Source organism: Branchiibius cervicis (assembly GCF_042661605.1).
In the GTDB taxonomy this organism is placed as follows: Bacteria; Actinomycetota; Actinomycetes; order Actinomycetales; family Dermatophilaceae; genus Branchiibius; species Branchiibius cervicis.
In genome coordinates this window covers 2,954,419-3,406,950 of record NZ_JBHSWJ010000002.1, presented here as the reverse complement: position 1 = coordinate 3,406,950, position 452,532 = coordinate 2,954,419, and the positions used below count along the sequence as shown (strand labels likewise).

General features: G+C 67.5%; 445 protein-coding genes, 5 tRNA genes, 19 pseudogenes and 6 riboswitches (2 of these 475 cut by a window edge). Of the genes and pseudogenes, 228 read left to right on the top strand and 241 right to left on the bottom strand.

Annotated elements, in window-relative coordinates; genetic code table 11:
* The 4 genes in view from hutH to ACFQBT_RS17615 are tightly spaced (at most 25 nt apart) and all read left to right on the top strand, a layout consistent with a single transcriptional unit that may run on beyond the window.
* Nucleotides 1–1,086: the 3' portion of a histidine ammonia-lyase gene (gene hutH, locus ACFQBT_RS17630; RefSeq protein ID WP_377824719.1), read on the top strand. 462 nt of this gene lie to the left of the window's left edge; 1,086 of the gene's 1,548 nt are visible here — the last part of the coding sequence; the start codon falls outside the window, past its left edge; its stop codon occupies nt 1,084–1,086.
* A 25-nt stretch (nt 1,087–1,111) separates the two neighbouring features.
* Complete coding sequence (gene hutU / locus ACFQBT_RS17625; protein WP_377824717.1) at nt 1,112–2,770, top strand: urocanate hydratase; 1,659 nt, start codon at nt 1,112–1,114, stop codon at nt 2,768–2,770.
* Entirely contained in the window at nt 2,770–3,945 is a 1,176-nt protein-coding gene (locus tag ACFQBT_RS17620; protein ID WP_377824716.1) for an allantoate amidohydrolase, read from the top strand. The genes hutU and ACFQBT_RS17620 overlap by 1 nt, the downstream gene beginning before the upstream one ends.
* A complete protein-coding gene (locus tag ACFQBT_RS17615; protein ID WP_377825543.1) occupies nt 3,945–5,363 on the top strand; it encodes a formimidoylglutamate deiminase in 1,419 nt (472 codons plus the stop codon). Before ACFQBT_RS17620 ends, ACFQBT_RS17615 begins: the two co-directional genes overlap by 1 nt.
* On the opposite strand, the gene ACFQBT_RS17610 is transcribed toward ACFQBT_RS17615, so the two are convergent.
* On the bottom strand, nt 5,275–5,658 hold the full coding sequence (locus ACFQBT_RS17610; protein ID WP_377824714.1) for a DUF1304 domain-containing protein: 384 nt from the start codon (nt 5,656–5,658) through the stop codon (nt 5,275–5,277). The two genes, ACFQBT_RS17615 and ACFQBT_RS17610, sit on opposite strands and share 89 nt — an antisense overlap.
* A 23-nt stretch (nt 5,659–5,681) precedes the next feature.
* Between ACFQBT_RS17610 and hutI the strand changes: the two are divergent.
* Together hutI and ACFQBT_RS17600 are read left to right on the top strand one after the other, a co-directional pair.
* Nucleotides 5,682–6,822: pseudogene (gene hutI / locus ACFQBT_RS17605) on the top strand (imidazolonepropionase).
* A gap of 318 nt (nt 6,823–7,140) precedes the next feature.
* Complete coding sequence (locus tag ACFQBT_RS17600; RefSeq protein WP_377824712.1) at nt 7,141–7,650, top strand: hypothetical protein; 510 nt, start codon at nt 7,141–7,143, stop codon at nt 7,648–7,650.
* A gap of 24 nt (nt 7,651–7,674) precedes the next feature.
* On the opposite strand, the gene ACFQBT_RS17595 is transcribed toward ACFQBT_RS17600, so the two are convergent.
* Complete coding sequence (locus ACFQBT_RS17595) at nt 7,675–8,895, bottom strand: RNA polymerase sigma factor (protein ID WP_377824711.1); 1,221 nt, start codon at nt 8,893–8,895, stop codon at nt 7,675–7,677.
* The gene (locus tag ACFQBT_RS17590) at nt 8,892–9,278 is read right to left on the bottom strand and encodes a YciI family protein (RefSeq protein WP_377824709.1); all 387 of its coding nucleotides are present in this window, start codon (nt 9,276–9,278) and stop codon (nt 8,892–8,894) included. Before ACFQBT_RS17590 ends, ACFQBT_RS17595 begins: the two co-directional genes overlap by 4 nt.
* 129 nt (nt 9,279–9,407) lie before the next feature.
* Between ACFQBT_RS17590 and ACFQBT_RS17585 the strand changes: the two genes are divergently transcribed.
* Nucleotides 9,408–9,797, top strand: coding sequence for an ankyrin repeat domain-containing protein (locus ACFQBT_RS17585; protein WP_377824707.1), 390 nt, complete (start codon nt 9,408–9,410; stop codon nt 9,795–9,797).
* On the opposite strand, the gene ACFQBT_RS17580 is transcribed toward ACFQBT_RS17585, so the two are convergent.
* Nucleotides 9,794–10,081 (bottom strand): DUF4235 domain-containing protein, encoded by a 288-nt coding sequence (locus tag ACFQBT_RS17580; RefSeq protein ID WP_377824705.1) that lies wholly within the window; start codon nt 10,079–10,081, stop codon nt 9,794–9,796. The two genes, ACFQBT_RS17585 and ACFQBT_RS17580, sit on opposite strands and share 4 nt — an antisense overlap.
* A gap of 75 nt (nt 10,082–10,156) precedes the next feature.
* Nucleotides 10,157–10,609 carry a DUF4282 domain-containing protein gene (locus ACFQBT_RS17575; protein ID WP_377824704.1) on the bottom strand — a complete coding sequence of 151 codons (453 nt, stop codon included), beginning with the start codon at nt 10,607–10,609 and terminating at the stop codon, nt 10,157–10,159.
* 89 nt (nt 10,610–10,698) lie between these two features.
* Nucleotides 10,699–10,804: riboswitch (TPP riboswitch) on the top strand.
* Nucleotides 10,805–10,822: 18 nt separating this feature from the next.
* Here ACFQBT_RS17575 and ACFQBT_RS17570 point away from each other — a divergent pair.
* The 5 genes and pseudogenes from ACFQBT_RS17570 (at nt 10,823) to ACFQBT_RS17550 (ending at nt 15,750) form a co-directional block, all read left to right on the top strand.
* Entirely contained in the window at nt 10,823–11,917 is a 1,095-nt protein-coding gene (locus ACFQBT_RS17570) for a thiamine ABC transporter substrate-binding protein (RefSeq protein WP_377824702.1), read from the top strand.
* Nucleotides 11,918–12,017: 100 nt separating this feature from the next.
* A complete protein-coding gene (locus ACFQBT_RS17565) occupies nt 12,018–13,613 on the top strand; it encodes an ABC transporter permease (protein WP_377824700.1) in 1,596 nt (531 codons plus the stop codon).
* Nucleotides 13,610–14,031: pseudogene (locus ACFQBT_RS17560) on the top strand (ABC transporter ATP-binding protein); the annotation flags it as partial. The gene ACFQBT_RS17565 and the pseudogene ACFQBT_RS17560, both read left to right, overlap by 4 nt.
* Nucleotides 14,032–14,616: an ATP-binding cassette domain-containing protein gene (locus ACFQBT_RS17555; protein WP_377825611.1), complete on the top strand. Its 585-nt coding sequence runs from the start codon at nt 14,032–14,034 to the stop codon at nt 14,614–14,616.
* 9 nt (nt 14,617–14,625) lie between these two features.
* Entirely contained in the window at nt 14,626–15,750 is a 1,125-nt protein-coding gene (locus ACFQBT_RS17550) for a phosphatase PAP2 family protein (RefSeq protein ID WP_377824698.1), read from the top strand.
* On the opposite strand, the gene ACFQBT_RS17545 is transcribed toward ACFQBT_RS17550, so the two are convergent.
* Nucleotides 15,637–16,413 carry a thioesterase family protein gene (locus ACFQBT_RS17545; protein WP_377824696.1) on the bottom strand — a complete coding sequence of 259 codons (777 nt, stop codon included), beginning with the start codon at nt 16,411–16,413 and terminating at the stop codon, nt 15,637–15,639. The two genes, ACFQBT_RS17550 and ACFQBT_RS17545, sit on opposite strands and share 114 nt — an antisense overlap.
* 181 nt (nt 16,414–16,594) lie before the next feature.
* On the opposite strand from ACFQBT_RS17545, the gene ACFQBT_RS17540 reads away from it, so the two are divergent.
* The 6 genes from ACFQBT_RS17540 (at nt 16,595) to ACFQBT_RS17515 (ending at nt 28,451) form a co-directional block, all read left to right on the top strand.
* Entirely contained in the window at nt 16,595–17,803 is a 1,209-nt protein-coding gene (locus ACFQBT_RS17540) for a S53 family peptidase (protein ID WP_377824694.1), read from the top strand.
* A 97-nt stretch (nt 17,804–17,900) separates the two neighbouring features.
* Entirely contained in the window at nt 17,901–20,090 is a 2,190-nt protein-coding gene (locus tag ACFQBT_RS17535; RefSeq protein WP_377824692.1) for a heavy metal translocating P-type ATPase, read from the top strand.
* 247 nt (nt 20,091–20,337) lie between these two features.
* The gene (locus ACFQBT_RS17530; protein WP_377824690.1) at nt 20,338–21,483 is read left to right on the top strand and encodes a hypothetical protein; all 1,146 of its coding nucleotides are present in this window, start codon (nt 20,338–20,340) and stop codon (nt 21,481–21,483) included.
* Nucleotides 21,434–27,763 (top strand): DUF5979 domain-containing protein, encoded by a 6,330-nt coding sequence (locus tag ACFQBT_RS17525; RefSeq protein WP_377824689.1) that lies wholly within the window; start codon nt 21,434–21,436, stop codon nt 27,761–27,763. The genes ACFQBT_RS17530 and ACFQBT_RS17525 overlap by 50 nt, the downstream gene beginning before the upstream one ends.
* Complete coding sequence (locus ACFQBT_RS17520; RefSeq protein ID WP_377824687.1) at nt 27,760–28,047, top strand: hypothetical protein; 288 nt, start codon at nt 27,760–27,762, stop codon at nt 28,045–28,047. The genes ACFQBT_RS17525 and ACFQBT_RS17520 overlap by 4 nt, the downstream gene beginning before the upstream one ends.
* Nucleotides 28,044–28,451 carry a sortase family protein gene (locus ACFQBT_RS17515; RefSeq protein ID WP_377824684.1) on the top strand — a complete coding sequence of 136 codons (408 nt, stop codon included), beginning with the start codon at nt 28,044–28,046 and terminating at the stop codon, nt 28,449–28,451. The genes ACFQBT_RS17520 and ACFQBT_RS17515 overlap by 4 nt, the downstream gene beginning before the upstream one ends.
* Here ACFQBT_RS17515 and ACFQBT_RS17510 read toward each other — a convergent pair.
* Nucleotides 28,448–28,732 (bottom strand): hypothetical protein, encoded by a 285-nt coding sequence (locus ACFQBT_RS17510; RefSeq protein WP_377824681.1) that lies wholly within the window; start codon nt 28,730–28,732, stop codon nt 28,448–28,450. The genes ACFQBT_RS17515 and ACFQBT_RS17510 overlap by 4 nt on opposite strands.
* A 149-nt stretch (nt 28,733–28,881) precedes the next feature.
* On the opposite strand from ACFQBT_RS17510, the gene ACFQBT_RS17505 reads away from it, so the two are divergent.
* Nucleotides 28,882–29,553 carry an MFS transporter gene (locus ACFQBT_RS17505; RefSeq protein ID WP_377824680.1) on the top strand — a complete coding sequence of 224 codons (672 nt, stop codon included), beginning with the start codon at nt 28,882–28,884 and terminating at the stop codon, nt 29,551–29,553.
* Nucleotides 29,508–30,149, top strand: a complete 642-nt coding sequence (locus tag ACFQBT_RS17500) for a hypothetical protein (RefSeq protein WP_377824677.1) — start codon at nt 29,508–29,510, stop codon at nt 30,147–30,149. Before ACFQBT_RS17505 ends, ACFQBT_RS17500 begins: the two co-directional genes overlap by 46 nt.
* On the opposite strand, the gene ACFQBT_RS17495 is transcribed toward ACFQBT_RS17500, so the two are convergent.
* Complete coding sequence (locus ACFQBT_RS17495) at nt 30,119–30,736, bottom strand: GNAT family N-acetyltransferase (protein WP_377824675.1); 618 nt, start codon at nt 30,734–30,736, stop codon at nt 30,119–30,121. The two genes, ACFQBT_RS17500 and ACFQBT_RS17495, sit on opposite strands and share 31 nt — an antisense overlap.
* Before the next feature lie 65 nt (nt 30,737–30,801).
* Nucleotides 30,802–31,596 carry a trypsin-like serine peptidase gene (locus tag ACFQBT_RS17490; protein ID WP_377824673.1) on the bottom strand — a complete coding sequence of 265 codons (795 nt, stop codon included), beginning with the start codon at nt 31,594–31,596 and terminating at the stop codon, nt 30,802–30,804.
* Nucleotides 31,597–31,791: 195 nt separating this feature from the next.
* Between ACFQBT_RS17490 and ACFQBT_RS17485 the strand changes: the two genes are divergently transcribed.
* On the top strand, nt 31,792–32,355 hold the full coding sequence (locus tag ACFQBT_RS17485; RefSeq protein ID WP_377824671.1) for a PadR family transcriptional regulator: 564 nt from the start codon (nt 31,792–31,794) through the stop codon (nt 32,353–32,355).
* 58 nt (nt 32,356–32,413) lie between these two features.
* Nucleotides 32,414–33,916: a DHA2 family efflux MFS transporter permease subunit gene (locus ACFQBT_RS17480; RefSeq protein ID WP_377824669.1), complete on the top strand. Its 1,503-nt coding sequence runs from the start codon at nt 32,414–32,416 to the stop codon at nt 33,914–33,916.
* A 182-nt stretch (nt 33,917–34,098) separates the two neighbouring features.
* On the opposite strand, the gene ACFQBT_RS17475 is transcribed toward ACFQBT_RS17480, so the two are convergent.
* Complete coding sequence (locus tag ACFQBT_RS17475) at nt 34,099–35,580, bottom strand: MFS transporter (RefSeq protein ID WP_377824666.1); 1,482 nt, start codon at nt 35,578–35,580, stop codon at nt 34,099–34,101.
* A 123-nt stretch (nt 35,581–35,703) separates the two neighbouring features.
* Between ACFQBT_RS17475 and ACFQBT_RS17470 the strand changes: the two genes are divergently transcribed.
* A complete protein-coding gene (locus ACFQBT_RS17470) occupies nt 35,704–36,435 on the top strand; it encodes a TetR/AcrR family transcriptional regulator (RefSeq protein WP_377824664.1) in 732 nt (243 codons plus the stop codon).
* Here ACFQBT_RS17470 and ACFQBT_RS17465 read toward each other — a convergent pair.
* From ACFQBT_RS17465 to ACFQBT_RS17455, 3 genes are read right to left on the bottom strand one after another with little or no spacing between them, the layout of a single operon-like run.
* On the bottom strand, nt 36,404–38,026 hold the full coding sequence (locus ACFQBT_RS17465) for an ABC transporter permease (RefSeq protein WP_377824662.1): 1,623 nt from the start codon (nt 38,024–38,026) through the stop codon (nt 36,404–36,406). The genes ACFQBT_RS17470 and ACFQBT_RS17465 overlap by 32 nt on opposite strands.
* Nucleotides 38,023–38,946, bottom strand: a complete 924-nt coding sequence (locus ACFQBT_RS17460) for an ABC transporter ATP-binding protein (protein ID WP_377824660.1) — start codon at nt 38,944–38,946, stop codon at nt 38,023–38,025. Before ACFQBT_RS17460 ends, ACFQBT_RS17465 begins: the two co-directional genes overlap by 4 nt.
* Before the next feature lie 31 nt (nt 38,947–38,977).
* Nucleotides 38,978–39,583 (bottom strand): TetR/AcrR family transcriptional regulator, encoded by a 606-nt coding sequence (locus tag ACFQBT_RS17455; RefSeq protein ID WP_377824657.1) that lies wholly within the window; start codon nt 39,581–39,583, stop codon nt 38,978–38,980.
* Between the two features lie 31 nt (nt 39,584–39,614).
* Between ACFQBT_RS17455 and ACFQBT_RS17450 the strand changes: the two genes are divergently transcribed.
* Both ACFQBT_RS17450 and ACFQBT_RS17445 read left to right on the top strand, forming a co-directional pair.
* Entirely contained in the window at nt 39,615–40,199 is a 585-nt protein-coding gene (locus tag ACFQBT_RS17450) for a GNAT family N-acetyltransferase (protein ID WP_377824655.1), read from the top strand.
* A gap of 14 nt (nt 40,200–40,213) precedes the next feature.
* Nucleotides 40,214–41,272 (top strand): zinc-binding metallopeptidase family protein, encoded by a 1,059-nt coding sequence (locus ACFQBT_RS17445; protein WP_377824653.1) that lies wholly within the window; start codon nt 40,214–40,216, stop codon nt 41,270–41,272.
* On the opposite strand, the gene ACFQBT_RS17440 is transcribed toward ACFQBT_RS17445, so the two are convergent.
* Complete coding sequence (locus tag ACFQBT_RS17440; protein WP_377824651.1) at nt 41,240–41,977, bottom strand: dienelactone hydrolase family protein; 738 nt, start codon at nt 41,975–41,977, stop codon at nt 41,240–41,242. The two genes, ACFQBT_RS17445 and ACFQBT_RS17440, sit on opposite strands and share 33 nt — an antisense overlap.
* Before the next feature lie 18 nt (nt 41,978–41,995).
* On the bottom strand, nt 41,996–43,033 hold the full coding sequence (locus ACFQBT_RS17435; protein WP_377824649.1) for a S66 family peptidase: 1,038 nt from the start codon (nt 43,031–43,033) through the stop codon (nt 41,996–41,998).
* Nucleotides 43,034–43,094: 61 nt separating this feature from the next.
* On the opposite strand from ACFQBT_RS17435, the gene ACFQBT_RS17430 reads away from it, so the two are divergent.
* From ACFQBT_RS17430 to ACFQBT_RS17385, 10 genes and pseudogenes are all read left to right on the top strand, one after another.
* On the top strand, nt 43,095–43,616 hold the full coding sequence (locus ACFQBT_RS17430) for a GNAT family N-acetyltransferase (protein ID WP_377824647.1): 522 nt from the start codon (nt 43,095–43,097) through the stop codon (nt 43,614–43,616).
* A 134-nt stretch (nt 43,617–43,750) separates the two neighbouring features.
* Nucleotides 43,751–44,911, top strand: a complete 1,161-nt coding sequence (locus ACFQBT_RS17425) for a sugar ABC transporter substrate-binding protein (RefSeq protein WP_377824645.1) — start codon at nt 43,751–43,753, stop codon at nt 44,909–44,911.
* Nucleotides 44,912–44,995: 84 nt separating this feature from the next.
* A pseudogene (locus ACFQBT_RS17420) lies at nt 44,996–45,139 on the top strand (ATP-binding cassette domain-containing protein); the annotation flags it as partial.
* Between the two features lie 68 nt (nt 45,140–45,207).
* On the top strand, nt 45,208–45,780 hold the full coding sequence (locus tag ACFQBT_RS17415) for an ATP-binding cassette domain-containing protein (RefSeq protein WP_377824643.1): 573 nt from the start codon (nt 45,208–45,210) through the stop codon (nt 45,778–45,780).
* Nucleotides 45,777–47,096: a sugar ABC transporter permease gene (locus tag ACFQBT_RS17410; RefSeq protein ID WP_377824641.1), complete on the top strand. Its 1,320-nt coding sequence runs from the start codon at nt 45,777–45,779 to the stop codon at nt 47,094–47,096. The genes ACFQBT_RS17415 and ACFQBT_RS17410 overlap by 4 nt, the downstream gene beginning before the upstream one ends.
* A gap of 2 nt (nt 47,097–47,098) precedes the next feature.
* On the top strand, nt 47,099–48,049 hold the full coding sequence (locus ACFQBT_RS17405; protein ID WP_377824639.1) for an ROK family protein: 951 nt from the start codon (nt 47,099–47,101) through the stop codon (nt 48,047–48,049).
* The gene (locus tag ACFQBT_RS17400) at nt 48,046–48,312 is read left to right on the top strand and encodes a hypothetical protein (protein ID WP_377824637.1); all 267 of its coding nucleotides are present in this window, start codon (nt 48,046–48,048) and stop codon (nt 48,310–48,312) included. The genes ACFQBT_RS17405 and ACFQBT_RS17400 overlap by 4 nt, the downstream gene beginning before the upstream one ends.
* An 86-nt stretch (nt 48,313–48,398) precedes the next feature.
* The gene (locus ACFQBT_RS17395; protein ID WP_377824636.1) at nt 48,399–49,751 is read left to right on the top strand and encodes a hemolysin family protein; all 1,353 of its coding nucleotides are present in this window, start codon (nt 48,399–48,401) and stop codon (nt 49,749–49,751) included.
* Nucleotides 49,748–50,770, top strand: a complete 1,023-nt coding sequence (locus tag ACFQBT_RS17390) for a hemolysin family protein (protein WP_377824635.1) — start codon at nt 49,748–49,750, stop codon at nt 50,768–50,770. The genes ACFQBT_RS17395 and ACFQBT_RS17390 overlap by 4 nt, the downstream gene beginning before the upstream one ends.
* A gap of 40 nt (nt 50,771–50,810) precedes the next feature.
* Nucleotides 50,811–51,686 carry a GNAT family N-acetyltransferase gene (locus ACFQBT_RS17385; RefSeq protein WP_377824633.1) on the top strand — a complete coding sequence of 292 codons (876 nt, stop codon included), beginning with the start codon at nt 50,811–50,813 and terminating at the stop codon, nt 51,684–51,686.
* Nucleotides 51,687–51,737: 51 nt separating this feature from the next.
* Here ACFQBT_RS17385 and ACFQBT_RS17380 read toward each other — a convergent pair whose 3' ends face one another.
* The gene (locus ACFQBT_RS17380; RefSeq protein ID WP_377824631.1) at nt 51,738–52,253 is read right to left on the bottom strand and encodes a peptidoglycan-binding domain-containing protein; all 516 of its coding nucleotides are present in this window, start codon (nt 52,251–52,253) and stop codon (nt 51,738–51,740) included.
* 181 nt (nt 52,254–52,434) lie between these two features.
* Between ACFQBT_RS17380 and ACFQBT_RS17375 the strand changes: the two genes are divergently transcribed.
* Entirely contained in the window at nt 52,435–53,181 is a 747-nt protein-coding gene (locus tag ACFQBT_RS17375) for an SDR family oxidoreductase (protein WP_377824629.1), read from the top strand.
* Nucleotides 53,182–53,211: 30 nt separating this feature from the next.
* Nucleotides 53,212–54,096: an oxidoreductase gene (locus ACFQBT_RS17370; protein ID WP_377824628.1), complete on the top strand. Its 885-nt coding sequence runs from the start codon at nt 53,212–53,214 to the stop codon at nt 54,094–54,096.
* A 2-nt stretch (nt 54,097–54,098) separates the two neighbouring features.
* Here ACFQBT_RS17370 and ACFQBT_RS17365 read toward each other — a convergent pair whose 3' ends face one another.
* From ACFQBT_RS17365 to ACFQBT_RS17350, 4 genes are read right to left on the bottom strand one after another with little or no spacing between them, the layout of a single operon-like run.
* Nucleotides 54,099–54,974, bottom strand: a complete 876-nt coding sequence (locus ACFQBT_RS17365; protein WP_377824626.1) for an NUDIX domain-containing protein — start codon at nt 54,972–54,974, stop codon at nt 54,099–54,101.
* 10 nt (nt 54,975–54,984) lie between these two features.
* Nucleotides 54,985–55,734: an ABC transporter permease gene (locus ACFQBT_RS17360; protein ID WP_377824625.1), complete on the bottom strand. Its 750-nt coding sequence runs from the start codon at nt 55,732–55,734 to the stop codon at nt 54,985–54,987.
* A gap of 7 nt (nt 55,735–55,741) precedes the next feature.
* Nucleotides 55,742–56,503 carry a class I SAM-dependent methyltransferase gene (locus ACFQBT_RS17355; protein ID WP_377824623.1) on the bottom strand — a complete coding sequence of 254 codons (762 nt, stop codon included), beginning with the start codon at nt 56,501–56,503 and terminating at the stop codon, nt 55,742–55,744.
* Nucleotides 56,500–56,919: a hypothetical protein gene (locus ACFQBT_RS17350; protein ID WP_377824621.1), complete on the bottom strand. Its 420-nt coding sequence runs from the start codon at nt 56,917–56,919 to the stop codon at nt 56,500–56,502. The genes ACFQBT_RS17355 and ACFQBT_RS17350 overlap by 4 nt, the downstream gene beginning before the upstream one ends.
* A gap of 159 nt (nt 56,920–57,078) precedes the next feature.
* Between ACFQBT_RS17350 and ACFQBT_RS17345 the strand changes: the two genes are divergently transcribed.
* The 8 genes from ACFQBT_RS17345 to ACFQBT_RS17310 all read left to right on the top strand — a co-directional run bounded on the left by ACFQBT_RS17345 (nt 57,079) and on the right by ACFQBT_RS17310 (nt 64,503).
* Nucleotides 57,079–58,167 carry a sensor histidine kinase gene (locus ACFQBT_RS17345; protein ID WP_377824619.1) on the top strand — a complete coding sequence of 363 codons (1,089 nt, stop codon included), beginning with the start codon at nt 57,079–57,081 and terminating at the stop codon, nt 58,165–58,167.
* Nucleotides 58,164–58,820 carry a response regulator gene (locus tag ACFQBT_RS17340; protein ID WP_377824617.1) on the top strand — a complete coding sequence of 219 codons (657 nt, stop codon included), beginning with the start codon at nt 58,164–58,166 and terminating at the stop codon, nt 58,818–58,820. Before ACFQBT_RS17345 ends, ACFQBT_RS17340 begins: the two co-directional genes overlap by 4 nt.
* 85 nt (nt 58,821–58,905) lie before the next feature.
* Entirely contained in the window at nt 58,906–59,673 is a 768-nt protein-coding gene (locus ACFQBT_RS17335; RefSeq protein WP_377824615.1) for a COG4705 family protein, read from the top strand.
* Entirely contained in the window at nt 59,673–60,533 is an 861-nt protein-coding gene (locus ACFQBT_RS17330) for an undecaprenyl-diphosphate phosphatase (RefSeq protein WP_377824613.1), read from the top strand. Before ACFQBT_RS17335 ends, ACFQBT_RS17330 begins: the two co-directional genes overlap by 1 nt.
* A gap of 65 nt (nt 60,534–60,598) precedes the next feature.
* Nucleotides 60,599–62,014 carry a ferredoxin reductase family protein gene (locus tag ACFQBT_RS17325; RefSeq protein ID WP_377824611.1) on the top strand — a complete coding sequence of 472 codons (1,416 nt, stop codon included), beginning with the start codon at nt 60,599–60,601 and terminating at the stop codon, nt 62,012–62,014.
* Complete coding sequence (locus tag ACFQBT_RS17320; protein WP_377824609.1) at nt 62,014–62,520, top strand: FMN-binding protein; 507 nt, start codon at nt 62,014–62,016, stop codon at nt 62,518–62,520. The genes ACFQBT_RS17325 and ACFQBT_RS17320 overlap by 1 nt, the downstream gene beginning before the upstream one ends.
* An 11-nt stretch (nt 62,521–62,531) precedes the next feature.
* Nucleotides 62,532–63,296, top strand: a complete 765-nt coding sequence (locus ACFQBT_RS17315; protein WP_377824607.1) for an FAD:protein FMN transferase — start codon at nt 62,532–62,534, stop codon at nt 63,294–63,296.
* Nucleotides 63,297–63,300: 4 nt separating this feature from the next.
* Nucleotides 63,301–64,503: a DUF2207 family protein gene (locus tag ACFQBT_RS17310; protein ID WP_377824605.1), complete on the top strand. Its 1,203-nt coding sequence runs from the start codon at nt 63,301–63,303 to the stop codon at nt 64,501–64,503.
* A gap of 9 nt (nt 64,504–64,512) precedes the next feature.
* Here the strand turns inward: ACFQBT_RS17310 and ACFQBT_RS17305 are convergent, their stop codons facing one another.
* The gene (locus ACFQBT_RS17305; protein WP_377824603.1) at nt 64,513–65,133 is read right to left on the bottom strand and encodes a ribonuclease FAU-1 family protein; all 621 of its coding nucleotides are present in this window, start codon (nt 65,131–65,133) and stop codon (nt 64,513–64,515) included.
* Between the two features lie 204 nt (nt 65,134–65,337).
* On the opposite strand from ACFQBT_RS17305, the gene ACFQBT_RS17300 reads away from it, so the two are divergent.
* Nucleotides 65,338–66,660 (top strand): amidohydrolase family protein, encoded by a 1,323-nt coding sequence (locus ACFQBT_RS17300; protein WP_377824601.1) that lies wholly within the window; start codon nt 65,338–65,340, stop codon nt 66,658–66,660.
* Nucleotides 66,661–66,669: 9 nt separating this feature from the next.
* On the opposite strand, the gene ACFQBT_RS17295 is transcribed toward ACFQBT_RS17300, so the two are convergent.
* The 8 genes from ACFQBT_RS17295 to ACFQBT_RS17260 all read right to left on the bottom strand — a co-directional run bounded on the left by ACFQBT_RS17295 (nt 66,670) and on the right by ACFQBT_RS17260 (nt 71,200).
* A complete protein-coding gene (locus ACFQBT_RS17295) occupies nt 66,670–67,095 on the bottom strand; it encodes an iron chaperone (RefSeq protein ID WP_377824599.1) in 426 nt (141 codons plus the stop codon).
* A 19-nt stretch (nt 67,096–67,114) separates the two neighbouring features.
* Nucleotides 67,115–67,519 (bottom strand): VOC family protein, encoded by a 405-nt coding sequence (locus ACFQBT_RS17290; RefSeq protein WP_377824597.1) that lies wholly within the window; start codon nt 67,517–67,519, stop codon nt 67,115–67,117.
* Nucleotides 67,520–67,529: 10 nt separating this feature from the next.
* On the bottom strand, nt 67,530–67,973 hold the full coding sequence (locus tag ACFQBT_RS17285; RefSeq protein WP_377824595.1) for a helix-turn-helix domain-containing protein: 444 nt from the start codon (nt 67,971–67,973) through the stop codon (nt 67,530–67,532).
* Nucleotides 67,974–68,005: 32 nt separating this feature from the next.
* On the bottom strand, nt 68,006–68,923 hold the full coding sequence (locus ACFQBT_RS17280; RefSeq protein ID WP_377824593.1) for a phytoene desaturase family protein: 918 nt from the start codon (nt 68,921–68,923) through the stop codon (nt 68,006–68,008).
* An 8-nt stretch (nt 68,924–68,931) separates the two neighbouring features.
* Nucleotides 68,932–69,630 carry a phytoene desaturase family protein gene (locus tag ACFQBT_RS17275; protein WP_377824591.1) on the bottom strand — a complete coding sequence of 233 codons (699 nt, stop codon included), beginning with the start codon at nt 69,628–69,630 and terminating at the stop codon, nt 68,932–68,934.
* A complete protein-coding gene (locus ACFQBT_RS17270; protein ID WP_377824590.1) occupies nt 69,627–70,067 on the bottom strand; it encodes an SRPBCC family protein in 441 nt (146 codons plus the stop codon). Before ACFQBT_RS17270 ends, ACFQBT_RS17275 begins: the two co-directional genes overlap by 4 nt.
* 198 nt (nt 70,068–70,265) lie before the next feature.
* Complete coding sequence (locus ACFQBT_RS17265) at nt 70,266–70,526, bottom strand: zinc-binding dehydrogenase (protein WP_377824588.1); 261 nt, start codon at nt 70,524–70,526, stop codon at nt 70,266–70,268.
* Nucleotides 70,460–71,200, bottom strand: a complete 741-nt coding sequence (locus ACFQBT_RS17260; RefSeq protein WP_377824586.1) for an alcohol dehydrogenase catalytic domain-containing protein — start codon at nt 71,198–71,200, stop codon at nt 70,460–70,462. Before ACFQBT_RS17260 ends, ACFQBT_RS17265 begins: the two co-directional genes overlap by 67 nt.
* Before the next feature lie 151 nt (nt 71,201–71,351).
* On the opposite strand from ACFQBT_RS17260, the gene ACFQBT_RS17255 reads away from it, so the two are divergent.
* On the top strand, nt 71,352–71,699 hold the full coding sequence (locus tag ACFQBT_RS17255) for a winged helix-turn-helix transcriptional regulator (RefSeq protein ID WP_377824584.1): 348 nt from the start codon (nt 71,352–71,354) through the stop codon (nt 71,697–71,699).
* Nucleotides 71,700–71,742: 43 nt separating this feature from the next.
* Nucleotides 71,743–72,474, top strand: a pseudogene (locus ACFQBT_RS17250) (aminoglycoside adenylyltransferase domain-containing protein); the annotation flags it as partial.
* Between the two features lie 290 nt (nt 72,475–72,764).
* Here the strand turns inward: ACFQBT_RS17250 and ACFQBT_RS17245 are convergent.
* The 6 genes from ACFQBT_RS17245 to arsM are packed head-to-tail and all read right to left on the bottom strand — an operon-like array spanning nt 72,765 to nt 78,320.
* Nucleotides 72,765–73,190: an arsenate reductase ArsC gene (locus ACFQBT_RS17245; protein ID WP_109686921.1), complete on the bottom strand. Its 426-nt coding sequence runs from the start codon at nt 73,188–73,190 to the stop codon at nt 72,765–72,767.
* Nucleotides 73,191–73,217: 27 nt separating this feature from the next.
* Nucleotides 73,218–73,835 (bottom strand): arsenate reductase ArsC, encoded by a 618-nt coding sequence (locus ACFQBT_RS17240; RefSeq protein WP_109686919.1) that lies wholly within the window; start codon nt 73,833–73,835, stop codon nt 73,218–73,220.
* Nucleotides 73,836–73,854: 19 nt separating this feature from the next.
* Nucleotides 73,855–75,633 carry an arsenical pump-driving ATPase gene (gene arsA, locus ACFQBT_RS17235; RefSeq protein ID WP_377822851.1) on the bottom strand — a complete coding sequence of 593 codons (1,779 nt, stop codon included), beginning with the start codon at nt 75,631–75,633 and terminating at the stop codon, nt 73,855–73,857.
* A gap of 14 nt (nt 75,634–75,647) precedes the next feature.
* Nucleotides 75,648–76,469 (bottom strand): arsenite efflux transporter metallochaperone ArsD, encoded by an 822-nt coding sequence (gene arsD / locus ACFQBT_RS17230; RefSeq protein ID WP_109686915.1) that lies wholly within the window; start codon nt 76,467–76,469, stop codon nt 75,648–75,650.
* Nucleotides 76,462–77,571 (bottom strand): ACR3 family arsenite efflux transporter, encoded by a 1,110-nt coding sequence (gene arsB, locus ACFQBT_RS17225; RefSeq protein ID WP_172461500.1) that lies wholly within the window; start codon nt 77,569–77,571, stop codon nt 76,462–76,464. The genes arsD and arsB overlap by 8 nt, the downstream gene beginning before the upstream one ends.
* A complete protein-coding gene (gene arsM, locus ACFQBT_RS17220) occupies nt 77,568–78,320 on the bottom strand; it encodes an arsenite methyltransferase (RefSeq protein ID WP_109686914.1) in 753 nt (250 codons plus the stop codon). Before arsM ends, arsB begins: the two co-directional genes overlap by 4 nt.
* A 139-nt stretch (nt 78,321–78,459) precedes the next feature.
* Here arsM and ACFQBT_RS17215 point away from each other — a divergent pair, with 139 nt between their 5' ends.
* Entirely contained in the window at nt 78,460–78,753 is a 294-nt protein-coding gene (locus ACFQBT_RS17215) for an ArsR/SmtB family transcription factor (RefSeq protein ID WP_377822848.1), read from the top strand.
* Between the two features lies 1 nt (nt 78,754).
* On the opposite strand, the gene ACFQBT_RS17210 is transcribed toward ACFQBT_RS17215, so the two are convergent.
* From ACFQBT_RS17210 to ACFQBT_RS17185, 6 genes and pseudogenes are all read right to left on the bottom strand, one after another.
* On the bottom strand, nt 78,755–79,171 hold the full coding sequence (locus ACFQBT_RS17210) for a hypothetical protein (RefSeq protein WP_109686910.1): 417 nt from the start codon (nt 79,169–79,171) through the stop codon (nt 78,755–78,757).
* 81 nt (nt 79,172–79,252) lie between these two features.
* A complete protein-coding gene (locus tag ACFQBT_RS17205) occupies nt 79,253–80,338 on the bottom strand; it encodes a hypothetical protein (RefSeq protein ID WP_377825596.1) in 1,086 nt (361 codons plus the stop codon).
* A gap of 249 nt (nt 80,339–80,587) precedes the next feature.
* Nucleotides 80,588–81,109 (bottom strand): annotated as a pseudogene (locus ACFQBT_RS17200) (TniQ family protein); the annotation flags it as partial.
* Nucleotides 81,012–81,956: a TniB family NTP-binding protein gene (locus tag ACFQBT_RS17195; RefSeq protein ID WP_377822845.1), complete on the bottom strand. Its 945-nt coding sequence runs from the start codon at nt 81,954–81,956 to the stop codon at nt 81,012–81,014. The gene ACFQBT_RS17195 and the pseudogene ACFQBT_RS17200, both read right to left, overlap by 98 nt.
* Nucleotides 81,957–82,071: 115 nt before the next feature.
* Nucleotides 82,072–84,054: a DDE-type integrase/transposase/recombinase gene (locus tag ACFQBT_RS17190; RefSeq protein ID WP_109686906.1), complete on the bottom strand. Its 1,983-nt coding sequence runs from the start codon at nt 84,052–84,054 to the stop codon at nt 82,072–82,074.
* Nucleotides 84,051–84,776: a TnsA-like heteromeric transposase endonuclease subunit gene (locus ACFQBT_RS17185; protein WP_109686904.1), complete on the bottom strand. Its 726-nt coding sequence runs from the start codon at nt 84,774–84,776 to the stop codon at nt 84,051–84,053. Before ACFQBT_RS17185 ends, ACFQBT_RS17190 begins: the two co-directional genes overlap by 4 nt.
* A 303-nt stretch (nt 84,777–85,079) precedes the next feature.
* Here ACFQBT_RS17185 and dnaK point away from each other — a divergent pair.
* From dnaK to ACFQBT_RS17165, 4 genes and pseudogenes are all read left to right on the top strand, one after another.
* Nucleotides 85,080–86,959: pseudogene (dnaK, locus tag ACFQBT_RS17180) on the top strand (molecular chaperone DnaK).
* Nucleotides 86,956–87,573: a nucleotide exchange factor GrpE gene (locus ACFQBT_RS17175; protein ID WP_377824581.1), complete on the top strand. Its 618-nt coding sequence runs from the start codon at nt 86,956–86,958 to the stop codon at nt 87,571–87,573. The pseudogene dnaK and the gene ACFQBT_RS17175 overlap by 4 nt, the downstream one beginning before the upstream one ends.
* A 44-nt stretch (nt 87,574–87,617) precedes the next feature.
* Nucleotides 87,618–88,661, top strand: a complete 1,044-nt coding sequence (locus ACFQBT_RS17170; protein WP_377824579.1) for a DnaJ C-terminal domain-containing protein — start codon at nt 87,618–87,620, stop codon at nt 88,659–88,661.
* On the top strand, nt 88,639–89,058 hold the full coding sequence (locus ACFQBT_RS17165; RefSeq protein WP_377824577.1) for a heat shock protein transcriptional repressor HspR: 420 nt from the start codon (nt 88,639–88,641) through the stop codon (nt 89,056–89,058). The genes ACFQBT_RS17170 and ACFQBT_RS17165 overlap by 23 nt, the downstream gene beginning before the upstream one ends.
* Here the strand turns inward: ACFQBT_RS17165 and ACFQBT_RS17160 are convergent.
* From ACFQBT_RS17160 to ACFQBT_RS17135, 6 genes are read right to left on the bottom strand one after another with little or no spacing between them, the layout of a single operon-like run.
* Nucleotides 89,042–90,151 carry a GDSL-type esterase/lipase family protein gene (locus ACFQBT_RS17160; RefSeq protein ID WP_377824575.1) on the bottom strand — a complete coding sequence of 370 codons (1,110 nt, stop codon included), beginning with the start codon at nt 90,149–90,151 and terminating at the stop codon, nt 89,042–89,044. The genes ACFQBT_RS17165 and ACFQBT_RS17160 overlap by 17 nt on opposite strands.
* Nucleotides 90,148–92,379 carry a glycoside hydrolase family 3 C-terminal domain-containing protein gene (locus tag ACFQBT_RS17155; protein ID WP_377824573.1) on the bottom strand — a complete coding sequence of 744 codons (2,232 nt, stop codon included), beginning with the start codon at nt 92,377–92,379 and terminating at the stop codon, nt 90,148–90,150. The genes ACFQBT_RS17160 and ACFQBT_RS17155 overlap by 4 nt, the downstream gene beginning before the upstream one ends.
* Nucleotides 92,376–93,596 carry a family 1 glycosylhydrolase gene (locus ACFQBT_RS17150; RefSeq protein WP_377824572.1) on the bottom strand — a complete coding sequence of 407 codons (1,221 nt, stop codon included), beginning with the start codon at nt 93,594–93,596 and terminating at the stop codon, nt 92,376–92,378. The genes ACFQBT_RS17155 and ACFQBT_RS17150 overlap by 4 nt, the downstream gene beginning before the upstream one ends.
* Nucleotides 93,593–95,017, bottom strand: coding sequence for a family 20 glycosylhydrolase (locus tag ACFQBT_RS17145; RefSeq protein WP_377824570.1), 1,425 nt, complete (start codon nt 95,015–95,017; stop codon nt 93,593–93,595). Before ACFQBT_RS17145 ends, ACFQBT_RS17150 begins: the two co-directional genes overlap by 4 nt.
* Entirely contained in the window at nt 95,017–95,445 is a 429-nt protein-coding gene (locus ACFQBT_RS17140; protein WP_377824568.1) for an alpha/beta fold hydrolase, read from the bottom strand. Before ACFQBT_RS17140 ends, ACFQBT_RS17145 begins: the two co-directional genes overlap by 1 nt.
* Before the next feature lie 26 nt (nt 95,446–95,471).
* Entirely contained in the window at nt 95,472–95,903 is a 432-nt protein-coding gene (locus ACFQBT_RS17135) for an alpha/beta hydrolase (RefSeq protein WP_377824566.1), read from the bottom strand.
* Nucleotides 95,904–96,025: 122 nt separating this feature from the next.
* On the opposite strand from ACFQBT_RS17135, the gene ACFQBT_RS17130 reads away from it, so the two are divergent.
* From ACFQBT_RS17130 to ACFQBT_RS17105, 6 genes are all read left to right on the top strand, one after another.
* Entirely contained in the window at nt 96,026–96,658 is a 633-nt protein-coding gene (locus ACFQBT_RS17130; protein ID WP_377824564.1) for a TetR/AcrR family transcriptional regulator, read from the top strand.
* A gap of 255 nt (nt 96,659–96,913) precedes the next feature.
* Nucleotides 96,914–98,650, top strand: coding sequence for a hypothetical protein (locus tag ACFQBT_RS17125; protein WP_377824562.1), 1,737 nt, complete (start codon nt 96,914–96,916; stop codon nt 98,648–98,650).
* A 52-nt stretch (nt 98,651–98,702) separates the two neighbouring features.
* Complete coding sequence (locus ACFQBT_RS17120; RefSeq protein WP_377824561.1) at nt 98,703–100,250, top strand: ABC transporter substrate-binding protein; 1,548 nt, start codon at nt 98,703–98,705, stop codon at nt 100,248–100,250.
* Nucleotides 100,251–100,272: 22 nt separating this feature from the next.
* Nucleotides 100,273–101,214, top strand: a complete 942-nt coding sequence (locus tag ACFQBT_RS17115; protein WP_377824559.1) for an ABC transporter permease — start codon at nt 100,273–100,275, stop codon at nt 101,212–101,214.
* Entirely contained in the window at nt 101,211–103,034 is a 1,824-nt protein-coding gene (locus ACFQBT_RS17110; protein WP_377824557.1) for a dipeptide/oligopeptide/nickel ABC transporter permease/ATP-binding protein, read from the top strand. The genes ACFQBT_RS17115 and ACFQBT_RS17110 overlap by 4 nt, the downstream gene beginning before the upstream one ends.
* A complete protein-coding gene (locus tag ACFQBT_RS17105) occupies nt 103,031–103,879 on the top strand; it encodes an ABC transporter ATP-binding protein (RefSeq protein ID WP_377824556.1) in 849 nt (282 codons plus the stop codon). Before ACFQBT_RS17110 ends, ACFQBT_RS17105 begins: the two co-directional genes overlap by 4 nt.
* A gap of 1 nt (nt 103,880) precedes the next feature.
* Here ACFQBT_RS17105 and ACFQBT_RS17100 read toward each other — a convergent pair whose 3' ends face one another.
* On the bottom strand, nt 103,881–104,345 hold the full coding sequence (locus ACFQBT_RS17100; protein WP_377824554.1) for an SRPBCC family protein: 465 nt from the start codon (nt 104,343–104,345) through the stop codon (nt 103,881–103,883).
* 76 nt (nt 104,346–104,421) lie between these two features.
* On the opposite strand from ACFQBT_RS17100, the gene ACFQBT_RS17095 reads away from it, so the two are divergent.
* A complete protein-coding gene (locus tag ACFQBT_RS17095; protein ID WP_377824552.1) occupies nt 104,422–104,652 on the top strand; it encodes a hypothetical protein in 231 nt (76 codons plus the stop codon).
* A gap of 8 nt (nt 104,653–104,660) precedes the next feature.
* Nucleotides 104,661–105,275, top strand: coding sequence for a M15 family metallopeptidase (locus ACFQBT_RS17090; protein WP_377824550.1), 615 nt, complete (start codon nt 104,661–104,663; stop codon nt 105,273–105,275).
* Here ACFQBT_RS17090 and ACFQBT_RS17085 read toward each other — a convergent pair.
* Nucleotides 105,269–106,099, bottom strand: a complete 831-nt coding sequence (locus ACFQBT_RS17085; RefSeq protein ID WP_377824548.1) for an SGNH/GDSL hydrolase family protein — start codon at nt 106,097–106,099, stop codon at nt 105,269–105,271. The genes ACFQBT_RS17090 and ACFQBT_RS17085 overlap by 7 nt on opposite strands.
* A gap of 169 nt (nt 106,100–106,268) precedes the next feature.
* On the opposite strand from ACFQBT_RS17085, the gene ACFQBT_RS17080 reads away from it, so the two are divergent.
* Genes ACFQBT_RS17080 through ACFQBT_RS17070 form a run of 3 tightly spaced genes read left to right on the top strand, consistent with a single transcriptional unit; the run spans nt 106,269 to nt 110,204 of the window.
* Nucleotides 106,269–109,178 (top strand): hypothetical protein, encoded by a 2,910-nt coding sequence (locus ACFQBT_RS17080; RefSeq protein WP_377824546.1) that lies wholly within the window; start codon nt 106,269–106,271, stop codon nt 109,176–109,178.
* A gap of 22 nt (nt 109,179–109,200) precedes the next feature.
* A complete protein-coding gene (locus tag ACFQBT_RS17075; protein ID WP_377824544.1) occupies nt 109,201–109,464 on the top strand; it encodes a ribonuclease E inhibitor RraB in 264 nt (87 codons plus the stop codon).
* Entirely contained in the window at nt 109,461–110,204 is a 744-nt protein-coding gene (locus ACFQBT_RS17070; RefSeq protein ID WP_377824542.1) for a sulfite exporter TauE/SafE family protein, read from the top strand. The genes ACFQBT_RS17075 and ACFQBT_RS17070 overlap by 4 nt, the downstream gene beginning before the upstream one ends.
* A gap of 43 nt (nt 110,205–110,247) precedes the next feature.
* Here ACFQBT_RS17070 and ACFQBT_RS17065 read toward each other — a convergent pair whose 3' ends face one another.
* A complete protein-coding gene (locus ACFQBT_RS17065; protein ID WP_377824540.1) occupies nt 110,248–110,652 on the bottom strand; it encodes a PPOX class F420-dependent oxidoreductase in 405 nt (134 codons plus the stop codon).
* A 179-nt stretch (nt 110,653–110,831) separates the two neighbouring features.
* Between ACFQBT_RS17065 and clpB the strand changes: the two genes are divergently transcribed.
* Nucleotides 110,832–113,423, top strand: a complete 2,592-nt coding sequence (gene clpB, locus ACFQBT_RS17060) for an ATP-dependent chaperone ClpB (RefSeq protein WP_377824538.1) — start codon at nt 110,832–110,834, stop codon at nt 113,421–113,423.
* A gap of 99 nt (nt 113,424–113,522) precedes the next feature.
* On the opposite strand, the gene ACFQBT_RS17055 is transcribed toward clpB, so the two are convergent.
* On the bottom strand, nt 113,523–114,359 hold the full coding sequence (locus ACFQBT_RS17055; RefSeq protein ID WP_377824536.1) for an alpha/beta fold hydrolase: 837 nt from the start codon (nt 114,357–114,359) through the stop codon (nt 113,523–113,525).
* A 58-nt stretch (nt 114,360–114,417) separates the two neighbouring features.
* On the opposite strand from ACFQBT_RS17055, the gene ACFQBT_RS17050 reads away from it, so the two are divergent.
* From ACFQBT_RS17050 to ACFQBT_RS17035, 4 genes are read left to right on the top strand one after another with little or no spacing between them, the layout of a single operon-like run.
* Complete coding sequence (locus tag ACFQBT_RS17050) at nt 114,418–114,747, top strand: hypothetical protein (protein ID WP_377824534.1); 330 nt, start codon at nt 114,418–114,420, stop codon at nt 114,745–114,747.
* Nucleotides 114,714–115,106, top strand: coding sequence for an LppX_LprAFG lipoprotein (locus ACFQBT_RS17045; RefSeq protein ID WP_377824532.1), 393 nt, complete (start codon nt 114,714–114,716; stop codon nt 115,104–115,106). Before ACFQBT_RS17050 ends, ACFQBT_RS17045 begins: the two co-directional genes overlap by 34 nt.
* A 38-nt stretch (nt 115,107–115,144) precedes the next feature.
* Nucleotides 115,145–115,843, top strand: a complete 699-nt coding sequence (locus tag ACFQBT_RS17040) for an LppX_LprAFG lipoprotein (protein WP_377824530.1) — start codon at nt 115,145–115,147, stop codon at nt 115,841–115,843.
* Entirely contained in the window at nt 115,791–117,506 is a 1,716-nt protein-coding gene (locus tag ACFQBT_RS17035) for an MFS transporter (protein ID WP_377824527.1), read from the top strand. The genes ACFQBT_RS17040 and ACFQBT_RS17035 overlap by 53 nt, the downstream gene beginning before the upstream one ends.
* A gap of 49 nt (nt 117,507–117,555) precedes the next feature.
* On the opposite strand, the gene ACFQBT_RS17030 is transcribed toward ACFQBT_RS17035, so the two are convergent.
* The gene (locus ACFQBT_RS17030) at nt 117,556–118,977 is read right to left on the bottom strand and encodes a flavin-containing monooxygenase (RefSeq protein WP_377824525.1); all 1,422 of its coding nucleotides are present in this window, start codon (nt 118,975–118,977) and stop codon (nt 117,556–117,558) included.
* 85 nt (nt 118,978–119,062) lie between these two features.
* Between ACFQBT_RS17030 and ACFQBT_RS17025 the strand changes: the two genes are divergently transcribed.
* Nucleotides 119,063–120,595 carry an AMP-binding protein gene (locus ACFQBT_RS17025; protein ID WP_377824523.1) on the top strand — a complete coding sequence of 511 codons (1,533 nt, stop codon included), beginning with the start codon at nt 119,063–119,065 and terminating at the stop codon, nt 120,593–120,595.
* Nucleotides 120,596–120,715: 120 nt separating this feature from the next.
* On the opposite strand, the gene ACFQBT_RS17020 is transcribed toward ACFQBT_RS17025, so the two are convergent.
* Complete coding sequence (locus tag ACFQBT_RS17020; RefSeq protein WP_377824521.1) at nt 120,716–121,654, bottom strand: quinone oxidoreductase family protein; 939 nt, start codon at nt 121,652–121,654, stop codon at nt 120,716–120,718.
* Between the two features lie 72 nt (nt 121,655–121,726).
* Here ACFQBT_RS17020 and ACFQBT_RS17015 point away from each other — a divergent pair, with 72 nt between their 5' ends.
* Both ACFQBT_RS17015 and ACFQBT_RS17010 read left to right on the top strand, forming a co-directional pair.
* Nucleotides 121,727–122,143: a MarR family winged helix-turn-helix transcriptional regulator gene (locus tag ACFQBT_RS17015; RefSeq protein WP_377824519.1), complete on the top strand. Its 417-nt coding sequence runs from the start codon at nt 121,727–121,729 to the stop codon at nt 122,141–122,143.
* A gap of 29 nt (nt 122,144–122,172) precedes the next feature.
* On the top strand, nt 122,173–122,961 hold the full coding sequence (locus ACFQBT_RS17010; protein ID WP_377824517.1) for an exodeoxyribonuclease III: 789 nt from the start codon (nt 122,173–122,175) through the stop codon (nt 122,959–122,961).
* Here the strand turns inward: ACFQBT_RS17010 and ACFQBT_RS17005 are convergent.
* Nucleotides 122,948–123,538 carry a DUF6518 family protein gene (locus tag ACFQBT_RS17005; protein WP_377824515.1) on the bottom strand — a complete coding sequence of 197 codons (591 nt, stop codon included), beginning with the start codon at nt 123,536–123,538 and terminating at the stop codon, nt 122,948–122,950. The two genes, ACFQBT_RS17010 and ACFQBT_RS17005, sit on opposite strands and share 14 nt — an antisense overlap.
* 223 nt (nt 123,539–123,761) lie before the next feature.
* On the opposite strand from ACFQBT_RS17005, the gene ACFQBT_RS17000 reads away from it, so the two are divergent.
* Genes ACFQBT_RS17000 through ACFQBT_RS16985 form a run of 4 tightly spaced genes read left to right on the top strand, consistent with a single transcriptional unit; the run spans nt 123,762 to nt 127,106 of the window.
* The gene (locus tag ACFQBT_RS17000) at nt 123,762–124,532 is read left to right on the top strand and encodes an SDR family NAD(P)-dependent oxidoreductase (RefSeq protein ID WP_377824513.1); all 771 of its coding nucleotides are present in this window, start codon (nt 123,762–123,764) and stop codon (nt 124,530–124,532) included.
* A 7-nt stretch (nt 124,533–124,539) separates the two neighbouring features.
* Nucleotides 124,540–125,100 (top strand): orotate phosphoribosyltransferase, encoded by a 561-nt coding sequence (gene pyrE / locus ACFQBT_RS16995; protein ID WP_377824512.1) that lies wholly within the window; start codon nt 124,540–124,542, stop codon nt 125,098–125,100.
* An 11-nt stretch (nt 125,101–125,111) separates the two neighbouring features.
* Nucleotides 125,112–126,182: a uroporphyrinogen-III C-methyltransferase gene (gene cobA / locus ACFQBT_RS16990; RefSeq protein ID WP_377824510.1), complete on the top strand. Its 1,071-nt coding sequence runs from the start codon at nt 125,112–125,114 to the stop codon at nt 126,180–126,182.
* A gap of 33 nt (nt 126,183–126,215) precedes the next feature.
* Complete coding sequence (locus tag ACFQBT_RS16985) at nt 126,216–127,106, top strand: LemA family protein (protein ID WP_377824509.1); 891 nt, start codon at nt 126,216–126,218, stop codon at nt 127,104–127,106.
* On the opposite strand, the gene ACFQBT_RS16980 is transcribed toward ACFQBT_RS16985, so the two are convergent.
* Genes ACFQBT_RS16980 through ACFQBT_RS16960 form a run of 5 tightly spaced genes read right to left on the bottom strand, consistent with a single transcriptional unit; the run spans nt 127,015 to nt 130,359 of the window.
* Nucleotides 127,015–127,500, bottom strand: coding sequence for a GNAT family N-acetyltransferase (locus tag ACFQBT_RS16980; protein ID WP_377824507.1), 486 nt, complete (start codon nt 127,498–127,500; stop codon nt 127,015–127,017). The two genes, ACFQBT_RS16985 and ACFQBT_RS16980, sit on opposite strands and share 92 nt — an antisense overlap.
* 9 nt (nt 127,501–127,509) lie before the next feature.
* A complete protein-coding gene (locus tag ACFQBT_RS16975) occupies nt 127,510–128,433 on the bottom strand; it encodes an LLM class F420-dependent oxidoreductase (RefSeq protein ID WP_377824505.1) in 924 nt (307 codons plus the stop codon).
* Between the two features lie 9 nt (nt 128,434–128,442).
* Nucleotides 128,443–129,081: a DedA family protein gene (locus ACFQBT_RS16970; protein ID WP_377825541.1), complete on the bottom strand. Its 639-nt coding sequence runs from the start codon at nt 129,079–129,081 to the stop codon at nt 128,443–128,445.
* 25 nt (nt 129,082–129,106) lie between these two features.
* Nucleotides 129,107–129,664: a copper resistance CopC family protein gene (locus tag ACFQBT_RS16965; RefSeq protein WP_377824503.1), complete on the bottom strand. Its 558-nt coding sequence runs from the start codon at nt 129,662–129,664 to the stop codon at nt 129,107–129,109.
* Nucleotides 129,664–130,359 (bottom strand): YcnI family copper-binding membrane protein, encoded by a 696-nt coding sequence (locus ACFQBT_RS16960; protein WP_377824501.1) that lies wholly within the window; start codon nt 130,357–130,359, stop codon nt 129,664–129,666. Before ACFQBT_RS16960 ends, ACFQBT_RS16965 begins: the two co-directional genes overlap by 1 nt.
* Nucleotides 130,360–130,411: 52 nt before the next feature.
* Here ACFQBT_RS16960 and ACFQBT_RS16955 point away from each other — a divergent pair, with 52 nt between their 5' ends.
* From ACFQBT_RS16955 to ACFQBT_RS16945, 3 genes are read left to right on the top strand one after another with little or no spacing between them, the layout of a single operon-like run.
* Nucleotides 130,412–131,320: an ABC transporter substrate-binding protein gene (locus ACFQBT_RS16955; protein WP_377824499.1), complete on the top strand. Its 909-nt coding sequence runs from the start codon at nt 130,412–130,414 to the stop codon at nt 131,318–131,320.
* Nucleotides 131,317–132,174 (top strand): amino acid ABC transporter permease, encoded by an 858-nt coding sequence (locus ACFQBT_RS16950; RefSeq protein ID WP_377824497.1) that lies wholly within the window; start codon nt 131,317–131,319, stop codon nt 132,172–132,174. Before ACFQBT_RS16955 ends, ACFQBT_RS16950 begins: the two co-directional genes overlap by 4 nt.
* A 50-nt stretch (nt 132,175–132,224) precedes the next feature.
* Complete coding sequence (locus ACFQBT_RS16945; protein ID WP_377824495.1) at nt 132,225–132,908, top strand: amino acid ABC transporter ATP-binding protein; 684 nt, start codon at nt 132,225–132,227, stop codon at nt 132,906–132,908.
* A gap of 123 nt (nt 132,909–133,031) precedes the next feature.
* Here ACFQBT_RS16945 and ACFQBT_RS16940 read toward each other — a convergent pair whose 3' ends face one another.
* Entirely contained in the window at nt 133,032–133,637 is a 606-nt protein-coding gene (locus tag ACFQBT_RS16940; protein WP_377824492.1) for a DinB family protein, read from the bottom strand.
* 84 nt (nt 133,638–133,721) lie between these two features.
* Between ACFQBT_RS16940 and ACFQBT_RS16935 the strand changes: the two genes are divergently transcribed.
* Nucleotides 133,722–134,663: a helix-turn-helix transcriptional regulator gene (locus ACFQBT_RS16935; RefSeq protein ID WP_377824490.1), complete on the top strand. Its 942-nt coding sequence runs from the start codon at nt 133,722–133,724 to the stop codon at nt 134,661–134,663.
* On the opposite strand, the gene ACFQBT_RS16930 is transcribed toward ACFQBT_RS16935, so the two are convergent.
* The gene (locus ACFQBT_RS16930) at nt 134,623–137,175 is read right to left on the bottom strand and encodes an AAA family ATPase (RefSeq protein ID WP_377824488.1); all 2,553 of its coding nucleotides are present in this window, start codon (nt 137,173–137,175) and stop codon (nt 134,623–134,625) included. The genes ACFQBT_RS16935 and ACFQBT_RS16930 overlap by 41 nt on opposite strands.
* 54 nt (nt 137,176–137,229) lie before the next feature.
* Between ACFQBT_RS16930 and ACFQBT_RS16925 the strand changes: the two genes are divergently transcribed.
* Complete coding sequence (locus ACFQBT_RS16925; RefSeq protein ID WP_377824486.1) at nt 137,230–137,838, top strand: TrmH family RNA methyltransferase; 609 nt, start codon at nt 137,230–137,232, stop codon at nt 137,836–137,838.
* Complete coding sequence (locus tag ACFQBT_RS16920) at nt 137,825–138,004, top strand: hypothetical protein (RefSeq protein WP_377824484.1); 180 nt, start codon at nt 137,825–137,827, stop codon at nt 138,002–138,004. Before ACFQBT_RS16925 ends, ACFQBT_RS16920 begins: the two co-directional genes overlap by 14 nt.
* Before the next feature lie 8 nt (nt 138,005–138,012).
* On the opposite strand, the gene ACFQBT_RS16915 is transcribed toward ACFQBT_RS16920, so the two are convergent.
* Nucleotides 138,013–138,798 (bottom strand): hypothetical protein, encoded by a 786-nt coding sequence (locus tag ACFQBT_RS16915; protein ID WP_377824482.1) that lies wholly within the window; start codon nt 138,796–138,798, stop codon nt 138,013–138,015.
* A gap of 63 nt (nt 138,799–138,861) precedes the next feature.
* Between ACFQBT_RS16915 and ACFQBT_RS16910 the strand changes: the two are divergent.
* The 6 genes and pseudogenes from ACFQBT_RS16910 to ACFQBT_RS16885 all read left to right on the top strand — a co-directional run.
* Nucleotides 138,862–139,173, top strand: a pseudogene (locus ACFQBT_RS16910) (YciI family protein); the annotation flags it as partial.
* Between the two features lie 64 nt (nt 139,174–139,237).
* On the top strand, nt 139,238–140,467 hold the full coding sequence (locus tag ACFQBT_RS16905; protein WP_377824480.1) for an RNA polymerase sigma factor: 1,230 nt from the start codon (nt 139,238–139,240) through the stop codon (nt 140,465–140,467).
* 74 nt (nt 140,468–140,541) lie between these two features.
* Nucleotides 140,542–141,567, top strand: a complete 1,026-nt coding sequence (gene fbaA / locus ACFQBT_RS16900) for a class II fructose-bisphosphate aldolase (protein ID WP_377824477.1) — start codon at nt 140,542–140,544, stop codon at nt 141,565–141,567.
* Nucleotides 141,560–141,961, top strand: coding sequence for a DUF3151 domain-containing protein (locus ACFQBT_RS16895; RefSeq protein WP_377824476.1), 402 nt, complete (start codon nt 141,560–141,562; stop codon nt 141,959–141,961). The genes fbaA and ACFQBT_RS16895 overlap by 8 nt, the downstream gene beginning before the upstream one ends.
* 15 nt (nt 141,962–141,976) lie before the next feature.
* Nucleotides 141,977–142,894, top strand: a complete 918-nt coding sequence (locus ACFQBT_RS16890) for a hypothetical protein (protein WP_377824474.1) — start codon at nt 141,977–141,979, stop codon at nt 142,892–142,894.
* Complete coding sequence (locus ACFQBT_RS16885) at nt 142,884–143,444, top strand: nucleotidyltransferase family protein (protein WP_377824473.1); 561 nt, start codon at nt 142,884–142,886, stop codon at nt 143,442–143,444. The genes ACFQBT_RS16890 and ACFQBT_RS16885 overlap by 11 nt, the downstream gene beginning before the upstream one ends.
* Before the next feature lie 13 nt (nt 143,445–143,457).
* Here ACFQBT_RS16885 and ACFQBT_RS16880 read toward each other — a convergent pair whose 3' ends face one another.
* Nucleotides 143,458–144,438 carry an HNH endonuclease gene (locus ACFQBT_RS16880; RefSeq protein WP_377824471.1) on the bottom strand — a complete coding sequence of 327 codons (981 nt, stop codon included), beginning with the start codon at nt 144,436–144,438 and terminating at the stop codon, nt 143,458–143,460.
* Between the two features lie 600 nt (nt 144,439–145,038).
* On the opposite strand from ACFQBT_RS16880, the gene ACFQBT_RS16875 reads away from it, so the two are divergent.
* The 9 genes from ACFQBT_RS16875 to ACFQBT_RS16840 all read left to right on the top strand — a co-directional run bounded on the left by ACFQBT_RS16875 (nt 145,039) and on the right by ACFQBT_RS16840 (nt 154,136).
* Nucleotides 145,039–145,911 carry an AAA family ATPase gene (locus ACFQBT_RS16875; protein ID WP_377824469.1) on the top strand — a complete coding sequence of 291 codons (873 nt, stop codon included), beginning with the start codon at nt 145,039–145,041 and terminating at the stop codon, nt 145,909–145,911.
* Nucleotides 145,911–147,020: a vWA domain-containing protein gene (locus ACFQBT_RS16870; protein ID WP_377825539.1), complete on the top strand. Its 1,110-nt coding sequence runs from the start codon at nt 145,911–145,913 to the stop codon at nt 147,018–147,020. Before ACFQBT_RS16875 ends, ACFQBT_RS16870 begins: the two co-directional genes overlap by 1 nt.
* Nucleotides 147,013–148,149 (top strand): XdhC family protein, encoded by a 1,137-nt coding sequence (locus ACFQBT_RS16865; RefSeq protein ID WP_377824467.1) that lies wholly within the window; start codon nt 147,013–147,015, stop codon nt 148,147–148,149. Before ACFQBT_RS16870 ends, ACFQBT_RS16865 begins: the two co-directional genes overlap by 8 nt.
* Before the next feature lie 55 nt (nt 148,150–148,204).
* The gene (locus ACFQBT_RS16860; protein ID WP_377824465.1) at nt 148,205–149,437 is read left to right on the top strand and encodes a sigma-54-dependent transcriptional regulator family protein; all 1,233 of its coding nucleotides are present in this window, start codon (nt 148,205–148,207) and stop codon (nt 149,435–149,437) included.
* Nucleotides 149,438–149,514: 77 nt separating this feature from the next.
* On the top strand, nt 149,515–149,979 hold the full coding sequence (locus tag ACFQBT_RS16855; RefSeq protein WP_377824463.1) for a (2Fe-2S)-binding protein: 465 nt from the start codon (nt 149,515–149,517) through the stop codon (nt 149,977–149,979).
* The gene (locus ACFQBT_RS16850; protein ID WP_377824462.1) at nt 149,976–152,471 is read left to right on the top strand and encodes a xanthine dehydrogenase family protein molybdopterin-binding subunit; all 2,496 of its coding nucleotides are present in this window, start codon (nt 149,976–149,978) and stop codon (nt 152,469–152,471) included. Before ACFQBT_RS16855 ends, ACFQBT_RS16850 begins: the two co-directional genes overlap by 4 nt.
* On the top strand, nt 152,468–152,617 hold the full coding sequence (locus tag ACFQBT_RS19955) for a hypothetical protein (protein ID WP_465252295.1): 150 nt from the start codon (nt 152,468–152,470) through the stop codon (nt 152,615–152,617). The genes ACFQBT_RS16850 and ACFQBT_RS19955 overlap by 4 nt, the downstream gene beginning before the upstream one ends.
* Nucleotides 152,593–153,321: an FAD binding domain-containing protein gene (locus tag ACFQBT_RS16845; RefSeq protein ID WP_465252294.1), complete on the top strand. Its 729-nt coding sequence runs from the start codon at nt 152,593–152,595 to the stop codon at nt 153,319–153,321. Before ACFQBT_RS19955 ends, ACFQBT_RS16845 begins: the two co-directional genes overlap by 25 nt.
* On the top strand, nt 153,321–154,136 hold the full coding sequence (locus tag ACFQBT_RS16840) for an SRPBCC family protein (protein WP_377824460.1): 816 nt from the start codon (nt 153,321–153,323) through the stop codon (nt 154,134–154,136). The genes ACFQBT_RS16845 and ACFQBT_RS16840 overlap by 1 nt, the downstream gene beginning before the upstream one ends.
* A gap of 240 nt (nt 154,137–154,376) precedes the next feature.
* Here ACFQBT_RS16840 and ACFQBT_RS16835 read toward each other — a convergent pair.
* The 4 genes and pseudogenes from ACFQBT_RS16835 to ACFQBT_RS16820 all read right to left on the bottom strand — a co-directional run.
* Nucleotides 154,377–154,526 (bottom strand): annotated as a pseudogene (locus ACFQBT_RS16835) (IS1380 family transposase); the annotation flags it as partial.
* Nucleotides 154,527–154,979: 453 nt separating this feature from the next.
* Entirely contained in the window at nt 154,980–155,408 is a 429-nt protein-coding gene (locus ACFQBT_RS16830; protein WP_377824458.1) for a G1 family glutamic endopeptidase, read from the bottom strand.
* Nucleotides 155,409–156,208: 800 nt separating this feature from the next.
* Nucleotides 156,209–157,789, bottom strand: a complete 1,581-nt coding sequence (locus ACFQBT_RS16825; RefSeq protein WP_377824456.1) for an ABC transporter permease — start codon at nt 157,787–157,789, stop codon at nt 156,209–156,211.
* 6 nt (nt 157,790–157,795) lie between these two features.
* A complete protein-coding gene (locus tag ACFQBT_RS16820) occupies nt 157,796–158,671 on the bottom strand; it encodes an ABC transporter ATP-binding protein (RefSeq protein WP_377824455.1) in 876 nt (291 codons plus the stop codon).
* Nucleotides 158,672–158,934: 263 nt separating this feature from the next.
* Here ACFQBT_RS16820 and ACFQBT_RS16815 point away from each other — a divergent pair, with 263 nt between their 5' ends.
* The 3 genes from ACFQBT_RS16815 (at nt 158,935) to ACFQBT_RS16805 (ending at nt 162,835) form a co-directional block, all read left to right on the top strand.
* Nucleotides 158,935–160,242 (top strand): adenylosuccinate synthase, encoded by a 1,308-nt coding sequence (locus tag ACFQBT_RS16815; RefSeq protein WP_377824453.1) that lies wholly within the window; start codon nt 158,935–158,937, stop codon nt 160,240–160,242.
* Nucleotides 160,242–161,960 carry a lysine--tRNA ligase gene (lysS, locus tag ACFQBT_RS16810; protein WP_377824451.1) on the top strand — a complete coding sequence of 573 codons (1,719 nt, stop codon included), beginning with the start codon at nt 160,242–160,244 and terminating at the stop codon, nt 161,958–161,960. Before ACFQBT_RS16815 ends, lysS begins: the two co-directional genes overlap by 1 nt.
* 179 nt (nt 161,961–162,139) lie before the next feature.
* Nucleotides 162,140–162,835: a DUF6801 domain-containing protein gene (locus ACFQBT_RS16805; RefSeq protein ID WP_377824449.1), complete on the top strand. Its 696-nt coding sequence runs from the start codon at nt 162,140–162,142 to the stop codon at nt 162,833–162,835.
* A 185-nt stretch (nt 162,836–163,020) separates the two neighbouring features.
* On the opposite strand, the gene ACFQBT_RS16800 is transcribed toward ACFQBT_RS16805, so the two are convergent.
* From ACFQBT_RS16800 to ACFQBT_RS16790, 3 genes are read right to left on the bottom strand one after another with little or no spacing between them, the layout of a single operon-like run.
* Nucleotides 163,021–163,332, bottom strand: coding sequence for a chorismate mutase (locus ACFQBT_RS16800; RefSeq protein WP_377824447.1), 312 nt, complete (start codon nt 163,330–163,332; stop codon nt 163,021–163,023).
* Nucleotides 163,329–165,092, bottom strand: a complete 1,764-nt coding sequence (locus ACFQBT_RS16795) for a HelD family protein (RefSeq protein WP_377824445.1) — start codon at nt 165,090–165,092, stop codon at nt 163,329–163,331. The genes ACFQBT_RS16800 and ACFQBT_RS16795 overlap by 4 nt, the downstream gene beginning before the upstream one ends.
* Nucleotides 165,032–165,565: a hypothetical protein gene (locus tag ACFQBT_RS16790; RefSeq protein WP_377824443.1), complete on the bottom strand. Its 534-nt coding sequence runs from the start codon at nt 165,563–165,565 to the stop codon at nt 165,032–165,034. The genes ACFQBT_RS16795 and ACFQBT_RS16790 overlap by 61 nt, the downstream gene beginning before the upstream one ends.
* Before the next feature lie 355 nt (nt 165,566–165,920).
* Here ACFQBT_RS16790 and purD point away from each other — a divergent pair.
* A pseudogene (purD, locus tag ACFQBT_RS16785) lies at nt 165,921–167,197 on the top strand (phosphoribosylamine--glycine ligase).
* On the opposite strand, the gene ACFQBT_RS16780 reads toward purD, so the two are convergent.
* Nucleotides 167,190–167,396 (bottom strand): CsbD family protein, encoded by a 207-nt coding sequence (locus ACFQBT_RS16780; RefSeq protein WP_377824441.1) that lies wholly within the window; start codon nt 167,394–167,396, stop codon nt 167,190–167,192. The pseudogene purD and the gene ACFQBT_RS16780 sit on opposite strands and share 8 nt — an antisense overlap.
* Before the next feature lie 107 nt (nt 167,397–167,503).
* Here ACFQBT_RS16780 and ACFQBT_RS16775 point away from each other — a divergent pair, with 107 nt between their 5' ends.
* Nucleotides 167,504–168,400 carry a phosphoribosylaminoimidazolesuccinocarboxamide synthase gene (locus ACFQBT_RS16775; RefSeq protein WP_377824439.1) on the top strand — a complete coding sequence of 299 codons (897 nt, stop codon included), beginning with the start codon at nt 167,504–167,506 and terminating at the stop codon, nt 168,398–168,400.
* Between the two features lie 4 nt (nt 168,401–168,404).
* Here ACFQBT_RS16775 and ACFQBT_RS16770 read toward each other — a convergent pair whose 3' ends face one another.
* The 3 genes from ACFQBT_RS16770 to ACFQBT_RS16760 are packed head-to-tail and all read right to left on the bottom strand — an operon-like array spanning nt 168,405 to nt 170,504.
* Nucleotides 168,405–168,827, bottom strand: coding sequence for a PPOX class F420-dependent oxidoreductase (locus ACFQBT_RS16770; RefSeq protein ID WP_377824437.1), 423 nt, complete (start codon nt 168,825–168,827; stop codon nt 168,405–168,407).
* 4 nt (nt 168,828–168,831) lie between these two features.
* The gene (locus ACFQBT_RS16765) at nt 168,832–169,704 is read right to left on the bottom strand and encodes an alpha/beta fold hydrolase (RefSeq protein ID WP_377824435.1); all 873 of its coding nucleotides are present in this window, start codon (nt 169,702–169,704) and stop codon (nt 168,832–168,834) included.
* Nucleotides 169,705–169,724: 20 nt separating this feature from the next.
* Nucleotides 169,725–170,504, bottom strand: coding sequence for a spermidine synthase (locus ACFQBT_RS16760; RefSeq protein WP_377824433.1), 780 nt, complete (start codon nt 170,502–170,504; stop codon nt 169,725–169,727).
* 122 nt (nt 170,505–170,626) lie between these two features.
* Here ACFQBT_RS16760 and ACFQBT_RS16755 point away from each other — a divergent pair, with 122 nt between their 5' ends.
* Genes ACFQBT_RS16755 through ACFQBT_RS16745 form a run of 3 tightly spaced genes read left to right on the top strand, consistent with a single transcriptional unit; the run spans nt 170,627 to nt 171,755 of the window.
* Entirely contained in the window at nt 170,627–170,911 is a 285-nt protein-coding gene (locus ACFQBT_RS16755; protein WP_377824432.1) for a sterol carrier family protein, read from the top strand.
* The gene (locus ACFQBT_RS16750; protein ID WP_377824430.1) at nt 170,908–171,258 is read left to right on the top strand and encodes an LLM class flavin-dependent oxidoreductase; all 351 of its coding nucleotides are present in this window, start codon (nt 170,908–170,910) and stop codon (nt 171,256–171,258) included. Before ACFQBT_RS16755 ends, ACFQBT_RS16750 begins: the two co-directional genes overlap by 4 nt.
* Nucleotides 171,243–171,755, top strand: a complete 513-nt coding sequence (locus tag ACFQBT_RS16745; protein ID WP_377824428.1) for an LLM class flavin-dependent oxidoreductase — start codon at nt 171,243–171,245, stop codon at nt 171,753–171,755. The genes ACFQBT_RS16750 and ACFQBT_RS16745 overlap by 16 nt, the downstream gene beginning before the upstream one ends.
* A 75-nt stretch (nt 171,756–171,830) precedes the next feature.
* On the opposite strand, the gene ACFQBT_RS16740 is transcribed toward ACFQBT_RS16745, so the two are convergent.
* From ACFQBT_RS16740 to ACFQBT_RS16720, 5 genes are all read right to left on the bottom strand, one after another.
* Entirely contained in the window at nt 171,831–172,967 is a 1,137-nt protein-coding gene (locus tag ACFQBT_RS16740) for a phosphoenolpyruvate carboxylase (RefSeq protein ID WP_377825537.1), read from the bottom strand.
* Nucleotides 172,943–174,649 (bottom strand): phosphoenolpyruvate carboxylase, encoded by a 1,707-nt coding sequence (locus ACFQBT_RS16735; protein WP_377824426.1) that lies wholly within the window; start codon nt 174,647–174,649, stop codon nt 172,943–172,945. Before ACFQBT_RS16735 ends, ACFQBT_RS16740 begins: the two co-directional genes overlap by 25 nt.
* 110 nt (nt 174,650–174,759) lie before the next feature.
* Nucleotides 174,760–176,331, bottom strand: a complete 1,572-nt coding sequence (locus ACFQBT_RS16730; RefSeq protein ID WP_377824424.1) for a glycoside hydrolase family 10-like protein — start codon at nt 176,329–176,331, stop codon at nt 174,760–174,762.
* A 116-nt stretch (nt 176,332–176,447) separates the two neighbouring features.
* Nucleotides 176,448–177,932 (bottom strand): FeoB-associated Cys-rich membrane protein, encoded by a 1,485-nt coding sequence (locus ACFQBT_RS16725; RefSeq protein ID WP_377824422.1) that lies wholly within the window; start codon nt 177,930–177,932, stop codon nt 176,448–176,450.
* Between the two features lie 286 nt (nt 177,933–178,218).
* Entirely contained in the window at nt 178,219–178,452 is a 234-nt protein-coding gene (locus tag ACFQBT_RS16720) for a hypothetical protein (RefSeq protein ID WP_377824420.1), read from the bottom strand.
* A gap of 119 nt (nt 178,453–178,571) precedes the next feature.
* On the opposite strand from ACFQBT_RS16720, the gene purF reads away from it, so the two are divergent.
* Together purF and purM are read left to right on the top strand one after the other, a co-directional pair.
* Nucleotides 178,572–180,146: an amidophosphoribosyltransferase gene (gene purF / locus ACFQBT_RS16715; RefSeq protein WP_377824419.1), complete on the top strand. Its 1,575-nt coding sequence runs from the start codon at nt 178,572–178,574 to the stop codon at nt 180,144–180,146.
* A 10-nt stretch (nt 180,147–180,156) separates the two neighbouring features.
* Nucleotides 180,157–181,266, top strand: coding sequence for a phosphoribosylformylglycinamidine cyclo-ligase (purM, locus tag ACFQBT_RS16710; RefSeq protein ID WP_377824418.1), 1,110 nt, complete (start codon nt 180,157–180,159; stop codon nt 181,264–181,266).
* Between the two features lie 64 nt (nt 181,267–181,330).
* Here purM and ACFQBT_RS16705 read toward each other — a convergent pair whose 3' ends face one another.
* From ACFQBT_RS16705 to ACFQBT_RS16675, 7 genes are all read right to left on the bottom strand, one after another.
* Complete coding sequence (locus ACFQBT_RS16705; protein ID WP_377824416.1) at nt 181,331–181,525, bottom strand: DUF3073 domain-containing protein; 195 nt, start codon at nt 181,523–181,525, stop codon at nt 181,331–181,333.
* Between the two features lie 178 nt (nt 181,526–181,703).
* Nucleotides 181,704–182,303, bottom strand: coding sequence for a copper resistance CopC family protein (locus tag ACFQBT_RS16700; RefSeq protein ID WP_377824414.1), 600 nt, complete (start codon nt 182,301–182,303; stop codon nt 181,704–181,706).
* 52 nt (nt 182,304–182,355) lie between these two features.
* Complete coding sequence (locus tag ACFQBT_RS16695; RefSeq protein ID WP_377824412.1) at nt 182,356–184,071, bottom strand: ABC transporter ATP-binding protein; 1,716 nt, start codon at nt 184,069–184,071, stop codon at nt 182,356–182,358.
* Nucleotides 184,068–185,714 carry an ABC transporter transmembrane domain-containing protein gene (locus tag ACFQBT_RS16690; RefSeq protein WP_377824410.1) on the bottom strand — a complete coding sequence of 549 codons (1,647 nt, stop codon included), beginning with the start codon at nt 185,712–185,714 and terminating at the stop codon, nt 184,068–184,070. Before ACFQBT_RS16690 ends, ACFQBT_RS16695 begins: the two co-directional genes overlap by 4 nt.
* A 33-nt stretch (nt 185,715–185,747) precedes the next feature.
* On the bottom strand, nt 185,748–186,401 hold the full coding sequence (locus ACFQBT_RS16685; protein WP_377824408.1) for a phosphatase PAP2 family protein: 654 nt from the start codon (nt 186,399–186,401) through the stop codon (nt 185,748–185,750).
* A 79-nt stretch (nt 186,402–186,480) separates the two neighbouring features.
* Nucleotides 186,481–187,590 (bottom strand): MFS transporter, encoded by a 1,110-nt coding sequence (locus ACFQBT_RS16680; protein ID WP_377824406.1) that lies wholly within the window; start codon nt 187,588–187,590, stop codon nt 186,481–186,483.
* A 38-nt stretch (nt 187,591–187,628) separates the two neighbouring features.
* Nucleotides 187,629–188,222, bottom strand: a complete 594-nt coding sequence (locus ACFQBT_RS16675; RefSeq protein WP_377824404.1) for an RBBP9/YdeN family alpha/beta hydrolase — start codon at nt 188,220–188,222, stop codon at nt 187,629–187,631.
* A gap of 65 nt (nt 188,223–188,287) precedes the next feature.
* Between ACFQBT_RS16675 and ACFQBT_RS16670 the strand changes: the two genes are divergently transcribed.
* On the top strand, nt 188,288–188,635 hold the full coding sequence (locus ACFQBT_RS16670) for a MerR family transcriptional regulator (protein WP_377824402.1): 348 nt from the start codon (nt 188,288–188,290) through the stop codon (nt 188,633–188,635).
* 11 nt (nt 188,636–188,646) lie between these two features.
* Here ACFQBT_RS16670 and ACFQBT_RS16665 read toward each other — a convergent pair.
* The 4 genes from ACFQBT_RS16665 to ACFQBT_RS16650 all read right to left on the bottom strand — a co-directional run bounded on the left by ACFQBT_RS16665 (nt 188,647) and on the right by ACFQBT_RS16650 (nt 190,413).
* Nucleotides 188,647–188,719 (bottom strand) — tRNA-Phe (locus ACFQBT_RS16665).
* A 31-nt stretch (nt 188,720–188,750) separates the two neighbouring features.
* Nucleotides 188,751–188,824: transfer RNA gene (locus ACFQBT_RS16660), tRNA-Asp, on the bottom strand.
* A 30-nt stretch (nt 188,825–188,854) separates the two neighbouring features.
* A tRNA-Glu gene (locus ACFQBT_RS16655) sits at nt 188,855–188,927 on the bottom strand.
* Nucleotides 188,928–189,396: 469 nt separating this feature from the next.
* Entirely contained in the window at nt 189,397–190,413 is a 1,017-nt protein-coding gene (locus ACFQBT_RS16650; RefSeq protein ID WP_377825535.1) for a PHP domain-containing protein, read from the bottom strand.
* 66 nt (nt 190,414–190,479) lie between these two features.
* Between ACFQBT_RS16650 and ACFQBT_RS16645 the strand changes: the two genes are divergently transcribed.
* On the top strand, nt 190,480–190,941 hold the full coding sequence (locus tag ACFQBT_RS16645; protein WP_377824401.1) for a hypothetical protein: 462 nt from the start codon (nt 190,480–190,482) through the stop codon (nt 190,939–190,941).
* Here the strand turns inward: ACFQBT_RS16645 and ACFQBT_RS16640 are convergent.
* Complete coding sequence (locus tag ACFQBT_RS16640; RefSeq protein ID WP_377824399.1) at nt 190,916–191,428, bottom strand: hypothetical protein; 513 nt, start codon at nt 191,426–191,428, stop codon at nt 190,916–190,918. The genes ACFQBT_RS16645 and ACFQBT_RS16640 overlap by 26 nt on opposite strands.
* Before the next feature lie 156 nt (nt 191,429–191,584).
* On the opposite strand from ACFQBT_RS16640, the gene ACFQBT_RS16635 reads away from it, so the two are divergent.
* Complete coding sequence (locus ACFQBT_RS16635) at nt 191,585–192,862, top strand: polysaccharide deacetylase family protein (RefSeq protein WP_377824397.1); 1,278 nt, start codon at nt 191,585–191,587, stop codon at nt 192,860–192,862.
* Here the strand turns inward: ACFQBT_RS16635 and ACFQBT_RS16630 are convergent, their stop codons facing one another.
* Genes ACFQBT_RS16630 through treY form a run of 3 tightly spaced genes read right to left on the bottom strand, consistent with a single transcriptional unit; the run spans nt 192,863 to nt 197,606 of the window.
* Nucleotides 192,863–193,462, bottom strand: a complete 600-nt coding sequence (locus tag ACFQBT_RS16630; protein WP_377824395.1) for a hypothetical protein — start codon at nt 193,460–193,462, stop codon at nt 192,863–192,865.
* Entirely contained in the window at nt 193,459–195,213 is a 1,755-nt protein-coding gene (treZ, locus tag ACFQBT_RS16625; RefSeq protein ID WP_377824393.1) for a malto-oligosyltrehalose trehalohydrolase, read from the bottom strand. The genes ACFQBT_RS16630 and treZ overlap by 4 nt, the downstream gene beginning before the upstream one ends.
* Nucleotides 195,210–197,606 carry a malto-oligosyltrehalose synthase gene (gene treY, locus ACFQBT_RS16620; RefSeq protein WP_377824391.1) on the bottom strand — a complete coding sequence of 799 codons (2,397 nt, stop codon included), beginning with the start codon at nt 197,604–197,606 and terminating at the stop codon, nt 195,210–195,212. The genes treZ and treY overlap by 4 nt, the downstream gene beginning before the upstream one ends.
* Nucleotides 197,607–197,709: 103 nt before the next feature.
* Between treY and ACFQBT_RS16615 the strand changes: the two genes are divergently transcribed.
* Complete coding sequence (locus ACFQBT_RS16615) at nt 197,710–198,459, top strand: DUF4184 family protein (protein ID WP_377824389.1); 750 nt, start codon at nt 197,710–197,712, stop codon at nt 198,457–198,459.
* A 22-nt stretch (nt 198,460–198,481) separates the two neighbouring features.
* On the opposite strand, the gene ACFQBT_RS16610 is transcribed toward ACFQBT_RS16615, so the two are convergent.
* From ACFQBT_RS16610 to ACFQBT_RS16600, 3 genes are all read right to left on the bottom strand, one after another.
* Complete coding sequence (locus ACFQBT_RS16610; RefSeq protein WP_377824387.1) at nt 198,482–199,396, bottom strand: transporter substrate-binding domain-containing protein; 915 nt, start codon at nt 199,394–199,396, stop codon at nt 198,482–198,484.
* A gap of 126 nt (nt 199,397–199,522) precedes the next feature.
* Nucleotides 199,523–200,323, bottom strand: a complete 801-nt coding sequence (locus ACFQBT_RS16605) for an amino acid ABC transporter ATP-binding protein (RefSeq protein ID WP_377824385.1) — start codon at nt 200,321–200,323, stop codon at nt 199,523–199,525.
* Nucleotides 200,320–201,162: an amino acid ABC transporter permease gene (locus ACFQBT_RS16600; RefSeq protein ID WP_377824383.1), complete on the bottom strand. Its 843-nt coding sequence runs from the start codon at nt 201,160–201,162 to the stop codon at nt 200,320–200,322. The genes ACFQBT_RS16605 and ACFQBT_RS16600 overlap by 4 nt, the downstream gene beginning before the upstream one ends.
* A gap of 197 nt (nt 201,163–201,359) precedes the next feature.
* Nucleotides 201,360–201,469, bottom strand: a riboswitch (SAM riboswitch).
* A 105-nt stretch (nt 201,470–201,574) separates the two neighbouring features.
* Here ACFQBT_RS16600 and ACFQBT_RS16595 point away from each other — a divergent pair.
* The 7 genes from ACFQBT_RS16595 to ACFQBT_RS16565 all read left to right on the top strand — a co-directional run bounded on the left by ACFQBT_RS16595 (nt 201,575) and on the right by ACFQBT_RS16565 (nt 207,002).
* Entirely contained in the window at nt 201,575–201,865 is a 291-nt protein-coding gene (locus ACFQBT_RS16595) for an RrF2 family transcriptional regulator (RefSeq protein ID WP_377824381.1), read from the top strand.
* A gap of 16 nt (nt 201,866–201,881) precedes the next feature.
* Nucleotides 201,882–202,034, top strand: a complete 153-nt coding sequence (locus ACFQBT_RS16590; protein ID WP_377824379.1) for a hypothetical protein — start codon at nt 201,882–201,884, stop codon at nt 202,032–202,034.
* A 122-nt stretch (nt 202,035–202,156) separates the two neighbouring features.
* Nucleotides 202,157–202,267: riboswitch (SAM riboswitch) on the top strand.
* Between the two features lie 47 nt (nt 202,268–202,314).
* Nucleotides 202,315–203,493, top strand: coding sequence for an LLM class flavin-dependent oxidoreductase (locus ACFQBT_RS16585; RefSeq protein ID WP_377824377.1), 1,179 nt, complete (start codon nt 202,315–202,317; stop codon nt 203,491–203,493).
* Between the two features lie 11 nt (nt 203,494–203,504).
* On the top strand, nt 203,505–204,872 hold the full coding sequence (locus tag ACFQBT_RS16580; protein WP_377824375.1) for an NtaA/DmoA family FMN-dependent monooxygenase: 1,368 nt from the start codon (nt 203,505–203,507) through the stop codon (nt 204,870–204,872).
* Nucleotides 204,869–205,984 (top strand): LLM class flavin-dependent oxidoreductase, encoded by a 1,116-nt coding sequence (locus ACFQBT_RS16575; RefSeq protein WP_377824373.1) that lies wholly within the window; start codon nt 204,869–204,871, stop codon nt 205,982–205,984. Before ACFQBT_RS16580 ends, ACFQBT_RS16575 begins: the two co-directional genes overlap by 4 nt.
* The gene (locus ACFQBT_RS16570; protein ID WP_377824371.1) at nt 205,981–206,493 is read left to right on the top strand and encodes an NADPH-dependent FMN reductase; all 513 of its coding nucleotides are present in this window, start codon (nt 205,981–205,983) and stop codon (nt 206,491–206,493) included. The genes ACFQBT_RS16575 and ACFQBT_RS16570 overlap by 4 nt, the downstream gene beginning before the upstream one ends.
* The gene (locus ACFQBT_RS16565; protein ID WP_377824369.1) at nt 206,490–207,002 is read left to right on the top strand and encodes a flavin reductase family protein; all 513 of its coding nucleotides are present in this window, start codon (nt 206,490–206,492) and stop codon (nt 207,000–207,002) included. The genes ACFQBT_RS16570 and ACFQBT_RS16565 overlap by 4 nt, the downstream gene beginning before the upstream one ends.
* A 14-nt stretch (nt 207,003–207,016) precedes the next feature.
* Here the strand turns inward: ACFQBT_RS16565 and ACFQBT_RS16560 are convergent.
* Nucleotides 207,017–207,093 (bottom strand) — tRNA-Lys (locus tag ACFQBT_RS16560).
* Between the two features lie 227 nt (nt 207,094–207,320).
* Between ACFQBT_RS16560 and ACFQBT_RS16555 the strand changes: the two genes are divergently transcribed.
* Nucleotides 207,321–208,469, top strand: coding sequence for an alpha/beta hydrolase (locus tag ACFQBT_RS16555; RefSeq protein WP_377824367.1), 1,149 nt, complete (start codon nt 207,321–207,323; stop codon nt 208,467–208,469).
* On the opposite strand, the gene ACFQBT_RS16550 is transcribed toward ACFQBT_RS16555, so the two are convergent.
* Nucleotides 208,456–209,694, bottom strand: coding sequence for an MFS transporter (locus tag ACFQBT_RS16550; protein ID WP_377824365.1), 1,239 nt, complete (start codon nt 209,692–209,694; stop codon nt 208,456–208,458). The genes ACFQBT_RS16555 and ACFQBT_RS16550 overlap by 14 nt on opposite strands.
* 66 nt (nt 209,695–209,760) lie before the next feature.
* Here ACFQBT_RS16550 and ACFQBT_RS16545 point away from each other — a divergent pair, with 66 nt between their 5' ends.
* The 5 genes and pseudogenes from ACFQBT_RS16545 to ACFQBT_RS16525 all read left to right on the top strand — a co-directional run bounded on the left by ACFQBT_RS16545 (nt 209,761) and on the right by ACFQBT_RS16525 (nt 215,962).
* Entirely contained in the window at nt 209,761–210,645 is an 885-nt protein-coding gene (locus ACFQBT_RS16545; protein WP_377824363.1) for a LysR family transcriptional regulator, read from the top strand.
* Nucleotides 210,646–210,701: 56 nt separating this feature from the next.
* Nucleotides 210,702–213,247, top strand: a pseudogene (locus tag ACFQBT_RS16540) (DEAD/DEAH box helicase).
* A 4-nt stretch (nt 213,248–213,251) separates the two neighbouring features.
* Nucleotides 213,252–213,887 (top strand): hypothetical protein, encoded by a 636-nt coding sequence (locus ACFQBT_RS16535; protein WP_377824361.1) that lies wholly within the window; start codon nt 213,252–213,254, stop codon nt 213,885–213,887.
* A gap of 213 nt (nt 213,888–214,100) precedes the next feature.
* Nucleotides 214,101–214,382, top strand: coding sequence for a hypothetical protein (locus tag ACFQBT_RS16530; protein WP_377824360.1), 282 nt, complete (start codon nt 214,101–214,103; stop codon nt 214,380–214,382).
* Nucleotides 214,383–214,699: 317 nt separating this feature from the next.
* Nucleotides 214,700–215,962, top strand: coding sequence for a transporter substrate-binding domain-containing protein (locus ACFQBT_RS16525; RefSeq protein ID WP_377824358.1), 1,263 nt, complete (start codon nt 214,700–214,702; stop codon nt 215,960–215,962).
* A 69-nt stretch (nt 215,963–216,031) separates the two neighbouring features.
* On the opposite strand, the gene pstB is transcribed toward ACFQBT_RS16525, so the two are convergent.
* The 7 genes from pstB to mshD all read right to left on the bottom strand — a co-directional run bounded on the left by pstB (nt 216,032) and on the right by mshD (nt 224,338).
* Nucleotides 216,032–216,808: a phosphate ABC transporter ATP-binding protein PstB gene (gene pstB, locus ACFQBT_RS16520; RefSeq protein ID WP_377824356.1), complete on the bottom strand. Its 777-nt coding sequence runs from the start codon at nt 216,806–216,808 to the stop codon at nt 216,032–216,034.
* A gap of 12 nt (nt 216,809–216,820) precedes the next feature.
* Nucleotides 216,821–217,741, bottom strand: a complete 921-nt coding sequence (gene pstA / locus ACFQBT_RS16515; protein WP_377824354.1) for a phosphate ABC transporter permease PstA — start codon at nt 217,739–217,741, stop codon at nt 216,821–216,823.
* Between the two features lie 45 nt (nt 217,742–217,786).
* The gene (gene pstC / locus ACFQBT_RS16510; protein WP_377824353.1) at nt 217,787–218,794 is read right to left on the bottom strand and encodes a phosphate ABC transporter permease subunit PstC; all 1,008 of its coding nucleotides are present in this window, start codon (nt 218,792–218,794) and stop codon (nt 217,787–217,789) included.
* A gap of 103 nt (nt 218,795–218,897) precedes the next feature.
* Entirely contained in the window at nt 218,898–220,016 is a 1,119-nt protein-coding gene (gene pstS / locus ACFQBT_RS16505; RefSeq protein WP_377824351.1) for a phosphate ABC transporter substrate-binding protein PstS, read from the bottom strand.
* Between the two features lie 211 nt (nt 220,017–220,227).
* Entirely contained in the window at nt 220,228–221,202 is a 975-nt protein-coding gene (locus ACFQBT_RS16500) for an NUDIX hydrolase (RefSeq protein WP_377824349.1), read from the bottom strand.
* A complete protein-coding gene (locus ACFQBT_RS16495; protein WP_377824348.1) occupies nt 221,199–223,430 on the bottom strand; it encodes an RNA degradosome polyphosphate kinase in 2,232 nt (743 codons plus the stop codon). The genes ACFQBT_RS16500 and ACFQBT_RS16495 overlap by 4 nt, the downstream gene beginning before the upstream one ends.
* Nucleotides 223,431–223,462: 32 nt before the next feature.
* Complete coding sequence (gene mshD, locus ACFQBT_RS16490; RefSeq protein WP_377824347.1) at nt 223,463–224,338, bottom strand: mycothiol synthase; 876 nt, start codon at nt 224,336–224,338, stop codon at nt 223,463–223,465.
* Between the two features lie 39 nt (nt 224,339–224,377).
* On the opposite strand from mshD, the gene ACFQBT_RS16485 reads away from it, so the two are divergent.
* The gene (locus tag ACFQBT_RS16485) at nt 224,378–224,761 is read left to right on the top strand and encodes a DUF805 domain-containing protein (protein ID WP_377824345.1); all 384 of its coding nucleotides are present in this window, start codon (nt 224,378–224,380) and stop codon (nt 224,759–224,761) included.
* Between the two features lie 4 nt (nt 224,762–224,765).
* Here ACFQBT_RS16485 and ACFQBT_RS16480 read toward each other — a convergent pair.
* Nucleotides 224,766–225,465: pseudogene (locus ACFQBT_RS16480) on the bottom strand (response regulator transcription factor).
* A 175-nt stretch (nt 225,466–225,640) separates the two neighbouring features.
* Between ACFQBT_RS16480 and ACFQBT_RS16475 the strand changes: the two are divergent.
* Complete coding sequence (locus tag ACFQBT_RS16475) at nt 225,641–225,895, top strand: MoaD/ThiS family protein (RefSeq protein ID WP_377824344.1); 255 nt, start codon at nt 225,641–225,643, stop codon at nt 225,893–225,895.
* Between the two features lie 303 nt (nt 225,896–226,198).
* Nucleotides 226,199–226,963 (top strand): hypothetical protein, encoded by a 765-nt coding sequence (locus ACFQBT_RS16470; protein ID WP_377824342.1) that lies wholly within the window; start codon nt 226,199–226,201, stop codon nt 226,961–226,963.
* Nucleotides 226,964–226,966: 3 nt separating this feature from the next.
* Here ACFQBT_RS16470 and ACFQBT_RS16465 read toward each other — a convergent pair whose 3' ends face one another.
* Nucleotides 226,967–227,464: a heme-binding beta-barrel domain-containing protein gene (locus ACFQBT_RS16465; protein WP_377824340.1), complete on the bottom strand. Its 498-nt coding sequence runs from the start codon at nt 227,462–227,464 to the stop codon at nt 226,967–226,969.
* The gene (locus ACFQBT_RS16460; protein WP_377824339.1) at nt 227,464–228,492 is read right to left on the bottom strand and encodes an LCP family protein; all 1,029 of its coding nucleotides are present in this window, start codon (nt 228,490–228,492) and stop codon (nt 227,464–227,466) included. The genes ACFQBT_RS16465 and ACFQBT_RS16460 overlap by 1 nt, the downstream gene beginning before the upstream one ends.
* A 79-nt stretch (nt 228,493–228,571) precedes the next feature.
* Between ACFQBT_RS16460 and ygfZ the strand changes: the two genes are divergently transcribed.
* The 7 genes and pseudogenes from ygfZ to ACFQBT_RS16425 all read left to right on the top strand — a co-directional run bounded on the left by ygfZ (nt 228,572) and on the right by ACFQBT_RS16425 (nt 233,921).
* On the top strand, nt 228,572–229,621 hold the full coding sequence (ygfZ, locus tag ACFQBT_RS16455; RefSeq protein ID WP_377824337.1) for a CAF17-like 4Fe-4S cluster assembly/insertion protein YgfZ: 1,050 nt from the start codon (nt 228,572–228,574) through the stop codon (nt 229,619–229,621).
* Nucleotides 229,622–229,631: 10 nt separating this feature from the next.
* A pseudogene (locus tag ACFQBT_RS16450) lies at nt 229,632–230,599 on the top strand (asparaginase).
* A 20-nt stretch (nt 230,600–230,619) separates the two neighbouring features.
* Nucleotides 230,620–230,946, top strand: a complete 327-nt coding sequence (locus ACFQBT_RS16445) for a DUF2516 family protein (RefSeq protein ID WP_377824335.1) — start codon at nt 230,620–230,622, stop codon at nt 230,944–230,946.
* A gap of 120 nt (nt 230,947–231,066) precedes the next feature.
* Complete coding sequence (locus tag ACFQBT_RS16440; RefSeq protein WP_377824333.1) at nt 231,067–232,113, top strand: zinc-dependent alcohol dehydrogenase family protein; 1,047 nt, start codon at nt 231,067–231,069, stop codon at nt 232,111–232,113.
* 19 nt (nt 232,114–232,132) lie between these two features.
* On the top strand, nt 232,133–233,230 hold the full coding sequence (gene manA, locus ACFQBT_RS16435) for a mannose-6-phosphate isomerase, class I (RefSeq protein ID WP_377825533.1): 1,098 nt from the start codon (nt 232,133–232,135) through the stop codon (nt 233,228–233,230).
* Between the two features lie 35 nt (nt 233,231–233,265).
* Nucleotides 233,266–233,505 (top strand): AbrB/MazE/SpoVT family DNA-binding domain-containing protein, encoded by a 240-nt coding sequence (locus ACFQBT_RS16430; protein ID WP_377824331.1) that lies wholly within the window; start codon nt 233,266–233,268, stop codon nt 233,503–233,505.
* The gene (locus ACFQBT_RS16425) at nt 233,502–233,921 is read left to right on the top strand and encodes a PIN domain-containing protein (protein ID WP_377824329.1); all 420 of its coding nucleotides are present in this window, start codon (nt 233,502–233,504) and stop codon (nt 233,919–233,921) included. Before ACFQBT_RS16430 ends, ACFQBT_RS16425 begins: the two co-directional genes overlap by 4 nt.
* Nucleotides 233,922–234,018: 97 nt before the next feature.
* Here the strand turns inward: ACFQBT_RS16425 and ACFQBT_RS16420 are convergent, their stop codons facing one another.
* Complete coding sequence (locus ACFQBT_RS16420; RefSeq protein WP_377824327.1) at nt 234,019–234,801, bottom strand: class I SAM-dependent methyltransferase; 783 nt, start codon at nt 234,799–234,801, stop codon at nt 234,019–234,021.
* 44 nt (nt 234,802–234,845) lie between these two features.
* On the opposite strand from ACFQBT_RS16420, the gene mshA reads away from it, so the two are divergent.
* Genes mshA through ACFQBT_RS16405 form a run of 3 tightly spaced genes read left to right on the top strand, consistent with a single transcriptional unit; the run spans nt 234,846 to nt 237,329 of the window.
* Entirely contained in the window at nt 234,846–236,072 is a 1,227-nt protein-coding gene (gene mshA, locus ACFQBT_RS16415) for a D-inositol-3-phosphate glycosyltransferase (protein WP_377825531.1), read from the top strand.
* Entirely contained in the window at nt 236,069–236,575 is a 507-nt protein-coding gene (locus tag ACFQBT_RS16410) for a type III secretion system chaperone family protein (RefSeq protein ID WP_377824325.1), read from the top strand. The genes mshA and ACFQBT_RS16410 overlap by 4 nt, the downstream gene beginning before the upstream one ends.
* A gap of 10 nt (nt 236,576–236,585) precedes the next feature.
* The gene (locus ACFQBT_RS16405) at nt 236,586–237,329 is read left to right on the top strand and encodes a phosphoglyceromutase (RefSeq protein WP_377824323.1); all 744 of its coding nucleotides are present in this window, start codon (nt 236,586–236,588) and stop codon (nt 237,327–237,329) included.
* Between the two features lie 6 nt (nt 237,330–237,335).
* Here the strand turns inward: ACFQBT_RS16405 and phoU are convergent, their stop codons facing one another.
* The gene (gene phoU / locus ACFQBT_RS16400) at nt 237,336–237,995 is read right to left on the bottom strand and encodes a phosphate signaling complex protein PhoU (RefSeq protein WP_377824319.1); all 660 of its coding nucleotides are present in this window, start codon (nt 237,993–237,995) and stop codon (nt 237,336–237,338) included.
* Between the two features lie 190 nt (nt 237,996–238,185).
* Between phoU and ACFQBT_RS16395 the strand changes: the two genes are divergently transcribed.
* Both ACFQBT_RS16395 and ACFQBT_RS16390 read left to right on the top strand, forming a co-directional pair.
* The gene (locus tag ACFQBT_RS16395) at nt 238,186–239,352 is read left to right on the top strand and encodes a sensor histidine kinase (RefSeq protein WP_377824317.1); all 1,167 of its coding nucleotides are present in this window, start codon (nt 238,186–238,188) and stop codon (nt 239,350–239,352) included.
* Nucleotides 239,349–240,032 carry a winged helix-turn-helix domain-containing protein gene (locus tag ACFQBT_RS16390; RefSeq protein WP_377824315.1) on the top strand — a complete coding sequence of 228 codons (684 nt, stop codon included), beginning with the start codon at nt 239,349–239,351 and terminating at the stop codon, nt 240,030–240,032. The genes ACFQBT_RS16395 and ACFQBT_RS16390 overlap by 4 nt, the downstream gene beginning before the upstream one ends.
* Before the next feature lie 13 nt (nt 240,033–240,045).
* On the opposite strand, the gene ACFQBT_RS16385 is transcribed toward ACFQBT_RS16390, so the two are convergent.
* On the bottom strand, nt 240,046–240,600 hold the full coding sequence (locus ACFQBT_RS16385; RefSeq protein WP_377824314.1) for a hypothetical protein: 555 nt from the start codon (nt 240,598–240,600) through the stop codon (nt 240,046–240,048).
* Between the two features lie 197 nt (nt 240,601–240,797).
* Here ACFQBT_RS16385 and ACFQBT_RS16380 point away from each other — a divergent pair, with 197 nt between their 5' ends.
* The 5 genes from ACFQBT_RS16380 to rlmB are packed head-to-tail and all read left to right on the top strand — an operon-like array spanning nt 240,798 to nt 244,895.
* Nucleotides 240,798–241,280: a CarD family transcriptional regulator gene (locus tag ACFQBT_RS16380; RefSeq protein ID WP_109686649.1), complete on the top strand. Its 483-nt coding sequence runs from the start codon at nt 240,798–240,800 to the stop codon at nt 241,278–241,280.
* Between the two features lie 11 nt (nt 241,281–241,291).
* A complete protein-coding gene (gene ispD / locus ACFQBT_RS16375; RefSeq protein WP_377824312.1) occupies nt 241,292–242,011 on the top strand; it encodes a 2-C-methyl-D-erythritol 4-phosphate cytidylyltransferase in 720 nt (239 codons plus the stop codon).
* The gene (gene ispF / locus ACFQBT_RS16370; protein ID WP_377824310.1) at nt 242,008–242,490 is read left to right on the top strand and encodes a 2-C-methyl-D-erythritol 2,4-cyclodiphosphate synthase; all 483 of its coding nucleotides are present in this window, start codon (nt 242,008–242,010) and stop codon (nt 242,488–242,490) included. The genes ispD and ispF overlap by 4 nt, the downstream gene beginning before the upstream one ends.
* A 40-nt stretch (nt 242,491–242,530) precedes the next feature.
* A complete protein-coding gene (cysS, locus tag ACFQBT_RS16365; protein WP_377824308.1) occupies nt 242,531–243,946 on the top strand; it encodes a cysteine--tRNA ligase in 1,416 nt (471 codons plus the stop codon).
* A 1-nt stretch (nt 243,947) separates the two neighbouring features.
* Nucleotides 243,948–244,895, top strand: a complete 948-nt coding sequence (gene rlmB, locus ACFQBT_RS16360; protein WP_377824306.1) for a 23S rRNA (guanosine(2251)-2'-O)-methyltransferase RlmB — start codon at nt 243,948–243,950, stop codon at nt 244,893–244,895.
* 15 nt (nt 244,896–244,910) lie between these two features.
* Here rlmB and ACFQBT_RS16355 read toward each other — a convergent pair whose 3' ends face one another.
* Nucleotides 244,911–245,603: an RDD family protein gene (locus ACFQBT_RS16355; protein ID WP_377824305.1), complete on the bottom strand. Its 693-nt coding sequence runs from the start codon at nt 245,601–245,603 to the stop codon at nt 244,911–244,913.
* 118 nt (nt 245,604–245,721) lie between these two features.
* Between ACFQBT_RS16355 and ACFQBT_RS16350 the strand changes: the two genes are divergently transcribed.
* Entirely contained in the window at nt 245,722–246,129 is a 408-nt protein-coding gene (locus tag ACFQBT_RS16350) for a DUF2752 domain-containing protein (protein ID WP_377824303.1), read from the top strand.
* A gap of 18 nt (nt 246,130–246,147) precedes the next feature.
* On the opposite strand, the gene ACFQBT_RS16345 is transcribed toward ACFQBT_RS16350, so the two are convergent.
* From ACFQBT_RS16345 to ACFQBT_RS16325, 5 genes are all read right to left on the bottom strand, one after another.
* On the bottom strand, nt 246,148–247,389 hold the full coding sequence (locus ACFQBT_RS16345; RefSeq protein WP_377824301.1) for a DUF4032 domain-containing protein: 1,242 nt from the start codon (nt 247,387–247,389) through the stop codon (nt 246,148–246,150).
* A gap of 76 nt (nt 247,390–247,465) precedes the next feature.
* Nucleotides 247,466–248,548 carry an ABC transporter ATP-binding protein gene (locus ACFQBT_RS16340; protein WP_377824299.1) on the bottom strand — a complete coding sequence of 361 codons (1,083 nt, stop codon included), beginning with the start codon at nt 248,546–248,548 and terminating at the stop codon, nt 247,466–247,468.
* A gap of 108 nt (nt 248,549–248,656) precedes the next feature.
* Entirely contained in the window at nt 248,657–249,424 is a 768-nt protein-coding gene (otsB, locus tag ACFQBT_RS16335; protein WP_377824297.1) for a trehalose-phosphatase, read from the bottom strand.
* The gene (locus tag ACFQBT_RS16330; RefSeq protein WP_377824295.1) at nt 249,421–250,146 is read right to left on the bottom strand and encodes a trehalose-6-phosphate synthase; all 726 of its coding nucleotides are present in this window, start codon (nt 250,144–250,146) and stop codon (nt 249,421–249,423) included. Before ACFQBT_RS16330 ends, otsB begins: the two co-directional genes overlap by 4 nt.
* Entirely contained in the window at nt 250,038–250,841 is an 804-nt protein-coding gene (locus tag ACFQBT_RS16325) for an alpha,alpha-trehalose-phosphate synthase (UDP-forming) (RefSeq protein ID WP_377824293.1), read from the bottom strand. Before ACFQBT_RS16325 ends, ACFQBT_RS16330 begins: the two co-directional genes overlap by 109 nt.
* Before the next feature lie 84 nt (nt 250,842–250,925).
* Between ACFQBT_RS16325 and ACFQBT_RS16320 the strand changes: the two genes are divergently transcribed.
* The 4 genes from ACFQBT_RS16320 (at nt 250,926) to ACFQBT_RS16305 (ending at nt 254,363) form a co-directional block, all read left to right on the top strand.
* Nucleotides 250,926–251,363, top strand: a complete 438-nt coding sequence (locus tag ACFQBT_RS16320; RefSeq protein ID WP_377824291.1) for a CBS domain-containing protein — start codon at nt 250,926–250,928, stop codon at nt 251,361–251,363.
* Nucleotides 251,364–251,442: 79 nt separating this feature from the next.
* Nucleotides 251,443–252,690, top strand: coding sequence for a serine/threonine-protein kinase (locus tag ACFQBT_RS16315; RefSeq protein WP_377824289.1), 1,248 nt, complete (start codon nt 251,443–251,445; stop codon nt 252,688–252,690).
* A complete protein-coding gene (locus ACFQBT_RS16310; protein ID WP_377824287.1) occupies nt 252,657–253,094 on the top strand; it encodes a hypothetical protein in 438 nt (145 codons plus the stop codon). The genes ACFQBT_RS16315 and ACFQBT_RS16310 overlap by 34 nt, the downstream gene beginning before the upstream one ends.
* A gap of 304 nt (nt 253,095–253,398) precedes the next feature.
* Nucleotides 253,399–253,572, top strand: a riboswitch (cyclic di-AMP (ydaO/yuaA leader).
* Nucleotides 253,573–253,580: 8 nt separating this feature from the next.
* Nucleotides 253,581–254,363 (top strand): transglycosylase family protein, encoded by a 783-nt coding sequence (locus ACFQBT_RS16305; protein ID WP_377824285.1) that lies wholly within the window; start codon nt 253,581–253,583, stop codon nt 254,361–254,363.
* A gap of 63 nt (nt 254,364–254,426) precedes the next feature.
* On the opposite strand, the gene ACFQBT_RS16300 is transcribed toward ACFQBT_RS16305, so the two are convergent.
* Complete coding sequence (locus ACFQBT_RS16300; RefSeq protein ID WP_377824284.1) at nt 254,427–254,972, bottom strand: TetR family transcriptional regulator; 546 nt, start codon at nt 254,970–254,972, stop codon at nt 254,427–254,429.
* A 66-nt stretch (nt 254,973–255,038) separates the two neighbouring features.
* On the opposite strand from ACFQBT_RS16300, the gene ACFQBT_RS16295 reads away from it, so the two are divergent.
* Entirely contained in the window at nt 255,039–255,641 is a 603-nt protein-coding gene (locus tag ACFQBT_RS16295) for a biotin transporter BioY (protein WP_377824282.1), read from the top strand.
* Between the two features lie 6 nt (nt 255,642–255,647).
* Here ACFQBT_RS16295 and ACFQBT_RS16290 read toward each other — a convergent pair whose 3' ends face one another.
* Nucleotides 255,648–256,010: a winged helix-turn-helix transcriptional regulator gene (locus tag ACFQBT_RS16290; protein ID WP_377824280.1), complete on the bottom strand. Its 363-nt coding sequence runs from the start codon at nt 256,008–256,010 to the stop codon at nt 255,648–255,650.
* Between the two features lie 98 nt (nt 256,011–256,108).
* Between ACFQBT_RS16290 and ACFQBT_RS16285 the strand changes: the two genes are divergently transcribed.
* A complete protein-coding gene (locus tag ACFQBT_RS16285; protein WP_377824278.1) occupies nt 256,109–256,795 on the top strand; it encodes an SDR family oxidoreductase in 687 nt (228 codons plus the stop codon).
* Between the two features lie 3 nt (nt 256,796–256,798).
* Here ACFQBT_RS16285 and ACFQBT_RS16280 read toward each other — a convergent pair whose 3' ends face one another.
* From ACFQBT_RS16280 to ACFQBT_RS16235, 10 genes are read right to left on the bottom strand one after another with little or no spacing between them, the layout of a single operon-like run.
* Nucleotides 256,799–257,413, bottom strand: a complete 615-nt coding sequence (locus ACFQBT_RS16280) for a TetR/AcrR family transcriptional regulator (RefSeq protein WP_377824276.1) — start codon at nt 257,411–257,413, stop codon at nt 256,799–256,801.
* Nucleotides 257,410–258,192 (bottom strand): enoyl-CoA hydratase family protein, encoded by a 783-nt coding sequence (locus ACFQBT_RS16275; protein ID WP_377824274.1) that lies wholly within the window; start codon nt 258,190–258,192, stop codon nt 257,410–257,412. The genes ACFQBT_RS16280 and ACFQBT_RS16275 overlap by 4 nt, the downstream gene beginning before the upstream one ends.
* Nucleotides 258,185–259,429 (bottom strand): ATP-binding protein, encoded by a 1,245-nt coding sequence (locus ACFQBT_RS16270; RefSeq protein WP_377824272.1) that lies wholly within the window; start codon nt 259,427–259,429, stop codon nt 258,185–258,187. Before ACFQBT_RS16270 ends, ACFQBT_RS16275 begins: the two co-directional genes overlap by 8 nt.
* The gene (locus tag ACFQBT_RS16265; protein WP_377824271.1) at nt 259,312–259,824 is read right to left on the bottom strand and encodes an ATP-binding protein; all 513 of its coding nucleotides are present in this window, start codon (nt 259,822–259,824) and stop codon (nt 259,312–259,314) included. The genes ACFQBT_RS16270 and ACFQBT_RS16265 overlap by 118 nt, the downstream gene beginning before the upstream one ends.
* Nucleotides 259,794–260,147 carry a biotin carboxylase N-terminal domain-containing protein gene (locus ACFQBT_RS16260; protein ID WP_377824270.1) on the bottom strand — a complete coding sequence of 118 codons (354 nt, stop codon included), beginning with the start codon at nt 260,145–260,147 and terminating at the stop codon, nt 259,794–259,796. The genes ACFQBT_RS16265 and ACFQBT_RS16260 overlap by 31 nt, the downstream gene beginning before the upstream one ends.
* Before the next feature lie 48 nt (nt 260,148–260,195).
* Complete coding sequence (locus ACFQBT_RS16255) at nt 260,196–261,794, bottom strand: acyl-CoA carboxylase subunit beta (RefSeq protein WP_377824268.1); 1,599 nt, start codon at nt 261,792–261,794, stop codon at nt 260,196–260,198.
* Nucleotides 261,791–262,966, bottom strand: a complete 1,176-nt coding sequence (locus ACFQBT_RS16250; protein ID WP_377824266.1) for an acyl-CoA dehydrogenase family protein — start codon at nt 262,964–262,966, stop codon at nt 261,791–261,793. Before ACFQBT_RS16250 ends, ACFQBT_RS16255 begins: the two co-directional genes overlap by 4 nt.
* Nucleotide 262,967: 1 nt before the next feature.
* Complete coding sequence (locus ACFQBT_RS16245; protein ID WP_377824265.1) at nt 262,968–264,545, bottom strand: acyclic terpene utilization AtuA family protein; 1,578 nt, start codon at nt 264,543–264,545, stop codon at nt 262,968–262,970.
* Nucleotides 264,546–264,547: 2 nt separating this feature from the next.
* Entirely contained in the window at nt 264,548–264,670 is a 123-nt protein-coding gene (locus tag ACFQBT_RS16240) for a hypothetical protein (protein WP_377824263.1), read from the bottom strand.
* Nucleotides 264,667–265,458, bottom strand: coding sequence for a TIGR03084 family metal-binding protein (locus ACFQBT_RS16235; RefSeq protein WP_377824261.1), 792 nt, complete (start codon nt 265,456–265,458; stop codon nt 264,667–264,669). The genes ACFQBT_RS16240 and ACFQBT_RS16235 overlap by 4 nt, the downstream gene beginning before the upstream one ends.
* A 79-nt stretch (nt 265,459–265,537) precedes the next feature.
* Here ACFQBT_RS16235 and ACFQBT_RS16230 point away from each other — a divergent pair, with 79 nt between their 5' ends.
* From ACFQBT_RS16230 to ACFQBT_RS19950, 6 genes and pseudogenes are all read left to right on the top strand, one after another.
* The gene (locus ACFQBT_RS16230) at nt 265,538–266,686 is read left to right on the top strand and encodes an acyl-CoA dehydrogenase family protein (RefSeq protein ID WP_377824259.1); all 1,149 of its coding nucleotides are present in this window, start codon (nt 265,538–265,540) and stop codon (nt 266,684–266,686) included.
* Nucleotides 266,628–268,270, top strand: a pseudogene (locus ACFQBT_RS16225) (acyl-CoA synthetase). Before ACFQBT_RS16230 ends, ACFQBT_RS16225 begins: the two are co-directional and overlap by 59 nt.
* A 22-nt stretch (nt 268,271–268,292) precedes the next feature.
* Nucleotides 268,293–269,897, top strand: coding sequence for a class I adenylate-forming enzyme family protein (locus ACFQBT_RS16220; RefSeq protein ID WP_377824257.1), 1,605 nt, complete (start codon nt 268,293–268,295; stop codon nt 269,895–269,897).
* A gap of 28 nt (nt 269,898–269,925) precedes the next feature.
* The gene (locus ACFQBT_RS16215) at nt 269,926–270,072 is read left to right on the top strand and encodes a hypothetical protein (RefSeq protein ID WP_377824255.1); all 147 of its coding nucleotides are present in this window, start codon (nt 269,926–269,928) and stop codon (nt 270,070–270,072) included.
* Nucleotides 270,069–270,980, top strand: coding sequence for a bifunctional methylenetetrahydrofolate dehydrogenase/methenyltetrahydrofolate cyclohydrolase (locus tag ACFQBT_RS16210; protein ID WP_377824253.1), 912 nt, complete (start codon nt 270,069–270,071; stop codon nt 270,978–270,980). Before ACFQBT_RS16215 ends, ACFQBT_RS16210 begins: the two co-directional genes overlap by 4 nt.
* Nucleotides 270,981–270,993: 13 nt before the next feature.
* A complete protein-coding gene (locus tag ACFQBT_RS19950; protein WP_465252293.1) occupies nt 270,994–271,455 on the top strand; it encodes a DUF402 domain-containing protein in 462 nt (153 codons plus the stop codon).
* Here the strand turns inward: ACFQBT_RS19950 and ACFQBT_RS16200 are convergent.
* On the bottom strand, nt 271,448–272,536 hold the full coding sequence (locus ACFQBT_RS16200) for an SLC13 family permease (RefSeq protein ID WP_377824250.1): 1,089 nt from the start codon (nt 272,534–272,536) through the stop codon (nt 271,448–271,450). The two genes, ACFQBT_RS19950 and ACFQBT_RS16200, sit on opposite strands and share 8 nt — an antisense overlap.
* A gap of 76 nt (nt 272,537–272,612) precedes the next feature.
* Here ACFQBT_RS16200 and purL point away from each other — a divergent pair, with 76 nt between their 5' ends.
* From purL to ACFQBT_RS16175, 5 genes are all read left to right on the top strand, one after another.
* Complete coding sequence (gene purL / locus ACFQBT_RS16195) at nt 272,613–276,539, top strand: phosphoribosylformylglycinamidine synthase (RefSeq protein WP_377824248.1); 3,927 nt, start codon at nt 272,613–272,615, stop codon at nt 276,537–276,539.
* 18 nt (nt 276,540–276,557) lie between these two features.
* Complete coding sequence (locus tag ACFQBT_RS16190; RefSeq protein ID WP_377824246.1) at nt 276,558–277,415, top strand: SDR family oxidoreductase; 858 nt, start codon at nt 276,558–276,560, stop codon at nt 277,413–277,415.
* 175 nt (nt 277,416–277,590) lie between these two features.
* Complete coding sequence (locus ACFQBT_RS16185; RefSeq protein WP_377825529.1) at nt 277,591–278,028, top strand: Fur family transcriptional regulator; 438 nt, start codon at nt 277,591–277,593, stop codon at nt 278,026–278,028.
* 81 nt (nt 278,029–278,109) lie between these two features.
* Nucleotides 278,110–280,275: a catalase/peroxidase HPI gene (gene katG, locus ACFQBT_RS16180; RefSeq protein WP_377825527.1), complete on the top strand. Its 2,166-nt coding sequence runs from the start codon at nt 278,110–278,112 to the stop codon at nt 280,273–280,275.
* 237 nt (nt 280,276–280,512) lie between these two features.
* Nucleotides 280,513–280,585 (top strand) — tRNA-Thr (locus tag ACFQBT_RS16175).
* A gap of 821 nt (nt 280,586–281,406) precedes the next feature.
* On the opposite strand, the gene ACFQBT_RS16170 is transcribed toward ACFQBT_RS16175, so the two are convergent.
* From ACFQBT_RS16170 to ACFQBT_RS16140, 7 genes are all read right to left on the bottom strand, one after another.
* Complete coding sequence (locus ACFQBT_RS16170; protein ID WP_377825525.1) at nt 281,407–281,814, bottom strand: NUDIX hydrolase; 408 nt, start codon at nt 281,812–281,814, stop codon at nt 281,407–281,409.
* A gap of 246 nt (nt 281,815–282,060) precedes the next feature.
* Nucleotides 282,061–283,125, bottom strand: coding sequence for a helix-turn-helix domain-containing protein (locus tag ACFQBT_RS16165; protein ID WP_377824244.1), 1,065 nt, complete (start codon nt 283,123–283,125; stop codon nt 282,061–282,063).
* A 90-nt stretch (nt 283,126–283,215) separates the two neighbouring features.
* Complete coding sequence (gene acmB, locus ACFQBT_RS16160; protein WP_377824242.1) at nt 283,216–284,421, bottom strand: methyl acetate hydrolase AcmB; 1,206 nt, start codon at nt 284,419–284,421, stop codon at nt 283,216–283,218.
* 78 nt (nt 284,422–284,499) lie between these two features.
* Nucleotides 284,500–285,465: an alpha/beta hydrolase gene (locus ACFQBT_RS16155; protein WP_377824240.1), complete on the bottom strand. Its 966-nt coding sequence runs from the start codon at nt 285,463–285,465 to the stop codon at nt 284,500–284,502.
* Between the two features lie 95 nt (nt 285,466–285,560).
* The gene (locus ACFQBT_RS16150) at nt 285,561–286,970 is read right to left on the bottom strand and encodes an AAA family ATPase (protein ID WP_377824238.1); all 1,410 of its coding nucleotides are present in this window, start codon (nt 286,968–286,970) and stop codon (nt 285,561–285,563) included.
* Nucleotides 286,971–287,010: 40 nt separating this feature from the next.
* On the bottom strand, nt 287,011–287,766 hold the full coding sequence (locus ACFQBT_RS16145) for an SDR family NAD(P)-dependent oxidoreductase (protein WP_377824236.1): 756 nt from the start codon (nt 287,764–287,766) through the stop codon (nt 287,011–287,013).
* A gap of 2 nt (nt 287,767–287,768) precedes the next feature.
* On the bottom strand, nt 287,769–288,902 hold the full coding sequence (locus ACFQBT_RS16140; RefSeq protein WP_377824234.1) for an acyl-CoA dehydrogenase family protein: 1,134 nt from the start codon (nt 288,900–288,902) through the stop codon (nt 287,769–287,771).
* Between the two features lie 72 nt (nt 288,903–288,974).
* Between ACFQBT_RS16140 and ACFQBT_RS16135 the strand changes: the two genes are divergently transcribed.
* The 4 genes from ACFQBT_RS16135 (at nt 288,975) to ACFQBT_RS16120 (ending at nt 292,744) form a co-directional block, all read left to right on the top strand.
* The gene (locus ACFQBT_RS16135) at nt 288,975–289,544 is read left to right on the top strand and encodes a TetR/AcrR family transcriptional regulator (RefSeq protein WP_377824232.1); all 570 of its coding nucleotides are present in this window, start codon (nt 288,975–288,977) and stop codon (nt 289,542–289,544) included.
* Between the two features lie 178 nt (nt 289,545–289,722).
* Entirely contained in the window at nt 289,723–290,799 is a 1,077-nt protein-coding gene (locus ACFQBT_RS16130; protein WP_377824230.1) for a 2,3-butanediol dehydrogenase, read from the top strand.
* Between the two features lie 101 nt (nt 290,800–290,900).
* On the top strand, nt 290,901–292,301 hold the full coding sequence (locus tag ACFQBT_RS16125) for a purine-cytosine permease family protein (RefSeq protein ID WP_377824228.1): 1,401 nt from the start codon (nt 290,901–290,903) through the stop codon (nt 292,299–292,301).
* The gene (locus ACFQBT_RS16120) at nt 292,298–292,744 is read left to right on the top strand and encodes a nucleoside deaminase (protein WP_377824226.1); all 447 of its coding nucleotides are present in this window, start codon (nt 292,298–292,300) and stop codon (nt 292,742–292,744) included. The genes ACFQBT_RS16125 and ACFQBT_RS16120 overlap by 4 nt, the downstream gene beginning before the upstream one ends.
* Nucleotides 292,745–292,750: 6 nt before the next feature.
* On the opposite strand, the gene ACFQBT_RS16115 is transcribed toward ACFQBT_RS16120, so the two are convergent.
* The 4 genes from ACFQBT_RS16115 to ACFQBT_RS16100 all read right to left on the bottom strand — a co-directional run bounded on the left by ACFQBT_RS16115 (nt 292,751) and on the right by ACFQBT_RS16100 (nt 295,859).
* A complete protein-coding gene (locus ACFQBT_RS16115) occupies nt 292,751–293,131 on the bottom strand; it encodes a YciI family protein (RefSeq protein ID WP_377824224.1) in 381 nt (126 codons plus the stop codon).
* An 88-nt stretch (nt 293,132–293,219) separates the two neighbouring features.
* Entirely contained in the window at nt 293,220–294,698 is a 1,479-nt protein-coding gene (locus ACFQBT_RS16110) for an aldehyde dehydrogenase (RefSeq protein WP_377824222.1), read from the bottom strand.
* 10 nt (nt 294,699–294,708) lie between these two features.
* Entirely contained in the window at nt 294,709–295,314 is a 606-nt protein-coding gene (locus ACFQBT_RS16105) for a thiamine pyrophosphate-dependent enzyme (RefSeq protein WP_377824220.1), read from the bottom strand.
* Nucleotides 295,314–295,859, bottom strand: coding sequence for a hypothetical protein (locus tag ACFQBT_RS16100; protein WP_377824218.1), 546 nt, complete (start codon nt 295,857–295,859; stop codon nt 295,314–295,316). Before ACFQBT_RS16100 ends, ACFQBT_RS16105 begins: the two co-directional genes overlap by 1 nt.
* 71 nt (nt 295,860–295,930) lie before the next feature.
* Between ACFQBT_RS16100 and ACFQBT_RS16095 the strand changes: the two genes are divergently transcribed.
* The 3 genes from ACFQBT_RS16095 (at nt 295,931) to ACFQBT_RS16085 (ending at nt 298,133) form a co-directional block, all read left to right on the top strand.
* Entirely contained in the window at nt 295,931–296,821 is an 891-nt protein-coding gene (locus tag ACFQBT_RS16095) for a LysR family transcriptional regulator (protein ID WP_377824216.1), read from the top strand.
* Nucleotides 296,822–296,944: 123 nt separating this feature from the next.
* Nucleotides 296,945–297,142, top strand: a complete 198-nt coding sequence (locus tag ACFQBT_RS16090) for a hypothetical protein (protein ID WP_377824214.1) — start codon at nt 296,945–296,947, stop codon at nt 297,140–297,142.
* A 106-nt stretch (nt 297,143–297,248) separates the two neighbouring features.
* Entirely contained in the window at nt 297,249–298,133 is an 885-nt protein-coding gene (locus ACFQBT_RS16085) for an aspartyl protease family protein (protein ID WP_377824212.1), read from the top strand.
* Here ACFQBT_RS16085 and ACFQBT_RS16080 read toward each other — a convergent pair.
* A complete protein-coding gene (locus tag ACFQBT_RS16080) occupies nt 298,081–298,470 on the bottom strand; it encodes a nuclear transport factor 2 family protein (RefSeq protein WP_377824210.1) in 390 nt (129 codons plus the stop codon). The genes ACFQBT_RS16085 and ACFQBT_RS16080 overlap by 53 nt on opposite strands.
* Nucleotides 298,467–299,192, bottom strand: a complete 726-nt coding sequence (locus ACFQBT_RS16075) for a tetratricopeptide repeat protein (RefSeq protein ID WP_377824208.1) — start codon at nt 299,190–299,192, stop codon at nt 298,467–298,469. The genes ACFQBT_RS16080 and ACFQBT_RS16075 overlap by 4 nt, the downstream gene beginning before the upstream one ends.
* Nucleotides 299,193–299,283: 91 nt before the next feature.
* Here ACFQBT_RS16075 and ACFQBT_RS16070 point away from each other — a divergent pair, with 91 nt between their 5' ends.
* Nucleotides 299,284–299,613: a nucleoside triphosphate pyrophosphohydrolase family protein gene (locus ACFQBT_RS16070; RefSeq protein ID WP_377824207.1), complete on the top strand. Its 330-nt coding sequence runs from the start codon at nt 299,284–299,286 to the stop codon at nt 299,611–299,613.
* A gap of 33 nt (nt 299,614–299,646) precedes the next feature.
* On the opposite strand, the gene ACFQBT_RS16065 is transcribed toward ACFQBT_RS16070, so the two are convergent.
* On the bottom strand, nt 299,647–300,312 hold the full coding sequence (locus tag ACFQBT_RS16065; protein WP_377824205.1) for an NIPSNAP family protein: 666 nt from the start codon (nt 300,310–300,312) through the stop codon (nt 299,647–299,649).
* A 124-nt stretch (nt 300,313–300,436) separates the two neighbouring features.
* On the opposite strand from ACFQBT_RS16065, the gene ACFQBT_RS16060 reads away from it, so the two are divergent.
* On the top strand, nt 300,437–300,880 hold the full coding sequence (locus ACFQBT_RS16060; RefSeq protein WP_377824204.1) for an NAD(P)H-dependent flavin oxidoreductase: 444 nt from the start codon (nt 300,437–300,439) through the stop codon (nt 300,878–300,880).
* Nucleotides 300,793–301,419 carry an NAD(P)H-dependent flavin oxidoreductase gene (locus tag ACFQBT_RS16055; protein ID WP_377824202.1) on the top strand — a complete coding sequence of 209 codons (627 nt, stop codon included), beginning with the start codon at nt 300,793–300,795 and terminating at the stop codon, nt 301,417–301,419. Before ACFQBT_RS16060 ends, ACFQBT_RS16055 begins: the two co-directional genes overlap by 88 nt.
* Here the strand turns inward: ACFQBT_RS16055 and ACFQBT_RS16050 are convergent.
* The gene (locus tag ACFQBT_RS16050; protein ID WP_377824200.1) at nt 301,367–302,341 is read right to left on the bottom strand and encodes a LysR family transcriptional regulator; all 975 of its coding nucleotides are present in this window, start codon (nt 302,339–302,341) and stop codon (nt 301,367–301,369) included. The genes ACFQBT_RS16055 and ACFQBT_RS16050 overlap by 53 nt on opposite strands.
* Nucleotides 302,342–302,456: 115 nt before the next feature.
* On the opposite strand from ACFQBT_RS16050, the gene ACFQBT_RS16045 reads away from it, so the two are divergent.
* The 6 genes from ACFQBT_RS16045 to ACFQBT_RS16020 all read left to right on the top strand — a co-directional run bounded on the left by ACFQBT_RS16045 (nt 302,457) and on the right by ACFQBT_RS16020 (nt 308,813).
* On the top strand, nt 302,457–303,902 hold the full coding sequence (locus tag ACFQBT_RS16045; protein WP_377824198.1) for an MFS transporter: 1,446 nt from the start codon (nt 302,457–302,459) through the stop codon (nt 303,900–303,902).
* Entirely contained in the window at nt 303,895–305,067 is a 1,173-nt protein-coding gene (locus ACFQBT_RS16040; protein ID WP_377824197.1) for an acyl-CoA dehydrogenase family protein, read from the top strand. Before ACFQBT_RS16045 ends, ACFQBT_RS16040 begins: the two co-directional genes overlap by 8 nt.
* Before the next feature lie 29 nt (nt 305,068–305,096).
* On the top strand, nt 305,097–305,957 hold the full coding sequence (locus ACFQBT_RS16035) for an HpcH/HpaI aldolase/citrate lyase family protein (RefSeq protein WP_377824195.1): 861 nt from the start codon (nt 305,097–305,099) through the stop codon (nt 305,955–305,957).
* Complete coding sequence (locus tag ACFQBT_RS16030; RefSeq protein ID WP_377824193.1) at nt 305,848–307,125, top strand: CaiB/BaiF CoA transferase family protein; 1,278 nt, start codon at nt 305,848–305,850, stop codon at nt 307,123–307,125. Before ACFQBT_RS16035 ends, ACFQBT_RS16030 begins: the two co-directional genes overlap by 110 nt.
* Complete coding sequence (locus tag ACFQBT_RS16025; RefSeq protein ID WP_377824191.1) at nt 307,122–307,925, top strand: HTD2 family dehydratase; 804 nt, start codon at nt 307,122–307,124, stop codon at nt 307,923–307,925. The genes ACFQBT_RS16030 and ACFQBT_RS16025 overlap by 4 nt, the downstream gene beginning before the upstream one ends.
* Nucleotides 307,926–308,030: 105 nt before the next feature.
* On the top strand, nt 308,031–308,813 hold the full coding sequence (locus ACFQBT_RS16020; RefSeq protein WP_377824189.1) for a hypothetical protein: 783 nt from the start codon (nt 308,031–308,033) through the stop codon (nt 308,811–308,813).
* Between the two features lie 6 nt (nt 308,814–308,819).
* Here ACFQBT_RS16020 and ACFQBT_RS16015 read toward each other — a convergent pair whose 3' ends face one another.
* The 8 genes from ACFQBT_RS16015 to ACFQBT_RS15980 form a co-directional block, all read right to left on the bottom strand.
* A complete protein-coding gene (locus tag ACFQBT_RS16015) occupies nt 308,820–310,025 on the bottom strand; it encodes a S53 family peptidase (protein ID WP_377824187.1) in 1,206 nt (401 codons plus the stop codon).
* A gap of 1 nt (nt 310,026) precedes the next feature.
* Nucleotides 310,027–312,072: a hypothetical protein gene (locus ACFQBT_RS16010; RefSeq protein ID WP_377824185.1), complete on the bottom strand. Its 2,046-nt coding sequence runs from the start codon at nt 312,070–312,072 to the stop codon at nt 310,027–310,029.
* A gap of 334 nt (nt 312,073–312,406) precedes the next feature.
* Entirely contained in the window at nt 312,407–314,167 is a 1,761-nt protein-coding gene (locus ACFQBT_RS16005) for an oleate hydratase (RefSeq protein WP_377824183.1), read from the bottom strand.
* Nucleotides 314,168–314,280: 113 nt separating this feature from the next.
* Nucleotides 314,281–315,801 (bottom strand): glycosyltransferase family 2 protein, encoded by a 1,521-nt coding sequence (locus tag ACFQBT_RS16000; protein ID WP_377824181.1) that lies wholly within the window; start codon nt 315,799–315,801, stop codon nt 314,281–314,283.
* Between the two features lie 110 nt (nt 315,802–315,911).
* Entirely contained in the window at nt 315,912–317,975 is a 2,064-nt protein-coding gene (locus tag ACFQBT_RS15995; protein ID WP_377824179.1) for an acyltransferase family protein, read from the bottom strand.
* Nucleotides 317,976–318,231: 256 nt separating this feature from the next.
* Nucleotides 318,232–320,325: a glycosyl hydrolase gene (locus ACFQBT_RS15990; RefSeq protein WP_377824177.1), complete on the bottom strand. Its 2,094-nt coding sequence runs from the start codon at nt 320,323–320,325 to the stop codon at nt 318,232–318,234.
* A gap of 156 nt (nt 320,326–320,481) precedes the next feature.
* A complete protein-coding gene (locus ACFQBT_RS15985) occupies nt 320,482–321,354 on the bottom strand; it encodes a 3-hydroxyacyl-CoA dehydrogenase (RefSeq protein WP_377824175.1) in 873 nt (290 codons plus the stop codon).
* Between the two features lie 89 nt (nt 321,355–321,443).
* Entirely contained in the window at nt 321,444–321,869 is a 426-nt protein-coding gene (locus tag ACFQBT_RS15980) for a pyridoxamine 5'-phosphate oxidase family protein (RefSeq protein WP_377824173.1), read from the bottom strand.
* A 70-nt stretch (nt 321,870–321,939) separates the two neighbouring features.
* On the opposite strand from ACFQBT_RS15980, the gene mgrA reads away from it, so the two are divergent.
* Nucleotides 321,940–322,977 (top strand): L-glyceraldehyde 3-phosphate reductase, encoded by a 1,038-nt coding sequence (gene mgrA, locus ACFQBT_RS15975; protein ID WP_377825523.1) that lies wholly within the window; start codon nt 321,940–321,942, stop codon nt 322,975–322,977.
* A 103-nt stretch (nt 322,978–323,080) separates the two neighbouring features.
* Here the strand turns inward: mgrA and ACFQBT_RS15970 are convergent, their stop codons facing one another.
* Nucleotides 323,081–323,650 carry an NADPH-dependent FMN reductase gene (locus ACFQBT_RS15970; protein ID WP_377824171.1) on the bottom strand — a complete coding sequence of 190 codons (570 nt, stop codon included), beginning with the start codon at nt 323,648–323,650 and terminating at the stop codon, nt 323,081–323,083.
* 214 nt (nt 323,651–323,864) lie between these two features.
* Between ACFQBT_RS15970 and ACFQBT_RS15965 the strand changes: the two genes are divergently transcribed.
* The 5 genes and pseudogenes from ACFQBT_RS15965 to ACFQBT_RS15945 all read left to right on the top strand — a co-directional run bounded on the left by ACFQBT_RS15965 (nt 323,865) and on the right by ACFQBT_RS15945 (nt 328,567).
* Nucleotides 323,865–324,413, top strand: coding sequence for a hypothetical protein (locus ACFQBT_RS15965; protein ID WP_377824169.1), 549 nt, complete (start codon nt 323,865–323,867; stop codon nt 324,411–324,413).
* 302 nt (nt 324,414–324,715) lie between these two features.
* Nucleotides 324,716–325,989 (top strand): annotated as a pseudogene (locus ACFQBT_RS15960) (DUF6421 family protein).
* Nucleotides 325,986–326,678 (top strand): SDR family NAD(P)-dependent oxidoreductase, encoded by a 693-nt coding sequence (locus ACFQBT_RS15955; protein WP_377824167.1) that lies wholly within the window; start codon nt 325,986–325,988, stop codon nt 326,676–326,678. The pseudogene ACFQBT_RS15960 and the gene ACFQBT_RS15955 overlap by 4 nt, the downstream one beginning before the upstream one ends.
* Before the next feature lie 10 nt (nt 326,679–326,688).
* Nucleotides 326,689–327,744 (top strand): threonine aldolase family protein, encoded by a 1,056-nt coding sequence (locus tag ACFQBT_RS15950; RefSeq protein ID WP_377824165.1) that lies wholly within the window; start codon nt 326,689–326,691, stop codon nt 327,742–327,744.
* 49 nt (nt 327,745–327,793) lie between these two features.
* Nucleotides 327,794–328,567, top strand: a complete 774-nt coding sequence (locus ACFQBT_RS15945; protein WP_377824164.1) for a polysaccharide deacetylase family protein — start codon at nt 327,794–327,796, stop codon at nt 328,565–328,567.
* 4 nt (nt 328,568–328,571) lie between these two features.
* Here the strand turns inward: ACFQBT_RS15945 and ACFQBT_RS15940 are convergent, their stop codons facing one another.
* From ACFQBT_RS15940 to ACFQBT_RS15915, 6 genes are all read right to left on the bottom strand, one after another.
* A complete protein-coding gene (locus tag ACFQBT_RS15940; protein WP_377824162.1) occupies nt 328,572–328,748 on the bottom strand; it encodes a TOBE domain-containing protein in 177 nt (58 codons plus the stop codon).
* A complete protein-coding gene (locus tag ACFQBT_RS15935) occupies nt 328,745–329,608 on the bottom strand; it encodes an ABC transporter ATP-binding protein (protein WP_377824160.1) in 864 nt (287 codons plus the stop codon). The genes ACFQBT_RS15940 and ACFQBT_RS15935 overlap by 4 nt, the downstream gene beginning before the upstream one ends.
* Nucleotides 329,605–330,339 carry a molybdate ABC transporter permease subunit gene (gene modB, locus ACFQBT_RS15930; RefSeq protein WP_377824159.1) on the bottom strand — a complete coding sequence of 245 codons (735 nt, stop codon included), beginning with the start codon at nt 330,337–330,339 and terminating at the stop codon, nt 329,605–329,607. The genes ACFQBT_RS15935 and modB overlap by 4 nt, the downstream gene beginning before the upstream one ends.
* A 65-nt stretch (nt 330,340–330,404) precedes the next feature.
* On the bottom strand, nt 330,405–331,196 hold the full coding sequence (modA, locus tag ACFQBT_RS15925) for a molybdate ABC transporter substrate-binding protein (protein ID WP_377824157.1): 792 nt from the start codon (nt 331,194–331,196) through the stop codon (nt 330,405–330,407).
* Nucleotides 331,193–331,999, bottom strand: a complete 807-nt coding sequence (locus ACFQBT_RS15920; RefSeq protein WP_377824156.1) for an SGNH/GDSL hydrolase family protein — start codon at nt 331,997–331,999, stop codon at nt 331,193–331,195. The genes modA and ACFQBT_RS15920 overlap by 4 nt, the downstream gene beginning before the upstream one ends.
* Nucleotides 331,996–332,673 (bottom strand): uracil-DNA glycosylase, encoded by a 678-nt coding sequence (locus tag ACFQBT_RS15915; protein WP_377824154.1) that lies wholly within the window; start codon nt 332,671–332,673, stop codon nt 331,996–331,998. Before ACFQBT_RS15915 ends, ACFQBT_RS15920 begins: the two co-directional genes overlap by 4 nt.
* 23 nt (nt 332,674–332,696) lie before the next feature.
* On the opposite strand from ACFQBT_RS15915, the gene ACFQBT_RS15910 reads away from it, so the two are divergent.
* Together ACFQBT_RS15910 and ACFQBT_RS15905 are read left to right on the top strand one after the other, a co-directional pair.
* Nucleotides 332,697–334,523, top strand: a complete 1,827-nt coding sequence (locus tag ACFQBT_RS15910) for a pyridoxal phosphate-dependent decarboxylase family protein (RefSeq protein WP_377824152.1) — start codon at nt 332,697–332,699, stop codon at nt 334,521–334,523.
* 37 nt (nt 334,524–334,560) lie between these two features.
* On the top strand, nt 334,561–334,869 hold the full coding sequence (locus ACFQBT_RS15905) for a DUF3263 domain-containing protein (RefSeq protein ID WP_377824150.1): 309 nt from the start codon (nt 334,561–334,563) through the stop codon (nt 334,867–334,869).
* A gap of 104 nt (nt 334,870–334,973) precedes the next feature.
* On the opposite strand, the gene ACFQBT_RS15900 is transcribed toward ACFQBT_RS15905, so the two are convergent.
* Nucleotides 334,974–335,795 (bottom strand): endonuclease domain-containing protein, encoded by an 822-nt coding sequence (locus ACFQBT_RS15900; RefSeq protein ID WP_377824148.1) that lies wholly within the window; start codon nt 335,793–335,795, stop codon nt 334,974–334,976.
* Nucleotides 335,796–335,941: 146 nt separating this feature from the next.
* Complete coding sequence (locus tag ACFQBT_RS15895; RefSeq protein WP_377824146.1) at nt 335,942–336,691, bottom strand: SDR family oxidoreductase; 750 nt, start codon at nt 336,689–336,691, stop codon at nt 335,942–335,944.
* 54 nt (nt 336,692–336,745) lie between these two features.
* Here ACFQBT_RS15895 and ACFQBT_RS15890 point away from each other — a divergent pair, with 54 nt between their 5' ends.
* From ACFQBT_RS15890 to ACFQBT_RS15870, 5 genes and pseudogenes are all read left to right on the top strand, one after another.
* Nucleotides 336,746–337,510 carry an enoyl-CoA hydratase-related protein gene (locus ACFQBT_RS15890; protein ID WP_377824144.1) on the top strand — a complete coding sequence of 255 codons (765 nt, stop codon included), beginning with the start codon at nt 336,746–336,748 and terminating at the stop codon, nt 337,508–337,510.
* Entirely contained in the window at nt 337,507–338,616 is a 1,110-nt protein-coding gene (locus ACFQBT_RS15885; protein ID WP_377824142.1) for a CaiB/BaiF CoA transferase family protein, read from the top strand. The genes ACFQBT_RS15890 and ACFQBT_RS15885 overlap by 4 nt, the downstream gene beginning before the upstream one ends.
* Nucleotides 338,613–339,824 (top strand): acetyl-CoA C-acetyltransferase, encoded by a 1,212-nt coding sequence (locus ACFQBT_RS15880; protein ID WP_377824140.1) that lies wholly within the window; start codon nt 338,613–338,615, stop codon nt 339,822–339,824. Before ACFQBT_RS15885 ends, ACFQBT_RS15880 begins: the two co-directional genes overlap by 4 nt.
* A 93-nt stretch (nt 339,825–339,917) precedes the next feature.
* Nucleotides 339,918–341,260 (top strand): annotated as a pseudogene (locus tag ACFQBT_RS15875) (FAD-dependent oxidoreductase); the annotation flags it as partial.
* Nucleotides 341,261–341,377: 117 nt separating this feature from the next.
* Nucleotides 341,378–341,971, top strand: a complete 594-nt coding sequence (locus ACFQBT_RS15870; protein WP_377825521.1) for a 3-hydroxyacyl-CoA dehydrogenase family protein — start codon at nt 341,378–341,380, stop codon at nt 341,969–341,971.
* Between the two features lie 109 nt (nt 341,972–342,080).
* On the opposite strand, the gene ACFQBT_RS15865 is transcribed toward ACFQBT_RS15870, so the two are convergent.
* The 3 genes from ACFQBT_RS15865 to ACFQBT_RS15855 are packed head-to-tail and all read right to left on the bottom strand — an operon-like array spanning nt 342,081 to nt 344,798.
* Nucleotides 342,081–343,220: a 1-acyl-sn-glycerol-3-phosphate acyltransferase gene (locus tag ACFQBT_RS15865; RefSeq protein ID WP_377824138.1), complete on the bottom strand. Its 1,140-nt coding sequence runs from the start codon at nt 343,218–343,220 to the stop codon at nt 342,081–342,083.
* Nucleotides 343,221–343,275: 55 nt separating this feature from the next.
* Nucleotides 343,276–344,199: a phosphatidate cytidylyltransferase gene (locus ACFQBT_RS15860; RefSeq protein WP_377824136.1), complete on the bottom strand. Its 924-nt coding sequence runs from the start codon at nt 344,197–344,199 to the stop codon at nt 343,276–343,278.
* The gene (locus tag ACFQBT_RS15855; RefSeq protein ID WP_377824134.1) at nt 344,196–344,798 is read right to left on the bottom strand and encodes a CDP-alcohol phosphatidyltransferase family protein; all 603 of its coding nucleotides are present in this window, start codon (nt 344,796–344,798) and stop codon (nt 344,196–344,198) included. The genes ACFQBT_RS15860 and ACFQBT_RS15855 overlap by 4 nt, the downstream gene beginning before the upstream one ends.
* A gap of 235 nt (nt 344,799–345,033) precedes the next feature.
* Here ACFQBT_RS15855 and groL point away from each other — a divergent pair, with 235 nt between their 5' ends.
* Nucleotides 345,034–346,662, top strand: coding sequence for a chaperonin GroEL (gene groL / locus ACFQBT_RS15850; protein ID WP_377824132.1), 1,629 nt, complete (start codon nt 345,034–345,036; stop codon nt 346,660–346,662).
* A gap of 179 nt (nt 346,663–346,841) precedes the next feature.
* Here the strand turns inward: groL and ACFQBT_RS15845 are convergent, their stop codons facing one another.
* Both ACFQBT_RS15845 and ACFQBT_RS15840 read right to left on the bottom strand, forming a co-directional pair.
* The gene (locus ACFQBT_RS15845) at nt 346,842–347,264 is read right to left on the bottom strand and encodes a VOC family protein (RefSeq protein ID WP_377824130.1); all 423 of its coding nucleotides are present in this window, start codon (nt 347,262–347,264) and stop codon (nt 346,842–346,844) included.
* Between the two features lie 37 nt (nt 347,265–347,301).
* Nucleotides 347,302–347,730 carry a helix-turn-helix domain-containing protein gene (locus ACFQBT_RS15840; RefSeq protein WP_377824128.1) on the bottom strand — a complete coding sequence of 143 codons (429 nt, stop codon included), beginning with the start codon at nt 347,728–347,730 and terminating at the stop codon, nt 347,302–347,304.
* A gap of 16 nt (nt 347,731–347,746) precedes the next feature.
* On the opposite strand from ACFQBT_RS15840, the gene ACFQBT_RS15835 reads away from it, so the two are divergent.
* The 5 genes from ACFQBT_RS15835 (at nt 347,747) to ACFQBT_RS15815 (ending at nt 352,237) form a co-directional block, all read left to right on the top strand.
* Nucleotides 347,747–348,166, top strand: coding sequence for a hypothetical protein (locus tag ACFQBT_RS15835; RefSeq protein WP_377824126.1), 420 nt, complete (start codon nt 347,747–347,749; stop codon nt 348,164–348,166).
* A 1-nt stretch (nt 348,167) separates the two neighbouring features.
* On the top strand, nt 348,168–348,788 hold the full coding sequence (locus ACFQBT_RS15830; RefSeq protein WP_377824124.1) for a Type 1 glutamine amidotransferase-like domain-containing protein: 621 nt from the start codon (nt 348,168–348,170) through the stop codon (nt 348,786–348,788).
* Nucleotides 348,781–349,524 (top strand): class I SAM-dependent methyltransferase, encoded by a 744-nt coding sequence (locus ACFQBT_RS15825; RefSeq protein ID WP_377824122.1) that lies wholly within the window; start codon nt 348,781–348,783, stop codon nt 349,522–349,524. The genes ACFQBT_RS15830 and ACFQBT_RS15825 overlap by 8 nt, the downstream gene beginning before the upstream one ends.
* A 17-nt stretch (nt 349,525–349,541) precedes the next feature.
* A complete protein-coding gene (locus ACFQBT_RS15820; protein ID WP_377824121.1) occupies nt 349,542–350,588 on the top strand; it encodes a class I SAM-dependent methyltransferase in 1,047 nt (348 codons plus the stop codon).
* 200 nt (nt 350,589–350,788) lie between these two features.
* Nucleotides 350,789–352,237, top strand: a complete 1,449-nt coding sequence (locus ACFQBT_RS15815) for an HNH endonuclease signature motif containing protein (RefSeq protein WP_377824119.1) — start codon at nt 350,789–350,791, stop codon at nt 352,235–352,237.
* Nucleotides 352,238–352,413: 176 nt separating this feature from the next.
* Here ACFQBT_RS15815 and ACFQBT_RS15810 read toward each other — a convergent pair whose 3' ends face one another.
* The 6 genes and pseudogenes from ACFQBT_RS15810 to ACFQBT_RS15785 form a co-directional block, all read right to left on the bottom strand.
* Nucleotides 352,414–352,980: a class I SAM-dependent methyltransferase gene (locus tag ACFQBT_RS15810; protein ID WP_377824117.1), complete on the bottom strand. Its 567-nt coding sequence runs from the start codon at nt 352,978–352,980 to the stop codon at nt 352,414–352,416.
* Nucleotides 352,970–354,300: pseudogene (locus tag ACFQBT_RS15805) on the bottom strand (C1 family peptidase). The gene ACFQBT_RS15810 and the pseudogene ACFQBT_RS15805 overlap by 11 nt, the downstream one beginning before the upstream one ends.
* Nucleotides 354,301–354,320: 20 nt before the next feature.
* Nucleotides 354,321–355,409 (bottom strand): hypothetical protein, encoded by a 1,089-nt coding sequence (locus ACFQBT_RS15800; RefSeq protein ID WP_377824116.1) that lies wholly within the window; start codon nt 355,407–355,409, stop codon nt 354,321–354,323.
* Nucleotides 355,406–355,915 carry a SigE family RNA polymerase sigma factor gene (locus ACFQBT_RS15795; RefSeq protein ID WP_377824114.1) on the bottom strand — a complete coding sequence of 170 codons (510 nt, stop codon included), beginning with the start codon at nt 355,913–355,915 and terminating at the stop codon, nt 355,406–355,408. Before ACFQBT_RS15795 ends, ACFQBT_RS15800 begins: the two co-directional genes overlap by 4 nt.
* Before the next feature lie 66 nt (nt 355,916–355,981).
* Nucleotides 355,982–357,079: a hypothetical protein gene (locus tag ACFQBT_RS15790; RefSeq protein WP_377824112.1), complete on the bottom strand. Its 1,098-nt coding sequence runs from the start codon at nt 357,077–357,079 to the stop codon at nt 355,982–355,984.
* Nucleotides 357,076–357,570 carry a SigE family RNA polymerase sigma factor gene (locus tag ACFQBT_RS15785; RefSeq protein WP_377824110.1) on the bottom strand — a complete coding sequence of 165 codons (495 nt, stop codon included), beginning with the start codon at nt 357,568–357,570 and terminating at the stop codon, nt 357,076–357,078. The genes ACFQBT_RS15790 and ACFQBT_RS15785 overlap by 4 nt, the downstream gene beginning before the upstream one ends.
* A gap of 71 nt (nt 357,571–357,641) precedes the next feature.
* Between ACFQBT_RS15785 and ACFQBT_RS15780 the strand changes: the two genes are divergently transcribed.
* A complete protein-coding gene (locus ACFQBT_RS15780) occupies nt 357,642–358,412 on the top strand; it encodes a DUF1028 domain-containing protein (RefSeq protein ID WP_377824108.1) in 771 nt (256 codons plus the stop codon).
* Between the two features lie 100 nt (nt 358,413–358,512).
* Here ACFQBT_RS15780 and ACFQBT_RS15775 read toward each other — a convergent pair whose 3' ends face one another.
* A complete protein-coding gene (locus ACFQBT_RS15775) occupies nt 358,513–358,806 on the bottom strand; it encodes a WXG100 family type VII secretion target (RefSeq protein ID WP_291523524.1) in 294 nt (97 codons plus the stop codon).
* 100 nt (nt 358,807–358,906) lie between these two features.
* Nucleotides 358,907–359,881 carry an SGNH/GDSL hydrolase family protein gene (locus tag ACFQBT_RS15770; protein WP_377824105.1) on the bottom strand — a complete coding sequence of 325 codons (975 nt, stop codon included), beginning with the start codon at nt 359,879–359,881 and terminating at the stop codon, nt 358,907–358,909.
* Between the two features lie 73 nt (nt 359,882–359,954).
* On the opposite strand from ACFQBT_RS15770, the gene ACFQBT_RS15765 reads away from it, so the two are divergent.
* From ACFQBT_RS15765 to ACFQBT_RS15745, 5 genes are read left to right on the top strand one after another with little or no spacing between them, the layout of a single operon-like run.
* Nucleotides 359,955–360,743 carry an ABC transporter ATP-binding protein gene (locus ACFQBT_RS15765; RefSeq protein WP_377824103.1) on the top strand — a complete coding sequence of 263 codons (789 nt, stop codon included), beginning with the start codon at nt 359,955–359,957 and terminating at the stop codon, nt 360,741–360,743.
* Nucleotide 360,744: 1 nt separating this feature from the next.
* On the top strand, nt 360,745–360,951 hold the full coding sequence (locus ACFQBT_RS15760; protein WP_377824101.1) for a hypothetical protein: 207 nt from the start codon (nt 360,745–360,747) through the stop codon (nt 360,949–360,951).
* Nucleotides 360,948–361,235: a hypothetical protein gene (locus tag ACFQBT_RS15755; protein WP_377824099.1), complete on the top strand. Its 288-nt coding sequence runs from the start codon at nt 360,948–360,950 to the stop codon at nt 361,233–361,235. The genes ACFQBT_RS15760 and ACFQBT_RS15755 overlap by 4 nt, the downstream gene beginning before the upstream one ends.
* Nucleotides 361,232–362,092 (top strand): ABC transporter permease, encoded by an 861-nt coding sequence (locus ACFQBT_RS15750; RefSeq protein ID WP_377824097.1) that lies wholly within the window; start codon nt 361,232–361,234, stop codon nt 362,090–362,092. The genes ACFQBT_RS15755 and ACFQBT_RS15750 overlap by 4 nt, the downstream gene beginning before the upstream one ends.
* Nucleotides 362,017–363,282, top strand: a complete 1,266-nt coding sequence (locus ACFQBT_RS15745) for an FtsX-like permease family protein (protein ID WP_377824095.1) — start codon at nt 362,017–362,019, stop codon at nt 363,280–363,282. Before ACFQBT_RS15750 ends, ACFQBT_RS15745 begins: the two co-directional genes overlap by 76 nt.
* Before the next feature lie 177 nt (nt 363,283–363,459).
* Here ACFQBT_RS15745 and ACFQBT_RS15740 read toward each other — a convergent pair whose 3' ends face one another.
* The 3 genes from ACFQBT_RS15740 to ACFQBT_RS15730 form a co-directional block, all read right to left on the bottom strand.
* A complete protein-coding gene (locus tag ACFQBT_RS15740; protein ID WP_377824093.1) occupies nt 363,460–364,941 on the bottom strand; it encodes a trypsin-like peptidase domain-containing protein in 1,482 nt (493 codons plus the stop codon).
* Between the two features lie 74 nt (nt 364,942–365,015).
* Nucleotides 365,016–366,515, bottom strand: a complete 1,500-nt coding sequence (locus ACFQBT_RS15735; RefSeq protein ID WP_377824091.1) for a sensor histidine kinase — start codon at nt 366,513–366,515, stop codon at nt 365,016–365,018.
* A gap of 50 nt (nt 366,516–366,565) precedes the next feature.
* Nucleotides 366,566–367,264 carry a response regulator transcription factor gene (locus ACFQBT_RS15730; protein WP_377824089.1) on the bottom strand — a complete coding sequence of 233 codons (699 nt, stop codon included), beginning with the start codon at nt 367,262–367,264 and terminating at the stop codon, nt 366,566–366,568.
* Nucleotides 367,265–367,357: 93 nt separating this feature from the next.
* Here ACFQBT_RS15730 and ACFQBT_RS15725 point away from each other — a divergent pair, with 93 nt between their 5' ends.
* Together ACFQBT_RS15725 and ACFQBT_RS15720 are read left to right on the top strand one after the other, a co-directional pair.
* Entirely contained in the window at nt 367,358–367,804 is a 447-nt protein-coding gene (locus tag ACFQBT_RS15725) for a MarR family winged helix-turn-helix transcriptional regulator (RefSeq protein ID WP_377824087.1), read from the top strand.
* A complete protein-coding gene (locus ACFQBT_RS15720; RefSeq protein ID WP_377824085.1) occupies nt 367,801–369,087 on the top strand; it encodes an MFS transporter in 1,287 nt (428 codons plus the stop codon). Before ACFQBT_RS15725 ends, ACFQBT_RS15720 begins: the two co-directional genes overlap by 4 nt.
* A 119-nt stretch (nt 369,088–369,206) precedes the next feature.
* On the opposite strand, the gene pepN is transcribed toward ACFQBT_RS15720, so the two are convergent.
* Both pepN and serC read right to left on the bottom strand, forming a co-directional pair.
* Nucleotides 369,207–371,774 carry an aminopeptidase N gene (pepN, locus tag ACFQBT_RS15715; RefSeq protein WP_377824083.1) on the bottom strand — a complete coding sequence of 856 codons (2,568 nt, stop codon included), beginning with the start codon at nt 371,772–371,774 and terminating at the stop codon, nt 369,207–369,209.
* A 36-nt stretch (nt 371,775–371,810) separates the two neighbouring features.
* Complete coding sequence (gene serC, locus ACFQBT_RS15710; protein ID WP_377824081.1) at nt 371,811–372,917, bottom strand: phosphoserine transaminase; 1,107 nt, start codon at nt 372,915–372,917, stop codon at nt 371,811–371,813.
* Between the two features lie 34 nt (nt 372,918–372,951).
* On the opposite strand from serC, the gene pdxH reads away from it, so the two are divergent.
* The 3 genes from pdxH to ACFQBT_RS15695 all read left to right on the top strand — a co-directional run bounded on the left by pdxH (nt 372,952) and on the right by ACFQBT_RS15695 (nt 375,987).
* Nucleotides 372,952–373,659: a pyridoxamine 5'-phosphate oxidase gene (gene pdxH / locus ACFQBT_RS15705; protein ID WP_377824079.1), complete on the top strand. Its 708-nt coding sequence runs from the start codon at nt 372,952–372,954 to the stop codon at nt 373,657–373,659.
* A 367-nt stretch (nt 373,660–374,026) separates the two neighbouring features.
* The gene (locus ACFQBT_RS15700; RefSeq protein ID WP_377824078.1) at nt 374,027–374,731 is read left to right on the top strand and encodes a metal-dependent transcriptional regulator; all 705 of its coding nucleotides are present in this window, start codon (nt 374,027–374,029) and stop codon (nt 374,729–374,731) included.
* Nucleotides 374,732–374,891: 160 nt separating this feature from the next.
* A riboswitch (cyclic di-AMP (ydaO/yuaA leader) is annotated at nt 374,892–375,059 on the top strand.
* 82 nt (nt 375,060–375,141) lie between these two features.
* Nucleotides 375,142–375,987, top strand: coding sequence for a C40 family peptidase (locus tag ACFQBT_RS15695; protein ID WP_377824076.1), 846 nt, complete (start codon nt 375,142–375,144; stop codon nt 375,985–375,987).
* 61 nt (nt 375,988–376,048) lie between these two features.
* On the opposite strand, the gene ACFQBT_RS15690 is transcribed toward ACFQBT_RS15695, so the two are convergent.
* The gene (locus ACFQBT_RS15690) at nt 376,049–377,242 is read right to left on the bottom strand and encodes an MFS transporter (protein WP_377824075.1); all 1,194 of its coding nucleotides are present in this window, start codon (nt 377,240–377,242) and stop codon (nt 376,049–376,051) included.
* A gap of 88 nt (nt 377,243–377,330) precedes the next feature.
* Here ACFQBT_RS15690 and ACFQBT_RS15685 point away from each other — a divergent pair, with 88 nt between their 5' ends.
* The gene (locus ACFQBT_RS15685) at nt 377,331–378,329 is read left to right on the top strand and encodes a magnesium transporter CorA family protein (protein ID WP_377824074.1); all 999 of its coding nucleotides are present in this window, start codon (nt 377,331–377,333) and stop codon (nt 378,327–378,329) included.
* A gap of 12 nt (nt 378,330–378,341) precedes the next feature.
* Nucleotides 378,342–381,689 (top strand): annotated as a pseudogene (locus tag ACFQBT_RS15680) (bifunctional proline dehydrogenase/L-glutamate gamma-semialdehyde dehydrogenase).
* Between the two features lie 54 nt (nt 381,690–381,743).
* Here ACFQBT_RS15680 and ACFQBT_RS15675 read toward each other — a convergent pair.
* The 5 genes and pseudogenes from ACFQBT_RS15675 to ACFQBT_RS15655 all read right to left on the bottom strand — a co-directional run bounded on the left by ACFQBT_RS15675 (nt 381,744) and on the right by ACFQBT_RS15655 (nt 385,603).
* Nucleotides 381,744–382,180: pseudogene (locus tag ACFQBT_RS15675) on the bottom strand (OsmC family peroxiredoxin).
* A gap of 8 nt (nt 382,181–382,188) precedes the next feature.
* Nucleotides 382,189–382,653, bottom strand: a complete 465-nt coding sequence (locus ACFQBT_RS15670) for a MarR family winged helix-turn-helix transcriptional regulator (protein ID WP_377824072.1) — start codon at nt 382,651–382,653, stop codon at nt 382,189–382,191.
* Nucleotides 382,654–382,812: 159 nt separating this feature from the next.
* Nucleotides 382,813–383,427, bottom strand: coding sequence for a LutC/YkgG family protein (locus tag ACFQBT_RS15665; protein WP_377824070.1), 615 nt, complete (start codon nt 383,425–383,427; stop codon nt 382,813–382,815).
* Complete coding sequence (locus tag ACFQBT_RS15660; protein WP_377824068.1) at nt 383,424–384,863, bottom strand: LutB/LldF family L-lactate oxidation iron-sulfur protein; 1,440 nt, start codon at nt 384,861–384,863, stop codon at nt 383,424–383,426. Before ACFQBT_RS15660 ends, ACFQBT_RS15665 begins: the two co-directional genes overlap by 4 nt.
* A complete protein-coding gene (locus tag ACFQBT_RS15655) occupies nt 384,860–385,603 on the bottom strand; it encodes a (Fe-S)-binding protein (RefSeq protein ID WP_377824066.1) in 744 nt (247 codons plus the stop codon). The genes ACFQBT_RS15660 and ACFQBT_RS15655 overlap by 4 nt, the downstream gene beginning before the upstream one ends.
* A gap of 37 nt (nt 385,604–385,640) precedes the next feature.
* Here ACFQBT_RS15655 and ACFQBT_RS15650 point away from each other — a divergent pair, with 37 nt between their 5' ends.
* Entirely contained in the window at nt 385,641–386,744 is a 1,104-nt protein-coding gene (locus ACFQBT_RS15650; protein ID WP_377824064.1) for a PLP-dependent cysteine synthase family protein, read from the top strand.
* Here the strand turns inward: ACFQBT_RS15650 and thiD are convergent.
* From thiD to ald, 13 genes and pseudogenes are all read right to left on the bottom strand, one after another.
* A complete protein-coding gene (gene thiD, locus ACFQBT_RS15645) occupies nt 386,663–388,210 on the bottom strand; it encodes a bifunctional hydroxymethylpyrimidine kinase/phosphomethylpyrimidine kinase (RefSeq protein WP_377824062.1) in 1,548 nt (515 codons plus the stop codon). The two genes, ACFQBT_RS15650 and thiD, sit on opposite strands and share 82 nt — an antisense overlap.
* Complete coding sequence (gene thiE, locus ACFQBT_RS15640) at nt 388,207–388,875, bottom strand: thiamine phosphate synthase (protein WP_377824060.1); 669 nt, start codon at nt 388,873–388,875, stop codon at nt 388,207–388,209. Before thiE ends, thiD begins: the two co-directional genes overlap by 4 nt.
* Nucleotides 388,872–389,707: pseudogene (thiM, locus tag ACFQBT_RS15635) on the bottom strand (hydroxyethylthiazole kinase). The gene thiE and the pseudogene thiM overlap by 4 nt, the downstream one beginning before the upstream one ends.
* Nucleotides 389,699–389,792, bottom strand: a riboswitch (TPP riboswitch). Its footprint overlaps the pseudogene before it by 9 nt.
* 33 nt (nt 389,793–389,825) lie before the next feature.
* Nucleotides 389,826–391,541 carry a SulP family inorganic anion transporter gene (locus ACFQBT_RS15630; RefSeq protein WP_377824058.1) on the bottom strand — a complete coding sequence of 572 codons (1,716 nt, stop codon included), beginning with the start codon at nt 391,539–391,541 and terminating at the stop codon, nt 389,826–389,828.
* 7 nt (nt 391,542–391,548) lie between these two features.
* Nucleotides 391,549–391,881 (bottom strand): ArsR/SmtB family transcription factor, encoded by a 333-nt coding sequence (locus tag ACFQBT_RS15625; protein WP_377824056.1) that lies wholly within the window; start codon nt 391,879–391,881, stop codon nt 391,549–391,551.
* A gap of 106 nt (nt 391,882–391,987) precedes the next feature.
* On the bottom strand, nt 391,988–392,506 hold the full coding sequence (locus tag ACFQBT_RS15620) for an ACT domain-containing protein (protein WP_377824054.1): 519 nt from the start codon (nt 392,504–392,506) through the stop codon (nt 391,988–391,990).
* On the bottom strand, nt 392,506–393,297 hold the full coding sequence (locus tag ACFQBT_RS15615) for a lactate dehydrogenase (RefSeq protein ID WP_377824052.1): 792 nt from the start codon (nt 393,295–393,297) through the stop codon (nt 392,506–392,508). Before ACFQBT_RS15615 ends, ACFQBT_RS15620 begins: the two co-directional genes overlap by 1 nt.
* Nucleotides 393,298–393,382: 85 nt before the next feature.
* Nucleotides 393,383–393,571, bottom strand: coding sequence for a hypothetical protein (locus ACFQBT_RS15610; protein ID WP_377824050.1), 189 nt, complete (start codon nt 393,569–393,571; stop codon nt 393,383–393,385).
* Nucleotides 393,572–393,614: 43 nt separating this feature from the next.
* A complete protein-coding gene (locus tag ACFQBT_RS15605) occupies nt 393,615–396,425 on the bottom strand; it encodes an ABC transporter permease (RefSeq protein WP_377824048.1) in 2,811 nt (936 codons plus the stop codon).
* A complete protein-coding gene (locus tag ACFQBT_RS15600) occupies nt 396,422–397,150 on the bottom strand; it encodes an ABC transporter ATP-binding protein (RefSeq protein WP_377824046.1) in 729 nt (242 codons plus the stop codon). Before ACFQBT_RS15600 ends, ACFQBT_RS15605 begins: the two co-directional genes overlap by 4 nt.
* A complete protein-coding gene (locus ACFQBT_RS15595) occupies nt 397,147–397,722 on the bottom strand; it encodes a PadR family transcriptional regulator (RefSeq protein WP_377824044.1) in 576 nt (191 codons plus the stop codon). Before ACFQBT_RS15595 ends, ACFQBT_RS15600 begins: the two co-directional genes overlap by 4 nt.
* Nucleotides 397,723–397,803: 81 nt before the next feature.
* A complete protein-coding gene (fgd, locus tag ACFQBT_RS15590) occupies nt 397,804–398,811 on the bottom strand; it encodes a glucose-6-phosphate dehydrogenase (coenzyme-F420) (RefSeq protein WP_377824042.1) in 1,008 nt (335 codons plus the stop codon).
* A gap of 9 nt (nt 398,812–398,820) precedes the next feature.
* Entirely contained in the window at nt 398,821–399,936 is a 1,116-nt protein-coding gene (gene ald / locus ACFQBT_RS15585; protein ID WP_377824040.1) for an alanine dehydrogenase, read from the bottom strand.
* 138 nt (nt 399,937–400,074) lie between these two features.
* Here ald and ACFQBT_RS15580 point away from each other — a divergent pair, with 138 nt between their 5' ends.
* The 5 genes from ACFQBT_RS15580 to ACFQBT_RS15560 all read left to right on the top strand — a co-directional run bounded on the left by ACFQBT_RS15580 (nt 400,075) and on the right by ACFQBT_RS15560 (nt 404,889).
* Nucleotides 400,075–400,548: an Lrp/AsnC family transcriptional regulator gene (locus tag ACFQBT_RS15580; RefSeq protein WP_377824038.1), complete on the top strand. Its 474-nt coding sequence runs from the start codon at nt 400,075–400,077 to the stop codon at nt 400,546–400,548.
* 89 nt (nt 400,549–400,637) lie between these two features.
* Entirely contained in the window at nt 400,638–402,050 is a 1,413-nt protein-coding gene (locus ACFQBT_RS15575) for an NAD-dependent malic enzyme (protein ID WP_377824036.1), read from the top strand.
* Nucleotides 402,050–402,898: a bifunctional allantoicase/(S)-ureidoglycine aminohydrolase gene (locus ACFQBT_RS15570; protein ID WP_377824034.1), complete on the top strand. Its 849-nt coding sequence runs from the start codon at nt 402,050–402,052 to the stop codon at nt 402,896–402,898. Before ACFQBT_RS15575 ends, ACFQBT_RS15570 begins: the two co-directional genes overlap by 1 nt.
* On the top strand, nt 402,895–403,359 hold the full coding sequence (locus tag ACFQBT_RS15565) for a peroxiredoxin (RefSeq protein ID WP_377824032.1): 465 nt from the start codon (nt 402,895–402,897) through the stop codon (nt 403,357–403,359). Before ACFQBT_RS15570 ends, ACFQBT_RS15565 begins: the two co-directional genes overlap by 4 nt.
* A 75-nt stretch (nt 403,360–403,434) precedes the next feature.
* Entirely contained in the window at nt 403,435–404,889 is a 1,455-nt protein-coding gene (locus ACFQBT_RS15560; protein ID WP_377824030.1) for a nucleobase:cation symporter-2 family protein, read from the top strand.
* A 54-nt stretch (nt 404,890–404,943) separates the two neighbouring features.
* Here ACFQBT_RS15560 and ACFQBT_RS15555 read toward each other — a convergent pair whose 3' ends face one another.
* On the bottom strand, nt 404,944–406,524 hold the full coding sequence (locus ACFQBT_RS15555) for an HNH endonuclease signature motif containing protein (RefSeq protein WP_377824028.1): 1,581 nt from the start codon (nt 406,522–406,524) through the stop codon (nt 404,944–404,946).
* 174 nt (nt 406,525–406,698) lie between these two features.
* Here ACFQBT_RS15555 and ACFQBT_RS15550 point away from each other — a divergent pair, with 174 nt between their 5' ends.
* Together ACFQBT_RS15550 and ACFQBT_RS15545 are read left to right on the top strand one after the other, a co-directional pair.
* Entirely contained in the window at nt 406,699–406,995 is a 297-nt protein-coding gene (locus ACFQBT_RS15550) for a hypothetical protein (protein ID WP_377824026.1), read from the top strand.
* Between the two features lie 84 nt (nt 406,996–407,079).
* The gene (locus ACFQBT_RS15545) at nt 407,080–407,538 is read left to right on the top strand and encodes a hypothetical protein (RefSeq protein WP_377824024.1); all 459 of its coding nucleotides are present in this window, start codon (nt 407,080–407,082) and stop codon (nt 407,536–407,538) included.
* Between the two features lies 1 nt (nt 407,539).
* Here the strand turns inward: ACFQBT_RS15545 and ACFQBT_RS15540 are convergent, their stop codons facing one another.
* The 5 genes from ACFQBT_RS15540 to ACFQBT_RS15520 form a co-directional block, all read right to left on the bottom strand.
* Nucleotides 407,540–407,833, bottom strand: a complete 294-nt coding sequence (locus ACFQBT_RS15540) for a GNAT family N-acetyltransferase (protein WP_377824022.1) — start codon at nt 407,831–407,833, stop codon at nt 407,540–407,542.
* Between the two features lie 269 nt (nt 407,834–408,102).
* Nucleotides 408,103–409,218 (bottom strand): glycerate kinase, encoded by a 1,116-nt coding sequence (locus tag ACFQBT_RS15535; RefSeq protein WP_377824020.1) that lies wholly within the window; start codon nt 409,216–409,218, stop codon nt 408,103–408,105.
* Nucleotides 409,219–409,222: 4 nt separating this feature from the next.
* The gene (gcl, locus tag ACFQBT_RS15530) at nt 409,223–410,986 is read right to left on the bottom strand and encodes a glyoxylate carboligase (protein ID WP_377824018.1); all 1,764 of its coding nucleotides are present in this window, start codon (nt 410,984–410,986) and stop codon (nt 409,223–409,225) included.
* Complete coding sequence (locus ACFQBT_RS15525) at nt 410,983–411,873, bottom strand: 2-hydroxy-3-oxopropionate reductase (protein ID WP_377824017.1); 891 nt, start codon at nt 411,871–411,873, stop codon at nt 410,983–410,985. Before ACFQBT_RS15525 ends, gcl begins: the two co-directional genes overlap by 4 nt.
* A gap of 27 nt (nt 411,874–411,900) precedes the next feature.
* A complete protein-coding gene (locus ACFQBT_RS15520; protein ID WP_377824015.1) occupies nt 411,901–412,698 on the bottom strand; it encodes a hydroxypyruvate isomerase family protein in 798 nt (265 codons plus the stop codon).
* 100 nt (nt 412,699–412,798) lie between these two features.
* Here ACFQBT_RS15520 and ACFQBT_RS15515 point away from each other — a divergent pair, with 100 nt between their 5' ends.
* Together ACFQBT_RS15515 and ACFQBT_RS15510 are read left to right on the top strand one after the other, a co-directional pair.
* Nucleotides 412,799–413,590, top strand: a complete 792-nt coding sequence (locus ACFQBT_RS15515; RefSeq protein ID WP_377824014.1) for an IclR family transcriptional regulator — start codon at nt 412,799–412,801, stop codon at nt 413,588–413,590.
* Nucleotides 413,591–413,817: 227 nt separating this feature from the next.
* Entirely contained in the window at nt 413,818–414,024 is a 207-nt protein-coding gene (locus ACFQBT_RS15510; protein ID WP_377824012.1) for a hypothetical protein, read from the top strand.
* A gap of 27 nt (nt 414,025–414,051) precedes the next feature.
* On the opposite strand, the gene ACFQBT_RS15505 is transcribed toward ACFQBT_RS15510, so the two are convergent.
* From ACFQBT_RS15505 to ACFQBT_RS15420, 18 genes are all read right to left on the bottom strand, one after another.
* Nucleotides 414,052–414,507, bottom strand: coding sequence for a hypothetical protein (locus ACFQBT_RS15505; RefSeq protein ID WP_377824011.1), 456 nt, complete (start codon nt 414,505–414,507; stop codon nt 414,052–414,054).
* A 20-nt stretch (nt 414,508–414,527) separates the two neighbouring features.
* Nucleotides 414,528–415,061: a hypothetical protein gene (locus ACFQBT_RS15500; RefSeq protein ID WP_377824009.1), complete on the bottom strand. Its 534-nt coding sequence runs from the start codon at nt 415,059–415,061 to the stop codon at nt 414,528–414,530.
* Entirely contained in the window at nt 415,061–415,441 is a 381-nt protein-coding gene (locus ACFQBT_RS15495; RefSeq protein WP_377824007.1) for a hypothetical protein, read from the bottom strand. The genes ACFQBT_RS15500 and ACFQBT_RS15495 overlap by 1 nt, the downstream gene beginning before the upstream one ends.
* Nucleotides 415,438–416,505 carry a hypothetical protein gene (locus ACFQBT_RS15490; protein ID WP_377824006.1) on the bottom strand — a complete coding sequence of 356 codons (1,068 nt, stop codon included), beginning with the start codon at nt 416,503–416,505 and terminating at the stop codon, nt 415,438–415,440. Before ACFQBT_RS15490 ends, ACFQBT_RS15495 begins: the two co-directional genes overlap by 4 nt.
* An 81-nt stretch (nt 416,506–416,586) precedes the next feature.
* Nucleotides 416,587–418,296, bottom strand: coding sequence for an OmpA family protein (locus ACFQBT_RS15485; protein ID WP_377824004.1), 1,710 nt, complete (start codon nt 418,294–418,296; stop codon nt 416,587–416,589).
* 120 nt (nt 418,297–418,416) lie between these two features.
* On the bottom strand, nt 418,417–419,067 hold the full coding sequence (locus ACFQBT_RS15480; RefSeq protein WP_377824002.1) for a pilus assembly protein TadG-related protein: 651 nt from the start codon (nt 419,065–419,067) through the stop codon (nt 418,417–418,419).
* A gap of 94 nt (nt 419,068–419,161) precedes the next feature.
* A complete protein-coding gene (locus tag ACFQBT_RS15475; RefSeq protein WP_377824001.1) occupies nt 419,162–419,383 on the bottom strand; it encodes a hypothetical protein in 222 nt (73 codons plus the stop codon).
* A gap of 135 nt (nt 419,384–419,518) precedes the next feature.
* Nucleotides 419,519–420,184 carry a response regulator transcription factor gene (locus tag ACFQBT_RS15470; protein ID WP_377823999.1) on the bottom strand — a complete coding sequence of 222 codons (666 nt, stop codon included), beginning with the start codon at nt 420,182–420,184 and terminating at the stop codon, nt 419,519–419,521.
* Nucleotides 420,181–421,359 carry a sensor histidine kinase gene (locus ACFQBT_RS15465; protein ID WP_377823997.1) on the bottom strand — a complete coding sequence of 393 codons (1,179 nt, stop codon included), beginning with the start codon at nt 421,357–421,359 and terminating at the stop codon, nt 420,181–420,183. The genes ACFQBT_RS15470 and ACFQBT_RS15465 overlap by 4 nt, the downstream gene beginning before the upstream one ends.
* Nucleotides 421,349–421,678 (bottom strand): type II secretion system F family protein, encoded by a 330-nt coding sequence (locus ACFQBT_RS15460; RefSeq protein ID WP_377823996.1) that lies wholly within the window; start codon nt 421,676–421,678, stop codon nt 421,349–421,351. The genes ACFQBT_RS15465 and ACFQBT_RS15460 overlap by 11 nt, the downstream gene beginning before the upstream one ends.
* Nucleotides 421,679–421,680: 2 nt before the next feature.
* Entirely contained in the window at nt 421,681–422,259 is a 579-nt protein-coding gene (locus ACFQBT_RS15455) for a DUF5936 domain-containing protein (protein ID WP_377823994.1), read from the bottom strand.
* Nucleotides 422,256–423,182 carry a type II secretion system F family protein gene (locus ACFQBT_RS15450; protein WP_377823992.1) on the bottom strand — a complete coding sequence of 309 codons (927 nt, stop codon included), beginning with the start codon at nt 423,180–423,182 and terminating at the stop codon, nt 422,256–422,258. The genes ACFQBT_RS15455 and ACFQBT_RS15450 overlap by 4 nt, the downstream gene beginning before the upstream one ends.
* The gene (locus tag ACFQBT_RS15445; RefSeq protein WP_377823991.1) at nt 423,179–423,997 is read right to left on the bottom strand and encodes a CpaF family protein; all 819 of its coding nucleotides are present in this window, start codon (nt 423,995–423,997) and stop codon (nt 423,179–423,181) included. The genes ACFQBT_RS15450 and ACFQBT_RS15445 overlap by 4 nt, the downstream gene beginning before the upstream one ends.
* Complete coding sequence (locus tag ACFQBT_RS15440; RefSeq protein ID WP_377823989.1) at nt 423,994–424,497, bottom strand: ATPase, T2SS/T4P/T4SS family; 504 nt, start codon at nt 424,495–424,497, stop codon at nt 423,994–423,996. The genes ACFQBT_RS15445 and ACFQBT_RS15440 overlap by 4 nt, the downstream gene beginning before the upstream one ends.
* Complete coding sequence (locus ACFQBT_RS15435; protein WP_377823988.1) at nt 424,494–424,841, bottom strand: TadE/TadG family type IV pilus assembly protein; 348 nt, start codon at nt 424,839–424,841, stop codon at nt 424,494–424,496. The genes ACFQBT_RS15440 and ACFQBT_RS15435 overlap by 4 nt, the downstream gene beginning before the upstream one ends.
* Entirely contained in the window at nt 424,838–426,433 is a 1,596-nt protein-coding gene (locus ACFQBT_RS15430) for an AAA family ATPase (RefSeq protein ID WP_377823987.1), read from the bottom strand. Before ACFQBT_RS15430 ends, ACFQBT_RS15435 begins: the two co-directional genes overlap by 4 nt.
* Nucleotides 426,430–427,158: a Flp pilus assembly protein CpaB gene (gene cpaB, locus ACFQBT_RS15425; protein ID WP_377823986.1), complete on the bottom strand. Its 729-nt coding sequence runs from the start codon at nt 427,156–427,158 to the stop codon at nt 426,430–426,432. Before cpaB ends, ACFQBT_RS15430 begins: the two co-directional genes overlap by 4 nt.
* Nucleotides 427,155–427,916 (bottom strand): hypothetical protein, encoded by a 762-nt coding sequence (locus tag ACFQBT_RS15420; protein WP_377823984.1) that lies wholly within the window; start codon nt 427,914–427,916, stop codon nt 427,155–427,157. Before ACFQBT_RS15420 ends, cpaB begins: the two co-directional genes overlap by 4 nt.
* A gap of 188 nt (nt 427,917–428,104) precedes the next feature.
* Between ACFQBT_RS15420 and ACFQBT_RS15415 the strand changes: the two genes are divergently transcribed.
* Together ACFQBT_RS15415 and ACFQBT_RS15410 are read left to right on the top strand one after the other, a co-directional pair.
* Nucleotides 428,105–428,623: a hypothetical protein gene (locus ACFQBT_RS15415; RefSeq protein ID WP_377823983.1), complete on the top strand. Its 519-nt coding sequence runs from the start codon at nt 428,105–428,107 to the stop codon at nt 428,621–428,623.
* Nucleotides 428,620–429,168: a hypothetical protein gene (locus tag ACFQBT_RS15410; protein WP_377823981.1), complete on the top strand. Its 549-nt coding sequence runs from the start codon at nt 428,620–428,622 to the stop codon at nt 429,166–429,168. Before ACFQBT_RS15415 ends, ACFQBT_RS15410 begins: the two co-directional genes overlap by 4 nt.
* Here the strand turns inward: ACFQBT_RS15410 and ACFQBT_RS15405 are convergent.
* Nucleotides 429,158–429,778: a hypothetical protein gene (locus ACFQBT_RS15405; RefSeq protein WP_377823979.1), complete on the bottom strand. Its 621-nt coding sequence runs from the start codon at nt 429,776–429,778 to the stop codon at nt 429,158–429,160. The genes ACFQBT_RS15410 and ACFQBT_RS15405 overlap by 11 nt on opposite strands.
* Nucleotides 429,775–430,206, bottom strand: a complete 432-nt coding sequence (locus ACFQBT_RS15400; RefSeq protein ID WP_377823977.1) for a hypothetical protein — start codon at nt 430,204–430,206, stop codon at nt 429,775–429,777. Before ACFQBT_RS15400 ends, ACFQBT_RS15405 begins: the two co-directional genes overlap by 4 nt.
* Nucleotides 430,207–430,553: 347 nt before the next feature.
* On the opposite strand from ACFQBT_RS15400, the gene ACFQBT_RS15395 reads away from it, so the two are divergent.
* Nucleotides 430,554–431,597 (top strand): hypothetical protein, encoded by a 1,044-nt coding sequence (locus ACFQBT_RS15395; RefSeq protein ID WP_377823975.1) that lies wholly within the window; start codon nt 430,554–430,556, stop codon nt 431,595–431,597.
* A 13-nt stretch (nt 431,598–431,610) separates the two neighbouring features.
* Here the strand turns inward: ACFQBT_RS15395 and ACFQBT_RS15390 are convergent, their stop codons facing one another.
* The gene (locus ACFQBT_RS15390; protein ID WP_377823974.1) at nt 431,611–432,297 is read right to left on the bottom strand and encodes a prepilin peptidase; all 687 of its coding nucleotides are present in this window, start codon (nt 432,295–432,297) and stop codon (nt 431,611–431,613) included.
* A gap of 3 nt (nt 432,298–432,300) precedes the next feature.
* Nucleotides 432,301–432,720: a DUF3592 domain-containing protein gene (locus tag ACFQBT_RS15385; RefSeq protein WP_377823972.1), complete on the bottom strand. Its 420-nt coding sequence runs from the start codon at nt 432,718–432,720 to the stop codon at nt 432,301–432,303.
* 62 nt (nt 432,721–432,782) lie between these two features.
* Here ACFQBT_RS15385 and ACFQBT_RS15380 point away from each other — a divergent pair, with 62 nt between their 5' ends.
* Nucleotides 432,783–433,907 carry a serine hydrolase domain-containing protein gene (locus tag ACFQBT_RS15380; RefSeq protein ID WP_377823971.1) on the top strand — a complete coding sequence of 375 codons (1,125 nt, stop codon included), beginning with the start codon at nt 432,783–432,785 and terminating at the stop codon, nt 433,905–433,907.
* 79 nt (nt 433,908–433,986) lie between these two features.
* Entirely contained in the window at nt 433,987–435,024 is a 1,038-nt protein-coding gene (locus ACFQBT_RS15375; protein ID WP_377823969.1) for a phytanoyl-CoA dioxygenase family protein, read from the top strand.
* A 12-nt stretch (nt 435,025–435,036) separates the two neighbouring features.
* On the opposite strand, the gene ACFQBT_RS15370 is transcribed toward ACFQBT_RS15375, so the two are convergent.
* The 10 genes from ACFQBT_RS15370 to ACFQBT_RS15325 form a co-directional block, all read right to left on the bottom strand.
* Nucleotides 435,037–436,146 carry a DUF4331 family protein gene (locus ACFQBT_RS15370; protein WP_377823968.1) on the bottom strand — a complete coding sequence of 370 codons (1,110 nt, stop codon included), beginning with the start codon at nt 436,144–436,146 and terminating at the stop codon, nt 435,037–435,039.
* Between the two features lie 110 nt (nt 436,147–436,256).
* Nucleotides 436,257–437,264 carry a D-alanyl-D-alanine carboxypeptidase family protein gene (locus ACFQBT_RS15365; RefSeq protein WP_377823967.1) on the bottom strand — a complete coding sequence of 336 codons (1,008 nt, stop codon included), beginning with the start codon at nt 437,262–437,264 and terminating at the stop codon, nt 436,257–436,259.
* Between the two features lie 258 nt (nt 437,265–437,522).
* Nucleotides 437,523–438,257 carry a hypothetical protein gene (locus ACFQBT_RS15360; protein WP_377823965.1) on the bottom strand — a complete coding sequence of 245 codons (735 nt, stop codon included), beginning with the start codon at nt 438,255–438,257 and terminating at the stop codon, nt 437,523–437,525.
* A gap of 120 nt (nt 438,258–438,377) precedes the next feature.
* The gene (locus tag ACFQBT_RS15355; protein ID WP_377823964.1) at nt 438,378–439,871 is read right to left on the bottom strand and encodes a class I SAM-dependent DNA methyltransferase; all 1,494 of its coding nucleotides are present in this window, start codon (nt 439,869–439,871) and stop codon (nt 438,378–438,380) included.
* On the bottom strand, nt 439,868–440,296 hold the full coding sequence (locus tag ACFQBT_RS15350) for a PIN domain-containing protein (RefSeq protein ID WP_377823962.1): 429 nt from the start codon (nt 440,294–440,296) through the stop codon (nt 439,868–439,870). Before ACFQBT_RS15350 ends, ACFQBT_RS15355 begins: the two co-directional genes overlap by 4 nt.
* Nucleotides 440,289–441,137, bottom strand: a complete 849-nt coding sequence (locus tag ACFQBT_RS15345) for a hypothetical protein (RefSeq protein WP_377823960.1) — start codon at nt 441,135–441,137, stop codon at nt 440,289–440,291. Before ACFQBT_RS15345 ends, ACFQBT_RS15350 begins: the two co-directional genes overlap by 8 nt.
* A 93-nt stretch (nt 441,138–441,230) precedes the next feature.
* A complete protein-coding gene (locus tag ACFQBT_RS15340) occupies nt 441,231–442,184 on the bottom strand; it encodes a GIY-YIG nuclease family protein (RefSeq protein ID WP_377823958.1) in 954 nt (317 codons plus the stop codon).
* Nucleotides 442,184–443,446 carry a restriction endonuclease subunit S gene (locus ACFQBT_RS15335; protein ID WP_377823956.1) on the bottom strand — a complete coding sequence of 421 codons (1,263 nt, stop codon included), beginning with the start codon at nt 443,444–443,446 and terminating at the stop codon, nt 442,184–442,186. Before ACFQBT_RS15335 ends, ACFQBT_RS15340 begins: the two co-directional genes overlap by 1 nt.
* Nucleotides 443,443–446,229: a type I restriction endonuclease subunit R gene (locus ACFQBT_RS15330; protein ID WP_377823954.1), complete on the bottom strand. Its 2,787-nt coding sequence runs from the start codon at nt 446,227–446,229 to the stop codon at nt 443,443–443,445. The genes ACFQBT_RS15335 and ACFQBT_RS15330 overlap by 4 nt, the downstream gene beginning before the upstream one ends.
* A gap of 69 nt (nt 446,230–446,298) precedes the next feature.
* Entirely contained in the window at nt 446,299–446,838 is a 540-nt protein-coding gene (locus tag ACFQBT_RS15325; RefSeq protein ID WP_377823952.1) for a hypothetical protein, read from the bottom strand.
* A 603-nt stretch (nt 446,839–447,441) separates the two neighbouring features.
* On the opposite strand from ACFQBT_RS15325, the gene ACFQBT_RS15320 reads away from it, so the two are divergent.
* Nucleotides 447,442–447,852 (top strand): hypothetical protein, encoded by a 411-nt coding sequence (locus ACFQBT_RS15320; RefSeq protein WP_377823950.1) that lies wholly within the window; start codon nt 447,442–447,444, stop codon nt 447,850–447,852.
* 385 nt (nt 447,853–448,237) lie between these two features.
* On the opposite strand, the gene ACFQBT_RS15315 is transcribed toward ACFQBT_RS15320, so the two are convergent.
* Nucleotides 448,238–448,459: a helix-turn-helix transcriptional regulator gene (locus ACFQBT_RS15315; protein WP_377823948.1), complete on the bottom strand. Its 222-nt coding sequence runs from the start codon at nt 448,457–448,459 to the stop codon at nt 448,238–448,240.
* Between the two features lie 99 nt (nt 448,460–448,558).
* Between ACFQBT_RS15315 and ACFQBT_RS15310 the strand changes: the two genes are divergently transcribed.
* Nucleotides 448,559–449,080 (top strand): helix-turn-helix domain-containing protein, encoded by a 522-nt coding sequence (locus tag ACFQBT_RS15310; protein ID WP_377823946.1) that lies wholly within the window; start codon nt 448,559–448,561, stop codon nt 449,078–449,080.
* A 14-nt stretch (nt 449,081–449,094) separates the two neighbouring features.
* A complete protein-coding gene (locus ACFQBT_RS15305; RefSeq protein WP_377823945.1) occupies nt 449,095–450,261 on the top strand; it encodes a tyrosine-type recombinase/integrase in 1,167 nt (388 codons plus the stop codon).
* 73 nt (nt 450,262–450,334) lie between these two features.
* On the opposite strand, the gene ACFQBT_RS15300 is transcribed toward ACFQBT_RS15305, so the two are convergent.
* Together ACFQBT_RS15300 and ACFQBT_RS15295 are read right to left on the bottom strand one after the other, a co-directional pair.
* On the bottom strand, nt 450,335–451,234 hold the full coding sequence (locus ACFQBT_RS15300) for a DUF4062 domain-containing protein (RefSeq protein ID WP_377823943.1): 900 nt from the start codon (nt 451,232–451,234) through the stop codon (nt 450,335–450,337).
* A 618-nt stretch (nt 451,235–451,852) separates the two neighbouring features.
* A protein-coding gene (locus tag ACFQBT_RS15295; protein ID WP_377823941.1) for a hypothetical protein crosses the window boundary here: on the bottom strand, nt 451,853–452,532 show its 3' portion. It continues 160 nt past the right edge of the window; 680 of the gene's 840 nt are visible here — the last part of the coding sequence; its start codon lies beyond the right edge, outside the window — the gene reads right to left on this strand; its stop codon occupies nt 451,853–451,855.

Genomic DNA, 452,532 nt, shown 5'->3' with positions numbered 1-452,532 from the left:
CTGGCGCACTGTGCGCTCGCGGTGATGGGCGAGGGCGTGGTGCGGGACGCTTCCGGTGCTGTTCGGGAGACCGCCGATGCATTGCGCGAGGCGGGTATCGAGCCGGTCGAACTGGCCGAGAAGGAGGGATTGGCCCTCATCAACGGCACCGACGGGATGCTGGGTCAGCTGAGCCTCGCGCTGCACGACCTGGCGCGACTGGTCACGACCGCCGACATCACTGCGGCCATGTCGGTCGAGGGCCTGATGGGCACCGACAACGTCTTCGCCGCCGACCTGCAGGCGTTACGACCGCAGGTGGGTCAGGGTGCGAGCGCCGAGAACATGCGGAAGGTGCTGAGCGACAGCCAGATCCGCGAATCGCACCGGCTGGCCGATGAGTGCCCGCGGGTCCAGGACGCCTACTCGTTGCGGTGTGCGCCCCAGGTAGCCGGTGCGGTGCGCGACACGATTGCCCACGCTGCGCTGATCGCCGACCGTGAACTGGCCTCTGCCGTCGACAATCCCGTCGTCACCCTGGACGGACGCGTCGAGTCCAACGGCAACTTCCACGGCGCGCCGGTGGCCTACGTGCTGGACTTCCTGGCCATCGCCGCCGCCGATCTGGCCTCGATGAGCGAGCGACGGACCGACCGCTTCCTGGATGTGTCGCGCAACCACGGTCTGCCGGCGTTTCTGGCCGATGACCCGGGCGTCGACTCCGGTCTGATGATCGCCCAGTACACCCAAGCGGCGATCGTGTCCGAGCTGAAGCGCCTGGCCAATCCGGCCAGCGTGGACTCCATTCCCAGCAGCGCCATGCAGGAGGACCACGTGTCGATGGGCTGGTCGGGCGCGCGCAAACTGCGCCGCGCGATCGACGGCCTGAGCCGAGTGCTCGCGATCGAGTGCCTCACCGCCTCTCGCGGCGTGCAGTTGCGGGCGCCGCTCACCCCGGCTCCGGCGACGGGAGCGGTCAGCCAGGCACTCGGCGTACCCGCAGGACCGGACCGGTTCCTGGCCCCCGATATCGAAACCGCAGTGGAACTCGTCAAGACCGGGGGAGTCGTCGACGCCGCCGAAGCCCACACCGGCCCGTTGAACTAACCCCTCGACCCCAAGGAGATTCATCATGGAAGGCGCACGCCCCGTCCGCGCACCGCGCGGCACCACCCTGACCGCGCAGTCGTGGCAGACCGAAGCCCCGATGCGGATGCTGATGAACAACCTCGACCCGGAGGTGGCCGAGCGGCCCGACGACCTGGTCGTCTACGGCGGGACCGGTCGCGCGGCGCGTGACTGGCGGTCCTTCGACGCCATCGTGCGGACCCTGCAGGGGTTGAAGCAGGACGAGACGCTGCTGGTGCAGTCCGGTCGGCCGGTCGGGGTCATGCAGACCCACGAGTGGGCACCCCGCGTGCTGATCGCCAACTCGAATCTCGTTCCCGACTGGGCGAATTGGCCGGAGTTCCGTCGGTTGGAGCACCTCGGCCTGACGATGTACGGGCAGATGACCGCCGGGTCGTGGATCTACATCGGTACCCAGGGCATCGTGCAGGGCACCTACGAGACCTTCGCGGCCGTGGCCGAGAAGCGCTTCGGCGGAACGCTCGCCGGCACCTTGACGTTGACCGGCGGGTGCGGCGGGATGGGTGGCGCCCAGCCGCTGGCCGTGACCCTCAACGACGGGGCCTGCCTGATCGTGGACGTGGACGAGTCGCGCCTGCGCCGCCGGGTCAAGGACCGCTACCTCGATGAGGTCGCCGACAACCTGGACGACGCGATCGACAAGGCCGTTGCCGCCAAGAACGAGCGTCGCGGCTGGTCGGTGGGTGTCGTCGGCAACGCGGCTGAGATCTTCCCCGAGTTGCTGCGTCGCGGTGTCCCGATCGACATCGTGACCGACCAGACCAGCGCCCACGACCCGCTGTCCTATCTGCCCGATGGCATCGACCTGGACGACTGGAGCGAGTACGCCGAGAAGAAGCCAGCCGAATTCACCGACCGCGCCCGCGCCTCGATGGCCAAGCACGTACAGGCCATGGTGGAGTTCCAGGACGCCGGCGCCGAGGTCTTCGACTACGGAAACTCCATCCGCGACGAAGCCCGACAGGGCGGCTACGAGAGGGCCTTCGAGTTCCCCGGGTTCGTGCCGGCGTACATCCGCCCGTTGTTCTGCGAGGGCAAGGGCCCCTTCCGGTGGGCGGCGCTGTCGGGTGACCCGAAGGACATCTACGCGACCGACAAGGCCGTGATGGATCTCTTCCCGGACAACGACCGGCTGCAGAAATGGATGCGCGGTGCCAAGGAGAAGATCGCTTTCCAGGGTCTGCCCGCCCGGATCTGCTGGCTCGGCTACGGCGAGCGGGACAAGGCGGGCCTGGCCATCAACGACCTGGTGGCCAGCGGTGAGGTCAGCGCGCCGATTGTGATCGGGCGCGACCATCTGGACTGCGGGTCGGTCGCCTCGCCGTACCGGGAGACCGAGTCCATGCTGGACGGGTCAGATGCGATCTCGGACTGGCCGCTGCTCAACGCGATGGTCAACACCGCCTCCGGTGCCACCTGGGTGTCCATCCATCACGGCGGCGGCGTCGGGATCGGCCGCTCCCAGCACGCCGGCCAGGTCACCGTTGCCGACGGCACTCCGCTGGCCGCGCAGAAACTTGCGCGGGTCCTCACCAACGATCCCGGGATGGGCGTGATCCGGCACGTCGACGCCGGCTACGACATCGCCGAGAACGTGGCGGCAGACAAAGGCGTTCGCATCCCGATGCGCGAAGGTGCCTGATGACCTTCGCCACCCTGTGGTCCTCGATCCTGGAGGTGGGTAGGGCACCGTCCGGTGGCTACCGCCGGTTCGCGTGGACCCGCGAGGATCACACGCTGCGTGAGTGGTTCGCGGGTGAGGCAGCCGCGCGCGGCTTGGCGCTGACCGAGGACCGGGCGGGCAACCAGTGGGCGTGGTGGGGTACGCCGGGCGAGGGCAATGGCGTCGTCGTCGGCTCGCACCTGGACTCGGTGCCGGACGGCGGTGCGTACGACGGGCCCCTGGGTGTCGTGTCGTCGTTCGCCGCCGTGGACCAAGCCCGGGCCGACGGCTTCGAGCCCGGCAAACCAGTCGCAATCGTCAACTTCGGCGACGAGGAGGGCGCGCGCTTCGGGATTGCCTGTGCGGGGTCACGCCTCATCACCGGCGCGCTCACTTCCGATCGAGCGTTGGCCCTGAGCGACGACTCCGGAGTGAGCATGGCGCAAGCGCTCAAGGCGGCCGGTCGAACGACCGACATCGGTCCGGACGCTGAAACCCTCTCGCGCATCGGCTGTTTCGTGGAGTTACACGTCGAGCAAGGGCGCGCGCTGGTGTTCGAGGACGCCGAGATCGGAGTGGGTACGTCGATCTGGCCGCACGGTCGGTGGCGCATCTCCGTGCCGGGCCGGGCCAACCACGCCGGAACGACGGCGTTGGTCGACCGGGACGACGCGTTGCTGAAGGCCGCTGCGCTGGTCCAGGCGGCACGGGCCGCCGCTGAGGAGAACGGTTGCGTCGCGACTGTCGGTCGGTTGGACGTGCAGCCCGGTGGGGTCAATGCCATCGCGGAACACGTCGACGTCTGGTTGGACGCCCGGGGTGCCTCGGCGGCTGCCGTGACCGCCTGCGTTGCGCAGGTCGAGGCGGATGCTCAGGCGCTGGGCGCAACGCTGCACCAGCTGTCCTGGACCGAGGACACGCCCTTCGATCCCGCGTTGGCCACCCGGCTGTCGGAGTTGCTGGGTGCGCCGATGCTCTCGACCGGCGCCGGCCACGACGCCGGGATCCTGGCCAACGCGGGCATCCCGACTGCGATGCTCTTCGTCCGCAATCCGACGGGAGTCTCGCACGCGCCCGACGAGTTCGCGACCGAAGACGACTGTCTTGCCGGTGTTACCGCGTTGACGCGCGTGCTGAAGGACCTCGCGGCGTGATGTCGTACTGGGCGCAGCGCGCGTGGCTCCCGGACGGCATCCGGCAGCGAGTGACCTTCGAGGTGCAGGACGGTGTCTTCACGGCGATCACGCCGGACACCGATCCCGGCGCTGCGCACCGGCTGCCGGGGCTGGTGCTCCCGGGGTTCGCCAACGACCACAGCCACGCCTTCCACCGGGCACTGCGCGGGCGCACCCACGCCGACGGGGGCACCTTCTGGACCTGGCGCAAGGCCATGTATTCGGTTGCCGCTCAGCTTGATCCGGACTCGTACTACCGACTGGCCCGAGCGACGTACGCCGAGATGGTCCTGGCCGGATACACCTCCGTGTCGGAGTTCCACTACCTGCACCACGGACCGGGCGGCACGCCGTACGACGACCCGAACGCCATGGGGCACGCGCTGATCCGCGCGGCGCAGGACGCCGGGATCTCCATCACGCTGCTGGACACCTGTTATCTGCACGGAGGTCTCGGACCGGACGGTTACCTCGAGCTGGACGAGGTGCAGAAGAGATTCGCCGACGGTGACGTCACCCGCTGGGCGGGCCGGGTGTCCCAACTGAACCCGGATGACGGGGTCTCGATCGGCACGGCCATCCACTCGGTCCGCGCGCTGTCACCGGGCGATCTGAAGACCTTTGCGTTCCAAGCGCCGCATCTGCTGGAGGGGACCAACGCCTGTCACGTGCATCTGTCCGAGCAGCCGGCAGAGAACGAAGCAACACTGGCTCATTTCGGTCGCACGCCGACCCAGCTTCTCGCCGACGCCGGAGTCATCGACGCCAATCTCACCGCCGTGCACGCGACCCATCTCACCTCCGACGACATCGCATTACTGGGCGGTGCCGGGGCGACGGCCTGCTTCTGTCCCACCACGGAGCGGGATCTCGCCGACGGCATCGGCCCGGCTCCGGAGTTGGTGGGCGCGGGTGCGCGGCTGAGCCTCGGGTCCGACCAGCACGCGGTGATCGACCCGTTCGAGGAGATCCGCGGGTTGGAGATGAACGACCGGCTGCGTTCGCTGCGACGAGGCCGGTTCAGCCCGGAGTTCTTGTTGAGTAGTGGACTGCACGGGATGACGAACCGCGGATGGCAGCGAAGCGGCCCACTGCAGCCGCAGATACTGGCCAACCTCGTTGCGGTCCGGACAGACTCGCCGCGCACAGCGGGCTGTACCGATGAGCAGATCATCTACTCGGCCACGGCCGCCGATGTCGATACCGTGGTGGTCCGCGGTGAGGTCAAAGTCTCCGATGGCGATCATGTTCTCGGAGATGTGGGGAAGTTGTTGAGGAAGCGATCGACCCGCTGTGGCGATGACGCTGTTACGCGACGGCGATGGCGGTGGCGATCACGCCGAGCAGAGGCGGTGTCAACTGGATCAGTGCCGCGCGCGCTTTGGATCGCGAGCTGAGCAACAAGACCACGCCGGCTGCCACCATCGAACCGGCGCCGGCGAAGATCAAGGCGGCACCCACTGCGTCGTGTCCGGCCAGCCACGCGATGACTCCGGCGGCCGCGATGAGGGCCAAGAACAGGTTGTAGAAGCCCTGGTTGTAGGCCATTTCCCGGGTCTGCTCGGCCTGTTGCTCGTTCAGCCCGAAGGTGGCACGTGTGCGCGGCGAGGTCCAGGTCAGCGATTCCATCACGAAGATGTAGCCGTGCAGCACAACGGCAATGAGCACGACGACGACGGCGATGATCTGCATAAGCTCCAGTCTAGGAGGTGGGCGTGAGCACCCTGATCCACAACATCGGCGAACTGGTCACGTGCGACGAGGAATTCACGGTTCGGCACGCTGCGGCCCTGGTGGTCGACGGCGGCCGCGTCGTGTGGATCGGTGACTCCGCGCAGGAGCCGGCGGCCGACGATGACCTCGACGTGGGGGCCGCTGCCTCATCCCGTCCTTCGTTGACAGTCACACGCACCTGATCTTCGCGGGCGACCGATCCGGTGAGTTCGCGGCACGCATGACGGGCACGGCGTACGACGGGGGCGGGATCGCCGTGACTCGTGCGGCCACGACGGCGGCCAGCGACGACGAACTGCGAGCCTTGCTGGCGGGTCGTATCCAGCAGTCCCGAGCTCAGGGGACAGGCACGATCGAGATCAAATCCGGTTATGGGCTCAGCGTCGACCACGAGGCGCGCCTTCTTCGTATCGCCAGTGAATTCACCGAGGAGACCACGTTTCTGGGTGCGCACGTGGTGCCCCCGAAGTCGATCGCGAGGACTACGTGCGGTTGGTGACGGGCCCGATGCTGGCGGCGTGCACGCCGTACGCGAAGTGGATCGACGTCTTCTGCGAGCCGCACAGCGCGCATGCGTTCGATGGTGACGAGGCACGTCACGTGCTCACCGCGGGTCGTGATGCAGGCTTGGGCTTGCGGGTGCATGGCGGTCAGCTGGGTTACGGACCGGGTGTGCAGCTGGCCGTCGAGCTCGGCGCGGCCAGCGTCGACCACTGCACCTACCTCAGCGCGGAGGACGTCGCGGCGCTGGTCGGCAGCGACACCGTCGCGACCCTGCTGCCCGGCGTGGAGTTCAGCACCCGGTCTCCCTACCCCGATGCTCGCGCGTTGCTCGACGCCGGTGTGCAGGTGGCGCTCGCGACCGACTGCAACCCGGGCACCTGCTATTCCAACTCGATGCCGTTCATGATCGCGTTGGCGGTGCGCGAGATGGGGATGACACCGGCCGAGGCGCTGACGGCGGCAACCGCGGGCGCCGCGAAAAGTCTGCGGCGCAACGATATCGGCACGATAGCGGTGGGACAGCGGGCCGACCTGACGGTGCTCGACGCGCCGACGTATTTGCATCTTGCCTATCGCCCCGGTGTCCCCATCGCCCGTGCATTGGCTCTGGCCGGATAGCCGCGCCCGGCGCTAGAGGCGGAGTCCAGCAAGCACAAGGCGTCCGACCCGGTGGGATGAGCGGGCATCCTGCCCGCGACCGATCACCTCGGATCGCTCGTCAGTGCAGGTCCCTGAGTCCTTGGGCGTCCGTATCGCCCTCGACGGCAGCTCGTGCCAATTTCCTGACAGTTCCCTGGCAGTTGCCTCTGAGTGCTGCGTGGGATGGCCCCTGGCCGGCTTCGTAGTGGAATAGTCCGGCTCCCGAGTCGTACCCGAGAGAGCGTCATGGTTACTCCTTCCGACCGCACAGCGCCCCGATTCAAACGCTCTGCGGTCGTGACCGGTGTCGTGCTCCTGGCAGCGGCTGCGGTGGCGGCCGGTTCCGGTCGACTGGCCGCTGTCGGGATCGGCCGCGGGGATCCGGATCCGGGCGGTCACCGGTTCGCCGCGATCCGTGGCGCAGCGGCCGGCCTGACCCCGCCTGATGCGTCGCACGTCGTGGTTTCCGTCGACAAGAGCCGGTGGGGGACCGGCGGATGCGACGGCGGCCCTGCCGGCTGGACCCGACCGACCGTCGACGTGACCTTCGACGGACCGGATGCGGTGCCGGCAGATGTGGAGGCCCGGTTGTCGGCCGCGCGATGGCACATGGTCCCGCAGGACGATGATCCGGTCTCGGGGCCGCCGTCTGTGCAGCCGCCGGCCGGTCAGCACCGGTACGAACCCATCGGCCCGAATCCGTACGCGGAGTTCGCGATTCTGAGCCCGCAGGTGCCCGGTGGGGCCGGCCACTGGGACCTATGGGTCACCGCCGAGCCGGCCGGCGAGGTCGACCACGACTGCTGACCCCGGCCACCCGCACCGCGAGTGTCAGCTCAATTCATCACGCCGGCGCGTGAGGTACGCCCGCTCTGCCGGGTTGGCGGCCAAGGAGATCGCCTGGTTGTAGGCGGCGACCGCTTCGGCGGCACGTCCGAGGCGGCGCAAGAAGTCCGCTCTCGTTGCGTGGAGAGCGTGATACACGTCCAGCGGCAGGTCCGATATGAGGGCCAATCCCACGGCGGGACCGTCGATTTCGGCGACCGCGACGGCCCTGTTCAGAGCAACGACCGGTGACGGGTCGAGCCGCAGCAAGCGGTCGTAGAGCGCGACGATCTGGGACCAGTCGGTCCGCGCAGCTGACGGGGCGTTGGCGTGCACAGCGCTCACCGCTGCCAGCAGCTGGTAGCGACCGGGCGCCGGTCCACCCGCCGCGACGGCCGCCAGTCGCGAGCGCACCAAGGACGTGCCCTCGTCGATCAACGAGGTGGACCACAGCGCACGATCCTGCTCGGCCAAGGTGACCAGAGAATCGGATGAAACCCGTGTGGCACGACGGGAATCGGTCAACAGCATGAGCGCCAACAGTCCGGTCACTTCACCATCGCCGGGCAGCAGTGCGTGCAGCAGACGACCGAGCCGGATCGCCTCGTCGCACAGGTCCATCCGCACCGCCGACGCCCCGTCGCTGGCCAGGTACCCCTCGTTGAAGACCAGGTAGATCACTGCAAGCACGCCGGGCAGCCGCTCGTCGAGATCCGACGGCACGCGGTAGGGGATGTGGGCCTTCTTGATCTTGGCCTTGGCCCGCGTAATCCGTTGCGCCATCGTGGTTTCCGGCACTAGGAAAGCGGCCGCGATCTCGGCCACCGTCAACCCGGCGATCAACCGCAACGTGAGCGCTACCCGGGCCGATATCGCCAGCGCCGGGTGGCAGCAGGTGAAGATCAATCGGAGCTGGTCGTCGCCGAACGGGTCGGCCGGCTGGGGCGGTGAGTCGTCGTACGTCATCATGGCCGCCTGCTGTTTGGCATCGCGCTGGGACTCCCGGCGCACCCGGTCCAGCGCGACCCGGGTGGCGGTCGTGGTCAGCCAGCCGCCCGGGTTGGGCGGCACCCCGTCGGTCGGCCAGCGTTCGGCGGCGCGGGCGAACGCCTCTGCCGCTGCCTCCTCGGCCACGTCGAGCGAACCGAAGCGCCGGCCCAGGCCGGCAACCACTCGCGCCCACTCGTGGTGGTAGGCGCGAGTGATCGCTTCATCGGCTGCGCTCACCGCTCGAGCATGGCCTCGATCGACTCCTGCGTCTGGAACGGACGCACCTCGACCGTGCCGCGGCAGGCCTTGGAGCCCTGCGCCGCGAGGTCGAGCGCGACGTCCAGGTCGGGTACGTCGATCACCCAGAAGCCGCCGAGGTGCTCCTTGGCCTCCAGGTAGGGACCGTCCTGAAACACCGCGGTCGCGCCCTGGCCGTCGACGGTGGTGGCGGTCGCGACCGGCTCCAACCCGTCGGCGAAGACGAAGTAGCCCTTCTCGACGAGGGTGTCGTTGAAGGCTCCGGTGTCGGCGAACGCTTGCAGCATGTCCTCCTTGGACGGGTAGGCGCCGTAGTCGCCGCGCTCGGCCGGACCGTAGACGGACATCAAGTACCTGGGCATCGGGATCACTCCTTGTGGTGGTTGGTTACATCCTTTCCACGAACGAGACGGCCCGGATACGACATCGTCGATGGATCCGCGAAAACGCAGAGGTCGCCAGTCGCGCTCGTCCCGGTTAGGCTTACCTTCGTGAGTGACGCAGCGCGCATCGAGCCGGCCCCCGAGCTGGTCGAGATCGCGCACGCCTGTATCGACTTCGCGCGCGAGGGAGACGCCACCCGGCTCGCGGCGTACGTCGACAACGGCGTTCCGGTCGATCTGACGGACGCGGCCGGGAACACGTTGCTGATGCTGGCCGCTTACCACGGTCACGTTGCCGCCGTCTCCGCGCTCGTCGAGCGGGGCGCTGACGTCAACCGGCGCAACGACCGCGGCCAGACGCCGCTGGCCGGAGCGGTATTCAAGGGTGAGGACACCGTGGTGTGGCGGTTGCTCGAGGCGGGGGCCGACATCCACGCCGGGTCGCCCTCGGCCGCTCAGACGGCCGAGATGTTCGGCCGCGGTGAGCTTCTGCGCTAGTCCTCCTCGCGCAGCTTTTCCACCGGCGGCGGTGCGTGACCGGTGGACTTCTCGTAGAGACCGGCTGCCTTGCGGTCGACGAAGGTCCTGGTGATCGCCATGACGGCGGCCGAAACGCCGGCGAATGCCAGCGCCTCAGCCGCCGAACTCGACGGATCCTTCGCAGCCACCGGCATCGGCTTGCCCGTGACGGCCTTCCAGCCGCCCTTCGTGACGACCTTGGCGATCTGCGAGGCCACCAGGCCGCTGGCGATCGCGACCAACTTCCAGCCGATGCCCTTCATGCTGTCTCCTCATTGCAGGGTGAGCGGGTGATCCTGGTCCGACACTAGCCGGACCGAGCGCACCCCAAGTGGGGTTCAGCGCAGTCTCTGGTGGATGTCCTCCGACATCCGGACGACCGAGTAGTAGAACTCCAGCGTCATGCGGGCGAGGGCAAGATAGACCAGAGCCACCAGTGCGCCGAAGATGAGGACCACGAAGAATCCGAGCCATTCGCCATTGGCGAGCGTCGAGATCAGCGCCCCGATCCAGGCCAGGGCGATCACGATCGTGATGACGATGTAGACGATCCGCACGATCTTGGGCGTCGCGAAGGTGTTGAACGAGAAGTCGAACAGCGATCGCAGACCGCCGCTCAGATCGTTCTGCGGTGCCGCGAGGCCGCCGCCGTACTGCGCTGCGGCCGGGTCGATCGGTTGCTGGTAGGGCTGTTGGTATCCCGGCGGCTGCTGGTAGGGCGGCTGGTCCGGTTGCTGCGGTGGCTGGTTCGGCGGCTGGTAGGGGTCCTGGGGCGGGGGCTGCTCAGACATGAGACCTCGATCGTCGGTACCGGATGGGTGCGTCCAGACTGTCAAGGGACTGTGCGTGCGGGCCTGCGCCACGCCGGGCGCTACCCTTGATTCCACGACAGGGGAGCGCACCAGGCGCTGAGAGTGCGGGGCAGCCCGCAGACCCTCGAACCTGATCCGGTTAGTACCGGTGGAGGAAGTCGAGCCCCTTCTCGATGGCCGAGGAGGACGTCAATGTCACCTAGTTATGCCCGTACGTCGATCGCGGCCGTGGTCGCTGCCCTCGCCCTGGCGGGGTGCTCGCTGAGCAGTTCCGGCGACGGCGGATCCACCCCGGGCGCCACGGGTTCAGGCAGTGGTTCTAGCACCGTCAAGAACACCACCGTCACGCTGGTCACCCACGACTCGTGGGTCGCGGACAAGGCCTTGCTGGCGAAGTTCACTGCACAGACCGGCTACACCGTGAAGGTCATCGCCAACGGCGACGCCGGGCAGTTGGCGAACAAGCTGGTCCTCACCAAGGGCAACCCCACCGGCGACGTCACCTTCGGCGTCGACAACACGTTCGCCACCCGAGTCGTGGATTCCGGCGCGATACAGGCGTATTCAGCCAAGAACCTGCCCGCTAGCGCGCAGCGGTTCGCGCTGACCGGTGACGGTGGCAAGGATCTGACGCCGATCGACTTCGGCGACGTCTGCGTCAACGTCGACGACGCGTGGTTCACCAAGAAGGGCCAGACCCCGCCGGCGAACTTCGCCGATCTGGTCAAACCGGAGTACAAGAACCAGTTCGTGACACCGGCCGCTTCGTCCTCCTCCCCAGGGATGGCCTTCCTGCTGGCGACGATCGCGAAGTACGGCACCGACGGCTGGCAGAACTACTGGAAGCAACTGATGGCCAACGGCACCAAGTTGACCAGCGGTTGGAGCGACGCGTGGAGCGTTGACTACACCGCCGGCGGCGGCAACGGGTCGCGGCCGATCGTGCTGTCCTACAACACTTCACCGGCTGACACGATCAAGGACGGGAAGGCCACCACCTCGGCGTTGCTGGACACCTGCTTCCAGTCGGTCGAATACGCCGGTGTGCTGGCCGGCGCCAAGAACCCCGATGGCGCAAAGGCATTCATCGACTTCATGCTGGGCGAGGACTTCCAGAAGGCGCTGCCCGAGGCGATGTACGTCTTCCCGGTCGACACCTCCATCCCGTTGCCGGCCGCGTGGCAGCAGGCCGCGAAGGTCCCGGCCACGCCGCTGAACGTCGACCCGGGCGAGATCACCAAGAACCGCGACACCTGGTTGCGGGAATGGCAGGACGTGACCTCCTAGCGATGCCGTCTACCCCGCGGACTTTTGGAACGGGATCCACGCGTCGCGCGTCGGATCGGGTGAATCCCGTTCCAAAAGTGGGGAAGTTCGTCGGCTGGGGGTGCTGGCCGCCGTACCCCTGGCCTTCCTCGTCGTCTTCTTCCTTGTGCCCGTGACCGGCATGATCGGCCGGGGTCTGCGACCGGACGGGGTCTGGGATCTGGCGGGGGCGTGGGAGGTGCTGACCCGCGCCCGGACGGCCAAGGTCATCGGTTTCACGCTGTTCACGGCGGTGACGGGCACGGTGATCACGGTCGCCCTCGGCGTGCCCGCGGCGTACTGCCTCTACCGCCTGCGTCTTCCGGGCGCGACGATCCTGCGCGGGCTGCTGGTGATGCCGTTCGTGCTGCCGACGGTGGTGGTCGGCGTCGCCTTTCGGACCCTGCTCGCCGAGAACGGCCCGCTGGGGTTCCTGGGACTGGACGGCACCCCCACCGCGATCATCGCCGCCCTCGTCTTCTTCAACCTGTCCGTGGTGATCCGCGTGGTGGGTACGGCGTGGGCGGGCCTCGATCCGCGACCGGAGCAGGCCGCGGCGTCCCTGGGCGCCACCCCGGGACAGGTCTTCCGCACCATCACCCTTCCGTCGCTGCGGCCAGCGATCGTCTCGGCCACCAGCGTGGTGTTCCTCTTCTGCGCCACGGCGTTCGGTGTCGTGCTGACGCTGGGCGGCGTGCGTTACTCGACCATCGAAACCGAGATCTACCTGCTGACCACCAACTTCCTTGACCTGCAAGGGGCTGCGGTGTTGTCGATCCTGCAGTTCGTGATGGTGCTGGTCCTGTTGGCGTTGGTCGGGCGGGTCCGCCGCGACGGCGCGGCCAACCGCCCGCCCACACCGGCCCGGATCCGTCGCGGGGACACCGGGCCGTTGGCGGCCCTGGTGCTCAGCGTCCTGCTGGTGATCGCTCCCCTGGCAACGCTGCTGATCAGGTCGCTTCAGGTGCAAGGGGATTGGAGCTTGGCCAACTACCGCAACCTCACGGTGGTCACCGGCGACAACGCGCTACCGGTGACGGTGTGGCAGGCGCTGTCGACGTCGTGGCGGATCGCCATCGACGCCACCGTGTTGGCCGTCGTGCTCGGTCTGATCGTCGCTGTCCTGGTGTCGCGCAGGCCCCGGTCCCGGCCGGCTCGCCGGCTGGTCGGTCTGCTGGACGGTGTCTTCATGCTGCCGCTGGGCATCTCCGCCGTGACCGTGGGGTTCGGCTTCCTGATCACCCTGGACAGGCCGCCGTTCGACTTCCGGGACAGCGTCTGGTTGATCCCGGTGGCTCAGGCCATGGTGGCGCTCCCGCTGGTCGTGCGCACCCTCGCTCCCGCGTTGCGCAACGTCGACCAACGGCAGCGCGAGGCGGCGGCAGCACTCGGCGCCGGACCGGTGCGGGTGGCGATCACCGTCGACGTGGTCGCCGCCTGGCGACCGTTCCTGGCGGCCATTGGATTCGCGCTCGCGGTCTCCCTGGGTGAGTTCGGCGCGACGAGTTTCCTTGCCCGGCCGGACGATCCGACGTTGCCGGTCGCGATCTACCAGTTGATCGGCCACCCGGGTGCGGCGAACTTCGGGATGGCACTGGCCGCGTCCGTCGTGCTCGCCGCGGTGACGGGGACGATCATGGCGGGCGTGGACCGGTTCGGCGGACGGACGATGGTGTGAACGGTCTTGAGGTGCGTGACGTCAGCGTCGCGTTCGGTGACACCCAGGCGCTCGATCACGTCAGCCTCGAGGTGGCGACCGGGCGCATCCTGGCCGTGCTCGGCCCGTCCGGGTGCGGCAAGTCCACGCTGCTGCGGGTGATCGCCGGGTTGCAACAACCCGATGGCGGCGAGGTGGCCTTCGATGGTCAGGACGTCTCACGGGTGCCGACCCACCGACGCGGATTCGCCCTGATGTTCCAGGACGGCCAGCTCTTCGAGCACCTGTCCGTGGCCGCGAATGTCGCCTATCCATTACGACGCCAGGGTGTTTCGCGGCGAAACGCGGCCACCCGGGCTACCGAACTGCTCGAGATCGTCGGGCTTGCCGGGTTCGCCGACCGATCCCCCGGACCCTGTCCGGCGGTCAGCAACAACGCGTGGCCCTGGCCCGGGCGCTGGCTGCACAGCCGCGTCTGCTGTTGCTCGACGAACCGCTGTCGGCCCTCGACCGCGACCTGCGCGAGCGGCTGGCAGTGGACCTGCGCCAGATCCTGCTCTCCACCGGGACCACCGCCTTGTTGGTGACGCACGATCACGGTGAGGCCTTCACGCTCGCCGACGACGCGGTGCTGCTGCGCGCCGGCCGGGTCGTGCAGCACGGCGAGGTGGCCGACCTGTGGCGGGAACCGGTCGACGAGGAGGCCGCTCGCTTCCTCGGCTATCGCACGGTGCTGACCGGGCAGGCGGCGATCGACGTACGCCGCGCGCTCGAGGTCCCCGGCGACGGACCCGTCGCGTTGCGGCGGGGTGCGCTGCGGGTGAGCAGCGGGATCGGCCAGTTCGCCGGGACTGCCGGTGCCTCGGCGTACGGCGCGGACGAGGTGAGCCTCGAAGTGGACCTGCCCGGGCTCGGGCGGCTACCGGTCACCGCGGATGTCCCACCGGCGCAGGGCGCCCGGGTCGGCGTCGACCTGGTGCCCGCACGGATCGCTTTTCTGAATGTTCACAGGGCGGCCACCTAGAATCCACCGGTGGCTATCTCCGGGGAGCGCGACCTCGTGGACGAAGCTGCCCTGGAATCCGGCGTGTCAGCCCGGCTCGATCTGGCCTCGTTGCGCCGGCTGGCGGTCGGCGCGTACCTCGCGGTGCTCGCGACGTACTGCATCTTCGTCGGAATTCCCCTCGACCGCGTCGGCATGACGCTGTGGATCGTCGCCGGGCTGTCCGTGCTGTGCATCGGCCGCGGTTGGCGGGCCTGGCGGCTGACGCTGTTGGCCTGGCTGCCGTTCGAGGGGGTGCTGCTGGCGTACGACTACAGCTACGGCTTCGCGGGTCGGTTCAACGGGCAACTCGACGTGTTGGGCTATCCGATGCAGGGCGCGACCAACGCGCTGGGAATGCCGCTGCACTCCACCTTCCCGATCGAGGCCGACCGATGGTTGTTCGGCGGCACCCTGCCCGGCCAATGGATCCAGGAGCATCTGCGGTCCGACGGGCCGATCGGCTGGATCGCCGTGCCGGTGACGCTGACCTATATGTCGCACTTCGTCGTCACCCCCATGGTCGCGGTCGCGCTGTGGATCTGGAACCGCAGCCGGTTCCTGAAGTGGGTGCGCGCCGTGGTGAGTCTGGCCGTCGTCGGGTTGAGCACCTATCTGCTGTTCCCTATGTCTCCGCCCTGGCTGGCCGCCGAGCAGGGCCTGATCCCGGGATGGACTGTGCTGCGCGCCAACGGTGACGGCTTCCGGTTCATGGGGTTACGTATCGCCCAGGACGTGCTGTCCGACGGCCAAGATCGCTCCAACCCGGTCGCGGCGATGCCCTCGTTGCACATGGCGTTCGCGACCCTGGCCGTGCTGTTCTTCTGGACTTCCGTGCGCCGCTCATTGCGCCCGCTGTTGCTGCTCTACCCCGCGATGATGGGTTTCACCCTCCTGTACTCCGGGGAGCATTACGCGATCGATGAGATCGCCGGGGTGCTGGCGGCGCTGGCGGTCACGACGTTCTGGTGGTGGGCCGACCGGTGGTGGCGACGCCGGCGATCAGCGGGGGAAGTGCCGGACGGTGAGGGCCTGCTCGGCGCGTCCGAAGGGTCCGGACTCGTCGCTCAGAGTGGTCGAGGTGAGGCCGAGACCGTTGGTGCCGAACGAGACTGAGGTATCGAGCCCGACCCACGACGGTTCGGGCTGACGGATCAGGTGGATCGTCAGGTCGACGTTCGGGAACATCATGTCGGTGGGCCGGACGCGGGTGGCTATCCCGTTGGCCAGATCGACCAGCGCGATGGCGGCCGCGGTAGGGCTGACCGACTCATCGGCCACCACGGGATGCGGGGTGCGCGCCCAGACCTGCCGCCGGCCCGACCGGCCGCCCGGCAATGCCACGGTCTCGATGGAGGCGAGGAAGCCGCCCTTCCATTCGGTCAGCGGATCGTAGGGAGCCCCCTGCGCGGGCCCTCCTGCCATCCCGGGCAACTCGACCCCCGCGACGTCGGCCACGTCGTCGCTGATCGCCAGCCGCCAGGCGCGCGCCCGGATGCGCGGCCGGTCCTCGATGATCGCGGTGGCCTCGATCAACTCGATGGTCCGGCCCGGCCGGATGGTCTCGACGACGACGGTCGTGTCCGCCAGCGGGATCAGGCCGAGGATCTCGAAACTGATCCGCGACATCTGGACCGTGGGGTTGTGCGCATGGCCGTCGATGGCATGAGTGATCAGGCCGGCCACCGGAGACATGTGCTGCTCGTGGTCGTTCCACGCACCCTGCACGTGCTGCGTGGGCCGGTACGTGTCGGCACTGACGCGTTCGTAGTAGCTCACGGTCGCGAGGTTACGCGGGGCCTTTTCCAGCATCCCGTGCGGAGTCGGTAAACGACCGGTAAGCAGTTCGGCACGGTATCCGCCGGACAACCTGGGAAAACCCTGGGAATTATGGCGCAGCGGCGACACGCGCCGACAGGGTGAAGCCACCAATCCCCTTTCCCCCGAGGAGACCATCACTATGCGCAAGACCCCCATGGCCGCCACGCTGTTCGCTCTGGCTACCGCCGCAGCGATGAGCGCGGCACTGCCGTCAGCTGACGCGGTCACCACCGCGAAGGCATCCGTCACCCAGGTCCACTCCTGCTCTAACAGCCCCAAGGCCGGCTATGCGTCGTGCTTCGCGATCCACCTCACCAACCCCGCGACCGGTAAGTCCGTGAACGCTCGCGGCGCAGCGATCACCCCGAAGGCGATCTCGGGCAAGACCCCGTCGGACATCCAGAGCGCCTACAAGCTCTCCGGCGTGAAGTCGGGCGGGCGGACCGTCGCCATCGTCGATGCGTACGGCTATCCCAACGCCGAACGTGACCTGGGCGTCTACCGCAAGCAGTTCGGTCTGTCGGCCTGCACCATCGCGAACGGCTGTCTGAAGATCATCAGCCAGACCGGCTCGACCACCTCGCTGCCCGCGACCAACGTGGGCTGGGATCAGGAGCAGGCACTCGATCTCGACGCAGTCTCCGCCGCGTGCCCGGACTGCAAGATCGTCCTGGTGCAGGCGAAGACGGCGTCGTTCGCGAACCTCGGGACAGCGGTCAACACTGCCGCCAAGCAGTCTGGCGTCGTGGCCATCTCCAACAGTTACGGCGGTGGGGACGCCAGGGACTCGACCTACGCCAAGTACTACAAGCACTCCGGCATCGCGGTCACCGCCTCGACCGGTGACGACGGCTACCAGGGCGCGAGCTACCCGGCGTCTTCGCAGTACGTCACGGCGGTCGGCGGGACCTCGCTGAACTCCTCGTCGAACTCCCGCGGCTGGACCGAATCGGCGTGGAGCGACGCTGGATCCGGCTGCTCGTCGTACAACGCCGCCCCGGCCGGCCAGAGCTCGGCGACGACCAACTGTGCGGGGCGGGCCATGGCGGACGTGTCCGCGGTCGCCGACCCGAACACCGGGCTCGCGGTCTACGCTCCGACCAGCGCGACAGCATCGAGCTGGGCGCAGTACGGCGGTACCTCGCTGTCCTCGCCGATCGTCGCCAGTGTGTACGCGCTGTCGGGCAACACCTCCGGCTACGCCAACACCAAGCCCTACGCAGCGACATCGGGCCTGTTCGATGTGACCTCCGGCTCCAACGGCTCGTGTGACTACTGGTGCACCGCCGGATCCGGCTGGGACGGCCCGACCGGTCTGGGCACCCCGAACGGGGTCAGCGCCTTCTGAGCTGACCCGCACCCACGCCGGCCCTGCAGCGAGCGCTCATGCTGCGGGGCCGGCACCTGCCCGCTCCTGTCATACCCCCTGGGGGTATGATGGCGACATGGCCGCCGTTGATCAGGACATCCGCCTCGACATCGAAGGGATGACGTGCGCCTCGTGCGCGATGCGGATCGAGAAGAAGCTCAACAAGCTCGAGGGTGTGCAGGCCAGCGTCAACTACGCCTTGGGCACGGCGAGTGTGCACGCCCCCGCCGACGTTCCGGTCGAGCAACTGGTCCAGACCGTCGAAGCCGCCGGTTACGGCGCGTCCCTGCCGCAGCCCGCGCAACCGCCGGTCGATGAGACGGCCGGTCTTCGCCGGCGGTTGATCGCGACCTGGGTCCTGGCCCTGCCGGTGATCGCGCTCTCGATGGTCCCGGCATGGCAGTTCTTCGGTTGGCAGTGGGTGGCGCTGGCGCTGACGGTGCCGGTAGTGCTCTGGGGCGGTCGGGGATTCCACCGGGCTGCGTGGCAGAACCTGCGGCACGGCACCGCCACCATGGACACCCTCGTCTCGGTCGGCACGTTGGCCGCGCTGGCCTGGTCGGTCTACGCCATGGTCTTCGGTCGTGCCGGCATGATCGGGATGCACCATCACTTCTCGGTGGTGGTCGAGCCGCAGGAGGCGGCCGATGCCATCTACCTCGAGGCGGCCGCCGGTGTCACGGCCTTCCTGCTGCTCGGGCGCTATCTGGAGGCGCGTTCCAAGCGGGTCGCCGGCGCCGCCGTGCAGGGGCTCCTGCGGTTGAAGGCCGACGAGGTGCTGGTGGAGCGCAACGGCGCCGCATCGACGATTCCGTTGGCACAGCTGGTGATCGGTGACGTTTTCCGCGTCCGCCCGGGGGACCGCGTCGCCACCGACGGGGTCGTGATCGACGGGCATGCCAGCGTCGATGCCTCCGCCGTCACCGGCGAGAGTGTGCCGGTCGAGGTCGGGCCGGGTGATCACGTGGTGGGTGGCACCCTCGCCGCCGGCGGCAGCGTGCGCGTTCGCGCCACCGCCGTCGGGGCGGACACCGAGTTGTCCCGGATCGCGGCTCTGGTCGAGACGGCGCAGACCGGCAAGGCCTCCGTCCAGCGGCTGGCCGACAGGGTCGCCGGCGTCTTCGTGCCGGTGATCCTGTTGTTGGCGCTCGCGACGTTGCTGGGGTGGTGGCTGATCGGCGGTGACCTGACCCGTGGATTCACGGCCGCGGTCGCCGTACTCGTGATCGCGTGCCCGTGCGCCCTCGGCCTGGCGACTCCCGTGGCGCTCCTGGTGGGAACCGGCCGCGGCGCACAACTGGGCATCCTCATCCGCGGTCCGCAGGCGCTGGAGCAGGCCGACGCCGTCCGGACCGTCGTGCTGGACAAGACCGGCACGTTGACCGACGGACGGATGAGCCTGGTCGGCGTCTGGGCCGCCGATGGCGATGAGCAGCAGGTACGCCGCGTGGCCGCCTCCCTGGAACAGGACTCGGCCCACCCGATCGCGACCGCCATCAGCCGCGACGCCGCGGGTCTTTCGCCGGTCGAGGACTTCCGCAGCTACGACGGTGCCGGTGTCGGCGGTGTGGTCGAAGGACGGCCGGCGCTCCTCGGCCGGGTGGGCTGGCTGCGCGAGCAGGGGATCGACGTACCTGCCCTGGTGCACGGGCGGGTGGATGCCGAAGCTGAGCTCGGCCGCACGGCGGTGGTCCTCGCGGTCGGCGGTCAGGTGAGCGGAGTGCTGAGCGTCGCGGACCGGATCCGGCCCACCTCGGTCGCGGCGATCCGCGGGTTCGAGGCGCTGGGATTGCGCCCGGTGATGATGACCGGCGATCACCGGGGCGTCGCCGAAGCGGTCGCGCGGCAGCTCGGTATCCACGAGGTGCATGCCGCGGTGTTGCCGCAGGACAAGGCGGCGCACGTGTCGGCGCTGCAGCAGCAGGGGCAGAAAGTGGCAATGGTCGGCGACGGCGTCAACGACGCGGCCGCGCTGGCGACGGCCGACCTAGGCATCGCGATGGGTTCGGGTGCGGACGTCGCCTCCGACGCGGCGGATCTGACGCTGCTGCGGACCGATCCGGTCGCGGCGGTGGACGCGGTGCGGTTGTCCCGGGCGACCTTGCGCGTCATCAGGCAGAACATCGGCTGGGCGTTCGCCTACAACCTCGCGGCGGTGCCCCTGGCGATGTCCGGGCGGTTGGGGCCGATGGTCGCAGGTTTCGCGATGGCCGCCTCCTCGGTTCTGGTGGTGTTGAACTCGCTGCGGCTACGCCGGTTCAGATAGTGAGCTCCTGTGGCCGGGGTGACTCGGTGATGCAATACATGTGCACAACCTATGTATCGGTTATCACACAGGTGGACACCCTGATCTGACTGTGCGAGTCTCAGCCCGGCGGCTCACCCCTCGGGGTGTCGCACGGAGCAGTCGAGGAACCAGAGAAAGTAGCGCAATGGCGGTACAACGGGTCAGGCACGCGATCGCGACGCGGGTTCTTGCCGCGATGGCATTAGTGGTGGCCCTGGTGGCAACCATGAGCCTCGCGACGGCACCGCAGGTGGCAGCGGCCGACCCGACCGCGACCATGCAGATGTCGAAGACGGCCCAGGTCGACGGCGAGCTGACGCCGGGTACCGAGTTCCTCTACACGATCACCGTGGCGTGCTCGTCCGTAGCGGTGGGCGGCTGTGAGAACTACGTCCTGACCGACCCGTTGCCGGAATGGATCGAACTGGCGGGCGACCCCACCGCGGACAACCAGCCGTCCACGGTGACCGTCAGCCCCGACAACGTGGTGACGGTGGACGTCAATCAAGCCCTGGGTGGCGGCAAGACGGGTTTGAAGTCGGGAGACACGCTAACGATCACGATCCCGGTGAGACTATCGCCGGACGCACCCGCGAGCATCAACGGCACCACGATCACCAACACGGCTACCTCGACCGCGGACAACGCGACGGAGCAGTCCGCTTCGGCCGACGTGACGCCGGTGGTCCAAACCAAACTTGGCGCAGAAACGACCAAGACCATCGAGCCGTCCGGTGCGTCCGCCAAGCCCGGCACAGCGGCGGCAGTGACGCTCACCGGCAAGAACCAGTCCAATGTGCCCGTCCATGAGCTCGTGGTCCAGGATCCAGTCGACCCGACTGCTTCCCCCAGCCCGTTCACCTACCTCGGCGTCACCGCCCCGCTGGGTGAGGTCACCATGCCCAAGGGTGCGGACCAGGTCGTGGTGTGGGCCTACGTCAACGGCCAGTGGGTCGAGGGCGCTCCCGGCCCTCCGGCGCAGCTGCCGGCCGGCGTCGACCCCAGTGACGTCGAAGGCCTGCGGTATGTATTCACGGACACCACCGGTGACGGCATCGCCCCGGGGGCAACCGCAACCATCCCGGTGAACGTCGAACAACGGGACAACGTCACCGAGTTGACCGGCCCGGTCACGGTCAAGAACGACGCGCAGACCACCGTCACCACAGCCGACGGGACGACCGCGACGTCCGACCCCGCCGACGACACGTACGTGATCACCCCGCCGGACCTCAGCGCCGACGTCACCAAGAAGTTCGATCCGGACACCGTTCACGCCGGAGACCCCAGCACCGTCACCATCGGCGCGACCAACTCCTCCAATGTCCCGGGTCGATTCGCTGACGATTACCGAGCCCACGGGGGCCAGTAACCCCTTCGAAGGTGATAACCCGCTGACTTTCGCCGGTTTCACCGACGGCGTCACCTGGCCGGCCGGAGCCACCGGGGCCTCGATCACCTACACCGGCCCCGGTTGCTCGGGTGACCCGCTGACGACCACGACGACCGACACCCTTCCCGGCCCGCCCGCCGGCTGCCAGCCGACCGGCTTCACCGTGACCTTCACCGGAACCATCGATGCGGGCGCCGAGGCCACGGTGCCGTTCACGGTCGATACCGACCACGGCCAGAGCGCCGATTCGTTGACCCATGACAACCAGGTGAGCGCGCAGACCGGCCTGGACGGAGCAAAGAGCGACCCGGCGACCGATGATGCGTCGCTGGTGACGTTGGCCGACCGCCTCACCACCTCCACCACCAAACGGATCACCCCAGACGACGTTCCGGCGCTCCCCGGACAGGACGTCACGACCGGATTGACCGGCACCATCAAGGCCTTCCCGGACTCCACCGTCAATGCGCAGAAGGTGGTCGTCCAGGACCCCGAAGACCCGACGGTTGCTCCGAACTTCTTCGACACGTTCCGTCCCACCTCGGTGGACAACACCGAGATCAGCGAGTGTGTGCAGCTGACGGTCAACTACTGGAACGGCACCTCCTGGCAGCCCGTGCCGGGCATGACGGACCTCCAAGGGCCGCAGCGGTTCTCCGGCGCCCTGCCCTCGAACATCGACGCGCACGGCCTGCAGTTCGTCTATACCCCTGCCGCCGGATGCACCGGCTTCCCGCCCGGCACCTCGTTCTCCCCGAACTTCACCTCGAAGGTCCGCCCCGGCGTACCCAATGAGGACGCGACGGTCAGCAACTGTGCCGGCACCGACGGCAGCGCACCGACCGTCAGTGAACCCGCGCACTCGCAGGGCTGTGCGGACGTGGACCTGCACCACGTCAACCCGGGCGAGGCGGACCTGCTGCAGAAGGATTGGGACGATCCGGCCAACATTGCCGAGCGTTCCGGCGACGAGCGCGGAGCGACCTTGCACTGGTCGACCGGCGGTTTCTCCAATTTCGAGAAGGTCGTCATCAGCGATGTGCCCGACCCGGGCCAGCCGATCAAGAACTCGGTCTACGACTCCTTCGACCTGGTCCGGATCGACCCCATCACGGCGTCCGACGACCCGTTGCTGAAGTACGACCAGGTCGCCAGCGTCGAGCTCTACATCAACGGCCAATGGGTGGCCGCCTCCGGCGACCCCTGCCCCGCAGCATGTGACGGCACCTTCCCGGGGTATACCCTCACCGCCGCCGAACGCGCTGAGGCCACCGCCTTCCGGCTGACCTACGTGGAGTCGGACACCCATCGCACCGGTGCTGCCGGCACACCGGCCGTCGGCTCCGGCGTTGCGCGTTCGAGCGGCGACAACCGCAAGATCCACCCGGTCTTCGCGGTCCGCGACGTCACCCGGCACACCCCGGCCGTCCCGGTGCTGTCGACCACGGACCTCAACACCGACCAGGCCGGCGTGGTGAGCAACACCGCGGGCGCCGACGCGTACTTCCCCGGCGACACGGCCCCGTCGTACTCCGACCGGGCCAGCGACGACATCACCATCGTTCCGGCCAACCTTCAGGTGGATCTGGCCAAGAAGTGGGACGGCGGTCCGCTCGGTGTTCCCGCCCCCGGAACGGCAACTGACAAGTACCCCTCCGGATTGGTCACCCTCGAGGCGACCAACAAGTCATTGTCGCGGCTGGACACGCTGACGATCAGTGAGCCCTCCGGGAGCGCCAAACCGTTCGACACCTTCGATCTGACCGGCTTCACGACGATCACCCCGCCCTCGGAAGTCGGTGCGTCCGACGTGACGGTGACCGTGCACTACGCGGGCGGCACTCCCGATCGGACGTTCACCCGGGCGGAGGCCCTGGCTGCCTCGGCGGCTGATTTCCAGAACGCGGTCGGCTTCGACATCGTCTATACCGGTCGCATCAACTCGGCGACCGACCAAGCCCGCGGTGCGCACAACAAGGTCACCGTTTCCTTCGACACCAGGTTGCGCCCGACGCACCGGTCGGACGGCACGCCCGTGACCGCTCCCGCCACCATTTCCAACGAGGCGACGACCACGGGCCAGGACCTGGTCGACTTCCCCGGCGACACGAAGACCGCGACGGCCGACGACACCGCCAGCATCGATCTGGTCGCCGGCGCGTTGACCGTCGATGCGGGCAAATCGATCAACCCGACCAGCCAGGTGGAGGGCGACGATTCACCGGTGAAGGTCACCCTGAGCGGTCAGCCGCAAGGTCCGGCACGGACCGTTCAGATGGTCGTGCAGGACGACGCACCGACGTTCTGGAACCAGTACGACTTCACGGGATTCTCTGATTTCTCCTTCACCAGGCCGATCGACCGTGTGCAGGTGGACGCGCTGACCGGCGGTACCTGGAGCGTCGTCGACGGCAAACCGGTGCTGACCGGTGGCACCTGGAAGACCGGTACTGCGGGCACCACACCGGTGTTGCCCGACAACGTGACCCCTGCCCAGGTCCAGGGTCTGAGATTCACCTACACGCGAGCCGACGGCGCCAACTGGGAGAACCCGGCCAACCCGAAGCAGAACGTCTCCTTCACGGTGACCCGCCGCGCCACGCTCAACACCGGCGGGCCGGTGCTCACCGACCAGACGGGCAATGCGCCCGCACCCGGCGAGACCCAGGCCGGGCGGGCCAGCGACGAGGTCGACGTCGTCGCGACCAGCTCCGCGCTCGACGGCGACGGCAACCCCATCACCGCTGATGACGACGCCGCTGCGCACATCGACTACGTGCACCTGAACAACGCGGTCCAGATCGTGAAGACACCGAAGGGCAACACCTATCAACCCGGTGTGCCGTTCACCTACACCGTCACGGTCAAGAACACCGGCGAGGCGCCGATCCAGAATCCCGTGATCGTCGACGCGATGCCGACCGACGCCCAGGGTGCGCAACTGGTCTTCAACCCGGACACGCCGGAGAGCCAGCGGTACACCTACGACCTCACGCCGCCGTCGACGGCCGACACCGCGTTGCCCACCGAGTCTTCGGACGTGTCCGTGGCACAGGTGTCGGACGCCCAGGGAGCGCCGACCTCGCTGACGTTCACGTTCCCGAACGGCTCGATCCTGCAGCCGGGTGAGACCTACACCATCTCCTACTCCGTGCTCACCCGGCCGGGGTTGACGGCGAAGACGACCTTCACCAACACCGTCGGCATCACCGCCGACCGGCCATGGGACAGCTGCACCGGGGTGTTGAACCCGACGACTGGTGCTTGCACGACAACCGCCGCCAACACCATTGCCGAGGGTGCGGCGATCGGCGTCTCGAAACGGGTCAAGGCCGAGGACTCCGACGTGCTCGGAGTGATGGTGGACCCGGCTCTGACGAAGGAGGTGCACGGTGCGTGCGTGCCGGATGCCAACGGCTTCTACGGCACACCGTGTGTCCCGATCACCAAGCCGGGCGGCCAGATCACCTGGCGAGCGTCGTACGTCAACACCGGTAACGAACAGCAGGACCGTATGGTCGCTATCGACCGACTGCCCAAGCCCGGCGACACCGGTTCGACCAACAGCCTCGCGCGCGGTTCGCAGTGGCGACCGATCCCGTCCGGTCGACCCACCCTGGTCAGCGGGGACTCCAAGCAGTTGAGGGTCTACTACGCGACCTCCGACGACCTGTGCCAGGACGAGCTGACCCAGGTGAAACCCAATATCTGTCCCAGTGGCTCGTGGACCGAGTGGCCGGAAGGAACGACCCTGCCGGCCGACGTCCTGCAGTCCATCACGGCGTTCGAGTTCATCTACGCGCCGAGCAAGTCGTTGATCCCGCCGCTGGGCGGTTTCAGCGTCGACATCCCGCAAACGGCTCCGGCCCTTTCGCCGACGGCCGGCGCGGACACCATCGCCTTCAACACCACCGGCGCCCGGGCCGAGGCGGTGCGCTCGAACGGGACGGTCCACACGACGTTGACCACCGAGCCTCCGCGGGTCGGGGTGTCGTTGGCCACCGGACCGGTGCAGGTGGAGAAGGTTGTCACCGGGCCGGCCGCGCAGTACGCGCCGGATACCTTCACCGCGACGCTGCACTGCACGTCGGTAGGCGTCGATGTCGACCTCGGGGACAAGGCCACGATCACCTTGAAGCCGAACACCCCGGTGACGGTCGAGGATCTGCCCTACAACGCCGACTGCTATGTCACCGAGTCCGACGACAGCGGTCAGACCAGTTCCAGCTCGACGCACGTGACGATCACTCGCGATGAGCAGAACGTCCCGCTGATCACGCTCACGAACGTCTACGACAACGCGTCGCTCGTCGTGAGCAAGCACGTGGAGACGACCGCCACGGACCAGGACGGTGCGCCGATCACCTACGGCCCGTTCCAGGTCGCGGTCGAGTGCACCTTCTTGGACAAGCCGGTCTACGCCGCGGGGTATTCGGCGGACAAGCCGATGCAGGTGACGTTGACCGACGGTGAGTCGCACACCTTCACCGGCCTGCCGGCGCGTTCGACGTGCACCGTCACCGAGTCCGACTACACCGGGGCGACCGTCACCTACACCACGACCACCGGCGACGACTCCTCGGCCACCGGTACCGGCACGCTCGCACCGGATGGGCCGGACGGTACTGCCGAGAACTCCACCGCAGTCACCAACACCTTCGACAGCGGCTCCCTGCTGCTGACCAAGAAGGTGCAGGGCGACGCCGCATCGACCTACGGTGCCGGACCGTTCACCTTCCACCTGGTCTGCACGCTGGACGACCACGCCGGCGGTGCAGAGCAGCCGCGCACGGTGTACGAAGCCGACCTGACACTGGGTGGCGACGAGCCGCTGCAGCGGTCGGTCGATCACATCGCCACTGGCGCCCAGTGCACGGTCACCGAGACCGACAGCGCAGGGGCGACCAGTTCCTCGCTGGACCCGGCGGACGGCACGGTCACCATCGGTGCCTCCGGTGCTGAGATCGCCGCGGTGACCGCGACCAACACCTTCGACGCCGGGAAACTGGCGGTCACCAAGACCGTCACGGGAGCGGCCTCGGACTACGCCGCGGCGTCCTTCACGGCGCAGGTCACCTGCACCGCCGACGGCCGGACGCTGCCGGGCTTCCCGAAGCAGATCACCGTCACACCCGGCGAGACGACCACGGTCGACACGCTGGTCGGAGCCTCCTGCGTCGTCGGTGAGGTCGACCGGCATGGTGCGACCGGGGTCACCTATGACCCGGCGGATCCGGACAACCCGGACCAGAGCAAGGCCGTGGTCATCGCAGCGGCCGACCAGGATCCGGTCTCGGTGGGCATCACCAACGAGTACCGGGCCGGCGGGCTGCAGATTCTCAAGCAGGTCGGCGGACCGGGTGCACCGGAGGCGTCGGTCGGGCCCTTCGTCTTCTCGGTCGTGTGCACCTTCGACGGCGCCCGGGTTTACGACAAGGACGTCACGCTGACCGGCGACGGTACGAGCACCGAGTTGACGTCCGACGTGCTCTCCCCGCTGCCGGTGGGTGCGCAGTGTGTGGTGCGTGAGACGGACAACGGAGGTGCGGACAGTACGCCGCCGCCGGTGACGGTCACCATTCCCGACGTGGACGATTCCGGAGCGGCGCAGGTCGTGACGGCGGGCTTCCTCAACGACTTCTCCGCCGGGACCATCGCCCTGGCCAAGAAGCTGGCGGGGAACGACGCCGACAGCGCCCGCAACACGGTCTTCACCGTGCAGCTCACCTGCCAGATCGAGACCCCCGGCGGCGACCGGGTGACGCTGTTCTCCGACCCGGTCGAGATCAAGGGCGGGGAAGTGCTGACCCCGACGGACGCCGACGGCAACGAACTCAAGCTGCCGCGGGGCACGCACTGCTTCGCAGCGGAAACCGACAGTGGCGGAGCGACCTCCAGCGAGGTCAGTAACGGTTCGTACGACGACGCGGTCGTGGTCGGCACCTCCGATGAATTGCAGGAGTTGACGATCACGGTGACGAATACCTTCACCAAGCCGCCCACACCTCCCACCACGCCGCCCACGTCACCACCGACGACGCCGCCCACCACCCCGCCGTCCACGACGCCGCCGACCACCCCGCCGTCCACGACGCCGCCGACCGTTCCGACGAGCACAACGCCGCCGTCGGTCTCGACCGGTGGTCACGTCGGATCCGGTGGTAACGGATGGGCGCTGGGCGTGGGCGCGATCGCGTTGTTGATCGCCGCGGGCGCCGCCGCGACGCTGGTGTCCCGTCTTCGCCGCAAGGAGCAGTGACTAGAGGGCAGGGCGCCGCACGGCGGCACTCACGGGCGATCACCATGGCCCTGGTGGCCGTCGTGATCGGCGCCCTCGCCGTCGCCGGGTGGAGTATCCGGCAGTACGTCGCGTCACCCGCCCCCGCGCACGGCGGGCTGACCGACATGAACGGTGCGATCGTCGTACCGGACGATCCGCCCGACGTGCAGGCTGCACACGTCCGGTCCACCGGAGAACGGTTCGTTGCGCCGGACCAGGGGCTCGACGTACCCCTGGATTCGATGGATGTGACGGGGGAGTGATCAACCCGCCCTCGTTCACCGCCGCCTTCCTGATTCGGCAATACGGACGTCCCGCCGATCCCGCATCAGGGCTGAGCGTGGTGACCATGCACGCGGTCTACGGCGGGCGCAGCCCCGGCAACTATCTGTTCTCGATGGCGCCCGCTGACTCGCACGCGGTGATCTCGGCCGGCGATCCGGTCGTGGTGGGCGGAGTCGGCTACACGGTGACCTCGACGATGATCATCGGCAAGGTCGCGGCGGTCGACTCGCAGCGGATGTGGGGGCGGTGGAAAGAACGGGGCAACGAACTGATGATCGTGACCTGTCTTCAACGCGCCGGGCAGGGCAGCCTGCATGCGGCGGACAATCTGGTGGTGTTCGCGAAACGCGACGCCTCCGGTGCCGGCAGGTCCAGCGGTTAGAAGTGCCGGTGGTGGCGGGCCGCGCGGCCCAGGCTCAGCAAGGCGAGGCCGGCGACGAAGCAGCAGGCGTAGACGGTCAGTCCGGCGAGCAGGAGGGGGCGTAGCCGATCCGCGACGTCGTCCGGGATGCCGGGGAAGATGGACACCACGAGCAGTACGGCTGCGGCCGGCACCAGGACCATCAACAGGGACAGGCAGGCGGCGGTGATCGTCGCCCCGACCTCGAGGGCGGTACTCGTCGACCGTTGCGTACGCACCGGATCGCTCATCACGCGACTCATACCGGCAGTCTGGCAGCCGGATTGACGCCCGTCCCAGGCCGTCCATAGGCCAAAAGGTGTAGATCTGTCACCTCTTTACCAAGTATTTGCCGGGTGGTCACCATGGGCTGTCGGAGGGCGCAGAAACGTAGACTGTCGATCTTGTGAGGATGCGTGGCGCACTGGCGGATACCCGACCGCTCGGCGTCCCCGCCTACCGGAGATTGTGGACGGCCAACATCGTCACGGTGATCGGCGCCCAGCTCACCGTCGTGGCCGTGCCCGCTCAGATCTACGCCATCACCGGCAGTTCGTTCTACGTGGGACTGACCGGCGTTTTCGGACTGGTGCCGTTGATCATCTTCGGGCTCTACGGCGGTGCGTTGGCCGACGTGATGGACCGGCGGCAGTTGCTGATGATCACCACCATCGGTCTGATCGCCATGAGCGCGTTGTTCTGGGCGCAGGCCGAGTTCGGCTGGTCCAACGTGTGGGTGATCCTGCTGATCTTCGCGGCGCAGCAGGCGTTCTTCGCCGTCAACCAGCCCACCCGCAGCGCGCTGCTGCCGCGGATCATTCCCGGTGAGCTCCTGCCGGCCGCCAACTCGTTGAACATGACCGTGATGCAGGCCGGCGCCATCGCGGGTCCGTTGGTCGGCGGCGCACTGATCCCCGTCCTGGGCTACTCGGCGCTGTACCTGATCGACACGCTATGCCTGTTCGCCACGCTGTGGGCGGTCGTCAAGCTGCCGCCCCTGCCCCCTTGGAGAAGGTGGGCCGGGCCGGACTGCGTTCCGTGCTCGAAGGATTCGCCTACCTGCGCGGGCACACCGTGCTGTTGATGTCCTTCGTCGTCGACATCATCGCGATGGTCTTCGGGATGCCGCGGGCACTCTTCCCGCAGATCGCCCACGAGAGCTTCGGCGGCCCGATCGACGGCGGTCTGGCGTTCGCGCTGTTGTTCGCCGCTATCCCGTTGGGTGCCGTGGTCGGCGGCGTCTTCTCCGGCTGGGTGTCCCGGGTGACGCGTCAGGGCGCGGCCGTGGTGGTCGCCATCATCGTGTGGGGTCTGGCGATGGTGGTCTTCGGCCTCGCGGTGTGGCGGGCATCGGGCAGCATCGGCGTCGCCTTCTGGGTCGCCTTCGTCGCGCTCGCGATCGGGGGCGCGGCCGACATGGCCTCGGCAGCGTTCCGGTCCACGATGTTGCAGCAGGCGGCAGCCGATGACGTACGCGGCCGGTTGCAGGGCGTCTTCATCGTGGTCGTCGCGGGCGGCCCGCGGATCGCCGACGTGGTGCACGGTGGGGCGGCGGCCGTGGTCGGCACCGCGGCTGCCGCGACGGGCGGCGGCGTCCTGGTCGTGGTGCTGGTCGTGGCGGTGACCATGGCGGTACCGGCCTTCGTGCGCTACCGGGTCGCTCCGGCTCCCGCGGTCTGAGCCGGGGCAACGGTGGTCACCATCACGCAGTTCTTCAGCCCCTTGGACCGGTCGTAGGTGAATCCGAGCCGCTCGTACATCCGCCTCGTGCCGTTGTAAAGGAACGACGACGACATCTTCTTGGTCTGCTCGGTCAGGTCGTGCGGATAGCTCTCGACCCGTCCGCCGCCGGATCGCGCGATCAGGTCCAGCGCACCGCGGATCGCGACTTCGCTCAGGCCCTGCCGCCGGTAGCGTTTGTCGACGAACACACAGGTGATCCGGTAGTCGGGATCCCGGGTCTTGGTCTGGTCGTACTGCTTGCGGTGGTGCAGGTTCGGCAGTTCGGCCGGGGTTCCGAATTCGGCCCACGCGATGGCCTCATCGCCCGCCATCACCAGCGCGGCATGCGCGGTGCCCTCGTCGACGTAGCGCCTCTTGAGCGCTCGGTTCGCTTCGGCCCCCTGACCGCGTTCGGGGCCGTCGGGGTGGAACCAGATGCACCAACAGCCGCCGAAGATTCCGTTGTGCCGCTGGACCAGGGCGTCGAACGCCGGCCAGGTCTCGGGGCTGAGCGCTGCAATGGCGTACGACGGGTCACCGGCCATGTCTCACCGTAACCAGGGGTCGTCCCCCGCGACATAGTCCGCTCGACCCGATTGCGGGCTGGCCCTCAGCAGCCGTCGCCGCCGGGTTGAACCACGTTGTCACCTGCGCGGTGCAGGACAGCACGGGCGAAGAGGAACATGACCCCGAGCCGGAACGGCGATGAGTACGACACGTAGTCCACGCATCCGCCCTGGTGCAGACCGCCGATCACCCCGGTGATGCGGGCCGACTTGCCGGTGCCCGCCACGAACGCGGATCCGCTGCTGCCGCCGACGTACCCGCCGCACTCGAACATCGGGTAGCCGTCCTGGCGCAGTTGCCGCTGCGTGCAGGTGATCGGCCGATCTCGGCTGCCTGCGTTGTACGCCGTGACGGTCGTGACCGTGCCGGGCGCGGCTTCCGTGGCGAGCCGGATCCCGCCGGTGACCTGCTGGATCCCCACGGAGTGCCCGGCGCGGTTCTGCTTGGCCACACGCAGGATCGCGATGTCGGCCAGGGAACTCTGCTGGCTCTGCCACAGCGGCCGCACGTAAACAGCGGTCACGTGCCACACGCCGTACGGTGCCTTCCCTGCGTCGTAACCCGGCACGAAGCTCCATCCGGCACCTGTCCCGGACAGGCAGTGCGCGGCAGTGATGATCAGGTCCTGGGTGGGACTGGCCAACACCGTCGCCGTGCAACTGTGCTGCCCGCCGGAACCGGGTGCGAACAGCGCACCCACGGTCCTGACCGGCGCGGTCGTGTGCGACTGCGGGATGTTCGATGGCATGGCTTCGGCTCGCACTTGCGCCCCCGGGGCGACCAGCATGACGCTGGACAGCGCTGCGCAGCCGAGCAAGGCTCGGAGTCTGCGATTCACAAGCAGAGTCTATCGGCACCGAATGTCATTGTGGGGCAAGGACATTCACTCCTAACACGCTGGGAGCGCGCTGGATGTCATGTGGGCGAAAGCTGTGGTTCGCAGGGGTGGACCTTTGCCAAAGTGCCGGACACCGGGTTAAATAGTCCACGCGGAATATTTGATGCGGACTAAATGTCATGGAACGGAGGGTTCATGGCGGCGTTGACACCGTTGGCCATCGCGATGCTGGCGCTCCTGCGCGAGCGCCCGATGCACCCCTACGAGATGCACCAGACGCTGCTGGAGCGGCATCAGGATCGGGTGCTCAAGATCCGGCCGGGCTCGCTCTACCACACGGTCGAGCGGCTGCTTTCCGATGGCCTCGTGGCGGTGAACTCCGTTGAACGAGAAGGTAATCGACCCGAACGCACGACGTACCGCATTCTGCCCGCCGGCGAACGTGCGCTCACCGACCGGGTCGCAGATCTGTTGCGCGAATGGGGCACGGACTACCCGTCCTTCCCCGTGGCGATCGGCGAAGTGCATTTCCTTCCCCGCGAGGTCGCCATCAGCAGCCTGAAGGAGCGGATGGCCGCGATCGAGACCGATCTGGTGATGATCGAGAGCGGCCAGCAGGCTGCCAGGACGCGCGGCGTCGACCCCGTTGTCCTGTTGTCGGGCTCTTACCTGCACCAGATGTTCAGCGCCGAGCACGAATGGCTCGCGCGCACCATCGAACTCATCGAGACTGAGGAGTACTCATGGCCGAACAACTAGCCGACCGCAGGGGCGTCGAGCCCACTGCGCCGGCGAACCCTGGCCGGCCCTGTGGGCCATGGTCATCGGGTTCTTCATGATCCTGGTCGACTCGACCATCGTCACCATCGCGACGCCCGTCATCCGGGAGAAGCTGCACACCGACTACAACAGCGTCATCTGGGTCACCAGTGCCTACCTGTTGGCGTACGCCGTGCCGCTGCTGATCACCGGCCGCCTGGGTGACCGCTTCGGGCCGAAGAAGATCTACCTGATCGGTCTGACCCTCTTCACGGTGTCGTCGCTGTGGTGTGGTCTGACCGATTCCATCTCGATGCTGATCACCGCGCGCGTGGTGCAGGGCCTGGGTGCCTCGCTGATGACCCCGCAGACGATGGCGGTGATCACCCGGACCTTCCCACCGACGGCACGCGGCAAGGCGATGGCCTTGTGGGGTGCGACAGCCGGGGTGGCGACGCTGGTCGGCCCGATCCTGGGCGGCATCCTGGTCGACGGCCCCGGTTGGGAATGGATCTTCTTCATCAACGTTCCCGTGGGCATCATCGGTTTCGTGCTGGCGATGCGCCTGGTGCCGGAGCTGGAAACCCACTCCCACCAGTTCGACTGGCTCGGCGTCGTACTCTCGGCGGCCGCGATGCTCCTCATCGTCTTCGGCATCCAGGAGGGCCCGACGTACGACTGGGGCACCATCAAGGGGATCATCTCGGTGCCGCTGCTGATCATCGCCGGCCTGGTGCTCTTCGCGGTGTTCATCTTCTGGCAGGCCAAGAACAAGAACGAGCCGCTGATCCCGCTCAGCCTCTTCAAGGACCGCAACTTCTCGCTGTCGAACCTGGCGATCGCCTGCGTGTCCTTCTGCATCACCTCCTTCGCGTTCCCCTTCACGCTGTGGGCGCAGACGGTCCGCGGCTGGACCCCGACCCAGTCGGCCCTGTTGATGGTGCCGATGGCACTGATGACCGGATTCCTGGCTCCGGTGGTCGGCCGGCTGACCGACAAGGTGCACCCGCGGATCCTCGCGGCGACCGGATTCCTGGCCTCGGCGGTGGCGTTGATCTGGCTGACCTTCGTGGTCAACACCACGTCGGCGGTGTGGGAGATCCTCCTGGCCATGGCGCTCTTCGGGATCGGCAACGCCTTCCTCTGGGCGCCGCTGGCAGCAACCGCCACGCGCAACCTGCCGATGAGCTCCGCCGGTGCGGGATCGGGTGTCTACAACGCGACGCGTCAGGTGGGTGCGGTGTTGGGTAGTGCGGCCATTGCGGCCGTCATCTCCGCCCGGCTGACCGCCAACCTCGGCCCGATGGCCTCCGCAGCGAACTCCGCTCAGGAGGCGCCCGGGACGAAACTGCCGCCGCAGGTGGGAGTGCCGTTCTCCACGGCGATGTCGCAGTCACTGTGGCTGCCGGTGATCGCGCTGCTGGTGGGTCTGTTCATCTCGATGTTCTTCGCGTCCCCGGCTCACCAGGTGGTTCGGACCCGGGGCAGGCACGAAGCGGGCCCTGCCGAGCATGAGGCAGGTACGCCGAGTGCCGGCCCCGAGCCGGAACCCGCCGCCTGAATCTGCTTGATCCGAAGGGCCGGTCGCGTTGGCGGCCGGCCCCTCGGCTGTCTCGGCGGTAAAGCTCGTGGCGGTTTCGTCACGAATCGAGGTACGTCGGGCCCACGACCCGCCGTGCTCGTGGCGGTTTCGTCGCCAATCGGGGTGCGAGCAAGCCCGCGGGCGTCCCGACCCGTCGTACGTCAGGAGGTGGTGGCGGCGACCGGTTCGGGTGCCTCGTGCTCCTCGACGCTGCGGGAGTCGGTCAGGGTGAGGGCACCGGCGGCGGCGATCACACCGACCACGACGGCCAGGATCGTGAAGAGGATCCGCTCACCGCGGAAGAACGTGTCGACCAGACCCGTGCTCCAGGTGCCTTCGGGCAGCACCTGCGTGACGAGCACGGCGATCAGCGTGCCGACAATCGCGGTGCCGACACTGGTACCGACCTCCTGAGCGGTGTCGTTGAGCGCGGCACCGATCGACGTACGGTTCGCCGGCATCGCGTCGACCAAGGCGACTGCGCAGATGGTCATGACGGTCCGCAGGCCGATCGTCATGACGACCATCGAGATCGCGATCGCCCAGTAGCCGTGCTCGGCGCCCCACGCCAGGCCGGCCAGCCCGAGTGCCAGGCAGGCGGCGCCGACCAGACAGGCGACGCGGTGACCGAACTTCTTGGCCAGGCCCTCGGAGATCGGCGTCGCGAGGATCATCGTGAGAATCATCGGCAGGTTGGCCAATCCCGCGCGCATCGGGCTCCAACCCCACGCGTACTGGAAGTGCAGGATCAGCGCGAACATCGCACCGGCCATCGCGATCGATGTGCCCACCTGCGCGATGGCTGCGCCGCGGACCGGCCCCCGGGAGAAGTAACCCAGGTCCAGCATCGGCTCCGCAGCCGTGCGCTCGCGCAGGACGAAGCCGGTCAGGGCGGCGATCGCGGCGACGAAACAACCGATGGTCAGCGGTGCGGTCCAGCCACGCTCGACGCCGCTGGTCAGGCCGTAGCACCCCAGTCCGATGGTGGCGATGGACAGGGCCGCGCCGGGCAGGTCGAGTCGGTCGTCCGTCAGATCGTCCGGGTGATCCGCCGGTACGCCGGCCCGGACCCCCAGCCAGGCGATCAGTGCGATCGGGGCGTTGGCCAGCAACAGCCAGTGCCAGGACAGGTGTGCCAGTACGGTGCCGCCCAGGACCGGGCCGAGGATGAAGCCCGACATGCCGACGACCATCATCACGGTGATGGCCCGCATCCGTAGGGTCTGATCGTCGAAGAGCCGGAAGACCAGCGAGTTGGTGACCGGAGCCATGGCGGCCGCGGCCAGACCGAGCGCGGCTCGCAGCGCGATGAGTTCGCCGCTGGTGTGCACGAACGCGACACCGAGGCTGATCACGCCGAACGCGGCCAAGCCGTAGGACAGGACCCGCCGGCGACCGAAGCGGTCGGCACTGGAACCGGCGGTCAACAGCAGGCCGCCGAACGTCAGGGAGTAGGCGCCGGTCACCCACTGCAGGGCGGTGGTGTCGGCGTGCAGGTCACGGCCGATGGTCGGTAGCGCGATGGTCAACAGGGTGTTGTCGACCATCTCGACGAAGAAGGCCAAACACAGCGCAGCCATCGGGATCCACGCCGCCCGCAATGACGGGTACGTGCGCGGCCCCGCGGTCGGGATCGTGGTCATGGGTGCTCCTGGGGCTGGTCGTGTAAGTATCGAACGACGTTCGGTAATGGAACGTGGTTCGATAATAGAACCGCGTTCGATACTGCCGCAAGTCCGGGTACGCCGTGTGGTGGGATAGGAGCTATGACCAGCCAGCCCACCCGTCGGCCGACCCGTCGGAAGCGGGCATCACATTCGCTGGAGTCGGTGCTGAGCGAGGCAGTCGGGATCCTGGACGAGGCGGGCGGTTCCGGGCTGACCTTCCGGGCGCTCGCAGCGCGCCTCGGGGGCGGTGTGGGCAGCATCTACTGGTATGTCTCGAGCCGGGATGAGTTGCTCGACCGGGCCGCGGACTTCGTGATGGCAGATGTGGTGGCGGCCATCGACACGGTGGGCAGCGACGACCCGATCGACGACATCCGCACCATCGCGGTCACCCTGTTCGACGCCATCGTCGACCGGCCCTGGTTGGGTTCCTACCTGATGCGCGACACCTCGGTGCAGGAGAACTCCTTGCGCATCTACGAGAAGATCGGCCAGCAGGTGATGCGGCTGGGGCTGACGCCCCGTCAGGCCTTCCACGCGACGTCCGCCGTCGTGGGGTTCGTGATCGGGACGGCCGCCGACATGGGCCAGGAACTGCCCGAAGCCGTCGTGTCCGGAGACCTCTCCCGCGATGCCTACATGGCTCGCGCCTCCCAGCAGTGGCGGTCGTTGGATCCGCAGGAATACCCGTTCATCCACTACATCGTCGACGAGTTCGCGGTGCACCAGGACGTCGAGCAGTTCCGGGCCGGACTCGACCTGATCCTGGCGGGGCTGCGGCTGCAGGCGGACGCCCCGGCTACAGGACGTCGCGACGCTGGAAGCCGATGAACCCGGTCGCGATGAAGACGGCAGCCACGACGGCCACCCACCCAAGTCCGGACCAATCCGCATGTGCGGCAACGACGTTCGGGATGTGATGCAGCGGGCTGATCGATAGCGCCCACTCCGGCAGCTTGAACGTCGGGCCAAGCAGGGTCAGCCCGAACGTTGCCACGACACCGGCCCATCCGATGATCCGGCGAGAGGGCGCCAGGCCGACCGCTGCCGCAGCAAGCCCGACCAGCACCCACACGGCGGGGATGGTCACGACGGCCTGCCGGATCACGTCGTACGTGGCGATCTGATGGTCCTGGGCGTGTGCGACCAGGCCCATGCCGGTCCCCGCGACGATCATCGCGACAGCAGTTGCGGTCAGGGCCAACAGCAGGTTGGAGGCGAAGTAGGTCGATCGGCGCAAGGATGCGACCAACAGCGGCTCGACGCGGAAGTTGATCTCCTCGTCGTACATACGCAACACCAGTTGCACGCCCATCACGGCAGCGATGATCCCGACCAGGGACAGGATCGTGACCAGGAAGGCGAAGTTCAGATCCGCCGGGTCGCTGCCGCCGAGCGCGGCCGCCATGCCCGGATTGGTGGACAGCAGCTTGCTCATGGACGTCGACAACGTGCCGAAGAGCAGGCCGAGCGCGACGAAGGCCACCAGCCACGCGATCAGCGACGGCCCCTGGAGTTTGAGCGCGAAGCCCCACACGTTCCCGGCGAGGCCGGCGCGGGCAGGGCCGGGTTTCGTGGCCACGAGGCCCTGACCGAAGTCCCGACGGGCCTGGAGTGCGAAGGCGCACGCGAAGAGGATCGCGGTCAGGGCGAGCGCCGGCAGCAGTGGCCACGGGTTGTTGTCGGTCGCCGGGGCCACTTTCTCCAACCAGCCCAGCGGGGTCAGCCACTGCGTCCACTCCGGCGCGGAAGAAACGTCCAGATATCCGCGCAGTACGTAGCAGATGCCCAGCGTGCCGAGGCCCATCGCGGTGGCGGTCCGGGCGTCCGAGCCGACCTGGGCGCTCACCGCGGCGACGCCGGCGAACATCAGTCCTGCGGCGGTGAAGGTCGCCGACAGCAACAACGTCGCGGTGAAGCCGCCGCCGCAGGCCCAGGTCACCAGGAAGCACACCACGCCGAGGGCAACGGACGCGATGACAGCCATTGCGAGGGCCACCGCGAGGCGCGAGCCGCGGGCGATGACACCGGAGGCGATGAGTTCGGCCTGCCCGGAGTCCTCGTTGGCGCGGCTGTTGCGCACGACGAGCAGGATCGTCATGAGTGCGCAGAAGAGAGCGCCGAGCTGGCCGGCCCGCCACGCGTTGAAGCCGTCGGCGGTCAGCAGGTCACGCGCGGGGCCGAAGATCAAGGACAGCGCCGGGTTGGCGCCGAGTGTGCCGGCCAACTGCCGACGATCCTGGGTATCGGTGAAGATCCACCGGTAGGCCAGGATCGACGAAGCCGACAAGGCGGTGACGATCGCGATCCACGGTGCGAAGTTCCGCGCGTCCTGCCGCATCGAAACAACGAGCAGCGGTCGCACGCCGACAAGGCGGATGCCTTGTCCGGTGCGGGCGGAGTGTCGTGCAGCGGCGGTCATTCGGCCGCGTCCTCGCCGGCCGGCGGGTCGTCGTACAGGCGCAGGAAGAGTTCTTCCAGCGACGCCGGCTCGACGGTCAGCGAGGACATTCCGTACGGCACCAGGCCGGCCATTGCCTCGTTGATCCGGTCTGGGTCGACCGTTGCCGCCAGCCGGTGATGCTCATCCAGGGTCGGCTCGTGCAGGAAGTCCAGCGACGACACGTCGGTCGGCGGGTGTTCCAGGACCGCGTGAATCGTCGAGCGAGTCTGTCCCCGTAGGTCTTCCAAGGTTCCGGTCTGCACGATCTTCCCCTGCCGGATGATGCTGACCCGGTCCGCGAGCGCTTCGACCTCGCTCATGATGTGGCTGGACAGCAGGATGGTGCGACCTTTCGTCTTCTCCTTCGCGATCTCGTCCTGGAAGACCGCCTCCATCAGCGGGTCCAACCCGGAGGTGGGTTCGTCCAGGATCAGCAGCTCCACGTCTGCCGCCAGCGCGGCGACAATCGCCACTTTCTGCCGGTTGCCCTTGGAGTACTGCCGGCCCTTCTTGGTCGGGTCCAGCTCGAAGCGATCGATGAGCTCGGCGCGCCGATCCTCGTCCAGTCCGCCGCGCAGATTTCCCAGCAGGTCGATGGCTTCCCCGCCGGACAGCCCCGGCCAGAGAACGACATCCCCCGGCACGTAGGCCAAGCGTCGGTGCAGCGCCACGACATCACCCCACGGATCGGATCCGAGCAGCTCAGCCCGTCCGCCGTCGGCCTTCAGCAGACCAAGCAAGACCCTGATGGTGGTCGACTTTCCGGCCCCGTTGGGCCCGAGGAACCCGTGTACCTCGCCGGTGCGCACTTGCAGATCGAGTCCGTCCAGGGCGCGGAATGAGCCGAACTTTTTGATCAGCCCGTCGGTCCGGATCGCCGGGTCGCTGGTGGTGGACATAGAGGGCCTTCCGCACAGTTTCAACGAGCGTTCAACTCGAAGGGTACCCGCCATCCAGGGGTTCGGTCAGGAGCCGGTTGATCGTGGGTGCACTCGCCGCCACCAGTGATTCGACAGAGGCTTCGGCGACGGCGGGAAAGTGGGCGATGTGCCGGCCGATCATCAGCCCGAGCACATGCGAGCCGATCAACGCTGCGCGCAGCCGCTGCTGGTCCGGCGCGACGACCTGTGAAATCAACTCGCGGACGAAGGCTTCGTGGACCGGACGAACCGTCGCGGCGGCCATCGGGTGGGACAGCGCCGTCCGAATGACTGCTGTCGCCTGCTGGCGGAACTCTTCATCGTCGTCCCATAAGTGCAGTACGGCGCTCATCAGCTGAGCACCCGGGTCCGGGCTATCGGCCGGAATGGGTTCAGGGAGCCCGGTTTTCGCCGTCGGCAGCGTGAGAGCCGCGTTCCACAGATCGCCCTTGCCTTCGAAGTGGTAGTAGATCAGCCCGGCATCGACGCCCGCCCGGGCGGCGATCGCGCGCATGCTCGCCCGGTCGAAACCCTGCTCAGCGAAGAGTTCCCGCGCTGCGAGCAGGATCTGGGCGCGCGAGTCCCGCCCCCTGCTCCGACCGCTGACCGTCGCCACGGGCTCAGTATCGCTCCCGTAGCCTCGGTGCGTGCCCAGCACCTTTCCCTCCGATGGCCCCCTGATCGGCCGGGTCGTGCGGCTCGACCGCCTTACTGAGGCGGACATCGAGCCGATGCACGCGCTGATGAGCGACCCGCGCGCCTTCACCAGCGGCGCCTGGCCGTTCGAGACCGCCCACACCGACATCGATCGGACCGCCTTCTTCGTCCGATCCCGGCTGGTCGACCGGGCCAGCGTGCCGTATGCCGTGCGCTTGCTCGATGGCACCTTCGCCGGGACCACCTCACTGCTCGAGATCGACCTGGCCAACGAGAAGACGCACATCGGCTCGACCTTCTACGGTCGGGACTTCTGGGGTGGTCCGGTCAATCCTGAGACGAAGCTGCTGCTGCTCGAACACGCCTTCGACAGCTGCGGATTCGGCCGGGTCAAGATCCAGACCGACCATCGCAACGCCCGCTCGCTGGCCGCGATCGAGCGGCGGGCGCGACGTACGAGGGGACGCTGCGACGCGACGTACGTCGATCGGACGGGTCGTGGCGCGACACGGTCGTGTTCAGCATTCTGGCCGACGAATGGCCCGGTGTTCGGGCTGCGCTGCAGAGCCGGCTGACCTAGGTTGGCTGGGTGCGTAGTTTCGGGTGCCCCCGGTGCCGGGCGGCAGTGTCCTTCGAAGCCCTGACGTGTCCCGTCTGTGGTGCCCGGCTCGGCTACCACCCACCCGACGCGCAGTTCTATGTGGTGCAGGACAAAGTTGCCGACGTGGGCGGCATCGCATGGTCCGAATGCGGCAACCGTAGCTGGGGGTGCAACTGGCTGGTCGACCCAGTAACGGGCCGAAGTACATGTGCCGCAGCTACGTTCGTTCGCAAACGGCCCGAGGCCTCCGATCCGGTCGGCCTGGACAAACTGGCCGACACCATGCAGTGGCTGCGCCGGCTGCTCTACCAGCTGCAACACCTCGGTCTTCCGATGCAGACCTATCGGCAGAAGGACGGCGCCCTCGCGTTCGACCTGCTCTCCAGCATCACCTCGGGCCAACCGGTGACGATCGGTCACGCGAACGGGGTCATCCAGATCGACCTGGCCGAGTCCTTGGACGACCAGCGAGAACGCTTGCGTATCAGGCTCGGCGAGCCCTACCGCACCATGCTGGGTCACCTGCGCCACGAGGTGGGCCATTACTACCAGAGCATCCTGGTCGAGCAGCCCGGTGGAGCGCGGCTGGAGCAGTGCCGTGACCTCTTCGGTGACGAGCGCACGTCCTACTCCGACGAGATCGCGCGGCACTACAAGTTCGGTGCTCCGCAGGACTGGCGCGAGTCGTACATCTCCGAGTACGCGACAATGCACCCGTGGGAGGACTTCGCCGAGTGCTTCGCGCACTATCTGCACATCTCGGACACCATGGAGACCGCTGCGGCCAGCGGGATGATGCTCAGTACTCAGCGCATCAATGATTACGCCGGGCCGGCGATCTCACCGCGATTCGACTACAGCGCAGAGCCTTTCGAGACGGTCCTGTCAGACTGGGACTGGTTGCAGACCTTCTTCAACCGGATCAACCGCTCCATGGGCAAGAAGGACCTCTACCCCTTCGAGATCAACGACGTGGTCGCCCGCAAACTGGCCTTCATCCACCAGGTGGTGGCCTCAGCCCAGAGTCCGGTCCAGCAGCCCGCGTAACGTTCGCATCGCGCGCTGGGCGCTCGCTTCGTCGTACGACGCGGTGTCGGCCATCGTGTATCCGTGCGGCGCGCCGGAGTAGACCTCGTTGATCGCGGTGAGGCCGGAATCCTCCAGAGTGGCGCCCAGCGTTTCGACTGCCTCTGGTGGCATAGAACGATCGTTGTCGGCGTGTCCGTAGGCGAATTCTGCTCCCGCAGTGGGGATTCGCAGGTGTGGACTGTCTTCGTCGTCCGTGACCAGCCCCCCGCCGTGAAAGCCCGCGGCGGCCGCGACGAGTCGCGGGTGGTCACCGGCGGCGATCGTGGCGAACCGGGCACCCATGCAATAACCGACGACCCCGATCGGTCCCTCGCTCACCTCCGGACGGGAGACCAGTGCGGCCAGGAAGACGGCGGCGTCCTGGCTCATCCGTTCCGCGGAGAGGGTGTCGAGCCGTGGCCGAACTCCCTCGAAGAACGCTTCACGTTTCTCCGGGGTGTCCAGCGGCCCGTCGGGGGAGGTGTCCTGAGCACTGCCGAACCGGAAGAACACGTTGGGCGCCAGCACCGTGTAGCCCCACGATGCGATCTCCGCAGCCATCGTGTCGATCTGAGGGCGCAGACCGATGGCATCCATGAAGAGCAATACCCCCGGTGCCGGCGCGTTCGGACCGACCTCGAGGTAGGCCTCGACGGGACCGTCCGGGTGCTCGACCGAAATCATCACCGGCTTATCTAACCGTCAGCCGTAGTCGGCCCACACCCGCTGGGAGGTCCCGTCGACCCTCATCCGGCCGCCGTACGGGACGATCCACTGCGGTCGGGTGTGGCCGAACGGAATGCCCACCACGACCACCGCGTCTGGGTTGTAGGACGTGATGAGATCGACCGCCATGTCGGACTGTTCCTGCCGGCGACGGGCCCGGGTGGGCGAGTCCGCCAGTCGCTCGTGTTCTGAGGTCGGGGGCCGGGCGACCAGGATTGCCCCACTCCTGGCCAACAGACCGCGCTCGCCCATTGCCCTTAAGATCCAACCGAACTCACGCGCCGGGATGAGCTCTTCGGACGTTTCCAGCAGCAGCACGCCACCGTCCAGCTCAGGGCGGGCGTCATCGAACCGGCCCGCGGTCATCAGTTCGTGGAGCACCTCGATGCAACCGCCCCACGTCGCACCGTCGACCACCTGCTGCGCACCCGCCCACCGCCAGGGCTGGGTCGGTTCGCGATCGCCGTACGTCGTGAGCGCGGCTGGATCCCGCCAGTCCACCCCGAAGTCCTCCGACTCGCCGGGCTCGGCCAGTTCGAGCTGCTCGCCGGTGAGGAGCGCCGCACGCAGGCTCGCGACGTGGATGGGGTCGACCGCGGGACCCGGACCCAACTGCACCTGGGTCGAGCCACCGTAGAAACCGGCGATTCCGTTCTGCCACAGCCAGTTGAGGATGTTGGTGTTGTCGCTGTAGCCGAGGAACGGTTTGGGGTCCCGGCGAGCCAGCTCGGCGTCGAGATGGGGTACCACGGTGATCTGGTCCTCGCCGCCGATGCTGGCCAGGATCGCTCGGATGGAGGAGTCGGCCAGCGCGGCGTTGAAGTCGGCAGCCCGATCCGTCGCCGAGGCCCCGAGCTGCCGGGTGGTCGGGTATTCGACCGGGATCAGTCCGGTCACCTCGGTCAACCGGCGCATGGCCTGCTCGTGCACGGCGGGCGCGAACCCCGGAGCGGCAAACGACGGAGAGAGGATAGCGACGCGGTCACCGGGTGCGGCCTTCGGCGGCGTGATCATTTCCGCACCTTAGGTGGCCGAGCCGGATCGCGTCATCGCGTTATCCGGTCATGATGGTGTCGTGGAGCAACTGACGATCCGGTCCGCCGATCCCGAGCTGGACGCCTGGGCGTGCGCGCATATCTACGCGCCGTACGTCACCGACACGGTCGTCTCCTTCGAACTCGACCCGCCGTCCGCGCCGGAGATGGCCCAACGCATCGGCAGCGCTATCGAGTGGCTCGTCGCGGTGCGCGACAACGATGTGGTCGGATACGCGTACGCCGTGCAGCACCGTCAGCGGGCGGCGTACCGATTCGCCTGCGACGTCAGCGTTTACGTCCATCGCGGATCCCACGGCCTCGGGGTCGGCAGCGAGTTGTACCGGCAATTGCTCGACCGGTTGGAACGGCGCAACTACCGCACTGCGTGCGCCGGTATCACCATGCCGAATGACGCCAGCCAGGGCCTCCACACGGCGTTGGGGTTCACCCGGGTCGGGGTCTACCACGCGATCGGCTGGAAGTTCGACGCGTGGCACGACACGCTCTGGATGCAGAAGCACCTCGGCGGATCGGGTCCGCCCGCGGGCGAACCCGGCTGAGCGGTCACCTCAGCAAGTAGTCAACGGTTTTCCTACGAATGTGGCGTAGGTCACTACCGCGGTATATGTTGTCGGACACAACAAACCTGGCGACGGGTCGTGCCGGTCCGGAGCCTCCTGAAAGGTAGTGAAATATGCGCAAAGGTGCGCTGAGCGCGGCGGTCTTCGCCGCCTCCGGTGTCATGGCGTTGGCCGCCTGTGGCAGCAGCTCCTCACCCTCCTCACCGTCGGCTACTGCGGGAGGCGGGACCTCCGGTGGCATGACCGGCTCCACGAGCGCTCCCACCACCGCCGGCGGGTCCACGGTGGACGGAAAGGGTGCCAAGGTCGGCATCATCCTGCCGGACCGCACCACCTCCAACCGGTGGATCTCGACCGACCCGGACGCGCTGGCCGAGCGGTGCAAAGCGGACAACCTGGACTGCGACATCCAGAACGCCAACAACTCCGCGACCACGATGGCCACCCAGGCCGACACCATGATGAACAACGGTGTGAAGGTGCTCATGTTGGTCAACCTGGACTCCGCCTCGGCGGCCAAGATCCAGGAGAAGGCCAAGGCCAAGGGCATCATCACCATCGACTACGACCGGCTGACCCTCGGCGGTAGCGCGTCGCTCTACGTGTCCTTCGACAACGTCAAGGTCGGCGAGTTGCAGGGTCAGACCCTGACGCAGTGCTCGCAGGTCAAGGGCAAGTCGGCGGTCAACTACGTCCAGCTCAACGGTGCCCCGACCGACAACAACGCGACCCTCTTCGCGCAGGGCTACGACAGCGTGCTGTCCAAGCAGTCCGGCTGGAAGAAGATCGCCGAGCAATCGATCGCCAACTGGGACAACACCCAGGCCGGCATCACCTTCACCTCGATGTACCAGAAGAACCCGGACATCAATGCGGTAATGGTCGCCAACGACGGTATGGCCGGCCCGGTCGTCACCGCCCTGGCCAAGCAGAAGAAGGCCGGTTCGGTCGCGGTGTCAGGCCAGGACGCAACCGTCGAGGGTCTGCAGCGGATCATGCAGGGCACCCAGTGCTTCACGATCTACAAGCCGTCCAAGGGTGAGGCCTATCCGGCCGTCGACGCCGCGGCCCGCTTCGCCACCGGCCAGCTGCCGACGACGACCGCGACCGTGACCGACACCCAGACCGGCCGCAAGGTGCCGGCCATCCTGGCGACGCCGATCGCGATCACGCAGGCGAATGTCGCCGAGCCGATCAACGACGGCTACACGCCGAAGGCGACGACCTGCGCCAACACGTTCGCCGCGTTGTGCACGAGGTTCGGGGTCAAGTAACTCCACCGCACGACCCGGGTCGGATCGACCGGTCCCGCGACCGGTCGATCCGACCCGCGAACCAACCGACGGCAGAAGGAAATCATGGCAGACACCCCCGTCCTGCAATTACGGGACATCAACAAGAGCTTCGGCGCCGTGCACGTCCTGCGCGACGTCGACTTCGAGGCGTACGCCGGCGAGGTGACGGCTCTGGTCGGAGACAACGGCGCCGGCAAGTCCACCCTCGTCAAGTGCATCGGTGGGACGTACTCCATCGACTCCGGTGAGTACCTGTTCGAGGAAATCCGGTCACCGTGCACGGCCCGCGCGACGCGGCGGCCCTGGGCGTTGAGATCGTCTACCAGGACCTCGCGCTGTGCGAGAACCTCGACGTTGTCCAGAACATGTTCCTCGGTCGCGAGCAGATGCGCGGCCTGGCCATGGACGAGGATTCGATGGAGGTCGCCGCCAGTGACGCCCTGAAGTCCCTCTCGGTACGGACCCTGAAGTCGGTCCGGCAGCGGGTTTCCAGCCTGTCCGGTGGTCAACGACAGACCGTCGCGATCGCCAAAGCCGTTCTGTGGCAGGCGAAGTTGGTCATCCTGGATGAACCGACCGCTGCGCTCGGCGTGGCCCAGACCGAGCAGGTCCTCAATCTCGTACGCCGATTGGCCGACTCCGGCGTTGCCGTCGTGCTGATCTCGCACAACATGAACGACGTCATGCAGGTCGCCGACAAGATCGCCGCCCTCTACCTCGGCCAGACCGCCGCCATCGTCGATGCCAAGGACGTCACCACCACCCAGGTCGTGGAGTTGATCACCACCGGCCGTTCCGGTGACGTCGGCCTGCCCGCCCCCGCGTCCGTAGGAGCTGCTTCGTCGTGACTACCGAAACACGCACAGCCCGAGACGAACTGGCGCTCGCGACCGTTCCCACCAATGACCTGAGGTCGTTCATCGGCGGCTACATCACCCGTATCCGTGGCGGTGACATGGGCTCGCTGCCAGCCGTTGCGGCGCTGCTGGTCCTGGTCCTGATCTTCTCCATCTTCGACAGCGGCTTCTTCTCCCTGAGCAATCTCACCTCGCTGACCACTCAGGCGGCGCCGGGCGTTCTGCTGGCCATGGGCCTGATCTTCGTACTGCTGCTCGGCGAGATCGACCTGTCCGCCGGAACCACCTCGGGAGTCGGTGCCGGCATCATCGCCGTGCTGCTCTTCCGCCAATGGCCTTGGCCGCTGGCGGTATTGGTCGCATTGCTGGTCGGCGCCGGGATCGGCCTCTTCATCGGCTGGATGCGTGCGAAGGTGCGGGTGCCGTCGTTCGTAGTGACTCTGGCCCTCTTCCTGGCGCTACAGGGTGTGCTGATCATGGTCATGAACACCGTCGGCTCCAGCGGGTCGCTGTCCTACCACGAGCCGGTCCTGGATGCATTGGAGAACGACCTGATGCCCGTGTGGCTGGGCTGGGTGCTGGCCATCGCGCTGGTCCTCGGGTACGCCGGGGTGACGCTGAACCGGGTCCGTGCGCGTCGTGCGCGGGGCCTGGTCACCGAACCCACCGCGGTCACCGCTCTGAAGATCGGCGCAACCGCCGTGGTCGTCCTCGGCGCGACCGCTCTCTACAACATCAACCAGAACGCCGGTGTAGCCCCCGGGGTCGCCACCGTTGACGGTCAGCTCGTCCACGTCCCGGCCCCGACCCTGCAGGGCATCCCGTGGGTCGTCCCGCTCATCGTCGTGCTCGTGCTGGTACTGGCTTTCGTGCTCAATCGCACGAAGTACGGCCGGCACATCTACGCCGTCGGCGGCAACGACGAAGCGGCCCGCCGCGCGGGCATCCGGGTCGACGCCGTCCGCATCTCGGTCTTCGTCATCTGCTCGACGATGGCAGTGATTTCCGGGCTGGTGCTGGGCTCGCAAAGCGGTGTGAGCCAGCAGACCGGCGGCGGCAACACCCTGCTGCTCGCGGTCGGTGCCGCCGTCGTCGGTGGGACGAGCCTGTTCGGCGGCAAGGGCAAGATCACCGACGCCGTCATCGGAGGTCTGGTCGTGGCGGTCATCATCAACGGCATGTCCGACCTGATCACGGGCAAGAACAACGCGGCCTGGCAGGCCATCGTCACCGGTGCGGTGCTGGCCCTCGCCGCGACCGTCGATGCGCTGAGCCGGCGGCGGGCGGGTTCGACCGGACTGAGCTGACTGTGAGCGGCCGCACCGTACCTGCCGGGAGGGCGACGACCACGCAGATCCGGCCGGTCGCCCGCCCCGAGCAGATCCGCAAGCACAACCTGGGCCTGCTCCTGCGGCATCTGCATCAGGTGGGTTCGATCTCCCGCAGCGAACTCACCACCGCCACCGGCCTGAACCGCAGCACCATCGCCGCGCTCGTCGGAGAACTGACCGAGCGCGGCATGGTGGCGGAGCATCCCGACGCCACCAAGTCGGGGGCCGGCCGGCCGTCGTATGTCGTGACCGCCCTGCCGCAGGCGGCGCACGTCATCGCGGTGGATCTGGATGTCCGCACCGTGACCGTTGCGGCCGTCGGGTTCGGCGGGCAGGTGCGCGCACGCCGCATGTGGAATCACCCCGTCAAACACCCCGAGCCGAGCGATGTCGCCGACGCCATCGCTCAAGCGGCTGCCGAACTCGACGGCGAGACAGCCGGATCCCGTTGCGTGGGAATGTGCGTCGGGGTCCCCGGGATGGTACGTACCCAGGACGGTTGGGTCCTGAACGCACCCAACCTGCGATGGCACGGCGTCCCGTTCGGGCAGTTCATGCGTGACCGGATCGGTCATGAGGTGCGGATGGTCAACGACGCCGACCTCGCGGCGTACGCCGAACATCTGCGCGGTGCCGGCCGCGGGTACAACGATCTGATCTGCGTCTTGGGGCGCAACGGCGTCGGCAGCGGGGTGCTCGTCGACGGGCGGCCGCTGCACGGGGCCACGGGGTACGCGGGCGAGTTGGGACATGTCGTGATGGACCCCAAGGGTCGCCGCTGCCACTGCGGCAACCGCGGCTGCGTGGAGCAGTACGCCGGTGCGCCGGCGTTGCTGCGCGCCGCCCGTCGCAGGGGAGTCCGGTGGGCGACGTCGAGGAACTCTTCGCACGGTTCGACGCCGGCGACCAACCGGCCGCGCATGTCGTGAGCGAGGTCGCCGATTGGCTGGGGGTGATCACGGGTAACGTCGTCACTTTCCTGGAGCCCAGTGCGGTGGTCTACGTCGGACATCTCGCCGAAGTGATCCGCCGATGCGGTCCCAGCGTCGCTCGTCGTGTTGCGAGAGGAGCGACAGCGGACACGGCGGCGCCGGTCGCGCTGTTGCCCGGCGTCCTCGATGAGCCCATCCTGGTCGGTGCGGCGGAACTGGCCTTCGAGGACCTCTTCACAGGGGACCTGTCGCTGGTCTGACCGTAGACTCGGGGCATGCCGACCTGCGCCGCTGGCCCTGGTAGTACCCGGCCGGGTAACGCCCGGCTAATCGATGGTGGCCGCCGATGAGTCTTCTGATCGGCTTGCTGAGCGTGTTGCTGCTCACCCTGGCCACCGGCTACTTCGTGCTCCAGGAATTCGCCTACGTCGCGGTGGACCGGGGTCGCCTCGCCCAACTGGCCGACGAGGGAGACGCGGCGGCGGAGCGGGCGCTGCGGGTGACTGGCCGGCTGTCGTTCACACTGTCCGGTGCCCAGCTCGGCATCACGGTGACGGCCCTGCTGGTCGGTTATGTCTCCGAGCCCTACCTGGGGGTAGGCCTGGCCGAGCTGCTGACCGGCATCGCCGCCGTCCCGGCCGGTCTGTCGCTGTCCATTTCGGTCATCGTCGCTTTGATCCTGAGCACGGTGATCCAGATGGTCATCGGCGAACTCGCCCCCAAGAACTACGCCATCGCCCGGCCGGTGCCGCTGGCCCGGGCGCTGTCCCGCTCGACCCTGGTCTACCTCACCGTCGCCGGCCCGGTCATCCGGCTCTTCGACAGCGCCAGCACCCGGCTGCTGCGGGCGGTCGGCATCGAACCGGTGGAGGAGCTGCCGCAGGGCGCGACCCCCGACGACCTGCGGCACATCATCGACGAATCGCACGCCGGCGGCCTGCTGGACCGGGATCTGTCGGACCTGCTCGATCGCGGTCTGGAGTTCCGGGAGCGCACGGCGGACGAGGTGATGACGCCGCGGGTGGACGTGGTCCTGGTGACGGCCGCCGACACGGTTGCCGACGTCGTACGCCGGATGGGGTCGGGTCACTCCCGCTTCCCCGTCGTCGGAGATTCGGTGGACGACGTGCAGGGCGTGATCGGCATCCACCAGGTGCTCGCCGTACCCGCCGCCGAGCGCGCCACCCGGCCGGCGCACGAGGTCGCCATCGAAGTGGTGCGGGTGCCGGACAGCCTTCCCGTCCCCGAAGTCCTGGAGCGCTTGCGGGCAGAGCACCAGCAACTCGCGGTGGTGATCGACGAATACGGCGGTTTCGCCGGGATCGTCAGCCTGGAGGACATCGTCGAGGAAGTGGTCGGCGAGATTGAGGACGAGAGCGACCGCGGGCTGCGCGGGCCCCGCGCGCCCGTGGCGCGCGGATGGCGGATGTCGGCGCGGCTGCGGCTGGACGAGGTCGAGAACGAGACCGGCATCGCCCTGCCCGAGTCCGAGCACTACGACACCGTGAGCGGGCTGGTGCTCGCCGAGCTGGGACGTACGGCGACCGCGGGCGACATGGTGATCGTCCAGTGGCGCCCGGAGGGCGAGGAGACGGTGCCGCGACGCGCCTCGCTGGTCGTCGAGGAAGCTCGTCGCCACGTGCCGCGGATCATCCGGTTGACCGATCTCGGCCCGGTGGACGAGGAGGTGTCGCGGTGAGTATCCCTGTGGCCCTTGCCATCTCGCTGCTTCTGCTGATAGCCAATGGGTTCTTCGTCGCGGCGGAATTCGCAGTGATCGCTGCGAAACCGTCACGGCTGCAGACCCAGGCCGAAGCTGGCAGCAGCGCGGCCAAAGCGGCGCTGGCGAACTCCCGCGAGCTCAGCCTGATGCTGGCCAGCGCTCAGCTGGGCATCACCATCTGCACGCTCGGTCTGGGTGCGTTGGCCAAGCCCGCGATGAAAGATCTTCTGGCGCCGCTGTTTTCGGGTGTCGGGGTGCCGGACAGTGTGGCCTCGGTGATCTCGCTCCTGCTGGCCGTGGGTCTCGTCGTATTCCTGCACATGGTCGTCGGTGAGATGGCACCCAAGTCGTGGGCGATCTCCCACCCCGAGCAGTCGGCTCTGCTATTGGCCCGACCGTTCCGTGTCTTCACGAACGCGTTCCGGTGGGCGTTGCGGGGGTTGAACGCCGCGGCCAACGGCCTGGTCCGGTTGGCCGGGGTCAACCCGGTCGATTCGGTCGGGAACGCCCAGGGCCCGGTCGAATTGCAGCGGTTGATCCAGCAGTCTCGGGAGCACGGTTCCCTCGCGGAAGGTGAGCACGACCTGCTGGCCGGGGCGCTGCGCCTGGAGCACGAGACCCTCCGCGAGGTCATGGTGCCGTGGGACCGCGTCGTCACTGTCCCGCTCTCCGGGTCCGCGTCCGACGCCGAGCGGATCAGCGCCGACACCGGCCGTTCCCGGCTGGTGGTGCTGGACGACGGCGACGCCGCCGGGTTGGTTCACATCCGGGAAGTGTTGGTGACCGGTGACCCGGTGCGGGAGGTCGTCCATGCCATCGAGACCATCGACGCCGATGAGCATCTGATCGATGCGTTGACCGCGATGCGCGCGCGCCGGGCTCATCTGGCGCTGGTGAGTTCCGGCGGCGGGATTGTGGGGATCACTGCCCTCGAGGATCTGATCGAAGAGGTGGTTGGCCGGTTCGATGACGAGAGCGACCGCGCGGCTTCGTAATTGCCTGGCGTCGAGCGCCGCCACCCTCTAGCGTCGCGGGATGCAGGTGGACTTCTTCGAGGATGCCGACTCCTTCCTGGCGGTCGCTGCCGACTACCTGGCCGCCGATCCGATCAGGTTGAGCGTGATCGCAACCAACGCCGTACGGGCACAGGTGATGCCACGGGAGGCGGTCGATTGGCCGCGCTGGTTTGCGACGGTGCGCGCCGAAGGCGTGCTGTGCGGGGTCGCCATGCGCACCCACCCGGCGGAGACCCACCCCGCCTGGATCGGGCCGATGCCCTCGGATGCGGTGACCGCGCTCGCGGCGGCGCTGATCGACCGCGGGGAGGCTATCGCTGCGATGACCGGGTCGCTTCCCGAGGTCGCCGATTTCGCCGCGCTCATGGCGCGGGCCGTGGGTGGCCGGGTCGAGCAGCAGGTGCCGACGCGGTTGTGGGCGTTGTCCCAGGTGCAGTGGCCGGCAGAGCCCGCCGGCCGGTTGCGCGAGGCTACCGCGGCCGACGCCGGCACCCTGCTGCCGCTCCTGCTGACCTTCATCCCGCAGGCGGCCGCTCAGGCCGGTCGCCCGGTGCATCCCGGGGAACGGTTCACGACGACCGAGCAGGACATCGTCGACCAGATCGCCGCCGGACGCCGCTATCTCCTGTGGGAGGTCGATGGTCGGATCGCTCACGTCACCGGCATCAACGTGCCCGCCTTCGGGTCGGCCCGGATCGCACCGGTACTCACGCCAGAACCGTTCCGCGGCAACGGGTACGCCGCGTGGGTGGTCGCAACCGCGGCACAGCGGATCCTGCATGCCGGACTCCTGCCGTGCCTCTACACCGATGTCACGAACCCGGTGTCGAACGGCGTCTACGCCCGGATCGGTTTCGAGCCGCTGGGTGAGTCCGGGGAATACTCGGTGGCATAACGCAGAACGGCCCGCGGAGGCGGGTCGTCCTGGCGTGGTGAGGTGAGTTGATCAGTTGTTGCCGCCCATCACGTTGTTGCCGTGGGCCAGCATCGCCTTGAGCGCGTTGCTGGTGGCCTGGTTCATGATTCCGGTCTGCGGCAGGTGCGCGTCGCGCTGCAGGTACTTGATCGCGTTGATCGTCTGCGTGCCGCTGATGCCGTCGACGGGGCCTTCGTAGTAGTCCAGCTGGCCCAGCTCGCGCTGCAGCTGCTTGACGCTTGCGGAGGGCTTGACGCTCGAGCCGCCCGCGGTGGGGTGCGTGTGGTGGTTGCTCGGGGTGACCGGGGTCGCCGGGCTGATCGTGTGCGGGGTGACCGGGGTCGCAGGGCTGATCGTGTGGGTCGCGGCCGGGGTGCCGGTGGACGCGGCGTGCGCGGTGGAACCGCTGAAACCGAAAGCAGCGGCGCCGCAGATCGCGGCGGCGGCGACACCGGTCAGGGTGAGGCCGGCGACGAGACGACGCTTGGACTGCGGGGTCCGGGCCGGGCGAGCTGCGGTGGTGTCGGGGGTGGTGTTGGTGTTCATGATGGTTGTTCCTTTCGGGTTGGTCCCGGCTTGTCCGGGCGATGACTCAACTGTGGGCCCGGCCCCGGCCGCGACCTGTCGACCGTTCGGCCCATCGAGCGGATGAATCCGGTGTCCCCCGATCGGGGGACGGCCCTGCCCGCTCGGAGGCTGCCCGTGGCCCCACCCGTAGGGTCGATGCATGGTCAACGAGGTCTACCTGATCACCGGCGGCACCCGCGGGATCGGTGCTGCGACTGCGCGGCAACTGGCCGGCGTGCCCGGCCGGACCCTGGTGTTGGCGTACCGGTCCGATGTCGAGGCAGCGGACCGGATCGTCGCCGAACTGGATGCACCCGGCTCGCCCGTGGCCGCCGTACGCTGTGACGTCGCCGACCCGGCCCAGATCGAGGCACTCTTCAGCGCGGCGGACGAGCACGGCGCGCTGGCGGCTCTGGTCAACAGCGCCGGCATCGTCGGCACGCAGACGTCATTTGTGGACATCGACGCCGACCGGTGGCGAAACATGCTGCAGGTCAACGTGATCGGCACGGCGTTGTGCTGCCGCGAGGCGGTCCGGCGGATGCGAGAACGGCCCGTGGGAGCCCGAGCCATCGTCAACATCTCCTCCAAGGCCGCTGTGCTCGGCTCCCCGAACGAATATGTCGACTATGCGGCCAGCAAGGGGGCAGTCGACTCCCTGACCCGGGGGCTGGCCCTGGAAGTGGCAGCGGAGGGGATCCGGGTGACGGCGATCCGGGCCGGAATCATCGACACCGACATTCACATCCTCGGCGGTGAACCCCGCCGTGCGGACCGAGTCGGCCCGATGCAGCCGATGGGGCGTGCCGGCACCGCACAGGAGGTCGCGGACGCGGTGAGCTGGCTGCTGTCGGACCGCGCGTCGTACGTCACCGGAGCATTCATCGACGTGTCCGGCGGGCGGTAGCCCCCAGCAACGACGGGTAGCCTCCGACAGGTGAGCGATGACGTGGTGACCGCCGCTGCTGCGGGGAGTTTCGAACTGGCCGGGCGTCCGGTCAACCGGATCGGTTTCGGGGCGATGCAACTGCCCGGGCCCGGTGTCTTCGGCCCGCCGAAGGACAAGGATGCGGCGATTGCGGTGCTCCGGCGAGCCGTCAAGCTGGGGGTGAATCACATCGACACGGCCCAGTTCTACGGACCGGACGTGTCCAACGAGCTGATCCGTGAGGCGCTGTATCCGTACGACGAGGACCTGTCCATCGTGACCAAGGTCGGCGCCCGCCGCGACGGCGAAGGCAACTGGGTGCCGGCACAGACGCCGCAGGAGTTGCGTGAGGACGTAGAGGCGAACCTGCGCACCCTCGGACTGGAGCAGATCGCAGCCGTCAACCTGCGCCGGATGGACGAGCACGAGGGGCATCCCGACGTGCCGATCGAGGAGCAGTTGGCCGAGCTGGCGGAGCTACGCGACGAGGGCAAGATCGGTGGCATCGGAGTCTCGACCGTCGGCCTGGACACAGTGGATCTCGCAATCGACCAGGTCGGGATCACCTGTGTGCAGAACGCTTTCAGCCTGGTGGATCAATCGGACGCCGCCGTCCTGGAGCGGTGCGCGGCTGCCGGGATCGCCTATGTGCCGTACTTCCCGTTGGGCTCGGCGTTTCCGAACATGCCCAAGGTCGTGGACGATTCGCGGGTCCAGGAGATCGCCGCAGCGCATGATGTTTCGCCGGCGCAGGTCGGTCTGGCCTGGCTGCTGGCCCGTTCCCCGAACATCCTGTTGATCCCGGGCACGTCTTCGGTGGCGCACCTGGAGGAGAACCTCGCGGTGGGTGCGATCACCCTGAGCGACGAGGAACTCGGGCGGCTCAACGGCTGAGGTCAGAAACCGGCGATCGTCAGCGGCTGATCCGGCACCCGACGCAACACGTCCGGGAGGAGTTCGCGAAGGGCTCGGGGCGCGAAAACCTCGGTGCTGTTGAGGATCTCGTCGACCGACCACCATCGGATCTCCTGAACGCCCTCGTCCCGCAGTTGCTGGTCCGTGAACTCCGGTTTTGGCGTGAAGTGCGACGTGCGGACCAGGTGGATGTGGTCGACCTGGCCGTCGCAGCCGTTCATCGGGAAGTACGCCGTCTTGGTCCACACCTCCGGGCCCAGGGTGTCGACATCCAGGCCGACCTCCTCACGCAATTCCCGTTGCAGGGCCGTCAACCGGTCCTCTCCCGCCTCGATGCCACCGCCCGGATTGGCCCAGAAACGCGCCGGGCCGAACTGGAAGCGCACCAACAGGACCTTGTCGCGCTCATCGAGGATCAGCGCGCGGACACTCTCGCGCAGGCGTGGGGCCGCGAGCCTGGGCAGCAACTTCCGGGCCAGTGGAGCGAGCCGGTCGCCCAGGGCATCCGCTTCGTCAAGAGTGAACCACCGTGCCTCGGCGATCTCCGCAGATGCGGTGACCGGCTGGTCGAGGTGCAACCGGAACACCTGGGAGTGCAGCACGTGGCCGGGTTCGTTGGCCGTGTCCGTCTCGAACTCACCCACGGGGCTGAGCGCAGATGCCGGTACGTCGACCTGCAGCTCTTCCTGCAACTCCCGTCGCAGGGCGCTGAGTGAGTCTTCTCCGGGCTCGGGTTTGCCGCCCGGTTGCATGAACATCTGCGATGTCTGCTTGCGCACCAGGAGGATCCGGCCGTGCGGATCCGTCGTCAGGGCAGCCACCACTCGGATGATCGGAGCGGGACTTCCGGCAGGCACGAGCCCCAGCTTAGGCGAGCAATTCGACCGGTTTCAGCGCGGTGCGACTCAGCAAACGCGTGGTGAGGGTCGCCGTGATCGCGCTGCACGCCATAATGGCCGCGAGCACGAGGACCTGGAACCGTCCTGCCTCCAGCGGTGACAGTCCGCCGAAGATGGCGCCGACGAATGCGCCTGGGAGAGTGACCAATCCGGTCGTCTTGGTCTGATCGATCGACGGAACGAGCGCGTGATAGGCGGCCGTCCGCGCGACGTGCAGGTTGGCCTGTGGCGGGCGAGCCCCGATGGCCAGCCAGCCCTCGATCTGATCCCATTGGTCGATCGAGGATTGCCGGAACGAGCGGCCAGCCAACGTCGTGCACGTCATCGAGTTGCCGATCACGATGCCGGCAATGGCCAGGGCGTAGCGAGGAGTCGCATCCAAAGCACCGGTGACGAAGACAACGGTCAGGGCAACCGCGACGCCGCTGAGCATCGCTGGCGCAGCGATCGAGATCCGGTGTGCACCACCGAGTCGGCCCGCCGCAGTCCAGATGGCGATGCCGGCCATGATCACCAACGCCAGGAGCACGCCCCACCACGACGTGATCAGACCGCCGAGCACGACGGCCAGTACCGCCAGTTGCAGCACCCCGCGACCGATGGCGAGCACGGGCGCCAGCGGAGTCGGTAACCGGTTCGCCCAAAATACGGCAGCGCTGATCGCCGCCAGGATTGCCACCGCGATCAGCGAGGCTATGAGGTGTTCGGCGTGCGGCACCGCGCGATCAGCTCCGGACTCCGATGGCTAACCAAGCCACCGCATGATGCGGGCCGGGCGCGGACGGCAACCGTTGCGCGCAGCGTTGCCGGAGCTCCTCTCGCCCGGCCGAATCCAACGTGGAGAAGTAGGCACCGGCAGGTCCGACACCCAATTCGTAGGGCTGCCACCAGGATTCGAAGCTGTCGTAGACGAGGTCGACGGCTACCTCGGTGTCCGTGACCAGCGACAGCCCGGCGGCGTCCAGGAGGCGCGCGAGTTCGCCGGACTTGGTGCCCAGCTGTCCCGACTCGTCCGGCACGTCATCGAAGAGTTCGCCCGCCGCCTGCCAGAAGAGCGACAACGGAGACCGTCCGCCGCTGAAATCCCACACCGACACTGCCACCCGGCCGCCGGGTCGCGTTACCCGCACCATCTCCGTGAGCCCACGAGCCGCGTCGGTCATGAACTGCACCACCAGTTGGGCGATCACCAGGTCGAAGGTGACATCGGCGAACGGCAGCGACTCGGCGGATGCCAACCGGACATCGGCGTTCGGCAGGCTTGTGCGCAGTGCCGCGACGAAGGGTGGGGATGGGTCGACCGCAGAGACAGCCGCCTCACCCAGGAAGTGAGCCAGGCGAGAGGCGACGGCGCCAGAGCCGGCGCCGACATCGAGAGCCCGCTGCCCGGAGGTGGGCGCGAGAATGGACATGAGACGGTCGGCCAGTGGATCGGCGTACCGGCCCATGAACGCCTGGTAGGCGTCCGCGGCTACTTCGAAGCTCACGAATCCAGCATGGCCGAACGAGGAGCAGTCCGCACGAGCCTGGCGGACCGCACTGGCAACCAGATGCCCAGACCCATCAGGATCAGGGCCAACGGCACGTGGACGGCGGTGAGGCCGTCATCGCCGTTGTCGGTGATCCGGCCGCCGATGTGTGCCTCTGCGGCGATGACAAGCACGAGCAGGACGCTGCCGAACCACACCGGACGGTCGCTGCGCAGGCGGATCGTCACCCATGCCGCGGCGGCGAGCGCGCACAGCAGCGTGGCCCAGGCGCCGACGTCGTGCACGTGGATCCACGAGTCGGATCGGGGATCGGTGGACAAGAACAGGCCCGCCCACAGGCCCTGCAGGACGATGAGCACCGCCGTCAGCCCGAGCAGAAGCGTCGCGATCAGTCCGTCACGTTTGATGGTCACGCAGCGACCGTGCCGCCCTTGATCGGCGTCCGGCAAGGGATTCCCGCAAGGTCTAGACCTCGCTCCGAGGCGGACGCCCAGCTGGTACGACCTGGGTGGTAGATGCGGTCCGACGTAGGTATGCCGCGGGAGGACCGGTCGGCGGGCTACCGTCAGGGGGTGAGCGGTGAGGGGCTGGTTGCGACACCCGCGGCTCGGTGGGGCGCGTTGTCGCCGTTGCGGCGTGACGCGTTGCTCGCGCTTGGCTGTTTGCTGGTCGGATTGCCGGAAATCATTGCGCACGGCGGTTGGAATCTGAAGGTCGTGCTCGCGCTGATCGCCATGAGTGTGCCGGTGGTGGTCCAGAGCCGTTACCCCGTGGTGGTTTTCACTGTTCTCGCGCTGTTCGCCGCAGTCCAGTGGTGGTCGGACGTGCGCGTGCTCAGCGACGTATCGCTGTTGGTAGTTCTCACGACGCTGGTGATCCAACGCCGCACCAAGGCAGTGATCGCGGCGGTCGTGGTGCTGGAAGTAGGGGTCGTCCTGGCAGTCGCGAAGTGGTCCAAGCACTCACTGCTGCTTGCTGTCCTGCTCAACATCGCCATCGCGGCCGCCGTGCTGCTGGGTGTCTATCTGCGTGAGAGAGGGGCGTACCTGATCCAGGTCACGGAGCGCGCGGAGCAGCTCGAGCGAGCCCGGATCGCCCGCGATATGCACGATGTCGTAGGGCATCACCTAGCGGTGATGGTCGCTCTCGCCGACGGCGCCCAAGCAGCGGTCCGACACGGCCAGCCTCCGGATGAGGCGCTACGGCAGCTGTCCCTGACCGGCCGTCGAGCCTTGGCCGAAGCCCGTTCTCTGGTCACGGTCCTCGCCACCCCCGCCGAGATGCTCCCGGCCGCGCTGGAGCAACTGGCGGCGCCGGTTCGGCTTGCCGGGATACCGGTGCGGATTCACATCGACGGTGATCCTGCCACCGACATCGGTGGTGCCGATGAGGTGGTACGGCGCGTCGTACAAGAAGCACTGACCAACACCCTCAAACACGCGCAGCGCCCGGCGAGCGTCGAGGTCGAGCTCACGTACGCCGAGTCGCACCTGATCGTCGACGTCACCGACCGCGGTGCCCGGCCCCCGCAACTGCACTCGGCGGGTCGTGGGATCGGCGGAATGTCCGAACGCGTTGCCGCACAGGGTGGTTCGTTCGCCGCGGGTCCGCACGACAGTGGCTGGCAGGTGCACGTATCCCTACCGTTGACGGCGCGATGATCCGGCTGCTGCTCGCCGACGACCAGCCGCTGTTGCGGTTGGGTTACCGGATGGTGCTCGACGCGGAGCCGGACCTGAGGGTCGTTGCTGAAGCCGGCACGGGCCGCGAGGCGGTGGAGCAAGTCAGCCAGCACGCCCCCGACGTCGTGTTGATGGATGTGCGGATGCCGGAGATGGACGGCATCGCAGCGACGGCGGACATCACCCGCACCTCGCCGCAGACGCGGGTCATCATCCTGACGACCTTTCAACTCGATGAGTACGTCTTCGCCGGATTACGCAGTGGCGCAGCGGGCTTTCTGCTGAAGGACGTCGAGCCACCCGCGTTGATCGGCGCGATCCGAGCGGTCGCGAACGGCGATGCGGCGCTGTCGCCGCAGGTGACCCGCACGATGCTCGACGCCGTCGCGGACGCGTTGCCCGACCCGCGCACGGAGGCCGAACGTCGCCGGATCACCCAGACACTGACCGCGCGCGAACTCGAAGTGCTGGGGTTGGTTGCCGGGGGCATGACCAACCCCGAGATCGCTGCCCACCTCTACCTGTCTGAGGGCACGGTGAAGGTGCACATCGGTCGGATCCTGGCCAAGCTCGGCCTGCGGGACCGGGTGCAGATGGTGATCCTGGCCCACCGCGCCGGTCTGGCCGGTTAGTACGACCTAGGTCGTAGCTGGGCGTACTGAGAACACGGCCTGGGACTGATGCGGGTCATCCAGCGATTCACCTACTGTCCGTTGCGTGTCCGGCCCCGCCATCAAGGTTCCATCGATCAATCGCGACTTCTGGTTCTTGAAGCTGCTGACCACGGCAGGTGGCGAAGCTCTCTCGGACTACCTGGCCGGTCGGAGCGTGGTCATCGCGGCAGTCGTCGGCGCGGCGCTGCTCGGACTGGGCGCGGCGGCCCAGTTGCGCGCGCGCAGTTATCAGCCTGTGCCCTACTGGTTCTTCGCTGCCGCAATCGCTGTTTTCGGCACGATGCTGGCGGATGGCATGCATGTGGTCGCGGGCGTGCCCTACCCGGTGACCTCCACCGTCTACGCCGCGGCGCTGGCGGCCGTGTTCCTCCTGTGGCACCGCGCCACCGGCACGATCGACATCCACACCGTGACCGCGGGGCGTCCCGAGACGTACTACTGGTGCGCGGTGGGTGCGACCTTCGCTTTGGGTACAGCACTCGGCGACCTGGCTGCCTTCAGTCTGGGCCTGGGCTACCTGGCCTCCGCCGTCCTCTTCGGACTACTGTTCGCGACCGCTCTTCTGCTGTGTCACCGCGGCCGGCGGGGCGCGACGGTCACCTTCTGGTCGGCGTACGTTCTCACCCGGCCGTTCGGCGCGTCGGTAGCAGACTTCCTGGGCAAACCCGGCGGTCATGGAGGTGGCCTGGGGTGGGGCGACGGCCCGGTTGCCCTCGGTTTGTTCGCAGCTTTCGCCCTCATGCTGATCAGGGTTGCGAACCGGTCCAACGACGAGACCGTCTCGATCCCGACCACCGACGAAAGCGTGTGATGACCGACCTGAGCTACCCGCAGGCCCTGGTGATGGGCGCCATCCAGGGCGTCGCCGAACTCTTCCCGGTGTCCAGTCTCGGGCACTCGATCCTCGTGCCGGCGTGGATCGGCGGCAGTTGGTCGGACCTGGTGACCCAGCAGAGCACCCGCGGCCACACGCCGTACCTCGCGTTCATCGTCGCCCTGCACGTGGCGACGGCCCTGGCCCTGATCGTCTTCTATTGGAAGGACTGGATCGCGATCTTCGGCGGTGTCGGAGATCTGGCTCGCGAACGGCGGCTGACCACGCCGCGATCGCGGTTGGCGTGGTGGCTGATCCTGGGCACGGTACCGGTGTGCATCATCGGATTGGTGCTCGACAAGACGTTGCGAACGGTCTTCGCGAAACCGATCTATGCCGCAATCTTCCTGACGCTCAACGGAATCCTGTTGTTGGCGGCCGAGTTGCTGACGCGGCGTTCCACGCATCAGGGGACTGGTCTGCGGGACCTCGGCTGGGTGAACGCGACGGTCATCGGTGCATCCCAGGCGGTCGCGTTGTTGCCCGGCTTCTCCCGGTCCGGCGCGACCATCTCGACCGGCCTGTTGCGCGGCCTCAACCACGAGAGGGCGACTCGGTTCGCGTTCCTGTTGGCCACCCCGGTGATCCTGGCGGCGGGCGTGCTGAAGATCCCGGAGTTGTTCGGTCCGGAGGGGAAGGATATCGGCGGGCAGATCCTCGCGGGGTCGGTCGTGGCGTTCGTCTGCGCCTACCTGTCCACCCGGTTCCTGACCCGCTACTTCCACACCCGGACGCTCTATCCGTTCGTCGTGTACTGCCTGATCGCCGGCGGGCTGAGCATCCTGCGCTTCGCCTGAGCGGCCACAGCAGGGGCACAGGTCGCCAACAGAGCCACCGTGGTCATCCCGGTCACGATGTGCCTGTGAGTAGTGGTTTGATGCCTGACCAACAGGTGCGCAGCGCCGCCGTCGAGGGCCCTCCTGCCCCATCGAGAAGTCTGGCAGCACCGTTCAGCCTCGCGCTCGCGTGGCTGGTGATGCTCGGCGTCTGCGCCCTCTGGGTCAGCGGTGGCGGAGTCCAGGAGGCTGCCTCGTCCGTGACGGGCTTCTTCACGAGCCTGGGGCGGTTGACCGGACTGCTCGCCTCTGCGGCTTTGTTGATCCAACTGGCGATGATGAGCCGGGTCCCGTGGCTCGAACAAGCCTGGGGCCAGGATGAACTCGCTCGCGGTCACCGGCTGGTGGGGTTGACCAGCTTCACCGGGATGCTCGTGCACATCGCGTTGATCACGATCGGGTACGCCGCGGCGCAGCCCGGGCAGTTGTGGTCCACCGTCGTCGACCTCACCCTGAACTACCCCGGCATGCTGCTCGCCGTGGCCGGGACGCTGGCGCTGTGCCTGGTGGTCTTCACCTCCCTTCGCGCCGCCCGGCGGCGGTTGCGCTATGAGTCGTGGCACCTGATCCATCTCTACGGCTACCTCGGCGCGGGTCTGGTCCTGCCGCACCAGCTGTGGAGTGGGCAGGACTTCCTGACCTCGCCGGTCGCGACGGTCTTCTGGTGGAGTCTGTGGGGCCTCACCGCCCTGCTCTTCCTTGCTTTCCGAATTGCGTTGCCCCTGTGGCGTTCCCGTCGCGCGAACCTACGGGTGCTGGCGGCCTACCCCGACGGCCCGGGCTTGGTGAGCGTGATCGTGGGCGGACCCGGTGTGCAGCGCCTGGGGGCCCGTGGCGGTCAATTCTTCCAGTGGCGCTTCCTCAGCGGTCCGGGTTGGACGCGGGCAAACCCGTTCTCCCTGTCGGCCGCGCCGCGTCCTGACTCGTTGCGATTCACTGCCGCCGTGGTAGGGGACGGCACCGCGCGGTTGGCCACACTGCAACCGGGCACCAAGGTGCTGATCGAAGGCCCGTACGGCAGGCTGCATCCCGGGGCAAGGATCCGACGCGACGTCCTGCTGATCGGCGCCGGTGTCGGGATCACCCCGTTGCGCGCGCTGCTGGAGGCATTGCCGTACGACGGGTCGGCGGTGACAGTCATCCAACGCGCCCGGTCCGAGGCCGAGGCACCGCTCGCCGGTGAGATCAACGAACTAGCAGCGCATCGCGGCGCGCGGCACTACCTGCTGCTGGGGCACCGAGTCGCCGGGCGGGACAGTTGGCAATCTGCCTCGCACGCCACGTGGTCCGATGTGGACGCACTGCGCGCGTTGTGCCCCGACATTACCGGGCGTGACATCTTCGTCTGTGGGCCCGGACCGTGGATCGACGCGGTGTTGCGCGCGCTGCGGCTGGCGGGCGTACCTGCTGCACAGGTGCATTCGGAAAGGTTCGAGATCTGATGAAGCGCATCACCTTCTGGCTGATGAGCACGGTGACGATCCTGGTGCTGCTGTTCAGCTATCGCACCTCGACGATGGGCGCGGAGGCGGTCAGCCCGCAGACGTCGGTGACCCAGTCGGTGGGGCCAGCCACCCAGCCCGCTTCCTCTGGCGGTGCCACGTCCGGTGCCACCAGCTCCGCGTCGTCCTCTGGCTCGGTGTCCGGCTCTGGATCCACTGCGTCGTCCTCTGGCACGTACACCGGTGATGTCGCCCAAACCCGTTGGGGGCCGGTGCAAGTCGCGATCACCGTGTCGAGTCGGAAGATCACCGCGGTCGACGTCCTGCAATATCCCAACGGCAACGGTCGCGATGAGGAGATCAACGCGCAAGCCCTGCCGATCCTGAAACAGGAGACGATCTCTGCGCAAAGCGCCCAGATCGACACCGTTTCGGGAGCGACCGTCACCTCGGACGGATACCTCAGCAGTCTGCAGTCGGCGATCGACAAAGCCGGTCTGGCGTGAACCAGCCGCGGGTGTGGGTCGAACAGATCATGGGGTTGCCGGTCTCGTTGCACGTCCGGACCGAGCCGGGTCCACGGCCCGACCTGGAGGAAGCCGTCGCGGCCGTGTTTGCGACCCTGCGCCGGTTCGACGCGGTGTTCAGCACCTACCGCCCGGACAGCGATCTGATGCGCGTACGCCGCGGTGAACTGTCCCTGCGTGAAGCGCACCCCTGGTTGACGCGCGCCCACGACCTCACCGACGAGGCCGTGGCGGCGACCGGCGGTCTGTTCGCAACCGACCTGATCGCCCCCGACGGCAGTCGCGGCTGGGATCCCACCGGGCTGGCGAAGGGCTGGGCCCTCGAACGCGCAGTGGAACCACTGCGAGATGTGCTGGCAATCAGCTTCTGCTGCAATGGCGGTGGCGACGTCGTGTGCGGTCTGGGGGCGCGTAGCGAACACCTACGAGCATCCTGGCGGGTCGGCCTGCAGGATCCGCGCGACGCTCAGCGCATTGCAGATGTCGTCCACGTCGAGACCGGGGCGGTGGCAACGTCGGGCAACAGTGCCCGGGGTCAACACATCCTCGATCCGCGCAGCGGCTCACTGATCGACCGCACAGGCAGTGCAACCGTCAGCGGCCCGTCACTGATGTGGGCCGACATCTGGGCGACAGCCTGTTTCATCGATCCGACCGCGCTCCAGCGGACGGTGAGGAGGGCGGCGGGCGATGGTCGGCGTACCGCAGTGTGGACTTGCCGTGACCGATTGGTCTCCCAGGTTTCATTAAGGTAGGGCCATGCCTGCCGGTCTCACCGTCGCCGACATCCTCGTGGGCCTGGTGCCCCTCCTTGCCGCTGGGGTCGTCGTCGGCATCTTCCGGTGGCGCCGCAAGGACGAGATCTTCACCGACGTCACCCCGGGCCTGGTGCCCGTCGCCGGCGCGTCGGACCGCACCGAGCGGGTACGCCGAGGGGTCGAGTACTCCGGCCCCGTCGCCGTCCGCTTCAACCCGCCGGACAACTCCACCCCGGCCCTGTCCGGCACGGTCATCGACGGCATCGTGCACGGCCGGGATCTGACCGCCACTCTCGTCGACCTGGCGCTGCGCGGGATCGTGACCCTGGAGAAGGAGACCACGCCCAAGGGGAAGGACGACTGGCGAATCGCCCGTACCGGGGTCGGTGAGGAGACGTTGGCCGAGCACGAGCGGGTCTTGCTCGATGCCCTGCTCGCCGGCAAGCGCAGTGTGCTGCTCGGGTCGCTACGTCAGGCGGACGTAGCACAGCGCTGGCGTAACGCGGAGATCGCGGTCTACCGCGCGGTGGTCGACCGCGGCTGGTATCGCAAGCACCCGCGCTCCCGCAACGGACTGCTGTCCTTCCTCGGTGTCGCGCTCATCCTCGCCGCGTGCGGTGCGGGGTTGGTGGCAGCGGCGGCCGAGAACCATTGGCAGTGGGTGCCGCTCGGCGTCGGGTTGGGTGTGGGCGGGGTGCTGCTGATCTGGCGGGGACGCGGCCGCACACCGCGCACCGCACTCGGCTCGGCGGCGCGGATCCAGGCGCTGGGTTACGAGGAGTACCTCAAGACCGCGGAAGCCGGTCAACTGCGCCATGAGGAACTGGCGGGGGAGATCCGCTCGATGTTGCCGTACGCCGTGGCGTTCGGCGTGGCGCCGCACGTCGCCTCGGTGCTCGGGGACGCGCTGCGCTCGGCCCGGATCGCCGAGGGCTCCGAGGCCGCTCTCGACATGGCCGTCGAGGCGGCTTTCGACCCCGGCCTCTTCTACCTGATGGACGGACTGGTCGACCTGGTGGGATCGGTCGACCTGTCGGCGCTCGCGGATGTCGATCCCGGCGACGCCTTGTCCGGGTTGCTCGACGGGTTCGACGGCCTCGGCGATGCGCTCTCGGACCTCGGTGACGGCATCGGCGACCTCATCCCCGGTGACGGGTGCCTCGACGGCTGCGACGGCTGCGACGTGGGCTGCATCGACTTCTGATCGCGACCATCAGACCTCCAGCCGCTGCTGCCAGTCCTCCGGCAGGTCCAACGGTCCCCATTCGGCGGGCGGTTTCCAGCTGGCCCAATGGGATTCGACGGGTACACCGTCCCGTTCCACCAGCGCTTTCACCCGCCCGAAATCGGCCCTGATCTGGGTGGCCTCCTCCTGTGTGAAACGCCCGTCGAGAACCTCCTGCTCGAAGAGCTCGACGTCCTTCTCGTGCACCACCCCGTCAGAACCGATCACCAGGTCCAACTCGTGGTCGGAGCCGTCGATGCCGCCGTCGAAGCGCTCGATCGGCCGGATCACGTCGATGTACCAGCATTCGAACGTGCGATCCGGGCCGGTCCAGAAGACGCTCACCGACCAGGGCTCGCCCTCGCGCACGATGGACAGCGAGCCGTGCCCGGTCCAGCGGTCGTGACCCCTTGCCTTCCAGGGATGTTCCCCCAAGGGATGCGGCTCCGGAAATCCCATCTGAGCCCCGGCAGGGATGTAGGTGACGAGGCGATCGCCGGTGTCCTCCACGACGTACTCACTGGTCACCAACCAAACGGCGCCGTGGTGGATCTCGCGGGTAAGGATCACGTCGCCAGGCTTCCATCGCGTGCCGGAGTAGGAGGTCACGAGGCAAGGGTACGTAGCCGGAGCAGCACGACACCGTGAGGATCCGGCCGGTGCGTGGACTACCGGTCGCGCCCGCTGGCGGACGCAGCGCGCAACTCGGTGGGCGCGAACCCTGTGCGCGACGTACGCCGACTGGTTGAGTTGGCCGGGAACCTGATTCCCCGCCGTGCCGACGGCAGGCGACCTTCTCGAACGGAGCAGACCGTGACAACCCCGCTTGTGATCACCGGTGCCACCATCGTCACCGGTGACACCACAGGGTCGGTGCTTGCCGACCAGGCCGTGCTCGTCGACGCTCACGGCGTCATCGAGTGGGTGGGCGCCGCCTCGCAGGCGCGGTTCATCCCCGGTGCCCGGGTCATCGACGCCGCGGGTAAGTTCGTCACTCCGGGCCTGATCAACGCGCACGCGCACCTGTTCGCCGACGGCAAGCCGCTGCCGGCGTACATGACCGGTGAGCGCACGGAGAAGCTGGTGGCCGAGTTCATGCACAGCCCGCTCGGCAGGGTCGTGCTGACCAGGCGGACCAAAGCGGCGGTGACCACCCAGCTGAACAGCGGCGTCACGACGATCCGCAGCCTCGGTGACGCACGCTATGAAGTGGTCGGCGTGCGCGACGCGATCGACGCGGGGCAGTTCCTCGGTCCGCGCCTGCTGGTCTCCGGTCCGCTGCTGGCGGTGAGCGGGGGACACGGGGCACCCCAGATCGCACTGATCAGCGACAACCCGTGGGACGCCCGCAAGAACGTGCGGATCAATCTGAACAAGGGGGTCACGGCGATCAAGATCGCTGCGACCGGCGGGGTCACGGATGCCCGGGCGATCGGCGAGGCCGGCCGGCCGCAGATGACGCAGGAGGAGATGACTGCGATCTGCGAGGAGGCGCACAACGCGGGGGTGCTGGTCGCGGCGCACGCTCAGAGCCAGGCCGGGATCACCGCGGCGCTGCGCGCGGGTGTCGACACCATCGAGCACGGCGCTGCCCTGAACCAGGAGATGGTCGAGCTCTTCCACGACAATCCCCGTTCACTGCGCGGCTGGTCGGCATTGATTCCGACGCTGCAGCCGGCGTTGCCGCTGGTGAAGCTGGACCGCTCATTGACCGGTGTCAACGAGATCGTGTTGGCCAACGGTGAAGCGATCCTGGCGGAGATGATTGCGGGGGTGCGTGACGCGGTGGCCAACGACGTCGCGATCGGGATGGGCACCGATAGTGCGCTGACGTACGTCACGCACTACAACACCTGGCGGGAGCTGGATTTCCTGGTCCGGTACGCCGACCTGAGCCCGGCCCGGGCGCTGTACGCCGCGACTCAGTCGAACGCGAGGATTCTCGATCTGCAGGACGTGACGGGCAGCATCGAAGTGGGCAAATCTGCGGATCTGGTTCTCCTGCAGGCCAACCCGCTGACCGACGGGTTCCGGGCCTTCAGCGACCCCGCCATGGTCATCGTGCGTGGCGAAGTCATCGACGACCCGCAGGTCACCCGGTTCCCGGAGCTCGACCAGATGCTCGACACCATCTGACCGCTCGGCCTACCCGACGGCGCGGCGGACCAGATCAGTCAGCTTCTTCTCCACGGCGGGCGTCCAGTCCAGCAGCGCGTACGACGTGGGCCAGAACTCGCCGTCGTCCAGCTGCGCTGCTTCCTCGAAACCGACCGTGGCGTAACGGGACTTGAACTTCGCGGCGTCGCGGAAGAAGACGACGATCTTGCCGTCGGCGTTGGTGTAGGCGGGCATGCCGTACCACGTCTTGCAGCCCAGGTCGGGTGCCACGGCGCTCACCAGGACGTGCAACCGCTCCGCCAGCTCCCGGTCGGCGGGCTCGAACTCGGCGATCTTGTCGAGCACCTGCTGCAGACCGTTGGCCCGCTTGGCGCCCTTCTTCCCCTCGGCGCGCAACTCGGCGGCGCGCTCCTTCATCGCCGCCCGTTCTTCCGCGCTGAATCCGTCACTCATCGGTCGATTCCTCTCGTGGTCAGGCCTGTTGGATCCGAAGCAGGTTGCCGGCGGGATCCCGGACGGCGGCGTCGCGCACGCCCCAGAACTGATCGGTCGGCTCCTGCACGACTTCGGCGCCCGGAGCGGCGGCGATCTTGTCGAAGAGCTCGGCCAGGTCGTCGGTGCGAAACTGCACGGGGCTCAACTCGCCCTTGGCCAAGAGCGTCGCCAGCGCCTCACCGTCCTCCTTGGACCGCCCGGCCTGCGGCTCGGACAGGACGATCTGCAGGGACGGGTCGGCGGGTGAGGCGAGGGTGATCCAGTGGAATCCGCCGTTCTCGACCTCGTTCTGTACGACGAGTCCGAGCGCGTCCCGGTAGAACGCGGTCCCGGCGGCGGTGTCGTCGACGTAGATGTGCACGAGGGCCAGTGTGGTGGTCATGGCCGCAACGCTAGAGCCTTGCGCGGCGCCGCGCTTCTTCGAAACTGCTCGATCGCGGGGCCTTGCGCGGCCGGGTCAGGATCCGCGCTTCGCACGGCGGGACGATGCGCAGCGCCTCGTGGTTTTCCGTGCGGTATGCGGACGGGGATTGGCCGACAAGCTGGGTGAATTTCGCGGAGAACGATCCGAGGCTGGTGCACCCGACCGCGAAACATACCTCCGTGACACTCAGATCACTCTGTCGCAGAAGAGCTTTGGCCCGTTCGATGCGTCGGGTCATGAGGTACGAGTAGGGCGTCTCGGCGTACGTTGCTCTGAATCGCCGGCTGAAGTGGGCGGGCGACATCAGCGCCGTCCGGGCCAACGCAGGTACGTCGAGTGGCTGGCTGAACTCCCGATCCATCCGGTCACGGGCGCGCCGGAGCCGCTTCAGTTCCTCCAGGTCGACGCCCATCCGACCAGGGTGCCAGGCAGCGCGCAGTCCGCCTAGCCGGGTGGCGCGGCGCCGCCCCGGGTGCTAACGCAGGGCGCGTCGCAAGGCACCGCCGCGCAACCGGTCGTGGGCGATGGCGGCGCGTGCGGCGTTGAACCCGGCCGCGCCGTGCACGCCGCCCCCGGGTGTGCCGAGGCCGAGGAGAGGTAGAGGCCGCGGACAGGGGTCTCCGCCCGGCCCAGCCCGGGGATCGGCCGGAAGATCAACTGCTGGCTCAGCTGCGACGTACCGCCGTTGATCGCACCACCCAGCAGATTCGCGTCCCGCGCTTCCAGGTCTCGCGGGCCGAGCACCCGTCGGGCCACGATGCGGTCACCGAAGCCGGGGGCCAATTTTTCGAGGCGGGCCTGCATCCGGTCGGCGAACCGCTCCTTGTCGTCGTATCCCCACTCCCCGGTGACCGAACCGTCCCCTGCATCACCGGTCTGGTGCTGCGGCACATGGGTGTAGGCCCACATCGACTCGGTCCCGGCCGGCGACCGGCCCGGATCGGCGACCGTCATCTGCCCGCACAGCAGGAACGGCTCGGCGGGCAGCTGCCCGGCGTGCACCTGCTGCAGCGCCACGCTCATCTGCTCACGGGAATCCGCGACGTGCACGGTACCGGCCGGCTCCGGCGGCGGCGTCTGCCACGGCACGGGCGCACGGAGCGCCCAGTCCACCTTGACCGTTCCCGGGTCGAGCTGGAACGCCTTCAACCGGTCACGCACCCGGTCCGGCACGTCGGCGGGGTCCAGCAGCCGCTCGTAGAGGGTCGGGGCGACCACATCGGCAAGGACTGCCCGTCGCCCCTCGAACCGTTGACCACTCGTGGTCCGTACGACGTGCGCCCTGCCCTCGTCGACCTCGATCCGATCCACCCTGTCGCCGGTGACGATCGTGCCGCCCCGCGACCGCAGCCGGCGCGCCATCGCCTGGGTCAGCTCGCCAGCGCCCCCTGCGGCACGGGAAATCCGACGGTCTGGGCCAGCATGGACATCAGATAACCCATCAACCCCGACCCCGGAGCGTCGAGCGGGATGTCGGAGTGAGCAGCGTTGCCCGCCAACAGGATTCCCGGGCCGCGGCCACGGAAGTGGGCATCGGCGAGGTCGGTCACGGGGGACAGCAGCGTCTTGACGAAGTCCACGCCGCCGGCTGCCGGCAGTCGCCGGAGCAGACGAGCGGCCCCGCGTACGGGTGGGAACGGCGTCAGCAGGGAGGTGAGGAACGCCTCGGACACCTCGTCCCATTGCGCACACAGTCGCAACCAGGCGTCCCCGTCGCCGGCGCTCTGCTCGTCCATCCGTGCTGCGGTGATCTCCCGGTCCGGATGGATCGACGCCCAGCTCCCGTCGGGGAACGGATGCGCCAGGGGTGCGGGTGCCCGCCGCCACGTGAGACCGTGTTGCTCCAGGTCGAGGCCGCGCAGTGCGGGGGAGGCGGCCGCGAGCGGATAGAACGCGCTGAACGTGTCGTGGATGTAGTCCGGATGCACGTCGCGGTCGCTGCGGACGGCGCCGCCGACGGTCTCCTGCTCCTCCACCACCAGCACCGACCATCCCGCATCAGCCAGATGGTTGGCGGCCGCGAGGCCGTTGGGGCCGGCCCCGATCACGACCGCGTCGTAGGAGGTCATGTGTCGTCGCGGTGTTCGGCGATGTAGGCCAGCCTGCGCAGCGTCTCGGTGTTGCGCCAGTGCAGCAACGGTGACACCGCTGGCTTGGGGATCAGCACCGCCGGGCCGTGCGTGGGCATCTCCTCGATGACCACTCTGGTATCCGGCCCCTCCGGTGTGAGCGTGACGGTGACTTCGGCCGCGCCCATCGGGAAACCACGGGCGTGCAGCTTCAGCAGCCGTTCCGGCTCGCAGGCCAGCACCTCGGTATGGTCGCTCACCAGCATCGGCCAGGATCCGACGGAGTGGTGCAAGCGGGATCCGACGGCCGGCCAGTTGCCCTCCACCTCGCGCATCCGCGAGGCCCCGACCACCCAGGTCGGGTAGAGCCAGCCGTCGCTCAGCACGTCCCAGATCTGGTCCGAACGTGCGGTGATCACTCGTTCGTTATGGCTCATCACCTTGACTTTAGTCGGGTCGGTGATCCCCCCGGGGTGGGTCGTCGGCCGCCCGGGCGGTGTCTCGCGCCGCACTCCCGATCGGCCACCAGCCGCGGGTTCGGAGCAGTCGGAGGATGATCGACGGGTCCGGTACGGCGTAGTCGTCCCCGGCCCCCACCGAATCGCAACTGGTAGGGGATCTCGAGCATCCGATTCCTACACCGTGACGACGATTTTCCTGCCGGCGTGCAGTCCCTGCTCGAATCGCCGGTGCGCGTCGATGACCTGATCGACGGTGAAGACCGTGTCGATACTGGGTCGAAGGCTCCCGTCGGCCAGTGCCGGTGCCAGGTAGTCGCTCATGCGTTGGAGGACGACGGGGTTCAGGACATCGTCGAAGCTGCGGTAGTTCACGACCGCGACCCGATCGTCTGCTGGCGCTGGTGTGGGTCTGGGGTCGAGGAAGCCCGCCGCCACCAGGGTGCCGCCGGTCCGGGTCGCGTCCAACAATGCCCCTGGCCAGGGCCGCGGACCAGGTCGAGCGTGATGTCGGCACCACGGCCGTCGGTTGACTGGCGCACTGTCTGGGCCAGGTCGTCGCCAGCGGCCAGGATGACGCGGTCGGCACCGGCCGCGAGCAATTCGGCAGTCTTGGTCGCGTCGCGGGTGATCGCGAGGGGTGCGGCACCGAGCCGCCGGGCGAGTTGGAGCGCGGCCCGGCCGACACTGCTGGATGCACCGGCGATGAGCAGGGCGTCACCGTCGCTCAGGCCGGCTCGTTCGACCAACGCGCCGTACGCCGTGGAGTAGGCGACCCAGCTCGCCGCTGCCTCCACCACGCTGAGCCCGGCCGGTCGCGGGATCACGGAGCCTAAAGGAACGGTGATGTGCTCTGCGTAGCTTCCGTGAGCGGCGGGGTTCGGCAGCGCAGCGAGGATGACGGCGTCGCCGACCGCGAACCGGGAGGCGCCGGGGCCGGTGGCGTCGATGATGCCGGTGCCCTCGATGCCGAGGTGGGCATGCGGCAGGGGAACGGGGGCCGGAGAGCGCCCCGAGCGCATCATGACGTCCAGGGCGTTCACCGCGAACGCCTCCAGCCGCACCCTGACCTCGCCCTCCTGTGGGGTCGGTCGTGGGGATGTCGGTCGCATGCAGCACTTCCGGGCCACCGAACTGGTCGAACTCGATCACGAGCGACATGGGTTGTCTCCTTCGTAGTGCCGGGTGGGTCGATCCACCTCATGACGTTACGAAGGCCGGTGTTACCTCGAGGTACCTGTTCCCAGGCGTAGCGTGGAGCTCGTGCAGGACGGTCCCGGCCCCAGTTTCCTGGCGGATTGCCCCACCCGCCTCGCCGTCGAGATCATCGCCAACAAGTGGGCCGTGCTGGTGCTCTACGGCCTGGGCGACCGACCTCGTCGCCATGGCGAGTTGATCGACCATGTCGGTGGCATCTCGCGCAAAGTGCTCACCCAGACGCTGCGCCGGCTGCAGGACTTCGGGCTGGTCGAGCGACGCACCGAAGGACGGCAGATCGACTATGCGCTCACCGACCTCGGGCGGACCCTGATCGAGCCGATCGAGGTCCTCACGGCGTGGGCGCGCGATCACGGCGAGGAAATCGTCGACTTCCAGGAGCGCGCCGGCTGATCGGCGGGGCTGGTCGATACCTCCGGCGTGCCGGAGTTCCAGCATGACGCAGCCTGCTTCGGTGCCAGGCCTGCTGTGTGAAGGAGTGCCAGTCAGACTCGCTGATCAGGACCGCGTTTCCGCGCTGGTCCAAGTCGTCGACCCCGCTCGTAACATCGGTTGCATGTCTCCGAACGATGCGTGGATCTCGCTGGCGCATCACGTCGGAGCGGAGTGTCGGCGCTTGCTTCCAGGCCTGGTCGGTGTGTATGTCCATGGCTCGGCGGCGTTAGGTGGACTGACCAGCACCTCGGACCTCGACGTGCTCGTCGTGACCGCGACTCCTGAGGGCATACCGGAAGCGGCTCGCGCACTGTTGGATCTGGCTCGCGGTGAGCGGACGCTGGAGCTGTCCATCGTCGCCGCGGAGGCAGCTGCGACTCCGACCCGGCCATGGCCCTTCCTGGTCCACGTGAACTCCGCCGAGGAGCGGGTCTCGATCGATGATGGCGCGGGCGACCCAGACTTGCTGGCTCACTACGCCGTGACCCGCGCTCACGGCAGGACAGTCACCGGCCCACCACCGGCGACCGTCGTCGGTCCGGTCGTGCGCTCGGATCTGGCCCGCTACTTCGCGGGCGAATTGCGCTGGGCGCAACAGCACGGGGATCAGAGATACGCCGTGCTCAACGCGTGCCGGGCGGTGGCGTACGCCGAGACTGGAGTGCTCATCTCCAAGATCGCCGGCGGCCGGTGGTGGATGCAGCATTATGGCCACCATCCCCTGGTGGAGGCGTGTCTCACTGCACAGGAACGCGGGTGCGATGTGGGCCCGTGCGATGAGGCTGCGCGGGAGTTCGTGGCCGGCCGCATCACGCAACTCCAACACGCGACGACCGAGCACCGCGAAGACTCCAGAATCCGCGTCGGTGACTGTAGGTTCTCGCGATTCCTGACAGTTTCGCGAGGCTCTGACCAGCGCACCGACATCTCGGGTGTCACCGTTCCGTCTCAGCAAAATGTCATCATCCGCAGCAGAGCTTTCTGTCGAGGTCGCAGCGGCAGGCTCTGTGGAGCGCGTCTGCATCAGGCGGAAACTTCGTCGACTCCGAGTTCCCTGAGGAGGGCTCGCACTCTTCGTTTGATGTCGTCGCGGATGGGCCGGACGGCTGCGACGCCTTGCCCGGCTGGGTCATCGAGTGTCCAGTCCAGGTATTGCTTCCCGGGGAAGATCGGGCAGGTGTCGCCGCAGCCCATCGTGATCACCACGTCGGATGCTTGCACGGCTTCGGGGGTGAGGATCTTCGGGCTCTCGGCCGAGATATCGATGTCGTCTTCGAGCATCGCCTCGCGAACTGCTGGGTTGATCGAGTCAGCGGGGGCTGATCCGGCGGAGCGGACTTCGACTGCGCCACCGGACAGGTGGTGGGTGTAGGCGGCTCCCATTTGGGATCGTCCGGCGTTGTGCACGCAGACGAAAAGCACGGACGGGCGCTCGGTGGCTTCGGTCATTCGCGGACTCCTCGGTCATTGCGTAGGTCAGAGGATCTGACGCAGCAGGGTGGTGACGCGGGCTTGGATGTCGTCACGGATTTCACGGACAACCTCGATGGGCTGGTCGGCTGGGTCAGCGACGTCCCAATCTTCGTACCGTTTGCCGGGGAAGACGGGGCAGGTGTCGCCACAGCCCATGGTGATGATGACGTCAGCGGCCTGCATGACGCTGTCGGTCAGTGGTTTGGGATAGGCGGTCCCGAGCGCGATCCCTCGCTCACGCAGGGCCTCAACGACGACGGGATTGATCTCCCCAGAAGGTGCTGACCCGGCAGAGCGGACGTGCACTTTCCGTGCTGACAGGTGCTCGGCCAGCGCGGCAGCCATCTGCGAGCGTCCGGCGTTGTGAACACACACGAACAGAACTTCGGGCACCTTCTTGGCGACGCGGCCTTCGGCTTGGGCGGTGGCCATCAGTTGCTCACGGGCCTGCCGGGCGACAAGCACGGGCAGGAAAGTATGGACGGTGGAGCGAGGGGCGAGTAGGTCCCACGCCTTGTTGACGGCGTCGTCGATGGTGTCCTCGTCGAAGACGCCGGCATAGGAGTAGTTCATGTCGTCAATGAGTTGTGGAACGACGGTTTCGCGGTCAGGTAGATGCATGAGGGCTCCCGTTTTGAGGTCAAACAGGTTGACGGGTCGAGGTGGTGAGGTGTCGCAGAGCGTCGGGGCCGTACGGTTCCTCGGCGAGCATCGGGATGATTGCTGTGCGTCGGGCGAGTTCGGTGATGCGTTCAAGTTGTTGGTGTTCGGCGGCAGCGCGTGCCCGCAGCAGCGGGGATGTCGGTCTGGCCGCGGCGAGGGACGCGTTGACGACCCACGCCCACGGATGGATTCCGGCTCGTTGGAGGTCGTCTTGCAGCTCGGTAGCTTCGAGGACGGGGGTGGTGTCCGGCAGCGTCACGATGATGACCTTGGTCAGGTCAGGGTCGCGGAGCCGCATCAGCGGTGTCGTGTAGGTACCGGTTTCGCCCATGCTGCGTGCAATGTCGCGGTGGTAAGACCCGGTAGCGTCCATGAGCAGCAACGTGTGACCGGTTGGGGCCGTATCCATGACGACGAACTGGCGGCGGGCCCGGTTGACCAGGTGAGAGAACTGCCCGAAGACTGCGACTTCTTCGGTGCAGGGTGACAGCAGGTCTTCGACCAGGCGTGCTCGACCGGCCTCGTCGAGCTGGTTGCCTTTGCTGGCCAACACCTTGTCCCGGTACTCCTGGGTCGCGACGTGTGGGTCAATGCGGGACACCGTGAGGTTGCCGACGACCTCGTGATCAAGCACTTCGTCAAGGTGCGCCGCGGGGTCGGTGGTGGTGAGGTGGACGGTGTGCCCGCGATCAGCAAGAGCGATTGCGATGGCCGCAGCGACGGTGGTCTTCCCGACGCCGCCTTTGCCCATGCACATGATCAGGCCGTGGTCGGTCGTGGCGATTTCGTCGATCAGAGTGGCGAGCGAGCCCAGATCGACCGGCTGCTCGTCTTCGATGCCATCCACGACCTCGGCAGCATCCGTGCGGAGCAGCGCGCGTACCGCGTCGATACCGACGACAGTGCGTGCGCGCAGTGGCACCGTGGTCAGCGGCAATCGGCGTAGTGCCTCGGGCATCGCTGCGATTGCGCGGTGCTCACGTTCGCGGACGGCGTCGGCCAAGGCGTCGGCCTCACCCACGTCGCCTGCGGGAAGGAGGGCGTTGATGACGAGGTGTTGCTCGGTGATCCCGATCGTCGCTAGTTCGGTGCTGGTGCGGGCTGCCTCACGCAGAGTGGACTGTTGGGCACGGGCGACCAGCACGAGCCGGGTTTGAGCGGGGTTGGCGAGCCTACGGACAGCGTCGGCGTACACGGCGCGGGTGCGGTCCAGCCCGGCCATCGGTCCGAGGCACGACGCATCACCCTTCCCGGCATCCAGGAATGAGGTCCACTCACCCGGCAGTTGCAGCAACCGGATGGTGTGGCCGGTGGGTGCGGTGTCGAATACGACGTGGTCGTACCCGGCGATCCGTTCGTCATCGGCGAGGTAGGTGGTGAACTCGTTGAACGAGGCGATCTCGGTGGTGCACGACCCTGACAACTGTTCGGTGATCGAGTCCAGGGCGGTTTGAGGCAACACGTCGCGGACCGGGGCGATGATCTTCTCCCGGTAGGCCTCAGCAGCCTCGTTGGGGTCGATCTCCAGCGCGTCCAGGCCGGGTGCCTGAGGCACCGCTGTGATCTGGTCACCGACGGTGAGGCCGAAGACCTGACCGACGTTGGACGCTGGGTCGGTCGACACGAGCAACACCCGCCGGCCCTGGTCCGCCAAGGTGACAGCGGTGGCGCAGGCCAAAGACGTTTTACCGACACCGCCCTTGCCGGTGAAGAACACGAACCTGGGCAGCTCGGTCAGGTATGGAAACGAGGTCATCAGGCGGGTTCCTTTCAGCAGCAACCGGCTTCGGCGTCTGGGCCGCACCCACCACGTGGTGTGGACGCGGTCAGGCCGAGATCGGTCACGCCAGTAGGCAGTTTGCTGGACGAGGTGATGGCAGCAAACCTGGTCAATTCCGCCCGGCTGGGATAGCGGCCCGTCACAACAGTGACGCCGTCGACCGTGGTCAGCGGCAGACCGGCTGATCCTGCGACGCGCAGGAAGTCTGCGACTGCCGGGTCCGCGGTGAACGCGGTCGGGTCATTGGCCAGGTTGTGCCGTTGGAGATCGGCACCCTGGTTTTGCAGGTGGTCCAGGTCGGCGGTGAATCGGACGAGGTCGTCGTCCAGTTCGGGCCCACAGACCCCCGTGTTGCAGCACAGAGCGGGTTCGTACACCCGCACGACCGGTACGGCGGGCCCAGTGAGTTCGGCGATAAGCGCGTCAATGCGGTCGGCGATGTCGTCACGGATCAAACGCATCCGCTCGATCCCGTCGATGCCTCGCGCCGATGGTTCATCGGTGCTCCAGACCTCGATCGACCCGGCCATGCCCTCAATCGGGTCGACAGTGGCTTCGCTGCCCAACACCACGACGCGATCCACACGGCGCAGCAAGCCTTCGTCGATCAGCTTTGGATGCTGATCGGCCATAGACCCGCCGCTTTCTTCAATGACCTGAGCGGACAACCCATTGACCGCGTCGCCTGGGTGGGTGCCGGCGGAGTGCACTTCGATGGACTCCCCAGCGCGGTGGCGCATCAGGGCGGCAGCCATTTGCGACTTGCCACCGTTCTTCACGCAGACGAACAGCACGGAATGGCGGTCAGCCATGAGAGGCCTCCGGGGCGATAGCAGGGGTGGGGGTGAACCGGGAGCGCAGAGCAAGGGCCACATAGACGAGAGCGACGAGCACCGGCACCTCGATGAGTGGTCCGACGACTCCAGCGAGAGCCTGGCCGGACGTGACACCAAAGGTTGCGATCGCGACGGCGATGGCTAGTTCGAAGTTGTTCCCGGCGGCGGTGAAGGCGAGAGTGGTGGTGCGTTCGTAGCTCATTCCCAGGCCCCGGCCCAGCAGGTAACCGCCGCCCCACATCAATACGAAGTACGCCAGCAGCGGCAGCGCGATCCGGGCCACGTCGAGCGGCTTGGAGGTGATGTTGTCGCCTTGCAGAGCGAACAGGATCACGATTGTGAACAGCAGCCCGTACAGCGCCCACGGGCCGATCTTCGGTAGGAATGATCGCTCGTACGCTGCGCGGCCCCATCGCTTTTCACCGATGCGGCGACTGAGGTATCCCGCCAGCAACGGCACACCGAGGAAAACCAGCACCGAACCAGCGATGTGCCACGCAGAGATGTCCAGGTTGGCTTGGTCGAGGCCGAGCCATCCAGGCAGCACCGACAGGTAGAACCATCCGAGTGCGGCGAACGCAATCACTTGGAAGACCGAGTTGATCGCAACCAGCACAGCCGCGGCTTCGCGATCGCCGCAGGCTAGGTCGTTCCAGATGATGACCATCGCGATGCACCGAGCCAGGCCCACGATGATCAACCCGGTGCGGTATTCGGGCAGGTCAGGAAGGAAGATCCACGCCAGAGTGAACATCAGCGCGGGGCCGACCACCCAGTTCAGCAGCAGACTCGACCCCAACAGGCGACGATCGCCGGCGACCGTGTCGAGCCGGTCGTAGCGAACCTTCGCCAGCACGGGGTACATCATCACCAGCAACCCCAGAGCGATCGGGAGGGAGACGCCTTCGACCTCGACTGCACTGATCGCCGACCCGATGCCCGACACGATGCGGCCGAGCAACAGGCCGGCGATCATCGCGGCGATGATCCACACCGGTAGGAACCGATCCAGCGTCGACAGTTTCGTGGTGACCGTGGCCCGCTCGGTGGACGAGTCGATCTGTTGCACCTGCGTCATGCCCGCACAGCCCGAACGATCGCGGCTTGGGCGAACTCGTGCACAGCGTGGGTGTAGCGGATCTCGACCTCAGTCCACCCGGTGCTCTCTAGAGCTTGGCGGTAGTCGGTTTCGGTCAATGCGCCCGCGATGCAGCCAGTGAAGGCGGTCATGTCAGCCCGGGTGACCTCGTCCATATTGTCGGCTGCGATTACGTCGGACACCGCGAAACGACCGCCCGACTTGGTGACTCGAGCGGCTTCGGCGAGTACAACGTTCTTGTCGGCGGCCAGGTTGATCACACAGTTGGAAATCACCACATCGACGGTGGCGTCCGGCAATGGGATGTCTTCGAGGTAGCCCTTGATGAACTCCACGTTCTGGACACCGGCCTCGGTCGCGTTGCGACGCGCAAGCTCAAGCATCTCGTCGGTCATGTCCAGGCCGATCACTCGACCAGTAACACCCACCCGGCGGGCGGAGATCAGCACATCACCACCGGCACCGGACCCGAGATCCAGCACAGGGTCACCCGCGTGCAAGTCGGCGACAGCTGTGGGTACCCCACAGCCCAGCGAAGCGTCGACCGCCGCGCCGCCTTCGCCCGCGAGGTCTGCGTCGTACAGGTCGGAGCCGAACACGACAGTGCCGTCACCGGTGACGTTGCCGTCGTACACGCTGGACCCGCAGCACCCACCGGCGGATACCGAGCGGGCCGACTCGGCGTACCGCTGCCGTACCTGTTCGCGAATGTCGGCCTGGTCGGCCATGTCACAACCTCCACTGAATCGATAACTGTCGATACAGTGGAGCCTGGCGCATTGCTTCGACATTTGTCAATATGGGGTCATGACGAACTCCGCGCCCGCTGTTGAACCAGGCTGCTGCGTCCCTAGCGACGTCGCGGGGATGTGTGCTGCCGACGCCGAGGACACTGCGGCGCTGCTCAAAGCAGTGGCCGATCCGGTGCGCCTACGCCTGTTCACCCGGATCGCAGCAGTGGACGACTCACTATGCGTGTGCGACATCCAAGACGTCGGCGTCTCACAGCCAACGGTTTCCCACCACCTGAAGAAGCTGCGCGAGGCTGGCCTGGTGGATTGCGAACGGCGTGGCACCTGGGTTCACTACTGGCCTACCGAATTGGGCGCTCGTCTCAGCCGGGCCGTCACCTCGTTGGCGGGCGAGCACATCGGTGCATGAGTCAGGTCTGGGCGCGGCCCGAGCCGGTTCTGTCCACTGAGTTACTGAGCACGGCTGCTGCGATCAACGGCAAAGCCGTCGCTTCGGCATTCGGAAACCGCCCACGCCAACCCCGGCGATGCATCGCCGGGGTTGGCGCTGAGGTGGAGGTGGGCTCGAAGTACCAGTGGACGCGCTGGTTCCCCGCTTCACACGTGTGAGTGATGAGCGAGCGAATGAAGGCGGGACAGTCGGCTGCGGTGATGTCATCACGTAGGACCTGCCGGCGGGCGCTGCGTAGGAAGTGCAGCCATTCCGGTCGGTTGGGCTCAACACCCAGCACGTCACGGTGGTACTCATGAAGCCAGTTAGCCACCTCGTTTTCGTCCAGGTCTTCTTCGCAGGATGCAAGGACGGCATCGATGGCCTGCCGACGCACGAGCGCGAGGTCAGACCGTTCTGCGCGCAGGCTGTGTTCCTGGATCGCCCGACCCTGTGGAAGAGCGCAGGCGGGGTTGCTTCAAGGCGGGGCCCACGTCAGCGGGCCGCCATCTTCTTCACCGGCAGCGTCCTCGATGCAACGCCGGATCTCTTGGAGCAACGCGGTGACTTCTGGTCGATCCACGAGCGATACATGACGGTCCGCGTGCTCGTTCGGCACCGAGGGGATGCCAAGGGGTGCAGGTGCCAAGCGAACGTCGCCGCCGGTGTATGTCGCCCAGAACAGCCGCGCCCATTCGCGCGAATCGATCCCTGGAACTGGGCTTCCTGCTTGCGCCACGATGCGGCTGGTGCAGGATTGAACCCATTCACCGTCGAAGGTTCGTAGCCGACGCTTGTGATAGTCGATGGGCGGAGGATCGGCAGCGAGCCGCACCGCCACTTCCTCTAGTTCTTGATGCAGCGTGTCCCACAGGTCCCGCTTTTGTAGCCATCGCAAACGTGCCGGGGGTCTGGTTCGAAATGAGGCCGGTAGTTGGTTCTCGATCGCGAGATACTGCCAGGAGCGGTTAGACCCAAGTCGTCCCAACAACAGGGCGTCTGTGGCTCGATCAAGGTCGTCCTTGCGCAGATGCTCGGAGATTGTGCCAGGCCAAAGCATCTGCGGTATCCACGCCAGCGACAACTCCCGCTCTCTCGGGGTCAGGCCCTGGTTCGGGCGTCGCGTCGCATCTGTGGGGTAACCCGGTCGTCGACTGGCCGTCCGGTACGTCAACTGCTTGCTTGGGGACAACGTGGCGACGTTTGCGCTCAACACGATGTGGGTCAAGATCGGGTTGTGTGTTGTGTGGGCTGCCGCACGGCTCGCGTACAACGGAGCCTGGCGACTATGCCGCCCGAGAGCCCGAAGCAAGTGTTCGTTCGCTGCGAACGGGTCGGTTTCGCTCAGGATCGCCACGCCGTCGTACATCCTGCTCACCTGCCACTGCGGATCGGCACCCAGCGAGTAGGGGCTGCCGCCGTCACGCGGGTCAGACGCACTCAACACTTCGAACAGGAGTGCCAGGACGTCGGGGAATGGGAACTCCTGGTCAAAGAGCGGCCATCGAATGTCAGTCTGGGCGTCGGCATCAATCAGTCGATTGATCAACTGCTGGGTGTTCACGGCGGACTTCGAGGCGACCCCTTCATCGGTGACGCTGTTACAGAGGTCGAAACCACACCGTGGGATCCTTCGCCGTGGTCCCTTCTGAACACCCTTCAGCAGGCGTGCACACTCCCAGCCTGGCGCAGAACTGTCGAGCCACGCACGCGACGACCACGGTCTCCCAGTGCATCCAGGGCATTCGGTGCGCAGATACGCCTCGTGCTCCAGACAAACCATCGACAAGGGTTGCTGCCAAAGGTGCTTCCACCCACCGCCTCGATCGGCGAGGCATTGTGGACAGAACCGTGACCCGGGCTTGTTCCGCGCGTGCAACGGTCGGTACTCCGTGAAGTATTGGTCGAGGGCCGCCTTCGAAGCCAGGCTCAGCGCACTTGGTTCAAAGAGTCGCTGCTGCGGTAGACCCAGCGCGTCGCAGAGTGCCTCGTGGTGACCGGCCAGTCCCGACTGGAAGTTCTGAAGTGTCCATGCGCTCACGGTGATGCCCATGGATGCGAACAGGGAACGCACCCCCATCTGGTACCGGTGAGCGAATCTGACCGCCCAACTGGCAGCAGGCTCATCGTCGAGGGGCAGCACCGCGATTGGTAGACGTTGTGGATCGAACCCGGCAACGACGGGGCGAAGCTCACCGCTTGAGGATGCGCCCCCGTGTTGCGGTGAACGCTGCGCGTTAGCCGGCGCGGGCACTGGTCTCTGCTGCGTTGTCACCGGTGGCAGCGGCGAGCACCTCGGCAGTGATTTGTTCGACCCCGCTGCGGATCGCGACATAGCTGGCACGATCCAGCAGGTTGGTCAGTGACCCGATGTGGCCCTGGGTGCGGCGATGGAGTTCTTTCGCGTGACTGACCAACATGCCGGGTGCGGCGTTGAGAAGGATCAGATGACTTTCCAAGGTGGACAAAAGCTGGACCCACGCTCGAAATCCCGCGTCGGAGCTGATCGAGAACGGGGCAATCGGCACTCTGGTCGACCGCCGAGACGTCTGAGCGTAGGACGCGTCCTCTCCGATCAGTCCTTCGTCGAAGAAGCGTTTCTCTGTCAGTCGCACACCCACGTAGATGAACGTGACCGGCATCTCGTTCGCGAGGCCTTTGAGGTGGTTGCTGACGTCGCGACCGTTGCGGTGCTTGAAATCGATGAAGTGAATGTCATCGATGATGATCAGCTGAGTTTCGCAGGATCGCACGCAGTCCACCGCCAGAGCGCCCAGCCGTGACGTGCTCGCACGCGTCGCGCCCGGATGGCCGTAGAACGACAGGATCTTCTGGTTCAACCCTTTCAGGGTGATGCCCGCATCCAACGGCACGAACGCCACAGGAAGCCGCTGGTGATCCGCCTGCGTGGAAGGGCCATGGCGTCGAAGAGTGCGCCGGTGAAATTCACGCGCGTAACGCGTCGCGATCGTGGTCTTCCCCAGCGCTGGTGCGGCATCGATCACCACCGAGCCGCGCAGACGGTCGCCATCACGGCGATTGGACGCCATGACCTGCTCGATGACCTCGAACGCATTGCTCAATTGGGCTGTCTTCACCGCGGGTGGGTTCGCGTTCCACACCATCCGCGCTTCGTCATAGTCCTCACGTTCATCCTCCGAAAGCCCTTGAAGCTCGCTCATGGTCAGTCGGTCGAGCGAGGGCGCGCTGCCGACTGCGCGAACGCGTCCCAACCATGCTTCGTCGCCATGTTGAACCGCTTCGGCTCGTTGTCATGCAGCCACTTCGCCCAGGTGTTCATTCGTCGAACACCTGAAACGCCTCACCATCGGGATGGTTGGCGTAGTACTGGTCGAACACATCAAGGTCGTCGACGACGTTTCGCGACCCACGATTCCGAAGGTGAGCGGCTAGATCAATCACATCCGGGATATCGCTCTCGGATGAATCGAGCTGCCCTCGATGATCACTGGTTGACGCAGCAAGCCGCTGGGCGACGTTCTTCTCGCGACGACTCGTCACCGCCTTCTTGCTGTACCGATGCAACAAATCGCCCAGAGCCGCCGGCGCGTCTACATGGCGGTCCGTGTGGCGAGACAACTCGCGGGTGTAGTCGGCAGCCTCAGCACTTAGTGGGCTCTCCAGTCCCGATGCGTGTTCCCACGCGAGAGAGTGCCATGTGAGCGTTGCAGGGTCTTGGAAATAGACGGCCCTGACGTCATCGCGATCCACCATGATCGGCCATTTTCCCGCGTGGACACCGCCATGGGCAGACTTCGTCATTCGATACAAGTTGAGGCCTGAACCGTCATAACGTCGCCCATCGACCTCAACGCCGTAATGCTGAATCGTACGCCAGGCGACGTCCAGGAACTCCATCCGCAGGTCGTCCGAGGACGGTAGCCGTAGCAATCCCGCTGCTGATATTCCTCGCGCAAACATCTCCGTGGGCGAAAGCTCGACGTTGGGCAGGATGGGGTCACACAGGCCCTGATGCGGAGAGTGATGGTAAATCCCAACCCACTCGCGGATGATGGCTTCCAGGTCGCTGACGAAGTAGAACGTCTCGCGCTCAACGTTCTTGCCGCGTGAGTAGATGTCCGGCCCCTTGTACGCCGGTAGGTGTTCAAGGAGTTGCTGCCGAAGGGTACGGAAGAACCGCTCTATTGTCGGCTTATCGGTGGGTTTGTGTGGGATCGCTGGCTGAATGTTGATGCCCAGCCGCTGACAGACCGAGCGTGTGTGGTGAGACAGATAAACCTTGCCGTGGTCGACCACGATCGTGTCCGGAAGCGCGCCCGTGTCCTGGGTGAGGATCGACTCAGGTACGCCCGCGTACGGTCCGCAGCCTTCGCCGATTTCGCTGACTGGACCCCAGGTCTGAGGGGTGACAACTTGGTACAGCACCGCAGCTACGTCGTGGGACTTCGTGGAGATTGGCCGCAGTGCAAGACCCAAGATGCACCGCGAGTAGAGATCCATCGCCACGGTCAGCTCTGTGTTAACCCACCGATTAGTGACGGGCTCCATCGCGAAGACGTCCAACCGTGTGGTGTCGAGGACGACATACTGTCCCGGCCGGTCAGCGCGTAGACGGCCCATAGCGCCCTGAGGACGTTCGGCGACTGAACGCCTCTGCTTCGCAGCCCCGAACGTGTATCGCCCCTTATCGAGTTCTCGGAGGCGCTTGTATGCAACAGCGCGAGAGGGGACAACACCGTCAGGATGGAGGTTGAGGAAAAGCGCGTTTGCCTTAGCGATCACAGTTCCGCGCGTGGGGTTCGATTTGTCTCGAAAACTCGCCAGTGATTCTCTGCATGCCAAATCCCACTCGGGGCTCACCGCAGAGGTTCGTTTCTTGAGTAGGCGACTGTCGAGCAAACCGACCACGCCACAGTCGAGATAGCGCTGTCCTCGACGATATGCAGTCCGAACCGCAATCCCGAGCTCGTCGGCCGCAGCCTCATAGCGGTCGTTAACACTCTTTTCCGAAGATGACGCGATCAATCGTTCGTAGACCTCGGCCTCACGCTCGATCGCGGAGCGTTGCTTGGTCGTCAGTGATCCGAGCCGGATGGCGTCGAGTTCGGCTCGCTCTGATGGCTGCGAAGATGTGCTGAGCGGGCTCGCGAGGCCAACGAGTGCGGGTGCATGCACCCGCACCAGCCTCTCGGCCGAGCGCAACACGACGTTCATGCCGTCTAGTTCGACGACAGTCCACGCGGCTCCCGCGTACCACATCTGTTGGCCCACAGATGTGTCCAAGACTTCAGCCGTCATGCAGCAGCACCTTCCTGAACACGCAGCAAGGAGCCCGAGCTGAGCGGGCGGCTGAGTTCAATCGTCACGTGACCGGACCAGATGAGTGCGGCGAGGGCAACTTGCAGCGAGGAGTCCCGTCCATCAGCTGAGGTGGCTGCACCCCAGGTCAGACCGTCTCGGACTACCTGTCGCGCTCGAACAAGTGCTTCGGCGGGCAGTCGGTCGGGGCGTCGTCCAACCGCAAGGAACTTGATGTTCCTCAGAACATGGGGGTCGGCCCCACTGAACACCTCGTATCCCCAGCCGCGCTCATCACACCACCGACGAGTCCAGTCGAACTGCGCTTTCACTTTGGGAAGATCCAGGAACGCGGAGGGCTTCACGTCGACAACCGTGACCCTGTGATCCGGTGACATCAGCATGAGGTCTGGAACGTGGGACCTCACGACGTCACCGTCGCTTCCTATGGCCTGGAACGGCTGAGTGGTGAGGCTGCCCACCGCAGGATCGAAATCGGCGAGCCAGAGTCGGTCCAGTTCCAACAGGCTTTCGTAGACGTGCACCCGCCCCGTCGTCGCGGACCAAAAGAACCCCGGATAGCTGGTGCGCCCGGGGTACGAGGGCGGCGTCCGGATTGGTAAGCCACCGACGATGGCGTCAGGTCGTGCGAGGTCAAGGGGCGTCTCGACCTCGTCCCCGGCTGCGGTGCAGTACCTCAGCGTGATCCCATGCGCCGCCATGGCCACGATCCTGCATCACTGACACGTTGGGAAGACTACTGACACGCCGCTGACAAGAAGTCGAGACTACTGACAAGTTATGCGAGAACCGACAGTGACGGTCCCGCCGAAGAATCTTGCTCAGACCGGAACAAAGCGGGCTGAATCAAAGTTGAGTCTAGTGAACGCAACTTTGCGGAGTAGGGGTTTGACAACTCCCGCGAAGCGGAGTTGAGTCGGTACCAGTCAACCTCGCACTGTGAGGGGCACGAAGAACCGGCTCCTCGGCGTACTGGATATCAACGAAACAAAGGAGCACCACTCATGGCTCGTGCGGTAGGCATCGACCTCGGCACCACCAACTCAGCTGTCGCTGTCCTGGAGGGCAACGACCCCGAAATCATCGCCAACGCCGAGGGCGGCCGCACCACGCCGTCCGTCGTCGCGTTCGCGAAGAACGGCGATGTTCTGGTCGGCGAGATCGCCAAGCGCCAGGCCGTCACCAACGTCGACCGGACCATCCGCTCGGTCAAGCGCCACATGGGCACCGACTGGACCACCGAGATCGACGGCAAGAAGTACACGCCGCAGGAGATCTCGGCGCGCATCCTGATGAAGCTGAAGCGCGACGCCGAGTCCTACTTGGGCGAAGACGTGACGGACGCGGTCATCACCGTGCCGGCGTACTTCGACGACGCCGAGCGTCAGGCCACCAAGGAGGCCGGTGAGATCGCGGGTCTGAACGTCCTGCGCATCATCAACGAGCCGACCGCTGCGGCCCTGGCCTACGGTCTCGACAAGGGCAAGGAAGACGAGCTCATCCTGGTCTTCGACCTCGGTGGTGGCACCTTCGACGTGTCCCTGCTGGAAGTCGGCAAGGACCCCGAGGACGGCTTCGCGACCATCCAGGTTCGTGCGACCAGCGGTGACAACAAGCTGGGTGGTGATGACTGGGACGACCGGATCGTGCAGCACCTGCTGACCACGGTCAAGAACACCACGGGTGTCGACCTGTCCAAGGACAAGATCGCCATGCAGCGTCTGCGCGACGCCGCGGAGCAGGCCAAGAAGGAGCTCTCGTCGAGCACCAGCACCAACATCTCGCTGCAGTACCTCAGCATGGGTGAGAACGGCCCGATCCACCTGGACGAGACGATCACCCGCGCTCAGTTCGAGCAGATGACCAAGGACCTGCTGGACCGCACCAAGGCGCCGTTCAACCAGGTCATCAAGGACGCCGGCATCAAGGTCGACGACATCAACCACATTGTGCTCGTGGGTGGTTCGACCCGTATGCCCGCCGTGGCCGAGGTCGTCAAGGAACTGACGGGCGGCAAGGAAGCCAACAAGGGCGTCAACCCCGACGAGGTCGTCGCCGTCGGCGCGAGCCTGCAGGCCGGTGTGCTGAAGGGTGAGCGCAAGGACGTCCTGCTGATCGACGTGACCCCGCTGTCGTTGGGCATCGAGACCAAGGGCGGCCTGTTCACCAAGCTGATCGAGCGCAACACCGCTATCCCGACGAAGCGTTCGGAGGTCTTCAGCACCGCTGAGGACAACCAGCCGTCGGTGGAGATCCAGGTCTTCCAGGGTGAGCGCGAGATCGCCAAGATGAACAAGCCGCTGGGCAACTTCGAGTTGACCGGCATCGCCCCGGCCCCCGTGGCATCCCGCAGATCGAGGTCACCTTCGACATCGACGCGAACGGCATCGTGCACGTGTCCGCCAAGGACCGCGGCACCGGCAAGGAGCAGTCGATGACGATCTCCGGCGGGTCCGCCCTGCCGAAGGAAGACATCGACCGGATGGTCCGCGAGGCCGAGGAGCACGCCGCCGAGGACAAGAAGCGTCGTGAGGAGACCGAGGCCCGCAACACCGCGGAGAACCTGGTCTACTCGACCGAGAAGTTCCTCGCCGACAACGGTGAGAAGGTTCCGGCCGAGACCAAGGACGAGGTCACCAAGGCCGTCGAGGACCTGAAGGCTGCGCTCAAGGACGAGAACACCTCCGCAGAGGACATCTCGGCCAAGACAACCGCCGTCAACGATGCCTCCCAGAAGATGGGCGCCGCGATGTACGCCGCGTCCCAGGCTGAGGCCGAAAGCGCCTCTGCCAGTACCGAAGGCGCTGCCGACGCCGGTACGCCGAGTGGTGACGACGACGTCGTCGACGCCGAAGTGGTCGAGGACGACGAGGACACCAAGTGACGGACTCCGTCAACAACCCTGGGGCCTCGGACCCTCGCGACAGCGAGGAGTCCGAGGCCACCGGGCCGGTGGTCCGCGACAAGCGGCGCCTGGACCCGGAGACTGGCGAGGTTCGGCGGCCCGAGCAATCGGCCGCCGACCTGAAAGCGGCGGACGCCGCCGCTGACACCGAGGGTGTCCACCCCGACACGCTCCTCGCGCAGGAGCGGCTGGAGGACCTGCAGCGACTGCAGGCGGAGTACGTCAACTACAAACGGCGGGTCGACCGGGACCGTGACACGCACCGTGAAGCCGGTGCCATCGGGGTGCTGGATTCCATGCTGCCGGTGCTGGACGAGATCCATCTCGCCCGCCAGCACGGTGACCTGGAGGGCTCGCCCTTCGAGAAGATCGCCGACAAGCTCGACGCGGTGCTGACCAAGCACGGACTGGTGCAGTACGGCGCGGTGGGCGACCCGTTCGACCCCACCGTGCACGAGGCCCTGATGCACATCCAGGCCGACGTGCCCGAGGGCTCCGAGGGCACCACCGTCGTGCAGGTGATCCAACCGGGTTACAAACTCGGTGACCGCGTGCTACGACCTGCGCGGGTCGCGGTGGCAGATCCGGCGTGATTCATTGACACACAACAACATTCACACGAAGGGAGGCGTCGGACATGGCTAGTCAGGACTGGTTCGAGAAGGACTTCTACGCCACGCTCGGCGTTCCCAGCGATGCCAGCGAAGCCGACATCAAGAAGGCCTACCGCAAGCTCGCCCGCAAATACCACCCCGACCAGAACGCGGGCGACGAAGCGGCCGAGCGCAAGTTCAAAGAGATCGGCGAGGCCAACCAGGTGCTCTCCGACCCCGAGCAGCGTCAGCAGTACGACGCGGTGCGGCAGATGGCCCGCGGCGGTCCCCGCTTCACGGCGGGTGGTCCCGGCGGCGGGGCCGGTGCCGGCGGCGCCGGATTCGAGGACATCTTCTCCTCGATGTTCGGTGGGGCTGGCGGCGCCGGGGGCGGTCAGAACGTCCGCTTCTCCACTGGTGGCGGCGGCGCCCAGGGCATCAACCTGGAGGACCTGTTCGGCGCGTTCGGCGGTGGACAGGCAGGTGGCACAGGTGGATTCGGTGGCGGTTACCAACCGCGGCCGCAGCGCGGAGCGGACCTCGAGGCCCGCACCACCATCACCTTCCGACAAGCCGCCGAGGGCGAGACGCTGTCGCTGCAGACCGGCGACGGCGAAACCATCAAGACCCGGATCCCCGCTGGGGTGAAGGACGGTCAGACCATCCGGCTGCGTGGCAAGGGCCAGCCCGGTCCGGGCGGCGCCGGCGACCTGCTACTGCAGGTCAGCGTCACCCCGCACCCGGTCTTCGGCCGGGACGGCAACAACCTGACCTTGGACCTACCGGTCACCTTCGCCGAAGCAGCCTTGGGCGCAACGATTTCCGTGCCCACCCTCGACGGCAAGCACGTCAAGGTGAAGGTCGCGCCCGGTACGCCCTCCGGGCGTGTCCTGCGGGTGAAGGGCCGCGGGATCAAGGCCAAGTCGGGGACCGGTGATCTGCTCGCCAAGGTGCAGATCGTCGTACCGCAACGTCTGACCGATGAAGCCAGGGCAGCAGTCGAAGCCCTGGCCAAACAGGAAGAGGGGTCAACCCCCGGGCGGAGCTGGAAGCGCAGGCCGCGCGATGAGCTTCACCCCCACGCATGACACCCCGGTCTACGTGATCTCGGTGGCCGCCGAACTGGCCGGTATGCACGCGCAGACGTTGCGGCAGTACGACCGGCTCGGTCTGGTGACCCCATCCCGCACGCAGGGTGGGGGCCGGCGCTACTCGGCCCGCGACATCACCATGCTGCGGGAGATCCAGCGGCTCTCCCAGGAGGAGGGCATCAGTCTGGCCGGTATCCAGCGGATCATGGAGCTGGAACATCAGGTGGAAGCGCTGCAGGACAAGGTCCTCGAGCTCACCGAGCGGTTGACGGCTCTGCAGGCAGGCACCAGATTTTTCGCCGCGGGCTCGGACGGCCAGATCGTCGAGCTGCGCCCGGGTGAGCGTCCGCTGCGTCCTTCGCGCAGTACCGCGCTGGTCAGCTGGCAGCCGTAACGCTGAGGTAGGCGCGAAGTCGCCTCGAGACCCGCGAGGCAATCAGGTCGATGCCCTGTTGCCCCGGATGTAAGCCGTCCGGGAGCAACGGGGCATCGTCATGCCCGAACACACTCAGACCGTCCACGTAGCTCACCGGGTCGTCCCGGACGGCCACGGCTTCGCTCATCAACGTGCGAATTCGTTGCAGGGTCAACGCACCTGCATCGGATTCGACCGTCCGACGCGACGCCCGGAACCGACCGTCGGCATCCATCAGCACCGGTCCGGGGTCATCCTCCTGTGTCGGGCACACGATCGGTGAGGCCAGGACGATAGGCACCTGCGGTTGCCGGTCGCGGATCAGATCGAGGAAGCCGTGCAGGGCCGGAACGAACGTCCGCTCCCGCATGCTGTCGGCGTTCGCGATGTTGATGCCTACAGCGAGCGTGATCAGGCGGGCCGGCACGGCGGCGATTACGCGGGCTACTGCCGGGTCCAGTTGCGACGACCCGCTCATCGAGAAGTCCCTCAGCCGCAGACCAACGGCGCGGGCCACCTGCTGCGGCCAGGTCGACTGGGGACCGCTGGCTTCCATCCCGTGTGAGATGGAGCTGCCGTAGTGCACCCATGGCACGCGTTCGTCGCGGACCGGCTCAAGCGGAGCGTCGCTCTCGATTGACACGATCTCGGTTGGCATCGTGTGCGGCAGCAACAGTCGCACCTCACCGGATGTTGAGCGTGGTTCGATGGTGACCGTCGCCGGGGGACCGGGAACCAGACGTGTTGTCGCGCCGTCGAGTTCGATATGTCCCGACGGCGGCAGCTGCACCTCATCGATGCCGTCGAGGCCATCCCGGCCATGCAGGACGCCAACGCGCGCGACCCCGCCCATCGCGTAGGTCTGGAAGGTCACTCGTAGTGTCCCTGCTGCCCGCGCCGTCACGCTCACGCCACACGGACAGGAGGTGGCCGCGCGAAACATCAGGTCGGGCACCTGCTGATAGATCGTCGCCGGCAACCGGGCGGGCAGGACTCCGCCACCGGGTCCCGGCATCAACGCCGCGAAACCGTCGAGGAGGTCGGCGAACGGCGGACAGGACGACCCGTTCACGCTCCCGGTGCCTGCTGTGCGTTGGCCTGGCTCAGCATCCCGTCGTACATCTCACGGGTGAATCCCTGCCCCCACGCAGTCAACTTGACCAGGGGCATCTGCTCGAACATCTTGTACAGCGTGGGGTCGAGCGACGTCACGTCGACCTTGTCACCGATCGCCGCGATCAGCGGAGCGATGAGGGTGCTGCCGACCGGGTGCGCCAACCATTCGCCGACCGTCGACAGATCCTGCAGCGGCAGCGCCTCAGGCTGGGCCTTGGTCGTGAAGCTGGCTGTACTCCTGATGTCCCGACTGGAGGCGCCGACCTCGAGGGTCCACTCGCGACCGGGGACGACCCACATTGCGTGCTGTGCGTTCCATTCGGAGAAGGCTCGCGAATCGAGTTCCACGCGGCAGGTGATGCTCTCGCCGGGATCCAGGAACACCTTCTGATAACCGCGCAGCTCGTGACGCGGTCGCGTCCGGTCGTTCGCGGCCACATACACCTGCGCGACTTCGGAGCCTGGTCGCGCGCCGGTGTTGGTGACCGAGAACTCCACGGTGGCGCTGTTGGTTCCGGTTGCGGTCACGCTCGCCGCGCCGTACTCGAAGGTGGTGTAGGTCAGGCCGTGACCGAACGGGAACCGCACAGGACGATCCATGGTGTCGTAATACCGGTAGCCGACGTGAAGGCCCTCCCCGTAGACGACTACCCCGTCCTGTCCCGGGAAGTTGAGGTACGCCGGAGTGTCGGTCAGGGACAGTGGGATGGTTTCGGTGAGCCGCCCGGACGGGCTCGCAGCCCCCGTCAACAAGTCCACGGTCGCCTTCCCGCCCGCCTGACCCAGCAGCCAACCCATGACGACCGCATCAGCCTGATCGGACCACGAGCCGAGCGAGACGACAGAACCGCAGCTGACCACGACGACGGTGGGGGTGTCCAGTTTGACCAGTCGGTCCAGTAGTTGCGTCTGCTCCTCCGGTAGGTCGATGTGCGTGCGGTCGAAGCCCTCCGACTCCGAGCCGGCGGGAAGCCCGACGAAAACCAGGGCAACCGAGGCGTTCCGGGCCAGATCAACTGCTTCTTGGCCGAGCTGATCCTTGTCGCCGCTGCCATCCAGGGTGAACCCCGGTGCGAACGACACACGATCGCCGGCTGATTCCCGCAAGGTTTCCAGCACGGTGCTCAACCGGGTCGGAACTACTTGTGAGGAGCCACTGCCCTGGTAGCGCGGCGTGCGGGCGAACTCTCCGATCACCGCAATGTTGTCCAGTGCGGGAGCCGCCAACGGCAGGACGCCGTTGTTGGTGAGCAGTACCGCGGATTCCCGCGCCGCCTGCTGCGCCACCCGGTCGCCGGCCTCGACATCCACCGTCATCGAAGGAGTGTGTGAGCGAACTCCGGCCGTGCGCTCGGCGAGCAGGTGCAGACGCTGATGGACCTGCTCCAGCCGCTCACGAGAAATGATGCCGCTACCGGTAGCGGCCGCGATCTGGTCATCGGTGCTGCTCGGCGGCATCTCCAGGTCCAGTCCGGCTGCCAGGGCAGCAACCCGATCGCTGACCGCGCCCCAGTCGGACATCACCACGCCGTCGAATCCCCACTCCTCGCGCAGGATCTCACGGAGCAGGTGGGGGTTCTCACTCGCGGGAACGCCGTTCACCTGGTTGTAGGAGCTCATCAGCGCCCAGGGCCCGGCCGTCGTCACGACGTGCTCGAACGCGCTGAGGTAGATCTCGCGCAGCGTGCGTTCATCCACCTGGGCGCTCACCCGGAACCGGTCGGTCTCCTGGTTGTTCACGGCAAAGTGCTTGGGGGTCGCGGCGACGCCCTGGGACTGGATCCCGCGGACGAACGCTGCGCCGTAGCGACCGGCGACCTGCGGATCCTCACTGGCATACTCAAAATTGCGCCCGCACAGAGGCGACCGCTTGATATTCAGGCCGGGACCGAGCAGGACGCTGACCCCGAGCGCCTTCGCCTCGCGAGCCAACTGTGCACCGACCTGCTCGATGAGGTCGTCGTTCCAACTGGAGGCCAGACCGACCGCAGGCGGGAAGCAGGTGGCCGGAATGCTGTTGCCGATGCCCAGCGTATCGCCTTCGGCCGGTTGCCGGCGCAATCCGTGCGGTCCGTCGCTCAGGACCATGGGATCCAACTCCCCGGGCAGCGAGGTGGTTTCCCAGGCGCTGGCTCCCGAGGTCAGGGAGGCGAGGTCGTCGATGGAGGGTTCGGTCACGGTCACGATGCGCTGCTTTCTGTGCGGTTCAGGTCCAGGTCGAATATTCCGGCCCGCGACTGTTGCCCGAGCCAGATGAGGGATGGTTTGGCGGTGCGATCGAACGAGGCGCCACGGTCGACGGTGGCCAACCCGAACGTCGGCGTCCAACGGCCCCACTCGTAGTTGTCCAGGAGAGACCAGTGCAGGTACCCCAGGACCGGGATCCCGTCGGTCATGGCCAGTGCCAGGCCGGTCAGGGCCGCGCGCGTGTAGTTGATGCGCTGGGTGTCGTCCCCGGTTGCGATGCCGTTCTCCGTTACCAGCACTGGGGTCGTGGGGAGTGTCTCCCGGGTGTGCCGTACCGCCTCTCCGAGCGCTTCGGGGTACACCTCCCAGCCGGTCAGTGTCCGCGGGCCTGGTTGCGGCACAACGCCTTCTGGTCCGAAGACGGTGCGGGTGTAGCTCTGGACGCCGATCAGGTCGTCCCCGGCGGCGGCTCTGAGGAAGACGTCCTCAACGAGTTCACGATAGATCTCTGCGCGTTCCTGGCCGCCCGGGACGGATTGGACGCACTGATTGGCGATGCTCCACCCAACCGGCAGTCCGGGGTGCTGGTCGCGCAGCAGGTCGGCCGTTGCGCGGTGGGTCTCGATCAACCGGTCGCGTACGACCGGGTCGGGGATGGGCAGACCGCCACCCAGGCCGTTGTCAAGCGTCGCTTCCCCGGAGATCACGCGCGACATGATCGCGACCATGTTGGGCTCGTTGATCGTGATGACGGCGTCGGCACCAGCGTCGATGACGCACTTGATCTGCCGTACGTATCGCAGGAAGGACCGGGTCGCGTCGGGTGCTTTCCAGCCGCCTCTTGCGGTGAACCAGGCCGGGTTGGTGAAGTGGTGCAGGGTCAAAACGGGGCGGATACCGGCAGCGACCGTGGCTTCGACCAGTCGGCGGTAGTGGGCGATGGCGACCTCGGAGAACTCGCGTTCGATCGGTTCGATCCTGGCCCACTCGATGCTGAACCGGTAAGTGTTCAAACCGGATTCGACGATCAGCGCTAGGTCGTCACGCCATCGACGGTAACTGTCGCACGCGCGACCGCTCGGTTCCTCCAATGGCGACCCGGGCATGGTCTCGAAGGTCCACCAGTCGCTGGTGGTGTTGTCGCCCTCGATCTGGTGGGCGGCCGTCGATGCGCCGAACATGAAGTGTTCGGGTAGGGCAAAGCCAGTTGTCATCGGGACTTCGTTCCGAACAGGTCCGACGATCGGTAATATTCGCCGAACCCGAGGTGGGTCCAGTAGGACGCAGCTCGTCGGACCGGTGCGATGACATCTGCGACGGTCAATCGTTCGTGTCTCCAGGACATCTCGCCGAAAAGTCCGAGGCGTGGCAACACAAGCATGGCGAGTTCGTCGACGGTGCCGATGGTCTCGCACCAGATCGCGGCTTCGACGCCGGCAAGGGGTGTGCCCTCAGGCAGTTCAGCGGCCGGGTCCCAGTCGAGCAGCGCGGACGTCGGCAACGGAGCATAACCGGGAAAACCCATGGTCTGCATCTGCTCGGTCTGTCGGTCGTCGACGCTGGGGTCGCTCACCCGCCGGTCGAAGTAGAGCGGGTTCTGGGGTGACATGAGGACCGGCACGCCGGATGCCGACAGCCGGTCGGGGTCGCCGGCAACATCCTGGAAGCTGCGGGCGACGGCTCGAGCCAGATCGGCGTACTCCGGCGGAACCGCAGCAGCCATACTCTCCTCGGTGGGAATGTCGGCCGGAGTCATCCAGTACTGCAGGACGTCCAGGGCGCCACCACTGCGCACAGCTTCCTGCCATCCGACAACGGTGGGGGCGCCCGCAGCTCTGGCGGCCTGCACCGCGGCGCGGACAGCGGTGTCGAACTTGGCGGGCACCATGCCGAATGCTTCATCCCCGCCGATGTGGACCGGCGAACCGGGGAAGTGCTCGACCAGTTGCGTGACCGCCTCTCGGATGAAGTCGAGTACCCCGGGGACGTCCGGGTCCAGGTGGGCAACGAGCGGATGAGCGGGCGGGTTCTCTCGGTCGACCAGGTCGGGGTGAGCCTGGAGGGCCGCAGCAACGTGCCCTGGCAGGTCGATCTCGGGGACGACGGTGATGAAACGCTCGGCGGCATGCTCACGGATGGCGGCCAGGTCGGCCTCGCTGAAGGAGTGCTCACTCGCAGTGCCGGGCGGGAACGGCAGACGCCAGCCCTGGTGGTCGGTCAGGTGCAGATGTAGGACGTTGAGACCGTGCAGTGCTGCCAGGTCGGTGAGAGCTACCACCGTCTCCAGTGGCCAGGGGTGCCGGACCAGGTCCACCGACAGGCCACGCCACGCGAAGCGGGGCCCGTCGGAGCCAGTGAGTTCCGGGTCTACCAACAATCGGACCAGACCGCGGAAGGCACCGGCTTCGGTGGCCGCGCACACGGTGGCGCCCTCTCCATGTCGGTCGACGCGGAAGCGTTCGTCGGCGAATTCCGGCCGCGGACTGACACCCGACGCCACGGTTGGCCCCAGTTCAGTCGGCGGTACCTGGACGTCGGTGATAGGCGGCAACGATTCTCCGAGGGAGGTCAGCAGCCTTTGGAATCGGTCCAGCACCAGGGCAGCGTTGAAGTTCTGATCGCAGGGACGTGACATCAGGCTGTTCCTTGGCGGTGCGTGGAGTTGCTCCAGAACTGCGTCAGTGCAGTTGCCAAGTTCTGAGGCTTATCGAGTTGAGCACTGTGACCGGCACCCTCCAACACCGTTCGCGGCGCGTGCAATCGGGCCGCTTCGGCTGCGTACCAGGCCTGGGGCCAGACCTCATCGTTGGCTCCGTAGACCAGGTGTACTGGCAATCCGGTGGAGGCGAGCCCGTCGGTCCGATCGGGATAGCTGCCGAGGATCGCAGCCACTCCCACAATGTTGTCGAGGCTGGTCGCATGTGCGCGTAGGCGTTCCATCTCCAAGGCCGGGTCCGACTGAGGCTCATCGGCCAGGCCGGGATGCGCGCCGATGAAGATCAACGACGTACCCACGGCTTTGACGAGAGCCAGTGCCTGTTGTGCTTGCGGGTCGGCGGGCACAGCCCGTGGGCCCGATGCGAACAGGGTCAGGGTCGCGAATCGGTCGGGGAGTCGATGGCGGCCTCGCGGGCCACGACGCCGCCGAAGCTGTGCCCGACGAGGTGGAGCGGCCGTCCCTGCCTCGCGACCAGTTGCGCAACCGACATCGCATCCGCGGTGAAGGCGTCAAGGGTGTAGCACTGTTGGCCCTCGGGCGCGGCTGAATCCGCCTGTCCGCGTTGGGAATACGCCCACGTATCGTATCCAGCGGAAGCGAGTAAGGGCATGAAGTCGAGAAAATCCTCCTTGGAACCGGTGAACCCCGGGATCAACAGGACTGTCCCGTGGTCGGACCCCACCGGTGCGGCATGCAGTCCGGTCAACGGCCCGACCTCGGTCTCGAACCGGACCGGTTCTACCCCGTGGGGAAGCGACTGGGGGCCGAAGGGCGACCCGGGAAGGATGGTGAAAGTTACCACGTGGTTACATTAGATGAGAAGTGGGTCACATGTCGAGGGCTCCTGTGCGCTGGTCCCGGGCCAGCGGTTCCGAGTCGGCCGGGCCCGGGTAGGTTCAGCACACGGACGACAGGATGGATGCCATGAAATCGACGATTCGTGACGCTTCCGCCATCCCGGGCCATCTCAGCCCCAAGGGACGGCGAACGCGCGAGCGGATCCTCAACTCAGCGTTGGAGCTTTTTGCCAAGGCGGGTTCCAACAGCGTTTCGCTACGAGCGATCGCAGCTCACGCTGGCCTGTCGCATCCCGCCATCCTTCGGTATTTCGCCAACAAGGACGAATTGGTCCTGGCTGCGATCGAAATGCGTGATGACACTCAGCTGATCGACATCCGGTCGACGGATCGATCGCACGAGGCAGTCACTGAGGTCTTTCGGGCTGTGGTCGAGTTGATGACGGTCAACTTCGAAAGTCCAGGCATCGTCGCGACGTACGTCAAGGTCAGTGCCGAGGCCACCGACGCCGAGCATCCTGGCCATGAGTACTTCACCCAGCGCTACGAGACGGTTGTCGAGGCGGCTACGTCTGCCTTCCGGCTGGCGTTTCGACAGAACCCGCCGCCATATCCAGTCACTGCGGCGAGTGCTGCCCGACAACTCATCGCTCTGATGGACGGCCTCCAAATCCAGTGGCTCCTTGACCCCGCAGGCACGGATGTCGCGCGCGTTCTGAGCGACTTCCTGGGGTCGTTGGGCATCGACATCACACGCTGAAGCAGCCCAGCTTCTGCACGATCGGCCGTGGTGACCCGGTTGTCCGGTTGCCGCGTAATTCGTTGTGTCTCAACTGTTTCTCCATGCCGACCTGACCTGCGGGCGGTCGGTAGTCATCGGAACGGCGGGCTTGCGGAACCCCTCGACACAAACGTAACCATGTGGTAATTTTTGCTCTGCCTGTGACCACTGTCACAGACAGGGCCGCGTGACGCGCGGGTGTTGCAGAGGTGGGAAGAGATGGATTCTCGAGGCATGCGAGTGGGGTCAGTCGTCCTCGCGATCTTGGCGTTGGTGGCTTCCGCTGTAGGGCTGTTCGCGACCAGCCAGCGTCCTGCCGCCAGCGATAGCGGCCAGGTCGCGCAATTGGCCGATTCGACCCACCAGAAGACCAACGGCCTGGTCAGCCAGACGCAGGGTCTCAGTGGTGGCGCCCAGACGTTGGACACCGGGCTTCAGGTGGTGAAGCAGGGCACGACCTCGCTTACGAACGGCGCCAAGTCGGCCGCCACCGGATCGCGGAGCCTGTCCACCGGCGCCAAAGCCCTTGATGCCGGCGCGCAGAAACTGGCCAACGGTGCTGGGTCGGCCAGTGCAGGTGGTACGGCGCTTGCATCCGGTGCGGACAAGGTGGCCTCTGGTGCGGGTGCGCTGGCCAAGGGTGCTGGGTCGGCCAGGACGGGTGGTACGGCGCTTGCATCCGGTGCGGACAAGGTGGCCTCTGGTGCGGGTGCGCTGGCCAAGGGTGCTGGGTCGGCCAGTGCGGGCGGTTCGGCGCTTGCATCCGGTGCGGACAAGGTGGCCTCTGGTGCGGGTGCGCTGGCTACCGGAAACAGGCAACTCGCTACGGGCGCAGGCGCGTTGGCCAACGGCACAAGTTCCGTGGCTACGGGAGCGAGCAGCCTGCGTGACGGTATCCATCGGTTCGTGACATCGGACGACGGCAAGACGGGCACTCTCACGCCAGCGGTGACGACACAGATGACCTCATCCATGACGACGTCGCTCGACGGCGCGCTGAGCGGTGCGCTCACCTCACCGACGATGAAGAAGGGGCTCTCCACCTCGCTGGGTGATGCCTTGACGAGCGCATTTGCCAACCCCGCGTTCCAAGCTGCCCTGAAGACCGGCGACCCCCAGATCATTCAGCAAGCGCTGAACACAGTGATCGCGCAAATGCCAGATCAATTCGCATCCGCCTTCCTCAAGGGTGCCTCGGAGCAGTTGTCGAAGCCCTTCGCACGGCAATTCTCGTCGGCGTACGTCGGTGGGCTCAGTCCACAGCTCGGTGCCTCCCTGGCTCCGCTCGCCGTCGGCAGCGACAACCTCGCGGCAGGCGCGGCCAAGGTCGATGCGGGAGCGCAGGCGCTCAAGTCGGGATCCGCTTCCGCCGCCGCGGGTGCGACCAGCCTCGCAAGCGGTTCGCAGTCGCTGGCCACGGGTGCTCATGCGTTGAGTGGCGGACTGGGCACGCTCAACAGCGGAGCCAACGCTTTGTCCAGCGGTTCGCAGTCGCTGGCCACGGGTGCTCATGCGTTGAGTGGCGGACTGGGCACGCTCGGCAACGGAGCCAACGCTTTGTCCAGCGGTTCGCAGTCGCTGGCCACGGGTGCTCATGCGTTGAGTGGGGGATTGGGTGCGCTCCGCAGTGGCGCGCGCTCCTTGGTGGCCGGCACCGGAAAGATTGCTGATGGCTCAGCAGCTTTGGCCAAGGGCAACGGTCAGCTGGCGGCCGGGTCGGGCAGTCTGTCGTCCGGTATCTCAGGTCTGGCGAGCACCGCTACCGACCAACACGCGGCAATCACCGACGCCTCGGCTGCGAGCGTGAGCTTGGCGGCCGACTCCACCAAGGTGGTCGCCGCCGCCGGCTCGACGGACAGTGCGGACTCCTCGGCGGCACCGGCTTGGACCGCGCCGACTTTGATCACGACCGGTGTGCTGGCTTTGTTGGTCCTTGCGCTCAGCTTCCTGCGGCGCCGGGAACAGAACTGAATCGCATCGCGGCTCACTCACACCCCACAGCTACTCAGAAAGTGAAGGAATCATGGTCACCACAACACGTCGGGGCGTACTCGGTATCGTCGCGGGCTCGGGTCTGGGAGCAATCCTGGCAGCGTGCAGCAACGGCGGCGGATCCGCCAACACGGGCGGGGGTGGCAGTTCCACCATCAATATCGGCTCCCTCGCCTACCCCGCGAATATGGATCCGGTCAACGCACAAGGATCGAATGTGCCGTTCTTTCAAGCGGTTTACGACAACTTGATCGACAAGGCCCCGACCGGTGAACTCAAGCCGATGCTGGCGACCGAATGGAAATGGTCTGCCGACAACAAGACGCTCGAGATGGCTCTGCGCACGGACGTCAAGTTCTCTGACGGTACGGCATTCAACGCAGACGCCGCCCGACAGAACCTATTGCGCTACCGCGACTCGAAACTCGCTGGGAGCACGCTGCTCGCGCAGGTGCAGGACGTCAAGGTCGTCGACCCCCATCGGCTGCAGATCGTGCTGTCCCAGGTCAGCCCGGGTTTCGTGCAGAACCTCTGGGCCGGGGCCGGCTTCATGGCCAGCCCGAAGTCCATCGCGGCCGGATCGGCGCTGAAGACGACACCGGTCGGGTCCGGGCCGTACACGATGGACGCGAGTCAGACTGCTCTGGGCAGCAAGTGGGTCTTCAAGGCACGCACTGACTACTGGGGCGAGAAGGCCAAGTTCGACACCGTCAACATCACGACCTACTCCTCGGAAACTGCGCTGGCCAACGGCCTGAAGTCCGGGCAGATCGACGCGGGGCTGCTCCAACAGCAGTCCTCCATCGACTCGGTCAAAGGTGTCAGCACGCTGAAGATGATGCCGTACCCCTTCGACATGATCTCCATCTCGATCCTCGACCACGACGGAACCATCGACAAACCGCTCGCCGATGTGCGGGTCCGGCAGGCAATGAACTACGCGATCAACCGCGAGAATCTGGTCAAGTACGTGTGGCAGGGGAATGCCACTGCTACCTCGATCCCGGTCAGCCCGGACTCACCGGCCTACGTCGCTTCGCTCAAGGACTACTACGAGCATGATCCGGCCAAGGCGAAGCAGTTGCTCAGCGAGGCCGGCTACCCCAACGGCTTCGCCATCACGATGCCGCAGTACACCCCGATCGCAACCGATGCCATCGCCAATTCCGTCGGCGAGGATCTGGCCGCGATCGGTATCAAGGTGACCTGGAAGAAGATCGACAACAACGGTCTCTACGCCGATGTCGTCACCAACAAGAAGTACTCGACGATCATCTTCAGTCTCGGCCTGTCGGACTCGGCCTGGGACATGGTCAACTCCGTGCTGAACCCGTTGGTGGGCATCGGACAGTACGACGACCCCAAGGGCCTTGCTCTGATCGACCAGATCCGGGCAGCCAAGACAGAAGCCGAGCGCAAGCCGCTCTACCAGGCTTTCGCCACCCACCTCGTGGAGTCGGCGTGGTCGGTTCCGATGACCATCCCGAACTACCAGTTCGTCATCGACCAGAAAGTCACTGCGCAACGTCAGGCGGGTATGGCCGTTCCGTCGTTACCGAACTACGCGCCGGCGAAGTAACCGGATCGAGAGCCGTTGTCCCGTGGTCGCATTCATTGCTCGCCGACTCATCGCCGGTCTTGCCCTGATCTTCGTGATCTCGTTCCTCAGCTACGCCTTGATCTCGCTCGCGGCGCCAGACGTCGCACACCAGATTCTCGGCATGAACGCCAGCGACGCCCAGGTGGCAGCCAAGCAGCATGCGCTGGGCCTGGATCAGCCGATGGTGGTGCAGTACTGGCACTGGTTGACCGCGGCGCTTCGTGGTGACTTCGGAACGTCATGGTTCACCAGCGAATCCGTCGCATCAACGATCATGAGTCGACTTCCAGTGACGCTCAGTCTGGTTGTCGTGGCCACGCTGGTTACCGGGATCATCTCCTGGGCTCTCGGCGTCGCGGCGGCGACCCGACGGGGCGTCGTCGACCGGATCGTGCAGATCATCGGCGTGATCGGGTACGCGCTGCCGGGGTTCTTGTTGACCCTGTTGCTCGTCCTGGTGTTCGCCGTTCAACTGCATTGGTTCCCCGCGGTGGGTTACGTGGGCCTGATGACCTCCCCATCGCAATGGCTGGCGTCCATCACGTTGCCCGTGATCTCTCTGTCGATCGGGGCGATCGCCGGGGTATCCCAGCAGGTACGCGGCTCCATGCTGGGAGTGCTGGACCAGGACTACGTCCGGACCCTGCAGGCGCGGGGTCTGTCGATGCGGCGGGTAGTTTTCAAGCACGCCTTGCGCAACGCATCCGCGCCCGCGCTCACGGTGTTGGGTTTGCAGTTCGTAGGGTTGCTCGGTGGCGCAGTACTCGTCGAACAGATCTTCGGACTGCCCGGAATTGGTTCCATGGCAGTGCAATACACCGTCCAGGGCGACATTCCGATCATCATGGGGCTGGTCATGTTCTCCGTTGTCGGGGTCGTGATCGTCAACCTCCTGGTCGATCTGCTGATCGGCTGGCTCACCCCGAAAGCGCGAGTCGCATGAGTACCTCTGTCCTTCCCGACAACACCGAGACGCCCATCGCTGCTGCCCCCACACGGCGTACGGTCTGGCGGCGGTTCCTTCGTAACCCGCAGGCCCTGATCTCCGCCATCGGGCTGCTGCTGATCATCGGTGCGGTGATCGCCGCCCCGCTGCTGACCGGTGCCAGCCCGACCGGCGGCAGCATCACCGATGCGTTCGGGCCCGCCCGCGCGGGACATCCGCTCGGTTTCGACGCCGCCGGTCGCGACGTCTGGGCACGACTGCTCTACGGGGGTCGTGCCTCGCTCGGCGGCGCAGTCATCGCTCTCGTCGTCGCTCTCGCGGTTGGTGCCATAGCCGGGCTGATCGCCGGCTACTACCGCGGCTACCTGGACCAGATCGCCAACTGGGTATTCAACCTGCTGATGTCCCTACCGGCGATGGTGGTGCTCCTGGCTTCACGAGCAGTGGTCGGTCCCAGCACCTGGGTGCTGATGTTCGTGCTAGGAATCCTTGCCGCTCCGGCCTACTTCCGGTTGGTGTCCGGGATCGTCAGTGCGGTCTCGGGTGAGTTGTACGTCGACGCAGCAAAAGTGTCCGGTCTGCCGGACTGGCGGATCATGGGCCGGCACATCCTGGCCGTCGTGCGCGGGCCGGTGCTGGTGCAGACAGCGCTCGTCGCGGGTATCGCCATCGGCCTTCAAGCAGCTCTGGAGTTCTTGGGAATCGGGTCCGGTGAAGCCTTCAGCTGGGGTGGCATGCTCAACGACGCGTTCCAGGTGATCGGCCAACAGCCGCACCTGATCGTTGCGCCGGCTCTTGCCCTCGGTCTGACGAATGCCTTTCTGGTGCTGTTGGCCAGCGCTCTGCGCGACGTCCTCGAACAGGACAACGCCGTCCCGACCAAACCCAGCAAGAAGGCGGTCCCACCGGCGACGGTGACCGGTGAGCCGCAGGAGCCGACCGGAGACCAGGTATCCGAGCGCGGCGCGTTGCTGTCGATTCGTGGACTGCGGGTGGCCTATGGCGAGGGCACCCAGGAGGTGGTGCACGGAATCGACCTCGACATCGCGGCCGGCGAAGTGCTCGGCCTGGTGGGCGAATCCGGCTCTGGCAAGTCTCAGACGGCCTTCTCGATCCTGGATATCCTGCCCCGTGGCGGTGTGGTCACCGGTGGCAGCCTCATGGTTGAGGGTCAGGAGATCACCGCGATCTCACGCTCGGCGCGTCGTGCTCTGTGCGGTCGGGTGCTGGGCTATATCCCCCAGGAGCCGATGAGCAACCTGGACCCGGCGTTCACCATTGGTGCGCAGTTGATCGAGCCGGTTCAACAGGTTCTGGGTCTATCCCGTTCGCAGTCCCGTGAGCGCGCCAAGGAACTACTGGCCGCAGTGGAGATCCACGATCCGGAGCGAGTGATGAAGCTCTACCCGCACCAGATTTCCGGCGGCATGGCCCAGCGCGTTCTCATCGCGGGAGCCATCTCGTGCGATCCGAAACTGCTGATCGCGGACGAGCCGACAACTGCGCTCGACGTGACCGTGCAAGCTGAGGTGCTCGCGCTGCTCCGCCGGTTGCAGAAAGACCGCGACATGGGTGTGCTGTTGGTGACTCACAATCTCGGTGTTGTGGCCGATATCGCGGACAACGTCGCGGTGATGAGGCGGGGACGCATCATCGAATACGGCGGTGTCCGTGACATTCTCACCAACCCGCAGGACCCGTACACGCAGAAGCTGCTCGACGCGGTGCTCGACGATGCGCCGACGCGCCCCGCGTGGCAACCGGGCACCAAGCAGGTAGACCACCTCGCCGAACCACTGCCGGGAGCTGTGACATGAGCCAGTCCGAGGGTCGGAGCCAGGAGTTGCTCACGATTCATGACCTTCATGTGAGTTTTGCCGGGAGGGGTTGGCGAGCACCGCGGGTTGAGGTTCTCCACGGGATCAACCTCGGGGTTCGTCGTGCCGAAACGGTCGGCCTGGTGGGCGAATCCGGATCCGGCAAGACCACGGTCGGCCGCGCGGTCCTTGGCCTGGTTCCGGTCGAAGGCGGATCCATTCGCTTCGACGACAACGAGATCTCGCGGTTGGGGCGGCGCGAGCGGAGGGCGCTGGCGAGGGATCTGCAGGTGGTCTTCCAGGATCCGTTCACATCCCTGAACCCATCACTGACCGTCGGAAGCATCCTTGCCGAGCCCCTCGTGGCCGCAGGCACCGACCGGTCCCGGGCCTCAGCTCGGGTCGCTGAGTTGTTGGACGCGGTCAAGCTGCCGAAGGATTCGGTTGGCCGGCTACCTCGCGAGTTCTCCGGCGGGCAACGCCAACGAGTAGCCATCGCGCGGGCCATGGCGATCGGCCCGCGTCTCATCATTTGCGACGAGCCGGTGTCGGCGCTGGATCTGAGCACCCAGCAAGCCGTGCTGGATCTGTTCATCGAGATGCAGGAACGCACCGGCGTGAGTTACCTGTTCATCTCCCATGACCTGAACGTCGTGCGATACCTGAGCCACCGGGTGGCGGTCATCCAAAGTGGTCACATCGTCGAGGCGGGTGATGCCGCCCAAGTGACCAGTAGCCCCACCCAGGACTACACGCGGCGGCTGTTGCTGTCCTCCCCGGTCACGGACCCGGACGAGCAGAGCCGCCGTCGTGCAGCTCTGGAAGAGGCACGCGCGGCCACGTGAGTCAACTCGACACTGCCTCCGCCAGCTTGGCCAGCGAGGCGTCGAGTTCCTCCTGGGAGATCAGCGGGAACAGGTTCTTGGCTAGCAACTCCTTGTCAGTCACCTTGCTCCAGTCGTAGGTCAACGTGACCTCGGTCTGCTCCGGGCCCTGCGCGTCCAGTTCGTAGACCCACTCCCAACCGGGCGGCTCGGTGCCTGCGGGCGCGGTCTGCCAGGCGATCAACTTGTCCTTGGCGAACCCGTTGATGTGGTTGTCGGTCTGGTATTCCCCGCCCATGTGGTCGCCCTCCATGTTCATCGTGAACACGTCGCCGACCTGCTTGATCCGGTCGCCCTGCGCAAGGCTGCGCACGAAGCCGGAGGTGTCCAACTCGACATGCCGGTGCGGATTGCTCAGCACATCGAAGATCTCGGCGGCGGAGGCGTCGATGGAGCGGCTCGCGCTCAACTTCTTCTCATCACTCATGGCTCCAACCTCGCCTGCGCGCAGGTCTGGGACAACCCCTGATCGGAGGCGGCGCCCGGTGGCAGAATCAACGCTCATGACCATCGAGCTGACCCGCCGTGCGACCCTCGCCGGCGGGTTCGCGCTGCTGGGGTGGGCGGCCACCGGCCCAGCCGATGCGGCGGCCGCCCCGCGCGTGACCTGTTACCCGGTCACCTCCTCGCGGGTCGCCGTACTCGTCTCCGGGATCTCCGGTGCGGTGCGTCTGCAGACGCCGGCCGGGCAGGTCCTGGGCCGGGGGCCGCTCTTGCCGGTACGGCGATCGTGACAGCCGCCGTGGCACCCAACGCCACGACGCGGCTGGCTTTGGTGACATCGGCTGGGACGGTGCAGGTCTCGGCTTCCACGACGACCACGACCCTGAATGCGTCGTTGTGGCGGGTCGCGAACAAACGCATCGCCCTGCCGAGCAACTTCGCCCCCGCACTGGTGACGTCGAGCGGCTCGTTCCGGTTGCGGCGGGACTGCGCGGCGGCGTACGGATCCCTGCGTCAGGCGGCAGCCCGGGCCGGTCACCCCACCGGGTTCACCAGTGCCTACCGCTCCTACGCCGGCCAGTTGTCGCTCTACAACTCCTATGTGCGATCCCTCGGCCGCGTCGGCGCCGACCGGCAGTGTGCCCGGGCCGGCCACTCCGAGCATCAACTCGGACTGTCCATCGACCTCAAGGGGTCGGTCGGGACTTCGGCTCTGGCGCAATGGATCGCGGCGAACGGTTGGCGGTACGGATTCATCGTCCGCTACCCGCGTACCGCTACCCGCGTCACCGGATTCGAATGGGAACCGTGGCACGTCAGGTACGTCGGTGGTCCACTCGCTGCCGACTACGCCCGGCGCAAAGCGACCGCGCTCGAGAGCTATTTCGGGCTGCCTGCGGCGCCGAGCTACTGACCGGCGGCCGCCCGGCGTACCTCGAGAGCATCGCCGCCGCGTCGTCGGGCGAGGCGTTTCAGCCCGTCGGCGGGCCGGATCAGTTCCGGCCACTTGGGCGTGAGGGTGTCCCCTTCGCGTACGCCGTTGATCCGCCTGCGCAGCAATGGCACCACTTCGCTTCGCACCCAGCGGGTTTCGTCACGCACGGTCTGCACGACGGGCCGCCGCTCGAACGGCGGGAAGTCCGGCAGTTTGAGGGTATGCGGGATGCCGAGCTCGGCGAGGACCGCCCCCGCCATCACCTTGTGGCCCGGCCGCGACATGTGAATGCGGTCGAAGCTCCATAGCCGGCGGTCGGCGAACTCCGGCAACCGCTCGTGGTCGATCAGGATGGCGTTCGTGGCTCGTGCGATGTCGCGAACCCCATTGTTATAGAACGCAATACGTCTGCGTACCGGCTCCAGGATCGGGCCCCGGGTGGCGTCGTAGGCGGTGAAGAGGATGAGCTGGGCACCGGACGTTCCCAGGCGGTCGATCGTGGCGGCGTACAGATCCATGAGCTCGGCCATGTTCACCCGCGCGGTCAGGATGTCGTTGCCCCCGGCGTAGAACGAGAGCAACGTCGGCCGCAGCGCCAGCGCGTCGTCGATCTGCTCCGCCGCGACTTCTCGTAGGTATTTGCTGCGGATGGCGAGGTTCGCGTAGAGCCAGCGGTCGTCGTACCTTCCGAGCTGGCGCGCCATCCGGTCAGCCCAGCCGCGAACCCCGTTGGGGTAGAGCGGGTTCGGGTCCCCGACCCCTTCGGTGAAGGAATCGCCCACTGCCACGAACCGTCGACGCATCGTCGGCAGGCTAGCCGCGGTCCGCCAACGGCAGGTGGCCGTCAGGTGACGACTCTCTGCCTGGGAAATAGCTGCCAATCGCCTGCCAAAACCCTGATCTGCCTTCCCGGTCCTCCCGGTGGCGCACACGCGTCGGATAGCGTTCGCCGGTCGAGGGGAAGGGACCCACATGAGGTGGTCACGTCATGGCGCATGGTTCGCGGCCGTCCTGATCGCGGTGGCCGGCCTCGTCGGGTTCCCGGTCAACGCGTCGGCAGCGCTGCTTCCGGCAGGGCAGGTCGCCACTGCGACGCCGACCACCTCGGCGACGACCGCGTTCGTGCCGATCAACCCGGCCCGCGTGGTGGACACCCGCTCCGGTAGGGGTGTGCGCACAGGCCGCGTGCCGGCAGGCGGTTCGATCACCATCACCGTCGGGGGAGTCTCCGGGGTGCCGGCCGGCGCGCAGAACGTCATCCTGAACGTGACCGCCGTGAACCCCACCGCGGACGGTTATCTGGTCGTGCAGGCGGCCGGTACCGCACGGGCGAAGACCTCGAACGTGAACTACATGCGGGCACGTACGACGCCGGGTCTGGTGTACGTGGCGCCGTCGACGACCGGCCGGGTCACGATCACATCCTCCGCCGCCGTGGATCTCGTCGTGGACGTGCAGGGTTACACACCGCAGGGCAGTGCCGGCTACCACCCGGTGGCACCTGTCCGGCTGCTCGATACCCGAAGCAGCGCTGCGATCGAGGCCGGCGGTACGCGCGCGCTGCGGGTGACCGGCGTCGCCGGTGTGCCCACAACCGGGGTCGAAGCGGTCGTGCTCACCGTGGTCGGCACACGATCCTCCGGCGCGGGTTACGTCAGCGTCTCTCCGCACGGCGTGGCTCGGCCGACCGTGTCGAACCTGAACACTGCTGTGGGACAGACCGAGTCGGCGTCGGTGATCGCCAAGCCGGGCACCGGTGGCACGGTCGACATCTACTCCTCCGGTCGTACCGACGTCGTGATCGACGTCTCCGGCTGGGTGTCGAGCGGCAGCAATTTCGTCGCGGTGACACCGCACCGGATCTACGACCAACGGACCCCTTCAGCGCCGCAATCATCACTCGACGGCGGTCCCCAGTTCGCTCTGGGTGGTCCCGCGAGTGCGGCCGGGGCGTTCCTCACGCTCACGGTCGTCGGCCTCGGCGCAGCTAACAGTGGATCCGTCGTGGCAGAGCCGGCAGGTCTGGTCTCGTTCGAGCAGCGTGGCCATCAGCCCCCGACCTCGATGGTCAATTTCCAGCCGCGTCACACCTCCAGCAATGCCGCGGTGGTCGCCGCCGGTCTCGACGGGAAGGCACTCATCGACGGATTCGGCCGGTCCAACGCACAAGTGATCGTCGACGTCTCCGGCTACCTCCTTGCGCCAGCAGCCGCGATCCGGACCGACGCGCCCACCGCGCCCAGCGCGACGCAGGAGCCTGGAACCGTCCGGTGCTTCGGCAGCGGAGATTGTGCGCTGCTGGATATGGCCGGCGCGGTGTGGTTCTCCCAAGCCGACGGCAGTTGGCGTCGGACAGCGCTGCCCGCCCAGCGGCTGCGGGCATTGAGTTGCACCTCGGTTGACTTCTGCGTTGCCTCATCCCCCGATCAGCAGTTCCGGTGGGACGGCAGCAGTTGGAGCGTGGTCAGCAACCTCGTGGTGGGGTCTTCGGTCATCCTGCAGTGCCCGAGCACGACCTTCTGTGTCCTCAGTGATGGTTCCAGGGGCTACGTCAGCTCCGACCTGAAGTCGTGGCAGCCGGTCCCGCAGTTGAGCTCACTGAACGGCGGGGTCGTCTCGTGCGCGTCGAGTGCGTCGTGCCTGGCCGTCGACCGATCGGACCATCAGGTGCTCTGGTCGGGTACGGCGTGGGTCGCCCGCAGCGCCCCGAATCCGCCCGGTGTCGAAAGCCTGTCCTGCACCGACAACGGCTGCGCGGCGGTCACCTGGTTCGGTGATCTGTGGCGCTGGGACAGCGGGACCTGGACCAGATCAGCGACGGGAGTCCTGCCCGCGGACCCGTCCCGTACCGATGCCCGTGTCTCCTGTGCGCCGACGGGCGAGTGTGCCGCCTTCTCAGGGTCCCAGGTAGCGGTCACCGCGGAGTCCGGATGGACCGCCGTGCCCCAACCCGGTTCGGTGGACCTGGAAGGCCTCGACTGCGGGACGGGGACGTGCACCCTTCTGACTGCCGACGGCGCAGTGCACCGGTGGAGCGGTCAGGGCTGGAGCACGCCGGACAGCCCGGTGCCCGCGTGGTACGGCGAGGCGTTCCTCGATTGCCCGGACGTCGATGGCTGCATGGCCGTCGATCTGTTCGGCAACGCCCGGCGGTGGGACGGGCAGCACTGGTCGGTGGCGGCGGCTGTGCCGTTGTCTTCTGGTGACACTGTCAGGTCGCTGCACTGTCTGAGCGATGCAGTGTGCTTCGCGGTGACCTCCGATGGCGCGCTGCATCAGTGGCTCGACCAGGTCTGGTCGGTTGTGCCCGGTGTGCGCACGCAAGACCTGTGGTGCACGCCCGATGTCGCCTGCACAGTCGTCGACGGCTCCTCCTCCCAGCGCACGACCGGCGGGGCCTGGGCATCCGCCGGCGCCGTTGGCGATGCGCCCGTGGCGGTTTCCTGCGTGACGACGCACTGGTGCATGAGCGTGGATGCCGGCGGCGCGACCCAGATCGGCGACGGCACGACGTGGCGCGACGCAGGGTCCACGTGGACCGACGGGTCGATCGCGATCACCGGCCTGGCCTGCACGTCGACGTCGCGGTGTCTGGCCTCCACGGGTGAGGGCGTATCCCTGCTCTGGGATGGGGTGCAGTGGTCTCTGCAGCGCGCCGGCGGTCTGGCCGGAACGGGTCTGCAGGCCCAGACACTGGAATGCGCGTCCGCGAGTGAGTGCATCGATTCCGAGGGGGCTACCGGGACCGCGACGATCTGGAACGGCCAGTTCTGGTCGACCCCCGTTGCCCTTCCTTCGGGTTCGTTCGCCTGCTCGAGCGGCCGATGTCTGGCGCTGGGAGCGCTGGTGCAACCGTTCGATTACACCGCTGCCACCGGCTGAACGGGCCTGGCAGGCTGGGGGCATGACCGAATACCTCCTGGTTTTCCCCGAGCGAGACGACGCCGACGCCGTGGCCGAGGAACTTCGAAGCGACGACTTCGCCGAGGTGCGCGTCGTCCGGGAGGCGCTGGCGGGGGAGGACGACAGCGAGGATCACGACTGGGCCGTCTATGTGCGCGTCGACACCATCGAAGATCCGACGAGCGCGGTCGCCAAAGCCCTGGTCGAGCGCTTCGAGGCGACGGCGGCGGAGAAGGGTGGCTGGCTGGACCAGCATCTGCGGTGAGCCTGCCCGAGGCCCTGCTGCTGCTGACCGCAGGATTCTTCGCGGGCTTGGTCGGCTTCGTCACCGGCCTCGCCTCACTGGTCTCTTACCCAGCACTGCTGGCGGTCGGCCTGCCGCCGGTCGCCGCGAACGTCACCAACACCGTCGCCCTTGTCGGAGTGGGTGCGGGGGCGCTGGCCAATTCGGGGCGCGACGTCTTCAGCTACCACCGTCGCCGACTGGTGGTCTGGGCGCTGTGCTCGATCGCTGGCGGCCTGATCGGGGCGGTGATCCTGCTGGTGGCACCGGCGGATTCGTTCGCCGCGATCGTGCCGTTCCTGGTTGCGCTCGCGGCGCTGGCGCTGCTGCTGCAACCGCGCATCCGGGCGCTGGCGCGAGGCGGCGATGCGCCGCGTGCTTTTGCGGTGACGCTGCTCGCGGTGTCGGTTTATGGCGGCTATTTCGGCGCGGGTGCCGGCGTGATGTTCCTGGCCGCGATGCTGCTGTTCACGTCCGAATCGATCGTGCTGGCCAGCATCATGAAGAGCTTCCTGCTCGGGCTGTCCAACCTGGTCGCAGCCGTCTACTTCGCGATCAGCGGCCCGGTGCACTGGCTGCCCGCCCTGGTGATGGGGGCGGGAGCCCTGGTCGGCGGCTATGCCGGGCCACCCGTCGTACGCCGAGTGCCGGCCGATCTGTTGCGCTGGACGATCGCGGCGGCCGGGTTCGGACTCGCGATGTGGCTGTGGGTCTCCCGGTGATGCCCGATCCACAAGCCTGGAAGAAGCGGGGAAGGGGGAACCGTCAGGGTGCGGCCGTGATCCGGATGGCGACCCGGCCGGCCTTCGGTTGACGACGGACGAAGGACACGGCCGACTCCACGGCCATGAACAAGCGGTATTCCAGGCCGTACTTCGCCTTCAGCAACGCCGCCACGTGGCCGACGGTGGCCGGGTCGGTCTCGATGGAAGCAGTCGCCTGGACAGGCACGGCGTCGTCGGCCACTTTCCCCTGTCGCCCGCACTCGACGAGCCCGACCCGCGAGGTGTGCCGCAGTCGCTTGAGCTTGGCCGTCCCTTTCGGTGTGAAGGCCACCAGCGAGTCGCCGTCGCGAGCGATCCAGACCGGGGTTCCGACACCTTCGCCGTTCTTGCGGTAGGTCGTCAGCAGGACGAAGTGGACGTCACCGAGGGCCAGCAGATCACTCATAGGGACCAGTCAACCAACCCCTGCCGCCCGCCCGGGCGCCTGCGCGCGCGGGCCGTAGAAATCCAGAGTTGAGCGGAATAGACTCAACTTTGAGCAGGTTGGACTTGATAGGACGTACGTCGGCCGGTGAGTGCCGCCGTACCAGCACTTATCGACGTACTCGAAGGAGAATCATCACCGTGGATCTGCAATTGACCACCAAGGCCCAGGAGGCCCTCAGCGGCGCCGTCCAGCACGCGACGTCCGCGGGCAACCCCCAGGTCGAGCCCGTCCACTTGTTGCTCGCGCTGGCTGAACAGACCGACACCACGACCGCTCCGTTGCTGGAAGCAACCGGCACCTCGGCCTCTGCGGTCATCTCCGAGGCGCAACGCCTGATCGGCCAGTTGCCCCGCAGCACAGGCGCATCCGTTGCCCAGCCCTCGATGACCCGCGAGCTGCTCAACGTGCTCGAGCGCGCTCGCCAGGAGATGACGGCGATGGGTGACACGTTCACCTCGACCGACCACCTGCTGCTGGCGCTGGCCCGCACGGGCGGATACGGCCTGAACGCCGACGCGCTGGCGGCCGCCATTCCGCAGACCCGCGGTGGCGCCAAGGTCACCACGCAGGACCCGGAGGGTGCGTTCGACGCCCTGGAGAAATACGGCACCGACCTGACCGCCGTGGCCCAGGAGGGCAAGCTCGACCCGGTCATCGGCCGTGACCAGGAGATTCGTCGTGTGGTGCAGGTGCTGTCCCGCCGGACCAAGAACAACCCGGTCCTGATCGGTGAACCAGGCGTCGGCAAGACCGCCGTCGTGGAAGGTCTTGCCCAGCGGATCGTGGCCGGCGACGTCCCGGAATCGTTGCGCGGCAAGCGATTGATCAGCCTCGACCTGGGCGCGATGGTCGCTGGTGCGAAGTACCGCGGTGAGTTCGAGGAGCGGTTGAAGGCCGTGCTGGAGGAGATCAAGAACTCCGGCGGTCAGGTCATCACCTTCATCGACGAGTTGCACACCGTCGTGGGAGCCGGCGCGACCGGTGACAGCGCGATGGACGCGGGCAACATGCTCAAGCCGATGCTGGCCCGCGGTGAGCTGCGCCTGGTCGGTGCGACGACGCTGGATGAGTACCGCGAGCACATCGAGAAGGACCCCGCTCTGGAGCGGCGGTTCCAGCAGATCTACGTGGGCGAGCCGTCCGTGGAGGACACGATCGCGATCCTGCGTGGGCTGAAGGAGCGCTACGAGGCGCACCACAAGGTGGCCATCGCCGACTCGGCCCTGGTCGCTGCTGCGTCTCTGTCGGACCGCTACATCACCTCACGACAGTTGCCGGACAAGGCGATCGACCTGATCGACGAGGCCGCATCACGTCTGCGGATGGAGATCGACTCCTCCCCGGTCGAGATCGACGAGCTGCGTCGCGCCGTCGACCGGTTGATGATGGAGCAGTTGCACCTGGAGAACGAGACCGACGACGCCTCCAAGGAGCGATTGGCGCGCCTGAAGGCGGACCTCGCCGACAAGGAGGAGCAGCTGGCTGCCCTCAACGCACGGTGGGAAGCTGAGAAGGCCGGTCTGAACAAGGTCGGTGAGCTGAAGGCGCAGATCGACGAATTGCGCACGCAGATGGAGAAACTCGAGCGCGACGGCGACCTCGGCGGTGCGTCGAAGATCCGCTTCGGCGACCTGCCGGCGTTGGAGAAGCAGCTCGAAGAGGCCCAGGCTGCGGAGGCCAGCGGTTCGACCGCGGGTGCCTCCGGTGAGGGTCCGATGGTCAAGGACGAGGTGGGTGCGGACGATATCGCCGACGTCATTTCCTCCTGGACCGGAATCCCCGCAGGGCGTCTGCTCGAGGGTGAGACCGAGAAGCTGCTGAAGATGGAAGACGTCCTGGGCCAGCGGCTGATCGGCCAGAAGGCGGCTGTCCAAGCCGTCTCTGACGCCGTACGTCGTTCGCGGGCAGGGGTTTCCGACCCCGACCGGCCGACCGGATCGTTCCTTTTCCTCGGCCCCACCGGTGTCGGTAAGACCGAGTTGGCCAAGTCGCTGGCGGACTTCCTGTTCGACGACGAGCGGGCCATGGTCCGCATCGACATGTCCGAGTACTCCGAGCGGCACGCGGTCGCTCGGCTGATCGGTTCGCCGCCCGGCTACGTCGGCTATGAAGAGGGCGGTCAGCTGACCGAGGCGGTCCGTCGCCGGCCCTACTCGGTGGTCCTGCTGGATGAGGTCGAGAAGGCGCACCCGGAGACCTTCGACATCCTGTTGCAGGTGCTCGACGACGGCCGCCTGACCGACGGGCAGGGTCGCACGGTCGACTTCCGCAACGTCATCCTGGTGATGACCTCCAACCTCGGCTCGCAGTTCCTGATCGATCCGACGCTCACCCGCGAGGCGCAGCACGAAGGTGTCATGGCGACTGTCCGCGGGACCTTCAAGCCCGAGTTCCTCAACCGGCTCGACGAGATCGTCATCTTCGATCCGCTGAGCAAGGAGGAGCTGGCCTCGATCGTCGACCTGCAGGTCGCCTCGTTCAGCAAGCGGCTCGCCGACCGGCGGATCACCTTGTCGGTGACCGACGCCGCACGGCAGTGGCTGGCCGACGAGGGCTACGACCCGGCGTACGGCGCCCGGCCGCTGAAGCGGTTGGTGCAGAAGGAGGTCGGCGACCAGTTGGCCAAGGAGTTGCTGTCCGGTGAGGTGCGCGACGGGCAGACCGTCGTGGTCGACCATCCCGAGGGCAGCGACGGGTTGGTCCTGACTCCGGAGGCCGCGCTGGTCTGACCCGGTTCCCGTTTCACACACTCGGAAATCTGCACTGTCTCGGTCGTTTGCCTGGCAAACGACCGAGACAGTGTCATGTGCCGAGACAGTGCCGACCGTTCAGAGGGTCAGGGCCGCCACCACGTCGTCGGTCGCTTCGTAGGTCAGCATGTGACCCTTGCCGTCCAGCTCCACCAGCGACGCCGACGGCAGCTTCTCCACGATCCGCTGCGCCAGCACCGGCGGCGTCAACTTGTCCTTCGACCCGACCAGCACGGTCGTCGGGATGTCCGCGAAAGCCGGCAGATCGGCGTACTCGTCGTGCTCGGTGATGGCCTTGATGAACCCGGCCATCACCCCGGTGCGCGTCCGGCGGATGTCGGCCAGGGTCGCGTCGATCGCCGGCTGGGGAGCATCGCGCGCGAACAGCATCGGTACGACCCGGTCCGCCCGGGTCGCCGGTCCCATCCGGAACGGCACGTGAGCCAACGCCGTCCACACCTGCTGCTCGGCCGGCAACCCCAGCCCGCGCAGACCGCCGGCGGCGGTCGCGACGAACGCCACGCGACGTACCCGGCCCAGCGAACCACCACCCCCGGCGTACGCCATGACGGTCATCCCGCCCATCGAGTGCCCGCCGAGGATCAGGTCGCCGCTGGGCACCGCCTCGGAGATCACGAACTCCAGGTCCGAGCCCAACTGCCGCAGCGTCTCGTGGCCGGTGCCGCGCAGGAAGCCGTGCCCGAGTTCGGAGTCACCGTGCCCGCGTTGGTCGTAGGCGACGATCCCGTACGCCGAGGGGAGAGCCTCGATGACCGGCAACCACGAGCGGTGGCTCAGGCACCAGCCGTGCGCCAGTACGGCGGTCGGCGCGCCATCGGCGGCGGCACGGGTGAACGCCGCGAGGGTGGCGCCGTCGGCGGCGGTGATGGACATCGGCTGCAGGTCGATGGGCAACGGTGCTCCTATCCGGATCAGTGACGTAGCTCACCCTACTCGTGGGTAGGATCCCGGCATGCGTCGCCGGACCCTCCTCCTCGGAGCAGCGACCCTGGTGGCGGGATGTAGTTCGGCCACCCCCGCCGTGCGCAGCACCGCCGACCCGAAGGCCCTCCTCGTGGCGGCGCGGGCCAACCTCAATGCCACCGAGGGCGTCCATATCGACATGGTCGGTGCCGACATCCCCAAGGGCATCTCGGCGGTGCTGGCCGCCCGGGGCGACGGTGCGCCGACCCCGGCCTGGCAGGGCCGGATCAAACTGCAGACCAGGGGGTCGTCGTCTTCATCCCGATCGTCGCGATCAAGGACGACGTGTGGGCCACGCTGCCGTGGGACGACCACATGACCAAGATCGACCCGGCCCATTACAAGTCGCCGAACCCGGCCAGGTATTTCGACAGGGTCAGCGGCCTCAGTTCGCTGCTGGCGGGCGTGCGGGAACCGGCAATCGGGGACAGCCGGCGCAGCGGTGACACCATCCTGCAAACGGTGACCGGCAGTGTTCCGGCGGCTGAGATTCGCCGGGTTCTCGGGGTGGGATCGACCAGCGGCAGCTATGGCCTCACCTTCGGCATCGACGACGCAAACCGGTTGATCACCCTGCGGATCGCAGGCCCGATGTTCGACGACACGACCTGCCGCTACGACGTGACCTTCAGCAAATACGGCCAACGGGTCAGCATCCAGCCGCCGCAGATGGGGTGAGCGGCATCACAGCTACTGGCGGGTATGGTTGCGGGACCATGCGTCGTAGATCACTTCTTTCCAGCGTTGTCGTCCTGGCCGCCGTCGGGCTGACCGGCTGCACGTCCAGCGGCACCCCGAAAGGCACTGCCGCCGGGCAGACGCCCACCCAGCTGCTCGCCAAGGCGCGGGACACGATGAACGCCACGAGCGGCGTACACGTCGACATGGTCGGCAAGGACATCCCGAAAAGCGCCAACGCGGTCCTGAGTGCCAAAGGCGATGCCACCCCGGCCACCCCGGCGTGGAAGGGCAACGTCAACCTGCAGTTCGACGGGACGGCGCTGCAGGTGCCGGTCGTCGCCATCAAGGACGATATGTGGGCGCAGATCTTCGACAGCGAACAGAAGATCGACCCGGCCAAGTACAAGGTGCCCAACCCGGCCAGTTTCTTCGACAAGGAGCACGGACTGGGTTCGTTGCTGGGCAAGGTGACCGACGCGAAGTTCGGCGACGAGAAGCGGGTCGGCAGGGTCATCGTGCAGACGGTCAGCGGCAGCATCTCGGCCGCCGAGGTGCACTCGGTCTTCTCGATCGGCCCGTCGACCGGCAAATACGACTTCACCTTCGGCGTCGACGAGAGCACGAATCAGTTGCTCACGATGACCATCAACGGCCCCTTCTATCCCAACGCGAATGCGAGCTATGACGTCAGTTTCGACTCCTACGGTCAGACCGTCGACATCAAGGCGCCCTAAGGGACTCCTGACGGCGGCATCGATCGCCGTCGCTCTGGCCGCAGCCGACACCTACGTCGTCGTCCTGGCGATCACGGACATGATGTCCGGGGTCGGCCTCTCGATCGACGAGCTGCAGAAGGCCACCCCGATCATTTCCGGCTTCCTGCTGGGTTACGTGGCGGTCCTGCCGCTGATCGGCCGGTTGTCCGACCTGATCTCCCGTCAGCGAATCCTGCTGCTGTGCCTGGGCATCTTCGTCATCGGCTCGTGCATCACCGCGCTCGCAACCGACCTGCCGACCCTGATCGGCGGCCGGGTCGTGCAGGGCATCGGCGGCGGCGGTCTGGTGCCGGGCACGCTGGCTTTGGTCGCCGACCTGTGGCCGCGGGGTAAACGAGGTACGCCGCTGGGCATCGTGGGTGCCGTCCAGGAGTTGGGCTCGGTGCTGGGTCCGCTGCTCGGTGCGCTGATCCTGGTCATCGCCGACTGGCGAATGATCTTCTGGGTCAACGCAATTCTCGGAGTCGTGCTTGCCCTCTCCATCCGCGCGATCGGCGGTCCGCAGCCGCTGGCGGACAGCACCCGCAGGGTGCCGCTGTGGTGGGGCTGGCTGACCGGGCTGGTGAGTCTGGTCGCCGGGGTGCTGTTCTGGTTGGCGCTGGCCGCGCCCGACGTACTCGCCCAATCGGTCCAGTGGTGGGGTGCCGCGTTCGTCCCGTACGGCGATCACACCGCCCGCCTGTTCACTCCGATCGGCGTGTGGGCAACGATCGCGATCGTCCTGGCGATCGTCTTGTCAGCGCGGTACTGGTGGCCGATCCTGCGGCAGGTCGATCTGATCGGCGCGCTGCTGATGGCGGTCTTCCTCGGCTGCATCGTGCTGACCTTCTCCACCACCAACCCGGAGAAGCAGGTCGTCGGCCCGATGGGTTTGTGGCTGCTGCCGGTGGCCGTGGTCGCGGCCGTGCTCTTCGTCCTGCGCCAGCGGACGGCCGCCGTTCCGCTGATCACCAAGGGCACCGTGGTCGGCCGGGTCATCCCGGCGCTGATCGCGTCGCTGCTGGTCGGCGCCTCGCTGGTCGCGGTCATCGTCGACGTGCCGTTGCTGGCCCGGCTGACCAGTGACGGCGGCGAGACCGAAGCGGCGTTCGTGCTGGTGAGGTTCCTGTTCGCAGTACCGGTCGGTGCGCTGATCGGTGGCTACCTGTTGCGCCGCTTCGGCCCGGCGCAGATCGCTTCCGTCGGGCTGGTGGTGGCCGGCCTGGGCCTGATTTCCATGTCCACGTGGGGTTTCGGCTCGCTGGAGTCGTGGGTGTCCTGGCCCGTGCTGATCCTGGTCGGTCTCGGATTCGGTGCTGCGATCGCGCCGGTCAACGACGCGGCTCTGGCGGATGCCACCGAGGAAGCGCACGGCGTCGTGTCGTCGTTGGTGGTCGTGTGCCGGATGATCGGCATGGTCCTGGGCCTGGCGCTGCTCACGGCGATCGGGTTGCACCGGTTCTATGCCGAGATCGAGTCGATGGCCAAGCCATCAGTGCGGCAACTGGCCGAAGCGGGTGTCGTGCAGTGCCAGACGGTCTTCCTCGGCGCGGGCGTGCTCGCGTTGATCGCGGCCGGCGTGTGCTGGTTCCTCGGCCGGGAGAAGATCGCGGTGCCTGAGGACGCGACACCGTTCCTGTAGGCGACGCTGCCAGTCACCTCGGCATCACACCGGTCTCCTGACGATCGGTCTAGCTGAACTGGAAGTCGACCAGGTTGGCTTTGCGGACGCGCCGCTCGTACTCGGCGACCGACGACGGCCAGACCCTGTTGACCGCGCCCGGTCCGAAGGCGCTGCGCTCCAACCGCCTGTCCATTTCCGTGCGCAATGCCGGGATGACCTGCGGGCGCACCTGCGCGGTGCTCACGTGGCGCCGGTCCACCTCTGCCAGAACCCTTGAGATCAGGTCGATCTGGGCTTCGTAGACCGGGATCACGGACGTCCACGGGACTTGGGTGTTGGGTCCGCCGAGCAGGAACAGATTGGGCAGCCCGGGCAGCGCGACGCCGAAGTACGACGACACCGCGCCGGCGAACGCTTGGCCGAGGGAATGCTCACCCGCACGTACGTCGATCATCCGCAGCGCGCCGTACGTCTCGAAGCCGGTGGCCAGGACGATCACGTCGCACGGGTGCTCCTGGCCGTCGGTCGTGAATATTCCTGTGCCGGTGACTGATTCGATGGGTGAGGTGACAACGCGAACGCTGGTCTTCGCCAGTGCGGGCAGGTAGTCGTTGCTGTGCACGACGGTGTTGTCGCCCAGCCGGTCGTTCGGGGTGAGCACCGTGCGCAGCGCCGGATCGGAAACGGTCCGAGCCAGGTAGGTGCTGGCCAGCTTCTCCTGAGCACGCAACAACGACGGCCGGGTGGTGTAGCCGACCCCGGAGGCTTCGGCAGTTGCCCTCAGCTTCAGTCGGTGGGCCTTCATCAACCACGGCCGGTGCTCGTAGGCGTTGGCCAGCCCGTCGGCGTACCCCGGGTCCAGGTGCGGCAGCACCCACGGGGCATGCTGCTGGAAGACACTCACTGCGGCGGCATCGCCAACCAGCTGTGGGATGAGTTGGCTTGCTGCACAACCGGTTCCGACGACCGCGATGTGCTCGCCGACGACGGGGACCGCAGGATCCCAGGAGCTGGTGTGCATGACGGCGCCCTCGAAGCTTTCGAGTCCGGGTAGCAGCGGTAGGTGCGGATCGCCGTACGGGCCGACAGCCAGGATCAGCTGTCGTGCGGTCAGCACATCGAACTCGCCGTCGCCCGTGACGATCGAGCAGGACCACTCCTGCCCGGTGAACTGAGCGCCCTGCACCGTGGTGTCGAAGCGGATCTGCGGCAGCACCCCGTAGTGCTCGGCGCAGTAGGCGAGGTAGTCGTGGATCTCATCGCCAGGGGCATGCGCTCGCGACCAGAGCGGGTTCGGCTCGAACGAGTAGGAATACAGGTGGGCCGGGGAGTCGGCGGCAACGCCGGGGTAGCGGTTGTCCCGCCAGACACCGCCGAGGTCGCTGGCCCGCTCGAGCACGACGTACGAGCGGCCGGCCTGCTGCAGGGCGATCGCCATCCCGAGTCCGGCAAACCCGGCTCCGACGACGACGACGTCCACTTCGGCCATGCCACCACGTTAGTTGCCGACCCGGGTCCCACAGGGAAGGTGCCCGGGGCAGAATGAACGTGACCCAACCCACATGGAGGCGATGATGGAGTTCCCGCTCACTGTCCGTGATTTCCTCGATCGTGCCGTGACGGTGTACCCCGACCGTGTGGCGGTCGTCGACGAACCCGACCAGCCCGCACCGCCGTTCGGCGGCGGCGAACTGACCTATGCGCAGATGGGGCAACTCGCGCGCAACCAGGCGGCCAACCTGGACCGCCTCGGCGTGCCCGTCGGCGGCCGGGTCGCGATCGTCTCCCAGAACAGTGCCCGGATGCTCACCTCGTTCTTCGGGGTCTCGGGTTGGGGCCGGGTTCTGGTGCCGGTGAACTTCCGGTTGTCCGTGGCCGAGGTCGAGTACATCGTCGAGCACAGTGGCTCGCAGATCGTGATGATCGACCCGGAACTCGAGCCCATCATCGAGAACATCACGGCGGAGCACGTTTTCGTCCTCGGCCGGGACGACGAGCAGATCTGGGGCGACACCGGGTCCGCGCCGGTGCCGTGGGAGGGCGACGAGCGCGCGACCGCCACGATCAACTACACCTCGGGTACGACGGCCCGCCCCAAAGGCGTGCAACTCACCCACCGCAACAACTGGCTGAACGCCACGGTCTTCGCGCTGCACGCCGGCGTCACCGACCGCGACGTCTACCTGCACACGCTGCCGATGTTCCACGCCAACGGGTGGGGGATGCCGTACGCGATCACCGGGCTGGGTGGCAAGCACATCGTGCTGCGCAAGGTCGACGGCGCCGAGATCCTCCGGCGGGTCGAGAAATTCGGGGTGACGCTGATGTGCGCCGCTCCCGCTGTGGTGACCGCAGCCCTGGACGCCGCCCGGGACTGGGACGGTCCGATCCCGGGGCGAGACACGACGCGCATCGTGGTGGCCGGCGCGCCGCCGCCCACCCGGGTCATCGAGCGGGTGCGCGAAGAACTGGGCTGGGAGTTCATCCAGATCTACGGCCTGACCGAGACCGCCCCGCTGCTGACCATGTCGCGGATGCGGGCCGAGTGGGACGATCTGGACGCCAGCGAGCAGGCGAAGAAGTTGGGTCGTGCCGGGGCTCCGGCACTCGGCGTACGGGTGAAGATCGATCAGACCGGTGAGGTGCTGGCCCAGAGCAACCACAACCTCGACGCCTACTGGGACAACCCCGGAGCGACTGCCGAGGCGCAGGCGCAGAACTGGTTCCACACCGGCGACGGCGGGTCGTTCGAGGACGGCTACCTGACCATCGCCGACCGCAAGAAGGACGTCATCATCTCCGGCGGCGAGAACGTCTCCTCGATCGAAGTCGAGGACGCGATCATCTCCCACCCCGCGGTCCGTGAGGCGGCGGTCATCGGGATCCCGGACGAGAAGTGGGGTGAGATGGTCACGGCTCTGGTCGTTCTCGAGTCCGAGGTCAGCGAGGAGGAGCTGATCGCGCACTGCCGGACGCGGCTGGCGGGGTACAAGCTGCCGAAGAAGGTCGAGTTTCGCGACGAGCTGGCCCGTACGGCGACCGGCAAGTTGCAGAAGTTCAAGCTGCGGCAGCCGTACTGGGAGGGTAAGTCCCGGCAGGTGAACTGACGGCGCTACGCGATCGTCACACCGGACGGGATCTACCGGGTGTCGACCTCGCCGGAGATCTCGCCAGCAGCGGCAATCTCCGGCTGAGACCGCCTGGAATCCCGAGATTGCCGCTGCTGGTCAGGCGGGTCCCTGCTGCGGGGTGAAGACGATCCGTTCGTTCGCGGCGACCGGCTCCTGCCAGCCCGCTTCGACGTCGTGCAGCGGCACGACGCGGGGTTCGATTTCGAAGTCGCCGGCCACCGCGGCGATCTCGGGCAGTTCGGCGAGGTAGTCGCGACCGGGCACCGAGCCGATTCCGCTGCCGACGACGGTCAACCGGCCGGCGCGGAGGGCAGCTGACGGGATGTCCGCGGAACTTCCGGCCATCGAGCCGATCTGGATCCAGGTCAGCGGCGCGCTGCGATCCTTGCGGTGACGGATCAGCTCCGCCATACCCCGGCCGGCGATGTCACCCCACAGATAGTCGATCACCACGTCGACGTCGGCGGCGGGGGACAGGTCATCGACCAGGCAGGTCGCGTCGGCACCGATGGGGCGCAATGCGTCCAGTTTCGACTGATCGCGGCCCGCGGCGATCACGGATGATGCGCCGAAGCGATTGGCCACCTGGATCGCGACCCGGCCGGAATTGCCGGTCGCCCCGACGACGAGGACGGACATACCGGGCTCGAAGTCGATGCGCCGGCGCAGCGACACCCAGGACGACATGGCCGGGTTCATCACCGCCGCGACGGTGGCCGGATCGGCGTCGTCCGGCAGCACTACGCTGCTCCGCTGCTCGATGACGGTCCGCTGCGCCATCGTGCCCAGCACTGTGTCGCCCAGTAAGGCGTAGCGCAGGCGACCGTCGCCGTCACGGACGACGGCGTCGACGCCGGGCACCATCGGCAGGTCGCCTGTGCTGGTGTAGTGCGAGCCGTCGGCCTGCGAACGCACCCGGTGGTGCAGCGCGGCCGCGACGACGTCGACCACCAGCTCGCCCGGCCCGGCGACGGGATCGGGCCACTCGGCGTACTGCGGCGGACGGTCGAACGAGGTGACGACGGCGGCGTGCATGGCGACTCCCTTTAGTTGGGTTTACGAACTAAACTAGTTGGTAACACCAACTGTGTCCACTACGCTGCCGCCATGTCCGAGAACGATGCCGTGGACGCCCTGGTGCAGACCTCATTCGTCGTCATGGGCACGTTGACCGAGGTTGCCAAACGACATGGCCTGTCCCTCACCCAACTGCGCGTCTTCGGCATCATCCGCGACCGCGAGCCGCGTATCTCCGACCTCGCCGCATTTCTCGGTCTGGACAAGTCGACGCTCAGCGGGCTGGTCGACCGGGCCGTCGCCCGCGGTTTGATCGAGCGGATCCGCAACCATGACGACCGACGGTCGGTGCGGATCCGGCTCACTCCGGAGGGGCGCGAGTTGGCTGAGCGGGTGCACGACGACGTACGCCGAGGGCTTGCCCCCTTGCTCCAACGGCTCAGTCCCCAGGGGCAGGCCAGACTCGCCAGCCACCTGGGTACGGTGCTGGAGACGCCGGACGCCTGAGCGTCGTACCCGGCTCCTAAGGTGGACGGGTGCGTATCGCGACCTGGAACGTCAACTCCATCCGCTCCCGCATCGACCGCGTCGTCGGCGTGCTGGAGCGGCACGACCTGGATGTCCTGCTGCTGCAGGAGACCAAGTGCCGCGACGATCAGTTCCCGTCGATGCCGATCGACGCGCTGGGTTACGAGATCGCCCATCACGGCCTGAACCAGTGGAACGGCGTCGCGATCATCTCCCGCGTCGGCCTGGGCGACGTCGAGGTCGGCTTCCCGCACATTCCGGCGTACGGCGATCCCGCCGTCAGCGAGGCCCGGGCTATCGGGGCCACGTGCGGCGATGTCCGCGTCTGGTCGCTCTACGTTCCCAACGGTCGTGAGGTCGGGCACGAGCACTACGCCTACAAGCTGGACTGGCTGGGCAAGCTTCGCGACGCAGCCGCAGGCTGGCTGGCTGACGATCCGCAGGCCCAGATCGTCCTCGCCGGTGACTGGAACATCGCACCGACCGACGAAGACGTCTGGGACCCGGCCTTTTTCGAGGGCAAGACGCATGTGACCCCGCCGGAGCGGGAGGCGTTCCGGGCGATCGTCGATGCCGGGTACGCCGACCTGGTGCGGCCGTACACCCCCGGCCCCGGGGTCTACACCTACTGGGACTACACCCAGCTGCGGTTCCCGAAGAAGCAGGGAATGCGGATCGACTTCGCCCTCGGCACCCCGGCCGTGCAGGCGCGGGTGACTGACGCGTTCATCGACCGCGAGGAGCGCAAAGGCAAGGGCGCCTCCGACCACGCGCCGGTAGTCATCACCCTCGAGTGATCCGGCGGGGTCGGCGCAGAACAACGACGGCGAGGAGCAGCGCGGCGAGTGCCGCCTGAACGGTGTACGGCGTCCAGTCGAACCGGTCGGCACCCGGTCCCCAATAGAACCCCCAGGGGGTCCTGCCGTCGAAGTCATTGACGAGCACCCACACGACCAGCCACTCACCGATCATCAGCAGGGCTGCGACCGGACCGATCAGGGATCGCCGGTAGCTGCCCACCGCGGCGCCGAGAGTACCGAGGACCGGACCGCTGAGGAGTCCGGCCGCGAAGTAAAAATCGTTCATACGCAGGATCTCGTGCAGTGTCGAACTGGGAGTCTGCAGGGCGACACCGACGTAGAAGCCGGCCAGCGCGATCATCGTGCTGCACAGGCCGATTGTCGCGCCGCGCAGGAGCCCTCGCACGCGCGTTCCTGGCAGGAACGCCACGAGCAGCCATGGCGCGCTCAGGTTGCCGATCTCGCCACGCAGCCCACCGTCGGTCCCCTTCACCAAGGCCATGGCGAATCCGAAGACCAGCGCGGAAAGAGCGGCGATGAGCCACAGGCGGGGCTGCTTCACACGGTCGGACATGCGGGCGATCCTACGCAGATGCGTCGCCTGGCGGCCGCAATTTCGTCGCACCTGCGGAGCGACGCGCGGCTCCGCTGTTTCGCAGGGGATCGACGATTCTGGAGCCGGATCACGCGGGAACGACCGGCAAATCCTCGATCGCTCCAGAATCGTGGCGTGCAAAGGAAGCCCGGGAGGGCCTGAGGCGGCTCGGCCCGCGAGGTCGGGCCCTAGAATTGCGAGCATGCCCACTGCACTCATCACCGGAGCCAGCTCGGGCATCGGCCGCGAGTTCGCCGACCAATTGGCAGCCATGGGACACGATCTGGTCATCGTCGCCCGCCGCGACGACGCCCTGCAGCAGGTCAAAGCTGAGATCGAGACCGCGGCCGGTGTGAGCGTCGAGGTCCTGCCGGCCGATCTGGCCGACAGAACCCAACTCCAACGGGTCGCGGACCGGGCGTCCGACGCAGACCGGCCGATCGACGTACTGGTCAACAACGCCGGATTCGGCCTGGCCAAACCCTTCCTGGACAACCCGGTCGAGGACGAGGAACGCCTACTCGACGTCCTCGTGCGCGCCACCCTGGTGCTCAGTCACGCCGCCGGCACCGCCATGCGCGAGCGCAAAGGCGGCCGGATCATCAACGTCTCCTCGGTCGCGGGGTGGATGGCCTCCGGCACGTACGCCGCGGCGAAGTCCTGGGTGACCGTCTTCAGTGAGTCACTGGCCGGGCAACTGGCCGGGACCGGCGTCACCGTGACGGCGGTGTGCCCCGGTTTCGTGCACACGGACTTCCACTCCGCCGGTGACATCGACCGCAGCAGCACCCCCGGCTTCATGTGGGTCCCGCTCAAAGACGTTGTGTCACAAGGGCTAGCCGCGGCTGAGCAGGGCAAGACGATCTGCGTTCCGGGGACCCAGTACAAGGTGTTGACGACGCTGCTGCGCGCCGCGCCCCGTCCGCTGATCCGCAGCCGCCGGATCGCTTCGACCCACCGCAACCAGGAGTAGGAACCTCGTGACCGAGATCGCCACGGACATCGCCGCCGACCGCACCCGACTGCTCGACCACATCAAGGACGAGGCGATCGTGTGGGGCAAGGTCATCCTGTCCAGCGGCAAGGAGGCCGACTACTACGTCGACTTGCGCCGAATCACCCTGTCCGGCAAGGCTGCTCCGCTGGTCGGCCGCGTCATTCGTGAGTTGACCAAGGACCTTGACTATGACGCCGTCGGCGGTTTGACGATGGGCGCCGATCCGGTCGCCACCGCCACCATGCATGCCGCTGCCGGTGCCGTCGACGCCTTCGTGGTGCGCAAAGCCGGCAAATCACACGGTCTGCAGCAGCGCATCGAAGGCCCGTCCATCGCCGGTCGCCGGGTGCTGATCGTCGAAGACACCTCCACCACAGGGGCTTCCGCGCTCGAGGCCGTGGCTGCTGCCCGCGAGATCGGCGCCGAGGTCGTTGCCGTTGCCGTGATCGCCGATCGTGACACCGGCGCCAAGGAGCGCGTCGAGTCCGAGGCAGGCGTGCCCTACGTGTTCGCCTACGGCTTGGGTGATCTCGGGCTCGCCTGAGCGAGGCGTGCGTGGCCTTCGTATCCCTTGACCTTCGTGGCCGCCGGGTCGTCGTCGCGACCGGCGGGGCGCGGGCAGGCGCGCGCGTGCGCGAATTGCTCGCCGACGGTGCGCAGGTCGAGGTCATCTCCCCGACGATCGGTGCCGACCTGACGCAGGCGTACCCCGACCGCACCTTCGTCTGGACCAGCCGCGTCGTCGTCGCCGGTGACCTCGACGGCGCCTGGCTGGTCAGCGCCCCCGACGCTGACGCCGAGCTGCGCGAGCGGCTCAGGGCCTGGTGCGACGCGCGCGGAATCTGGCTCGAGATGGTGCAGAGCCATGTCCAGCCCGCCCCGGGTACGCCGGCCCAGGCCGGGCAGCCCGCCTCACCTGCGGTGGACGCCGGGTCGGTGACCCTTGTCGGCGGCGGTCCCGGAGACCCAGACCTGTTGACGCTGGCGGGGTGGAAGGCGCTCCAGCAAGCAGACGTCGTGGTGACGGACCGGCTCGCGCCCGTGAGCGTCGTACCGGCGCAGACCGAAATCATCGACGTCGGCAAGACGCCGTACCACCACCCGGTTCCGCAGTCGGAGATCAACGAGATCCTCATCGACCGGGCCCGGCAGGGGCAGCGGGTCGTGCGGCTCAAAGGCGGAGACCCTTACCTGCTGGGTCGCGGAGGTGAGGAGGTGCTCGCCTGCCGGGCGGCCGGCGTGCCGGTGCACGTCATTCCCGGGATCACCTCGGCGTTCGCCGGCCCGGCCGCCGCGGATATCCCGGTGACGCATCGAGCGATCTCGCACGGGGTGCTGGTCATCTCCGGGCATGACCAGATCGAGCCGGACCTCTTGGCCCGGTGGCCGCACACGATCGTCGTACTCATGGGCATGGGCCGGTTGCGGGAGCTGGCCGCCGGGCTGGTCGGGGCAGGAAGGGCCGGCGACACGCCGGTTGCGGTGGTGCATCGCGCATCGACCCCGCAACAACGGGTCGCGAGCGGAACCCTGGCCACCATCGCCGACGTTGTTGCAGAAAGTGCGATCGGCAACCCGGCGGTGATTGTTGTTGGAGAAGTGACCCGGGTGCTCCGACCGCACTAGAGTCGAGCTACCTAACCCGGAAGGGAACTGCTCATGATCTTCCTGCTGATCATCCTCGTCCTGATCGTGCTCGCCGGCTTCTTCACGCTCGGTCAGTACAACGGTCTGGTCAAACAGAAGAACCTGGTCCAGGAGTCCTGGCACCAGGTCGACGTCGAGTTGAAGCGCCGGCATGACCTGATCCCCAACCTGGTCAACACCGTCCAGGGTTACGCCCAGCACGAGAGCGGCACCCTGCAGGACGTCATGAAGGCCCGTAGCGCCGCGATGAACGCCAGCAGCCCGCACGAGGCCGCTGCGGCCGAAGGTCAACTGAGCCAGGCCCTGGGCCGGTTGATCGCGGTGTCGGAGGCCTACCCCGACCTGAAGGCGAACCAGAACTTCGTCGCGCTGCAGAACGAGTTGACGGCGACCGAGGACCGCATCGCATCCGCCCGGCGCTACTACAACGCCAACGTGCGTGAGCTGAACACCAAGATCGAGACGGTGCCCTCGAAATTCTTCGCCGGGATGGCCGGTGCCAACCGCGCCGACTACTTCGAGGCCGAGGACGCCGCGTTGCAGACCCCGAACGTGCAGTTCGGCCCCGGGGCGCGTCCGCCGCCCCGCAGGTCGCCTTCGATCAGAACGCCGGGCAGCTGCCTGCGTCGACCCAGCCGCCGGCCTCGACGCAGACTCCGCAGGCTTCGGCTCCTGAGCAGATTCCCACCCCGGAGCCGCAGCCGGTGCAGCGACCCCAGCAGCCGCCGCAGCCGCCGCAGCAGCCGTACGGCCAGTAAGACCAGCACGAGAGCGGCCCCCGGGACATTCCGGGGGCCGCCCTCATGCTGGCTCAGACCCGCTTGCTCATCTGCACCGCGTTCTCGACGAACCCCAATGACCGGTAGAGCGCCCGTGCTGGGGTGTTGCCGCCGAACACGTTGAGCTGCAACGACGTCAGGCCCTTCTCGCGGGTCCAGTCCTCGGCGGCCAGCATCAGTGCGCGGCCGTATCCTCGGTTGCGCGCGTCCGGGTCCACCTCGATGTCGTAGATCCAGGCGTACTGCTCGCCGCCGCGCTCGCGCACCGCCATCCACAACACGCCGACGCGGTCGCCGTCGGCGTCGCGGGCAATCATGATCTCGTTGCCATCGATCGGATGGATGCCGTCAGGCACCAATCCGCTCCAGGTGGCGTCCGAATTGGCCTGGGCGGCAGCCTTGCTCAGACCGCCTTGCTCGACGAGGTCACGCAGGTAGGAAACCTTCTGCGCGGCAATGAATTCGACGAGTTCGTCATCGCTCGCCGGACTCACGGTGATCTGCGGGAGGTTGGCCACGCCCTCAGATTAGAGCCTGCGCAGCACCTGGTCGGCGATCTGCTCCAGGTGGTCCAGGTCCTGCAGATCCAGCACCTGCAGATAGACCCGGGAGATGCCGGCGTCGGCGAACGCGGCCAGTTTGGCCAGGATCTGCTCGGCCGTTCCGCCCAGGCCGTCGTCGACGACGTCCTGCGGTGACCGGCCGATCGCTTCGGCCCGCTTGGCCAATTGCGCGTCGGTCGACCCCAGGCAGACCACCTGGGCGACCGAGTAGGTCATCGACTCCGCGGGCCGGTCAGCAGCCACGACCGCCGCCCGCACCCGGTCCAGGATGGGCACGACCTCGTCGAGGTTGTGGAACGGCACGTTGAACTCGCTGGCGTAGCGGGCCGCCAGCGCCGGGGTGCGCTTCTTGCCGGTGCCGCCGATGATCACCGGGATGGCGGGCTGGGCCGGTTTGGGCAGGGCCGGTGAGTCGGTCACCTGAAGGTGGGTGCCGGCGTACGTGAAGGTCTCACCGACGGGCGCCGACCACAGGCCGGTGATCACCGCAAGCGCCTCCTCGAGGCGGTCGAAGCGCTCACCCAACGGCGGGAAGGGGATCCCGTACGCCGCGTGCTCGGCTTCGAACCACCCCGCACCGTAACCGAACTCAACCCGGCCGCCGCTCATCTGGTCGACCTGGGCTACCGAGATCGCCAGCGGCCCGGGGTGGCGGAAGGTGGCTGAGGTGACCAAGGTGCCCAGGCGGATGCGGTGGGTCTCGCGGGCCAACGCCGCCAGCGTGAGCCAGGCGTCCGTAGGCCCGGGTAGACCGTCGCCGCCCATGGTCAGGTAGTGATCGGACCGGAAGAACGCATCGAAGCCGAGCAGTTCGGTGGCTTGCGCAACCTTCAGCAGGTCGTCGTAACTCGCGCCTTGCTGGGGTTCGGTGAAGATTCGCAGGTCCATGCAGCCAGATTAGGCCGCGGGGTCAGCCGCCTTCGCCCGGCGGTGCTTGACCCACTCGTAGATCATCGGCAGGACGGACAGGAAGACGATCACCAGGATGGCCAGGTCGATGTTCTTGCCCAACCCGGGGAACGCCTTGCCCAGCAACGCGCCGGCCAGCACGACGATGACCACCCACAGCACCGCACCGACGGCGGACCAGGTGAAGAAGCGCCGCCGCTCCATCTGGCCCACGCCCGCGACCAGGGTGATGAAGGTGCGCACGATCGGCACGAAGCGGCCGATGACCAGCGCTTTGTTGCCGTGCCGTTCGAAGAACGCGTGCGTCTGGTCGATGTATTTGCGTTTGATGAAGCGACCGTCGCGCTCGTAGATGGCCGGGCCGATCGCGCGGCCGATCTCGTAGCCGGCGACGTTACCGGCGAACGCGGCGACGATCAGGGCCGGGATCGCGAACCAGAAGGAGACGTCGATCTTGCCGGTGGCGATGAACAGGCCGATCGCGAACAGCAGGGAGTCACCGGGCAGGATGGGGAAGAGCAGACCGCACTCGATGAAGACGATCAGCATCGAGATCCAGAAGAACGCACCGCCGAACTGGTCCAGCAGATAGTTGGGGTCCATGAAATCCGGGCCGAGGCTGTGCATCACGGCGCCAGGATACGTGGGAAGTTCAGGGATTCCTGTGCACTGACCACAGCCGCCAGCCGATCACGCCCGCTGAAACCGCGAGTACGCCGAGCACCAGGGCGATCATCCCGGTCGGCTGACCGCCTGCCGAGCCGGATGACGTGGTGGCCGCCGGACTGGTCACGGAATGACAGGACGCCGGCGCTGCGGAGCTCCCAGTGGCCTGCGACGCCCCGGTGTAGTGGAACGAGATGGAGGTGGACACCGGGTGACCGTCGGCGGACACGATCCGCCAGGTCACGACGTACGTGCCGGTGGGTCCGAGTGCCACCGGGACACTCACGTCGCGGTCGATCGCCGTGGCGCAACCGGTCTCGTAGTGTTTCCGGTCCGGACCCACCACCTCCACCTGCGGGGCCGAGGGTTTGCTCAACACGATGTCGTTGAAACTCAACGTCACCTTCGACAACGGCGTACTCACCGTTGCACCGTCGGCCGGGTTGCTGGAGACCAGGAAGTCGTGCGCGCTGGCCGGACCGGCGATGACGAGGCCGAAGAACGCAGCCAGCAGGAGTACGCCGATCGGCCGGGTGACGCGCATCAGGCGCGCGGGCGCCGGGTCAGGGCCCAGACGGCCGCGACGAGCCCTGCGGCACCCAGGACGATCCCGCCGACGCCGAACCAGCGGGCGGAGGTGTCGGAGGTGGCTGCAGGCGTGGCAATGACCGTGGGAGCGGCGCTGGGTGAGGTGTCGGGCGCAGGGTCGGTGATGTACAGCACCGGAGAGGGATGCTCCGGCTCCTGGCTGCCGGTCTGCTGCTGGTCCCAGTTCACGACCGAACCGTCCGAATAGGTCTGGTGCGCCGGCAACGCCAGTTTGCCGGTGTCCGGAACGGGGCCCACCGAGATCGCGAACGTCTGGAACTGGCCCGGCTTGATCGCGGCATCCGCGCTCGCGGTCCAGACCAGCTTGGTCGGCGCATGGGTGATCTCACCGTCGTCGGTGGTGACCGGCTTCGCGAGTTTGCCGGTCGTCACGACCGTGGTCCAGCCCGGCACCGGTTGGTAGGACACCGAGCCGAACGGGTGATCGGTGGGCAGATCGACCTCGAGTTTCGTGGTCGAGGCGCTCGCAGACTCCGTCGGCACCTTGAACGTGAGCGTCACGTAGGAGCCCGGAGCCGCGGTGTCGGGGGTGACGCGCACGTGTGCTTCGGCGACGGCGCAGGACCCGGCCAGCAAGACGGCGGCGGTAGCAGCGGTGGCCAATGATCGGCGTACGACGAGGAGGGGCACGGTTGGTGAGGTTACGCCTGCCAGGTGAAGGCAGGGCCGGTAACCTCGCGTCATGAAGATCCTGCGTGCCGGTCTGGCGCTCTCGCTACCTCTTGCTGTCTCCCTCGCCGCGTGCGGCTCGCCCAAGGACGCGGCCACCTCGACCGCTCCCGCCGGCGGCGGATCGAGCATGACCGACGGTGTCGCGACCCAGAACACCTCAGCGATGAAGGCCTGCACCAAGGACACGATGGACACGGTCACCAAGGGTCAGCTCACGATCGGGACGGACAACCCGGCGTACCCGCCGTGGTTCATCGACAACACCCCCAGCAACGGCAAGGGCTACGAATCCGCGGTCGGCTTCGAGATCGCCAAACAGCTCGGGTACGCCGACAGTGACGTGAAGTGGGTGACGGTGGCGTTCAACAACGCGATCACCCCGGGGAAGAAGAACTTCGACTTCGACCTCAACCAGGTCTCGATCAGCGATGAGCGCAAGAAGGCCGTGGACTTCTCGACCGGGTACTACGACGTTACCCAGGCAGTCGTGACCTACAAGGGTTCCAAGGTTGCTTCGGCGAAATCCATCGCCGACCTCAAGGGTGCCAAGCTCGGCGCCCAGGTCGGGACGACGTCGTACACCGCCATTACCGACCAGATCAAACCGAGCCAGCAGCCGTCGGTCTTCGACACCAACGACCTGGCCGTGCAGGCGTTGAAGAACCACCAGATCGACGGAATCGTCGTCGACACGCCGACCGCGTTCTACATGACCTCGGCCCAGCTCGACGATGGCGTGATCGCCGGACAACTGCCGGTCGTGGGCACGCCGGAGCAGTTCGGCGCAGTGCTGACCAAGGGTTCGCCGCTGACGCAGTGCGTGTCGATGGCGGTCGACGCGCTGCGCAAGGACGGCACGCTGGAGAAGCTGCAGACCACCTGGTTGGCGCAACAGGGTGCGCCGAAGCTGACGGAGTGAGCGACACCGACGCCTGGGTCCCATCCCAGATCGAGCAGCAGCGACGGGCGTATCGCGCCTCCCGAGGGCGACGTTCCGGTCTGATCGCGGTCGTCAGCACCGTCGTCGTGCTTGCCGTTGCGGCGCTGCTGATCGTCAACTCACCGGGCTGGGACCGCACCCGCGAGACCTTCTTCTCCTGGGAGGACGCCAAGAAGTCCTTCCCATCGGTGCTGTCCGGCCTGTGGCTGAACGTCCGGGTCATGGTCATCTGCGGCATCTGTATCGCGATCTGGGCGACGCTGATCGCGGTCATGCGCACACTGCGCGGGCCGGTTTTCTTCCCCTTGCGCGCGTTTGCGGTCGGCTACACCGACGTCTTCCGCGGGTTGCCGATGCTGTTGGTGCTGCTGCTCCTCGGATATGGCGTGCCTGCCCTCAATCTGTCGGGCGTGCCTGACTCGTTCCTCTTCTGGGGGTGCGTCGGGCTGGTGCTGAGCTACTCGGCGTACGTCGCGGAGGTCCTGCGCGCCGGTATCGAGTCGATCCATCCGTCCCAGCGGATGGCGGCCAGGTCGCTGGGGTTGTCCTACCCCCAGACGTTGCGGCATGTCGTTCTGCCCCAGGCGGTCCGGCGGGTTCTGCCGGCGTTGATGAACGACCTGGTGTCCTTGCAGAAGGACTCGTCACTCCTGTCCGTGCTGGCCGTGGTGGACGCCCTGCGAGCCGCGCAGATCTATTCGGCCCTGACCTTCAACTACACGTCGTACGTCGTGGCGGGGCTGCTCTTCTTGTGCCTCACCATCCCGATGGCGCGGCTGACGGACTGGTACGCGCGCCGACAGGGCTTCCAGTCGACAGGTGGGCTGCTGTGACAGACTCATTGCTCTCAGTGCGCCACGTACGCAAGGCGTTTGGTGATCATGTGGTGTTGCGGGACGTGTCGTTGGAGGTGCGCCCCGGGGAGTGCGTCGTGCTGATCGGTGCATCCGGCTCGGGCAAGTCCACGTTGCTGCGCTGCATCAATCTGTTGGAGACAGTGGATGACGGCGTGATCGAGTTGGCCGGCGACGACATCACCGATCCGCGCGTGAACGCCGACTCGGTCCGGGCGCGGATGGGCATGGTGTTCCAGGCCTACAACCTCTTCCCGCATCTGTCGGTGCTGGACAACATCACACTGGCGCAGCGCAAGGTGCACAAGGTTCCGGCAGACGCAGCACGCGACGCGGCGCACACCATGCTGGCGCGAGTTGGTCTGGCGGACAAGGCGAAAGCCCGACCGGACGACCTGTCAGGCGGTCAGCAACAGCGGGTCGCGATCGCCCGCGCGATGGTCTCGTCGCCGTCGCTGCTGCTCCTCGACGAGGTCACCTCGGCCCTGGACCCGACGCTGGTCGGGGAAGTGCTGGACCTGCTGATCCAGCTGCGTGAGGAAGGGATGACGATGATCCTCAATACGCACGAGATGGGTTTCGCGAAGGCAGTCGCTGACGAAGTCAACTTCCTGTGCGACGGGGAGATCGCCGAGTCCGGTCCTGCCGCAGATGTGCTCGGCGATCCGCAGGATGAGCGGACCCAGCTCTTCCTGTCGCGCATCCTGCACTGACGGAGCTGCGCGCACGGATCGCCCTCTTCTCCCCTCCCCGCTTTTCCCTTCCCCACTTTTGGAACGGGATTCACCTCGAATCGGCGATCTCGGGTGAATCCCGTTCCACCAAGTGGGCGGCAGTCAGAGCCCATTCGCCGAGCTCCGCGGCTTCCAGTGCTTGAGCCAGTGCGACTCTGGCCAGTTCTGGTCGGCGGCCAGTAGCTCGTACATCGTTGCGCCGTCGATGGATTCGCGGATGATGTCGGCGTGGCCGGCGTGGTGGGCAACCTCCTCGATGATGTGCAGGATCGCCCAGCGCACATCCCAGGCATCGAGATCGGAAGGCCACCATGGAGCATCCGACGGCACCGGGATCCCGGTGCCAAGATCCACACCCGGCAGGAGCTGGTGGGCGCGGTCAAGAGCTGCGGTCAGCTCGCCGCGCAGTGACTCGCCGGTGTCGCCGTCCGCTCGCCGGAAGTCCGCGCCGTACTCTTCGGCCGCCTCTTCGTCGGAGCCGCGCGGGGGCTCGTTGGGTGCGGCCTCGATCCGGTCCAGCCAGCCCTGTGTGCAGCGCGCGACATGTTTGACGATCGCCCCGACGGACAGCGTCGAGGCGGTAGGCGTAGCCCAGAGCTGCTCGTCAGTGAGCCCATAGGCAGCGCCGCGTACGGCGAGGAGTTGCTGCTCGACGTACCCGGTGAGCAGGTCGTTCTCGTTGGCGGTCATCGGTGCGTGCATGGCCATGACGGTCTCCCTCGGTAGGTGGTGTCATCACCGTGACGCACCTAGCGGACACTTTCTGTCCGCAATGTCGCTCATGATGAAGACATGGCCGCCACCACCGCCCGACTCCTGCGTCTGCTCGCCATGCTTCAGGCCCGCAGCGTGTGGTCCAGTCAGGAGCTCGCCGACGAGTTGGGCGTGACTACCCGTTCGGTACGCCGAGATGTGGACCGGCTGCGCGAGCTCGGCTACCCGGTGCGGGCGAGTCGCGGTGTCGGGGGCGGCTATCAGCTCGGTGCCGGTCGTGCGCTGCCGCCTCTGCTGCTCGACGAGCGCGAAGCAGTGGCCGTGGCCTTGGCGCTGCGGCTGGCCGCCAACGGAGCCGTCGCCGGCATCGGTGAGGCAGCCGTGCGCACGATGGTGAAGCTGGACCAGGTGCTGCCGAGCGCCGCTCGCGCCCAGGTCGCGGCCGTCCACGAGGCCACCACCATGCTCGGTGCACCGCAGGCGTTGGTCGACCCGGATCTGTTGATGACCATCTCCCGTGCTATCCGCGACCACGTCCAGCTGCGCTGCGACTACCAGGCGAAGAGTGGCGAGCAGACCCAGCGTCGGATCGAGCCCTACGACCTCGTTGTGACCGGAAACCGCTGGTATTTGGTTGCTTTCGACCTTGATCGCGACGACTGGCGGTCGTTCCGGCTGGACCGGATGTCCGACGTCAGTTCCAGCACCTTCTCCTTCCGGCCGCGCGAGCAACCCGACCCCGCGGCGTACATCCGGGAGGCCACGACCCAGCGGTGGGGCCAGCAGGCCCGGCTGTTGGTGCGTGAGTCCGCGGTCGACGTACGGGAAACGGTCGGGAGTTGGGGTGAGGTGGTCGAACGATCCGACGGGTTATGCGAGATCCGGGTCTCTGCGGACAGTTTCGAGGGGATGGCCGCCTGGCTGATGCACAGCCCGATGCAGTTCGAGGTGATCGATCCGCCGGAGCTGAAGGAAGCGTTCAGGCGTCTTGCCGACCGGGCGGCGCAGCTTGCTCGCTGAGGTGTTGCGCGAGGTAGCGGCCGGTTACCGATCCGTGGTTCGCCGCCACCTCGGCGGGAGTGCCGACCGCGACGATCCGGCCGCCGTCCTCACCGCCGCCCGGTCCCATGTCGATCACATAGTCCGCGTTGGCGATGACATCCAAGTCGTGTTCGATCACGATCACGGTCGCGCCGCGTTCGGTCAGCCGGGTGAGCACTTTGAGCAGCGTGCGCACGTCCAGCGGGTGCAGCCCCACGCTGGGCTCGTCGAGCACGAAGACGGTGTCGGTCTGATCCCGGTGCAACTGGGTGACCAGCTTGAGCCGCTGCGCCTCGCCGCCGGATAGGGCGGGAGTCGACTCGCCCAACGTCAGGTAGCCCAGCCCCAATTCGTCCAACGCTTCGAGCCGTTTGGTGACCCGGGACAGGCCGATGACCTGGTGGACCGCCTGGTGGATGGTGCGTCCGAGCAACTGCGGCAAAGACACACCGTCTCGCGTGAATTCGCGGGCGCGCGGGGCAAACCGGCTGCCGTCGCATTCGGGGCACACGATGTCGATGTCCGGCAGGAACTGCACGTCGAGCGAGATCTCCCCGGTGCCCTCACAGCGGGGACAGGCCAGCGACCCGGTGTTGTAGGAGAAATCCGACGCGGTCAGCCCGGCGGCGCGCGCGGTGTCCGTGTCGGCGTACGCGCGACGCAGCTCGTCCATCACTCCCGAGTAGGTCGCGACGGTGGACCGCACGTTGATGCCGATGGGGGTAGCGTCCACGACCTGCGGCCGGAAGGCCCGGTCCGCCGGGTGTTCGGGCACGTCGAGGGCGACGACATGGGCGGGCAGCCGCCGCGGCGGGTCGTCCTCGAGCGCGGTCAGGGCGGGGACCAGCGACTCCAGGATCATCGTGGTCTTGCCCGATCCGGATACGCCGGTCACTGCGACCACACGTCCCCTGGGGATGTCGACGCTCAGGGGTGCGACGGTGTGAATCTGCTTGGTACGCAATTGAAAGGTGCCGAGGTCGAACACGTCCGGGCCGGGACAGACGGAGCGCACGACGACCGGCTCGGCGCCGCTCAGGAAGCCAGCGAGCAGCGACGCCGGTTCACCCTCAACGTGCGGCACCGGCCCCTGGGCGATGAGTCTGCCGCCGTCGGTCCCTGAGCCGGGACCGAGCTCGACCAGCCAGTCGGCCCGGCTCAGGATCTGGACGTCGTGATCGACGAAGACCACCGAGTTGCCGTCGACCAGAAGGTCATTCATGACTCCGAGCAGTCCCTCGATGTTCGCCGGGTGCAGGCCGATCGACGGTTCGTCGAGCACGTAGAGCACCCCGGTGGTCCGGTTGCGGACTGCGCGGGCCAGTTGTACGCGCTGGCGCTCGCCGGTGGACAGGGTCGCCGACGCCCGGTCGAGGGTCAGGTAGGACAGGCCCAACTCGACGAGCCGGCGGGCCATTCCGGTCAACGTGTCGATGAGCCCGTTAGCGAGCGGCTGCATCTCGGGTGGCAGCGTGGTCCGCACGGTGGGTGCCCACGTGAGGACGTCGGCGAGGGAGAGTGCGGTGACGTCGGCCAGGTTGCGGTCGCCGATCCGCGGAGCCCGCGCCGCGTCGCTGAGCCGGGTGCCGTCGCAGGTCGGGCACGTGCCGACGGTGAGGAAACGGCTGACCCGCGCCAGTCGTTTCTCGTTGTCGGCCCGGTTGAGCTCCTCGGTGACGGTCAGGCGTGCGTTGCGGAACGTGAAGTCCAGCTCGTGCACGCCCTTTTTGGACGTGACGATGATGTGCTTTTTCTCCTCCGGGCCGTCCAGCACGATCTGCTTCTCGGCATCACTCAATTCCCGCCACGGCACGTCCGTGCGGACACCGAACTCCCTGGCGATCGCCGGCTGCACGTTGAAACCGAACACGTTCCACGGCGCGACCGCGCCCTCGTCCAGGGTCTTGTCGGGGTCCGGGACAAGGGTGTCGTCGTCAACCGTGCGGACGACGCCGGTGCCGGAGCAGGTGGGGCACGCTCCGCCGGAGTTGAACGCCAGATCTTCGGCGCCGGGGGCATGGACCTGCGCGCCGCACACCGGGCAGAAGAACGGCTGCTCCGCGGCCACATCGATCGTGGGCGGGACGTAGTGCCCGTTGGGGCAACGATGCGACGCCAGTCGGGAGAACATCAGCCGCAGCACGTTGAGCAACTCGCTGGCGGTGCCGAAGGTGGAGCGGACCCCTGCCGGCGCCGGCCGTTGCCGCAGCGCCAACGCAGCGGGCACGTGCTCCACCGAGTCGACGGCCGCTCGCGGCGCCTGCGCCATCCGGCGCCGGGTGTAGGTCGATAGCGCTTCGATGTAGCGGCGCGAACCCTCGGCGTAGAGGACCCCGAGCGCTAGGGACGACTTGCCCGATCCGGACACCCCGGCAATTCCCACCAGTGCGCGCAACGGGATGTCCACGTCGACGCCACGCAGATTGTTCACCCGGGCGCCACGCACCGAGATGGTCTCCGGCTCGAGCCCTTGACGCAGGTCGCGGTCCACCTGTCGCAGCCTATCGACCCGGTGTACCCGTTCAGCGATGTCTACGCTGGGCGCATGCAGGGTGCGACGTCGACGGTCGGGGTCGGGCCGTGGGAGGGTCCGTGGCCCTCCGATCCGAGGTACGACGAGCAGTTGCTGGCACAGGGCGACGCCCGCAACGTGGTGGACAAGTACCGCTATTGGCGCCTCGAGGCCATCGTCGCCGATCTCGATCTGACCCGCCACGACTTCCATGTCGCGGTCGAGAACTGGGGTCACGACTTCAACATCGGCTCGGTGATCCGCACCGCCAACGCCTTCAACGCCAAGGCCTTCCACATTGTCGGCAAGCGCCGGTGGAACAGGCGCGGCGCGATGGTGACCGACCGCTACCAGCACGAGTTCCACCACCCTTCGGTTGCCGACCTGGTGGCGTGGGCCGGAGACCTACCGTTGATCGGGATCGACAACATCCCGGGCAGTACGCCGATCGAGACCGCAGCGCTGCCGCGCGCCTGTGTTCTGGTCTTCGGTCAGGAAGGTCCGGGACTTTCGCAGGAGATGCAGCAGGCGTGCGAAAAGGTCCTGCACATCGAGCAATTCGGCTCGACCCGCTCGATCAACGCCGGTGCGGCAGCAGCCATCGCCATGCACACCTGGGTGATGCAGCATGTTTTCGCTTGATGCGGGCCTGTGCCTGTCCTGCCGGCACGCGTTGATCCGGCCGACCAAGAAGGGCACCGTCTATCTGCGCTGCGGGCTGGCCGCCACCGATGACCGCTTCCCGAGGTACCCGCGGCTGCCGGTCCTGCAGTGCGCGGGGTTCGACCCAGCGGCGTCGGCTCGGTAGCGCCGCGGTCAGCGGATGTGCGGCGCGGACTCGTCGGTCGGCGTACCGGCCACCAGGTCCTCCAGGTCCAGACCCCAGTTTCCCCAGTGCTTTTCGAAGCCAGCGTCGCGGCTGACGGCCCGTTGCATCTTCTCGGGCGAGTAGCGTCGAGCCCACTTCGACTTCGGCTTGGCCAACCGCACGGCGCCCCACCAGGCCACCGGCAGGATGAAGGCGCCGATGACCGCGCTGGTGTACTTCCCCTTGGCCACACAGATCAGCAAGCACAGGACGTGCAGGCCGAGCGCGATCAGGACCGCGAGGTGACCGGCCCCCGGAGTCGAGTCATCCTGGAACGGCTGGATGCCGACCATCAGCAGGCCGATCACGGATGCTGTCAGCGCCACCACCTGCACCGACAACTGCCCTTGTTTGGACCAGTAGACGTCTTGCAGGTGCAGGATCAGCGCGAACTCGTCCAGCACAAGTGACGCACCGACTCCGATCAGGACCGCGCTGATCTCTGCCCCGGGCCGGCGCCCGGAGGAGGCAACGGACGTGATCCCGCCGATCACCAGGAGGATGATGCCGGGAACCGCGTGGTGGATGTGGACCCCACCGGCCACGTTGTCGCGGAACGGGCCCTTGCCGGCTCGGATCAGACGGGTGATGCCCCGGGTCACGAGAAATGTCGTGATGAACGCCGCGAACAGCAGGACCATCGACATCCGTTGGTCCACAAAGAGGTGTAGTTCGTGGATCCGGCCTTCCGATACGGGCCGTGACCAACTGCCCCACCGGTGCGACAGCAGCATGGCCACGAGTCTACGAGCAAGGTTTCTGCCGCGAGGTGTCGAAATGACCCATGCTCGGCCGTCATGGTGGTGTCAGAAACCTCAATCCCAGGAGTGCGACCGATGAAATACCTGATCCTGATCGCTTACGACCCGGCCATGTGGGTAGACCCGAACGAGGGGACCCAGGAGCGTTTCCACCGCCAGCACATGGACTTCCACCAGGCGGTGGGGGAGCAGCTGCTTGCGGGCGAGGCGCTCGCGGACACCGACGCCGCGACCACTTTGCGCGGCGCCCAGACCCTCACCGACGGGCCGTTCGCCGAGACCGCCGAGATGATCGGCGGCTTCTACCTGGTCCAGGCCGACGACCTCGACCAGGTCGTGACCTGGTGCAAGCTGCTTCCCCCGAGTACTCGCTGGAGATCCGGCCCTGCGTGCAGATCGACGGCTTCGACTGATGGAGCCGGTCGAGCAGTTGCTGCGCGACGAGTGGGGCCGGTTGCTGGCCCTGCTCGTCGCCGGCAGCCGGCGCCTCGACCTGGCCGAGGACGCCCTGGCCGCCGCTTTCGAGGAAGCGACACGTCGGTGGCCGATCGACGGTACGCCGAGCAACCCGCCGGCGTGGCTGCTCACCACCGCGCGGCGCCGCATCGTGGACGTCGTTCGCGCTGAGACGACTCACGCCCGGAAGCAAGCACTGATCGTCATGGATGAGCGGAATCGACTGCAGGACAACCAGACAGCACAGGAGGAAAGTCTGCTGAGGCTCGTCCTCCTGGCCGCTCATCCGGCCCTCGCTCCGGCGGCGGGGGCGGCGCTGACGCTCCGGCTCGTGCTGGGTGTACCGGCGGGTGACATCGCCCGCCTCTTCCTGGTGCCCGAGACCACGATGGCGGCCCGCCTCACCAGGGCGCGTCAGAAGGTGGTAGCCGCCGGGATCCCGCTCGCCCTGCCCGACCCCGAGGTTCTCCCGGAGCGGTTGGAGCAGGTGGCCAGCGTCGCCTATCTCACCTTTACCGCGGGGTACGCCCCGAGCAGCGGCGACCAGGTCGTTCGGGTCGAGTTGGCGGGAGAAGCAATCCGGCTGATCCGGCTGGTACGCGCCCAGAACCGGGAAGCGCATGATCATCCCACGCTGCGAGCGCTGCAGGCTCTCATGCTGTTGCAACATTCGCGACGCAACGCCCGGGTAGCGCCGGACGGCAGTTCCGTCCTGTTGCCCGATCAGGACCGGTCGCTCTGGCGGCACGGCGAGATTGCCGAGGGCTTGGGTCTGCTCGCGGGCGCGGCACCGGACGCGGCGACGCCGATGGCCCGCTCCTACCGCCTTCAGGCGGCCATCGCCGCGTGTCATGCGACGGCGCCCAGCGCGGCGGCCACGGATTGGGGCCGTATCGCCACGCTCTACGAACTGCTGGAGGACCTCACCGGCTCACCGATTGTGCGACTCAACCGGGCCGTCGCGGTGGCCGAGAACGCCGGACCGGCAGCGGGTTTGGCGGTGTTGGACGGACTGGAGCAGCGGCTGCCGGCCAGTTACCGGTTGTCGGTCACGCGGGCCGAGTTGCTGGTCCGGGACGGGCGGACGACAGCCGCCCGATCGGCGTACGACGAGGCGCTGGCGCGGTGCACGAACGAGGCGGACCGCCGTGAACTCCTGCGCCGGGTCCAGCACCTGGACGGCTGAGCGGTGGGGGCGCGTGGCCAGGGCCGGGGTGGTTGGATGGATGCACCAGTGCACGTACACCGCAGGAGTGAGCCATGCCGATCGCAACCCCCGACGTCTACGCCGAGATGCTCGACCGGGCCAAGAAGAATCAGTTCGCCTACCCAGCGATCAACGTCAGCAGCAGCCAGACCCTGAACGCCGCGATCAAGGGCTTCGCCGACGCCGGCAGTGACGGCATCATCCAGGTCTCGACCGGTGGCGCGGAGTACTTCTCCGGGCAGGGCGTCAAGGAGATGGTGACCGGTTCGCTGGCGTTCTCCGCCTTCGCCCACGAGGTGGCCAAGAAGTACGACGTGAACATCGCCCTGCACACCGACCACTGCCCCAAGGACAAGCTGGACGGTTTCGTCCGCCCGCTGCTCGCTGCCTCGATCGACCGGGTCAAGGCAGGCGGCCTGCCCTATTTCCAGTCGCACATGTGGGACGGCTCCGCGGTGCCGCTGGATGAGAATCTGCAGATCGCCGAGGAACTGCTGGCCCAGTGCAAACAGGCCCGCGTCATCCTCGAGATCGAAGTCGGCGTCGTCGGCGGTGAGGAGGACGGTGTCGTCGGCGCGCAGGACGAGAAGATGTATTCCACGCCGGAGGACGCGCTGGCCACCGCCCGCGCGCTCGGCACCGGTGAGAACGGCTATTACATGACCGCGCTGACCTTCGGCAACGTGCACGGCGTCTACAAGCCGGGCAACGTCAAACTGCGTCCCTCGGTGCTCAAGGCCGCGCAGGACGCGGTGCACCAGCAGTTCAACACCCCCGACGACAAGCCGTTCCACCTGGTCTTCCACGGCGGCTCCGGCTCCGACGAGGCCGACATCAAAGAGGCTGTCTCGTACGGCGTGGTGAAGATGAACGTCGACACCGACACCCAGTACGCGTTCACCCGCCCGATCGCCGGCTGGATGATCGGCAACTACGACGGTGTCCTGAAGATCGACGGCGAGGTCGGCGACAAGAAGAAATACGACCCACGCGCCTGGGGCAAAGCCGGCGAGACCGGTATGTCCGCCCGGGTCGTCGAGGCCTGCGAGGCGCTGGGTTCCGCTGGTACCCATGTCTAATCTGCTGGGCATCCCCGAAACCCGGTTGCCGGAGGACCCTGCGGCGCGGGCACTGGCCGAGGGCGAACTGCCCGAGCAGGTGGCCGAGAACTATCCCGCCTCCAGCCTGGTCTGGGCGACCCTGGCCGAGCATGCGCTGTCCGAGCACCGCAACGTCGAGGCCTACGCCTACGCCCGCACCGGTTACCACCGTGGCCTCGATGCGTTGCGCAAGGCCGGCTGGCGCGGGCAGGGCCCGGTCCCGTGGGAGCACGAGCCGAACCGCGGCTTCCTGCGCTCGCTGGCCGCGTTGTCCCGGGCCGCCGGTGCGATCGGGGAGACCGACGAGCAACGCCGCTGCGCGGACTTCCTGCGCGACTCCTCGGCGTTGGGCGCACGCGAATTGGGTCTTTAGAGTTCACGTACGCCGATGGCTCGCCTGACCGCGCTGGAGATCGGACCCGACGGGGAGACGCTGTACCGGGCGGTACTGCGCCAGCCCGGCCTCGCACTGGAACGGCATCGTGCGGTCCTGGGCTGGTCGCTACCTCAGGTGAGTGCGGCCCTGGAGGAACTGCGAGCGCACCGCCTGGTGCGGGTCAGCGGTGAGACCGGACTGATCGCGGACCATCCGCGCGCCGCCTTGGAGCGAGTCGTCTCGGCGCAGGAAGCCCAGTTGGCGACCCGGCGGCAGGAACTGGCCCGGGTGCGTGACGCGATCGACGCCTTCGTATCGGATTACGTTGCGGGACAAACTCTTTCGACGACGACTTTGCCGTCCCGCGAGCACGTCGAAGCCGGCGATGTAGCCGCAACCTACGAGCACCTGCTGGCCGCCACGGCGGGAGAAGTGCGCTGCTGCGGGGTTTCACCAGCCGGCCCCGGCGTGGCCGCACAGTTGGCTGCCGGGCGGTCCGTGCGGTGGCTGCACAGCGCGACCGACGGGCCGGTCGACCCCGGTGATTTCGACTTGCGGATTGCCGCCGTGCTCCCGACGCGGTTCGTCTGTTTCGGGGTGGACGTCGCGCTGACGGCAGCCGAATGGGGCTCACCCGACAGGGATTTCGTGGTTCTGCGAGATCCGGTGGTGGTGGCGGCCTTCGTGGAGTTGTTCGACCGGTTGTGGGCGACCGCGGCGCCGATGGCCGGCACATCGGACTCGCTGACCACGGGTGTGCTGGAGCTCATGCGTCAGGGGCTGAAGGACGAGGCGATCGCCCGCGCGCAAGGGGTGTCGCTGCGGACGGTGCGTCGCCGGATCGCCGACCTGATGGCCGAGCACGGGGTTGACACCCGCTTCCAGCTGGCCCTGAAGCTGATCGAGCGGGAATCGACCGATGACGGTTGACGGACTGCTGCTCGCGGCCGGCGCCGGGCGGCGGATGGGACGGCCGAAGGCGCTGGTGCGCGACGCGGACGGGACCTCGTGGTTGCTGCGCGCGGTGCAGGTGCTGCAAGAAGGCGGCTGTGATCGGGTGTCGGTGGTCCTCGGTGCCGCAGTGGACGAGCCGATCGAGATGCTCGAGGGCACCGGCGCATCGGTGGTCGTCGCCCCTGACTGGGCCGAGGGGATGTCGGCGTCACTGCAGGCGGGTCTGCGCGCAGCGGCTGACGGTCCCGCGGACGCGGTGGCAGTGACCTTGGTGGATCTGCCGGATGTGACTGCAGAGGTGGTGCGCCGGGTGGTCCGCGCTCCGCTGGACGCGGGCACTTTGCGCCGGGCGTCGTACCGGGGCGCACCGGGGCACCCGGTGGTGTTCGGGCGCGATCACTGGCAACCGGTCATCGACTCGGCCGTGGGTGATCAGGGCGGGCGCGGCTACTTGGCCCGGCACCACGTCGAACTGGTCGAGTGCGGTGATCTCGCCACGGGCCTCGACGTGGATTCACGAGGCTGATACCCGGTCGGCGCTATTGGCGACGTGGAGCGTCGTAGTGGCCGGGCAGGTTTCGCATGAAGTCCTGGATCGCGGCTTTGGTGACGGGGATCCGTGGTGTGCTCGACCGCCGGGCCGGTGTGCGGTCGGCGAATCTCGGCGGGGTGGGTGGCAGCCCGATCGCCGGTGGTGCAGCTGATCCACCCGGTGGCGCGGGCGGGAAGCTGTGGGCGGTCACCCGTCCGATGGTGTGCGCGGTGTGTTGCGCGTTGCCGGTAACGGTGTTGCCGGGCAGTTGCTTGGCGTCATTGCAGTGTTCGCAGGTCCCGGCGCCGTTGCCGGCGGTGGTGGGTCCGCCGCTGGCGGCGGCCTGGATGTGGTCGACATGCCGGATGGGGGATTCGCAGAAGGGCGTGCGGCAGTGCTGGTCTCGTAGCCTGATGAACTCCCGCAGGAGCCCTGTGTAGGTGCGTGCTTGAGATTCCATGCTGATCAGGTCCCCGGTGTCGGGAGCGGTGAAGATGCGGCGGATCTGCGGTTCGAGGTCGGGGTGAGCACTGATCAGGTCTCGTGCCAGGTCGCCGGGGATGCTGCCGTATCCCTGGAGGTGGGCGTCCCCGTTGGCGACGAGCGCGTCGGCGTGGGCCTGGCGCCACTGCTCGCGGCGGGTTCCGCTCAACCCCCACCGACCGGTTTGTTCTGCAGTGGGTGCGGTGGCACCGGCGGGTGCCTCGCCCGCGGAGCGAGGCTCGGCGGTCGGTGCGACGGCGGTTGGTGCGGCCACGGCAGCGTCGGCGGCGGCTTGCAACGCTTGCACGCAGGCCATCCCGTCGCGCAGCGGAAGCAGCGCGGACAGCCGAAGCATCGCATCGGGAGCCGATCGAAACGACACGTGCCGGTCGCCAATCACCTTCGTGTGGCGGGCGGCGATTTGCTCGGGGGCGATGCGCGCGGCGGCGGCACGGGCCGCTTCACCGAGGCCCCGGTCGCCCAGCACGGTCCACCGCTGACTCACCTGCTCGGCGACCTCGGCGCGCTGCGTGCTGCTGAGGCCATCGGGCCTCCCGGACCAGGATTGCCGCTTGGGTCTCACCCAATTGCCCGGCGCGCATCGCCGTCAGCACGTGCGGCATATCCCGCGTCAGGACCAAGGCTTGGTGGACGAGACGCAGCCCGGTGATGGGGTGCCTCCGCCGGGCCATCGCTACCCCGGCGCCGGTGACCCGCCGCGCCACTCCAGCGGCGTTCTCCCCGCCCGGTGATGCGGGCAGCGGCGTCGTCCACGGCCTGGGCGGTCAACTCGATCTGGCGGGCTGATCGCGTGATGCAACATCTCCAGTTCCTGGATCAGCAACTCGTTGATACGGGATGAAAAATACTGTCCCACAGTGTCATTCACTGCAGAACGCCATGAAACGAACCAGCGACAACTCGGCGAGTTCGGCCCCGCCCAGCACCTCGGTTTCGTCCATGAAAGCACGCTATAACGAAGGTCTGACAGGCACCGCTGAGCAGTGGTGGGTCAACGTCGTCGATCATCGCGCCCCGGACCGTTCAGTTGTAGGAAGGTTGAGCACAACCGGCAACCAACGCAACGCGGCGTAATCTGCGTCACATGCAGTTCGATACCCCGGCCGATGTCGCGACCCGACTCGAGCAGGATGGCTACCTCTGCGACGATGCGCTCGCGACGGCCACCTATCTGGCGCTGCGGATGCAACGGCCGCTGCTGCTGGAGGGCGAGCCGGGCACCGGCAAGACCGCGCTTGCCGAATCCTTGGCGACCACGATGGCGCTCCCGCTGGTGCGGATGCAGTGCTACGAGGGCATTGATGCCACCCAGGCGCTCTACGACTGGGACTTCCCGCGGCAGATCCTGCACTTGCGCGCCCTCGAAGCGGCCGGGGGAGCCGACGCCGAGGAGGCGGAGAAGAGTCTCTACGACCCGCGCTTCCTGCTGGCCCGGCCGGTGCTGCGAGCGTTGCAGGACAGCCCCGCTGTGTTGCTGGTCGACGAAATCGACCGCGCCGACGACGAATTCGAGGCTTTCCTACTCGAAGTGCTCTCGACGTATCAGGTCACCATCCCGGAGCTGGGGACGATTCGCGCGGCCACCCCGCCGATCGTCGTACTCACCTCCAATCGCACCCGTGAACTGCACGACGCCCTCAAACGCCGTTGCCTCTACCACTGGATCGACCACCCGGGCCTGGAGCGCGAGGTCCAGATCGTGCGCACCCGGGCGCCCGAGGTGTCCGCGGCCCTCGCTCGCCAGGTCGTCCAGGTGACCCAGCAGGTACGCTCCCGCGGCGACCTGCTGAAACCTCCCGGCGTGGCCGAAACCATCGACTGGGCAAGGGCATTGACCTATCTGGGTACGACGGACATCGACCTGGGTGCCGCGTCCGCCACCCTCGGAGCCCTGGTCAAATACCGCGAGGACAGCGAAAAAGTGCGCCATGCTCTCGACCAGTTGCTGAGGGCGTGATGCGCCAGGCAGATGAGATCCTGCTGGCGTTCGGCCGGGCGCTGCGGGCCGCCGCAGTCCCGGTGACGCACGACCGGATGCAACGTTTCCTCGACGCGACGGCCGTGCTCGGGATGGACGACCAGCGCGCCACCTACCTCGCCGGCCGGGTCACGCTCTGCTCCGGCCCCGACGATCTCGAGCGCTACGACCAGGTCTTCACGGCCTTCTTCGGCCCCGACGGACTGCCCCGACCGCGCGCGGCGCAGCGCAGCGGCATCTCCTACGCGACGGGACTGCCGGACGCCGAGGCGGACGGTGCGGGCGATGCGGAGGGGCGGGACGTCGTACGGGCCATGGCCAGCGGCGCCGAGGTGCTGCGCCACCGCGACGTAGCCACCCTGTCCGCCGCCGAACGGCACCGGCTGGCAGGCATGTTCGCCGCGCTGCGGCCCCGGCCCCCGCTACGCCACAGTGCCCGTCAGCGTCCGGCAGTGCGCGGCCGCGTCGATGCAGGGCGCACCCTTCGGGCGTCCTTGCAACGCATGGGCGAACCGGCCGAGATCGTGTGGCGCAGACGCAGTACCCGGCCGCGGCGGGTGGTCCTGTTGATCGACGTCTCGGGCTCGATGAGCGGCTACGCCGATGCGCTCCTGCGTCTCGCGCACCGCCTGACCCAGTCGCTGCGGGCGCAGGGCGGCACGGTGGAGACGTTCGCCGTGGGCACCCGGCTGACCCACCTGACCCGGGCGATGCGGGTGCACGACGCCGAGCGTGCGCTGGTGATCGCCGGGGAGGCGGTCCCGGACTGGTCCGGCGGCACCCGCCTGGGCGAGACGCTGAAGGTCTTCAGTGACCGGTGGGGGCAGCGTGGTCTGGCCCGCGGCGCAGTCGTCGTGGTCTTCAGCGACGGCTGGGAGCGCGGTGATCCGGGCCTGCTCGGCGAGCAGATGGCGCGGCTGTCCCGCATCGCACACCGCGTCATCTGGGTCAACCCGCACCGGGGCAAGGCCGGCTACGAACCGGTCCAGCAGGGTGTCATCGCCGCGCTGCCGCACCTGGACCACTTCGTAGCGGGGCATTCGCTCGCGACCTTCGCGCAACTGACCGAGGTGATCGCCGATGCGTGACGTGCTGCCCGAGCTCCTGGACTGGTGGCAGGCGGGCGAGAGCGTCGGCGTCGGCACCGTGGTGGCCACCTTCCGGTCCGCCCCGCGACCGCCCGGCGCGTCCATGCTGGTCGGCCCGGACGGCACCGCCGTCGGCTCCGTCTCCGGGGGCTGTGTCGAAGGAGCCGTCTACGAGTTGGCACAGGAAGTCGTGGCCGACGGGCGACCGGTGCTGCAGCGCTACGGGGTGTCCGACGACGACGCCTTCGCCGTCGGCCTGACCTGCGGCGGGATCCTTGACGTCTACGTCGAATCGGTCAGCCGCACGACCTTCCCGCAACTGGGCGAGATCGCCGCCGACATCGAGGCCGGCCGGCCCGTCGCGCTGGCGACCGTGATCGAGCACCCCGACCCGACGCGGGTGGGTGCACGACTGATCATCGGTCCTGAGCGGGTGATCGCGGGCAGCCTGGGCTCCGCGCGCGCCGACGACGCGGTGTACGACGATGCCCTCGGTCTGCTCGCCGCCGGCACCAACGCAACCCTCACCTACGGTCCCGACGGCGAGCGCCGCGGTGAAGGAATGCGGGTCTTCGTGTGGTCGTTCGCGCCGAAACCCCGGATGCTGGTCTTCGGTGCCATCGACTTTGCCGCGGCCGTCGCCAAGGTGGGCAGCTTCCTCGGCTACCGCGTCACGGTGTGCGACGCCCGGCCGGTCTTCGCGACCCACTCGCGGTTCCCCGACGCCGACGAGGTCATCGTCGACTGGCCGCATCGTTACCTGGCCGCCGAGGCAGCGGCCGGGCGGATCGACCCGCGCACCGTGATGACGGTGCTCACCCATGACCCGAAGTTCGACGTCCCGCTGCTGGAGGTGGCGCTGCGACTGCCGCAAGTGGCGTACGTCGGGGCGATGGGTTCGCGGCGTACCCACGAGGACCGCCTGGCCCGGCTGCGCGAGGCGGGCCTGACCGACGAAGAACTGGCGCGCCTGTCCAGCCCGATCGGGCTGGACCTCGGCGCCCGCACCCCCGAAGAGACCGCGGTCAGCATTGCGGCGGAGATCATCGCGGGCCGGTGGGGCGGATCCGGCCAACCGCTCGCGGTCCGCCATGGCCGGATCCATGGGAGCGTTTCACCGGGAATGTGAGATGTGTCACGGCCCGCGGTGTTAGCGTGAGCATCTCCGAGAGCCAGGGAATCCAATGCCGCGGACCGAGTTGCAGACGCGCCGGCTACAGGCCGTTCGCGAGTGGACGGCCTTCGTGGGTGAGAGCGATCATTCGCCACCGTCCGTGCGACCGGAAATCCTTGACAGCTGGGCCCGTTCGGCGGCGTCGATCACTCCGGACGTGCGGGAGGCGCCGCTCGACGACGAAGCCGAGACCGCGGCGTACTGGCAGGGTTCACCCCTGCAGACGGCGGTCGAGCGGATCGAGGCCGAGCTGCGCCGCACCGCGGAGGACGGCGACCTGGTCATCGCGGTGACCGACCCGCAGACCCGCGTGTTGTGGACCTACGGCGGACGGGTCATGCGACGCAAGGCCGAGTCGGTGAACTTCGTGGCCGGCGGCCGCTGGGACGATGAGTCGGCGGGCACCAACGCGCTGGACCTGGCCAACCGGCTATCCGAGCCGGCCATGGTCTTCAGCGCCGAGCACTACGCGTCGATGGTGCACAACTGGGTCTGCTGGGCGGCCCCGGTGCACGACCCCGCGACCGGTCAGCAACTGGGGGTTATCGATCTGTCGACCACCTGGGACCGTTCGCACCCGATCGGTCTGGCGACCGCCCGGATGATGGCCCGGTTGATCGAATCGGCGATGCCCCTGTCGCGCCAGCACCCGGTGCTCGACCTGGGCGACGAACCGGACGAACCGGGCCTGGTGATGCACCTGCTGGGCACCGCGGAGACGTGGTTGGACGGCCAGCGGCTGCTGCTCAACCGGCGCCAGACCGAGATCCTGGCGCTGCTCGCGGTCCATCCCGAGGGCCTGTCGCTGGACCAACTGCACGCCGCGGTGTACGGCGATGCGGCCGTGACCACCTCAACCCTCAAGGCGGAGGTGTCGCACCTTCGGTCCTCCCTCGGCGGTCAACTGGCCTCGCGGCCCTACCGGCTGACCACTCCCATCACGACCGACGTGGAACTGGTGCTGGGGTTGCTGCGCCGCGGCCGGGTCGCGGCCGCCGTCGAGGCGTACGGCGGTGACCTGCTCCCGGGGACCAACTCCCCGGCGCTGGCCGAGCTGGGCGAACTGGTCGCGGTCGCCGTACGTGAGGCGCTCCTGGCCAACCCCGATCCGGACACCGTGTTGCGCTACGGCGAACGCGCGCCGTACGACACCCAGGTCTTCGAGGTCTGCCTCGCGCGGCTGGCCGACTCGCACCCCGCCGTACCGCTGCTCAAGGGGCGACTGGCGGCTGCCCGGCGCTGAGGTGACCCTTCCCAACCGGGCACCAACCGGGTCCGACCTAGCGTGATCCACATCACAAACGGATCTCAGGGAGAGTCATGACTCGGATCAGTCTGACCGTCGACGGAGCCAAGGTTTCCGACGATGTCGAACCTCGCACGCTTCTCGTGCACTACCTGCGCGAGAAACTCGGCAAGACCGGCACGGTGATCGGTTGCGACACCAGCAACTGCGGTGCCTGCACGGTCCATCTGAACGGCACCAGTGTGAAGTCGTGCAACGTCCTCGCGGTGCAGGCCGACGGCGGTGAGGTCACGACCATCGAGGGACTGGCCAAGGACGGTCAGCTCCACCCGGTGCAGGAGGCGTTCCGGGAGTGCCACGGTCTGCAGTGCGGCTACTGCACGCCGGGCATGATCATGCAGAGCGTTGCTCTGCTGCAGGAGAATCCAGATCCCACCGAGGAGGAGATCCGCCTGGGTCTGGAGGGAAACCTGTGCCGGTGCACCGGCTATCACAACATCGTGCGAGCGGTGAAGACGGCGGCGGGGGCGCAGTCATGACCGCCGTCGACGAGCGGCCCGCCGAGGCCGTCGATCGCGAGATCGGCAAGGAGCGCCGCCGCAAGGAGGACCAGCGGCTGATCACCGGGCGCACCCGGTGGACCGACAACCTGGTCCTGCCCGGGATGCTGCACCTGGCGATGGTGCGCAGCCCCTTCGCGCACGCCACGATCACCAGCATCGACACCTCGGCCGCCGCCGAAGCGCCGAACGTGGTCGCAGTGCTGACCGGCAAGGACTTCGGTGAGGAACTGGGAGTCTGCATCAACGCCTGGCCGATCACGCCCGACCAGAAGACGCCGAATCATTCGCCGATGCCGGCCGACCGGGTCGCGTTCGCCGGCGAGATCGTCGCCGTGGTGGTGGCCCGCAGCGCTGCCGAGGCCCGGGATGCCGCCGAATTGGTCGACGTCGAGTACGAGGAGTTGCCGGCGGCACTGGATCTGAAGGAAGCCGCCGCCGACACCGCGCTGGCGCACCCCGATCTCGGGACCAACAAGTCCGCCTTGTGGGTCTTCGATTCTGCGGAGGCGGGGACCGGCGGCGACGTCGAGGACGCCATCAGCAAGGCCCGTTCCGACGGCGTCGTCATCGAACGCGAGTTCCGCCAGCAGCGGCTGATCCCCGCGTTCATGGAGCCGCGCTCGGTCGTCGTGGACCCGACCGGTGAGCAACTGACCATGTGGTCGGCCACCCAGATCCCGCACATCCTGCGGTTTGCGCTCGCGGCCACGACCGGCGTACCCGAATCCAAGATCCGGGTCATCGCCCCCGACGTGGGCGGCGGATTCGGCGGCAAGCTACAGGCCACGCCGGAGGAGTGGATCACCTGGGCGGTCGCGCGGCGGCTCGGCAAGCCGATCAAGTACACCGAGACTCGCTCGGAGTCGCTGATCAGCGCGCACCACGGACGCGACCAATGGCAGAAGCTGACCCTGTCGGCGACGAAGGACGGCACCGTCACCGGGCTCAAGGTGGAGCTGCTGGCCGATCTGGGCGCCTACGTGGCACTGGTCGGGGGCGGCGTACCCGTTCTCGGTGCCTTCATGTTCAACGCGATCTACAAATTCCCCGCCTACCACTTCGCCTGCCAGACGGTCCTGACCAACAAGACCTGGACCGATGCGTACCGCGGTGCCGGCCGCCCGGAGGCGACCTTCGGCATCGAGCGCATGATGGACGAACTCGCGGCGGAGCTGGGCGTCGATCCGTTGGAGGTCCGCGAGAAGAACTGGATCAAGCACGAGGAGTTCCCGTTCACGACCGTGGCCGGGCTCGAATACGACTCTGGCAACTACGAAGCTGCGACCGCCAAGGCGACCGAGATGTTCGAGTACGACGCCCTGCGCGCCGAGCAGAAGGAGCGTCGCGACCGGGGCGACCGGGTGCAACTCGGCATCGGGATCTCGACGTTCACGGAGATGTGCGGGCTGGCTCCCTCCCGGGTGCTCGGTAGCCTGGACTACGGCGCCGGCGGCTGGGAGTACGCCTCGGTGCGGATGCTGGCCACCGGCAAGGTCGAAGTGACGACCGGCGCATCGGCCCACGGTCAGGGTCACGAGACGGCGTTCAGCCAGATCGTCGCCGACCGCCTCGGCGTGGCGTTCGAGGACGTCGAGATCCTGCACGGTGACACCGCCGTCGCGCACAAGGGTCTGGACACCTACGGGTCGCGCTCGCTGGCGGTGGGTGGTGAGGCACTCGTGCGGGCCGCCGACAAGGTGATCGAGAAGGCGAAACCCGTTGCGGCGCATCTGCTCGAGGCGTCCGTCGACGACATCGAGTTCGACAGCGGGCGGTTCTCGGTCCGCGGCACCGACCAGGGCCTGGCGATCGGGGAAGTGGCCGGCGCGGTCTTCGCCGCGCACAACCTGCCCGACGGGATGGAGCCGAGCCTGGACTCCGACGCAACGTTCGACCCGACGAACTTCTCCTTCCCGCACGGCACCCATCTGTGCGCGATGGAGATCGACACGGAGACCGGGGCCTTGAAGATGCGCAAGTACGTGTGCGTCGACGACGTCGGCAACATCATCAACCCGCTCATCGTCGCCGGTCAGATCCACGGCGGCCTGGTGCAGGGCATCGCCCAGGCACTCTGGGAGGAGGCGGTCTATGACGACTCGGGCACGTTGGTGTCCGGTTCGTTCGTCGACTACCTGCTGCCGACGGCCGCTGACACGATCAGCTTCGATATCGATCACACGGTGTCCCCCGCGACGTCAGTAACCCTGGGAGTCAAGGGAGTTGGCGAGGCCGGCACGATCGCCTCGACCCCCGCCGTGGTCAACGCCGTGGTCGATGCCCTCCGCCCGTACGGCGTCACGGACATCCAGATGCCGTGCACTCCCGAGCGGGTCTGGAAGGCGATCCAGAACGGCGGCGGCGCCCACGCCACGGAGGGTGCGGCGATGCCGCACTTCGAGGGGGACGGCGCTGCCGGTAACCAGGAAGTACCCGGTCAGAGCAGCACGGAAGGAGCGGGCGCATGATCCCGGCACCGTTCGACTACCTGGCACCGACGTCGGTCGAGGACGCCCTGGCGGCCCTGGCCGAGCACGGTGACGACGCCAAACTGATCGCCGGGGGCAGAGCCTGCTTCCGGTGCTTCGGATGCGGCTCAACGCACCGGAGATGATCATCGACCTGGGCCGGATCGACTCGCTGCGGGGTGTCCGCGAGGACGGTGACGCCATCGTGATCGGCGCCATGACGCCGCACTCGGTGGTCGGCAGCGATCCGTTGGTGGCCCAGCACGCGGCCTTGATCAGCAAGGCGGTCGAGCACCTGGCCGATGCGCAGGTCCGCCACCGCGGCACCTTCGGCGGGGCGCTCGCGCACGCCGACCCGGCCGGTGACCTGGGTGCGCCGGTCACGGCGCTGGGCGGTCAGTTCGTGATCCAGGGCCCTGGCGGTACGCGCACGGTCGAGGCAGATGACTTCTTCGTCGACCTGTTCGAAACCGCGATTGGTGATGACGAGATCCTCACGCAGGTGCGGATCCCGAAGCACACCGGGTGGGGTGCGCATTACGAGAAGTTCGTCCGGGTGGCCCATCAGTGGCCGATCGTGGCCGTCGCCGCTGCAGTGCGGGTCGACGGCGGCACGGTCGCCGAGGCTCGCGTGGGACTGACCAACATGGGATCGACCCCGATCCGCGCCCGCGGCGTCGAGGAGGCCCTGGTGGGTGCGCAAGCCACCGAGGACGGTGTCCGCGCGGCGGCCGAGCGTGCCATCGAGGGTACGAATCCGCCCAGTGATCTGAACGGTGACGCCGACTACCGCCGGCACCTGGCCACGGTGCTGACCCGACGGGCCGTCCTGGCCGCGGCAGGAGTCTGATGGACCTCACGCACCGGTTCACCGTCCCGACCGGGATCGATCAGACCTGGGCGTACTTCCAGGACATCGCCTCGGTCGCCGAGTGCTTCCCCGGAGCCACTGTGACCTCGGCCGACGGTGACTCGTTCGCAGGCTCGGTCAAGGTCAAGCTCGGTCCGATTGCTCTGGTGTACAACGGATCCGGGACATTCATGGAGAAGGACGACGCCGCACACCGGTTCGTCGTGGACGCCAAGGGCAAGGACAAACGGGGCAACGGTACGGCGGGTGCCAAGGTCACGCTGTCCATGACACCCGCCGGGGAGGCGACCGATGTCGAGGTGATCACCGACCTGGCGATCACCGGTAAACCGGCGCAGTTCGGTCGCGGGGTCATGCAGGACGTGTCGGACAAGTTGCTGGGACAGTTCGTCGCCTGCTTGGAGCAGCGGTTGTCGGCCGAGGCGGAGCCGGGCGCGACTACCGACGCGGAGTCGGCCGCATCTGCCGGGGCCGAGTCAGCCGTGACTGCCGAAGCCGAGCCGGTGTCGGTCAGCCAGCCGGAGTCCGGTGCCGATGAGGCCGGATCCAGCGCCCCGGAGGTCGCGCCGTCCCCGATCCCGGCTGCATCGAGCAACGGCCGGGCCGGTTTCCCGACCAGTTCGCCATCCCCCGCTCGTCGCGCCGGCACGCCCCGCCCGGCGGCCGCTGAGGCCGATGATGCGATCGATGTCGGGACCGCTGTGCTGCCGGTGCTGCTGAAGAACTACTGGAAGCAACTGGCCGGTGCCGGCGGCATCTTGGCCGCGATCGTCTGGTTGATCAAGCGCCACTGATTCTGAGGACATCGCGCGGTCTGCGGAAAATTCACGACCTTCGGCACTCAACAGGGTCGATGACCTCAGAATCGGCGGTGGCTATTGCGGGATGTCCCGGCGGTCGAAGGCCACCGTCGCGATCGCGAAGATCAACCAGGCGGCCGGTGCCTGCGCCAGCAGCGCCCGGAACACGTCGGTGACGGCGATCTGCGAACGGGCCAGCAGCGCCACACCGGCCTGCTTCAACGTAGGACTGTCCTGCTTCAACGTCCGCCATACCGTCGGCGGCGCGGCGACCGGACCAAGCACCTGGCTCTGGTGGCGCAACCCGGCAATGCCCGCGATCGCCTTACCCCCATCAGCGAGTATCGCCGCGACGTCGACCAGTATTCGGCCGCGGTCATGGCCGGGCAGGAAGTTGGCCCCGGACTTCCTCCGTGTCTTTGGCTCCCAGGTCCGGCTAAGTGAGTTTAATGATATTGAGTTGACTTCCAACCCGAACGGTAATTGTCGCTGGACCTCGAGAGACATATGAAAATCTTACAATGACAGCACGATTCTTGGCGTCTTCTTTTTCCACGACGTAGCCTGGGAAGGAACTCGACGGATCCAGCGTGATAGATCCGCCAGAGGAACAACTAGACCCAATTTGATAGTACTGTGGTGCCTTCGTAATATCTTTCGATTTCGACCGTAGTAAGACTGGAACGACCTGCCCAGCACCGCCCTGAGAAATGGTTACCCCACACTGTTTCTGTGTGCCGCCCTCCTTGTAGTCGCCACTGCTGCAGCACACGAGTGAGCAAGCCGCTACGAAGCCCACAAGTAACCTTCCGAACGGTGTAATGCTCGTGCGGTCCATTAGTCGGCGGCCCATCTACAGGTAAAAGAGGTTACTGAGCCTTCGGTGCACTGAGACCAGCCGTTCATGGAGTATCGGACCTGCGAGTCACTCATCTGGCCCATTCCGGAGACGCTGTATTCCCAATACGCACTTGTCATGACGATATAGTTGTAATTTGGGATTTCATAGTGACTGCAAGAAGTGACGGAACTGCAATCTACACCAGGCCGCTCAACAATCCATTCATACTGGTATGGCTCAGGTTTCGTTGACGTTCCTGCGATGGCGCCACTGTCACAGGACGAAGTGCTCTCGTTGCAGATCAAGAACGATGGCTGTCCGCTCGGCATAGAAGCTTGAGCATATACGTTTTGCCCTGGGGCCACAGCTGGTCCCTCGTATATTGAGTTTGCATTGGGATATGCTTCAATCCAGGTATAATTCACTTGCTTCCAGGCCGATCAACTAGACGTTGTACAGTTAGCATCGGTTTCGGTGCCCGCCTGGACGAGGGGTTGAGAAGAATTATTTCCCGATCCCATTCCCACCCATTCTGCGAGATAGTCATTGGTCGTTCCTTCGTGCCCAGCGAGACGAGGGAGGTTCCAGTTTGCTTCCACGCCCCAAGGAGCGGACCCACTGTTGTATTGGTATCCTGACCAGTACGGCGAATCGGAACCTGCACTCACGGGGCCCATGTTAGGCCGCATTGTGAACGGATTATGGCCCGTCGGCATCGTCGATCTGCCACAGGTAAAACGACCCCACTTGATTTGGTGAGAATTAATCAAGTTCGCTAGTTTTGGGTCACGAATGTGCATCCGAGCGGCAATACCAGTGCTCGATTCTTTAGGAAAGTACTCGGTAAGCGATTGGCTCATACCGGGACACCTGAGAATTTGTGACCCAAATCCAGCGATACTGACCACCTGGCCGTCGGCGCGACTAGCGGGTGCACTCGTCACACAACTCGCGGCAAGCACAAAAACCGCAATAGCGCTCAGCTGGGCGTGGCGGCAACCGGGGTTTAACCGATATCTCACGGACCCTCCTCGAGCAAGACGAAGTAGCCCTCTAGCGAAGCATGAATGCCTGGAGCACGGCTGATCGTTCACTGGGGAGACGCTGGTAGTCGTCGTGTGCTAGCTGGGAAAGTCGAACTCAACGCGGCACGGTTCTCGGGCTTGTGCATTGTGTCGTGAGCCGAGCGGGGCCACATAGGTAAAGGCTCCAGAAGCGGCGGTGGCTATTGCGGGATGTCCCGGCGGTCGAACGCCGCCGTCGCGATCGCGAGGAGCAGCGCGCCCAATGCGGTCATCAGCACCAGCGGCGTCCAGGTGATCGGCACCTGTGGCACCCGGGGCGTGTGCGTGAAGGGCGACAGATCGAGCGCCCAGCCGGGTAGTCCGAAGGCTGCGCCGAGTTCGCCGACCAGAACGGCGAGGGCGGCCACGACCCAGCCGGCCGCCGTCCACGCCGGCCGCACCGCGAACAACAGCAGGGCGATCGTGAAGATCAACCAGGCGGCCGGTGCCTGCACCAGCAGCGCCCGGAACACGTCGGTGACGCCGATCTGCGAACGGGCCAACAGCGCCACACCGGCCGCGGCGACCAGCAGGAGCAGCACGCTGCCGACCACGCCCATGATGGCGGTGGTCGCCAGCCATGCGCGGCGCGAGCGGGCCGTTGACAGGGCAAGCTCCAACTGACCCCGGGTCTCCCACCGCCGCAGATCGGCGACGAGCGACACCAGCCAGAACGCGACGGCAGCACTGAAGAACACCGCCATCGCCGACAGGAAGGCACCGGTCAGAGCACCGGGGCCGCCGAGTTTGCGCAGGTACTCCTGGAACTGCGCAGGCACTCCTGAGGTGTCGGCGACCGAGGACACCAACGACCCGACGATGAGCCCGAAGGCCAGGACGCCCACCACCCAGCCGGTGAACGTGCGCCACTGTGCCTGCCAGAGCACGGCCGGCACCGACCGCAGGCCCGAGGACCCCGACGGGCCTGGTCGCGGCGTGATCAGACCGCTGCCCAGGTCGCGCCGGTCACGTAGGACCACCGCCGACCCCAGCCCGGCCGCACCGAGCAGGACACACCACAACAGACCCCACCACGATCCGGCGCCGTAGGGGTCCATGGTCTGCGCCCAGCCGATCGGGTTGGTCCACTTCAACCACGACACAGCGGAATTGGTGTCGGCCGCGCCGCGCAGCAGATAGCCGCCGAGCACCAGGGCCGAGGTGATCGAGGAGACCTGACGAGCGGTCGTCGCGACCTGCGCGATCAGTAAGGTGACGCCGGTGACGGCCACTCCGACACCGGCGTACTGCGCCATTTGCAGCACGATCTGGTGCCCGGTCGCGCCGTACCCGAGAAAGGGCACGGACGTGACCAGCGCGGTGAGCACCGTGAGGACCGCCGCCACCGCGACGGCGGCAACCAAGGGCGCCAACCGGCCGACCGCGGCCGAACCGGCCAGTTCCAGCTGCCCGGACTCCTCCTCACGCCGGGTGTGCCGGTTGACGGTGAAGGCCACCAGCACCCCGAACGCGGTCAGCATGAAGAGTCCGATCCGCCACGACACCGTGCTCGCGACCGTTTCGATGTGATCGAGCGGGCCGAGGAGCAGCTGGAGCGCCGGGTTGCCAGTGAGCGACTGCTGCATGCCACGGCGGTCGGCGACGGTGCCGGCGAGGTCGGACAACTGCTTCAGCGTCGCCAGATACGTCAGGGCGAAGACGACGACCGAGATCGGGATCCAGCGGACCTCTTGGCGCAGGGCCAGCCGCGTCATCCGCGGCGCGTTGGCGACGCTACTCATACTGGCTCAGGAAGAGTTGCTCCAACGTGGGGGCTCGACGATCAACTGCCGGGCGCCGTACCGGGCCAGCACCCCGACCGCCGCCGTCGCCGTCGCGTCGTCCACGGTGAAGTGCACCTTGGCGTCCTCGACGGTCAGGTCCGAAACCCCCTCGACCGCCGACAACCCCTCACGTACGCCGATCGCGTCGTCCACCATCGCCGAGACTCCCGACCGGGTCACGTGCCGCAACTGCGACAACGCCCCGGTCAGCACGGTTCTACCCCGCCGGATGATCGTGACGTCATCGCACAGGTCCTGCACCTGCCCCAGGATGTGGCTCGACAGCAGCACGGTGGTGCCACGGTCACGTGCCGCACGGATCTGCTCCTGGAACCGGGCCTCCATCAACGGGTCCAGCCCGGAGGTCGGTTCGTCCAGGATCAGCAGGTCCACGTCGGCAGCCAGCGCCGCGACCAGAGCCACCTTCTGCCGGTTGCCCTTGGAATAGGTGCCGGAACGCTTGGTCGGATCGAGTTCGAAGACCTCCAGCAGTTCATCGCGCCGGGTGGCGCCGCGCACGTCGCGCAAGCCGAGCAGCAGGTCGATGCACTGTCCGCCGGTCAGGTGGTTCCACAACGTGACGTCACCGGGCACGTAGGCCAGCCGCCGATGCAGAGCCACAGCGTGGGCGTACGGATCGACGCCGAAGAGCCGGGCGGTTCCTCCGTCGCTGCGGTAGAGGCCCAGCAGGACACGGATCGTGGTGGACTTTCCGGCGCCGTTCGGACCGAGGAAACCGGCGATCGTGCCCGGTGGGACGCTCAGGTCCAGGCCGTCGAGCGCTGCGAGCGAGCCGAAGTGCTTGGTGAGTCCGGAGATCTCGATGACGGGATCAGGCATGCGGTCCATCCAACACCGGGATGGAATGGTGAGGGCCAGTGCGCCGCGGGCCAGATGCGCCCACTCGACACGAAATGGCTGTCTGCAGGACAGCTTCGGTGACCAGGTGCGCCCACTCGACCCGAAATGGCTGCCCGCGAGAGAGGGACGGGTTTCCCGCGGCGTGCCTGTGAGCCGAGGGCGGCAAGCCGCGGCGTACGACCCGGTCAGGTATGACCGATAAACTGGGATGACCGCCTGCCAATCACTACAGAGGACTCACCATGCCTGCGATCGTTCTTGTCGGCGCCCAATGGGGGGATGAAGGCAAGGGCAAGGCGACCGACCTGCTCGGCGACCGCATCGACTACGTCGTGAAGTTCAACGGCGGCAACAACGCCGGCCACACCGTCGTGATCGAGCAGCCGGACGGCAGCCGCGAGAAGTACGCCCTGCACCTGCTGCCCAGCGGCATCCTCACCGAGGGCGTCGTCCCAGTCATTGCCAACGGCGTCGTCATCGACCTCGGCGTCCTTTTCGAGGAGATCGACGGCCTGGAAGCGCGCGGCATCGACACCAGCGCCCTCAAGGTCAGCGCCAACGCGCACATCATCGCCAGCTACAACAAGACCCTCGACAAGGTCACCGAACGCTTCCTGGGCTCCCGCAAGATCGGCACCACCGGCCGCGGCATCGGCCCCACCTACGCCGACAAGATGAACCGCGTCGGCATCCGGGTGCAGGACCTCTTCGACGAGTCGATCCTGCGGCAGAAGGTCGAGGCCGCGCTCGACGTCAAGAACCACCTGCTGGTGAAGGTATACAACCGCCGCGCCGTGGCCGTCGACGAGGTCGTCGAGGACCTCTTGCAGTACGTCGATCGGTTGCGTCCCATGGTCACCGACACGTCCCTGCTGCTGGACACCGCGCTGTCGAACGGCGAGACCGTGCTCTGCGAGGCCGGTCAGGCCACCTTGCTGGACGTCGACCACGGCACCTATCCGTTCGTGACCTCGTCCAACGCGATCAGTGCGGGCGCGTGCACCGGCGCCGGCATCCCGCCCACGCGGGTTGACCGGGTCATCGCGATCTTCAAGGCGTACACGACCCGTGTGGGCGAGGGTCCGTTCCCGACGGAGCTGAACGACGACGCCGGCGAGTTCCTGCGTAAGCAGGGCGCCGAGTTCGGCACCACCACCGGCCGTCCGCGCCGGTGCGGCTGGGTCGACACGGTCATCGGGCGCTACGCCACCCGCATCAACGGGGTCACCGACTTCGTGCTGACCAAGCTCGATGTCCTGACCGGCCTGGAGACGGTGCCCGTCTGTGTCGCCTACGACGTCGACGGCCGGCGTTTCGAGGAGATCCCGGTCAGTCAGTCCGACTTCCACCACGCCACTCCCGTCTACGAGGAGCTGCCGGGCTGGTTCGAGGACATCTCGGCCTGCCGGAGCTTCGAGGAGCTGCCCGCCAACTGCCGCGCGTACGTCGAGTACGTCGAGGAGCGCATCGGTGCCCGCATCTCGGTCATCGGGGTCGGACCGGGCCGTGAAGAGGTCATCGTGCGGCACGACCTCCTCGAAGGAGAATGATGCTGGACGACTGGGTCTCGCGCCTCGCCGGCGAGGTCATCGCCGACGCGCAGCGGCGTGACGTCAAGATCGTCTGCGCCTCGGGCATCTCGCCCTCCGGCCCGATCCACCTGGGCAACCTGCGAGAGGTCATCACCCCGCACCTGGTCGCCGACGAGATCGCCCGCCGCGGCCTCGAGGTCGAGCACATCATCAGCTGGGACGACTACGACCGCTTCCGCAAGGTGCCCAATTTCCCCGGGGTGGACCAGACGTGGGCGAAGTACATCGGCCAGCCGCTGACCGCCGTACCCGCTCCGCCGGGTTCGCCGCACGAGTCCTGGGCCGCGCACTTCCGCATCCAGTGCGAGGAAGCGCTCGCGGCGATGGGCATCACCTACCGCGGGATCAGTCAGACGCAGCAGTACACCGGCGGCGCCTACATCGATCAGGTGATCTTCGCGATGGGCCATCGCGACCAGATCGACAAGGTGCTCGACCAGTACCGCACGCTGCCGGCGCAGAGCGACGACGAGGAGGACGCCGATGAGGCGGCCGCTCGTGAGGGTTCCGGCGCGGCGGCCGAGGACAGCGGCTACTACCCCTACAAGCCGTACTGCACGGTCTGCAACACCGATTTCACCACGGTCACCGCCTACGACGACGCGACCGCGGAGCTGACCTACCACTGCGACCACTGCGGGCACGACGAGACGGTCAACCTGCACACCTTCACGCACGGCAAGTTGGTGTGGAAGGTGGACTGGCCGATGCGCTGGGCCTACGAAGGGGTGATCTTCGAGCCCTCCGGCGTGGATCACCAGAGCCCGGGATCGTCGTACGCCGTGGGGCTGGAGCTGGCGCCGATCTTCGGCTGGCAGCGCCCGATCGGCCCGATGTACGCCTTCGTGGGCATCAAGGGGATGGCCAAGATGTCCTCCTCCAAGGGCGGGGTGCCGACCCCGTCGGACGCGCTGGAGATCATGGAGCCGTCCGTGCTGCGCTGGCTCTACGCCCGACGCAAGCCCAACCAATCGTTCACCGTGTCCTTCGATGCGGACCTGCAGCGCACGTACGACGAGTGGGACGCCCTGGCGCGCAAGGTGCAGGCAGGCACGGGGCAGGCCGGCGACATCGCCTCGTACACCCGCGCCAGTTCGACAGCGGCCGGACCACTGCCCGTCACCGAGTACCCCGTTGCGTACCGCACGCTGGCCTCGATCGTGGACATCACGACCGGGGACGAGGAGCAGGTGCTGCGGATCGTGCGACAACTGGACCCTTCGGCGCCGGTGCCGTCGATCGCAGCGCTGCGGCCCCGACTGACCTGTGTCGAGCACTGGGTCGCCACGCAGATGCCCGCGGAGGACAAGACCGTGGTGCGCACCGTGCCGGCGGACCGGGCCCTGACCGACGATGAGCAGGCGGCGATCGAGCTATTGCTGGACGGCGGCTCCGGTTTGGCGCCGATCGAGGCGGACTGGACGCTGGCTGGCCTGACCCATCAGGTGTACGGCGTGCCGAAGGTGATGCGGGGGATCGACCCCGGTGCGATCGTCAAGGGCGACAAGGAGTTGGCCGCGGCGCAGCGCAGCTTCTTCAAGCTGCTCTACGAGTTGTTGATCGACAAGGAGACCGGGCCCCGGCTGCCCACGCTGTTGCTTGCCGTGGGGCCGGATCCGGTGCGCGCGCTGCTGGATAACGGGCCTGCAGGCGCCCACCACATCACAAAGGACTAGGTCCGCGGGAATCCATCACCGGGACCCGCTTGACGGGATACCGACTAGTAAGCCACAGTGTGACGTGCGCAACACCTACGCACCCGTAAGTTAACGAAACCTTCCGTTCCGTAACCGTCGGAAGCTATGGTGTAACGCAGTTCACATACCCGGAAGCTCGGATGGAGTAAACCAACACCATGACCAACACGATTTCCCGCCGCACGCTGGCGAAGGGTGCCGCCTGGTCGGTGCCGGTTGTCGCCGTCGCCGCTGCCGCCCCGGCCGCCTCCGCCAGCCCCGCCGACTGCATCACCTCGGGCACCCTGACCAACTCGGCTTCAGGCGTCCCGTCTGCAGCCAACTACACCTGCGTGCAGACGGATGAAGGCGGCACCCCCACCGGTACGGCGCTCGGTAACTGGCGGGTTCAGATCAACGTGGCCACGTGCACCGCGGTGCATGCCGGATCGACGCTGAAGTCGGCGCCGGTCATCACCGCCAACGTCATCACCTCCACGACTGCTGGCAACGTGCTGCGCGGGTTCGGGGCGACCCAGGTCACCGGTGGCACCTCCAGCGCTGGCTACAGCGTCGCGGGTCAGGTTGTCTCGCCCGGAACCCGGACGGGCAACCTGAGCATCGGTTCGTTCCCAGTCCCGGCGTCGGGCGGCATTACCACGACCGCCACCGGTACCGGCGCCCTGGAGACCTCGACCACCGCGGGCTCGATTAACATCGCGGCCGGCGACTTCACGGTAATCCTGAACTGGACCGGTGAGGACCCCGACACCGGCGCCCCGAACAGCGGCGTCAACTACATCAAGTGCACCACCGGCACGGCTGCCGCCCCGGCGACGTCGGTCCCGCTGACCCCGGCGATCACCGTTCAGTGATCTTCGGCTAGCGCAACAAAGAGCCCCGCGGCGTGTGCCGCGGGGCTCTTTCATGTGCTGCGCCACCCGGCCCGGCGGCCGCTGCTTCGGCCCGGCGGCCTCCGGTTCTGCAGGGATCGAGGATTCTGGAGCCATCTTTGGCCCTATCGACCTGCGGAACGTGAATAGCTCCGGAACCGGCGCGATCAGTCAGCCTCGGTGAGATCCCGAATACGCTCGTGGTGGTGGATCACCTCGTCGATGATGAACCGCAGGAACTTCTCACTGAACTCCGGATCGAGTCCGGCGTCCTGCGCCAGTCCGCGCAGCCGCGCGATCTGCCGCTCTTCGCGCGCCGGATCGGCCGGCGGCAACTTCTGCTCGGCCTTGTAGGCGCCGACCGCCTGGGTGATCCGGAACCGTTCGGCCAGGATGTGGATCAGCGCCGCATCGATGTTGTCGATGGAGCGTCGGTACCCCGCCAGCACTGCATCGGGGGCCGTGTCTTCCGCAGTCACGGGGCAACCTCCAGGACGGTCATCCGATGCGCGGCCCGGGTGAGCGCGACGTAGGTGACCCTAGCGCCGCCGGCGGACTCCGCGGTGATCGCGGCCGGGTCGACGATGACCGTCGCGTCGTACTCCAGACCCTTGGTCGACATCGGATCGATGAGCACGACCCTGTCGTCCAACCCGGTCACCTCCGCCAACGAGGCGCGGTGGACGTCGGGAGCGATCACCGCGACCGACCCGTCGACCTCCTCCAGCAGCTCCCGGGTGGCCGTGATCACCGCCGCCACAAGAGCCTCCGAGGGCACCGTGCGGCGCACCGGGTAGACCCCCGTTTCGCGTACGGCGTTCGGGATGTCTGCGTCCGGCATCACCGTGCGGATCAACTCGGCAGCGGTGTCGAAGATCTCGCGGGCGTTGCGGTAGTTGGTGTCCATATGGAAGCGCTGACGCGCCTTGGCCCCGAAGGCCTCGTCGCGGGCGGTGGCGGCCTCGGCCGCGTCGTCCCAGGAACTCTGCGCTGCGTCACCCACCACGGTCCAGCTCGCGGTGCGACCACGGCGGCCGAGCATCCGCCACTGCATCGGCGACAGGTCCTGCGCCTCGTCGACCAGGACGTGCGCGTACTCGCCACGCTCACCGATCGTGCCCTGCAGCAGCCGTTCCCTCGCGTCCTGCGGTGTGATCTGGAACGTCGGCGCCACCTGTGCGGACGTACCGCTCACCTCGACCTCGGACACGCCGTACCGGCCGACGTTGTCCAACTCCTCGATCTCGTAGAAGCCGCGTTCCTCCTCCGGCTCGGGCGGGGCGATCCCCAGGCGCGAGGACAGGTCGTCGATCAGGGCGACGTCTGCGACCGACCAGGTGCCAGTGGTCAGCGCGGTCTGTAGCGACGCGCTGAGCAGGCGCTGCTGCTCCGGGTCGAGGACGCCCTGCGCATAGGACGCCAACCGCGACTCGTCGGCCAGCCAGAGCAGAACCTCCCGCGGGTCCAGTGCCGGCCACCACGCCTTGATGAAGGCTTCGACATCGCGGTGCTCCCGGAACCGGTCGAGAAACTCCTCGCGCTCGCCGTCGTGAACCTGCCGCCAGGCCGCCTCGGCCAGCGCGGTCCGAGCCGCGTCCCGGCCCTGGTTGTGCTGGTGGTGGCGCAGGATCTCGGCGCGGATCCGGTGCAGCTGCGGTGGGTCGATACGGATCGGGATACCGCCCACCATGGCTCGCAACGCCGTCGGTGCGGCCGGCGGCAGGTCACGCGCGGCCCGGGACAGGACACGCCGTATCCGCAGGGAACCCTTGATCGCGGCGACCGCCGCCGGGTCCAGACGGACCGCCGTGAGTCCGCCGACCACGTCACCCAGTGACCGCAGGGTCACGCTGTCCTCACCGAGGGAGGGCAGGACACGCTCGATGTAGGCGGTGTAGGCCGCCGACGGTCCGACGACGAGGATGCCGCCGGACTCGTAGCGACGGCGATCGGCGTACAGCAGATAGGCGGCTCGGTGCAGGGCGACCACGGTCTTGCCGGTGCCCGGCCCGCCGGTGATCTCGGTGACACCGCGGCTGGAGGCACGGATCGCCTCGTCCTGGTGGCGTTGGATCGTGGCCACGATGTCGCGCATCCGGGCACCGCGGCTGCGGGTCAGGGCGGCCATCAGCGCACCGTCGCCGACGACGACCATGCCCTCGGGAGCCTCCGGCACCATCAAGTCGTCCTCGATACCGAGGACCGTGGCGTCGCGGCAGCGCAGCACCCGGCGACGCACGACCCCTCCGGTGACACCGGGGTGGCGCGGTAGAACGGCGCCGCCGCCGGCGCCCGCCAGTCGATCACCAACGGCTCGTAGTCGTCATCGCGGACCCCGAGGCGGCCGATGTAGCGCACGTCGGCGTCGTCGAGATCGAGGCGACCGAAGACCAGGCCCTCGTACTGGTGCTCCAACGACTGACGCCGACGACCGGCGTTGAACACCAGGGCGTCGCGTTCGAACAGGCCGGTGATCTCCTCCTCGCGGGCGACGCCGACCCGATCGGTACGGCCGCGAGACAGCCCCTCGACCTCGATCAGCGCCGCCCGGGCGCCGGCCTTGGTCAGCTCGGCGTAGACACGATCGACATGGGCCTGCTCATGCGCCAACTCGGCAGTGAGCTCGGCCGCCGGGTCGGGTGCGGAAGTAGCGCGGACCGCGTCGGACACATCTGGTCCGGTGTGCGGCGCCGACGCGTTGGGTGCAGTCACGAATTGGTTCCCCATCAAGACACGAGCAAGCGAACGGTCAAGTCTAGTCGCCGCGGCCGAGCGGCCGTGCACCAGTTCTGGCAGGTGGCCAGGCAAACAACCGTCATCCGTTGGGTCAGCAATCTCTCAATTCGCCGGCGACGGGGTGGCGCGACGCGACGGTTGTGCCATGATGAGTGCGGCGGACACGTCCGTTGCGAGCCCGGTCCGTGCGTCACCGCGACCCCCTCCGGTAGATCCGCGGGCTCGCGGTGGGTTCCTCCTGGAGGACCTCCCCCTGACTTCCGGGAGGAACCCACCACCCCCTTTTCCGTACGACGACCCGCCACTGCCTGCCCCATTACGCTTGCGCAGTGTGAAGGTTCTCGTGATCGGCAGCGGCGCGCGTGAGCACGCCATCGTGCATTCCCTGACCAGCGATCCCGGCGTCACCGCCGTTGTGTGCGCACCCGGCAACCCGGGAATCGCCGCTGAGGCCCAGGTCGTCGCCCTCGACTCGATGACCGATCCGGCCGCCGTGGTCGCAGTGGCCCGTGCGGCCGGGCCGGACCTGATCGTCATCGGTCCGGAAGCTCCGTTGGTCGCCGGGGTCGCGGATGCTCTTCGCGCAGAGGGGTTTTCAGTCTTCGGCCCGTCGGCTGAGCCCGCGCAGCTGGAAGGCAGTAAGGCCTTCGCCAAGCAGGTGATGGCCGCTGCAGACGTTCCCACCGCTCGCGCTTACGTCTGCACCACCGACGACCAACTGGCAGAGGCGCTGGAAGCCACCGGTGCGCCGTACGTCGTGAAGGACGACGGGCTGGCCGCCGGCAAGGGTGTGGTCGTCACCGACGACCTGCCCACTGCGGTCGCGCATGGACAGGCCTGCATCGCCCAGGGTGGCACCGTGGTGGTCGAGGAATATCTCGACGGTCCCGAGGTGTCGTTGTTCTGCATCAGTGACGGCACGGACGTCGTCCCACTGGTCCCGGCCCAGGACTTCAAACGGATCTTCGACGGTGACGAAGGCCCCAACACCGGGGGATGGGCGCCTACTCGCCCCTGGACTGGGCGCCGGAGGATCTCGTCGAGGACGTGATGCGGCGGGTGGCCCGGCCCACGATCGCTGAGATGAACCGGCGCGGTACGCCGTTCGCGGGCGTGCTGTACATCGGGCTCGCGCTGACCTCGCGCGGGCCGCGAGTGGTCGAGTTCAACGCACGGTTCGGCGATCCCGAAACCCAGGTGGTCCTGGCCCGCCTGGTGACTCCGCTGTCGCAACTGCTGCTCGCCGCGGCCACCGGCACGTTGGGGGAGCAGCCTGAACTGGTCTGGAGCCAGGGCGCCGCGGTGACGGTCGTCGTGGCCGCCGCGGATTATCCCGCGGCGCCCCGCACGGGCGACCCGCTGTCGGTGCCCGCCGACACGCCGGATGCCTACGTACTGCATGCCGGCACACGCAAGACCGCCGACGGACTGGTGTCCGCCGGCGGTCGGGTGCTATCAGTGGTCGGGCTCGGTGACGACGTGGGCTCGGCGCGCCAAGCGGCCTACGCCCTGGTCGACCGCGTCGAACTGGCCGGATCCCAACACCGCACCGACATCGCGCTGCAGGCTGCGAACGGCCAGGTCTCCGTGCCCGGCGTGATCAGCTGAGTGCGTCCTTGGCGTCCTGAGCGGCGCCCTTGAAGTCGCCGTCCTTGAGGTTCTCGCCGGCCTGCTTGGCGTTCGCACCGGACTGGGTCGCCTGACCCTCGGCCTGCTGCTGCTCGTCGCCACGTGCCTTGCCGGTGGCCTCCTGGATCTTGCCCTTGGCCTCTTCGGCGAGGTTCTCCAGGTTGTCCTTCAGTCCCATGACAATCTCCTTGTTCGTTGGTGATCCGTACGCGTCTAACCTCGGTGATGGGTGATCGTCGGGCTACACCCCAACGGGCGATCCGTCGTATTGGGCAGAATGAGCCCATGAGTTCAGCGCCCGAACTGCCTGGCTACCTGCACATCTACTCCGGCAAGGTGCGTGATCTCTACGCACCCGTAGCAAAGGACGGGACGCCACGCGAGGATCACGTTCTGCTCGTCGCCTCCGATCGCATCTCGGCCTACGACTTCGTGCTCGACACGCAGATCCCGGACAAAGGCGCGGTCCTGACGCAGTTGTCGTTGTGGTGGTTCGAGCAGCTGGCCGATCTGGTGCCCAATCACGTCGTATCCACCGACGTGCCGGCGCAGGTCGCCGGGCGGGCGGTGCTGGTCGAGCGGCTGGCGATGGTGCCGGTCGAGTGCGTGGCGCGTGCCTACCTGACCGGCGGCGGGCTGTCGGAGTACCAGGCGACCGGTGCGGTGTCGGGGTTGCCTCTGCCGGCGGGTCTGGTCGACGCCTCGCAACTGCCGGAGCCGATCTTCACCGCATCGACGAAGGCGCCGATGGGTGAGCACGACGAGCCGATCTCCTTCGAGGTCGTCGCCGACAGCGTCGGGCTCAACCTCGCCGATCAAGTGCGTGATCTGACAGTGCGAATCCTGCAGCGCGGCAACGACATTGCTCGCGACCGGGGGATCATCATCGCCGACACCAAGGTGGAGTTCGGTCAGCGTCCGGACGGCACGCTGGTGTTGGCGGACGAGGTCCTCACGCCGGACTCCTCCCGCTTCTGGCCCGCGGCTGCCTGGGAACCCGGCCACCCGCAGGCGTCGTACGACAAGCAGTTCGTCCGGGACTGGCTGACCGGCCCGGACAGCGGTTGGGAGCGCACCGGCGGACAGGCGCCTCCGGCGCTACCCGACGAGGTGGTCGAGAAGACCCGGGCGAAGTACGTCGAGGCGTACGAAACGCTGACCGGCCGCACCTTTTCGGCCTGACGGCTCAACTGCGCACGATGCCGATCAACCGGCCGATCGGAAGGTGGAGCGGAACCCGCCCGTCGCGCACCATCGCGGCCCGGTACTCATCCCAGTCGTCGTGCTCGCCGGCGATCGAGCGGTAGATGTCGACGAGTTCGTCGACGCTGGCATCGTCCGGTGCCTGGGCGACCGGCCACAGCTGCGCCACGGAGTCGAACGCGGCGTACGACCAGCCGTCTCCCATGACCAGGAAGTTCACCCGCGGGTCGCGGGCGATGTTCTTGGCCTTGGCGCGGTCGGCGGTGATCGAGACGCGCAGCAGGTCCCGGTCGCGGTCGTAGTGGTAGGAGACCACCGACTGCTGGGGCCGGCCGTTCTTGCGGATGGTGGCCAGCACGCCGTTGCGGTGGGCGGCGATCAGATCGCGCAGCGCGTCGTCGGTCATGACGTCATCTGCCGGCCAGGTCGAGCAGTTCGGCGTACATATCCTCGGCGCGACCGATAGCCACGGACAGGTGGCCGTCGCCGGGGAGCAGATGCGCGATGACCCCGGGGACGTTGGCGCTGAGCCATTCACCGTGCGCGAAAGGCACCATGAGGTCGTCGGTGCCCTGCCAGAGGCTGACCGGCACTCGCACATCGGCTAGGTCGAACCCCCAGGGCGCCACGAACGCCAGGTCGTCGTCGATCCAGCCGTCGGCGCTGCGCCGCAGGGCCTCGCGGAAGTTGGCGGCCATGTCCTGTCCGAATTCATCGGTGAGGACGGCCAGGTCGGCCGGTGGCAGCAGGCTGGCCAGGCTCGTGCCGATGGCCTCCGGATCGGCGTCCTTGAGGTGCTCGCGTGCCGCATCCAGGTAGGTCCGCAGCGGGCCCTCACCCTCGATGGCCGCACCGAACTCGTCCACGTTGTCCTCGCCCATCCCGGCGAGGAAGTCCAGGTCCGGGGCGTCGTACGGCGCGACACCGGCGATCAGCAGGGCCGCCTTCGCGTGCGGCAGGTGGGCGGCGCAGGCCAGGGCGTGCGGTCCACCGCCGGACCATCCGGCGACGACGCACTCGGCGACGCCGAGGTTCTCCAGGACAGCGGCGGTGTCGGCGACCACATCCACGACCCGGCGGCCGGCGTGCCGGTCCGAACCGCCGTAACCGGCCCGCGAGGTGGTGATCACCCGCAGGCCGTTCTCGTGGGCGACCTCCTCCAGGGCGCGGATCGGTGTGACCGAACCGGGTGTGCCGTGGTGGAAGAACAGGGGGTAGCCGGTGTCGGGTCCACTGATGCGTACGTCGAGGGCTCGCCCGTCAGGAAGAGTGATCTGGTCCACGTTCGCATCCTTGCGTGACTTCAGCGCACCCGCCACTGCCCGGGATCGGGCGGCTCGGGCGATTGCTGGGCATCGGATGCGGTGAACGGGCGGGCACTCGCGGCCAGTTTGGCGACCTGTGCCGGTCCGAGGACGCCGGTCGGGACGGGCGCCGAGGCCGAACGCCGTTGCAATTCAGACAGATTCATGGCCCCGGCCACAAGCACCAGGTTGCCGTAGCGCCGCCGCTTGAGCGTGTCCTTGGTGCTCAGGATCGCTAACTGACCGAAGGCTGTCGCCGCCGCGGCCAGCACCCGGGTCAGGTATCGCCAGTTCGGTTCGTCGGCCAGGTTCATCGCCAGCGACGGTGCCTTGTCGGCGGCATCGGCGAAGAACCCGGTCGTCGTGAGTCCCGCCGGCACCCGGCCCGCGGCGAACGCGTCGACGACGATGAGGTCGGCGCTGGCCGGTTTCAGCTGTGCGATGCCGGCCTCGCCCGTGCTCGGGCGGACCCTGATCCGGTGTCCGCGGGGCAGCGGCAGGTGAGTGCGCACCTGTTCGGTGAGTGCCGCGTCGGGTTCGAGGACGATCTGCGGCGAACCCGGCCGGGTGTGCTGCACGTACCGCGGCAGCGTCAGACCCGCGCCTCCGACATGCGTCACCCGTAGCGGGCCTGCGGGTCGGGTGTCGACGACGATGCCCAGTTGCTGTTGGTATTCGAAGGCGAGGAACCCAGGGTCGTCCGGGTCGACGTACGACTGGGGATGACCGTCCAGCAGGACGGTCACTCCGCCCCGCTCGTCGGTCTCGAACTGCGCCACGCTGGCCAGCGTAGGTGCATCTGCGACGATGAACCGGTGAGTCCCGCCCGCCGCAAGATCGAGCCGACCACGGGGCGTACGGCGCTCGCGGCCTGGGCGGGGGCGCGCGCGACCGGTCCACGGTGGCGACCGCGGTGCGCTACTCCCTGGAGGAGCTCGGGCTGGTCGCGCCGGGCCGCTCGGTGGAAGTGCGCGTACCGCCGTACGGCGCGGTGCAGGTGATCGCCGGGCAGGTGCACCGCCGCGGGACGCCGCCCAACGTCGTCGAGATGTCAGCCGACGTCTGGCTGGCGTTGGTCGTGGGCGACCTCGCGTGGGACGACGCCCTGTCGTCGGGGACGGTCAGTGCCTCCGGCGGCCGCTCGGACCTAACCCCCTACCTTCCGCTGATGAGGAGTTCCCGATGAGAGTCGGCATCACCATCCTGACCGACGAGCCGTGGTCGACGACCCGTTCCCGCTGGCAACGAGCGGAGCAGCTCGGGTTCGATCATGCGTGGACCTACGACCACCTGGTGTGGGAAGGCCTGCGCGAATCCGATTGGTACGGCGCGATGCCCGTGCTGTCCGCCGCAGCCGCGGTGACCTCGCGCATCGGCCTCGGACTGCACGTGACCTCACCCAATTTCCGGCACCCGGCGGCCTTCATCCGGGAGGTCCTGGCCGTCGATGACATCAGCGACGGGCGGTTCCTGATCGGCGCGGGGTCGGCGGCAACCTGGACGCCCGCACCCTGGGCGTGGACCTGCCGTTGAAGGAGCGGGTTGCGCGCTTCGATGAGTTCTCGCGGTTGCTGCGCCGGCTGCTGGACGAGGACCACGTGTCCTTCGACGGCATGTATTTCACCGCAGTCGATGCCCGCACCCGACCGGGCGCCTCGCGGGTGCCGTTGCTGATCGCGGCGAACGCACCGCGCAACCTGCGACTGGCTGCGCAGATCGGTGACGGCTGGGTGACCTACGGCAAGAAGTCCGAGCAGGACGAAGACTGGTGGCGCAGCGTCGCCGAGTTGTCCTCGCAGCTGGACGACCTCGGCGTCGGGCCGGACTTCCAACGGCACCTGAGTGTCGACATCCAGCGGTACGCCCTGACCAGTGTCGCCTACTTCGAAGAGGTGCTGGGCCGGGCCGGTGATCTGGGGTTCACCGACGTCGTGACGCACTGGCCGCGGGCGGACGGTCCCTACGCCGGGTCCGAGGACGTCCTCGACGCGGTTGCGGCGCAAATCCTCTCGCGCGCTGAGCCCATCTGACCAGCAGCGACAATCTCGGCTTCTCCGGTGTGCTCCGGCACATTCGTCCGGAGAAGCAGCGATTGCCGGCTCGGATCAGCCGGTGTTGCGTAGCCCGGTCGCCACTCCGTTGATCGACAGCAGCAACGCCTGGGTGAGATCCGGCGTCATCGAGTCCGGGTCCTTGCGGGCCCGGGCCAGCAGGTCGACCTGCGCGTAGGACAGTGGGTGCAGGTAGATGTCGCGGACCTCGAAGGTGCGCTTCAGGCTGGGCTGCGCGTCGAGTAGTTCGGACTCGCCGGTGAGGTTGAGAACCTCGGCCACGGTGAGGTCGAATTCGGTCTTCACTTTCTCGAAGACGCCCCGAAGCTCCTGCGGCACAAGCGTGTGCACGTAATGCGCCGCGATGTCCATATCGGTCTTCGCCAAGGTCATCTCCACGTTGGAGATGAACGTCTTGAAGAAGTGCCATTCGGCGAGCATCTCGCGCAGGACATCCTCGTGGCCGGCGTCGCGAGCCGCCTTGAGGCCTGACCCCACGCCGTACCAACCGGGCACGATCTGGCGGGACTGGGTCCAGCCGAACACCCACGGGATGGCCCGCAGACCGGAGATGTCCCCGCCCGAGTCGGGTCGGCGCGACGGTCGTGAACCGATGTTCAACTCGCCCAGCTGCTCGACCGGAGTCGACGCCAGGAAGTACGCGAACAGGTTGGGATCTTCGACCAGCCCGCGGTAGGCGGCGTAGGCGGCGTCGCTGACCGAGGTCATCAACTCGTCCCACTCGTCCAATTGGCCTGGCTTGTGGCGGGATTCGAGGTGCAACACCGAGGCGGCCAGCACCGCGGCGACGTCGAGTTCGAGGTTCTCCAGTGCCAGCGTCGGCAGCGAGTACTTGTCGGAGATGACCTCACCCTGCTCGGTGAATTTGATGTCACCCTTCAGCGTGCCGTAGGGCTGGGCGAGGATCGCGTCGTACGTCGGACCACCGCCACGCCCGACCGTGCCGCCCCGGCCGTGGAAGAGCCGCAATTTCACGCCGTGCTTCTCTGCCACGTCGCGCAGCGCGCGCTGCCCGCGGTGCAACTCCCACTGCGAGGTGGTGATGCCGCCCTCCTTGTTGGAGTCGGAGTAGCCGAGCATGACCTCCTGCAGGTTGCCGCGCAGCTCGACCAGCTTGCGATAGCCCGGGTCGGACAGCAGTTTGTCTAGGACCGGTCCGGCGAGGCGGATCTCCTCGACGGTCTCCAGCAGTGGCGCAAAGTCCAGGCGGGAGAAGGGTTCTCGGTCCGGCCCCCGACCAGGTCGACCAGTCCGGCCTGGCGGGCGAGCACGATCGGGGCAAGCAGGTCGTCGGCCTTTTGAGTCATCGACACGATGTAGGTCTCGATGACCTCCGGTCCGAACGTGCCCTGGAGCTCCTTGATCGCCTCGAAGGTGCCGTAGGTGCGGGCGCCCCACTCGTCCAACGGCGGCGGGGTAGGCGCCAGCGGGCGGGCCGCCAACAACTCGTCGGCCAGCAACCGGAACCTGCTGTCCCGGTCCAGGTCGGCGTACGGTGCCGCTTGCTCGCCGAGCCGGTCGACCAGCAGTCCGACGGCGTGGTGGTGGGCTTCGGCGTGCTCACGGACATCGAGCGAGGCCAGGTGCAGACCGACCTGACTGATCGCCCGAGTCGCTTCTGCCACAAGCTGATCCGCGATCAGCTCACCGCCGCCCGCGCGCAACGATTCGTCGATCAGCCGGAGGTCGGCGAGGATCTCGGCGCGGTCGGCATAGTCGTGGCCGGGCACGTGCGCGGTGCCTTCGGCGATGCGTTGGGCGGTGTGCCGCACCTTCAACTGCATCGCGGTGACCTTGAGGCGGTACGGCTCGTTGGCGTTGACCACCAGAACCCGCGGGTCCAGGTCGGGCAGGTTGGCCTTGTCCTGCTCGAGAGAGTCGAGCAACTCCTGGCTGACGTCGGCGTGATCGATCGACAGCGACAACTCCCGGACCAGCACCCGCAGTTGCCGCTGGATCATTTCCGTTGCGACGGTGTTGTGCAGGCGCAGGACGTCGAGGGTCACCGCGGGCGTCACGTTGGGGTTGCCGTCCCGGTCACCGCCGATCCACGATCCGAAACGTAGCGGCAGCTGCTCCGGTGGAAGCGACACGTCGTGCTCTGCCAGGAGGTCGGCCAGCTCGCGTCCGAGCGCGGGCAGCGCATCGGTCAGGATGCCCTGCAGGAAATAGATCATGTGCCGTGCTTCGTCGACCGGTGTCGGCCGGTTGCGGCGCACGATGTCGGTCTGCCACAACAAATCGATCAACTGTGCAAGCTCGCGGTCGTCACCGGCGAGTGCGCGACTGCCTTCCGGGTGATCACGGTGCAGCACGTCGGCGACCCTGCGCAGCTTGGTCAATGTCGAGCGGCGGCTGGCCTCGGTGGGGTGCGCGGTGAAAACACTGCGCACGTCCAGGCTGCTGACGCCTTCCACGAGTTGGTCGACGCCCTGCTCCTCGACGATCGCAGCGACCGCGCGGGCCAACCAGCCGTCCTCCGGCGGCCGGGACTCGATGTCGCGTTCGCGGGCCACCTGCTCAGCCATGTTGGCCAGGCTGAAGTAGACCGAGAACGCCCGGACCATCTTGTTGACGCTCGCATCCGGCTGCTCGGCGAGGATTTCCTGCACCTTCGCGACCGCTTCCTGGCGAGCTTCGGCGCCGCCGGATTCGCGCGCCCGCTTGGCCCATCGACGTACCAACTCGACCAGCGCCAAGGCGTCATCGCCCTCCTGGCGGGCGATGCTCTGCCCCAGCAGGTTGGTCACTCGACGTACGTCGCGCCGCAGCTTCTCGTCGATCACCTGGTCGTTCTCGAGGTTGTCGACGTCGTCGTCGGGCGCTTGGCTGAGGGCTGGGGCGTCGGTCATCGGGCCTCCTGCTGGGCGTGGGAATCGCAGGCTCCATTGCCTTGCCTGCCGACACCCTACTTGTCCGGCCGGGGCCGCGGCCCTCCTCGTCTCAGCCGGTGACCTACCTCTCAGGTGGTCAGCGCGGGGCTCTCGTTGGACAGTCGGTCCAGGGCGCTCACGGCGTACGTCGCGCCGGGCACGGGAGCCGGATCGGTCCAGTGAGTGACCCATCCGCCCGAGCGGACCGTGGCGACGAGGTTACGGGCGTCGGCCAGGTCCGCGGAGGTGACGCGTCGGCCGGCAACGCGATACACGGCGTACGTCGCGCTGTCACCTGACCCCGCCAGCCAGGTCAGGTGCCCCGCGTGCACGCGCAGATCGCGGATCGGGCGAGGAGCGCGGCGCGTCAGCCACGGGGTGGCCGGGGTCAGGGCGGCCCGTGAATACCACTGTTGGTTGAGCAAGGTGGTCGCGCCGAGTGCGTCGGCGCGCACGCTCTTGGCAGAGAAGTAGATGTTGCCCTCGACCTGCGGGTACCGGGTGTTGAACTGCAGGTGGGAGCTGAGTTCGCCAGGGTCGTTCCAGTGCGGATCGGCGTTGGCGGCGACCTTGTAGGTGGCCTGTCCGATGTAGAGGTGGGTGCGGCTGTGCTGGGTCAGATCGGCCCACCACTGGGTCACCTTCGCGTAGTCCGCGGCAGTAAAACCGATCGACCAATACACCTGCGGCACAATGTAATCCACGATCTCTTGTAACACCCACATGCGGGTGTCGGCGTAAAGATCGTCGTAGGTTTGCGCGCCCGCCGTGGTGTCCGAACCCAGCGGATCGGTGGCCTTGTTGCGCCAGATGGCGAAGGGGGAGACGCCGAACTGCACCCACGGCTTGGCCCGTTTGATGGCCTTGTTCAGACCGATGACCAGGTCGTTGATGTTGGATCGGCGCCAGTCGGCCAGGGACCTTCCGCCACCGTATTCGGCGAACTGCGCCTCGTCGTGGAAGGTCTGGCCGGCCACCGGGTAGGGGTAGAAGTAGTCGTCGAAGTGCACACCGTCGATGTCGTAGCGGCGGACGGCGTCCATGATCGCGTCGATGCAGAATCTGCGAACCTGCGGGATGCCCGGGTTGTAGTAGAGCTTGCCGCCGTAGGGGATGGTCCATTCCGGATGCTGTCGCGCCGGGTGACTCGGGATGAGTGTGCTCGGGTCCTCGGTCATCGCGACCCGGAACGGGTTGAACCAGGCGTGCAACTCGAGGTTGCGTGCGTGAGCCTGCTCCACCGCGAACTTCAGCGGATCCCATCCCGGGTTCTGGCCCTGGGTGCCGGTCAGCCACGCCGACCACGGTTCGTACCGCGACGGCCAGAACGCATCGGCCGTGGGCCGGACCTGCAGGATGACCGCGTTGTGCCGCTGCTGCTGGGCCAGGTCGAGCCATGCGGTCAGTTCCGCCTGCTGTTGGTCTTTGGTGAGGCCCGTCGTCGATGGCCAGTCGATGTTGGCGACGGTCGCGATCCAGTACGCCCGGAAGTCTCGCTTCGGCGTGTGTGGATCGGTGGCGACGGTGCCGGGTTTCGGTTGCGGGATCAGGCGCTGACGGTGCGGAGCGTGCGTGGCCTCAGCGGGGCTGATGCCGGTCGTGGCGGCGGTGGCTGCGGCGACGGCAGCGGTTGTGATGGCAGTGCGACGGGTCAGGTCCATGGCTTCCTCCGGTGTGAGTGGTCCCTCTCACACCGAAGCAAGTTATCGCCGCGCCATGTGCTGATCGCGGCAGCTATTTTCTCGGCTGCCCGATTTGCGGTAACAGTTTCCTTTGCTCAGCCGGCCCACGGGCGGAAACCGGCGGCGCTCGCGGACTGCTCGTCGGCGAAATAGACCTCTGCCTCCGTGTCGGCGTACGCCGCGTGGTCCGGGCCGATGAACCGCATCGTGTCGCCGTTGCCCTTGACCCATCCCTCGGGCCCAGAACCGTCGTCGGCCGGCATGACGCTGCTGGCCCCGAACGGGCCGGGCTCGAAACCATCAGGCGCCGCCGCGGGCGGTGCCGGTGTTGCGGTCGCAGCCGGTTGCTGCGCGGTATCAGCCGTCTCCGACGGGAGGTCGTCCAGCGGAAGCGGTGGGGTCGACCAGTCATCGCCGCTGCTGGTCGCGGCGGGGGTCTCAGGTGTGGGGGTTGCCGCCGGTTCGGGTTCGGTTGCCGGCGCGCTCTCGGCAGGCGTAGCGGTGTCGTCGAGGGCCGGGTTGTCGTCCAGTGGCGGGGGTGGGGTGCCCCAGTCGTCGCCGCTGCTGGTCGCGGCGGGGGTCTTGGGCGCGGGTGTTGCCGCCGGTTCGGGCTCGGTTGCCGGCGCGCTCTCGGCAGGCGTAGCGGTGTCGTCGATGGCCGGGTTGTCGTCCAGTGGCGGGGGTGGGGTGCCCCAGTCGTCGCCGCTGCTGGTCGCGGCGGGGGTCTTGGGCGCGGGTGTTGCCGCCGGTTCGGGTTCGGTTGCCGGCGCGCTTTCGGCAGGCGCGGCGGTGTCGTCGAGGGCGGGTGGTGGTGCGTCCCAGTCGTCGCCGGAGGCGGCGGTGGTGGGTGCGGGGGTTGCGGGTTTGTCGTCGACGGGAGGCGGTGGTGCGTCCCAGTCGTCAGTGGTGGCGGCTGCCGGGGCGGAGTCGACTGCCGGTGGCGGTGCATCCCAGTCGTCGGCCGCGGGGACCGGTGCCGGTTCGGCATCCCAGTCGTCGCCGGAGCTGTCGGTGGTGGGTCCGGGGGTTGCGGGTTTGTCGTCGACGGGAGGCGGTGGTGCGTCCCAGTCGTCAGTGGTGGCGGCTGCCGGGGCGGTGTCTACTGCCGGTGGCGGTGCATCCCAGTCGTCAGTGGTGGCGGCTGCCGGGGCGGAGTCGACTGCCGGTGGCGGTGCGTCCCAGTCGTCAGTGGTGGCGGCTGCCGGGGCGGAATCGACTGCCGGTGGCGGTGCATCCCAGTCGTCGGCCGCGGGGACCGGTGCCGGTTCGGCATCCCAGTCGTCCGCCGCGGGGGCGGGCGCGGGTTCGGTCTGTGCAACGGGGGCTGCTGCTGCGGCGGGCTTTTCGACCTCCGCCTTCGGCTCGGCGGCCTTCGCTTCCGGGGCAGGCGCGACAGCTTCGACCTCAGTTGCAGCGACTTCTTCCGCGACGGCAGGTGCTTCTTCGATACCGATCTTGTTCTCGGCATCAACACCGTGAATGCCGACGGAGCCACCCTTGCCCTTCTTCGGATCGCGCATGAGGGCATAGAGCACGAGCGCGAGCACCACGATGATGAGCGCGAGGACGATCCACTTCACGAGAGTCACCTTCTACTGCGGCGGCCAGATCTGCCGCCAACCCTAGTAGGAACGGGTCGCGGGCCTCACCGACTCGGGGCCTCGCACAGGGTCGACTGTCCCTGTATTGCAGGCGTACGGCGGTCGCGGGATCGCCGCGTGGGTCGACTGTCCCTGTATTGCAGGCGTACGGCGGTCGCGGGATCGCCGCGTGGGTCGACTGTCCCTGTATTGCAGGCGTACGGCGGTCGCGGGCTCGCCGCGTGGGTCGAGTGTCCCTGTATTGCGGGGTGGGTCCAGCTGCGGCTCAGCGGTGCGCCCACCAGTCGGCCAGAACGGCTGCGACCCCGCCGAGCAAGGCGCCCAAGGAGCCGAAGACGACCGCAAGGTAGCCGATCGCCGACCAGTCCGTGTAGTCACCGCTGTCACCTGAGGCGCCGACGATCGCGCCGAGGATGATCCCGATCACGGCACCGGTCACCAGGAACGCGACGATATTCGGCGACCGGTAGACCTTGCGACGCTGCGGTGCGGTGTTCACCCCGACAACGCTAGGCGCTCGCGCGCGAGGCGACCAATCGGCGTACGTCGATCGGGCGTCTGGCCGACGTCACACGCCAGACGGCGCGAACCACGGTTGAAACGTGAGAAAATGGGGTAGTGGCGCGTGGTGACGGCAAACTGACGCACGATCTGATCCCCGGCGAGAAGGGCCCGCAGGATGCTTGCGGGGTCTTCGGAGTCTGGGCACCTGGCGAGGATGTCGCCAAACTGACCTACTTCGGCCTCTATGCCTTGCAGCACCGCGGGCAGGAATCGGCCGGCATCGCGACCAGCGACGGGCACAGCATCCTGGTCTACAAGGACATGGGTCTGGTCTCGCAGGTCTTCGACGAGTCGGCGTTGAGCTCGATGAAGGGCCATCTGGCCATCGGGCACACCCGTTATTCCACGACCGGCGGGAGCACCTGGGAGAACGCCCAGCCCACGCTCGGCGGCTCCGATCAGGGCACCGTTGCGCTGGCTCACAACGGCAACCTGATCAACACGGTCGAGTTGCGCGACATGGTCGACGAGTCGCACGTCGGCCGGGAGATCCGCGGTGAATTAGCCCGCGGCAACACCTCCGACACCGCCCTGGTGACCACTCTGCTGGCTGCCGACCCGGATCGCAGCCTCGAAGACGCCGCGCTGGAACTCCTGCCCAAGCTGCGTGGCGCGTTCTGCTTCGTCTTCATGAACGAGCGAACCCTGTACGCCGCGCGCGACCCCTACGGTGTGCGTCCCCTGGCGCTTGGCCGGCTCGAGCGGGGCTGGGTCGTCGCCTCCGAGACCGCCGCGCTGCAGACCATCGGAGCCAGCGTCATCCGCGAGGTCGAGCCGGGCGAGCTGATCGCCATCGACGAGAACGGTCTGCGCAGCCACAAGTTCGCTGAGCCCACCCCCAAGGGGTGCGTCTTCGAATACGTCTATCTGGCAAGGCCGGACGCCGTTATCCGCGGTCGGGTGGTGCACGAGGCGCGGGTCGAAATGGGCCGGGAGTTGGCGCGCGAGCACCCGGTAGAGGCGGACCTGGTCATCGGCGTTCCCGAGTCCGGTGTCCCCGCGGCGACCGGTTACGCGCAGGAGTCCGGTATCCCCTTCGGCCAAGGGTTCGTCAAGAACGCCTACGTCGGCCGCACCTTCATCCAGCCCTCCCAGACGCTGCGCCAACTGGGTATCCGGCTCAAGCTGAACCCGCTGGAGCACACCATCCGCGGCAAGCGGGTCGTGGTCATCGATGACTCCATCGTGCGCGGCAACACCCAGCGGGCCCAGGTGCGGATGCTGCGCGAGGCCGGTGCCAAGGAGGTGCACGTGCGCATCTCGAGCCCGCCGGTGCGCTGGCCCTGCTTCTACGGCATCGACTTTGCGACTCGTGCCGAGTTGATCGCGAACGGCCTTGGCGTGGAAGAGATCCGGGCTTCCATCGGCGCAGACTCGTTGGGCTACATCTCCGAGGAGGGGATGATCGCGGCCACCGAGCAGCCAGCGTCGCAGCTGTGCTCGGCGTGCTTCACCGGCGAGTACCCGATCACGCTGCCCGAGGACGGTCTGATCGGCAAGCACGTGTTGGAGACGCTGCCCATCGAGGTGCGCACCGGGCACGACCAGTCCATCGACTACACGGTCGATGCTGATGGCGTCCCGCTCGGCGTGTCAGCCGGGGGCGAAGGCGCCCTGTTGCATCCGTAGGCTGCCAGTCATGAGCGACACCCCGATCACGTACGCCGAGGCGGGCGTCGATGTCGAAGCCGGCGACAAAGCCGTCGAGCTGATGAAAGCCTCCATCCGCACCGCCCAGCGCCCCGAGGTGCTCGGCGGTTTGGGCGGGTTCGCCGGTCTCTTCGACGCCTCCGCCATCGCGCGGATGGCGCACCCGGTCCTGGCCACGTCCACCGACGGTGTCGGCACGAAGGTCGCCATCGCCCAGGCCATCGACAAGCACGACACCATCGGCTTCGACCTGGTCGGCATGGTCGTCGACGACATCGTGGTCTGTGGCGCCGAGCCGCTCTTCATGACCGACTACATCGCCACCGGCAAGGTCGTCCCTGAACGGATCGCCGCCATCGTGTCCGGCATCGCGGCCGCCTGTGCCCAGGCCAACGTGGCGCTGATCGGCGGCGAAACCGCCGAGCACCCCGGGTTGCTCGAGCCCGACGAGTACGACGTCGCCGGCGCCGCGACCGGCGTCGTCGAGCGGGCCGACCTGCTGACTCCCGACCGGGTCCAGGTCGGCGATGTGGTGCTGGGGCTGGCCTCCTCCGGCCTGCACTCCAACGGCTTCTCGCTGGTACGCCGAGTGGTCGCCTCCCAGGGCTGGGGTTGGGACACCGAGGTGGCTGAGTTGGGCACCTTGGGCCCGGCCCTGCTCACCCCGACGCGGGTCTACGCCGCCGATCTCCTGACGCTGATCCGCACCGACGGCATCGACATCCACGCGTTGTCACACATCACCGGCGGCGGCCTGGCCGCCAATATCGCGCGCGTGCTGCCGCAGGGCGTCACCGCAGTGGTCGACCGCAGCAGTTGGCAGCCGCCGGCGGTTTTCACGGTCATCGGTGAGGCTGGGCGCGTGCCGCAACTGGACCTCGAGGGCACGCTCAACATGGGCGTTGGCTTCACCGCAGTGCTGCCGCAGGCACAGGCGCAGGCCGCGATCGACGTACTGCAATCACTGGGAATCGACGCCTGGCCGATGGGCCGGATCGTCTCGGACGATCAGGTCAACGACGAGGCTGCGCCAGTAGTGCGCGGTGCGAAGGGTGTCGACGCCGGCGGCGCCCAACTGGTGGGTGCCTACCGCAACTGAGCGCAACCTGAGGCGACGTGCTGACGGCCGGTAGGTCGACAGCACGTCGCCTCAGGATGCGAAGTCAGTGTCGCGTTGCCCAGTCGGCGTAGTCGTCGTACTCGTCGCCGTCATCATCGGTCTCGACGACTTCTTCCGGCTCGCGCGGAGTCGCATGGCGAAGCTCACGCTCGAGTGCGTTGAGGTCGGTGTCGGGGGAGAAATATTTCAGCTCCCGTGCAACCTTGGTCTGCTTGGCTTTGGCCCGGCCGCGCCCCATGGCGAGACCCCCTCATGTCTTGTGTGCCGGGCTGCCGGTCGCCGCAAGTGCTGAACTGGCAGACCAGTCAGACACGTGCGATGTCCGGGGTCCCGGGATCCTGGGCATTTGTCGTGCTGCCAACGGTACCTCAGATGCCGCAGGTTTCCCGAACCGGTCGGCCCAAAGGGCCCGAGTGTCATAGCGCCGGTTCATCGTCCTTCAGATGGCGTCGGCCGATGGCGAGCAGGAGGCCGATGACGATCAACACGCCCAGCGCCCCGAGGACGATCAGGAACGGTGCGTTGTTGGTGCTGTCGGTCGGCTTTTGCTGGGTCGGTAGGCCGGGTGAGGTGGCCGCCCCGGGCAGACCTGCGACGGTGCCGCTACTGGTGGCGGCGGAGGTCGACGTGGAGGTCGTCGGCGTGGTGCCGGTGAAGGAGAACTGGCCGCTGATCGGATGGCCATCGGCGGAGGTGACGCGCCAGGCGACGGTGTAACTGCCCGCCGGACCGGTGCGCACCTGCTGGGTCACGGTGCGGCCGTCGACCGTGGGAACGCCGTTCTGCCACTCCTGGTCGCCGCTCTTGACCACGATGACCGCACCGACGGAGGCCACCGACTCGTTGAACGTCAGGGTGATCTGCTTCGGGAAGGAGACGGTGCTGCCGTCGGCGGGGCTGCTCGACACCAGGCGGTCGTGGGCGCTCGCGGCGGGCGCGCCGAAGAGAAGTGTCACGGGGAGGACCAGAAGTGCGATCAGGGCGAGCAGTGACCGGGTCGCGGCGGTGCGAAGCATGGCCCAAGTATCCGGGGTGGGGCGGCGGCTGCCCAATTGCGGCGAGACGCCATCAGCCGGCCGACCAGGCGTGCCACAGCTCGGCGTAGCGGCCGCCGGCCACGATCAACTCGGCGTGGTTGCCCTGCTCCACGACCCGGCCCGATTCCATCACCAGGATCCGATCGGCATCGGCGGCCTGGTTGAGCCGATGGGCGATGACCACGGCTGCGCGGCCTCTGACGACCGCCGCGAAGGCCCGGTCCAGTTGCCGGCTGGTGTCACTGCCGGCCTCGGCGTTCGCCTCGTCCAGCACCACCAGCGCAGGGTCCATCAGGTGCACCCTGGCCAGGGCAAGGTGCTGGGCCTGTACGGCGGTCAGCGGCCGGCCGCCGCCGCCCACCCTGGCGTCGAGGCCGTCGGGAAGGGTGCGGACCCAGTGGTCGGCGCCGACCGCCACCATCGCCTGCGCGATCTGCTCGTGCGTCGCGTCCGGCCGGCCGAGGCGCAGATTGTCGGCAATGGTGCCGGCGAAGACGTGCGTCTCCTGGGTCACCAGCGCCGCGGACCGCTCGACAACAGGACGACCCCAAACGATGGATCCGGCTCTGGGCGTGCGCAATCCGGTGACAAGAGAGGCCAGAGACGACTTGCCCGAACCCGTGGTTCCGACGACCGCTACCTTCTCACCCGGCCCGACACGGAGGGTGACATCGTCCAGGACAGCCGGCCCATCGGCGTACCCGAAGGTCAGGTCGGAAACCTCGACGACTTGGTCGGTCCCGGTCTCGAAGGCCGTCTCGTGACGCGGCACGGTCGTCACCCCGACCAGTCGGGCGACACCGGCGGCGGCTTGCTGCAGCGTGTCGAAGGTGGCCAGCACGCCGTTGATCGGGCCGAAGAGACCGGCGAAGAACAGTGCGGCCGCTGTCGCGGCGCCGACGGAGGTGGTCCCGCTGCGGACCAGGAAGAAGCCGGCCAGCAGAATCGCGGCGAGACCGACGAATTCAGCCAGGTTGAGCCGTCCCCAGAACCGGGTCATCGTCTGCATCGCGGCCAGTTCGTAGCCCATCGACTCCTTCGACGCGGACTCGATGCGTCCGCGTTGTCGACCGGTCAGACCCAGTGCGCGCAACGTGGGCAGGGCGGTGAACCCGGTGAGCAGGGCCGACGCGCGACGCCCGTCGGCGGCGCGTCCCGCGGCGTAGATGGGCCGGGACCGACGCAGATACCAGCGCAGGGTGTGCGCCTGGATGGGTACGGCGAGCAACCCGGCCACGGCGAACCGCCAGTCGATCGCTGCGAGGCCGATCAGAGCCGCGACGATGGCCAACGCCGAGGTGACGAAGTAGCCGAGGACCTCCGATGCGGCGTCGGTGACGCGCTCGGCGTCGCCGGATACCCGCGAGATCACATCACCCGAATCCCCGGCTTCGACGACATCGATCGGGAGATCTACGGCGTGGCTGAGGGCGTCTTCCCGCAGGCTGCCGACGGCGGGAAAGACCAGGCGGGCCAGCAGGAGTCGGGCGAAGTAGGTACAGATCGCGCCAGCCACGACCGCCGCGGTCAACAACGCGATCGGGATCGTGAGGGCACTGGGATGCCGGCGGTCGACGACCGCCTGCGTGATCCAACCGATCGTGGCCGGGATGGCCAGGTTCAGCAGACTGACACCGAGCATCACCAGGATCGTGCCGGCCAGGAGCAGTCTGCGACCAGGTAACAGTGTGCGCAGGTAGCGGCGGATCTGCCCGCCGTCGGCGACGGGAAGCACGGTGGCGCTCATCGCATCACCGCCAGTGCGTAGTCCTCGGCCTGGAGCAGCGACTCGTGCCGGTCGACCCGGCACTCGTGCTCGGCCAGGTGCACCACGCGGTCGCAGCGCGCCAGCCAGGTAGGGCTCGTCGTGACCACCACCGTGACCTGGCCCTGCCGCAGCCGCACCACACGTTCAGCAATCCGGTCCTCGGTCGCGGAATCGACGGCAGTCGTGGGGTCGTGCAGCACCAACACCGGCCGGTCGGCCGCCAGCGCCCGAGCCAGACAGACCCGTTGCCGTTGCCCGCCGGAGAGCCGTTCACCCTGCTCGCCGACATACGTCGCAGCCCCCTGCGGTGTGCTGGCGAGGACCTCATCGACGTACGCCGCTCGAGCCGCTCGGTCGATGATCGCCGGGTCCGCGGCGACCGCCTCGAGGTTCTCCTGGATGGTGCCGGGCAGGAGCGCGGCATCGTGGAAGTTCACCAGCGGATCACCGGAGAACGTTCCTGCCATGGGTTGTTCCTCGCCGGCCAGCAGCCGCAGGAATCGAGTCGCCGCAGCCGGGTCACCGCAGACCACCCCCGTGCAGCCCGGCTCGAAATCTGCCGTCAGGACGTAACCGGTGTCATCGCCGAGCGGCAGGTTCTCGACGGTCAGCCGGCGTGCAGTCCCAGGGCCGCGATCGGCGTACGTCGGGGCGGGGGTGAGCACTTCCCGGACGCGTTCGGCGGAGGCGACCGCGCGGCCGTAGACCGAGGCAGCTTCGGACACGGTCTGCATGGGGTCGACCAGGAAGCGGGCCAGGCCCAGGGCTGCGATGAGCGCACCGACGGAGAGTTGCCCGGTGAGGGCCAGCCAGCCGCCGACGGCAGCGATGACGACCAGGTACAGGCCGGACAGGAGCGCGCCTACCGCGGCGAGGGTGGCTTCGGCGGACATGGCGTGCACCGAAGCGCGCACTGCGTCGTGACTGGCGAGGCGGTACTCGGCGGCTGCGGGACCGGTGGCGTTGATGCCTTTCAGAACCCGCAAGCCACGCAGCAGGTCGTGGGCGAGGGTGGCGGCCCGGGCTTGTTCCTCCTGCTCGGTCGCGCTGCGCCGGGTCACGCGCCGGGCGATGACTCGCTCGGCGAGCAGCAGGACCGCGGTCCCGATCAGGACGACAACCGCGAGGAGGGCCGAGCTTCGCAGCAGCAGCACGGTGGCGAAGACGATGACGGCTGCCGCGGCGAGGCTGCGAGCGAAGTCGCGGGCGAAGACCCCGATTCGCATCGCATCGCTGGAGGCCCGGGTGAGCAGATCGCCGGGCAGGTGACCGGTCGTCGTACCGGAAGCGACCAGACGGTCGGTCAGCCACATCCGGATGCGGTGCTCGATGACTTGTTGGGTGCGTTTGTTGGTGCGGGCGGCCCATCGGAAGGAGATGGACAGGAAGAGGAAGTCGGAGGCCAGGACGACCAGCCACATCACCATGTCGCGGACCGAGCCGCCGTCGATCGCCTGGCTGATGGTCGCCCCCACGATCACCGGCACCAGGGCCTCACCGAACTGGTGGGTGCTGAAGAGTGTTGCCGAGCCGAACAACGGCCATCGCTCGGTGTGCAGGGCTGCCCGCAGGAAGGCGGCGCCGGAGTCGGTCATCGGCGCTGATGATGAGGTGACGCTCACTCCGGCATCATGCCATCGCCAGGTGAGGTAAGCCTAAGTTGGCTGGCGCCGACCCAGCGACGGTGGCCGCCACACCGCGAGCGCGACGAGTACCGCGGAGCCGAGCAGCCAGCCGGCCAGAACATCGGTGGCCCAATGGAAGCCGAGGTAGACCCGCGACCATCCGACGCCGCCGACCACGGCGACGAAGACGGCGGCTAGTGCTGCTCGTGCCCAGCGGTTGCCGGTCCGGCGCCAGGCGAGGAGAAGAAGGATGCCGTAGAAGATCGTGCTCGCCGTGGTGTGTCCGGAGGGGAAGGAGAAGGAGTGCGGGGCCGGACCGGTCATGTCGATCACCGGTGGACGGGCTCGACCCACGATGCTCTTGATGCCCACGACCAGCACGCTGCTGGTGGCCAGACCCACCGCGAGCAGGACCACGGCTTCGTCGTCGCGGCGGATCGCCGCCACCGCTGTGACGATCAGAGCAACGGTCGCGACGACCAGAATGCGACCGATCGTGGTCAGCACGCGCGCCCAGGCGGTCAGGCCCGGAGTACGTGAGGCCGTGACCGACTGTTCGATGGACCGGTCGAGGTGAACCAAGCCGGAGCCGGTGCGCACCTGGACAGCCAGCGAGATCACCAGGACCAGCACCAGGCACACGTAGAGCACCGCAGCCGCAATGTGGCGGCGGCTGGTATCCATGTAGGCACCGTAGGCGCTACGAGGGGCGGTCCCTTCGATGGTGGGTGCTTGTCGAGCGTTCGTTCCCCGGGCGGCCCGGTCAGGTCGCGTTCGCTGAGCCGCGGCCGCGCACGGTGTACCCGGTCAAGAGGGCTCCGGCGATGGCCAGTGCCGTGGACAGGGCGGCAAGATTGCCGCGCGCCCCGGTGATGGCGCGCCCACCGAGCAGGCCGCCCGCAGCGATACCGATCTGGAAAGCAAGGACGTAGAACGAGGACGCTAATCGGCTCCACCCCGGCGAATCCTCGGTGACGAACGCCTGGAACTGCACGATCAGGGCCGCGTAGGCGGCCGCCCACAGCAGCGCCCCGATAACGAAGACCGGCGCCCGCGCTACACCCAGCGCGAAGCCCCCAGCCAATACGCCCACGGAGAGCACGGTCGCGGCGCCCGGGTACCGATCGTGTGCCCGTCCGGCCGACACGGTCGAGGCAAGTCCGCCCATGCCCATGGTGAGCATCAGCGCGGGGACCCATCGGACGGGGACTCCCGCCTGGCCGGCCGTCTCGGCGATATAGGTGTATGACGCCGTGTAAGCGGCCGCGATCGGCACGATCACGATGCACCAGCGGGCGACCCGGCGGCGCGAAGTAGCGGGCACCAGCGGCGTCCCGGGGTTGGTGCTGCCCTGGGCCGGTAGGTCGGGCACCAGGCGACGCAGCCCGACGGCGCATCCCGCGGCCAGAACGCCGAGGAGTGCTGCCGCCAATCGCCACGAGCCGAGTTGGCTGATCTGGGCGACCAGCGGCGAACCCACCACGGTGCCCAGCGAGCCACCGAGGAACACGACGGCGGTGGCCTTTCCGGGTTGTCGGGGCATCAGCGAGACGGCGACCACAGGTACGGCGGCCCACACCAGCCCGTGGCAGGCTGCGGCGAAGACCCGGGCGAGTTCGACGTACGTCAGGGATGGGGCAACCGTGAGAGCGGCCTGGCTGATCGCGAGGGCCAGCATGCCGCCCACCAGGACTCGGCGCGGCGCGAGACGACGGGTCAGGGCCGCGGCCGGCAGAAGCGTGACGGCAGCCACCACGGCATACGTTGTGACCAGGGACCCGATCGTGTCGGTGGATACGCCCAGATCCTCGTGCATCGGCAAAAGCGCTCCGGCGGTGAACAATTCACTGGAAGCGTAGGCAAACAGTGACATTCCGAGGACCGCCAGGACCGGACGCGAAGTGCACACCTTCACGGTCGAGCGAGCAGATCCTGCGCGATATCCAATTGGTCGATGCCTTCACGGGCCAGGAAGTGGCCGGCGCCGGGCACCACATGGACGTTCGCACCGACAGCGTGCGCGAACTGGTCGCTGGCAATGGGCGGCACGATGGGGTCGTTGTCGGAGCGGACTACTTCGACGCGCTCGATCAGGTCCTGGATCGAGGCGAGATCCAGGTCGATGAAGGCATCGAGGCCATCGGCGATGAACGCGTCGAGATCCGGATCGCCGATCGTGGGTAGCGCCTGCGCGAACGGGGCGACAGCGACGAAGAGCCCAAGGCGGTCGTGGGAGTCGGCCACTCGGCGTACCGCTTGCGCGACGGTCACACAGCCCAGGCTGTGCGCGATGACGGCTGTCTCGGGACCGAGCCGGCCGATGGCGTCGGCCACGGTGCTGATCCAGGTTTGGGCAACGGGGGTGGTCGCCTCGGGAAGTGCGATGCGCTCGGCTCCCGGGGTGGCGTCGGCTAACCAGGGGAACCAGTGGTCATCGATCGATGCGCCGAAGCCATGCACGATCAGGACCCGCCGGTAGCGCCGCTGGGGGTTCGTAGCGATCATGGATGCGACGCTAGGCCTTCACGCCAGCGTGAAGGTCAAGCGCAGTCGGCGACCAGGAGTGGCACATGCAGATCGGAGAGTTCGCGCAGCGCACAGGAGTTTCGGCTCGTGCGGTGCGGCACTATGAGGATCAGGGCCTGTTGCAGCCTCGACGGGACGGCAACGGCTACCGGCAGTTCGATGACGATGATCTGGCCACCGTGGAGCGGATCCGGTTGATGATCTCGGCGGGGGTGAGCACCGCCACGATGCGGCAATACTTGGACTGCGTCGGTATCGGGGACCACGGGGTCGCGATCGAGATGTGTCCTGCGCTGCGCAGCGAGTTGGATGCTGTGCGACACCGGCTGGACCGCCAGTCGACGCGGATCGACGCGACTCGCGCGGCCTTGTGCGCGTTGACCGAGGGATAACAAGGAACCGGTGGCCAGAGACGGGGTCGAACCGCCGACCTAGCGATTTTCAGTCGCTCGCTCTACCAACTGAGCTATCTGGCCGAACTTCACACCCACGAGTGGGTATGAAAAGCGACCCCGACGGGACTCGAACCCGCGACCTCCGCCGTGACAGGGCGGCGCGCTAACCAACTGCGCTACGGGGCCTTGGTGACAAGACCTGCATGTTGCCATGCGTATCCCCAACGGGATTCGAACCCGTGCTGCCGCCGTGAAAGGGCGGTGTCCTAGGCCTCTAGACGATGGGGACCTACTCGAGGTCCCGCACCGTGTCTTTAGCCAGGCAGCCCGGTTCCGTCGAGGACTCCGCAACTATAGGCGAGGGCTGCGCAAACCACCAATTCGAGCGGCGAGGAAGCGCGAGCGGAGGTTGTCGCGAGCGTAGCGAGTGGCGGCCGTAGCGGAGCGCGCACCGAGCGCGACCAGGAGTTCGAGCGGCGAGGAAGCGCGAGCGGAGGTTGTCGCGAGCGTAGCGAGTGGCGGCCGTAGCGGAGCGCGCACCGAGCGCGACCGGAAGTTCGAGCGGCGAGGAAGCGCGAGCGGAGGTTGTCGCGAGCGTAGCGAGTGGCGGCCGTAGCGGAGCGCGCACCGAGCGCGACCATGAGTTCGAGCGGGAGCGCCCTGTCACAACAGCGGTTATCGGCAATCCGGCGGACCTTCGTGGCGGTAAACAACCGCTGGTTTGCAGATTGCCGCCGGTGTGCAGCGTGCGGCTGGGTTCACGAGGGGTTCGCCCAGGCCAGCAGGCGCTCCACGGGCCAGGTGTCGACGATCCGCTCCGCGGGCACACCCAACGCCTCGGCACGCGCGCAGCCGTACTGCTGGAAGTCCAATTGGCCCGGGGCGTGCGCATCGCTGTCGATGGAGAACAGGCAACCCATCTCGAGCGCCATCGTCAGCAGGTCGTCGGGTGGATCCTGCCGCTCGGGTCGGGAGTTGATCTCGACCGCGGTGTCGTGTTCGAGGCACGCCTCGAACACCGCCTGGGCATCGAAGGTGGACTGCTTGCGTTTGCCGCGATCGCCTTCGACCAGGCGCCCGGTGCAATGACCCAGGATGTTGACCCGCGGGTTGCTCACCGCGGCCACCATGCGCCGGGTCATCGGCGCCTTGTCCATCGCCAGCTTCGAGTGCACCGATGCCACCCGCACCGCCAATCGGTCCAGCATGGCGTCGGTCTGGTCGAGCGCTCCGTCGTCGAGGATGTCGACCTCGATGCCCGGCAGCAGCCGGAAACCGTCGACGTGCGCGTTGATGGTGTCGATGACACCGAGTTGCTGGGTCAGTCGCTCCACCGACAGGCCGTTGGCCACCCGCAACCGCGGCGAATGGTCGGTCAGCACCAGGAATTCATGGCCGAGTTCGATGGCGGTGGCCACCATCTCCTGGATCGGTGAACCGCCGTCACTCCAGTCCGAGTGGCAGTGGCAATCACCGCGCAACGCTGCCAGGAGCTCCTGCCCGCCCTCGACGAGGTGCTCGGGCGACTCCTCCTCCAGCTTGGCCAGATAGTCGGGCGTCTGTCCGTCCATCGTCTGTTGGATCACCGACGCCGTCGCCGGCCCGATGCCGGGCAGGTCCGTCAACCGACCCTGCTGGTACGCCGTGTGGAGCTCCTGCGGGGACAATCCGGCCACTGTGTCGGCCGCGTTGCGGAACGCCTTGATCCGGTAGGTGCCCTTGCGGCCGCGCTCCATCAGGAAGGCGATGCGGCGCAGCGCGTCGAGAGGTTCCAGTCCGTCCGGTGTGGTCACGGCTCAACCCTGCCACCGCGGCGTACGCCGATGGGTAGGGTGCACGCGATGAGGTTCTGGTTGGTGCCGCTCGCCCTGGTCCTGGGCGCTGCCCTGGTGTGGTGGGTCCGCCGCAGAACCGCCGCAACGTACGTCGAGTGGTTGATCCGGCGGGCCCACGGACAGCCCCAGCGGGCCCGGCGAGCCGTGATCGTCACCCAGGTCGCCGGACTGGTCGCGGCCATCCTGGTCCTCGCGGTGGCGGTTCTGGCCGAACAATGGAATCGCTGGTTCTGGCTGCGAATTCCGTTGTGCGTGCTGGTGATTGCGACCTATGTGCCGCTCGCGGTGTCGCTGGCGCCGGCGAGGTTCCGCTGGCAGCGGTCAGCGGCGATGAAAGCCCTCGAACGCGGCGCGAGCGTCCCCGTTGCCGATGCCATCGCGCGCGCCGGCAAGGTGTTCGCGCCGATGGGTTCGGTGGTGTTCCTGATCTCGGTGCTGTTGCTCAGCTGGCACCATCTGCATCCGTAGCGGCCACGTTCGTCCCGGCTGACGGATTCTGGCCGGGCACCATGCCGCGAGCGCGGTCGGCGATGGCCGCCTGGATCTTCGGCCGGAGGGTGTTGACGGTGAAGACGACGGCCACAACGCCCAGTGCCATCACCAGCCGGGGCTGACGCACGCCCCGCTTGGTGAGTAGTGCCTCGACCTTCTGGTCGGCCTTGAGGGCCAGCCCCGAGGTCACCAGCGCGAATCCGGCGGCGGTCGCTCCGGCGAAGGGCGCAGCGGTCTGAGCACGACCCACTACAGCGGAGGCGCGGGCCGGCAGCTTGTTGTCGACGACTCCGGGCAACCGGTCGCCGACCAGTGCGGCGAGCGAGGTTGCGGTGCGGGCCAGGGACACGCCGCGACGCGCTGAACGCGGAATTCGGGCCGGGGACACCAAGGTGATCGCGCCGGCGGTCACGGCACTGATCGCGTTGCGGACCAGTGGGTTGGACGTGCTCACATCTGCCATGAGCCCCACTCTAGGCGGGCGGTGAACAGGCTCGAAGGACCGGCGACACGCGAGACGGCTTGCAGGCTGCCTTCAGGACGTCGGCCTAGCGTTCTTATGAAGACATTGTGAAACGACGGGCCTCGGGGGCCGGTCTGACCGGACGGGAACTTCGGCATGGCGGACATCGCGCGACGCTTGGTAATGGGCGGTGGACTCGCGGCAGGTGCCGCGGCATCCCTCGCCGCCTGCAGCAACGCCAACGGCGCGCCTCGGATGGGGCACCCGGGTCCGCCGACCCCGACGGGATCGTCCATTGCGGCACCAACTGTCACCAAGCTCATTGGCGACGGATCCACCTCGGATACCGGCCCTCAGCCGCATCAGCCGACGTGGCGCACACTCGAGCCCGGCGACACCCCGCCGCAACTGGTGGTCATCTCCTGGGACGGGGCCGGCAACCTCAAGGGCAAGATGCTGCTCGACCGGTTCCGCGGCATCGCCAAGGACACCGGTGCTTCGATGACCCTTTTCCTGTCGGGCCTGTGGTTCCTGCCCTCACGCAAGAAGTCGCTCTACCATCCGCCGAACAAGCCGGTGGGAGCCTCGGCCATCGGCTACTTCGACGATCACTCGGTCCACGAGACCATTCGTGGGATCGGTCAGGCCTGGCATGAGGGCCACGAGATCGGGACGCACTTCAACGGTCACTTCTGCGATCCCAAGGGCGTCGGCTCGTGGACGCCGGAGCAGTGGAAGGACGAGATCGCCCAGGCGAAGTCGTTCGTCGAGAACTGGAAGACCAACACCGGCTTCACGGACCTGCCGGCTCTGCCGTTCGATTACGAGAAGGAACTCGTGGGCAGCCGGGCGCCGTGCCTGCAGGGCAGTGAGAATCTGCGCATCGCGGCGTCCCAGTTGGGCTGGCGCTACGACTCCAGCGCCAACGGTGTCCAGATGTGGCCCAAGAAGGTGCGCAACCTGTGGGCCGTCGACCTGCAGTCGATTCCCTTCGCAGGGCACGGCACTCGCACGGTGCTGTCCATGGACTACAACCTGATGTACAACCAGTCCAAGGTGACCCAGGGTCCGGCGAGCATGCACGCCACCTGGAAGCAGCAGGCGGTTGACTCCTACATGGCCGGGTTCAACCGTGTTTACGAATCCAATCGGGCACCGATGATCATCGGCAACCACTTCGAGACGTGGAACGCCGGCATCTACATGGACGCAGTCGAAGAGGTCATGCACCAGGTGTCGAAGAAGCCGGACACGCACATCGTGTCGTTCCGGCAGTTGGCCGACTACCTCGATCTGCAGGATCCGGCGATCCTGGCGCGGTTGCGCACGTTGCCCTTCGGGACCAAGCCGCCCGGTGGGTGGTCGCAGTTCCTGCAACCGCTGACCGGCGCGGCTGCGGCAGCGGCGGATAAGGCCAACACGCTGCCCACCTGATCACAGGTCGATCGTCGTGGTGACGTCCGTGACCGACGGGCGGAGCGGCGTACTGGAAAATCCGAAGTCCGGCGTGGGGTCGACCGGCGCCAGGTCGCCCAGGTCCTGACCGCGCCAGGTGCCGGACAGGCTCGCGATCGCCCGTACGTCGTGTGCCCCGTAGTACTCGCGGCGGTCACCGCCCGCTGTGCCCCGGGTCCGCACGCCGCGCAACACGATTCGCGCGACCGGGTCGGTCAGCGCGGTGAGTGCCGGGGCGGCGGAGACGCTCCGCGGGATCGGCCGCAGGATCCACCCCAGAGCCGTCCGCCGGCCGACGTCGAGGTGCACTGTGAGGTCGCCACCGTCGAACCTCCATGTTCCGCCGGTCGCGGTGAAGCGGACCTCCGCGACGTCGATGTCGTCGAATTGGTAGGTCTGCGAGACGTATTCAGCGATCTCATCGGTTGGTGCGACCAGTGTTCGCCGACCCGAAGCATCGGCCACCATGGCGTCGGTAAAGTGGCCGAAGGGGGACTGGGGCCAATGCCCGATCACGAGTCGTACGCCCGAGCTGCTTCCCGCGCCGGCGATCTGCCCGGAGAAACGGTCACGGGTCACGAAGGAGTCGTTCCGATGAGCACAGTGCCGTCCGGCTCGATGTTGACCACCGGTTTATCTGATCCGGCAGTGCTCTGGTCGAGTTCGGCGTCGAATGCGGCGACGACAGCCTCGTCGGGACCGAGGCCGATGGGGACGCTTTCACTGCGCAGGTTGATCACCAACCGGTAGGCACCGCGTTGGATGCGGATCAGATCGTCGTCGATCGCCGTGGCGATGGTGCCGAGAGCGGAATCGCTGAGGTCCGGTATTTGCTGCCGCAAGGCGATCAGTGTGCGGTACCACTGCAGCACCCTGGCGTGATCGCCGCCGGTCGGCTGAGACCAGTCGAGCTTGGACCGCGTGAACGTCTCCTCATCTTGCGGGTCCGGCACCTGCGAACCCCAACCGTGGGAGGCGAATTCAGCCTTCCGTCCCTTCGATACGGCCTCGGCCAGCTCGGGATCCTGGTGATCGGTGAAGTACTGCCAGGGGGTGGTTGCACCCCACTCCTCACCCATGAACAGCATCGGCGTGTAGGGACTGCTCAGTAGCATCGCGGCCCCCGCGGCGACCCGACCGACCGACACCAGTTCCGCCAGTCGATCACCGGTGGCCCGGTTCCCGACCTGGTCGTGCGTCTGCAGTGAGGCCACGAACCGCCAACCGGGCGAGGTCGAAGGATCGACCGGGCGACCGTGGTGTCGTTTGCGGAAGGTGGAGTAGGTGCCGTCGTGGAAGAACGGCGTCCGCAACACCTTGGGCAACGCATCCGGATCCGCGAAATCGCCGTAGTAGCCGCTGGTTTCACCGGTCAATCGCACATGAAGCGCATGGTGGATGTCGTCGGCCCACTGCGCGTCCATCCCCAGCCCGCCGACGTTGCGTGCCGACACCGTGCCCGGGTCGTTGCGATCGGACTCCGCGATCAACGTCAGCTCCCGGCCGGACGCGTTGGCCAACATGACCACCTCGGCGGCCAGCTGCTCCAAGAACGGAAGAGCGCGACTGTCCATCAACGCGTGGACGGCATCCAGGCGCAACGCGTCGATGTGGAAGTCGCGCAACCACATCAGGGCGTTGTCCAGGAAGTACCGGCGCACGTGATCACTGCCGGCGCCGTCAAGATTCACTGCCGAACCCCACGGTGTCTTGTAGGCGTCGGTGAAATACGGACCGTAACTGGGCAGGTAGTTCCCGCTGGGGCCGAGATGGTTATAGACGACGTCCAGGCACACCGCGAGACCGCGCTGATGGCACGCATCGACGAACCGCTGCAAACCCGCGGCTCCGCCGTACGGCTCGAATACGGCGTACGGGCAGACTCCGTCATAACCCCAGCCCCGGCTCCCCGGGAACGCGGCCACCGGCATGACCTCGACGACGGTCACCCCCAGCTCGGCCAGGTAGTCCAACCGGTCGATCGCTGCGGCGAACGTGCCGCCCGGGGTGAACGTGCCGATGTGCAACTCGTACACGACACCCCCACGCAGCGGCGGAGCCGTGAAATCGTCGTCCTGCCAGTCGTATTCACCCAGGTCGATGACGGCCGACCGCTCGTCCGGCCCGTCGGGCTGGGATAGCGATCGGGGATCGGGCAGGACGTTCGACTCTCCCTCGTCGGTGTGCAGCACGTAGCCGTAACGATCCCCCACGACCGCTTCGGCGTCACCCCCGAACCAGCCCTGGTCGGCGGCCGTCAACCGGATCCGTTGCTCGCCCAGGGCAAGATCGACATCGGTCGCGTTGGGTGCCCAGACCTCGAACTTCACGACACCTTCTCCAGTACGGCGACCGGCAGCTTCTCGAGTACCTCACCGACCGCCGTGGTCCCGCCCGCGATCTCGGCGCCGGTCAGCACATCCCGCCACGATCCGTCGGGCAACGTCACCTCGGTGTCCGACCAGCCACCGGAGCGGGCAAGGCGTGCCGGTGCACGGGTCACCAGCACCAGGACCGAATCCCGGGATCCGCTGCCGGGCAGGCGAAGTCGCGAGGCGTTGCCGCGGGTGAAGGCAATGAGGTGGTCGTTGCCGGTCTTGATCGGTTGGAAGCCACTGGTGAAGACGCCGGGCAGCCGGCGGCGCAACTCCAGCACCCGTCCGACCAGATGGGTCTTGTCCGAGCTCAGTTCGGCACCCCACGCGGTGTCGCTGATGAGGGCACGGGCGTTGGCTCCGTAGTCCACCGGCCGGCGGTTGTCCGGGTCGACCAGACTGAGGTTGAGCGCTTCGCAGCCTTGGTAGGTGTCCGGGATGCCGGGGATGGTCAGTTCGAGAGTCCGGGCGCCCAGCACGCAGGCTCGGATCGCCTCCTCGTTGGCTTCGAGTGCGTCCTGGATCGCATCGTGCGTCGAGCCGGAGTCGCGGAACTTCTGTGCCAGGGCAATGACTTTGGCTTCATAGTCCTCGTCCGGTGCGGTCCACGTCGAGTGCAGCTTCGCCTCGCGCAGCGCTTTGGTCAGATAGCCGGTCAGGCGCTCGTCGTCGATCGGCCCGACCCCGAGGATGGTCTGCCAGACGAAGTGGCCCACGTCGGGGTCAACACCCGCCTTCTCCGACTCCTTGCGGGCAGCGGCACTGATGCGGGACCAGGCGTCAGGGTCGCCGCCCACCGCAACCAGGCGCGCGCGCACGTCTTCGGAGCGTTTGGTGTCGTGGGTCGACAGCGTGGTCATCGTGCGGGGCCAGGTGTCGGGACGCGTCACCGACCAGGCGATCAGCCGCTCCGGTCCGGCGGTCGCAAAGCGGGTCGGGTCACCACCGACCTCGTTCAGCGCGACGAACGGGTTCCACCGGTAGAACGTCGTGTCCTCGATACCCTTGGCCATCACCGGCCCCCACGTCTGCTGCAGCCGGATACCGAAATCGGTAGCCGCCTTGTCGTCGTCAGCGAAGACGGTAAGCGGGACCAATGCGGTCAACTCCGCGCCGAGGTCGGGGCGCGCCTCGGCCGCGGTGACGAACGCCTTGCTCAACCGGGCGCGCGCCTGCTCGCTCAACCGGGTCTCAGGCTTGGCGTACGCGCGGTACACCTCACCGGCCACGACGAGTTCGGTGATGGCCTCGCGGAGTCTGTCCGGGTCGTGATCGGGCAACGCCTCCGTGGCTCGCCGGGTCAGCCGCTCCACCTCCGGGCCGAAGGACTGCGAGACCACCTGCCGTTTCGCAGCAGCCACCGCAGTGTCGTAGTCGGGTTCACCGCCGGAGGCGACCCACTCGTTCTCGATCACCTCGGCACTGGCCTCGTCGATCAGCGCGGTGTCGATCAGGCCCAGGGCGTCGTACCCGGTGGTGCCTGCGCACGGCCAGTTGGTGGGCAGTTGCTCACTGCCCTCGAGGATCTTCTCGACCCAGATCGGCGTCCCCTTGTCGGTGCCGTCGGTCAGGCGCTCCAGGTATCCGACGGGATCGGCCAGGCCGTCCGGGTGGTCGATCCGGAAGCCGTCGATCATGCCGGCGCGATGCAGCTCCAGGAGCAGCGCGTGGGTAGCGTCGAACACCTCGGGCAGCTCGACGCGGATGGCGATCAACTCGTCGACCTCGAAGAACCGGCGGTAGTTGAGCACCTGATCCTTCTCGTGCCAGCTGGCCAGCCGGTAGTGCTGCTGCGCGACAGTCGCGGCGACGTCGTCGCTCACGGTGCCCGGAGCCAGCGGCCAGAGATGGTCGTAGTACCGCAACACCGGTTCGTCACCGGAGGAGTCGATGGTGAGTTCACCTGCGGCGAGAACGTTTTCGAGCGTGTCACCCAGGACCGGGATGCCGAGTTTGCCGTCGCCGGCTGCCCAGTCGATGTCGAACCACTCCGCGGTTGCCGCGGCCTGACCGTCCCGGAGCACTTGCCACAGCTGATGGTTCAGATTCTCCGGCGCCGCGAAGGCCATGTGGTTGGGCACCACGTCGACGACGATGCCGAGGTTGTGCTCGTGCGCGGCCTGCACCAAGGTCTCGAAACCCGCACGGCCGCCCAGTTCAGGATTGATCGCGGAGTGGTCCACCACGTCGTACCCGTGCATGGAGCCGGGCATCGCGGTCAGGATCGGTGACAGATAGAGGTGGGAAATGCCCAGCTCGCGCAGGTAGGGCACCTGCTCGGCGGCGTTGGTGAACGTGAAGTCGTGGTTGAGTTGCAGCCGGTACGTCGCTGTCGGCGTGTCGCGCATGGGTCCCATCCTGCCGTGGCCGGCTGGTGATCACTTCCCTAAGGGCATGCGACCCTGACGTGATCTGCCCGACGTACGGCGCTCTGGCGTCCTACGCTGAGCCGTGCCGTTCACGCCCGCCCACATCGCCGCCGTACTTCCGGTGACCGCGCGACCGCGGCGCTGGGTGGTACCCGCTGCGTGGGTGGTGGGTTCGGTCGTTCCGGATCTGGTGTGGTTCCTGTTCAGCACGGACGCCTACAACACGGCGCACTCGCTGCGGGGCGTCGTCACGCTGGATCTCGCGGTCGGCATCGTCGTCGTCGTGGCCTGGCGGCTGATCGTGCTCACCCCGACCCGCGACGTGCTACCGCACGTGCTCGGTGAGCACGTGCCGGCACGCGGCAGCCTGCGGCCTTGCGAGTGGCCGGCGGCGGCAGTCGGCGTTGTCGCCGGAGCGCTGACCCATGTGCTGTGGGATTCCTTCACCCACCCCGGGCGCTGGGGAAGTTCGCACATCCCGCTCCTGCGCGACGACATCGGGCCGTTACCCGGCAGCCGGTGGGCGCAGTACGCCAGCGGTGTCTTCGGAGTGTTGGTCGTTGCCGTCTTCCTGGTCCGGCGCTATCGGCGGCATCCGGGGCAGCCGGTGATGGATCGCCGACTCCCACCCGGGTTGCGATGGGTGGTGCTGGCGATCGTGGTGGGGGTGCCGACGCTCGTGGGCGCCCTCGCCGGGGTGCACGCGATGCCCGAGGGTCTGCGCATCGCGACCGTCTCGTCGGTGCGGCACTTCAGTGTCGCGTTGTTGGCAACGGTGCTGCTGGCTAGTTGCCTGTGGTGGCTGCTGCCGCGCCGGACGGCCGGCTCGTGATGTAGCACCCTGGGCGAGCGGGCTAGAACGGCGCCGGCGGGTTCAGCTGCGAAGTCGTGATCGCGTTGTCGGCGACCTTCCACTTGGCCAGGATCTTGCCGTAGGTACCGTCCTTGATCAGCGAGTTGACCGCGCTCACCAGCGCCGGGGCGATCGGCGACCCTTTGGCCGTGGCGAACCCGACCGGGGTGGTCGAGAACGTCCCGAGGTACTTCGTGTTCGGGATCCTGGTCGCCTGGTACTTCAGCGTGACCGCCGGTCCGAAGAAGACGTCGACCTTGCCGTTCTGCAGGCCCAGGTAGATGGGTGCGGTGTCGGCGAAGTACTGCACGGACCAGTTCGGTTTGCCGGCTGCGGCGCAATCACCGGCGTGACTCTCCAACTGCTTCTGGAAGGTCGTACCCGGTGAGGTCGCGAGCTTCAGCCCGCACAGGTCGGTGATCGCGGAAACCTTGTCGGTCTTCAGGTCCTTGCGTCCCAGGAACGCCTGGCCGTCGTTGAGGTAGGTCGCGAAGTCGACGACCTTGCTGCGCTCCTTCGTGACGCCGAAGTTGGCCTGCCCCGCCTGGTACTTGCCGTTCTGCACGCCCGGGATGATCGAGGCGAAGGTCCCGAACTCCTCCTTGAAGGAGATGCCGAGCTTCTTGGCGACGGCGTTGCGCAGATCGATCGACAGGCCGATCTCTTTGCCAGTGCTGTCAACGCCGGCGTGCGGCAGGCCCGCGGTGCCGACCGCTTGGGTGGTGCCGAGGGTGATGACGTCGGACTTCTGAACCGTCTGAGGCAGCAGCTTGCGGGCAGCGTCGTCGACCTTGACCGCGCTGACCAGGTCAGCGGTGGGCTGGGTCGCCGTGGTGGCCGCCTCACCGGCGGAGGAGCAGCCGGCGAGGCCAAGAGCGAGTACGGCGAGGGCCGGGATAAGGGGGCGTGTGGACATAGTGGTGGTTCCTTTCGAGGGGGCGGATCAGGTTTGGTAGGCGTTGCACCTGTTGCGCAGGCACAGCGGTGCAACGACCGCCAAACCGTGGGAGAGAGTCGTGAGTGCGGGTACGGCGGGGGAGGGCTAGAGCACCGCGGAGAGGAAGGCCCGGGTCCCCGGATCCTGCGGATCATCGAGAACCTGTGCAGGAGAACCTTTTTCGGCAATGTGACCGCCGTCGAGGAAGACCACGGTGTCGGCCACCTCGCGGGCGAAGGCCATCTCGTGGGTCACGATGATCATCGTCATGCCATCCGCTGCAAGGTCGCGGATCACCGCGAGGACCTCGCCGACCAGTTCCGGGTCGAGAGCGCTGGTGGGCTCATCGAAGAGCAGCAGCCGCGGGCGCATCGCGAGCGCGCGAGCGATGGCGACCCGCTGCTGCTGACCGCCGGACAGTTGGGACGGGTAGGAATTCTCACGACCGGCGAGGCCTACCCGCGCGAGCAGCTCGGACGCCGTACGCGAGGCATCGGTGCGTGACACGCCGCGCACGGCCACTGGCGCCTCGATGAGGTTCTCCAGCACGGTCAGGTGCCCGAAGAGATTGAACTGCTGGAAGACCATCCCAAGGTCGGCGCGCTGACGGGTGATCTCCCGCTGGTGCCGCTCGACCAGCCGGCCGCGGTGCTCGCGGTAGCCGATGATCCGGCCGTCGATCTCGACGTAGCCACTGTCCGGCTTCTCCAGGTGGTTGATGCAGCGCAGCAGGGTCGACTTGCCCGATCCCGAGCGGCCGATCAGCACGGTGACCTCGCCGGTGTGCACGTCCAGATCGACGTCCTCCAGCACGGTCTGGAGTCCGAAGGCCTTGCGCAGGCCACGGATTCGCAGCAGGGGCTCGCCCACTTCGCGCAGCCGCTCAGTCCTCGCAACGGCGGTCATGCGCCCACTCCCGCGTCGATGCGAGCACCCTTGCTGCGGTAGGGCAGCAGCGGCAGGCCCGCGCGCACCACCTGGCGCAGCGTTCGCACGTCGCGGCGGTGGCTGCGGTTGTAGTGCCGCTCGACGACGTACTGGAGCACCGACAACGCGGTGGTGATGATGACGTACCAGAGCGTTGCGACGATGAGCAGCGGGACGACCTGGAAGTTGTCGTTGTAGATCAACTGCGCCGAGTAGAGCAGGTCCTGCACCGCGATGATGCTGACGATGGCCGTGGCCTTCACCATGCCGTTGGCGAGGTTGCCGCTGGCCGGGATGATGGCCGGCATCGCTTGGGGCAGCACGATCCGCCGGAAGATCCGGCGGCGGGACAGGCCCAGTGCCTCGGCAGCCTCGGTCTGGCCGCGGTCGACCGACAGCAACCCACCCCGCACGACCTCGGCGGAGAAGGCCGCCACGTCGAGAGTGAGAGCTATGAACGCGGCGATGATCCCCGAGAACAGGTTGGCGGTCTGCACTGACGCGAACTCCGGGCCGAACGGGATGCCGATCGACAACCGTGGGTAGAGCGAGGCGAGTTGGAACCAGAAGAGCACCTGGACGAGGGCCGGCACCGACCGCACGATCCAGACGAAGGTGAAACTCACGCTGCGCAGGATCGGGTTGCTGGACAGGCGCATCGCGGCCAGGGCGATCCCGAAGAGGTACCCGACGACGAACACCGACGCCGAGAGCGCCAGCGTCAGGCCGAGCCCGCGCAGGATGGAGGGCGCGGTGAAGTACTGCGCGACGATGCCCCACTGGAACCGTTGGTTGGTGATCAATGTGTTGACGAACATCGCCACGAGGACGAGGACCGCCGCGGCCGCCAACCAGCGACCGGGTCTCGGTGCGGAGACAAGGCGCGCGGTGCGTAACGGGTCGTCGGCCGCGGCGGGGAGGTCTGCGCCGCGTCGGCCGAAGCCCGGGCGTCGAGCAGGGTCATTGTGTGAATAACCTTCCAGATCAATCGCATTCGGCACTCAGCCGCTGCGATGGCATGCGCTTGTGGGCCGGGTTGGCTCACCGGGTCGTCACCTGGGGCACCCCACCGCTGCGGAGGGTTGCCGGTCAGCAAGCCAGGGCTTGTCGCTGACGCTCATAACCGAAAGTGAGGTTAGGCCAAACATCCCGGCATGGCAAATGCCTACTGATCCGATGGGTGTTAGCGGGGACGATTAAACTGACCGCAGAACCTTGCGTCGACGGAGGATGGCCGTGCAGATCTCGGCGAAAAGCGACTACGCCGTGCGTGCAGCTCTGGAGATGGCGGCCCGCGCACCCGATTTGCTGACGATCGACGCGATCGTCGAGGACCAGGGCATGCCGCGTAAGTTCGTCGAGGCCATCCTGGGCGATCTTCGCCGGGCCGGAATCGTGCGCACCCAACGGGGCTGCGCCGGGGGCTACACCCTGGCCCGACCCGCGTCCGAGATCGCGATCGGCGACATCCTGCGGGCCGTCGACGGTCCCCTCGCCGAGGTGCGGCCTGCGGCCGCATGAGACGACGTACGGCGGGGTGGCCGCCCACCTGCCCGACCTGTGGGTGGCCGTTCGGTCCAGCCTGCGACAGGTTCTGGACGAGGTATCGGTGCAGCAGTTGCTCACCGGCTCCCTGCCTGCGAAGGTGCGTCGGCTCAACGACGTCGAGGACGCCTGGCTGCCCCGCTGATTCGCGAGGCCCCGCGTGGCCTGGGATCTTCCAAACCTGCCCGGGGTGGAGTCAGGGTCCTAATTACCCACTTCCGGAGTAGGGATTAGACATCACGATTCGTTTGCTCTAGCCTCACTTTCGGTTATGAGCGTCAGCGACAAGCCCTGGCTTGCTGACCAGCAACCCTCCTGCGCGGTGGGGTGCTCCAGGTGATGACCCGGCATCTCCGACCGGAGGTGCAAGCGCGATGTGCACGGCGACTTCCGTTGCAATGCACCTGACGAGATGGGTAACCACCATGTCCGATCTCCATCTAGCCGTGGCCCTCGACGGCGCCGGCTGGCACCCCGCTGCATGGCGCGAGGCCGATGCCCGGCCGGGGGAGTTGTTCACCGCTCGGTACTGGACCGATCTGGTGCAGCAGGCTGAACGCGGTCTGCTGGACCTGGTGACGATCGAGGACGGTTTCAGTCAGCAGATCGATCACCACCAAGCCGCAGGCGACCGTACCGACCGGGTCCGCGGCCGCCTCGATGCGAATCTGGTCGCGGCACGGGTGGCGCCGACCACCTCCCGCATCGGGCTGTTGCCGACGGTGGTGGCGCCGCATACCGAGCCGTTCCATGTCTCCAAGGCCATCGCGACCTTGGATTTCGTCAGCACCGGGCGCGCCGGGGTACGGGTGCGTTCGAGCGTGAGTGCGGACGAATACGGCAATGTCGGACGTCGACCGGCGCCGGAACTTCCCAGCGAGGGTGTGCCTGCCTCCTTGACCCGCGCCCTCTTCGGCGAGGTCGAGGACTACATCGAGGTGTTGCGGCGCCTCTGGGACAGCTGGGAGGACGACGCGGAGATCCGTGACGTCGCCACCGGCCGGTTCGTGGACCGAGAGAAGTTGCACTACATCGACTTCGAGGGTGCGCAGTTCAGTGTGCGCGGACCCTCGATCACCCCGCGCCCGCCGCAGGGTCAGCCACTGGTCTCGTTGCTGGTGCACCAGAAGACCGGATACGAATTGCTCGCCCGCAGTGCGGATCTGGGGTTCGTCACCCCGACCGACGCTGCGGACGCGCACAACATCTCCACCGCGGTCCGCGCCGCCACGGCACAGGCCGGCCGGACCGCGGGGGAGGTCAACATCCTGGGTGATGTCGTCGTCTTCCTGGACGAGACGTACGCCGCCGCCTCCGCTCGCAAGGAGCGGCTCGACGTACGTGATGGGGATGAACTACGAAGTGACGCAACGATCTTCGTTGGTACGCCCGCAGAGTTGGCCGACCTGATCCTCGATTGGCACGCGGCCGGTCTGGACGGCGTACGCCTGCGGCCCGGTGCGCTGCCCCACGATCTGACCCAGATCACCGACGCGCTGGTGCCCGAGCTGCAGCGGCGCGGGGCATTCCGCAGGACGTACGACGCCACGACCTTGCGGGGGCACTTCGGCCTGACCCGGCCCGCCAACCGCTACGTGGCCTGAGAGGACGCACGATGACCAAGCAGATTCACCTGGCCGCACACTTTCCGGGCGTCAACAACACCACCGTGTGGAGCGACCCCGGCGCCGGCAGCCACATCGAATTCGACTCGTTCAAGCGTTTCGCGCAGATCGCCGAGCGGGGCAAGTTCGACTTCCTCTTCCTGGCTGAAGGGCTACGGCTGCGTGAGCAGAACGGCAAGATCTACGACCTGGACGTCGTCGGGCGGCCGGACACCTTCACCATCCTGGCCGCGCTCGCGGCCGTGACCGAACACCTCGGTCTGACTGGCACGATCAATTCGACCTTTAACGAGCCCTACGACGTGGCAAGGCAATTCGCCTCCTTGGACCACCTCTCCGGTGGCCGTGCGGCCTGGAATGTGGTGACTTCCTGGGATGCGTTCACCGGCGAGAACTTCCGCCGCGGGGGCTTCCTGCCTCAGGACCAGCGCTACGAGCGCGCCCGGACCTTTCTGCAGACCGCCACGGAGCTGTGGGATTCCTGGTCGCCGACGGACCTGCTGGCCAATCCCGACTCCGGGCAGTTCGTCGCCCGCCCCGACGCAGGCGCGTACGGTCATCATGACGACCACTTCGACATCAGCGGCCGCTTCAACGTGCCGTCCCCGCCCCAGGGTCGCCCGGTGATCTTCCAGGCCGGCGACTCCCACGACGGCCGGGAGTTCGCGGCCTCCTCCGCCGACGCCATCTTCAGCCGGCACGGGACCTTGGAGGACGGCAAGGCGTTCTACGAGGACGTCAAAGGCCGCCTGGCCAAGTACGGTCGCCGGCGAAGTGACTTGCTGATCCTGCCTGCCGCGACGTTCGTCCTGGGCGACACCGACGCCGAGGCGCAGGACAAGGCGCATGAGGTGCGTCGCCAACAGGTCAGCGGGCAGACGGCCATCCGGTTCCTGGAGCAGTTGTGGAACCGTGACTTGTCGCACTACGACCCGGATGGTCCTCTGCCACAGGAGGATCCGGATCTGGGCGAGCACACCATCGCGCGCGGCCGCGCTAGTGTGCGCCGGCATGACGACATCCTGGCCACTGCTCGAGCGTGGCGGGAGAAGGCCGAAGCGGAGCACCTGTCGATCCGCGAGTTGATCATCGAGGTCACCGCGCGGCAGAACTTCATCGGCTCGCCGCAGACGATCGCCGAGACCATCAACGACTACGTGCAGCAGGACGCCAGCGACGGTTTCATCCTGGTGCCGCACATCACCCCCGACGGCCTGGGTCCGTTCGTGGACCGGGTCGTGCCGCTGCTGCAGGAGCGTGGCGTCTTCCGCACCGACTACGAGAGCACGACGCTGCGCGACAACCTCGGCCTACGGCCGCAGACCGAGCAGGGCACGGTCGACGGAGTTGCGTCATGAGCACGCCCCTGTCCGTGCTCGATCTGGTGCCGATCTCGACCGGCTCCAACGCGCCGGAGGCGTTGCGCAACAGCATCGACCTCGCCCAGCGCGCGGAGTCGCTGGGTTACGCCCGGTACTGGTTCGCCGAGCACCATCTCAACCCGGGAGTGGCGGGTACGTCACCGGCCGTCGTGCTCGCGTTGGTCGCTGGTGCCACGTCCAGCATCCGACTGGGTTCTGCCGCAGTGCAACTGGGTCACCGTACGGCGTTGTCGACGGTCGAGGAGTTCGGCCTGCTGGATGCGTTGCACCCCGGTCGTTTCGACCTCGGGCTGGGGCGCTCCGGTGGGAAGCCGCCGGGCTCGGAGACTCGCGCCCCATCGCGCCCCGACAAGCGGGTCCTCGACAACGGGTTGGTCATCCCGCCGGCGTTCGACTACTCCCAGTTGCTGGGGTCGCCGCGGATCGCGCTGTCGCAGGCCCTCTTGAAACAGCCCGGGGCGACATTGCAGCCCTACTCCGAGCAGGTCGCGGACATCCTCGCGCTGATCGCCGGCACCTATCGCGCTGAGAACGGTGAAGAGGCGCACGTGATCCCGGGTGAGGGCGCCGACCTGCAGATCTGGATCCACGGCAGTTCGGCCGGGGAGAGTGCGCAGATCGCGGGTGCCAACGGCGTGCGCTTCGGTACGAACTACCACGTCGCACCCTCCGGTGTTCTCGAGGCGGTCGCCGCCTACCGCGAGGCGTTCGTCCCGAGCGCAACGCTCGGGTCGCCGTACGTCATCGTGTCGGCAGACGTTGTGGTGGCCGAGGAAGACCAGGTGGCAGCGGATCTCGCGGCGGGTTATGGGCCCTGGGTGCGGTCGATCCGCACCGCTCAGGGTGCGATCCAGTACCCGACTGCGGAGCAAGCGCGGGCACTGTCGTGGGAGCCGGATGACGCAGCGCTGGTCGCTGATCGGGTGGACACGCAATTCGTCGGGACGCCGGAGAAGGTGGCCGACCAGTTGGCTGCTCTTCGCGACGCAACCGGGGCCGATGAGTTGCTGGTCACCACCATCACGCACGACCACGAGGATCGGGTTCGGTCCCTGGAACTCCTGGCGAAAGAGTGGCAGCAGCGATGAGCGTCGTTGTGGTCGTGGGCAATCCGAAGCCCAAGTCGCGTACGTTGTTGGCGGCCTCACGAGTCGCCGAACGCGTGGCGGGTCGGCCCCCGGACACCGTGATCGATCTGGTCGACTTCGGCGCTCAGCTGTTGGATTGGTCCTCGCCCGCCGTGGCTCACGCGGTGGAGCAGGTGCAGCAAGCCTCCTTGGTGGTCTTCGCCAGTCCGACCTACAAGGGCAGCTACACCGGTCTGCTCAAACTCTTCCTGGACCGGATCGGCGGAGGCGCCTTGCGTGACGTGACCGCGATCCCGCTGCTGCTCGGCGGGGACCTGCGCCACTCGCTGGCTCCCGAAGCGTTCCTCAAGCCGGTGCTGGCCGAGTTGGGCGCGTCCAGCCCGACGCGCGGCTTGTTCATCGTGGACAAGACCTGGGAAGAATCACCGGAGCTTGCCGCGTGGTTGCAGTACGAAGAACCGGTGTTGGAGCGCATCCGGGCCCGACTCGGGACGAAGGCAGCGGCATGACGGTGTACGACATCACCAGCGGCCGTCCCCGCCCGGCCTTCGACACGGCCCGCCTGCGGCAGGTGTTCGGTGCATTCCCCAGCGGCGTCACGGCGGTGGCCGCGACCGTCGACGGTGTGCCGCACGGGCTGGCCGCCAGCTCCTTCACCTCGGTCTCGCTGGAGCCGGCCCTGGTGTCGGTCTGTGTCGCGCAGACCTCCACGACGTGGCCGGTGCTGGAGCGGGCGACCAGGCTCGGGGTCAGTGTGTTGTCCGCCGACCAGGAGCACGAGACAACGGTGCTGTCCACCAAGGGAATCGACCGGTTCGCACATCTGGACTGGCAACAGACTCCGAAGGGCGGAGTCCTGATCGAGCGGGCCTCAGCGTGGTTCGAGACCTCGGTGCATGAGGTTGTCCCGGCAGGTGATCACTTCATCGTGCTGCTGAAGGTGCACGACCTCGACATCGACGAGGCCGCTCACCCGCTGGTCTTCCACGGCAGTACCTTCCGCCGTCTGGCGGTCTGATGCGCTGCAGCGCGTGGGTGGGCCCCCGGGGCTCGAACCCGGAACCAATGGATTAAAAGTCCACTGCTCTACCAATTGAGCTAAGGGCCCGTACGGCGTTCGCGGGCTTGATCGGCACCGCACCGTGCCGGGCCAGCGTAGTCGGCGCACGTCGTACGAGCACAATCGGGACCCCGCACAGGGCCGTCGTCGCAGCCTGTAAGCGCGCACAGCAGACGTCCAGGAAACGTCCAGACCAGCGAGGCAGGCTGGCGGCGACGCGGAAGGGCGGTCAACGTGGAACCGGATAGTGGCGCACTGGTAGCGCTGTGTTGGATCGTGGCAGTTCTGGCCATCATCGGATCGGTCGTGCTGGGGGTGCAACTGACCAAGCGCAATCCGCTCACCTTCGTGATCCGGCTCGTCGCCCAGGTGCTGACCTGCGCTCTCACCGTTCTGGCGGTGGCGGCCACCCTGAACGCCCAGAACGACTGGTACGCCGACTGGGCCGACCTGGGCAACGACCTCGTCGGCGGCGGACTGCCGGCGGGCACCGTGCAACAGGCAGGGGTCGCGGTGCGCCCGTTCAACGCGGCGCAGGAGACCGCCACCAACCGCAGTGCGCAGAACCGCTACGGCATCGAACGCAGCGCCGAGCAGATCTCACTGCGCCTCCAGGCCGATCCGGGGCAGGGCGGCCAGGAAGTCACCGTGCAGATCCCCGGCCGTGGTGACGGAGCCGTGGGAGAGGCGAAGGTCTGGTTGCCCCAGGCCTACACCGACCCGAACCAGCAGAACCGCACCTTCCCGGTGATCGAGGCGTTCCAAGGAACGCCGGGCAACGACACCTCGTGGTTCAAGGTCGCTCATCTGGGTCAGACCATCGGGCAGTTGGCGGCAGAGCACGAACTCAACCAGGCCATCGTCGTGTCACCGGAAGTCACGCCGGGCGGTATCGACACCGAATGCGTCAACGCGGGCGGCCGGTACCAGATGGAGACCTGGCTCACCCAGGAGATCCCGCGCTGGATCGTGCAGCACTTCCGGGCGTCCGCCGACCGCAACGGCTGGGCGACGATCGGCTACAGCGCGGGTGCTTGGTGCGCGATCATGACCGCAACCCTGCATCCCAAGACGTACGGCGCGTCGATCGTCCTCGGCGGCTACTTCGAGCCGCTGTTCGGGAGTTGGCGCCCGTTCAAGAAGACACCGGAGAAATATTTCGTCCTCAAGACCGCCGAACGAGATGCCCCGGCAATCTCGGTGTGGGTCGAGGTGTCCGGGAAGGACGGCCTGTCCGGGCCCCCGAGCAGGAACTTCGTGAAGAACGCCCGTCCGCCGATGGCGGTGACCTCCGTGACCTACCCCGATGCCGCACACCGGTTCTCGGTGTGGATGGCCGCCTATCCGCACGCGCTGCTCTGGTTGAGCCATGCGCTGCCGCAGTTCGCGCCCAACAGTGTGGACGCGGTGGTCAGTTCGCCGTGACCTCGTGGTGCGCGGGCGAGGGGACTGCCGTCCGCAGGGCGTGCAGATGCAAACCGGCGGCGACAGCCAGCGTCAGCACAGCCCCGATCACTACCGCGGTCCACCCGTCGTGCACGAAAAGCGTTGTGGAGCCGGTCGATCCGATACTGCTGCCGACGTAGTACGCCGTCAGGTAGAGCGCTGACGCGGTGGACCGGGCGTGCGGCGGTGCGAGCAACGACACGCTGCTCGAGGCGGTGGTGTGGCCGATGAAGAAGGCACCGGTGATGATGGCCACCCCGATCAGGATCACCAGCAGTGACCCGGACAGGGTCAGCGCGAAACCGAGCACGAGCAGGGCGATGGAGCCCAGCACCGTCCGGCGAGCGCCGTACCTGCTGACCACGACGCGGGTGCGGGCGGTGGCGATCGTCCCGATCACGTAGAGCAGGAAGATCGCGCCGGCCTGTCCGGCCGACAGGTTGAACGGTGCCTGCTGCACCCGTACGCCGAGGGCGGTGTACGCCGCGGCAAAGCAGCACATCAGCAGGGCGCCGGTCGCGCACCAGATCCACACCCCGGGGGTGCGCAGCGAGGCGGCCGCCGCCTGGTGCATCCGGGCGTCGGCTCCCGGTACGACGATCGCCCCGCCAGTGCCCGGCTGCGGCTTGGGCCGCAGGAAGAGCAGGAGGATTCCGCACACCAGGCAGATGGTGCTCATGACGAACAGGCCGACCTGCCAGTTGGCGACGTCAGTGAGCAAGCCCGGCAGAACACGGGACAGCAACCCGCCGATCGTGTTGCCGGCCAGATAGATACCGGTCGCATCGACGACCGCGATCGGATTGACGCGGTGGGCGATGAGCGCAAGTGCCGCCGCAGGGACCGCCGAGATCAGGAAGCCCTGGGCGAATCGGCCGGCGATCAACCACCCCAGCGTGGGTGCGAACGGCACCAGCAGGCCGACCGCTGTTGCGGCCAGCAGGAAGGCGGTCATCTTCACGAAGTAGCCGCGCTGCAAGGCAACGGTGCTCAACGGGATGAAACCGATCGCCATTCCCAGCGTCGTCGCCGACACGGTCCAACTGGCGTCGGTTTCCGAACTGCCGTAGGTGGCGGCGATCTGCGGTAGCAGACCCTGGGTGTTGTACATCATCAGGAAGATCGCGATGCCGACCAGGAAGACGGCGATCATCAATCGCCGGTAGGCCGCGGAGCCGCGGGTGAAGAGGTCCGATGTGCTCACCTTTCTGGTGTAGCGCGAGCGGACCCGTTCCGTCCAATGATGAAATGGCCGGTTTATGATCAGAAAATGGATCACAGGGCCTCGTCCGGTGCCGAGCTGACGGCTCTGGCGCCCGAGCTGGCGGCCTTCCGAGCCGCTGCTGAAAGCGGGCACATCACCCGGGCCGCAGCCGAACTCGGGATCCCGCAATCCACCATGAGCCGGCGGATCAAGACCCTCGAACGCACCCTCGGGCAGGTGCTGATCCAACCCCACGGGCGTGGGATCGCGCTCACCCCTGCGGGGCGCAGCCTCCTGCCGGGAGTGAGCCGGGCGCTGGATGCCCTGGACGGGGAGTTCGGCCGGTTGCGGGGTGAAGCCGACCCGCAGGCCGGTCTGGTCCGGTTCGGATTCCCGCTCACCGTCGGACCGCGTAGCACCCCGGCGCTACTGGCCGGGTTCTACGCCCAGGCGCCCAGGGTGCGGCTGATCCTGCACCAGGGCCACGGCACCGCGATGCTCGAAGAACTGCGCGACGGCCGGCTGGATCTGGCGATCATCACCCCGCCGCCGCCCGACCTGGACGTGGTCCGCCTCGGCTACCAGCAGCTCCAGCTGAACGTCGGTACCGGTCATCGGCTGGCGAAGCGACACAGCGTGCGTGTCGCGGAACTCAAGAACGAGGCGTTCATCGCCGGCCCCACGACGTACTCCGTGCGGCGTTTGGCCGATCAATGGTGTTTGGAGGCGGGCTTCCGCCCCCGGATCATCTTCGAGAGCAGCGAGATCGAGACGCTGCGCGCGCTGGTCGCGCAGGGTCTGGGCGTAGCCCTGCTGCCCCCGCGGAGCTCACCCACGAGGGCCTGGTCGAGATCCCGCTCGCGGGCGGTGTCCATCGTCGCGAGATTTCACTGGTTTGCACCGATCCCACCGCCCTGTCGCCGGCCGCGCAACGGTTGCGCGCGTATCTGATCGCGCACCGGGACCAGATCGGCGTCGCACCCCGCGCACAGGGATGATGGGTGGCGATGACCCTCACCGACGCGATCCCGTCACCCGCCGATCCCGATGCGCTGTACGCCGTGTTCACCGCCTGGGTGCGCGAGCGCGGTCTGACGCCCTATCCCCACCAGGACGAGGCGGTGCTGGAACTGCTCAGCGGCGCGAACGTGATCCTCGCGACGCCGACCGGCTCCGGCAAGTCGCTGGTCGCGCAGGCTGCGTGCTTCATCGCCCTGGCCACGGACCGCGTTGCCTTCTACACCGCACCGATCAAAGCGCTGGTCTCGGAGAAGTTCTTCGACCTGGTGGGCATCTTCGGCGCGGACAACGTGGGAATGATCACCGGCGACGCCTCGGTCAACGCCGATGCCCCGATCATCTGCTGCACCGCCGAGATACTCGCGAATATCGCTCTGCGCGAGGGGAAGACGGCAGACGTGGGCTTGGTCGTCATGGACGAGTTCCACTTCTACTCCGAGCCGGACCGTGGCTGGGCGTGGCAGGTGCCGTTGCTGGAGTTGCCCCAGGCACAATTCCTGCTGATGTCGGCAACGCTGGGTGAGGTCACCTGGTTCGAGGAAGACCTGACCGCGCGCACCGGACGCCCGACCGCCACCATCACCGGTGTGGATCGGCCGGTGCCACTGTCGTACGCGTGGTCGGTGGAACCCCTGCCGGACCTGCTGGCGGAGTTGATCAGAACCGGCCAGGCCCCGGCGTACGTCGTGCACTTCACCCAGGCGGCTGCCCTGGAGCAGGCGCGGTCGTTGCTCACGGCACCGATCGCGACGAAGGAGCAACGGGCGGCCATCGCAGCCCGCATCGTCGACTTCCGGTTCAACGCCGGCTTCGGCAAGACCCTGAATCAACTGATACGTCACGGAATCGGCGTCCACCACGCAGGAATGCTGCCCAAGTACCGGCGTCTGGTCGAACAACTGGCACAGGAAGGTCTGCTGCCGGTCATCTGCGGCACCGACACCCTCGGCGTCGGGATCAACGTGCCGATCCGAACGGTGGTCTTCACCGGGCTGGCCAAGTTCGACGGATCCCGGCAACGCATCCTGAAGGCCCGCGAGTTCCACCAGATCGCCGGTCGTGCGGGACGAGCCGGATTCGACACCTCCGGGACGGTCATCGTGCAAGCCCCCGAGCACGTCATCGAATTCGCCCGGGCCGTCGCCCGCGCCGGCAACGACGCGAAGAAGCTGAAGAAGGTCCAACGGGGCAAACCGGCCGATGGGGAAATCGTCTGGTCGGAGGAGACCTTCGACAAGCTGGTCGCCGCCGAGCCCGAGCCGCTGCAGTCCCGGATGCAGATCAACCACTCCATGATGCTGAATCTGATCGCGCGGGTGGGTGATCCGTTCACGGCCATCCGCAAGCTGCTACGGGACAACCACGAAGACACCCGTCGCCAAGCGCGGCTCACGCGGCAGGCGATAGCGCTCTACCGCGAGCTCCTGGCCAGCGGCGTCGTACGTCGACTGGAGTCGCCGGGCCCGGACGGACGACAGGTCGAGCTGGTCACCGCGCTGCAAGACAGCTTTGCCCTCAACCAGCCGCTGGCGCCGTTCGCTCTCGCGGCGCTGGATCTGCTGGACGAGGCCGCGCCGGACTACGCGCTCGATGTCGTCTCCGTGATCGAGGCCATCCTGGAGGATCCGCGACCGATCCTGTTGGCGCAGAGGCACAAGGCCCGCGGCATCGCGATCGGCCAGATGAAAGCCGACGGCATCGAGTACGACGAGCGGATGGAACTGCTGGAGGAGATCAGCTGGCCGCAGCCGCTGGGTGAACTCCTGGAAGCAGCGTTCGAGACCTACCGGTCGGCCCAGCCGTGGGTGCCGATGGAGGCCCTGTCGCCGAAGTCCGTCGTGCGGGAGATGTACGAGAACGCCTGGAGCTTCGGTGATCTCGTGGCGCAGTATCAGATCGGCCGTTCGGAAGGAGTTGCCCTGCGCTACCTGTCCGACGCCTACCGGACCTTGCGGGACACGGTTCCGGATGCTCGCAAGACTCCGGAACTGACCGATCTCATCGAATGGCTCGGCGAAACGGTGCGCCAGACCGACTCCAGCCTGCTGGACGAGTGGGAAGCGCTGCTGCATCCCGCGTCGGTCGAAGGAGTGCCGGTCGGCGGACCCCGCCACCCCCGCGGCGGTTCACCGCGACGAAAGCCTTCGAGATCGGCGTGCGCAACGCGATGTGGCGCCGGCTCGAACTGGCCGCTCGCCGCGACGTCGACGGTCTCCTCGCGCTGGAGGCCAATCTTCCGGCATTGACCGACCCGCCGGTCGAGCCGGTCATGGACGCCGAGGCCTGGCGTTCGGACCTCGCGGCCTACTACGCCGAGCACGATGAGATGGTGACCGACGCGGATGCCAGGAACTCGTCGTACCTGCAGGTGGAACGGCAGTCCGAGGCCTGGTTGGTGCGCCAGGTGATCGCCGACCCGCAGGGGGACCGGGACTGGGGCATCGACGGGTACGTCGATCTGCTGGAGTCCGACCACGCTGGGCAAACCATCATCCTGGTCCAAGGTCTCAACAGATTCGATCATTTACCCTGAGGTGGTGAGTGAGGAAGAGCGCCGACCGCGCCGCCCGACTCCGATGGGGCCGAGCAATTTCGATGCCTTCGTCGGCAACGTGGACCCGGCCGATGTCAGTGAGGTCGCCCACGAGACCGCGGCGGTACTGGTCGGTACCGGCCGGGCGGAGCACGATCCGGACCTGACGACGCGCCTGGTACACCTCGTCGACGAGCTCGGGTTGTCCACGGTTGCGGCCCTGTGGTCCGCGCAACCCGCGGTGAGTCTGCCGGGGTGCCTGTGGCGGATGTACGTGCTGCGCGAGTGGGTGCAGCGCAATCCGGTGGAATTGTCCGCGGACTACCGCACCGGTCTGGCACATGCGTCGGTGTCCCACGCCGTCGCCGGAGCCTCCGAACCGCCCGACCCCGCCTCGATGGTGGCGTTGAGCGACTCCATCCTGACCGGAGTCTTCGACGGTGATCTTGCGGTCGCGCTGGAGCGAGCGGCGGCGTTCTGCCGGGTTATCTCGATCGGCCGCGCCCACCGGGCCGATGATCACGACGGAATCGACGACCCGCTGGCCACTGCGCAGACCCGCAGTGCGGCGGCGCTGTTGTCCACGGCGCAGGATCTGACGCGATGCGCAGCGGCCTGGCGTGGCGGTCGTCTGAACTGATAAGAGAAGTAGTGCGTCGGGCCGGGAGCGCCTCACGGCGCGAGGCCGCTCGTAGCGGCTTATGTTGGGACCCGGGGCTGCCGCGGCCCGACGCACACTCACCCTAACCGCTGTCGCCGGCCGGATGTTCCCAACGGGCGGGTCTGCGTGTACGTGGTGTGGGTCACCTGACCCACCTGGTGCCGGTCCGATCGGCGGGGGGATGATGCTGCTGTGGCCAAGGGGAGCAAGCACAAGGGGACGAAGGGCGGCAGCGACTACACCGTGGTCGAACTGCCGCTGAAGGGGAAGGCGAAGGATGACCCGCCGACGCAGGACGTCGGCAACTTCACCTTCGGATACTGCACGAGTTGCGACTGGCGGGGTCGGGCCCGACGCTCCCGTGAGAAGGCCCGCGAGGACGCCCGCGAGCACCGGACGGATTGCGACGGTAAGGGCAAGGTGCACGTCGCCGCGACGGACACCAAGAAGGTGGATGACCTGCGGCTCCCGTAGCTGGCCACGGTGTTCGTAGCGGTTTCGGTCCGTGCGTCCTGTGTCCGCGCTCGATGATCGAAAACATGCGCAGACGCGCACAGTCACCGACTTTTTATCGCTATCCCGCAGTTGAAGTCTGTTCTCACTCTTCTTCTTTTGAGCGCCTTGGCGTGGCTTCTTTGATATCGAGGCGACGATACGTGTCGTAGCGTAATGTCCCTTTTCCCAGACGACCCGGGACATGCGTCGACCTCCGCTGCGGCTCGATCATCGCGCCTCCTTTGCTGCATCCCGCGTGGAGAAACGACCGCTGTCCGTGTGTCTGCCGAAAAGAATTGACCCACACGGAGAAGCAGAAATGGTTACATCCCACGATCCTGGCCGCGTCACCGCGAAAGACAGAATTCATCGACGCGCCGGGCAAACACCCCGAGGACGGCGCCGGGATTTCAACTAGCTTCATCGTGGGGGATTCTGTGCGACGCATCCTGTCCTTGGGAGTGACCTGTTTTCTTCTGGTTGTGTGGGCGCTCCTGGGCCCTATAGGTGGCGCCCGCTCCGAGGCGGCTCCCCGTCAGGTCACGGTCGTCACTCATGAGATCGAGCCGTTCGTAGTCGGCACCGGATCCAGTCGCACCGGGTTCAGTACCGATCTGTGGAACGAGATCGCCAGCCGCGAACACTGGACGACAAAGTGGGTCAACGTGGACACGGTCGGTCAGCAATTGCAGGATCTCTCGAACGGGAGCGCCGAGGTCGGTGTCGGCGCCATCTCGATCACCGCAGAGCGGCGGCAGAAGTACGACTTCAGTCAGCCGATCCTGGACGCCGGCTTGCAGATTGCTGTACCCACCACCTCGATGAAGTCCAGTAGTACTCCCGTCCTTCGCAGGTTCCTGGACATGCTTGCCTCGCGCACCATGCTGTTGTGGTTGTTGTCGGCCGCGCTCTTGTCCCTGATCCCCGCCCATGTCGTCTGGTTGATCGAGCGACGCCACGCTGACTCACCGATCTCGCGGAGGTATTTCCCGGGAATCGTGCAAGCGTTCGGGGAGTCAGTCGGTGGCTTGATCGCTGCCGACGAAGGTTCTCCACGGCACTGGATGTCGCGAATGCTCAAATTGCTCTGGTCGTTCGTGGGAGTGGCGTTCGTCGCGTTCTTCACCGCGAACCTGACGGCGTCCCTGACCGTCGAGCAATTGAGCTCCAGCATCAACAGTCCATCAGACCTGTACGGCAAAAAGGTGTTGGCTGTCGAAGGAACCACGTCCGCCGCCTACCTACATCGCAACGGGATACAGACGACGCTGGTGCCCTCGATCGATGACATGTTCGCACGACTGCGCCAGGGCGGTGCCGATGCGGGTGTCGGTGATGCGCCGGTGATGCAGTACCTGACCGCCACCAAATACGCCAGTTCTGTCGCAGTCGTCGGCACGGTGTTCAACGACGAGGACCTCGGCTTCGCTCTCAAGGACGGCAGCGATCTGCGGGGGGCGATCGACGAGGCGCTGTTGAGCATGCGCGAAGACGGCACCTACACCGTCATCAAACAGCGCTGGTTCGGGACCGGCGACAGCCAGGGCACGTCCAACTGATCGCCGCGCCCCGGTATGCGTGAACGGTTCCGGGGTGCGTCAGGGCGGGTCGGGTGCGACCGCGACGGCCTATCCGAACCGTCCGGAGATGTAGTCCTCGGTCGCCTTCTCCGTCGGGTTGTTGAAGATGGTCTGCGTGTCGTCCATCTCGATGAGCTTGCCCGGCTTGCCGGTGGCCGCGAGGTTGAAGAACGCCGTCTTGTCCGACACACGCGACGCCTGCTGCATGTTGTGCGTCACGATCACGATGGTGAAATCGTCCTTGAGCTTGGTGATCAGATCCTCGATGGTCAACGTCGAGATCGGGTCAAGCGCCGAGCACGGCTCGTCCATCAGCAGCACCTGGGGCTGCACCGCGATGGCCCGGGCGATGCACAGCCGTTGCTGCTGCCCACCGGACAGACCCGCGCCCGGTTTGTCGAGCCGGTCCTTGACCTCATCCCACAGGCCGGCACCTTTGAGGGACTCCTCGGTCGCCTCGGCGAGCTGCTTCTTGTCCTTGACCCCGTTCAGTCGCAGACCGGCGGTGACGTTGTCCTTGATGGACATGGTGGGGAAGGGGTTGGGGCGCTGGAAGACCATGCCGACCGTGCGACGTACGCCGACCGGATCCACCCCGGAGGCGTACAGGTCCTGGTCGTCCAGCATGACCGAACCCTCGACGTGCGCGCCCGGGATGACTTCGTGCATGCGGTTCAAAGTGCGCAAGAAGGTCGATTTGCCGCAACCGGAGGGGCCGATGAAGGCGGTGACCGAGCGCGGTTCGATAGTCATCGTGACGCCTTCGACCGCCTTGAAGTCGCCGTAGTAGACGTTCAGATCCTTGACGTCAATGCGTTTTGCCATGGCAGGTTCCTTTTAGTTCTTGACTTTGGCGAAGCGGCCGACGAAGCGGCCCAGCAGGTTGATCGCGAGCACCAACAGGATCAGCGTGCAGGCGGCACCCCACACGCGGTCCGCCGCGATCGGCACCGAGATACTGCCGGCCTGCTGGTAGATGAAGGTGGGCAGTGACGCCATCGACCCGGTGAACGGGTTCTGGTTCAGGTATTGCGTGTACGCCGCGAGGATCAGCAAGGGTGCCGTCTCACCCATGACCCGGGCGAGGCCGAGCAGCGATCCGGTGATGATGCCCGACAAGGACGTCGGCAAGACGATGCGGGTGATCGTCTTCCACTTCGGTACGCCCAGGGCGTAGGACGCCTCGCGCAACTCGTTGGGCACCAGCTTGAGCATCTCTTCGGTGGAGCGGGTCACCACGGGGATCATCAGCAGCACCAGGGCAAGGGACGCGACGACCGGGATCAAGGCGATCCCGAAGGTCGTCACCCACACCGCGTAGAGGAACAGCGCCGCGACCACCGAGGGCACACCGGACAGAATGTCGACCATGAAGCTGACCGCACGGGCCAGCCGGCCGCGGCCGTATTCGACCAGGTAGACGGCCGTCATCACCGCGATCGGGATGGCGATCACCGCCGTGATGAGCGAGATCTCGAGGGTTCCGACAATGGCGTGCCGGGCGCCGCGCACGTTGTGGTCGAAGGCAGGTGCGCCGGCACCGGACTGGTCCTTGAGCCACCACGTGGGGCTGAGGATGACGCTGAGGCCGCGGGACAACACCGTCCACAAAATCCAGACCAGCGGGATCAGGGCCAGGATGAACGCCCCCCAGATCATGACGGTCGCCAGATTGTTGCGAATCGCCCGGGAATTCGACTTGGGACCGAGGCCTGAGGTGGGTCGGGGGCGCACGGCCTCGGAAGAGATGGCAGCCACGGGTTCGTCCTTACTCATCAGCGCTCAGGTGATTGGTGATGCTGCTCATTCGCTGAACGCCTTCCGGCGCTCGATGACGACGCGGGCGGCGGCATTCACCAGGAAGGTCAGGATGAACAAGACCAGACCGGCGGCGATGTAGGCGCCGGTGTGCAGCGGCGTGTCGAACTCGGACTGGTTCTTGGCGATGATCGAGGCGAAGGTGTCGCCGCCGTTGAAGAGCGAGGCGATCCACTTCGCGCCCTGCGGCAACGACGACAGGATCATCAGCACGGCGATGGTCTCACCGAGGGCTCGGCCCAGACCGAGCATCGAAGCACTGATCACGCCCGGCTTACCGAAGGGCAGCACCGCGGTGCGGATCATCTCCCACTTGGTGGCCCCCAGCGCGAGCGCACCCTCGATGTGGGTGGGTGGTGTCTGGGCGAAGACTTCCCGGGATACGGCCGTGATGATCGGCAGGATCATGATCGCCAACACGATCCCGACCAGGAAGATCGTGGTACCTCCGGAGATGCCCGGGACCGGTGCGAACAAGGGAATCCACCCCAGGACATCGGAGATCCAGTTCTGGATGGGCTCCCAATGGCCGGACACGACGTACAGACCCCACAGGCCGTAGACGATCGATGGTACGGCGGCGAGCAGGTCGATCAGCACCGCTCCGGGCTTGGCCAACCACGGGGGCGCGTAGTGGGTGAGGAACAAGGCGATGGCCACCGAGAAAGGTACGGCGATCACAAGGGCGACCACGGACGTCGCCACCGTCGTCCACAGCAGTTGGACGATGCCGAACTTCATGTCCGCGACATCCCACTCGGTGGAGGTCAGGAAGTTGGCGGAGTTGTGGCGCAGGGCCGGAACGGCCTGGTAGATCAGGAAGACGGCGATCAGGATGACCAGCACGATCACGGTCATACCGGCACCGGTGGTCAGGAAGGTGAAGACCTTGTCGCCGAGTCGGCCGGTCGAGGCGTTATCGCCCTCCAGGGGCGAGCGCCCACCGGGTTCAGGACTCTCATCGACGACCGAACGGCCAGTGATCGAACTCATCAGGAAAGAACTCTCTCCAGGGCGGTGGATCAAGTGCGTCGCACTTGGGGCAGCGGGCCCGCAAGGTGCCAGTTTTGCACCCCGCGGGCCCGCCGTGGGTGGATCAGGAGATCGCGGCGACCGCGGTCTGGACCTTGCTCTGGATATCGGTCGGCAGCGGGGCGGAACCGATCTTGGTCAGAGTGCTCTGGAAGTCGTTGCTGGCCATGTAGGTCAGGAACGACTTGACCGCCTTGCCGGTGTCGGCGTTGGGGTACTTGGAGCAGACGATCTCGTAGGTGACCAGGATGATCGGGTAGGCCCCGGCCTCCTTGGTGGCGTAGTCCAGCTTCAGCTTCAGGTCGTTGCCACTGCCGGCGACGGTGGCCGCGCCGACGGCCTTGCCCGCAGAGTCAGCGGTCAGTTCGACCGGGCCGGAGCCGTTGTCGACAGCAGCCATCTTCAGGTTGTTGGTGATCGCGTAGGACCACTCCACGTAGCCGATGCCGCCGTCGGTCGAGGCGACGGCCTGGCTGACGCCGGAGCTCTTGGCCTTACCCTGACCGACCTTGCCGGTCCAGGACTTGGAGTGCTCGGTCGGCCACTCAGCCTTGGCGGCGGTGTTCAGGTACTTGGTGAAGTTGTCCGTGGTGCCGGAGGAGTCCGAGCGGAAGAACACGCTGATCGCGGTGTCCGGCAGGCTGACCCCGGAGTTCTCCTTGGCGATCTCCGGGTCGTTCCACTTGGTGATCGCGCCGCTGAAGATCTTGGCGATCGTGCTGGCGGTCAGGTTCAGCTTGTCGACGCCCTTGACGTTGAAGGCGACCGCGATCGGGCCGGTGACCATCGGGATGTTCCAGGCCTCGGAGCCACAGGCGGCCTTCGCCTTGTCCGGCTCGCCCTTGTCGGCGTTCAACGCGGAGTCGGAGCCGGCGAAGTCGACGTTCTTGGCGATGAAGGAGGTGACCCCGGCACCGGACCCGGTGCCGTTGTAGGAAACCTTCGCGCCGGAGCACTTCTGGCCGAACCCGGCGATGGCCTGGTCCATGGCATTGCCCTGTGCGGTCGAGCCTTCGCCCTTCAGGGTGCCGGTGAAGCAGCTGTCGCTGCCGGTGCCGGTCCCCGTGGAGCCGCCGGTCGCGGTGTTCGTCGCGTCATTGTTGCTCGCACTGCCACAGGCGGCCAGGGACAGGGCGGCGACGACGGCCACGCTCCCGGCGCGACCGATGCGGGTGATCTTCAAGTCAGTTACCTCTCTAGGTCGGCACGGGCGTGTCGACCGTGCGCTGCCGGCGCCAGGCGCAGAGCAGCCCGGCGTCGTGACCTGACGGTAGGGAGCGCGGGTGACCAGATCCGGTGCGAAAGGTGAACGAGAAATGAATGACTCGCGTCACCTTGATGTCAGCCAGGCGGACTGTGAGTGAGGTCTCGTTGAACGGAGGGTCAAGGATTCGTCAAGAGCTGTGGAGCGGACGGTTGCGCTCGACAGCGACCACTGTGGCTCCCTCGCCCCTGCCGGCGATGTGGCAGATCAGCGCCTCGCCCTTGTCCATGGCATCAGCGGCCACATCGGTGGCCAGCTCCCGCACCGTGCGTTGCGCTGTCGAATCCGCTCGCGCCCGATCGGCGAGGATGTCGAGAATCGCGGGCAACACCGGACGGTGCGTGCACAGTGCGACCGTGGTGCCCCGGTCCAGCAGGTCCTCGGTCAGGTCCGCGGCGCGCTCGGGGTGGGCTTCGAAACCTTCCTCCGACAAGCGCTTTCGCCGTTCGACAATCAGGTGTTGGCTGCCGGCGAACGGGCGCACCGTGCTCATGCAGCGTTTGGCGGGTGAGCTGATCACCCGGGGCACGGCGTACGCCGACAACACCCCGATCAGCCGCTGGGCCTGATCGCGCCCCTCCCCGTCCAGGGGGCGGTCGCGGTCGGCGCCGTCCCAGTGCTTTCGCCCGACCGACTCCCCGTGGCGTACGACGACGAAGGGCCAGGTGTCCAGCTCACCTCGTCCGTCGGCTTCCAACAGTGCGTGCAACTGACGGGCGTCCCGTTCGTAGGTGAGGCGCTCGCGGGCGGCGCGCGGGGTCAACCAGGCCACCTCGTCCACTTCGTGGGTCAGGCGCCCTTTACCGGCCACGGGCTGCGCGGCCCAATAGCGGACCTCCTTGACCCCGCCGCGGGGCATCGAATACACCGCCTTGGGCAGCGGCATCCCGAGCCGAGGGCGCAGCCCGGTCTCCTCGCGGGTTTCCCGGGCGGCGGCGTCCACCCAGCCCTCACCGGGGTCGAGTTTGCCCTTGGGCCACGACCAGTCGTCGTACCGCTCCCGATGCACCAGGGCCACTTCGATGCCGGCGGAGTGGTCGACCCGGCGCCACAGCAGCGTGCCCGCGGCGGCGACGATGCGGGGGCGGTCGCTCAGCGCGGTCACCGGCGACGGGCCCGGCGGCGGCGCTTGCTGTACTCCTCGATCAGCCCGGCCTGCAGGTCGTTGAGCGGGCGACCGTCCGCCGAGAGGTGGTGACGCTCCCAGAGGCCGTCGCCGCCCAGGTGCCAGGAGGAGGTGCTCGCCGACATGCCGGTGTTGATCAGTCCGGCCAACTCGGTCAGGTGGCGCGGCGACGTGATCCGCACCAGGGCCTCGACGCGGCGGTCCAGGTTGCGGTGCATCATGTCTGCACTGCCGATGTAGGTGACGTCCTGTTCGCCCTCCACCGCGAACCGGAAGATCCGGGAGTGCTCGAGGAAACGCCCGAGAATCGAGCGCACCCGGATGGTTTCGGACAGCCCATCCACGCCGGGGCGGATCGCGCAAATGCCCCGGACGAAGATGTCGACCGGCACCCCGGCCTGCGAGGCGCGGTAGAGCGCATCGATGATCTGCTCGTCGACCAACGAGTTGATCTTGAACTGGATGCGCACCTCCTTGCCCTCGTGCTTGGCCGCGATCACGCGGTCCACCTGCTCGATCAGGCCGTTGCGCATCGAGCGGGGAGCGACCAGCAACCGCTTGAACTTGCTGCGCGGGGCCATCCCGGACAACTGGTTGAAGAGGCGCGACAGGTCCTCACCGACCTCGGGGTCGCAGGTCAGCAGACCCAGATCCTCGTAGAGACGTGCGGTTTTCGGGTTGTAGTTGCCGGTGCCGACGTGGCAATAGCGCCGCAGCGTGTCGCCCTCCTGGCGCACCACCATCGACAGCTTCGCGTGGGTCTTCAGTCCCACGATCCCGTAGACGACGTGGACGCCGGCCCGTTCCAGTTTGCGGGCCCAGACGATGTTGTTCTCCTCATCGAAGCGGGCTTTGATCTCGACGACGGCCAGGACCTGTTTGCCGGCGTCGGCGGCGTCGATGAGGGCATCGATGATCGGGGAATCACCGCTGGTGCGGTAGAGCGTCTGTTTGATGGCCAGCACCTGCGGATCGGCCGCCGCTTGCTCGAGGAAGGCCTGCACCGAGGTGGAGAACGAGTCGTACGGGTGGTGCAGCAGCACGTCGCCGCGCCGGATGGCGGCCAGAACGTCGGGCTGGCTGGACCGCTCGACCGGGGCAAGGTCGGGGTGGGTCATTGCGACGAACGGCGGCCAGCGCAACTCGCTGCGGTCGAGGTCGGCCACCACGTTGAGGCCGGTCAGATCCAACGGCTCGGGCAACCGGTAGACCTCGCCCTCGTTGACGGCCAGCTCCCGCACCAGCAGGTCGAGCACGTGGTCGTCGATGTCGTCGGCGACCTCCAGGCGGACCGGCGGACCGAAGCGGCGACGGGTCAACTCCTTCTCCAGCGCCGTCAGGAGGTTCTCGGCGTCGTCCTCCTCGACCTCCAGATCCTCGTTGCGGGTCACCCGGAAGGTGAAGTGCTCGCGCACCTCCATCCCGGGAAAGAGGAACTGCAGGTGTTCGGCGATGACGTCCTCGAGGGTGACGAAACGCGCGTCGTACAGGTCGTCGTCGCCGTCGGCGGTCGGCAGGCGCAAGAGCCGGGGCAGGAGCGGCGGAACCTTGACCCGGGCGAAGTGCTCCCTCTCGGTCTTGGGGTTGATCAGGATGACCGCGAGGTTCAGGGACAGGCCGGAGATGTAGGGGAACGGGTGGGCGGGGTCGACCGCCAGGGGCGTGAGGACCGGGTAGATCTGTTGGCGGAACAGCGTGGCCAGATGTTCGCGGTCGGTCTCGGTGAGTTCGTCCGGCCGCAGGATCCGTACGCCTTCATCGGCCAGTGCCGGGCGGATGTGCACCTGGAAGACACCGGCGTGCGCGTCCATCAACTGATGGGCGGCCCGGGAGATCTCGTCGAGGACTTCGCGCGGTTCGAGACCGGAGGCCGACCGGACGGCCAGTCCGGTGGCGATCCGGCGCTTCAAGCCGGCGACGCGGACCATGAAGAACTCATCCAGGTTGCTGGCGAAGATCGCGAGGAACCGCGCACGCTCCAGCAGGGGAACTGCCGGGTCCTGGGCCAGTTGCAGCACCCGCTCGTTGAATTGCAGCCAGGAGATCTCCCGGTCAAGGAACCGGTCGTCCGGCAGACCGGTGTCACCGGGGTGCACGACCGGCGTAGCAACCCGGATGAACCGGCCGTTGGCGCCGCGCGCACGATGCTGCGCCCGCTGCGAGAGCCGGGTCAGGGACGCTTCGCTGGCAGACGGTTCGCTCGACATGATGCCTATCGTGTCAGGCGCTTCGGGCGCTGTCAGCGGGCGTATTGCCCATCGACCGCCGCGGGCGTGAAACCGAGCCCGCGATAGGTCGCCAGTGCGGCGTCGTTGTCACCCTCCACGTAGAGCGTGATGCGGTGAACACCCCTGTCTTGCAGGTGGTTCAAGCCCGCAGCGGTGATGAACCGGCCCAGCCCGTGGCCCTGGTACGCCGGGTCGACAGCCACCACGTAGACCTCCCCCTCGTCGGGGTCGGCGGGGTCGATCTTGGTCCAGTGGGACGCGGCCAATCGGCCGTCGCGGTCGCGCAGCAGCAGTAGACCGCTGGGATCGAACCAGGGCTCGGCAACCCGTTGCTCCAGGTCGGCCATCGTCATCCGGCCCTGCTCGGGGTGGTAGTCGAACGCGGTCTTGTTGAGGGCCAACCAGTCCCCGGCGTCGCGCTCCATGTCGAAGGTGGTCAGCGCAAAACCCTGCGGCGGCTGCGGATCGGTGATCTCCGGCGAAGCGTCCACGGGTCGGGCCAGCTTAAGCAGGGTCCTGATCCGGCGTATCCCGGCACCGGTAGCCAGCGCCTCGGAGCCGGGCAGGTCCCCGTGCGCCCAGACGTGAGCGTCGGGACGCTGATCCAGAATGCGCGCCAGCAGCTCGGTGCCGAGACCTTTGCGGCGGTGCTCCGGGTCGACGACCAGCTCTGCGCTGCCGTCCTGGAGCACGATCCCGGCGGCAAGCAGCTGCTCGGTGGGGTCGAAGGTCAGGTGGGCGATCGGCGTACCGGCGGGTGCCGGGTCGGGTTCGGCGTCGGGCAACGCCAGGCGGGTCGCCTCCGAGAAGGGGGCTACCGAGTCGGCACCTGCCGCGCGGTCGGCCAGAGCGCGGATGGCGGACACGGTGTCAGCGTTGATCGGCATCTCCCGATTCCATCACGGGACACCCGACATACTGCGGTCATGTCATTCACCCAGGCCATTCGTACCGTCTTCAGCAAGTACTTCCGGATGGCCGGTCGTGCCGGTAAGGCCGAATTCTGGTGGTTCGTGCTGCTGTGGTTCATCGTCGATGTGGTGTTGAGCGCGGCCCGCAGCGCCTTCGATGACACCACGTTCCCCGGGGCGATCATCATGCTGGTCCTGGGGATCATCGCGTTGTTGTTGATCATCCCGATGATCACCGTTGGTGTGCGTCGCCTCCACGACGTGGGACGCAGCGGCTGGTGGATGTGGCTGCACTTCATCCCGCTGATCGGAACAATCGTCCTGATCATCTTCTGGGTGGGCGAGAGTCAGGGCCCGAACCAGTACGGACCTGGTCCCGAGCCGGCGGTCGCCGCCTGAGCGATCAGGCGGTGGTCGACTCCGCGGCGCGCAGCTCCTGCACGCCGACGAAGCGGTATCCCACGTTGCGCACGGTGCCGATGAGCGACTCGTGCTCGATCCCGAGCTTGGCCCGCAGCCGGCGGATGTGCACATCGACGGTCCGGGTGCCGCCGAAGTAGTCGTATCCCCAGACCTCCTGCAGCAACTGGGCGCGGGTGAAGACCCGCCCCGGGTGCTGTGCGAGGTGCTTGATGAGTTCGAACTCTTTGTAGGTCAGATCTAGGGACCGGCCCCGGATGCGCGCGGAGTAGGCGTCCTCGTCGATGACCAGGTCGCCGGCGGTGATCGGGCCGCCCTGCTCCTGCTCCTCCGGTGCCGAGCGGGTCAACGCCAGGCGGATGCGGGCCTCGACTTCGGCCGGGCCGGCGGAGTCCAGCAGGACGTCGTCGATCTGCCATTCGTGCGTCAGCGCGGCCAGGCCGCCCTCGGTGAAGACGGCCAGCAGGGGGCGGAGGTGCCGGTACTGCGCAGCAACCGGCACAAACCGCGAGCGCCGGCCAGGTCGCGACGGGCATCCAGCAGGACGACATCGCATTCGGGCGGGTCGATGAGGGCCTGGGGCTCGGGGGCAGAATCCGGACACGGTGGCCGAGCAGTCCGAGGGCAGGCAGGACTTCGACGCTAGAGCCTCGCGCCTCCGTGAGCATCAACAGCCGTGCCATGGCCTGAAACAATACGACGTCATGGCACGGTAAGAGGGGACTTCGCGCAGAGCCGTGACATCTGCCACACCGTCGCATCGGTGGTCGCCGGCGGGATTCGGAACCCCTCGAACTGGCCCCCACCTGCACAAACGCAGAGAGCTAAGTAGATGAACGTTGAACGAAAGGTGACCGGATGTCGGACACGGTGCAGGAGCTGACGGTTCGGTTCTGGGCGGCGGCCCAGGAGGCGGCCGGTACCCACTGCGAGGTGTACGACGCCTCGAGCGTCCGCGACATCGTCACCGACGCCTCCGCGCGGCACCCGGCGCTGGTCACGGTGCTACCGCGCTGCAGCCTGCTGCTGGACGGGGTCCGCGTCGGCGATCTGGACACGCCGGTGTCGGGAGGTCAGGTGCTGGAGGTCCTGCCGCCATTTGCCGGCGGGTGAGGGCCGGACGACGGAGTTGTCGGCGGAGCGCAGCGGAGTCGGCGGCGTAGGAGGAGGGGTCTTGCCCGGCGGCCAGGGTATTTGCCGGCGGGTGAGGGCCGGACGACGGAGTTGTCGGCGGAGCGCAGCGGAGTCGGCGGCGTAGGAGGAGGGGTCTTGCCCGGCGGCCAGGGTATTTGCCGGCGGGTGATTCAGCGGTTATCTGCAATCCAGCGGAGTTTTTGGATCTCATAGCTCCGCTGGATTGCCGATTGCCGCCGCTGTGCCGGACGGGTCCGAGGTGGGGTTTGCAAGGATGAGCGGGTGAGCACCGAGGAAGCCGTCGCCGAGACGCCGCTGTCGGCGGTGTCGGCAGCCGCTGCGACGGTGGGTGCGGTCCTGCTCGCGGCACTGACTCCTGCGGGCCCGGTGTGGGTGGGGATCGGCGTACTCGTGCTCGGTCTGCTCCTCGCGCTCGGGTGGCTGGCGCTGAGCCCCACGCGGTGGGGGATCCGGCAGGTCGTTGCGATCGGTGCGGTGCTGATCGCGGCGTGCGGGATCGGTTCGGACGCGGGCGGTCACCCGCACTGGTTGGCGCTGGCCCTGGCCGGCAGCCTGGTGATCGCCTTCCTGGTCCAGTTGTTGCGCACGGACGGTCGCGCGGACGTCGTCGGCTCGCTGGCCAGTTGTGCGCTGGCGTTCGCAGTCCTCGCCTGCGGCGGTCTGGCGCCGTTCGCGGCGGCGCGGCCGCACGCCGTACCCGTGGCCTGGACGGTGACGATCGGGGTCGTCGCCAGTGTCCTGACCCGCTTGGCCGTGCAGCGTACGTCGCTGGATCTGGAGTGGGCGGTGCCGGTCGCGATGGTGGTCGGCGGCATCGGCGGGGTGATCATCGCCGGCGGCACCGGCCTGGCGTGGAACCGGCTCCTGCTGGTCGGGATGCTGGCCGCGGGGCTGGCCCACGCCGTACGCCGGGTGTTGTTGACGGCCGCGGTCCGGGACCGGGCCGCGCACGTCGCCGTCGGTGTGGCGATCGCCCTCAGCGGCGGGGTGATCGCCTACGCGGCCACCTGGTGGCTGAACCGCTGAGGCTCAGCCCACCCGCTTGAGTTCGGCGGAGACGTGACTGTGCATCGATTGACCGACGGCCGCCATCTCCATCACCCACAGCAGGTTGGAGTTGACGTAGCCGTACATGCGGGTCGCGGCCGAATACTCCTTGGCGTGCGGACTGCGCAGGACACCGTCGGTCTGTAGCTGCACCTTCGCGGTCTCGGTCTTGCCGTAGTACATCTCGACGATGCCCATCGGATGGGCGAGCAGGAATTCGACCTCGCCGTCCGGCAACGGCCGCCAGAACCCGAGTTCGGTGGCCAACGGCTTGACCTTCTCGCCGGCGTCATCCAGCAGCCACGTGTGCGAATGCCATTCAAGGAACGGTCGTCCGTCGTGGAAGCACTCGATCTCCTGGCCGAAGTTTGCTGATTCGATCGTGGGGTAGCCCAGGACGCCCGCGCCCTCCCAACGGCCGATCAACCACGCCAGGGGTGCGAGTTCACGGGGCAGATCCAGGTCGAGTTCGAAGGGCATCAGTCACCAGCATTCGGCACGTTCGTGCCCTCGGTGTAGGTGGACATTTGGTCGGTGGCCAGCGCCTTGCCCAATTGGGCCAGCAGTTGGGTGTCGACGATGTCGACGTCCTGGCCGCCGATGTTCTCGAAACCGCTGATGGGCGCGGTCTTGAAGTGCAGATCCTCGCCGCGGATGTTGCGCAGACTGAGCGCCAGGGAGCGGATCGTGGAGGAATCGAACGATTCGTCGACCGTGGTGTACCGGGTGACGTCGTCGATGGCGGTGGACAGGGTGACCGGATTCAGCAAGGTGCCGGCGGACAGGGTCTTGGCCAGGACCGCTTGGATCCAGGCTTGCTGGTTGCGACCGCGGTCCAGGTCGCCCTGGGCCAGTTGGTGACGCTCGCGCACGAAGCCCAGAGCCTGTTCGCCGTTCATGTCGTGCCAGCCCTTGGTCCAGGTGCCGAAACCGGGTTCGTCGAATCCTTGAGGGACGTAGAGACGGACGCCGCCGAGGGTGTCGGTGAGATCGGCGAAACCCTGGAAGTCGATCTGCGCGACGTGGTCGATACGCAGGTTCAGCATGCTCTGCATCGTCTGGACCAGCAGCGGCGCACCGCCGTAGGAGTAGGCCGCATTGATCTTGTTCTTGCCGTGCCCGGGGATGTCGACGTACATGTCGCGCGGGAAGTGGATGATGTCGATCCGCGAGCGGTCGTTGTCGATGTGCATCAGTTGAATGACGTCGGAGCGGGATCCGGCGCCGATCTCCTGATCGCGGGAGTCCGACCCCAGCAGCAGGATGTTCTGCGCGTCGCCGGCGCCGGGGTTCTTGGCCGGCTGGGAGCCGACGGGCAACATCGCTCCGTGTTTGACGTTGGCATCCAGGAGATGGTTGAGGTACAGCGCGAAACCGCCGCCGACCAGGACCAGTACCGTCAGGATGGAGGCCAGTGACAACAGGGCAACCTTCAGCTTGCTCACCGGTTTGCGCCTCTTGGCCCCAGATTGCGCCTCCGCAGTGTCGACATCTGTGTCGGCGGTCATGGCGCCATTCTAGGTCGGGCAAACGTGCGTCTCCGCATTATCGGCGGAATGCCCGCCGCCTGCTGCAGGTTGCCTGGATATGACCGTTCCGCCGCTCCCGCGCTCCGTCCTGCTCGACACGCCCGGTGCCGTCGAAGGCACCGGGACCGATGAGGGTGTCGCGGCGCATTACGGCGACCCGGTGCGGGAGCAGCGCCTGCTCGAGGACGGCTTGGCGGTGGTCGACCTGTCGCATCGCGGTGTCGTGCAGATCACCGGCCCGGACCGGCTCAAATGGCTGGACTCGATGACCACCCAGCAGATCAAGGACCTACCGGCGCACACCTCCGTCCAGGACCTGGTGCTCAGCCCCAAGGGGCACGTCGAGCACGATCTGCACCTGGTCGACGACGGTTCGACCCTGTGGATCACGGTCGAGCCCGGCACTGCGCCCGCCCTGGTCGCCTGGCTGGACTCGATGCGGTTCATGCTGCGCGTCGAGGTCGCCGATGTCAGCAGCGAGTACGCCGTGCTGGGCGAACCGATCAGCGCTGAGTCCCTGCCGGCGGAGTTGAGCGATCGCGGCGTCATCGCGTGGCGCGATCCATGGCCGGCGCTGGGGCCGGACACCGCGTCATACTCCGAAGTAGCGGAGCATCCCGGCACCGGCTGGGCGTGGCGGGAACTGATCGTGCCGCGGGACGCCGTACGGGCAGAGGCCGGTGACCGTCCGCTTGCGGGCCTTTGGGCGCACGAGGCGATGCGGGTGGCGGCCTGGCAGCCACGGCTCGGCCGGGAGACCGATCACCGGACCATCCCGCACGAGTTGGACTGGTTGCGCACCGCGGTTCATCTGCACAAGGGCTGCTACCGCGGCCAGGAGACGATCGCCCGCGTGCACAACCTGGGCCGCCCGCCGCGGCGGCTGGTCTTCCTGCACCTGGACGGGTCCGGGCACGTGCTGCCGGAGCCGGGGACCCCGCTGGTCACCGAGGAAGGCGGCCGGCCGGTGGGTTCGCTGACCTCGGTTGCGCGGCACGCCGTGGACGGACCGATCGCGCTTGCGGTCGTGAAGCGCTCGACGCCGACCGATGTGACCCTGTTCGCGGGGCCGACCAGCGCCGCGCAGACCGTGATCGTCGCACCGTAACCTGCTGGCTGTGATCTCTGCTTCGCAGGCCGCGCTCGCTGCCGCCCCCGTCCTGGCCGTCGTCGAACGCAGCGGATTCGTGGAGTCGGTGCATCACGGGGTCGCTGTCGTGACAAACCCCGACGGCTCGGTGGAACGCGCGATCGGCGAGGTCACCGCGCCGTGCTTCCCGCGATCGTCCAACAAACCGATGCAAGCGATCGCGATGCTCGAAGCCGGGCTCGACGCCTCGGGTCCGCTGCTGGCGCTCGCAGCCGCCAGCCACTCAGGGGAGGACTTCCACCTCGACGGCGTGCGCTCCATCCTGGCCGCTGCCGGACTCGCCGAGGACGACCTGCAGAACACCCCGGATTACCCGTACGACGATCTGGCCCGCCGCGCCTGGATCGAGGCCGGGCGCGGACCGACCTCCCTGGCGCAGAACTGCTCCGGCAAACACGCCTCGATGCTGGCGGCGTGCGTGGCGGCGGGTTGGGATCCTCGACGTACCGCTCACCGCAGCACCCGCTTCAGGTGCTCACAGCGTCGTCGCTGGAGTCGCTGGCGGGTGAACCGGTCGCGGCAACCGGAATCGACGGCTGTGGGGCGCCGGTGATGGCGATTTCGCTGGCGGGGTTGGCGCGGGCGTTCGGGTCGATCGCCGCGTCTGCTTCCGGCCCGGCGGCCGCGGTCCGCGACGCCATCCGTTCCTACCCGGAGTATCTGGGCGGCACCCGCCGCGACGTGACCGAACTGATCCGCGGCGTCGACGGGCTGATCGCCAAGGACGGGGCCGAGGCGGTGTACGCCGTGGGGCTGGCGGACGGGCGAGGTCTGGCCCTCAAGGTCGCGGACGGCGCTCAGCGCGCCCGCCCGGCGATCATGGCTGCGTTGCTGTCCTCGGTCGGGGTCCGGGCCGACGTCCTGGACACGTTGTCCGACGTCCCGGTGCTCGGACACGGTCAGCCCGTGGGCGCCATACGGGTTGTCGGGATCTGATGTCCGCTTAGGCTGGTGTCGTGAGCCTCGACATCGTCCAGGGGTACGTCGCCCTCATTCTCGGCGCTGCGGTGCTGGCGCTGCAGGTGTTCGCGTTCGTCGAAGCGCTGCGCTACCGCACGGACGCCTACCCGGCGGCGGGGAAGCTGACCAAGATCGCGTGGTCCGCGATCACCGGCGTGGCGGTGCTGATCGGGCTGCTGTCGTTGCGGTCGCCGTTGAACATCTTCGAATTGCTGGCCGCTGCGGCGGCGATCGTCTTCCTGGTCGACGTACGCCCGGCGTTGCGGCAGGTGTTGGGCAAGGACAACGCGAAGGGTGGCCGCGGGCCTTACGGCGGCTGGTGAGCTGAGCGAGGACGGAGTTGTCGGCGAGCGCAGCGAGTCGGCGGCGTAGGACGAGTGAGGTTCACCGGGCGCAGAGGGTACGGCGGCTGGTGATGCCTTCCTCCAACTAGAGTCGCTGCTGTGAAAGCGACTGTGTTGCATGCCCCCGGCGACGTCCGCCTCGAAGAGGTTCCCGACCCGCATCTTGCCACGTCGCAGGACGCCATTGTCCGGGTGATCAAGGCGTGCGTGTGCGGCTCCGACCTCTGGTATTACCGCGGTGACAGCCCGATCAAGAGGCCGATGCCGTTCGGCCACGAATTCATCGGTGTCGTCGAAGAGGTGGGCTCCGACGTCAGCACGGTGCGACCCGGCGACTTCGTGATCGCGCCGTTCACCTTCTCCGACAACACCTGTCCGCCGTGCCGCTCCGGCTTTCAGTCCGTGTGTGACCACGGTGGCGTGTGGGGCCGAAAGGATGCCGACGGCCGACCCGTCGACGGTGGCCAGGGTGAGTTCGTCCGGGTGCCGTTGGCCGACGGGACGTTGGTCGTCGCCGGTGAGCACGACGCCGCCCTCGAATCGTCCCTGCTCACGCTCTCGGACGTGATGGGCACCGGCTGGCACGCTGCCACGTCGGCCGGTGTCAGCGAGGGCGACACGGTAGCCGTCGTCGGTGACGGTGCGGTCGGGTTGTGCGGTGTCATCGCGGCGGCGGCCAAGGGAGCCGGACGCATCATCGTGATGTCCCGCAACGCCGAGCGCACCAAACTGGCAATGGACTTCGGTGCCACCGACATCGTGGCCTCCCGCGGCGAGGAGGGCGAGGCCGCGGTCCGCGACCTGACGGACGGCGTCGGTGCCGATGCCGTCCTGGAGTGTGTCGGCACCGGCCAGTCGATGAACACCGCCATCACCATCGCCCGCCCGGGTGCGACCGTCGGCTACGTCGGCGTCCCGCACGGGGTGGAGTTGCCGATCGGCCGGATGTTCGGCACCAACGTGGGCATCGCCGGTGGCGTTGCGCCGGTGCGCCGTTACCTGCCGGACCTGATCGAATTGGTCACCTCCGGTCGGATCGATCCCGGCAAGGTCTTCGATCTGACGTTGCCGTTGTCGGAGGTGGCCGAGGCGTACGCCGCCATGGACGAGCGCCGCGCGATCAAGGCCCTTCTCGAGGTCGGCTGATGTTCCGGTTGATCCTCGGATCCAGCGGTACGACTGGGGTTCGTACGACGCGCTGCCGCGCTTGACCGGCCGTGCGCCGGGGGATCAACCCGAGGCCGAACTGTGGTTCGGCGCCCACGAGGCGGCACCGAGCGGCGTACCGGCTCCCGATGGGGATACGGACCTGGCGGTGCTCTACGAAGCCAACCCGGAGGCGCTCGTCGGCGCGGATGCCGTGCGGCTGTTCAACGGCCGGTTCCCTTTGTTGCTCAAGGTGCTGGCGCCGACGAAATCCCTTTCGATCCAATGCCATCCGAGTCGTGAGCAGGCACTGGACGCGCCGCCCGGGACCTACGTCGACAACTGGCCGAAGCCGGAAGCGTTCGTCGCCATCACCCCGTTCGAAGCGTTCGCCGGGATGCGCGACTATGACGAGATCGTGACTTTGTTGCCCGGTCTCGACGTGCCCGAACTATCCGCGATCGTCGAGTGGTCCAGCGGTCAGGACGAGCCCGCGGTGGCGCTCCTCGAGGCGCTGCTGACACTGGATCTGCAGGTCCGGAACTCATTGGTGCGCAGTGTGCTCGGCGCCATCTCCGACCGCGACGACGACCCGGCTTTTGCCGCTGTGCGTCGCGTGGCGCAGGACTTCCCGGGCGACATCGGGCTCGTGGTGCTGTTGACCATGACCTACCTGACGGCCGCCCCGGGTGACTACGTTTTCGTGCCCGCCGGCTGTCTGCACGCCTACCAGAAGGGGATCGCCGTCGAGGTCATGGCCAACTCCGACAACGTGATCCGGGCCGGGCTGACCTCCAAGGCCATCAACATTCCGGAGTTGTTGCGCATCGTGCGCCCACGCTCGGAGCCGGTGCGCCGCCGTGAGCCAGTGGGTCGGGTGCGCGATTACGGCTCAGACACCGACTACTTCCACCTGTACGCCGTGGGGTCGGGTTCCGAGCCGACCCCCATCCCCGGGGCCGGTCCGCGAATCGTTCTGTCACTGCTGGATTCGTCGACCATCAGCTCGGGCGGAACCAGTCTCGAACTGGCCAGCGGTGATGGCGCGTTCCTGGCTCCCGGTGAGGAAGTCACCGTCGAGGGCACCGGCACACTGTTCGTCGCTGCCACCGGCTGAGGCCGTAAATGGGAGTGAATTGGTAGGGTGCTCCCATGGAGGTCACTATTGATGCAGCGGGCCGGCTTCTCCTGCCCAAAGCCGTGCGTGAATCCCTCGGTTTGACCCCCGGTTCCAAGGTCGATGTCTCTGTCTATGGCGCGGGTGCTCAGATCACGCCGGGCGGACGGACGGCGAGACTCGTGCGCGAGGAGAGCGGTCGCCTGGTCGCGGTGAGTGAAACCCCGGTCTCCGATGATGACATGTTCGCCGTGATCGACGCGGGCCGAAGGTGACCCGGCCGGTCTATGCCATCGACACCAGCGTGGCTGTCCCGCTGCTGATCTCAGCGCATACCGCACACGCATCGGTCACGAGGTGGGCCGACGGTAAGAGTCTTGTGCTCAGCGGGCACGCACTACCCGAAACGTACGCCGTCATCACCCGTCTGCCCGGCGACGCCCGCGTGCTCCCCAGTGACGCCGCGACCTTGATCGACGACAACTTCGGAGCGCCGTCGGTGCTGGAAGCGGGGGTTGCGGTTGAGCTTCACCGCACCTTGGCGAGCGCAGGCTTGAGCGGAGGATCGACGTACGACGGGTTGGTCGCCCTAGCCGCCCGCGAGAGTGGACTGCCCCTCGCCACCCGGGACGCACGGGCCAGGGCGACGTACGACGCGCTCGGCGTCGACACCGTCCTGCTACCCGGATAGCCGGGCGCTCTTTCTGGAGCGATCGAGGTTCTGCAGGTCGTTTCGCCTGGATTCGTCCTGCACATCGTGAATCGCTCCAGAATCGTGAGCGGGGCAGCTACGGCGCCACCGCTGACCAGGCAACCGTGAGTTCGCCCAGCCGCCAACGGGATTCGTCGTCCAACAGCGGCCACCCGGCCGAGCGCAGCGCCAGTGCGGTGTGCCGGAAACGCTGCCGCGCGCCGTACGTCGAGTAGCCGGCCGACCGTGCCCACGCACCTGACAGGTCGCTGACGAACGCGTGCACCGGTGACCCCGGAACGTTGTGATGGATCAGCGCCTTCGGCAACCGCTCCGCCACGATCGCCGGGTCGTCCAACTCGCGCAACCTGAGCGACACGGTCAGTGACACCGGGCCGGAGCGCTCTAGCGCCACCCACGACGCCACCCGGCCGAGTTCGTCGCACGTGCCGTCCACGATCAGCCCGTCGGGATCCAGTCGCGACTGCATCAGCGACCACGCTGCGGCCACCGCGGACTCGTCGTACTGCCGCAGCACGTTGAACGCGCGGATCACCCGCACCGTCCCCGGCAGCGGGATCTCGAAACCGCCGACCGCGAAGGACAAGCCGGGCCGGGTCAGCGGCGCAGCGGCCTCGACTCGGGAGGGTGAGATCTCCAAACCCACAACGGACACGTCTTTCCGGACCGCCAGCAACCGGTCGGACAGTTCGCGCGCCGTCACCCCGGACGCGCCGTACCCGAGGTCCACCACGGTCGGTGCGGCACCGGATCGCAGCCGCCAGCCCTGCGGTCCGGCCAGCCACCGGTCGCAGCGGCGCAGCCGGTTGGGATTGGTCGTACCCCGGGTGATCGCACCCACGGGACGGTTGGCCGGCACCGCTCCAGCGTAGGGTTTGCCGCGTGGACATCCGGCGTGTGGCGATGCTGTCGGTGCACACCTCGCCGCTGGAACAGCCCGGCACGGGGGACGCCGGCGGTCTGAACGTCTATGTCGTCGAGACGGCCCGCCGGCTGGCGCAGCGCGGGGTGGAGGTCGAGATCTTCACCCGGCGCACCTCGGCCAGCCTCGCCGACGAAGTGCTCCTGGCGCCCGGAGTGCTGGTGCGGCACGTGGATGCCGGGCCCTACGAGGGTCTGCGCAAGGAGGACCTGCCCGCCCAGTTGTGCGCGTTCGCGGCCGAGGTGATGAGTCAGGTAGCCCGCCACCCGCACGGCCACTACGACCTGGTGCATTCGCATTACTGGCTTTCCGGGCAGGTGGGGTGGCTGGTCGCCGAGCGGTGGGGTGTGCCGCTGGCCCACACCATGCACACGATGGCCAAGGTCAAGAACGCCGCGCTGGCCGACGGAGACACCCCCGAGCCGCTCACCCGCATCGTCGGTGAAGAGCAGGTCGTGCGCGTGGCCGATGTGCTGATCGCCAACACCGAGACCGAAGCCGGCGAGTTGATCGACCTGTACGGCGCCGACCGGGCCAAGGTGCGCGTCATCGAACCCGGGGTGGACCTCGCGACCTTCAGCCCCGGCGCCGCGAGCGCCGCGCGCCACCGCTTGGACCTACCCGAAGACGCCGACCTGCTGCTCTTCGTCGGGCGTATCCAGCCGCTCAAGGCACCGGACGTCCTGTTGCGATCAGTCGCGAGGCTGCTGGCACGCGAACCCGATCGACGGGCACGACTCATCGTCGGAGTGCTCGGCGGTCCCAGCGGCACCGGCCTGGAGCGGCCGCGCGCTCTGCAGCAACTGGCCCGCGATCTGGGGATCGCCGACGTCGTGCAGTTCGTCCCTCCGGTGTCGCGCACCGGCCTGGCCGACTGGTTCCGCGCCGCCGACCTGGTCGCCGTACCGTCCCGCTCGGAGTCTTTCGGCCTGGTCGCACTGGAAGCGCTGGCCAGCGGTGCACCCGTGCTGGCCGCCGATGTGGGCGGATTGCCCGGCGCCGTGGGCCCGGGCGGCCGACTCGTCCGCGGCCACGACCCCGCGGACTGGGCGACTGCCATCGCGGCTCTGCTCGATGATCCTGACCTGCGCAAACAGTTGAGCGAGGCGGGGATAGCGCACGCTGCCGCCCACGGTTGGGAACGTACGACAGATGACCTGTTCTCGGCGTACGTCGAGGCCGTGCACCACAAAAGGAGCGCCTCGTGAGTACCCAGCAAGCCGTCTACGACACCATCGCCGCGTTCCTCACCGCCAACCAGATCGACTGGGAGCCCGGCGCTCGCGACTTCGAACTGGTCGCCAACCTGCCCGGTGAGCGCAAACTGAAGACCGGCTGCTCCCTGTTGGTCGGCGAAACCGACCTGACGACAACCGCTTTCGTGATCCGCAACGCGGACGAGAACCACGTCGGGTTCTACCGCTTCCTGCTGCGCAAGAACCTCAAACTGCCCGGCCTCGCCTACGGGATCGACGGTGACGGCGACGTCTACGTCACCAGCCGGGTACCGATCAGCGGGGTGGACGACGTGTACCTCGACCGGCTCCTCGGAGCGGTCCTGGCGGCCGCGGACGAGGTCTTCAACGAGCTGCTGGTGCTCGGATTCTTCAGCTCGATGAAGAAGGAATGGGACTGGCGGATCTCCCGCGGGGAGTCCACCCGCAACCTGGAGGCCTTCCGTCACCTGTTGGCGCCCGAGACCGGTCCCTAGACTGGGCGCCATGACCTACACGTTGGTGCTGCTGCGGCACGGTGAGTCCGAATGGAACGCGCTGAACCTGTTCACCGGGTGGGTGGATGTCAGCCTCAGCGAGAAGGGCCGGGCCGAGGCCGCGCACGGCGGGGAACTGCTGGCGTCCTCCGGTGTGCTGCCGGACGTGGTGCACACCTCGCTGTTGCGCCGCGCGATCAACACCGCGAACATCGCGCTGGACGTCGCCGACCGGCACTGGATCCCGGTCAAGCGCAGCTGGCGGCTCAACGAGCGGCACTACGGCGCGCTGCAGGGCAAGGACAAGAAGGCCACCCTGGAGGAGTTCGGCGAGCAGCAGTTCATGACCTGGCGCCGGTCTTTCGATGTTCCGCCGCCACCGATCGAGTTCGGTTCGCAGTACAGCCAGGACGGCGACCCGCGGTACGCCGACCTCGGGGACGACATGCCCCGCACCGAATGCCTCAAAGACGTCATCGCCCGGTTCCTGCCTTATTGGAACGAGTCGATCGTTCCTGACCTGAAGTCCGGCAAGACGGTGCTGGTCGCGGCGCACGGCAACAGCCTGCGGGCCGTCGTCAAGCACCTCGACGGCATCTCCGACGATGACATCGTGGGGCTGAACATTCCCACCGGGATGCCGTTGGTCTACCAGTTGGATGAGGACCTGAAGCCCATCACCCCCGGCGGCGAGTACCTCGACCCCGAAGCGGCCAAGGCAGCTGCAGAAGCCGTGGCGAACCAGGGTCGTTAGAGGGCTTCAGTCACCGATCTCGGCGTTGGGCCGACGGCCGGTGACCAGGTAGACGATGCGGTAGGCCACCGAGGTGGCGTGGTCGCCGAACCGCTCGAAGTAGCGGCTCAGCAAGGTCGCGTCGATCGCCGCCTCCACCCCGCTGGTGTAGGACGGGTCGACCAGGATCCCGAAGATCTGCCGGTGCAACTCATCGAGTTCCTGGTCGCGCTTCTCGATCTCCTCGGCCGCGGTGACGTCCTTGTCCGCGATCGCGGCGGCGACCCGTTCGGCCAGGTCCTGGGTGATCTTGGACATCTGGACGAAGATCTCGCGCAGTTCCGGGGGTACGGCGTGGTCGGGGTAACGCAGTCGCGCCACCTTGGCCAGGTGCTCGGCGAGGTCGCCCATCCGCTCGATGCTGCTGGACATCTGCATCGCGGTGACGACCATGCGCAGGTCGGTCGCGACCGGCTGCTGCCGGGCGAGCAGGTCAACGGCCAGTTCATCGACCTGGTCGCGGATCGTGTCGATGTCGGTGTCGGAGGCGATGACGCTCTCCGCGAGCTGCAGATCGGCGTCCAACAGGGCAATGGTGGCGCGGCTCATCGCGGTGCCGACCAAGGTGGCCATCTGGACCAGGTCGTCGGAGATCCGGTCGAGATCCTCGTGGAATCCGGTGCGCATGGGGTGTCCTCTGATGTCGTGACCGTACTGTCGATGGCGGGTGGAGGTCAGGCCGCACCCGCGTGCCGAGGTGACAGTCGCAGTATCTCGTGAACGCAGTCGGGCCGGAAGGTGAACATCAGGGGCCCGGCCGCCGCCCAGTCGGTTCTGAGTTGGCACGCCATCGTACGGCGTGCGTACATTGATCGACGTGGAGTTCCTGCTGGTCGCGATCGGCTGTCTGGCCGTCGGCGCAGTGCTCGGCGCTCTGGTCGCGCGGTCGCGCCAGCCCCAGGTCGTTTCCCCGGCGGCAGCCGCCGACGTCGATGAGGTCCTCCCGGCCGCGGCAGAGGACGTCCTGGCGGTGCTGCCGGACGTCTACGTGATCGTGGACGCCTCCGACGGAGTACGCCGATCATCGGCCAACGCCAGCGCCCTCGGCCTGATCCGGGCCGGTGAGCTGGCCCATCCGGTGCTGCGCGACCTGGTGCGCACCGTCCGGCGCGAGAACACCGTGCGCGACTTGGATCTGGACGTGCCGCGCGGACCGTTCGGTCATGAGCGGCTCTCGATCGGAGTGCGTGCAGGGGTGCTGGATCGCGGCCTGGTGCTGTTATTGATCGAGGACCGCACGCAGTCGCGCCGGGTCGACGAAACCCGCCGTGACTTCCTGGTCAACGTCAGTCACGAGTTGAAGACCCCGGTCGCCGGGATGACCCTCTTGTCGGAGGCGATCGACGAAGCGCGCAACGACCCCGAAGCCGTGCACCGCTTCTCGGTGCGGCTGCGCTCGGAGAGCGTGCGCCTGTCGCGACTGGTCCAGGAGATCATCGAACTGTCCCGGCTGCAGGTCAGCGAGAATCTCGAGCAACCGGTTGTCGTGGACGTCGAGAGCTGCGTCCGCGACGCGCTGGAGCATCTACGGATGGTGGCCCAGGATCGGGAGATCACCGTGGCGTTCAGCCCGTCCGGCGAGCGGCCCACGGTGTACGGCGACCCGCACCTGCTGACCACCGCGGTGCGCAACCTGGTGGAGAACGCGATCAACTACTCCGACCCGGGCACCCGGGTCACCGTCACCGTCCAGGCCGATGCCGACCTGGTCAGCATCCTGGTCAAGGATCAGGGCTCGGGGATCCCGGCCGCCGACCTGGACCGGATCTTCGAACGTTTCTACCGGGTGGACGCAGCCCGCTCCCGCCGCACGGGCGGGACCGGTCTGGGTCTGGCCATCGTGAAACACATCTGCGCCAACCACGGCGGCGAGGTCGGCGTCTGGTCCGAGGAGGGCCAGGGCTCGACGTTCACCATTCGGATCCCTGCCGCGCACGCGCCCGCCGAAGCGCGCCAGGACAGCCCCCAGGAGGCCACCGCATGACCACTCGGATTCTGCTCGTGGAGGACGAGGAATCGCTCTCGGACCCGTTGTCCTACCTGTTGGGCAAGGAAGGGTACGACGTGGTCGTCGCGGACGACGGCCAGCGCGCGCTGGACCTGTTCGAATCCGACGGTGCCGACCTGGTTCTGCTGGACCTGATGCTGCCCGGCGTCTCCGGGATCGAGGTGTGCCGCACGATCCGGGCGCGCTCCGGCGTACCGATGATCATGCTGACCGCAAAGGACTCCGAGGTCGACAAGGTCGTCGGTTTGGAGTTGGGCGCCGATGACTACGTCACCAAGCCGTACTCGAGCCGGGAACTCCTGGCCCGGATCAAGGCGGTCCTGCGCCGCGGCACCGAACCCGAGGAACTGGTGCCGGCGACACTGAGCTCCGGTCCGGTCCGGATGGACGTCGAGCGGCATACGGTCGCCGTCGGCGGGAAGTCGGTGTCGTTGCCGCTGAAGGAGTTCGAGCTGTTGGAGCTGCTGCTGCGCAACACCGGCCGGGTGCTCACCCGCGGTCAGTTGATCGACCGGGTGTGGGGCAGCGACTACGTGGGGGACACCAAGACACTGGACGTGCACATCAAGCGGTTGCGGGCGAAGGTCGAGCCGGACCCCTCGAACCCGCAGCACATCCTGACCGTGCGGGGTCTGGGCTACAAGTTCGAGAACTGAGTCCTACTCGGGCTTACTCGCCGGCGGACGAGGTCGGTGCGTCGTACGTCGCGTGGCTGACCGACGCCGAACCGTAGGGCGCGGTGTCCAGGACCACCGGCACACTGACCGGCACGCTGCCGCCTGCCTGGGTCGCGAAGGTCACCTGGGTGTTGGCCCCCGGCTCGGCGCCAACGGCGGCGATGTTCACCGGACCGGCGGTCGCGGTCGTGTTGCCCGACGGCTGCCCGTCGAGGCGCACCGCGGTCGCCGCCGGAACCGTCACGGTGGTCGCGCTGCCGCCGGTCGGCGTCACGGTCAACTGGACCGGCTGCTGCGTGGGGTTGGTCGCGGTGCCGGAGACGTGCCCCTGCGCCCCCTTGGCGGAGGTAACGACCAGCAGGTTGGACAGGTGCACCGGCCCGACGTTGACGGCGATGCCGTCGGAGGCGTTGTAGCTGGTGACCTCATCGGGGGAGAGGTAGAAGCAGCCGCTGAGGGTGAGCGCGGTGCCCGTCAGGAGAACGCCGGCCAGCAGCGGACGGGCCAGGCGGGCCGTGGTGAGGGTTCGGGCGGTTCGTCGCGTCACGCCGCTCAGGATAGCGGGTCGCCGCCGCACGCCGTACGCCACTCCGACAGTGCACGTCGCGCGCCCGCGAGACAGATCGGCAAACGTTTGTCAAGGGTTGTTCTGGGCCGTCCTATGGCACCTGACCAGCGCAAACGACCATGAGGCCGGTCACAGTCCCGTGTTATCCTGGGACCCGCGAAAGGGGCTAAATCCATATGGTTTTCAAGGTCGGCGAGACCGTCGTGTATCCGCATCACGGCGCAGCACTCATCGAAGAGATCAATGTCCGCAAGATCAAGGGTGAGGACAAGCAGTACCTCAAACTCAAGGTCGCTCAAGGCGATCTGACCATCGAGGTACCCGCCGAGAACTGCGACCTCGTGGGTGTCCGCGACGTCGTCGGCAAGGAAGGCCTCGACCGCGTCTTCGCGGTGCTGCGCGCCGACCACACCGAGGAGCCGACGAACTGGTCTCGTCGCTACAAGGCCAACGTCGAGAAGCTCGCCTCCGGCGACGTGATCAAGGTGGCCGAGGTCGTGCGCGACCTGTGGCGCCGCGACCAGGTCCGCGGCCTGTCCGCCGGTGAAAAGCGCATGCTCGCCAAGGCCCGGCAGATCCTGGTGTCCGAGCTGGCCCTGGCCGAGCACACCAACGAGGACAAGGCCGAAGCCACTCTCGATGAGGTCCTCGCGTCCTGAGCCCCACCCCGATGTCCGCCGACGCCCGCAGCGATTCCGCTGCGGGCGTTGCGTCGTCCGATCCGAACAGTGCCGTGGCGGCCATCGTCGTGGCCGCCGGACAGGGCACCCGCCTGGGTGCGGGGATACCCAAGGCGCTGGTCCCGCTGGCCGGTGAACCCCTCGTGGTTCACGCGGTACGCCGGGTGCGGGCCTGTGCGCAGATCGGGCCGGTCGCGGTGGTCGCGCCCGGTGACCTGTTGGCGCAGTTCGCAGCACTGCTGACGGACTTCGAGGTGAGCGTGGTGGCCGGTGGTGTCGAACGCACGGACTCGGTAGGAGCCGGGCTGGCCGCCCTCCCCGCGACGAGCCAGGTCGTGCTCGTCCACGACGCGGCCCGTGCGTTGACGCCGCCGGCATTGTTCGACGCTGTCATCGAGGCGGTGCGCGACGGCGCCGATGCCGTCGTGCCCGGCATCGCCGTGTCCGACACGATCAAGCAGGTCGACGCGGCCGGCCACGTCGTGGCCACCCTTGACCGGTCGGTGTTGCGTGCCGTCCAGACCCCGCAGGGTTTCACCCGGGCCGCCTTGACCGCCGCCCACGCGTCGGGCGACCTGGCCACCGACGATGCGGCGCTGGTCGAGAAGGCGGGCGGCGTCGTACGGGTCATCGACGGCTCGCCGCTCGCGGCCAAGGTGACCACCGAGACCGACCTGGCGTTGCTGACCCACCTGGCGGCCGGCTTATGACGACTCTGCCGCGCACCGGCATCGGTGTCGATGTGCACCGCTGGGCGGCCGACCAGCGCCCGCTCTGGCTCGGCGGGGTGCTCTGGCCGGACCAGAACGGGCTGGAAGGGCACTCCGACGGCGATGTGGTCGCGCATGCGATGTGTGACGCACTGTTCTCGGCGGCCGGGATCGGTGACCTCGGCCAGCATTTCGGCGTCGACCGACCCGAGTTCGCCGGCGCCCACGGGGTGGCGTTCCTGGCGGAAGCGGCCCGGTTGGTGCGCGAGGCCGGATTCGACATCGGCAACGTGGCGGTACAACTGATCGCGAACCGTCCCAAGTTCGGACCGCGGCGCGATGAGGTGCAACAGGTGCTGGGCGATGCACTGGGTGCACCGGTCTCGGTGGCGGCCACGACCACCGACGGCGTCGGCATCACCGGACGGGGCGAAGCGGCCGCGGCGATCGCGACCGCGCTGGTCTACCGGAACGAGTAACGATTCTGCTGTGAGCACACGCCGTCGGTAAACTCCGCAAGTGGCCATGCAGATCTACGACTCCCTGACCCAGGAGCTGCGCGACTTCGTCCCGCTCCGCGAGGGCAGAGCGAGTATCTACATCTGCGGGCTCACCACTCAGGGTGAGCCGCATATCGGACACATCCGGTTCACCGTCGCCTTCGACATCCTGCGCCGTTGGCTGACCATCGGGCACGGGCTCGAGGTCACCCTGGTCCGCAACGTCACGGACATCGACGACAAGATCTTGAACAAGGCCGCCGAGGCCGGCGTGGCGTGGAACGAGTGGTCCTACCGCTTCGAGCGTGCAACCAGTGACGCCCTGGACATCCTGGGGGTGCAGCGACCCTCCTACGAGCCGCGCGCGACCGGGCACGTCACGGACATGGTCGAGTTGATGCAGATCCTGATCGAGAAGGGGCACGCGTACGTCGCTCCCGACGGCAGCGGCGACGTCTACTTCGACGTGCGGTCCTGGCCGGCGTACGGCGAGTTGACCCACCAGCGCATCGAGGACATGGAGTCGGCGGCCGACGCCGATCCGCGGGGTAAGCGCGATCCGCGCGACTTCGCCCTGTGGAAGGGCCGCAAGGCAGACGAACCCGAGACGGCCAGCTGGCCCACGCCGTACGGGCAGGGTCGGCCCGGCTGGCACCTGGAGTGCTCGGCGATGGCCCGCCGGTGGCTCGGGGACGAGTTCGACATCCACGGCGGCGGCATCGACCTGCGCTTCCCGCACCACGAGAACGAGTTGGCCCAATCCCGTGCCGCCGGGTTCGGATTCGCCCGGTACTGGATGCACAACGCCTTCCTGACGCTGGCGGGGGAGAAGATGAGCAAGTCGCTGGGTAACGGGCTCAGCGTGCCGGAGCTGACCCGGACGATCCGCCCGATCGTGCTGCGCTTCTACCTGGGGTCGGTGCACTACCGCTCGACGCTGGAATACGCACCGGGCTCGCTGGCCGAGGCAGAGGCTGCCTTCAGCCGGATCGAGACCTTCCTGGGCCGGGCCCTGCCAGATGGGCCGGTCGAAACCGGCGCTGTCCCTGCGTCATTCGCGGCCGCGATGGATGACGATCTGAACGTCTCCGAGGCGCTCGCGGTCATCTACACCGCGGTCCGCGACGGCAACAGCCTGCTCGCGGCCGGAGACTCAGCGGGCGCGGCCGCCGTCGCGACCGATGTGGTCGCGATGCTCGACGTACTCGGCGTCAACCCGTTCGACGCGCACTGGTCGGCCGAAGCGTCCGACAGCTCCGGCGAGGCGCTCGCGGTGCTGGTCGAGGCGCTGCTCGACCAGCGGTCGGCGGCCCGCGCCGAGAAGGACTTCGCGACGTCGGACCGCATCCGAGACCAACTATCGGCCGCCGGAGTCGCCGTCGCCGACAACCCGGACGGTGCCACCTGGTCGCTGTCCACCGACGGAAAGCACTGATATGCCTGGCAATTCGCAACGACGCGGCTCGATCCGCAAGGGCACGTCGAAGAAGGGTGCGGTCGTCGGAAGTGGCGGTCAGCGCCGCCGGGGGCTGGAAGGCAAGGGCCCCACGCCGAAAGCGGCCGAGCGACCCAACCACAAGGCGTACAAGTCGGCGCAACGCTCCAAGCCGGCAGCCCGACCGGCCGCCAAACGCAGCAACAAGCCGAGCAGCGAAATGGTCGCGGGCCGCAATTCGGTGCTGGAGGCGTTGCGGACCGGCATGCCGGCGACCACGCTCTACCTGGCCGGTCGCATCGACTCCGACGACCGGGTCCGGGAGATCCTGAAGATCGCCGCCGCAGAAGCGATCCCGATCCTGGAGACGACCCGGCAGGAACTCGACCGGCTCACCGACGGAGCCGTGCACCAGGGAGCGGCGCTGCAGATCCCGCCCTACGACTACGCCCACCCGGCCGATCTGATCGACCCGCAGGCACCGGGCATCCCACTGGTCGTGGCCCTCGATGGCATCACCGACCCGCGCAACCTCGGCGCCATCATCCGCTCGGTGGCGGCCTTCGGCGGGCATGGGGTGATCGTCCCCGAGCGGCGCTCCGCCGGCATGACCGCGGCAGCGTGGAAGACCTCCGCCGGTGCTGCGGCCCGGGTCCCGGTGGCGCTGGCGGGCAACCTGACTCGCACGTTGGAGGAGTTCCGCAAGGCCGGCTTCTTCGTGCTCGGCCTGGACATGGACGGCGACGTCGAACTGCCCGAGATCACCCTGGCCACCGAGCCGTTGGTGATCGTGGTCGGCTCGGAGGGCAAGGGCTTATCCCGGTTGGTCGGCGAAACCTGCGACCAGATCGTGTCCGTGCCGATGTCCTCGGCGGTCGAGTCCTTGAACGCAGGGATCGCCGCGTCGGTCACCCTCTACGAGATCTTCAAACAACGGCGCAGCGCGTAGCCGCGTCGGTGCCGGCTACTTGTCCCAGTTCTTGATGGTCTCCTGGGCGCTGACCTTCGGCGCCGGAACCGCCACGGTCGACATGATCTTGTCACCGAGCGTCTGACGCTTGGCGTCCCACAGCGGGAACAACCAACCGATGTAGCAGATCAGCGAGTCCACGAGGTGCGCGATATCGCGCACGAACGCCATGAGCGCCCCGATCGGTTGACCGGTCTGCTCGCTGATCACCTTGACGCCGACGACCCCGCGGCCCACGCTCTGGCCGGTGTTGCCGCCCTTGAACCAGCGGTTCCAGGCGAGGATGACCAGACCCACTATGTACCCGATGAAGACGATGAACCGGCCGAAGCCGCCACCGATCGAGGCGCCGATCAGCTCGATGATCCATGCGGGCACGGCACCGATCAAGAAGTCGATGATGAAGCCGCCGGCCCGGGTCGTCCACGACGAGTAGGCATCGGGGCCGGGCCCCGCATAGCCGGGTACCGGGTAGCCACCGGGTTGCTGGCCGCCGTAACCGTAACCCGGTGCGGGCGGGTACGCCTGTCCGGGCTGCTGGTAGGCGGGTGGCTGCTGGGGTGCGGAGTAGGACGGCGGCCCCTGGGGCGCCGGCGGCGGCGGGTTGTACTGGGGCGGCTGCTGGCCCTCGCCGGGCGGCCCGGGCTGACCGTAGGGGTCGCTGGGACCGCCGGAGTCGTTCGACATGCTTCCTCCTTGGACGGACGAGCGACGCCGCTCGCGTTGGGTGTGAGCCTAGGGCTAGTTCCGCCTGCGTCGCAGCAAATGCCCGGGTCGGAGCGTTGTGGCGCAGTACCGTTGCCAGATGGACCGATCGGCGACGCGCACGCGGGCGGCTCCCGCCCTGACTGCCGTCGTCGCACTCGGCGGGCTCGCGCTGCTGCACGCCCGCACGCCGGGGGCGCACGGTTTCTACCCGCCCTGCCCGCTGCTGACCCTCACCGGTTTCTACTGCCCGTTCTGCGGCGGGTTGCGGGCCACCGCGGACCTGACCCGCGGCGATGTGGCCGGTGCGTTCGCTCGCAACCCGATCGTCCCGCCGCTGCTGCTCGTTGCGGCCCTTGTCTGGGCCCGGTGGGCGTGGTCACACGCTGCGGGCGGTGATTGGCGGCCGGCCCTCGGTGCGCGAACGACCTACTGGGTGTTGGGTTTTCTCGCGGTCTTCATGGTGGCGCGCAACGTGCCCGGCTGGACCTGGCTGTCGCCGGCCTAGCGGCCCAGCTGTGCGGGCTCACTCGTGGGCGCGCACCGGGATCGACATCGTGTCGACCCCCACGACCGCTGCCTCGTCCGGTTTCGCGGGCAGGATGCGATGGACGTAGTCCTGGGTGGCTTCCGCGAGACTGACGTCGTGATCGGCGGCTTCGGACAGATACCAACGGTTCTCGAGGACTTCGTGGAAGATCTCGGCGGGTTCCAGCTTGCCGCGCAACTCCGGCGGGACCGCCCGCACGACCGGTTCGTAACACGTCGCCAACCAGTCGTGGGCGACCTGTTCCTCATCGTCGTTCTGCCGGTTGGTGGCCGCCCGGTAGGAGTCCAGGTCGTTGAGCAAGCGGCGGGCCTGGTTGTCCTCGACGTCAAGACCGGTCAGCCGCAGCAGCCGTCGCGAATGGTGTCCGGCATCAACGACTTTGGGCTGGATCTGCACGGTCGTACCGTCGATGTCGGTGGTCATCGACAACTCATCGACGTCGAAGCCAAGGTCGTTGAGTCGGCGGATCCGCTCGTCGACCTTGAACAACTTGCTGGCATCGAAGCGCTCGACGGCGGTGACCTCGTGCCACAGCGCCTCGTAGCGCTCCAGGATCCGCGCCGACACATCCACCGGATCGACGCGTTCGTCGACGAAACCGCCGGCCTGCAGATCCATCAGCTCGCCGGCGATGTTGACCCGGGCGATGTCCAGGTCGTGCTCCCGCTGGCCGTCGGACAGCGAATCGTGCAACTCACCGGTCTCGGCGTCGACCAGGTAGGCGGCGAATGCGCCGGCGTTGCGCTTGAACAGCGTGTTGGACAGCGACACGTCACCCCACCAGAAGCCAATAAGGTGCAGCCGGACGAGGAGGGCCGCAAGCGCATCGAGCAACCGCGCGGCAGTGTCCGCACGCAGGGTCTGGCTCATCATCGCCCGATAGGGCAGCGAGAACTGCAGGTGACGGGTGAGCAAACAGGCGTCCAGCGGCTCGCCGGCCAGATCGACCCGACCGTCGACGACCCCGATGGGTTCGACGACCGGTTGGTCGAGACGGCGCAGCATCCGCAGCATCTCGTACTCGCGGCGCGCGATGTCCGCCTTGATCTCCTTGATCGCGACAACCCGACCCTCGACCCGGGTGAACCGCACGATGTGCCGCGAGATGCCCCGGGGCAGCGCGGCCAGGATCTCCTCGGGCCACTCCTCCAGAGGCAGCCGCCACGGCAACCCGAGCAGCGCCGGCCACGGCCGCGCGGTGAGGATGTCGAGCGCCACACTCTCATCGTGGCACGCGAACGCAAACACGGCCCGCCCCGTGTGGGGGACGGGCCGTGCGCTGGCGCGGAAGCGGTCAGTCGTTTTCGATGCGCTCGCCGTTGTCGGAGCGGAATAGGTGCACGTGGTCGGGGTTGGGCACGAAGTTGACCACGGAGCCCTTCTCCGGCACGTCGCGGCCGTCGACCCGGGCCACCACGGGCAGCTTCTCGCCGCCGACATCGGTGCGCCCGTAGACGTAGGCGTCCGCGCCGAGTTCCTCGACGACGTCCACCTCGACCGGGATGCCCTCGTGGCCGTCGGCCAGTTTCAAGTCCTCCGGACGTACGCCGAGTGTCACCGTGGAGCCGGCCTCCTGCTTCGCGCCGGGGGTCAGCGGGACCTTCACACCACCGATGTGCAGGCCCTCGTCGGTGACGGGCACCTCGACCAGGTTCATCGACGGGGAGCCGATGAAACCGGCCACGAAGGCGTTGTTCGGGTGGTTGTACATCTGCCGCGGGGTGTCGCACTGCTGCAGCACACCGTCCTTGAGCACCGCGACGCGGTCGCCCATGGTCATGGCCTCGACCTGGTCGTGGGTGACGTAGACGGTGGTGACGCCGAGGCGACGCTGCAACGAGGCGATCTGGGTGCGGGTCTGCACGCGCAGCTTCGCGTCGAGGTTGGACAGTGGCTCGTCCATCAGGAAGACCTGCGGCTGGCGCACGATCGCCCGGCCCATCGCAACGCGCTGGCGCTGTCCGCCGGACAACGCCTTCGGCTTGCGATCGAGGTAGTCGGTGAGGTCGAGGATCTTGGCGGCCTCCTCGACGCGGCTGCGGATCTCGGTCTTGTTGGTGCCGGCGATCTTCAGGGCGAAGCCCATGTTGTCGGCAACCGTCATGTGCGGGTAGAGCGCGTAGTTCTGGAAGACCATCGCGACGTCGCGGTCCTTGGGGGACAGGTTGGTCACGTCGCGATCGCCGATCAGGACGCGTCCGCTGTTCATCTCCTCCAGGCCGGCGAGCATGCGCAGGGAGGTGGACTTACCGCAACCGGAGGGGCCGACCAGGACGAGGAATTCGCCGTCCTGGATCTCGATGTCGAGAGCATCGACGCTGGGCTTGTCGGCGCCCGGGTAGATCCGGGTCGCCTTGTCATAGGTGACAGTGGCCATGCTGAATCAAACTCCTTCACCGGCAGGTACGTGCCGGACGATCCGTAGTGAAGAAACCTCCGCGCCGAATGTGACGCGGAGCACGTCAAAGGTAACGCACGCGCGGCTTCAGCGCGCCAATACCCCGGTCAGTGTCGTCAACGTCTCGGCCACGCCCTGCGGGTCGGCGACCCGGAAGGCCGCCGCCGTGTCGCCGTCGCCGACCTTGATCGTGACGTTCGCCGGGTCGCCCGAGAGCGCTTCGAAGGCGGTCTCGTCGGTCAGGTCGTCACCCAGATAGAGCGTCGCCGCTGCGTCACGTGATGTCGAAAGCGCCTGCAGTGCAGCGCCTTTGGAGACATCGACGACCTGCACCTCCAGGATGCTCTTGCCCGCGATCACCACGACATCTTCCAGGGCAGCGGCCTTCTCCCGCGCGTCGCGCAACGCCGCTACCTCCTGCTCGGCCGGCATACCCCGGGTGTGCAGCACGACTCCTGTCGGTTTGCCCTCGACCCGGGAGCCGGGGTGGGCGGCGGCGACGCCGGCGATGACGGCCTCCGCGGCGTCCAGGCGCTGCCGCGCGGCCGCATCGAACTCCGCCGCGATCAGCTGCGGATCACTGGACTGTGCGCCGTGGGAGCCGATCAGCACGATCGGCTCATCCTCGGCCAACCCGGTCAGATGGCGAAGCGTGGACAGGTCTCGCCCGGACACCAACGCGACGGTGACCTGATCCAGATCGGCCAGGGCGCGAAGGGCGGCCAGTGACGAAGGCAGCGCCCGGGCCGCCATCGGGTCGGCGACGATCGGAGCCAGCACGCCGTCGAAGTCGCTGGCCACGACCAGAGGTGAGCGGGCGGCGTACTCCTTCAGGGCGGCGGTCAGGTCGGTCACCGCGCACCCTCCCCTGCGGGCATCTCCGGTGCCGCCTGCAGACTGGCGAGGAACGCCTCCGCCCAGTGGTGCACGTCGTTGGCGCTCACGGCGCGCCGCATGGACCGCATCCGCTTCCGTCGCTCGTCGGCGGGCGCGTCGATCGCACTGGTGATGGTCTGCTTCAACCGGTCCACGTCGTGCGGGTTGCACAGGTAGGCGCGCTTGAGTTCGCCTGCGGCACCGGCGAACTCACTCAACACGAGGGCGGCGTCGTCGCGCGCACAGGTCACGAACTCCTTGGCGACGAGGTTCATGCCGTCGCGCAGCGGGGTCACCAGTGCGATGTCGGCGGCCGCATAGATGGCAGCCATTTCCTCCTTGGGGAAGGACCGCCGCATGTAGATGACGGGCGTATCGCCGAAGTCGGCGTGGTCACCGTTGATCCGGCCGACCGCCTGCTCGATCTGGCCGCGCAGCACGCGGTAGGCCTGCAGGCGCTCGCGGCTCGGGGTCGCGATCTGCACCAGCCGGGTCTTGTGGGGGTCCAGGCGTTCGTCGGTCAGCAGTTCGCCGTACGCCTTGAGCCGGTGCCGGATGCCCTTGGTGTAGTCGAGACGGTCGACGCCCAGCATCAGGACGTCCGGATCGCCCATCTCGGCGCGGATCTCCTTGGCCCGTTGCATCGTCTCCGGCGAAGTGGCCAGCGCCCGCAGCTCCTCGACGTCGATCGAGATGGGCACCGCCGCCGCCCGCACCCGGCGGCCGTCGGGAGCGGTGACGATCTCCCCCTCACCGTCGAGTGCAGCAACCGGCGGCAGGCCTCCCGGAAGTTGGCGGCGTCCGAGCGGACCTGGAAGCCCAGGAAGTCGGCGCCCAGCAGGCCCTCCAGCAGGGTCTCGCGACCCGGCAGCTGCATGAAGATCTCGACCGGCGGAAACGGAATGTGGTTGAACCAGCCGATCCGCAGGTCCGGCCGGATGGCCCGCAGCAGGGAGGGCACGCGTTGCAACTGGTAGTCGTGCAACCAAACGGTCGCCCCGGGTGCGGCGACCTCACTGACCGCCTCGGCGAATCGCTGGTTGATGCGTTCGTACGACGAGCGCCAGCGTCGCCGGAAGGTCGCCGGCACGATGACGTCGTGGTAGAGCGGCCAGAGCGTGTCGTTGCTGTAGCCCTCGTAGTAGTTGGTGACCTCGTCCTCGCTCAACCCGATCGGCACGAGGTACATACCGTTCTCCTCGAACGGTTCGGGCGGGTCCCCGGCGTCGCCGGACCAGCCGATCCAGGCCGCTTCGCGACCGCGCATCACCGACTCCATGGCGGTCACCAGTCCGCCCGGGCTGCGGTGCCACTCGATGCTGCCGTCCTCGGCAACCTCCTTGTCGACGGGGAGCCGGTTGGCGGCGATCACGAGATCGAAAGTGGGCGAGGTCACCTTCCCAGGATAGGTAGTGGGCGGGACCCTTCCGGGCCTGCCGTTAGCGCTGACACACCTACGTGATCTGCGTTACATTCGAGTATGAGAGTCTCTGAGATCGTCCGCCGCAAGGGCACCGACGTCGTCACCGTCGCGCCCGACGCCACCGTCAAGGACCTGGTCGCTCTCCTGGACGAGCACCGCATCGGCGCAGTCGTGGTGCTCGACGATGATCGCCGCCTCATCGGCATCGTGGGCGAACGCGACATCGTGCGGGGATTGGCGCAGCAGGGCAGCGCCGTCCTCGATCTGCCGGTCAGCTCGTTGATGACCACCCAGGTCGAGACGTGTTCCCCCGGTGACGACGTCCCGGTCCTCGCCGAACGCATGACCAGTCTGCGGATCCGCCACCTGCCGGTGACCTCCGACGACGACGAGCCCGGAGTCCTCGCCATCGTCAGCATCGGCGACATCGTCAAATCCCGTCTGGAGGAGTTGGAGCACGAGCGCAGCCAGTTGGAGAACTACATCTCGCAGTGAGCATCGTCCGTAGGATCGCGGGCGCGCCGAGCGAGCGGTGCGCAACAGCACAGGTCCGCACACGACGTACCGTTGGTCCATGAGCAGCGCGGACGGGCCCGAGGGCTGGCCCGGTGTCGATCCGTACGCGGATCCGACCGCAGCGGCACCCAGCGCCGGGGAGAAGACCGAACCCATCCGTCGCCGGTTGCCCGGTGCCACCACGCAACGGCCGCGGGAGATGCTGGGCGCCTACGAGCTCCTCGATCAGGTCGGCGAGGGCGGGATGGGTGTGGTCTATCGCGCCAAGGCTCCGGACGGGCAGTACGTCGCGCTGAAGGCTCTGCGCCCCTACATCGCCCACGATCCCGACGCCCGGGCGCGTCTTCGCCGCGAGGTCGCATCGCTGCGCCGAGTGCGCGCGCCCGGTGTCGCGGCCCTGCTGGATGCCGACGTGGACGGCCCGCGTCCCTACCTGGTCACCGAGTTCGTCTCGGGGCCGCCACTGGACAAGGTCGTGGCCAACGAGGGCCGGTTCACCGACCGGCGCCTGGCGGATCTGGCGCAGGGTCTGGCCGATGCGCTGGGTGCGATCCACCGCGCGGGAGTCATCCACCGCGACCTCAAACCGGGCAACGTCCTGGTCGGCCGCGACGGGCCGGTGCTGATCGACTTCGGCATCTCGCACGTCGCCGAGGACTCCCGGTTGACGATGACCGGGCTGGTGATGGGCACCCCCGGTTACCTGTCGCCGGAGATGGTCGAAGGCGGCCAGGTCACCCAGGCCGCCGACTGGTGGGGCTGGGCGGCCACCTTGGCGTACGCCGCGTCCGGTACGCCGCCGTTCGGCCGCGGCCAGATGACCGTCGTACTGGACCGGGTGCTGCGCGGCCAGGCCGATCTGAGCGGCGTCGACGAACGTATCCGGCCGTTGCTCGCCTCGGCGCTGTCGCCGGACCCCGCACAACGACCCGGGACCGAGCAGGTGCTGCACGAGCTACGGGTCTACGCCGCCGGCGGCTACACCACCGGGATGCCGGTCACCGCGGCGGCCGTGCCGCACACCGCACCCCTGCGACCGGACACCACCAAGCGGCTGCCTGCGAACGGCGTACCCGCGGCTTTCACGGCCGGGCGGGTCGCGTCGGCGCAACGCCCGCCCGCGCGGGTGCACGCGGCCAACTACTGGGCACCGCCCCCGCCGGCCAACCAGCCGGCACCGGTCAGCCAGCCCGCGCCGGTCAGCCAGCCGGCACCGGTCAGTCGCCCTGGGCCGTCCGACCCCGGATCGGGCGGGCGCCGCGGTCCGGGACGTTGGCCGCGCTGCTGGTCGCGGTGGTGGCGCTGAGCACTGTCGCGCCCGTGGCCGCGTGGGGTGCTGTGCTGATCTGGTCGTTCGCGGCGCGGTGGGTGGACCGGGCCATGACCGCGATGGTGGTGCGCCGGTTCGACGCCGGCCGGCGGTCGACCGACCCGTTGGTGGCCGCCGCCGCCGCGCCGTGGCAGGCCCTGATTGCTGTGATCAGCACGGTGGTGGCCGCGATCCTGCCGCTCATCGTGGGCGTCGCGGGCGCCGTCGCAACGGCACTGGGGGTGGCGGTGCTGCACGGCGGCGACCCGCAGTTGGGCCGGCCGCTACCGATCGCGGTCGGGACACTCCTGGGGACGGCCCTATCCTGGTGGGGGCCCGGGGGCAGGCGCTGCGCCGCGGATCGCGCAGCATCGTGCGCACGATCGCACCGCAACCCGTGATCGGCACGGTGTTCGTGGTCGTGGTTCTCGCGGTGTCGGCCTGGTGCGGGCTGAGGGCGGTCAGTCATTGGACGCAGGGGCCCAGCTGGTGGCCCTATTCCAGCGCTTCCCAGATCCCCGGGTACGACTCAATTCCCACCCTGCCCAGCATGCGCTGAGGAAAATGTCGAACCCATTCACGATGATGCGTAACGATCCGGTATCTTTCGTCGATAGTTCTTGCGGTGGGCAGCTCGCTGGCCACCGGATGACTAGAACCACAACTTCATTTCTGTCCGAGCGCCTGAACGCCGAGCCTCAACCCTCAGGCGCGTAGCCGTACCACCATGGTGCGGTGAGGACGGGGGACCCACCGCCGCATCCGCGGCGTTCGGCCCCGGATCCCGATCCGCGGCCTTGGGGTGAAGCCGGTACGCCGGCCGGGCACCTGACAGCCCGAACCCGACAGCTCACCCCGCAGGCGTTCGTCAGGAAGGATCCTCTTTCGTGCGCTATACCCCTAAGCACGCTGCGCCCAAACAGTCCGTTGCTGCACGTCGGACCGCCACGGCCGTCGCCGTCGGAGCCAGCACCCTCGGCGCCGGCATGATCGCGGGCACCGCCTCGGCCCACGCGGCCACCGTCTCCGTCGCCCCGGCGGTCGCTCCGGCGACCGTCACCGTGAAGGCGGCCAGCTCCGGAGTCAAGCTCGCGGTCGACGGCGTGATCGGCCCGAAGACGACCAGGGCCCTCCAGCGCTGGGTCGGCGTGTCGCAGACCGGCTCAATGAACCTGAGCACTCGCAAGGCCTTGCAGAAGAAGGTCGGCACCACCCGCGACGGTGTGATCGGTCCCAAGACGGTCGCGGCCCTGCAGAAGAAGATCGGTATCTCCCGTGACGGTGCGCGCTACCTCAACGGTCGCACCGTGAAAGGCCTGCAGAGCTACCTCAACCGCACGCTGAAGCTGACCGGTACCGCGCCGGTGTCCAGCTCCAAGCCCACCGGCGGCACCTCCCGCGGCGGTGAGCGCCTGAACCTGGCCCGCGCGGCCATGTGGGACCGCATCGCCTGGTGCGAGTCGGGTCGCCGCTGGGGTCTGGTGGCCTCCAACCGCACCGGTACCTACTACGGCGGTCTGATGATGACTCACGACGCGTGGCGCATCGGCGGTGGGCTGGCGTTCTCCTACAACGCCAACCAGTCCTCCCGCGAGGAGCAGATCACCGTGGCCAACAACCTCTACGCGCAGCTCGGCCTGAAGCCGTGGTCCTGCGCCTGGGCGGCCTGACGGCCCCATCTGTCGACGGCCCCTCGCTTCCGCCGGAGCGAGGGGCCGTCGTGCGCCCGGCCGCTATGTCCCGGGTCGTAGGCCTGCTTCCAGCAGCGCGACGCCGGCCGCGAACTCCGCATCGCGGTCCGCGTCCGGCTCGTCGATCACCCCGAGCCGCGCCGCGAACTCCTGCTGCTGCTCGAAGAACACGAAGCCGAGCACGTAGTGCACGGCGGTGCGCGCGGCCGTCGCTGCCTCGGGCGCTCCCGCGGCTGCGGCCTCGAACAGGGTCAGGGCCGGCATGTCGCTCAGCCCGAGCGCGTAGGAGCTGTAGACCAGTTCCGCACCGTCGCGGTGGGTGAGCAGCGCGTCGCGGAACGCCTGCGCCGCCTGCTGGAGGCTCGTGGCGTCGCTGTCGCTCAGCGGTGCCAGGATGCGCTGGCTGACCGCGGCCAGCAGCGACTGTTTGTTGGGAAAGTGCCAGTAGAGCGCGCTGGGCTGAAGATCGAGGTAATCCGCGATCCGGCGCATCGACAGACCCGGTAGGCCGTGGCTGCTCAAGATCTCGAGCGCGGCATCGACCACGTCGTCCGCGGTGCGGCGGGCGGTTGCGGGGCCGGCGGGCATGCGGCTACCGTACCTGAACAGTGTTCACCTGAATGGTGTTCAGGAAGCGTGCAACCGGAGGTCCCCATGAGTCTCGATGCCACCCACAACGCGGCGATCGCCGTCCCGCGCAGCAAGGTGCGGGTCCTGGCCGACGTGCTGCCCGGCGGGCTGGCCCGCGACGTCGTGCTGGTCGCGGCGACGGTGCTGTTGCTGATCGGTGCGGGCCAGGTGACGATTCCGCTGCCATGGACCCCGGTGCCGCTGTCGCTGGGGACCTTCGCCGTGATCGCCTCGGGTGCGGCACTGGGCTCGGTGCGTGGTTTCGCATCCGTGGCCATCTACTTCGCGGCCGGTATCGCGGGTGCGCCGGTGTTCGCCCAGCACACCAGCGGCTGGAATTTTGCGTCCTTCGGCTACCTGATCGGGATGCTGGTCGCCTCGCCGTTGGTGGGCTACCTGGCCGAGCGCGGCTGGTCGCGGACCATCTCGACGATGGCCGTCTCCGCGGCCATCGGCTCGCTGGTCGTCTACGCGTTCGGCGTGCCGTGGCTGATGCATTTCGCGGGCGTCGACTTCGGCACGGGCCTCTCGCTGGGCGTGACCCCGTTCCTGATCGGTGACGGACTCAAAATCGCCGCGATCGCACTGCTGCTGCCAGCAGGTTGGAAGTTGCTGGACCGCCGCTGAGGCGAGTCAGCCCCGCTCGTCGTACGCCCTGTTGGCCCGCTCGACCTGCGGTACGTGCGTTTCCGCCCATTCGCGGACTGCGCTCAGCGGCTCCAGCAGTGAGCGGCCGAGCGGGGTGAGGCGATACTCGACGTACGGCGGGTGGCCGCCCTTGTCGACGCGAGCGACCAGTCCGTCGTACTCCAGGGCCCGCAACGTCTCCGTGAGCACCTTGGCAGTGATGCCCTCGATGTGCTTCTTCAACTCGGTGAAGCGCAGCGGCCGGTCCGCCAGTGCCGTCACTACGAAGACGGTCCAGCGGGCCCCGATGCGGTGCAGCACCACTCGGCTCGGGCAGGTGGGCGCCATCACGTCGTACGCCTTGGCCATGTCGGATCATTCCTGGTCGGAGTCGGTTTCGTTGTAGATACCGGTATCAAATAGATACCGTCTTGCCCGACAGCGTATCCGCAACGAAGGAGAAGACGATGACGGACCTGACCGGCCAGAGGGTGCTCGTGATCGGCGGCGGTAAGAATCTCGGCCTGGCTATCGCGCAGAAGGCGGCGGCGCTCGGCGCGGACGTGACGATTGGCGTACGTTCGTTGCGCGAGGTCGCTGAAGGCTTCCAGGTGCTTCACCTGGATATCACCGACGAGGACTCGATTGCCGCTGCGGCAGCGGAATTGGGCCCGGTCGACCACATCGTGTCGACGGCGGCGGCCCACCACAACGTGCCGGTGGCGGAGCTGGACAAGACCGCCGCGCTGACCGCCTTCGACGCCAAGGTCGTGGGTCCGTTGCTGGTGGCCAAGCACTTCGACGTGACCGGGTCCATCGTGCTCTTCAGCGGGGTGGCCGCGTGGAAACCGGCGCCGGGCTACAGCATCATGGGGATCACCAACGGGGCGGTCGCCTTCGCCGTGTCGCACCTGGCCAAGGAGTTGGCGCCGGTGCGGGTCAACGCCGTTTCGCCGGGGATCATCGACTCCGGCTCCCACGACGCGATGCCGGAGGCGCAGCGCGACGCGTTCTTCGAGCAGGTCGCGCGGGGGAATCTCGCCGGCCGGGTCGGGCGCACCGAGGACATCGTGGAAGCGGTCGTGTGGCTGTGGGGCGCGAGTTTCGTCAGCGGCGAGACGATCCACGTCGAGGGCGGTGCCCGCTCCGCGTGAGACTCAGGGCAGGGTCTTGATCGACGCCTCGAGGACGGCGCCCCATTCGGCCGCGATCTGTCTGCGGCGCCGTGAGTCGTCGGTCAGGACGTCCGCCAGGCCGAGGCCACGAGCCAGGTCCAGGGTGGCCTGGATCAGTCGGTGGGTGGCGGGGTCGGAATCGTCGGCGTCCAGCAGCCGTACCGCCATCTCGTGGGTACCGCGGCCCAGCCGGCGTTCCAGCGGCACCAACCGATCGCGCAGGGCGTCGTCGGCCGCGGCCGCGGTCCACACCTGCAGCGCCGCCTTGAAGAAGTCGTCGGCGTAGTACTCGATGAGCACGCTCACCGCGCGCCGCTGCCGGTCCGGGCCCTGCAGATCGGTCTCCAGCGTGCTGATCGCTTCACGGCGGCGCTCGAAGATGTAGTCCAGCGCCGCGAAGTTCAGATCCTCCCTGGTGGGGAAGTGGTGCTGGGCCGCACCGCGGCTGATGCCGGCCTGCGCGGCGATGTTCGCGACGGTTGCGTTGTCCCAGCCGTCGCGGGCCAGCACGGTGATCGCAGCCTGCAGCAACCGCTGGCGCGTGGCGCGGCTGCGATCCTGCTTCGGCTCGCGCACCTCGCGCTCGGCGGTCGTCACCTCGCCCACCGCGGTGGTCGCTTCTCCAGGAACGCAGCCATTCCTTCGCGTGCCTCTTCGCTGGCGAACAGCCGCGCCGACTGCTCGACGACGATCTCCCGGTTGGCGTCGAACCTCTGCAGCAGGGAGCGATTCAGCAGCAGCTTGGTCTCCGCCAGACCCTGGGGTGAGCACTTGAGCAGGTCCGTGAGCACCCCGCGCGTGGCGCCGTCGACATCCGCCGAGTCGGGTACGGCGTGAGTCACCCAGCCGCGCTCTGCACCTTCCAGCGCGGTCAGAACCCGTCCCGTGAGCGCAAGGTCCGCCGCGTCACGGGAGGTCAACCTCGGTAACACGGTCAGTGAGATCACGGACGGGGCCAGACCCAGTCGCGCTTCGGTCAGCGCGAAGGTGGTCCGTGGACCCGCGACCACGATGTCGCATGCTCCGACCAGGCCCATGCCGCCGGCTCTCACGTGTCCGTCGAGGCGCCCGACGATCGGTTTACCCAGCGATAGCATCGCCCGCAGCAGGTCAGCCAGCGCTTGGCCGCGTGCGGTCACCGGATCCGCGCCCGGGGGCAACGACGAGGCCGAGGAGAGGTCTGCCCCGGCGCAGAAGGTGCCGCCACTGTGGGTCAGGACGACAACTCGGACGTCCACAGCCGAATCAGCCTGTTGCAGCGCCGAATTCAGCGATTCAACCAGCGGGTCGGAGAGGGCGTTGCGATTGTGCGGCGAGTCCAGCGTGATCGTCGCGATGCCGTCGGCCACTTCGTAGTGGACCAGCTCCTCACTCATCGCCCACCACGGCCAGCACGGCGCCCGGTTCGACCTGTGTGCCCTGGGCGACCAGTCGGGTCACCAGGCCGTCGGCGGTGGCGAGCACGGCGTGTTCCATTTTCATCGCCTCCAGCCACAACAGGGGCTGCCCCTGTGTGACGGTGTCGCCTTCGCTCACCGCGACCCGGGAGACCACTCCCGGCATCGGTGCCACCAGGGATCCAGGGGTCGCCAGTGTCGATGGGTCGACGAACCGGGGGACCACATCCAGCGTGAGTGAACCGTCCGGGCCCTGCACGTGTACCCGTTGGTCATCTCGCACCGTCGAACGGCCGACGCGGTAGCGGGTGCGCAGCCCGGCCTGCTGCACTTCGACCGCATCCGCAGAAGCGGACACGATGCGCAACTCATCCAGCGACGGGGACGTGATCACCACCCCATCACGGGTGAACCGGTAGCTCACAGTGATCTCGTCGTCGTCGCCGCGACGGTAGCTGCGAGTCTGTGGTGCGGACACCACGTTGCGCCAGCCGGACGGGAGATCGGCATCCACCACGGCGGCAGACCGCTCCATGGCCGCGTCCGCGACCGCCGCGACCACTGCGGCCAATGGCGCAGAGAGTTGCTGACCGCGCGTGAGGTCGGCCGGATCGTGATGGGCGAAGTAGCCGGTGTCGAACTCGCCGGAAAGGAACTCCGGGTCGCGCAACACGCCGACCAGTAGGTCCCGGTTCGTGACGACACCCTCGATCACGCTGTCCTGCAGAGTTTTCGCCAGCAAGCGGCAGGCTTCGAGTCGGGTCGGCGCGGTGGCGATGACCTTGGCCAGCATCGGGTCGTAGTGCACTCCGATGGTGTCGCCGGCCTCGGTGCCGGAGTCCAGACGGATGCCCCGTGTGGGAGTGAGGGTGAACCGCTCGGTCACGCCCGGGACGGCAAAGCCGGACATCGTGCCGGACTGCGGCTGCCAGTCGGCGCCCGGGTCCTCGGCGTAGAGCCGGGCCTCGATGGACCAGCCGTGCATCGCCGGTTCGTCACCGATCAGCGGCAACCCGGTGGCGACGTCCAGTTGGAGGCCGACCAGGTCCAGACCGGTGACGTTCTCGGTCACCGGGTGCTCGACCTGCAGGCGGGTGTTCATCTCCAGGAAGAAGAACTCCCCGTCGTGGTCGGCGAGGAACTCCACCGTGCCGGCCCCCACGTAATCGACGGCTTTGGCGGCGGCCCGGGCCGCGTCGTACAGGCGATCGCGCATGCCCTGGCCCACCCGCTCGACCAGGGGGACGGTGCTTCCTCGAACACCTTCTGGTGGCGGCGCTGGATCGAGCACTCGCGCTCGCCGACCGCCCACACGGTGCCATGCGTGTCGGCCATGACCTGCACTTCGATATGCCGGCCGGTCTCGACGTACCGCTCGCAGAACACCGTCTCGTCGCCGAAGGCCGACTTTGCCTCCCGCGCCGCCGTTTCGATCTCGCCGGGTAGATCGGCCAATGAGCGTACGACGCGCATCCCGCGGCCGCCGCCGCCCGCCGACGCCTTGATCAGGACCGGCAGATCCTTCTGCGTCACGGAATCCGGCTGCAACCGGGTCAGGACGGGGACGCCGGCGTCGGCCATCATCGCCTTGGACTCGATCTTGGAGCCCATGGCGGCGATCGCGGCGGGCGGGGGCCGAGCCAGACCAGGCCGGCGTCCAGCACGGATTGGGCGAAATCGGCGTTCTCCGAGAGGAATCCGTAGCCCGGGTGGATCGCGTGGGCGCCCGCGGTGAGCGCGGCGGCGATCACCAGGTCACCGCGCAGGTAGGTGTCGGCGGGCGCTGACCCTGGCAAGTGCACTGCGCGGTCCGCCTCGCGGACGAACGCGGCATCCCGGTCGGCGTCGGAGAAGACGGCCACGGTCTCGATGCCACGATCACGGCAGGTGCGGAAGACCCGGCGGGCGATCTCACCGCGGTTGGCGACAAGCACCCTGCCGATGGGGGCGGTACTGATGGTCGGTGAATACACGGGCGGGCCTCACATCCGGAAGACACCGAACTCGCCGGTGCCTTCCACTGGTGCGGAGTGGATTGCGGACAGGGTCATGCCCAGGACGGTGCGGGTGTCACGCGGGTCGATGATCCCGTCGTCGTAGACCATCCCGGACAGGACCAAGGGCAGGGATTCGGCGTCGATCTGGTGCTCGATCGCGGCCTTGATCGCCAGGGCGCCTTCGTCGTCGAACGGTTTGCCCTGCGCCTCGGCGGACGCCTTCGACACGTTGTAGGTCACCTCGGCCAACTGCTGGGCACCCATCACCGAGGATCGGGCGCTCGGCCAGGTGAACAGGAAGCGCGGATCATAGGGACGACCGCACATGCCGTAATGCCCTGCACCGTAGGAGGATCCGAGCAGGATCGAGATATGCGGGACCGTGGAGTTGGACACCGCGTTGATCATCATCGCGCCGTGCTTGATGATGCCGCGCTGCTCGTAGTCCTTGCCGACCATGTAGCCGGTCGTGTTGTGCAGGAAGAGCAAGGGGGTGTTGTAGCGGTTGGCCAACTGGATGAATTGCGTTGCCTTCAGGGCGTCCTCGTTGAAGAGTGCGCCGCGGGCGTTGGCCAGGATCCCGATCGGGTAACCGTGCACGTCGGCCCAGCCGGTCACCAGCGACGTGCCGAAGAGCGGTTTGAACTCATCGAAGTCGGAGTCGTCCACGACTCGCGCGATGACCTCCTTGGGATCGAACGGCACCTTCAGGTCCGGCGGTACGACGCCCAGCAACTCGTTCTCGTCGTAGCGCGGCGCCGGGGCCACCGGCCGCGGCTTCGGTCCGGCCTTCTTCCAGTTCAACCGGCCGACGATCAGCCGCCCGATCCGGCAGGCGTCCTGCTCGTCCTCGGCGAAGTAGTCGGCCAGTCCCGAGACCCGCGAGTGCATCTCAGCACCGCCGAGCTCCTCGTCGTTGCTGATCTCCCCGGTGGCGGCCTTCACCAACGGCGGACCGGCCAAGAACACCTTGGAACGCTCCTTGATCATCACGATGTGATCGCTCATCCCGGGCAGGTAAGCCCCGCCGGCCGTGGAGTTACCGAAGACCAGGGCGATGGTCGGGATGCCGGCTTTGGACAGGTTGGTGAGGTTCTTGAACGACCGGCCGCCGGGGATGAAGATCTCCAGCTGCCGCGGCAGATCCGCGCCGCCGGACTCCACCAACGAGATGACGGGCAACCGGTTCTCCAGGGCAATCGTCTGCAGCCGCAGCGACTTGCGCATCGCCCAGGGGTTTGTGGCACCGCCCTTCACGGTCGGGTCGGTGGCCACGATCATGCACTCGACGCCGTTGACGACACCGATCCCGCCGGCAATGCTGCCGCCGACGGTGAACTCGCTGCCGTATCCGGCCAGCGGGCACAACTCCAGGAAGGGCGAGTCGCGGTCCAGAAGTAACTCGATGCGAGCCCGGGCGGTCAGCTTGCCTCGGGAGGCGTGCCGGGCGTTCGAGCGTTCTCCGCCACCGTCGACGGCCTTGGCCAGCTCGCCGTCGATCTCGACCAGCTTCTCCTGCATCGCAGCGACGTTGGCGGCGTACTCCGGACTGGCGGTGTCCAGCGCAGACTTCAGGGTGGTCACGCGGTCAGCCCCAGGTTGCGGGCGGCCAACTGCCGCAGAATCTCCACCGTGCCGCCGCCGATGCCGAGGATACGCATGTCGCGGTACTGCCGTTCGACCTCGCCCTCGGTGAGGTAACCCATGCCGCCGAACAGCTGGACGGCACGGTCAGCCACCCACTCGCCGTACTCCGTGGCGGTGTTCTTGGCGAAGCAGACCCGCGGGATCAGGTCGGTGGTGTCACCGGACTCCGCCTGGTCGACCACCGCATGGGTGTAGGTACGGGCAAGGTCGATCTTGCGGGCCATCTCCGCGAGGGTGTCCTGCACCGACAGCCGGCTGATCAGCGGCTCACCGAAGGTGACCCGGTCACGGCACCACTGAACGGTGAGATCCAGGCAGCGCTGAGCGTGCGAATACGCTTGCGCCGCAAGCCAGATCCGCTCACTGACGAAGTGGGCGCCGATCTGGGCGAAGCCGGTGTTCTCCTCGCCGACCAAGTGCCGGACGGGCACGCGCACGTCCTCGAAACTGAGCTCGGCGGTGTCAGAGCAGTGCCAGCCCATCTTCTGCAGCTTCTTGCTGACGGTGAAGCCGGGCATTCCCTTCTCGATCACCAGCAACGACACGCCCCGCGCGCGAGGCAGCTCGGGGCCGCCGGTGCGCACGGCCGTCACGACGAAGTCGGCGCGGGTGCCGGAGGTGATGAACGTCTTGGCGCCGTTGACGACGTACTCATCACCGTCACGGCGGGCGGTCGTGCGCAGACCGCCCACGTCGGAGCCGCCGCCCGGCTCGGTGATGGCCAGGGAGCCGATGATGTCGCCGTCCAGCGCGGGACGCACCCAGCGGTCGATCTGCCAGGGGTCACCGGCCGCGATCAGGTGCGGCACGTTGATGCCGGTGGTGATCATGCTCGCCGGGACGCCGCCTGCCGCACCGGCTTCCAGGAGTGCCTCGGTCACCGTGACCGAAGCGCGCAGACCGCCGCCGCCACCGCCGACCTCCTCGGGGTACCCCGCACCCATCAGGCCGAGCGCGCCGGCCTTTTTGGACAGCTCGCGGGGCAGCTCACCGTCCTGCTCCCACTGATCCTGGTAGGGCAGGATCTGGTCCTTGGTGAATCGGGTGACGGTGTCACGCAACGCGCGCAACTCGTCGGTCTGCCAGGGGTTCTGGTCTTTTCCGGGCACGTCAGGCTCCTTCGGGCAGCAGGGATGTGGGGATGTCGAGGTAGCGGCCGCGCAACCATTCGCCGAGGCCCTTGGCCTGCGGGTCGAAGCGGGCCTGATAGGCGACGCCCTCGCCGAGGATGTCCTCGATGAGGAAGTTCACGGCCCGCAGGCTCGGGAAGACGGTGCGGTGAATCGTCAGATCGGCTGTCTCGGGCAGTAGTTCCCGGACCTTGTCGGTCGTCAGCGTGTTGGCCAGCCAGGCGAACCCAGCGTCATCGCGTGCCCACACGCCGATGTTGGCGCTGCCGCCCTTGTCTCCGCTGCGGGCACCGGCGACCCGGCCCAGCGGTGCCCGCACCGTGTCGCCGGTGGGCGGGGTCGGCAGGCGCACCGGCTCGATCGCGGTCTCGGTCAGGTAGGCACCGGGAGCGTCGACGATCTGCTGGGTGCCGTCCGGCAACGTGACGCGGTGCTCGACCTCTTCCTGGGGGATGAACCCGGGTGTGAAGACGCCGTACGCCGTGGCGTCCGCCGGCGGGGTCATCGAGTGGAACCCGGGGTAGCTGGCCAGTGCGATTTCGACACCGGCATTACTGAAGGCCCGACCGACGACCTTCGGGTCCTTGTCACGCGCGGTGACGATCAGTTTGGCGGAGGCTCCTTCTTCGGTGTCCGCGTCCGCCTGTGTGGTCTTGGTCAGCTCCCAATCGATCTGCGCTGGTTTGGTTTTCAGTGCCTGCTCGAAGCCGCGTCGGGCCAGATCCGCCTTGGCCTCGATGTCCAGCCCGGTGAGCACCATGGCCACCTGGTTGCGGAACCCGCCGAGAGCGTTGCACGACACCTTCAGGGTTGCCGGTGGCGCTTCACCGGTCACCGCCTCCACCAGGACGCGGTCGGCTCCCTCCTGGGACAAGCGGATGCTGTCGAGCCGGGTGGTGACGTCGGGGCCGTAGTAGCGCTCGGAGCCGATCTCGTAGAGCAACTGCGCCGTGACGGTGTCCACGGTGACGGCGCCGGCGGTGCCGGGGTGCTTGGTGATGACGCTGCTGCCATCGGCGCGAATCTCGGCAATCGGGAATCCGGGGTGCAGCAGGTCGGCGATCTCGGTGAAGAAGGCGAAGTTGCCGCCGGTGGCCTGAGTGCCGCACTCGATGATGTGACCGGCCACCGTCGCCCCAGCCAGCGCATCGTAATCGTCTCGGCCCCAATCGAATCGGGCGATCGCGGGACCGATGATGACCGAGGCGTCGGTGACCCGGCCGCTGATGACGACGTTGGCTCCCGAGCGCACTCCTTCGGCGATCCCGAACGCTCCGAGGTAGGCGTTGGCCGCCAGGGACTCGGGCAGGCCGAGCTGCGCGGCGCGGTCGGTCACGTCGTCGCCATCGACGTACGCCACGGTGGCACCCAGGCCCAGGCGCTCGGACAGCTCGTGGATCGCCGCCGCCAGCCCGGCCGGGTTCTGCCCGCCCGCGTTACTCACGATTTGCACGCCCTCGTCGATCGCCAGGCCGAGGCACTCCTCGAGTTGGCGAAGGAACGTCTTGGCGTAGCCCAGCGAGGGATCCTTGGCTTTGTCCCGGCCCAGGATCAGCATGGTCAGCTCAGCCAGGTAGTCGCCGGTGAGTACGTCGAGCGGACCTCCTCCAGCATCTCGCGCATGGCGCTGATCCGGTCGCCGTAGAAGCCGGAACAGTTGCCCACTCGCAGGGCGTCGGTCATTGGGTCACCTCCGTGGTGTGTGCGGCGCGCACGGCCGCTTTGGGTGCGCCGGCGAAAGCCTGCGCAATGGTGAGCCACTCGGTTGCGACCCCGGGTGTGGCGGCGAGGGCCAGGTCCGGCAGCTCGCGGCGCTGCGTGACGGCCAGGCAGAAGTCCTCCGCGGGTCCGGTGATGCGATCGGTCGCGTCCTGCGGCCCCCAGACCCACAGCTCACCTGACGGCGCGGTCAGTTCCACAAGCGGTTCGGCGGCGGGCAACGGGAGGTCGTTGATCGCGTAGGCGAAAGTGCGGGTCCGCACCCCCAGGTGGGCGATGTCCTTCAAGCGATCGGTGGGCACTCGACGTACGCCGAGTGCGTCCGCCACGTCCTGGCCGTGCGCCCACGTCTCCATCAGTCGTGCCGTCGCCATCGAACGGGGCTTCATGGGCGGGCCGAACCAGGGGATGGCGGTGTCCGGGGGCAGGTGCTCCAGCGCTACGGCCAGCTTCGAGCGCCCGGCTCGCCATTGCGAAAGCAATTGCGCGACAGGCAAATTCGCCCGTTGCGCGGCTGTTATGTCCGTGAAGTGCAACGGGTCGGTAGCGGCTTCAGCCACGACTGCGCCGAAGGAGTCCGGATCGGTCACCGCGGTCAGGGCGACCTCGTCGGTCCAGGCCAGGTGGCCGATCTGATGGGCGATGCTCCACCCGGCTGCGGGCGTCGCCAGCCGCCATTGGTCGGGGGTCAGGTCAGCCACCAGGCGGTCCAGCTCGTCGCCCTCGGCGATGAGGTGATCCACGGTACTCATGAGGGCTGACGTTGCCACACGGAAAGAAATCAAGCAACACTGCTTGTTTTCGAAAGTGTGATCTGGGTAACGTTCGGACATGCGGCTCACCGATGACCACCGATCGTTCGCGGCCACCGTTCGGTCGGTGGTGGACACCCAGATCAACCCGTACGTCGATCAGTGGGAGTCGGAGGGCATCTTCCCCGCGCACGACCTGTTCCCGCAGCTGGGCAAATACGGGTTGCTCGGGATCGAGTACGACCCGGAGGACGGCGGGGAGGGCGCCGATCACTCCTACACGATGGTGGCTTGTGAGGAGCTGGGCAGGATCGCTGCCGGCGGTGTCTCCATGGCGATCAACGTGCAGGCCAACATGGCGACCCCGTCGTTGGCGAAGTACGGGTCGAAGGAACTGCGCCAGAAGTACCTCAAGCCGGCGATCGCCGGTGAGATGGTCGCCGCGATCGGGGTCACCGAGCCGGACACCGGTTCCGACGTGTCCGCGCTACGCACGCGGGCCACTCGCGACGGTGACGACTGGGTGATCACCGGTCGCAAGCTCTACATCACCAACGGAGTACAGGCCGACTGGGTCTGCCTGCTGGTGCGCACCTCGGACGAGGGCGGTTACCGCGGGATGTCGCAGATCGTCGTACCCACCTCGTCCGAAGGTTTCTCGGTCGCCCGCAAACTCGACAAGCTGGGCAACCGCTCGTCCGACACCGCTGAACTCGTCCTCGATGAGGTGCGGGTCCCGGTCGCGAACACGATCGGGACGATCGGGCGCGGATTCCAGCAGCAGATGGAACAGTTCGTCATCGAGCGGATGTCAGCGGCGTATTCGATCGTCGGACAGATCGACGTGGCGCTGGAAAAGACGCGGGAGTATTTGAAGCAGCGCACCACCTTCGGCAAACCGCTGGCGTCGCACCAGTACATCGCGTTCCGGCTGACCGAGTTGGCGGCCCGCAACGATCTGCTCCGGCACCACAACCAGGCCGTGTGCGAGGCGCTCATGGCGGGGGAGGACATCACCCGGATGGCCTCGATCGCCAAGTGGGAGGCGGGCCGGTTGGTGCGGGAGGTGGCAGACATGTGCCTGCAGTTCCACGGCGGGATCGGCTACATGGAGGAGACCTGGACGGCACGCATGTTCCGCGACGCCCGCCTGGCCTCCATCGGCGGCGGTGCGGACGAAGTCATGCTGCAGGTCATCGCTCGCATCGACGGCTACCCGCTGGGCTGAGGCGATCGTGGACAACGCACTCGGCGTCGACGCCGGTTTCGGTGACTGGGTCACCAAGCACGCGCTGCGTAACCCGGACCGGCCCGCGCTGGTCAGCGCCGAGACCGGGCAGGTGACCACCTACGCCGAATTGGAGGTGCGCACCAACCGGTTGGCGGATGCGTTGAGTAGCGAAGGAGTCGTGCGCGGCGACCGCGTCGCGATGCTGACCCTGAACAGCGTGGCGATGATGGAGATCTACGTCGCGGTCGCCAAGCTCGGCGCGATCAGCGTCCCGGTGAACTTCCGACTGTCGGCGCCCGAGGTGCGCTACGTGCTCACCGACAGCGGCGCCAAGGTGTTGTTCGCGTCCACCTCCTTGACCGCCCTGGCCGATGCCGCATGTGCGGAGGGTACGGCGGTGCAAACCCGCATCGCGGTGCCGACGGCCGCCGACCGGGCCGCAGGTGCAGAGGGCGAATACGAGGACCTGCTGCGTAGCGGGAAACCCGAGCGGGTCACCCGGTTGATCGATCTCGACGAGGTGTGCGTGCTGATGTACACCTCGGGCACGACGGGCGCCCCCAAGGGCGCCATGCTGACCCACGGCAACTTCCAGTGGAATGTCTTCAACGGTCTGGGGCTCGGCGACGGCAACAACCGCCGCGACATCACGTTGTCCAGCGCTCCGCTGTTCCACATCGGCGCCCTCGGCGTTCACACGATGCCCTACCTCTACCTCGGGGCAAGCACGGTGATCCAGGAGGCGTTCACGCCCGAGTCGTGGCTGGAACTGGCCGAACGGCACCGCATCACCAATGCCTTCCTCGTCCCCGCCATGTGGGCGGCCGTACTCAACGCTCCGTCCTTTGCCACGCGCGATCTGTCGTCGCTGCGGACCGCGGTCAGCGGAGGCGCCCCGTGCCCCATCGTGGTCATCGAAGGGATGCGCGCGCTGGGAGTGCAGTTCACCGAGGGTTTCGGGATGACCGAGACCTCGCCAAACGCGTCGTGTCTGCAGCCGGATGAAGTCGTCGATCACGCCGGATCGATCGGCAAGCCGCTGATGCACGTCGAGTTCCGGTTGGTCGACGAGACGGGTGAGGACGTGCCGATCGGTGAGGTCGGCGAGCTGGTCATCCGCGGCCCGAACGTCATGGCCGGCTACTGGAAGAAGCCGGAGGCCACCGCCGAGGCCATGCGCGGCGGATGGTTCCACACCGGCGACCTGGGCCGCCGCGACGAGGCCGGTTTCTACACCCTGGTCGACCGCAAGAAGGACATGATCATCACCGGTGGGGAGAACGTGTACCCCATCGAGGTCGAGCAGGTGATGTATCGCCACCCGGACGTGGGCGAGGTGGCCGTGATCGGCGTACCCGACACCGCCTGGGGGAGAGCATCGTGGCCGTCGTCGCGCGTACGCCGGACGGTCAGGTGAGCGCCGAGGAACTGCTGGCGTGGACCCGTGACCGGGTCGCGCACTTCAAGTCGCCCAAGCGCGTCGAATTCGTCGAGGCCCTCCCGCGGACCGCCACCGGCAAGGTGCTCAAGCGGGATCTGCGCGAGCTGTACGGCGGCGCGGCCAGCGCTGTGAACCGATGACGTCCTACGAAGGAGAGCTGACATGCCGATGAAAGCCGATGTCTCGCAAGTCGATCCGCTGGAATACAACCTGGCTACGCGGGTCAACATCGGTGACTCGCTGCGCCGGATCTCGGGAATGTTTCCGGACCGAGTGGCCGTGGTCGACGGGGCCGATCGGGTGACGTACGCCGAGTTGAACGACTCCGCCGAGCACGTCGCTCGCGCGCTGCTGGACCTGGGCCTGCCGACCCAATCGCCGGTGGCGATGCTGATGATGAACTCGTGGCGGTTCCTGGCGACCTACTACGGGTGCGCGAAGTCCGGGATGGTCGCGATGCCGGTCAACATCGTGCTGACGGCGGCTGACCAGCGGTGGATCCTGGCGGATGCCGAGGCGACCGTCATCGTGGTCGACGCGATGTTCGCACCCCGGGTCGCCGCACTGTTGCCGGACCTGCCGTTGGTCGAGACCGTGATCGTGGTGGGCGGGAGCGAGCCCTTCGAGCGGGTACGCACCGAGGATTGGGACGCGTGGACCGCGGCTTCGTCAGGCGGCCCGGTCGAGGTGATCGTGGATGACCGCGACATCGTGCAGTGTCTGTACACCTCGGGCACGACGTCGCGGCCCAAGGGCGTGCTGGTCAGCCACGTGTCACTGCAGATCGCGCTGCTGTCCGATGTCATCGTGACCCGGCAGACGTGGGGTCTGCAGTCGCCGACGATGCTGGTGGTGCTGCCGATGTTCCACACCACGGCGCTGAACACGCTGACCCAGCCGATGCTGACCGTCGGCGGCACGGCGGTGCTGTTGCCCGCGTTCGATCCGAACGCCGTACTCGACCTCATCGAGCGCGAAAACGTCACGCACACCATGATGTTGCCGATGATGTGGGCGGCGACGCTGGCCGCGTTCAAGGCCAAGCCGCGGGACGTCAGCGGCGTGACCACGGCGATCTACGCGATGGCCCCGATGCCGGACGAGCTACTGGCGGCCGTCGACGACACGTTCACCAACGCGGACGTGATTCTGGGCTCGGGACAGACCGAGGTGGTGCCCGCGACGGTGATGCAGTTCCCGGAGCACCGGCACAGCGCACCGACGTCGTGGGGTTCGGCGGTTCCGACCCTCGACGTGGGCATCATGCAGCCCGGCGGCGGTGTCGTCGGAATCGACGAGACCGGGGAGATCGTCTACCGCGGCGGCAACGTGTGTTCCGGGTACTGGAACAACCCGGCGGCCAACGCCTCAGCGTTCGCGGGCGGCTGGTTCCACAGCGGAGACGTCGGGCACATCGACAAGGACTCGGTGGTGTGGTTCACCGACCGGGTCAAGGACATCATCAAGTCCGGTGGCGAGAACGTGTCGTCGGTGATCGTCGAGCGCGTCATCGGCGGGGTGCCCGGTGTGGCCGAGTGCTGCGTGGTCGGCGTACCGGACGAGCGCTGGGGCGAAGCGGTGACGGCGGTGGTCGTGTCCGATGGCTCGGTGCCGGCCGCGCAGTTGGCCGACGACGTGGTTGCGGCGGCGAAGCAGCGGCTGGCCGGCTTCCAGGTGCCCAAGACGGTGCGAGTGCTGCCCGAGTTGCCGAAGACCGCCACCGGGAAGGTCCAGAAGCACGAGGTGCGAGCCGCTTTGCGCGAGTAGCCCGGGCGACGCCCGTAAGGTTGCCGTCGTGACAAGCAGTCTGTGGGACGAGCGCACCGGGGATCCCGGCGCGACGACGGAGTCGTCGTCGGCCACTCCCGGTGGTGGTTGCGTGGCGGCATCTTTACGGGAGCGCCGCGAATCGCTGGTGCAGCGTTTGGATCCGGTCCGATGACCGCGGTTGAACTCGACCCGGCGGTCGTCGCCGAGCAGTATCGGGACCAGGTCCGGGCGCAGGTGCAGCGCCTGGCCAACGGAGGACGAAGCCTTCGCGTCGTGGGTCTGCTCGGACGCGACAGCGGGCCCGCCGCGACGTACGCCCGCTACGCCGCCAAGGGATTCGGCTCAATGGGCATCGAATTCGACCTGCGGAAGGTGGCTGCGCCGGAGGTCCAGCCGGCAATCGCCGACGCCAACAACGACCCCGCAGTCGACGGTGTCTTCCTCTACTACCCGCTCATCGACCGGCCGCAGGATCGCTGGTTGCGGGAACTGGTCGATCCACGGAAAGACATGGAGGGGATGCATTCCTTCTGGAGCCGGCTGCTCTATGAGAACCAGCGCTACGTGGACCCCGATCGCACGCTGCGGGCGATCTTGCCGTGCACCCCGCTGGCCATTCTCAAGTTGCTCGACTACGCCGGCATGCGGGGCTCGGGCTCCTCGGCGCCGTTGGAAGGGGTGACGGCGTGCGTGATCAACCGCAGTGACATCGTCGGTCGACCGCTCGCGGCGATGCTGGCCAACGACGGCGCGCGGGTGCACTCGCTGGACGTGGACGGTTCGGTGACGTTCGAACCTGCTATCGGTCGCCACGCCCACGACCTGCATGAGTCGGGGATCGATCGGGCCTCCGCCCTGGCCGCGTCCGACGTGGTCATCTCCGCGGTGCCCTCACGAGATTTCGAACCGATCCGGGGCGAGGAGATCCGACCCGGAGCCATCTGCGTCGACGTCGCCGAGTTCACCAACTTCGATCCTTCGGTGCGGGATCGCGCCAGCGTCTTCATTCCCCGTGTCGGACCCATGACGATCGCGATGGCGGGTCGCAACCTGACCCGGCTCGCCGCGCTTCGGCGATAGACGCGGCGGCCGGGTGCGCGGCGGCACTATCCACAAGCTGGAACTGCTTGGGCGGGTCGTACGGTTCTCTCGTGAGCTACTGGTCGCCGGGTACCGAGATCAACTGGTGCTACGGGGACCCGGGGATGGACGTCGTCACGCCGGTGCGGGTAATCCGCGACGACGCCGAGGCATTGATTGCGTGGCTCCCCGCGGGGACCGCCGTCCGCACCGGCGTGGACCGAGGGAGACCCGCAGCCGGGACCTGGTCGTTAACCTCTGGGTCGAACCCGGCGGGCAGGTGACCCGGAAGGATGTCGACGAACTCGAACTAGCCGTGGTCCAGGGCCGATTCACTCGGCAGCAAGCAGACGAACTGATCGAAAAACTCGTCGAGGCGGAGGAGGTCGTCCGCGCCGGGGCCGCTCCGTTCAACCAAGGCTGGGAGACGTTCGCGCCCGACCCGGACTGGCCCGTCCCGACGCTGCTTAGCTGACCAGGACCAGCGCCACCACCGCCGCCCCGACGGACGCGACTGCCGCGACCAACCCCTCACCGGCCAATCGCCGCGTCGAGATGGAAACCCCCGCCGCCCGGCAGCGCTGGCGCCACAGCAGCGTCGCCAGCGAGGCCCACACCGTGACCAGCGGCCCGGCGTTGACCCCGATCAACAACGCCATCAACCGGGCCGGAGCGTCCGAGGCCACCGACTCCAACGCGAGGTACGCCGGCAGGTTGTTCACCGCGTTCGCCGAGATCGCTCCGGTCGAGGCCACCCGCGCCAGCGCTCCGGGGCCCGTCCCGGAGCCGACAGCCGACGTGAGTACTGACCGCAGTCCGTGGTCCAGAGCCAGCTGCACCACCAGGAACAGCACGATGACACCTACGACGAGCCGCCACGGCACCCCTACCGAACGCAGGCTGGACCGCGAACGCACCAGCAACGTCCCTAAGAGCACCACCGCCGCCACCGAGGCCGGGATCGCCGGCGTCACGCCGGTGACGAACAACGGAGCCAGCACGACACACGTCACGGAGGCGACCCACAGCAGGACCCGGTCGTGCCCTTGCGGAGGCGGCGACACGGCGTACGTGCCGGTCAGCGCCCGTCGGTGCCGCACGAACAGCACCACGACGGTGGCAACGATCGCGGCCAGCGCGGGTGCCCACGAGAGCCGCAGGTAGGCGCCCGTCGACGGCAGGTGGTGCAGCGCCAACAGGTTGGTCAGGTTCGAGACCGGCAGCAGCAGGGAGGCGGTGTTGGCCAGCCACAGCGTTGTCATCGCGAACGGGACCGGTGAGATACCCACCTGGGCGGCCACCGCAATGGCCACCGGGGTGAGCAGTACGGCAGTGGTGTCGAGGCTGAGCACGATCGTGCTGACGCACGCCAGCGCCACGATGAGCAACCACAACCGCCAGGTACGCCGACCCCCGGCGCGTGCGGCCCAATGCGCCGCCACGTCGAAAACCCCGGCGATGGAGGCGACTTCGGCGACGACGGTGATAGCGACAAGGAAGACGAGCACCGGCCCGACCCGTGCCGCGAGATCGAGCACCTCGTGGGCGCTGAGCACCGCATGACGCTAGCAGCCCGACCCACCGGTAATCTGAGGCAGGAAGACTGCCGCGCAAACCCGGGGAGACCCACGCATGCCCGCTGCGCACGATCACGTGCTCACCGTCGTCCCCGGAGGCAATGCCCTCTCCGCCTTCCGAGCAGCCGGGCTGACGACGCGCCTGCAGGCGCTCGTCCCCACCGTCACCGGGGTCAGTGGCCGCTACGTGCACTGGGTGGCCAGTGCCGCTCCGTTGTCGCCGGCCGTCCACGAGACGGTCGAGCGACTCCTGACGTACGGCGAGCCCTGGGCTTCCGACGACAGCGGAGCCCTCGTCGTGGTTGCGCCCCGGCTGGGCACGATCTCGCCGTGGGCGTCAAAGGCCACCGACATCGCCCACAACTGCGGGGTCGAGGTGCAGCGCATCGAGCGGGTCACCGAGTTCACCGTGGTCTCGTCCGCCCCGCTCACCGGTGAGCAGTGGTCGGCGTGTGCCGACGTGCTGCACGACCGGATGACCGAGGTCGCGTTCCCGCACCGCGAGGATGCCGCCGCCCTCTTCGTCGAGCGCGACCCGGAGCCGATGGAGCACATCGACGTCCTGCGGCATGGTCGCTCGGCGCTGGAGGAGGCCAACCGGGAGCTCGGCCTGGCCCTGTCCGACGACGAGATCGACTACTTGGTCGAGTCGTTCACCGGTCTGCAGCGCAACCCCACCGATGTCGAGCTGATGATGTTCGCGCAGGCCAACTCCGAGCACTGCCGGCACAAGATCTTCAACGCCGACTTCATCGTGGACGGGCAGGTCGAGACGCAGTCCCTCTTCGGGATGATCCGGCATACCGAGCAGGTCGCAGGCGCCGGGACCGTTGTTGCCTACAAGGACAACGCGTCGGTCATGGTGGGAGGCCGGCGTACTCGTTTCCTACCGACCGCCACGGACGGGCCCTCGGTCTACCGCGGCCGCGAGGACGACGTGCACGTCCTGATGAAGGTCGAGACCCACAACCACCCGACCGCCATCAGCCCGTTCCCCGGCGCGGCGACCGGTGCCGGCGGCGAGATCCGTGACGAAGGAGCGACCGGTCGCGGGTCGGCACCGAAAGCCGGCCTGACCGGATTCGTGGTCTCCAACCTGCACCTTCCAGGGACCGAAGAGCCCTGGGAGAGTGAGGAATACGGGTCTCCGGCGCACATCGCGTCACCACTGGAGATCATGGTCGAGGGCCCGATCGGCGCCGCTGCGTTCAACAACGAATTCGGTCGGCCGGGACTCGGCGGCTTCTTCCGGGTCTACGAGCAGACGGTCGACGGAGTGCGCCGCGGCTACCACAAACCCATCATGAGCGCGGGCGGCCTGGGCACGATCAGCGCCGACCTGGTCGAGAAGATCCCGTTCCCCGCGGGCACCTTGCTGATCCAGATCGGCGGACCCGGCATGAGGATCGGGATGGGCGGCGGTGCCGCGTCGTCGATGGCCGCCGGAACCAACGCCGCCGCTCTCGACTTCGACTCCGTGCAGCGCGGCAACCCCGAGATCGAGCGCCGCGCCCAGGAAGTCATCAACCACTGCTGGTCGCTCGGTCCGGACCAGAACCCCATCCTGGCGATCCACGACGTCGGTGCGGGCGGGCTGTCCAACGCGTTCCCGGAGTTGGTCGATGATGCCGGGCTGGGTGCCCGATTCGACCTGTCCGCAGTGCCGTTGGAGGAGTCGGGACTCGCGCCGAAGGAGATCTGGTGTAACGAATCGCAGGAGCGTTACGTCGTGGCGATCGCCCCGACCTCGCTTCCCCGGTTCGCCGCGCTGTGCGAGCGTGAGCGCTGCCCGTACGCCGTGGTCGGAGTAGCCGCCGACGACGGCGAGTTGGTGGTCACCGCCGGTTCTGCCGAGCCGGACTCACCGTTCCCCGACCCGGTCGGCGTCGACAGCCCCGGTGTCGCGGCCGGAGATACGCCCATCGACATGCCGATGCAGGTGCTGTTGGGAAAGCCGCCGCGGATGACACGAGACGTCACCCGGGTCGAGCGGGCGGGGACGTCCTTCGACGAGTCCGCGATCGACGTACGGGAGGCGGCGTATGCCGTGCTGCGCCACCCGTCGGTTGCCAGCAAACGCTTCCTGATCACGATCGCCGACCGCACGGTTGGCGGCCTCACTCACCGCGACCAGATGGTCGGTCCGTGGCAGGTGCCCGTCGCCGACGTCGCCGTGACGCTGGCCGACCACGTCGGTTTCGCGGGCGAAGCGATGGCCAGTGGCGAGCGAACCCCGTTGGCAGCAAAGGACGCTCCGGCTTCGGGTCGCATGGCGGTCGGCGAAGCGCTGACCAACCTGCTGGCTGCGCCGGTGGCGTCCCTATCGAGCGTGAAGCTGTCGTGCAACTGGATGGCCGCGTGCGGTGAACCCGGGGAGGACGCCGCGCTCTACGACACGGTGGCGGCAGTGGCCCTCGAACTGTGCCCGGCGTTGGGCATCTCGGTGCCGGTGGGCAAGGACTCGCTGTCGATGCGGACGCGCTGGTCCGAGGACGGCGTGACCAAGCAGGTGACGTCGCCGGTGTCGCTCGTGGTCACCGCGTTCGCCTCTCTGCCTGACGTTCGCGGCACGTGGACCCCTGCGCTACAGGGTGATACGACGTTGGTGCTGGTCGATCTGGGCGCCGGCAAGGACCGGCTCGGCGGCTCGATGCTGGCTCAGGTGTCGGATGCGTTCGGTTCCGAGGTGCCCGACATCGACGATCCGGACCAGCTGCTCGCCCTCGCCGATGCGCTGGCCGAATTGCGTGCGGCCGACCTGGTCACCGCGTATCACGATCGCTCCGACGGCGGCCTGTGGGCGGCGGCGTGTGAGATGGCGTTCGCCGGTGCGACCGGTGTGTCACTCGAGGTTCCCTCGGTGGCAGCGTTGTTCACCGAAGAGCTCGGGGTGTTGCTGGAGGTGCCAAAGGCATCACTTGAGGCAGCATCAGGCGTTCTGCGATCGCGGGGGCTTGCCTACTCCGTGGTCGGCGAGCCCAACTCATCACGCCGCGTGATGGTTTCGATCGACGGCGCTCCCGCGCTCGATGAGTCGCTGCGCGATCTGGGTCAGGCCTGGGACGAGGTGTCCTGGCGCATCGCGCGACTACGGGACAACCCGGAGTGCGCCGACCAGGAGCACACCGCGTTCGCCGCTGAGGATGACCCCGGCCTGGTGGTGGCGCCGACGTTCGATCCGACCGAAGACGTTGCCGCGCCGTACGTTTCGAAGGGGATCCGTCCAAAACTGGCTGTCCTGCGTGAGCAGGGCGTCAACTCGCACGTCGAGACGGCGTTCATGTTCGACCGCGCCGGATTCGACGCCTACGACGTGCACATGACCGATCTGCAGAGCGGCCGGATCGCGCTGTCCGAATTCACCGGTCTGGTGGCGGCGGGTGGATTCTCGTACGGCGACACGCTGGGTGCGGGGGAGGGCTGGGCCCGATCCGTGCTCTTCCATGAGGACCTCACGGAGCAGTTCCGCGAATTCTTCCATCGCAGTGGCACGTTCGGGCTCGGCATCTGCAACGGATGCCAGATGTTCGCGGCATTGGCCGACCTGATCCCGGGGGCCGACGCCTGGCCGCTGTTCACCCGCAACAGCTCGGAGCAGTACGAAGCCCGGTTGACGCAGGTCGAAGTGCTCGATTCCCCGTCGGTGCTCTTCGCCGGGATGGCCGGCAGTCGGGTTCCGATCGCAGTTGCGCACGGCGAGGGTTTCGCCAACTTCGCGGCGCGCGGATCGCTCGACGAGGTCCACCGGGCGCTGCGCTTCGTTGACCATCACGGCCAGGTCGCCACGACGTACCCGCACAATCCGAACGGATCACCCGCGGGTCTGACCGCGGTGACCACCGATGACGGTCGGTTCACGGCGATGATGCCGCACCCGGAGCGGGTCAGCCGTAACGTGCAGATGTCCTGGACTTCTGGTCCGGTGCAGCAGGAGAGTCCCTGGCTGCGGATGTTCCGCAATGCTCGGGTGTTCGTGAGTTAGAACGACAAAGGAGTCCGAATGTCATTGCAGGGCAAGACCATCATCATGTCCGGTGGGAGCCGGGGGATCGGCGAGTCGATCGCACTGCGGGCGGCCGCGGACGGCGCCAACGTGGCGTTGCTGGCCAAGACCACGCAGCCGCACCCGAAGTTGCCGGGCACGATCTACACCGCTGCGGAAGCGATCGAGAAGGCCGGCGGTCAGGCGCTTCCGTTGGTGGGCGATGTCCGCGATGACGAGTTCGTGGCCTCTGCCGTGGCGCAGACCGCTGAGAAATTCGGCGGCATCGACATCGTGGTCAACAATGCGTCGGCGATCGATCTGACCGACAGTGAGACGATCCCGATGAAGAAGTACGACCTGATGACGCAGATCAATACCCGCGGCGCCTTCCTGCTGTCCCGGTGCGCGATCCCGCATCTGCGTCAGTCGGACAACCCGCACATCCTGACCCTGTCTCCGCCAATCCTGTTGGACGAGAAGTGGTTCAACGGGTTCACGGCTTACACGATCGCCAAGTACGGAATGTCGCTGGTGACCCTGGGTCTGGCGGGTGAATTGCGCGAGGACGGTGTGGCGGTCAACTCCCTGTGGCCGCGGACCGCGATCGACACGGCCGCCGTTCGCAACATCGTCGCTCCGGGCGAGGAGAAGCGCAGCCGGACGCCGCAGATCATGGCGGACGCGGCGTACGCGATTCTGACCACGCCCAGCCGTGAGCGCACCGGCCAGCTGCTCATCGACGACGACGTGCTGGAAGCAGCGGGTGTCACCGACTTCGACCAGTACCTGCTGCCCGGCGCTACCGACGCGGACCTGGCCCTGGACTTCTGGGTCGAGCCCAAGGGCGACGTCGGCAACTTCTCGCTGCACTAAAGACCGTTCAGGCGTGGAGGATCTCGACCAGATCCTCCACGCCGCGGACGGTCTCCGGGATTGGGGTGCTGCACAGGCGCGAGTCGTGGGCATGGGCCGTCGCCGCGATCTCCTCGCCGTCTTCTTCTGGGCTAGACTTGAATTATTCAAGAAAAGGCTGCAGGGTTGGCGGGCAATGGACGATAGCGATTTCGAGCAGCTACTCAGAACCGCCGACCTGCGCGTCACGCGGCCGCGCCTGGCGGTGCTGGACGCCGTACGCCAGCACCCGCACGCCGACACCGCGAGTGTCCTGTCAGCCGTGCGCACCCGGGTGCCGGCCGTCTCCCAACAAGCGGTGTACGACGTGTTGGCTGTCCTCGCCGATGCCGGCATCGTGCGCAAGATCCAACCCGCCGGTTCGGTCGCCCGCTACGAGTTGCGCGTCGGCGACAACCATCACCACGTCGTGTGCCGCAGCTGCGGTGTCGTGGCGGATGTCGACTGCGCGGTCGGCGCAGCGCCGTGCCTCGAGGCGTCCGACACCCACGGCTTCGTGATCGACGAAGCCGAGGTGGTCTATTGGGGCCAGTGCCCCGCCTGTGCTTCCCAAGCTGTATCAACCACTCACTGAAAGGGATTCACCGTGCCCGAGAACCTTCCCGAGGCTCACCCGGACGACCACAAGACGAATGCCAACGCCGTGGTCGGCGAGATGGATGACCAGGCGCCCGCGGGTGGCTGTCCGGTCCTGCACGACGCTGGAGTGCCGCCCACCGAGCTGGACGCGAACCGCCGGTGGTGGCCCGAGCGGCTCAACCTGAAGATCCTGGCCAAGAACCAGCCGGCCCTGAGCCCGCTGGGCGAGGAGTTCGACTACGCGACTGCGTTCAACAGCCTCGACCTGGCCGCCGTCAAAGCGGACATCGAGAAGACCCTCACCACCAGCCAGGATTGGTGGCCCGCCGACTTCGGTCATTACGGCCCGCTGACCATCCGCATGGCGTGGCACAGCGCCGGCACCTACCGGGTCCAGGACGGTCGAGGTGGGGCCGGCACCGGCCAGCAGCGGTTCGCTCCGCTCAACTCCTGGCCGGACAACGCCAACCTGGACAAGGCCCGCCGGTTGCTGTGGCCGATCAAGAAGAAGTACGGCAACGCGCTGTCCTGGGCCGACCTGCTGATCCTCACCGGCAACGTCGCACTGGAGTCCATGGGCTTCAAGACCTTCGGTTTCGCCGGCGGCCGCGTGGACGCGTGGGAGCCGGACGACGACGTCTACTGGGGCCCGGAGACCGAGTGGCTCGGTGGCGACCAGGGCGGTTCGCAGCGCTACCAGGGCGACCGCGAGCTGGACAACCCGCTGGCTGCGGTCCAGATGGGTCTGATCTACGTCAACCCCGAAGGCCCCGAGGGCAACCCGGATCCGCTGGGCTCGGCCCGCGACATCCGCGACACCTTCGGCCGGATGGCCATGAACGACGAGGAAACCGTTGCCCTGATCGCCGGTGGTCACACCTTCGGCAAGACACACGGCGCCGCGACGCCCGATGGTCACGTCGGTCCCGAGCCGGAAGCTGCGGGCCTGGAGGCCGGTGGCTTGGGCTGGCTCAGCACGTACGGCTCCGGGGCAGGCAAGGACGCGATCACCTCGGGTCTGGAAGTCACCTGGACCGACGTTCCGACGCAATGGAGCAACCGCTTCTTCGAGATCCTCTTCGGGTACGAGTGGGAGCTCGAGCAGTCCCCGGCGGGGGCGCACCAGTGGGTCGCCAAGGACGCCGAGGCCATCATTCCCGCGCCCGACGAGGGCGGCCCCAAGCGCAAGCCGACGATGCTGACCAGTGACCTGGCGCTGCGGATGGACCCGGCGTACGAGAAGATCTCGCGCCGCTTCATGGAGAACCCGCAGGAGTTCGCGGACGCGTTCGCCCGGGCGTGGTTCAAGCTGACCCACCGCGACATGGGCCCGGTGTCGCGTTACCTCGGCCCGGAGGTGCCCACCGAGGAACTGCTGTGGCAGGACCCGATTCCGGCACCGGCGCACGTCGCCACCCCCGAGACGATCGCTGCGGTGAAGACCGCGATCAAGGACTCGGGGCTCTCGGTCGCCCAACTGGTGTCGACTGCGTGGGCCGCGGCCGCGTCGTACCGGCACTCGGACAAGCGCGGCGGCGCCAACGGTGGCCGCATTCGCCTTGAGCCGCAGCGCAGTTGGGAGGTCAACGACCCGCAGCAGCTGGCTTCGGTGCTGGCCACGCTCGAGGAGATCGCCGGCGCGCACGACATCACGTTCGCCGACACGGTGGTTCTCGCCGGAAACGTGGGTGTCGAGCAGGCCGCTGCCGCAGCGGGTGTCACGGTGGAGGTGCCCTTTACCCCGGGTCGCGGCGACGCGACGCAGGAGCAGACCGATGTCGAATCCTTCGCATGGCTCGAGCCGAAGGCGGACGGCTTCCGCAACTTCGTGCGGGCCGACGCCAAGCTGCCGGCGGAGTACCTCTTGGTCGACAAGGCGAACCTGCTGAACCTCACCGCGCCGCAGATGACGGTGCTGGTGGGCGGTCTGCGGGTGCTCGGCGCGAACGCGGGTGGCTCGACGGCCGGCGTCCTCACCGACCGCCCGGGTCAGCTGACGAACGACTTCTTCGTCAACCTGCTCGACCTCGGGACCGTCTGGCACGCATCGGGATCCAACGACGAGTTCGAGGCCGAAGGCCGCCCGTGGACGGGCACCCGCGCCGACCTGGTCTTCTCCTCGAATTCCGAATTGCGCGCAGTGGCAGAGGTGTACGCGCAGGACGGCGCCCAGGAGAAGTTCGTGCACGACTTCGTGGCTGCGTGGGCCAAGGTCATGGACAACGACCGGTACGACGTCTGACCCGTTCCGCATCGACGGCCCGGACCCGCTGCTGGGGTCCGGGCCGTTTGCGCGTTGCAGAGGAGCGGCGGCCCCCAATTCTGAGGAGATGGACGTTCTTGAGGGCGCGATGCGCTCCGTACTCCCTCAGAATGCGCGATCGCCTCAGAATCGTGACGGCACGTCACCCGCGCAGCGGCGGTTTTCTTCGCGGGTGGCCGCGCAGGTAGCATCGGGCGGGCTCGCCTCGGCGGGCACGCCGGCGTAGCTCAGTTGGTAGAGCGCCTCACTTGTAATGAGGATGTCGCGGGTTCGACTCCTGTCGCCGGCTCCGGGCGTCACCGCTGCAGATAGGGTTTTCACCCCGGATTTGCGGTGATTTCACTCAGAGCGCGTGTGGCCACTGGTGAACGTGGTGAGACTCCGAAGGACACACTTACGGAACATAGGGGGAACGTTTAGTGCACGGCTTGACCGCTACGTTGGAAAGGGGTTGCGCTCAAGGCGCTCTAGACGAGTCTTCTTCCAACTCAGATGCCGGTTCGGAGATGTCGCTGCGTGCGCTTTGGGGGCTGACGGGGTGGTAGATCCACAATCACGAAGGCAGCGCACTGCTGAACTGCGTCGCGAGTTGCGATCGGCTATCCCAATATTTCTACTGGGCGTAGTAGCCCTGGTTTCGTTGCTCGTTGGTGTTCGTGGCCACATTGTCGCGCTTGTGGTAATTGCAGTTGGCTCTGCGGCGGGCGGAGTTCTTCTCCTCGTGCGCAGGCTCGTTAGGCCGTTTCGGAGACGCTAGCCCGTATCGTCAACGACACCGTGGGGTGATCGGCGGGCAGAAGCACGCTTCGAGTGTCACCGCAGTCCGCGGCGCGAGAGCTTGGCCGTGGCCCCGCCGTGCGGGTGGTGTCTTGGCGCTCCATGTGCCCACACGCCCGTGCTGTAACTTTCAGGCAGGGTTGACAGATGTTCCGCGCCCAGGTCGCTAACTGGGTCATCATGCCGATGGATGCCTCCACCTGCCTCACCCGGCCTGGGCAACGTGAGCATCTCCCAGAAGAACTTAGGATAACGTCGCCCACGTTCCATACGGCCGATGAGTTGCTCGCGCTGATCGAGCCTGGTTAAACGTGGCACGACCGGACGACGGTTTCACGGAGTGTTCGCGCCACGATCTCGTGAACCTTCCGCATCCCAGGCGATGATGCGATCGCGCTGCCCCAGCGCCATGTCGGCGGGCAACTGCGCAAGGGGAAACCATTTCGCGTCGACGGTTTCCTCGCCGTCGGGGAGAACCGCGACGACGCTGTCGTTCGGCTCGCAGATGAAGACGGTGTTCTGAACCCAAAGTCCTGGAGCCCATTCGTGCACGAAAACGTCGTACAGGCTCAGCACCACCACCTCAAGGCCCAGTTCTTCCTGCACCTCCCGGCGGATGGCGTCACGAGGTTGCTCGCCTTGATTCACATACCCACCTGGCGTCTCCCAACACCCCGCGCACGGTTCGAGTGCTCGGCGCCCCAAAAGGATTCGATCGTCACGAACGATGAACGCCGACACCGATGGCGCATTACGACGAAGCTTCCACAACACCCCGTGCTCACGACAGATCGGCAGGTCATCCGTGATGTGGGCCGGGGACCCGCATGCGTAGCAATACTCGGTCACTGATTGACCCTAGCCAGACACCGAAGTCACAGGCGTTCATAGTGGCTTCTTGTTGTTGGACTTTCGGCCGTGACGGGAAGGCCGAGAGTGAAGCCTTCGATGCGTTGCTCCCGGCGGTCGTCGCTGACGCAGCTGTACCTACTGGTTGCTGGCTTCGTGCGGGATCGAGGCGGTATCCCCGGGCACGGGCAGATCGAGTACCCGCGAGTTGATCAGCCGCGACGACAGGTAGGCGATTCCAAGCCGGGTGCGTCCGTAACCTTGCAGTGGGTCGAAACCGATCGTCGTACGCACGGTCTCCAGCCGGGTCTGGACGGTGCTGTGGTGCACGCCGAGGGTGCGCGCGGCCTGCCGTGCGGTGGTAGTGGCCAGCAGCGCTTCGATCGTCCCGCCGGCCCACGGATACTCCAGCAGGGCATCGATGGCCTTGACGTCGGGGTTGGCTGCCAGCGTCGCCGGATCCCCGAGCAGGTCCACCAAACCACCGAACTGATCCGCGCAGACGACCTTCTCCTGCGGCGGTCGGGCGAGCCGCAACGCCACGAGGGCGGACTGGAACGAGCGCGGCAGGTCGTCGACGCCGGCCGCGACCCCGATGCCGCACGGACTGGCCGCGACCGTTGTGGTCGTGGCGGGCGCGACCAGCACGTGCAGGGTGCCATGGGTGGTGGGTACGACGTCGCTCGGCCAGCCGACGTGGGACTCCCATTGTGCGAAGAGGGGCGCCGACACTATCCGATAGGTGCCGTGCGGTGACAGGCCGAGTCGGCTGGCGCTCTCGCGCCGTTCCTCGGCCGAGGACTCCGTGCGGATCAGGTGCGGCAGGTCCCGGGCGACCCAGCCCTCGCGCGTGCCGGACAGGCGGACCCGGACGGCAAGGGCCAATCGCTCCAGGATGATGGCGTCGTTGGGCTCGGGATCGCCGACCCGCTCGATCCACACCTCGGTGCCGTCATCGATCGGTTCTCGGGGCGCAGTATGCGGTGCCCGGTCAGCGGGGAGCCGCTCGCCGTCCGGCCCGACCCGGGTGACTCGGCCGGCGTGGTCGACACCGGCCGGGACGCCCGCCAGTGCCGCAGCGGTAGCGAGCAGGCCGTGCAGGTTGACCTGCCCGACCATGAGTTCGTCGAAGCAGGCGATGACCCGGATCCCCAGGCTCGCGCTGGGGTCGAGGGCCGTGATCCGGCCGAGCAACTCCTGCATCGGACTCCTTCGTCGCTGATCTCGTGACAGTAGCGCGATCGGTGGGTCGGGCGCCGGCGCTTGCCCGACCCACCACTGCGCCGCTGCGAGTCAGCCCTTCAGTGCCCGGTAGACAGAGGTCTCCATCTCCAGGTAGCCGCCGACCGACGCCGCGTCGGCGAACGGGAGGATCTGGGTGGCCCAGTAGCCGCCGATCTTGTTGCTCCGGTCGATCCAGTAGTAGAGGTTCGCCAGACCCGCCCAGGCCAGCGAACCAGCCGGACGACCGGTCGGGGCGTCTTCCTCGTTGACCATGAAGCTGAACGACCAGGACTTGGGCATCCCCGGGAAGAACTCTGCGTCGTTGGACAGGCTGGGGATGACGCCGGGCAGCATCTTGACCTTCAGCTCGCCCAGGTGGTTCTGCGCGGCGTACTCGACGGTCTCCTTGCGCAGCACCTGCTGGCCGGAGTCGGTGCGGCCGTCCGCCAGCCACATGCGGATGAACTTCAGGTAGTCCTCGACGGTGGAGATGACTCCGTGCCCTCCCATGTGCACCTCGGGATCAGCCGGCGGCACGAAGTCCGGCATCGGCGTCAAGGTCCCGTCGGCCTCGCGCTGGTGCATGGTCGCCAAGCGGCTGGCCAGATCCTCGGTCAGACAGAAGGAGGAGCTGGTCATCCCGAGCGGGCCGAAGACGCGCTGCGCCAGGACATCACCGAGACGTTGGCCGGTGATGCCCTCGATGACCTGGCCCAGCCAGTCCATGTTGGTGCCGTACTCCCACTGGGTGCCCGGGTCGAAGAGCAGCGGGGTCTGCAAGGACCGCATCGTGGCCGTCACGATGGACGGCTGGCCGTGCTCCCGGGCGAGGCGGTTGTACGTCTCGTTGAAGAAGTCATAGCCGAATCCCGCTGTGTGCAAGAGCAACTGACGTGGAGTGATCTTGGAGGCCGGCGCTCGCAGGATGGGCTGGCCGGCGTTGTCGAAACCCTCGATGACCTGCAGCTCGCCAACGGCCGGCGCGTAGTTCTCGGCCGGGGCATCCAGGTCCAGGTCGCCGGATTCGAGCAGCTGCAGTGCAGCGGTGGCGGTGAGCGCCTTGGTCGTAGAGAAGATCGCGAACGTGGTGTCCGTGGTCATCGGTGTGCCGGAGGCGAGATCGCGCACGCCGGCAGCGCCGAGGTAGACCGTCTCCTTGTCGGTGGTGACGCCGGCGACCACGCCGGGCACTCCGTCGCCGGCCGTCGGGGCGGCCTGGATGACTGCGTCCGCCGCAGCGGCAACTGCGTTGGTGTCGGTGGTGGGAGCACTCATGGATCGTTCCTTTCGAGGGTGTACTTCATCGCGGTGCGACCACTGTGGTCGCGCCGTGGCTGGTGGGTTGTGGTGTTGCTAGTCCGCGAGGGTCCGTTCGATCCAGGCGAACCGGGTCCGGATCATCGCCTTGGCCAGCGCGGTGTGCTGGGCGAAGATGTCGCAGGCATGGAACGCCCCCGGCCACACGTGCAACTCGGCGTTGACGCCGGCGGACCAGAGCGCCGCGGCATAGGCCACCGTCTCGTCGCGGAAGATTTCGGCGGTGCCGACGTCCAGGAACGCCGGCGGTAGGCGGCTGAGGTCGGTGGCCCGCGCGGGGGCGACGTACGGCGAGACGTCCGGCCCGCCGTACAGCTCACCGAGCGATGCCTGCCAGCCGGTCTGGTTGCTCACCCGGTCCCACACCCCGACGCCATCGAATTCAAAGGTCGACGCGGTGCAGTTGCGGTCATCGAGCATGGGGTAGATGAGAAGTTGGCCGCACAAACTCGGGCCGCTGCGATCGCGGGCAGCGAGCGCGAGACCGGCGGCCAGTCCGCCCCCGCAGCTGGCGCCGGCCACCATGAGCCGCCCCAGGTCGATCTGCAGGGCGGCGGCGTTGTGGGCTGCCCACTCGAGGGCGGCGTACATGTCCTCGCGTGCGTAGGGGTCGCGGAACTCCGGGGCCAGCCGGTATTCGGGGCAGATCAGAACCGCGCCCAGTCGCTCGACCCACTCCAGATTCAGATCCAGGGCGTTGAAACGATCGCCGAACATCAGCCCGCCGGAGTGGGCGTAGACGATCGCCGGGCGCGTGCCGCTCGCGTGCGGGCTGCGGAACACCGAGACGACCATGGGATCACCGGCGTGTGCCGTGATCGTGTACTCCTCGTGAGTGACCTCCCGGCCCTGCAGGATCTCGGCGATCGGCGGTGACGCGTAGGACCGGCGCATGAAGCCGATCAGATCCGGCGTGATCGTCGGGGGGAACACGCCACCGACAACCGCCAAGCCCGCTTTGAGCTCAGGATCGAAGTCGACACGCGTCGTGATCTGGGTCACAGACGGCAGCCTAGAACGCTGCTCCGCCGGCCCGGAACCGCCAACCCGTCCTGCTTTCCGCACCGGATCCCGCCACCTGGCGGGATCTCGCCCGATCAATCGGGCTCAGCGGCATCGCCCGAACCGAGCAGTGATCTGGTGATGCGCTCGGTGTCACCGGTCATTTCCGATACCGCCGCCAAGAGGTCCTCGTCGCGTATCGGCCGGTCGGCTTCGGATGCCCGCAGCACTGCGCGCCGAGCAGCCTCCTTCACGAACGATGCGGTGACACCGGCCGTCTTGTCGGCTGCCGACTGCAGCGTCCCGGCCCCGAACGGCAGTCCCGCACAGTACAGCTCGAACAGCTTCACCCGCGCGGCCCGATCGGGCAGCGGCACTTCCACGGCAAGATCCACCCGCCCGGGTCGCTGCGAGAGCGCTCGCTCCAACAGATCGGCCCGGTTCGTGGTCAGGATGAACGCTACGTCGCAATCGCCGCTCAGCCCGTCCATGGCATCGAGCACCTCGAAGAGAAGCGGCTGAGGTCCGTGGTGCATCGATCGCTCCTCGGCGATCAAGTCGCAGTCTTCGAGGACGATGATCGCCGGTTGCAGCATCCGGGCCACCTCGGCCGCGGCCCGCACCAGTCCCAGATTCGTGCCGGCCAGAAGCACCACGGTGGCATCCGGACTCTGGCCGACCAGGTAGCGCACTGTGTGCGTTTTGCCGGTCCCAGGAGGCCCGTACAGCAGCACGCCACGCTTGAGGTGCTGGCCGGCGGCACGCAGGGCGGCCCGGTGCCGCGCGACGCCGGCCACCTGTCGCTCGATGCGGGCCAGGACACCGGGCGGCAGGATCACGTCGTCTGCTGACATCGGATGCCGCTCGACGAACGTGATCCCGTCGGCCTCGTTCCCACCGAACGGCGTCGCGGAGAAGGTGAGGACCTTCCCGCGCAGCACGCTGTGCTCGACCATCGCCGTGCGGATCTCCTCGATCAGCCGCAGCGTTGCCTCCTCGTCGGCGCACATCACCTCCAGGACGCCTTCCTCCCCGAACCGGGGTGAGGGCGCACGCTGCATCAGCGCGACAGGCAGACCCTCGTAGCGGAACAGGCGCAGGCCGAAGGTGACGACGCGTCGTTGCTCCTGTGCGCCGACGGCGACCCGGTCGTAGTCGACCGCTCCGATCCGGAACTGCCGCCAGGTGTTCTGCGCCAGCTCCGAGAACGAATGGTGCATCCGTTGATCGCCGCCGGCAACGCCGAGCAGCTGCCCGCCGCCGTGCCGGCCGATCACCTCATCGATCGCGACGGCCGCGTCGACGCTGCGCAGTCGGGAGACGCGTTCGGTGACCACGGCGACATCACCGGGGTCGACGCCGAGATGGTCGCGCACGACCTCCCCGACGGATGGGTTACCGTTGTCCTGACCGGCAGCTTCACGCTCGTTGGCGACCGTCATGAAGCGGGCGAACGAGCGCATGAAGTCATCGAGGGTGATGTCGTCCTCGTCCTGCTGGGTCATGGGCAGAAGATAGCGAACGACTCCGACATCGGAACGGCAATTATCTGGGTGCCATCCGCAGCGCGCCGTCCATGCGGATCGTCTCGCCGTTGAGGTAGTCGTGCTCGATGATCATCGTGACGAGGCGTGCGTACTCCTCCGGCTGGCCGAGCCGGTGCGGGAACGGCACGCCCGCGGCCAGCGATGAACGCACCTCATCACCCAGGCTGGCCAGCAGCGGGGTGTCGATGATGCCCGGGGCGATCGTGCACACCCGGATCCCGAACTGGGCAAGGTCACGCGCCGCCGGCAGGGTCATGCCGACCACGCCGCCCTTGGAGGAGGCGTAGGCGACCTGACCGATCTGGCCCTCGAACGCCGCGATCGAGGCGGTGTTGACGATGACGCCGCGCTGACCGTGCTCGAGCTCGGGCGTCTTCGAAATAGCCTCTGCCGCAAGGGCCATGACGGTGTAGGTGCCGACCAGATTGATGGTGACGATCCGGGAGAACAGCTCCAGATCGGCCACACCCTCTCGGCTCAGGATCCGCTTCGGCGGCCCGATGCCGGCGCACGACACCGCCGTCCGCAACGGGGCGAACTCCGCCGCCGAGGCGATGACCTGCCGGACCTGCTCCGGGTTCGTGACGTCAGCCTCGAGAAGCGTTACGCCCTGGGTCTTTTCGGCCTTCTCGATGGACGGCGCCAGGTCGAGCGCGAAGACTGCGGCGCCCCTGTCCGCGAGTGCTTTAGCCGTTGCCGCACCCAAGCCGGACGCGCCCCCCGACACAACTGCCGACGTACCCTGCAGGTCCATGTTCAGCCCTTCTTCTTGAGGTCGCGCCCGATCACCAGGCGCTGGATCTGGTTGGTTCCTTCGAAGATCTGCATCACCTTGGTCTCGCGCATGTAGCGCTCGACCGGGAAGTCCTTGGTGTATCCCGCGCCGCCGAGCACCTGCACCGCGTCCGTGGTCACCCGCATCGCGTTGTCGGTCGCGACCAGCTTGGCGATCGAGGCCTGGCGGGAGAAGGGGCGCCCCGCGTCGCGCAGGCGCGCAGCGAAAAGGTACGTCGAGCGGGCCGATTCGACGGCCGCCGCCATGTCGGCGAGCAGGAAGGAGAGACCTTGATGGTCGATGATCGGCACACCGAAGGCCTCGCGGTCCTTGGCGTAGGCGACGGCGACGTTGAGCGCCGCCTGCGCCACACCCGTCGCGACGGCGGCGATCCCGAGCCGGCCGCTGTCCAATCCGGCCAACGCAATGGACAGTCCCTGCCCCTCCGCGCCCAGTCGCCGCTCGACCGGCACCCGCACCTGCTCGAAGCGCATCGTGGCGGTCGTCGAGCTCATCAGGCCCATCTTCTTCTCCGGCGGATCGGCGACCAGACCTTCCGCTGACGCCGGGACCAGGAAGCAGGTGATGCCCTCGTCGGCCCGGGCCATCACCTTGTAGTAGTCGGCCTCACCGCCGTGCGTGGTCCACGCCTTGGCTCCGTTGATGACGTACTCGTCGCCTTCCTGTCGCGCGGTCGTCCGCATCGCGGCAGGGTCCGACCCGGCGTGGGCTTCGGAAAGGCAGTAGGCGCCGAGTAGTTCACCGCCGAGCATGTCCGGCAACCACCGGTCCTTCTGCTCCGGCGTTCCCGCGTGGAAGAGGCCGAAGCAACTGAGCGCATGCACGCTGACCCCGACACCGACCGCTGCCCAGGCGGTCGCGATCTCTTCCACCACCTGCAGGTACACCTCGTACGGCTGGCCGCCGCCGCCGTACTCCTTGGGGTAGGGCAAGCCGAGCAAACCGGCCCGGCCCAACGTGCGGAAGGCTTCCCGCGGGAACGTCGCGTCGCGTTCGGCCGCATCGACGTACGGCGCCAACTCCTTCGCGGCGATCTCCCGGGTCAGTGCTACCAGGTCCACCCCATCCTCATCCAGCAGGCGTTCGACGGGCACTGGTCCTCCATACGGTTCGACGTGCAGTTCGGATCGGTGTACTCAGGTTCGGTTCTCAGTACACTTCAGAACGTGGCCGTCCGCAAGCGCTCCGTCCGACAGGAGCAGATCCTGGACGGGTTGATCGAACTCTTCCTGGACGAGGGCTTCGGGGCGTTCTCGATGGCGGACCTCGCCGAGCGGTTGCAGTGCTCGAAGGCCACGCTCTACGAACTGGCCGACAGCAAAGAGCAGCTGATCGCCGTGGTGCTGCGCACGTTCTTCCGGCGGGCGACCGACCAGGTAGAGGCTGAGCTTGCCCGGGTGGACGACCCGGTCCGGCGGATCGACACCTACCTGTCGGCGATCGGGCGCGCGCTCGAGCCGGCCGGGGCAGCGTTCTACGACGACCTGCAAGGGTTTGCTCCCGCACGTGAAATCTACTCGCAGAACACGGCTTTCGCTGCCGAGCGAGTGCGGCAGCTCGTCCAGAACGCCGCGCCGAGACGGCGAGCCGTGAACGCCGGCTTCATCGCTGCCATCGCCGCACAGGCCATGGAGTCCATCCAAACCGGCGAGCTGCGCGAGCGCACCGGACTGGATGACGCCGACGCCTACCGGCAACTGGCCGCGCTGATCGTCAGCGCCGTCAGTCCGCGTTGACCGGCAGCGCCTGGTACGCCGGGTAGAGCACCGCCATCTGGGCGGCAGTGCCATCTCGACCGACTCCCAGCCGTCGAAGAGGGTGCAACGTGTCGCAACGGTGGCGCCCGCACCTTGCCGCGGGCACGCTCTGGTTCAGGACCGATCAGGTTCCGACACAGGCGACAAAGGAGTCGACATGAGAGCAGCGCGTTACTACGACCGCGGCGACATCCGGATCGAGGACATCCCCGAACCGCAGGTCGGACCGGGGCAGGTGGGCATCGACGTCGCCTGGTGCGGCATCTGCGGGACGGATCTGCACGAGTACGCCGAGGGGCCGATCTTCATCCCGCCCGCCGGACACCCGCAGCCGATCAGCGGGGAGTCGGCGCCCGTCACCTTGGGCCATGAGATGTCCGGGGTCGTGTACGCCGTGGGCGAAGGCGTCGAGGACCTCTCACCCGGAGATCACGTGGTCGTCGAGCCCTACATCGTGCACGACGATGTCGACACCGGCCCGGACAGCGACGACTACCACCTGTCCCCGGACATGAACTTCATCGGTCTCGGCGGTGGTGGCGGCGGCCTCGCGGAGAAGATCGTGGTCGACCGGCGCTGGGCGCACCGGGTCTCCGACGCCGTACCGCTCGATCAGGCGGCGCTCCTAGAGCCGCTGTCGGTTGGCTACCACGCGGCGGAGCGCTCCGGTGTGCAAGCCGGCGATGTTGCGTTGGTGACCGGTGCCGGACCGATCGGGTTGCTGACCTCCGCAGTCCTCACTGCCCTCGGTGCAACAGTCATCATCAGCGAGCCCAGTCCGCTGCGGCGGCAGCGAGCCGAGCAGACGGGAGTGGCGAAACTGGTGCTCGACCCCGGCGCGGACGATGTCGTGGCCAAGGTCCGGGAGGCGACCGGAGGCCGCGGCGCCGACGTGGGATTCGAATGCACCTCGGTGCAACCGGCCCTGGATACCCTCGTGGAGGCGCTGCGGCCGCGCGGTGTCCTGGTCAACGTGTCGATCTGGGGCAAGCGCGCCAGTTTCGACATGCAGGCGATCGTGTTGAAGGAGTTGGACATTCGCGGCACTATCGCCTACGTCAACTCCCACCCGGACACGATCGCGTTGGTCGAAGAGGGCAAGGTCGACCTCGGTCCGTTCATCACGGGACGGATCGGTCTGGACCAGCTCATCGACGAAGGGTTCGACACTCTGATCAACCGCAACGAGACCGCGGTCAAGATCCTCGTGTCGCCCAGCGGCGCCGGATTGTGAGGCGGGATGGGCGGTCGCGTTCAGCAGATTCCCAGAAAGTCTTGACGTACCCGTAACGCGCCCGGCGTTCTCAGGTGCCAAGGCGGCGCGATGCTGGAGCCATGAGTGCCGAACTCGAAGTCAACCCGATCGAAGCCGAGGACTATGGCCATCGCGTGCTGGCGATCGAGCCCGGCGGGGTCGACGTCATCCCTCTGGACCAGCGTCACGGTCGGCCGATCGATCTGTTCTGGACCTGGATGTCCCCGAACATGGAGTTCGCGACGATCGGTGTCGGGATCCTGGGCCCGCTCTTCTGGGGCCTGAACCTGTGGCAGACGATCGCCGCGATCGTTCTGGGTACGGCGCTGGGCTCGCTGACCCACGCCGTCCTGTCCTCGTGGGGTCCGCAGTCGGGTCTGTGCCAGATGGTCCTGTCCCGCACGGGTTTCGGCTTCCTCGGCAACATTCTGCCGGCCGGGCTCAACGCCGTCGTCGCGGGAATCGGCTGGTTCGCGGTCAACAGCATCAGCGGCGCGCTTGCCCTGAACGCGTTGGTCAGTGCGTTGCCGAAATGGCTGTGCCTGCTGATCGTCGTGCTCCTGCAACTGGGGGTGGCCTTCCTCGGGCACAACTTGGTGCACGCGTTCGAGCGGGCCGCCTTCCCGGTACTCGCGATCGTCTTCGCTATGGGTGCGGTGATCGTGTTCAGCAAGTCCCATCCGAGTGTGGGCACCGGAGGTACGCCGACCGTGGGCGCCTTCCTGCTGATGACCGGCGCCTCGTTCGGCTACGCCTGCGGATGGAACCCCTACGCCAGTGACTACACGCGCTACCAGCAACCGGGCAACGGCCCGCGAGCGGGCCTGTTCGCCGGCCTCGGCATCCTCATCTCCTGTGTGGTGCTCGAATCTGCCGGTGCGGCAATGGTGTCTGCCGCGGGAAAGGCCGCTGACGTCGATCCGGGCGTCTACACCAGCCTGCTACCGACCTGGTTGGGCAAGCTCACCCTGCTGTGCATCGCCGTCGGTGCCATCTGTGCCAACGCGTTGAACATCTACTCCGGTGCGATGTCAGCGCTCGCGATCGGTTTCCGCACCAGCCTGCACCGGGCCCGGGCGTTCGTCGCCGTCGGATTCGGCATCCTGGGCTTCCTGCTGGCGCTGGCCGGGATGGGCAATGCAGGGGAGAACTACGAGAACTTCCTTCTCATCATCGCCTACTGGATCGGCCCCTGGTTGGGCGTCGTACTCATGGATCGCTGGCTGAATCAAGGCGCCGACTTCGCCGCCATCGCACAGGACCGCACCTGGACCAACTGGGCCGGCCCTATCGCCATGTTGGTGGGGATCGTGGTTTCGGTGTGGCTCTTCTCCAACCAGAGCAACTACACCGGGCCGATCCCCTCGGCGCACCCGCAGGTCGGCGACGTCACCTACCTGGTCGGATTCCTTCTCGCGGCCGCGGTGTACGCCGGGCTGCGCAAGGTGCTGCCGGCATCGTCGCGCACACTGGTCCGATGACCACGGACCAGGAAATGCTCGCCGTTGCTCGCCAGGAGGCGTTGGCCGGACTTGAAGAGGGCGGGATACCCATCGGCGCAGCCCTTTTCGCGGCTGATGGCACCCTGCTCGGGCGCGGCCACAACCGGCGGGTGCAGGACGACGACCCGTCCGTTCACGGCGAGACCGACGCCTTCCGCAATGCCGGCCGGCAGCGCAGCTACCGCGGCACCACCATGGCGACCACGCTGTCTCCGTGCTGGTTCTGCAGCGGCCTGGTCCGCCAGTTCGGCATCTCCCGGGTCGTGATCGGGGAAGCGCATACGTTCGTCGGGGGCCACGACTGGCTGGCCGAGAACGGCGTGGAGGTCGTCGTCCTGGATGATCCGGAGTGCTTGGCGATGATGACCGACTTCATCGCGGCCTACCCGGATCTGTGGAACGAGGACATCGGCGTCGGGTAACCGTCCTCAGTCCCGGCCGTGCCGCTCGGTGATCTCCTGTATGCCGCTGGGGAAGCGGTGCACCTCCTGGGGCCAATCGAGGGCTCGCGCCAGGCGACCGGCCCAGTAGCGTGCCGCTTCATCGTCAGGTACGTCGATCACCGTGAAGCCGCCGAGGTGCTCCTTGGTCTCGGCGTAGGGACCGTCGCTGAAGACCGGCTCACCGTCCTTGAGTTCCACGCTGCAGATCGCCGTGGCGGCGTCGATGCCGCCGTCGGCGAAGACGAAGACACCCTGCTGCTTCATCTCCTCCAGCACGGCCATGCTGGCCGCGCCCTTGGCGACCAGCTGCTCAGATGTCTGGTCGGGCACCCACTCGTCGTTGAACGCAATCAGGTAGTTGGCCATCACGGGCTCCTTCCGTGGCGCCGCCCGGTGCGGCTGCCGTCACCCTGTCAACGAACGGTGCCACGCGGATACGACAGTTGACCAGGGACTACTTCAGCACGAAGGGGTTGCCCACCGGGGCGCCGCTGTTGATCCAGACCGTCTTGGTCTCCAGGTATTCCTCGATGGCCTCGGCGCCGTTCTCCCGGCCGACCCCGGAGGACTTGTAACCGCCGAACGGCGCCATGAAGCTGACCGCACGATACGTGTTGACCCAGACCGTGCCGGCTTTGATCGCGTCCGCCATCCGCAACGCCCTCCCCATGTCCGAGGTCCAGACCCCTGCCCCCAGCCCGTACGCCGAGTCGTTGGCAATGCGGACCGCATCCGCCTCATCCTCGAACGGGATGACCGCCAGGACCGGTCCGAACACTTCCTCCTGGGCGATCCGCATGTCGTTGCGGACGCCGGTGAAGATGGTGGGCCGCACGAACCAGCCGTCACCGACGTCCGCCGGATCGGCAGGTCCGCCACCGAGGGCCACCTGGGCACCGTCCTCGCGAGCGACGTCGAGGTAGGACAACACCTTCTGGTACTGGGGGCGGGTCGTGATCGGACCCACCTGGGTGTCGGGGGACCGGGGATCGCCCATGCGCGCCGTACCGGCGAGTTCGACGACGCGAGAGACCAATTCGTCGTGGATCTCGCGCTGGACCAGCAGCCTCGAGCCCGCGATACAGGTCTGCCCTGTGGCGGCGAAGATACCCGACACGACTCCGTTCGCTGCTGAGATCAGGTCAGCGTCGGCGAAGACGATGTTGGGGGACTTGCCGCCCAGTTCGAGGGCGACGTGCTTGATCCCCTGGCCGGCGGAGGCTCCGATCGACCGGCCGGTCGCGTCGGACCCGGTGAAGGACACCTTGGCCACGTCCGGGTGCTCAACGAGCGGTGCGCCGACGTCCTTGCCGAAGCCGGTCACGACGTTGAAGACACCCTTGGGCAGCCCCGCCTCGTGCAGCAGCCGAGCGAGCGCCACCGTTGACGCAGAGGTGAATTCAGACGGCTTGACCACCACGGTGCAGCCAGCGGCCAATGCCGGAGCCAGTTTCCACGCGAGCAGCAGCAGGGGTGAGTTCCAGGGGGTGATGATCGCGGTGACGCCGACCGGTTCGCGCCGGGTGTAGGCGAAATAGCCGGGCTTGTCGATCGGCAGCACCCGGCCCTCGATCTTGTCGGCGAGGCCTCCGTAGTAGCGGAACCATTGCGGCACATACGCGACCTGACCGGCCATCTCGGCCAGCAGTTTGCCGTTGTCGTTGACCTCCAGGGCGGCCAGTTCGTCAGCATGCTCGGCAATGACGTCCGCCAGGCGCACCAGCAGTGCACCGCGTGCGGTCGCGGTCAGGCCGCCCCACGCATCGGCCTCCAGTGCAGCGTTCGCGGTGGCGACAGCAAGATCGACGTCCGCGGCGCCGCCCTGGGCCACCTGCGCCCACGGTTTGCCGGTGTAGGGGTCCTCACTGTCGAACCACGCACCGTCGACCGCGCGGTGCTCTGCGCCGTCGATGAACATCGGGACGTCGTACATGCGTGTCTCCTCAGAACGTTTCGAAGCCGAGGGCGGTGCGCACGGCGTTCTTGTTGGCCACCCCGTCGCGGGGCGGCAACGCACGCGGCGGCTCGGTGACGTCGATGAGGACCCGGCGGAACGCCGTACCCGAATTGGCCGTGATCAACTCGGCGAGCGTGCTGGCCTCATCGGCGGACGAGATGGTCGCGGCATCGGCGATTCCGAAGCCCCGGGCGACGGCGGTCAAGTCGGTGGTCAGCCCGGCGTGGCTGCGCTGCATGCCGGTCTCGCCGAAGTGCCCGTTGTCGAGGACGACGATCGTCAGGTTGGGCGGTGCCTGCACCGCCACCGTGCCCAGGGCTCCGACCCCCATCAGCTGCTCACCGTCGCCGGTGATCACAGCGACCGGCGTATCCGGTTGCGCCAGAGCCAAACCCAGGCCCATCGGTACGGCGGCACCCATCGCACCCCACAGGTGGAAGGTGCGCGGGCGGTACCCGGAGGCGAACACGTCGTAGCTGGGGGAGCCGAGGCCGGTGACGATCAGGACGCCGTCGGGCAATTGGCTCACCAGGTCGGTGACGAACGCGCGGCGGTCGATGCGGGTGGTGGTCTCGGTCAGGGTTGCGGTCATCAGTTGCGCTCCCACTTCTTGCGTCCGATCAGTCGTTGGCCGAGCAGGACCGCGACGCGGCCGCCGGCCAGGAAGGCGGTGTCGAGAGCCGCGCTGACCGTCTCCTCGACGTCCGCGGGGTCGTCGACGCGGTAGACGGTGATGCCCATGAGTTCGAGGGCCTGCTGCGTGGCCAGACCCATCGGTGCCTGCCAGGGGTTGAACTCGGCGTACTCACCGCGCATGGTCACCAGGGTCAGGAACGGGAAGCCGCCCATGGTCAGCAGGGAGAACACGTTCACGCAGTTGCCGACGCCGCTGCTCTGCATGAGCAGGGCCGCGCGCTGGCCGCCGAGCCAGGCGCCGCTGACGACCGCGACGCCTTCTTCCTCGGTGGTGCAGACGACGTCGATCATGTCCGGGTCTGCGATGGCGTCGCGGATGGCGACGGCGTGGCCGGCGTCCGGGACGTAGGCGATCTGCCGGATACCGCCCTCCCGCAGCACGCGGGAGACGGTGTCCTGCCAGCTGGCGCCGGCGAGATAGGTCTGGTCTGTCACGGTCATGCATCGAGTTTCGCGGCGTGGCCGGAGTTAAGAGAAGACCGTTTGAGTGCACTTGGCATTAAGATTGCTTAATGCTCACTGCGCCGGATCTGGAGTTGCTGCACGCCATTGCGGCCAGCGGCAGCCTCGCCGCAGTAGCTCAGGCAGAGGGAATCAGCCCGGCGGCGGTCACGCAGCGGGTCGCCCGGTTGGAGTCGAGAGTCGGTGCGCCGTTGGTGGTGCGCGGGCCGCGGGGTGCTTCGCTGACCGAGCTGGGCGGGTTGATTGCCGAGCAAGGCGCACAGGTCGCGACCCTGGTGGGGCGGGCGCAGGCGCGAGCGGAGACCTACCTCGGGCAACGCTCGCAGCGGCTTCGGGTGGGTGCGCTGGCATCGACGGTCCGTCCGCTGGTCGCGGATGCTTTGGCGAACGTGCGGCTACGGCATCCTTCGGTTGAGCCGTCCGTGGTCGAAATCGGTTCGGAGGCAGGGCTGGTCGGGGTACGTCAAGACGAGTTCGATGTTGCGGTGGTGGCGGAGTACGCCGAGCCCCTGTTCGCGGACGTGGTCCAGTTGCACCGGTTGATCCGCGATCCGCTGATGGTCGCCGTACCTGATGATCACCAGCTGGCCGGGTCGTCCGGGCCCGCGACGTTGGCGGCGTTGGCGCAGGAGGACTGGGTCAGCGGGGAGCCCGGGCGGCGGCATCGCACGCAGCTGGATGCGTTGGCACGCGAGGCGGGCTTCGAGCCGCGGGTGGCCTATCAGAGCGAGTCGTACGAGGTGGCGCTGTCCCTGGTGGCAGCCGGGATGGCCGTTGCCTTGATTCCCCGTACGGCGTGCCACCCGACTCCCGGCGTGCACGTACGCCGCGTGAGGGGCGCCCCCGCGCGCACCTTGTTCGCGGTGACAGCGCCGCCGGCGGGTCGGGCGCCGATGGTCGCACCGATGGTGGCGGCGTTGAAGGACCTGGCCCGGCAATAGCTAGCGGAGTCCCGCAATAGAGGGACTCTCGACCCCGTGCCGGAGTCCGCGGTCGGCGTACGCGCGCAAGACAGGGACTCTCGACCCGGTGCGGGAACCAGCGGCCGACGGTAGGTTGCGCGCGTGGCCGAAAACAACGTTGCGGTGATTTTCGCCGGCCAGGAGTACGTCGACGGCAACGACCGCGCTGCGAGCTTCTTCCGCAGGCAAGGGTTCACGGAGCTGCGCCGCGAAGATGGCGATGTCGCCGGGTGGCCGCAGACCGTGTGGATGATCCATCGAACGCAGGTCGTGGAGCCGGAAGGCCGAACCAGGCGATAGGCCGCCCGCCGCCCTACGAGAACTCGTGGCGGTTTCGTCACGTATCGGGGCGGGGGTGCCGATGGCGAGGGCGACTTGTGGTGGTTTCGTCGATTATCAAGGGTGCATGAACCGGACGTCGATCGTTAGGGTCTTCGGCATGGCGACGATCCCCTTCGAGGAGTTGGGGCACTTTCGTCGGATAGAAGCGGATCTCGGTGCCGGTCTCAGGGGGCGGTTCATCGTGGATACCGGGATCGGAATGTCGGTGATCTCGCCCAGTCTCGCGCAGCGGTGGGGGTTGGCGCCTTCCGGCAAGACCTACGTCGGGCAGCGAATGTCAGGGCAATCAATCGAGGTGCCCCTGGCGGACTTGCCCGGATTCTCGATTGGTGCTGAGGTGATCGCGCCAACTGAAGCTGGCGTATTCGACCTTGGCAGTGACGGCGATGTCGACGGTATCCTCGGCCTCGATGTGCTGGGAGCGCTGCCGTTGACGATCGACCCGGCACGAAAATCGCTCGTTCTCGGTGATGAGTTGCGTGATGCGCAGGATGTGGTCGTGCCCGTCCGAGTCCACCGGGACGGCCCTGCGGTTGACATGTGGGTTGACCTGATCTTGCCGGACGGCACTCTGGTCGAGGTGGAGATCGACACCGGATCGGCCGCGACCATTCTGAACGACACGATGCTCGCCGCGTGCGGTGCCGCTGGAACCGAGCCGATCCGGGTCCTAGAAGGCGTCGACGAAACGGGTCACAGTTACGTACGTCGGTTCATTGAGCTCCGGGAGAGCCTCCACCTTGCTGCGGATCCGCGAGCCATCCAGCAAGCACCCACCGTGATGTTCCAGGACATCGCGATTCCGGGTCTGATCGGGACGGATTTCCTCGACCAGTGGGTGCAGACCTACGACACCCGGGACGGCACACTGCGGCTGCGGCCGATCGATGATTCGACTATCTCGACAGCGCAGCACCCATCGCTTGAATCAGTGCCTGCAAACCCTTGAACGGCCTCGTCATGACGGTGAATTCGGTGATGAGGTCATCGTCATTCCAGGTGATGATGTCCACACCATCGATCTCAAGTCCGTCGACGGTCGCCGAGAAGCGCAGCACAGCCGACCGATCGTCGTACCACTCGTGGCGGTAGGTCAGGGTCGGTCCCAGCACCTGCACCGCCGCCCACAGATAGGCCTGGGTCAGGTCGACGCCCGCCTGCGGCGTGTGCACGGCGGGTGACCGAAAGACGACGTCGTCGGCGAGCAGACTGCGCAACCGTCCCTTGTCAGGGTCGCGGACCAGGGCGTGCCACGCCTGGATGGCCGCAGGGTGATTGGCGCTCATGATGGACTCCCGTTCGACTCGAGGATGGCGATCTCCTCGTCAACGTACGGGTCGGACAAGCCCCCGGCCAGCAGGTCCGCCTTGAGGTCGCGTTGCCACTCCAGCGCCTCTGCGGTCCGCCCCAGGTTGCGCAACGCCCAGGCCACCATCCATCGTGCGACCCCGACCCTGGGCAGGTCGGAACCGTCGGTACGCCGAGCCGCCAGTGCCGCCTCGAAGAGTTCCAGTGCTCCTGCGAAGTCCCCGGCGTCGGCGCGATCCACACCCATGTTGTTCAGGATGGACGCCTCCCAGCGCCGCGCGGCCGGATCCGCCGACGCATGGGCGAGTTCGAGCGCTTGGTGGTGCAGATCGTCCCGCTCCGAACCGTCACTCACCAGAGCGAGCATGTGCAGGCCGTCGACCAGCGGCTCATCCAGGCCGTTGCTGCGGGCCCTGGCGATGGCCGACTCAAAATGCTCTCGGGCGACATCCGGCTGGCCGCAATCCCGAGCGATCCGGCCACGCTCCAGCCCGATGCGTACGACGACCTCCGGGTCGGTCTGGGGCAACCCGTCGAGCACCGCGTTGGCTTCGTCGAAACGTCGCTGCAGTCCGAGTGCACGGGCCACCTGGGTCATCGCGATCCCGGAATCCTCGGCCCGCTGGGCTGCTTGCCGGAACCGCGGCTCGCTACCGGCCGCGTCAGCGAAATCCCACAATCGGCGCAGGCTCTCCTCCACGACTCGAGCGTAGACAACGCGTGCCGTAGGGCACGCGTGCCGTGGCCACGGTGTGACCGGGGTTGAGGTCCCGGTCGCTACCGTTTGCGTCGTGGATTGCGATGAGTACCAGCGCGCGGCGATGCGAACGGCGCGGGACAAGGACGCTCCGGACGAGTTCATGCACTTGGTGCTGGGGCTGGTCGGGGAAGCTGGCGAGATTGCCGAGAAGGTCAAGAAACTGGTGCGCGACAAGGGCGGTGATCTCGCTCAATTGGACCGCGACGACATGGCCGCCGAACTAGGGGACGTCCTGTGGTACACCACAGTTCTGGCGAACTTCCTGGGTCTGTCGCTCAGCGATGTGGCGCAGAAGAACATCGACAAGCTGGCCGACCGCCAGCGCAGAGCCGTGATCGGAGGATCAGGAGACAACCGCTGAGCGATGCCAGGAGGTCACCACCGTCGACGGCCTTCAGTGCAAGGGTGATCCGGGCAGCGGCCAGGCGATCATCGAGACCGCTTCGGCGATGTGCTCCGGTCCGCCCGGCGGTGGCCACGCGCCCTCGGCGTAGAGGCGGCGGCGGATCGCGACCCGCTCGTCCAAGCCGGAGAACGGCCAGATGTGCACGATCCGGGCCGGTCCGTCGAGCGCGTACATGACGACCGTGACGGGGTCCACCACATGTCGTCCGGGCAACGCTTGCCGCCAGCCGTCGATCGTCGCCGGCAGCCCGCCGGGGACCAGGTGGTAGTCCCGGATCTCATAGACCGAGCCGAACGCGCCGGTCACGACCGGCGGCATGAAGGGGAACGGGGCGTAGCCGTTCATGGTCAGGTCTGTGAGATGGTCGCCGGCGCCGAACGGCGCGCGACTGTGGGCAGCCCGCTCGCGCTCACGTGCCAGTTGCGCGTCGTCGTCGAAGCCACGCAGGACGTAGACACGTCCCAGTGGTCCGTTCTCGCCCTCCCAACAGCCCAGCAGCCGGCCCTCGGCGTCGGAGGCACCCACCCACGGCTCGATGCCCGCCGTGGCCCGATCCGCATCAGGCAGGCGAAAGGCAAGCGTCGTCAGCTCGTAGCGCAGCGCCTGCTGTGCGGGGCTGACGTCGTCTCCGGTGATGACGGGTGGCGTGTCCATTGGCTTCTCCTGATGTGATGTTCAGGTCGGCGAGGGTTGGACCAGTGCGGAACGTTCGGGTCGAGCGTGCCGCCCGCACCGGGCTTTTGTACAGTCACCACAACCGCTGTTCGGAGGAATGATCATGGCGCTACCACCCGTCCTGTCCGGTCCACTGTCGGTGCCGGTGGTCGCCTCGCCGATGTTCATCGCCTCCGGCCCGGACCTGGTGGTGGCCCAGTGCACCTCCGGCATCATCGGCTCCTTCCCGGCGCTCAACGCCCGCCCGGCGAGCCTGCTGGGTGACTGGCTGGACGAGATCACTGAACGTTGCAACGCCTTTCAAAAGGCCAATCCGGACGCAATCGTCGCGCCCTTCGCGGTCAACCAGATCGTGCACCGCTCCAACGACCGGCTCGAGCAGGACATGGCCACCATCGTGGAGCACCAGGTCCCGATCGTGATCACATCCTCGGCGCCCGCCCCGAGATCAACGAGGCGGTGCATTCCTACGGCGGGATCGTCCTGCACGACGTCATCAACAATGCCTTCGCGCACAAGGCAATCGAGAAGGGAGCCGACGGCTTGATCGCGGTGGCGGCCGGGGCCGGCGGACATGCCGGGACTCTCTCGCCGTTCGCGTTGATCCGGGAGATCCGCAGCTGGTTCGACGGCCCGCTCCTGTTGTCGGGTGCCATCGCGCACGGCCGCTCGGTACTGGCTGCCCAAGCCGTCGGCGCCGACTTCGCCTACGTCGGCTCGGCGTTCCTGTCCACCCGTGAAGCGAACGTCGCTGACGGGTACCGCCAGATGATCGTCGACTCCGGTGCCGGCGACATCGTCTACAGCAACCTCTTCACCGGCGTCCACGGCAACTACCTGCGCGGCAGTATCGAGGCCGCCGGTTTGGACCCGGACAACCTGCCCACCTCCGACCCGTCGGCGATGAGCTTCGGGACGGGCGGGGACGATGCCAAAGCCTGGCGGGATATCTGGGGCTCCGGTCAGGGGATCGGCGTGATCGAGACGACGACGACCGCCAGGGAGTTGGTCGACCGACTACGTGCCGAATACCTCACGGCCAGAGACGAACTGACCGCGCGCTGGGCCGCCGAGCCGGTGGCCTAAGCCAACTCGGCGCTGGGCCAGGAACCGTCCCGGACCACTCGGCGTACGGCGCGCACCACCTCCGCGGCGACGGCCTCCACGTGCGGGGGACCCGTCCGCCCCGTTGCAGACCCAGCACCATGGCCCGCTTGATCTCCGGCTCGACCAGGGGAGCGGCGCTCAACCGCCCGCCGCTCAACTCGCCGGCGACGCCGGCCGCGGGCAACACGGTCCAGCCGTACCCGCCCACCACCAGTTGCTTCTGCACCTGCATCGAGTTGGTCTGCATCGTGACGTGCGGATCGGCGTCGGAGGCCGCGCGCGCCTGGTCGATCAGCACCCGCAGGCCGTGCCCGGCCACCGGGAGCACGAGATCCTGCTGCCACACCTGTGACCACGGGATCGGCCGGTCCGCACGCAGTTTCTCCGATGCCGGCGCGACCGCCCACAGCGGTTCGCTGACCAGGGGCGACACCGAGATGGCTGGTGTCGAGGCCAGGTTGTAGAGCAGCGAGAGGTCGACGTCGCCGTTGTCCAGCCACTGCTGCAGATAGCCCGAATATGCCGACAGCAAACGCAATTCGACATCCGGATAGTGCTCCCGTACCGCGTCCGACACCGGCTGCGCCAGCAGGTCCAGGGTGCTCTCCAGCATCCCGATGGTCACGATGCCCCGCACCGATGTCGGTGTGGGTCGCAGCTCAGCCCGAGCCCGATCCAGCTCTTGCAAAGCCCGCCGGGCCCGAGTCACGAGTGCCTCGCCCTCTGCGGTCAGCGTCATGCCCTGACGGCTGCGCTCGAAGAGGGTTACTCCGAATTCCTCTTCCAGAGAACGGATCTGACGTGTCACCGCCGGTTGGACGATGTGCAGGAGCTGAGCCGCCTTCGTCACGCTGCCGACCTCGCTGACGGTCACCAGAGCGGTGAGTTGTTTCAGGTCCACGCCTGCCTCCATGAGCGGCCGCTATCAAAGCATCACGAATGAGTATTACATGGTGCCCTGGATCACAGCGCATGATGTGTGGCATGGCTCACAACCCCGCCAGAAGGAGCACCTCATGACCGCGCAGACCCCCGCGATCGCGCCCCGCCGACACGGTGTCGCGGCGAATGTCATCCGTGGTTGCCTCGGCAACACGGTGGAATGGTTCGACTGGTTCGTCTACGCGACGTTCAGCCTCTACTTCGCCGCCAGCTTCTTCCCCGGCGAGAACCCCACAGCGCAGCTGCTCGCCTCCTCGGCCGTCTTCGCCGTCGGTTTCCTGATGCGCCCGCTGGGCGGCTGGCTCCTCGGGGCGTACGCCGATTGGCGGGGCCGGCGGGCGGCCCTCACCTTGTCCGTCACGATGATGAGCGGTGGCTCTCTCGCGATCGCCCTCATCCCGGGGTACGCGACGATCGGCCTGGCCGCTCCCATCCTGTTGCTGATCGTCCGGTTGGTGCAGGGTCTGTCGGTTGGCGGTGAGTTCGGCTCCAGCGCAACGTATCTGAGCGAGATCGCCACCCCGAGCCGGCGCGGCTTCTTCTCCAGTTTCCAGTACGTCTCGATCGTCCTGGGTCAGTTGCTGGCACTTGTCGTCCTGATCGTGATGCAGCAGTTCTTCAGCGACTCGGTGATTTCTGCCTGGGCCTGGCGGATCCCCTTCGTCGTCGGCGCGATCCTCGGCTTCGTGGTGCTCTACCTGCGGCGGACCATGGACGAGACCGACCACTTCAAGGCCGACCAGGCGCAGAAGGAAGAGCACAAGGCGGCCAGCTTCAAGGAGGGTGAGCAGATCGAAAAGCGCGGCCTGAAGTCGCTGCTGACCGAATACCCGAAGCAGATGGCGGCGGTCTTCGCCCTCGCCATCGGTGGCACCGTCGCGTTCTACACGTTCACGACGTACCTGACCAAATACATGGTCAACACGGCCGGCCTGCCCAAGAGCACCGCGTCAGTCGTCAGCTTCTGTGCCCTTTTCCTCTTCATGTTCCTGCAGCCGGTGACCGGCATGGTTTCCGACCGCTTCGGCCGCAAACCGGTGATGCTCTTCTTCGCTCTGGGCATCATGATCACGACCGTCCCGATCTTCACCGTCATCGGCCATACGCACAGCGGCTGGGTGGCCTTCGGCGGCATGATGATCGGCCTGGTCTTCCTGTCCGGCTACACCGCTCTGGCGGCGATCGTGAAGGCGGAGCTCTTCCCGACCAAGATCCGGGCGATCGGTGTGGGTGTCCCGCACGCGCTGGTCGCGGCGGTCTTCGGTGGCACCACCGAGACGGTGGCGCTCTCCCTGAAGAACGCCGGTCATGAGTCGGCCTTCTTCTACTGGGTGATCGGCTGTGTCGCGCTGACGCTGGTCGCGATCCTGTTGATCCCGGAGACCTCGCGCCGCTCGACCCTCGAGGCGCAGGACCCCATCGTGGCCGACGGTGATGAGATCATCACGAATCAGCATTCGACAGCAACTGATATCACGCCGCAGGATGGAACGGAGCAGAAGGAGACCACCCATGTCTGAGTTGAACGCCTACGAGCTGAACGCCGAAGAATCCGCCATCGTCAAGCTGGTCCACGACTGGGTCGACGCCGAGGTCAAGCCGGTCGTGCAGGAGTTGGAGCATTCCAACACCTACCCCGAGGACCTCATCGAGCAGATGAAGCAGATGGGGATCTACGGCCTGGCCATCCCCGAGCCGTGGAACGACGCCGGCGTCTCCGTGCCGTGCTACGCGGCTGTCACCGAGGAGCTGGCCCGCGGCTGGATGAGCCTGGCCGGCGCGATGGGTGGCCACAGCGTGGTCGCCAAACTGCTGCTGAACTACGGCACCCAGGAGCAGCAGGACCGCTACCTGCCGAAGATGGCGACCGGTGAGATCCGGGCGACGATGGCCCTGACCGAGCCGGGCGGCGGCTCGGACCTACAGGCCATGCGCACCACCGCCCGCAAGGACGGCGACGACTACGTCGTCAACGGCGGCAAGACCTGGATCACCAACGCCCGGCGCTCGCAGCTGATCGCGCTGCTGTGCCGCACCGACCCCGACGCGGTCCCCGCGCACAAGGGCATCAGCATCCTGCTGATCGAGCACGGCCCCGGCTTCGAGGTCTCCCGTGACCTGCCCAAGCTCGGTTACAAAGGCGTCGAGAGTTGCGAGCTGAGCTTCAGTGACTTCCGCACCCCGCAGACCAGCCTGCTCGGCGGCGTCGAGGGCAAGGGCTTCTCGCAGATGATGCGCGGTCTGGAGATCGGTCGCATCCAGGTCGCCTCCCGCGCGCTCGGCGTGGGCCAGGCCGCCCTGGAGGACGCCGTGCGCTATGCCCAGGAGCGGGAGAGCTTCGGCAAGCAGATCTGGCAGCACCAGTCGGTCGGAAACCTGCTGGCGGACATGGCGACTCAGTTGACCGCCGCCCGCCAGCTCGTGCAGTACGCCGCGCGCCGCTACGACACCGGTCAGCGCGCCGACATGGAAGCCGGCATGGCCAAGCTGTTCGCCTCCGAGACCGCGATGAAGGTCGCGCTGGATGCGATCCGCGTGCACGGCGGCTACGGCTACTCCACGGAGTTCGATGTGGAGCGCTACTTCCGCGATGCACCGCTGATGATCGTGGGTGAAGGCACCAACGAGATCCAGCGTGGTGTGATCGCCCGCCAACTGATCAAACGCAACCCGGTAGCGCGCTGAACAGGCACCCGCGCATGCAGACTGACGTGATGGAACCCCGAACGGGACGCGCTGCCCCGGTAGATGCCTCATCCTCCTGGCTGTTCGTCCCGGGCGACCGGCCCGAGCGCTTCGCCAAGGCGCACGCGGCAGGAGCCCACCAGGTCATCCTCGACCTGGAGGACGCGGTGTCCGTGGCCACGAAGCCGGCGGCCCGACAGGCCGTGCGGGAATGGGTCGGCGACGGGCGCGACGCGTGGGTGCGGGTCAACGCCCCGGGCAGTTCGGCGTACGTCGAGGACGTGGAGGCCATCAAAGGTTCCGGGGCGCTGGGGGTCATGGTCCCCAAGGCCACGGTCGAGGGTGTGCGTACGGCGCGTCAAGACCTGGGCGACGATCTGCCCGTTATCGCGCTGGTCGAGTCGGCGGTCGGGCTGCAGGAGGCCGACCGGATCGCACGATCCGACGGGGTCGTGGCTCTGGCCTTCGGGTCGATCGACTTCGCCGTGGATGTAGACGCTGAAGAGACCTGGGAGGCAATGCTGTTCGCCCGCAGCTCCTTGGTCTTGGCATCCCGTGCTGCTGGACTCACCGGCCCCATAGACGGTGTGAGCACCGCGGTGAAGGACCCGGAGCAGGCCGGTCGCGACGCGGCGGCCGCCCGGGCACTGGGCTTCGGCGGCAAGCTGTGCATCCACCCCTCGCAGGTCGTGCCCGTCAACGTCGGTTTCGCGCCGTCGGCCGAGCAGTTGGATTGGGCGTTGCGCATCGCGCACGCGATCGGCGGTGTCGAACGGCTCGATGAGGACGACCTGTCCACGGCTCTGCAGGTGGACGGCCAGATGGTCGACCGACCCGTCGTGCTGCGCGCCCGCCGGATCCTGCAACGTCACGCGATCAACGATCTGTAGGAAGGACCGACATGCTTCCCCTGGACGGCATCACCGTGGTCTCCTCGAGCAAGCGGTCGCCGCTCCCTTCGCGACCAGGCAACTGGCCGATCTCGGTGCTCGCGTCATCAAGGTCGAGCGGCCGGACGTAGGTGACTTCGCCCGCGAGTACGACCGCACCGTGCACGGTGACTCCAGCTATTTCGTCTGGCTGAACCGGGGTAAGGAGTCCATCGAGCTCGACATCAAGGATGTGGCCGACCGGGCGGTGCTCGACGAAATGATCGCCAATGCGGACGTCGTGGTGCAGAACCTCATCCCCGGCGCAGTCGAGCGCCTGGGTCTGGATGCCGGCACGCTCCGGGCTGCACGGCCCGAACTGGTCTACTGCTCCATCTCCGGCTACGGACCCGACGGACCGTTCCGGTCCAAGAAGGCCTACGACCTGCTGGTGCAGTGTGAAGCCGGGCTGCTCAGCACGACCGGAACCCCCGACGAACCGGCCAAGGTCGGTGTCTCGGTGGCCGACATTGCCACGGGGATGTACGCCTACTCGGGGATCCTGTCCGCCCTGCTGCGCCGCTTCCGCACCGGTGAGGGAGCCACCGTCGAGGTGGCCATGCTGGACGCGTTGGGCGAGTGGATGATGCAGCCGACCTACTACGCGGTGTACGGCGAGCGGCCCACGATCCGCACGGGCGCGAAGCACGCCTCCATTGCCCCGTACGGTCCTTACCGCGCCGGCGACGGCAACACGGTCTTCCTCAGCGTGCAGAACGACCGGGAGTGGGCAGGACTGTGTCGCAGTGTTATTGGCGACGAATCGCTCATCGAGGACCCCCGCTTCGTGCACAACACCGAGCGCGTCGAGCACGACGCCGACGTGACGGCACTGCTGGAAAATGCCTTCGCGGCGTACGACGCCGATGATCTCGTGACGCGGCTGGACCAGGTCGGGATCGCCTGTGCCCGCATGCGCACCCCCGCTCAGTTCCGCCAGCACCCCCAGCTGCAGGCCCGCGACCGCTGGCGCAGTGTCATGACCCCCGGCGGTCACGCGATCGATGCGTTGCTGCCGCCCGTCGTTCTGTCCGACGCCGCCCCGGCGATGGGCGACGTACCCTCGTTGGGGTCGCACAACGAGTCGTTGCGCGCTGAATTCGCTCCGGTGTCAACGGTCGTCGCATGAGCGAGGAGGTCATCGAGAGGTCCGAAGTCCTGGTTGCCGGGCCGGCCGAGGCGCTCGCCGGACTCATCGGGGTCGAGCAACCGCACGACGCGTTGCCGATGATGTGGCATTGGGTGTACCTGCTCGATCGACCCGCTCAGGCCGATCTCGGCCCGGATGGTCACCCGTTACGCGGCGTCCTGCCCGCCCCACCGGAGCCGGGGCGGCGCAGGATGTGGGCGGGCGGCCAGGTGCGCACCATGGAGCCGCTGCGACTCGGCCAGGTGGCCACACGACGTACCGAAATCATCGACACGGTCGAAAAGCACGGTCGCAGTGGACGATTGACCTTCGTCAGCGTCCGCCACCGGATCACCCAAGACGGGGTGCTGTGCGTCGATGAACGCCAGGACGTCGTCTACCGGGACATGGTGGCAACCGGGCCGGTAGAGCACATCGGCGACGATCAGCCCGTGGCCGGCGACGAATGGGAGTTGGAGATCAACCCACCGCTGCTGTTCCGCTTCTCCGCGCTGACCTACAACGGACACCGGATCCACTACGACCGTGAATACGCGACGCAGGTCGAGGGCTATCCGGGTCTGCTGACCCATGGTCCGTTGCAGGCACTGATGATGGCTGAAAGCGCTCGCCGGGCGGGGACCGGAACCGCCGTGGGAACCGTGTGCGATTACCGGCTGGTCTCCCCGCTCTGCGACTTCCAGGGCCTCATCGTCGGACCCGGCGCCGAACCGGGCTCGAGGCAGGTGCGCGACCGGCACGGGCGGGTCACGGCCATGGGGACATTCCGGCAGGAGTGAGCGGGCGGGAGGGGAGAACTCCCGACACCTGCTGGCTGTGAATTCGCTGGGTGTCTCTGTTTGTATCGGGACATACCCGATCAGCAAACGTCCGAAGGGGACTCCATGCGCATCCCGATCCACCGCCCACTGATCGCCGTCGGCGCCGCCTCCGCGGTGCTCGGGCTGGCCGCCTGCGGCAGCAGTGTCAGTGTCTCCGCGCCGAGCGGTGGGACCTCGACCACCTCCTCCAGCAGCGCCGCCCCGACCACGTCGGACTCGCCGACCAGTTCGGCGTCGCAGTCATCGAGCACGTCCGCTGGTGGCGAAGCGCCGAGCACGTCGGCCGCCGGCGGTGCGACCGAAGGTACGCCGGGCACCGTCACCCCGCCGGGGACCAAGCTGAAGGTGGGCCAGGCAGCCGTCATCCACACCAACCGCGGTGATGACCCGAAGGACCCCAAGTACTACGAGACGACCATCGAGCTGAGCGTCGCAAAGATCGAGAAGGGCTCGGAGGCCGACCTTTCCAAGCTGGAGAACGCCGCCAAGTTCAAGGGGCAGACGCCGTACTACATCACCGTCAACGCCAAGTTGTTGTCCACCAAGGGCGCCTCGAACCTCGGCGTCAGCGTGCCCAGCGTCGACGGCACCCTGAAGGACGGCTCCGAGGCGCAGAGCCTGATCGTCTTCGGCCAGTTGGGGCCGTGTGACAGCAAGAGCTTCAAAGCCACCGGCAGCGGCGACAACCTCACCATCCCGGTGGGTGCCACCGCCACCGGTTGCACGATCGTGCTGGCGCCCTCGGGGGACGAGGTCACCGGGGCGACCTACGACGACAGTCGGTGGAACTACGAGAACTACTCCGACAACAAGTACCGCGACGATCCGATCGTGTGGTCGAAGTAGCCGGTCCTACAGTCCGGCCAAGGTGCGCGGCGTCCCGACTCCGGTCGGGGCGTCGTAGCCTTTCTTGGCCGTGCACAGGTAGTCGCCGCCGCAGTAGCCGTTGCTGCCCGACCTGATGTCGTGGAACCACGAGCGGTGCCGGTAGATCCGCCCGGCGGTGGTGCCGTAGGACTTCGCATGGCCGGCCCGGGCGATCATCCCTGCGACCAACGGCGCGGACAGGCTGGTCCCGCCGACAAGCAGCCAATCGGTCGGCGTGCCGAACGTGTCGTAGACGGCGAAGTTGCTGTACGGGTCGCCTACCGCTGACACATCGGTGCTGGTGCGCATCGGGCAATGGTCCAGCGCCCGGGTCTGATAGGACGGTTTGGCGAACCACGCCGAACAGCCGCTGCCGCCGTCCTCCCACGCGGACTCGCTCCAGCCCCGGGCGCTGCGCACGTTGCGGGTCAGCGACGTGCCTCCGACGGAGATCACCGTCGTGGAGCTGGCCGGGAAACTGGCCGGCTGGAACCCGTCGTCACCGGAGGAGGCGACGATCGGCACGCCCGGGTGACGGTAGTAGCGGGCGGCCAGGGAGGGGACCGCGGTGTACTCGGGCCCGCCGTAACTGTTGGACACGACGGCCGCCTTGAGGCGGACCGCGGTGTTGACGGCGGCGGCCAGTGACACGTCGTTGTTGTCGTCGGCCTCCACCACGAGGATCTTGCAGGCGGGACACGCGGCGGAGACGGCGTCCACGTCCAGGGCTGCTTCCAGACCCCAGTCCGGATCGGGCTGCGGCAACGGACCGGTCGCTCCCCGTTGGTTGACGATACGTAAGCAGCGGTTCTTGGTCGTGCACGATGCCAACCCGGACTGTTTGCGATAGACCGCGAGGTCCTTCTCCAGGTTCGGGTTGCTGAACGCTCCGACGACCGCCACGGTGACCCCGACCGCGCCGCCGCGCAGCCCGTACGCCGAGGCGATCTGGGACGGGCCGAGCGTCTGGATCACCTGGGGCAGGTTCGTGCGCCGTCCCGAGGTCGAGGTGCGGTACTGGGCCAGGCAGCGGACCTTGCCCGCAGGGACCGCGGTGCACGCGGCCCGGGCGGTCCCGCTCGCGGGCAACGGGGTGGGGGTGGCGGTGGCCGGTTCGGGGCCGAACACGCCCAGCCCGGCCAGGGCGAGAGCCAGCAGCGGGACCAACAACCCGCGCACGGTGCGATGCATCTCAGGCTCCCTTCACGACGTACGCCGAGTCCGTGGTCTGGGTGATCGAGTCCCCGCCCGCGGTGTGGCCGCTGACCCTGACCGTCACTGACTTCCCTACTGCGTTGGGCGGATTCGTCAACTCGGCCCGGAACTGGTTGTTGCCCAGGGCGGTCACGGGGACATTCGTGAACGTCCGCCCGCCGTCCGCGCTGATGTGGATCGTCGCGGTGACCGGGGCATTGCCGAGGATCGGCGCGATCGAGAAGGTGAAGGGATGCGCGCCCACGGTCATCGTGCTGTCCAGGGCGGTCGGCAATGGCACTGAGGTCGTCAGCTCGCTCGGGACGCGGCACGTGGTCGGTCCATCCCACGGGTCGGTGCCGCAGTCCCACGACGCCGGAGCGAGCGGGTCCTTGGCGGAGGTGTGGAACGTCAGATCGGTGATCGAGTGGGTGGACCGGGTGAATCCGGCCGGGCTCAACCACATCTCCAACCGGGTCCGGATCGTCGACTGGCGGCCGGGCGCCATGAGCATCAGACCCGAAGCGTTGGTCTCGCTGTCGACGAGCTTGCCGTCCTGCCAGACCTTGAACGCTGCGACCGTGACGGCGCCGTCGGTCAGTCCGATCGATCCGAAGTGGCCAGGAACCGAATCGGTGAACGGCAAGAGGCCGACGACCAGCTGGTCGTCGGTGCGGCAGGAGTAACACAGGTATCCCGAACCGGTCGCGGCGACCGGTACGCCGGGTGCCAGCGGTCCGCGCAGGTAATCGACCGGGTAGGTCCGTCCGGCCAGGCGCTCACGGGGCACATCCTGCGCGTCGGCCATCACCGTGGCGCTCGGATCCATCGACGGGAGGTAGTCGTCCTGCCAGAGGGTGCCTCTCGCGGCCACCAGATAGTCCGTCGCCCGGCCGCCCGGCGGCGTTGCCCAGCCGAACGAGGAGGTGGGTGCGTCGCCGGTGGACAGCGGTGTGTGGCTGATGCCGTCGACGACACCCCGCGCAATCCGGTAGTAGCTCATGTCGAGGGTCGCGACGGCGCCCACGACGTGCCGCTGGGAGGACGAGATCGCGCCCGTCGACTGGTAGGAGGCAGTGTAGGAATATGGCGCAGCCGACTGCTGGTCGTTGCCGAAGAGGAATCCGGTGCTCAGTGTCTGGGTGCCCGTGGGAGGTGCCGCGCTCGGATTGATGAACAGGTCGCGTCGCCCGAATTCCAGCACGCCGTTGTCGGTGAAGGTCTCTGCGGCCCAATCGTTGCTCTCGATGGTCACGGTCTGCAGTAGGTCCAGCGAGGTCAACTCGTAATCGGCGGCAGTCGGCCGCGGGGTGACCAAGGACACCTTCGCGGTCGCGCGCCGGGCGTCGATGGTGAACTTCTGCAGATTCGTCCTGGCGGTGATGACCGGCAGCGTCACCACCGAGTCGGAGGTGTCGTCGCTGATCGCGGCGAATACGTTGTAGCGGCCCTTCGGCAGGCTGGCTCGGGCCTGGCCGGCCATGACCGCGACTCCGTCCGTGAACTTCTCGGGGTCGTCGAGGTTGAGCAGGAAGAGCATGGCGAAGGGCGCCGGGCGGCCGCTGCGATCCAGGACGGTGAACCGGGTGGTGACCTGTGCGAAGGCGGGTTTGACGACGTGCGCCGGCCCGGCGGTCACGCCGATCCGGGCCGCGCCGAACAGGGTGCTGCTCGTGCGGTGCGCTGCGCGATCGGCCGCCGCCTGCTTGCGTAGAGCGGCGCCGAACGCGGCACTGCCGGCCCGGTCGAACGTCCCGGTGATCTCGGCGGACGTCCGTTTGGTCACGTGCAGCCCGGGGACTCTGACCGCCGACAGTTTCGGGCCGCTCACGTGCACGGTGAGGCCGCTGGAGACTCTGGAAACGTCGAACAAGGCAGGGTCAAGGGCGCTGCCGAGGTAGGGCAGGGCAGCTGTGGGGATGAGCAAGGACTTCTTGGGGCTGCTCATGCGCACCATGCCGCCGCGCTCGCCGGCAGCCGGGATGACGGTGGTCACCGGACGGCCGGCAACCTGACGCTGCAGCACCGTCTCGCCGGTGATCAACCGCACGATCCTGGGCGCGGCCGCCGCCCTACTGATTGTCGGAGTGCTGTTGGTCGTCGAATTGCTCGCGCTGGCAACGGAATTCGCGCCGAAAGCAGCAATTGCAAAGAGAGCTGCGGTGGACCCGGCCACCGCACGTCGCATCCTGATCACGTGTCGACCCCCGAGGTCGCTCGCACTGCGCCGACGCCGTGTCGGCAGCCACACTCTGGCACACAGGAGGGGCACAGACCAGGCAACCCACCAAACTTCTCGGACACGGTTCGGTAACCGGGCCGGGCAACGAAGGGCGCCCCGGCCCAGTGGCCGCGGCGCCCCTTGGCAAACGGTTCGATCAGATGAGGCCGTACTTGGTGAGCAGCTCGCCGACCTCGTTCTTGGTCACCTTGGTCTTCATCCATGGCTGAGCGAACTTGGGTCCGGTGACCACCGGCGCTCCGTCGCGCAGCCGCGTGGTCGCCGTCAGGAGACTACGCACGTCGTACGTCGATCCGAACACCTCCGGGACACCTCGCTCGATGTCGAGCAGGGTGTACACCGCTTCCATGGGCGTGCGCACCGAGTACTCCGTGGTGAAGACACAGTCGCGCTCCTTGGATTCGGAGAACTGGCCGATGAAGGCGAAGTTGACCGAACCCTCAGGGACGACGTCCGGTCGGTCGCCGGCCTGGCGGGGCATGAAGAAGGCCGTGACGTAGGGCATCATGCACGGCACCGTCTTGGCGGCGTTGGCGGCCAGCTCAGGGATGTCCGACTCCGGCACACCCAGGTGGTAGAGCCACTCCTGGCAGATCTCCTCGCCGGTGGAATCCTGGATGGACTTCTTGGTGTAGTCGCCCGGGGTGTTGGTGTTCAGGGCGTACACCCACACCACGACCTGGTCCTTGGGCTGCTGCTTGAAGTGCGGTTGCCGGTTGACCGTCCAGCTCATGTACCAGGCGGAGTCCTTGGCGGACACGATGCCGCCAGTGACGATCTTGCCGCTGAACGGATCGCGCTTGGTGATCTTCTGGATGAACTCGGGGATGCGGTGGTCGAGGGTGGTGACGGTGGCCGACTCCCATTTGGACTTCTCGATATCGCCGGCGAAGACGTCCGGGTGACCGAAGGAGTCGTCCTTGGCCGCGATCCGTCGCCAGAGGTCCCAAGCGGGCGCCGGGCCGGTGTTGAGCTTCGCGGGTGTGTGCTGGTCTCCTTCGTCGGAGTTCTCCGTCAGCGAGCCGATCGTCATGAAGACCAGGTCGTTCTCGCCGAGGTCGACACCGCCCTCGGCGCCTTCCTTCACCCAGTGGATACGGGTCGCCTTCTTGTGCTGCGGGTCGGACAGGTCGAAGTCGACGTCGGTGACCGTCGTGCTGAAGTGGAAGGTGACGCCCTTGTCCAGCAGCCACTTGTACAACGGGAGGACCAGGGATTCGTACTGGTTGTACTTGGTGAATTTCAGCGCACTCAGATCGGGCAGGCCGCTGATGTGGTGGATGAACCGGTGGACGTAGAGCTTCATCTCCAGCGCTGAGTGCCACTTCTCGAAGGCGAACATGGTCTGCCAGTAGAGCCAGAAGTTGCTCTTGAAGAACTCGTCGGTGAAGACCTCGTCGATGCGTTTGTTCTCCATCTCCTTGCGCGTGGCCATGAAGAGTTTGACCAACTCGTTCTGTGCCTTCTGCGACATCGTGAACTTGTTGTCGGTGTGCGCACTCTCACCCCGGTTCACGGTCGCCCGCTCGAGGGAGAAGTTCGGGTCGTCCTTGTTCAGCCAGTAGAACTCGTCCAGCACGCTGGCGTCCTCGACCTCGATGGAGGGGATGGACCGGAACAGATCCCAGAGGCATTCGAAGTGGTTCTCCATTTCGCGTCCGCCGCGGATCACGAAACCCTTCTTGGGTTCTTTGATCCCGTCCAGGGCGCCGCCGGGCAGCTTCAACTCCTCCAGGATGGTGATCTTGGACCCGTCCATCTGTCCGTCGCGGATCAGGAACGCCGCCCCCGACAAGGACGCCAGGCCGGCGCCGACGAACCAGGCCGTCTTGTCGTCGACTCCAGCTGGTTTCCGCGGTCGGGCAAAGGCGTCGTAATTACCGCTGCTGTAGTACATCGTCGCGCTCCTTGGGCCAGTCGGTCTGCTGGGTAGTGGTTCCCGGGATGGTGCTGTCGAACTACCCTCGACGTTATCGACCTGCTGCGGCGACAAGGAACCCTCTGGGTGAGCTAGCTTTCCGCCGGGGCCATGAGCGCGGTGGAACGTGCCTTCTCCAGGCGGATCCGCCGCTCCCGCCAGGCGAGCACGGTGATCGGGACCCAGATGTTCAGATTGAGCAGCGCGACGACCAGCACCGGCGTGGCGTCGACCAAGCTGTACCCCGCGTCGACGAAGTGCAATACGCCGATGAGCATTCCGAGGTTCGTGGTCGCCGTCCAGGCGATCATCAGGCTGATCGTGTTGCTGGTCATCGACGTACGTCGTGACTCGCCGGTGGGTACCCATTCGGCGGTCCGCCCGCGCATCGTGTGCCAGATCGCCGCGACGTGGCTGAAGGAGGAAATGGTGTAGACGCGTAATGTCGCGGCACCCCACCCGCTGCGGTGGATCATCTTGATCAAGGGGTACATCAAGAAGGTCGGGATCAACCAGAAGAAGTTGGACAGTTTGACCCGATCGGGCATCGCCCACAGCATCACCAACGTGGGCAACGGCAGGATGAAGACGCCCAGGGCCGTGGAGATGTAGTACCCGAAGCCGGTGAAGAAACACATGCGCTGGCGGTACTTCAGCGGCGAATCGTGAAATCGCTTGTCCCGCAGCAGACTCATCGAGCCAGCGCACCAGCGGTACTGCTGGGAGATGAAGCTGGCCATCTGGTCCGGGCACAGACCCTTGGCCAGGATGACCGGAACGTAGATCGTGCTGAAACCGGCCTTCAACAGGTTGACGCCGGTGTGCACGTCCTCACTGTGCCCGATCTGCGCAAACCCGCCGGATTGCTGCAGTCCCGCGCGTCGGTAGATCGCGCACGTGCCGACGCAGATGGGCGCACCGAGGTAGTCGCGGGAGACCTGGGCCCACCGGTAGAAGCTCTCCTGCACTGCGCCCGCACACCGCTGCAGCCAGGGCATCGAAGTGTCGGTGTCGAAGTATTGCGGTGACTGGACGATGCCGATGGAGGGGTCATCCATGTACGGCGCGAGTTGTTTGACGAAGTCGGCGCGGGGGCAGAAGTCGGCGTCGAAGATGACGATCAGGTCACCGTCCGAGTGCTCGTATCCGTATTTGAGGTTGCCGGCCTTCTTCATGTGCGGCCGGTTCGGCCGGACCAGGTATTCGAAGCCGAAATCTCCTGCGAGGTCGCGAACTTCGGCGCGATCACCGTCGTCCAGGACGTACACCGTCAGCCTTCCGTCGTACTCCATCGCGGCCACGTGCCGGTAGGTGTTACGCAGCACCTCCAGGTCCTCGCCTGCACTGGGCAGGAAGACGTCCACGCTGGGATAGCTCTCCGGTGCCCAGAACTCCACGATGCGCTCGTGGTCCAGGCGGCTGAAGCGCCGCTTGCGTGTCGTCGCGTAATGGGTGAGGGCCATGTACATCACGAAGACGGTGAACGGTATCCAGAACAGCCATAGCAGGGTGGTCGAGATCGAGAAGAGCAGCAGACTGGCGACGGCGCTGATGGTGGCGACGGTACGCAGCCAGATGAACCACAGGTGCTGAGGCCCGTAGTACAGCCACATCTCGTCATCGCCCGGTGCTGTCGGCAGCGAGGCTTCAGTGGCGGTATGAGCGGCGAGCGGTCGCCGGCGCAACCGGACTCTGCGGGGTGGAGCGGAGATTCTGACAACACTCACGAGAGCGAACCTTTCTCGAAAATGGGCGCCAGCATCGGTGCTAGCCAGTTGGCGTAGGTGCGGGTGGCATGGCCCTGGTCGCGGTGGGTGAGCATGTTCTCCACCACGGCGGGACATACATAGCGGTTACAGAAGAACGCGTGGGTGTCGACGTAGCCGATCCGGTCGGTCGTGATCGCGGTCCGCATGGTGCGATAGAAATCGGTCCACTGCGCGTTCTCGTTGATCGGGTAGATACACGCGCGCACGTCGTCGAGGTGTCGCTCGACACAGCGGTTGGCGTCGGCGGGCATGTACGGGGTGTCGCCCAGGTACACCAGTCTGGTCTTGGGCCCGGAAAGCGCGCGCAGCTGTTGCACCGTGGACGCTGCCCAGGTGTTCGGTTTGAACGTCGACGCGCCGACGGCATCCGCCTGGCTGGCGATGATCAGGTCCGGCTTGATGGCCTTGATCTGCGGCCATGCCGCCGCCTTGAACGTCTGGCACTCGGTGTACGGCCGTTTCAGGTCGTTGTTCCAGACCAGGAGATCCGCGACCGGGCAGGCGGCCTTGGTCATGCTGATCAGCTTCCAGCCGTTGGCGGCTGCGTCGGTGGACAACGCGTTGAGCCATTGGTCGGCGTGCGAATCACCAATCAGAACAGCCGTTTTCGATCCCTTCGGATCACCGAAGACACAGTCGTGCGGCACGACCTGAGCCAGGCCGGCGTGGCATCCGCTGGGCTCCCACGGGTAATCCTTGGACGCCTTCGCCAGGGTCGGTGTCAGGTTGGCGGGTACGGCCGTGATCTGCAGACTGCGCGCAATGGCCCGGTCGACTCCGGTGGGGTCGGGCGAGCGCAGGAGGGTGGCCGCCGTCGCTGCCCCGCGGCCCTGCAACGACGGCATCAGGACCGTCACCAACGACGTCGCGGCGATGATGAGGACAGAACCCGCCGCGCCGGCGAGCAACCAGCGTCGATGGTTCCACGCGCTGCGGGCAGCGGCGTTCTCCAGGATGTACGTCAGCACGGCGAACCAGTAGGCGATGAAGACGACTTCGAGCCGTTCCCAGAGCACCAACTCTCGACCCAGCCATACCGGGAGCAGCACCAGCATCGGCCAGTGCCAGAGGTACCAGGCGTACGAACTGCGCCCGATGTACTGCACCGGTCGCCGGTCGAGGAGTCTGGTCTCCACCGATCCCGGGACCAAGCGGGTGCCGCCGGCGATGATCGCGACGGCGCCGAGCACCGGCAGGAGAGCGGTATAGCTGGGGAACGGCGTGGCATCGGTGTAGAGGAACAACGTCGCGACGATCGCGGCCAGGCCGCCCCAGCCGAGCCAGCGCAAGGCGTTATCGGGAAGCCGGGCCACCAGAGGCACGCTGAGGGCCAGAAGGCCGCCGGCCGCCAGCTCCCACGCGCGGGTCTGCAGGCTGAAATAGGCCATCGGTACGTTCGTGTCGGTCACCCGGATCGATACGAACAGGCTGACGACGAAGACCAACGACAACAGGGTGGCCACGACCGGGCGGCGCCACCGGCGGGCCACCGCGAATCCGACGATCAACAGGACGGTCGGCCAGATGAGGTAGAACTGCTCCTCGACCGCGAGTGACCAGAAGTGCTGCAGCGCAGACGGATCGGCTGCACTTTGGTACGTCACGCCCTCAAGGGCCAGGTGATAGTTGATGCCGTACACAGCGGCCCAGAACGCGTCGGAGGTCAGCGACAGGACTTGATCGTGCGCCAGAACGGAACGTCCGAAGAGCAAGGTGACGAGGATGACGAGGAACGCCGGCGGCAGGAGTCGCCTGAAGCGGCGACTGTAGAAGTGCGCGACCGCGACCCGGCCGGTGGTGTCGAGCTCCCGAAAGAGCAGACCGGTGATGAGGAACCCGGAGATGACGAAGAAGATGTCGACCCCCGCGTAACCGCCGTTCAGTAGGGGTACTCCCGCGTGGTACAGCACGACGGACAGGACTGCGACGGCGCGCATTCCCTGGATGTCGGGGCGGAAACGCCGGGCGCCGGAAATTGCTGAAACCGGTTCTGCATGAATCAAAGTGCCTGCGGTCACGGATACTCCTGGCGCATCGCAAAGAACAGGATCAATGAAGGAGCGGACCGCAAACGGTCCTGCGAACAGCTGAAGAGGAGGTCGACCGCAACGTCGCCCCGGGGTGATCGGCCGCAGCTATGCGGTCCGTGCGTAGGGGGAACAGATCCTGCGGGTCTGCGTCAGTGCGCCCGTCTGGGATGCATCAATTGAAGCGCACTCACCGAGGGTTGGAGAATGGGTCGGCAAGTGAGTTGTCGCACACTTCGCCGCCGGTTCAGGCAGGTAGCCCGGCGCACAGAATCCACGCCGTCAGGTAGGCCCGTGAATTGCCCGAATCGATGCTGGTCCACTGCGGGTCGCCGGCGATCTTCAGCGCCCGGTCGCGCTCGGTGGAACCGGCCAGCGCTGAGTACATCAACACGTAGTCACTGAGGGTCTGACTGAATCCCCCTGTGCCCGTGGCCTCCTGGACCTCCTGACGGATCAGTGCGCTGGGAACCGATCGTAGGTAGACCATGCTCGCGGGCGCGCTGGGCAGCAACTGAATACCCAGCTTGGCGCTGGCTTCTGCGGAGAACCACGTCTGGTAGCCGCGCTTGCTGCCGAAGGTCAGGCTGACGATCTGATGCTGGTAGCCGCGATAGACCGGGTCCGCGCGATCAAGGTACAACCCGTAGCGGAGCGCGGCCCGCGTCTCCCCGGCCAGCATCCACTGCGCCTGGGTGGACAACGCCTGGTTGTGGGTGGCCTTCGACCACAGGTCCAGACCAATCCAGGCGTTGATCGCTTCTGACGTGCTCTCCTGGTCGTTGCCGTCAGGAAGCGGCGTGCTGCCGTTGGCCCAGGACTGTCCGCCGTACGGGTCGAAGGTCCGCCGGTCGGGAAACGCACCGGAACCGCTGCTCGCGAGATCGGCGGCGACCAGGTCCATCACCGGTCGCCACCGGGCCATCAGGGCGGGGTCGTTCATTGCGAGAATTCCTGCGGCGTAAAGGAAGTAGCCGTAGTGAAAGTGGTGATCGCTGAATCCCTCGCTGCCGAACGACGGTGCCATTCCCACCAGGCCGCGGGCCTGATCGTCATAGACGAAGCACTTGACGGATCGGTTGGCGCAGCCTTGCGGGTCGGTCCACTGGTTCAGCTGGCCGACCAGTTGTGATTTGGCCGAGGCGGCGGCCTGGCTCAGGCCCAGCTGTTCTGCCAGCTGCCACAACTGGGTGAGACGCTGTAGGGCCTTGCCTCCGTAGTAGGTGTCGGTGGGAAACGTGGTGCTGGCCGCGATGTCGGCGCGGACGATGGGCGCGAGCCGGTTGCGGTCCGTGGCCGGCAATCGGTCGATCGGCAGCTGGGTCTGCACCGGACGGTTCGGGGTGCTCCATTCCAACTGATGTCCCTGGCAAATACGCATAGTGCCGAAGACGGTCGGGATCGTTCCTAGGTTGCAAGCCGTCTGGTTCGCCAGCTGAGGCGTCTGGTGCGGCAGTACGCCGAAGGCCCCGGTTCCGTTGCCGCGATAGGTGATCCGGGTGGTTGCCGTCGTGCTGTTCACCCCGTACGAGAGATCTGTTCCGGTGAGCACCATGGCGGCGTCGGCCATCGCCTGACGACTGCCGCCGTCCGGTACGGGGAACCAAGTGACCGACGTGCCGGCGCCCAGCACCACGTGGTTACCGTCGATCCGGGCCCCGCGGGTGACCGCGGAGTAAGCGCGCCCGGACGCCGCCCGGGTCGACGCTCCGGAAGAGAACGGCAGATTCGTCTCCAGTGTGACCGGTGTCAGCGCGGTAAGGCTGAGGTACGGCGATCCTCGAGCGAGCACCACCCTCGCCACGGCACCACGCGAGTCGGCGAGGGTCACGGTCGCACTGTCGTCGTCGTACCCGGTGACCGTCGCCGAGGTCATTCCGGGAATACGCACGTGCACATCGGAACTGGCGAACCCGGTGATGACCTCCGGCTGCGTGCTGACGGAGGGGACACCGAAACTGAAGCCGTCTGACGTCGGCGTGTAGCTGTACGGCATGGGGTACACCGGCTGCGCGGTCGGGCCGAGTGCTAGGCCCGAGAACCACCGATTGGTCGGCGGCGCAAGGCCGTTGGCCAAACGCGGCGCCTTGACCGTACCCAGGTCGCGGTGGACGACCCGGGACAGCGCGGCGTCGATGGAACCCGCTGGGAACACCGCCTCGGGAGCGGTCACCGCAGCCGCGCCGCCGCTCTCGGCGTCCCAGGCATGCGGGTCGGGCTGACCATCACGGCTCCTGGCGGTCGTCGTGAGCACCGCGACCACGGCCAGGACCGCGCAGCAAGCGGCCGCGACGAGCTGCCAACGGTGGGCCCGGGGAGTGTCGGGAAGGCTCCATCGCACCTGATGCCAACTTCCGTTGGGCCTCAGACGTCGTCGGATGAGACGGATTCGGTCAGTACCGATGTGCGGGGTGTGCAGTCCCACCATCGTAGGTCGCACCCGCGCACCGCGTCACGAGCGGGCGCGGGTGGTGAGGCTCACACGGTGCGGGCCGGATCAGTACTTGTAGAACCCTTCACCGGCGGCGATCCCCGTTTTGCCCTTGTCGATGTAGTTGACCTTCAACCACTGACCGAGTTTGCGGGCGTCGTCGTCCCCGTGGCTCATGATGTTGTACGGCGTGATGAGCCCGATGATGTCGTACAGCTGGAACGGACCGACCGGTGAACCGGTGGCGATGCGCCACACGTTGTCGACGTCCTTGGGCTCGGCGTAGCCGCCGGCGGCTAGTTCGAGCGCCGCACCGAGCAGGGGGACGAGCAGCGAGTTCAGGACGTAGCCGGCCTTCTCCTTGTGGATCGGGATCGGCACCATTCCGATCTCGCGAGCGAACTCGACGACGCGGTCGAAGACGGCCGGATCGGTTTTCGGCGTTCCCATGACCTCGGCGGTATTGGCCCGCCAGATCTGGTTGGCGAAATGCAACGCCAGGAAACGGTCCTCCCGGCCGGTTGCGTCACTGATCGCACTGGGCAGCAGCGTGGAGGAATTGGTCGCAAAAATGGTGCTGGCCGGCGCGAGGTCGTTGATCTTGGCGAAGGTCTCACGCTTGAGGTCGAGCACCTCGGGGATGGCCTCGATGACCAGATCGGCCTCGGCGACCGCCGCAGCCAGGTCGGCGGTGAGGGTCAATCCGTCGCGGGTCTGCTGCGCTTTGCCATCGGCTGCGCCTTGCACTTCCTTCACGTACGTCGCGGCGAGGCCGTCGAAGGTCGCGCGCGCTGTGGTGAGTGCGTCCTGCGAGATGTCGTACGCCGTGACCTGCTTACCGCTGTAAGCGGTCTGGAACGCAATCTGTGCGCCGAGGACTCCCGTCCCGAGGACGGTGACTCGCTGGATGGAACTGCTCGTGGGTGCTGTCTGCGTCATGGTGACGCCTCCTTTTCTACATCTGTAGAAAGGCTACGCCCGCACGTGACTCTACCCAAGTCGCCGGCCAGGCGGCGGGCCTTTCCGTCTCACGTGGTGTGAATGCTGGTCCACGGCTTCTCGAGGCGGAACCGTCGCCCGCTGATCTCGCTGACCGCGATAGCCACCACGTTGTACTTCTCCGTGGGCACCCATGGTCGCAGGGGAAGGTTGTCCGCGATGTACGCCGCACTGCCCTCAAGGGTGGTCGCGCGGCCCCGGGCGATCACGCTGAATGCCGTCTCGTCGTCGTACTGGTCGATCTCGAAAGCAACGTCCGAGTTCATCTCCACACCAAGGAGTTTGGATCCTTCTGCGGTGCGGAAGATGATCCGGTGGCTGCCATCGACCGCGTAGTTGATCGGAACGATGTGTACTTCATCAAGAAGGTGGAATGCGAGGCGGCCGAATTCGTGACTGCGCAACGCCTCCCATGCTTCGTCGTCGGTCATCGGGGCAATCGGGTTGTCTACCATCGCGCGCTCCTTCGGTCTCCACCTTCGATGCTAGTCCTCACGTCGAGGGGGCAGACTGGCAACCGTGACCATGCACAGTGACGACTACCAGGCCCTTCGCGGCCGCTACGACACGATGACCTACCGACGCTGCGGCCGCAGCGGCCTGCAGTTGCCGGCCGTATCGCTCGGTCTGTGGCACAACTTCGGCGACGACGTGCCGCTGGAGCGCCAGCGCGCCATCCTGCGGCGTGCCTTCGACCTCGGCGTGACCCACTTCGACCTGGCCAACAACTACGGGCCGCCGTACGGCAGCGCCGAGCGCAACTTCGGCACGATCTTCGCCCAGGACTTCAAGCGATACCGCGACGAACTCATCCTGTCGACCAAGGCGGGCTACGACATGTGGCCCGGTCCCTACGGCCAGGGTGGCGGGTCGCGGAAGTATCTCCTGGCGTCGCTGGATCAGTCGCTGCAGCGGATGGGTGTCGATTACGTCGACATCTTCTACAGCCACCGCTTCGACGCCGACACGCCGCTGGAGGAGACGCTCGGCGCGCTCGACTCCGCGGTCCGTGCAGGTAAGGCGCTCTACATCGGCATCTCGTCGTACTCCGGCGACCGCACCCGCGAAGCGTTGGCCATCCTGCGCGAACTCGGCACGCCTCTGCTGATCCACCAGCCGTCGTACTCGATGTTGAACCGGTGGGTCGAAGAAGACCTGCTCGATGTTCTGGGTGCGAACGGCGTCGGCTGTATCGCGTTCTCGCCGTTGGCGCAGGGGATGTTGACCGACAAGTACCTCAAGGGCATCCCCGAGGGTTCGCGCGCGTCACAGGGCAAATCGCTGGATCCCAAGCTGCTCAAACCGGAGTCGCTCAAACACGTCAAGGCGCTGAACAAGATGGCCTCGGCCCGGGGTCAGTCGCTGGCCCAAATGGCACTGGCGTGGGCGTTGCGCGATGATCGCGTGACCTCGGTGCTCGTCGGCGCCTCCAGCGTCGAGCAACTCGAGGACAACCTGGGCGCCCTGGACAACCTCGAGTTCGGTCCGGATGAGCTCGCGCAGATCGACCAGCACGCGGTGGACGCCGGGATCAACCTCTGGCGTACGTCGTCCCGCGCCTGATAGGGACGACGTACGCGCGCTCTGCGTGCTGGACAACCCACCGTCGTTGTTGGAGCGGGTTTTACCCGGGATTCGTGATTCCGGGTGAAACCCGCTCCAAAAGTCAGTTGCTGCGCAGGGGCGCCAGGGCGTCAGTGACCTTGAGCAACTCGTCCAGCACGATCGTCGCGGACGCCGCCTGCTCGTCGTTGGGTGTGAAGACGCCGTCGGCGATCTGCTTCATGGCGAAGGGGATGATGACCTGCTGCGGGATGGCGTACATCCCGAGGGTGGTGATGATCTGCTTGGCCATCTGGACGGCGCGCAGCCCGCCGGACACCCCGCCGTAACTGACGAAGGACGCCGGCTTGTAGGCCCACTCCTTGTGCAGGTAGTCCAGTGCGTTCTTCAACGGTGCGGCGATCCCGAAGTTGTATTCGGGGGAGACGAAGACGAACGCGTCCGCCCGCTCGACCCGCGCCGCCCAGGCCTTGGTGTGGTCCTTGGTGTACTGCTGGAGGCGGGGGTGGTTCGGCTCGTCCATCATCGGCAGATCGAGTTCGGCCAGGTCGACCGGATCCACCTCGAAGCCCCCGTGCTTGCGGGCGGCCCCGATGAACCAATCGGCGATCGGGCCGCCGATCCGGCCCGGGCGGGTGCTGACCGTGACAACTTGTAGAACGTTCAATGACATGGGTTTCAGTCTAGGGCCTGTCCCCGGATCCATAGGCACTCGCTGTACGTGACCTGCCTTGCGGCGCACCGGTCGAGGCGTGAGGGATCTGTTCGTTCTGCGTTAGCTTTCCGTAAGGATTTCTGGTTAACCTGATCTCCACAGCAAATCTTGCGCGCCGCCGCGAAGTGCAGCCGTCATCGTCCGTCAACCATCGCGAATTCCGGAGGTCGCCATGAGTGAGTTCCCCACCGTCCTGGTCGAGCAAGCCCACAGCAGTGCGTGGGCGCTGGACCGGGCACAGGCCGCGGCGATGAACCCGGCCAACCCGGCCGACGCTTCCTTGCATCTGGCCGCTGACGCCCTGCGCGCCCGGGGACTACAGGTGGTCGCGCGCCGCGAAGGCGCGGTCGATGGTGCGCAACTTCGCGACGCGGATGTCTACGTGATCGCCCACCCCGCGCAAGCGGCGTCCGAGCGGGTTGCCGGCTCGCTGCCCCCGGTCTTCGGCGCTTCGGAAATCGACGCCATCGAGTCCTTCGTGCGAGCCGGCGGGGGCTGGTGGTGCTGGCCGAATGCGACCAGGACACCCACGGCAACAACGTCAACGAGTTGCTGGCCCGTTTCGGGTTGCACGTGCGTAGCACGCTGGTCCACGAGAGCGCTGACGGTGGACGGCGCCACCAGGGCAACGCCACCTGGGTACTCGGCGAGGTCGCCGGAGGACTGGGCCAGGGACTGCTGGCCGGTGTCGGCGAGTTGTGCTTCTATCGGGCTGGAGTGATCGAAACCTCCGCCGACGCAGACGTGACGGTCCTGGCGCGGACCAGTGGCTCGGCGTACCCCGCGCATGAAGCGCTGGCAATCGCCGCGCGCGTGGACGCCGGACGCGTTGTCGTTGTTGCGGACTCGGACCTGGTCGGCGACGACAGCATCGGCGAACTGGACCACAAGCGGTTCTGGACCAACGTCGTGACCTGGGCATCGGCGGCCGGCCGCCGGGTTGCCGCTCCCGTCGCGCCCAGCCAGATCGCGTCATCCCCGGCCTGGTTCGCGCTCAAGGACGCGGTCGAGGAGTTGCGCCTGATGCAGGCCAAGGACGGTTCGATCGATGCATCGACGTACGACGTGACCCGGGCGGCCGAGCTGGTCCAGATCATGATCGATCGAGTAGCCGAACTCGCCCCGCACTTCCCGCACGACGCGGACTACCTCGCCGCCCTGCCTGGGGATCTCGCCCGCTGGCGGGACGAAGGATTCGGCAAGCCGGACTTCCTCGACTCGCTCGTGATCTTCCGCCCGGACCTGTGCCGGCAGGACGGGATCGAGCACCTGGTGCTCTTCCCGATGTACACCCAGAACGGCAATCCCGACCGGGTCTTCGAGGCGCTCCTGATCAAGGTCATGTGGCCCTCGTGGCTGGGTGAGGTCGAGGCGACCTACGACAACACGATGTTCCTGCCGGTGAACTTCATCGACTTCACGCCCGGCTACGACACCAACTCGGCGGTTCTCTTCCCGGAGACCGTTGCGGTGCGGGAGGTTCCGAAGTTCCACTGGGGTGCGATCTTCTGCGACCGCGAGGGCGCCCGCTTCCGCGAGGTCGTGACCGCCGCTTCGTCGCTCCTGTCGCTGGATCTGCCGCCGGAGGGGAGCGGTTGCTGGCTTCGCAGTCCCTTGCGCAGGAGACCTTCGCGATGTGGGACCTGATCCACGACCGCACGCACAGTCACGGCGACCTGCCCTTCGACCCGTTCATGATCAAGCAGCGGATGCCGTTCTGGATGTATGCGCTGGAGGAGTTGCGCTGCGACCTGAACACCTTCCGGCAGGCCGTCATCCTGGAGGACGAGGGGCAGCCGTACGCCCGATTCGTCCAATTGGCAGTGCTTTTCGACCGCCTCTTCCGGTTCCCGATCACCGGCGACCGGGTGCGCAACTACGACGGGCTGGGCGGGCAGCTGATGTTCGCCTACCTGCACAAGCACGACGCGCTGCGCTGGACCGACAACCGGTTGTCCTTCGACTGGCGCCGGGTGCCGTCGGTCATCGTGCAGCTGTGTGAAGAAGTGGAAACGCTCTACCGCAACGGGATCGACCGTTCGCGCGTCGGCCACTGGCTGGCGTCGTACGAGTTCGTCACGACGTACGTCGCGCCGCACCCCGCCTCCGCGTGGGCCAAGGGCGCCGAGAACCTGCCGCTCGACGGCCCGGTCAAGGCGCTGGTGGATCTCGTGCAGCCCGATGAGTTCCCGCTCAACGTCTTCTACGAGTCATTGCGCAAGAAGATGGCCCCGGTCATCGAGTCCACCCGCGGGATCACAGGTATCGCTCCGGCCGCGCAGGTGGTCGCCGCGTGACGGATCTGTCCGGACTCGTCGTCGTGGTCGCCGGCGCGGCCGGTGATCTCGGTCGCGCTGCGACGCGCGCCGCAGCGCAGGCCGGTGCCACGGTCGTCGCGGTCGGTCGCTCCGCGGACCGGCTCGCCGCGCTGGAAGCCCCGGGCGTCGTACCCTCGGTGGTCGATCTGTCCGATGAGTCCGCCACGTTGGCGTGGGGGCACGAACTGGTCGAGACCTACGGCCACGTGGACGGGTTGCTGCACCTGGTCGGCGGCTGGCGCGGCGGCAAAGGCATCGTCGAGACCGACCTGGCCGACTGGGACTGGCTGGAGCAGAACCTGATCCGCACCCTGCAGCACACGTCGCGCGCGCTACACGATGCGTTGACGGCCAGTCCGCGGGGGCGTCTGGCGATCGTGTCGTCGACGTCGGTGGCCAAGCCGACGGCGACCAATGCGCCGTACGCCGCGGCGAAGGCAGCCGCCGAGTCCTGGACCCGGTCGGTGGCCGACTCGTTCGCCCGCAGCCAGGAGGATCTCGTGGCTGCGGCGTCGGTCATTCGGATCATGGCGCTGGTCACCCCTGCGATGCGGGAAGCCAACCCGTCGAAGGCGTACAAGAATTTCACCGACGTCGACGAGTTGGCCGCGCAGTTGATCGGGCTGTGGGATCGCCCCGCCGCCGAGATCAACGGCGCCGTGTGGTGACCTTGTCTCCATGACTTCCCTGCACGACGCGTCGGCGCGCGGATTCGCCAGTGATAACTATGCCGGGGTGCATCCCGAGGTGCTCGATGCCCTGGCCGCCGCCAACGGCGGCCATCAGGTGGCCTACGGCGAGGACGACTACACCGCGGCGCTGCGTGAGCGGATGGCGGAGCTGTTCGAAGCGCCGGTTGAAGTGTTCCCGGTCTTCAATGGAACCGGGGCCAACGTCGTTGCGCTGCAATCGGTCACGCACCGCTGGGAGTCGGTGATCTGTGCGGAGACCGCGCACATCAACGTCGATGAGGGTGCGGCGCCGGAGAGTGTGGGTCACCTCAAGCTCAAGACCATCCCGACACCGGACGGGAAGTTGACCCCGCAACTGCTCGAGGCGTTCCCGCTGCGGGTGGGGGATGAGCATGCCGCTCCGGTCGGTGCGGTGTCGATTACCCAGACCACCGAGCTCGGCACCGCCTACACCGTGGAGGAGATCCGGCAGATCGCGACGTGGGCGCATGCCCATGATCTGGTGCTGCACGTCGACGGGTCACGGATCAGCAACGCGGTGGCCTCGCTCGGGGTGTCGCTGGCCGAACTGATCACCGACACCGGCGTGGACATCCTGTCCTTCGGCGGCACCAAGAACGGCCTGCTCGGGGCGGAGGCCGTCGTGGTGCTCAACCCGGCGGCGGTGCACGGAATCGTCTTCCTGCGCAAGCAGTCGATGCAGCTTGCCTCGAAGATGCGCTTCCTGTCCGCGCAGCTACTCGCCCTGCTGAGCGATGACCTCTACCTGCGGTCGGCTCAGCACGCGAACGAGATGGCGACGCGACTGGCTGCGGCCGTGAGCGACGTGGTCACGCTGCCACGGCCGACACAGGCCAATGCGGTGTTCGCCGTTCTGCCGCAGGAGGTGTCGCTGAAGCTGACGGAGACGTTCCGGTTCTACTTCTGGGACGAGGTCACGGGCGAAGTCCGGTGGATGTGCTCCTGGGACACCACCGAGGACGACGTCGACGCCTTCGCGGCGGCGGTCCGGGACGAAATAGCGGCGTACCGGTCGGCGTAAGAATGCCGCCTGTGTGTTCCCTTTGCGATTGCGGGCATATCCTTCGCGGGTGGAAATCACGCCGGAGGCCAATGAGGGCCGTCGCCGCGGATTGAGCCGGCGCGCCGCCATCCTCGGCGGTACCGGGATCGCCGTCGTCAGTGCTGCCGGCACTGCAACCGCGACCGACGAAGTCGTGACCTACCGATCGCCGACCTACCGCGTCTCGCCGATGCCGGACACCGTCACCGCGCCGATGAGCGTGCGCATCACCTGGCACACCGAAGCGCCGCCGACGCTGACCGCTCACCTGACCTTCGACGACGGCCCCTCGCCCGTGTGGACGCCCAGGATCCTGGACACCCTGCACCGCAACGATGCGACCGCGACCTTCTTCATGTTGCACGAGTTCATCAAGGGCCACCCCGACGTGGTCCGGCAGGTGCATGATGCCGGCCACGAGATCGGGGTCCACGGCGGTGACCACACCGACATGACGACCCTCGAGCCCGCGCAGCTGGCCGGCATCCTGAGTACGACGCGACACGCCATCACCGAGATCACCGGGGTCAGCCCGACACGGATGCGACCGCCGTACGGGCGCCTCGACGCACCGGTCCTGTGGGCCGCGCACCAGGCCGGTCTCGACGAGGTCGTCCTGTGGTCGCACCGCACCGGCGGCAGTCGCCAGGAAGCGCAGGCCGCGCTCGACCACGCCTCGTCGGGGATGATCATCCTGTCCCACGACGGTCGCTCGTCGGTCAACGACGCCGAGCTGGACGCGATCGGCTGGCTGCTGCCGCAACTGCGCGCCCGGGGTTTCTCGATGACCCGCCTTCCGTGACCGGTCAGCGGGGATAGCAGTCGATCTCGGTCGCCTTCACGCTGGCCCATACGGGCGCGCCGGCTACCAGCCCCAGCTCGTTGACGGCCAGCGTCGTCACTTCCGCGACCAGGCGACTGTCGTTGGCGGACAACATGATTCGAGCCGTCTGGCCGATCACCTCAACCCCCGTGACCGTCATCTGCCACGTGTTGCGCGGCGAGCCAGAGGGGGTGAGTGCCACAGCGACACCGCATTGGGCCGGATGCTGATCCAGCAGCCTCCGACCACCTCGGAGGTGGTGCGCACCTCACCCAGTCCGGTGGCCACCAGACCGTCCCCGGTCGCGTTGCCGGGCAGCAGGTTCAGACCGACCAGGGTCGCGGCGTACGTCGATCGCGGGGCAGCCGACACCTGCGCCGGGGTGCCGCGCTGGGTGAGTCGCCCGTCCTCCAGGAAGACCAACTCGTCGGCCAGGGTCAATGCGTCCACCGGATCGTGCGTGACCATGATCGTCGTCCCGTCGAAATGCGCCAGACGAGAAGCGAGTACGCCGCGCACAGTGGTCCTCGTCTGCGGATCCAGACCGGCGAGGGACTCGTCCAGCAACAGCACCTTCGGGTCGGTGGCCAACGCCCGGGCCAACGCCACGCGCTGCGCCTGCCCGGTGGAGAGTGCCTTGGGCTTGCGGCCGGCGAGGTCGGCGATCCCGAGGGCGTCGAGCTCCTCCAGCGCACGTTCACGGGCGGTCGAGGCTGCCACACCGCGCGATCGCGGCCCGAAGGCCACGTTGTCGGTGGCGTTGAGGTGGGGGAAGAGCACGGGGTCGGCGAGCACCAGACCGACCGAGCGGTCTTGCGGCGCGAGCGATTTCCAGTCAGCACCGTCGACGGTCAGCGATCCGCTCGTCAGGAAGGTGAGGCCGGCGATGGCTCGCAACAGGGTTGTCTTGCCCGAGCCGTTCGGGCCCAGAATGCCTGTCACCCTGCCGGATTCGAAAGCCAGCGCCACCTCCAGGTCGAACGAACCCTGCTCGACCCGGCCGTCGATGAACACGCTCATCGCAGCCACTTCCCGCGCAGCGCCCCCAGCACCAGCACGCACACCAACAGCATCACGATAGCCAGCGCGTTGGCCGCGTTCTGGTCGACGTCCAGCGCCTGGTAGACGGCCAATGGTGCGGTCATCGTGGTCCCCGGGAACGACCCGGCGAAGGTGAGGGTCGCCCCGAATTCACCCAGTGCGCGTGCCCACGCCAGCATCGCCCCGGCGGCGATGCCCGGCAGCACCTGCGGGATGACGACCCGGGTGAAGGTCCTCGTCGGAGTAGCGCCGAGGGTCGAGGCAATGTCGTCGTAGCGCGGGTCCAGGGACCGCATCGCACCTTCTACCGCGAGCACGAAGAACGGCAGCGCGACGAAGACCTCGGCCAGCACCACCCGCGACCAGTTATAGGGCAACCGCCAGCCGAACCAGTCGTACAGCGGACCGCCGATCACACCGGTCCTGCCCCACGCCAGGAGCAACGCCACACCGCCGACGACCGGCGGCAGGACCAGCGGGACCGTGACGACCGCACGCACCCAGGGCACCCAGCGGCCCTCGCTGCGGGCGAGGACCCAGGCCAGCGGCGTACCCAGAAGCAGACAGAGCACGACGGTCGTCAAGGTGGTGCGGATCGAGAGCCAGATGGCGTCCTTGGCGCCGGCGGTCTGCAGGTCGGGCCCCAGCGTCGTCCACGACACGCGGATCAGCAACGACGCCAGCGGAATGGCCAGCAACGCCAAGCCCACTAGCGCCAGAAGCGCTAGTGGGCTGCGAAAGGACTACGCCCGTGGCTGCCGGCCACAGCGGCCGATCAGGCCGCGCCGAAGCCCAGGCTCTTCAGGACGTCCTGGCCCTCACTGGAGGTGACGGCTTGGTAGAACTCCTTGGCGCCCTCGGTGTCGGTCAGCTGCACGATCGGTAGCTTGGTGACGGTGTTCTGGTCCTCCGGGATGACGACGCCGGTCACCGCCGAACCGGCCGAGGAAACGTCGGTCTGGTAGACGATCGCCGCGTCCGCGTCACCGGTCTTCACCTTCGCCAGCGTCGCCTTCACATCGGTTTCGTAGCTGATGACGTGCGGGTTGACGTTGGCCTTGGTCAGCACCGTCTGGGCGGCGCGACCGCACGGCACCTGCTTGGCGCACAGGACCGTGTCGATGGACGAACTGCTCAGGGAGGCAAGGCCGGTCACGTGCGCCGGGTTGCCGGACGGGGTCGCGATCTCCAGCCGGTTGGTCGCGAACAGCTGCGTCGGCTTGCCCTCGATCAGCGACGGGGTGATGGTCGTCTTCGACTTCTCGTCGGCCAACGCGATGATGTCCGCGTCGACCCCGTTGTTCAACTGCGTCGCCAACGTGGAACTTGCGCCGAAGCTGATCTTGATATCCAGATCCGGATGCTGCTTCATCACCTCGTCCGCGATCTTCTTGAACGCCTCGGTCAGCGATGCCGCCGCCAGCACCGTCACGGTCTTCTTGCCCGTCGCTGCCGAGGTGTTGGTGCCGGTGTTGGTCGCCGGCGAGGATGACGTCGAGCCGCAACCGGCCAGCAGAACGGTGCCGGCTGCTGCGGCGGCGGCGATGCGGGTAGGGAGGTAGCTCATGCTGGTTCTCCTTGATCGGTGGGGAGATCGATCGGGGTTAGCTCCGGTCGTTTCGGCGCCACGTTGTCCCCACTACTACGCCCCGTGAGCCGACGCTGGACCCACGGTCCCAGGTACTCCTGAGCCCATGCTGCGTGCCCGCGGACCGCGGCTAGTCGTGACAGCGGAGGTGCTGGCGGCAACGGTATCGCCCAGTCCCGCTCGGTGTCCCGATCTCCAAGTGTCCATGCGGCCTGCGCGGCGACCCTCTGGTGCCCCTGCGTGGTCAGGTGCAGCCGGTCGGTCGCCCACAGCCGCGGATCGCGCAGCACGCGCAGATTCCACATATCCAGCACGTAGGCACCCTGCCGCTGCGCGATACCCCAGATGTTCGCGGTGAAGACCGAGGTGCGGGGTCGGATCCGTTTCAGCACCGGTGCGTTCCCGGGGTCGGCGGTGGTCGACATCAGCACATCCGCACCCGTCGCCCGGATCTTCGCCACGGCCGCTTCCAACCGATCGGCGAGGTCGTCGATGTCGGCCCCGGGGCGCAGCAGATCGTTGGGTCCGCCCACGATGCTGACCAGGTCCGGCTGCAACTCCAGCGCCGCGTCGAGCTGCGGGCCCTCGACGTCCGCGAGCAGACGGCCGCGAACGGCGAGGTTGGCGTAGCCGAAGTCACGACCCTCGGCAGCCGCTTTGGCGGAGAGGTGAGCGGCGAGGCGGTCGGCCCACCCGACGTACCTGTCCGGCACCTGCGGGTCGGGGTCGCTCATCCCTTCGGTGAACGAGTCGCCGATCGCGACGTAGCGGGACCAGGTCACGGGATACTCCAATCGATGGGGTCGGCGCCTTGCGCCGTGAGGAGTTCGTTGGTGCGGCTGAACGGCTTCGATCCGAAGAAGCCGCCGTGCGCCGATAGGGGCGAAGGGTGCGCACTCTGCACCGTGGGAACCTCACCCAGATGGGCCGCCAGATTGCGTGCGTCGCGGCCCCACAGGATCGCCACCATCGGACCGCCGCGCTGGGCGAGGGCCTGGATCGCGGCTGCCGTGACGTGCTCCCAGCCGATGCCGCGATGGCTGCCCGGTTCACCCGGCCGCACGGTCAGCACTCGGTTGAGCAACATGACACCCTGCTGTGCCCACGGGGTCAGATCGCCGGTGCTGGGCGGGTCGACGCCCAGGTCGTCGATGAGTTCCTTGTAGATGTTCCGCAGTGACGCCGGCAGGGGTGTGACTTGCGGTGCAACGGAAAACGACAACCCGACCGCATGACCGGGGGTGGGGTAGGGGTCCTGTCCGACGATCAACACGCGTACGTCGGGTAGCGGCACCCGGAACGCCCGGAGCACCGCGTCTCCCGCTGGCAGGTAACCCCGTCCGGCGGCGATCTCTTCGCGAAGGAAGGTGCCACACGCGGCGATCTTGTCGGCAACGGGTTCGAGGGCCGGCGCCCAGGACGGGTCGATGTCCGGTGGCAGGGCGATCGTGGTCACGGTCTAAACCTAAACTCGGCGTCGTGCACGAATTCGACGAGACCACCCGAGCGCTCGGCGACGAGGTACTGCGCTACACCAAGGAACGCCTGGCCCTGGATCCGGTGCCGTTGGACTTCCCGCGCACCAAGGCCGAACTCGACACCGTTGCCGCCGGCGCCATCTCCGCCGACGGGATCGGTGGATTGGCCGCGATGCGGCTCTTCGAGGAGGACCTCGCTCCCGCCTGCCTGTCCATCGACCACCCCCGCTACCTGTCCTTCATCCCGTGCGCCCCGACCCGGGAGGCGGCGATGTTCGACCTGATCGTGGGTGCGTCCTCCATCTACGCGGGGTCGTGGCTGGAGGGTTCGGGTGCGGTGTACGCCGAGAACCAGGCGTTGAACTGGATCGCATCGCTGGTGGGTCTGCCGGCCTCGGCGGGCGGAGTTTTCGTTCCCGGCGGCACCATCGGCAACCTGTCGGCGTTGGTGGCCGCTCGCGCGACGGCTCGGGCCCGCACCGGCCGGCGCCCCTACCGCGTGGCGGCGACCGCCGGCGCGCACTCCTCGATCCAGTCCGCCTGCGATGTGATGGACGCCGAGTTGGTGCCCGTCGACGTCGAGGACTGGCGCCTGACCGGGAACAACCTGCGCGCAATGCTCGAGGCGGAGGGCACCGAGGACTTCTTCGCCGTCGTCGCGACCGCCGGCACCACGAACTTCGGGATCATCGACGACCTGGCTTCCGTTGCCGACGTCTGCGAGGAATACGGCCTCTGGCTGCACATCGACGGCGCGTACGGCGGTGCCGGCCTGGCCGCCCCGTCCGTGCGTTCGCGGTACGCCGGGATTGAGCGGTGTGACTCCTTCATCGTCGACCCGCACAAGTGGCTCTTCGCGCCGTTCGACTGCTGTGCGTTGCTCTATCGCGACCCGAACCTGGCGCGCGCGGCGCACACCCAGCACGCGTCGTACCTCGATGTCCTCAACGACGCGGAGGATTGGAACCCCACCGACTACAGCATCGGCCTGACCCGGCGCGCTCGCGGCTTGCCGTTCTGGTTCTCCCTGGTGTCCAACGGGACTGACGCCTACACCGCCGCGATCGAGCGCACCCTGGAGGTCGCCCGGTACGCCGAGGAGCAGGTGGCGTTGCGGCCGTACGTCGAGGCGGTGCGGCCTGCCGACCTGTCGGTGCTGGTGTTCCGCAGGCTCGGCTGGGAGCCGGCGGACTACTACGCGTGGTCCGATGCGCTGTTGGAGTCGCAGCAGGGCTTCGTGGTGTCGACCTCGCATGCGGGGAGACGCTGGCGCGGTTCGCGATCGTCAATCCGAAGACCTCGGAGGCCGACATCGACGCGATCCTGGATTCGATGGCCTGACCGGCTGGGGCACTGGTCTACTGGTGCGGTGACGGTTGGATCAGAGTTGCGTCCTGCCCTCCTGGGGCAGTCGCCACGCCGGATGCGGACATGGCTGGCGGGCGGTCTCGTGGTCGCCGCTGCCTACGTCGGGTTTCTGCTCTTCACCGGCCGGTTCGTCATCGGTGCGGCGGCGCTGATCCATCCGGTGGGCGATTACTGGGTGCCTGAGGCCCAAACGGTCTCCTGCTTCAAGGACATCGCCGGCACCGACGACATCCAGGTCGTTGCCGCGACCGGAGCGGACGTCAAGGATGTCGATGTCCGATTGCAGAGCCAGACGCCTGCCGCGATCGAGATCGTCGCGACTGGTTCGAGGAATGTATTCGCAGGGGATGTGATCCTTGCGGCGCACTACCAGGATCGCATCGTTCATCTCTCCGAGCCGCGAGGGAACCGGCCGGTGACGGCTCGTGGCCAGTCGATCGAGGTCTGCTCGGGGTTCTGAATGACATCGATGTAGTTCCGCGACTACCATCGATGCCATGAGTGAGCCGCTGCACGCCCCGAACCCGTCGTCGGACGCTGCGCGCACTGGCGGATTGTCCGAGCGCGACCGGCAGATCCTGGCTTTCGAGCGCGATTGGTGGCGTCAGCCGGGCGCTAAGGAGCAGACGATCCGCGAGACGTTCGGGCTCAGCTCGACGCGGTACTACCAGATCCTGAACGACCTGATTGATCAGCAGGCGGCGCTCGAAGCCGACCCGTTGCTGGTGAAGCGGTTGCAGCGGCTGCGGTCTTCGCGGATGCGCCAGCGGACCGCTCGTCGCCTTGGTTTCGACGACCCCAGCTGAGGGCGACTCGTCACGATTCTGGAGCGATCGAGGTTCTGCAGGTCGTTTCGGCGGAATCCGGCTCCAGAATCCTCAATCACCTGCGTATCGGCAGGGCGCAAGCGTCAGGCCACGTGCAGGCCCTGTGCCACAGCCTGCATGATGCGGTGCTGCACCGACGGCCAATCGTCCATGATCTGCCGATAGCTGACCCGGATCACGGTGTATCCCATCAGCACCAACCGCGCGTCATGCGCAATGTCCTTCTCCCGCTGATCCTTCACATGCTGCGCGCCGTCGATCTGCAGCACCAACCGATCGCCGATCAGCAGGTCGACCCAGTGCCCGGCGATCCAGGCCTGCGGCACGATCCGCAGCTTCAGCCAGCGCAGCCGCTCCATCGTGATCGATTCCAGGCCGGAATCCGCCCACAGTCGGGCGACAGCAAGGACGTCGCGGGCCCGTGGTGGCAGGGGCAGTCGTGCCATCTCCTGCGGAGTGACGAGCTTGCGCCGGAAAGCAGCTTCCCACGCGGCCAGAGCGTTCTCCCGGGACTGGCACTGCGCCACCAGCACCAGCACGTTCTCGATCGGGTCGACCGCTGCATCAGGGTCGCGCGGGATCGTGGGGGCAGACCAATGCGCCACACATGACGAGGTGGCGACGCGTGCTGTGTGGCTGTGCACCGCGATGTGGAGCCGGCCATCCGCGACCGTCCACAGGCCGACGCGCGCCGCTTCGCTGATACAGCTGAGTACGCCGTGCGACCGCACCGCCTGCACGATGCCGCGATCCACGTCGGCGACGGCGACCCAGCCCTTGCGGACCCGGTGGATCTGACGGGCATCGAGCGATTGGCGGATGTGATAGTCGCTGAAGCCAGCCGCCCGCAGAGCCCGGGTGGGCACGATGCCGCCGGCCCGGCGTACGTGAACGGTGAGGTCCATCGGGCCACTGTGCGGCACGCGGAGGCAACGCGCAGACGCACCTGTGGACAACCATGGTCACGATCTGCAGGTCATCGACGATTCTGGAGCCGGATTGCGTTGACACAACCTGCACATCCTGGATCGCTCCAGAATCGTGAATGTGGTCAGACGCCGCCGCGCAGCAGCACCCCGCCGTCGATCGTGACCGTCTGACCGGTCATCCAGCCGGCGTCGTCGGACAGCAGGAACGACACCACGCCCGCGATGTCCTCCGGCACGCCCAGTCGCTTCAGCGGGTAGGGCGCGGCGACCTCGTCCTCACGGCCTTCGTACAACGCCGTCGCGAACTTGGTCTTCACCACGGCCGGTGCGACCGCGTTGACCCGGATCGAAGGACCCAGCTCGACCGCGAGCTCTTCGGTGAGGTGGATGACGGCAGCCTTGGTCACGCCGTACATCGCAATGCCCGGAGCGGGACGCAACCCGGCGACCGAGGCGACGTTGACGATCGCGCCGCCGTGCTCACTCATCCAGGCCTCGTGGGCGAGCTTCACCCACGCCAGCGCCGAGAGCACGTTGACGTCGAACATCTTCTGCGCCGCACGGGGCTCCAGCGACAGCAGCGGACCGTAGGCCGGGTTGATGCCGGTGTTGTTGACCAGCAGATCGAGCGAACCGAACCGCTCGATGGCCAGCGCAACCGTCTCGGCCTGGTGCTGCGCATCGTCCGCTTTGCCCGCAACGTACGCCGCGCGCTCGGGCCCCAGCGCATCGACCGCCTCGATCAGGGCGTCTTCGCCGCGGGCGGTGATGACGACATTGGCGCCGTCGTCGATCAACCGCTGGGCCACCGCCAAGCCGATGCCGCGGCTGGCTCCGGTGACGATCGCGGTCTTGCCGTCGTGTGCGCTCATAAAAAATCAATCTCCCGTGCTTGAAAATAGAGGACTACAAGTAAGCTGCATCACATGGATGTGTCGGAGGCCACTGTCCTACGAGTGAGTTTCGGTAACGCGGAGCGGTTGCACGCAGTCACCGCTGACAGTCTGCATTCCGTGGCTGACGCTATCGAACGCGCGGGGAAGGACCCGCAGGTGCGGGTCATCGTCCTTCACGGCGACGAGCGTTCGTTCAGTGCGGGCGCGGATCTGTCCGGGCAGGAGGATCCGGCCAGTTCGGCCACTTTGGATGCGGTGGAGCGGTTGATCCATGCGATCCGCGACGTACCCCGGCCCGTCGTCGCCCTCGCCAGGGGCGCCGTCGCGGGTGTCGGGGTTTCGATCGCATTGGCCGCCGACCTCGTCCTGTCCGACGAGAACACCTACTTCCTGCTGGCGTTCACCCGCATCGGTCTGATGCCGGACGGCGGCGCGACCGCCCTGGTGGCCGCCTCGATCGGCCGGGCCCGGGCCATGCGGATGGCGCTGCTGGCCGAGAAACTGAGCGCGCGCGACGCCTACCGGCAGGGGCTGATCGCCGGCGTCTACGAGATGTGCTCCTACGACGCCCGCACCACGGAGATCATCGGGAAGCTCGCGACCGGCCCCGCCGCGGCGTACGCCGAGACCAAGCGGGCGATCAACGCTGCCACCCTCGACCAGCTGGACGGCGCGCTCGAGCGGGAAGCGACCGCCCAGGTTCGCCTGCTGGGCTCGAACGATTTCGCCGAGGGGGTCGCCGCGTTCTACGACAAGCGGTCCGCCGTCTTCCGCGACCAGCCACCGGTCGAGTGAGCGGGCCGCTCGCGGACGTCCGCGTCATCGAACTGGCCGCCATCGGCCCGGCCCCGTTCGCGGGGATGCTGCTGGCCGACCTGGGCGCCGAGGTGATCCGGATCGATCGGCCGTCACCGGATCCGGGATACGAGGCGATGCACTCCGTGCTCAACCGGGGCCGCCGCCGGATGACCCTGGACCTGAAGAGCGCCGAAGGTGTCTCGGCCGTACGCCGATTGGCCCGGACCGCCGACATCCTCACCGAAGGCTTCCGGCCGGGTGTCGCCGAGCGCCTCGGGATCGGCCCGCAGGACTTGCTGACGGAGAATCCGGCGCTGGTCTACGGCCGCATGACCGGCTGGGGGCAGGACGGTCCGCTGGCCACGACCGCCGGGCACGACATCGGCTACATCGCGTTGTCCGGGGCGCTCGCGCCGTTGGTCGGTGGCGACGGCGTGCCGGTCCCCCCGCTGAACATGCTGGGCGACTTCGGTGGCGGCGGAATGCTGCTGGCGGTCGGTGTGCTGGCGGCATTGCAGCACGCGCGTACAACGGGCGAGGGCCAGGTGGTCGACGCTGCCATCGTCGACGGTGCCGCGTTGCTCACCGCGATGCACCAGGCGATGCGGGCGATCGGTGCCTGGTCAGCCCCGCCCGGGCACAACCTCTTCGACGGCGGCGCGCCCTACTACGGGGTCTTCCGTACCCGGGACGACAAGTTCCTGTCGGTTGGAGCCATCGAACCGCAGTTCTACCGGCTTCTGCTGGACGGTCTCGGTCTGGACGATGTCGACCCCGCGACCCAGAACGACCCGTCCACATGGCCGCTACTGCGCACCCGCGTCGCCGGACGGATCGCCGAGCGCACCCGCGACGAGTGGATGGCCGTCTTCGGCGGGACCGACGCCTGCGTGGCGCCGGTCCTGGAGCCGGGTGAGGTGCTGGAGGATGCCCACCTGGCCAGCCGATCGACGTACGTCGAGCAGGACGGCGTGCAGCATCCCGCCCCCGCGCCCCGATTCTCCGCAACCCCCACGGAACTACGTTCCGCCGGTGGGGAAGATGAGACAGAGAAGATCCTGGCCGAAATCGGCTGGGTGGCCACAGAAGAGGAAAAGTCATGAGCGAAGCCCTCATCTACGAGGCGATCCGCACCCCGCGCGGGCGCGGCAAAACAAACGGCTCGCTGCACGAGATCAAACCGGTGAAGCTGGTGACCGGTCTGATCGACGAGCTGCGCCGCCGGATGCCGGACCTGGACGTGAACGTCATCGACGACCTCATCCTGGGAGTGGTCAGCCCGATCGGCGACCAGGGCGCGGACATCGCCAAGACGGCCGCCCTCAAAGCCGGATTGCCCTACACCACAGCGGGATTCCAGCTCAACCGGTTCTGCGCCAGTGGCCTGGAGGCGGTCAACATCGCCGCCGAGAAGATCCGCTCGGGATGGTATGACATGGTCTGGGCCGGGGGCGTCGAGTCGATGTCCCGGGTACCGATGGGGTCTGACGGCGGCGCGTGGGCGCAGGACCCGGAGACGGCGCTTGCGACCGGTTTCGTGCCGCAGGGCATCGGCGCCGACCTGATCGCGACCATCGAGGGATTCAGCCGCACCGATGTCGATACCTACGCGGTCGAGAGTCAGGAGCGCGCGGGCAAGGCCATTGCCAACGGATTGTTCGACCGGTCGGTCGTACCGGTGCGTGACAACGCCGGACTGGTGGTTCTGGAGAAGGACGAATTCCCGCGGCCGGGTACGACGGTCGAGTCCCTTGCGGGCCTGAAACCATCCTTCGCACAACTGGGTTCGCAGGCAGGCTTCGATGACGTCGCCCTCACGAAGTACCACTGGGTGCCGCAGATCGACCACGTGCACCACGCGGGCAACTCCTCCGGCATCGTCGACGGCGCTTCGCTGGTCGCGATCGGCACGCAGGAAGTGGGCTCGCGCTTCGGGCTGACGCCGCGGGCGCGCGTCGTTGCCACGGCCGTGTCCGGAGCGGACCCGACCATCATGCTGACCGGCCCTGCACCGGCGGCCCGCAAGGCGCTGGCCCGGGCCGGGATGACGGCCGCCGACATCGACCTCTACGAGATCAACGAGGCGTTCGCGGCGGTGCCGCTGCGATTCATGCGGGACCTGGACATCCCGCACGACAAGGTCAACGTCAACGGCGGCGCCATCGCGCTCGGCCATCCGCTGGGTGCGACCGGGGCGATGATCCTGGGCACGCTGCTGGACGAGTTGGAACGCCGGGACCTGCGCACCGGGCTCGCGACGCTGTGCGTGGGCGGCGGTATGGGCATCGCGACGATCATCGAAAGGGTCTGAACCACAGTGACTTCCGAAGCAGTGCGTTACGAACGCGACGAGAACGACGTCGTCACGCTGATCCTGGACGACCCGAGCGGGTCGGCGAACGTGATGAACCAGGCCTACCGCGAGTCCATGCATCGCGCCGTACGCCGGCTGGTCGAGGAGCGCGACCAACTCGCGGGGGTGATCATCACCAGCGCGAAGAAGACCTTCTTCGCCGGCGGTGACCTCACGATGCTGTCGCAGATCACCCCGGAAACCGCCGGGGTCGCCTTCGAGTCGGCGCAGGCGATCAAAGCCGACCTCCGCCAGCTGGAGACGCTCGGCCTGCCCGTGGTCGCCGTACTCAACGGGACGGCACTGGGCGGCGGGCTGGAGATCGCCCTGGCCTGTCATCACCGCATCGCGGTCGAGGGCCGTGGCACGGTCTTCGGGCTGCCCGAGGTGACCCTCGGGCTGCTGCCCGGCGGCGGCGGCGTGTCCCGCACGGTACGAATGTTCGGCATCGCGAACGCTCTGACCAACGTCCTGCTGGAGGGCAAGTCGTTCCCGCCGGCCAAGGCCCTCAAACTCGGCCTGGTCGATGAGGTCGTCGGCTCGGTCGACGAGGGGCTGCGTGCGGCCCGGACCTGGATCGCGGAGCATCCGGACGCTGTACAGCCCTGGGACGACAAGGGGTACCGGATGCCGGGCGGTTTCCCGCGGCAGATCGCCGACCAGTTGGCGGTGTTTCCGGCGGTCCTGGTCAAGCAGCTCAAAGGGGCGCCCTACCCGGCGCCGCGAGCGATCCTCTCAGCCGCGGTCGAGGGCGCCCAGGTCGACTTCGACACGGCGACTCGCATCGAGAGCCGCTACCTGGTGGAACTGGCCAGTGGGGCGATCACCAAGAACATGATCAAGGCGTTCTTCTTCGACCTGCAGACGATCAAGAAGGGCGGCTCGCGTCCGACGGGCATCGAGCGCACCTCGGTCTCGAAGGTCGTCGTGCTCGGCGCGGGAATGATGGGCGCCGGAATTGCCTACCAGCTGGCCAAATCCGGGATCGACGTCGTGCTGAAGGACGTATCGGTGGAGGCTGCTTCGACCGGCAAGGGCTACTCGCAGGGACTGGTCAGCAAGGCCGTCAGCCGGGGCCGGATGACCCAGGAGGCGGCCGAGGCGCTGCTGGCGCGGATCACGCCGACCGCGTCGCCGCAGGATGCTGCGGGTTGCGACGCCGTCATCGAGGCAGTTTTCGAATCGCCGGAGTTGAAGCAGCAGGTCTTCGCGGAGATCGCGCCCTTCATCGCCGCCGACGCGCTGCTGTGCTCCAACACCTCGACGTTGCCGATCACGTTGTTGGCCGAGGAGTCGACCGTCCGGCGGACTTCATCGGACTGCACTTCTTCTCTCCGGTCGACAAGATGCCGCTGGTGGAGATCATCCGCGGTGAGCAGACCTCGGATGCGACACTGGCCCGCGCCTTCGACCTGACGCTGGCGATCAAGAAGACCCCGATCGTGGTGCACGACTCGCGCGGCTTCTTCACCAGCCGGGTCATCGGGACCTTCGTCAACGAGGGTCTGGCCATGCTGGCCGAGGGCGTCAGCCCGGTGTCATTGGAACGCGCTGCGACACAGGCGGGTTACCCGGTCGGCCCGTTGCAGCTGTCCGACGAGCTGAACCTGGAACTGATGGCGAAGATCGCCGACGCGACTGCGGCTGCGGCGGGCGACGACTACGAGGAGCACCCCGGCACGGGGGTCGTGCGAACCATGCTCGCGCAGGGACGGTCGGGCAAGAAGGCGGGCGCCGGCTTCTACGACTACGCCGACGGTCGTCGTACCTCGTTGTGGTCGGGGTTGGCCACGACGTTCCCGGAGACCGACCCGATCCCGTTCGAGGACGTGCAGGAGCGGATGCTCTTCGTGGAGGCGCTGGAGAGCGTCAAATGCGTCCAGGAAGGCGTGCTCACCGCGGTGGCCGACGCCAACATCGGCTCCATCATGGGCATCGGCTTCCCGGCCTGGACCGGGGGAGTGCTGCAGTACATCAACGGGTACGAGCACGGGGTGAAGGGTTTCATCGCGCGCGCCGGGCAGCTGCAGGACAGGTACGGCGACCGGTTCGCGGTGCCGTCCCTGCTGCAGGAGATGGCCGACAAGGACGAGACCTTCGTCTGATCCGACGCGGCGGTCAGCACCAGACACGCCTGACCTTGTTCGCGGGCTTCATGACTCGCAGTCATGAAGCCCGCGAACTGCGGCCAGCGGTCTCGGCTCGTCGTCCGGCTCAGGACCAGGCGCGGACGATCTGGCGGATCGCCACGGTGAAGCCGACGCCCGTCGCCGCGAGGTACTGCCCGTAGAGCCGGCGTAACCACGGACTGAGGAAGGTGGCCGCGCCGTACACGCCGACGGCGATCGCACCCAACCGGGCGCCGCGCTCCACCGCGACCCAGCCGGCGAAGGGAACCAGCTCGAGCCGTAGTTCGCCGGCGGTGCGGGCGTACACCTTGACCGGGACTCCGTTCAGAGCCTGGTGCAGAATGCCTCGAGAACCCTCGCTGGCCAGGTGGCCCGCCGCGGTCCGCCACATCCGCGGCGTCGTCCAGGGTGCAGGGAAAGTGCGACCGTGCCGGGCCGCGACAGCAGTGACCAGGACTCCGGTCAGGGAGCCGGCGATCAGCGCGCCGGAGAACTTCGGGATCCGGGCTGGCTCCGCAGCAGCGAAGAAGACCAGGGACATCTCCGCCATCACCGGCCAACTGATCGCTTCGGCGAAACCCCAGCCGCCGGCCAGCAACAGCCCCCAGCGGCTGTCCACCAGTGCGTGCACGCCACGCCAGGTCCGGGAGGTCTTCGCCGCGGCCGGGCCCTGCCCCAGCAGGGCCGTCACGCGGGTGCGCAGTTGCTCCGGGGTGGGCTCGTGCAGCGGCGGTGCGATCCGCAGCTCCATCCGGCCCGGTCGGAAACGGCCCCGTTTGGGTAGCACGTCGCCGGTGCCGAGCAACGCGACCGGGATGACGTCGACCTCCAGGTCGCGGGCCAATCGTGAAGCGCCGGAGGCGAATTCGCTGACAGTTCCGTCAGTGCTGCGGGTGCCCTCGGGGTAGAGCACCACCGTCCGGCCATCGTCGATGGCACCCCGGGCAGCCTGCAAGAGCCCGGCGTACGCGCCGCGTTCGTGGCGACGTACGGGCAGCGCTCCGGCCAGCCCGGACACCAACAGGCGGCGCCACCACACGTCGAACCAGTAGTCGGCCGCCGCGGCGAAGACCGGTTTGCCCGAGGGCGGTAGACCGGCCATCAACACGGCGGTGTCGGCGTGCGATGAGTGGTTGGCGACCAGCAACCGTCCTCGTCCGTCCGGGCTGGGCGGCAGGTCGCCGGTCACCGACAAGCCGCCGGCCAGCGCGCACACCCCTGCCACAGCCCGCGGCGCAACAGACTCGGCAGATGCGGACGATCACTGGCCCTTGGGAACCTCACGCCAGCACCGCCGCGAGCGGGAGCACCAACAGCAGGGAGTCGATGCGGTCCAGGAGGCCGCCGAAGCCGGGCAGCCAGTCGCCGGCGTCCTTCACCCCGGCCTGTCGTTTGAACATCGACTCCAGCAGGTCGCCCAGCACACCACCGAAGGCGACCGCGATGACCAGGCCGACCGAGATGGTGCCCAGGAGGGTCAGCACGATCACGGCGCCGAGCACCGCGCCGACCAGGCCGCCGACGGTTTTGTTCGGGCTCAGCGGCGACAAGGGCCGCGCACCCCAGGCGAACCGTTTGAAGCCCTTGCCGCCGCACCACGCCGCCACGTCCGTGGCAGCGGCGGCGAAACAGACCAGGAAGGCGTTCTCCCACAGGATCACCAGGTGCGCCAGTGACCAGGCGATCCAGACGGTGCCGAACCCGGTGAAGGCGGTCCGTCGCACCCCGTCGGTCAGGTCGCCCTCGAAGATCGACGGCAGCGCGCACAACAGCACGACCAAAGGCACCAGTGCGAGGTAGGACGGTCGCAGCCACGCCAGCAACGGGTAGGCGACGGCGCACCCGAGCAGGATCAGCCGTTCGGGGCGCGGCAACACGATCATTCGGGCGTACTCGGCGCTGGCGATCACCGCCAGCACGATCGCCAGCGCCGCCGTCGTGCCCTTGCCGAGCCAGATGGGGATGCCGACGACCGGCAGGATCAGCACCCAGGTGAGCCACTTCTGCCGCAGTTCCTGCTTGCCCGAGGCCAGTACCGCGGCCCCGGCGATGGCCAGGATCGCGACGGTGACGATCAGGAAGAACACGCCACGACCGCCGAGATGGACCGAGAAAGGGCCCGCGTCGACGTCGATCCGCAGCGAGCTTCGGTCCAGGTGCAGCAACTCGACGTACCGGTCGGTCAGTGCGCTGGGCAGATTCATCCGGCGACCGCCAGCTCACGGTGGGTCGCGGTCAGCCGGGCGATCGCCGTACCCAACGAGCCCACCACGATCAGCCCCGCCCAGAAGGTGAGGGCGCCGGGGAAGGCGGTGGCGAGTACGGCGACCAGGCACCTCTCCGTCTTGCCGAACGGTCCGCCGTTGCGGCGGGCGGCACCGGCTCCGGCGGCGGCGAGGGACGCGAACGTCGGCAGGCTTGCGGCCAGGGCAGCCACCAGCACGTAACCGACCTGGGCACTGGACCACCCGTCGTACGTGCGAGCAGCCAGCGCGGTCAGTCCGGCGAACATCAGCAGGTCGCTGACCCGGTCGCCGATCTCGTTGAGCACGAAACCCCACGGCCGGCTGACGCCGCGGGCCCGGGCGACGGCACCGTCCAGGTTGGCTCCGGCCAGGCGCACCGCGAGCGCGATCAGCGCGACCCACCACCAGCCGCGCCAGATGACCACGGCGGCGATGGCGGCACCGAGCACTCCGATCGCGGTGAAGACGTCGGGGGAGATGCCGCGGCGCACGGCCGCGTCGGTGATGCCCCTCAGGCGGCGTGCGTACCACGGCTTGAGCGCATAGAGACCTTGCACGGGACCCCTTCCCTGTGACGTTCGTTCATCCAAGCACGATTGAGGGGTCGGATCGTTTGCACTCACAGGCCGAGAGTGCCAATAATGGCGTTAGCACTCTCGTCCTGAGAGTGACAAAAGTGGCCGTCCGGCGAGAGCCGCGCCCGGTGAATGACGTGAGTTCATCGGCCCGGTTCGTCCGTCGCGGGCGTCGTGCGGCCAGCCCGTAACGCGACGTGTGGGAGGACTACCGCACATGGCTAAGTTGATTGCTTTCGATGAAGAGGCGCGCCGCGGCCTCGAGCGGGGTATGAACACCCTCGCCGACGCCGTCAAGGTGACGCTGGGCCCGAAGGGCCGCAACGTGGTGCTCGAGAAGAAGTGGGGCGCCCCCACGATCACCAACGATGGTGTGTCCATCGCCAAGGAGATCGAGCTCGACGAGCCGTACGAGAAGATCGGCGCCGAGCTGGTCAAGGAAGTTGCCAAGAAGACTGACGACGTCGCCGGTGACGGTACGACGACCGCCACCGTCCTGGCCCAGGCCATGGTCCGCGAGGGGCTGCGCAACGTGGCCGCCGGGGCGAACCCGATGGCGCTGAAGCGCGGTATCGAAAGCGCGGTTGCTGGTGTCAGCTCGGCGCTGCTGGACCACGCCAAGGAGATCGAGACCAAGGAGCAGATCGCTGCGACCGCGTCCATCTCCGCTGCTGACCCGCAGATCGGTGAGCTGATCGCCGAGGCCATGGACAAGGTCGGCAAGGAAGGTGTCATCACCGTCGAGGAGAGCAACACCTTCGGCCTGGAGCTGGAGCTCACCGAGGGTATGCGCTTCGACAAGGGCTACATCTCCGGTTACTTCGTCACCGACACCGAGCGTATGGAGACGGTCCTGGAGGACCCCTACATCCTCATCGTCAACTCCAAGATCAGCACCGTGAAGGACCTGCTGCCGCTGCTGGAGAAGGTCATGCAGTCCGGCAAGCCGCTGGTCATCATCGCCGAGGACGTCGACGGCGAGGCCCTGTCCACGCTGGTCGTCAACAAGATCCGCGGCACGTTCAAGTCGGTCGCCGTCAAGGCGCCGGGCTTCGGTGACCGTCGCAAGGCCATGCTGCAGGACATCGCGATCCTGACCGGTGGCCAGGTCATCTCCGAAGAGGTCGGCCTCAAGCTGGAGACCGCCGAGCTGGAGCTGCTGGGCCGCGCGCGCAAGGTCGTCGTCACCAAGGACGAGACCACTGTCGTCGAGGGTGCCGGTGACGCTTCGCAGATCGCCGGCCGGGTCAACCAGATCCGCGCCGAGATCGAGAACAGCGACTCCGACTACGACCGCGAGAAGCTGCAGGAGCGCCTGGCCAAGCTGGCCGGTGGTGTCGCCGTCATCAAGGCGGGTGCCGCGACCGAGGTCGAGCTGAAGGAGCGCAAGCACCGCATCGAGGACGCCGTCCGCAACGCGAAGGCTGCCGTCGAAGAGGGCATCGTCGCCGGTGGTGGCGTGGCTCTGCTGCAGGCGACGGACGTCGCGTTCGCCGACCTGAAGCTGGAAGGTGACGAGGCGACCGGTGCCAACATCGTGCGCGTCGCTGCTGAGGCTCCGCTGAAGCAGATCGCCCTGAACGCCGGTCTCGAGCCGGGTGTCGTGGTGGAGAAGGTCCGCAACCTGCCCGCCGGTGAAGGCCTGAACGCCGCGACCGGTGAGTACGTCAACATGGTCGAGTCCGGCATCATCGACCCGGCCAAGGTGACCCGCTCCGCACTGCAGAACGCCGCGTCGATCGCCGCGCTGTTCCTGACCACCGAGGCTGTCATCGCTGACAAGCCCGAGAAGGCGGCTGCTCCGGCGGGCGACCCGACCGGTGGCATGGGGGACATGGGTTTCTAGGTCCGTACGACCGAGGGTGAAGCGAAGGTTGTCGACGAGGCGCTAGCCGAGTCGACGGCCGGAGTCGGAACCCGACGGAGTAGGACAACGGGCTCAGTCCGGGCCCGCGCGATCCCACCTGCACGAAGCGAAGGCCGCTCTCCCACGGGAGGGCGGCCTTCGCCGTACGTGGACGGGACTTAGCGCATGGTGATCTGGGCGAGTCGGACCATGTTGCCGGAGGGGTCGCGGAAGCCGCAGTCGATGCCGTACGGGCGCTCCTCCGGCTTCTCGTAGAACTCGACGCCCTTGGCGGACAGGGTGTCGTAATCGCGGCGCACATCGTCGGTGACCAGGAAGACGGCGCCGATCAACCCGGAGGACATGGCCTTCTCGACCAGGTCGTGCTGCTCCTCGGTGAACACGGGCGCGCCGGGGATCGGCATGAGCACGATCTCGATGTCCGGCTGGTCCTTGGGGCCGACGGTGAGCCAACGGAATCCGGGCATCTCGGGGAAGGTCCAGTCTGAGCGTAGTTCGAAGCCGATCTTGTCGGTCCAGAAGTCCAGGGCGATCTCCTGGTCGTGGACCCAGACATTGATGGTGGAGATGGTGATGCTCACGCGGGTGCCTCCTATAGCGGGTTCGGTGCGACCGACGCTACGAGGTGGGGGTGGCCGGGTCTTCTCGAAACGTGCGCAGTTGGGGCCGCGTTTCACGGCGTACGACGCAGCCGGGGATCGCGAACGCCGGGTGCGCAGCGAACTGCGTGCGGTACTGCGTCGGTGTCTGCCCGTACATCCGTTTGAAACTGGTGGTGAAGCTGCCGACAGAGGTCAGGCCCACCTCGACGCAGACCCGGGCGACGTCGTGGTCGGTGTGGCGCAGCAGTGTTGCGGCCCGTTCGAGGCGACGGGTGAGCAGGTACCCGTGCGGGCTGACCCCGAACGTTTCGCGGAAAGCGCGGGAGAAGTGCGCCTGGCTGAGCCCGGCGGCCGCGGCCATGTCCGCGACACCGATCGGCTCGTCGTACCGGTGATCGGCGAGGTCGCGAGCCCGGAGGAGGTGTCGCTCGAGGGGCAGACTCATGACGCCAGTGTGCACCTTGTACCGCCACTACACTGACAAGCTAGAGCTCCTCTTCGACGGGGGTGCGGAGTTGGAGGCCGCGATGCTGGACGCAGTCCGGGCGGAGCCCGAAACCTCCTCGGAGACAGCGCTCTTGGCCGCCGCACTGGAAGGTATGGGTGGGTGCTTCCCAGTCGATCGGCGTACGTTCTCCCGGCGGCGCCAGCGGATCCTCGACGCGGAGCCCGCGCTCCAGGAGCGCGAGATGGCCACGGTGCTTGCGCAGGCCCTGACAGAGCGGCACGTGCCGACAGCCCCGGCGCGGCTGGTCGCGGAACTCGCGCTGGGCGTGTTCCGAGCATCGTCCGCTCAATGGATTGCCGTCGAGCCGGCGCGGGATCTGTCGGAGATCCAGCGGGAAGCGTTGGACGAGTGGCATGCGCTGCTGGGTGGGTGACGTGCGGCTCTACTTGTCGTCGTACCAATTGGGCTCGCATCCTGAGGAATTCGTGCGGATGGTCGGCGGTGAGCGCCGCGGCTGGGTGATCATGAACGCGCTGGACGGGGAGTCGGACCAGGAGCGTCGGGTCGCCGACACCGCTCGTCAGATCGAGCAATTGGCGTCCATCGGGTTGACAGCGCATGACGTCGATCTACGGTCGGGGTTCGACGCTCAGAGCTCACCTGACTTCGTCTGGGTGCGTGGCGGCAACGTGTTCGTCCTACGAATGGCAATGGCACGCAGTGGATTCGATCGGTGGGTCACCGACCGCCTTCAGCACGACGGCGTGGTGTACGCCGGGTTCTCGGCTGGCCCGTGTGTGCTAGCTCCGAGTCTGCGCGGGTTGGAAGTGTGCGATCCGGTGGACGAGGCACGGCGCGTGTACGGCGAGGTGCGGTTCGACGGGCTGAGCATCCTCGACCGGCCGGTCGTGCCTCATCTGAACTCGCCCGGTCACCCGGAGACGGAACTCCTGGGGCAGGTGGCCGGGGCGTATGAAGCTGCAGGACAGTCGTATTGGGCGTTGCGGGACGATCAGGCGCTGGTCGTAGACGGAGAAGGTGAGCGTATTGTCTGACCGGGACGACGGTGCGGGCGAGGCATGGCGAAAACTCGCCGGTGCTTACGAACGAGCGCGGGCGCGCGAAGACTCGTTGGACCGCCTCGTGGAGTGGCCGGCGCAACGCGAGTTGCTGGGCGATGTCACGGGACGATCAGTACTGGACCTCGGCTGCGGCGACGGCAGCAAGCTAGCCTCACTGGTGCGCGACGGTGCGGTCAACTGTGTCGGGGTGGACATCAGCGGCAAGTTCGCACCTGACCAACCGGCCGACCTGACCTTGATCCAGGGTGATCTATCGGATCCGGCCTCCATTCCGGAGGTAGCCGGCCGGCGCTTCGATCGTGTGTTGTTCCTCCAGTCCTTCGGCTACGCGCGCGATCCGGTGGCGACACTGCGCCAAGCGCGGGACCTGCTCACCGAGGACGGTTTCATCCTGCTGACCCGCACCCAACCGATCCGCTACGCGATCGAACGCACGGAGCAGAACGGCACCAGGTTGGGCGAAGAGTATTTCTCCGGGTCGCCGTACACCTACCGCACGGGGTGGAACGATCAGATCACGCTGACCAAGCGCACCTTCACGATGTCGGACCTGCTGAACGTCATTGCCGCTGCGGGGCTGTGGATCGAGACGGCCGTCGAGCCGCGGCTGTCGGAAGAAGCGGCGCGACGCTTTCCGCACAAACAGGCGTGGATGAACACTTACCTGGGGATCATCATGTTCAGACTGCGGCCGGTGCCCGGGCGCTGACGCCCTACGCTGGGGCAATGCCGCGGTTCGAGCGCGTCCACACCGATTACCACGGGCGGCTGGGTCTGCCGGTCGGCGTCTTCGTGGCGGTGGATCATCTGCGGCGCGCGGGTCGGTTGACCCCGGATGACGAAGCGCTGTGGCTCGCGATCGACGACTGGTTCGTTGCGCATCTGCCGGAGCCGCCGCAGTACGCCGACGGCAACAGTCTGGGCGTCATCACCTGGTTCAAAACACCCGTGCCGGCTTTGATGCAACGGCGGGTGGACGTGGCGACCCGTTTGCTGAGCAAGTACGGCGTGGCGTGGTCGGTGAGCGCGTCCGACGCTCCCGGCGAGGTTGTCTACGAGGACGAGTATCAGGTGGCCGTGGTGCCGCCGGTGCGGGGCGAGCCCTCGGCTCCGCCGGCAGGTCTCGTGCTCGGGCCGACGACCAGCGGGTCGAAACAGGCTCTGGCGTCGGAGGAGTCGGCCGTAGCGCGCCGCCACCTTGCCTACTACGCAACGGAACTCGGGGACCGCGCCACGCGCACTCTGCACGCTAACCGGAGTCGGCAGCTGGCGGGATTCATCGAGCAGTGTCGATCGGCTGGCCTCCGCTCGGTACTCGAAGTGGGCTGCGGCGGCGGCGGTGACGGGGTCGTGCTTCAAGACGCCGGATTGGATTACCGCGGAGTGGATCTCACGCCCGAGGCGATCGACATCTGTACCGATCGGGGTCTGTCGGTAATGGCCGCGAGCGCGTCCGATCTGCCGTTCGAGGAGGACTCCTTTGATGCGTTGTGGACGATGAGCACGTTGATGCATCTGGACGGCGACGGATTCGACCGCGCGGTCGCGGAGGTGGGGCGCGTCGTACGTCCCGGCGGACTCGCATCGGTGGGCTTGTGGGGCTCCGAACCGCCGGCTCGACGGATTGACGAGCACGGCCGACTCTTCGTGCAGCGCTCGGATGTGCAAGTGCGCGAAGCGTTTTCGCGGATTGGTTCGGTGGACACGTTCGAGGTCAGCCGTTGGTACGGCGATGGCGGGCACTATCAGTTCCTCGCCGTCCGCGTGGGCTGAGGCAGGCGCTTTGTCCACAGGTGTGATGGGCCGTGACGGGTTTTCCACACTGGCCTGTGCCTGCCTCGAGTCTGTCGGTGGGCGCACCTAGTCTTGGTCTTGCTGGGGGACGTTCAGCGGGCGGCGGTAGGGGGTGCGTGGTGGAATTCGATTCGGGGACAGGGGTAGTCGATGCGTGCCCGCCGCCCTCGCCGGCGGCGGTGACCGCCCTGCTGGACGAATTGCACGCGGTGCTGGATCGTTTCGTGGAGCTCGGCACGTGGCAAGGTACGCCGACCGACACCTCCCGGTTGGCGGTGGGGCGCCTGGTCTCGGCAAAGGCGCGGATCGATGCCGTCCTGGTGACGGTGGCGGCAGCGTTGCGGTCGTCGGTGACGGCCTCGGGCGGATCGGTCGCGGACGTACCCACGATGATGGCCCAGGAGTTCGGTGGCGATCGCCGCGACGCGCAAGCACTGGTCAGCTTGGGTGAGCAGTTGCGCGACGCGCCCTCGACGGGGACGGCTTTCGCCGGCGGTGGTGTGTCCCGGGAGCAGGCAACGATCATTGCGCGAGGTGTGAAGGCACTGCCGGGGTACGTCTCCGACACGGCCAGAGCGGCAGCGGAGCAGGAGTTGCTGGACGCGGCTCCGGGCATGTCGTTGATCGATCTGCGCCGCCGCGCGACCCGGATGCGGGAGGCGTTCGAGACGGTGCATGAGGCGGATGCTCATGAGAACGAGCAGTTGGTCGATCAGGAGCGAGCCGCGTGGGAGCAGACCACGTTCTGGATGCGCGAACACAAACCCGGCCTGTTCAAGGGCGGATTCACGCTGCCCGAACTGCAAGCGCAGATGCTCAAGACGATGTTGCAGGGGATCAGTGCGCCACGGCGCTTCCATCTGGAGTCAACCGCGGGAAGCTCTGCGAATGCAGACTGTTCGCAGGGCGCCGAGCACGATGTGCCGCCGCCGGAGTGGGCTCGTGGTGACGCGACCGACGGGACGGACGGTAGTGGCGGCTGGTCGCGGACGGATGCGCGAGCAGACGCCGACCTCGACGCGGCGGAGCAGGCTGAGGCGCGCGGGTTGCCGATGGACACGGCCCACCGCGAGGGCCGTGCGCTGGCTCAGCTGTGCGAGCACCTGCCCTCGGACGTCCTGCCCGGCGCGGGCGGAGTCTCCGCGGTCCTGACCGTCAATTTCGACTACGAAACGCTGGTGCACGGGGTTCGTGCAGCGACGCTATCGACCGGCGGGCGGCTGAGCGCGGGCGAAGCGCGGCGGCTTGCCTGCAACACGGGGCTGATTCCGCAAGTGTTCGACGGGGACTCGCTGCCGCTGGATCTCGGGCGCACCAAACGACTGTTCACAGCGCATCAACGACGCGCTGCCGAGAACCGGTACGGCGGATGCGCCTTCCCTGGCTGCGAAAAGCCGCCCGGCTGGATCGAGGGTCATCACTGGCGACAACCGTGGGCCGCGGGCGGTACCACGAATCTCGACGACCTAGCTCCACTGTGCGCGTCCGATCATCGTCGGATCCACCGTGACGACATTCCTATCCGAATGCGCGACGGGGTGCTCGAGTTCTACGTCACGCCGCGCGGCGGGGGCGGCAAGCAATGGCTGAGTAACACCCGTTATCGGGTCGGACCGATCGCGTCATGACCGGCGGCGTCACCTGGTGGTCGGTGTGTCGAACCAGACGAGCGTCTGCTCAACCTGCGGATGGTCGTGCGGGCGGCGCACCTCGTGGATCCCCGACCAGCCCCAGGCCCGTAGATCGGCGGCAACCCCACGGGGAGTAGAGGGCTCAGCACGATCCTCGTTGGTCTTGCCGATGATCAGTCGACCCCGGGGCTCACCACGTGATCGACCAGGTGCCGGACGAAATCCTGCCGTCGATCGGCGGGGACGTATTCCAGGCCGGTCCGCACCAGATCGAAACGCACGGGTGGCCGCCAGGTTGCAGCGTTCGCCGTCCAGATGCGTTCGGCCCACTGCGGGTACCTCGATCGCGCGAGGGCCGCCAGGGCTGGCGAGATGTCCACGCCGTACGGCTCGACCAGGTGCCCGGCAGAAGCGGCCCAGCGGTGCACCGAGGCGATGAGCAGACCGTTCGCGCAGCCGATGTCGAGGAAGGTGCCGTCCCGATCGATCGCCGCCATGACGATCGACCGGGAGGACTCCCACTCCTGCGCGGTGCCGGAATGCCCCGAGCCCATCCGCTCGTCGCCAGCAAGGTAGGCCGGTTCGACGACGGCCAGCACCCGACGATGCCACTCGTCCTGGTCGATCTCGCCGGACGAGTACGCCGCATCGATCGGCGCGAGGAGGTCGTGGCCGCGTTCCTTGGCCCGCTCGCGGGATGGGTCGGCGTCACCCGGTCGGCGCGACGAGTCAACTGGCAAGGGCGCCCATCGGATCCCAGGCCGGCAGCACCGTCGGTTCCTGGTCGAGTGCGGACTGGAGGTCGGCGGGTAGGGCGTCGCGGCGTACGGCGATCTCGAAGACGTACTCCCCGAACCAGTTGTCGTTCATGGTCATGAAGCCCTTGTCGCCCTTCTCCGAGCCCCAGCTGTTCTCGACGCGCCACCGGCGGGGCGCGCCATCCAGCAGGTCGACGCCGGTGAAGAGCATCGCGTGCGTCATCAGGGACTCGTGGTGCAGCAGCCGGTCGGCCTTGCTCAGGTCGGAGGTCACGTTGTAGACCGCGTCGTAGTCGAAGAGCTTGGCGTCCCAGATGCCGAGCGTGGCGTCGCTCATCTGCGAGGTGTCGCAGCCGAACCAGACCGGTTCACCACCCGAAATCGCGTCAACGGCAAGCTTTTTCATCAGGTCAACCTCAATATTGAGGTAGGTCACCGGACGGGCGCCGACCACGTTGCCCAGATGCGCGACCGTGAAGGTCTTGCCGTACTCGTTGCGCGGGTCGTTCACGACGCACACGTAGTCCTCGAGCGGGATGGTCACGTATTCGGCGGCGAACTCCTGCGGGGTCATCGTGCCCTTGCGGTGGAAGCCGGAGTCCTTGTCCTTCCACTGCCAGATGAAGGACTCCGGGGAGTGCCCAGGTGGATCGAGAGGAGGCGATGGATCGTGGCCAGTACGTCGGCCTTGGCCTGACCGAGCTCGTCACCGGAGGCGCCGTCCGCAGCGCGCTGGCGCAGGTCGCGGGCCGCCTGGCGCAGCACCACAGACAGGTCACGGTTCATCAGGTGCGTGTTGCTCGACGAGTTGGTCTCCGGCATAGCGGTTTTCGGTACCAAGCCGTGCTTCTCCACGAGGGCCACGAACATGTTCCACTGACCGCCGTCCTCCGCTGAGCGGTCGAGCAGCAGCGCCACCGTCCGGTCGTCCACGTCGTCGCCGGCCGTCTCGATGATCGATTCGAGCCAGAAGTTGGCCTTCTCGAACTTGTCCCAGAAGAGCAGGTAGTTCTGCGAGAACTCGAAGTCCTTGACGTCCAGCATCTTCGCAGCACCCGCCCGCAGCAGGTTGGTGCCGGCGAACAGCCAGCAACGGCCGCTCTTCTCCTGGTTGGTGGCGCTCCAGTCGTCCAGCAGGTTCGAGACGGAGTGATCGATCGATGTCACGACCCGGCGGTCGATGGCCACCTTGTCGATGGACGTGGTGGACACGGCGTTCTGCAACAACCGTGCGGTCGGGTCCGCGTCGAAGTTCTTGGTCAGCTGTTCGGTGAAGTCGGGCGTCAATTCAGCAGTCACCATTCGATGCTACGTCCGGGTGGTCACTTGTCGTCGTGGTGGTAGGTGACTGTCTTACCGTCGGGTCCCACCCAGGTGACGGTTGAGAACACGCCGTCTTTGAGGTCGCCGCTCTTCGCAGTCTCGGCCCACAGAACCACCTGACCACTCGACACAGTGACCTGGTGGACCGACGTCGCATGAGCACCGGGCGCGGGGATCGCCCTGATGTTGCTCACCGGCCCGGGTCGGACGGTCATCCACACGAAGGTCATCTCATCCCCACCGAGACCGAGGCCCAGATCGACCGTGCAACTGCCGTCGGCGCTGGCATCTGTGGACCCGCCCGTCGTGCCGTCGTTGCTGATTCTCATCACGCCACAGCTGCCCAGGGTCGGGAAGCTCCAGGCGCGCAGTGTCGACGTACCGGTGGAGGGCAGGTCAGCCGTGTCCGCCACAGCGCCGGTTGAGGCTTTCAGCTGTCCTGCCGTGGTCCACCACGAGGTGTAGCCCACATCCTTGGCCGGGTTGATCCGCTGATCGGTGACAAAGGCGATTGCGGTGGTGCCGTCCGGGAGTACGACCCCTGAGGTCGAGTAGCCGGATTTCGCGCTGGCATCAGGATCAAGCCACACGCTGGCCGAGGTGACGTCTGCCGGAACGGGACGAATGATCACCGTCTGATTGCGGTCGTTGGTTGCCGATCCACCGTCCTTGAACTGTGCGACCTCCGGGAGATCGACGGTGGTCGAACCGTCGAGACGCCGGATCCGCAGAATTCCGTGGGAGTCCCGGTACGCCTCGTACTTCGTAGTGGGTGTAGGAGTCGGGGTGTCACCCGACCCCATCGCCGTACTGGTGAAGCGCCCGTCGTGAGTCGCACCGTTGAACAGCGGACCCAGCGCGATGCGCGAGGTGTGCGCGGGCATGGGCGAGGTGGACGAGGAGTTCGGCAGCGCCGTACCCAGCGCAATCGCGACAGCGGCAGCTGCCGCGAGCGCCCCGGTGCCGGCGCCCCACAGGGCCCGGCGTCGGCGTACCTTGTGCTGACCGGCGGCGACCACGGCGTCCGGTGACACGCTCATTTCCGGCGCGTCCAGGTCGTGGAAGAGGTCTTCGAGCTGGGTGCTCATGACGCGCTGCCTTTCGTGGTCTCGGATGACGCGAGGGGGACGAGGGTCCGCAAAGTGGCCAGACCGCGGGAGGCCGAACTCTTCACGGTGCCGAGGCTCACGCCGAGGGCGTTGGCGGTCTCCTCCTCGGACAGGTCGGCGTAGTAGCGCAGGACGACGCATTGCCGTTCGCGTAACGGAAGCCCACGCAGCGCGCGCACCAGATCGGCGCGAGCATCGACGGTGCCGTGCGCGTCCCGGGTCGGGGCTTCGGCCACGTCGGCGGTGGCGATCTCCTGCCCGGTCCGCCGCCACCGGTCGGTGCGCAGGTTGAGCATCACCTTGCGGGTGTACGCCCAGGGCGCTTTCTGAGCACTGCCCCATTTGGTGTAGACGCGGGCCAATGCCTCCTGGACCAGGTCCTCCGCGACGTGCGGATCGCCGGCGAGCAGCCAGGCCGTCTTCAGCAGGTGCGGACTGCTGGCCTGGACGAATTCGACGAACCGCGCCTGCTCAGCCGCGTCCACGTCGCCCCGATGTCATGGTCATACCGAAACAGACGCACAGCGGCGGCAAAAGGTTGAGTCCGCGGTTCAGTTCGTGTGGTGGGGCCCGTCCGGTCCGATCCAACTGACCCATCGGTACGGCGTGTTCCCTGTGTCGGTGGACGTACCGTTCCCGGTGGTCCAGATGATCCACCGCGATGTCCCGGGAATCTGAGCGGTCTCCAGGGCCGCGCCGGTCACGCCGGAGCGTGGGGTACCGGTGACGTCGCGGATCGGGCCGTTGACCGTCCAGAGCTGCTCGAAGCGGTAGGTCGTTGTTCCGCCCGACGAGGACCCGCTGGCCCCACCGAGATCGTCACACTGCCCGTTTGTCATGGGGGCTTGCGATGAGCCGGCGTCCTCGTCGATGCCGCACAGGGCGCTCTTCGTGAACTCCCAGTACGTCGCTGTGCGGCCGCCGGTCGACATGGTCACGGTCTTCGCGGCCTCACCGGTCGAGGAGCGCAGAGCCCCCGAGGTGGTGCGCCACCACGAGAACCCCGCATCCGAGGCAGGCACGGTTGCCCCGAGCCAGAAGACGCCTGCCGTGCTTCCGTCGGGCATGGTCAGCCCGCTTCCTTCCGAATATCCGCCGTCGGCGAACACTTCCTGTGCCTCCCGCACGTCAGCCGGCAGCGGACGGACCACCAGCGACTGCCCACGATCGGTGGTCATCGATCCACCGTCCGAGAGCTGCGCGACCAGAGGCAGGAGCACCTGCTGGGTGCCTTCAACGCGACTCAAACGCAGGACTCCGTCCCGAGTGCTCACCGCATAGAGCGTCTCCGGTGTCATGCCCGACCCGTCACTCGAGGTGACCGGGATCGCCGTGGACCGCACCTGGCCGAGCGGCAAGCCGTCACTGCGCCGGAAGAAGCTTGCTCGCAGCGAATCGGTCTGGAACGAGGAGTTGTTCTGCGTAGCGGTCTGCGCCGGCAGTGGCCGCGGCGTGCTCTCCTGGCCCCCCACCACACCGACCGTGATCGCGACAGCGGCGGCCGTGGCGACACCGGCCGTCGCCAGACCGGCGAACCGGCGGCGTCGGCGTACCACGTCCCGTTTGGCGGCGTTCAGCACCGATCCAGGGGACAGGCTCATCGCGGGTGCGGGCGTCTCTCGCAGCAGCTCTTCCACGTCGATGCTCATGACTGTCCCTCCAACGCCGGGTCGAGTTGCGTTCGCAACCGGGCCAATCCGCGGGATCCGGCGCTCTTGACCGTTCCGACCCCGATGCCGAGCAGGTCGGCAACCTGGATCTCCGACAGGTCCGCGTAGTGCCGCAGCACGACAACATCGCGCTCGCGGCGGGGCAGCGTGTTCAGGGCGCTGATCAACGCCCGACGCGCATCGACCTGCTCCTGGGCGATCGTCGAGCCCGTTTCGGGGACATCATCGGACACCACTTCGAGCCGGGTTGCGCGCCAGCGGTCGGTGTTCAGGTTGACCAGTGTCTTGCGGGCGTAAGACCACGGTTGCCCGTTCATCGAGCGCCACTTGCGGTAGACCCGCACATAGGTCTCCTGCACCAGGTCCTCCGCGCGATGCGGATCACCGCACAGCAGCCACGCGGTGTGCAACAGGGAGGACGAACTGGCGGCGACAAAGGCCGTGAACGCAGCGTCGTCGCGCCCGCTCATCCCCGCCTCCCGAAATCTGTCATACCGGTACCTACGTCATAGCCGGTCAAAAGGTTGTGTGACAGTGAGGCATGACTTTCTCCATCGTGGCGCGGGACGCGGCGACCGGTGATCTCGGGGTCGCGGTGGCCTCGAAGTTTCTCGCCGTCGGTGCCGCGGTCCCGGCCGCCCGCTTCGGGGTAGGCGCGATCGCCACGCAGGCACTGTGCAACACCCTCTACAAGCGTGACGGTCTGGACCGCCTGGCCGAAGGCCTGAGCGCACCGGAAGCGCTCGCCGCGATCACCGCCGCGGACGAACGCCGCGAAGAGCGCCAGGCGGGCATGGTCGACGCCAGCGGCGGCAGTGCCACCTTCACCGGCAGCGGCGCATTGCCGTGGGCGGGTGGCCGCACCGCGCCGAACGTCGCGATCCAGGGCAACATCCTCACCGGGCCGGACGTGGTCGACGCGATGTACGACAAGTGGCAGGCCACCGACGACCTCCCGTTGGCGCAGCGCCTGGTGCGCTCCCTGGAAGCAGGCGACGTCGCGGGCGGGGACTCCCGGGGCCGGCAGTCCGCGGCGCTGCTCGTGGTGTCGGCCACCGGCAGTTACACCCCCGGCGACGACGTGATCTACGACTTGCGCGTCGATGACCACGTCGCGCCGATCCCCGAATTGAAGCGCTTGCTGCAGATCCATGACCTCCTGTTCGGTGAGTCCGAGGAGTTGCTGCCGCTGGAGGGGAGTTGGCCACGGAGGTCGCGAACCGCCTGGCCGCGTTGGGTTTCGGTGATCTGGACACCTGGGCCGGCGTCGAGAACCTGGAACTGCGACTGCACCCCGGCCAGATCGACGTGATCGTGCTGGGCCAGTTGCGAGCAGCCACTGCGTCGATCGGCTGAAAGGCGCTATCAGCCGGTGGCCGCTACCCGAATTGCACTGCAGCGCTAGGGATACGTCAGTGCCGGAAGGTCGCCAGCACGTCCTGCTCGGTCTGCTGGTAGGACGAGCCGGCCCGGCCCAGCGCCCCGGAGATGTTCTCCAGGGTACGGCGCACGTTCTCCTGCTGACCCTCCCACTCGTGCTGCAGCGCCGCGTACTGACCGGATGCGGAACCGGTCCACGTCCCCTGCAGGACCTCCAACTTGCGCCGCATGGCGCCCATGGCGTCCTGGATCTGGCCGGCGATGAGGTTGAGGTCGCTGCTGTGCCGGGCGATCTCGGTGGTGTTGACGGCGAAGGTGTTGCTCATGGAATCGTCCCCCTGGTGACGATGGGCCCACCGGATGTGAGCGCGATACGTCGACGTTAGGCGCGTCGCAGGGCTCGAAAAACGTTGTCCACAGGGAAATTCAGTCGCGCAGGATGCCGAGAAGCGCGCGGGCCACGCCGGTCATGTATCCCGATCGCGGATGGTAGCTGGAGCCGTCGTCGCCGGCGACACTCGCGCCGTTGAACCACGGTTGCGCCGCGCACGCGGTGTGCGATGCGGTCACCGGACGAAGGTCGAGAAAGGTCGAACCAGTCTGTGCCGCAGCGTTTTCGATCGCACCGTCCAACTGGGAAAGGGTGGCGTTGACCCACTGCGCGTCACCCTCCGTGATCGGCCACCGCGCGGGGCACTGTGCGCCGTCGGGAAGGACCTGCGGGTAGCCCAACAGCACGATCTGCGCTCCGGGAGCGGTCGCCTTGACCGAGCGCACGGCGGACACGAGTGACGCGGTCACGGACGGAATCTGATCGACCGCATTCGGCGAGGCGGCAAGGACGGCGTCCTTGCACGGCGCCGCGGAGGTCGACACCGCGGCGTAATGGCTGCATCCGACGAGGGTCCCGAAGAGGTCGTTGTCGTTGACGCCCAGGGCGATCGTGACCAACCGGGTGTCGCCGGTGAGGCCGTCGATCTGGGGTGCGGCGGTCTGGCCCTGGGCTTCCTGCGGCGCCACGACATTCCCGGTGCGCGCGCCGTTGCACGACCGGTCGGCGAGGACCATCCCGAGGGCCTGGGCCACCTGCCGGGGGTAGTTGTCGGCGGCCTGCGCGCAGAACGACGCCGGCGAGGGTTGGGTGGCTGCTGTTCCCGTGCCCGCCGTGTAGGAATCGCCGAAGCTGACCATGCGCGCCCCGGCAAAGCGACCCACCGACCCCTGGGCGGTGGGCCCGGCCGCCGGCTGGGTTGACGGGTCTGCGGGCGGCGTCGTCGTGGAGGAGGGCGGCGCCGTGGAGGAAGTCGTCGCCGGCCCGGTGGTCGTTCCCGTACAAGCCGCGAGCCCGACGATCGTGGCCGCCGCGGCAAGGCGGGTAAGGCGGCGGGCAGCTGTTCTCACGGTCCTCACCCCACCACACGGACCGTGTGAGACGGACCACAATGGGCCCTTACTGCGCAGTAGGATCGCGGCTATGTCCGATCCCCAGGTCGCCGTCAGCGCATCGGCGCTGGTGAAGGAGTACGGCACGGGGGAGTCTGCGACGCGGGCTCTCGACGGCATCGACGTACAGATCTTCCAAAGGCAGTTCACCGCGATCATGGGCCCGTCCGGCTCCGGTAAATCCACCTTGCTGCACTGCCTGGCAGCCCTCGACGGCCCGACGTCGGGCGAAGTCCGTTTCGGCACCGACGACCTGGCCCGCCTGAGCGACAACAAACTCACCCGCCTGCGACGGGAGCGGGTCGGATTCATCTTCCAGGGTTTCAACCTCGTGCCCACGCTCACCGCGCGAGAAAACATCCTGCTCCCCCTGGCGATGGCCGGCCGCAAACCGGACACGCACTGGTTCGATCAGATCATCGACGCTGTCGGGTTGGCGGACCGGTTGCACCATCGCCCGGCCCAGCTGTCCGGCGGTCAACAGCAGCGGGTCGCCTGCGCGCGAGCGCTGGTCGCGCGCCCCGAGGTGATCTTCGCGGATGAACCCACCGGAAATCTCGACTCCGTCGCCGGCGGCCAGGTCCTCGGCCTGCTGCGCCAGGCGGTGGACGACTTCGGCCAGACCGTTGTCATGGTGACGCACGACGCGGCGGCGGCCGGTCACACCGACCGGGTGGTGTTCCTGTCCGACGGCCGCATCGTGGGTGAGATGGGCCATCCGACCGCGGCCGGTGTCCTGGAGCGGATGAAGGACCTGGAAGCCGGTTTCGGTCAGACGGTGCTGGTCGCCGCACAAGGATCGGAACGGGCCGGGATCTGACTTGGTCACCGCTGCACTGCGCAGCCTGCTCGCCCGCCGGGCGCGGCTGGCCATGTCACTGTTCGCCGTCCTGCTGGGCGTCTGCTTCGCCTTCGGCTCGCTGATCTTCATCAGCACCCTCGAGCGGGCCTTCTCCGCGGTGCAGTCGGGCACGGTGAGCGACGTCGTGGTCCGGCAGGCGGGTGTGCGCTCGGGCCAGGGGAGGTGAAGGGTTCGCTGATCGCTCGCGTCGAAGCGGTGCCGGGCGTCGCGCAGGTCGAGGGCCAGATCCTGCGGAACGGCGTCTACCTGCTCGGCCGCAACGGTGAGGCCCTCGGTGCCGTCAATCTGCCGGGGAGCGCGACGAACTACCACAGCGGCCACGCCATCAACGGTCTCCCTGGCCTGGTGGTCCTGGCCGGCCGCGCACCCGCCAACGCCGACGAGGTGGCGATCGATCCCAAGGCAGCCGCCGAGGGGGATACCGGATCGGCGACACGGTCACCATCGTGACCACCGGGGATTCGCCGCTATCGGCCAAGAAGTTGGTCGGGCTGGTGACCTACGGCGCGGGCGGCATGCCGGGTGCGACGCTCGTGACGATGGACACTGCGACCGCGCAGAAGTTGTTCACCTCCGGCGGCGATGTGTTCCAGCAGTTGTGGGTGGTCGCCGACCCCGGCGTGAGCCCCTCGACGCTGCGCGACCGGGTCAACGCCGTACTGCCCGCGGGTGTCCAGGCGCTGACCGGTGGCGAGGCTGCCGAAGTGGATGCCGGAACCATCAACAAGGCGCTGCGTTTCGTAACGGCAGCATTGTGGGTCTTCGCGGCGACCTCGTTGCTGGCCGGCGGGTTCCTGATCGCCAACACCTTCGCGATGTTGATCACCCAGCGCGCCCGTGAGCTGGCCCTGTTGCGGGCCCTGGGGGCCAGCAAGGCGCAGATCCGGCGGACGGTGCTCCTGGAGGCCCTGGTGATAGGGGTCGTCGGTACGGCGGGTGGACTCCTTGCCGGGTACGTCCTGGCGCGCGTCATCCGGCACCTGTTCAGCCGGTTCGGGTACGACCTGTCGGCCACCCCCTGGTCGTGCCGTGGAGCGGTGCGGCCACCGCGGCCGCCCTCGGGGTGGCGGTCACGCTCGTGGCCGCCTATCTCCCGGCGCGCCGGGCCAGCTCCATGTCACCGGCGGCCGCGCTGCGGGAGGACCCGACATCAGCCGAGCGCACGCTGTGGCCGCGCACCGTGCTGGGGGTCGGCGTTCTCGCGCTGGCCGCGCTCACCCTGGCGCCCCCCGTGCGGGCTCGGGCATCGGCCAATCTGCTCCTCACGGTGGCCATGGTCCTGGTCCTGGTGGGCGTGGCGATGCTGACTCCCGTCCTCGCTCACCCGGTGATCCGGCTGGCCTCGTGGGCGGCTCGTGTCGTGTGGGGCAGCGTGGCGCGCCTGGCGGGAATCAACGCGCTGCGCAATCCGCGGCGTACCGGCGCCACCGCCACTGCGCTGATGATGGGTACGGCGCTGGTGGCCATGATGGGGGTATTCGCGGCTTCCGCCCGGGCAAGCGTCGATGAGCTGGTCGACACGACCTTCCGCAGCGACTACATCGTGTCGGCGCCGTACGGTGCGCCGTTCTCGCACACGTTCGCCGACCGCATCGAGAAGGTGCCCGGGGTGCAGGACGTAGCCCGGATCCGGCAGGGCGGCGCGGTCCTCACTGCGCCGGGCGGTCAGCCGACCGCCATCACCCTGGGCGCGACCAACCCCGCATCGTTCCTGCACCTGGTGAACCTGCATTTCGACTCCGGGAAGGCGACCGACTGGCACGGCGCGAGCGTGGTCGTATCGCAGGACTTCGCCGAGGCCCAGCATCTGCGGGTAGGGCAGGACGTGGCCATCGATTTCCTCGGAACGCCCCATCGCGTCAAGGTCGCCGGCATCCTGAACCAGAGCCCGCTGGCCCTGGTCGATGTGATCACCACCCTGCAGCAGTTCACTGCGATGGGAGGCGGATCGGAGGACCGGTTGGTGTTGGTGTCACGGGCGCCCGGTGCCGACGCCGCTACCGTCCGGGCCGGTATCACGGCGGCGCTCGCCGGCAACGCGGTGGTCACTGCGAAGAGCGAGGACGAGTTCGCCGCCGAACAACGCGAACCCATTGACCAACTGCTCAGGGTGATCTACGCGCTGCTCGCGCTGACGACCCTCATCGCGATCCTGGGCATCCTCAACACGCTGATCCTGTCGGTGGCCGAGCGCAGCCGCGAGATCGGTCTGCTGCGCGCAGTGGCCATGAGCCGCAGGCAGGTTCGACGGATGGTCCGGCTGGAGGCGATGGCCGTGTGCATCCTGGGCGCCGCGGTCGGTCTGAGCACGGGCGTCCTCCTCGGTTGGCTGCTGCAGCGCTCGCAGGCCGATCGGGGCATCAACGTGCTGGACATCCCCTGGCTGCAACTGCTGGCCTGCCTGGTGATCGCAGTGGTGGCCGGGGTTCTGGCCGCCTGGTGGCCGGCCCGACGGGCGGCCGCATTGCCCCCGCTGGCCGCGATCGCGACGGAGTAGCGCCGGCCCGAGCAGGAAATAGGTGCGGGCGCCCCGCGGCGATGCGGGAGCAGTGCTCGACCGCGACCGCCACGAGGCGCCCGGCTGGACGTTCCGGCCCCGTCACAAGCCGTACGTCCGGGGAGAGTCTTGCGACGCGGAGGAAGGGTGTGCCGCAAGACCCTCGCCACGACGTGCCTAGGAGGATGCCTCCTTGAGCGTCGCCGTGACGTCCATCTTCTGACCGCCGCGGTAGACGGTCAGAGTGACCTTGTCCCCGACCTTCTGGGCCCGCACGAAGCCGACCAGACCATCGGAGGAGGTGACCGCCGCACCGTTGAAGGCGGTGATGACGTCACCCTCTTTCAGCCCGGCGTCCGCCGCCGCGCTCCCGGACACCACATCGCCCACTTTGGCCCCCGCCAACGTGGCTCCGCCGGTCGTGACCGAGCCGTTGTTTGCGCTGATCCCCAACTGCGCGTGCACTGCCTTGCCGTTGCTGATCAGCTGGTCCGTGACGTTCTTGACCACGGTCTGGGGAATAGCAAACCCGATGCCGATGGAACCGGACTGAGAAGACCCTGAGCTTCCACCGAGAGTCGCGATCGAGGAGTTGATCCCGATGAGTTCACCGGCCTCGTTGACCAACGCACCGCCGGAGTTGCCGGGGTTGATCGCGGCACTGGTCTGGATCGCGTTGGTGTAGACCGCGTTGCTCGCGGTCTGCTGGCCGAACTGGTCCTGGGAGTCGGCCGACTCCGTGGTCACCGGCCGGTTCAGCGCGCTGACGATGCCGCTGGTGACGGTGCCGGACAGCCCGAGCGGGTTGCCGATCGCCATCACGGGCTGGCCGACGACGACCTTGCTCACGTCGCCGAAGGCGATCGGCTGCAGGTCGCTGGGCGGGTCGGTCAGCTTGACGACGGCCAGGTCGGTGCTCGGGTCGGTGCCGACAATCGTGGCCTTATAGGTGGAATTGTCGTTCAGTGTCACGGTGATCGTGTCGCCGTTGGTGCTGTCGCTGTCGAGGGTGACCACGTGGTTGTTGGTGACGATGTGGCCCTCCTTGTCCAGGATCACCCCGGAGCCCTCACCGCCGGACTGGCCGTTGGTCACGGTGATCGACACGACGCTCGGGGAGACCTTGGCCGCCGTGGTCACCCAACTGCGCACTTCCTGGCCGCTGTCGGTGACCGTGACGTTGGTGCTGGTCACACCGCCGGAGGACGAGCCCACGGCGGAGGAGTTCGAGCCGTGGCTGAGTGCATAGGTCGACCCGCTGGCCAGGGCCGCAGCCACGATGGCGGCCAGGGGTACGGCGATCCAGGGTGCCTTGCGCGACGACCGGTTCGTGGTGGTCGTGGTGGTCGTGGTGGCGGGTTCGCCTGTACCCGCGTAGGCGTACTGCCCACTCTGTGAAGGGTATTGACCACCCTGCGGCGCATACTGGCCGGTCTGCGAGGGGTACTGGCTCCCGGCGTACGACGGGTAGCCCGACGGCGCCGCGTAGGAACCCTGCTGGGGCGCGTACGAACCCTGCTGGGGCGCGTAGGAACCCTGCGGCTGCTGGCCCACCGGCACCCCCTGGGTGTGCTCGCCCTGTCCGTAGATCGGCTGGGTGTTGTCGACGGGTGCCGCCCCGGCGTCGTTGCCTTCGGGTCGGTACTGGTCGTTGCTCACGGGGGCTCTCCCTCACGTTGACGGTCGTGTTCTGGTCCCAATTAGGCCGAATCGAGTTAGGCGACCCGTACGCCCTAGCTGTGCGAATCCTGTGCAGGTCGGTCGGGCGAGGCGGCCACCCCGTCATCGTAGGGATGCTCCGTCCCGGCAGGTCCCCCCGCGCTCTCACAGCGGGCGGGCAAGGTGACGGTGAAGGTTGCCCCCGGCCCCGGCGTCGTCCCGGTGACGCGCACCGTGCCGTCGTGGGCGGTGACGATCGCATCGACGATCGCCAGGCCGAGGCCGCTGCCGCCGTCGGCGCTGTTGCGGGAGGAGTCGGCGCGATAGAACCGTTCGAAGATGCGCTCGCGGGCCTCCTCGGGCACGCCCGGGCCGTGGTCGACGACCCGGACGACTGCAGAGCCCTCGTCGCCACCGACCTGGACCTCGAGCGGGCTGCCGGACGGGGTGTAGCGCAGCGCATTGTTGACCAAGTTGTTCAGGACCTGTCGCAGGCTGGACTCGTCGCCGCTCACCGGTGTGGGAGCGAGCGGGCCGTCCTCACCGATCAGGCGGATGCTGCGATCGGGCGCGACGGCCAGCGCGTCCTGGACGGCATCGGCGGCCAGGACCGTCAGGTCGACGGGGTCGCGCCGGGGCGCCGGCTGGCCGTGCCGGGACTCGCGGTTGTCGAAGCGGGTGAGCAGGAGAAGGTCGTCCACCATGGCGGCCATCCGGGTGGCCTCGCCCTCGATGCGGCCCATCGCGGAGTGCACGTCACCCGGGCCGATGGCCCCTTGGCGGTACAACTCGGCGTAGCCGCGGACGGTCGCGAGCGGCGTACGTAACTCGTGGGAGGCGTCCGCGACGAAGCGGCGCATGCGGTCCTCGGAGCGTTGCTGCAGGGCGAAGGACTGCTCGATCCGCGACAGCATCACGTTCAGGGAGTGCGACAGGCTCGCCACCTCGTCACGGGTCTCGATCTCGGGTACCCGCCGGGCCAGATCGCCGTCCGCGATCGCGCGGGCGGTGTCTTCGATACGGCGCAGCGGTGCCATGGCGCGCCGGACCGCGAACCAGCCGAGGACCCCGCCCACCAGGACCACGCCGAAGGTGCCCACCGCGACCACGATGATCAGACGCTCGACGATGTCGTTCACCCGCGACATCGGGACCGCGACCGCATAGTGGGTCGTTCCGTCGGCGGCGCTGCCCGACACGACACGCCACTTCTCGCTGCCGTCCACCGACTTCACGGTGACCGGGGTGCCGGGCCGGCGATCCGAAAGGCCTTGCAGGTCCGGCGGATTCGAGTTGGCCAGACTGGTTTGCAGGGTGGAGCCCTCATAGGTCACCGACACGACGTAGGTGCTGGAGGGCACCAGCGACTTCAAGGTGTCGGTACTGATCTCGCGCTGGTTGTCCAGGGCGGTGGTCAGCGTGGCGCCGATGAGGTTGGCCTCGGCCTGCAGCTCGGAGTCCTGCCGCTGCATCAGGAAGGACCGCAGTTGCAGGGTCGCCGTCAGACCGACGCCGATGGTCGCAATCGTCAGGAAGGCGACCAGGAGGGCGGTCAGGCGGGCGCGCAGCGGCATAACGGTAGGTCTACTAGACGCTGACCGGTGCGGTCAGCCGCAGGGTCGACTCAGTCGCGCGGGGCGCGCAGGACGTAGCCGACACCGCGTTTGGTGTGGATCAGCGGCGGTAGGCCGTCGATGTCGATCTTGCGGCGCAAGTAGGAGATGTAGCTCTCCACGATGCCGGCCTCGCCGCGGAAGTCGTAGTCCCAGACGTGATCGAGAATCTGTGCCTTCGACACCACCCGGCCGTTGTTGAGCATCAGGTAGCGCAACAGTTTGAACTCGGTCGGTGAGACGTCGATGATGCCTCCCGCGCGGCGCACGTCGTGGGAGTCCTCGTCCAGCTCCAGATCGGCGACGGTGATGACCGACTGGCCGTCGTCGTTCTGCTGCGAGCGGCGCAGGACGGCGCGGATACGGGCCACGACCTCTTCCAGGCTGAACGGTTTGGTCACGTAGTCGTCGCCGCCGACGGTCAGTCCCTTGACCTTGTCCTCGACCGCGTCACGCGCCGTCAGGAAGACGATCGGCAACTCGTGGCCGCCGCCGCGCAGCTTGCGGGTCACGTCGAACCCGTCCATGTCCGGCAGCATCACGTCAAGGACCGCAAGGTCGATGGGGTGTTGTTCGAACAGCCGCAGGGCGTCACCGCCGTTGGCTGCCGTGTGCACCTCGAAACCTGCGAACTTCAGGCTGGTCGCAAGCAGTTCACGGATGTTGGTCTCGTCTTCCACCACGAGCAGGCGGGCCTCGGGAGCGTCCATGGATCCAGGGTGAACCCTTTTGCTGGAAGTTTCCTGAACGTTTGGTGGACCGGTGAACTTTAGTTAGCTCGGCTAATGAGATACGCTAACTATATGTCTGGGTCGAGTGTGGGGAGTGCCGTAGCGACGGACCGCCGTCAGCTGGCGGCGGAGTTGCGCGCAGTGTGCATGCGGGTCAGCCGTCGCACGCGTTTTGCCAAGGATGCGCTGGTGCCGCCGCACCAGGCGTCCGTGCTCGGCAAACTCACCGAGAAGGTGCTGACGCCCCGTGAACTGGCCGACATCGAATGCGTGAGCGCGCCCTCCATGACGCGAACCGTCGGCTGCCTGGTCGACAAGGGCCTGGTGCGCCGCGAGGCCGATCCGAGTGACGGGCGCCAGGTGCGGTTGTTCATCACCGAACAGGGGCGTACGACGATCGCGCAGGTGCGTGCCCATCGTGACGAGTGGATGCTGGAGCGGCTGTCCGCCCTGTCCGAAGAGGAATGTGCGGTGCTGGAGCAGGCGCAGGAGATCCTGGGCCGGGTGGTTGCTGCGTGACTGGAGGCAAGACCTTTGCGTCGCTGCAGTACTACAACTACCGGCTGTTCTTCCTGGGCGGGTTGGCCTCCAACACCGGGACCTGGATGGGGCGGGTCGCCCAGGACTGGTTGGTGCTGACGCAGTTGACCGCGCACGACGCGACCGCGTTGGGCATCGTCACCGCGTTGCAGTTCGCGCCGGTCGTGCTGCTGGCTCCGTTGGCCGGGGCCATCACGGACCGTTTCGCCAAGCGGCGGATCCTGATCGGCACGCAGGTCGGCCTGGCGGTGACCAGCCTGCTGCTCGCCGTACTGGTCATCGGGGGCTGGGCCACGCTCTGGCAGGTCTACGTGATCGCGCTGCTGCAGGGTGCGGTCACTGCCTTGGACAACCCCTCCCGGCAGGCGTTCGTCTCCGAGATGGTGCCGCCCGAGCGGCTGTCCAATGCGGTCGGCCTGAACGCCACCTCCTTCAACTCGGCCCGCTTGATCGGCCCGGGTATCGCCGGCCTGCTGATCGCAGCCATCGGCACCGGGTGGACCCTGGCGATCAACACGGTGTCGTTCGCGGCGGTGGTGCTGGCGTTGATGGCGATGCGAGTGCGCGAGTTGACACCGTCGCCGCGGGCCAAGGGCCGCGGCGGTGTCCGGGAGGGCCTGGCCTACGTGCGCCGCCGCCCGGACATCCAACTGATCATGTTCATCGTCTTCATGCTGGGCACCTTCGGGATGAACTTCCAGATCACGATCGCGTTGATGGCCACGACCGTCTACGGCAAGGGCGCGCAGGAGTACGGCGCCCTGGGCTCGGTGATGGCCGTCGGCTCGCTGGCGGCGGCGTTGCTGGCCGCCCGGCGCGCGCGTCCGCGGTTGCGGGTGATGCTGGCGGCCCTCGCCGGTTTCACGGTGGCGGCCACCGCCGCCGCGATCGCACCGACCTATCTGACCTTCGCCATAGCCCTGGTGCCCTGCGGCCTGTTCGCGATCACCGCGCTGAACACGGCGAACGCCACGGTGCAACTGAGCGTTTCGCCGGTGATGCGCGGCCGCGTGATGGCGCTCTACATGGCCATCTTCATGGGCGGCACCCCGGTCGGCGCGCCACTGGTCGGTTGGATCGGCGGCACGTTCGGGGCGCGCTGGACCATCGCGATCGGGGCGATCGCTGTCGGCGCCGCACTGGTGGGTGCGATGGTGTACCTCATGCGGGTCAACGAGGTCGAGGTGCACATCGAGCGGTCGCCGCGGCCGCACCTGGAGGTGTCGGCGCACACCCGTGAGCTGGTCGGCGTTCAGCAATGATGTCGCCCCGCTCACGCCGGATCATCGTGATCGTCGCGCTGGTCGCGCTGATCGGCGTACCCGTGCTCGCTGCCGTCCTGCACTGATCCGTCTGTCCGCGCCGGTGCCCGGCCGGCCGGTCAGTACGCCGTTTGCGCGGTGATCGAGCGCTCCGCGATGGCCAGTGCCTGCTGCACCGTGCGGTAGAGCGCGGCCGGTGCGTCCTCGTGCTCCAGCAACCAGGTGCGCGCACCGGTCAGCACCGGATGCGTGGCCGGGTCGCCGTCCGCGATGTCGACCAACGGGAACAGGCCCATGATCATCCGCTCGGCGTCGGTCTGGCCCAGGGTGTTCCACCAGTCCTCGAGATGGTCGAGGTACGCCGGGAAGTCGGCCTGCGTGTCGGCGGCGCTGAACGGCTGTCGGTAGCCGGCCAGCAGAGCGCGACGGTGGTCGTTGGACAACCGCGAACCGTCGGTGAGCGATTTCCAGACCTGCTCCTTGACCGCCCGCCCGGGGCGGGAGGCGACCGCCTGCGCGTACGCCGTGCGGCCGGTCATCGTGTCATCGCCGGCCAACTGGGCGTCCAGGTCCGCAACGGACCAACTCCCGGTCGCCGCAAGGGAATTGGCGAGTCGCCAGCGCAGATCGGTCGGGAGGTCCTGGCTGGTGGCCAGGGCGGCCACCTCGTCGGCGCAGGTATCGCTCATCGCCGCGAGACCGGCGACACCGCGCACCCAGGTCAGCCGCTCGTCCGAGCCGGGCACAGCCTGCGCGACCCGGTCCAGGCAGATGCGCACCAGCCGTGCCGCCTGCTGCGAGCGATGGGCCGCCGGGGTGTAGGTGCCGACGGCTTCGGCGCCGAACTGCACCAGGACCGTCAGGATGGACGGGTTGACCTCGGCGACCGCCTGGGTCGCGAACACGTCGGCGAAGGTGGCTGCCGACAGGGCGCCGTCGCGGACCATTCCCCACAGGGTCGACCAGGTCACCGCCCGGGTCAGATCCGGCTCGATCCGCGCCAGCCAGCGCTCGGCGGTCTCCAGGGATCCGGCATCCAGTCGGGTCACGGCGTACGTCTCGTCCGCGGCGTTCACCACGATCAGGTCGGCGGCCAGGCCGATCGCCTCCGGGATCGCCAACCGCTGCTCGGTCAGGGTGACCGGGAAGGTGGACACGCATTCGAGATCGCCGCCCAACACGGCGTACAGGCTCACGGTGAACCGGTGCGGGCGCAGGATGCTCTGCCCGGTCACGTGGTCGACACCGTGTTGCTCGATGCTCAGCGCACTGATCGATCCGTCGGACAACCGGGTGACCACCGGGGTCAGGTGACTGGGACCGGAGGTCTGCCACCAGGCCCGGGCCCACTCGCGCAGATCCTCCCCGCTTGCACCCTCCATGGCCGTCAGGAGGTCATCGAGGGTCGTCGAGCCGTAGGCGTGTTCGGCGAAATAGCTGCGCGCGCCGGCGAAGAAGCGGTCGGTCCCGACGTACGTCGAGAGTTGCTTCAGGGTGGCCGCTCCCTTGGCGTAGCTGATGCCGTCGAAGTTCTGCCGGGCGGCCTCGAGGTCCGGGATCGTGGCCACGATGGGGTGGGTCGTCGGCATCTGGTCCTCGGTGTAGGCCCACTGCTTGCGACCCAGGGCCAACTGCACCCACCCGTCGGGGTACCGGGTCGCCGCCTGCGCCACCTGGTAGCCCATCAGGTCGGCGAACGACTCCTTGAGCCACAGGCCGTCCCACCATTGCATCGTGGCCAGATCCCCGAACCACATGTGCGACATCTCGTGCAGGATGACCTCCGCCCGCTGCCCGCGCTGGGTCTGCGTCGCGCCGCCGCGGTAGAGGAAGTTCTCGTTCCAGGACACCAGGCCCGGGTTTTCCATCGCCCCGATGTTGTACTCGGGGACGAACACCTGCTCGTACTTGCCCCACGGGTAGGCGACCCCGAAGTGCGCGTCGAAGAAGTCGAGCCCCTGCTTCGTGACGGTGAAAATGTCTTGTTCATCGAGGTATTCGCGCATCGTCTGCCGGCACAGCAGACCCAGTTCGATCTCTTGGCGGCTGCCGTCGGCGCGCACGATGACGTGTCGGTCGGAGGTCGTGGCGTAGGGGCCGGCCGCGAGCGCCACCAGATAGGTCGACATCAACGGGGTCTGCCCGAACCGGGTGACCGTGACCTCGCCCTGCTGCTGGTCGGCGACGGCCGGCTGGTTGCTGCGCACCTGCCACGGCGTCGGAGCGGTCACCGTCACCTCGAAGTGCGCTTTGAGATCCGGCTGTTCGAAGCACGCGAACATCCGTCGTGCATCCGTGGGCTCGAAATGCGTGTACAGGTAGGTGTTCGCGTCCTGCGGGTCGGTGAACCGGTGCAGGCCGTCGCCGGTGTTGCGGAACGCGCAGCGGGCAGTGACCTCGACGACGTTGTGCGGCAGGAGAGGTTCGAGCGGGAGCCGGGCCCCGTCGTACGTGGCGGGATCGATCGGCTGGCCGTTGAGCGTCGCCGATTCGATCGAGTCGGCCACCAGGTCCAACCACGTCGATGCGCCGGTGGCCTCGAAGGTCAGCCGGGTGTGGGAGGTGAAGCTGGTCGCGGTCGGGTCGGCGGCGTGCGTGAGGTCGACGCCGATGGCGTACACCGGATCGTGCACCACGCTCGCACGCTGTTCGCACTCGGCCTGGGTCAGGTTCAACGCGTCGGTCACGGGAGTCCAGTCAACCATCCGCGCCGGGCGCGATGGTCAGAGCCGTTCGACCGCGTAGTCGATGCAGGCAGTCAGCGCGGACACGTCATCGGGGTCGACCGCTGGGTACATCCCGATCCGCAGCTGGTTGCGGCCGAGTTTGCGGTACGGCTCGGTGTCCACGATCCCGTTCGCGCGCAGCGCGGCGGCCAGCGCCTTCGCGTCGACCTGCTCGCCGAAGTCGATCGTGCCGACGACCGGGGAGCGCAAACCCGGCTCGGAGACGAACGGCTCGGCGTACGGCGATGCGTCGGCCCACGCGTAGAGGCGCCCGCTGCTCTCCGCCGTGCGGGCGGCCGCCCCTGTCAGACCGCCCAACGCGTCCAGCCAGCGCAGCTGGTCCAGTAGCAGCGCCAGGGTGGCCAGTGCGGGGGTGTTCAAGGTCTGCTCGAGGCGCGAATTGTCCACGGCCGTCTGCAAACTCAGGCTGGCGGGTATATAGCGGTCCGAGGCGGCGATCTCGGCGGTGCGCTCGAGCGCGGCCGGCGACATCAGCGCGATCCACAGGCCGCCGTCGGAGGCCAGGGCCTTCTGCGGGGCGAAGTAGTAGACGTCCGTCTCCGCGACGTCGATCGCCATCCCGGCGGCGGCGGAGGTTGCGTCCACCACGAACAAGCCGTTCGCGGCCGGGCGCTGGATCGGACTGGCCGCGCCGGTCGAGGTCTCGTTGTGCGCTGTGGCGTAGACATCCACCTCGGCCGGGCCCAGGAGGGCCACCGAACCGGCGGGAGCCTCGACGACGAGCGGTTCCCGCAGCCAGGGTGCGCCCCCGGTGGCCGCCGCGAACTTGGCGGTGAACTCCCCGAAGACCGCGTGCGCGGCGCGCTCGCGGACCAGGCTGAACGCGGCCACGTCCCAGAAGGTCGTAGAACCGCCCATCCCGAGGATGACCTCGTAACCCTGCGGCAGGTCGAAGAAGACGGCCAGGCGTTCACGGATCTCGGCGACGAGTCGCTTGACGGGTGCCTGCCGGTGCGACGTACCCAGCACTGACTGACCGGTCGCGACCAGGTAGTCCAGTTGGGCGGGGCGGATCTTGCTCGGCCCGGAGCCGAAGCGGCCGTCGACGGGTCGCAGTTCGGGCGGGATCACCAAGTCGACCATGCGCGCCAGTGTGCCAGCGCCGTACGTTAGGAGGGTGGCGGATTTCGACGGGCGAGAAGAGCTGATCCAGGTGGCCCGCTGGGACTACGACGGCGAGGGCATCGACGAGGCGATGTTGCCCGGCGATCCGTGGACGGCGATCACCGGGTGGATCGAGGCCGCCCGGGAGCGCTCATTGGTCGCCGACGACGTGCCCGAGCCCGATGCGCTCAGCGTCGCGACCGCGGACGCGCAGGGCCAGCCGCACGTGCGCACCGTGCTGATGCGCTACCTGACCCCGCACGGGCCGGGTTTCTACACCAACCTCAACTCACTCAAGGGTCGCGACCTGGCTGCGAATCCGCGGATCGCGGCCGCGCTGACCTGGCCGCCGATGTTCCGGGCCATCCGCTTTACCGGCTCCGCCGAGGAACTGGCGCGCGATGTCGTCGCCGAATACTTCCGTTCCCGGCCCTATGGCTCCCGGATCGGCGCGTGGGCGTCCGCGCAGTCCGAGCCCCTGGAGCGGCGTGCCGTGCTGGATGAGAGGACCGAGCACTATGCCCACCGGTGGCCCGACCGCGGGGAACCGGGCGACGTACCGCTGCCGGATTTCTGGGGCGGCTACCTGATCCGGTGCGACGAGGTCGAGTTGTGGGCCGGGCGGCACAGCCGTCAGCACGACCGGTTGGTCTATGTGCGTACGGCGCCCGGCACCCTGGCCGATCACGACGCGTGGCGGATCGAGCGCCGCCAGCCGTAGCGTCGCCGGTCGCGGCGTCCCCGGGCGTGGAACAGCCCGCGGGCTGTCGACGAGGGTCGACGTGGATGCTGGACGAGGCATCCGCCCGCGGGCTGCGGCGGCTGCGTGGAATTCGCAGGCGCGGCGTCCATCGAGTCACGGAGCCGGCGGTTCGTCCGGCGTCCTTCGATGGCGTGCGCTAGCGCGCAACCACCTCACGCGTCCTTGCTGAAATCACTACAGGACCACCTCCTCTCTCGTGTAGGGCAACGGTAGGCAGGGGTTCCCGATCGCGGCAACCACTTTTCGGCGGGCATGTTTGGCGGCCGGAATTTGTTCCGCAGGCACAGATAGGCGAACCTTCGTTGGGTAAGGAACAATCAGCACCGTGAGCGACCTCATCGACACCACCGAGATGTATCTGCGGACGATCTTCGACCTCGAGGAAGAAGGCATCGTGCCGCTGCGGGCCCGCATCGCCGAGCGGTTGGGTCACTCCGGTCCGACGGTTTCCCAGACGGTGGCCCGGATGGAACGCGACGGACTGCTGACGCTGGCGGGGGACCGGCACCTGGAACTGACGGACAAGGGCCGTGAGCTGGCAACCCGGGTCATGCGCAAGCACCGGATCGCCGAGCGCCTGCTGGTGGACGTGATCGGCCTGGAGCTGCAGTACGTCCACGAAGAGGCGTGCCGTTGGGAGCACGTCATGAGCGAACGCGTCGAGCGCAAGATCCTGGGGCTGCTGGACGAGCAGCACATCTCGCCGTACGGCAACCCGATCCCCGGCCTGGACGAACTCGGCCTGCCCGAGTCCCCGGAGCGCTTCCGGGATGGGGTGATCTCACTGACCGAGGTGGTGGGCACCGAGCCCGCGGACCTGCTGGTCCGCCGGATCGGCGAGCCGGCGCAGGCGGAGTACGAAACCCTCGCGCTGTTGACCGGCGCGGGCATCGCCCCCGGCGTACGCGTCACGGCCAACCGCGAGGCCGACGGCCGGGTTCTGGTGCAGGTCAAGACCGCCGATGCCGAGGCCGCACAGAGCCTTTCGCTACCCAGGGACATCGCGTATCACGTGTTCGTCCAGCAGTGAATGTGACACAGATCACGTCCAAACTGGTAACACCCTGGGACTTTGCGCAGGAGTCCGTGATCAGTTTGTGATCTAGGCCTTTGTCTGATGTAAGTTGATCCGGCAGTCGCCAACCGGGGGCTGCCTCACCAGCCGGCATGCCGAATCCTGCCGCCGGATGATGAGCACAACGCGTGTCCGCACGGCAGGAGCGGGGGACCCACCTTCGACCGTCTTCACCGGCGGTCTCGGGGCTAAGACGACTGACGCAACGGGGAGCGTCCAGGAGTCCGGGGACCTCTTGACCCGAGCCCGACAGCTCACCTCGCAGGCATCCATGAGAGGTATTACTCACCGTGACCGGACTCGTTCCTGCTTCTTTCTCGCGCGCCAAGGGCCGCCACCGCGCGCCGGGCAAGCTCGCCACCACCATGAACTCCACTGCGCGCGTCTCCGCCGCAGTCGCCGTCTCCGGCGGGATCGCCGCCGCGGTCGCCGTGCCCCAGGTCGCGTCGGCGTCGCCGTCGGCGGCCACCAGGGTCACGACCGCTAGCAACACGCAGGCCGAGTCGGCCGCTTTCGTCAACCTCGGCCTGAGCAGCAACTCCGCTCAGGTCTCGGCCGCGGTGGCCGATACCGCCGCGCAGCACAGTGCGCTGCTCGACCTGAGCAAGCTGGTCGCTGCCGCACCGGCCGCCAAGCCGTTGCTGGAGTCGATCGCGGCCAAGACCTACACCCAGCCGGCCCCCGCGCCGGCGGCCACGACGCACCGTCAGACGACGACCTCCACCTCGCGATCCGCCACCCGTACGCCCGCCCCGCAGGCCTCCTCGAACGACTCCGGGTCCGGCAACTCCTCGTCCGGCAACTCCGGTTCGGGTAACTCCGGTTCGGGTAACTCCGGCAGCACTGGCGGTAGCTCGGTGTCGCTGCCCAGCGGGAGCGGGCACAGCGCGGTCATCGCGATCGCCAAGCGCTACCTGGGTGTGCCCTACATCCTCGGCGGTTCCAGCCCCAGTGGCTTCGACTGCTCCGGCCTGACCAGCTACGTCTACCGCCAGTTGGGCATCTCGCTGCCGCGCACCGCTTCCGCCCAGCAGGCCTCGGTGCCCTCGGTGAGCACCCCGCAGGTCGGTGACCTGGTGTTCTTCGGCTACCCGGCCTACCACGTGGGCATCTACGCCGGCAACGGCATGATGATCGCCGCGCCGCACCCGGGCACGGTCGTGAAGCTGCAGCCGATCTACCAGACCCCGTCCGGTTACGGTCGCCCCTGATCCAGGACCGCACAGACGAAAGCCCCGCCGGGAACCGGCGGGGCTTTCGTCTGTGCGCGGATCAGCTCGCGGTGGTGCGTGGCGGTGTGCGCGGGGCGGTGGCCGGTGCGAACGCGAGCGCCAGGACGGCGGCGATCCCGATGACCAGCAGCGCGTGCAGGATGCCGACGTGCTCACCGAGCAACCCCAGCAGCGGCGGGCCGCCGAGGAAAGCCGTGTAGCCGATCGTCGTGACCACCGACAACCGTGCGGTGGCCCGGGTCGGGTCGTCCGTCGCGGCGCTGATGCCGACCGGGAAGCCCATCGAGGCGCCGACACCCCACAGCATCGCGCCGAGGTAGGCCAAGGCGGTGTTGCCGAAGACGACCAGCAGGCTGCCCACCAGGGCGATCGCGAACAGCATCCGCAGCATCGCCACGCGGCCGAACCGGTCCAGCAGGTGGGTGCCGAAGACCCGGGCCAGCGTCATGAAGCCCAGGAAGATCGCGAACCCGAGGACGCCGGCCCAGTGCGGCACGCCGTGCCCGTCGACCATCGCGATGGAGATCCAGTCGTTGGCGGTGCCCTCGGTGAAGGCGGCGATCAACACGACGACTCCGATGGCCAGGGTGCGCGGCTCCAGCCAGGCCGAACGGGCCGGCGCACTGCTCACCTGGTCGTCAGCAGCCTCGTCGGAGTCCTCGTCGAAACGCGCCGAATACACCCAGCCGACGACGAACACCACCGCCGAGGTGATCACCAGGTGCACACCCACCGGCACGTGCAGCGCCGTCATCGCGGCCCCGATCAGCGCGAAGAGCACGGTGCCCGCACTGAAGGCCGCGTGATAGCGGGGCATGATCGAGTGGCCGAGCTTCTTCTCGACGGTCGCGCCCTGCAGATTCATCGTCACGTCCCAGAGGGAGATGCCGATCCCGATCAGCACCATGCCCGGGACCACCAGGGCGACCTCGCCGGCCAGGGACGTGGCAGCGCCGGCACCGATCAGGCCGACGCAGGCAAGCACCAGACCGATGCGTTCGGTACGCCGCGGCCCCAGCCGGCGGATCACCGCACCGGACAGCGGCAACGTGCAGACGCTCGCCAGCGAGGCCACCAGCAGCAGCAGACCGAGGTGGGCCAGTGACAGGCCGAGGGCGCTGCGGATGTCCGGTAGGCGCGAGGCCCAACTGGCGAAGGCGGCCCCGTTGAGCAGGAACAACGCGTAGACGGCGAACGACTGACGGTTCAAGGCGGAGGTGACGGTGAGACTCATTTGCCGTCATTGTCTCCCGCGGAAGGTCAGGTCCTGACATCCGCGATGGGCGATTGGGCGGCCCCGGAACCGCGGAGCACAATAGGGGGTGGAGATCACCTGCCCGATCAAGGTCCGGGGGTGGCGCGGCGGTGAGCCCTTGTCCGACGTACCCCGCAAGCAGATCGGGGACCTGCTGGATGCGCCCGACGGGTTGGCGTGGGTCGACCTGGTCGACCCCAGCGCGCAGGACCTGACCGAGCTCAGCCACCGGGTCCACCTGAGCCCGACCTCGATCGAGGACGCGCTGGCGCCCTACGAGCGGCCCAAGCTGACCCGTCACGGCGACCATTTGTTCGTCATGGCGTACGCAACGGATCTGTCCGGTCCGGCGTCGGCACCCGAAAGCGGCCGCTTGCGATTGCACCGGGTCTCGATCTTCATGTTCGAGAAGTTGTTGGTGACGGTGCGCCGCGGCGACGGGTTCGACATGGGCGCCGTCGAAAAGGTCTGGGACGCCGACCCGAAGGTCGCCAAGGAAGGTGTGCCGGCGTTGGTCCACGGCCTCCTGGACGTGGTGGTCGACAGCCAGTTCGACACCATCCAGCAGATGGACGACGAGTTGGAAGGTCTGGAGGGGCAGCTGTTCGAAGAGCGGCGTACCACGCGTGACTTCCAGCGACAGATCTTCGGCCGGCGCAAGGATCTGGTGCAGCTGCGGCGGATCATCACCCCGATGCGCGAGATCGTGGGCGGCCTCATGCGCCACCTGTCATCGGACATGTCGCGTGATCTCGAGGGCTGGTACCAAGACCTCTACGACCACTGCTTACGCGCCGCGGAATGGACCGAGTCCCTTCGCGACATGGTCTCGTCCGTGTTCGAGACGAACCTGTCGTTGCAGGACCTCAGCCTGAACACCGTGATGAAGAAACTGGCCGGTTGGGCGGCCGTGATCGCCGTCCCGACGGCCATCACCGGCTGGTTCGGGCAGAACATCCCCTACTGGGGTTTCGGCAAACCCCTCGGGTTGTGGATGAGCGTGGTGTCGATCGTCGTCGTCTGCGCCGGCCTGTACGCCTTCCTTCGCCACCGCGACTGGATCTGATCAAGGAGCTTCGTGACCCACATCGACGTACCCACCCGTGCGGAACTGGACGCACTCGCCGACCAGGCCCGGGCCCTCGTCCAACGTTGGCTGGAGGCGGCGGCAGCGCTGCCGACGGACAAATCCGCCGAACAGCTGGCCGATGTCCTGCGGGACCCCGACGGGTTGCCCTTCACCGTGGGCTTCGTCGACGGCGTCATCCGCCCCGAGGATCCCGCCGTGGCCGCAGAGAACTTTGCGGCCCTCGCGGCCGACGTGCCCGGCTTCCTGCCGTGGTACCTGCGCTCCGCGGTGAAGCTGGGTGCCCGGGCCGGCTCGGTCGCGCCGTCCGCCGTCATTCCCGTCGTACGCCGATCGCTGCGTCAGATGGTCGGTCACCTCATCGTGGACGCCAGTGACGCCCGCTTGGGCAAGGCGATCGCGAAGATCAAACGCGACGGCGTCCGGTTGAATCTGAACCTGCTGGGTGAAGCGGTCCTCGGCGAGCAGGAGGCGGACCGGCGCCTGGCGGGGACGGTCAAGCTGCTCGGCCGCGATGACGTGGACTACGTCTCGATCAAGGTGTCCTCAACGGTTCCGCCGCATCCGGAGTGGGCTTTCGACGAGGCCGTCGAGCACGTCGTCGACAAGTTGTTGCCGCTCTATCAGCTTGCGGCCCAGAGCAGTCCGATGAAGTTCATCAACCTGGACATGGAGGAGTACCACGATCTGGATCTGACGATCGCGGTCTTCACCGCGATCCTGGACCGGCCCGAATTCGCCTCGCTGGAGGCGGGGATCGTGCTGCAGGCCTACCTGCCGGACGCCTTGTCGGCAATGATCCGGCTGCAGGAGTGGTCGGCGGCGCGACGCGCTCGCGGGGGTGCGCCGATCAAGGTGCGACTGGTCAAGGGCGCGAACCTGCCGATGGAGCAGGTCGAGGCGTCGTTGCACGGCTGGCCGCTGGCGACCTGGGGCAGCAAACAGGACAGCGACACCAATTACAAGCGGGTGCTGAACTACGCGATGCAGCCCGAGCGGATCGCCAACGTCCGCGTGGGTGTCGCCGGGCACAACCTGTTCGACGTCGCATTCGCGTGGCTGCTCGCCGGTCAACGAGGCGTGCGGGACGGTATCGAATTCGAGATGCTGCTCGGCATGGCGACCACCCAGGCCGAGGCGGTGCGCCGCGAGGTCGGCAACCTGCTGCTCTACACCCCCGTGGTGCACCCGGGGGAGTTCGACGTCGCGATCGCCTATCTGATCCGCCGGTTGGAGGAGGGCGCCAGCCAGGACAACTTCATGTCGGCGGTCTTCGAATTGCACTCGGACTCGACGCTGTTCGAGCGCGAATGGCAGCGCTTCATCGCGTCGTTGCACGCCTTGGACGGGTGCGTGCCGGCGCCGAACCGGGTGCAGGACCGCAACAGCGAGGTGATCGCCGTCGAGACAGACTTCGCGAACGTGCCGGACACCGATCCCTCGACGCCGGGCAACCGGACCTGGGGTCGAGCTATCCAGGAGCGGATCGCGACCAGCTCGGTCGGTGCCGATCTGGTCGCTGAGCACACCATCACCGACGCCACGGTGCTCGACGAGGCGATCGCCGGCGCGGTCGCTGCCGGTCAGGAGTGGGGTGCGCGCAGCGGTGCCGAACGGGCCGCGATCCTGCGGCAGGCGGCGGTGGAGCTGCAGCGAGCCCGCGCCGAGCTGATCGAGGTCATGGGCAGTGAGGCCGGCAAGACGATCGACCAGAGCGATCCCGAGGTTTCAGAAGCCGTCGATTTCGCAAACTACTACGCCGGCCTGGCCGAGGAGCTGGACGCGATCCAGGGGCCGGCCGGTCGCCGTACGCGCTGACGGTCGTCACCCCGCCGTGGAACTTCCCGGTCGCGATCCCTGCCGGTTCCACCCTCGCGGCACTGGCCGCCGGGTCGGCCGTCATCATCAAGCCGGCGCCGTCGGCGGCGCGCTGCGGCTCGGTCATGGTGGATGCCCTGTGGCGGGCGGGCGTGCCACGCGAGGTGCTGCGGTTGGTGCACGTCGCCGAAAACGATCTGGGCACCCAGCTGGTCAGCGATCAGCGGGTCGACCAGCTGATCCTGACCGGTGCCTACGAGACCGCTCAACTCTTCCGGTCGTTCCGGCCGGACCTGCGTCTGCACGCGGAGACCAGTGGCAAGAACGCCATCATCGTCACCCCCAGCGCCGACCTCGATCTGGCCGTCAAGGACGTTGTGTCGTCGGCCTTCGGACACGCGGGTCAGAAGTGCTCGGCTGCCTCACTGGTGATCCTGGTCGGCTCGGTGGCCACCTCCCGACGTTTCAACCAGCAACTGGTCGACGCCGTGCAGTCGTTGACCGTCGGATATCCGAGCGACCCCACTACGCAGATGGGCCCCCTCATCGAGCCGGCGTCGGGCAAGCTGCTGCGTGCTCTCACCACGCTGGACGACGGTGAGGAGTGGGTCGTGAAGCCGCGGCAACTCGATGACACGGGCAAGCTCTGGTCGCCGGGGGTCAAGAAGGGTGTTCGTCCGGGGTCAACGTCGCATCTGACGGAGTTCTTCGGTCCGGTGCTGTCGATCATGACCGCTGAAACTCTCTCGGAGGCAATCGAACTGCAGAATGCCGTCGACTACGGTCTGACGGCAGGCCTGCACTCCTTGAGCGGGACGAACTGTCGTTGTGGCTGGACCGGGTGCAGGCGGGCAACCTCTACGTGAACCGGCACATCACCGGCGCCATTGTGCGGCGTCAGCCGTTCGGGGGTGGAAGAAGTCGGCGGTCGGCCCCGGCACGAAGGCGGGTGGACCGAACTACCTGATCGGTCTGACCGGGTGGCGGCCGACAACCGATCTGGCGACGGCCGACGATGCGCAGGCGTGGCGCGATGAGTTCAGCCAGGCACGCGACGTCAGCGGGTTGACCGCGGAGCGCAACGTCTTCCGGTACCGCCCGGTGCCGACCGTGATCCGGGCCGGCGCGGACGCCGATCCGGCGCAGGTCCTGCGGGTCCTGTCGGCGGCGACGACGGCGTGGCAGGGCGGCAGCGTCCGCGGCGTGTTGTCCTGTGCCACGGCCCTTCCCGACTCGGTCGTCGACGCGGCCAGGGCTGCCGGGGTGCCCGTGCAGGTGCAATCGGACGAGGACTGGCTGGGCGGGCTGGCCGGTGGCCCGGGCCGGCGGATCCGGCTCGTGGGCGGCTCGGCCGCCGCCATCTGTGAGGCGACCGGCGGCCGGCCGGACATCGCGATCTACGACCAACCGGTCACCGCCGCAGGCCGGGTGGAAATGCTGCCCTTCCTGCACGAGCAGGCGGTCAGCATCACCGCGCACCGGTTCGGCACACCGAACCACCTGTCGGACGGGCTCCTGTGACGCACGAGGGGCCGGATCCAGGCGGATCCGGCCCCTCGGCGTACGTCGATCGGCTCAGTCGAGCGCGGCGTCCAGGGTGATCTCGACGCCGGTGAGCGCCTTGCTCACCGGGCAGCTGGCTTTGGCGTCGGCGGCGGCCTTGGCAAATCCGTCGGCGTCCAGGCCCTCGACCTCGCCGCGAACCGTGAGCTTGATGCCACTGAGACGGAAACCGCCGGCCGGGTCCGGGCCGAGCGAGACGTCGGCCTGGACGTCCAGCGCCTGGGGGTGCCGCCGGCTTCGGCGATCAGCGCGGACAACTGCATCGCGTAGCAGGACGAGTGCGCCGCGGCGATGAGCTCCTCGGGGCTGGTCGCACCGCCGGCATCGTCAGCGGCACGCTTGGGGAAGGACACCTCGAACGTGTCGAGGCCGGAGCTGGTGAGTTCGACCTTGCCAGAACCGTTTTCGAGACTTCCGGTCCAGTCGGTGCGGGCGGTACGGGTGGGCATGGTGACTCCTAAGAGGTTGAGGTGGGGTTGGTTGATGCACGTACGTGGCTCGCGACGGCCTCGATCTGATCGCGTAGTTCGGCAAGTCCTTCTCGGCTGAGACCTGTTGCGTCGCAGATGATTTCAGGGACATCAGCCAGTTGCTGCCGCACATCCTTGCCGGTATCGGTGAGGCTGACCAGGACGACTCGTTCGTCGTCCGCGCTACGGGACCGGTCGATCAGGCCAAGACTCTGCAACCGCTTGAGCAGCGGTGACAGGGTCCCGGAATCGAGATACAACCGGTGCCCGAGTTCCCCGATCGCCAGCGGCGATTCGTTCCAGAGGGCCAGAAGTACGAGGTACTGCGGATAGGTGAGACCAAGCGGCGTCAACAACTCCCGGTAGCGAGCCGTCAGCGCCCGTGATGCGTTGTACATCGCGAAGCACAGCAGCTCATCCAGGTCGACGCCGTCGTCCACGTGTGTGCTCACATTCGTCAGGCTAACACATTGCACACAATAATGTTGCGCGCAATGTAAAGCGGCTCAGGACTGATATGGGATGCAGCCAGCTCGCGCGTAGCCGCGGCGTTTCCTTCCCCGTCGGACATTCGTCCCAGGGTGGCACCAGGGGGCAACGGTGGGTACGTCCTATTGGGTTGCGACGAGCACCACGTCCAGGCGGCGGGGTCCGTGCACGCCCTCGACCCGGTTCAACTCGATGTCGCTGGTGGCGCTCGGGCCGCTGATGAAGGTCAGCGGACCGCCCGTGTCGAGGGCGGCGAACGCCTGGGGCACGGTGTCGACGACCTGCTCCGCGCGCACGACGCAGACGTGGTGGTCCGGCACCAGGGTGAGCGCACGCCGACCCTGGCCGGGGCCGGCATCCAGCACGATCGTTCCGGTGAGGGCGATTCCCAGGCGTGCGGCCGTGACCACCGCCGCGGTCGCGTCCAACTCGGCGACGGTGAGCCGTTCGCCGGGTCCGTCCCGACGTACGTCGAGTGATCCGGTGACCGTGTCCGGCAGGTCGTGCGGGACCACCACGGAGCCGTTGCCAACGAGGTCCCTCACCAGATCGGCGAGCCCGGCCTCCTGCACGCGGTGCACGGTGGCGCGGTATTCGGCGACGCGTTCGGCGAACATGTCCAGATCGGCGGCGCCGTCCAAGGGCGCGTGTTCGTAGTCCCGTGGCACGGTGACCGGCGGGGGATCGTCCTGCAGAGCGGTCCGCAACCGGGTGAGGATGTCGTCCTTGGCACTCATCGCTTCGACCACCAATCCCGGAAGGACTGCTTGGGCAGCCGCGGCAGGTCGCGGTGTTTGGTCCAGGCGGCCCCGGGTAGCGGTAGATGCTCCATCCAGCGGCCCCTGCCGCCGATCCGCCCCAACGGCACCAGTCGGATGGCCCGGCGGAAGCGCGACCCGGAACTCATCGCCGTACTCGCCGCCTTCATCGCGGTCTGCTCGACCGGGTGGCGGGTCGCGGCCACCGATTGCGCGCGCAGGTGCACCAGGATCGAGGGGATGTCGATGCGCACCGGGCAGGCGTCGAAGCACGCGCCGCACAGGGTGCTGGCGTAGGGCAACGTGGCGTTGGGATCGTCGGGTCCGTCGAGCCCGGTCAGTTGCGGGGTCAGGATGGCCCCGATCGGCCCGGGATAGACCGAGCCGTAGGCGTGGCCGCCGACGCGTTCGTAGACCGGGCACACGTTGAGGCAGGCGCTGCACCGGATGCACCGCAGCGCGGGCCGGCCGACCGGGTCGTCGAGTACCCGCGATCGGCCATTGTCGAGCAGGACGAGATGGAACTCCTGCGGCCCGTCGTCCTGGTGCACCCCGGTCCACATCGAGGTGTAGGGATTCATCCGCTCGGCGGTCGAACTGCGCGGCAGCAGTTGCATGAAGACCTCGAAGTCGGTGAACGTGGGGATGACCTTCTCGATTCCCATCACGGTGATCAGGGTCTCGGGCAGGGTCAGGCACATCCGGCCGTTGCCCTCCGACTCGACGACAGCGAGGGTGCCGGTGTCGGCGACGGCGAAATTCGCGCCGCTGATCGCCACTTTGGTGGTCAGGAACTTGTGCCGCAGGTAGTGCCGCGAAGCCGCTGCCAGGTCGGCCGGCTCGTTGCTGAGATCGTTTGGTGCACCGGGCATTTCGCGTCGGAAGATGTCGCGGATCTCATCGCGGTTGCGGTGGATCGCGGGTACCAGGATGTGGCTGGGCGTGTCGTGACCGAGTTGCACGATCAGTTCCGCCAGGTCGGTCTCGATCGCGGTGATGCCCTGCGTTTCGAGGTACTCGTTGAGGCCGATCTCCTGGGTGGCCATGGATTTCACCTTGACGACTTCGGTGCTGCCCGTCGCCCGGATCAGGTCGGTGACGATCCGGTTGGCTTCGGTGGCGTCCCGGGCCCAGTGGACGACACCGCCGCGGGACGTCACGTTGCGTTCCAACTCTTCGAGCAACTCCGGCAGTCGCTGCAGCACATCCTGTTTGAGCGCTTCGCCAGCCTCGCGCAGCTGCTCCCAATCGGGCATTTCGCCGACGGCATGCAGTCGCTTGTCGCGAATGGTGTGGGTCGCGTGCCGCAGGTTGTGACGCAGCTGCTCGTTGCCGAGCTCGTGGGCCGCGGCCTGCGGGAACGGCTGCGTTCCGCGCAGCGGCCAGGTCGGGTCCGGCAGGTCGACGGTGCTCATCCGCTCTCCTTGGTCGACGCCAGGATCTGCGCCAGATGCTTGGTGCCCACACCGGTTTCGAGGCGTGAGAGTCCACCGCCGATGTGCATCAGGCAGGAGGAGTCGCTGGTGGAGCAGATGTCCGCGCCGGTGGTCTCGATTGCCGCTACCTTGTCGGCCAGCATCGCGCTCGAGACCGGTTCGTTCTTGAGCGCGAACGTGCCTCCGAAACCGCAACACTCCTGTGCGCCGGGCAGTTCCACCAGGTCCACACCATCGACGGCGCGCAGCAGCCGCAGCGGTTTGTCACCGACCCGCAGCATCCGCAGCGAGTGGCAGGTCGGGTGGTAGGTGACGGTGTGCGGGAAGTAGGCGCCGACGTCCTCCACCCCGAGCACATCCACGAGCAGCTCGGAGAATTCGTAGGTCTTGTCGGACAGTTCCTGCGCCTGGCGCGCCAGGTCCTCGTCGCCCGCGTTGCGGGCCAGGTTCACGTGCTGGTGGCGCACCGACCCGACGCATGATCCGGACGGGGCGACGACCGCGTCGGCGTTGACGCCACTCAGCGCCTCGACCTGGTTCCGGACGACGGGCAGCGCGTCATCGACGTACCCGGTGTTGATGTGCATCTGACCGCAGCACGCCTGGCCCTGCGGGACGATCACCTCGTGGCCGAGGCGTTCGAGCACGGTCACGACGGATTTGCCGACGTCGGGGAAGAGGGCGTCGACCAGGCAGGTGGTCATCATCGCGATCCGCATCGTTTGTCACTGTATGCCCGGCTGGGAGAATGGGGAGGTGGGGAGCCTCAGTGAGTTGGTGCAGGACGTTTCCAAGTACGACGCCGCCGGGCGCGCATGGGTGCGCGAGGCGGTGCGCGCGGTCCAGGCAGACGCGGCGCGATCCTCCGACACCCACCTGCTGCGCTTCCCCTCACCGAGCTGCCGCGGGGTCGATCTCTACCTCAAGGACGAGTCGACGCTCCCGACGGGCAGCCTCAAACACCGACTGGCGCGCTCACTGTTCCTCTACGCGCTGTGCAACGGCTGGATCCACGAGGGCCAGACGATCATCGAATCCTCCAGTGGGTCAACGGCGGTCAGCGAGGCGTACTTCGCCCAACTCCTCGGGCTGCCGTTCATCGCCGTGGTGCCGGTCTCGACGTCTCCGTCGAAGCTGGCCCTGATCGAGCAGTACGGCGGGACCTGCCACCCGGTTGCCTCGGCCGGCGACATCTATGCCGCGGCCCGCCAGCTGGCCCGGGAGACCGGCGGGTTCTACATGGATCAATTCACGTTCGCGGAGCGGGCGACGGACTGGCGGGGCAACAACAACGTCGCGGAGTCGATCTTCGGGCAGATGGTGCGTGAGCCGCACCCCGAGCCGGCGTGGATCGTCGTGGGCGCGGGCACCGGCGGGACGAGCGCGACCATCGGGCGCTTTCTGCGTTACACCGGCGCCGCTACCAAGCTGTGCGTTGCGGACCCCGAGGGTTCGGCGTTCTTCGACGGCTGGTCGTGCGGTGACGCCGACGCCGAGGGCACCGGGTCGCGGATCGAAGGCATCGGCCGGCCGCGGATGGAGGACAGCTTCCTGCCGTCGGTGGTCGACCGGATGATGCGCATCCCCGACCGGGCTTCTGTCGAAGCGATGCGCTACTTGCGGTCCCGGATGGGTCGCGTGGCCGGGCCTTCGACCGGCACGAATCTCGTGGCGGCTGCTGTGCTCGCCCAGGAGATGGCCGACCGCGGTGAGGAGGGCTCGATCGTCACCCTCCTGTGCGACGACGGGCATCGCTACACCTCGACGTACGACGACGATCAGTGGCTGGCCGCCCAGGGGATGGGGGACGAGGAGCTGGCGGCCGACGTACGTCGATCGCTCACCGAGGTGCTCGGCTGAACCTCAGGCGCGCGCCTCCCCGCGAGGGGCGCTTCGAAGAAGGCCAGCTCGTGGGCCATCGACCGGTCGAACGCCTTGACCATGCGCGCACAGACCGCCGACGGCGCATGGTGTGCGGCACGCTCAACGATCGTTGTCGCCTCGCTCGCGGCCTGCACGAACGCCGGATCGCCGTACGTCCCCAACCAGTCGTGGAACGCGTGCCTGTCGTGGTCCAGGGCGCGCAGACGTTCGCCGACGTCGGCGTACAGCCAGTAGCACGGCAGCAGGGCGGCCACGAGTTCGGCGTACTCGCCGGAGGCGGCGTGCAGGTGGCCCACGTAGGCCAGCGTGGTCGGCGACGCCTCGACCGATGCGTCGCCGACGTGCGAGCGGTGCAGGGCGGCCTCCTCCTCCAGTGCAGTCGCCGCGCCGCGGGCCCAGAACACCTGCTCCTCGCGAGTCGGAGCCAGCGTGCTCGCCCGGGCCAGCAGCCGCGAATACTCGCCCAGGTAGTACGCGTCCTGCGCCAGATACCAATGGAATTGGTCGCGATCGAGGGTGCCGTCCCCGAGCGTGACCACGAAAGCGCAGGCATCGACAGCCTCGCGGACCGCCGCGTTCGCGTGCCAGCGCGCGGCCGTCCACGAACCGGTCGCGGTCATCCGCGGGCGCAGCTCGTGGAAGTGATCCACGGGGCCGTGCCCGTGGCCGACGTCCAGTGCGGCGCCGTGCTCCAGGGCACCGGTCAGCCACTCCTTGGCCCGGTCGAGGGCGGCCGGCCAGTCCAGGCCCCGAGCCGCAAGGGTCGCCATCGCTGACGACAGCGAGCATCCCGTGCCGTGGGTGTTCGTCGTCAGCACCCGGCGACCCAGCACCTCGTGCACCGAGTCCGTCGTGACGATCGCGTCGGGGCAGGCACCCTCGCCGGTGAGATGGCCGCCTTTGAGCAGCACCGTGGTGCCACTGGCCCGGGCGAGTCGACGCGCCTGACCGATCGCGTCGGGCCAGGTTCGCGCCGGCGCCTCGTCGACGAGCACCGCCAACTCGGGCAGGTTGGGGGTGACCAGATCCACCTGGGCGCACAATCGGCGTACGGCGACCTCCGCCTTCTCGTCCAGCAGCCGGTCCCCGCTGGTGGCCACCATCACCGGATCGAGTACGACGACGGGCGCGGCCGGGGCCGATGATCGAACCCGCGCCAGCCACCCGGCCACCACCTCGATCAGAGGCACTGAGTGCAGCATGCCGAGCTTGACTGCGTCGATCGTCACATCGTCGGACACCGCGTCGAGTTGCTCGGCGAGGAACGCGGCCGGTGGGACGTGCACGGAGCGCACCCCGCAGGTGTTCTGGGCGACGAGGGCGGTCACAACGCCCATCCCGTAACCGCCAAGCGCACCAATGCTTTTCAGGTCCGCCTGCAGTCCGGCGCCCCCGGTGGGGTCGGTGCCGGCGATGCTCAGGACCCGGGGGATGGCGCTCATCGCACACCCTCCGCAGCCGCGGCGTCCCAGCGGGATCGCAGCGAGGCGGTCGCCGTTCGAGGATCGTCCGCGGCGCAGATCGCACTGACCACGGCCACACCGGCGGCCCCGGCGGTGCGCAGGGCAGCCACGTCATCGGTTCCGATGCCGCCGATCGCGACGCACGGGACGGATGCCGCAGCCGCGACAAACTGCCCGAACCCCTCGATGCCCAGAGCCGGCGGGTGATCGGGTTTGGTCGAGGTCGGATGTACGGCGCCGACCCCGAGGTAGTCGACGGTTCCAGCCGGAAACGTTGACAGTGCAGCGAGGTCGTCGATGCGTGAAGCGCTCCACCCGACCAGCGCCCGTCGGCCGAGCAGTCGTCGGGCGGTGCTCGGTGGCACGTCCTGCTGACCCAGATGGACACCGTCGACCTGCGCACCCACGTCGCGAGCAGCCAGAGCGATGTCCACGCGATCGTTGACGACGAGGGCAGCCGAGCCGCGCAGCAGCGCCGACAGGGCCACGAGTGCCGCGACCTGGTTGCGTGCCGGGGCCGATTTGGCCCGCAACTGCACCACGGTGACCCCTCCCGCGACGGCTTCCTCGACGACCTCGAGCAGCCGGTCGAGCGTGAGCCGGTCGTCGGTGACCAGGTGTAGTGCGAGGTCCGCGTGCATCATGCGTCACCCCTCACCAGGGCTGCGGCGGGACGTCGGGTGAGCCGGTTCGGGGCGTCCAGCTCGGCGGGATCGAGGGCCGCAAGCGCGTCGAGGAAGGCCACGGCGAAGGAGCCCGGGCCGGTGCTCGCCGCAGCGGCTGCCTCCGAGGCCACGGCGTGCACCAACGACGCCGTCGTGGCCGCGGTCAGCGGCGACGCGACCCCGAGGAAGGCCGCCATGGTCGCCCCGAGCGAGCAACCGCCGCCTGTGACGAGGGTCAACAGCGGGTCGCCGCCGTGGATCCGGACCACCTCGACCCCGTCGGTGATCAGGTCGATCGGTCCTGACACGGCAATGACGGCACCCGATCGTTGGGCGAGGTCCACTGCGACGTCGGTAGCCGCGTCCGTGGTGTCGAGGAGTCGACGCCGCGACCGCCCCGACCGGCGCCGGCGAGCGCGAGGATCTCCGACGGATTGCCGCGGATGATCGCCGGACGTTGCGCGAGCAGCTCCGCGGCCAGCGCGGTGCGCACCGGCAGTGAGCCGACCGCGACCGGGTCGAGCACCCAGCGTCGGGTGGCAGGCGGCACCTCACGGGCGGCGGTGCGTTGCTCGGCGTGCGGTGTCCCCAGGTTGATCAATACGCCGTCGGCAACAGGCGCGAACGGTCCCGCTTCGGTCGGCACATCGGTCATGGCCGGAGTCGCGCCGAGCGCGAGCAGTACGTTCGCCGTGAAGTTCGTGACCACGGCGTTGGTGATGCACTGGGTGAGCGGACGCGCCGCACGCAGCGCGTGCAGTGCTTCCCCGGGCATCGGCGTGGCAGTGAGCACGTCAGGGGTGTGCGACATGACGGACATTCCCTTCGCGAGTACGAACTCGATCAGGTTCGACGGGTGTGATCTCAGCCCCGGCGGGGCACCCCGTGTCGTACGTCGAACGTATCAGCGTCGTTCGAGCGGTGATTACTCAGGCCGTGGCGTGTTCGACCGGCGAGCCCGGGTCGTGCGGGAGGCGAGAGGCGTGGACGCGCGCATGCGCGATCGCCTCGGGGGTTGTCGCGAAGATGTGCCGCTCGTGGGCCATCGTGTCGTAGACGCCCAGGCCCTGCAGGATCGCCGCGTGCTCAGGTCGCACCCCGGACAGCATCACGGTGATCCCGCGCCGCTCGAGCCGGGTGATGACGTCGGCCAGGGTCGCGGCACCGGTGGCGTCGATCGCCGTCAGATGCGCCATCCGCAACACCACCACCCGCACGTCGCTGACCCGGGTCAGCTCGAGCAGGAAGTCGTGGGCGGCGGCGAAGAACAACGGCCCTTCCAACCGGTACACGACGATGTGTTCGTCGAGCAGGTGCTCACGCTCCAGGTCGTCGGCGCGCGAATCGGCAAGAGCCGCAACGTCTTCGGTGCTCACCGCGGCGCTCGCAGCGACTTGTTTCAGAGCCAGGCCGCCGGCCACGATCATGCCGATGATGACGGCCTCGACCAGGTCCAACGCGACGGTGGCCACGGCGGTGATCGCGAGGACCGCGGCATCCTGCTTCGTGGCGCGCATCAGGGTGCGGACGCTGGAGACGCTGACCATGCTGACGGCGGTCGCGATCAGCACACCGGCCAGTGCTGCGAGCGGGATCTTGCCGACCAGCCCACCGGCGACCAGGACCACGATCAGCAGCAGCAGCGAGTGCGTGATCGCGGCGAGCCGGGAGTGCGCGCCGGTCTTCACGTTGACGGCGGTGCGCGCGATGGCGCCGGTGGCGGGAACGCCGCCGAAAAGCGGCGCGGTGATGTTGGCCAGGCCCTGTCCGAAGAGTTCGCGGTCCGAGTCGTGCCGTTGCCCGACGGTCATCGCGTCGGCTGCGCTGGCCGACATCAGCGACTCCAAGGCGGCGAGCGCTGCTACCGCGATGGCCGGGATCACCAGCTGGCGCATGGCGCCGGGGGAAAGGTCGGGCAGGCTCGGTGCGGGCAACCCGGCGGGAACCTTGCCGATCTGCTCCGCGCCCAGATGCATCACGAGGTTTGCGACGGTGACCACGATGATCGCCGGCAGGGCGACCGGGATGCCGGGTCGGACGCGGGCGAGTAACAGGATGGCCGCAGCGACCGCGAGCGCGATCAGCACCGGAGCCCACTGGGGGTGTTTGAACCAGTCCTGCACCGATGCGATGGCCGTTGCGATCACCCCGTCGGCCTTGACGTGGACGCCGAGAGCGCCAGGCACCTGTTGGAGACCGATGATCAACGCGATGCCGATGGTGAAGCCCTCGATGACCGGCACCGGCACGTAGCGCATCACCCGGCCGGCCCCTGCGAGTGCGAGGATCACCAGCAGCACACCGGCCAGGATGCCGACGACGAGAACGCTGGACACGCCGTACGTTGCGACGATCGGGACCAGTACGACGGTCATCGCCCCGGTCGGCCCGCTCACCTGCAGGTTGCTGCCGCCGAAGACCGCCGCCACCAGGCCGGCGATGATGGCCGTCGCGATGCCGGCGGCGGCGCCGGCTCCGGAACTGATGCCGAAACCGAGGGCCAGCGGCAGCGCGACGAGCGCGACCATGAGGCCGGCGAGCAGGTCGCGGCGTGGGTTGGTGCGCATCTGCTCGAGGTCGGCGCGGGTGGGTAGCAGGCGGGTCACGCGGCGTAGGGGCGTGACGGACCCAGCGGTCGTGCTCATGGCGCTTTCAGTGGGTGGTGCGGGCGAGTTGGGCGACCAGTTCCGCTTGCTCGGAGGCGACCGCCGACAGGATCTGTCGGGCGGCCTGCAGCAGGTCGTTCACTTCGGGTACGGCGATCGCGTAGATGACCTCGCCGTCCCGCCGCTGTGAGGTGACCAGTGCCGAGCGGCGCAACACACTCAGTTGCTGGGACAGGCTGGAGGCTTCGACGCCGATCTCGGCGAGCAGTTCGTGGACGGCGTGTTCACGCTCGGAGAGCAGTTCCAGGATCCGGATACGGACCGGGTGCCCGAGGGTGCGGAAGAACTCGGCCTTTGCCTGATAGAGCGGGACGGACATTCGTACCTCCTGGGATCGCACCTTCATCATGTGAAGAATTGTTCATATGATGACACACGCGATGGATGGTCGCGAACCGGTGGGGCCGATCCTGAGGAGATCGAGGTTATTGAGGATCCGTTGCGGGCCGGGCACCCTCAACAACGTCGATCCCCTCGACAACCCGTGGGGGCAGTATCGCCATCGCCACCAGGTCGGCGCCCGTCTCCGTCGCCGATTCGACGGTGGTCTGCACCTGGACGAACTGGCCCTCCATCAGCACCGGCTGGCCGCGGGTGGGATCCCCGGACCAGCGCAGCGTGACGTTGGGCGGCGGGTGGAACGGCTGGCCGTCGGGGAAGGCCAGGACCGCGCTGGCGTGCACCCGCTCATCGGTCAGCGGCAGGATGACGACCTGATGTACGGCGGGTAGCCGCTTGAGCGTGCGCGCCAGGGCCCGCTGGAGCCGCTCCGAGGTCCGGAAGACGGCCGTGATGGCGGCCGTTCCGCTACGAAAATCGTTGGTGGCGAAGGAATCACAGCTGATGCCCCGCGTCGAGATGGCGGTCGCGATCGAGGTCAGGGTGCCGGTGCGGTCGACGCCGCGCACGAAGGCGACGTAGCCGATCTGGTCGTCGGTCTCCATCACACCTCCCACGGCGCGAGCATGGCATCGGTCTTGTCCAGGCTGGCCCGGAGCCGCCGCTCCTCATCGGGCGCGAGGTCGTCCAGCACTACCTGCTTCCAACCTTCCGGTCCGAGGATCACCGGGACCCCGGTCACCGAGCGCACGGGTTCGCCGCCCACTGAGATCTCGCCGTCGAGACGGACCTGTCCCGCCACGACGATCTCCCGACCGTCGAACAGGGTGTCGATCAGCTCGACGGTGGCGTTCGCCGTACCGGAAGCAGTTTTGGCCCCGCTCTGGTGGGTCAGCCATGGGCGGGTGACCGTGCGCAGATCCGGCGGCCAGTCGTAGATCTCTGCGAACGCCGCCGTCATGTCCAACGAGGCCAGTTCCGCGATCCGGGTCTTGGCGGCGTCGATCTCGGCGGTGAAGTCATCCAGGGAACGGTCGCCCCGGGCCCGGCGTACCGCGACCTTCCGCTCCGGCACGGTCAGTCCGGTCACCCGCACCGTCGACCACAGCGGCACCATGTCATCCCCGTGCGGGCCGACCACGAAGCCGCCGATCCGCTGCCGCGGGAAGCCCAGGGTGGAGGCGATCTCGCGGCGGAAGCGCAGGGTGTCCAGCCAGGCGCCCATCCCGATCACCCGGTGCCGGCCGAGGGCTTTGGCCAGGATCCCGACCGCGAGCTCGACCGGGTTGGAGACGACGATCACGACCTCGTGGCCGGCCCCGTGTTCGGCCAGGCGCTCGGCGTACGCCGTGAAGACCCGGGCGTTGACCGCCGCCAACTCACGGCGGTCGACCACCGCACCCGGCGAGGCGGGGGCGTGGCCCCGGCGGCCATGATGATGACGTCGGCGACGACGTCCTCCGGGGCAACGGCAACGTCGATCAGCGGCGCGTGCTCGGAGTAGGCGTCGCGCAGGTCGGCCCGCAGTCCGTGGGCGGCGGTCTGCGACGAACCCCGCGGCGGCCGACCAACTGCAGTCGCGAGGTCGTCGGCACCACCCGGCGCTCGATCAGCTGCGCACAGATCTGCCGTCCGATGTCGCCGGTCGCTCCGATCACCGCTACATCCACACCGCCACGCTAGACGAGGAGTGTTTCGGCTCTGTTGCCCCGCTCAGGTAGCGCGGCGCGTGACCCGTGGGGCTTTGCGTACGGCGAGCCAGGCCAGCGCGGCGGCGACCAGCGGTGCGATGACCACGATCGCGACGATCGAGAGCCACGGGATCGTGACGAAGACCGTGGCGTCGGGGACCGTGCCGTCCGCGTAGGCCATCCGCTGCGCGACCGCGAGTCGGGCCAGCCCTTGGCCGACGACGACCCCCGCCAGTGCACCGAAAACAGTCGCGAGGATGCCCAGCCAGTAGGCGTGCCCGGCCGCCATCAACCTGCGGGTACGCCGGGTGGCACCGACCGCTGCCATCGTCGCGTCGTCGGCGCGCTGCTCGGCCATCGCCAGCGCGGTGGAGGTCAAGGTGGTGACGAGGAGCAAGGTCAGCAGCACGGCGAGAAGGACCGCGACGATGGTTGCGCTGCTGCTGCGGAAACCGCGCTCCACGGCGAATGAGGTTGTCGTCAACTGGTCGTCGATGCGCTGCTCGGCTTGCTCACTGATCGATCCGGCGGGGTTGCGGACGAGCGCGCCGCCATCGGCCAGGTGATCGGTCCAGCCCAGCGATGCCGCCGTCTGCGGGGTGGTCAGGACACCGGCGACGGAGGTGAAGGCCGCCCCGTTGTCGATGGTCGGCGCGATGGCCACCACCGGAACACCGGCGTGTTCGACGACATCGCGGTAGGTGGTCTCGTTTCCGACCGTGTAGTCCGCACCGGCCACGGTGACGACCTGAGGTAGGGCGTCTCCGAGCATGACCAGCGCGCCGCGATCGAGCGCCGCGCGTTGTCCCGCGGACAGGTCGAGGCGCCGCTCGATCTCGCTCGCCGGCAGCACCGCCAGGCTGCTGTTGGTTGTGAAACCCGAACTGGAGTAGCGGCTGCAATGGTCCGGGTTGGGCAGCGAGCGATCGCTGCTCCAGCCGGTCGACGGAGGCTGCGCCGCTTGCTCCAGCGTGCATCCGGGTAGCAGGACCGCCGTGATATGGCCCTTCGTCACCGGTTTGTTGTCCTGCGGGTTGTAGCTGCTTGCGGCCACGACGTAGGGGTCTGACACGACGCGCAGCGGCGTGATGACGAAATGGGGATACAACTGCCGGACCGCGGCGGTGACTTCTCGGGTCGCGGCGGGGCTGCCGTCGTAGAGCGAGTTCACGAACGACTCGCCGGGCACGGTGGATGCCACGTAGTTGCGCGCCTCGTAGGAGTCCATCGACGCGAACGACACCAGCGCCGCGACGACCGCGGCAGTCGCGGCCAGTGTGGCGGCGACCGTCGGGATCGAGCGGGACCGGTGGCGGGCGGTGTCACGTGCGGCCATCCGTAGGGCGACCGGCAGTCGCGAACTGTGTCGCCCGAGAGTCACCAGCAGCCACGGCACGGTCATCAGCCCGCCCAGGCACAGCGCGATGATGGCCGCTGCGCAGAACTCCCTGGTCGGCGAGGCGGTGACGAAGTGCGAGTCGCTGACCGGAGCCAACAGGAGGAATGCCGTTGCCGTGAGCGTCGAGGCCAGTCCAAGCACCGCGAGCCATCGCCGTGGCGCCGGCGAGACGCTGTGCCCCTTCATCACTCCGACGACATCAAGGCGCCCCAGTCGAAATGCCGGCAGCAGCGCCGCAACGACGCACGCGACGACACCGAGCAGGCAAACTCCCAGGATGGCGAGCCACGGCACGTCCCACGGTCCGCCCCAGGAATACGTCGGCGGGAACCACTGGCTCAGCGCATAGGCGGCTCCGACGCCTACGACGGCTCCACCGATCACCGAGAGCGCCCCGAGCACGACTCCCTGCGCGAGTACGGCGCGCCGCAACTGCCGTTGTTCGGCGCCGTTGGCTGCGGCGAGAGCAAGGGTCCTGCGCTGGCGGGAGGCGCTGACTGCGAACGCCGGAGCCGTGAGCAGGATGACGATCAAGGCAAGGAACAGCGCACCGAGCGCGTAGAGACCGGTATCTGCCACGCGGTTGTCGACCTCGCTCGCGGGTGGCGGATTGCGCAACACCTCGGCGGACAGCACCGCCAGCCCGTAGCGGTTCAGTCGCTGGACCTCCGCCCATGTGACCGGTGCCGCGCGCTCGATCAGCCACGCCGGAGTGTTGCGAGCGCCGACTTCCAACGGCGTGAATACGTCAACGCGTGCGGCGGTGTCGACGACGCCGACCACGGTGAGGGGGTATCGCTGGCCGTTCAGCAACACGGTGAGGTCTCCCCGCGTCGGCAACGAGCCGATGCGGCTGTCGCGCGAGATGACGGCCTCGGTCGGCCCGGTTGGCCAGCTGCCCTCGACCAGCCGGGCCAGCGGGGTTGAGCCTCCATCCGGGTTGAGCTGGCCGATCTGCGCTTCGGGATTGGATCCGGACAACTGCACGCGACCGCTGGCGGTGAAGTCGATGACCGCGCGCCCATTGACGAACGCGCCGATGGCCGCCGTTTGCGCCGAGAGGGTTCCGTTCGCGGGATACCCCGGAATGTTCAGGCCCTTCTCGTCCGAGCAGCACCCCCAGCCGTTGCCGTCCGGTTCTTGCGATACGACCTGGCCCAGTTGGGCAACGCTCACGGCTGCGGTGGCGCTACCCAGCTCCGAGGGGATCCGCTCAGCCCCGGTGATCGTGACCGTTGCGGCCATCGTGAAGGCGAAGCACAGCAACGCGATCGGCAACCCGGCCATCAAGGCGACGATCGCGCTGCGGCCCTTGTGCCGGCGTACGTCGCGGCGAGCCATCCGCAGGGACACCCGCCAACTGCCCCGCCAGCCAGCCGCCCCCGAGACGGCTGGCTGCGGGGAGGTCGTGGGCCGTTCGTCCAGGAGGGTCATGCGCCGACCCCGCGCAGCAGGTCCTCCGGCTGCGCCGCCACGCCGGTGGAATCGACGACCTGGCCGTCGCGCAAGAAGATCACCCGGTCCGCCCAGGCGGCGTGCCGCGCGTCGTGCGTGACCAGCAGGCCACCGGCGCCGTCGTCGCACCGTTCGCGCAACACCCGCAGGACTTCCTCGCCGGTCTGGGTATCCAGCGCGCCGGTCGGCTCGTCGGCCGCGACCAGGCGGCGCTCGCCGACGAGCGCCCGGGCGATGGCTACCCGCTGCTGTTGACCACCGGACATGGCGTCCGGGTAGCGGTCGATCAGCTCCGGCAAGCCCACGAACTCAAGGCTTTTCAAGGCAGCCGCCCGGGCATTGCGGACGGACAGGCCATCCAACTCCAACGGCAAGGAGACGTTCTCGCCTGCTGTCAGCGAGGGGATCAGGTTGAAGTCCTGGAAGACGACGCCGATCTTGCGGCGCCGTATGCGGGCGATCTGCGCCGGGTTCAATTCGCTGAGGTCGACCCCGTCGACGGTGATCCAGCCGTCGGTCGGGGTGTCCAGCGCACTGGCCAGGTTGAGCAGGGTCGATTTGCCGGAGCCGGAGGGGCCCATGACCGCGACCAGCTCGCCGCGTGCGACGTCGAGGTCGATTCCGCGCAGTGCGTGCACTGCCTGCGGGCCGGTGCCGTGGATGCGGGTGACGCCGCGCATCCTCAGGATCGGTTGCTCGCTCATGGGGTGGCCTCCTGGGTGGCGGGGGAGTCGGAAACGATTGCGGTGCGCGCAGATCCGCGACTGCGGGTGAGCGTCGACTCGACGTAGTCCAGCCACCGCACCTCGGCCTCCGTGGTGAAGAGGTGGTTCTCCAACAGCAAGGTCCACGCGATGTCCGTGGTCTTCTCCGAGGACCGCTTGAGGCGGGTCAGGTCGCGTAGTTGCGCCATGGAGGCGGTGCGCTGGGTCTGGACCACGCGGCGTACGTCGACCCCTGGGGAGGTCACGGCCAGCACCAACTTGATCGCCAGCTCGTCGCGCGGGCTGCCGGCGCGCTCGACCGGTGAGTCCCACCAGGCCTGCACCTGCGCGCGGCCGGCGTCGGTGAGGGCGTATTCAATCTTGCCCTCCTCGTCGGCGGGCCCGGTCTGCTCGACCAGGCCGTCGCGCTCCAGGCGCCCGAGGGTGGTGAAGACCTGACCGACGTTCAGCGGCCAGGTGCCGCCGGTGCGGGCTTCGAACTCCGCGCGCAGGCCGGAGCCGTGCACGGGACCCTCGGAGAGGATGGCCAACAGGCCGAGGCGGACGGACACGGATGCTCCTGGGTATACCGAGTAAGGGTGAGAGGAATCTATACCGCGTATACCCCGGAGTCAACGCGCAACGCGCGCGGTTCAGCCCAGCTCGCGCAGCCCCGGCAGCACCTGCTCGCCGAAGGTGCGTAGGAAACGCTCCTGGTCGTCGCCGGGGGCGTGGAAGACCAGGTGGTCGAAGCCCCAGTCGACGTACTGCTTGACCGCTGCGACCACCTTGTCGGGGTCGGAGGAGACGATCCAGCGGGAGGCGATCTGCTCATCGGAGAGCGCGTCGCCGAGCTTTTCCATCTCCAACGGGTCGCTGGTGCCGTGCTTCTGCTCGGGGGTCAGCGACAGGGCGGCCCAGAACCGGCAGTTCTCGACTGCTTTGGCGTGGTCGGGATCCCAGGAGAGCTTGATCTCGATCATCCGGTCGACGTTGTCTCGCTTGCCCAAGGACAGGCCCTCCTCGACCGCCGGGATCAGCTTGTCGACGTAGAGCTCCTCACCCTTCCCGGAGGTGCAGATGAAACCGTCGCCCATCCGGCCGGCGTACTTGGCGACCGTGGGACCGCCCGCAGCGATGTAGACCGGGATGGGTTGCTCCGGTTTGTCGTAGATCGTGGCGTCGACCGTGTGGTAGTAATCGCCCTCGAAGCTGACCCGCTCGCCGGTCCACAACGCCCGCATCAGCCGCACCGACTCGCGCAACCGCGCGAACCGTTCCTTGAAGTCCGGCCACTGCCCGGAATCCACTGAGCCCACGACGATCTCGTTGAGTGCCTCGCCGGTGCCGACGCCCATCGCAATGCGTCCGGGATACAGCGAGCCGAGCGTGCCGAACGCCTGGGCGACCACAGCGGGGTTGTAGCGGAACGTGGGGGTCATGACCGACGTACCCAATTGGACGTGATCGGTGCGTTCCCCCACCGCCGCAAGCCAACTCAGCGAGTACGGCGCGTGCCCGCCGTGGTGCCGCCAGGGCTGGAAGTGGTCGCTGATCCAGACGCTCTCCAGCCCGATCTGCTCGGCGAGCACGGCGTAGTCGAGCAACCGCCGGGGCGCGAACTGTTCTGCCGAAGCCTTGTATCCGATGCGCAGCGTCATACGCCCAAACTAGGCGAGCACTGACTCGACGGCGACCGACTCCATCCCGAAGGCGTCCGCGACCGGCGCGCAGGTGATGGCACCCGCGTGCGTGTTGAGGCCGAGAGCCAGGGCGCGGTCGGCGCGCATCGCGGCCTGCCAGCCCTGGTCGGCGAGCCGCACCGCGTAGGGCAACGTCGCGTTGGTCAGCGCCCAGGTCGACGTGTTGGGTACGGCGCCGGGCATGTTCGCCACGCAGTACATCGTCGAGTTGTGCACCGGGTAGACCGGATCGGCGTGCGTCGTGGGCCGGCTGTCCTCGAAGCAGCCACCCTGGTCGATCGCGATGTCCACCAGCACCGAGCCGGGTTTCATCTGCGAGACAAGCTCGTTCGACACCAGACTGGGTGCCTTGGCGCCCGGGATCAGCACGGCGCCGATGACCAGGTCGGCCTCACGGACCTGCTGGGCGATCGTTAACGACGAGGACGCCAAACCCTGCACGCGATTGTTGTAGCGCCAGAAGGACATCCGCAGCTTGTCCAGGTCGGTGTCCAGTAGCGTCACGTCGGCACCCATCCCGAGCGCGATGTTCGCCGCATTCTGGCCGGACACCCCTGCGCCGATGATCACGACTTTTGCGTTGGCGACGCCGCCGACTCCGCCCATCAGCACTCCGCGGCCGCCCTGCGGCTTGGTCAGGTAGTACGCGCCCATCTGCGGGGCCAGGCAGCCGGCGACCTCCGACATCGGATACAGCAGAGGCAGCCCACCCGAAGGCAACTGGACGGTCTCGTAGGCGATGCCCGTCGTACGCCGAGCCACCAGTTCCTTGGTGAGCGCCTCGTCCGCCGCGAGGTGCAAGTACGTGAAGAGGACCAGATCCTCGCGCAGCCGGTGGTATTCGCTGGCGATTGGCTCCTTGACCTTCATCACCATCTCGGCATTGCCCCACACCTCGTCGGCGTCGGCGATCATGGTGGCGCCCTGGGCGGCGTACTCGGCGTCGGTGATCTGCGAACCCTCGCCGGCGCCGGTCTGGATGAGCACCTCGTGGCCGTGAGTGACCAACTCGTGCACGCCGGAGGGAGTGATGCCCACCCGGAATTCGTTGTTCTTGACTTCCTGGGGCACGCCGACGCGCATGGTTTCTCCTGATGAGGGGTTCGGTTCCAGCGTGCTATTGCTACTCCCAGAACCTGGAAACCGATAGATTGTCCGAACATTCTTCGGTTCGGGGAGATGAAAGTGACCACGCGTTCGGAAAGTGACCGGGATCACAGGATGCCGTCGAAGGATGTGCGTACCACGGTGGACGAAGTCGACCGGATTCTGTTGCGCGAGCTCGCCGCGGACGCCCGCACACCCAACAACGCGCTCGCGGCCAAGGCGGGCGTCGCGCCGTCGACCGCGCTCGGGCGGGTCCGCGGACTGGTCGAGGACGGCGTGCTGCGGGGCACCCACGCGGACATCGATCCGGCGCTGACCGGACGCCCTTTGCAAGCGATGGTCGCCGTACGGATGCGTGCCCACGCCCGCTCCCGCCTGACCAAGTTCCTGCACCATCTGGCCGACCTGCCCGGCGTGCGCAACGTCTACCTACTCGGCGGCACGCACGATTTCATGATCCACCTGGCGGTTCCCGACACCAACGCGCTCAACGACTTCGTCATCGAGCACCTGAGCGCGATCCCCGACGTAGCCAGCACCGAGACGTCCTTGATCTTCCAGCACGTGCAGTCCCACCGCTTCGATTGAACCCATGTGAACCAGACCACAAGAAGCCCTTGACGTTGCGTATTGTGGAAAGTAATCTCCACAATACGGAAACCAAGGAGGCGTCACCGATGACGGTTCAGACCAGTCCCGGCCACAGCATCACCGCGCGGGTCTCCGCGCCCGCCGGATTCAGTGCCACCGCCGCTCTGGCTGCTGCAGCTGCCTCTGCCGGCGCCGACGTCACCGCGCTGGACATGGTCGAGTCCGGCCACGAGGGTGTCGTCGTCGACCTGACCGCCTACACCCGGGGCGTCACCCACGCCGCCGAGGTCGTCGAGGCACTGAAGTCCGTCGATGGCGTCGAGGTCGCCAACGTCAGCGACCGCACCTTCCTGATGCACCTTGGCGGCAAGTTGTCGGTCCAGTCCAAGGTCGAGCTGCGCAACCGCGACGAGCTGTCGCGGGCCTACACCCCGGGCGTCGCGCGAGTGTGCATGGCGATCCACGAGAACCCCGACGACGCAAGGCATCTGACCATCAAGCGCAACACGGTGGCCGTGGTCACGGACGGGACCGCCGTCCTCGGTCTGGGCAACATCGGACCGGCTGCTGCGCTCCCGGTGATGGAGGGCAAGGCGGCCCTGTTCAAGCGGTTCGCCGACGTGGACGCCTGGCCGGTCTGCCTGGACACCACGGACACCGAGCAGATCATCTCGATCGTCAAGGCGCTGGCACCCGTCTACGGCGGCGTCAACCTCGAAGACATCGCCGCCCCGCGCTGTTTCGAGATCGAGCGTCGGCTGCGTGAGGAGCTGGACATCCCCGTCTTCCACGACGACCAGCACGGTACGGCGATCGTGGTGTTGGCTGCGCTGATCAACGCGCTGCGCGTGGTCGGCAAAGAGATCTCCGAGGTGCGCATCGTCGTCAGCGGCGTGGGCGCCGCCGGACACGCGATCATCCAATTGCTCAAGGCGCAGGGTGCGCGCGACATCATCGCGTGCGACCGCAACGGTGCGGTCGACCACGACCGCGAGTACGCCGACGAGCACCGTCGCTGGATCGCCGACAACACCAATCCCTCGGGCTTCGTCGGCACGCTGCACGATGCGCTCGCCGGCGCCGACGTTTTCGTCGGCGTGTCCGCACCGGGGGTCATCGAGGGCAAGCACGTCGCCACGATGAACGACGGTGCGATCGTCCTGGCGCTGGCCAACCCCGACCCGGAGATCGACCCGCTCGAGGCGGCGGAGCACGCGGCGGTGGTCGCGACCGGTCGCAGCGACTTCCCGAACCAGATCAACAATGTCCTGGCGTTCCCCGGGCTCTTCCGAGGGTTGCTCGATGCCGGCGTCCGGGAGATCTCGACCGAGTTGCTGGTCGCGGCCGCTGAGGCGATCGCCGGATGTGTGGCATCGGACGAATTGACCTCCAGCTACATCATTCCCAGTGTTTTCGACGCCCGCGTCGCACCCGCCGTCGCCGCCGCCGTTCAGGCGACTGCCGTCACCCAGCCCGCTGCCACCACCGAGGAGAACTGATGACCACCGCACCCGTCCGTCCCGCGAGTTACTACGCACCGCACGGCGGCCATCCGGATCAGTCCCAGTTGCTCACCGATCGCGCGATGTTCACCGAGGCCTACGCGGTCATCCCGCGGGGCGTGATGCGTGACATCGTCACCAGCTTCCTGCCCGGGTGGCACGACACGCGGCTGTGGGTGCTGGCCCGACCGCTCAGCGGGTTCGCCGAGACCTTCTCGCAGTACATCGTCGAGGTGTCACCCGGGGGTGGCAGCGACCGACCCGAGACCGATCTGGGTGCGGAGTCGGTGCTCTTCGTCGTCGAGGGCGAGCTGACGATCACGATCGACGGTGACCGGCACGAACTGCGCGCCGGCAGTTACGTCTACCTGCCCCCGGCGCAGCGGTGGACGGCGGTGAACCACGGCTCGACCGAGGCGCGTTTCCACTGGATCCGTAAGGCGTACGAGCCCGTCCCCGGTCTGGACGCTCCGGATGCCTTCGTCACGCACGAGGAGGACGTCGTACCCACGCCGATGCCGGACACCGACGGACGCTGGGTGACGACGCGATTCGCCGACCCGACCGACTTGCGGCACGACATGCACGTCAACATCGTCACCTTCGAACCCGGTGCGGTGATCCCGTTCGCCGAGACCCACGTCATGGAGCACGGGCTCTACGTGCTGGAGGGTAAGGCGGTTTACCGACTCAACCAGGACTGGGTCGAGGTAGAAGAGGGCGACTTCATGTGGTTGCGCGCCTTCTGCCCGCAGGCCTGCTACGCCGGGGGCCCGGGCCGCTTCCGTTACCTGCTCTACAAGGACGTCAACCGCCACATGCGACTGCCGCGGAGTTTCGCGTGAGCCGCGTCAACGTCGGCGACGCGGCACCCGCCCTGTCGCTTGAGGGAACCCGAGGGCCGGTGGACATCGCCACCCTGGCCGGGCGGCGCGTGATCGTCTACTTCTTCCCCAAGGCGTTCAGTCCGGTGTGCACCGACCAGGTGTGCAGCTACCGCGACGAACTGCCGGCCATCACCGCCGCCGATGCCGTCGTGTACGGCGTGTCACCCGATCCGGTGGACGAACTGTCCCGGTTCGCAGATCAATTCGACCTCGGTCACGCTCTGCTGAGCGACCCGGACGCCACGACAGCCAAGCGCTGGGGTGCGTGGGGACCCAAGACCGTGAACGGGCAGGCCATGGTCGGCCTGCTGCGGAGCACCTTCGTCGTCGGTCCCGACGGCACGGTGGAAAGCGCTGACTACGAGGTGGACGGCCGCGCCGACGCAGCCGCCCAGCTCGCCGGTCTGTCGGCCCGCTGAGGCCACCTCACCCGGGCGCCGCACGAGGGCGACGCCGAATTCGACGGTCAACGATGACCTTTCGGAGGTACACCCATGTCTGATGTCACCGCCAAACACCCGGTCGACGAGGTGTTGCCGGCCCCGCAGATGTTCCTCTACGGGCTGCAGCACGTGCTGTCGATGTACGCCGGAGTGGTCGCCGTACCGCTCGTCGTCGGCAATGCCCTGAAGCTGTCCGCCACGGACATCACCTTCCTGGTGTCCGCCGGCCTGTTCATGTCCGGCCTCGCAACGTTGCTGCAGACGATCGGCGTCTGGAAGATCGGTGCCCGCCAGCCGCTGGTGCAGGGTACGTCGTTCGCGGGCGTTTCGACGATGCTCACCATTGGTGCCTCGGTGGGCGGTGGTCACGCCGGGCTGCGGGCGATCTACGGCGCACTCATCGTGGCCGCGGTGCTGGGATTGCTGCTGGCACCGGTCTTCACCCGCCTGCTGCGATTCTTCCCCGAGGTGGTCACGGGTGTGGTCATCACCATCATCGGTATGTCCCTGCTGCCGGTGGCCATCAAGTGGGCCGGCGGCGGTACGCCCGGTGTCACGCCCAACTTCGGTGCCCCCAAGAACATCGCGGTTGCAGCTTTGACGGTGCTGTTGATCGTCCTGATCTACCGGTTCCTGCCCGGGTTCTTCAGTCGTGTCGCGATTCTGCTCGGTCTCGTCCTGGGGACGATCGTGGCGATCCCGTTCGGTATCACCGACTTCAGCAAGATCTCCGACGCCAACGTCTTCCAGTTGACCACGCCGTTCCACTTCGGGATGCCGACCTTCGCCGTGGGCGCGATCATCTCGATGTTCGTAGTCATGCTCGTCACGATGACCGAGACGACCGCGGACATCCTCGCGGTCGGTGAGGTGATCGATCAGCCGGCGACGCGTGATCAGGTCACCGCCGGCCTGCGGGCCGACATGGGTGCCTCGGCCGTGGCCGGCGTGTTCAACGGCTTCTCGGTCAGCGCCTTCGCCCAGAACGTCGGCCTGGTAGCCATCACCGGGATCAAGTCGCGGTTCGTGGTCGCTGTCAGCGGGGCAATCCTCTTCGTGCTCGGCCTCTTCCCGATCCTGGGCGCGATCATCGCCATCGTGCCGCTGCCGGTGCTGGGCGGTGCCGGTCTCGCCCTCTTCGGGACGGTGGCCGCGAGTGGTATCCGCACTCTGTCCAAGGTCGACTTCTCCGGTAACGCCAACCTGGTGATCGTCGCTCTCTCGCTGGGTATGGGCATCATCCCGATCGCTGTGCCGACCTTCTACGACCAGTTCCCGGAGTGGTTCCGGGTGATCTTCGACTCCGGCATCAGTGCTGCCGCCATTACCGCGGTGCTGCTCAACATCATCTTCAACATCGTCGGCCGCTCCGATTCGGCGGAGGGCCCGATCTTCTCCGAAGCGCCACCGTCGGGCGCGATCTCCGATGAGGACGAGGAGCGCCTGCAGATGCGCCGCGAGGCGATCCACCCGCGCGCCCGCCAGGCGATCATCGAAAACGCCTGACAGACGGACCTGCTCACGATATCTCGTTGCGCGACCGGTGCTACTGCTCATCGCTCAGCCCTCCGTCGGCGGCACGCGGTAGCGCCGGTTGCGCCGCCAGGCCCGTTCGCCGGCAGGCCGTCCGCGGGATTGGACGGAGAACTCCAGGTGCCCGTCACGAAACCGGATCGGGATGTCCTCGAGGTGGACCCGGCGATGGTAAGAGGAGCACAGCGGCGCCAGGTCCGCAAGGTCGGTGGTGCCGCCGGTCGCCCAGGGTCGTCGCCAGTGATGGCCTTCACACCATTCGGGTGGCTTCTCACAGCCGGGGAACGCGCATCCGCCATATTTGTTCGCCGCCGCTCGGCGCTGGGCGGTGCTGAACAGGCGTTTTGCCCGGCCGAGGTCGAGGGGCAGAGACGCTCCGTCGAACACCTGCGGGATCAGTTGCGCACCGCAGGCCAGCCGACGAGCTTCGCCGGCACTGATGCGATCCCCGGTCGACAAGGTGGCGGCGCGAACTCCCAGCGCCAGGGTCTCGTAGTCCAGGTTGACGGTCATCACTGCCGATACGCCACCCGCGCCGGGCAGGGCATCCAGCGGCAGATGCTCACACAGCTGTGCCAGCGCCCGTCCTTCTCGATGCGCCGCGTCCATGGGCAACCCGCCCGCGTCGGCGCGATCTGCTTCGTCGAGTTCAGCGTCCAGTTGATCACCGCTCCGCGCCCACTCGCCGGCCGTCGCCCGGCCCAATGCCGTCCTTGGATCGCCCGAGGCGGGGTCAGTAGGGGTGGTCAAGCCAGGCGAGCGCTTGGGGTCTGCTGCCGGCGGGCGCACGGTGTCATCGACTGCCCACGTCGGCGGCGACGCGTGACCTGACGATGCGGACTTGCTCGTCACGACCGAAGAATCGCTCAGGTGAAAACGCCGTGGCGCACTGATCGCTTCAAGCGCCGTTTTCAACATCTGGCCCTGCGCGGTCGGCAGCAGAAAGCCCCCGCGAACCTGCCCGGGACAGACCTCCTTCATCCAGAAGGACGACTTGGCCCACGCGGCCGCCTCCTGATCGACCAGTTGTGCGTCCTCATGAGCGTCCGCCTCCTGCGCCGTCTCGAATGCCTCGCGCATCCGCGTCGCTCGCCGTCGTAGGTCTATCAGGGACAGCTCAGGCGCGGCGTCCAGCAGCGACCTCTCCGCCGCCTCCCGATCGGCGTTGCGCACCGAGTCCGGCAGGGCGCTCACGCCTCGCGCGATGACCGCCACCTGGTCCTTGGACAGCGTGCCGTCGGCGAACGCCCCGCGGGTCGCGGGACGATCGCTCAACTGCTCGTGCAGGGCCAGCAAGACTCCGGTCTCGCGACGGTCGCCCCCGAATTCGTTGGCCAACAGCGTCCCCGCCTGTCCCGGCGAACCACCGGCGGCGGTCACCGCGTCGCGGACCCGTGCCGCAGCAGTCATCAGCACGGCATCGAGTCGGGCTCGCGCCGAGGCGAGACGTCCGGACGCCTGTCGCGCTTGATCGGGAGAGACCCCGGCCCACGAACCGGCCGCAGTGAACCGGTCCAGCAGCGTGTGCAACTCAGCCACCATGAGCTCGACGGCGATGTCATCGAGAATCGCTGCAGCACAGTCATTCTGATGTGCAGTGAGCACCATTGGCGTTACCTCCCCAGGACATCGCCGAAGCTGTACGGGTGTATGAGGAAACGCTACGTCGACCCGCAAGCCTTCACGAGAGCCAACCTGAACGGTGTGGACAACTCACGCCCGCGCCCCGTCATCCACAGGCCCTCGGCTAAGCCCGTCGTCCGCGCTGGATACGCTGGAGGCATGGCCAAGATGCTCACCTCACCGCTCGTTGCCGCCGGACTGATCGGAGGGTACGGCCTGGCCCGGGCGACCGGCGTACGTCCTCTCGGGGGCGCGGCGCTGGCTGCCGCCGGTGTCCTCGCTGGCCGGGAATGGTTGGAGCACAAGGGAGCTGGCACAACGGCCGGGCTCAGCGCCCTTTACGTGAGCGCCTTCGGCCTTTCCCACCCACTGGCCAAGAAAATCGGCGCGTGGCCCTCGGTCCTGGCCGTGACAGCGCTCGCCGCCGGCGCGACGTACGTCATCGCCGACCGATAGTCTCCGCGAACCCGACCGGCGGGACAGCAAACCGACCACGACCAGGTCGGCACCCGGACAAACCGGCCGTGGCACGATGACGCCATGGTCTGGATCGCGCTCGTGTCGGTTCTCGCCGGGTTCCTGCTCATCGGCGGCATCCTCGTGGTGGCCTTCCTACCCCGGCGCGAGGCCGGCCTGGGCGTCCGATCCGCGCCCGGCCCGGAAGGCACGTGGAACGCGTCTGTGCACACCGGCATGTTCGGCGACACCACCGGTCGGCAGGGCCTGTTCGACGTCACCGCCGGATGGTTGTCCTTCACCCCCACCGGTGCGCAGGCGCCGGTGTGGCGCTACCCCTGCCCGTCGGTCGGGGTGCGCGCCGGTAGCGGGTTCCGGGTGCATCCCGTGACGTTGCAGACGCCGGACGGACTGGTTGAGGCGACCGTGAGCCAGGAGCGGATCAACCGCTTCTCGGGCAACACGATGAAGACAGCACGCGAGTCGGGGTACGCCGACGAGTTCGCGCGCGTGCTGATCGCGGCCGGGGCTCGGCCGCTGTGACTCAGGAGCCGTAGATCAGGTCGGCGTAATCCTCACGGTGCTTGGACATGTACGACTTGTAGAACGGGCACAGCGGCATCACCTTGCGCTGACCCTTGGCCCGTACGTCGGCCAGCGACTCCCGCACCAGGGTGGAGGCCACGCCGTGCCCCTCGAACTCCGGCTGCACCTCGGTGTGCGTGAAGACGATCAGCTCGTCGGTCAGTTGATAGACCGCGAACCCGGCGAGAACGCCGTCGATGTGCGCCTCGTAGCGGCTTTCGGCGGGGTTGTCGGTGATGATCACGTCGCTCATCGCTCCAGCATGCCAGTCGGCCGCCTTGCCAGACACCACGAGCGCACCCGCAAGAAGCCGACACCTGATGGGCTTACGGCACTGCCATCGGCGACCCGGTGACACATGCGCCATTCTTGCGACCCATGATCTGAACGCCGGGACTCACCATGCCCAAGCTCTGCCAGCCGGAGCGGAGGTAGAGGCGCACGGCCGGATCGCTGTGGTCATGTGAGGTGCTCAAGAGAGCGGCCGCCGACACACCGCGCATGACCTCCGGGTAAGGGAGGTCAGGCGTAGTGGGCGGCGATCCGTCGACCCACTTCTTGCAGCAACCTGTCCGCTTCGGCGATCGAGCGCGCGACGTCGGGTTCGAGATCCGAGAGCGCCCAGGCGTTTTCGATCCCGGCCTGCCCTAGTCGCGACAGCGGCAACTGCAACCGTCCCGCCACAGCGATCACGGGCACGCCATGTCGCGCCGCCGCTTCGGACACTCCGACGGGTGCCTTGCCGGCGAGGGACTGCTCGTCCAGGGACCCTTCACCGGTGATCACCAGGTCCGCGTCGGCGACCGCTGCGTCGAAGTCCAGTAACGACAGAATCAGGTCGATCCCGGGCTCCAAGCGTGCGCTGAGTCCGGCCAGCGCGCCGAAGCCGGCGCCGCCCGCCGCCCCCGCGCCCGGCGTGTCCCGGAAGTCGGCGCCCAGGACGGGTGCGAGTACGTCGGCCCACCGTCCCAGCGCTGCATCCAGTGCCGCCACCTGACTGGGCGAGGCTCCCTTCTGGGGTCCGAATACCGCTGCTGCACCGTCGGATCCGAGCAACGGGTTCGTGACGTCGGAGGCCACGACCACCGATGCGCCGTCGAGACGCCGACGGACAGACTCCAACGAGACCGAAGCGATAGCGGACAGAGCCCCGCCACCCCGGCCGATCGGCGTACCGGAAGCATCCAGCAGACCGGCGCCGAGCGCGGCCAGCATGCCCGCGCCTCCGTCGGTGGAGGCGCTCCCGCCCAGGCCGACGACGATCTCGCGGGCTCCGGTCGCGAGAGCGGCGTCGATGACCTGGCCGAGTCCGTACGTCGACGCCTCCATGGGTGCCAGCGCCCCGCCGGGCAGCAGCGAAAGCCCGCACGCCGCAGCGAGTTCCACCACTGCGCGGTCGCCGTTGACCGCGAAGGGGGCAGACACCGGGTCGCCGACGGGGCCGTCAACGAGGACCTGGTGCTGGGTGAAACCCGCTGCGACGGCGGCCGCCACGGTGCCGTCGCCGCCGTCCGCGACGGGCAGCAGGACGATCTGCGCGGTCGGTAGGACCGATCGCAAGCCGTCCGCCAGCGCCGCCGCTACCCCGGAGGCCGACAGCGACCCCTTGAACTTGTCCGGGGCAACGACGATGCGCATGTCCTCAGTCCAGCAGACTGATAGCGGTCGGTGCATCAGCACCGACGGAGGCCAGGTCCTCGAATTCGACCACGTTGTCGAGCTCGGTGCCCATCGCGATGTTGGTGACTCGTTCCAGGATGACCTCGACCACCACCGGCACCCGCAGGTCCTGGGAGAGCTTCTGCGCATCGGCGAACGCCTGCGGCAGCTCCTCCGGATCCTGCACCCGGATGGCCCGGCACCCCAGGCCCTCAACCACTTTCAGGTGATCGACACCGTAGCCGCCCAGCTCGGGAGCGTTGATGTTCTCGAAGGACAACTGCACGTGGTAATCCATCGAGAATCCGCGCTGGCTCTGCCGGATCAAGCCGAGGTAGGCGTTGTTGACCAGGACGTGCACGTAGGGGATGTTGAACTGCGCGCCGACGGCCAGTTCTTCGAGCATGAACTGGAAGTCGTAATCGCCCGACAACGCGACGACGGGCGCATCGGGACGTGCGGTCGCCACGCCGAGTGCCGCCGGCATCGTCCAACCCAGCGGACCGGCCTGCCCGGCGTTGATCCAGTGCCGCGGACCGTAGACGTGCAGGAACTGCCCGCCGGCGATCTGCGACAACCCGATCGTGGAGACATAGACCGTGTCTCGATCGAACGCGCGGTTCATCTCCTCATAGACCCGCTGCGGTTTGATGGGAGTCTCATCGAAGTGCGTCCGCCGCTGCATCGTGTGCTTGCGCTGCTGGCAGTCCTTGACCCACACCTCCCAGTTCGGGAACTCCCGCTCAGCCGCGGCCGACACGAAGAGATCCAGCGCGGCCCCGGCGTCGGAAACGATGCCGTAATCGGGCGCGAAAACCCTTCCGATCTGGGTGGGTTCGATGTCGACGTGCACGAAGGTGCGACCGGCCCGGTAGATGTCCAGCCCGCCTGTGTGACGGTTCGCCCACCGGTTGCCGATACCCAGCACGAAGTCCGACTCCAGCAGGGTCGCGTTGCCGTAGCGCTGCGAGGTCTGCAGACCCGCCATCCCTGCCATCAACGGGTGGTCGTCCGGGATCGAGCCCCAACCCATCAGCGTCGGGATCACCGGAATGCCCGCGGCCTCGGCGAATTGGACCAGAAGCGAGGAAGCGTCGGCGTTGATGATTCCGCCGCCCGCCACGATGACCGGCCGCTGTGCTCGGGCCAGCATGTCCAGCGCGTGGTCGATCTGCGCTCTGGTCGCCGCCGGTTTGTACACCGGCAGCGGTGCGTACGTCGAGGGGTCGAAGTCGATCTCAGCCATCTGCACGTCGAACGGCAGGTCGATCAGCACCGGGCCGGGTCGGCCCGATCGCATCAGATGGAACGCCTGCTGGAAAACGCCCGGCACCTGGGCAGGTTCGAGGACGGTCGTAGCGGCCTTGGTGACCGGCGCGGCAATGTCCGCGATGTTGATCGCCTGGAAGTCCTCCTTGTGCAGCCGGGCCACGGGGGCCTGGCCGGTGATGCACAGGATCGGGATCGAGTCGGCGCTGGCCGAATAGAGACCCGTGATCATGTCGGTGCCCGCCGGGCCGGACGTGCCGATGCAGACGCCGATGTTGCCGGCAGCTGCCCGGGTGAATCCCTCGGCCATGTGGGAGGCACCTTCGACGTGCCGGGCCAGGATGTGCTTGATCCCGCCGTGCTCGCGCATTGCGTCGTAGAACGGGTTGATCGCCGCACCCGGCAGACCGAACGCCGTGGTGGCGCCTTCGAGCTCGAGAATCTTCACCGCCGCGTCGACGGCTCGCATCTTCGTCATGAGCCCGACACCTCCTGACCGGACAGACGCTCCACCCCGCGCAGCAGCGCGGAGTGGTCCAGGCCGCCATCGCCCTGGGCGCGCAGCGAGCCGATCAGCTGGGCGGTGACCGAGCCGAGCGGGATCGCCACGCCCTTGGCCCGGGCGGACTCCAGGATGATGCCCATGTCCTTGTGGTGCAGGTCGATCCGGAAGCCGGGCTTGAAGTCACCGGCCAGCATGCTGGCGCCCTTGCGGTTCAGGACGGTGCTTCCCGCGAGGCCGCCAGCGAGCGCCTTCAACCCCGCTTCGGCGTCCACGCCGTACGCACGCAGCAGCACGATGGCCTCGGCGACCAGCTCGTAGTTGCCCGCGACGATCAGCTGGTTGGCAGCCTTGACGGTCTGGCCCGAACCCGCCGGCCCGACGTGCACGATGGTCTTACCGACCACTTCCAGGTACGGCGTGGCTGCGGCGACGTCGTCGTCCGCACCTCCGACCATGATGGACAAGATCGCTTCCTTGGCACCGGCCTCGCCGCCGCTCACGGGTGCGTCGATGACCCGGATCCCGCGCTCGCTGCCTGCCTCGGCCAGCTGCACCGCGACGTCCGGACGAATGGTCGACATGTCGATGTGCAACGTGCCCGGCTTGGCGTTGGCGTAGATGCCGTCCTCGCCGAGTGCGACGCCCAGCACGTCGGGGGAGTCGGGGACCATCGTGATGACGACCTCGGCCTCGGCCACGGCGTCGGCGACGCTGGTCGCGCCCTTGCCGCCGCGGGACACGAGGGTGTCGATGGCGCCCTGGCTGCGGTTGTAGCCCACGACGGTGTGCCCGGCGTCGACCAGGTGACCGGCCATCGGGGCACCCATGATGCCCAGGCCGATGAATGCGATGGTGCTCATATCTGCTGGCTCCTAACGGTTTTCGGCTCAGCCGCGCGCTTCGCGCGGCAACCAGGTGAGGCTGTCGGTGGTGTTGGTGGCGGGGAGGTATTCCAGCGCCACCCGGCCGTCGTAGCCGGCGCGCTCGAGGTGCGCCAGGTGCTCGGCGATGGGTAGTTCGCCGGTGCCCGGCTCGTGCCGACCCGGCAGGTCGGCGACCTGCACGTGGGCAATGCGATCGGCGTACGTGTCGATGGCGGTGCTCACGTCGTCGCCGTTGCCCGCGAGGTGGAAGATGTCGAACAGCATGCGGACGTTGGGTTCACCGACCCGGTCGAGTACGCCGGCCACGTCCGCGGCCGTACGCAGCGGGTATGGCTTGGGTCCGCTGACCATCTCGACGAGCACGGTGCGGTCGGTGCCGACGGTCTTGGCGGCGTACCGCAGGTTGTCGGTAGCCACGGCGTCCTGCTCGGCAGCATCGACGCCTTCGAGGCGGTTGCCGTAGAGCGCGTTGAACGCCGGCACGTCGAGTTGGGCGCCGATCGAGGCCACCACGGCAACGTTGTCTCGGAAGTCCTGCTCACGGCCGGGCAGTGACACGACACCGCAGTCGGGGCCGGTTAGGTCGGCGGCCCAGAAGTTCAAGCCGATGAGTTGCACTCCGGCATCGCGCACCGCACGCACGAAGGCGTCGACGTCCTGGTCCGCGGGCACCGGCTGGTCCGGCCACGGCCACCAGAACTCGACGGCGGAGAAGCCGGCGTCGGCGGCGGCCCGGGGGCGTTCGAGAAGGGGCACCTCCGTGAAGAGGAGGGAGCAGTTGACTGCGTAACGGAGCGACATGGGCAACCTTCCGTAATACGGAAATTTGTTTCTGTAATACGGAACACTAAGACGTGACGCCGCGCACGTCAAGGGTTCGCTATCGGTTACTGTCTTCCGTATGACGGAAAAGGACGGGCCCAAGGCCAGCGAACGGGTTCAATCGCTGGATCGCGCCTTTCTGCTACTGGAACGACTCGCCGATGCGGGGCGACCGGTCGGGATCTCCGAGCTGGCGGAGATGACCGACATCCCGCTGCCGACGATCCACCGGTTGCTGCGTTTCCTGTCCAACGAGGGCTATGTGCGCCAGGACAACTCGCGGCGCTACGCCCTCGGGCTACGGCTGATCCGCTTGGGGCAGTCCGCCAGCCGCGGGCTGGACGTGTGGGCGCACGGTGAGCTCGCCGGACTCGTCGAGCAGTTCGAGGAGACCGCCAATCTGGCCATCCTGCAGGGCGATCTGGCGATCTACGTCGGCCAGGCACCCTCGCCGCACACCATGCGGATGTTCACCGAAGTGGGGCGGGCGGTGTCACCGCACTGCACCGGCGTCGGCAAGGCGATGCTCGCCGAACTGCCCGACGATCGGATCCTCGCGCTGCTCAGACGAACCCGGATGCCCGCGATCACGGCGCACACCATCACCACGCCCGAGGCGATGATGGCCGACATCGAGCAGATCCGCGAGCGCGGTTACGCGATCGACGACGGTGAGCAGGAGCCGGGCGTGCGGTGCGTGGCGGCGGCGGTGCGGGGTCTGCCGTTCCCCGCGGCCGTGTCCATCTCGGGGCCCAACAGCCGGGTGACCGAGGAGAAGGTGCCGCAGATCGCACCGGTCCTGATCGAGGTGGCCGACCGGCTGCGCGACCGGTTCCCGAGCAGCGCCGGACAGGTGGGGTTCGTCGGCTGAGCCGATCGCGCAACGGCTGGCCGGCTTGATCGACGGCGGGCCGGAACCGTCCGTCCCGGCGCCGACGGCGACTCCTCAAGGGGAAGCGGCCGCACTCTGCGGCCCCGACCAGGAGGTAGGAACCATGGAGAAGACCCTGCGCGGCGTCACCGGGATGAGCGACCTGATGCACGCGATGCGCGCCGAGACCGAGCGGATCATGAAGGCCGCCGACGGCGACCTGACCGTTGAGCCCGGTCGCCGTCGTCATCGCCGGTGCTGGCCTCGGCAGCTTCCAGTTCACCGCCTTGGGTGACGAGGGCGGGGGCGGCACCGTGAGCACCTCGGTGGCCCGCCTGCGCTACGGGTCGCAGCTGGCTGCGATCGGCGCGTCGGTCGGGGTCATCCTGGGCGGCGCGATCGGCGGGGTGCTGGATGACAAGAAGAAGACCTGAGCATGCTGCGCCGTGCCGGTGGCCGGGCTACAGCAGATCTGCCCGGAAGGACCGACCCGCCAGTCGCCGACGCAGCCAGGCGCCGAATATCGCTGCACTGAAGAGGCAGATACCGCCCAGCGCGGCCCACAGCGCCTGCAGCGGCAGGTTGAGTGCGACCCCGCGCCCGTTCGCCGCGACCGACCCCAGGACCAGGGTGAGCACGCCGGCGCCGACGGCGGCGGTGAGCGCGCTGCGCCAGCCGAGGTTGAAGAGCAAGCCGACGACGAGACCGGTCAGGCCACAGGACAGGCAGGCGCTCAGAGCGATGATGACCACCACGGCCGAGTCCGGGGAGGAGCCCGCGGTGTAGTCGATCGCGTCCAGGCCGATCCGGCTGACGCGCGGTTGCAGGACTACCGGACCGAGGAACGCCACGACCGTCGCCGCGAACGTCCGCAGCAGGGTGGACGAGCGCATGTCGTCAGTGCTGGCGACGGTCATAGCAGAAATCCGATCGTAGGTCAGTGGTAGGTCTTGAACGCCAGGCTCTCCTGGATGTGCGACACCACGTCAGAGTCCACCGTGGTGCCCGTCATCGTGAGGGCCGCGGATTTCGGGTAGGGCCATTGGGTGGCCACGATCCAGACGCCATGGCGGGTGCTCGGGCCGTCGGTGTAGGTGAAGGAACGCACCACGGCGTCGTGCGCCCCCTCGACCGTGATGCGGTTCGTGGTGCCCGGGCGGTAGCCGGCCAACCCGACCGTTGCCGGGAGATCCAGACGCGCCAGAGCGGCGTACGCGCTGCTGTCGTCACCCAACTCACCGGCGACCTGCAACTGCATCCCGTCACCGGAGTACTTGGCATCGAACGGCTTGGTGACATCCGTGGTCTTCTTCCACGACGCGGGCACCTGGAAGCTCAGATGCCCCTGACTCACCTCGACGTAGTCGACCTGCCCGCCGCCGCCGGGCTGCGGGCCGGTCGCGGACGAACTGCACGCAGCCATCGCCAGCACGCTGGCGGCGGTCAGCACTGCCGCAACGGTCGTGCGCATCAGTTGCCTCCTTCGACACAGTCGGAGTAGGGGACCGGCGCCCGCTGGCCAGAGGCGTCCGGTGCGCCCAGGTAGGACGCCGCCACGGCCTGCGATTCTGAGTCCTCCAGGCTGAAGTCGAAGCCCAACGCAACTCCCACTTTCACGTTCAATCCGAATGCCGTCGTGTCCTTCACATTGTCGTACGTGACGGCGCTGACCTTTGCGCGGTCGTGCATCAGCTGCTGGAAGGGGTCGTGCGGGTCGGCGTAGGACGGGTCGATGCCGCCGGCCGCGATGGCACCGGCCCACGAGTAGTTCGTGTCACCGCCGAGCCAGTCGGCGATGGTGCTCTGGGCGGCCGAGTCGTTCGGATCGATCGACAGGTCGGTGGTGATCACGGTGGCTTTCGTCGTGTCGGTGCTGGTCGCGATGCTGCCGTCGCCCCCGGACTTCTTGCCGTTCTGGGTGTCGCCGGAGGCGGACGAGCCGCCGGACACGCCCCCTCGGTCGTGCTGACGAACTTCAGGCCGACCACCTTCCCGTCCTTGTTCTTGGTGATCGCCATGGTGACGTCGGTCGCGCCCTTGGTGCCCCAGGTCGCGGTCCACAACTGCCCGCCGACGCTGCCGCTCAGCCCCAGCGACGTGGTGTACGTCGTGTCCCCCGTGCGGTTGTCGGTGTTGATGGCCCACTGCGAATCGGCTCCGACCTTGGCCACGACCTGCGCTGCCGGGATCGACTCGCCGGTCTTGTTCTCGCCGGTGCCGGTCTTGTTCGTCAGACTGATGCCCAGGTCGCCGGACACGTCTCCGGTGACCTTGATGCTGCTCATCTGCGAGTCCGGGTCGCGGGGCGCATCGGCGCATCCGCCGAACGCACAGTAGATGCTGTAGCCGGGGTTGTCCTTCATCATCTGCTGATCGGCCAGATAGTCCTGCAGACCCTTGCGGAACTCATCGGCCTTCTTCTTGCCGTCGGCGCCGCTGAAACTCCACGTGGAGCCGTAGTCGAACTCCAGACCCCCGCCGAAGTTGACCTTGGCGCCGGCCTCAAGCTTGCCGAAGGTGACGTCCGCGCCCACCCCGCCGGTGGCGCCCAGGCTGCCGCCGTCCGTCGCGGTCAGCTCCACCGAGCCGTCGCTGTAGACGGTTTCGACCAGGCCGGCGTTGTCGCCGATCTCGATGAACAGGATTTTGACCTTGCTGTTGTAGGACTCACCCTTCTCGTTGTACTTGCACTTCTCGGGCTGGTAGTCCTTGTCGCTCGGCCCGGGGGCGGTGGCCGGCCCGCAGCTGCCGTCCTGTTGCAGCACGCTGTTGATCGCCTTGCACATGGCGACCTCGACCTTGTTGTCCGTGGTCACGGCGAGCACGATGGCCGCGACCAGGATCGCGGCGAGCACGATGGCGCCGATGTATTCGAGGGTGGAGGCTCCCCGTTCCACTGCGCCGCGTCTGCTCACCCGTGGACCGTAATCGTCGGCGGTGGCCTGCCACCCGGGCCGCCGGGCCCAAAGCCGGGCCCAAAGCCGGGCCCGGCGCGATCAGGTCGCCCGGGCGCGATCAGGTCGCCCGGGCGCGATCAGCGGGTGACCGGCACCACCACATCGGCGAAACCCTTGAGACGCACGGTGATCTTGGTCAGGCCGGCCGGGAGCGCCGGGTATGCGGCGGTCATGACCCGGGGCGTGCTGTAGATGACCGCGGTCGGCGTGCACACGCACTTCGGCGCGTTGCTCGTGCCGGGCGTCCCCGAGTAGGTGGTGACGCCGTACGCCTTCTGGCCCGCCGGGTCCACCAGCTTCGGCCAGCTGCTGGCCACGTCCGCGCTGATGGGGGAGTCGGCGGACTGCGACGTGGTGATCCAGAACGTCAGCAGACTGGACTGCGAGTCGCCGCGCACCGGGGCGATGAAGAGCGTGGCGGGCGCCCCGCTGGGGAAGAACGTGGTGCTGGTCGCCTTCGCGGCCGGCTTCTCGGCGAAGTCCAGCATGCCCGCAGGCACCGAGGCGCTGGGGCTCGAGGTCGTCGTACCCGGGGTGCTCGACGTCCCGCTGGTCGCCGAACCCGTCGGTGCCGCAGACGTAGTGACGGTGTCGCTGCCGCCGGTGCATCCGGTCAGGGCGAGCGTGGCGGCAAGGACGGTTCCGGCGCTGACGATGGTGCGTTTCACTGGGTGCCCCCGGGTTCGCGAACGACAAGGAGACCCGCCGGTTGAGCGCCTTGCCTGCCTCGTTGCTGTTGCTTGCCACCGGGTCTGCCTCACCCTTGCCCTGCGGGACCAGCGTGATTCCTTGCGGCACCATCGGTTTCAGAGCAGCGGCCACGGCGGCGGCGCGCCGCTTGGACAGGTCCAGGTTGTGCGCTTCGGTGTTGTCGGAGTCGGTGTAGCCGATCACGTTGACCGTGCCGGTGACCCGGTCGGCCTTCAGCGCGGCGGCTGCCTTGGCGAGGGTGGCTTTCGCGGCGGGCGACAGTTCAGCGCTGTCGACGGCGAACAGCACGTCGGAGGCGATATCCACCGATCGGGTGGCGGACTTGGTCCGGTCGGTGATCTGGCCGCTCAGGTCGCTGACCTGTTGGGTCAACGGCAGTACGGACCGCGCCGTGTCGGTGACTGCCTTCAGCCGGTTGTCGTCGATGGCCGGCCAGCCGGATCCCACCTGGATGGGCTGGTCGGCCGGTCGCGTCGGGGTCATCGCCCCGTCCTGCACGGGGACGTCGGGAATGATGCTGCCGGCGATGTTCACATCGACCGAGGTCACCGACGCGGGCAGGGTCGGCACGACGTAGTAGAGGGCGAACGCCTTGCCGGCGTTGTCGCCCTCGACGTGGCTGACCAGCGACCCCGGCGAGCACACGCAGTGCTTATCGGGGGTGACCAGCGTGACGTACATCTTCCGGCCCGCCGAATCGACGACTCCGGCGTTGGTGAGCGAATCCACGGACTGCTTGTCGACCGACATCGCGGAGCTGGAGGCCAGCACGATGGACGCGAGATTGAACGTGGTGTCCCCCGTGGTCCCGGCCGGGAACCCGATGGAGAAGTAGACGGCGGTGCCGCTCTCGATGCGCCGGACCCCATGGACCGTGATGACTCCCTGGGGGGCATCGCCGTTGCCCAGGTAGCCCGAGCGGACCTGGCCCAGGACCGGGACTGTGTCGTCGGTTGCCGCGGTTGCAGGCACGATGGCACCCAGCAACGCTGTCACCGCCGCGACACCACCGGCGGCGATGCGTGTGCGTGTCCTCACGAAGCAATCCTTTCTGATTGGGACGCCGGCCGTTCCGCCGCCACGGTAACCGATGGCGGGCCCGGGGCCGGGCTCGCGCATCAGTCCGGTCGCGGCCGCCGGCGGTGGGCCGGGCGGGTCCTAGCCCTGCAGGCGGGGCTCGAAATGTAGGTCGATCCGGTCCCAGTGCACAACGACCGGCCCGCCGTCGCCGGGGAAGGTCAGGGGGATCTGCAGGTCGCCGCAACTGGCGGTCGCGTCGGAGTCCGGTGGCGGTGTGCTGGTCGTCGGAGATGGGGTGCTGGACGGCGACGGGCCCGTCGACGTGGGGGACGGCGAGGGCGTCGGTGTCGGGGTCGGCCGGTCGGGCAGCCGGCAGGGTCCCAGCCGCATCCCGGTCCGCGCGACGGCGGAGGCCTGCTCCCGCTTGCCCGATTCGAGCACGTCCCGGCTGCGCACGGTGACCTCGATCCGGTCCGAGACCGGGTAATAGCAGTAGGAGACCACGTCGGCGCCGTTACGGCCCGCGAAGTCGCCCGCGGCGTTCTGGCCGAGCCCGCAGGACAGGTTGCCGCCGTCGGTGAGGACACCGGCTAGCGCGCCCGGTGCGTCCCTGGCGATCTCCTGGGCGGCGGCCAGCGCCGAGGAATCGGCGGCGTTCTGCAGTCCGCTGGCCTGGTCGGTGGCGCGGTCGAACCGGACGAAGCCGACGACACCGAGGGTGAGCAGCAACAGGGTCACGCACACGATGATGGCCGTCGATGCCACGCCGGCTTCCGGATCGTCGGTCACGCAATCCTCCTGTGCCCCACGCGTGGTGCCGGGGTGGGCAGTTGCCCACCCCGGCACCACGTTCCCGCAGGTGTGAATCGGTTCGGTCTGCGGATCAGTTCGGCGGGTTGCCCTTGAAGATGTCGTCGATCAGATCGCCGACCTTGCCGGTGACGTCGGCAGCCTTGGCGGCCGTCACCACTGCCGCGACGAGGATGGCCGCGACGAGGACCATACCGACGTATTCCAGGGCCGAGGCGCCGCGCTCGCGGTCCTCCAGGCGGGCCTTCAGGACGTGCATGGTGGCCATCATGCGGGCCGCGATGTAGTGCTGCATTTCGGTTCTCCCTCAACGTTGTCCGCTGGCTGCGGGGCTTACTCGGTGGGTGCGAGGCCCCGACTGCGGTGCCCCTTGCTGACATGGGAAACGCTACGGATCTGAGGTCGGCACCCGTAGGGTCCGCGGGCCCATTCACGGGCCCAAAGGCACCGGCTGATCGGTGCCGAGCCAGGCCGCGATTGCCTCGGCGCGCGTCTCGACGCCCAGCGCGGCGAAGATCTGGTTGATGTGGTTCTTCACGGTCTTCTCCGCCACGAAGAGGGTCCGGGCGATCTCAGAGTTCGAGCGACCCATGGAGATCAGCTCCATCACCTCGACCTGCCGCTGGCTGAGCGGATGCCGCCCGCTGCGCAGGCCCCGGGTTGCGCCGTTACTCACCGCCTGGTGGATGGCCGTGAGCGCCGGGCCCGAGAAGGCTCCGACCCCGCCTGCGGCACCGCGGATGAATTGGGCCAGGCCCGCCGCATCGAAGGTGCCGTGCACCAGGTAGCCGACCGCGCCGGCCGCAAGCGCCTGGTGGATCACGCCGGGCTCGTCGGTGAAGGTCATCATCACCACCGAGGCGCACGCGGTGATCTCGGCGAGCACGGACAGGCCGTCCTTGCGGGGCATCCGTACGTCGAGCAGCACCACGTCCGGTGACTCACGCCGGACGACGCGCAGGGCTTCCTCCCCGTCGCCGGCCTCGCCGACGACGCTCAGGTCCGCTTCGGTGTCCACGAGGGCGCGCAGCCCCATCCGCACGACCGGGCTGTCGTCCACGATGACGATGCGGATCGGCTCCACGGGGTCGCTCATGATTCGACCAGCCCGCGGGCGTTGACGGAGAACGTCACGATGGTCCCCTTCCCAGGTGTGCTGTGCCAGTCGGTGCGCCCACCGATCCGGGCCATCCGCTCGTGCAGGCCTTTGACGCCGAGGTGGCCGGCGATGGCGGCCTGCTCGACCTGCAACGGATCCGCTCCCTTGCCGTCGTCGGCGATTCTGAGAACGAGTTGCCCGTCGCGGCAACGCAATTCGACGTTCGTCTCCGCGGCGCCGGCATGCTGGTGGACGTTCTCCAGGGCTTCCTGCAGTACGACCAGGAGCTCGTAGCGGACGCTTTCGTCCGAGGTGTCGAGGCCGGGATCGATCTCCACCCGCGCGATCCGGCCGGTCTTGGCCTGCCACTGGGCGACCACGTGCCGCACCGCCTCGTGCAGCGGCTGCTGGGAGGTCGGGGTGCGCAGATTGGTCATGGCCTGGCGCAACTCGTGCACGGCCGCGCCGGACATCGCCTGGATCTGGGTCGCGAGCACCACAGCCTGGTCGGAGTCGCGCTCGACGTAGGTCGGCAGAGCGCTCGAGGCCATCATGATGGCCTGGACGGTCTTGGCGGCCGAGTCATGCAGCTGACGGGACAGGTGAGTGCGCTCCTGCGTCGCTGCGGCGGTGGCGATCGCGTCGCGAAGCACCAGCTCGTGCTGATCCTGCGCTGCCAGGGCGCGCCGCAGCGTTGTGCCGAGGTACCAGAGCGTGAGGTAGACGAACGGGATGACGAAGATCGCCAGCAGCTGGTCACCGGAGGTTGTCTCCCGGGCCAGTAACCCGACGGTGTAGATGGCCATCAGCGTCCAGATGACGATCAGTCCGCCGAGCACATCCAGCCACAGGCCGAGCAGCAGGGCGGTGGTCAGGGCGATCAGCACGAACGGGCTGATCGGGCCGCCGAGCGCCGTCGCAGCGGAGATGAGCGCGACATCGGCCAGCGCGATCGAGGGGTGGCGACGTACGGCGTGCAGCAGCTCCGGACGGGTCAGGCCCAGGTAGCTGGTCAGGCCGGCGACCAAGCAGCCCAGCAAAGTCGCGGGACTCAGCCGGGCCCCCAGTGAGGCGGTCAGCGCAGCGGCGAGTGCCAGCAGGCGCACGACGAACGCGGCCTGCGTCACCTTGAACGCGACCGGGTTGATGGTCACCGCGCCGTCAGGAGCCACCGAAGAGTCCCTTGAGCTGGTCGCCGCCCACGGCGAAGTAGAGGCCGCCGAGGAAGAGGACGAGGATGGCCGGCACCATCACGACGGTCACGACGAGGGTGACCCGTGGTTCGACCCGGGCGGCCTGCTGGCGCAGCCGCTGGGCGTGCGCCTTGCGCATGTCTGCGGCGATGTGTTCCAGGGTGTCCACCAGCGGTGCACCCAGCTCTTCGGCCTGCAAGTAGGCGGTCACGAAGTCTTCGACCGACTCCGATCCGGCGCGCGAGCGCAGGCCGACGAATGCGGCCCGCACCGTCGCGCCGTTGTTGATCTGCTGCAACGTCAGTTGGATCTCGTGCGAGAGGGTCCGCCGAATCGCTCGGCGACGGTCGCGAGCGCCGTACGGAATCCGATGCCGGCGGTGACGGTCACGGCCAGGACGTCCAGGAAGTCCGGCAGGTCGGCGTCGATCTGCTCGCGGCGCTTGCGGGCCGTCGCGGTCAGCCGGGCCAGCGGCAGCACGATGACGACGGCGACGCACAGCAGGAGCAGCAGGAGGTTGCCCTGCAGAACGAAGATCAGGGCAGCCGGGCTGATGATCATCATCCACAGGATGCTGCGAGCCAGGACCGAGTCGACATCGAGGCCGTCGGGCCGACCCGCCAGGTCGACCTGCCGCTGCAGCCAGCGAAGTGCCTTGGGCGGCAGAACCTTCCGCAGGGTGGGCACCAGCCGGTAGGACAGCGACGTGATCGCGCTCTGACCCTTGGAGCGTTGCTGCTCCGCGCCGCGCAGCAGGGCGACCTCGTCGGCGCCCAGATCCATCGCCGGATCCGTCCGCAGCATCCGGTAGCCGCGGACGAACACCAGGAAGGCCGTCATCGCCACCAGCCCGGGGATGGCACCGATCAACCAGTTCACGCGATGATCCTGGTCATCCGGCGGATCGCGACGAAGCCGATCACGAAGAGGACCGCGGACACGATGAGGGCCGCCTGCCCGATGGGAGTAGTGGTCATCTGCTGCACCGTGCCGGGTTTGAAGGCGTTGATCAGCAGCAGCGAAACAACACCGACACCGGCGATCATGTAGGCGGTGGCCACCGACTGCGCCAGCGTCGTCTGGACCTCCCGGCGGGTCTCCTTGCGCTGCTCGAGGGTGTCGGCGATGGTGCGCAGCGCCTTCACCATGGATCCGCCGCTGCGCGAGGCGACCACGAGCGTCGAGATCAGTACGGAGGTCTCCCGGGTTCCCACGCGGGCCTGTAGCCCCGCCAGTGCCGATGACAGCGGTGCGCCGAATTTCAGCCGGGTGGCGACGCGGGTCAGCTCGGTGTGGGCGGGTTCGGACAACTCGTCCCCTGCGATGCCGATGGCGGTGGGCAGCGAGAGGCCGGCGTACGACGCGTTGGCCAGCACGCGCGCCAGCTCGGGAAGCTGCGCGACGAATGCTTCGCGTCGGCGCAGCTGGCCGCGCCGTAGATACCACCGGACCGCGGCCACGCCGGCCAGCAGCCCGAAGACGGCCAGTAGTGGTGCGAAGAAGGTCCACAGCACGTACGTGGCGACGAGCGCGACCGCGCTACCGGAGACCACCACGAGCAACGGCGACCGGTCGATGCCGGCCAGGTCGAGCTCGTCCTCCAGCCAGCGACCCAGCCGAGTGTGCCGCAGCTGCTGATCGGCGTCCTGCAGCACGGTCGCCGGACGGTCGTCGCCGCCGAATCCCTCGGCGCCGCTGACGGCCCGCCGCCGGGCCGCCCCTACCGCCAAGAATTCGCGGATCGCCGCCATCAGCAACACGACGCTGAGCAGAGCGCCGATGAGGATGGCCAGGATCATCATGCCGACCACCACTGATCGGCGGCGGGCAGACCGGCATCGCTGATCCTGCGGCGCAGACCCTCCGGCAGCGGGTTGTTCTCGAAGCCGCCGTTCTTGCCCGGACCGGTCTGCAGGTGCGGATTCCACTGGGTGACCGGGATCAGCTCGAAGTCCTCCTGACGCTGGCTGGCCACGTAGGACACGTCCGTCACCCGGCGTTTGCCGTCAGGGAAGCGCTGCAACTGCACGATGACCTCGACCGCGGAGTTGACCTGATCGCGCAGTGCGTGGAAAGGGATCTCGACCTCACTCATCGAAGCCAGGGTCTCCAGGCGGGACAGCGCATCCTCGGGGGAGTTGGCGTGCACCGTCGTGAGCGAACCCTCGTGGCCGGTGTTCATCGCCTGCAGCATGTCCAGGGCCTCGCCGCCGCGGCACTCACCGACGATGATGCGGTCGGGCCGCATGCGCAGCGAGTTGCGCACGAGGTCGCGGACGGTGACTGCGCCGCGGCCCTCCACGTTGGCCGGGCGGGTCTCCAGCCGGATCGTGTGCGGCTGGCTGAGGCTCAGCTCCGCGGCGTCCTCGATGGTCACGATGCGCTCGCCGGGGTCGATGAAGGACGACAGCGCGTTCAGCAGCGTGGTCTTGCCCGAGCCGGTTCCACCCGAGACGACCACGTTGATCCGGGCCGTCACGCAGGCCCGCAGCAGTGCGGCCGTCTGCCGGTCCAGAGTGTCGATCTCGATCAGCCGGTCCAACGGCAGTGAGCGCGGGAAAAGCCGGATGGTCACCGTCGGCCCGTTCAACGCCAACGGCGGCAGTACGACGTTCACCCGGCTCCGCGCGGCATGCGGGAGTCCGCGGGCAGCCGGGCATCCACCATCGGACTGGACTCGTCGACGCGGCGGTTGACCGTCGAGACGATCCGGTCGATGGTCTGCAGCAACTGCTCCTGGCTGCTGAACGGCGCCGGCCAGCGCTCCAGCCGGCCGTTGCGCTCGACGTAGATCGTCTCGTGACCGTTGACCATGATCTCGCTGACCGACGGGTCGGCGAGGATGGGTTCCAGGACGCCCAGCCCGACCGCTTCGTCGACGACGCGGCGGATCAGCTGGTTGCGCTCGCTGGCGCTGAGGATGACGCCCTCGCGGGAGACCAGGTGGGCGATCACCCGCTCGAGACGGGCCCGCCGCTGGCCGGCATCCAGTTTGCTCAGCGCATTGAGATCGACCTCTTCCAGCAGCAGGGCTCGGAAGCGGGTGACCAGCGAGTCGTCTTCCTGGGTGGCACCGACCGGCGTCGCACCGGAGAACGAGGAATACGTGCGTTTCATCGGATGTCCGGCATCTCTACGGTCCGGGAGACCGAGCCCAGGTTGATCATGATCAGGCTCGGCAGTTTGACCTTCACGGTGTAGCGCTGCGCACGGTCGACCGGGCCGCCCGAGACCGACTCCGCACTCAGCGCGCCGGGCAGCGCGTTCCGTGCGGCCCGGACCGGGTCCTGCCCGAGGGTCGCGGCGCGGGCCGCATCACGAGCGGCGGAGTTGGCCGCCAGCGTCGTCCATCCGGCGATGCCGAGCTGCAGCGTCACCAGGGCCGCGAAGAGCAGGAGCGGAATGAGACTGGCGACCTCGAGCGCTGCCGTGCCACGCTCCCGCCTGCGGTGGCCGCTCACGGCTCGTTCACCACCGTTCGGGTCGTGGTCAGGCTCGTCGGTAGACCGAACGCACCGCCGAAGCCCAGCGGGATGCGCATGGTCACGGCGATCTGTTCCGGTCCGGAGGTACTCACCGACAGACCGGAGGAGAACGGACCCGGCACCGAGTCGACGGCCGCGGAACGCGCCTGGCCGGTCTGGCCGCTCACCGCGTAGCTGCGGGCCGCGGCCGTCGTGGCGTGGCCGGCCCAGATGAACGTCATCCCGGTCACGGCGATCTGCCAGCAGATCGCGGCCAGCAGGAGGACGAACGGGATCATCACCGAGTTCTCCAGGGCGATGCCGCCGGCCTCGCGGCGGCTGGTGCGCTCGCCACTCTCGCTGCGGGCCGCGCTCTTGTCCCGCCCGCGCCGTTCGCGTCGCGACCCGCGCTTGCGCTCGACGGCGGCGGGTCGCACCGTGGTCCGCTCCAGACCCACCTCGCGGCGCAGCTCGGTGAACAACCGCCACCAGGCCACCTCGGTGATGGCCCGCGGATCGCGTTCGTTCTGTGCCGTCTCCAGGAGCCGGCTGGACAGCGGGATGCGCGTTTCGAGGACCCGGGCGGTGGTCAGCTTGGGTACGGAGGCGGCGGGGAAGATGCTGGACTTGTCGACCTTGTTGATCAGGACCCGCATGTCGGCCTCGTCGCCGACCGCCAGCGCGGTCCAGGCCATCATCCGCCGGCGCATAGCGCGCACCGACATCACATCGGAGGTGGTGACCACCAGGACCTCGTCGGCGACCTCCACACACGCGGCCTGGCTCGGCGACACGTGGCCGCCGGCGTCGAGGATGACGACGTCGAACTCGCGGCGCAGGATCTCCACGATGGCCTGAAGGGCTTCGGGAGTGACGAAGTCGGCTTCGCGCACGTCGACCGGGGCCAGCAGCACGTGGATGCCCGTCTCGTGCAGGATGACCGCATCCAGGACGGTCTGGGTGCCGAGGTCCTCGGCCACCTTGGCCACGTCGGCGATCGATACCGATTGGCGTACGTCGAGCACGGCCCCGACGTCTCCCTTCTCGACGTCGACGTCCACCAGGCAGACCTTTGCCTGGGAGTGCTTCAGGACCTGGTCCTGGGCCAGATGCGTTGCGACCGTGGTGGTTCCGACTCCGCCCTTGGCGCCGACGACGGTCAGGACGGTGCCGCGCTGCCGTCCGCCGGTGTCTTCGCCGGTCTGGAACTTGCGGATGTGGGAGACCCACTCCTGCGCCAGTTCCAGGCGACTGGAGACATCCGGGAAGGAGAACGGGTAGGCGATCACGCCACGCGCCCCCGCCTCCATCGCCTTGACGACGGTGGCCGGGGTGCGCGTGTCGGACACCTCCAGCACGGCCACGTCGGGGCGCTGGGCGGTGATGTCGCGGATGATCTCGGTGACCGGCTCAGGGCCGATCTCCTGGTAGATGATCACGATGTCCGGCCGCATCCGCCGGCTGAGGTCGACCAGCTCCTGGGTGCTACCGGCGACGGCCTTGATCGAGACGTCGTCGATCTCCTGGAGGATGCCGGTGAGGTCGGCGACCAGGTTCTGATCGCCGAGTCCGATGACGATGTCGCTCACTTGGTGCCCTCCGCAACTGCCTTGCCGCCCAACTGGGAGGCGTCGTACTCCTTGACGTCGTCGCCCCGGTTGGCACCCACATCGGTCGGCAGACCGATCAGCCGGACCTCCTTGGCGAAGTTGGCGGCGTAGGTCACGGCCATGGCGTCCTTCGGGACCAGCGCGAGGGTCACGGGGATCACCTGGCTCTGGCTGGTGCCACTAGCCGTCTGGTTGGTCACCGTCTGCTGGCCGGAGATGGACACGACGCGGACGTCGCTGGTCAGCAACTTGACCGACTTCGGCAGGCCGGGCACATCGCCGTACACCGCGTAGATGTCGACCCGGTCGCCGGGCCTGACCCGACCGGCGACACCGGTGACGGGGTTGACGTCGATCGCCACCTCGCGCTCGTCGCGGTTGAGGCTGGAACTGGGGATCAGCATGTCCGAGCTGAGCGTCGTGCCGGCGTTGATCCGGAAGCCGACCCGGCGACCCTGCAACTGGGACATGGTGAGGACCGACGACTGCGAGGTCCACCGGGCCGGGACCTCGACCGGCTGCAGGTTGGTCGCGCTCAGCGGGGTGTAGGCGTCGATGGCCTGCGTCGCCCGGTAGACGGTCACCTTCGCGCCGACCTGGCTGTTGACCGAGGCAACGTAGCTGGTCACGACGAAGAACGTGGCGATGGCCACGATGGCCGAGATGACGACCAGGATGAGGCCGCGGCGCTGGCGGGGATTCACGCGGCGACCTCCTGACCGGTCAGGACGATGTGGCAGAACTGACAGAACGGGCCGTCGCCGCCCTGCCCGCAGACGCGGCAGACCGCTCGCGCCGGTGCCAGCACCGGCGGTTGCACCAACGCGACGAACTCTGCACCGGGGCTGCCGTAGGCCCGTTCGGCACTGACCGGTGGGGCGACGGCGATCGCGTCGGAGCGCCCGATCAGGCGAGCGGCGGGCTGCGGGTCGGTGGCCGCGACCAGCAGGGTCGCGTGTGGCGGGACGGCCACCGGGGCGCTCGTGACCTGCTGGTCGGCGCCGAACGTGGCCACGAAGCCGGGGCCGCCCGGCAACATCGAGCGCAGCCGCTGCCACAGGCTCGGTGCTGGCTCGTGCAGGTTGCTCACCCGCCGCAGCCATGCCCCCGAGACGGTCCGCGCCAGTTGTTCGTCGACCAGACGTACGACGTCTGCGGGTTCGGTGGTCGCGTGCGCCGCCTGCCGGCCGACGGCGGCGAGGGCGAGCACGCTGGCCGATGCTGCGCGTAGCGCGAATCGGGTTGCCGGATGTGCCCCTACGGCGACGGTCACCGCCAACCGGGCCGCCCTGACATCCCACACCTGCGTGAGCACCACGACCGCCGACGAGGGGTGGGTGTTCAGGTGGCTCGCAAGGCCGTCCGGCTCGGGCGGCATGATCCAGACCTTGCCCTTCGGATCGGGCCACTGCATCGCGCCCGCTTCGGCGGCGGCGCTCAGCACGACTAGCATCACGGTCACGAACTTGCCCTCACAATGTCGCTATTTCGTCGGTGTCGGTCTCTCGGCAGCAATGACTTTAAGTGCCGTTGAGCGAGAAGGGACTGCCGAGAATGTCGGGAGTTTCCGCAACACAGAACGGGAAGGAAGCCGTGGTCAAACGACCGTCGTCGGGTCGGCGATACACCGATTCTTCACGTCGGCACCGGGTGAGCGCCGCCCTCTCGGCCGTCATGGGTGTGGTCGCGTGCGTCCTGCTCGGCATCGGCATCTTTGCGTGGACGATGCCCCAACTGGCACCGGTCAAGGTGGTCGCCGGGGAGTCGGCCAGCCTTGGCCGGACTCCCTGGTTTGATTCCGGCTCAACGCTTTTCGCAGATGTCGATGCCACCGACACGACGCGCCCGGCGGAGTGGGGCTGCACGCTCGACGACGGCGGGGGCGGGCACGTGGTATTGGGCACCGCCCCGAACCCGGATCTGGTCGGCACCCGCGTCGTCGATGACCGCAGCCTGTTACCGGTGGTCACCATCGGTCCGACCGGTGACGGCTCGAGCATCACCTGCTCCGGCCCGCGGGCCCGCTCGGGCGTCGCGATGTGGGCGCTGCCGACCGACGCGGGCCTGCCACGCGTCGCGTTGTCACTGGTGATCGCGGGCATTGCGCTGCTCGGTGCCGCTGCCGCAGTGCACCCGTTCACGCGCGGTCTGGTCAGGTTCGGCGGATGATTCCCTCGACCGGCCAGGTCCACGGGATCGCCCGTATGTTCCGCTGGCCCATCGTCGCCGGGGCGGTCGTCGTCGTCGCGTTCGCGGTTGCGTTCTGGGTCCTGACGCTCACCAGTGCCCGAACCTTCCACGGCAGCGGGGCAACGGGTTCGCCCGTCGCGATCACCGGATCCGCCGACGGGTCGGCCCGGCTCGACGTCTATACCGACCGGCCGTCGACCGCCGGCTGCACCCCCAGCCACAGCGACGTCTATTTCTTCGCGGCTGACTTGCTCGAAGGGTCCGGGGAGACGACGGCCAGTCTTCACCATGACGGTCGGTCGTGGTTCCGGGCGGGCTATCTGACGGACGGCTGGCGGGCCGGGCAGAGCGTGACCTGCCCCGCACAGGACGGGTCCGCAGTCCTGCTCAGCGTGGATCAGGCCGCTGCGTGGCGTGAGCCTGCGCTCGCCCTGACCGGCGGTGGGATCTTCCTGGCGATCGGCGCCGCCGTCTTCGTGGCGCTTGGCCGAGAGCCGGATCACTCTGTGCCGCCTAGGATTTGACGACGAACGTGCGCATGATGCGCTCGATCCCGACCGTGCCGAACTCAGTCGCGGGAGCCTTCCCCACGACGTTGAGGATCAACTCGGGCGAGACCTGGGCGAAGAGTTGCTCGATGCGGTACGGGGTCGAGGTTCCCTGCGGTGTCTCGGTCCACGTGACGAGCACCGCGTTCTGCGTACCCGGCCATTGCACCGTCGACCGTTTGAGGTCCGTGACCTGTCCCGTCGACAGCTTCGCCGTCGCCAGCACCTCGGACTGGGCGACCGCATCGGAGGCGGGTTCGGTGTCGACGACGACCGCGACGCCGACGGGCAGCGAGGGATCGCGTCCCTGCTCGCGGGCGGCTATCCCCGGCGTTCCGCCTTTGGCGGACGGGGGCACCTCGTTGTCGGTCCACGTCGCCGGAACCCGCAACTCGAAGCCTTTCCCGGTGAGCGTGCGGTAGTTCAGTGGGGGCGTGGCCAGCGGCGTGTACGTCGCGGGAGCCGTATCGGAGGGAAGCAGGCTGTTGGCGGTGTTCGGCGTGGAGCCCGATGAGGAACTCGAGCAGGCGGTGAGCGCGCAGGTCACGAGCAGGACCGCTGTGGCGGCGAGGGGCAAGGACTTCACCGGAGCAACTCTCGCACGTCCGCCGGGATGGGCGGACCGTCGTGACGCCGGCCCTGGACCCAGACGACGGCGGCCGCGACCGCAAGCCAGGTCACCAGATCCATCACTGCTGCAATCGGTCCGGCCGACGAAACCACGGACCGCCCGGCCAGGGCCTGCCCGGTCCAACTCAGCGGATTGAGCAGATAGCCCACTGCCGCCGAGCTGAGCCAGAACCCCCAGCCGTAGTCCTGCCAGAGCCGGGCGCAGAAGGCCACGATGCTGACGAGGGCGAACAGTTCCAGGATCGTTCGCAACGCGATGCCCATTCCGACCTCGCCCTGGATCGATGCGAAGGTCACCGCGACGATACCGAGCACGGCAGAAGCCACGGCCAGTGCAAGCGTGAGCGAGATCCATCGGACGGTGCGCGCGACGGTTTCGTTCATGTGCCCGATCGTTCCAAACGTAGGTGGGTTCCGACCCGGGCCCGCGGACCCCGCGTATCCGGGTCCGCGGGCCCATGCCGGACGGCCGCGATTGCAGCACAGTGAATCCCGGAAGGGAGCGCCATGACCAACGAGACCTCCGGGCGAGCAGGCGGCCGCGAACGGGGAGCCATCAGCCTGGAGTCCGCCGGGCTGATCTTCCTGGCGGCTCTGCTGGTCGGCGCGATCACGTTGGCCATCACCCACAGCAACGTCGGGGGCGCGTCGCCGACGCGATGTGCAAGGTTCTCACCGGCGGGCAGGGGTCCTGTTCGGCGGGCGAACCGGGAAGCGCGCCGGATCCGCATGTGCCGACCGAGCCCTGCGCGACGGCGGCCGAAGGTTATGAAGTTTCCGGTGAGGTGGCAGCCGGGGTGAGTGCCGGTGGCAACAAGAAGGTCTCCATCGAGAAGCTGAGCAACGGTCAGTACGCCGTCAACGTGACCTCCGGGGGCACGCTCGGCGTGGCCGGAGGTGTCGGGTGGGACGCCAGTGTGAACGTCAACGGTTCCGGTTACGGGTGGGACATCGGCGCCGACGCCAACGCCCGGCTGCAGGGCGGAGTCACCCAGACCTACCTGGTCAACAGCAAGTCCCAGGCGGAGGACATCCGCAACTGGAGCATCTATGAGGACAGCAGGGATGCGCTGCTCAACGGCACGGGCATGGGGTGGGCCTCCCACATCCCGGGAGTCGACTGGGCAGCGGACAAGGTCGCCGGATGGGCGGGTCTGAAAGAACCGCCCACACCCGACTCGACCATGGTGTACGGCGGTGCCAGCGCGGACGCCTCGGCACACGACACCCTCGGCGTCGGACAGTTGTCGGCCAGCGGGTCGGTGGATGCCATCCTCGGAGTGCGTACGAACTCCGATGGCTCCTATGTGATCGTCGGCCAGGCGTCTGCCAGCGCAACAGCAGCCGCGTCGGCCGCATGGAAAAACGCTTCTTTCGACCCGAAAGCAGCTGCGCTCATCGAGGGTTCCTACGACAAGAACCACCATCTGACGAGCGTGAAATTCACCGCGACCACCGGACTGGGCAAGGACGACAGCACGATCAATTCGTGGACGCTCCCGGTGAAAACCGATGCCGACCGCCAGGCCGCCAATGACGTCCTCTACAACGTCAACCCGGTCACCTGGTCCGGATTCTTCGAGGGTGCCAAGGATCGCGGCCAGGTCACCCAGCTCACCTACCACGACGACGGCACCGACATCGAGGCGAAGGTCGGCGGCAAATTCATGGCCGACGTCGGCATCAGCGGCAACCTGAAGCTGCCGCACTCCAAGGTGACCGGGGCGCAGTACTGGGACGGTCAGGGCTTCGCGGACTGGGCCGCTTGCAAGTAGCGCTCGCCGGCTCTCAGTGTTGGGCGACGGCTCCGATCAGCGGCAACGCCAACACCAGCAACGCGCCGAGGATCATGTGCGGGCCGAAGGAGATCGCGGTCTTGCGGGTGGCTCCGGCGAACAGGATCAGGATCACGGCCAGTACGCCGCCGGACAGGAAGCCCGCAAAAACCCCGAGCACGGCTTGCGCCACCCCGTTGAAGCCGAGCATCAGCCCGAGGGTGGGGGAGAGCTTGACGTCGCCGAGGCCGAACCCCTGCCCACCGGCGATGAGGGCGATCACCAGGTAGAACAGGCCGGTCGCCAACGCGCACAGGACGGCAGTCAGGAGCGATTTCCACTCTCCGCGTACGGCGCTGACGATGGTGAGGCCGATCAGGGCGGCGACGAAGGTGGGGCGCGTCCACCGGTCGGGTAGCCGGTGGACGTCCACGTCGATGGCCGCCAGGACGATGAGCGGAACGGTCAACGCGGCGTACACGATGCCTTGAACGACACCGCCGACGAAGGTTTGGGCGGCACCCACCAGAGCCGCTGCGATCGCCATCGCCGCCGGCACCCAACGGAAGGTGACGGTACGCAGCTGGTGTTCGTCGTCGTACCGGTGCGCGAGCGTGGTCAGGCGCGGGGTGAGGAACAGGCCCGCAAGCAGGCCGCCGACCATTCCGGCCAACCCGACGATGGCAATAGATGCAGTCATCGGTCAGCCGAACGCGACGTAGACGATGAGTTCGAACGTCGTGAACACGGTGCCGACGATCACCAGGAGCACGGGCACACCGTCCCACCAGCCACGGGAGGAACTGAAGCGCTGCGGGTCACGGGGGTCGTACCAGACCTGCACGTCGCCGGTGGGATACCAGCCGACGTCGACGGCGAACTGCTGGCGGCCGCGCACCATCTGCCCATCGGCCGTGCGGAATTCGACTCCGGGCGAACTCACCGAGTCGGTGCCGCCGGCCCAGGTGTGGGAGTAGTCGGTCACCGCGCCGGTGGTGCGGACCCAGCGCGAGCGACGGCGGCTCCTGGCCAGCAATCCGATCAGACCCAGCACCAGCAGACCCGGCCCGGCGAGCAGTGCGACCACCAGGATCAGGGTGGCGGAGATGGGGGCGGGGCGCATGGCCCCACCCTAGGCGCGCCGCCCGCCGCCGGTGCGCCACAGGCCGCAGTAACGTACCGACGGTGCCGTCCGCAGCCGACAACCCCCTCCTCCCGTACGTCGATCGCGTCCTCGCGCTAGGTGCCCCTGGTTCGCGACCCGCGGCGACCGCCCTTGGCGTGCAGCGTGATTCGACACGGCATGTCGCTGTTGGCGGCTGGGCGCAGTTGCCCTCGACCGCAGGGCCGGGGGTGCCGATGTGGCGTGCTGCGCTGGTCGATCTGGCGTCGGTGACCAAGCTGGCGGTGACCACGACGCTCGCGATGCAACTGGTCGCCGAAGGAGTTCTGGCCCTGGAGGAGCCCGTCGCGGCGTACGTGCCGCAGTTCGTTCGCGGCGACGTGACTCTCGAGGATCTGCTGACCCACACCGCCGGACTGCAACCCTGGTGGCCGCTGTACTGCGCTGCCGGTGACCCGATCGACATCTGCTGCGACGTGGCGCCGGCCACCGAGCGGGGGCGGCAGTTCTGCTACTCCGATCTCGGCGTGCTGCTCGCGGGAGCGATGGTCAGCGCCGCCGCAGGTGAGCCGCTGGACGTCGCGTTCGCCGACCGGGTCGCCGGCCCCCTCGGGCTGTCGGCCAGGTTCGGTCCGTTGGATCCGTCGCTGGCGGCGGCCGGCGCCGACAGCGACGGGTACGAGTACGCAATGCTCGCCACCGGTCGGCCGCACCCGGTGCCATTCGGTCCGCAGGACTTCGCCGGCTGGCGGGCCGGGCTCGTGCGCGGCGAGGTGTCCGACGGCAACGCCGCCCACGCTTTCGGGGGTGGGGCCGCGCACGCCGGGTTGTTCGCCTCGGTCGACGATCTGCTGACGTTGGGCAGCGCCCTGCGGGACGGGACGCTGGTGCCCCGGGCGGTGCTGGAGCGCTTCGCCCGGCCCTCGCCGTTGCACCCTGCGCAGGCGGTCGGCTTCCGACGGCGGCAGTTACCGGATGGCACGACGGTGCTGGAGCACCCCGGTTTCACCGGCAGCTACCTGGGCTTCGTCCTCGAGCGGCCGCTGGTGGTCGCGGCCGCGGCCACCCGTCTGCACGGAACCGTCGGAGGGTTGCCGCACGTGTTGCCGCAGGACTTGCCGGCGACCATCGCGACCAGGGAGGTCGTCGAGGTGGCGTGGCACGGCGTACAGGCAATGGGCGGTTGACCCACGTCCGGTCAGATTCCCGGGGAAACACAGCACTGATTGGGTCCATCGGCACCGTGGGCGCAGTACCTTCGGCGTCATGGCCGATTTTGAGAAAGCCCTGGAAGATCTCGACGTGGACGCCTTCTGGCGGGAGGGGTACGCGATCCTGCCGGACGTCTACACCGAGGAGGAAGTCGCGCAGATGCGCGAAGAGGTCATGGCCAACGCCAAGATCGGCGGGGAGCTGACCGCCGGCCCGCTCAAGCACGTGCTGACCGACGGAAAGATGGCCGCGGTGGCCAAAAAGCTGCTGGATACCGACGATGTGGTCTACGGGGGCGACAGCTCGGCCACCATTAACGGCAAGATCCGGGTCTGGCACAAGGACAACACCGACCGACTCGACGAGAACGCGCCCGACTGGGACGACCGCTACACCCAGCTGCGCTTCGGTATCTACCTGCAGGATCACACCGAGCACAGCGGTGGCTTGAACCTCAAGCCCGGCGCCCACGACATCTGCGACCTGAGCAGCGGCAAGACCACCTATGTGCGCAGCCGGCCGACCGATCTGCTGGTGTGGAGTATGCGGATGACGCACTCCGGCGCGGGCACGCTGCTGAAGGACCCTTCCCGACCGGATCCGGAACCGGAGGAATGGAACTCCTTCAGCGAGGACGAAGTGGCACCGTTGCACGAGAACCGGCTCGCGGTCTTCGCGCACATCGGAGCCAACGACAAGCACGCCCGCCGGTACCTCGACTACCTGCGCCACCGCACGTACATCGCGAACATGTGGCGCAACCACCCGTTCACCCCGGAAGTCATCGAGGAACTGCAGGCGGCCGGCCTGACCGTCCGCGACATGCCTTCGGAGGTCATCGACGACCCGCGAGCCGGTGGTTGGAAGGAATGGCAGCCCTACTGGTACCCGGGCAAGGCCGACCCGGAGCCGCAGGTGATCTATCGCGAAAAGGTCGTCGAAGTCCCTGCGACTGCTTCGGCTTCGGCCAAACCGGCTGCGTCACAGGCCTTCGTGCCGCGCTACTCCCGCGCCGTGAAGCGCCGGTTGCGCGGCGTGACCAAGGGCGCGGTCAACGGCTGGCACAGTGCTGCACCCAAGGGCAGTCGGTGAGCTGATCACGTCCTAGTGATGCGCCGGAGGTGACGGCGGATCAGGGTTCGGGTCGACGAGATAGGGGAACTGATCGGTTGCCCGCTTCGTCGGCCCGTCCACGTGATCGCTGATTCTGGGTCCCTTCGCGCCGTTCATCAGATACGTGTACAGCGTGTCCATGCAGTCGTCGTTGAGCGAGCGCCCGCCGCAGGTCTCGTGAGGTTGCCCGGCCACTACCGCGCGCTCGATCTCCAGGAAGCTGTCCTCCGCGAACGGCTTGCCGTAGTCGACGATCAGGTAGTCGGCCAGGAGCAGCTCGGTGAGCGGGTGGGTGCCGTCCGTGGCCAACGGCCACTGCGTGCTGCCGTCGATGCCGTCCCAGAAGCTGAGGTTGGCGTTGAGGCGGGCGCGGTAGGCACCCACGTAGTCCGGACCCAGGTTGAAGGCATCCTCAGCGTTGAAGAGGTCACGGATCTCCAGGTCGCGGTTGACCGTGTCATAGGTCTTCATGCCGAGTACGGCGTTCTCCAGTTCGGGGCGACCGAAGCGTTCCCAGCGGACCGGGATTTTCCCGTTAATGACGGTTTCGGCGACGACCGCTACCAGTGTCCCGGTGTCGTGGGCGGTCAGGTCGATCTCGACGACGACGCTGAACACGTTCTTGCCGTCGGACAGGATCTTGCCGGGGTTCTTGAAGGACAGCTTGCCCGTGGTGATCGTCTCCTGAAGCGCGAGGGCGTCGCTGAAGAACGGGTCCCAGCGCGGGCCCGCGAAAACGCGCAGGCCCTCGCTTCCTGCTACCTGGTTGACCTCGAAATCGACTGTGTCACCGGTGGATACGGCCAGATGGCCCTGCTGCCGGGCACCGTTGGGCGGGTCGAACGTGACGTCGATCGTGATCTCGGTGTCGTCCGTGCCAGGGCGGAAGAATGCCGGGTTCGACGGTTCCGGATCGATGGGACGGATCCGGAACCGGTAGATCAGGGCGTCGGACAGGAAGCCGCCGGGATCGGCGTACGGGACGGTGTTGACGACGAGGGCCAGGTGTCCCGGTCGGTCAGGCGCCGGGAACGCGTAGGCATCGGTGATGTCGGCGATCGGCAGTTGATGGGCGCGCGGACCGGAGTTGTGGTGCGACACAGGTCCTCCTCGGAGGGTTCACGGGACGACGCTGTCCGTTGGGGGTCCTGAGCGTCGCATGGGCGGCCCCTCGGCCTCATCCCTGAGGAGGTAGCGCGTGCGTGGTCGTGCTATCCGGCGAAGTTGAAGTGGTAGGACTCGCCGTCGGTGCCGTAGGCGTACGGCTGGGTGAATCCGTACTTGCCGCCGTTGGCCCTCAACCAGTTGGAACCCGCACCGCCCCAGTCGAATTCGGTGGTGTGGCCCTCCCATTCCTGGAAGTCGACGGCGAGGCCGGCGCCGTGGTTGGACGCACCGGGCGCGTTGGCGTACTTCGGGCCGAGGGTGGTGTACCAGTACTGCTGTTCGCTGTAGGTGCGGTAGGCGAGGTCGATGCTGGCGTAGTGGCCGAACGCGGCCTTGTAGGCGCTCTGGAGCGCGTCCAGTGATCTGACCGCGTTGCAATTGAGGTATCGCCGGGTGGTCGCGGTGTAGCCCGGGTCGAAGGGTTGCGGGGAGTTGTACGCCCGGTTCACCGGGCACAGGGCCCAGGCGGGCAGGCTGCCGTTGACCGAGGTCACGTTGGCCGACAGGGTCTCGATCGTTCCCCGGTTGACGTATCCCCCGGTGCCGTTCAGTCGGATCCAATCGGCGTCGACGACCTTGCCGGTGATCGCCGTTCCCGACGCCAGGGTGCGCCCGACCGTGTACTTGAACCCCGGAGCAGTGTGAACGTTGGCGGGGATTCCTCCGGTGAGAGCGACCCAGCCGGTGACCGTGCTCCCAGCGGCGGCGGTGGCCGGTGGCTTGACCACCGTGAGGTACCCGGCGGAGGTGTAGCGGCCGGCGTACGGGCCGGAGCTGATCTTCAACCAGCCGTTGTTGACCACGCCGAGGACGAAGGACCCGCCGCTCAGCGCGCCCACCCGGGTGTACGCCGCGCCCGGGCCGGTGCGCACGTTCAGGGAGCTTACCGAGGCCAGCACGCGCGCGCCGACGACGGTGGTGCTGACGGCGGTGGGGGTGGCGGAGAACGCCTGCGGCACAGCGGCCGTGGTGCTCACTGCGATCGCAGCGACAGCGAGGGCCAGCTTGGTGCGCCGGGGAGCCGTGCTTACCTTCTTCATGGACATGCTCATCCCATCTCCCTGAACCGACCGTTAGGCGCCAAATACTCACGATACGAGTGTTGTGCCGACGACAGGCGAAAGTGCACCGCGCGATCAGAGCGGACGCTGCACAGTCGCGAGTCCTTCTGGAATGCCTAGGAGGGGTCAGAACCGTTGTGAATCCGGTACGTACAACACTGACCAAATCCTCGGGGTGACGGCTCGTAAGCCTTCTGAGGACTGAAAGCAAGACAGCGCTCCACCACTCGGTGGAGCGCTGTCTTGCTTTCAGTCCTCGGTCAGAGGTTCCGGTGCCTCATCGAGGTGGCGATCGTGGAGGTACGGGGGCACTTGCGCGTCCTCGCACTCCAAGGCCAAGCCGGTCACCCACTCGAAGGGATAGCGGCCGTCGACGTGTTCGGCGGCGGTTCGAATCGGTTGTCCGTGGGCTCCGCCTATACGCTGGGTTGACTTGCCTTTGCCGATCACCAGGCGCAGCTCAATTTCCCATTCGCAATCGCCTTTTGTAATTCGTCCAACCGCCCCCACGGCGACCTGGTCGCCGGGAGGAAGTTTGACGATTTCATGCCCGAAGCGGGGCTGACCGCGTTCGAGCATTCCGTCGGCGTTAATCCTCACTGGCGTTGGGCGAGGGTCGTCGAGGTCAAAGCCGAACTCAAACCGAGGCTCGGGGCCTCCGTTTGAACTGTCAAAGAGCGTCTCGTGTTGTCGCTCCGAACGTGACAGGACGCGGGCTGTGGCGCTGTCCACCACCATTTGCTCGCTGCCGCGGTTGCACCAGGTCATGCGCAGTTCGCTGCGCCCAACGTCATAGGCGTGATGCGTGGTTCGAAGCCATTTCAACACCGCGGCCGGCTCACCGGCGCCCTCACCCTTTCCCGGGGCGTCGTTCAGATCTTGACGCCGCAGCGGCGCCGGCACAGATACAAGCCAAGGCGGGCCATAGCCGGTCTCGGGATCGGTGTATAGCACGGTGATGGGGTTTGGCTTGCGCCGGATCAAGCGCCATCGGTGCGTTCGCCAAAGCCAGCGAGCAACTGGTGCACCCACGAGCGCCGCAATGGCCACCGCGAGACCCCAGGCAGCCACGTCCCAGTGTGCGGGCCACTGCATGATGGCCGCCTAGTCGGCTTTCGTCTTTGACGCTGCAAGGTTCGTGAGTTCCAACGCATCGGCGACTGCGGTGAACTCGGCCAGGGCGGCGGTCAGATCTTCAACGATCTCCCGAGCGATGACTTCGGGCGCCGGCAGGTTGTCGAGATCCTCGAGGGATTCGTCGCGCAGCCAGGTGATGTCCAGGTTGACCTTGTCGCGGGCGATCAGTTCGTCGTACGTGAAGGAATGGAAGCGCTCGGACTCCTCGCGCTTGTTGTGCGGACGGTTCGCGGCGTTGACGAAATCGTCCAGGTGCGCCCGGGTGAGCGGGTTCTGTTTGAGCGTGAAGTGCTGGTTGGTGCGCAGGTCGTAGACCCAGAGCTTTGAAGTCCATGGGTTCTCCGCGGCCGGCTTCTTGTCGAAGAAGAGCACGTTGGCTTTGACGCCTTGGGCGTAGAACACACCTGTTGGCAGTCGCAACAAGGTGTGCAGGTCGAAGTCGGCCAGCAGTTTGCGGCGTAATGTCTCGCCGGCGCCGCCCTCAAAAAGCACGTTGTCGGGAAGTACGACGGCCGCCCGGCCGGGCACCGACAGGATCGTCATGATGTGCTGCAGGAAGTTCAGCTGCTTGTTCGACGTCGTGACGATGAAGTCCTGGCGCTCGATCTCTCGATCCTCGCGAGCCTCCTTGCCGTCGTTGCCGATCATCGTGACCGAAGACTTGGTGCCGAAGGGTGGGTTGGCCAGGACCACTGACCATCGGATGCCCGGGTCCGCGATCAGTGCGTCTTTGACCTCGATCAGGGAGTCACGTTTGGCGTCGCCGATGCCGTGCAACAGCAAGTTCATCGACGCCAATCGTGCTGTGCCGTCGACGAGTTCGACGCCGTGCACGAAATCGTTCTTGAGGTGGTCGCGCTGCGCCGGGTTCAGTGACGCTGCGTCGCGGGAGGCGTACTCGTGCGCGGTCAGCAGGAAGCCGCCCGTCCCGCAGGCCGGGTCGACCACGGTGTCGGCGACGGTCGGCTGAATGATGTCGACCATCGCGGAGATGATCGACCGCGGCGTGAAGTACTGCCCAGCGCCGGAGCCCTTGTCACTGGCGCCCTTGGCCAGCAGTGACTCGTACGCATCCCCGTTGATGTCGGTGCCGGTCTGCGACCAGTTCTCCTTGTTGATTAGGTCGTGGATCAACCGCTTGAGCTTGGCGGGGTCTTGAATGCGGTTCTGCGCCTTGCGGAAGATCGTTCCCAGCGTGCCGGGTTGCTTGCCAAGGCCCTGAAGGATCGCCGAGTACGTCGTCTCCAACTCCGCCCCATCCGTATCAAGGAGGCGCTGCCACGAAAACTCGTGCGGCACAATGACTTCCGGGTTGAGCTTCCTGGTGGCGCGCTCGTGCGCCATTTTCAGGAACAGCAGGTAGGTCAGCTGCTCGGTGTATTCGATGACTCCCACACCGTCATCGCGCAGCACGTTAGCGTAGGACCACAGTTTGTCTGCCAGTCGCCGAGCATCATTCATGACGCGTCTTCCAGTAGAAGCAACCCGGGGACCTCCCGGTAGATCTGGTCTCCAGCGAGGAGCGGCAGGTCATAGGCGTGCGCGGTCGCCGCGACCCATGCGTCCCCCATGTGCGCTTTCGCGGCCAGCGGATGCCCAGCGCGGTGGCACGCGACGCGGATCGTAGCGAAGCTGGTGATCACGTCCTCAGTTACCGGGAGAGTCGGAACGCGCCGAAACGTCTGCGCCAAGGCGGCCATACGTGGTTCGCCCCACTGCGCCAGCAGCGCGCCGTACCTCATCTCCGCCTCACTCTGTGCCGCAATCGTCAGCTTCCACCCGGTCAATAGCTTGCGCCAGCCGTCCGATCGTGGATCAGAATCCCGTCTCCTGAGCACCACCTTGCTGAAGGCATCGGTGTCTACAAGAACCAGTCGATCAACCACGGGCTGCCGCTAGGAACGCTGCGAGTTCGTCGTCCGTGAGGTCGAGCGGCTCGGCCGGCGGCGCCTGGCTGGCCTCCGCAACGAGTTCCTCGACGGTCTTGGTCGCGGGAACACCGAGTAGTTTGAAAACGGGTGTCGCGGCGACAACCGTCGGACTCATCAACCGCGTCCGATGCGATCCCGAGCCCATGACCAAGCCGCCGGTGGCGGCAACTTCGACCCCGACAAGATGGGCGACAACATCCGAGTCCACGACGTCGACGAGGTCGATCTTGTTCCCAACGGCGTCTCGAATGCGAAAACGGTCACTTGCGAGGTCCACCATTTCGAGAATCCCGTGCAGCGTGACCTGCTCGGTTGCTGGCTCCTCGCGCCGCTGCCATGGGGCGCGGATGATCTCGGCGGTGGCAATGGTGACTGACGGGCGGTCCGGTGCATTGAGCTCGACCGTCGGACTGGCCTTGGCCATCGCTTGGATCAGATCGTCCACCGCCACGGCCGCGCTCTCGGACACTCCTTCAGGGCGAGAGTTGGAGGCGAGGCCCTGGACGATTCGCCAGTAGGCGGCATCGGCCTCGTCGGCGACAGGATCGATGAGGCCGTCCTCGTCGCCGACTACGAACCCAAGTCGTGTGCTTCCGGCACGCAGACTCACGCGTACTGTCGCCAACTTCTCCAGCACGGCGTCGGTGCGACCCAGGCCCTCGCGGTTCGCAGCGGACCGGGTGAGCCGGTAGGTCAGCTCCTTGAAGGAACTGATCAAATTCACAGCGTCGCTGGAAAGGACCTCGCCGTCGGGGGCTTGATGCCCGATCAGGCGAATCTCATATTGGCGAGTCATGGCGATCACCCCTTCCCGGGATCCGTCGTTCTTGATCCTCAGGGTAGATCGGGCCTGTGACATTGACCTACTCGGATTTCTGCAGGTCCACCGTCAGAGAGGGTCGTCAACTCCCTGCTCGCGCGACTCCCAGTCGGCAAATGTCGTTCCATCCTCTGCGACCCATGCGGTCCGACCGTTGGTGGAGACCGTTCCCTGGACAACAGCGCCGGCCGCGGAAGGCGAAGAAAAGACAACGTCCCGCGTGAGACGACCGGCTCCGTCGGCCTCGACCGTGATCGATCCCTCCGTCAGAAGGCGGGAGTGCATCGCCTTCCTTCGCTCGTATTGACGCGCTGAACTGGACGAGTAGTTGGTCCGGGTGGGCATGTCCGCTGCTACTCGGGACCCGGCAAGCACCGTGAACTCGCCGTCGATCACCTGCGCCTGGGCATCGATGCCGCCCTTCTTCTGACGCAGGTGAAACACGGGGGACATCGTCACTGGCTGGTCGGCCGGCGCCGAGGGCTGCGTCGTCGGAGCAGACCGTGTTTCGCGACCGCGGAAGATGTCCACGCCCAGGACCGGAAGCACGACGCGAAGTTGGTCGACGAAGTACTCCATGTCCGAGGCGTCCGCTTCCGGCAGGTCCGCGCCGCCGGTCGGCTCGTTGCTATTGGCCAGGGGAGTGCGACCGATCGACTTGGCCAAACGGACCAGCCGGGATTCCAGGTAGCGAACGTGGGCACTGGTCAGGTTCTGATCCTTGGACGTAATCACAAGTACGTCGTTCCAGAAAGCCTTCTTCTCGTCCCGGTCGTGGTGGGTGAGCCGCTTGGCGACGTCGTCGCTCTGCCCGATGTACGCCGTGGCGTCGCCTGTCTGCTCGTCCTCGCCGAGAAGGATGTAGACCCCCGTCCGCTGGGCCTCGGGGCGGGATCGGATGACGGCGAGCTTGTCGCGGGTTCCCTTGAGCACGTGGCCGGTCCAGTTCATGATCTCGGCCGTGATCAGGCCACCGGCGGTGCCATCGACCAGGAAGAGTCGGACTTGTTTGCCAGCAGCCATCAATTCATCGCCTCCGCCAGTTCCTCAACCACCTCATCGTCCGTACGCCGACCGGTGAGCTTCCCGCTGAACGCCGCAGCCAGCACCGATCGCCTGAGTTGGACGGAGCGTGCAGTCTGCCGTTCAAGCATCTGAACCGTGCGCACCAAGTTGCTGCTCATCGTTGCGATCCGGTCGGCAATCTCACGCTGGATTGGCAGGTCGGGTAGCGGAATTAGCTGATCGGCAATTGTTCCCTGATCGATCTTCGGCATCGAGCCGGCAAGCCCCTTCGCCCGTGATCGGAGGCTGCGCTGCACCACTGACGAGTTGAGAGCTATGGCTAGGTAGTCCGGAAGAACGTCGCCACCGGCACGGAGCCGGATAACGAGATCGGGGTATATCGCCCAGTTTGGTGGCCCGTCGTACAGGCGTGTTGTTCCGACGAGTTCCGGCGTATTTGACCTCTCGACCAGCACATCATCCGGCTGCAGCCACAGCGATGCGACGCGTGCCGGGTCAGCGCTGGTGATTTTGGTATTTTCGGTGCTGAATTCGCCCTTTGTCACTGCAGTGAGAGTCAGGGTGCGGATACCTGGTTTCCCGTCCGCCACGGCGCGGGCAGAGTGCCCGTTTCTCATCGGCTCGGATAACAAGTCTCCAACAGCGCGACGCTGCGATTTGACCTGCCTCAGCTGGGAGTCGACATAATGCGTTCCGAACGTGTCGGACCGGCGCCGGGCGTCGGAGAGATAGTTCGCTGCGGCGTCGAGGCGGGAGAGGTGGTCTTCGAGGATCTCCACGATCCGCCGCTGTTCAGACAGCGGTGGGATCGGAACGACGCTGTTCTTCACATCCTTATCACGGACTGCTGGATAACTCACTCCGCGCTGCAACGGCAAGACCTGTTTGAGTAGAACGTCTGAGGTCATGAAGTGGAACAGGAAGCGTGGCTCGACCTCCGGTCCTGGACGCAGCACGCAAAACCCGGTCGAAGCAACCTGGCCGTTGAGCGCCTCACTGATGTAGGCAATCTTCTCGAGGTACGGGCGCACCGTGGAGAAGACGGTGTCGCCCGCCTTGATGTGCTGGCGCGCTCGTCCGGGCGCCGCCGACGCTTCTACAACTACTGGCGCCTCGATTCGGTGAGAGGTGCCATCCACCACGCCGATGTCGACATATCGAAACGACGGCGGACCGACAATCGCAGGATCTGCCTTCTTCACCGGAAGTGTGACGTCTGCCAGCTTGGCCGTCCTCCAGGTCGACTGGACCGCGATCATGCGGTGAGTTCCTGGTTCAGGGTTTCCAGCAGGTCGCCGGCTGAGTCGCCGAGGTCGCGGAGTGCACCATCCACGCCGCCGCGCTCGGTGAAGGGCGCTTCGTCCAGGTCGTCAGCATCAATGCCGGCGGAGGAGGCAATGACGTTCGCGATGTTGTCCAGCCACCAGCGCTGTTCAGGCGTGAATTCCGTTCCGGCTTGGGCCTGCTGGGCCAGCCACCCGGCGTACCTCTCCTGGACTCTTTGGGCGTAGGGCACCAACTCATTGTCCTCGTGCAGGGTGAAGCGCAGCAGCGAGACCAGGTCGGTCACCTGGGCCTTCGGGTTGGGCCGGACGTGCTCGACCTCGAGCTGCTGGTACGCCGACCAGATGATGTCCGGTGTCCAGCGGTAGGGCGGTCGGGCGATGCGTTCGGCCAACTCGTTGAGCTGATCGAAGGTCACGCCCTGCCGACGGGCGGCGTCGGTCTTGGCCGCCATCATGACTTCGATCGCGGAGATTTCATCGCGGTGCTCGTCGAGGTAGGCAGCCCATGACTCGACGACTTCGCGGGCGCGGTTCGGGTCCCCCACGCCGTACGCCTCGATGAGCTTGTCGGGGTTGATCTCATCGATGACGAGGTCGTGCTGGCGGCGCAATTCCATGATGCGCGAACGCAATTCGGGGTTCTCAGCCAACGGTTGCACCGCGGACTCGACGAGTTCGTCGATAACGGTGTCGATCGACGTACCTGCTGGTGCAAGCTCCCACGCGGAGTGTTGAACGTCCGGATCGACGGCATCTACGAGACCACGGATGATCGCCTTCAGCGGTTGCCCCGCAACACCGTCCAACTCAGCTCGCTCAGCCGGTTTGAGTTGGATCTCAAGTGCGGCGAGACGCGATGCGAGAGTGGCTGTTTCGGCTTCGGTGATAGTCAGATTGGCGGCCTTCTTAAGCAGCTGATCCAGGGAGATCGACTTCTCGCGGTTCAGTGGTGGCTCGACGAAGTCGTGCTCCGTGACGCCAACCGCGTCGATGATCACGAAGCGCGTCTTCTCCGTGGCATCCTCGCCCGGCGTCACCGCCCGGAAGTCAGCGGAGGCAATGGTGCGCGCACCGCGGCCCTTCATCTGCTCGTAGTACTGCGCGGAGCGGACGTCGCGCATGAAGAACACGCACTCAAGGGGTTTCACATCCGTGCCGGTAGCGATCATGTCGACGGTGACCGCAACGCGCAGGGTGGGGGAGGTGCGGAACGCTTTGAGGTGACCCTTGGGGTCCTTGGCCTGGTAGGTGATCTTCGCGGCGAAATCGTTGCCCTTGCCGAAGACCTCGCGCACCTGGGTGACGACCTCCTCGGCGTGGTTGTCGTCCTTGCAGAAGATCAACGTCTTCGGGACACTGGACCGGCCCGGGAAAATCTCCGGGAGCTTATTGCGATAGGTCTCCAGGACAGTGCGAATCTGGTTGGGGTTCATGACTGCTCGATCAAGCTGGCCCTTGGTGTATTCCAACTCCTCGTCGAGAGCCTCGATGCGTTGGTCTCGAGTACGGCGATCGACCTTTGGCACGTAAGTGCCGGCGTCGATGGTCGCGCCGTGCTCGGTGACTTCGGTCTTGATCCGGAAGATGTCGAAGTCGACGTTCACGCCATCGGCCACGGACTCGGTGTAGGTGTACTGGGAGACGAGGTTCTGCCGGAAGAAGGCAAACGTCTGCTTGCCCGGGGTGGCGGTCAAGCCCATGATGTGGGCATCGAAGTACTCCAGCACGCCGCGCCACACGCCGTAGATGGAGCGGTGTGCCTCGTCGACGATGACGAGGTCGAATGCCTCGGGCGGCATCGCCGGGTTGTACTGCACATCGACCGGCCCGTCCGGCACCCAGTCGTCGATGCCCTGGTCGTCGCCCTCGGGTGCTTCGTTGCCGCGCAGCACGGAGTAAACACGCTGGATGGTGGAGATGACGACGTCGGAACTGTCCAGCATCCCAGCAGCTTTGAGCTTCTGCACGCTATAGATCTCGGTGAAACGGCGGCCGTCATCGGGGGTCGTGTAGTTGTCGAACTCGCCTGCTGTCTGATCAGCAAGGTTGTTGCGGTCGACGAGGAAGAGGATGCGTTTGAACCCGGCGTATTTCAACAAGCGGTACGCGAGTGTGACGGCGGTGTAGGTCTTGCCGGCGCCGGTGGCCATCTGCACGAGGGATCGGTCGAAGTGCTGCTGCCGTAGTGAGGTCTCGACGTTGGTGATGGCATCGATCTGCGCCGGTCGCAACAAGTCGGTGGCCAGCGGCGGCATGGTCTGGATCTTGCCCCGCCAGGTCGGCGCGACCGGGTCGTCCGCAGCGTCCCGCACGATGCGGGCGAGAGTCTCCGGCCTCGGGAAGGCGAAGATCTTGCGGGAGCGCGGGTTCGGGTCGTAGCCGTTGGTGAAGTGGGTCTCGGAGCCCGATGCCTCAAAGACGAACGGGAGCCGGCCGTCCTTCAGCGCGGCCCGCTTGCGATGGGTCTCAGGCAACCCCTCGGCGTACATCGCGGACTGCCACTCCACCCCGGACAGGGTGGTGCCGACCGGTTTGGCCTCGATGACGCCCACGACGCGCTTGTCGACGTAGAGCAGGTAGTCGGCGCGGCCGTGGCCCTTGGCCATGACGGCTTCGCGCACGGCAATGCCCGGGCCGGCGAACAGGTTGAGGTCCTTGCCGTCCTGCACAGCCCAGCCCGCTGCGGCCAGCTGGGCGTCGATCAGCACGCGGGCTCGAGCCTCAGCAGGCAGACGAGTGACGTCGTCGGCAGACATGGTGTTGGTCAGTGTAGGGAACAGCCGATGATTGCATCCTGGGTGGACCAATTGCGCAGAGCACCCGACTCAGCGCAGGGGCAATTTGGACTTAAGCACCTTGCAGGCATCAAGATCGCCGTGAGATAGGAACGATCGAAGAGTCCTCTCGTGCTCGGCGAAATCGATCAACGGACCTGAGCGAACTGAAAGAATTGGCAGCTGAGTGCGCTCGTGCGGGTGTTCTCGGCGTTCTACAACCCTATCCATCGGAGACCAATGGTGGTTTTGGTCGGACTCGGGTCTGCTGGTCAGTTCGACGTAAGAGGCGACACCGCGCGCTGTCGGCCGGAATCGGATGTGTTGCCCCTGCCACACCGAGGCGACCGTGCGAACTTCGCGTTCGCCCGAGAAGCCCTCTGACTTGATCAAGTGGGTCAGGCCTTCAATCGCCTCGGCAGCCTCCGCGCCAAGATCCTCCAATGCAGTGTCTGTCTCCTCGCGAGCCGAGTTTGTGATTGCCGACTCGGCAAGCTCGAGGCGGTTACTGAGTTCCTCAAGGGCTGCGCGAATCTGGTCGTCCCGATACAGGACGGACAGCCACGGAGTTACCGTCACTGCGTCGTCCATGCTTTGCCAAACAGAACGATGCTCGGGTCGTGGCAGCTGCCGACAGACTGCAAGCTCGGCGGTTGGGTCCAGTTCTATGGCGTAACCAAACCCCCTGCACCGTAGAGCCGCCATTGATTGGCGTCGTCACCGTCCGTCGACGCACTCAGCACAAAGACCTGGCACGGTCGGTTAGCCGCAGGTCGCTCCAAGAGCGAGCGGAGAAACTCAACGTTGGGGGATCGGGTAAGTCGGCCGAGAAGACTACGAACCCTACGACGACCCTGACTAATTTCAGCACGATCATTCATAGTTGTTGCTTGCCCGGCCCACATCAGTCGATCCGACACGATGGGCACCAGGCTTGTGCTGGACGTGTAGTGAAAGACGGGCTGTGCTACGGGCTGGCACGACGTAGCGACAAGTCCATGCCATTCTCGGGCGTTCGATGTCGGAGGCATGGATCCATCATGCCGGTTTGATCGCGCATGCTCGTGTGAGCAGCAAGCTAGAGGTTAGGCCCGACCTACGTCCGCGATCTCGAATTGTCAGTGCTCGCCGCAATGATCAGTGTGGACTCGCACTGACGTGCGCGAGTCAACCACAGGCAGGCGCGGAGGGGTCATGGGTCGTGACGGGTTGTATCGGCGGCGGCGTACCGATGGGCGGCGGCCGCATCGGGTGGAGATCCGGCATTCGGCCGAGGAGTACGCGCGGGTCGCGGCGATGGCCAGTTACCTTGGGATCTCCATTCCGCGTCTTTACGAGCAGTCGTTGTTCGCCGGCGATGCCGCAGCGGCCGCGCGATTGACGACAGTGTTGACCGAGCTGCGAACAGCCCTGCGGCTCACGGCCAACGGTGCCAACAACCTCAACCAGATCGCACGGACGGCGAATGCTGTTGGCGATATCAGTGCTCCGCAGACGCAGGCGGCCGCGCGTTTAATGCAGTTGCAGGGGGAGCGGATAGAGGCTTTGGTCAATTCGTTGCCAGTGGGTTTCGCGTTCGACATCGACAACGGTGCCTCTTCGTGAGTGGCTCATCGTCGATGGTCGTGCACGTCGCGAAGAGCGGTCGCAGCGTCGTAATCGCTTCCCAGCTGATTGCCTTGGCCGTCGTCGAGTTGCCGCTCGGCGACGGTCGCTGTCTGAGTTCGTTCCTTCTTCAATGCCTTCCCTCCTTCGATCCCTGGTGTGTGCCTTCGGTGACGTCGGTCCACTGACGTCTAGGACGCCTAATGTCGGACAGCACTTTGGCTATCTGGAGTTGCAGCTGCTGCGCTTGGTCCGGAGTCAGTGTGAAGGAGGCATCGATCGAGTCGAGGAACCACCGCAACGCGACGGTGTCTGAGTCCCAAGCCTGGACGGTGTTCCAGCCCCGCTGAAGCCCCAACGACACCCCGCCTTCGTCGAGCGCTTTTCACTTCGCCTGCTCCGTCGCGATAGGCGCGTCAGGGAACAGCGAGTTGACCCAGTCGATGATCTGCTGGCGCCGCCACACGACACGGCCACCGATTTTGGCCGGCTCAGGAAGTTCGCCGATGTGGCGCATCCACCGCACGGATGAGGGGGATTTGCCCAGCATTGCGGCCACGTCGTCGACGGTGACCAGGTCAAGGGTGCTTGGGCTCTGTGTGTTCATTACGTATCCAATCTGTGTTTGTGGAAGTTGCTAGAACGTGCTGAGTCTAGACACAAATCAATGAAATCGACAAGCACCAATCCGTTAGGGTGTTGGTTCATGACGTACAGCAGTGAGCAGATCGCGAACGAGGACGAGCTATTCGCGCGCAACCTTCGGCGGCAAAGGGAGAGTCTCGGATGGAGCCAGGCAGAACTTGCTGAACGACTGCAGGAGGCTGGGCTCGCGCAGATCTACCCCACAACTGTGTCTCGCATCGAGAAGGGCGAGCGCATCGTTCGGTTGAGCGAGGGCGCTCAAATCGCGCGAACACTACAAACCGACATCAGCGCGATGACAAGGCTTCTCCCAGAGGAGGCGGCCGAGCTCCGAGAGGCAATGATCGACGTGGAGCTCGCGGCCGGCGAGCTTCGTCGCGCGGCGACCGCTTTCGAGAAAGCCCAACTCAAGCTCCTGGACTCAAGCTCGGTGCTTGGGGACTGGATGTCAGCCCACGGCGAGGGTGAACTGGACGCTCACGAGGAGTCGGCGCTCGAGGATCTCGTCGCTGCCGCTCGAGAGGTAGAAGCCGATGCTGATGCGGTTGCCGTCGCGGCGTTCAAGCGGCTTCCCAAGGGCTGAGCCAAGGTCGGATGATGGTGAGCAAATCGATCGACGACCGGTGGCACGTCGTTGACCAGGCCTCCGGCCGGCGAGTGCGGTCCAGCCGCTATGGAGTGGGCCTGCAATGGCGTGCTCGCTATCGAGTTGCCGCCGGTGGCAAGCAGACCACGAAGGCATTCGCTCGGAAGGTGGACGCACAGCGCTGGCTGGATGAGGTCACGACCAACCTCAATACCGGGCAGTACGTGACGCCGGAGAGTGGTCGGACCTTGTTTGGGGCTCTGGCGGAGGATTGGATCGTCGGCAATCCGAAGTGGAGCGCGACCACGCGTGCGCGGAACCGCAGCGTTCTCGACAATCACGTGCTGCCGCGGTGGCGTGACACGCGCGTCGCCGACCTTGGCCACGACGACGTACAGAAGTGGGTAAATGAGCTGCCGGGCGCTGGCGGGACGGTCAGGAAAGCGTTCGGCGTATTTGCGTCCGTCGTTGACCTAGCAGTTGCGCGAAAGTGTTTGCCTAGCAACAACTTTCGCGCTCACGTTCGGCTTCCGACGCAAGCTCTCGCACCGCGCCGTTACCTCACTCACGGGCAGGTGGCTGCTCTTGCTCACGCTTGCGGTGACGTTGGTCGTCCCGTCGTGCTGACCTTGGCCTACTGCGGGTTGCGGGTCGGCGAGCTTTCGGCGTTGCGCATCGGCGATGTCAATGTCGCGCGGTCGCGGCTGATGGTCGAGCGGTCGGTTACCGAGGTAAACGGCAAGCTGGTGTGGTCGGCTCCGAAGGACGGGGAGCGGCGATCTGTGCCAGTTCCGCAGTTCGTGATGGAGGAGATCGAGGGACTCATCGACGGCCGCGGACCAGAGGAGCAGGTCTTCACCTCGCCGCTCGGAGATGTGCTGCGGGTGCGAAACATGCGAAGGAGCTGGTTTGATCGGGCTGCGAAGGAGGTCGGTCTTGAGGGACTCGTACCTCACGAATTGCGCCATACTTTAGCAAGTTTGGCTGTTTCGGCGGGGGCGTCAGTGCTGGCCGTTCAGCGCATGCTCGGCCACTCCAAGCCGAGCGTGACCCTCGATGTTTACAGCGACCTTTTCGACGGTGATCTCGACGATGTCGCGCAGCGCCTTCACGATGGGCGAGCCCGGCTTGATCCCCACGATGCAGGACTCCCTGCAGCGCCAACCGCCAGCAGCTAGATTGCAGCCGCCGGCGCTCAATGGCACAGCCACCGGATTGCGGCTGCCGGACCAGCTGGCTGGTCGCGCTCGATTAGTTCTTAAGGGTGACCGTCCAACGTTTCGAGCGCGCTTCGTTACCTTCGCGCCACTCGGCCTCGATCAGCACCGTTCGACCAGTGGATCCCATGTGTGGTGCGAATATCAGCAGCCAGGACATCTGTGAGCCCTGCAGGACGGTCACAGCTGTCTGCGGCTCGTCAAAGTGAAACGGGGTGTCGCCGATCGCCGACACCGTGAAGCGGAGATCCTCTGCATCCTGGTCGCCGGTATTCTGGACGACGAGATCATTGCTCAGCGTCCGGTACTTCATGTTGCCGCGCTGGTCGAGCCCCTGCTGTTCTTTTTCATGGTCGTGATGCCAGTTCAGGATCGCGCCGCGGGGACTTGGTGACGCGGACGGTTGACTGCCTTTGAGATCGCTCCAGTCGTTCGCCGTGATGTCGTGCTCGACTGCCCGCGCGACTTGAGCCGCCAAATCGGTTGGGTCGCTGTACTCGCCCAGCAGGCCGCGCGATTCAAGATCGTGTCGGAAGTCTTGGAGGGCAGCGTATTGATCTGTATTGAGACTCGAGCGGTCAAGAGGCTCGGTTGAGAAGTAGACGTGTACCGGCTTTCCCAGAGTGATCGCGCGGTTGATCTCTTCGGCCGTGCCGGAGACGTCGACGTCGGTAGGGCTGCCCAGCCGTGCGTCGAAGAACGCCACGACGACGTCGGCTTGATCGACCGCCTGACTATTGACCAAGGCCTGTGGATGACCGCCCATCATCGGAACTGCACTCCGTTCCCACAGCCAGGGTAAAACTGCGATCCTGTCTCGGCGGCCACGTTGAATGTTCCAGTCCACAAGACCGTTGCGGACCGCTGCGCGCTCCTCCTTTGTGTCCGTCGGCGATGCGATGAGCACAAGCAGACCGTTCATCTGGGTTGGCATGACACACATCCTGTCGTTGAGAAGGAGGGAGCGGGCGGGGTGAGACCGGGACGGGCTCTACTCAAACGGCCGAGGAGGCGGCTCAAAGCCAAAGCTCGCGACTACTTGACTGTCTTGTCACCATCGTGATCGCGACCGCTGGGTTGGTCGGGCTTGGCCGTGCCAGCACGTCGGGTTCAGCGAAGGCTTGGACACCCCACGTCAAGCGTCGGCGCCTATAGCAATCCACACGACGGCGACCATGGCCGTGTTGTCCGGCGTATTCACGCCGGATTGGGACCTCTCGGAACGCTAAACGGGGCGATCTCGAAGGACTCTGCAGAGTCGGGTCTAGCGTGCGGGATTGGGTCGTTGGGAGTTCACCGATCGCGCGGCGCGGCGCCGAATAATCGGTGCCTCCGCGCGGGTAGCACGGCGCGCTGCGGCCCAGATCTCGTCGATGGACTGAGTCGAACCCAAGTTGTCGCCCTCCTGGGGCGTACGAGTTACTCGGATCTTGCCCATAGCAACCATCCTCGAATCGTCGTGTCGTTGGAATGTTAGCGGCTAGTCGTGGTCTGGCTAGCTCAACGCGCACAATCATGGGCCAAGGGTGTGACAGTCAGGGGGTGCACTGGATCAAGGCTTCGAGTCAGTGATGCTGTAGGCGATTGCAAGCAGGTGTGCGACCAGGATGACAATCTCCCTATCCGTGCCAGTCAAGTCGTTTGCATGAGGGGCATCGACTGTCACCATGCCGTAGCCGGTGTTCGCTCCAGTGATAGCCGCGGAGATGAACGTTCCGTATCCGACCCGCGTTCCTGCATAGTCAGGAGGGTCGACTAGATCCAGGTCCGGCACAAAGACCGACCTGGCTTCTTCGATCATCTTGAACGCGAGGTCCCCGCGATTGGTGCCGGTCTCGAAGGGTCGCGGAGTCTCCCCGCGTCCCTGATGCGCAACGGCTGACATGGTCTTCCTTGCATCCGGCACGGCTGGATCGAAGTCATCGATCACATACACGACGGCGCGCAGCCGCTCGACATTCCTGAAGAGCAGGATGAGGGCTCCTACTGCTGCTTGAGCAGCTCCCCGGGTTCGTTCCTTCCGTTTACCGGGGGTGAGCGTGGGGATGTCGGCGATCACGCTGGCCAGGGGCTGTAGCGCGTCCTTTACAGTGACCCGCAGGCGGTCGGCCTCTGACGCCTCAAGCTCATCGAGACGGTGGTCGGCCGCCTGCATCTGCCATTGAAGGACCCCAGCCGCACTCATTAGCAACAGTCCTATGGCCGCCGCCGTCCAGTCACCCTCGTTGGAAA

Coding starts and splice junctions, on each gene's coding strand:
- ACFQBT_RS17130 (WP_377824564.1), top strand. CDS start 96,026: ATGAAATCGACGATTCGTGACGCTTCCGCCATCCCGGGCCATCTCAGC.
- ACFQBT_RS15560 (WP_377824030.1), top strand. CDS start 403,435: ATGTCTGATGTCACCGCCAAACACCCGGTCGACGAGGTGTTGCCGGCC.
- ACFQBT_RS16390 (WP_377824315.1), top strand. CDS start 239,349: ATGACCACTCGGATTCTGCTCGTGGAGGACGAGGAATCGCTCTCGGAC.
- arsB (WP_172461500.1), bottom strand. CDS start 77,571: ATGACGCAGGTGCAACAGATCGACTCGTCCACCGAGCGGGCCACGGTC.
- ACFQBT_RS17340 (WP_377824617.1), top strand. CDS start 58,164: ATGATCCGGCTGCTGCTCGCCGACGACCAGCCGCTGTTGCGGTTGGGT.
- ACFQBT_RS16750 (WP_377824430.1), top strand. CDS start 170,908: ATGAGAGTCGGCATCACCATCCTGACCGACGAGCCGTGGTCGACGACC.
- phoU (WP_377824319.1), bottom strand. CDS start 237,995: ATGCGCACCGGATTCCACGAGGATCTCGACCGGATCTCCGACGACCTG.
- ACFQBT_RS17280 (WP_377824593.1), bottom strand. CDS start 68,923: ATGGCGCGCCGGCTGCGGTCGCGGGGCGGCACGATCGTCACCGGCGAC.
- ACFQBT_RS15870 (WP_377825521.1), top strand. CDS start 341,378: ATGCTGGCCGAGGGCGTCAGCCCGGTGTCATTGGAACGCGCTGCGACA.
- ACFQBT_RS16935 (WP_377824490.1), top strand. CDS start 133,722: ATGGCCGCCACCACCGCCCGACTCCTGCGTCTGCTCGCCATGCTTCAG.
- ACFQBT_RS16230 (WP_377824259.1), top strand. CDS start 265,538: ATGCGGCTCACCGATGACCACCGATCGTTCGCGGCCACCGTTCGGTCG.
- ACFQBT_RS15545 (WP_377824024.1), top strand. CDS start 407,080: ATGGTCTGGATCGCGCTCGTGTCGGTTCTCGCCGGGTTCCTGCTCATC.
- ACFQBT_RS17125 (WP_377824562.1), top strand. CDS start 96,914: ATGCGAGTGGGGTCAGTCGTCCTCGCGATCTTGGCGTTGGTGGCTTCC.
- ACFQBT_RS16565 (WP_377824369.1), top strand. CDS start 206,490: ATGACGGTGTACGACATCACCAGCGGCCGTCCCCGCCCGGCCTTCGAC.
- ACFQBT_RS17460 (WP_377824660.1), bottom strand. CDS start 38,946: ATGTCCACCACCAGCGACCCGGCGATCCGGACCGACGGGCTGATCAAA.
- ACFQBT_RS17435 (WP_377824649.1), bottom strand. CDS start 43,033: ATGATCACGCCGCCGAAGGCCGCACCCGGTGACCGCGTCGCTATCCTC.
- ACFQBT_RS16240 (WP_377824263.1), bottom strand. CDS start 264,670: ATGACCGACGCCCTGCGAGTGGGCAACTGTTCCGGCTTCTACGGCGAC.
- ACFQBT_RS16125 (WP_377824228.1), top strand. CDS start 290,901: ATGAGTGCCGAACTCGAAGTCAACCCGATCGAAGCCGAGGACTATGGC.
- ACFQBT_RS17095 (WP_377824552.1), top strand. CDS start 104,422: ATGACCATCGAGCTGACCCGCCGTGCGACCCTCGCCGGCGGGTTCGCG.
- ACFQBT_RS17295 (WP_377824599.1), bottom strand. CDS start 67,095: ATGAGTGACGGATTCAGCGCGGAAGAACGGGCGGCGATGAAGGAGCGC.
- ACFQBT_RS15305 (WP_377823945.1), top strand. CDS start 449,095: ATGGTGAGCAAATCGATCGACGACCGGTGGCACGTCGTTGACCAGGCC.
- arsM (WP_109686914.1), bottom strand. CDS start 78,320: ATGGCCGACCAGGCCGACATTCGCGAACAGGTACGGCAGCGGTACGCC.
- ACFQBT_RS15625 (WP_377824056.1), bottom strand. CDS start 391,881: ATGTCCGTCCCGCTCTATCAGGCAAAGGCCGAGTTCTTCCGCACCCTC.
- ACFQBT_RS17030 (WP_377824525.1), bottom strand. CDS start 118,977: ATGGCCGAAGTGGACGTCGTCGTCGTCGGAGCCGGGTTTGCCGGACTC.
- arsA (WP_377822851.1), bottom strand. CDS start 75,633: ATGACCTCGTTTCCATACCTGACCGAGCTGCCCAGGTTCGTGTTCTTC.
- ACFQBT_RS15340 (WP_377823958.1), bottom strand. CDS start 442,184: ATGGCTGCTGGCAAACAAGTCCGACTCTTCCTGGTCGATGGCACCGCC.
- ACFQBT_RS15895 (WP_377824146.1), bottom strand. CDS start 336,691: ATGAGCGCACACGACGGCAAGACCGCGATCGTCACCGGAGCCAGCCGC.
- ACFQBT_RS17195 (WP_377822845.1), bottom strand. CDS start 81,956: ATGAGCGAGCTTCAAGGGCTTTCGGAGGATGAACGTGAGGACTATGAC.
- ACFQBT_RS16825 (WP_377824456.1), bottom strand. CDS start 157,789: ATGAGTAGCGTCGCCAACGCGCCGCGGATGACGCGGCTGGCCCTGCGC.
- ACFQBT_RS16290 (WP_377824280.1), bottom strand. CDS start 256,010: ATGGCCAAGGCGTACGACGTGATGGCGCCCACCTGCCCGAGCCGAGTG.
- ACFQBT_RS15575 (WP_377824036.1), top strand. CDS start 400,638: ATGACGGTTCAGACCAGTCCCGGCCACAGCATCACCGCGCGGGTCTCC.
- ACFQBT_RS16595 (WP_377824381.1), top strand. CDS start 201,575: ATGGCCGTGCAGATCTCGGCGAAAAGCGACTACGCCGTGCGTGCAGCT.
- ACFQBT_RS17275 (WP_377824591.1), bottom strand. CDS start 69,630: ATGACCTCCTACGACGCGGTCGTGATCGGGGCCGGCCCCAACGGCCTC.
- ACFQBT_RS15980 (WP_377824173.1), bottom strand. CDS start 321,869: ATGGTAGACAACCCGATTGCCCCGATGACCGACGACGAAGCATGGGAG.
- ACFQBT_RS17110 (WP_377824557.1), top strand. CDS start 101,211: ATGAGTACCTCTGTCCTTCCCGACAACACCGAGACGCCCATCGCTGCT.
- fbaA (WP_377824477.1), top strand. CDS start 140,542: ATGCCGATCGCAACCCCCGACGTCTACGCCGAGATGCTCGACCGGGCC.
- ACFQBT_RS17080 (WP_377824546.1), top strand. CDS start 106,269: ATGAGGTGGTCACGTCATGGCGCATGGTTCGCGGCCGTCCTGATCGCG.
- ACFQBT_RS16680 (WP_377824406.1), bottom strand. CDS start 187,590: ATGTCACTGTTTGCCTACGCTTCCAGTGAATTGTTCACCGCCGGAGCG.
- ACFQBT_RS17240 (WP_109686919.1), bottom strand. CDS start 73,835: ATGCATCTACCTGACCGCGAAACCGTCGTTCCACAACTCATTGACGAC.
- ACFQBT_RS17215 (WP_377822848.1), top strand. CDS start 78,460: ATGTGTGCTGCCGACGCCGAGGACACTGCGGCGCTGCTCAAAGCAGTG.
- ACFQBT_RS15315 (WP_377823948.1), bottom strand. CDS start 448,459: ATGAACACACAGAGCCCAAGCACCCTTGACCTGGTCACCGTCGACGAC.
- groL (WP_377824132.1), top strand. CDS start 345,034: ATGGCTAAGTTGATTGCTTTCGATGAAGAGGCGCGCCGCGGCCTCGAG.
- ACFQBT_RS16210 (WP_377824253.1), top strand. CDS start 270,069: ATGACCGCGGTTGAACTCGACCCGGCGGTCGTCGCCGAGCAGTATCGG.
- ACFQBT_RS17510 (WP_377824681.1), bottom strand. CDS start 28,732: ATGAGTCGCGTGATGAGCGATCCGGTGCGTACGCAACGGTCGACGAGT.
- ACFQBT_RS16820 (WP_377824455.1), bottom strand. CDS start 158,671: ATGCCTGATCCCGTCATCGAGATCTCCGGACTCACCAAGCACTTCGGC.
- ACFQBT_RS16300 (WP_377824284.1), bottom strand. CDS start 254,972: ATGCCCGCCGGCCCCGCAACCGCCCGCCGCACCGCGGACGACGTGGTC.
- ACFQBT_RS16265 (WP_377824271.1), bottom strand. CDS start 259,824: ATGGGCTCCAAGATCGAGTCCAAGGCGATGATGGCCGACGCCGGCGTC.
- modA (WP_377824157.1), bottom strand. CDS start 331,196: ATGAGCTACCTCCCTACCCGCATCGCCGCCGCCGCAGCAGCCGGCACC.
- ACFQBT_RS16105 (WP_377824220.1), bottom strand. CDS start 295,314: ATGACCGCAACCCTGACCGAGACCACCACCCGCATCGACCGCCGCGCG.
- ACFQBT_RS15475 (WP_377824001.1), bottom strand. CDS start 419,383: ATGCAGCACTACATCGCGGCCCGCATGATGGCCACCATGCACGTCCTG.
- ACFQBT_RS16100 (WP_377824218.1), bottom strand. CDS start 295,859: ATGACCGTGACAGACCAGACCTATCTCGCCGGCGCCAGCTGGCAGGAC.
- ACFQBT_RS16865 (WP_377824467.1), top strand. CDS start 147,013: ATGCGTGACGTGCTGCCCGAGCTCCTGGACTGGTGGCAGGCGGGCGAG.
- ACFQBT_RS15840 (WP_377824128.1), bottom strand. CDS start 347,730: ATGAGTCTGCCCCTCGAGCGACACCTCCTCCGGGCTCGCGACCTCGCC.
- ACFQBT_RS16495 (WP_377824348.1), bottom strand. CDS start 223,430: ATGTCGAGCGAACCGTCTGCCAGCGAAGCGTCCCTGACCCGGCTCTCG.
- ispF (WP_377824310.1), top strand. CDS start 242,008: ATGACGACTCTGCCGCGCACCGGCATCGGTGTCGATGTGCACCGCTGG.
- ACFQBT_RS17330 (WP_377824613.1), top strand. CDS start 59,673: ATGACCGACCTGAGCTACCCGCAGGCCCTGGTGATGGGCGCCATCCAG.
- ACFQBT_RS16815 (WP_377824453.1), top strand. CDS start 158,935: ATGCCTGCGATCGTTCTTGTCGGCGCCCAATGGGGGGATGAAGGCAAG.
- serC (WP_377824081.1), bottom strand. CDS start 372,917: ATGGTCGACTTGGTGATCCCGCCCGAACTGCGACCCGTCGACGGCCGC.
- ACFQBT_RS15600 (WP_377824046.1), bottom strand. CDS start 397,150: ATGAGCGAGCAACCGATCCTGAGGATGCGCGGCGTCACCCGCATCCAC.
- ACFQBT_RS16025 (WP_377824191.1), top strand. CDS start 307,122: ATGAGCGAGGAGGTCATCGAGAGGTCCGAAGTCCTGGTTGCCGGGCCG.
- ACFQBT_RS16840 (WP_377824460.1), top strand. CDS start 153,321: ATGGACCTCACGCACCGGTTCACCGTCCCGACCGGGATCGATCAGACC.
- hutU (WP_377824717.1), top strand. CDS start 1,112: ATGGAAGGCGCACGCCCCGTCCGCGCACCGCGCGGCACCACCCTGACC.
- ACFQBT_RS16485 (WP_377824345.1), top strand. CDS start 224,378: ATGTCATTCACCCAGGCCATTCGTACCGTCTTCAGCAAGTACTTCCGG.
- ACFQBT_RS16320 (WP_377824291.1), top strand. CDS start 250,926: ATGAGAGTCTCTGAGATCGTCCGCCGCAAGGGCACCGACGTCGTCACC.
- ACFQBT_RS17575 (WP_377824704.1), bottom strand. CDS start 10,609: ATGTCTGAGCAGCCCCCGCCCCAGGACCCCTACCAGCCGCCGAACCAG.
- ACFQBT_RS15905 (WP_377824150.1), top strand. CDS start 334,561: ATGAGTGAGCCGCTGCACGCCCCGAACCCGTCGTCGGACGCTGCGCGC.
- ACFQBT_RS16115 (WP_377824224.1), bottom strand. CDS start 293,131: ATGGCCAACTACCTGATTGCGTTCAACGACGAGTGGGTGCCCGACCAG.
- ACFQBT_RS16570 (WP_377824371.1), top strand. CDS start 205,981: ATGAGCGTCGTTGTGGTCGTGGGCAATCCGAAGCCCAAGTCGCGTACG.
- ACFQBT_RS15470 (WP_377823999.1), bottom strand. CDS start 420,184: ATGAGCGACCCCGTGGAGCCGATCCGCATCGTCATCGTGGACGACAGC.
- pstC (WP_377824353.1), bottom strand. CDS start 218,794: ATGAGTTCGATCACTGGCCGTTCGGTCGTCGATGAGAGTCCTGAACCC.
- ACFQBT_RS15440 (WP_377823989.1), bottom strand. CDS start 424,497: ATGAAACGCACGTATTCCTCGTTCTCCGGTGCGACGCCGGTCGGTGCC.
- ACFQBT_RS15965 (WP_377824169.1), top strand. CDS start 323,865: ATGAGTGAGTTCCCCACCGTCCTGGTCGAGCAAGCCCACAGCAGTGCG.
- ACFQBT_RS16295 (WP_377824282.1), top strand. CDS start 255,039: ATGAGTCTCGATGCCACCCACAACGCGGCGATCGCCGTCCCGCGCAGC.
- ACFQBT_RS16235 (WP_377824261.1), bottom strand. CDS start 265,458: ATGAGTACCGTGGATCACCTCATCGCCGAGGGCGACGAGCTGGACCGC.
- ACFQBT_RS15735 (WP_377824091.1), bottom strand. CDS start 366,515: ATGCCGCTGCGCGCCCGCCTGACCGCCCTCCTGGTCGCCTTCCTGACG.
- ACFQBT_RS16020 (WP_377824189.1), top strand. CDS start 308,031: ATGCGCATCCCGATCCACCGCCCACTGATCGCCGTCGGCGCCGCCTCC.
- ACFQBT_RS17100 (WP_377824554.1), bottom strand. CDS start 104,345: ATGAGTGATGAGAAGAAGTTGAGCGCGAGCCGCTCCATCGACGCCTCC.
- ACFQBT_RS15790 (WP_377824112.1), bottom strand. CDS start 357,079: ATGAGCATCGACGTGGAAGAGCTGCTGCGAGAGACGCCCGCACCCGCG.
- ispD (WP_377824312.1), top strand. CDS start 241,292: ATGTCCGCCGACGCCCGCAGCGATTCCGCTGCGGGCGTTGCGTCGTCC.
- ACFQBT_RS16355 (WP_377824305.1), bottom strand. CDS start 245,603: ATGTCGAACGACTCCGGCGGTCCCAGCGACCCCTACGGTCAGCCCGGG.
- ACFQBT_RS16635 (WP_377824397.1), top strand. CDS start 191,585: ATGGCGGACATCGCGCGACGCTTGGTAATGGGCGGTGGACTCGCGGCA.
- ACFQBT_RS15780 (WP_377824108.1), top strand. CDS start 357,642: ATGACTTTCTCCATCGTGGCGCGGGACGCGGCGACCGGTGATCTCGGG.
- ACFQBT_RS17375 (WP_377824629.1), top strand. CDS start 52,435: ATGGTCAACGAGGTCTACCTGATCACCGGCGGCACCCGCGGGATCGGT.
- ACFQBT_RS16670 (WP_377824402.1), top strand. CDS start 188,288: ATGCAGATCGGAGAGTTCGCGCAGCGCACAGGAGTTTCGGCTCGTGCG.
- ACFQBT_RS16165 (WP_377824244.1), bottom strand. CDS start 283,125: ATGCAGGAGTTGCTCGGCCGGATCACGGCCCTCGACCCCAGCGCGAGC.
- ACFQBT_RS16645 (WP_377824401.1), top strand. CDS start 190,480: ATGAGGTTCTGGTTGGTGCCGCTCGCCCTGGTCCTGGGCGCTGCCCTG.
- ACFQBT_RS15880 (WP_377824140.1), top strand. CDS start 338,613: ATGAGCGAAGCCCTCATCTACGAGGCGATCCGCACCCCGCGCGGGCGC.
- ACFQBT_RS17380 (WP_377824631.1), bottom strand. CDS start 52,253: ATGAACACCAACACCACCCCCGACACCACCGCAGCTCGCCCGGCCCGG.
- ACFQBT_RS15605 (WP_377824048.1), bottom strand. CDS start 396,425: ATGACCCTCCTGGACGAACGGCCCACGACCTCCCCGCAGCCAGCCGTC.
- ACFQBT_RS16185 (WP_377825529.1), top strand. CDS start 277,591: ATGGACGATAGCGATTTCGAGCAGCTACTCAGAACCGCCGACCTGCGC.
- ACFQBT_RS15775 (WP_291523524.1), bottom strand. CDS start 358,806: ATGAGCAACACCTTCGCCGTCAACACCACCGAGATCGCCCGGCACAGC.
- ACFQBT_RS16275 (WP_377824274.1), bottom strand. CDS start 258,192: ATGAGTGAGGAGCTGGTCCACTACGAAGTGGCCGACGGCATCGCGACG.
- ACFQBT_RS16220 (WP_377824257.1), top strand. CDS start 268,293: ATGCCGATGAAAGCCGATGTCTCGCAAGTCGATCCGCTGGAATACAAC.
- ACFQBT_RS15520 (WP_377824015.1), bottom strand. CDS start 412,698: ATGTCGCTCCGTTACGCAGTCAACTGCTCCCTCCTCTTCACGGAGGTG.
- arsD (WP_109686915.1), bottom strand. CDS start 76,469: ATGGCTGACCGCCATTCCGTGCTGTTCGTCTGCGTGAAGAACGGTGGC.
- ACFQBT_RS17310 (WP_377824605.1), top strand. CDS start 63,301: ATGCCTGCCGGTCTCACCGTCGCCGACATCCTCGTGGGCCTGGTGCCC.
- ACFQBT_RS16915 (WP_377824482.1), bottom strand. CDS start 138,798: ATGCTGCTGTCGCACCGGTGGGGCAGTTGGTCACGGCCCGTATCGGAA.
- ACFQBT_RS17440 (WP_377824651.1), bottom strand. CDS start 41,977: ATGATTTCGGTCGAGCACCCGGACGGTCCCGTCGAGGCCTACCTCGAG.
- ACFQBT_RS16545 (WP_377824363.1), top strand. CDS start 209,761: ATGGATCACAGGGCCTCGTCCGGTGCCGAGCTGACGGCTCTGGCGCCC.
- ACFQBT_RS16430 (WP_377824331.1), top strand. CDS start 233,266: ATGGAGGTCACTATTGATGCAGCGGGCCGGCTTCTCCTGCCCAAAGCC.
- ACFQBT_RS16925 (WP_377824486.1), top strand. CDS start 137,230: ATGCAGGGTGCGACGTCGACGGTCGGGGTCGGGCCGTGGGAGGGTCCG.
- ACFQBT_RS17465 (WP_377824662.1), bottom strand. CDS start 38,026: ATGACCGCCGCTGCACGACACTCCGCCCGCACCGGACAAGGCATCCGC.
- ACFQBT_RS16060 (WP_377824204.1), top strand. CDS start 300,437: ATGGCGCTACCACCCGTCCTGTCCGGTCCACTGTCGGTGCCGGTGGTC.
- ACFQBT_RS17270 (WP_377824590.1), bottom strand. CDS start 70,067: ATGAGCCATAACGAACGAGTGATCACCGCACGTTCGGACCAGATCTGG.
- ACFQBT_RS16975 (WP_377824505.1), bottom strand. CDS start 128,433: ATGGACCTGCGAATCTTCACCGAACCCCAGCAAGGCGCGAGTTACGAC.
- ACFQBT_RS15390 (WP_377823974.1), bottom strand. CDS start 432,297: ATGACTGCATCTATTGCCATCGTCGGGTTGGCCGGAATGGTCGGCGGC.
- ACFQBT_RS17530 (WP_377824690.1), top strand. CDS start 20,338: ATGAGCCTCGCGACGGCACCGCAGGTGGCAGCGGCCGACCCGACCGCG.
- ACFQBT_RS17540 (WP_377824694.1), top strand. CDS start 16,595: ATGCGCAAGACCCCCATGGCCGCCACGCTGTTCGCTCTGGCTACCGCC.
- purM (WP_377824418.1), top strand. CDS start 180,157: ATGAGCGACACCCCGATCACGTACGCCGAGGCGGGCGTCGATGTCGAA.
- ACFQBT_RS15500 (WP_377824009.1), bottom strand. CDS start 415,061: ATGCGCACGACCGTTGCGGCAGTGCTGACCGCCGCCAGCGTGCTGGCG.
- ACFQBT_RS15505 (WP_377824011.1), bottom strand. CDS start 414,507: ATGACCGTCGCCAGCACTGACGACATGCGCTCGTCCACCCTGCTGCGG.
- ACFQBT_RS17485 (WP_377824671.1), top strand. CDS start 31,792: ATGGCGGCGTTGACACCGTTGGCCATCGCGATGCTGGCGCTCCTGCGC.
- ACFQBT_RS17015 (WP_377824519.1), top strand. CDS start 121,727: ATGTCCGAGAACGATGCCGTGGACGCCCTGGTGCAGACCTCATTCGTC.
- ACFQBT_RS17615 (WP_377825543.1), top strand. CDS start 3,945: ATGTCGTACTGGGCGCAGCGCGCGTGGCTCCCGGACGGCATCCGGCAG.
- ACFQBT_RS15570 (WP_377824034.1), top strand. CDS start 402,050: ATGACCACCGCACCCGTCCGTCCCGCGAGTTACTACGCACCGCACGGC.
- ACFQBT_RS16035 (WP_377824195.1), top strand. CDS start 305,097: ATGGAACCCCGAACGGGACGCGCTGCCCCGGTAGATGCCTCATCCTCC.
- ACFQBT_RS16875 (WP_377824469.1), top strand. CDS start 145,039: ATGCAGTTCGATACCCCGGCCGATGTCGCGACCCGACTCGAGCAGGAT.
- ACFQBT_RS16045 (WP_377824198.1), top strand. CDS start 302,457: ATGACCGCGCAGACCCCCGCGATCGCGCCCCGCCGACACGGTGTCGCG.
- ACFQBT_RS17580 (WP_377824705.1), bottom strand. CDS start 10,081: ATGAAGGGCATCGGCTGGAAGTTGGTCGCGATCGCCAGCGGCCTGGTG.
- ACFQBT_RS15515 (WP_377824014.1), top strand. CDS start 412,799: ATGACGGAAAAGGACGGGCCCAAGGCCAGCGAACGGGTTCAATCGCTG.
- ACFQBT_RS15820 (WP_377824121.1), top strand. CDS start 349,542: ATGCCGCGGTTCGAGCGCGTCCACACCGATTACCACGGGCGGCTGGGT.
- ACFQBT_RS16285 (WP_377824278.1), top strand. CDS start 256,109: ATGACGGACCTGACCGGCCAGAGGGTGCTCGTGATCGGCGGCGGTAAG.
- ACFQBT_RS17185 (WP_109686904.1), bottom strand. CDS start 84,776: ATGGCGGCGCATGGGATCACGCTGAGGTACTGCACCGCAGCCGGGGAC.
- ACFQBT_RS16585 (WP_377824377.1), top strand. CDS start 202,315: ATGTCCGATCTCCATCTAGCCGTGGCCCTCGACGGCGCCGGCTGGCAC.
- mshA (WP_377825531.1), top strand. CDS start 234,846: ATGCTGTCGGTGCACACCTCGCCGCTGGAACAGCCCGGCACGGGGGAC.
- ACFQBT_RS15325 (WP_377823952.1), bottom strand. CDS start 446,838: ATGGACGACGCAGTGACGGTAACTCCGTGGCTGTCCGTCCTGTATCGG.
- ACFQBT_RS17000 (WP_377824513.1), top strand. CDS start 123,762: ATGCCCACTGCACTCATCACCGGAGCCAGCTCGGGCATCGGCCGCGAG.
- ACFQBT_RS16905 (WP_377824480.1), top strand. CDS start 139,238: ATGGAGCCGGTCGAGCAGTTGCTGCGCGACGAGTGGGGCCGGTTGCTG.
- ACFQBT_RS17025 (WP_377824523.1), top strand. CDS start 119,063: ATGGAGTTCCCGCTCACTGTCCGTGATTTCCTCGATCGTGCCGTGACG.
- ACFQBT_RS15725 (WP_377824087.1), top strand. CDS start 367,358: ATGTCTGGGTCGAGTGTGGGGAGTGCCGTAGCGACGGACCGCCGTCAG.
- ACFQBT_RS16965 (WP_377824503.1), bottom strand. CDS start 129,664: ATGCGCGTCACCCGGCCGATCGGCGTACTCCTGCTGGCTGCGTTCTTC.
- ACFQBT_RS17425 (WP_377824645.1), top strand. CDS start 43,751: ATGCGCAAAGGTGCGCTGAGCGCGGCGGTCTTCGCCGCCTCCGGTGTC.
- ACFQBT_RS16970 (WP_377825541.1), bottom strand. CDS start 129,081: ATGCACAGCCTCGGCCCGGATTTCATGGACCCCAACTATCTGCTGGAC.
- ACFQBT_RS17035 (WP_377824527.1), top strand. CDS start 115,791: ATGACGTCAGTTTCGACTCCTACGGTCAGACCGTCGACATCAAGGCGC.
- ACFQBT_RS15450 (WP_377823992.1), bottom strand. CDS start 423,182: ATGATGATCCTGGCCATCCTCATCGGCGCTCTGCTCAGCGTCGTGTTG.
- ACFQBT_RS17170 (WP_377824579.1), top strand. CDS start 87,618: ATGGCTAGTCAGGACTGGTTCGAGAAGGACTTCTACGCCACGCTCGGC.
- ACFQBT_RS15320 (WP_377823950.1), top strand. CDS start 447,442: ATGGGTCGTGACGGGTTGTATCGGCGGCGGCGTACCGATGGGCGGCGG.
- ACFQBT_RS16675 (WP_377824404.1), bottom strand. CDS start 188,222: ATGATCGCTACGAACCCCCAGCGGCGCTACCGGCGGGTCCTGATCGTG.
- ACFQBT_RS15695 (WP_377824076.1), top strand. CDS start 375,142: ATGAACTCCACTGCGCGCGTCTCCGCCGCAGTCGCCGTCTCCGGCGGG.
- ACFQBT_RS17570 (WP_377824702.1), top strand. CDS start 10,823: ATGTCACCTAGTTATGCCCGTACGTCGATCGCGGCCGTGGTCGCTGCC.
- ACFQBT_RS16095 (WP_377824216.1), top strand. CDS start 295,931: ATGCTCACTGCGCCGGATCTGGAGTTGCTGCACGCCATTGCGGCCAGC.
- ACFQBT_RS16120 (WP_377824226.1), top strand. CDS start 292,298: ATGACCACGGACCAGGAAATGCTCGCCGTTGCTCGCCAGGAGGCGTTG.
- ACFQBT_RS17120 (WP_377824561.1), top strand. CDS start 98,703: ATGGTCACCACAACACGTCGGGGCGTACTCGGTATCGTCGCGGGCTCG.
- ACFQBT_RS15345 (WP_377823960.1), bottom strand. CDS start 441,137: ATGACTCGCCAATATGAGATTCGCCTGATCGGGCATCAAGCCCCCGAC.
- ACFQBT_RS15355 (WP_377823964.1), bottom strand. CDS start 439,871: ATGAATGATGCTCGGCGACTGGCAGACAAACTGTGGTCCTACGCTAAC.
- ACFQBT_RS15730 (WP_377824089.1), bottom strand. CDS start 367,264: ATGGACGCTCCCGAGGCCCGCCTGCTCGTGGTGGAAGACGAGACCAAC.
- ACFQBT_RS17165 (WP_377824577.1), top strand. CDS start 88,639: ATGAGCTTCACCCCCACGCATGACACCCCGGTCTACGTGATCTCGGTG.
- ACFQBT_RS17105 (WP_377824556.1), top strand. CDS start 103,031: ATGAGCCAGTCCGAGGGTCGGAGCCAGGAGTTGCTCACGATTCATGAC.
- ACFQBT_RS16700 (WP_377824414.1), bottom strand. CDS start 182,303: ATGCTTCGCACCGCCGCGACCCGGTCACTGCTCGCCCTGATCGCACTT.
- ACFQBT_RS17020 (WP_377824521.1), bottom strand. CDS start 121,654: ATGCACGCCGCCGTCGTCACCTCGTTCGACCGTCCGCCGCAGTACGCC.
- ACFQBT_RS16150 (WP_377824238.1), bottom strand. CDS start 286,970: ATGACCCAGCAGGACGAGGACGACATCACCCTCGATGACTTCATGCGC.
- fgd (WP_377824042.1), bottom strand. CDS start 398,811: ATGACGCTGCGCATCGGATACAAGGCTTCGGCAGAACAGTTCGCGCCC.
- ACFQBT_RS16000 (WP_377824181.1), bottom strand. CDS start 315,801: ATGTGGCTGTACTACGGGCCTCAGCACCTGTGGTTCATCTGGCTGCGT.
- ACFQBT_RS17065 (WP_377824540.1), bottom strand. CDS start 110,652: ATGAGTGATCTGCTGGCCCTCGGTGACGTCCACTTCGTCCTGCTGACG.
- ACFQBT_RS16695 (WP_377824412.1), bottom strand. CDS start 184,071: ATGAGCGCCACCGTGCTTCCCGTCGCCGACGGCGGGCAGATCCGCCGC.
- ACFQBT_RS15660 (WP_377824068.1), bottom strand. CDS start 384,863: ATGAGCACCGTCGACCTGCCGGACCCGACCTGGCCGCTGCGCGGAACG.
- ACFQBT_RS16735 (WP_377824426.1), bottom strand. CDS start 174,649: ATGACCGACGCCCCAGCCCTCAGCCAAGCGCCCGACGACGACGTCGAC.
- ACFQBT_RS16130 (WP_377824230.1), top strand. CDS start 289,723: ATGAGAGCAGCGCGTTACTACGACCGCGGCGACATCCGGATCGAGGAC.
- katG (WP_377825527.1), top strand. CDS start 278,110: ATGGATGACCAGGCGCCCGCGGGTGGCTGTCCGGTCCTGCACGACGCT.
- ACFQBT_RS16270 (WP_377824272.1), bottom strand. CDS start 259,429: ATGCGCGATCGCCTGTACGACGCGGCCCGGGCCGCCGCCAAAGCCGTC.
- ACFQBT_RS15970 (WP_377824171.1), bottom strand. CDS start 323,650: ATGTCATTGAACGTTCTACAAGTTGTCACGGTCAGCACCCGCCCGGGC.
- ACFQBT_RS17505 (WP_377824680.1), top strand. CDS start 28,882: ATGCGTGGCGCACTGGCGGATACCCGACCGCTCGGCGTCCCCGCCTAC.
- ACFQBT_RS17290 (WP_377824597.1), bottom strand. CDS start 67,519: ATGACCACCACACTGGCCCTCGTGCACATCTACGTCGACGACACCGCC.
- ACFQBT_RS16460 (WP_377824339.1), bottom strand. CDS start 228,492: ATGACCGCCGACACAGATGTCGACACTGCGGAGGCGCAATCTGGGGCC.
- ACFQBT_RS15540 (WP_377824022.1), bottom strand. CDS start 407,833: ATGAGCGACGTGATCATCACCGACAACCCCGCCGAAAGCCGCTACGAG.
- ACFQBT_RS17590 (WP_377824709.1), bottom strand. CDS start 9,278: ATGCCCAGGTACTTGATGTCCGTCTACGGTCCGGCCGAGCGCGGCGAC.
- ACFQBT_RS15410 (WP_377823981.1), top strand. CDS start 428,620: ATGATTCCCTCGACCGGCCAGGTCCACGGGATCGCCCGTATGTTCCGC.
- ACFQBT_RS17005 (WP_377824515.1), bottom strand. CDS start 123,538: ATGTCCGACCGTGTGAAGCAGCCCCGCCTGTGGCTCATCGCCGCTCTT.
- ACFQBT_RS17395 (WP_377824636.1), top strand. CDS start 48,399: ATGAGTCTTCTGATCGGCTTGCTGAGCGTGTTGCTGCTCACCCTGGCC.
- ACFQBT_RS16340 (WP_377824299.1), bottom strand. CDS start 248,548: ATGGCCACTGTCACCTATGACAAGGCGACCCGGATCTACCCGGGCGCC.
- ACFQBT_RS16730 (WP_377824424.1), bottom strand. CDS start 176,331: ATGGACCTGACCCGTCGCACTGCCATCACAACCGCTGCCGTCGCCGCA.
- ACFQBT_RS16190 (WP_377824246.1), top strand. CDS start 276,558: ATGTCATTGCAGGGCAAGACCATCATCATGTCCGGTGGGAGCCGGGGG.
- ACFQBT_RS17320 (WP_377824609.1), top strand. CDS start 62,014: ATGAAGCGCATCACCTTCTGGCTGATGAGCACGGTGACGATCCTGGTG.
- mshD (WP_377824347.1), bottom strand. CDS start 224,338: ATGCCGATCAACGCTGACACCGTGTCCGCCATCCGCGCTCTGGCCGAC.
- ACFQBT_RS16705 (WP_377824416.1), bottom strand. CDS start 181,525: ATGGGGCGCGGCCGGGCCAAAGCCAAGCAGACCAAGGTTGCACGGGAG.
- ACFQBT_RS19955 (WP_465252295.1), top strand. CDS start 152,468: ATGATCCCGGCACCGTTCGACTACCTGGCACCGACGTCGGTCGAGGAC.
- ACFQBT_RS17535 (WP_377824692.1), top strand. CDS start 17,901: ATGGCCGCCGTTGATCAGGACATCCGCCTCGACATCGAAGGGATGACG.
- ACFQBT_RS17385 (WP_377824633.1), top strand. CDS start 50,811: ATGCAGGTGGACTTCTTCGAGGATGCCGACTCCTTCCTGGCGGTCGCT.
- ACFQBT_RS15665 (WP_377824070.1), bottom strand. CDS start 383,427: ATGAGTGCCAAGGACGACATCCTCACCCGGTTGCGGACCGCTCTGCAG.
- ACFQBT_RS16080 (WP_377824210.1), bottom strand. CDS start 298,470: ATGAGCGCCAATCACCCTGCGGCCATCCAGGCGTGGCACGCCCTGGTC.
- ACFQBT_RS15525 (WP_377824017.1), bottom strand. CDS start 411,873: ATGAGCACCATCGCATTCATCGGCCTGGGCATCATGGGTGCCCCGATG.
- ACFQBT_RS17620 (WP_377824716.1), top strand. CDS start 2,770: ATGACCTTCGCCACCCTGTGGTCCTCGATCCTGGAGGTGGGTAGGGCA.
- ygfZ (WP_377824337.1), top strand. CDS start 228,572: ATGACCGTTCCGCCGCTCCCGCGCTCCGTCCTGCTCGACACGCCCGGT.
- ACFQBT_RS15620 (WP_377824054.1), bottom strand. CDS start 392,506: ATGGAGACCGACGACCAGATCGGCTACGTCGCCTTCGTGCGCGGCGTC.
- ACFQBT_RS16065 (WP_377824205.1), bottom strand. CDS start 300,312: ATGGACACGCCACCCGTCATCACCGGAGACGACGTCAGCCCCGCACAG.
- ACFQBT_RS15935 (WP_377824160.1), bottom strand. CDS start 329,608: ATGAGCGTGTTCATCGACGGCCGGGTCGAGCAGGGTTCGTTCGACCTG.
- ACFQBT_RS16890 (WP_377824474.1), top strand. CDS start 141,977: ATGGCTCGCCTGACCGCGCTGGAGATCGGACCCGACGGGGAGACGCTG.
- ACFQBT_RS16040 (WP_377824197.1), top strand. CDS start 303,895: ATGTCTGAGTTGAACGCCTACGAGCTGAACGCCGAAGAATCCGCCATC.
- gcl (WP_377824018.1), bottom strand. CDS start 410,986: ATGACGAAGATGCGAGCCGTCGACGCGGCGGTGAAGATTCTCGAGCTC.
- ACFQBT_RS15580 (WP_377824038.1), top strand. CDS start 400,075: ATGCCGTCGAAGGATGTGCGTACCACGGTGGACGAAGTCGACCGGATT.
- ACFQBT_RS15400 (WP_377823977.1), bottom strand. CDS start 430,206: ATGAACGAAACCGTCGCGCGCACCGTCCGATGGATCTCGCTCACGCTT.
- ACFQBT_RS17040 (WP_377824530.1), top strand. CDS start 115,145: ATGCGTCGTAGATCACTTCTTTCCAGCGTTGTCGTCCTGGCCGCCGTC.
- pstB (WP_377824356.1), bottom strand. CDS start 216,808: ATGGCAAAACGCATTGACGTCAAGGATCTGAACGTCTACTACGGCGAC.
- ACFQBT_RS16805 (WP_377824449.1), top strand. CDS start 162,140: ATGACCAACACGATTTCCCGCCGCACGCTGGCGAAGGGTGCCGCCTGG.
- ACFQBT_RS17475 (WP_377824666.1), bottom strand. CDS start 35,580: ATGACCACGATCCCGACCGCGGGGCCGCGCACGTACCCGTCATTGCGG.
- purL (WP_377824248.1), top strand. CDS start 272,613: ATGCCCGCTGCGCACGATCACGTGCTCACCGTCGTCCCCGGAGGCAAT.
- ACFQBT_RS17245 (WP_109686921.1), bottom strand. CDS start 73,190: ATGACCGAAGCCACCGAGCGCCCGTCCGTGCTTTTCGTCTGCGTGCAC.
- ACFQBT_RS16850 (WP_377824462.1), top strand. CDS start 149,976: ATGACCGCCGTCGACGAGCGGCCCGCCGAGGCCGTCGATCGCGAGATC.
- ACFQBT_RS16605 (WP_377824385.1), bottom strand. CDS start 200,323: ATGACCGCCGTTGCGAGGACTGAGCGGCTGCGCGAAGTGGGCGAGCCC.
- ACFQBT_RS16475 (WP_377824344.1), top strand. CDS start 225,641: ATGTCGGACACGGTGCAGGAGCTGACGGTTCGGTTCTGGGCGGCGGCC.
- ACFQBT_RS17495 (WP_377824675.1), bottom strand. CDS start 30,736: ATGGCCGGTGACCCGTCGTACGCCATTGCAGCGCTCAGCCCCGAGACC.
- ACFQBT_RS16575 (WP_377824373.1), top strand. CDS start 204,869: ATGAGCACGCCCCTGTCCGTGCTCGATCTGGTGCCGATCTCGACCGGC.
- ACFQBT_RS16845 (WP_465252294.1), top strand. CDS start 152,593: ATGCGGCTCAACGCACCGGAGATGATCATCGACCTGGGCCGGATCGAC.
- rlmB (WP_377824306.1), top strand. CDS start 243,948: ATGCCTGGCAATTCGCAACGACGCGGCTCGATCCGCAAGGGCACGTCG.
- ACFQBT_RS16770 (WP_377824437.1), bottom strand. CDS start 168,827: ATGACCGACGACGCGCTGCGCGATCTGATCGCCGCCCACCGCAACGGC.
- ACFQBT_RS15655 (WP_377824066.1), bottom strand. CDS start 385,603: ATGCGGATCGCGATGATGACCACCTGCCTGGTCGACGCCCTCTTCCCC.
- ACFQBT_RS15365 (WP_377823967.1), bottom strand. CDS start 437,264: ATGAGCATGTCCATGAAGAAGGTAAGCACGGCTCCCCGGCGCACCAAG.
- ACFQBT_RS16600 (WP_377824383.1), bottom strand. CDS start 201,162: ATGTTCGTCAACACATTGATCACCAACCAACGGTTCCAGTGGGGCATC.
- ACFQBT_RS15985 (WP_377824175.1), bottom strand. CDS start 321,354: ATGACGCAGACAGCACCCACGAGCAGTTCCATCCAGCGAGTCACCGTC.
- ACFQBT_RS17150 (WP_377824572.1), bottom strand. CDS start 93,596: ATGACAACTGGCTTTGCCCTACCCGAACACTTCATGTTCGGCGCATCG.
- ACFQBT_RS16610 (WP_377824387.1), bottom strand. CDS start 199,396: ATGTCCACACGCCCCCTTATCCCGGCCCTCGCCGTACTCGCTCTTGGC.
- ACFQBT_RS15940 (WP_377824162.1), bottom strand. CDS start 328,748: ATGACGGTCACGGGGGTTGAGGTGATCGGCCAGACGGCTCGAATCATG.
- ACFQBT_RS15310 (WP_377823946.1), top strand. CDS start 448,559: ATGACGTACAGCAGTGAGCAGATCGCGAACGAGGACGAGCTATTCGCG.
- ald (WP_377824040.1), bottom strand. CDS start 399,936: ATGCGCGTCGGCGTGCCCCAGGAAGTCAAGAACAACGAATTCCGGGTG.
- ACFQBT_RS15785 (WP_377824110.1), bottom strand. CDS start 357,570: ATGAGCGGGCGCGACGACGCTGCGTTCACGGCCTTTGTCGCCGCCAGT.
- ACFQBT_RS16895 (WP_377824476.1), top strand. CDS start 141,560: ATGTCTAATCTGCTGGGCATCCCCGAAACCCGGTTGCCGGAGGACCCT.
- acmB (WP_377824242.1), bottom strand. CDS start 284,421: ATGAGTGCTCCCACCACCGACACCAACGCAGTTGCCGCTGCGGCGGAC.
- ACFQBT_RS16870 (WP_377825539.1), top strand. CDS start 145,911: ATGCGCCAGGCAGATGAGATCCTGCTGGCGTTCGGCCGGGCGCTGCGG.
- ACFQBT_RS15630 (WP_377824058.1), bottom strand. CDS start 391,541: ATGAGCACGACCGCTGGGTCCGTCACGCCCCTACGCCGCGTGACCCGC.
- ACFQBT_RS16405 (WP_377824323.1), top strand. CDS start 236,586: ATGACCTACACGTTGGTGCTGCTGCGGCACGGTGAGTCCGAATGGAAC.
- treY (WP_377824391.1), bottom strand. CDS start 197,606: ATGCGCGACACGCCGACAGCGACGTACCGGCTGCAACTCAACCACGAC.
- ACFQBT_RS15765 (WP_377824103.1), top strand. CDS start 359,955: ATGTCCGATCCCCAGGTCGCCGTCAGCGCATCGGCGCTGGTGAAGGAG.
- ACFQBT_RS16985 (WP_377824509.1), top strand. CDS start 126,216: ATGATCTTCCTGCTGATCATCCTCGTCCTGATCGTGCTCGCCGGCTTC.
- ACFQBT_RS16085 (WP_377824212.1), top strand. CDS start 297,249: ATGAACCGGACGTCGATCGTTAGGGTCTTCGGCATGGCGACGATCCCC.
- ACFQBT_RS16860 (WP_377824465.1), top strand. CDS start 148,205: ATGCCGCGGACCGAGTTGCAGACGCGCCGGCTACAGGCCGTTCGCGAG.
- ACFQBT_RS15690 (WP_377824075.1), bottom strand. CDS start 377,242: ATGAGTCTCACCGTCACCTCCGCCTTGAACCGTCAGTCGTTCGCCGTC.
- ACFQBT_RS16315 (WP_377824289.1), top strand. CDS start 251,443: ATGAGCAGCGCGGACGGGCCCGAGGGCTGGCCCGGTGTCGATCCGTAC.
- ACFQBT_RS17085 (WP_377824548.1), bottom strand. CDS start 106,099: ATGCGTCGACGGTTCGTGGCAGTGGGCGATTCCTTCACCGAAGGGGTC.
- ACFQBT_RS16005 (WP_377824183.1), bottom strand. CDS start 314,167: ATGTACTACAGCAGCGGTAATTACGACGCCTTTGCCCGACCGCGGAAA.
- ACFQBT_RS15860 (WP_377824136.1), bottom strand. CDS start 344,199: ATGAATCTGCCCAGCGCACTGACCGACCGGTACGTCGAGTTGCTGCAC.
- ACFQBT_RS16110 (WP_377824222.1), bottom strand. CDS start 294,698: ATGTACGACGTCCCGATGTTCATCGACGGCGCAGAGCACCGCGCGGTC.
- ACFQBT_RS16640 (WP_377824399.1), bottom strand. CDS start 191,428: ATGGCAGATGTGAGCACGTCCAACCCACTGGTCCGCAACGCGATCAGT.
- ACFQBT_RS15300 (WP_377823943.1), bottom strand. CDS start 451,234: ATGCCAACCCAGATGAACGGTCTGCTTGTGCTCATCGCATCGCCGACG.
- ACFQBT_RS17610 (WP_377824714.1), bottom strand. CDS start 5,658: ATGCAGATCATCGCCGTCGTCGTCGTGCTCATTGCCGTTGTGCTGCAC.
- ACFQBT_RS15385 (WP_377823972.1), bottom strand. CDS start 432,720: ATGCGCCCCGCCCCCATCTCCGCCACCCTGATCCTGGTGGTCGCACTG.
- ACFQBT_RS16955 (WP_377824499.1), top strand. CDS start 130,412: ATGAAGATCCTGCGTGCCGGTCTGGCGCTCTCGCTACCTCTTGCTGTC.
- mgrA (WP_377825523.1), top strand. CDS start 321,940: ATGCACAGTGACGACTACCAGGCCCTTCGCGGCCGCTACGACACGATG.
- ACFQBT_RS16380 (WP_109686649.1), top strand. CDS start 240,798: ATGGTTTTCAAGGTCGGCGAGACCGTCGTGTATCCGCATCACGGCGCA.
- ACFQBT_RS16775 (WP_377824439.1), top strand. CDS start 167,504: ATGAGTTCAGCGCCCGAACTGCCTGGCTACCTGCACATCTACTCCGGC.
- ACFQBT_RS16145 (WP_377824236.1), bottom strand. CDS start 287,766: ATGGACCTGCAGGGTACGTCGGCAGTTGTGTCGGGGGGCGCGTCCGGC.
- ACFQBT_RS17285 (WP_377824595.1), bottom strand. CDS start 67,973: ATGGGCGTCGACCTGGAGGAACTGAAGCGGCTCCGGCGCGCCCGTGAC.
- ACFQBT_RS16940 (WP_377824492.1), bottom strand. CDS start 133,637: ATGGCCATGCACGCACCGATGACCGCCAACGAGAACGACCTGCTCACC.
- ACFQBT_RS15800 (WP_377824116.1), bottom strand. CDS start 355,409: ATGAGCACCCAGCTCGAAGACCTCTTCCACGACCTGGACGCGCCGGAA.
- ACFQBT_RS16350 (WP_377824303.1), top strand. CDS start 245,722: ATGGACCGATCGGCGACGCGCACGCGGGCGGCTCCCGCCCTGACTGCC.
- ACFQBT_RS16920 (WP_377824484.1), top strand. CDS start 137,825: ATGTTTTCGCTTGATGCGGGCCTGTGCCTGTCCTGCCGGCACGCGTTG.
- ACFQBT_RS17190 (WP_109686906.1), bottom strand. CDS start 84,054: ATGACGGCTGAAGTCTTGGACACATCTGTGGGCCAACAGATGTGGTAC.
- ACFQBT_RS15950 (WP_377824165.1), top strand. CDS start 326,689: ATGACTTCCCTGCACGACGCGTCGGCGCGCGGATTCGCCAGTGATAAC.
- ACFQBT_RS15550 (WP_377824026.1), top strand. CDS start 406,699: ATGGCCAAGATGCTCACCTCACCGCTCGTTGCCGCCGGACTGATCGGA.
- ACFQBT_RS17075 (WP_377824544.1), top strand. CDS start 109,201: ATGACCGAATACCTCCTGGTTTTCCCCGAGCGAGACGACGCCGACGCC.
- thiD (WP_377824062.1), bottom strand. CDS start 388,210: ATGAGCGCCATCCCCCGGGTCCTGAGCATCGCCGGCACCGACCCCACC.
- ACFQBT_RS16855 (WP_377824463.1), top strand. CDS start 149,515: ATGACTCGGATCAGTCTGACCGTCGACGGAGCCAAGGTTTCCGACGAT.
- ACFQBT_RS16015 (WP_377824187.1), bottom strand. CDS start 310,025: ATGCATCGCACCGTGCGCGGGTTGTTGGTCCCGCTGCTGGCTCTCGCC.
- ACFQBT_RS15335 (WP_377823956.1), bottom strand. CDS start 443,446: ATGATCGCGGTCCAGTCGACCTGGAGGACGGCCAAGCTGGCAGACGTC.
- ACFQBT_RS16030 (WP_377824193.1), top strand. CDS start 305,848: ATGAGGACGACCTGTCCACGGCTCTGCAGGTGGACGGCCAGATGGTCG.
- ACFQBT_RS15890 (WP_377824144.1), top strand. CDS start 336,746: ATGGATGTGTCGGAGGCCACTGTCCTACGAGTGAGTTTCGGTAACGCG.
- ACFQBT_RS15535 (WP_377824020.1), bottom strand. CDS start 409,218: ATGCGCATCGTCGTTGCCCCGGACAAGTTCAAGGGGTCGCTGTCGGCC.
- ACFQBT_RS16780 (WP_377824441.1), bottom strand. CDS start 167,396: ATGGGACTGAAGGACAACCTGGAGAACCTCGCCGAAGAGGCCAAGGGC.
- ACFQBT_RS17470 (WP_377824664.1), top strand. CDS start 35,704: ATGACCAGCCAGCCCACCCGTCGGCCGACCCGTCGGAAGCGGGCATCA.
- ACFQBT_RS17480 (WP_377824669.1), top strand. CDS start 32,414: ATGGTCATCGGGTTCTTCATGATCCTGGTCGACTCGACCATCGTCACC.
- ACFQBT_RS15375 (WP_377823969.1), top strand. CDS start 433,987: ATGGCCGATTTTGAGAAAGCCCTGGAAGATCTCGACGTGGACGCCTTC.
- thiE (WP_377824060.1), bottom strand. CDS start 388,875: ATGATGCACGCGGACCTCGCACTACACCTGGTCACCGACGACCGGCTC.
- ACFQBT_RS16885 (WP_377824473.1), top strand. CDS start 142,884: ATGACGGTTGACGGACTGCTGCTCGCGGCCGGCGCCGGGCGGCGGATG.
- lysS (WP_377824451.1), top strand. CDS start 160,242: ATGCTGGACGACTGGGTCTCGCGCCTCGCCGGCGAGGTCATCGCCGAC.
- ACFQBT_RS17145 (WP_377824570.1), bottom strand. CDS start 95,017: ATGTCACGTCCCTGCGATCAGAACTTCAACGCTGCCCTGGTGCTGGAC.
- ACFQBT_RS16465 (WP_377824340.1), bottom strand. CDS start 227,464: ATGCCCTTCGAACTCGACCTGGATCTGCCCCGTGAACTCGCACCCCTG.
- ACFQBT_RS16580 (WP_377824375.1), top strand. CDS start 203,505: ATGACCAAGCAGATTCACCTGGCCGCACACTTTCCGGGCGTCAACAAC.
- ACFQBT_RS15330 (WP_377823954.1), bottom strand. CDS start 446,229: ATGTCTGCCGACGACGTCACTCGTCTGCCTGCTGAGGCTCGAGCCCGC.
- ACFQBT_RS15555 (WP_377824028.1), bottom strand. CDS start 406,524: ATGGTGCTCACTGCACATCAGAATGACTGTGCTGCAGCGATTCTCGAT.
- ACFQBT_RS15900 (WP_377824148.1), bottom strand. CDS start 335,795: ATGGACCTCACCGTTCACGTACGCCGGGCCGGCGGCATCGTGCCCACC.
- ACFQBT_RS16245 (WP_377824265.1), bottom strand. CDS start 264,545: ATGCTGATCCTGGGCCGGGACAAAGCCAAGGATCCCTCGCTGGGCTAC.
- ACFQBT_RS17260 (WP_377824586.1), bottom strand. CDS start 71,200: ATGCGACCGACATCCCCACGACCGACCCCACAGGAGGGCGAGGTCAGG.
- ACFQBT_RS16685 (WP_377824408.1), bottom strand. CDS start 186,401: ATGGATACCAGCCGCCGCCACATTGCGGCTGCGGTGCTCTACGTGTGC.
- ACFQBT_RS17525 (WP_377824689.1), top strand. CDS start 21,434: ATGTCCCGGGTCGATTCGCTGACGATTACCGAGCCCACGGGGGCCAGT.
- ACFQBT_RS17050 (WP_377824534.1), top strand. CDS start 114,418: ATGCGTCGCCGGACCCTCCTCCTCGGAGCAGCGACCCTGGTGGCGGGA.